Annotated in this window: 324 protein-coding genes, 2 tRNA genes and 1 riboswitch (1 of these 327 cut by a window edge); of the genes, 206 read left to right on the top strand and 120 right to left on the bottom strand. The window is 71.2% G+C overall.

Annotated elements, in window-relative coordinates; genetic code table 11:
- The 3 genes in view from ABD817_RS07535 to thiE are tightly spaced (at most 50 nt apart) and all read left to right on the top strand, a layout consistent with a single transcriptional unit that may run on beyond the window.
- A protein-coding gene (locus ABD817_RS07535) for an NAD(P)/FAD-dependent oxidoreductase (protein WP_344916391.1) crosses the window boundary here: on the top strand, positions 1-811 show its 3' portion. It extends 368 nt beyond the left edge of the window; only the last 811 of its 1179 coding nucleotides appear in the window; its start codon lies off the left edge, out of view; the stop codon is at positions 809-811.
- A 50-nt stretch (positions 812-861) separates the two neighbouring features.
- Complete coding sequence (locus tag ABD817_RS07530) at positions 862-1236, top strand: Rv2175c family DNA-binding protein (protein ID WP_344916389.1); 375 nt, start codon at positions 862-864, stop codon at positions 1234-1236.
- A complete protein-coding gene (gene thiE, locus ABD817_RS07525; protein WP_344916387.1) occupies positions 1214-1855 on the top strand; it encodes a thiamine phosphate synthase in 642 nt (213 codons plus the stop codon). The genes ABD817_RS07530 and thiE overlap by 23 nt, the downstream gene beginning before the upstream one ends.
- 119 nt (positions 1856-1974) lie before the next feature.
- On the opposite strand, the gene ABD817_RS07520 is transcribed toward thiE, so the two are convergent.
- The gene (locus ABD817_RS07520; RefSeq protein ID WP_344916385.1) at positions 1975-3042 is read right to left on the bottom strand and encodes a polyprenyl synthetase family protein; all 1068 of its coding nucleotides are present in this window, start codon (positions 3040-3042) and stop codon (positions 1975-1977) included.
- A gap of 416 nt (positions 3043-3458) precedes the next feature.
- On the opposite strand from ABD817_RS07520, the gene metF reads away from it, so the two are divergent.
- Positions 3459-4391, top strand: a complete 933-nt coding sequence (gene metF / locus ABD817_RS07515; protein ID WP_344916383.1) for a methylenetetrahydrofolate reductase [NAD(P)H] — start codon at positions 3459-3461, stop codon at positions 4389-4391.
- A 42-nt stretch (positions 4392-4433) separates the two neighbouring features.
- Here the strand turns inward: metF and ABD817_RS07510 are convergent, their stop codons facing one another.
- Positions 4434-4982 carry a GNAT family N-acetyltransferase gene (locus ABD817_RS07510; protein WP_344916381.1) on the bottom strand — a complete coding sequence of 183 codons (549 nt, stop codon included), beginning with the start codon at positions 4980-4982 and terminating at the stop codon, positions 4434-4436.
- Between the two features lie 212 nt (positions 4983-5194).
- Positions 5195-5671 carry a YbaK/EbsC family protein gene (locus ABD817_RS07505; protein WP_344916379.1) on the bottom strand — a complete coding sequence of 159 codons (477 nt, stop codon included), beginning with the start codon at positions 5669-5671 and terminating at the stop codon, positions 5195-5197.
- A gap of 119 nt (positions 5672-5790) precedes the next feature.
- Between ABD817_RS07505 and ABD817_RS07500 the strand changes: the two genes are divergently transcribed.
- Positions 5791-6600: a L,D-transpeptidase family protein gene (locus tag ABD817_RS07500; protein ID WP_344916376.1), complete on the top strand. Its 810-nt coding sequence runs from the start codon at positions 5791-5793 to the stop codon at positions 6598-6600.
- 447 nt (positions 6601-7047) lie between these two features.
- A complete protein-coding gene (locus tag ABD817_RS07495; RefSeq protein ID WP_344916374.1) occupies positions 7048-7497 on the top strand; it encodes an SAV_6107 family HEPN domain-containing protein in 450 nt (149 codons plus the stop codon).
- 252 nt (positions 7498-7749) lie between these two features.
- Here the strand turns inward: ABD817_RS07495 and ABD817_RS07490 are convergent, their stop codons facing one another.
- The 3 genes from ABD817_RS07490 to ABD817_RS07480 all read right to left on the bottom strand — a co-directional run bounded on the left by ABD817_RS07490 (position 7750) and on the right by ABD817_RS07480 (position 11480).
- Positions 7750-8880, bottom strand: a complete 1131-nt coding sequence (locus ABD817_RS07490) for a PP2C family protein-serine/threonine phosphatase (protein ID WP_344916372.1) — start codon at positions 8878-8880, stop codon at positions 7750-7752.
- A gap of 217 nt (positions 8881-9097) precedes the next feature.
- Positions 9098-9592 (bottom strand): transcriptional regulator BldD, encoded by a 495-nt coding sequence (gene bldD / locus ABD817_RS07485; protein ID WP_329424589.1) that lies wholly within the window; start codon positions 9590-9592, stop codon positions 9098-9100.
- A 643-nt stretch (positions 9593-10235) separates the two neighbouring features.
- A complete protein-coding gene (locus tag ABD817_RS07480; protein WP_344916367.1) occupies positions 10236-11480 on the bottom strand; it encodes an arginine deiminase in 1245 nt (414 codons plus the stop codon).
- Between the two features lie 284 nt (positions 11481-11764).
- On the opposite strand from ABD817_RS07480, the gene pyrR reads away from it, so the two are divergent.
- The 27 genes from pyrR (at position 11765) to rpe (ending at position 44353) form a co-directional block, all read left to right on the top strand.
- The gene (gene pyrR, locus ABD817_RS07475) at positions 11765-12346 is read left to right on the top strand and encodes a bifunctional pyr operon transcriptional regulator/uracil phosphoribosyltransferase PyrR (RefSeq protein WP_344916365.1); all 582 of its coding nucleotides are present in this window, start codon (positions 11765-11767) and stop codon (positions 12344-12346) included.
- Positions 12343-13272 (top strand): aspartate carbamoyltransferase catalytic subunit, encoded by a 930-nt coding sequence (locus tag ABD817_RS07470; protein ID WP_344916363.1) that lies wholly within the window; start codon positions 12343-12345, stop codon positions 13270-13272. Before pyrR ends, ABD817_RS07470 begins: the two co-directional genes overlap by 4 nt.
- Positions 13272-14591, top strand: coding sequence for a dihydroorotase (locus ABD817_RS07465; protein ID WP_344916361.1), 1320 nt, complete (start codon positions 13272-13274; stop codon positions 14589-14591). The genes ABD817_RS07470 and ABD817_RS07465 overlap by 1 nt, the downstream gene beginning before the upstream one ends.
- A 178-nt stretch (positions 14592-14769) precedes the next feature.
- Positions 14770-15966 (top strand): glutamine-hydrolyzing carbamoyl-phosphate synthase small subunit, encoded by a 1197-nt coding sequence (gene carA / locus ABD817_RS07460; protein WP_344916358.1) that lies wholly within the window; start codon positions 14770-14772, stop codon positions 15964-15966.
- Positions 15959-19255 carry a carbamoyl-phosphate synthase large subunit gene (gene carB, locus ABD817_RS07455; protein WP_344916356.1) on the top strand — a complete coding sequence of 1099 codons (3297 nt, stop codon included), beginning with the start codon at positions 15959-15961 and terminating at the stop codon, positions 19253-19255. The genes carA and carB overlap by 8 nt, the downstream gene beginning before the upstream one ends.
- 50 nt (positions 19256-19305) lie before the next feature.
- The gene (locus ABD817_RS07450) at positions 19306-20157 is read left to right on the top strand and encodes a dihydroorotate dehydrogenase electron transfer subunit (protein ID WP_344917234.1); all 852 of its coding nucleotides are present in this window, start codon (positions 19306-19308) and stop codon (positions 20155-20157) included.
- On the top strand, positions 20147-21121 hold the full coding sequence (locus ABD817_RS07445) for a dihydroorotate dehydrogenase (RefSeq protein WP_344916354.1): 975 nt from the start codon (positions 20147-20149) through the stop codon (positions 21119-21121). Before ABD817_RS07450 ends, ABD817_RS07445 begins: the two co-directional genes overlap by 11 nt.
- On the top strand, positions 21118-21831 hold the full coding sequence (gene pyrF / locus ABD817_RS07440; RefSeq protein WP_344916352.1) for an orotidine-5'-phosphate decarboxylase: 714 nt from the start codon (positions 21118-21120) through the stop codon (positions 21829-21831). The genes ABD817_RS07445 and pyrF overlap by 4 nt, the downstream gene beginning before the upstream one ends.
- Positions 21832-22346: 515 nt before the next feature.
- Positions 22347-22670 carry an integration host factor, actinobacterial type gene (mihF, locus tag ABD817_RS07435; RefSeq protein WP_030909986.1) on the top strand — a complete coding sequence of 108 codons (324 nt, stop codon included), beginning with the start codon at positions 22347-22349 and terminating at the stop codon, positions 22668-22670.
- Positions 22671-22864: 194 nt separating this feature from the next.
- Positions 22865-23437 (top strand): guanylate kinase, encoded by a 573-nt coding sequence (gene gmk, locus ABD817_RS07430; RefSeq protein ID WP_344917232.1) that lies wholly within the window; start codon positions 22865-22867, stop codon positions 23435-23437.
- A 12-nt stretch (positions 23438-23449) separates the two neighbouring features.
- Positions 23450-23713, top strand: coding sequence for a DNA-directed RNA polymerase subunit omega (gene rpoZ, locus ABD817_RS07425; protein WP_030909981.1), 264 nt, complete (start codon positions 23450-23452; stop codon positions 23711-23713).
- Positions 23714-23721: 8 nt separating this feature from the next.
- Positions 23722-24954 (top strand): bifunctional phosphopantothenoylcysteine decarboxylase/phosphopantothenate--cysteine ligase CoaBC, encoded by a 1233-nt coding sequence (gene coaBC, locus ABD817_RS07420; RefSeq protein ID WP_344916349.1) that lies wholly within the window; start codon positions 23722-23724, stop codon positions 24952-24954.
- Between the two features lie 79 nt (positions 24955-25033).
- On the top strand, positions 25034-25402 hold the full coding sequence (locus ABD817_RS07415; RefSeq protein ID WP_344916347.1) for a hypothetical protein: 369 nt from the start codon (positions 25034-25036) through the stop codon (positions 25400-25402).
- A 257-nt stretch (positions 25403-25659) separates the two neighbouring features.
- Positions 25660-26847 carry a methionine adenosyltransferase gene (gene metK, locus ABD817_RS07410; RefSeq protein ID WP_344916345.1) on the top strand — a complete coding sequence of 396 codons (1188 nt, stop codon included), beginning with the start codon at positions 25660-25662 and terminating at the stop codon, positions 26845-26847.
- A gap of 819 nt (positions 26848-27666) precedes the next feature.
- Complete coding sequence (locus ABD817_RS07405; protein ID WP_344916343.1) at positions 27667-28743, top strand: iron-siderophore ABC transporter substrate-binding protein; 1077 nt, start codon at positions 27667-27669, stop codon at positions 28741-28743.
- Positions 28744-28823: 80 nt separating this feature from the next.
- Positions 28824-29834, top strand: coding sequence for a FecCD family ABC transporter permease (locus ABD817_RS07400; protein ID WP_344916341.1), 1011 nt, complete (start codon positions 28824-28826; stop codon positions 29832-29834).
- Positions 29835-29845: 11 nt separating this feature from the next.
- Positions 29846-30943, top strand: a complete 1098-nt coding sequence (locus ABD817_RS07395; RefSeq protein WP_344917229.1) for a FecCD family ABC transporter permease — start codon at positions 29846-29848, stop codon at positions 30941-30943.
- Positions 30944-30953: 10 nt separating this feature from the next.
- Positions 30954-32426 (top strand): amidohydrolase, encoded by a 1473-nt coding sequence (locus tag ABD817_RS07390; protein WP_344916339.1) that lies wholly within the window; start codon positions 30954-30956, stop codon positions 32424-32426.
- Positions 32427-32679: 253 nt separating this feature from the next.
- Entirely contained in the window at positions 32680-34848 is a 2169-nt protein-coding gene (locus tag ABD817_RS07385) for a primosomal protein N' (protein WP_344916337.1), read from the top strand.
- A gap of 49 nt (positions 34849-34897) precedes the next feature.
- A complete protein-coding gene (locus tag ABD817_RS07380) occupies positions 34898-36556 on the top strand; it encodes a hypothetical protein (RefSeq protein ID WP_344916335.1) in 1659 nt (552 codons plus the stop codon).
- 40 nt (positions 36557-36596) lie between these two features.
- Positions 36597-37973: a hypothetical protein gene (locus ABD817_RS07375; RefSeq protein WP_344916334.1), complete on the top strand. Its 1377-nt coding sequence runs from the start codon at positions 36597-36599 to the stop codon at positions 37971-37973.
- A 215-nt stretch (positions 37974-38188) separates the two neighbouring features.
- Positions 38189-38737, top strand: coding sequence for a peptide deformylase (gene def / locus ABD817_RS07370; RefSeq protein ID WP_344916331.1), 549 nt, complete (start codon positions 38189-38191; stop codon positions 38735-38737).
- A gap of 5 nt (positions 38738-38742) precedes the next feature.
- Positions 38743-39672, top strand: a complete 930-nt coding sequence (gene fmt / locus ABD817_RS07365; RefSeq protein WP_344916329.1) for a methionyl-tRNA formyltransferase — start codon at positions 38743-38745, stop codon at positions 39670-39672.
- 5 nt (positions 39673-39677) lie between these two features.
- Positions 39678-41231 (top strand): RsmB/NOP family class I SAM-dependent RNA methyltransferase, encoded by a 1554-nt coding sequence (locus ABD817_RS07360; RefSeq protein ID WP_344916327.1) that lies wholly within the window; start codon positions 39678-39680, stop codon positions 41229-41231.
- 138 nt (positions 41232-41369) lie between these two features.
- Entirely contained in the window at positions 41370-43223 is a 1854-nt protein-coding gene (gene asnB / locus ABD817_RS07355) for an asparagine synthase (glutamine-hydrolyzing) (protein ID WP_344916325.1), read from the top strand.
- A gap of 84 nt (positions 43224-43307) precedes the next feature.
- Positions 43308-43523, top strand: coding sequence for a twin-arginine translocase TatA/TatE family subunit (locus ABD817_RS07350; RefSeq protein WP_344916323.1), 216 nt, complete (start codon positions 43308-43310; stop codon positions 43521-43523).
- A 143-nt stretch (positions 43524-43666) separates the two neighbouring features.
- A complete protein-coding gene (rpe, locus tag ABD817_RS07345; RefSeq protein ID WP_344916321.1) occupies positions 43667-44353 on the top strand; it encodes a ribulose-phosphate 3-epimerase in 687 nt (228 codons plus the stop codon).
- Between the two features lie 227 nt (positions 44354-44580).
- On the opposite strand, the gene ABD817_RS07340 is transcribed toward rpe, so the two are convergent.
- From ABD817_RS07340 to ABD817_RS07320, 5 genes are all read right to left on the bottom strand, one after another.
- Positions 44581-45639: an ABC transporter ATP-binding protein gene (locus ABD817_RS07340; protein ID WP_344916319.1), complete on the bottom strand. Its 1059-nt coding sequence runs from the start codon at positions 45637-45639 to the stop codon at positions 44581-44583.
- Positions 45636-46637, bottom strand: coding sequence for an ABC transporter ATP-binding protein (locus ABD817_RS07335; RefSeq protein WP_344916316.1), 1002 nt, complete (start codon positions 46635-46637; stop codon positions 45636-45638). Before ABD817_RS07335 ends, ABD817_RS07340 begins: the two co-directional genes overlap by 4 nt.
- Positions 46638-46648: 11 nt before the next feature.
- Positions 46649-47629: an ABC transporter permease gene (locus tag ABD817_RS07330; RefSeq protein ID WP_344916314.1), complete on the bottom strand. Its 981-nt coding sequence runs from the start codon at positions 47627-47629 to the stop codon at positions 46649-46651.
- A 120-nt stretch (positions 47630-47749) separates the two neighbouring features.
- Complete coding sequence (locus tag ABD817_RS07325; protein WP_344916312.1) at positions 47750-49546, bottom strand: ABC transporter substrate-binding protein; 1797 nt, start codon at positions 49544-49546, stop codon at positions 47750-47752.
- A gap of 18 nt (positions 49547-49564) precedes the next feature.
- Positions 49565-50566, bottom strand: a complete 1002-nt coding sequence (locus ABD817_RS07320) for an ABC transporter permease (RefSeq protein ID WP_344916310.1) — start codon at positions 50564-50566, stop codon at positions 49565-49567.
- 340 nt (positions 50567-50906) lie between these two features.
- Between ABD817_RS07320 and ABD817_RS07315 the strand changes: the two genes are divergently transcribed.
- From ABD817_RS07315 to ABD817_RS07295, 5 genes are all read left to right on the top strand, one after another.
- On the top strand, positions 50907-51752 hold the full coding sequence (locus tag ABD817_RS07315; protein ID WP_344916308.1) for an oxygenase MpaB family protein: 846 nt from the start codon (positions 50907-50909) through the stop codon (positions 51750-51752).
- A gap of 127 nt (positions 51753-51879) precedes the next feature.
- A riboswitch (FMN riboswitch) is annotated at positions 51880-52010 on the top strand.
- Between the two features lie 529 nt (positions 52011-52539).
- On the top strand, positions 52540-53196 hold the full coding sequence (locus tag ABD817_RS07310; RefSeq protein WP_344916306.1) for a riboflavin synthase: 657 nt from the start codon (positions 52540-52542) through the stop codon (positions 53194-53196).
- Between the two features lie 100 nt (positions 53197-53296).
- Positions 53297-54511 (top strand): bifunctional 3,4-dihydroxy-2-butanone-4-phosphate synthase/GTP cyclohydrolase II, encoded by a 1215-nt coding sequence (locus ABD817_RS07305; protein WP_344916304.1) that lies wholly within the window; start codon positions 53297-53299, stop codon positions 54509-54511.
- A gap of 58 nt (positions 54512-54569) precedes the next feature.
- Positions 54570-55040, top strand: coding sequence for a 6,7-dimethyl-8-ribityllumazine synthase (ribH, locus tag ABD817_RS07300; RefSeq protein ID WP_344916302.1), 471 nt, complete (start codon positions 54570-54572; stop codon positions 55038-55040).
- 146 nt (positions 55041-55186) lie between these two features.
- Positions 55187-55645 (top strand): PH domain-containing protein, encoded by a 459-nt coding sequence (locus ABD817_RS07295; RefSeq protein WP_344916300.1) that lies wholly within the window; start codon positions 55187-55189, stop codon positions 55643-55645.
- Between the two features lie 78 nt (positions 55646-55723).
- Here ABD817_RS07295 and ABD817_RS07290 read toward each other — a convergent pair whose 3' ends face one another.
- On the bottom strand, positions 55724-56392 hold the full coding sequence (locus ABD817_RS07290; protein WP_344916298.1) for a potassium channel family protein: 669 nt from the start codon (positions 56390-56392) through the stop codon (positions 55724-55726).
- Entirely contained in the window at positions 56385-57725 is a 1341-nt protein-coding gene (locus ABD817_RS07285) for a TrkH family potassium uptake protein (protein ID WP_344916296.1), read from the bottom strand. Before ABD817_RS07285 ends, ABD817_RS07290 begins: the two co-directional genes overlap by 8 nt.
- 211 nt (positions 57726-57936) lie before the next feature.
- Between ABD817_RS07285 and ABD817_RS07280 the strand changes: the two genes are divergently transcribed.
- The 4 genes from ABD817_RS07280 (at position 57937) to ABD817_RS07265 (ending at position 61813) form a co-directional block, all read left to right on the top strand.
- Complete coding sequence (locus ABD817_RS07280) at positions 57937-58833, top strand: AAA family ATPase (protein ID WP_344916294.1); 897 nt, start codon at positions 57937-57939, stop codon at positions 58831-58833.
- On the top strand, positions 58817-59983 hold the full coding sequence (locus ABD817_RS07275) for a vWA domain-containing protein (RefSeq protein ID WP_344916292.1): 1167 nt from the start codon (positions 58817-58819) through the stop codon (positions 59981-59983). The genes ABD817_RS07280 and ABD817_RS07275 overlap by 17 nt, the downstream gene beginning before the upstream one ends.
- Entirely contained in the window at positions 59976-61082 is a 1107-nt protein-coding gene (locus ABD817_RS07270; RefSeq protein WP_344916290.1) for an XdhC family protein, read from the top strand. The genes ABD817_RS07275 and ABD817_RS07270 overlap by 8 nt, the downstream gene beginning before the upstream one ends.
- 116 nt (positions 61083-61198) lie before the next feature.
- Positions 61199-61813: a nucleotidyltransferase family protein gene (locus ABD817_RS07265; RefSeq protein WP_344916288.1), complete on the top strand. Its 615-nt coding sequence runs from the start codon at positions 61199-61201 to the stop codon at positions 61811-61813.
- Positions 61814-61838: 25 nt separating this feature from the next.
- Here the strand turns inward: ABD817_RS07265 and ABD817_RS07260 are convergent, their stop codons facing one another.
- The gene (locus tag ABD817_RS07260) at positions 61839-62732 is read right to left on the bottom strand and encodes an endonuclease/exonuclease/phosphatase family protein (RefSeq protein WP_344916286.1); all 894 of its coding nucleotides are present in this window, start codon (positions 62730-62732) and stop codon (positions 61839-61841) included.
- 203 nt (positions 62733-62935) lie between these two features.
- Here ABD817_RS07260 and ABD817_RS07255 point away from each other — a divergent pair, with 203 nt between their 5' ends.
- From ABD817_RS07255 to ABD817_RS07225, 7 genes are all read left to right on the top strand, one after another.
- On the top strand, positions 62936-63976 hold the full coding sequence (locus tag ABD817_RS07255; protein ID WP_344916283.1) for an LLM class F420-dependent oxidoreductase: 1041 nt from the start codon (positions 62936-62938) through the stop codon (positions 63974-63976).
- A gap of 143 nt (positions 63977-64119) precedes the next feature.
- Positions 64120-65247, top strand: coding sequence for a M24 family metallopeptidase (locus ABD817_RS07250; protein WP_344916281.1), 1128 nt, complete (start codon positions 64120-64122; stop codon positions 65245-65247).
- 25 nt (positions 65248-65272) lie between these two features.
- Positions 65273-65833, top strand: a complete 561-nt coding sequence (efp, locus tag ABD817_RS07245; RefSeq protein ID WP_344916279.1) for an elongation factor P — start codon at positions 65273-65275, stop codon at positions 65831-65833.
- Positions 65833-66243, top strand: coding sequence for a transcription antitermination factor NusB (gene nusB, locus ABD817_RS07240; RefSeq protein WP_344916277.1), 411 nt, complete (start codon positions 65833-65835; stop codon positions 66241-66243). The genes efp and nusB overlap by 1 nt, the downstream gene beginning before the upstream one ends.
- A gap of 204 nt (positions 66244-66447) precedes the next feature.
- Positions 66448-67206: a class I SAM-dependent methyltransferase gene (locus ABD817_RS07235; protein ID WP_344916275.1), complete on the top strand. Its 759-nt coding sequence runs from the start codon at positions 66448-66450 to the stop codon at positions 67204-67206.
- Between the two features lie 55 nt (positions 67207-67261).
- A complete protein-coding gene (locus ABD817_RS07230; RefSeq protein ID WP_344917227.1) occupies positions 67262-68482 on the top strand; it encodes a DNA polymerase IV in 1221 nt (406 codons plus the stop codon).
- 147 nt (positions 68483-68629) lie between these two features.
- Positions 68630-69031, top strand: coding sequence for a DUF3040 domain-containing protein (locus ABD817_RS07225; protein WP_344917225.1), 402 nt, complete (start codon positions 68630-68632; stop codon positions 69029-69031).
- Between the two features lie 522 nt (positions 69032-69553).
- Here ABD817_RS07225 and ABD817_RS07220 read toward each other — a convergent pair.
- Genes ABD817_RS07220 through ABD817_RS07210 form a run of 3 tightly spaced genes read right to left on the bottom strand, consistent with a single transcriptional unit; the run spans position 69554 to position 74210 of the window.
- Positions 69554-71983, bottom strand: coding sequence for a transglutaminase TgpA family protein (locus ABD817_RS07220; RefSeq protein WP_344916274.1), 2430 nt, complete (start codon positions 71981-71983; stop codon positions 69554-69556).
- Positions 71980-73236: a DUF58 domain-containing protein gene (locus tag ABD817_RS07215; RefSeq protein ID WP_344916273.1), complete on the bottom strand. Its 1257-nt coding sequence runs from the start codon at positions 73234-73236 to the stop codon at positions 71980-71982. Before ABD817_RS07215 ends, ABD817_RS07220 begins: the two co-directional genes overlap by 4 nt.
- Positions 73233-74210: an AAA family ATPase gene (locus ABD817_RS07210; protein WP_344916272.1), complete on the bottom strand. Its 978-nt coding sequence runs from the start codon at positions 74208-74210 to the stop codon at positions 73233-73235. Before ABD817_RS07210 ends, ABD817_RS07215 begins: the two co-directional genes overlap by 4 nt.
- Before the next feature lie 492 nt (positions 74211-74702).
- Between ABD817_RS07210 and mraZ the strand changes: the two genes are divergently transcribed.
- From mraZ to ftsL, 3 genes are all read left to right on the top strand, one after another.
- Positions 74703-75134, top strand: coding sequence for a division/cell wall cluster transcriptional repressor MraZ (gene mraZ / locus ABD817_RS07205; RefSeq protein WP_329093076.1), 432 nt, complete (start codon positions 74703-74705; stop codon positions 75132-75134).
- Positions 75135-75359: 225 nt separating this feature from the next.
- On the top strand, positions 75360-76376 hold the full coding sequence (gene rsmH / locus ABD817_RS07200; protein ID WP_344916270.1) for a 16S rRNA (cytosine(1402)-N(4))-methyltransferase RsmH: 1017 nt from the start codon (positions 75360-75362) through the stop codon (positions 76374-76376).
- Positions 76377-76419: 43 nt separating this feature from the next.
- Positions 76420-76863 carry a cell division protein FtsL gene (gene ftsL / locus ABD817_RS07195; protein ID WP_344916268.1) on the top strand — a complete coding sequence of 148 codons (444 nt, stop codon included), beginning with the start codon at positions 76420-76422 and terminating at the stop codon, positions 76861-76863.
- Between the two features lie 199 nt (positions 76864-77062).
- Here ftsL and ABD817_RS07190 read toward each other — a convergent pair whose 3' ends face one another.
- A complete protein-coding gene (locus ABD817_RS07190) occupies positions 77063-77626 on the bottom strand; it encodes a hypothetical protein (protein ID WP_344916266.1) in 564 nt (187 codons plus the stop codon).
- 373 nt (positions 77627-77999) lie between these two features.
- Between ABD817_RS07190 and ABD817_RS07185 the strand changes: the two genes are divergently transcribed.
- From ABD817_RS07185 to ABD817_RS07115, 15 genes are all read left to right on the top strand, one after another.
- A complete protein-coding gene (locus ABD817_RS07185) occupies positions 78000-79730 on the top strand; it encodes a peptidoglycan D,D-transpeptidase FtsI family protein (RefSeq protein WP_486389319.1) in 1731 nt (576 codons plus the stop codon).
- 40 nt (positions 79731-79770) lie between these two features.
- Positions 79771-81315, top strand: coding sequence for a UDP-N-acetylmuramoyl-L-alanyl-D-glutamate--2,6-diaminopimelate ligase (locus ABD817_RS07180; protein ID WP_344916262.1), 1545 nt, complete (start codon positions 79771-79773; stop codon positions 81313-81315).
- A gap of 12 nt (positions 81316-81327) precedes the next feature.
- Positions 81328-82884: a UDP-N-acetylmuramoyl-tripeptide--D-alanyl-D-alanine ligase gene (locus ABD817_RS07175; RefSeq protein WP_344916260.1), complete on the top strand. Its 1557-nt coding sequence runs from the start codon at positions 81328-81330 to the stop codon at positions 82882-82884.
- Positions 82881-83939 carry a phospho-N-acetylmuramoyl-pentapeptide-transferase gene (gene mraY / locus ABD817_RS07170; protein WP_344916258.1) on the top strand — a complete coding sequence of 353 codons (1059 nt, stop codon included), beginning with the start codon at positions 82881-82883 and terminating at the stop codon, positions 83937-83939. The genes ABD817_RS07175 and mraY overlap by 4 nt, the downstream gene beginning before the upstream one ends.
- A 40-nt stretch (positions 83940-83979) precedes the next feature.
- Positions 83980-85383, top strand: coding sequence for a UDP-N-acetylmuramoyl-L-alanine--D-glutamate ligase (gene murD / locus ABD817_RS07165; protein WP_344916256.1), 1404 nt, complete (start codon positions 83980-83982; stop codon positions 85381-85383).
- The gene (gene ftsW / locus ABD817_RS07160; protein WP_344916254.1) at positions 85380-86678 is read left to right on the top strand and encodes a putative lipid II flippase FtsW; all 1299 of its coding nucleotides are present in this window, start codon (positions 85380-85382) and stop codon (positions 86676-86678) included. Before murD ends, ftsW begins: the two co-directional genes overlap by 4 nt.
- Positions 86679-86692: 14 nt before the next feature.
- Positions 86693-87781, top strand: coding sequence for an undecaprenyldiphospho-muramoylpentapeptide beta-N-acetylglucosaminyltransferase (gene murG / locus ABD817_RS07155; RefSeq protein WP_344916252.1), 1089 nt, complete (start codon positions 86693-86695; stop codon positions 87779-87781).
- Between the two features lie 110 nt (positions 87782-87891).
- A complete protein-coding gene (gene murC / locus ABD817_RS07150; RefSeq protein ID WP_344916250.1) occupies positions 87892-89298 on the top strand; it encodes a UDP-N-acetylmuramate--L-alanine ligase in 1407 nt (468 codons plus the stop codon).
- 40 nt (positions 89299-89338) lie between these two features.
- Positions 89339-90007, top strand: a complete 669-nt coding sequence (locus ABD817_RS07145; protein WP_344916248.1) for a cell division protein FtsQ/DivIB — start codon at positions 89339-89341, stop codon at positions 90005-90007.
- A 225-nt stretch (positions 90008-90232) separates the two neighbouring features.
- On the top strand, positions 90233-91615 hold the full coding sequence (ftsZ, locus tag ABD817_RS07140; protein ID WP_344916246.1) for a cell division protein FtsZ: 1383 nt from the start codon (positions 90233-90235) through the stop codon (positions 91613-91615).
- A gap of 90 nt (positions 91616-91705) precedes the next feature.
- A complete protein-coding gene (locus ABD817_RS07135; protein ID WP_344916244.1) occupies positions 91706-92410 on the top strand; it encodes a YggS family pyridoxal phosphate-dependent enzyme in 705 nt (234 codons plus the stop codon).
- Between the two features lie 120 nt (positions 92411-92530).
- Positions 92531-93034 (top strand): cell division protein SepF, encoded by a 504-nt coding sequence (locus ABD817_RS07130; RefSeq protein WP_344916242.1) that lies wholly within the window; start codon positions 92531-92533, stop codon positions 93032-93034.
- An 82-nt stretch (positions 93035-93116) separates the two neighbouring features.
- Positions 93117-93404: a YggT family protein gene (locus tag ABD817_RS07125; protein ID WP_344916240.1), complete on the top strand. Its 288-nt coding sequence runs from the start codon at positions 93117-93119 to the stop codon at positions 93402-93404.
- Positions 93405-93453: 49 nt separating this feature from the next.
- Positions 93454-94311 carry a DivIVA domain-containing protein gene (locus ABD817_RS07120; protein WP_344916238.1) on the top strand — a complete coding sequence of 286 codons (858 nt, stop codon included), beginning with the start codon at positions 93454-93456 and terminating at the stop codon, positions 94309-94311.
- A gap of 41 nt (positions 94312-94352) precedes the next feature.
- On the top strand, positions 94353-96428 hold the full coding sequence (locus tag ABD817_RS07115) for a hypothetical protein (protein ID WP_344916236.1): 2076 nt from the start codon (positions 94353-94355) through the stop codon (positions 96426-96428).
- Between the two features lie 204 nt (positions 96429-96632).
- On the opposite strand, the gene ileS is transcribed toward ABD817_RS07115, so the two are convergent.
- Positions 96633-99785 carry an isoleucine--tRNA ligase gene (gene ileS / locus ABD817_RS07110; protein WP_344916234.1) on the bottom strand — a complete coding sequence of 1051 codons (3153 nt, stop codon included), beginning with the start codon at positions 99783-99785 and terminating at the stop codon, positions 96633-96635.
- Between the two features lie 474 nt (positions 99786-100259).
- Here ileS and ABD817_RS07105 point away from each other — a divergent pair, with 474 nt between their 5' ends.
- Genes ABD817_RS07105 through ABD817_RS07095 form a run of 3 tightly spaced genes read left to right on the top strand, consistent with a single transcriptional unit; the run spans position 100260 to position 102203 of the window.
- A complete protein-coding gene (locus ABD817_RS07105) occupies positions 100260-100679 on the top strand; it encodes a TraR/DksA family transcriptional regulator (RefSeq protein ID WP_344916232.1) in 420 nt (139 codons plus the stop codon).
- Positions 100643-101281 (top strand): signal peptidase II, encoded by a 639-nt coding sequence (locus ABD817_RS07100; protein ID WP_344916230.1) that lies wholly within the window; start codon positions 100643-100645, stop codon positions 101279-101281. Before ABD817_RS07105 ends, ABD817_RS07100 begins: the two co-directional genes overlap by 37 nt.
- Positions 101274-102203, top strand: coding sequence for an RluA family pseudouridine synthase (locus ABD817_RS07095; RefSeq protein ID WP_344916228.1), 930 nt, complete (start codon positions 101274-101276; stop codon positions 102201-102203). The genes ABD817_RS07100 and ABD817_RS07095 overlap by 8 nt, the downstream gene beginning before the upstream one ends.
- On the opposite strand, the gene ABD817_RS07090 is transcribed toward ABD817_RS07095, so the two are convergent.
- Both ABD817_RS07090 and ABD817_RS07085 read right to left on the bottom strand, forming a co-directional pair.
- Positions 102200-103819, bottom strand: a complete 1620-nt coding sequence (locus tag ABD817_RS07090) for a serine/threonine-protein kinase (RefSeq protein ID WP_344916226.1) — start codon at positions 103817-103819, stop codon at positions 102200-102202. The two genes, ABD817_RS07095 and ABD817_RS07090, sit on opposite strands and share 4 nt — an antisense overlap.
- Before the next feature lie 346 nt (positions 103820-104165).
- Complete coding sequence (locus ABD817_RS07085) at positions 104166-104504, bottom strand: TcmI family type II polyketide cyclase (protein WP_344916224.1); 339 nt, start codon at positions 104502-104504, stop codon at positions 104166-104168.
- Between the two features lie 256 nt (positions 104505-104760).
- On the opposite strand from ABD817_RS07085, the gene ABD817_RS07080 reads away from it, so the two are divergent.
- Positions 104761-105012, top strand: coding sequence for an ATP-binding protein (locus tag ABD817_RS07080; protein ID WP_425583302.1), 252 nt, complete (start codon positions 104761-104763; stop codon positions 105010-105012).
- A 127-nt stretch (positions 105013-105139) separates the two neighbouring features.
- On the opposite strand, the gene ABD817_RS07075 is transcribed toward ABD817_RS07080, so the two are convergent.
- The 5 genes from ABD817_RS07075 to ABD817_RS07055 are packed head-to-tail and all read right to left on the bottom strand — an operon-like array spanning position 105140 to position 111634.
- Positions 105140-105451 carry an AzlD domain-containing protein gene (locus ABD817_RS07075; RefSeq protein WP_344916221.1) on the bottom strand — a complete coding sequence of 104 codons (312 nt, stop codon included), beginning with the start codon at positions 105449-105451 and terminating at the stop codon, positions 105140-105142.
- Positions 105448-106128, bottom strand: coding sequence for an AzlC family ABC transporter permease (locus tag ABD817_RS07070; RefSeq protein ID WP_344916219.1), 681 nt, complete (start codon positions 106126-106128; stop codon positions 105448-105450). Before ABD817_RS07070 ends, ABD817_RS07075 begins: the two co-directional genes overlap by 4 nt.
- Before the next feature lie 23 nt (positions 106129-106151).
- Entirely contained in the window at positions 106152-106985 is an 834-nt protein-coding gene (locus ABD817_RS07065; protein WP_344916217.1) for an AraC family transcriptional regulator, read from the bottom strand.
- A complete protein-coding gene (locus ABD817_RS07060) occupies positions 106982-109027 on the bottom strand; it encodes a protein kinase domain-containing protein (RefSeq protein WP_344916215.1) in 2046 nt (681 codons plus the stop codon). The genes ABD817_RS07065 and ABD817_RS07060 overlap by 4 nt, the downstream gene beginning before the upstream one ends.
- 45 nt (positions 109028-109072) lie before the next feature.
- Complete coding sequence (locus ABD817_RS07055) at positions 109073-111634, bottom strand: serine/threonine-protein kinase (protein ID WP_344916213.1); 2562 nt, start codon at positions 111632-111634, stop codon at positions 109073-109075.
- 406 nt (positions 111635-112040) lie between these two features.
- On the opposite strand from ABD817_RS07055, the gene ABD817_RS07050 reads away from it, so the two are divergent.
- From ABD817_RS07050 to ABD817_RS07040, 3 genes are all read left to right on the top strand, one after another.
- Positions 112041-112994: a chorismate mutase gene (locus ABD817_RS07050; RefSeq protein ID WP_344916211.1), complete on the top strand. Its 954-nt coding sequence runs from the start codon at positions 112041-112043 to the stop codon at positions 112992-112994.
- Positions 112995-113101: 107 nt separating this feature from the next.
- The gene (dnaE, locus tag ABD817_RS07045; RefSeq protein ID WP_344916209.1) at positions 113102-116623 is read left to right on the top strand and encodes a DNA polymerase III subunit alpha; all 3522 of its coding nucleotides are present in this window, start codon (positions 113102-113104) and stop codon (positions 116621-116623) included.
- A gap of 186 nt (positions 116624-116809) precedes the next feature.
- Entirely contained in the window at positions 116810-118111 is a 1302-nt protein-coding gene (locus ABD817_RS07040; RefSeq protein WP_344916206.1) for a serine hydrolase domain-containing protein, read from the top strand.
- A 151-nt stretch (positions 118112-118262) separates the two neighbouring features.
- On the opposite strand, the gene ABD817_RS07035 is transcribed toward ABD817_RS07040, so the two are convergent.
- Together ABD817_RS07035 and murA are read right to left on the bottom strand one after the other, a co-directional pair.
- Positions 118263-120602: a transglycosylase domain-containing protein gene (locus tag ABD817_RS07035; RefSeq protein WP_344916204.1), complete on the bottom strand. Its 2340-nt coding sequence runs from the start codon at positions 120600-120602 to the stop codon at positions 118263-118265.
- 52 nt (positions 120603-120654) lie between these two features.
- Positions 120655-121971: a UDP-N-acetylglucosamine 1-carboxyvinyltransferase gene (murA, locus tag ABD817_RS07030; RefSeq protein WP_344916202.1), complete on the bottom strand. Its 1317-nt coding sequence runs from the start codon at positions 121969-121971 to the stop codon at positions 120655-120657.
- Between the two features lie 107 nt (positions 121972-122078).
- On the opposite strand from murA, the gene ABD817_RS07025 reads away from it, so the two are divergent.
- Positions 122079-122618, top strand: a complete 540-nt coding sequence (locus ABD817_RS07025; RefSeq protein WP_344916200.1) for a hypothetical protein — start codon at positions 122079-122081, stop codon at positions 122616-122618.
- A 15-nt stretch (positions 122619-122633) separates the two neighbouring features.
- Here ABD817_RS07025 and ABD817_RS07020 read toward each other — a convergent pair whose 3' ends face one another.
- Positions 122634-124022, bottom strand: coding sequence for an amidase (locus ABD817_RS07020; protein WP_344916198.1), 1389 nt, complete (start codon positions 124020-124022; stop codon positions 122634-122636).
- A gap of 129 nt (positions 124023-124151) precedes the next feature.
- Positions 124152-124652 carry a Cys-tRNA(Pro) deacylase gene (ybaK, locus tag ABD817_RS07015; protein ID WP_344916196.1) on the bottom strand — a complete coding sequence of 167 codons (501 nt, stop codon included), beginning with the start codon at positions 124650-124652 and terminating at the stop codon, positions 124152-124154.
- Between the two features lie 99 nt (positions 124653-124751).
- Between ybaK and hisD (ABD817_RS07010) the strand changes: the two genes are divergently transcribed.
- The 15 genes from hisD (ABD817_RS07010) (at position 124752) to ABD817_RS06940 (ending at position 140452) form a co-directional block, all read left to right on the top strand.
- Entirely contained in the window at positions 124752-126059 is a 1308-nt protein-coding gene (gene hisD / locus ABD817_RS07010; protein WP_344916194.1) for a histidinol dehydrogenase, read from the top strand.
- Positions 126056-127126 carry a histidinol-phosphate transaminase gene (locus tag ABD817_RS07005; protein WP_344916192.1) on the top strand — a complete coding sequence of 357 codons (1071 nt, stop codon included), beginning with the start codon at positions 126056-126058 and terminating at the stop codon, positions 127124-127126. Before hisD (ABD817_RS07010) ends, ABD817_RS07005 begins: the two co-directional genes overlap by 4 nt.
- Positions 127123-127743, top strand: coding sequence for an imidazoleglycerol-phosphate dehydratase HisB (gene hisB, locus ABD817_RS07000; RefSeq protein WP_425583281.1), 621 nt, complete (start codon positions 127123-127125; stop codon positions 127741-127743). The genes ABD817_RS07005 and hisB overlap by 4 nt, the downstream gene beginning before the upstream one ends.
- 31 nt (positions 127744-127774) lie before the next feature.
- Positions 127775-127930, top strand: a complete 156-nt coding sequence (locus ABD817_RS06995) for a hypothetical protein (protein WP_344916190.1) — start codon at positions 127775-127777, stop codon at positions 127928-127930.
- A complete protein-coding gene (hisH, locus tag ABD817_RS06990) occupies positions 127927-128562 on the top strand; it encodes an imidazole glycerol phosphate synthase subunit HisH (RefSeq protein WP_344917219.1) in 636 nt (211 codons plus the stop codon). The genes ABD817_RS06995 and hisH overlap by 4 nt, the downstream gene beginning before the upstream one ends.
- Before the next feature lie 121 nt (positions 128563-128683).
- Positions 128684-129025: a hypothetical protein gene (locus tag ABD817_RS06985; RefSeq protein ID WP_344916188.1), complete on the top strand. Its 342-nt coding sequence runs from the start codon at positions 128684-128686 to the stop codon at positions 129023-129025.
- 4 nt (positions 129026-129029) lie between these two features.
- Positions 129030-129752, top strand: a complete 723-nt coding sequence (gene priA, locus ABD817_RS06980) for a bifunctional 1-(5-phosphoribosyl)-5-((5-phosphoribosylamino)methylideneamino)imidazole-4-carboxamide isomerase/phosphoribosylanthranilate isomerase PriA (protein ID WP_344916186.1) — start codon at positions 129030-129032, stop codon at positions 129750-129752.
- Between the two features lie 11 nt (positions 129753-129763).
- A complete protein-coding gene (gene hisF, locus ABD817_RS06975; protein WP_344916184.1) occupies positions 129764-130534 on the top strand; it encodes an imidazole glycerol phosphate synthase subunit HisF in 771 nt (256 codons plus the stop codon).
- 392 nt (positions 130535-130926) lie between these two features.
- Positions 130927-132558: a serine/threonine-protein kinase gene (locus ABD817_RS06970; protein WP_344917217.1), complete on the top strand. Its 1632-nt coding sequence runs from the start codon at positions 130927-130929 to the stop codon at positions 132556-132558.
- Positions 132555-135383, top strand: a complete 2829-nt coding sequence (locus ABD817_RS06965; protein WP_344916182.1) for an AfsR/SARP family transcriptional regulator — start codon at positions 132555-132557, stop codon at positions 135381-135383. The genes ABD817_RS06970 and ABD817_RS06965 overlap by 4 nt, the downstream gene beginning before the upstream one ends.
- Before the next feature lie 77 nt (positions 135384-135460).
- Positions 135461-136072, top strand: a complete 612-nt coding sequence (locus ABD817_RS06960) for a hypothetical protein (protein WP_344916180.1) — start codon at positions 135461-135463, stop codon at positions 136070-136072.
- Positions 136056-136625, top strand: a complete 570-nt coding sequence (locus ABD817_RS06955; RefSeq protein WP_344916178.1) for an OmpA family protein — start codon at positions 136056-136058, stop codon at positions 136623-136625. The genes ABD817_RS06960 and ABD817_RS06955 overlap by 17 nt, the downstream gene beginning before the upstream one ends.
- Before the next feature lie 178 nt (positions 136626-136803).
- Positions 136804-139089, top strand: coding sequence for a xanthine dehydrogenase family protein molybdopterin-binding subunit (locus ABD817_RS06950; RefSeq protein ID WP_344916176.1), 2286 nt, complete (start codon positions 136804-136806; stop codon positions 139087-139089).
- Complete coding sequence (locus ABD817_RS06945; RefSeq protein ID WP_344916174.1) at positions 139086-139988, top strand: FAD binding domain-containing protein; 903 nt, start codon at positions 139086-139088, stop codon at positions 139986-139988. The genes ABD817_RS06950 and ABD817_RS06945 overlap by 4 nt, the downstream gene beginning before the upstream one ends.
- Complete coding sequence (locus ABD817_RS06940; protein ID WP_344916172.1) at positions 139985-140452, top strand: (2Fe-2S)-binding protein; 468 nt, start codon at positions 139985-139987, stop codon at positions 140450-140452. Before ABD817_RS06945 ends, ABD817_RS06940 begins: the two co-directional genes overlap by 4 nt.
- A gap of 13 nt (positions 140453-140465) precedes the next feature.
- On the opposite strand, the gene ABD817_RS06935 is transcribed toward ABD817_RS06940, so the two are convergent.
- Positions 140466-141044, bottom strand: a complete 579-nt coding sequence (locus ABD817_RS06935; RefSeq protein ID WP_344916170.1) for a Uma2 family endonuclease — start codon at positions 141042-141044, stop codon at positions 140466-140468.
- A 94-nt stretch (positions 141045-141138) separates the two neighbouring features.
- On the opposite strand from ABD817_RS06935, the gene ABD817_RS06930 reads away from it, so the two are divergent.
- Positions 141139-141405, top strand: coding sequence for a hypothetical protein (locus ABD817_RS06930; RefSeq protein ID WP_344916168.1), 267 nt, complete (start codon positions 141139-141141; stop codon positions 141403-141405).
- Between the two features lie 325 nt (positions 141406-141730).
- On the opposite strand, the gene ABD817_RS06925 is transcribed toward ABD817_RS06930, so the two are convergent.
- From ABD817_RS06925 to ABD817_RS06910, 4 genes are all read right to left on the bottom strand, one after another.
- A complete protein-coding gene (locus tag ABD817_RS06925) occupies positions 141731-143107 on the bottom strand; it encodes a glutamine synthetase family protein (RefSeq protein WP_344916166.1) in 1377 nt (458 codons plus the stop codon).
- A gap of 186 nt (positions 143108-143293) precedes the next feature.
- On the bottom strand, positions 143294-143971 hold the full coding sequence (locus ABD817_RS06920) for a putative Ig domain-containing protein (RefSeq protein ID WP_344916164.1): 678 nt from the start codon (positions 143969-143971) through the stop codon (positions 143294-143296).
- A 397-nt stretch (positions 143972-144368) separates the two neighbouring features.
- Entirely contained in the window at positions 144369-144530 is a 162-nt protein-coding gene (locus ABD817_RS06915; RefSeq protein ID WP_329093223.1) for a hypothetical protein, read from the bottom strand.
- Positions 144531-145013: 483 nt separating this feature from the next.
- Entirely contained in the window at positions 145014-145643 is a 630-nt protein-coding gene (locus ABD817_RS06910; RefSeq protein WP_344916161.1) for a TIGR03085 family metal-binding protein, read from the bottom strand.
- A 152-nt stretch (positions 145644-145795) separates the two neighbouring features.
- Between ABD817_RS06910 and ABD817_RS06905 the strand changes: the two genes are divergently transcribed.
- Positions 145796-147598 carry an ABC transporter ATP-binding protein gene (locus ABD817_RS06905; RefSeq protein ID WP_344917215.1) on the top strand — a complete coding sequence of 601 codons (1803 nt, stop codon included), beginning with the start codon at positions 145796-145798 and terminating at the stop codon, positions 147596-147598.
- 91 nt (positions 147599-147689) lie between these two features.
- Positions 147690-149462, top strand: coding sequence for an ABC transporter ATP-binding protein (locus ABD817_RS06900; protein ID WP_344916159.1), 1773 nt, complete (start codon positions 147690-147692; stop codon positions 149460-149462).
- Positions 149463-149510: 48 nt separating this feature from the next.
- Here ABD817_RS06900 and ABD817_RS06895 read toward each other — a convergent pair whose 3' ends face one another.
- Genes ABD817_RS06895 through ABD817_RS06880 form a run of 4 tightly spaced genes read right to left on the bottom strand, consistent with a single transcriptional unit; the run spans position 149511 to position 152694 of the window.
- The gene (locus ABD817_RS06895) at positions 149511-150080 is read right to left on the bottom strand and encodes a GNAT family N-acetyltransferase (protein ID WP_344916157.1); all 570 of its coding nucleotides are present in this window, start codon (positions 150078-150080) and stop codon (positions 149511-149513) included.
- A complete protein-coding gene (locus ABD817_RS06890; protein ID WP_344916155.1) occupies positions 150077-151075 on the bottom strand; it encodes an ABC transporter substrate-binding protein in 999 nt (332 codons plus the stop codon). The genes ABD817_RS06895 and ABD817_RS06890 overlap by 4 nt, the downstream gene beginning before the upstream one ends.
- 48 nt (positions 151076-151123) lie before the next feature.
- A complete protein-coding gene (locus tag ABD817_RS06885; RefSeq protein ID WP_344916153.1) occupies positions 151124-151888 on the bottom strand; it encodes an amino acid ABC transporter ATP-binding protein in 765 nt (254 codons plus the stop codon).
- Positions 151885-152694 carry an amino acid ABC transporter permease gene (locus tag ABD817_RS06880; protein ID WP_344916151.1) on the bottom strand — a complete coding sequence of 270 codons (810 nt, stop codon included), beginning with the start codon at positions 152692-152694 and terminating at the stop codon, positions 151885-151887. Before ABD817_RS06880 ends, ABD817_RS06885 begins: the two co-directional genes overlap by 4 nt.
- Before the next feature lie 592 nt (positions 152695-153286).
- Between ABD817_RS06880 and ppk2 the strand changes: the two genes are divergently transcribed.
- From ppk2 to ABD817_RS06810, 14 genes are all read left to right on the top strand, one after another.
- On the top strand, positions 153287-154243 hold the full coding sequence (gene ppk2 / locus ABD817_RS06875; RefSeq protein ID WP_344916150.1) for a polyphosphate kinase 2: 957 nt from the start codon (positions 153287-153289) through the stop codon (positions 154241-154243).
- Between the two features lie 155 nt (positions 154244-154398).
- Positions 154399-154746, top strand: a complete 348-nt coding sequence (gene hisI / locus ABD817_RS06870; protein WP_344916148.1) for a phosphoribosyl-AMP cyclohydrolase — start codon at positions 154399-154401, stop codon at positions 154744-154746.
- Positions 154743-155360 carry a TIGR02234 family membrane protein gene (locus ABD817_RS06865; protein ID WP_344916146.1) on the top strand — a complete coding sequence of 206 codons (618 nt, stop codon included), beginning with the start codon at positions 154743-154745 and terminating at the stop codon, positions 155358-155360. The genes hisI and ABD817_RS06865 overlap by 4 nt, the downstream gene beginning before the upstream one ends.
- Positions 155361-155480: 120 nt before the next feature.
- Complete coding sequence (locus ABD817_RS06860; RefSeq protein WP_344916144.1) at positions 155481-155900, top strand: DUF4190 domain-containing protein; 420 nt, start codon at positions 155481-155483, stop codon at positions 155898-155900.
- A 192-nt stretch (positions 155901-156092) separates the two neighbouring features.
- Positions 156093-156509, top strand: coding sequence for a DUF2752 domain-containing protein (locus tag ABD817_RS06855; protein ID WP_344916142.1), 417 nt, complete (start codon positions 156093-156095; stop codon positions 156507-156509).
- Between the two features lie 169 nt (positions 156510-156678).
- The gene (gene trpC / locus ABD817_RS06850) at positions 156679-157488 is read left to right on the top strand and encodes an indole-3-glycerol phosphate synthase TrpC (protein ID WP_344916140.1); all 810 of its coding nucleotides are present in this window, start codon (positions 156679-156681) and stop codon (positions 157486-157488) included.
- Positions 157489-157515: 27 nt separating this feature from the next.
- Positions 157516-158736 (top strand): tryptophan synthase subunit beta, encoded by a 1221-nt coding sequence (gene trpB, locus ABD817_RS06845; protein ID WP_344917213.1) that lies wholly within the window; start codon positions 157516-157518, stop codon positions 158734-158736.
- A 69-nt stretch (positions 158737-158805) separates the two neighbouring features.
- Positions 158806-159600 carry a tryptophan synthase subunit alpha gene (gene trpA, locus ABD817_RS06840; RefSeq protein ID WP_344916138.1) on the top strand — a complete coding sequence of 265 codons (795 nt, stop codon included), beginning with the start codon at positions 158806-158808 and terminating at the stop codon, positions 159598-159600.
- 204 nt (positions 159601-159804) lie between these two features.
- Positions 159805-160338, top strand: coding sequence for a MauE/DoxX family redox-associated membrane protein (locus ABD817_RS06835; RefSeq protein WP_344916136.1), 534 nt, complete (start codon positions 159805-159807; stop codon positions 160336-160338).
- A complete protein-coding gene (locus ABD817_RS06830) occupies positions 160338-161102 on the top strand; it encodes a DsbA family protein (protein WP_344916134.1) in 765 nt (254 codons plus the stop codon). The genes ABD817_RS06835 and ABD817_RS06830 overlap by 1 nt, the downstream gene beginning before the upstream one ends.
- Positions 161103-161128: 26 nt before the next feature.
- Entirely contained in the window at positions 161129-162553 is a 1425-nt protein-coding gene (gene lgt, locus ABD817_RS06825; protein WP_344916132.1) for a prolipoprotein diacylglyceryl transferase, read from the top strand.
- A gap of 148 nt (positions 162554-162701) precedes the next feature.
- The gene (locus ABD817_RS06820) at positions 162702-163421 is read left to right on the top strand and encodes a VIT1/CCC1 transporter family protein (RefSeq protein WP_344916130.1); all 720 of its coding nucleotides are present in this window, start codon (positions 162702-162704) and stop codon (positions 163419-163421) included.
- Positions 163418-164260 (top strand): hypothetical protein, encoded by an 843-nt coding sequence (locus tag ABD817_RS06815; protein ID WP_344916128.1) that lies wholly within the window; start codon positions 163418-163420, stop codon positions 164258-164260. Before ABD817_RS06820 ends, ABD817_RS06815 begins: the two co-directional genes overlap by 4 nt.
- A 37-nt stretch (positions 164261-164297) precedes the next feature.
- On the top strand, positions 164298-164912 hold the full coding sequence (locus ABD817_RS06810) for a hypothetical protein (protein WP_344916126.1): 615 nt from the start codon (positions 164298-164300) through the stop codon (positions 164910-164912).
- Here the strand turns inward: ABD817_RS06810 and ABD817_RS06805 are convergent.
- Positions 164887-166740 carry a bis-aminopropyl spermidine synthase family protein gene (locus ABD817_RS06805; protein WP_344916124.1) on the bottom strand — a complete coding sequence of 618 codons (1854 nt, stop codon included), beginning with the start codon at positions 166738-166740 and terminating at the stop codon, positions 164887-164889. The two genes, ABD817_RS06810 and ABD817_RS06805, sit on opposite strands and share 26 nt — an antisense overlap.
- A 199-nt stretch (positions 166741-166939) precedes the next feature.
- Between ABD817_RS06805 and gltB the strand changes: the two genes are divergently transcribed.
- The 8 genes from gltB to ABD817_RS06765 all read left to right on the top strand — a co-directional run bounded on the left by gltB (position 166940) and on the right by ABD817_RS06765 (position 184306).
- Positions 166940-171445 carry a glutamate synthase large subunit gene (gene gltB / locus ABD817_RS06800; RefSeq protein WP_344916122.1) on the top strand — a complete coding sequence of 1502 codons (4506 nt, stop codon included), beginning with the start codon at positions 166940-166942 and terminating at the stop codon, positions 171443-171445.
- Positions 171446-171527: 82 nt separating this feature from the next.
- Complete coding sequence (locus ABD817_RS06795) at positions 171528-173006, top strand: glutamate synthase subunit beta (RefSeq protein WP_344916120.1); 1479 nt, start codon at positions 171528-171530, stop codon at positions 173004-173006.
- A 294-nt stretch (positions 173007-173300) separates the two neighbouring features.
- Entirely contained in the window at positions 173301-175046 is a 1746-nt protein-coding gene (locus ABD817_RS06790; protein WP_344916118.1) for a S8 family peptidase, read from the top strand.
- A gap of 413 nt (positions 175047-175459) precedes the next feature.
- Entirely contained in the window at positions 175460-176890 is a 1431-nt protein-coding gene (gene pyk / locus ABD817_RS06785) for a pyruvate kinase (protein ID WP_344916116.1), read from the top strand.
- A gap of 193 nt (positions 176891-177083) precedes the next feature.
- A complete protein-coding gene (locus ABD817_RS06780) occupies positions 177084-177500 on the top strand; it encodes an acyl carrier protein (RefSeq protein WP_344916114.1) in 417 nt (138 codons plus the stop codon).
- Positions 177497-182377 carry an amino acid adenylation domain-containing protein gene (locus tag ABD817_RS06775; RefSeq protein ID WP_344916112.1) on the top strand — a complete coding sequence of 1627 codons (4881 nt, stop codon included), beginning with the start codon at positions 177497-177499 and terminating at the stop codon, positions 182375-182377. Before ABD817_RS06780 ends, ABD817_RS06775 begins: the two co-directional genes overlap by 4 nt.
- Positions 182378-182501: 124 nt before the next feature.
- Positions 182502-183290, top strand: coding sequence for a thioesterase II family protein (locus tag ABD817_RS06770; RefSeq protein ID WP_344916110.1), 789 nt, complete (start codon positions 182502-182504; stop codon positions 183288-183290).
- Complete coding sequence (locus ABD817_RS06765; RefSeq protein WP_344916108.1) at positions 183269-184306, top strand: LLM class F420-dependent oxidoreductase; 1038 nt, start codon at positions 183269-183271, stop codon at positions 184304-184306. Before ABD817_RS06770 ends, ABD817_RS06765 begins: the two co-directional genes overlap by 22 nt.
- Before the next feature lie 108 nt (positions 184307-184414).
- Here ABD817_RS06765 and ABD817_RS06760 read toward each other — a convergent pair whose 3' ends face one another.
- The 3 genes from ABD817_RS06760 to ABD817_RS06750 are packed head-to-tail and all read right to left on the bottom strand — an operon-like array spanning position 184415 to position 185951.
- Entirely contained in the window at positions 184415-184612 is a 198-nt protein-coding gene (locus tag ABD817_RS06760; RefSeq protein ID WP_344916106.1) for a DUF397 domain-containing protein, read from the bottom strand.
- 23 nt (positions 184613-184635) lie between these two features.
- Positions 184636-184953, bottom strand: a complete 318-nt coding sequence (locus tag ABD817_RS06755) for a Scr1 family TA system antitoxin-like transcriptional regulator (protein ID WP_344916104.1) — start codon at positions 184951-184953, stop codon at positions 184636-184638.
- Between the two features lie 29 nt (positions 184954-184982).
- Positions 184983-185951: a LysR family transcriptional regulator gene (locus tag ABD817_RS06750; protein WP_344916102.1), complete on the bottom strand. Its 969-nt coding sequence runs from the start codon at positions 185949-185951 to the stop codon at positions 184983-184985.
- Positions 185952-186022: 71 nt separating this feature from the next.
- On the opposite strand from ABD817_RS06750, the gene hisD (ABD817_RS06745) reads away from it, so the two are divergent.
- The 9 genes from hisD (ABD817_RS06745) (at position 186023) to ABD817_RS06705 (ending at position 195523) form a co-directional block, all read left to right on the top strand.
- Positions 186023-187342 carry a histidinol dehydrogenase gene (gene hisD / locus ABD817_RS06745; protein ID WP_344916100.1) on the top strand — a complete coding sequence of 440 codons (1320 nt, stop codon included), beginning with the start codon at positions 186023-186025 and terminating at the stop codon, positions 187340-187342.
- A 110-nt stretch (positions 187343-187452) separates the two neighbouring features.
- Positions 187453-188208 (top strand): ATP-binding cassette domain-containing protein, encoded by a 756-nt coding sequence (locus tag ABD817_RS06740; RefSeq protein WP_344916098.1) that lies wholly within the window; start codon positions 187453-187455, stop codon positions 188206-188208.
- Positions 188205-189269, top strand: a complete 1065-nt coding sequence (locus tag ABD817_RS06735; protein ID WP_344916096.1) for an ABC transporter permease — start codon at positions 188205-188207, stop codon at positions 189267-189269. Before ABD817_RS06740 ends, ABD817_RS06735 begins: the two co-directional genes overlap by 4 nt.
- A gap of 16 nt (positions 189270-189285) precedes the next feature.
- On the top strand, positions 189286-190293 hold the full coding sequence (locus tag ABD817_RS06730; protein ID WP_344916094.1) for an ABC transporter substrate-binding protein: 1008 nt from the start codon (positions 189286-189288) through the stop codon (positions 190291-190293).
- Complete coding sequence (locus tag ABD817_RS06725; protein ID WP_344916092.1) at positions 190290-191546, top strand: ester cyclase; 1257 nt, start codon at positions 190290-190292, stop codon at positions 191544-191546. The genes ABD817_RS06730 and ABD817_RS06725 overlap by 4 nt, the downstream gene beginning before the upstream one ends.
- 31 nt (positions 191547-191577) lie before the next feature.
- A complete protein-coding gene (locus tag ABD817_RS06720; RefSeq protein ID WP_344916091.1) occupies positions 191578-192483 on the top strand; it encodes a nitrilase-related carbon-nitrogen hydrolase in 906 nt (301 codons plus the stop codon).
- 25 nt (positions 192484-192508) lie between these two features.
- Positions 192509-193840, top strand: coding sequence for a histidinol dehydrogenase (hisD, locus tag ABD817_RS06715; protein WP_344916089.1), 1332 nt, complete (start codon positions 192509-192511; stop codon positions 193838-193840).
- Positions 193833-194714: an SDR family NAD(P)-dependent oxidoreductase gene (locus tag ABD817_RS06710; protein ID WP_344916087.1), complete on the top strand. Its 882-nt coding sequence runs from the start codon at positions 193833-193835 to the stop codon at positions 194712-194714. The genes hisD (ABD817_RS06715) and ABD817_RS06710 overlap by 8 nt, the downstream gene beginning before the upstream one ends.
- Complete coding sequence (locus ABD817_RS06705) at positions 194711-195523, top strand: alpha/beta fold hydrolase (protein ID WP_344916085.1); 813 nt, start codon at positions 194711-194713, stop codon at positions 195521-195523. Before ABD817_RS06710 ends, ABD817_RS06705 begins: the two co-directional genes overlap by 4 nt.
- Positions 195524-195617: 94 nt before the next feature.
- On the opposite strand, the gene ABD817_RS06700 is transcribed toward ABD817_RS06705, so the two are convergent.
- Together ABD817_RS06700 and ABD817_RS06695 are read right to left on the bottom strand one after the other, a co-directional pair.
- Positions 195618-196625: a LacI family DNA-binding transcriptional regulator gene (locus ABD817_RS06700; protein WP_344916083.1), complete on the bottom strand. Its 1008-nt coding sequence runs from the start codon at positions 196623-196625 to the stop codon at positions 195618-195620.
- Positions 196626-196665: 40 nt separating this feature from the next.
- Positions 196666-197457 carry an HpcH/HpaI aldolase family protein gene (locus ABD817_RS06695; RefSeq protein WP_344916081.1) on the bottom strand — a complete coding sequence of 264 codons (792 nt, stop codon included), beginning with the start codon at positions 197455-197457 and terminating at the stop codon, positions 196666-196668.
- 210 nt (positions 197458-197667) lie between these two features.
- Here ABD817_RS06695 and ABD817_RS06690 point away from each other — a divergent pair, with 210 nt between their 5' ends.
- Both ABD817_RS06690 and ABD817_RS06685 read left to right on the top strand, forming a co-directional pair.
- On the top strand, positions 197668-198783 hold the full coding sequence (locus tag ABD817_RS06690; RefSeq protein WP_344916079.1) for a cupin domain-containing protein: 1116 nt from the start codon (positions 197668-197670) through the stop codon (positions 198781-198783).
- 568 nt (positions 198784-199351) lie between these two features.
- Complete coding sequence (locus ABD817_RS06685; protein ID WP_344916077.1) at positions 199352-203824, top strand: bifunctional nitrate reductase/sulfite reductase flavoprotein subunit alpha; 4473 nt, start codon at positions 199352-199354, stop codon at positions 203822-203824.
- 27 nt (positions 203825-203851) lie between these two features.
- On the opposite strand, the gene ABD817_RS06680 is transcribed toward ABD817_RS06685, so the two are convergent.
- From ABD817_RS06680 to ABD817_RS06620, 13 genes are all read right to left on the bottom strand, one after another.
- Positions 203852-204661, bottom strand: a complete 810-nt coding sequence (locus tag ABD817_RS06680) for a maleylpyruvate isomerase family mycothiol-dependent enzyme (protein ID WP_344916075.1) — start codon at positions 204659-204661, stop codon at positions 203852-203854.
- 167 nt (positions 204662-204828) lie between these two features.
- Positions 204829-206229 carry an MFS transporter gene (locus ABD817_RS06675; RefSeq protein WP_344916073.1) on the bottom strand — a complete coding sequence of 467 codons (1401 nt, stop codon included), beginning with the start codon at positions 206227-206229 and terminating at the stop codon, positions 204829-204831.
- A complete protein-coding gene (locus tag ABD817_RS06670; RefSeq protein WP_344916071.1) occupies positions 206210-210526 on the bottom strand; it encodes an AMP-binding protein in 4317 nt (1438 codons plus the stop codon). Before ABD817_RS06670 ends, ABD817_RS06675 begins: the two co-directional genes overlap by 20 nt.
- Positions 210527-210560: 34 nt before the next feature.
- Positions 210561-217748: an amino acid adenylation domain-containing protein gene (locus tag ABD817_RS06665; RefSeq protein ID WP_344916069.1), complete on the bottom strand. Its 7188-nt coding sequence runs from the start codon at positions 217746-217748 to the stop codon at positions 210561-210563.
- Positions 217741-221022, bottom strand: coding sequence for a non-ribosomal peptide synthetase (locus ABD817_RS06660; protein WP_344916067.1), 3282 nt, complete (start codon positions 221020-221022; stop codon positions 217741-217743). The genes ABD817_RS06665 and ABD817_RS06660 overlap by 8 nt, the downstream gene beginning before the upstream one ends.
- On the bottom strand, positions 221019-221228 hold the full coding sequence (locus ABD817_RS06655) for an MbtH family protein (RefSeq protein WP_344916065.1): 210 nt from the start codon (positions 221226-221228) through the stop codon (positions 221019-221021). The genes ABD817_RS06660 and ABD817_RS06655 overlap by 4 nt, the downstream gene beginning before the upstream one ends.
- Positions 221225-226774, bottom strand: coding sequence for a type I polyketide synthase (locus tag ABD817_RS06650; RefSeq protein WP_344916063.1), 5550 nt, complete (start codon positions 226772-226774; stop codon positions 221225-221227). Before ABD817_RS06650 ends, ABD817_RS06655 begins: the two co-directional genes overlap by 4 nt.
- Positions 226775-227094: 320 nt before the next feature.
- Positions 227095-232113: an amino acid adenylation domain-containing protein gene (locus ABD817_RS06645; protein WP_344916061.1), complete on the bottom strand. Its 5019-nt coding sequence runs from the start codon at positions 232111-232113 to the stop codon at positions 227095-227097.
- Positions 232114-232421: 308 nt separating this feature from the next.
- Positions 232422-235652 carry a non-ribosomal peptide synthetase gene (locus ABD817_RS06640; protein ID WP_344916059.1) on the bottom strand — a complete coding sequence of 1077 codons (3231 nt, stop codon included), beginning with the start codon at positions 235650-235652 and terminating at the stop codon, positions 232422-232424.
- Entirely contained in the window at positions 235653-242522 is a 6870-nt protein-coding gene (locus ABD817_RS06635; protein WP_344916057.1) for an amino acid adenylation domain-containing protein, read from the bottom strand. It lies immediately after the preceding gene.
- 434 nt (positions 242523-242956) lie between these two features.
- Positions 242957-243559, bottom strand: coding sequence for a GNAT family N-acetyltransferase (locus tag ABD817_RS06630; RefSeq protein ID WP_344916055.1), 603 nt, complete (start codon positions 243557-243559; stop codon positions 242957-242959).
- 114 nt (positions 243560-243673) lie between these two features.
- Positions 243674-244441 (bottom strand): helix-turn-helix domain-containing protein, encoded by a 768-nt coding sequence (locus ABD817_RS06625; protein WP_344916053.1) that lies wholly within the window; start codon positions 244439-244441, stop codon positions 243674-243676.
- A 103-nt stretch (positions 244442-244544) separates the two neighbouring features.
- Positions 244545-244627: transfer RNA gene (locus ABD817_RS06620), tRNA-Leu, on the bottom strand.
- A gap of 115 nt (positions 244628-244742) precedes the next feature.
- Here ABD817_RS06620 and ABD817_RS06615 point away from each other — a divergent pair.
- The 6 genes from ABD817_RS06615 (at position 244743) to ABD817_RS06590 (ending at position 250799) form a co-directional block, all read left to right on the top strand.
- Complete coding sequence (locus tag ABD817_RS06615; RefSeq protein WP_344916051.1) at positions 244743-245345, top strand: ANTAR domain-containing response regulator; 603 nt, start codon at positions 244743-244745, stop codon at positions 245343-245345.
- 341 nt (positions 245346-245686) lie between these two features.
- Positions 245687-246856: a branched-chain amino acid ABC transporter substrate-binding protein gene (locus ABD817_RS06610; RefSeq protein ID WP_344917211.1), complete on the top strand. Its 1170-nt coding sequence runs from the start codon at positions 245687-245689 to the stop codon at positions 246854-246856.
- A gap of 161 nt (positions 246857-247017) precedes the next feature.
- Positions 247018-247986, top strand: coding sequence for a branched-chain amino acid ABC transporter permease (locus tag ABD817_RS06605; RefSeq protein WP_344916049.1), 969 nt, complete (start codon positions 247018-247020; stop codon positions 247984-247986).
- Positions 247983-249152 carry a branched-chain amino acid ABC transporter permease gene (locus tag ABD817_RS06600; protein WP_344916047.1) on the top strand — a complete coding sequence of 390 codons (1170 nt, stop codon included), beginning with the start codon at positions 247983-247985 and terminating at the stop codon, positions 249150-249152. Before ABD817_RS06605 ends, ABD817_RS06600 begins: the two co-directional genes overlap by 4 nt.
- Positions 249149-249997 carry an ABC transporter ATP-binding protein gene (locus ABD817_RS06595; RefSeq protein ID WP_425583279.1) on the top strand — a complete coding sequence of 283 codons (849 nt, stop codon included), beginning with the start codon at positions 249149-249151 and terminating at the stop codon, positions 249995-249997. Before ABD817_RS06600 ends, ABD817_RS06595 begins: the two co-directional genes overlap by 4 nt.
- Positions 249987-250799 carry an ABC transporter ATP-binding protein gene (locus ABD817_RS06590; protein ID WP_344916045.1) on the top strand — a complete coding sequence of 271 codons (813 nt, stop codon included), beginning with the start codon at positions 249987-249989 and terminating at the stop codon, positions 250797-250799. Before ABD817_RS06595 ends, ABD817_RS06590 begins: the two co-directional genes overlap by 11 nt.
- A 107-nt stretch (positions 250800-250906) precedes the next feature.
- Here the strand turns inward: ABD817_RS06590 and ABD817_RS06585 are convergent, their stop codons facing one another.
- Entirely contained in the window at positions 250907-251467 is a 561-nt protein-coding gene (locus tag ABD817_RS06585) for a DUF4352 domain-containing protein (protein ID WP_344916043.1), read from the bottom strand.
- Positions 251468-251707: 240 nt separating this feature from the next.
- Between ABD817_RS06585 and ABD817_RS06580 the strand changes: the two genes are divergently transcribed.
- Genes ABD817_RS06580 through ABD817_RS06570 form a run of 3 tightly spaced genes read left to right on the top strand, consistent with a single transcriptional unit; the run spans position 251708 to position 254205 of the window.
- A complete protein-coding gene (locus tag ABD817_RS06580) occupies positions 251708-252571 on the top strand; it encodes an ABC transporter substrate-binding protein (protein ID WP_344916041.1) in 864 nt (287 codons plus the stop codon).
- A gap of 3 nt (positions 252572-252574) precedes the next feature.
- On the top strand, positions 252575-253423 hold the full coding sequence (locus ABD817_RS06575) for an amino acid ABC transporter permease (protein WP_344916039.1): 849 nt from the start codon (positions 252575-252577) through the stop codon (positions 253421-253423).
- Positions 253424-253425: 2 nt separating this feature from the next.
- Positions 253426-254205, top strand: coding sequence for an amino acid ABC transporter ATP-binding protein (locus ABD817_RS06570; RefSeq protein ID WP_344917206.1), 780 nt, complete (start codon positions 253426-253428; stop codon positions 254203-254205).
- A gap of 276 nt (positions 254206-254481) precedes the next feature.
- Here ABD817_RS06570 and ABD817_RS06565 read toward each other — a convergent pair whose 3' ends face one another.
- Entirely contained in the window at positions 254482-254826 is a 345-nt protein-coding gene (locus ABD817_RS06565; protein ID WP_344917203.1) for a PaaI family thioesterase, read from the bottom strand.
- 146 nt (positions 254827-254972) lie between these two features.
- On the opposite strand from ABD817_RS06565, the gene polA reads away from it, so the two are divergent.
- The 6 genes from polA to ABD817_RS06535 all read left to right on the top strand — a co-directional run bounded on the left by polA (position 254973) and on the right by ABD817_RS06535 (position 263749).
- Entirely contained in the window at positions 254973-257687 is a 2715-nt protein-coding gene (polA, locus tag ABD817_RS06560; protein ID WP_344916037.1) for a DNA polymerase I, read from the top strand.
- A gap of 247 nt (positions 257688-257934) precedes the next feature.
- Complete coding sequence (locus ABD817_RS06555) at positions 257935-259050, top strand: polysaccharide deacetylase family protein (protein WP_344916035.1); 1116 nt, start codon at positions 257935-257937, stop codon at positions 259048-259050.
- 220 nt (positions 259051-259270) lie between these two features.
- Positions 259271-260773, top strand: a complete 1503-nt coding sequence (gene rpsA / locus ABD817_RS06550) for a 30S ribosomal protein S1 (protein WP_344916033.1) — start codon at positions 259271-259273, stop codon at positions 260771-260773.
- Positions 260774-261119: 346 nt separating this feature from the next.
- Positions 261120-261569: a GNAT family N-acetyltransferase gene (locus tag ABD817_RS06545; RefSeq protein WP_344917201.1), complete on the top strand. Its 450-nt coding sequence runs from the start codon at positions 261120-261122 to the stop codon at positions 261567-261569.
- 339 nt (positions 261570-261908) lie between these two features.
- Positions 261909-262508: a dephospho-CoA kinase gene (coaE, locus tag ABD817_RS06540; protein ID WP_344916031.1), complete on the top strand. Its 600-nt coding sequence runs from the start codon at positions 261909-261911 to the stop codon at positions 262506-262508.
- Positions 262509-262552: 44 nt separating this feature from the next.
- Positions 262553-263749, top strand: a complete 1197-nt coding sequence (locus ABD817_RS06535; protein ID WP_344916029.1) for an SLC13 family permease — start codon at positions 262553-262555, stop codon at positions 263747-263749.
- A gap of 112 nt (positions 263750-263861) precedes the next feature.
- Here the strand turns inward: ABD817_RS06535 and ABD817_RS06530 are convergent, their stop codons facing one another.
- On the bottom strand, positions 263862-266903 hold the full coding sequence (locus ABD817_RS06530; RefSeq protein WP_344916027.1) for an AfsR/SARP family transcriptional regulator: 3042 nt from the start codon (positions 266901-266903) through the stop codon (positions 263862-263864).
- A gap of 18 nt (positions 266904-266921) precedes the next feature.
- On the opposite strand from ABD817_RS06530, the gene ABD817_RS06525 reads away from it, so the two are divergent.
- Complete coding sequence (locus ABD817_RS06525) at positions 266922-272135, top strand: LamG-like jellyroll fold domain-containing protein (protein WP_344916025.1); 5214 nt, start codon at positions 266922-266924, stop codon at positions 272133-272135.
- 468 nt (positions 272136-272603) lie between these two features.
- Here ABD817_RS06525 and ABD817_RS06520 read toward each other — a convergent pair whose 3' ends face one another.
- Both ABD817_RS06520 and ABD817_RS06515 read right to left on the bottom strand, forming a co-directional pair.
- The gene (locus ABD817_RS06520) at positions 272604-272846 is read right to left on the bottom strand and encodes a DUF397 domain-containing protein (protein WP_344916023.1); all 243 of its coding nucleotides are present in this window, start codon (positions 272844-272846) and stop codon (positions 272604-272606) included.
- 75 nt (positions 272847-272921) lie between these two features.
- A complete protein-coding gene (locus ABD817_RS06515) occupies positions 272922-275945 on the bottom strand; it encodes an AfsR/SARP family transcriptional regulator (RefSeq protein ID WP_344916021.1) in 3024 nt (1007 codons plus the stop codon).
- Positions 275946-276272: 327 nt separating this feature from the next.
- On the opposite strand from ABD817_RS06515, the gene ABD817_RS06510 reads away from it, so the two are divergent.
- Together ABD817_RS06510 and ABD817_RS06505 are read left to right on the top strand one after the other, a co-directional pair.
- Positions 276273-281057 carry a LamG-like jellyroll fold domain-containing protein gene (locus ABD817_RS06510; RefSeq protein WP_344916019.1) on the top strand — a complete coding sequence of 1595 codons (4785 nt, stop codon included), beginning with the start codon at positions 276273-276275 and terminating at the stop codon, positions 281055-281057.
- Between the two features lie 40 nt (positions 281058-281097).
- On the top strand, positions 281098-281514 hold the full coding sequence (locus ABD817_RS06505) for a hypothetical protein (RefSeq protein WP_344916017.1): 417 nt from the start codon (positions 281098-281100) through the stop codon (positions 281512-281514).
- 138 nt (positions 281515-281652) lie between these two features.
- Here ABD817_RS06505 and ABD817_RS06500 read toward each other — a convergent pair whose 3' ends face one another.
- Positions 281653-281874 (bottom strand): DUF397 domain-containing protein, encoded by a 222-nt coding sequence (locus ABD817_RS06500; protein ID WP_344916016.1) that lies wholly within the window; start codon positions 281872-281874, stop codon positions 281653-281655.
- Between the two features lie 130 nt (positions 281875-282004).
- Here ABD817_RS06500 and ABD817_RS06495 point away from each other — a divergent pair, with 130 nt between their 5' ends.
- Positions 282005-282613 (top strand): hypothetical protein, encoded by a 609-nt coding sequence (locus ABD817_RS06495; RefSeq protein WP_344916014.1) that lies wholly within the window; start codon positions 282005-282007, stop codon positions 282611-282613.
- Between the two features lie 309 nt (positions 282614-282922).
- Here ABD817_RS06495 and ABD817_RS06490 read toward each other — a convergent pair whose 3' ends face one another.
- Positions 282923-283198 (bottom strand): DUF397 domain-containing protein, encoded by a 276-nt coding sequence (locus ABD817_RS06490; RefSeq protein WP_344916012.1) that lies wholly within the window; start codon positions 283196-283198, stop codon positions 282923-282925.
- Positions 283180-284007 carry a helix-turn-helix domain-containing protein gene (locus ABD817_RS06485; RefSeq protein ID WP_344916010.1) on the bottom strand — a complete coding sequence of 276 codons (828 nt, stop codon included), beginning with the start codon at positions 284005-284007 and terminating at the stop codon, positions 283180-283182. The genes ABD817_RS06490 and ABD817_RS06485 overlap by 19 nt, the downstream gene beginning before the upstream one ends.
- Positions 284008-284259: 252 nt before the next feature.
- Here ABD817_RS06485 and ABD817_RS06480 point away from each other — a divergent pair, with 252 nt between their 5' ends.
- The 4 genes from ABD817_RS06480 to ABD817_RS06465 all read left to right on the top strand — a co-directional run bounded on the left by ABD817_RS06480 (position 284260) and on the right by ABD817_RS06465 (position 286840).
- Positions 284260-284685, top strand: coding sequence for an ATP-binding protein (locus ABD817_RS06480; protein ID WP_344916008.1), 426 nt, complete (start codon positions 284260-284262; stop codon positions 284683-284685).
- On the top strand, positions 284682-284924 hold the full coding sequence (locus ABD817_RS06475; protein ID WP_344916006.1) for a hypothetical protein: 243 nt from the start codon (positions 284682-284684) through the stop codon (positions 284922-284924). Before ABD817_RS06480 ends, ABD817_RS06475 begins: the two co-directional genes overlap by 4 nt.
- 184 nt (positions 284925-285108) lie before the next feature.
- Positions 285109-285897, top strand: coding sequence for a class I SAM-dependent methyltransferase (locus ABD817_RS06470; RefSeq protein WP_344916004.1), 789 nt, complete (start codon positions 285109-285111; stop codon positions 285895-285897).
- Positions 285898-285967: 70 nt separating this feature from the next.
- Entirely contained in the window at positions 285968-286840 is an 873-nt protein-coding gene (locus tag ABD817_RS06465) for a GNAT family N-acetyltransferase (protein ID WP_344916002.1), read from the top strand.
- A gap of 173 nt (positions 286841-287013) precedes the next feature.
- On the opposite strand, the gene ABD817_RS06460 is transcribed toward ABD817_RS06465, so the two are convergent.
- Both ABD817_RS06460 and ABD817_RS06455 read right to left on the bottom strand, forming a co-directional pair.
- Complete coding sequence (locus ABD817_RS06460) at positions 287014-287556, bottom strand: dihydrofolate reductase family protein (RefSeq protein WP_344916001.1); 543 nt, start codon at positions 287554-287556, stop codon at positions 287014-287016.
- 133 nt (positions 287557-287689) lie between these two features.
- Positions 287690-288754, bottom strand: coding sequence for a sigma-70 family RNA polymerase sigma factor (locus tag ABD817_RS06455; protein ID WP_344915999.1), 1065 nt, complete (start codon positions 288752-288754; stop codon positions 287690-287692).
- Positions 288755-289204: 450 nt separating this feature from the next.
- Between ABD817_RS06455 and ABD817_RS06450 the strand changes: the two genes are divergently transcribed.
- Positions 289205-289954, top strand: coding sequence for a hypothetical protein (locus tag ABD817_RS06450; protein WP_344915997.1), 750 nt, complete (start codon positions 289205-289207; stop codon positions 289952-289954).
- Positions 289955-290198: 244 nt separating this feature from the next.
- On the opposite strand, the gene ABD817_RS06445 is transcribed toward ABD817_RS06450, so the two are convergent.
- Genes ABD817_RS06445 through ABD817_RS06435 form a run of 3 tightly spaced genes read right to left on the bottom strand, consistent with a single transcriptional unit; the run spans position 290199 to position 293889 of the window.
- A complete protein-coding gene (locus ABD817_RS06445; protein WP_344915995.1) occupies positions 290199-290969 on the bottom strand; it encodes a sporulation protein in 771 nt (256 codons plus the stop codon).
- Between the two features lie 32 nt (positions 290970-291001).
- Positions 291002-292258, bottom strand: a complete 1257-nt coding sequence (locus tag ABD817_RS06440; RefSeq protein WP_344915993.1) for an SPFH domain-containing protein — start codon at positions 292256-292258, stop codon at positions 291002-291004.
- Positions 292255-293889 (bottom strand): SPFH domain-containing protein, encoded by a 1635-nt coding sequence (locus tag ABD817_RS06435; protein ID WP_344915991.1) that lies wholly within the window; start codon positions 293887-293889, stop codon positions 292255-292257. Before ABD817_RS06435 ends, ABD817_RS06440 begins: the two co-directional genes overlap by 4 nt.
- Positions 293890-294207: 318 nt before the next feature.
- Here ABD817_RS06435 and uvrB point away from each other — a divergent pair, with 318 nt between their 5' ends.
- On the top strand, positions 294208-296319 hold the full coding sequence (uvrB, locus tag ABD817_RS06430) for an excinuclease ABC subunit UvrB (protein ID WP_344915989.1): 2112 nt from the start codon (positions 294208-294210) through the stop codon (positions 296317-296319).
- 127 nt (positions 296320-296446) lie between these two features.
- Here the strand turns inward: uvrB and ABD817_RS06425 are convergent, their stop codons facing one another.
- From ABD817_RS06425 to ABD817_RS06415, 3 genes are all read right to left on the bottom strand, one after another.
- Positions 296447-297061, bottom strand: coding sequence for a hypothetical protein (locus tag ABD817_RS06425; RefSeq protein ID WP_344915988.1), 615 nt, complete (start codon positions 297059-297061; stop codon positions 296447-296449).
- A 142-nt stretch (positions 297062-297203) separates the two neighbouring features.
- Positions 297204-297797 carry a DUF4126 domain-containing protein gene (locus ABD817_RS06420; protein ID WP_344915986.1) on the bottom strand — a complete coding sequence of 198 codons (594 nt, stop codon included), beginning with the start codon at positions 297795-297797 and terminating at the stop codon, positions 297204-297206.
- Between the two features lie 67 nt (positions 297798-297864).
- Entirely contained in the window at positions 297865-298557 is a 693-nt protein-coding gene (locus ABD817_RS06415) for an acyltransferase (RefSeq protein WP_425583277.1), read from the bottom strand.
- Positions 298558-298713: 156 nt separating this feature from the next.
- On the opposite strand from ABD817_RS06415, the gene pyrG reads away from it, so the two are divergent.
- From pyrG to der, 11 genes are all read left to right on the top strand, one after another.
- Positions 298714-300384 carry a CTP synthase gene (gene pyrG / locus ABD817_RS06410; RefSeq protein ID WP_344915982.1) on the top strand — a complete coding sequence of 557 codons (1671 nt, stop codon included), beginning with the start codon at positions 298714-298716 and terminating at the stop codon, positions 300382-300384.
- A gap of 47 nt (positions 300385-300431) precedes the next feature.
- Positions 300432-301052 (top strand): NUDIX domain-containing protein, encoded by a 621-nt coding sequence (locus ABD817_RS06405; protein ID WP_344917199.1) that lies wholly within the window; start codon positions 300432-300434, stop codon positions 301050-301052.
- Between the two features lie 12 nt (positions 301053-301064).
- Positions 301065-301991: a tyrosine recombinase gene (locus ABD817_RS06400; protein ID WP_344917197.1), complete on the top strand. Its 927-nt coding sequence runs from the start codon at positions 301065-301067 to the stop codon at positions 301989-301991.
- Between the two features lie 99 nt (positions 301992-302090).
- Positions 302091-303038 carry a ParA family protein gene (locus ABD817_RS06395; protein ID WP_329093373.1) on the top strand — a complete coding sequence of 316 codons (948 nt, stop codon included), beginning with the start codon at positions 302091-302093 and terminating at the stop codon, positions 303036-303038.
- A gap of 28 nt (positions 303039-303066) precedes the next feature.
- Positions 303067-303900, top strand: coding sequence for a segregation and condensation protein A (locus ABD817_RS06390; RefSeq protein WP_344915979.1), 834 nt, complete (start codon positions 303067-303069; stop codon positions 303898-303900).
- The gene (scpB, locus tag ABD817_RS06385; RefSeq protein WP_344915977.1) at positions 303893-304540 is read left to right on the top strand and encodes an SMC-Scp complex subunit ScpB; all 648 of its coding nucleotides are present in this window, start codon (positions 303893-303895) and stop codon (positions 304538-304540) included. The genes ABD817_RS06390 and scpB overlap by 8 nt, the downstream gene beginning before the upstream one ends.
- Positions 304540-306348 carry a pseudouridine synthase gene (locus ABD817_RS06380; RefSeq protein ID WP_344915975.1) on the top strand — a complete coding sequence of 603 codons (1809 nt, stop codon included), beginning with the start codon at positions 304540-304542 and terminating at the stop codon, positions 306346-306348. Before scpB ends, ABD817_RS06380 begins: the two co-directional genes overlap by 1 nt.
- Before the next feature lie 76 nt (positions 306349-306424).
- A complete protein-coding gene (aroH, locus tag ABD817_RS06375; RefSeq protein ID WP_344915973.1) occupies positions 306425-306784 on the top strand; it encodes a chorismate mutase in 360 nt (119 codons plus the stop codon).
- Between the two features lie 34 nt (positions 306785-306818).
- Positions 306819-307901 carry a prephenate dehydrogenase gene (locus tag ABD817_RS06370; RefSeq protein ID WP_344915971.1) on the top strand — a complete coding sequence of 361 codons (1083 nt, stop codon included), beginning with the start codon at positions 306819-306821 and terminating at the stop codon, positions 307899-307901.
- A gap of 201 nt (positions 307902-308102) precedes the next feature.
- Positions 308103-308759: a (d)CMP kinase gene (gene cmk, locus ABD817_RS06365; RefSeq protein ID WP_344915969.1), complete on the top strand. Its 657-nt coding sequence runs from the start codon at positions 308103-308105 to the stop codon at positions 308757-308759.
- Positions 308756-310180, top strand: a complete 1425-nt coding sequence (gene der, locus ABD817_RS06360) for a ribosome biogenesis GTPase Der (RefSeq protein WP_344915967.1) — start codon at positions 308756-308758, stop codon at positions 310178-310180. The genes cmk and der overlap by 4 nt, the downstream gene beginning before the upstream one ends.
- Positions 310181-310246: 66 nt before the next feature.
- Here der and ABD817_RS06355 read toward each other — a convergent pair whose 3' ends face one another.
- Both ABD817_RS06355 and ABD817_RS06350 read right to left on the bottom strand, forming a co-directional pair.
- Positions 310247-310906: a response regulator gene (locus ABD817_RS06355; RefSeq protein ID WP_344915965.1), complete on the bottom strand. Its 660-nt coding sequence runs from the start codon at positions 310904-310906 to the stop codon at positions 310247-310249.
- Between the two features lie 50 nt (positions 310907-310956).
- Positions 310957-312006 (bottom strand): sensor histidine kinase, encoded by a 1050-nt coding sequence (locus ABD817_RS06350; RefSeq protein WP_344915963.1) that lies wholly within the window; start codon positions 312004-312006, stop codon positions 310957-310959.
- A 173-nt stretch (positions 312007-312179) separates the two neighbouring features.
- On the opposite strand from ABD817_RS06350, the gene ABD817_RS06345 reads away from it, so the two are divergent.
- Genes ABD817_RS06345 through ABD817_RS06330 form a run of 4 tightly spaced genes read left to right on the top strand, consistent with a single transcriptional unit; the run spans position 312180 to position 314668 of the window.
- Positions 312180-312524: an SPFH domain-containing protein gene (locus ABD817_RS06345; protein ID WP_344915961.1), complete on the top strand. Its 345-nt coding sequence runs from the start codon at positions 312180-312182 to the stop codon at positions 312522-312524.
- A gap of 34 nt (positions 312525-312558) precedes the next feature.
- Positions 312559-312879, top strand: a complete 321-nt coding sequence (locus ABD817_RS06340) for a cation:proton antiporter regulatory subunit (RefSeq protein ID WP_344915958.1) — start codon at positions 312559-312561, stop codon at positions 312877-312879.
- A 44-nt stretch (positions 312880-312923) separates the two neighbouring features.
- A complete protein-coding gene (locus ABD817_RS06335) occupies positions 312924-313385 on the top strand; it encodes a CBS domain-containing protein (protein WP_344915956.1) in 462 nt (153 codons plus the stop codon).
- A complete protein-coding gene (locus ABD817_RS06330) occupies positions 313382-314668 on the top strand; it encodes an ArsB/NhaD family transporter (protein ID WP_344915954.1) in 1287 nt (428 codons plus the stop codon). The genes ABD817_RS06335 and ABD817_RS06330 overlap by 4 nt, the downstream gene beginning before the upstream one ends.
- A 63-nt stretch (positions 314669-314731) precedes the next feature.
- Here ABD817_RS06330 and ABD817_RS06325 read toward each other — a convergent pair whose 3' ends face one another.
- From ABD817_RS06325 to ABD817_RS06315, 3 genes are all read right to left on the bottom strand, one after another.
- Positions 314732-316282 carry an MFS transporter gene (locus ABD817_RS06325; RefSeq protein ID WP_344915951.1) on the bottom strand — a complete coding sequence of 517 codons (1551 nt, stop codon included), beginning with the start codon at positions 316280-316282 and terminating at the stop codon, positions 314732-314734.
- 2 nt (positions 316283-316284) lie between these two features.
- On the bottom strand, positions 316285-316965 hold the full coding sequence (locus ABD817_RS06320; RefSeq protein ID WP_344915949.1) for an LppX_LprAFG lipoprotein: 681 nt from the start codon (positions 316963-316965) through the stop codon (positions 316285-316287).
- A 136-nt stretch (positions 316966-317101) separates the two neighbouring features.
- Positions 317102-317566: a MarR family winged helix-turn-helix transcriptional regulator gene (locus tag ABD817_RS06315; RefSeq protein WP_344915947.1), complete on the bottom strand. Its 465-nt coding sequence runs from the start codon at positions 317564-317566 to the stop codon at positions 317102-317104.
- A 268-nt stretch (positions 317567-317834) separates the two neighbouring features.
- Here ABD817_RS06315 and ABD817_RS06310 point away from each other — a divergent pair, with 268 nt between their 5' ends.
- Positions 317835-318800: a cation diffusion facilitator family transporter gene (locus ABD817_RS06310; RefSeq protein ID WP_344915945.1), complete on the top strand. Its 966-nt coding sequence runs from the start codon at positions 317835-317837 to the stop codon at positions 318798-318800.
- Here ABD817_RS06310 and ABD817_RS06305 read toward each other — a convergent pair.
- On the bottom strand, positions 318783-320207 hold the full coding sequence (locus tag ABD817_RS06305) for an aminopeptidase P family protein (RefSeq protein WP_344915943.1): 1425 nt from the start codon (positions 320205-320207) through the stop codon (positions 318783-318785). The genes ABD817_RS06310 and ABD817_RS06305 overlap by 18 nt on opposite strands.
- A gap of 247 nt (positions 320208-320454) precedes the next feature.
- Here ABD817_RS06305 and ABD817_RS06300 point away from each other — a divergent pair, with 247 nt between their 5' ends.
- Positions 320455-320883: a CBS domain-containing protein gene (locus tag ABD817_RS06300; RefSeq protein WP_344915942.1), complete on the top strand. Its 429-nt coding sequence runs from the start codon at positions 320455-320457 to the stop codon at positions 320881-320883.
- A gap of 163 nt (positions 320884-321046) precedes the next feature.
- On the opposite strand, the gene ABD817_RS06295 is transcribed toward ABD817_RS06300, so the two are convergent.
- Positions 321047-324370 carry a S8 family serine peptidase gene (locus tag ABD817_RS06295; protein ID WP_344915940.1) on the bottom strand — a complete coding sequence of 1108 codons (3324 nt, stop codon included), beginning with the start codon at positions 324368-324370 and terminating at the stop codon, positions 321047-321049.
- A 511-nt stretch (positions 324371-324881) separates the two neighbouring features.
- Between ABD817_RS06295 and ABD817_RS06290 the strand changes: the two genes are divergently transcribed.
- Entirely contained in the window at positions 324882-325136 is a 255-nt protein-coding gene (locus tag ABD817_RS06290) for a Smr/MutS family protein (protein WP_329093428.1), read from the top strand.
- A gap of 97 nt (positions 325137-325233) precedes the next feature.
- Here the strand turns inward: ABD817_RS06290 and ABD817_RS06285 are convergent, their stop codons facing one another.
- Complete coding sequence (locus ABD817_RS06285; RefSeq protein WP_344915938.1) at positions 325234-325668, bottom strand: ACT domain-containing protein; 435 nt, start codon at positions 325666-325668, stop codon at positions 325234-325236.
- 173 nt (positions 325669-325841) lie between these two features.
- On the opposite strand from ABD817_RS06285, the gene ABD817_RS06280 reads away from it, so the two are divergent.
- Positions 325842-327200 carry a hypothetical protein gene (locus ABD817_RS06280; protein ID WP_344915937.1) on the top strand — a complete coding sequence of 453 codons (1359 nt, stop codon included), beginning with the start codon at positions 325842-325844 and terminating at the stop codon, positions 327198-327200.
- 273 nt (positions 327201-327473) lie between these two features.
- The gene (locus ABD817_RS06275) at positions 327474-327836 is read left to right on the top strand and encodes a hypothetical protein (protein ID WP_344915936.1); all 363 of its coding nucleotides are present in this window, start codon (positions 327474-327476) and stop codon (positions 327834-327836) included.
- A gap of 189 nt (positions 327837-328025) precedes the next feature.
- Here ABD817_RS06275 and ABD817_RS06270 read toward each other — a convergent pair whose 3' ends face one another.
- From ABD817_RS06270 to dhaK, 3 genes are read right to left on the bottom strand one after another with little or no spacing between them, the layout of a single operon-like run.
- A complete protein-coding gene (locus ABD817_RS06270) occupies positions 328026-328409 on the bottom strand; it encodes a PTS-dependent dihydroxyacetone kinase phosphotransferase subunit DhaM (protein WP_344915934.1) in 384 nt (127 codons plus the stop codon).
- 43 nt (positions 328410-328452) lie between these two features.
- Positions 328453-329190: a dihydroxyacetone kinase subunit DhaL gene (gene dhaL, locus ABD817_RS06265; protein ID WP_344915932.1), complete on the bottom strand. Its 738-nt coding sequence runs from the start codon at positions 329188-329190 to the stop codon at positions 328453-328455.
- A complete protein-coding gene (gene dhaK, locus ABD817_RS06260) occupies positions 329190-330182 on the bottom strand; it encodes a dihydroxyacetone kinase subunit DhaK (protein WP_344915930.1) in 993 nt (330 codons plus the stop codon). Before dhaK ends, dhaL begins: the two co-directional genes overlap by 1 nt.
- 332 nt (positions 330183-330514) lie before the next feature.
- Between dhaK and ABD817_RS06255 the strand changes: the two genes are divergently transcribed.
- Both ABD817_RS06255 and ABD817_RS06250 read left to right on the top strand, forming a co-directional pair.
- On the top strand, positions 330515-331267 hold the full coding sequence (locus ABD817_RS06255) for a lysophospholipid acyltransferase family protein (protein WP_344915929.1): 753 nt from the start codon (positions 330515-330517) through the stop codon (positions 331265-331267).
- Positions 331268-331490: 223 nt separating this feature from the next.
- Complete coding sequence (locus tag ABD817_RS06250) at positions 331491-332042, top strand: hypothetical protein (protein ID WP_344915927.1); 552 nt, start codon at positions 331491-331493, stop codon at positions 332040-332042.
- Positions 332043-332057: 15 nt separating this feature from the next.
- On the opposite strand, the gene ABD817_RS06245 is transcribed toward ABD817_RS06250, so the two are convergent.
- On the bottom strand, positions 332058-332279 hold the full coding sequence (locus ABD817_RS06245; RefSeq protein WP_344915926.1) for an acyl carrier protein: 222 nt from the start codon (positions 332277-332279) through the stop codon (positions 332058-332060).
- 31 nt (positions 332280-332310) lie between these two features.
- Complete coding sequence (rfbA, locus tag ABD817_RS06240; protein WP_344915924.1) at positions 332311-333201, bottom strand: glucose-1-phosphate thymidylyltransferase RfbA; 891 nt, start codon at positions 333199-333201, stop codon at positions 332311-332313.
- A 342-nt stretch (positions 333202-333543) separates the two neighbouring features.
- Here rfbA and ABD817_RS06235 point away from each other — a divergent pair, with 342 nt between their 5' ends.
- Together ABD817_RS06235 and ABD817_RS06230 are read left to right on the top strand one after the other, a co-directional pair.
- On the top strand, positions 333544-334332 hold the full coding sequence (locus ABD817_RS06235; protein WP_344915922.1) for a thioesterase II family protein: 789 nt from the start codon (positions 333544-333546) through the stop codon (positions 334330-334332).
- An 838-nt stretch (positions 334333-335170) separates the two neighbouring features.
- On the top strand, positions 335171-337945 hold the full coding sequence (locus ABD817_RS06230) for an ATP-binding protein (RefSeq protein WP_344917194.1): 2775 nt from the start codon (positions 335171-335173) through the stop codon (positions 337943-337945).
- Positions 337946-337954: 9 nt separating this feature from the next.
- On the opposite strand, the gene ABD817_RS06225 is transcribed toward ABD817_RS06230, so the two are convergent.
- Both ABD817_RS06225 and ABD817_RS06220 read right to left on the bottom strand, forming a co-directional pair.
- Positions 337955-338368 (bottom strand): hypothetical protein, encoded by a 414-nt coding sequence (locus ABD817_RS06225; protein WP_344915920.1) that lies wholly within the window; start codon positions 338366-338368, stop codon positions 337955-337957.
- 72 nt (positions 338369-338440) lie between these two features.
- The gene (locus tag ABD817_RS06220; protein WP_344915918.1) at positions 338441-340633 is read right to left on the bottom strand and encodes an MMPL family transporter; all 2193 of its coding nucleotides are present in this window, start codon (positions 340631-340633) and stop codon (positions 338441-338443) included.
- Positions 340634-340931: 298 nt separating this feature from the next.
- Here ABD817_RS06220 and ABD817_RS06215 point away from each other — a divergent pair, with 298 nt between their 5' ends.
- The 5 genes from ABD817_RS06215 to ABD817_RS06195 are packed head-to-tail and all read left to right on the top strand — an operon-like array spanning position 340932 to position 366670.
- On the top strand, positions 340932-342287 hold the full coding sequence (locus ABD817_RS06215; RefSeq protein ID WP_425583276.1) for an activator-dependent family glycosyltransferase: 1356 nt from the start codon (positions 340932-340934) through the stop codon (positions 342285-342287).
- A complete protein-coding gene (locus tag ABD817_RS06210) occupies positions 342287-347668 on the top strand; it encodes a type I polyketide synthase (protein ID WP_344915914.1) in 5382 nt (1793 codons plus the stop codon). Before ABD817_RS06215 ends, ABD817_RS06210 begins: the two co-directional genes overlap by 1 nt.
- A 38-nt stretch (positions 347669-347706) precedes the next feature.
- Positions 347707-352581 (top strand): type I polyketide synthase, encoded by a 4875-nt coding sequence (locus ABD817_RS06205; protein ID WP_344915912.1) that lies wholly within the window; start codon positions 347707-347709, stop codon positions 352579-352581.
- A 30-nt stretch (positions 352582-352611) separates the two neighbouring features.
- The gene (locus ABD817_RS06200) at positions 352612-362913 is read left to right on the top strand and encodes an SDR family NAD(P)-dependent oxidoreductase (RefSeq protein ID WP_344915910.1); all 10302 of its coding nucleotides are present in this window, start codon (positions 352612-352614) and stop codon (positions 362911-362913) included.
- 7 nt (positions 362914-362920) lie between these two features.
- Complete coding sequence (locus tag ABD817_RS06195) at positions 362921-366670, top strand: type I polyketide synthase (protein WP_344915908.1); 3750 nt, start codon at positions 362921-362923, stop codon at positions 366668-366670.
- Positions 366671-366708: 38 nt separating this feature from the next.
- Here the strand turns inward: ABD817_RS06195 and ABD817_RS06190 are convergent, their stop codons facing one another.
- On the bottom strand, positions 366709-368346 hold the full coding sequence (locus ABD817_RS06190) for an MFS transporter (protein ID WP_425583275.1): 1638 nt from the start codon (positions 368344-368346) through the stop codon (positions 366709-366711).
- A gap of 70 nt (positions 368347-368416) precedes the next feature.
- On the opposite strand from ABD817_RS06190, the gene ABD817_RS06185 reads away from it, so the two are divergent.
- From ABD817_RS06185 to ABD817_RS06170, 4 genes are all read left to right on the top strand, one after another.
- Entirely contained in the window at positions 368417-369061 is a 645-nt protein-coding gene (locus ABD817_RS06185; RefSeq protein ID WP_344915904.1) for a TetR/AcrR family transcriptional regulator, read from the top strand.
- Positions 369062-369276: 215 nt separating this feature from the next.
- A complete protein-coding gene (locus ABD817_RS06180) occupies positions 369277-370629 on the top strand; it encodes a nucleotide sugar dehydrogenase (protein ID WP_344915902.1) in 1353 nt (450 codons plus the stop codon).
- A gap of 4 nt (positions 370630-370633) precedes the next feature.
- On the top strand, positions 370634-371614 hold the full coding sequence (locus ABD817_RS06175; RefSeq protein WP_344915900.1) for an NAD-dependent epimerase/dehydratase family protein: 981 nt from the start codon (positions 370634-370636) through the stop codon (positions 371612-371614).
- A gap of 42 nt (positions 371615-371656) precedes the next feature.
- Positions 371657-372370: a class I SAM-dependent DNA methyltransferase gene (locus ABD817_RS06170; protein ID WP_344915898.1), complete on the top strand. Its 714-nt coding sequence runs from the start codon at positions 371657-371659 to the stop codon at positions 372368-372370.
- 363 nt (positions 372371-372733) lie between these two features.
- On the opposite strand, the gene ABD817_RS06165 is transcribed toward ABD817_RS06170, so the two are convergent.
- Complete coding sequence (locus ABD817_RS06165; RefSeq protein WP_344915896.1) at positions 372734-373834, bottom strand: DegT/DnrJ/EryC1/StrS family aminotransferase; 1101 nt, start codon at positions 373832-373834, stop codon at positions 372734-372736.
- The gene (locus ABD817_RS06160) at positions 373831-374175 is read right to left on the bottom strand and encodes a sugar 3,4-ketoisomerase (RefSeq protein WP_344915894.1); all 345 of its coding nucleotides are present in this window, start codon (positions 374173-374175) and stop codon (positions 373831-373833) included. The genes ABD817_RS06165 and ABD817_RS06160 overlap by 4 nt, the downstream gene beginning before the upstream one ends.
- Positions 374176-374529: 354 nt before the next feature.
- On the opposite strand from ABD817_RS06160, the gene ABD817_RS06155 reads away from it, so the two are divergent.
- The 5 genes from ABD817_RS06155 (at position 374530) to ABD817_RS06135 (ending at position 421534) form a co-directional block, all read left to right on the top strand.
- On the top strand, positions 374530-375744 hold the full coding sequence (locus ABD817_RS06155; protein ID WP_344915892.1) for an FAD-dependent oxidoreductase: 1215 nt from the start codon (positions 374530-374532) through the stop codon (positions 375742-375744).
- 208 nt (positions 375745-375952) lie between these two features.
- Positions 375953-385432, top strand: coding sequence for a type I polyketide synthase (locus ABD817_RS06150; RefSeq protein WP_425583274.1), 9480 nt, complete (start codon positions 375953-375955; stop codon positions 385430-385432).
- A 27-nt stretch (positions 385433-385459) separates the two neighbouring features.
- The gene (locus tag ABD817_RS06145) at positions 385460-395782 is read left to right on the top strand and encodes a type I polyketide synthase (protein ID WP_344915887.1); all 10323 of its coding nucleotides are present in this window, start codon (positions 385460-385462) and stop codon (positions 395780-395782) included.
- A gap of 25 nt (positions 395783-395807) precedes the next feature.
- Positions 395808-410594, top strand: coding sequence for a type I polyketide synthase (locus ABD817_RS06140; RefSeq protein WP_344915885.1), 14787 nt, complete (start codon positions 395808-395810; stop codon positions 410592-410594).
- Positions 410594-421534, top strand: coding sequence for a type I polyketide synthase (locus ABD817_RS06135; RefSeq protein ID WP_344915883.1), 10941 nt, complete (start codon positions 410594-410596; stop codon positions 421532-421534). Before ABD817_RS06140 ends, ABD817_RS06135 begins: the two co-directional genes overlap by 1 nt.
- Before the next feature lie 244 nt (positions 421535-421778).
- Here ABD817_RS06135 and ABD817_RS06130 read toward each other — a convergent pair whose 3' ends face one another.
- The gene (locus ABD817_RS06130; RefSeq protein WP_344915882.1) at positions 421779-422024 is read right to left on the bottom strand and encodes a hypothetical protein; all 246 of its coding nucleotides are present in this window, start codon (positions 422022-422024) and stop codon (positions 421779-421781) included.
- Between ABD817_RS06130 and ABD817_RS06125 the strand changes: the two genes are divergently transcribed.
- A complete protein-coding gene (locus ABD817_RS06125; protein WP_344915880.1) occupies positions 422008-422670 on the top strand; it encodes a hypothetical protein in 663 nt (220 codons plus the stop codon). The two genes, ABD817_RS06130 and ABD817_RS06125, sit on opposite strands and share 17 nt — an antisense overlap.
- 161 nt (positions 422671-422831) lie before the next feature.
- On the opposite strand, the gene ABD817_RS06120 is transcribed toward ABD817_RS06125, so the two are convergent.
- The 6 genes from ABD817_RS06120 to ABD817_RS06095 all read right to left on the bottom strand — a co-directional run bounded on the left by ABD817_RS06120 (position 422832) and on the right by ABD817_RS06095 (position 428717).
- A complete protein-coding gene (locus tag ABD817_RS06120; RefSeq protein WP_344915878.1) occupies positions 422832-423713 on the bottom strand; it encodes an FAD-dependent oxidoreductase in 882 nt (293 codons plus the stop codon).
- A 222-nt stretch (positions 423714-423935) separates the two neighbouring features.
- On the bottom strand, positions 423936-424700 hold the full coding sequence (locus tag ABD817_RS06115) for an SDR family NAD(P)-dependent oxidoreductase (RefSeq protein ID WP_344915876.1): 765 nt from the start codon (positions 424698-424700) through the stop codon (positions 423936-423938).
- Between the two features lie 21 nt (positions 424701-424721).
- On the bottom strand, positions 424722-425162 hold the full coding sequence (locus ABD817_RS06110) for a MarR family winged helix-turn-helix transcriptional regulator (RefSeq protein WP_344915874.1): 441 nt from the start codon (positions 425160-425162) through the stop codon (positions 424722-424724).
- Positions 425159-425728 (bottom strand): NAD(P)H-dependent oxidoreductase, encoded by a 570-nt coding sequence (locus ABD817_RS06105; RefSeq protein ID WP_344915872.1) that lies wholly within the window; start codon positions 425726-425728, stop codon positions 425159-425161. The genes ABD817_RS06110 and ABD817_RS06105 overlap by 4 nt, the downstream gene beginning before the upstream one ends.
- A gap of 437 nt (positions 425729-426165) precedes the next feature.
- Positions 426166-427791 carry an L-glutamate gamma-semialdehyde dehydrogenase gene (pruA, locus tag ABD817_RS06100; RefSeq protein WP_344915870.1) on the bottom strand — a complete coding sequence of 542 codons (1626 nt, stop codon included), beginning with the start codon at positions 427789-427791 and terminating at the stop codon, positions 426166-426168.
- The gene (locus ABD817_RS06095) at positions 427791-428717 is read right to left on the bottom strand and encodes a proline dehydrogenase family protein (protein WP_344915868.1); all 927 of its coding nucleotides are present in this window, start codon (positions 428715-428717) and stop codon (positions 427791-427793) included. Before ABD817_RS06095 ends, pruA begins: the two co-directional genes overlap by 1 nt.
- Positions 428718-428811: 94 nt before the next feature.
- On the opposite strand from ABD817_RS06095, the gene ABD817_RS06090 reads away from it, so the two are divergent.
- Positions 428812-429882, top strand: a complete 1071-nt coding sequence (locus tag ABD817_RS06090; RefSeq protein WP_344915866.1) for a PucR family transcriptional regulator — start codon at positions 428812-428814, stop codon at positions 429880-429882.
- Positions 429883-430066: 184 nt separating this feature from the next.
- Here ABD817_RS06090 and ABD817_RS06085 read toward each other — a convergent pair whose 3' ends face one another.
- From ABD817_RS06085 to ABD817_RS06070, 4 genes are all read right to left on the bottom strand, one after another.
- Positions 430067-430816 carry a glycoside hydrolase family 16 protein gene (locus tag ABD817_RS06085; protein ID WP_344915864.1) on the bottom strand — a complete coding sequence of 250 codons (750 nt, stop codon included), beginning with the start codon at positions 430814-430816 and terminating at the stop codon, positions 430067-430069.
- A gap of 340 nt (positions 430817-431156) precedes the next feature.
- Positions 431157-432311 carry a glycosyltransferase gene (locus ABD817_RS06080; RefSeq protein ID WP_344915862.1) on the bottom strand — a complete coding sequence of 385 codons (1155 nt, stop codon included), beginning with the start codon at positions 432309-432311 and terminating at the stop codon, positions 431157-431159.
- A gap of 142 nt (positions 432312-432453) precedes the next feature.
- Complete coding sequence (locus ABD817_RS06075) at positions 432454-433407, bottom strand: anti-sigma factor RsbA family regulatory protein (protein ID WP_344915860.1); 954 nt, start codon at positions 433405-433407, stop codon at positions 432454-432456.
- Between the two features lie 98 nt (positions 433408-433505).
- Positions 433506-435365 carry a SpoIIE family protein phosphatase gene (locus ABD817_RS06070; RefSeq protein ID WP_344915858.1) on the bottom strand — a complete coding sequence of 620 codons (1860 nt, stop codon included), beginning with the start codon at positions 435363-435365 and terminating at the stop codon, positions 433506-433508.
- A 125-nt stretch (positions 435366-435490) separates the two neighbouring features.
- On the opposite strand from ABD817_RS06070, the gene ABD817_RS06065 reads away from it, so the two are divergent.
- Positions 435491-436222, top strand: coding sequence for an ANTAR domain-containing response regulator (locus ABD817_RS06065; protein WP_344915856.1), 732 nt, complete (start codon positions 435491-435493; stop codon positions 436220-436222).
- A 147-nt stretch (positions 436223-436369) separates the two neighbouring features.
- On the opposite strand, the gene ABD817_RS06060 is transcribed toward ABD817_RS06065, so the two are convergent.
- On the bottom strand, positions 436370-436741 hold the full coding sequence (locus ABD817_RS06060; RefSeq protein WP_344915854.1) for an STAS domain-containing protein: 372 nt from the start codon (positions 436739-436741) through the stop codon (positions 436370-436372).
- A gap of 194 nt (positions 436742-436935) precedes the next feature.
- On the opposite strand from ABD817_RS06060, the gene ABD817_RS06055 reads away from it, so the two are divergent.
- Together ABD817_RS06055 and ABD817_RS06050 are read left to right on the top strand one after the other, a co-directional pair.
- Positions 436936-437712, top strand: a complete 777-nt coding sequence (locus tag ABD817_RS06055; protein ID WP_344915852.1) for a SigB/SigF/SigG family RNA polymerase sigma factor — start codon at positions 436936-436938, stop codon at positions 437710-437712.
- A gap of 176 nt (positions 437713-437888) precedes the next feature.
- Entirely contained in the window at positions 437889-438287 is a 399-nt protein-coding gene (locus ABD817_RS06050) for an ATP-binding protein (protein WP_344915850.1), read from the top strand.
- Between the two features lie 276 nt (positions 438288-438563).
- Here the strand turns inward: ABD817_RS06050 and ABD817_RS06045 are convergent, their stop codons facing one another.
- Positions 438564-439502: an erythromycin esterase family protein gene (locus tag ABD817_RS06045; protein WP_344915848.1), complete on the bottom strand. Its 939-nt coding sequence runs from the start codon at positions 439500-439502 to the stop codon at positions 438564-438566.
- Positions 439503-439705: 203 nt separating this feature from the next.
- Here ABD817_RS06045 and soxR point away from each other — a divergent pair, with 203 nt between their 5' ends.
- Positions 439706-440161: a redox-sensitive transcriptional activator SoxR gene (gene soxR, locus ABD817_RS06040; protein WP_344915846.1), complete on the top strand. Its 456-nt coding sequence runs from the start codon at positions 439706-439708 to the stop codon at positions 440159-440161.
- A gap of 172 nt (positions 440162-440333) precedes the next feature.
- Here the strand turns inward: soxR and ABD817_RS06035 are convergent, their stop codons facing one another.
- The 4 genes from ABD817_RS06035 to ABD817_RS06020 all read right to left on the bottom strand — a co-directional run bounded on the left by ABD817_RS06035 (position 440334) and on the right by ABD817_RS06020 (position 442701).
- Entirely contained in the window at positions 440334-440528 is a 195-nt protein-coding gene (locus tag ABD817_RS06035; protein ID WP_344746504.1) for a hypothetical protein, read from the bottom strand.
- Between the two features lie 2 nt (positions 440529-440530).
- Positions 440531-441382 (bottom strand): hypothetical protein, encoded by an 852-nt coding sequence (locus ABD817_RS06030; protein ID WP_344915844.1) that lies wholly within the window; start codon positions 441380-441382, stop codon positions 440531-440533.
- 6 nt (positions 441383-441388) lie between these two features.
- On the bottom strand, positions 441389-442057 hold the full coding sequence (locus ABD817_RS06025) for a hypothetical protein (protein WP_344915842.1): 669 nt from the start codon (positions 442055-442057) through the stop codon (positions 441389-441391).
- 173 nt (positions 442058-442230) lie between these two features.
- Positions 442231-442701 carry a hypothetical protein gene (locus ABD817_RS06020; protein WP_344915840.1) on the bottom strand — a complete coding sequence of 157 codons (471 nt, stop codon included), beginning with the start codon at positions 442699-442701 and terminating at the stop codon, positions 442231-442233.
- A 94-nt stretch (positions 442702-442795) separates the two neighbouring features.
- On the opposite strand from ABD817_RS06020, the gene ABD817_RS06015 reads away from it, so the two are divergent.
- Positions 442796-442872: transfer RNA gene (locus ABD817_RS06015), tRNA-Pro, on the top strand.
- Positions 442873-442955: 83 nt separating this feature from the next.
- Here the strand turns inward: ABD817_RS06015 and ABD817_RS06010 are convergent.
- A complete protein-coding gene (locus ABD817_RS06010) occupies positions 442956-443135 on the bottom strand; it encodes a hypothetical protein (protein ID WP_344915838.1) in 180 nt (59 codons plus the stop codon).
- A gap of 133 nt (positions 443136-443268) precedes the next feature.
- A complete protein-coding gene (locus tag ABD817_RS06005) occupies positions 443269-443484 on the bottom strand; it encodes a hypothetical protein (RefSeq protein ID WP_344915836.1) in 216 nt (71 codons plus the stop codon).
- A gap of 150 nt (positions 443485-443634) precedes the next feature.
- Here ABD817_RS06005 and ABD817_RS06000 point away from each other — a divergent pair, with 150 nt between their 5' ends.
- Positions 443635-444375, top strand: coding sequence for a DUF5919 domain-containing protein (locus ABD817_RS06000; RefSeq protein WP_425583272.1), 741 nt, complete (start codon positions 443635-443637; stop codon positions 444373-444375).
- Between the two features lie 3 nt (positions 444376-444378).
- Positions 444379-444864, top strand: a complete 486-nt coding sequence (locus ABD817_RS05995; RefSeq protein WP_344915834.1) for an NUDIX hydrolase — start codon at positions 444379-444381, stop codon at positions 444862-444864.
- On the opposite strand, the gene ABD817_RS05990 is transcribed toward ABD817_RS05995, so the two are convergent.
- The 3 genes from ABD817_RS05990 to ABD817_RS05980 are packed head-to-tail and all read right to left on the bottom strand — an operon-like array spanning position 444832 to position 446287.
- Entirely contained in the window at positions 444832-445398 is a 567-nt protein-coding gene (locus ABD817_RS05990; protein WP_344915833.1) for an HD domain-containing protein, read from the bottom strand. The two genes, ABD817_RS05995 and ABD817_RS05990, sit on opposite strands and share 33 nt — an antisense overlap.
- 57 nt (positions 445399-445455) lie before the next feature.
- Positions 445456-445938: a GntR family transcriptional regulator gene (locus ABD817_RS05985; protein ID WP_344915832.1), complete on the bottom strand. Its 483-nt coding sequence runs from the start codon at positions 445936-445938 to the stop codon at positions 445456-445458.
- Positions 445939-445942: 4 nt separating this feature from the next.
- Positions 445943-446287 (bottom strand): hypothetical protein, encoded by a 345-nt coding sequence (locus ABD817_RS05980; protein ID WP_344915831.1) that lies wholly within the window; start codon positions 446285-446287, stop codon positions 445943-445945.
- 163 nt (positions 446288-446450) lie between these two features.
- On the opposite strand from ABD817_RS05980, the gene ABD817_RS05975 reads away from it, so the two are divergent.
- Complete coding sequence (locus tag ABD817_RS05975; RefSeq protein WP_344915830.1) at positions 446451-447176, top strand: XRE family transcriptional regulator; 726 nt, start codon at positions 446451-446453, stop codon at positions 447174-447176.
- Positions 447177-447258: 82 nt separating this feature from the next.
- Here the strand turns inward: ABD817_RS05975 and ABD817_RS05970 are convergent, their stop codons facing one another.
- Together ABD817_RS05970 and ABD817_RS39550 are read right to left on the bottom strand one after the other, a co-directional pair.
- Complete coding sequence (locus tag ABD817_RS05970; protein WP_344915828.1) at positions 447259-449436, bottom strand: hypothetical protein; 2178 nt, start codon at positions 449434-449436, stop codon at positions 447259-447261.
- 778 nt (positions 449437-450214) lie between these two features.
- The gene (locus ABD817_RS39550) at positions 450215-450331 is read right to left on the bottom strand and encodes a DUF3885 domain-containing protein (protein WP_425583301.1); all 117 of its coding nucleotides are present in this window, start codon (positions 450329-450331) and stop codon (positions 450215-450217) included.
- Between the two features lie 402 nt (positions 450332-450733).
- On the opposite strand from ABD817_RS39550, the gene ABD817_RS05965 reads away from it, so the two are divergent.
- A complete protein-coding gene (locus ABD817_RS05965; protein WP_344915826.1) occupies positions 450734-451168 on the top strand; it encodes a lamin tail domain-containing protein in 435 nt (144 codons plus the stop codon).
- A gap of 261 nt (positions 451169-451429) precedes the next feature.
- Here the strand turns inward: ABD817_RS05965 and ABD817_RS05960 are convergent, their stop codons facing one another.
- The gene (locus tag ABD817_RS05960) at positions 451430-452056 is read right to left on the bottom strand and encodes a hypothetical protein (RefSeq protein ID WP_344915824.1); all 627 of its coding nucleotides are present in this window, start codon (positions 452054-452056) and stop codon (positions 451430-451432) included.
- 569 nt (positions 452057-452625) lie between these two features.
- On the opposite strand from ABD817_RS05960, the gene ABD817_RS05955 reads away from it, so the two are divergent.
- The 3 genes from ABD817_RS05955 (at position 452626) to ABD817_RS05945 (ending at position 453891) form a co-directional block, all read left to right on the top strand.
- The gene (locus ABD817_RS05955; protein ID WP_344915822.1) at positions 452626-452973 is read left to right on the top strand and encodes a VOC family protein; all 348 of its coding nucleotides are present in this window, start codon (positions 452626-452628) and stop codon (positions 452971-452973) included.
- 159 nt (positions 452974-453132) lie between these two features.
- Complete coding sequence (locus ABD817_RS05950) at positions 453133-453549, top strand: PASTA domain-containing protein (protein WP_344915820.1); 417 nt, start codon at positions 453133-453135, stop codon at positions 453547-453549.
- 15 nt (positions 453550-453564) lie between these two features.
- Positions 453565-453891: a hypothetical protein gene (locus tag ABD817_RS05945; RefSeq protein WP_344915818.1), complete on the top strand. Its 327-nt coding sequence runs from the start codon at positions 453565-453567 to the stop codon at positions 453889-453891.
- Here ABD817_RS05945 and ABD817_RS05940 read toward each other — a convergent pair.
- Together ABD817_RS05940 and ABD817_RS05935 are read right to left on the bottom strand one after the other, a co-directional pair.
- The gene (locus ABD817_RS05940) at positions 453870-455588 is read right to left on the bottom strand and encodes a PQQ-dependent sugar dehydrogenase (RefSeq protein ID WP_344915816.1); all 1719 of its coding nucleotides are present in this window, start codon (positions 455586-455588) and stop codon (positions 453870-453872) included. The two genes, ABD817_RS05945 and ABD817_RS05940, sit on opposite strands and share 22 nt — an antisense overlap.
- Positions 455589-455745: 157 nt before the next feature.
- Positions 455746-457581 (bottom strand): ABC transporter ATP-binding protein, encoded by a 1836-nt coding sequence (locus ABD817_RS05935; RefSeq protein ID WP_344915814.1) that lies wholly within the window; start codon positions 457579-457581, stop codon positions 455746-455748.
- 178 nt (positions 457582-457759) lie between these two features.
- On the opposite strand from ABD817_RS05935, the gene ABD817_RS05930 reads away from it, so the two are divergent.
- The 3 genes from ABD817_RS05930 to ABD817_RS05920 all read left to right on the top strand — a co-directional run bounded on the left by ABD817_RS05930 (position 457760) and on the right by ABD817_RS05920 (position 460499).
- Positions 457760-458695, top strand: coding sequence for an NADP-dependent oxidoreductase (locus ABD817_RS05930; protein WP_344915812.1), 936 nt, complete (start codon positions 457760-457762; stop codon positions 458693-458695).
- A 99-nt stretch (positions 458696-458794) separates the two neighbouring features.
- Entirely contained in the window at positions 458795-459742 is a 948-nt protein-coding gene (locus tag ABD817_RS05925; RefSeq protein WP_344915810.1) for a TauD/TfdA dioxygenase family protein, read from the top strand.
- A gap of 301 nt (positions 459743-460043) precedes the next feature.
- Complete coding sequence (locus tag ABD817_RS05920) at positions 460044-460499, top strand: GNAT family N-acetyltransferase (RefSeq protein WP_344915807.1); 456 nt, start codon at positions 460044-460046, stop codon at positions 460497-460499.
- Between the two features lie 123 nt (positions 460500-460622).
- On the opposite strand, the gene ABD817_RS05915 is transcribed toward ABD817_RS05920, so the two are convergent.
- Positions 460623-461264, bottom strand: a complete 642-nt coding sequence (locus tag ABD817_RS05915; RefSeq protein WP_344915803.1) for a hypothetical protein — start codon at positions 461262-461264, stop codon at positions 460623-460625.
- Positions 461265-461373: the final 109 nt, after the last annotated feature.

Raw genomic sequence — 461373 nt, 5'->3', positions numbered from 1 at the left:
GCGGCTGCGTTCCCTGCTCAGCGAGGGGACCAGGGTCGCCGTCATCGGCGCGGGCTGGATCGGCGCCGAGGTGGCCACCGCCGCCCGCAGGGCGGGCTGCGCCGTGACCGTCGTCGAGGCCGCCGCCACCCCGCTGGCCGCCGCGCTCGGCCGGGTCGGCGCGTACACCGCCCCCTGGTACGCCGAGGCGGGCGTCGACCTGCGCCTGGGCACCATGGTCGCCTCCGTCGAGCACGGGGGGCTCACCCTGGCCGACGGCTCCGCGCTGGAGGCCGACGTGGTCGTCACCGGCGTGGGCGTGCGGCCCGCGACCGAGTGGCTGGCCGGGTCCGGCATCAGGCTCGACAACGGCGTGGTCACCGACGAGCACCTGCGCACCTCGCTGCCCGACGTGGTCGCGGTGGGCGACTGCGCGGCCTGGTGGTCGCGCCGCTACGGCGTCCGCCTCCGCGTCGAGCACTGGGACACCGCCCTGGGCGCCCCGGACGTCGCCGTGGCCACGCTTCTCGGCGACGCCGCCGTCTACGACCCGGTTCCCTACTTCTGGTCCGAGCAGTTCGGTCACATGGTCCAGTACGCCGGCCACCACGACGGCGCCCGCCCGATCCGGCGCGGCGACCCGGAGGCCGAGGGAAAGCCCAGGTGGGCGGTGTGCTGGATGACCGAGGACGACCGGCTCGCCGCGGTGCTCTCGGTCAACCGCCCCCGTGACCTGGTCCAGGGGCGCCGCCTCATCGAGGGCGGGCAGCGCCTTGACGTCGATCGCCTCACCGACCCTGCGATAGCGTTGCGCGATTGTACGGTGGCGTAACCTCGCCGCCAGGTGTTTGGCGAAGGGCTCGATGTGGTAGTGGTGGATTCGTGACGCTTTCTGTTGCGCAGATCGACCGGGAAACCGACCAGCTGGTGGGCGAGTGGCTCACCCTGACCGAGGTGGCCAGAAGGCTCAACCTGAGCGCCGGTCGCGCCAAGCAACTTCTCAAGGACCGCAAGCTCATCGGAGTGCGGAGGGGCGGCGGCGAGCCGCAGGTCCCCGCCGCGTTCCTCGCCGAGGCCGACGTCGTCAAGGGCCTCCCGGGCACCCTCACGGTGCTGCTGGACGCCGGATACGACGACGTCGAGTCCCTGCGCTGGCTCTTCACCCCCGACGACACGCTGCCGGGCTCACCGGTGGACGCGATCGTGGCGGGCCGCCACACCGAGGTGAAGAGACGTGCCCAGGCCCTCGGTTTCTGACGCCCGCCTGTACCTCTGTACGGACGGGCGTCGTGACCGGGGAGACCTCGCGGACTTCCTCGACGCCGCCCTGGCGGGCGGGGTCGACATCGTGCAGCTGCGCGAGAAGGGTCTTGAGGCGCGCGAGGAGCTCGATCTCCTCGCCGTCTTCCGCGAGGCCTGCGACCGGCACGGCACCCTCCTGGCCGTGAACGACAGGGCCGACATCGCCTACGCGGTCCGTCCCGACGTGCTCCACCTCGGCCAGGACGATCTTCCGGTGCGGGTCGCGCGCGACCTGCTCGGCGACGACATCCTCATCGGGCGTTCCACTCACGCCCCCGAGGAGGCGTCCGCCGCGGCCGTCGAGCCCGGTGTCGACTACTTCTGCTGCGGCCCGATCTGGCCGACGCCCACCAAGCCCGGCAGGTCCGCCCCGGGCCCCGGCCTGCTCAGGCACGCCGCGGCCCTGGAGACCGACCGGCCCTGGTTCGGCATCGGCGGCATCGACCTCGCCAACCTGGACGAGGTCATGGCGTACGGCGTGCGCCGGGTCGTGGTCGTGCGGGCGATCACCGAGGCCGACGATCCCAAGGCGGCGGCCGGGGAGTTCAAGCGGAGGCTGGCCGCCCCCGCCTGAAGACCCCGCCCGAAGCCTCTCCGCCCGGCGAGGACCGCGTCCCCGGCCGGGCGGGCCGTGCCGTTCGCCGCCCCGCCCCGACCCGTCGTGGGCCGGGCCGGTGCGCGCCGGGCGCGCGGTCAGGTCCGCCGGGAGGTGGCGGCCACCGCGAGGTCGGCCAGCGCCGCGCGGGCCTCGGGGATGATCGGGGCGCCCTCCAGCGAGCCGAGGGCGTTCTCCAGATATCCCTTGATCAGGTCCTCGCACGCCACGAGGGCCCCCGTCTCCTCGATGATCCCGCGCAGCCGGTCGACCCCGGCCTCGTCCAGGTCCGGGTCGCCGAGGGTGGTGCGCACCACCTGGGCCTGGGACTCCGAGGCCACCGCGAGCGTGCGGGCGATGAGCATCGTCCGCTTGCCCTCGCGAAGATCGTCGCCTGCCGGTTTGCCGGTCTCGCCCGGATCGCCGAACACGCCGAGGATGTCGTCGCGCAACTGGAAGGCGATGCCCACGGACTGCCCGTACTCCTCGCAGAGCCGGTCGATCCAGGGCTCCCTGCCCCGGGCGGCCAGCACCAGGCCGAGCCTGAGCGGCTGCTCCACGGAATACTTGCCGCTCTTGAAGAGGGCGACCCGCAGGGCGCTGTCGAAGGTGCCCTCGCCGTGCGCCTGCTCCAGCAGGTCGAAGTACTGCCCGCACATCAGCTCGGTGCGCATGTCGTCGTGGACCTTCTGCGCCGCCGCCAGCGAGGCGGCCGGCAGGCCGCTGTTGCGCCACATCTCACCGGACCAGATGAGCATCAGGTTGCCCAGCAGGATGGCGGCCCCCTCGCCGAACTGCTCGGCCGAGCCGTGCCAGCCCGCCTTCCTGTGCAGCTCCTCGAACCTGCGGTGCGCCGAGGGCATGCCCCGGCGCAGGTCGCTGGCGTCCATCACGTCGTCGTGCACCAGGGCGCTGGCCTGGAGCAGCTCCAGCGAGGCCGCGGCGGAGAAGAGCGCGGGATCGTCGTCCCCGCCCGCGCCGCGCCAGCCCCAGTAGCAGAAGGCGGGTCGCAGCCGCTTGCCGCCCGCGAGGAAGTCCTCGGCCGCGGAGACGAGCGGCGCCAGCTCCGGAGCGCTGACCTGCGGGCGCTGCCGTTCGACGAAACGCCGAAGAGAACGATCGACCTCGGACCGGATCGTGTCCAGCGCGGCTGCAGAAGTGATCATCGAATACCTCCAGTGTGGAGACCCTGGGCTTCAGCTCTGGGGGGGAGACGCGGTACGGCGCCGTACGTCCCGGCGGCGTGACCGGCGGTGATGACACCCCGACCACCGTACGCATGATCGACAAAATCCTCTCCGCCGGTCCGGCGGAGAGGTGGAACGCCTGGGCGGCCGATGTAGGGCACGACACCTCCGGGTTCCTTGCGACTGGCGATGAGGCAGGAAACCCAATCTATGAAAATCGGAATCCCCCGGCTTCGACGGCGGGAGGAGGTCAGGTAATGAGATTAACGGTCCAAGGGGACATTTCGATCTAGAGGGATGGTTGTTTTATCCGCTAATTGTGACAAGTCCGTTCCACGGGCGGCGGACATGATCTGATCGGGCGCCCGAGCGGCCGGGCAAGTATCCTTGACTCCATGGCTCTGGGTCGCGCATCTGTCCTCCCTGATCGTGTCGCCACCGTCCGCGAGCTCCTCGCCGCCGGTGCCCGCTCGTTCTCCTTCGAGTTCTCCCCCCCGAAGACCGACGAGGGGGAGCGTCAGCTCTGGCGCGCCGTCCGCGAGCTGGAGTCCCTGCACCCCACCTTCGTGTCCGTCACCTACGGCGCCGGCGGCAGCACCCGCGACCGCACGGTCGACATCGTCGAGCGGCTCGCCCACGAGACCACGCTCACCCCGGTGGCCCACTTCACCGCGGTCAACCACTCCATCCGCGAGCTGCGCCACCTGGTCGGCCGCTTCGCGGGAGCGGGGGTGCGCAACATCCTCGCCGTGCGGGGCGACCCGCCCGGCGACGTGACGGGCGAGTGGGTGCGCCACCCCGAGGGCGTCCTGTACGCCGAGGAGCTGGTCCGGCTCATCCGCCAGTCCGGCGACTTCTGCGTGGGCGTGGCCGCCTTCCCGTACAAGCACCCCAGGTCGGCCTCGATCGAGGCCGACACCGAGTACTTCGTGCGCAAGTGCCGCGCGGGTGCCGACTACGCGATCACCCAGATGTTCTTCCGCGCCGACGACTACCTGCGGCTGCGCGACCGGGTGGCCGCCGCCGGCTGTGACACCCCGATCATCCCCGGCATCATGCCCGTCACGCAGATGAGCACCATCGCCAGGTCCGAGCAGCTCTCCGGCGCGCCGTTCCCGCCGGAGGTGGCCGAGAGGTTCGCGGCCGTCGCCGACGACCCGGCCGCGGTGCGCGCCCTCGGCATCGAGCACGCCGCCGAGCTCTGCCAGACCCTGCTCGACGAGGGCGCCCCCGGCATCCACTTCATCACCTTCAACCGCTCCAGCGCGACCCGCGAGGTCTTCCAGGCCCTCGACCACACGTCGAAGATCACCTCGCTGCCGGTCTGACGCCGCCGGGCCCGGCCCGCCACGGGCCGGGTCCGCCGGGGCTCAGCCGCCCAGCGGCAGAGGGGTCCCGAGGATCGCGTAGCGCTCGTGCCCGCCGGGGAAGACGAACTGCGTGAGCAGGTCCACGAAGCCGATGCTCCGATAGAGGTGCCGGGCCGCGGTGGGCTGGTCGCGGGTCGACAGCACGGCGGTGCGCTCAAGGCGGCCCGCGCACAAGCCCGTGATCATCGCCCGGCCGATGCCCTTGCCCTGGTAGTCGGGGTGGACGTGGATCTCGGCGAGCTCCAGCGCGTCGCCCAGCCAGGCGTGGGCGCCGCCCTCGCCGTGCGTGTCCGCCAGGGCCCGCCTGACCACGTCGTGCCACCACTGGCCGGGAACCCCGTGGAAGCCGTAGGCGATGCCCACCGGGGTGCCGTCGGGGAGCTCGGCGAACAGGCAGGTGAAGGCGGGGTGGGTGGCGTGGTTTCCCATGATGAGCCTGCGGCCGGAGATCTGGTCGACCGGCGGGTGCATCGCCTCGGTGTAGACGCCGAGGACCGCGTCCAGCCGGAGCGTGAACTCGTCGGGGCCGATCCGTCGCAGTCCGATCACGCGTCGCACCCTAGCAGGGCGGGCGTGACGCGGGTCACCGCGTGGCGGGGGAGCGCTGTCCGGCGCTCACCAGGAGGTTTTCCCGCCGCCCCCGCCCGCCTCCGGGCCGGGCCGCGGAGGGCCCGACCGGCTCCCCGAGGCCGCCGGGAGCCGTACGAGCCCCGTACGGGGTCGTAGGCGGGGCAGGGGTGCTCGGAGGCCGTGGAAGGCCGTCACTCGACCTCGACGGGGAGCCCGCCGGTGATGCGGACGAGCTCGTCGAAGGAGGTCGGGAAGACGGTGTGCGGGTGGCCGGCGGCGGCCCAGACGACCTCGTGCTTGCCCAGCCAGGTGTCGACCAGGGTCCTGACCGGGGCGGGGTGGCCGATCGGGGCGACGCCGCCGATGACCTGGCCGGTGGCCGCCCGTACGAAGGCGGGGTCGGCGCGCCGCACCCTCTCTGCGCCGGCCGTCCTGGCGATCAGGTCGGTGTCGACGCGGTGGGCGCCGCTGGTGAGCACCAGGAGCGGCTCGCCGTCGGCGTCGAATATCAGGCTGTTGGCGATGGCGCCGACCTCGCAGCCGAGCTGCGCGGCCGCGGTGGCGGCGGTCGGGGTGGCCTCCGCGAAGACGACGATCTCGCCGGGGACGCCGTGCTCGCGCAGGACGGCGGCGACCTTCTCGATGTTCGGATGCAACTTTTCTGGCACCCGGCCACTCTAAACAGATTGACCGTTGAGTGCCGCTTTATAACCGGCGGCCTGCACGGGGAAACCGTGCGCTATGGTCCCTTGACCCGATCCATAGTGATATGAGGAGTTGATTGAAAGTGAGGGTTGGACAGCGCCTGGGAGCGGCCGCGCTGATGACGGCGGGAGCCGTGCTCCTCTCTTCAGCGGGCATGACCCTTCCCGTCGGCGCCGCCGCGGCCCGGACCTCGGCTTCCCCGGTCGTCACGGCCGTCACAGCCGGGGCGACGGTGGCGGCTCCGTTCGCCGCCCCGGGCAGGACGCTCAAACTCGGCGCGAAGGGCGCCACGGTGAAGGTGCTCCAGACCCGGCTGGCCGCGCTCGGTTACGCCCCCGGCAGGATCGACGGCCGCTACGGCGGGGCGACCCTGGCGGCGGTCTGGGCCTTCCAGAAGGTCAACGGCATCACGCCGACCAGCACCGTGGCACGCCGGACCTGGGACGCCCTGGAGGTCCCGGTGGCGCCGAAGGTGCTCGTCCCCAACGGCAAGCCGACCCGGGTGGAGGTCAACCTCGCCAAGCAGGTGATGGTCCTCTACGTCAACGGGGTGGCGAAACTGGTCAGCCACACCTCCTCCGGCAGCGGGATCGCCTACTGCGAGACGGCGACCTGGGAGGGCAGGGCCCAGCGGTTCTGCGGCGACGCCCGCACGCCGACGGGCGACTACAAGACCACCTGGCGCAGGGACGGCTGGCACAAGTCCTACCTGGGCCAGCTCTACAACCCGATCTTCTTCAACGGGGGCATCGCCTTCCACGGCGCGCTCTCGGTGCCACTGGCGCCCGCCTCCCACGGGTGCGTACGGCTGCCGATGCACGTGGCGGAGGTCCTTCCCGGCCTGCTCGGTACGGGGGTGCCGGTGCACGTCCGAGGCAGGTTCGTCCGATAGGGCGGCGGAGCGGCCGAGCCGGCGGGTGACCCCGCCGGTCGTGAGAAGGGCCCCGGGAGACGGCGATCTCCCGGGGCCCTTTCACGTGCCGTCACGCGCCCGGAGCGTGTGTCACATGCCTGATGTGTATGACACGCGTCCGATGCGCGTGGCACGTGCCGGGATGCGTCAGATGCCGGAAGATCGAACTTTTGTTCGTCGTTTTACTTGACAGTATTAGTGATCGAATTTATGTTCGATGTGATGACACGGGGCTCGCGGCTCGTGTTCCAAGGGCGGCCGATCGGGCCCACGTCGTCGGCGGAGACGATCGGGCCAGGTCAGGACGGGCGGGGAGAGGGGAAGCTCCTCGTCCGGCCGTCCGGTGGATTTGTCGGTGGGGTCTGCGAGTGTGACACCACCGGCGAAAACGCCGGAGCCGCTTGCGACCAAGGAGGCTGAAGCGATATGACCCCTCGGCTCAGCGATTCCGGTGGGCCCCGGTTGTCCCCCACGGTGCGGGCGCACCTCACAGACGCGCGCGACTGCCTCGAAGAGGCCGCCGCCGCCCGGACCTCCGCCGCGCGTTACGTCGCGGCCCACCTCGCCGCGCTCAGGGCGGCCGCCGCCGTCCTGGCGGCCCGTCCCCGTCCCATGGAGGGCCGCAGGAGGCGCAGGCTGCGCAGCGCCTGGGAGATGCTGCCCGAGGCCGAGCCCCGCCTGGCCGAGTGGGCCCCCTACTTCGAGACGAGCGCGGCCAAGCGGGCCGCCGCCGAGGCGGGCCTGACCCGCACGGTGTCCTCGCGAGACGCCGAGGAGCTCGTCTCCGAGGCGGAGCGTTTCGTCACCACCGTGGAGAAGCTGCTCGGCGTGCCGAGCCAGCCCCTGCTCCCCGGCGAGATCCCCCTAGCCGGTTAGAGCCGGAGCGGCCTCCCACCCGGGGTCGCCGCCCGAGCTCACCGGCGCCGTCCCCGCACGTCCCGTGTCCCCCGGTCCCGCCGGCGGGCACAGGGCGTGCGGGGACGTTTTCGTGTCCCCGTCCTTCAGTCCACCGGTTCCTCGCGCCGTCGTTCTGTCACGCCACCGTTCCTCGCGCCACGGACGCCACGGTTCCTCGCGCCGTGATCTTCGCGCCGTCGTTTTCGCGCCGTCGTTTTTCGCGCTCCGGACTCACGCCGCCGTGGAGCTCTGGCGGGCGGCACGGTGGCGCAGCAGGAGCATCGCGGCGTCGTCGCCCAGCGGCCTGCCCACGTGGCCGAGCAGATCGGCGCGGAGGGCGTCCAGCGAGCCCTGGGGGTCGTCGCCGTCCAGCAGGTGCGCCCGCTCCAGCAGCGGATAGAACTCGCCCGTGTCGTCGCGCGCCTCGATGACCCCGTCGGTGTAGAAGAGGACCTGGTCGCCCGGCTCGAACGGGATGTGGTGCGGCCGGGGCTCGCTGGCCTTGAGGGCGCTCATGCCCAGCGGGAGCGCCTCGTCCGGCGGGTCGGCGAACCAGATCCCGTCGTCGGCGTCGAGCACCATGGGCGCCGGGTGGCCGCAGTTGATGACGGTGATGGTGGAACCACCGCTGATCTCGGCCAGTACGGCGGTCACGAACTGCTCACCGGACAGCTCGCGGGCCAGGGCGTTCTCCAGACGCGCCACGACGCCCTGCAGCGTTCTCTCGTCGTGCGCCGCCTCACGGAAGGCCCCGAGCACGACCGCGGCCGTCTCCACGGCCTCCAGGCCCTTGCCCTGGACGTCTCCCACGATGATCCGGACCCCGTGCGGGGTGGTGACGACCTCGTACAGGTCGCCGCCGATCCTGGCCTCGGCCGTGGCGGAGGTGTACGAGACGGCCACGCCGATGCCGGGTCCCGCGCGACGGGGCACCGGGCGCAGCAGCACCCGCTGGGCGGCCTCGGCCACCGAGCGCACGTCGGCGAGCTGGTGTTCGTGGCGCAGCCGCCCGGCGCTGGCCAGCACGCTGGCCACGGTGACGCCGAGGATGGCGAGGAGGGTGATGTCGGTGCGGGGCATCCAGAGGATGTCGTTGTAGACGCCGAGCGCGAGGCACAGCACCAGGGCGACGACACCGACCACCGTGGTGCGGGCGAGGCCGCACGCCACGCTGGCGAAGGCGGGGCCGAGGGCGAGCAGCGGCAGGAGGCCGGAGGTGGGGCCCGAGCCGAAGTCGATCAGGGCCACCACGGCCATGACGACGAACGGCAGGAGTTTCAGGGTGTCCTGCGTCTTGGTGGTGCCGATCGAGGTCAGCAGCCCCAGGAAGGCGCGTGTCCTGGTCGATCCCAGCGACGCCATGACGGCGCGGAGACGGCTTTTCGGGCTCGGTCGAGAGTGATCAAGCCGATCATCCCCCGAGGCCATGTCCACCACATCTCGCTAAACGCATGTTTGCCTTTTCCTACCACAACGGCTGTAGCCCGGGGCGGGACGAGACGCACGTTTCTGCTGAGAGCAAGATTATCTGCGGGGTGGGCACGCCGGTTCCGGCGCACCCACGACCGGTCAGGGGTCGTCAGAAGGACTCGACGGCTCGGCGAGCCTCCGGGTCCAGGACACCCCAGCTGATGAGCTCCTCGGTGAGCTCACTGGGGGACTTGTCGTATATCACGGCGAGGGAGCGGAGGTCCTCCTGGCGGATGGACAGCACCTTGCCGTTGTAGTCGCCACGCTGGCTCTGGATGGTGGCCGCGTAGCGGGCGAGCGCGCCTGCCTTCTCCTTGGGGAGCTGGGCAAGACGCTCAAGGTCGATCACAAGCTTCGGTGTCGGGCCGAGGGGGCTCGGAGCGGCCCCTCCCGGCAGCAATTCCGAGACCGGCACCCCGTAGAAATCAGCCAGTTCGGCAAGCTTCTGCACGGTGACAGCACGGTCGCCACGCTCGTAGGAGCCGACGACGACCGCCTTCCAGCGCCCACGGGACTTCTCTTCGACTCCGTGCAGGGACAGGCCCTGCTGGGTGCGAATGGCGCGGAGTCGTGCACCCAGCGACTTGGCGTACTCAGACGGCATGGTGTGGCCCCCCGGCTCTGTTATGTAGTGCTCTCAACTTGATTGTGCTACCTCGCAACTTATGCCCAGTTCACCGGGTTGGTGCCTGGGGTAGGCACCTTCGGTGACCGGTGCGTCAGGGTTCACCCGATAACGCCACGAGGTGTGGTTACGGACAGTGACGGTAAAGCTGTGGGCGCCTAAGGTCAAGCTGATTGGAAAAAAGATGTCGAATCCGGTCCGGTGGGGTCCGCCTCAAACGCCACGCTTGTCCTACTTGGGATCGCGAAACCTCCGGTTTTTTCGGGACTTTCGCCGGATTCCCGCATCTTCTGGAGGATGTCCGGGCGGTGGCGTCACCGGGCGCGGCGACGGGCGTATGATCTTGAACGACACGTCGGCGGGAAATACCCGGTGCGACGGTCCCGTCCGGCCGGAGACGGGGATCGGCGGTGTTCCCACATGTCCCCGTATGCCCCTATGTGCCCTTGTGTGCCCCTGTGTACCTCGTGTGCCGCCCGGAGCCCGCGAGCGCCGTCCCGACCCGCGTCTCCGGCGTCTTAAGGCGTATACGCACGCCCGGTGATCCGGGCCGGGGACACGTTCCTCACGGCCGGGCCCTCCGCGCAGGCTCCCGGAGGACCCGGGCTCCCTGGGGAAGGGCTCAGATGCCGTCGCGTTCGAGCGGGCAGCTCATGCAGCGCGGGCCGCCCCGGCCCCGACCGAGCTCGCTGCCCCGGATCGTGATGACCTCGATCCCGTTCTCGCGCAGGTGGTTGTTGGTGGTCGTGTTGCGCTCGTAGGCCACCACCACGCCGGGACGCAGGGCCAGCACGTTGCAGCCGTCATCCCACTGTTCCCGCTCGGAGGCGTACACGTCCTGCGTCGGGGTGAGGACCTTGATGTCGTCCAGCCCGATCGCCCGCGCGATGGCCCGGTGCATGTCCTCGGGGGGATGGTCGGTGATCTTGAGTTCCTTCTCGTTGTCGCCGGGCTCGACCGTGTAGGAGGGCAGCATGCCCAGCCCCGCGAACTTGGTGAAGACGCCGACGTCCACGTTGGTCATGACCGTGTCCAGGTGCATGAAGGCCCGCGCCTTCGGCATGTCCAGCGCGACGATCCTCGTCGCCGCCCCCCGCTTGAACAGGCTCCGCGCGAGCATCTCGACCGCCTGGGGCTGGGTGCGCTCGCTGATCCCCACCAGCACCGCGCCCCGGCCGATGACGAGCACGTCGCCGCCCTCGATGGTGGCGGGCGCCGCGGGGGTCCCGGGCATCCAGACGTTGTAGCCGCCCTCGTCCGGCCGGTCGTAGCCGGGCGCGAAGACCGGGTGGTAGCGGTAGATCGCCTCCATGTTGACGGTCTCGCGGCGGCGGGCCTTCTTCTTCATCGCGTTGATCGAGACGCCGTCGTAGATCCAGCAGGAGGTGTCGCGGGTGAACAGGTGGTTGGGCAGCGGGGGCAGCACGAAGTCGTCCGGCCTGAGCGTGTGGAAGGCGAGGCTCTTGGGGTCGGTGCCCATGTCCACCAGCTCGCGCTTGGTGATGCCCCCGGTGAGATAGCGCTTGAGCGTGACGGAGTCCATCGCGTCGAGCGCGTTGCGGACGGCGTCGACGGCCATCGGGCCGAAGTAGCGCTCGTCGGCGATGCCGTCCAGGATGTGCCTGCGCGCCTCGGGGATCTCGACCGTCTCGTGGAGCAGGTCGGAGAGCATGTGGACGGTGACGCCCTGGTCGACCAGGAGCCTCTGCCACTCCTCGTGCTCCTCCACGGCGCGCTGCACCCACAGCACGTCGTCGAAGAGGAAGTCGTCCTTGTTCGACGGGGTGAGCCGTTTCAGGGCGAGTTCGGGCCTGTGCAGCAGGACCTGGCGGAGCCGGCCGACCTCGGAGTCGACGTGAAAGGCCATTTCTCTTCCTTCGCGGCTGGTGGCGGGCCCACCGGGACGGCTGCGCCCGGGGCGTGGTCGTCATGCTTCGCCGTGGTGCGGATGTGAGGCGCATACCCGGAAGACCAAGGGGAAGTCAGCGAAGATCGTGATATTCATGCACTTTCGAGAAGGTTACCGGGGTGGATCCGCGGTGTTCGCGGAGCTGACCCCCTCTTCGGGTGAACCGTCACCCGGCTGGTACCTTGAAGTCGTTGACTTCCTTTAAGACCCGTCCCGTGAGGCGGGAAAGGTGGTGTTCCTCCTTGGCCGAGGCCAATTCGCGTGCGCTACCGCATGCGCAGGGCGGCGCCCACGCCGTCCTTGAGCAGTCCGACATCAACCGGGCTCTGATCCGCATCTCCCACGAGATCCTTGAGCGGACCAAGGGCGGCGAGAACGTCGTCCTCCTGGGCATTCCCACCCGCGGCGTCCACCTGGCCCGCCGCCTGGCCGCCCACATCAAGCAGTTCGAGGGCCGCACGGTCCCCGTCGGCTCCCTCGACGTCACGATGTACCGCGACGACCTCCGGCTGCGCCCCGCCCGCGCGCTGGGCCGCACCGAGCTGCCCGCCGACGGCATCGACGGCAGGGTGGTCGTCCTCGTCGACGACGTCCTCTACTCGGGCCGCACCGTCCGCGCCGCCCTCGACGCCCTCAACGACCTGGGCCGCCCGCAGGCCGTGCAGCTCGCCGCCCTGGTCGACCGGGGCCACCGCGAGCTGCCCATCCGCCCCGACTACGTGGGCAAGAACCTGCCGACCTCCAAGTCCGAGAGCGTCAAGGTCTACCTGGAGGAGAACGACGGCAGCGACGCCGTCCTGCTGCTGAAGGAGGACGACCGGTGAAACGGCACCTGATCTCCGCGGCCGACCTGACCCGCGACGACGCCCTGCTCATCCTGGACACCGCCGACGAACTGGCGAAGATCTCGGAACGTTCCATCAAGAAGCTCCCCACCCTGCGGGGCCGCACGGTGGTGAACCTCTTCTTCGAGGACTCCACCCGGACCAGGATCTCCTTCGAGGCCGCCGCCAAGCGCCTGTCGGCCGACGTCATCAACTTCTCCGCCAAGGGTTCCAGCGTCTCCAAGGGCGAGTCGCTCAAGGACACCGCGCTCACCCTGGAGGCGATGGGCGCCGACGCCGTCGTCATCCGCCACAGCGCCTCGGGCGCGCCGCACCGGCTGGCCGGCTGGGTGCGCGGCAGCGTCGTCAACGCCGGCGACGGCACCCACGAGCACCCCACCCAGGCCCTGCTCGACGCCTTCACCATGCGCCGCCGCCTGGGCCCGCTGGACGGCAGGAAGGTCACCATCGTCGGCGACGTGCTGCACAGCCGGGTGGCCCGCTCCAACGTGCTGCTGCTGGCCACGCTCGGCGCCGAGGTGACCCTGGTCGCCCCGCCGACCCTGTTCCCGGTCCAGGTCGGCTCCTGGCCGTGCGAGGTCTCGTACGACCTCGACGCGGTGCTGCCCAAGTCCGACGTGGTGATGATGCTGCGCGTGCAGCGCGAGCGCATGAACGCGGCGTTCTTCCCCACCGAGCGGGAGTACAGCCGCCGCTACGGGCTCGACCGCGACCGCGTCGCCAAGATGCCCGACCACGCCATCGTGATGCACCCCGGCCCGATGAACCGGGGCATGGAGATCGCGGCCGAGGTGGCCGACTCGCCGCGCTCGACGATCGTCGAGCAGGTCGCCAACGGGGTGACCGCACGCATGGCCGTCCTGTACCTGCTGCTTGGCGGCGCCGACCTCCGGGGAGAGATCTGATGAACGACCGCATCGGGGCCACGCGTGACGGCATCGTCATCAGGGGCGCCAGGATCCTCGGCGGCGACCCGGCCGACATCCTGATCCGCGACGGCCTCCTGGTGGAGATCGGCCAGGGGCTGACCGGCGGGGAGACCGTCGAGGCCGAGGGGCTGATCGCCCTGCCCGGCCTGGTCGACCTGCACACCCACCTGCGCGAGCCGGGCCGCGAGGACGCCGAGACCGTCGCCACCGGCACCCGCGCCGCCGCCCTCGGCGGCTACACCGCCGTGCACGCCATGGCCAACACCGAGCCGGTCGCCGACACCGCGGGCGTCGTCGAGCAGGTCTGGCGCCTGGGCCAGGAGGCGGGCCACTGCGACGTGCGGCCCGTCGGCGCCGTCACCGTCGGCCTGGGCGGCGAGCGCCTCGCCGAACTCGGCGCGATGGCCGACTCCGCCGCGCGGGTCCGGGTCTTCTCCGACGACGGCAAGTGCGTCTCCGACGCGGTGCTCATGCGCCGCGCCCTGGAGTACGTCAAGGCGTTCGACGGCGTCGTCGCCCAGCACGCCCAGGAGCCGCGCCTGACCGAGGGCGCGCAGATGAACGAGGGCGCGGTCTCGGGGCGGCTCGGCCTGACCGGGTGGCCCGCGGTCGCCGAGGAGGCGATCATCGCCCGCGACTGCCTGCTCGCCGCTCACGTCGGCTCGCGCCTGCACGTCTGCCACGTCTCCACGGCCGGTTCCGTGGAGATCATCCGCTGGGCCAAGTCCAAGGGCTGGGACGTCACCGCCGAGGTGACCCCGCACCACCTGCTCCTCACCGACGACCTGGTCGAGGACTCCCCGGTCGGCTCCTACAACCCGATCTACAAGGTGAACCCGCCGCTGCGCACCCGCGCGGACGTCGAGGCGCTGCGCGAGGCCCTGGCCGACGGCACGATCGACTGCGTGGCCACCGACCACGCCCCGCACCCGGTCGAGGACAAGGAGACCGAGTGGGCCGCCGCCGCGATGGGCATGATCGGCCTGGAGACGGCGCTGGCCGTGGTCCAGGAGGCGATGGTCGACACGGGCCTGCTCGACTGGGCCGGTGTCGCCGAGCGCATGTCCCTCGCCCCGGCCAGGATCGGCAGGCTCCAGGACCACGGGCGGCCGATCGAGGCCGGGGCCCCGGCCAACATCACCCTCTACGACCCGTCGGTGCGTGCCGAGGTCGACCCGTCGGGCTACGCTTCCAGGAGCCGCAACACGCCCTACCAGGGCCTGACCCTGCCCGGCCGCGTCGTCGCGACCTTCCTGCGCGGCAGGCCGACCGTCCTGGACGGAAAGCTCACGTGAGGATCCTCCTCCGACGCGCCCGGCGCGCCCGGCCGGCCGCCGCGCGGACCGCGTCGGATACCTTCTCCTTTCCCTCCCCGGGACGCGGGGGCGTCCCGTCCGGCGAGGGGACGGCGACCCAACGTGCCGGATATTTCATACTTTGCGGAGCTGTAACCGAGATGATCGGGGTGTGTGAGTGACCGCAGTGCTAGTGCTGGAAGACGGACGCGTCTTCCACGGGACCCCTTACGGCGCCGAGGGCGAGACCTTCGGCGAGATGGTCTTCAACACCGGGATGACCGGCTACCAGGAGACGCTGACCGACCCGTCGTACCACCGCCAGATCGTCGCGATGACCGCGCCCCACATCGGGAACACCGGGGTCAACGACGAGGATCCGGAGTCGTCGCGGGTGTGGGTGGCCGGATACGTGGTCCGCGAGCCCGCCCGGACGGCCTCCAACTGGCGATCCACCCGTTCCCTGGACGACTACCTCAGGGAGCAGGGCGTCGTCGGCATCGCCATCACCGGCACCCGCGCCCTCACCCGCCACCTGCGGGAGCGGGGGGCGATGCGGGCCGGGGTCTTCTCCGGCAAGGCCCTGGCGCCGGTCGAGGAGCTGCTGGAGCGGGTGCTCGGCAGCCCCGCGATGGAGGGCGCCGACCTGGCCGGGGAGGTCTCCACCCCGAAGCCGTACGTCGTGCCCGCGATCGGTCCCAGGCGCTTCACCGTGGCCGCCGTCGATCTCGGCATCAAGGCGATGACGCCGCACCGGATGGCCGAGCGCGGCTGCGAGGTGCACGTGCTGCCCGCCTCCGTCACCGCCGAGGAGATCCTCGCGCTCGGCCCCGACGGGGTGTTCTTCTCCAACGGCCCCGGCGACCCCGCCACCGCGGACGGCCCGGTCAAGGCGCTTCGCGGCGTCCTCGACGCGGGTGTCCCCTTCTTCGGCATCTGCTTCGGCAACCAGCTCTTCGGGCGGGCGCTGGGGCTGGGCACCTACAAGCTGCGCTACGGCCACCGCGGCGTCAACCAGCCGGTGCAGCACCGCGGCACCGGCAAGGTGGAGATCTCCGCGCACAACCACGGCTTCGCGGTGCGCGCGCCGCTGGAGGGCGTGTTCGACACGCCGTACGGACCGGCGGAGGTCAGCCACGTCAACCTCAACGACGACTGCGTCGAGGGGCTGCGGCTGCTGGACCGCCCCGCGTTCAGCGTCCAGTACCACCCCGAGGCCGCGGCGGGCCCGCACGACTCGGCCGGCCTGTTCGACGACTTCTGCGCGTTGATGGCGGGCGGGCGGGGAACGGTCAGCGAGGTGAGCGCTAACACGGGCGCGGCCCCGGGCGGAGCGACCATGAGTACGAGCACGGAGGGAAGCAAGGGTGCCTAAGCGCACGGACATCCAGTCGATCATGGTGATCGGCTCAGGGCCGATCGTGATCGGCCAGGCCTGCGAGTTCGACTACTCGGGCACCCAGGCCTGCCGCGTGCTGCGTGCCGAGGGCTTCCGCGTGATCCTCGTCAACAGCAACCCGGCGACCATCATGACCGACCCCGAGTTCGCGGACGCCACCTACGTCGAGCCCATCACCCCCGACATCGTCGAGAAGATCATCGCCAAGGAGCGGCCCGACGCGCTGCTGCCCACCCTGGGCGGGCAGACCGCGCTGAACACCGCGATCTCCCTGTACGAGGCCGGGGTCCTGGAGCGCTACGAGGTCGAGCTGATCGGCGCCGACGTCGACGCCATCCAGGCGGGCGAGAACCGCGAGCTGTTCAAGGGCATCGTGGCCAAGGTCGCCGCCGAACGCGGCCTCAACGCCGAGTCGGCGCGCTCGTTCGTCTGCCACACCATGGACGAGTGCGTGGCCGCCGCGGGCGAGCTGGGCTACCCGCTGGTGGTGCGGCCCTCCTTCACCATGGGCGGGGTCGGCTCGGGCTTCGCGCACGACGAGGAGGGGCTGCGCCGCATCGCCGGGGCGGGCCTCGACGCCTCGCCGACCACCGAGGTGCTCCTGGAGGAGTCCATCCTCGGCTGGAAGGAGTACGAACTGGAGGTCATGCGCGACCGGGCCGACAACGTGGTGATCGTCTGCTCGATCGAGAACATCGACCCGATGGGCGTGCACACCGGCGACAGCGTCACCGTGGCCCCCGCGCTGACGCTGACCGACCGCGAATACCAGAACATGCGCGACGTGGCCATCGCGGTCATCCGCGAGGTCGGCGTCGACACCGGCGGCTGCAACATCCAGTTCGCCGTCGACCCGCGTACCGGCCGCATGGTCGTCATCGAGATGAACCCCCGCGTCTCGCGCTCCTCGGCGCTCGCGTCCAAGGCCACCGGCTTCCCGATCGCGAAGATCGCCGCCAAGCTGGCCATCGGCTACACCCTGGACGAGATCCCCAACGACATCACGAAGGAGACCCCGGCGTCGTTCGAGCCCTCGCTCGACTACGTCGTGGTCAAGGTGCCGAGGTTCGCGTTCGAGAAGTTCACCGGGGCCGACCGGACCCTCACCACCCACATGAAGTCGGTGGGCGAGGCGATGGCGATCGGCCGGTCCTTCCCGGAGGCCCTGCAGAAGGCCCTGCGCTCGCTGGAGAAGAAGGGCGCCTCCTTCAGCTGGGCGGGGGAGCCGGGCGACAGGGACGAGCTCCTGGCCGCCTGCCGCGTCCCGCACGACGGGCGGCTGTTCACCATGCAGCAGGCCATCCGCGCCGGGGCCACGATCGAAGAGCTGTCGCGGGCCACCTCCGTCGACCCGTGGTTCCTCGACCAGCTCATCGCGATCGACGAGGTGGCCACCGAACTGCGCGAGGCGCCGCAGCTGACCGCGGAGATGCTGATCCGGGTCAAGCGGTACGGCTTCAGCGACGCGCAGATCGCCGAGCTGCGCGGCATGACCGAGCCGAGGGTGCGCGACCTGCGCCACGCGCTCGGCGTCCGGCCGGTCTACAACACCGTCGACACCTGCGCCGCCGAGTTCGCCGCCCAGACCCCCTACCTGTACTCCACCTACGACGAGGAGACCGAGGTCCCCCACGGGGAGCGTCCCAAGGTCCTCATCCTCGGGTCGGGGCCCAACAGGATCGGCCAGGGCATCGAGTTCGACTACGCGTGCGTGCACGCCTCCTTCGAGCTGTCGGCGGCCGGATACGAGACCGTCATGATCAACTGCAACCCCGAGACGGTCTCCACCGACTACGACACCTCCGACCGCCTCTACTTCGAGCCGCTCACCCTGGAGGACGTCCTGGAGGTCGTCCACGCCGAGCAGCAGACCGGCCCCGTGGTGGGCGTCATCGTCCAGCTCGGCGGCCAGACCCCGCTCGGCCTGGCCCAGTCGCTCAAGGACGCCGGGGTCCCGATCGTCGGCACCTCGCCCGAGTCGATCCACCTCGCCGAGGAGCGCGGCGCGTTCGGCAGGGTCCTCGCCGAGGCGGGCCTGCCCGCGCCCAAACACGGCGTCGCGGTGACGGAGGACGAGGCGCTGGCCATCGCCGCCGAGATCGGCTACCCGGTGCTGGTGCGCCCCTCCTACGTGCTGGGCGGCGCCGGGATGGCCATCGTCTACGACGACGACACCCTGATCTCCTACATGGCCAAGGCGGGCGCGGCCAGCGACCACCCGGTGCTGGTGGACAAGTTCCTCGACGAGGCCGTGGAGATCGACGTCGACGCCCTGTTCGACGGCGAGGAACTCTACCTCGGCGGCGTGATGGAGCACATCGAGGAGGCCGGGATCCACTCCGGCGACTCGGCGTGCTCGCTGCCGCCGATGACGCTGGGCGGCTACGACATCAAGCGCATCCGCGCCGCCACCGAGGCCATCGCCAGGGGAGTGGGCGTACGCGGCCTGCTCAACGTGCAGTACGCCATGTCGGCCAACATCCTGTACGTCCTGGAGGCCAACCCCCGCGCCAGCCGTACGGTCCCGTTCGTCTCCAAGGCCACGGCGGTGCCGCTGGCCAAGGCGGCGGCCAGGGTGATGATGGGCGCCACGGTGGCCGGGCTGCGCGCCGAGGGCCTGCTGCCCGCGACCGGCGACGGCGGCACCATGCCGCTGGACGCGCCCATCGCGGTCAAGGAGGCCGTGCTGCCGTTCAACCGGTTCCGCGGCGTGGACATCGTGCTCAGCCCCGAGATGCGCTCCACCGGCGAGGTCATGGGCATCGACGAGTTCTTCGGCACCGCCTACGCCAAGTCGCAGGCCGCCGCGTACGGCTCGCTGCCCACCAAGGGCCGGGCGTTCGTCTCGGTGGCCAACCGCGACAAACGCGCCATGATCTTCCCGGTCAAGGCCCTCGCCGACCTCGGTTTCGAGATCCTCGCCACCGAGGGCACCGCCGAAGTACTGCGCCGCAACGGCGTCCATGCCAAGATCGTGCGCAAGCACAGCGAGGGGACCGGCCCCGAGGGCGAACAGACCATCGTCCGGCGCATCCTGGACGGGGAGGTGGACCTCATCGTCAACACCCCCTTCGGCAGTCCCGGCCAGTCGGGGCCGCGCCTGGACGGCTACGAGATCCGTACCGCCGCGGTGCTGCGCGCCATCCCCTGCATCACCACCGTCCAGGGGCTCGCCGCGGCCGTACAGGGCATCCAGGCGATCGTCCGCGGCGACATCGGCGTACGGTCCCTCCAGGAGCACGCGAAGCGTTTGCGGAGCGGCTGAGGAGCGGGGCCGGTGCCTGAGCGGAGGTGAGGGAGACGCCTGTTACCCCGGTGCAGGTGACCGGCACGGTGCTGACGACGCGCCGCGTCGACGCCTATCATGCGCTGACCGTGGTGGCGCCCGGCATCGCCGAGCGCTTCCGGCCCGGTCACTTCGTCGGGGTGGCCGTCGGCGGGGCGCGGACGTCGATGCTGACGCGCCGCGCCTTCTTCGTGCACGACGTCAAGCCCGACTACGGGGGCACGGTCGAGTTCGTCTTCTCCGTACGGGGTCCCGGCACGGCCTGGCTGGCCGAGCGCCGCGCCCGCGACACCCTCGACCTGGTGGGCCCGCTCGGCCGCCCGTTCCCGCTGCCCAGGGACCCGGTGACCTGCGTCCTGGTCGGTGCAGAACACGGCTCGGCGACGCTGTTCACCGTGGCCGACGCCCTCCAGGGGCGCGGCTGCCGCGTCGACTTCGTCCTCGGCGCGACCTCCGCCGACCGGGTGTTCGGCGCCCTGCGGGCCAGGAGGATGGGGGAGACCACCACGCTGACCACCGAGGACGGCTCCCTGGGCATGCGCGGCCGGGTGACCGACGTGCTGCCCGGAGTGATCGCCGACGTGCGGGCCGACGCCGTCTACGCCTGCGGCCCGATGCCGGTGCTGCGCGGCGTCACCGCGGTGGCGGTCGAGTTCGACATCCCCGTCCAGGTGGCCGTCGAGGAGGGGATGGCGTGCGGGATCGGCGTGTGCATGACGTGCGTGCTGCCGGTCATCGGGGACGACGGTGTAACCCGGATGGTCCGCTCGTGCGTCGAAGGACCGGTCTTCAGGGGCGAGCGCGTCCGCTTCGACGACGTCGGCACGATCCCGTTCGACGCGCTGGGAGCACCCGGTGGGGGAACGCGGAATGCCGGTTGACATGCGGACGTACCTGGGGCACGTGGAGCTGGTCAACCCCGTCACCACGGCCGCCGGATGCGCGGCGTCGGGTTCCGAGCTCGCCCAGTTCTTCGACCTGTCCAGGATCGGCGCGCTGACCACCCGGTCGATCACGATGGCCCCCAGGGCGGGCCGGCCGACCCCCAGGATGGCCGAGACGCCCTCGGGCATGCTTAACGCCGTCGGGCTCCAGGGGCCGGGCGTGGACGCCTTCCTGGAGCGCGAGCTGCCCTGGCTGTCCCAGCGGGGCGTGCGGACCGTGGTGTCCATCGGCGGCGGCACCGTGGCCGAGTACACCGCGCTGGCCCGCAGGCTCACCGACGCTCCCGGCGTCACCGCCGTGGAGGTCAACCTGTCCTGCCCCAACATCGAGGACCGCGGCCGGGTCTTCGCCCGCGACGGCGCGGCCTCCGCCGAGGTGATCGCCTCGGTGCGCTCGGTCATGCGCTACGACGTGCCCGTGGTGGCCAAGCTCTCCCCGGACGTCGTGGACATCGTGAGCGTCGCCCGCGCGTGCGTGGACGGAGGCGCCGACGCCCTCTCGATGATCAACAACCCGCTCGGCATGAGCATCGACACCGAAGCCATGCGGCCCGCCCTCGCTGCGGTCACCGGAGGACTCTCGGGACCGGCCATCCGGCCCCTGGCCGTACGCTGCGTGTGGCAGGTCCACGCGGCCCTGCCCAGCGTGCCCATCATCGGCATGGGCGGCGTGCTGACCGGCAGGGACGCCTTCGAGCTCATCCTCGCCGGCGCCTGCGTCGTCGCCGTGGGGACGGCGCTGTTCCACGACCCCTACGCCTGCCTGCGCATCCTCCGCGAGCTGGAGGAGCTCCTGGCGGCCCGGGGGTTCCACCGGCTGGCCGACGCGGTCGGGCTGGCCCACCGCCCGCCGGGGGCGTCCACCCGGCACCGGATAGATCTTGAGGAGAGTTCCCTGTGAGGCCCGCACCCATCGCCGTCGCCCTGGACGCGCCAGACCTTGAGACCGCGGCCCACTGGGCGAGCCTGGTGACCCCGCACGTCACCACCGTCAAGGTCGGGCTGGAACTCTACCTCCGCTACGGCCCCGACGTGATCGCCTCCGTCCGAGGGGCGAGCGGAGTGCGGGTCTTCCTCGACCTGAAGCTCCACGACATCCCCAACACCGTCGCGGGCGCCGCCAGGGCCGTGGCCCGGCTCAAGCCCGCCATCCTGACCGTCCACGCCGCCGGCGGCCCCGCGATGATCCGGGCGGCCGTGGAGGCCGTGCCCAACACCCAGATCGCGGCGGTGACGCTGCTCACCTCGCTCTCGGAGGCCGACCTGGAGCGGGTGGGCATCGACGGCCCCTCGGAGGACGCCGTACGCCGCCTGTCGGCGCTCGCCGTCGCCGCGGGCGCCCAGGCCCTCGTCTGCTCGCCGCGCGAGGTCGCCGCGGTGCGCGCCGAGGTCGGTCCCGGCATCACCCTCATCACCCCCGGTGTCCGCCCCGCCGGCGCCGCGAGCCAGGACCAGGCAAGAGTAGCGACTCCCGAGCAGGCGCTGGCCGACGGAGCCGACCTCCTCGTGATCGGCCGCCCGATCACCGGCTCCGCCGACCCCGGCGCGACGGCCGCGGGCATCGCCGCCGCCCTCCGGCGCGTCTCCGCCGCCACGGGGCACCAGGTGTGACCCGCGGCCCGGGGGATGTGCCGGGCGTCGGGGTGTGGCGCGGTCCGGGGAGTGCGCGGGACGTGGTCCGGGGATCGCGCCGGGTGCCGTGTGCCGCGTGTGGAGCGGTCCGGGGAATGCGCCGGGCGTCGCGCGGCACGCGGTCCGAGACGTGGTCCGGGACACGGTCCGGGAGGTCGTCCGGTGCCGCGCGGGGCGTGTCCCCGGAACCGCCGGGCGTCGCGAGGGCCGGGGCGCGGAGAGCGCCGGGCGTCGCGTGGCGGGTAACGCCGGGAACCACCCGGTTCCGGGTGTGGGAAGGCGCGGAAGACTGCCGGGCGTCGCGGGTGAGACAACCCCTGAAAACTCGGCGCTGAGAGCAGTTTTGTCAACGTAGAGCGACGCGATGATCACACAAAGTCACGAAGTAGATTTTCTAGGGGGATAAAGTGGCCTTGACGTTGCTTGAAGCGCCATGACCAGCTAGTTTCCCTTCCCGTCCGAGTACATCGACAGGAAATTCGAGGTGACCCGGCGTGGCTCTTCCTCCCCTTACCCCTGAGCAGCGCGCCGCAGCCCTAGAGAAGGCTGCCAAGGCCCGCCGAGAGCGTGCCGAGGTGAAGAACCGCCTGAAGCACGGTGCGGTCTCTCTGGCTGAGGTGCTCAAAGACGGGCAGGCCGACGACGTCATCGGCAAGATGAAGGTTTCGGCCCTTCTCGAGTCGCTTCCCGGCGTGGGCAAGGTCCGCGCCAAGCAGCTCATGGAGCGGCTTGGAATCGCAGAGTCCCGCCGCGTGCGGGGCCTGGGTACGAACCAGCGAGCTTCGCTCGAGCGTGAGTTCGGCGGGGCCGAGAGCTAATCTCGGTTCATACGACCACGCTCGCCCCGCATGGGGGACGGCATCACGGGGGGTTTGGAGTGACCGGAACGTCGTGGTCCGACGAGAGTCGGACTCCGGAGGCAACCGCCGAGGGCGGAGCCGGTCGCTCCACATCCTCGGCCGGAAGTCCGGAGGGGGCGCGAGCCTTCCCCGGGCTCCCGGCCGGTAAGCGCCTGACGGTCCTGTCCGGGCCGTCGGGCGTCGGCAAGTCCACGGTCGTCGCCGAGCTTCGGCGGGCACACCCGGAGGTGTGGCTGTCGGTCTCGGTGACCACCAGGAAGCCCCGTCCGGGGGAGACCCACGGCGTCGAGTACTTCTTCGCCGACGACGAGGAGTTCGACCGCCTCGCCGCCTCGGGCGAGCTGCTGGAATGGGCCGAGTTCGCCGGCAACCGGTACGGAACCCCGCGCGGCCCCGTGATCGAGAAGCTCGAGGCCGGGGTGCCCACGCTGCTGGAGATCGACCTCCAGGGCGCCAGGCAGGTCCGCGCGACCATGCCCGAGGCCCTGCTGGTCTTCCTCGCCCCCCCGACCTGGGGGGAGCTGGAGAAGCGCCTGCGCGGCCGGGGCACCGAGCCCGAGGACGTCATCGCCCGCCGCCTGGCGGCCGGCCGGATCGAGATGGCGGCCGAGCAGGAGTTCGACCTGACCCTCGTCAACACGTCCGTCCAGGGCGTATGCCATCGGCTGATAGCCTTATTGGCTGATGCTCCCGAGGATTCGAGCCTCGGACGTTCACCTAGCTAGGGGAAATCACACGTGGCAACCAGCGCCGCCTACTCCGAAGGCATCACCAACCCGTCGATCGACGCCCTGCTCGACATCGTCGACAGCAAGTACAGTCTCGTGATCTTCGGCTCCAAGCGGGCGCGTCAGATCAACGCCTACTACTCCCAGCTCGGGGAGGGCCTGCTCGAGTACGTCGGCCCGCTCGTCGAGACCCACGCGCAGGAGAAGCCGCTGTCCATCGCGCTGCGCGAGGTCAGCGAGGGCCTGCTCACCTCCGAGCCGATCGAGGGCTGAACCACCTCGTGCGGGCCCCAGAAGAGGCCGGGTCTCCCGGCAGGCCCAGGGTCGTCCTCGGTGTGAGCGCGGGCATCGCCGCCTACAAGGCGTGCGAGTTGCTGCGCCTGTTCACCGAGTCGGGCCACGACGTGCGCGTGGTCCCGACAAAGGAGGCGCTCCGCTTCGTCGGTGAGCCGACCTGGGCCGCGCTGTCCGGCAACCCGGTCACGACCGACGTCTGGGAGTCCGTGCACGAGGTGCCGCACGTCCGCATCGGGCAGGGCGCCGACCTGGTGGTCGTCGCGCCGGCCACCGCCGACGTGCTCGCCAAGGCCGCCCACGGGCTGGCGGGCGACCTGCTGACCAACACCCTGCTCACCGCGCGCTGCCCGGTGGTGTTCGCCCCGGCGATGCACACCGAGATGTGGGAGCACCCCGCGACCCGCGCCAACGTGGCCACGCTCCGCGAGCGCGGCTCGATCGTCGTGGACCCCGCGGTGGGCCGCCTGACCGGTGCCGACACCGGCCCCGGCCGGCTGCCGGACCCGAAGGAGATCTTCGAGGTCTGCCGCCGCGTCATCGCCGGACGCCCGGCCGACCTGGCCGGTCGCCGTCTGGTGATCTCCGCCGGGGGCACCCGCGAGGCCATCGACCCGGTCCGCTTCATCGGCAACCGCTCCTCGGGTCTGCAGGGCTACGCGCTGGCCCGTACGGCCGTCGCCCGGGGGGCCGAGGTCACCCTGGTGGCCGCCAACGTCGGCCTGCCCGACCCGGCGGGGGCGAAGGTCGTCCGGGTCGAGTCGGCCCTGGAGTTGCGCGCCGCCGTGCTCGACGCGGTGGAGGGCGCCGACGCTGTGGTCATGGCCGCCGCCGTCGCCGACTTCCGGCCCTCGGCGCGGAGCGAATCGAAGATCAAGAAAACCGCCGACGAGCCTGCCGCCATTCATCTCGTGAAAAATCCCGACATTCTGGCGGAGCTGGGTGAGCGGCGCCGCGAGGGTCTCAAGCCGTACCCACGGGTGATCGCGGGATTCGCGGCCGAGACCGACGACGTCCTCGCCAACGGGCGGGCCAAGCTCGCCCGCAAGGGCTGCGACCTGCTCGTCGTGAACCAGGTCGGCGACGGTCTCGCCTTCGGCACGCCCGACAACGCGGCCGTGGTCCTGGTCGCCGGCGGGGAGCCGGTCGACATCCCGCGCGGCCCCAAGGAGGCCCTCGCCGACACGGTCTGGGACCTTGTCGCCGCGCGCCTGGTCTGACCCCTTGCCGCGGGCCACCTCCCGGCGGATACTGCCTCCGAGATGGCCTGCAATGTCGCGGCTGGGAGGGGTTTCGATCATGCCGGTCGCCGCCGCCGTCAGGGCTCGATGCCGGGCGCTGCTCCCCCCGGGTGAGGAGATCCACTACGTCCTGCCGGCGCTGTCGGTGGGCACCCCGGGCATGGCGGCCTTCCTCATCGTGGTCACCGACCGCACCATCTGCGTGATGTCCACCAAGTTCTTCGACCGCGACGCGCCGACCTCGGTGTACGCCACCCACTCCCGGCGCACCCGGCTCGGCCCGCTGGAGTTCTCCGCGGGCGCGGCCATCGAGCTCGGCGGCATGGTGTTCGAGATCGACGAGGAGTACGCCGCGGTGGTCGCCGCCGCTGACGCCGAGGTCTTCGCCCCCGAGACGCTCCCCCCCGACCCACTGCCTGATTTGTGACCTAAATACCGTTTTGGTGTGATTGCTCCTCGTGTCGCGATCGAACCCTCCTCGCATCGCGGTCGCGTGCGTTTCGAGCCCGGATTTCCTCGCGACAGAGCTCTTTTCCGTACGCGATCCGAGACTTTAAAGTGACATGATCTGAGACGGTTTCACGGCTCCACATCAGGTGGGGCTAGAATTCGCCGGAGCGCTACTGGTGTCCGCCGATGCCAGAGCCCCCAACGCCAGCAGCCGCTGCATGAGGAGCCACTGACTTGTCCCGTCGCCTGTTCACCTCCGAGTCGGTCACAGAGGGCCACCCGGACAAGATCGCCGACCAGATCAGTGACGCGATTCTCGACGCCATGCTCAAGGGTGACCCCAAGAGTCGCGTCGCGGTCGAGACGCTGATCACCACCGGTCAGGTCCACGTCGCCGGAGAGGTGACGACGGAGACCTACGTCGACATTCCCGGTCTCATCCGGGAGAAGATCCTCGAGATCGGTTACGACGCCTCGCACAAGGGCTTCGACGGCGCCTCCTGTGGCGTGTCGGTGTCCATCGGAGCGCAGTCGCCCGACATCGCCCAGGGCGTCGACGACGCCTACGAGAACCGCGAGGGCGAGGCCGGCGACGAGCTCGACCGCCAGGGCGCCGGTGACCAGGGTCTGATGTTCGGCTACGCCTGCCGCGAGACCCCCGAGCTGATGCCGCTGCCGATCCAGCTGGCGCACCGCCTCGCCGAGCGCCTGTCGCAGGTCCGCAAGGACGGCACGGTCCCCTACCTGCGTCCCGACGGCAAGACCCAGGTCACCGTCGAGTACGAGGGCGACACGCCCGTCCGGCTCGACACCGTGGTGGTCTCCACCCAGCACGCGGCCGAGATCGACCTCAAGGAGATGCTCGCTCCCGACATCAAGGAGCACGTGGTCGACCCGATCCTGGCCGACCTGGAGATCACCACCGAGGGTTACCGCCTCCTGGTCAACCCGACCGGCCGCTTCGAGATCGGCGGCCCGATGGGCGACGCCGGCCTGACCGGCCGCAAGATCATCGTTGACACCTACGGCGGCATGTCCCGCCACGGTGGCGGCGCCTTCTCCGGCAAGGACCCGTCCAAGGTCGACCGCTCGGCCGCCTACGCCATGCGCTGGGTCGCGAAGAACATCGTGGCCGCCGGTCTGGCCGACCGCGCCGAGGTCCAGGTCGCCTACGCCATCGGCAAGGCTCACCCGGTCGGCGTGTTCGTCGAGACCTTCGGCACCGAGAAGACCGACGTCGAGAAGATCCAGCAGGCCGTGCTGGAGGTCTTCGACCTGCGCCCGGCCGCGATCATCCGCGACCTCGACCTGCTCCGCCCGATCTACTCGGGCACCTCCGCGTACGGTCACTTCGGCCGCGAGGGCTTCTCCTGGGAGTCCACCGACCGCTCCGACGCCCTGCGCAGCGCCGCCGGTCTCTGACCCGCACCGCGTTTCCCGACGGCCCCCGTGAGTTCGCTCACGGGGGCCGTTCGCGTTCCCCGCTCCGTCCCGCCCGGCGAGATGCCGGACAACGGTCGCGGGGGCGACGGCCTCTCGAAGTGAGCGGGGGAGCCGAGTCTCCCCCTTGGAGTTCGTTCGCGGCGGCGATCCGCGTTTCCGCCGGACAACCCGTTCCGATGAGGGCGCGTCCCGGATATTCGGTGCTTTTCCCCAGGTCGGAGGCGATCGCGTCACGCTCGTCGAGTTCGGGGAACAGGTCCGCGAGATCTCCGGGAGACAGGTCGTCGAACGGTGTCCCGGCCCTTTCCGGATTGTCGGCAGCAACAAACGGAAAGCGGCTCGGATTAGCGGTTCGGCGGGTCGGATCCCTGTTCTCGGAGCCTTTCCGGGTGCGGGGACGAAGCCATCTCAGTGATGCGTATTTGGTAAGGGAACGTGCCCGACAACCGGACGGGAGTTCGGCCGCCTTGGGAGGTGACGGACACGGTGTGCGGTGATCCGGGGATTTTCCGGGTCTTCGTGGAAAGTCCCGAGGCCGTTGTCGCGGCCGGCCTCCCGCCGGCCTGATCCGCTCCGGTGCGGACGCGCGCCGCCCGCGGGCCTCGAGGCCGTCGTTTCCCGCCGGGTGCGGCGTCCCGGCACGCCTGCTGGAAACGAACGCCGAAGGGGTATGTACCCCGTTTTTTGATCTTTGCTGGTGAGGGCCGTGTTCCCGACTTGACAACTCATTTAGGTTAGGCAACCCTAAGCGTTGCTTAAGCTGAAAAAGTACGGCTTCTAGTACAAAAAGGACTACCGATGGCCCGCGTACTGCCCCTGCGTCTCGCCGGCGCCCTCGCGTCGATCGCGCTGCTGATCTCCGCGGCGGGATGCGGATCCGGCTCGTCCACGACCTCGGCCGAGCCGGCGGGCACCGGGCAGGCCACCGGGCAGAGCACCCAGGGGGCCGCGTCGGCCTTCCCCGTCACCATCGCGCACAAGTACGCCAGCACCACGATCAAGGCGGCGCCGAAGCGGATCGTCACGGTGGGGCTGACCGACCAGGACGCCCTGCTGGCCCTCGGCGTCGTCCCGGTCGCCACCACCGAGTGGTTCGGCGGCTACCCCGGCGCCGTGGGACCGTGGGCCAAGGAGGAGCTGGGGAGCGCGGCGGTGCCGGAGGTGCTCAAGGACACCGGTGGCGGCCCGCAGTTCGAGAAGATCGCCGCCCTCCGGCCCGACCTGATCCTGGGACTGTACTCGGGGCTGACCCAGGAGCAGTACGACACCCTGTCGAAGATCGCCCCCACCGTGGCGCAGCCCAAGGAGTACTCCGACTTCGGGATCCCCTGGCAGGAGCTGACCCGCAAGGCGGGCCAGGCGGTCGGCAAGGCGGAGGAGGCCGACAGGCTCGTGGCGGAGCTCGACGCCCGCATCGCCGCCGACGTGGCGGCGCACCCCGAGTTCAAGGGGGCGAGCGGGCTGATGGCCACCCCGTACGAGGGCTACTTCGTCTTCGGCTCCGAGGACCCCCGCTCCCGCCTGCTCACCTCGCTCGGCTTCGCCCTCCCCGCCGACCTGGACAACGTGATCGGCGACAAGTTCGGCGCCAGCATCAGCCGTGAGCGCCTGGACCTGCTCGACACCGACGTGATCGTCTGGTCCGTCGCCAACGCCGAGACCGAACGGGCCAAGCTCCACGCCGACAAGGTGTACGCCGACCTCGGGGTGGTCAAGGAGGGACGCGAGGTCATCATCGCCGAGGGCACCGCCTACGGCAACGCCGTCTCCTTCGTCTCGGTGCTCAGCCTGCCCTACCTGCTCGACAGGCTGGTCCCGCAGCTCGCGGACGCCGTGGACGGGGACCCGGCGACCGAGGTCAAGCCCGCACAGTGACCGGCACCCCGAACGGTCCGGTCACCGAAACGCCGAACGGCCCTGTGACCGTTAAATCGAACAGCCCGGTCACCGGGACCGTGAGACGTCCGCTCGCCGCCCTGGTGGCGGCGCTGGGGGTCCTCGCCGTTCTCTGCCTGCTGTCGCTGGCGCTCGGCGCCCGTCAGATCCCGCCGGGCCAGGTGCTGGAGGCGCTGTCCGGCCACGCGCGGGACGCGGGGGTCGAGAACATCGTGTGGTCGGTCCGCGTACCGAGAACGCTGCTCGGCCTGCTCGCCGGGGCGGCGCTCGGCCTGTCCGGCGCGCTGATGCAGGCCCTGACCCGCAACCCGCTCGCCGATCCGGGACTGCTCGGCGTCAGCGCCGGTGCCGCCTTCGCCGTCGTGCTGTCGGTCGCCCTGCTGGGCATCGCGACGATCGCCGGTTTCATCTGGTTCGCCTTCGCGGGCGCGCTGACCGCCAGCGTCGTGGTCTACCTGCTGAGCGGCCTGGGACCCGGCGGCACGACACCGGTCAAGCTCGCCCTGGCCGGTGTCGCGGTCACCTTCATGCTCAGCTCCCTGACCAGCGCCATCGTGCTGATCGACCCCGAGTCGCTCAACCGGTACCGCTTCTGGTCGGCGGGGTCGCTGGCCGGGCAGAACACCCAGGTCCTGCTCCAGATCCTGCCGTTCCTCGCGGCCGGGACCCTCCTGGCCCTCGCCTCGGCGCCCGCGCTGAACAGCATCGCCCTCGGTGACGACATCGCCACCGCGCTCGGCCGCAGGGTGGGCCTGGTCAGGTTCCAGGGGGCCGTGGCCGTCACGCTGCTGACCGGCGGGGCGGTGGCCGTCATCGGCCCCGTCGTCTTCGTCGGCCTGGTGGTGCCGCACGTCGCGCGGGTCTTCGCGCGGTACGGCGGCGCCGAGACCGACCACCGGTGGCTGCTGCCCCTGTCGATGCTGCTGGCACCGTGCCTGCTGCTGGCCGCCGACATCGCCGGGCGGATGATCGCGCCACCGGCCGAGATCCAGGCCGGTCTCATCGTCGCCTTCATCGGCGGGCCCTTCTTCGTCGCGCTGGTCCGTCGTCGCCGTCTCGCGGAGATCTAGCCGTGCCCCCCATGGTCGACAACCTCACCGTCCGCCTGGCCTCGCCGCCCGTCTCCTGGGTGGTGCGTCCCCGGCTCCTGGCCGTGTGCCTGGTCCTGGCCGCCGCGACCTTCCTCGTCCTCTGCCTCGGCATCGGCGTCGGCGACTTCCCGCTCACCGTCACCGAGGTCGTAGGGGCGCTGTGGGGTTCGGCCGACCAGGGCACCCTGTTCGTCGTACGGGAACTGCGCCTGCCCAGGGCGCTGGCCGGGCTGCTGGTGGGCGCCGCCTTCGGCCTGTCGGGCGCCCTGTTCCAGACCATGACCCGCAACCCGCTGGCGAGCCCCGACATGATCGGCATCACCGAGGGCGCCGGTACGGCGGTGGTCGCGGGGATCGTCCTCGGGCTGGGCGGCCTGGGGAGCCAGTTCCTGGGGTTCACCGGAGCCGTGCTCACCGCCCTGCTGGTCTACCTGCTGTCGTGGAGGGGCGGGATCACCGGTTACCGGATCGTGCTCGTCGGCATCGGCGTCTCGTGGATGTGCACCAGCGCGACGGACTACCTCATCGTCACCTCGGAGCTCTTCCAGGCGCACGCGGCGCTGGGCTGGCTCGTCGGCAACCTCAACGGCCAGAGCTGGGATCGGGTGGTCCCGCTCGCGCTCGCCCTGGCGGTCCTCGCGCCCGCCGCGCTGCTGCTCGGTCGCTGGACCCGCGCGCTGCAGCTCGGCGACGACGTCGCCCTGGGGCTCGGCACCCCGGTACGGCGCGCCCGGCCGCTCATGCTCCTCGTCGGCGTCGGCCTGGTCGCCTTCGGCACCGCCGCTGCCGGTCCGATCGCGTTCGTCGCCCTGGCCGCGCCCCAGATCGCCCAGCGGCTGGCCCGTACCGCGGGGCCGACCCCGGTCGCCTCCGCGTTCGCGGGGGCCCTCGTCGTGCTGGGGGCCGACCTGGTCGCGCGCAGGCTGGTCCCCGGGACCGAGCTGCCGGTCGGGGTGGTCACCGGGGCGCTCGGCGCGCCGTTCCTGCTCTGGTTGCTCGCCCGAGGCGGTCGCCGAGGCGGGGCCCGGCCCCGCCCCGCGTGGATCGGAGCCCTCCGCTCCCTCGCACGCGGCCGCGGGTCCGCCTAATCTCTGCCTCATGTCCTCACCGTCTTCTCGCCTGTTGCTGCGCAACGCGCGGCTGGGTCCCGGCGGCCCGCTCCGCCACGTCCTGATCGTCGGCGGCCGGGTCGCGGAGGTGGCCGCGGAACCGCCCCCCTGTGACGAGTCCGTCGACGCCGGGGGCGGCACCCTCCTGCCGGGCCTGTGGGACGCGCACGTGCACTCCGCGCAGTGGGCGCAGGCCCGGCGCAGGATCGACCTGACCTCGGCGCGGTCGGCGCGGGAGGCGGTCGGCCTCGTCGCCCCCTTCTCCGGTGCCGGTGCCTCCGGCGCGTCCGGCTTCACGGTCGGCTACGGCTTCCGCGACGGCCTGTGGCCGGACACGCCGCACAAGTCGCTGCTCCAGGCGGCGGCGCCCGACCGGCCGATCGTCCTGGTCAGCAATGATCTGCACACCGCCTGGTTCAGCCCGGCCGCGCTGGCGGCGATCGGCAGGGGCGGGCACCCGACGGGGGTGCTGCGCGAGCGCGACTGCTACGACGCGATGGCGGAGATGCCCCCGCCGCCCGAGGAGGAGCTGGACCGCTGGGTGGCCGAGGCCACCACCGCCGCCGCGGCCAGGGGCGTCGTCGGCGTACTGGACTTCGAGTTCGCCGACAACGTCACCGACTGGACCCGGCGGGTCCGGTCGGAGCGGATCGACGTCCGGGTCGGCTGCTCGATCCCGGTGAACCGGCTGGAGGAGGCGATCGGCCGAGGGCTGCGTACCGGCGAGCCCGTCGCCGGTACGGGGGGCCTGCTGGAGGTCGGCCCGGTCAAGACGTTCGTGGACGGGTCACTCAACACCAGGACCGCCTACTGCGCGGACCCGTACCCCGGCGGCGACGCGCGCGGGCTGCTGGAGACGGCGCCGGAGGAGCTGTACGGCGTCATGGCCCTGGCCGCCGGGCACGGGATCGACCCGGCGGTGCACGCGATCGGCGACCTGGCGGTGGGCATCGCGCTGGACGCCTTCGAGCGGACCGGCTGCCCGGGGAGGATCGAGCACGCGCAGCTGGTCCGCCCGGAGGACTTCGGGAGGTTCGCCAGGCCCGGCCTGGTCGCGGGCGTGCAACCCGCCCACGCGCCCGACGACCGCGACGTGGCCGACCTGCACTGGTCGGGGCGGACCGGCAGGGCCTTCGCCTACGCCGACCTGCTGGCGGCCGGAGCCGTCATCGAGCTGGGCTCCGACGCCCCGGTGGCGCCGCTCGACCCCTGGGACGGGATCGCCTCGGCGGTGGCCAGGACCGACGACGACCGGCCGCCGTGGCACCCTGAGCAGGCGATCCCGCTGCCGGTGGCGCTCGCGGCGGCCGCCAGGGGACGCGCGGGAGTGCGTCCCGGCGACCCCGCCGACCTGGTGATCACCGAGTACGATCCGGCCGGGCTGGACGGGGACGGCCTGCGCCGCATGCCGATCCTCGGCACCCTGCTCGGCGGACGCTGGACCTACCGCCGCTCCATCTGACGCCTCTACTCCGGACGACCGCTCTGGCGGTTCGCGGCCGGGTGGCGAGTCGAGCCTCCGTCCGGCCGGACCCGTCTCCCGTCCTCTCGACCCGGGACCGGGCTGTTCTTCGGAGTCGTCCCGATCTGGGACTGATCCGCCCTTCGGACTCCCGGCCCAAGACCGGCCCGCCCACGGGCTCTTCCCGGTCCGGGACCGGCTCGCCTTCCCCGCCGTCGTCTGGGTGGGTGCCCGGGTCTGGTAGGACAGGTGGGTGACCCACGCCAGCCCCTCGCCGGACGACGACGCCCTGCTGCCGCTCGACGCCGTCCGTGAGCGGCCCGCGCCCGGCGGTCCCGCGAGGGCGCGGGGCGGCACCGGCAAGGTCGTCAGGCGGGCCGGGCAGGCCGGGGTCGTCAGGGCCGCGAGGACGGCCAGGGCGGCGGAGGTGGCCGAGCCGGTCAGGGGGGTGCCGGAGCCGGCCGCCGAGCTGCCGGTCGCGCGGGTCGTCGTCGACACGCCGCTGCCGCACCTCGACCGGCTGTTCGACTATCTCGTCCCCGCCCCCCTGGACGCCGCCGCCGTGCCGGGGACCCGGGTCCGGGTCCGGTTCGCGGGCAAGCTCGTCGACGGGTTCCTGCTGGAACGGGCGGAGACCACCGAGCACGAGGGCAAACTCACCCGCCTGGAGAGGATCGTCTCCGCCGAGCCCGTGCTCACCCCGGAGATCGCCGCGCTGGCCCGCGCGGTGGCCGACCACTACGCCGGGACCATGGCCGACGTCCTGCGCCTGGCCGTCCCGCCCCGCCACGCCAGGGTCGAGGCCGAGGCCCCCGCCCCGGTCCCCGAGGACCCTGCGCGGGAGATGGGAACGGGCCCCGGGCCGTGGGCGGACTACCTGGAGGGGGAGGCGTTCCTGGCGGCCCTGGCCCGGGGAGGCTCCCCCCGCGCGGTGTGGACCGCCCTGCCCGGAACCGGGGAGAACGGGCCGGGGTGGCCGGAGGCGGTCGCGGTTGCCGTCCGGGAGACCCTGCGCGGGGGCAGGGGAGCCCTCGTGGTGCTTCCCGACGGCAAGGACGTGGCCCTGCTCGACGCGGCCCTGAGCGCCGTCCTGGAGCCCGGCGCGCACGTGGCGCTCACGGCCGACCTCGGGCCCGCCGAGCGCTACCGGCGGTGGCTGCGGGTGGTCAGGGGGCAGGCGCGGGTCGCGGCCGGGACCAGGGGCGCGGCGTTCGCCCCGGTCAGGGATCTCGGGCTCGCGGTCATCTGGGACGACGGCGACGATCTGCACTCCGAGCGGCTCGCCCCCTATCCGCACGCCAGGGAGGTTCTCGCCCTGCGCGCCCACCGGGCGCGGGCGGGCCTGCTCATCGGGGGATACGCCCGTACGGCCGAGGCCACCCAGCTCGTCGCGGCGGGCTGGGCCGGGCCGATCGTCGCGGCCCGCGAGACGGTCAGGGCCAGGGCGCCGAGGGTCCGCCCGGCGGGGGAGGACTCGGAGCTGGCCAGGGACGAGGCGGCCAGGGCCGCCCGGCTGCCCAGCCTCGCCTGGCGGACCCTGCGCGCCGGGCTGGAGACCGGCCCCGTGCTGGTGCAGGTCCCCCGGCGGGGCTACCTGCCCGCGCTGGCCTGCCGGAGCTGCCGGACACCGGCCCGCTGCGGGCACTGCGGCGGCCCGTTCGCGCTGCGCGGCGGCCACGTGGCCCCGTACTGCCGCTGGTGCGGCCGGATCGCGGGTGACTGGCGCTGCCCGTCCTGCGGGGGCGCCCAGGTGCGTGCCCTGGTGGTCGGTGCCCGCCGTACGGCCGAGGAGCTGGGGCGGGCCTTCCCCTCGGTGCCGGTCAGGACGTCGGGCAGGGACGGGGTGCTCGCCACGGTCGGCGCGGGCCGCGCCCTGGTGGTGGCCACCCCGGGAGCCGAGCCGGTGCCCGAGGGCGGGTACGCGGCGGCGGTGCTGCTGGACGGCTGGGCACTGCTCGGCCGGCCGGACCTGCGCGCCGCCGAGGAGACGCTGCGCCGGTGGATGAACGCGGCGGCCCTGCTGCGGACCTCCGCCGAACTGGTCGTGCTGGCCGACTCCTCACTGGCCGCCGTACAGGCTCTGCTGCGCTGGGATCCGGTGAACCATGCCGAGAGAGAACTGGCCGACAGGACAGAACTCGGTTTCCCCCCCGCGGTGAGAATGGCGACACTCACCGGATCTCCGGCCTCGGTCAGGGAAATGATCGGCGAGATGATCCTGCCGCCTGAGGCACAGGTGCTCGGTCCCGTCCCCGTCGACTCCCCCAAGGGCGATCAAGTGCGGGAACGCGCCATGGTGCGGATCGCGAGGGCGTCCGGATCGGCACTGGCCACGGCGCTGAAAGGGGCCGCCGGAGTACGCTCCGCGCGCAAGGCTCCCGAGGTGGTCAAGGTATGCATTGACCCCCTAGATGTGATTTGAGTTGTTTCCCCGATTCGCGGTGCTGGCAGTAAGCCGTTAATTTTCCCCTGTGTCGATCGAATGGGTGAATCGGGCCGTAGACGACCTGCGCGCGTGGGGGCGTGCGCACGGCCTGGACGTTGACGTGGACGAGGTGCGGCTGCTCTGCGACTACGCGAGTGACTATCTGGACGTGAACGAGCTGGGTGACTTCACCCCCGTCGCCTTCGAGGAGCTGCTGCTCAACATCTATCCGCGCAAGGTCATCGCCCCCCCGGAGAGTGCCCCCGAGACCGTCGCCGCCGCCCGTACCCTGGTCGACTTCCTGCTCGCCACCGAGGAGATCGGCGGCAAGATGGCCGTCCGGATGAGAAGCGTCATCGATCGCATCGAGCCCGAGATGCCCATCGCCCTCGCCGACACCTCCCGGTTCGGCATGGCCAAGAGCCTCTTCAGCGCGATGGGCGCCGACTCGCTGGAGCAGGACGCCGGGAGCGCGATCCTCTCCGTCTCGGCGGTGCAGGAGGAACCCGCCGTCGAGCACTGCGACTGCCCCGGTTGCTCCCCCCTCCCGCCCGTGCGCCTGGCGCCCCGCGAGACGCTCGCCCAGAGCGCCCTGCGGGTGCCGCTGGTGACCGACGCGCGCAGGCTCGTCCAGTGGATGCTCGCCGGGGGCCGTACCCCGACCCTCAAGGGCCGGCTCAGGGTCCGCGACGCCGCCGAGGCGACCGCCCAGCTCTCGGTGGCCGACCCCGGCCTGCTGTGGGAGCTCGCGGTCCACACCGGCCTGGTGGAGGTCGAGGGCACCGCCATCTTCGACGGCGAGGACTTCGACCCGCTCGACATCTGGGCCGCGACGGTCGAGTTCGTCGTCGAGAAGGAGACCGGCGGCGCCGTGACGGGCGACGTCTCCCTCGACGAGGAGCTCTACGGCCTGTGCGACATGCTCTACCGCCTCCAGGCGCCCGTGCCGATCCCCCTCGTCAGGGAGTACCTGGAGGAGATCGGCCTGGTCGAGGACGGCGAGATCGACGTCCCCGAGGCCGTCAGGCGGCTCGCCTACTGCGGGATGGCCGAGCCGGGCGACGAGCTGCTGGAGCTCACCCCGCTGGCCCTGTGGGGGCTGCACGAGCTCTACACCGACCTGGGCATCGAGGCGCCCGAGGCGGCCGACCTGACCACCGCCGACGCGCCCGAGCTCATCGAGGGGCTGCTTTCCGGAATGCCCGCCGAGATGGCCGAGGCCGACATCGGGGGCTGGCTGGAGAACAGGACACCGGAGCAGGCGGTCACCGAGCTGCTCGGCTCCGTCTCCGGCGCGCCCTCGGTCGCCAGGGGCGTCGCGGTGACGATCGTCGACCGCCTCGGTCCCGACGCCGAGGAGGCGGTGCGCGCCTTCCTGGAGGAGCCCGAGCTGCGCCCGCACGCCATCCACTGGCTGAGCTCGCGGGGCCTGGCGGCCCCCGTGCTCACCCAGGCGGAGGTGCTCTGGATGAGCGTGGACATGCTCGCCCTCGCCATGCCCGCCGCCGAGGAGGATCCGGAGACGTTCGCCGAGAACATGTCCGCCTCCGGCCCCCCGCCACACGTGATCGAGGAGATGTGGCGGGTCGACCATCCGGAGGTCGTCGACGTCCTTGAGCTGCTCGGACGCTCCCTCAGAGATCACGGAGCGGCCAAGGCGGCCCGCAAGGCGGCCTTCAAGGCACGTTCTCGCGCCATCGGCTGAGCCGTGTATGCGTGAGGCGTGAGTGCAGTAAGTTTCACGGGTGGCAAAGAGCGGGAAGAGTGGGAACGTCTTCGACATCGGCGAACTGCGCAGGCTGGTCGATGAGCTGGGAACGGCGCCCCGCGAGCTGCGGGCGGCCGTTCTGGAGGAGTCCGTCACCGCCACGGGCCGCGGCTGCCCCCCGCGTGGCGACGCGCTGAGTTTCCCTCCCGTCGATCTCGCCGACGACGCGGAGCTGGCCGCGAGGGTGTCGCGGGTGCCGCTGGTGATCGACGCCCAGCGCCTGGCCGCCTGGACCGGCGCCCGCCAGGTGACCCCCGAGGGCCTGCTGCCCGACCCGTTCGCGCCCTGTGCCGAGCTCGGCCTGCCGGGTCCGGCGCGGCTGCACCTGCTCTGGGTGGTCGCGGTCAACACCGGCATGCTCCGCATCTCCCGGGGCAGCGTGACGCCCGGCCCGCTCACGCTCTCTCCCGACCTGCCGCCCCGGGCGCTGCTGGGATTCTGGGACGGCGTGGTGATGGACGTCCTCGACCGCGCCGACGACGACCTGACCGGCTCCCCGGTGATCGACGACCACCTGGCCGAGATGCTCGCCACGCTGTACGCCGTGCGCGAGGGGCTGTCCACCGCGACCCTGGCGAAGGGCATCCTGCAGTCGCACCAGGTGGCCTGCGGGGCCCGCCAGGCGGAGATACGGGTGCTGGCCGGCGCGCTTCCCGCCCAGCTGGAGTCGGCCCTGTCGCTCCTGGGCTACTGCGGGCTGGTCGAGACCTCGGAGGCGGGCCGGCCCAGGCTCACCCCGCTCGGCATGTGGGCCGTCCGCCAGGACCTGATGCGGGAGGGCCACGACGCGCCGACGGGCGCCGAGGTCGCCGTCTTCACCGACCTGGGCGCGGCCGAGCTGGTCGAGGCGATCATGAAGGGGGCCGCCGCGCCCAGCGCCGTCACCGTGTGGCTGGAGTCCCGCCACCCCGAGTCCGCCGCCCGCGAGCTGGTCAAGGTCGCCGCCTCGGGTACGGCCGGCCGCCGTGGCGCCGTGGGCACGATCCTGGAGGAGCTCGGCCCCGAGGCCGAGGCCCCGCTGAGGGAGGCGCTCTCCGAGCCCGCCATGTGGCGCTACGCCGCCTCCTGGCTGCACATCCGCGACCTGCCCGCGCCCGCCCTCACACCCGCCGACAACACCTGGCTCGCGGTCGACTCGCTCGCCTCGCTGCTCGAGCGCGGCGACGCCTCCGAGGCGATCTGCGAGTTCGACGCCCTCGAACCCGGCGAGGACCTCGTCCGCGTGATCGAGGAGATGGCCCTGGTGGACCACCCCGACACCTTCGCCGTCCTGGACCTGCTGGGCTCCCGCCACGGTGACGCGGCGGTGGCCAAGTCCGCGCGCAAGGCCGCCATGAAGGCCCGCTCCCGCTGACCCCGGGTCTCCCTCCCGGTCCGGGCGGTGGCCCGGGTTCCACCGTGGCCAGGTCCGCCCGCCCCCGGTAACGGCCCGCCCTCCGATGACGACCCGCCCGCTCCCGGCGGTGGCCCTCCCGTCCGGTCCCCGCGCCGGGGGCCGGGAGAAGGCCCGGGGGAGGCGGCCGTCGCCCTTAGACTGGGGCAATCCCCTGAAGCGTGAGGAGATCCCTGTTGGCCATTCAGCCGATCCGCCTTTTCGGCGACCCGGTGCTGCGCACTCCCGCCGAGCCGGTCAAGGACTTCGACAAGGAGCTGCGCAAGCTCGTCAAGGATCTCACCGACACGATGATGGACGCGCCGGGGGCCGGGCTGGCGGCACCGCAGATCGGGGTCGGCCTGCGGGTCTTCACCTACTACGTGGACGACCAGCTCGGGCACCTGATCAACCCCAACCTCGACCTGTCGGAGGACAAGGACGAGGAGGGGGAGGAGGGCTGCCTGTCGTTCCCCGGCCTGTCCTTCCCCACGCCCCGGTCGATACGGGCCGTGGCGACCGGTTTCACCATGCACGGCGAGCCGGTCACCCTGGAGGGCACCGACCTGATGGCCCGCTGCTTCCAGCACGAGACCGACCACCTGGACGGCGTGCTGTTCATCGACCGGATGGACCTCCAGCAGCGCAAACTCGCCATGAAGGCGATCCGCGAGGCCGACTGGAACGGACTGTCGGCCCCCGCGTTCAAGTTCTCCCCGCACGCCACCCAAGGGAAGGCTCTGTAGGAACCTTGCGCCTGGTCTTCGCCGGAACCCCGGACACCGCCCTGCCCTCGCTGCGGGCCCTGATCGACTCGCCTCGCCACGACGTCGTCGCCGTCGTCACGCGCCCGGACGCCCAGTCGGGCAGGGGCCGCAAGGTCCATCCGAGCCCCGTCGCCGAGCTCGCCGAGGAGGCGGGCATCGAGGTGCTCAGGCCGCCCAAGGCGGGTGACCCGGGGTTCCTCGCCCGGCTCGGGGAGCTCGCCCCCGACTGCTGCCCGGTGGTCGCCTACGGCGCGCTCCTGCCGCAGGCCACCCTCGACATCCCCCGGTACGGCTGGGTCAACCTGCACTTCTCGCTGCTGCCGGCCTGGCGTGGCGCGGCGCCGGTGCAGCACGCCGTGCTCCACGGTGACGCGATCACCGGCGCGGCCACCTTCCGGATCGTCAAGGAGCTGGACGCCGGCCCGGTCTACGGCGTGGTCACCGAGGAGATCCGCCCCGCCGACACCAGCGGGGAGTTGCTCGCCCGGCTCGCCGAGTCCGGTGCGGGGCTGCTGGCGGCCACCCTCGACGGGATCGAGGACGGCAAGCTGGAGGCCGTGCCGCAGCCCGCGGAGGGGGTGAGCCTCGCCCCGAAGATCGGCGTCGACGACGCCAGGGTCGACTGGTCCGCGCCCGCGATGCGGGTCGACCGCCTGATCCGTGCCTGCACCCCGGCCCCGGGCGCGTGGACCGGGTTCCGCGGCCAGCGGATCAAGCTGGGGCCCGTGCGACCGGCTCCGGACGCCTCCGGGCTGGCCCCCGGCCAGATCGCGGCGTCCAAGAACTCCGTCCTGGTCGGCACCGCCACCTACCCGGTCGAGCTGGGCGAGGTGCAGCCGCAGGGCAAGCGCCTGATGGGCGCGGGGGAGTGGGCCCGCGGCGTGCGGCCCACCGACGAGGATCGGCTGGCCTGAAGATCATGAGCAGTGGTAACGGCCGTAACGTCCCGCGCGGCGGGGATCACGGCTCGGCGGGCCGCTCCCGCGGCGCCGGAGGCAGGGGCAGGGGCGGACGCCCGCCCAAGCCGGTCCGCGACGAGGCGCGCAACGCCGCGTACGACCTGATGCGCGCGGTCGACGAGCGGGACGCCTACGCCAACCTGCTGATGCCCACGCTGCTGCGCGAACGCCGCCTCTCCGGGCGCGACGCGGGCCTGGCCACCGAGCTGGCCTACGGCACCCTGCGCGGCCTCGGCACCTACGACGAGATCATCGCGGCCTGCAGCGACCGGGCGCCGGAGGACGTCGACCCGCCGCTGCTGGACGCCGTCCGCCTGGGCGTGCACCAGCTGCTCAAGACGCGGGTCCCCCCGCACGCCGCCGTCGGCACCACGGTCGACCTGGTACGGCTGCGGGTGGGCGTCGGCGCGTCGAAGTACGCCAACGCCGTGCTGCGCAAGGTCTCCACCCGCTCCCTGGAGCAGTGGATCCCGATCGTGGCGCCCGACCCGGCCGACGATCCGGTGGGTCACCTGGCGGTGGCCCACAGCCACCCGAGGTGGATCGTCGACGCCCTGCGCGACGCGGTGGGCGGCGACTTCGAGGAGACGGCCGCCCTGCTCGCGGCCGACAACGAGCGTCCCAGGGTGACCCTGGTCGCCCGCCCCGGCCGCTCGTCGGTCAAGGAGCTCCTCGACGCGGGCGCGGAACCCGCCAGATACTCCCCGTACGCGGCCTACCTGCCCGAGGGCGACCCCGGCGCGGTCCTCGCCGTGGCCGAGTCGCGCGCGGCCGTCCAGGACGAGGCGAGCCAGCTCGTCGCGCTGGCCCTGACGCGGGTCCCGGTGGAGGGCCCCGACTCCCGCTGGCTCGACCTGTGCGCGGGGCCCGGCGGCAAGGCGGGCCTGCTCGACGCCATCGCGACCCGTGGCGACGAGGCGGGCCTGGGCGGCGTCGGCGCCGAAGGGCCCGTTCTGGCCACCGGAACGGCCCAGACCACCGGTACGGTCTCCGGGCCCGGCGCGGGTCCGGTGGCCTTCCCCGGCGGGGCTCACCTGCTCGCCGCCGAGTTGCAGTACCACCGGGCGCGGCTGGTGTGGCGGACGACCCGGCAGGCCGCGGTGATCACCGCGGACGGCACCGCGCCCGCCTGGCGGCCCGGGGTCTTCGACCGGGTCATGCTCGACGCCCCCTGCACCGGCCTGGGCGCGCTGCGCCGCCGCCCGGAGGCCCGCTGGCGCCGCGATCCCCGGAGCCTTCCCGAGCTGGGCGGGATCCAGCGCGCCCTGCTCGACTCGGCGATCGACGCGGTCCGCGCCGGTGGCGTCGTCGCGTACGTGACCTGCTCGCCGCACCTGGCCGAGACCGTCGCCGTGGTCGGCGACGTGCTGCGCCGCCGCGACGACGTCGAGGCGCTGGACGCCCGCGAGCACCTGCCCGAGGTCGAGGGGCTGGGCGAGGGGCCGTACGCGCGGTTCTGGCCGCACCGGCACGGCACCGACGCCATGTTCCTGGCCCTGCTGCGCCGCCGCTGAACGAGCGCCTCCCTCCCCTCAGAGGGAGGCGACCGAGGCTATCTCCGCAGGTCAGAGGGTATGGCCTGGGCATATATGGACACCGCGCGCTGTTCGATTGAATGTAACTGCCTCCGAACAGGATGCGGAGTTGTCGAAATGTGCGGAATCTGCGGATGGGTGGACTTCGAGCGCGATCTCCGGCAGGAACAGGCCGTCGCACAGGCCATGACCGACACCATGGCCTGCCGCGGGCCCGACGACGAGGGGGTGTGGCTCGCCCCGCACGCCGCGATAGGTCACCGGCGCCTCGCCGTCATCGACATCGAGGGCGGACGCCAGCCGATGATCGCGGACGAGGACGGGCAACCGATCGCCGTCCTCACCTACAGCGGCGAGATCTACAACTTCGTCGAGCTGCGCGCGGAACTGACCGCCCGCGGCCACCGCTTCCGAACCCAGAGCGACACCGAGGTCCTCCTGCGGGCCTACCTCGAATGGGGCGAGGGCTTCGCCGAACGGCTGAACGGCATGTTCGCCTTCGCGATCTGGGACACCCGCCGCGAGGAGCTGCTGCTCGTCCGGGACCGGATGGGCATCAAGCCGCTGTACTACCACCCGCTCCCGAACGGCGTGCTGTTCGGCTCCGAACCCAAGGCGATCCTCGCCAACCCCCTGATCGGGCCGCCCACGGTCGACGCGGACGGCCTGCGCGAGCTGATCGCCTTCGTCAAGACCCCGGAAAGAGCGGTCTACCAGGGCATGTACGAGGTGCGCCCCGGCCACACCGTCCGGGTGACCCGTGAGTTCCTGTGCCGCCGCCCCTACTGGCGCCTGGAGTCCCACGAGCACACCGACGACCTCACCACCACCGTCGGGACCGTACGCGAGCTGCTGGACGACATCGTCACCCGCCAGCTCATCTCCGACGTGCCGCTGTGCACCCTGCTCTCCGGCGGCCTCGACTCCAGCACCATCACGGCGCTGGCCGCCCGAGGGCTGGAGGGGCTCGGCGCCGGGAAGGTCCGGTCGTTCTCCGTCGACTTCACCGGATACAGCGAGAACTTCACACCCGACGAGATGCGCGACACCCCCGACACGCCGTACGTGCACGACGTCGTGCGGCACATCGGCGCCGACCACACCGACATCGTCCTGGACTCCGCCGATCTCATGGAGCCGGCGGTGCGCGCCGGGGTGCTGAGGGCGCGTGACCTGCCGATCGGCATCGGGGACATGGACACCTCCCTCTACCTGCTGTTCCGCGCCATCCGGGGCCACTCCACGGTGGCGCTGTCCGGCGAGTCCGCCGACGAGGTCTTCGGCGGCTACCGGTGGTTCTTCGATCCCGAGGCGGTCTCCGCGGACACCTTCCCGTGGCTGGTGGCCCCCGGGTTCGGACGGTTCGCCGGGGTGGGGGCGCTCCTCGACGACGACATCGCGCGCAAGCTGGACATCCCCGGCTACCGCGCGGACAGCTACCGGCAGGCACTCGACGAGGTGCCCCGGCTGCCGGGCGAGGAGGGCCTGGAACGGCGCATGCGGGAGATCTCCTACCTGCACCTCACCCGGTTCGTGCAGATCCTGCTGGACCGCAAGGACCGGATGAGCATGGCCCACGGGCTGGAGGTCCGGGTGCCGTTCTGCGACCACCGGCTGGTGGAGTACGTCTTCAACGCCCCCTGGGCGATGAAGACCTTCGACGGGCGGGAGAAGAGCCTGCTGCGCGCCGCCGCCGCGGACCTCCTGCCCCCCTCGGTCCTCGGGCGCCGCAAGAGCCCCTACCCGTCGACACAGGACCCCTCCTACGAGGAGGCCGTCCGCGCCGAGGTGGTCCGGCTGCTCGACGGCGGGGACGTCGCCGCCGCGCCGCTGATCGACCCGGACAAGGTACGGGCCGTGCTCGACCGGCCGGAGGCGGACGGCGGGCCCACGGGAAGCCGGGCGTCGCTGGAGGGGCTTCTCCAGTTCAACGCCTGGCTGGAGAGGTACCGGGTCCGGGTCAACATCTGACCCGCGCCCTCGAACCCCCGCCCTCGAACCCCGGCTGGTTCCGGGTCCCGGGGCGGGGACGTCCCATCGGAAGGAGGTCGTCCCATGGCCGACCTTGGACTGCCCGAACTGCTCATCATCGTGGCGGTGTTCGTCCTGCTGTTCGGTTCCGCGAGGCTGCCCGACGCCGCCAGGTCGGTGGGCCGCTCCCTGCGCGTCTTCAAGGCCGAGGTGACCAGGCCGGACGACGTCGTCCCGCCTCCCGGCGAGACCGGCGGCCAGGACGAACCGCCGCCCGCGCCGCCCGCCGTCCCCCGATGACCCCGGGTCGTGCGGCCGTAGCCAGGTGCTCGCCCACAGACCGGGTGTCCCGTGGAGGCCCGGCCCCGCTCCAGGGGAGCCCCGAAGGGGAGCCCCGAGGGGGAGGACGAGCGGCGGGCCCCCGCCGCTAGAATCGGCCAATCATGGCCGTACAGATCTCGCCCAGCATCCTGTCCGCCGACTTCGCCCGCCTCGCCGAGGCGGCCGCGGCGGTGCCCAACGCCGACTGGCTGCACGTGGACGTCATGGACAACCACTTCGTGCCCAACCTCACCCTCGGTCTGCCGGTCGTCGAGTCCCTCCTCAAGGCGACCTCGACGCCGCTCGACTGCCACCTCATGATCGAGGACCCGGACCGCTGGGCCCCCTCCTACGCCGAGGCCGGCGCCGGGAGCGTCACCATCCACGTGGAGGCGGCCAAGGCCCCGGTGCGCACGCTGCGCCAGATCCGCCGGGCGGGCGCCCGCGCGGGCCTTGCACTGAACCCGGCCACCCCCGTCGAGCCGTACGAGGACCTGCTCGGCGAGCTCGACATGCTGCTGCTGATGACCGTCGATCCCGGTTTCGGCGGGCAGAAATTCCTCGACATCGTGCTGCCCAAGGTCCGCAGGGCCCGCGAGCTCGTCGACCGGCACGGCGGGCAGGTATGGCTCCAGGTGGACGGCGGTGTCTCCGACACGACGATCGAGCGCTGCGCGGAGGCGGGCGCCGACGTCTTCGTGGCGGGCAACGCCGTCTACGGAGCCGAGGACCCGGCCCGCGCGGTCGACGGCCTGCGCGCCCTGGCCACGTCCGCGGAGCCGACAGGCCACCGTCTCGGCGGCCACTGAGCCCCGCCCAGGCCACAGGAGCCCCGGCCCACAGGAGCCGCTCACAGGAGCCCAGGCCCCCAGGAAGGGACCGGGCTCCTCCCAACGGCGTTCCCCTGCGGCGTCGGAGGCTTCCACCGTCGGAGGGCGGGACCCACATGGGTCCCGCCCTCCGATGTTTCCGGGAAGCCGCGAGGAGACGGGCCGGGCCGGTCGCGGGGACCGGCGAAGACGCCGCTAGGAGTCCCTCAGGACTGCAGCGCCGGGTCCAGCACCACGTCCTGGCCGTGCACGGTCGGCTGCTCGGGGAAGTGGCAGGCGGTCAGGTGACCCTCCCGGTTGCCCTCCAGCCTGACCAGCGGGGGCTCCTCGGTCGCGCACCTGTCCTGGGCCTTCCAGCAGCGGGTGCGGAAGCGGCAGCCGGACGGCGGGTTGATCGGGGAGGGCACGTCCCCGGCCAGGCGGATGCGCTCGCGCGGCTCCTCGTCCCCCAGTACCTCCGGCACCGCCGACAGCAGCGCGTGGGTGTAGGGGTGCCGGGGGCGCTCGTACAGGGAGGCGCGGTCGGCGACCTCGACGATCTTGCCGAGATACATGACCGCGACCCGCTGGGAGAAGTGCCGCACGATCGCCAGGTCGTGCGCGATGAACAGGAACGCGATGCCCATGTCCCGCTGGAGCCGCTGGAGCAGGTTGACGACCTGAGCCTGGATGGAGACGTCGAGGGCGGAGACGGGCTCGTCCGCGATGATCAGCTTGGGGTTGAGGGAGAGCGCGCGGGCCACCCCGATGCGCTGCCGCTGGCCGCCGGAGAACTCGTGCGGGAAGCGGTTGAAGTGCTCGGGGTTGAGCCCGACGATCTCCAGGAGCTCCCGGACCCGGTTGTCCCTGCCGCCCGGGGGGTTGATGCCGTTGATCTCCATCGGGCCGCCGACGATGGTGCCGACCGTGTGCCGGGGGTTCAGCGACGAGTACGGGTCCTGGAAGATCATCTGGATCTCGGCCCGGATCGGCTTCAGCTCCCTGCGCTTGGCGTGGCCGATCTCCCGCCCGGCGTACCTGATGCTGCCCGCCGTGGGCTCCAGCAGCCGGGACGCCAGCCGCCCGGCGGTGGACTTGCCGCAGCCGGACTCGCCGACCAGGCCGAGCGTCTCCCCGGCGTGCACCGTCAGGTCGATGCCGTCCACCGCGTGGACCCTGCCGACCTGGCGTTTGAAGATGACACCGCCCATCACCGGGAAGTGCTTCTTCAGCCCGGACAGCTCCAGCAGCGCCTCGCCGCGGGGTTCGCCGGTTGTCTCGCTCATTTCTTGATCTCCCTCTTCTGGGCGAGGGTCAGGTAGCACGCGTCGCCGTGGCCGCGGTGCGGGGACAGTTCGGGCCGCTCGGAACGGCACAGCCCGGGACCGGCCAGCTCCATGAAGTCGCACCGGGGGTGGAAGGGGCAGCCGGACGGGACGTTGATCAGGCTCGGCGGGGTGCCGCGGACCGGCCGGAGCGGCACGTCCACCGAGGCGTTCAGGCGGGGCATGGAGGCGAGCAGGCCCCAGGTGTAGGGGTGGCGGGGCTCGTGGAGGACCTCCTTGACGGTCCCGCGCTCCACCGCCCGCCCGGCGTACATCACCAGTACGTCGTGCGCGGTGTTGGCGACCACGCCGAGGTCGTGGGTGATCAGGATGATCGAGGCCCCCGTCTGGTCCTGGAGCTCCTTGAGCAGGTCCAGGATCTGGGCCTGCACGGTCACGTCCAGGGCGGTGGTGGGCTCGTCGGCGATGAGCAGGTCCGGGTCGCACACCAGTGCCATCGCGATCATCGCGCGCTGGCGCATGCCGCCGGAGAACTGGTGGGGATAGTCGTCCACCCTGGTCTTCGGCTGGGGGATGCCGACCCGGGTCAGCATCTCGATCGCGCGGCTCCTGGCCTCGGCACGGCTCGCGCCGGTGTGCTTGCGGTAGACCTCGGAGATCTGCTTGCCGATGGTGTGGTACGGGGAGAGCGAGGTCAGCGGGTCCTGGAAGATCATCGCGACCTTGTTGCCGCGCAGCTTCTCCATGGTGGACCGGGAGGCGCCGATCAGCTCCTCGCCGTCCAGCCGGATCTCTCCGCCGATCTTGGTGGTCTCCGGGTTGTGCAGGCCGAGCACGGTCAGGTTGGTCACCGACTTGCCGGACCCGGACTCGCCGACGATGCCCAGCGTGGTGCCCTTCTCCACGTCGAAGGAGAGCCCGTCCACCGCGTGGACGACGCCGTCCTCGGTGTGGAAGTCGACGGTCAGGTCACGGACCGAGAGGAACGGAGTTGACACTTTCAAGGCTCCTAGCTCAGCCGCACGCGGGGGTCGATGAAGGCGTACGCGATGTCGACGATGATGTTGAAGACGACGATCGCGGCGGCCGCGACGAGCACCGTCGCCATCAGCATGGGCAGGTCGGAGTTGGTGACCGCCTTGACCGACAGCTGGCCGAGCCCCTGGAGGCCGAAGGTCTGCTCGGTGATGATCGCGCCGCCGATCAGCGCGCCGAGGTCCACGCCGAAGATCGTGATGATGGGCGTCAGCGTGCCGCGCATCGCGAAGCGCATCACGACGCTGCGGCCGGACATGCCCTTGGCCCGAGCGGTGCGGACGTAGTCCTCGCTGAGCTGTTCCACCATCGTCGAGCGGGTCATGCGGGTGTAGTTGGCGGTGAAGATGATCGCCAGCACCAGCCACGGCAGGAGCAGGCCGGTGGCCCAGCCGACGGGGTCCTGGGTGAACTCCACGTACTTGGGACGCCAGAAGATCTGGTTCTGGTAGACGAGGAAGTACAGCGCGAGGGTGCCGATGAAGTAGATCTGCACGGAGGCGCCGATGAGGGACGACACGCTGGCGATCTTGTCCAGTGGCTTGCCCTGCCGGAGCGCCGCGATGATGCCGGTCGCCACGCCGAAGGTGAGGAAGACGACCGCGGCCCCGATGGTGAGCGAGATGGTCAGCGGGAGCCGGTCCACGATCGTCTCGAACACCGGCGCGCGGTTGACGAAGGAGAAGCCGAGGCAGGGGGCGGGACAGTAGCCCAGGCCCCCGTAGTCGCGGCCGACGAAGATTCCGGCCAGCCAGGCCACGAACTGGGCGAACAGGGGCTGATCCAGTCCCAGGTTGTGCCGCGCCTGCTCCAGCAACTCCGGCGGGCAGACCTTGCCGCAGGCGAGTCTCGCCGGGTCGGCGGGCACGGCGAAGAAGAGGAAGAACGTGACCGCGGAGATGATCACGAGTGTGACCATGGCGCCGAGCGTGCGGCGGGTGATGAATGGAAGCATTGCCTGTTTTCCCGAGGTGACTGGGACCGCTGGGGCCGGGGAGGCCCCTGGCCGTGGCCCGGGGGGATGTTCATCCCCGCCGGGCCACGGCCGCCGGTTCTCCTACGGTTTCGTGAGCCGTTACGGCTTCACGAAGATGCTGTTGGGCGAGACGACCCACGACTGCGGGTCGATCTCGGCGCCACCGACCTTGGAGCCGTGGAGGGTGTTGGCGATCCGGTTCTCGGCGACGACCAGCGGGGTGATCGTCTCCTGGATCTTCTTGTCCAGCGCCATCCACGCGTCGTTCTGGGCGTCGATGTCGGTCATCGCGGTGATTTCTTCCATCTCCTTGGTGAGCGCCTCGTCCTTCAGGTGCGAGTAGTTCGGCGCACCGTCGGCGATCGGACCGAAGATGACGGGCAGGACCGTCGTGCCGGACGGCCAGTCGGCGCCCCAGCCACCCCAGTACAGGTCGAACTCGTTCTTCACCTTGCCGATGGAGTCGTAGTAGGTCTTACGGTCCAGGGGCTTGACCACGACCTTGACGCCGATCTTCTCCAGGGCGTTCTTGATCACAACGGTGATCTGCTCCTGAACGGGCGTCTGGTTGTAGGCGTAGACGATGGTCGGCGTCGGGTTGGTCGACTCGGCGAGCAGCTGCTTGGCCTTCTCGACGTCACCCTCGGGCTTGGTCTCCTTGCCGAACAGGTCGTAGGACTCGTAGCCGACCGTGGTGTTCTCGTTCAGGATCGTGGTGGGCAGCGCCGCCGCGGCCGGGCCGCCGTAGACCTGCTGGATCTGCTTGGACGGCCACACGTGGTTGATGGCCTGGCGGATCTTGGGGTCCTTCACCCGGTCGAGGTTGAAGTAGTAGTAGTTGCCGTACGGCGAGGGGCTCTTCATCAGGCGGGGGGCCAGGCTGGCGTCGCCGAGGACCTGCTGCAGACGCTCCGGCGGGACGGTCGCGTAGAAGGTGAACGCGGTCTGGTCGGGGCCGGTGTCCGCGATCAGGCGGTCGGTGATCTGCAGGTTCTCCTGGCCGAACTCCAGACGCCAGGCGTCGGGGTAGGCGCCGCGGATCGGGTCGGTGGCCGGGTCCCAGTTCGGGTTGCGCTCCAGCTCCATCGACTTGTCGACGACGTGGCTCTTGATGATGTACGGGCCGCTGGAGACGGGCTTCTTGTCGTACTGCTCCTTGGTGTCCTTCTCCTTGGGCACGATGCCGTAGCCGCCCATGGCGAAGGCGTAGTTGGCGTCGGCGTGCGGGGTCTTGAACTTGTAGACGATCGTCTTGTCGTCCGGCGTCTCGATGCTGTCAAGGCGCTTGCCGTCGTACGGGCCCTGGTAGGCCTTCTTGTGGTCGACCTCGGTCAGCCACTGCTGGATGTAGGTCGGGCCCTGGGTGACGAACGGGGCGAACGTCCGCTCCATGCTCCACTTCACGTCCTCGGACGTGATCGGGGTGCCGTCCTCCCACTTCACGCCGTCCTTGAGGGTGAAGGTCCAGGTCTTGCCGCCCTCGGAGGAGGTGCCGGAGTCGGTGGCCAGGTCGCCGACCAGCTTGTAGTCGCCGGGGCCGACGCGCTTGTAGCCGGTCAGGGTACGGCCGATGAGCAGGCCGAAGTTCGACATCGTGTTGACGTAGACCTGGGCCGGGTCGAGGTGGCCGATGTCGTCACGGTCGATCATCGTGACGGTGCCGCCCTTGACGACGCCCTCGGGCTCGATGGCCGGGCCCTTGGAGTCGTCGGCCGTTCCGACGGTGATCGTCGGCGGCTTGTAGGTCGCCGCGGGGGCCGCCGCGCCGCCGGGTGCGCTGGACGCCGCGCCGCTGGGGGCCGCGGGGGCGCCCTGGTTGCCCTGGGCGCAGGCGCTGGTGAGGGCGAGCGCGCCTATGGCGAGTACGGCCATCGCTGACCGCGTACGGACTCTCATCTTTCTCCTATTTCCGATCTAGCGCTTGAGCTTGGGGTCGAAGGCGTCGCGGACCGAGTCACCCAGGAGGTTGAACGCGATCACGAAGATCAGGAGGGCGACACCGGGGAATATCAGGTAGGTGATGTCGTTCTGGTAGATCTCGGTGCCGCGCCGGAACATGCGGCCCCAGTCGGGGGTGGGCTCGATCATGCCGACACCCAGGAAGGACAGCGCCGCCTCGGCCGTCACCAGCGCGGGGAGCAGCAGCGTCGACTGGATCAGGATCGGGGTCCAGAGGTTCGGCAGCAGTTCCTTGAAGACGATCCTGGCGGGAGAGGCCCCGGTGACCTTCGCGGCCTCGACGAACTCCCGCTCGCGCAGGGAGAGCACCTGGCCGCGCAGCAGCCGCGCGAGACCGGCCCACTGGAAGATCGTCAGCGCGATCACGAGGGTGACGGCTCTCAGCCAGAGGGGCGTCTCCTCGTCCGGCTTGACGAACAGGTTCTCCACGACCGGCATGAACGCGATGATGAAGAGCACCGAGGGGAACGACAGGACGATGTCGATGAGGCGGCCGATGAAGTAGTCGGTCTTGCCCCCGGCGTACCCGGCGACGATGCCCATCACGATGCCGATCGCCGTCGCGATGATCGTCGCGGTGACCGCGATCGACAGTGAGGTCCTGATCCCGTAGACGAGCTGGGTGAACACGTCACGGCCGAGGCCGGGCTCGATGCCGAACCAGAACTCCGAGCTCATGCCGCCGTTGGGCAGGATCGGGTAGCCGTAGTCGTTCAGCAGGCCCGGCATGTCCTGGCCGTACAGGGTGTAGGGGTCCTTGCCGTACAGCCAGGAGATGACCGGTGCGAGGAGCGCGACCAGGAAGAAGAAAATCACCACCACGGCAGAGACGATGCCGGTCCGGTCGCGTCGGAAGCGCAGCCACATCAGCTGCCCGGGTGAGCGGCCCACCGTTTCCGGTGTCTTCGCCGCCAGTGCCTCCCCGGTCGTGGTCGTGGCTGGTGCAGGGATGGTCATCGTGCGGAGGCTCCCAACGAGCATGGTGAGCGGGATCCCTGGAACCATTGCAAAGCAGACCATGACAATCAATGGTCTGGTCATTACTCATTTTTTTGTTGTATAACGTCCACCTGTTTGTGGCTGCAATTCCGTTGACTCGGATAGGGGGTGACGTGGGAAGATAGGGCTCCCGAAGGTGGATATTCACGGATTTGTGACACGTTCATGACGCGTCCGGGATGGATTTGTCCAGTTTTGGCACCCCTTGTGTTACAAGCTCGTACAGTGTCACAGACTTGAGACAATGGCGTGCCCGGGTGCCGCGCGGGGTAGCCCTCCAACTCGGGAGGTGTGGGGCATGGATCACGGCCTGTTCGGACCGGAGTCGGTGACCTGGAAGGTGATGGGCGAGCCGATCCTGCTCGTCGGGGGCTTCCGCGCGCTCCTCATGCAGGGCCTGCACCCCCGGGCGATGCGCGGGGTCGCGCAGAACTCCGCGCTCATGGACCCGGCCGAGGCGTGGTCCCGCTTCGTGCGCACCACCGAGTTCGTCCGGGTACGCACCTACGGCACCGCCCGGGAGGTCGCCCGCGCCGGGGCGAGGGTGAGGAAGATCCACGCCAGCCTCACCGCCCTCGACCTCGACACCGGCGAGCGGTTCCGCCTCGACGACCCCGACGCGCTGCTGTGGGTCCACGTCGGCGAGGTCGACTCCTACCTGTCGGTCGCCCGGCGCGCGGGGGTGCGCCTGACGGACGAGGAGGCCGACAGGTTCGTCGCCGAGTGGCGCCGCGCGGCCGAGGTGGTCGGCCTGCGCCCCGAGGACGTGCCCGGCTCGGTCGGTGAGATGGACGACTACATCCGGGCCTGCCGCCCCGGCCTCTACTTCCCCCCCGAGGTGCCCCACCCGCTCCTGCGGTCGCTCAACGCGCCGCTCCCGGCCCGGCTGACCCCGCTCAAGCCGATGTTCCCCATGCTCACCGTGCTCGCCTTCGCGACCCTGCCGCGCTGGGCCCGCAGGCTGTACGGCCTGCCCGCCACCCCGCTGGGCGACCTGTGGGCCACGGCCTCCCTGCGAGCCCTGCAGACCGGGATCGGCCTGGTGCCCGCGCAGGTGCGCTACTCCCCGGACGCGCGGAGGGCACGGAAGGCGCAGCAGGCACAGAAGGCACGGCAGGAGGCGGTCGCCGGGCGCGCCGGGTGACCCGGCCAAATGCTCGCTTGTTCCACATGATGGAAGAGGGTGCCGCCCGGTTTTCCGGACATGGCACACTGGTAGAGGAGGGTGAGCCGTCCGCGGCGTGCCCTCCGCGAGAACGAGAGAAGCAGAGCAGCGTGCTCCGGGGTCGGTGAAATTCCGAGCCGGCGGTTACAGTCCGCGACCCGGTCGAAGCCATCGACCGGTTGACCTGGTGAAATTCCAGGACCGACGGTTAAAGTCCGGATGGGAGGAAGCGCGCGAGCGGAGAGTGTCTTCGGGCACCCTCCGCTGATCGGGTGTATTGCGCCCGTTGATCCCCCGGGGCCCGCCGTGGCAGAAGCCACTGGCGAGTAGGAGACCTCGGGTGAGTGATCCGGCGCGGACGCGCCAGACGGCCGGGCGTGCCCCTCACGGGCACGGCGCCGCCGGCCCCCGTCATTTTCCGCATCCCCCGTCCGGTTGTCCCCGATCCGGGCACGCCGGCACATTCCTTCCTCCGCGCGTCCCCCGCCCTCCGGACGCGCGCCCTTCCACGCCCCGCGCTCCCGCTCCCGCTCCCCAGGCGGTTTTCCCCCGGCCCGCAGGAAGGCTCCCCCTTCCCCCGGGGTTCACCTCTGACGGAGAGCCCGGCCGGTCCGGCGGGCGATGCCGCCCGCCCTCGCCCGGTGCCGCCGGGCCGGACGGCGGTCGCGTCCGCCGGGCGGAAGCCTCCCGGAGTCCGAGGACGCCGCACCGTACCGGCCACGACCCGCGCCCGGCCGTCCGGGCGATCCCCCGCAAGGAGCTGTGAATGTTCACCGGAATCGTCGAAGAACTGGGAGAGATCGCCGGGATCGAGCCGCTGACCGACGCGGCCCGGCTGTCGATCCGCGGCAAGACGGTCACCTCGGACGCCGGGCACGGCGACTCGATCGCCGTCAACGGCGTCTGCCTGACCGTGGTGGACGTCGCGGACGAGGTGTTCACCGCCGACGTGATGAAGGAGACCCTCGACCGCAGCTCCCTCGGCGCGCTGAGACCCGGCTCCCCGGTCAACCTGGAGCGCGCGGTCCGCGCCGACCAGCGGCTGGGCGGCCACATCGTGCAGGGCCACGTGGACGGGACGGGCGTCCTGCTGTCGCGGGAGCCCGCCGAGCACTGGGAGGTCGTCCGGATCTCCCTGCCGCCCGAGCTCGACCGCTACGTGGTCGAGAAGGGCTCGATCGCCGTCGACGGCGTCAGCCTGACCGTGATGGGCGTCGGCTCCGGCGGCTTCGCCGTCAGCCTCATCCCCACCACCCTGAGCCTGACCACCCTGGGCGCGAAGCGGCCGGGAGACCCGGTGAACCTTGAGGTCGACGTGATCGCCAAGCATGTGGAGAAGCTCGTCGGGGCGTACGCCCCGGCCGGTGGGCCTGCCGGGGACGCCACGACGGGCCCCACGACGGGCCAGGTGAGAAGGCCGTGAACCACCTCGAAACCGGATCCGAGGTCTCCGGGACCTCCGGAAACGTCAACTGGCTCAAGGAGTACCGGTCGAGGGCCGTGCTCGTCCCCGAGGAGGCCTTGTGATCAAGCTGGACCCGATCGAGCGCGCGATCGCCGACATCCGCGAGGGCAGGGCCGTCGTGGTCGTCGACGACGAGAACCGCGAGAACGAGGGCGACATCATCTTCGCCGCGTCCAGGGCCACCCCGGAGCTCCTCGCCTTCACCATCCGGCACAGCAGCGGCGTGGTCTGCGTGCCGATGCGCGGCGAGCACCTCGACCGGCTCGGCCTGCCGCTGATGGTGTACGACAACAAGGAGCGCCTGCGCACCGCGTACACGATCAGCGTGGACGCCAGGGACGGGGTGAGCACCGGCATCTCCGCCGCCGACAGGGCCCGCACGATCCGCACCCTGGCCGACTCGGCGACCGAGCCGTCCGAGCTGGTACGGCCGGGACACGTCTTCCCGCTCCGCTACAGGGAGGGCGGCGTCCTGGCCCGGCGCGGCCACACCGAGGCGTCCGTGGACCTGGCCAGGCTCGCCGGGCTGAGCGAGGCGGGTGTGCTCGCCGAGGTCGTCAACGACGACGGCACCATGATGCGGCTGCCGGAGCTGCGTGACTTCTGCGACGAGCACGACCTGGCGCTCGTCTCGATCGAGCAGCTGGTGGAGTTCAGGCGCCGGACCGAGCGGATGGTGACCAGGGTCGCCGAGACGCGGCTGCCGAACAGGTACGGCGAGTGGCGGGCCTACGGCTTCGCGAGCTCGCTGGACGGCGGCGAGCACCTGGCCCTTGTCCTCGGCGACATCGAGGACGGCGAGAACATCATGGTCAGGGCGCACTCCGAGTGCCTGACCGGCGACGTGCTCGGGTCACTGCGGTGCGACTGCGGGGTGCAGCTCGACCACGCCATGTCGCGGATCTCCGAGGAGGGCCGGGGCGTGGTCGTCTACCTGCGCGGGCACGAGGGGCGCGGCATCGGGCTGCTGGCCAAGCTCAGGGCGTACAGCCTCCAGGACACCGGCAGCGACACCGTCGACGCCAACCTGGAGCTCGGGCTGCCGGTGGACGCGCGGGAGTTCTCCAACGCCGGGCAGATCCTCGCCGACCTGGGCGTGAAGTCGATCCGGCTGCTGACCAACAACCCGGCCAAGCTGCGCGGCATGGACGGCTACGGCATCAAGGTGCTCGGCCGCGAGCCCATGCCGGTGGCGATGAACCCGTACAACGAGAAATACCTGTCGGCCAAGCGCGACCGCCTCGGCCACGAGATCCCCAGGGAAGGCGCATGAGCGAGCGAGTGGGTCGGACGGAGCGGGACGGCCGCGTGAGCGGGCGCGGGGTGATCGCGTGAGCGGGGCCGGGCGACCGGCGGCCGGGGCCGTCGAGGCGGAGGGGCTGACCGTCGGCGTCGTCGCCGCCCGGTGGCACGAGAAGATCACCGATCAGCTCGTGACGCGGGCCGAGCAGGCGGGCAGGGACAGCGGCGCGGCGGTGACCGTGGTGCGGGTGGCCGGGTCGCTGGAGATCCCGGTCGCGGCGCAGGCGCTGGCCAGGAGGTACGACGCGGTCGTCGCCCTCGGGGTCGTGATCCGAGGGGAGACCCCCCACTTCGACTACGTGTGCGACTCCGTCACCGCGGGCCTGACCCGGGTCTCCCTCGACGAGGAGGTCCCGGTCGGCAACGGCGTGCTGACCTGTGAGTCCCTCGACCAGGCCCTCGACAGGGCGGGACTGCCGGGCAGCCACGAGGACAAGGGCTACGAGGCCACCGTCGCCGCCCTGGAGACGGCGCTGCTGCTGCGGGGACTCCGCTCCTAGGGTCGCTCCCAGGGGCGCCGTACGAGCCTGCCCCGCCGTGCCGCGGTGATCGGTGCGGCGGGGCCGTGCGGTAGGTTGCCATCGGCGCCGTGACCAGCCGTCACAGCCGTTCCGACCGGTGGTTTCCAAAGGATCGTGATCTGAGAGTGAGCCCGGAGAGCGTCTCCCCGCCCCCGTTGCCCGTCGTGTGGCGGCCCAGGAAGGGACGGATCGCGGCCTACGGCTTCGCGGGCCTGATCATGCTCGGCGCGGTGCTGATGGCGATCTTCCTGGCCGAGCCGTTCACCCTGGCCGACAGGATCGCGATGGTCGGGCTGGGCGGGCTGGTCGCCGGGGTCCTGCACCTGCTGGGACGGGTCCGGGTGGAGGCCGACGAGCAGGGGATCACCGTCGTCAACCCGCTGCGGGTGCACCGCTACGAGTGGCCCGAGGTGCTCTCGGTCGCCCTGGTCGACCACGAGCCCTGGGCGAAGATCGACTTCACCGACGGGGCCACGGTCGGCGCGATGGGCCTGCAGGGCTCGGAGAAGGACCGTACCGTCCGCCAGGTCCGCGAGCTCGCCGCCCTCATCAGGGAGCGCGGCGAGGCGTCCGAGACCCGCTGAGCCGCCGCACGGGGGCACCGGGCCCGGCCCGCGAGGAGCCGAGCCGTCGTGCGGGGGGCCACGGCCCGGGTCCCGCGCTCAGGTCTCGTCGGCGAACCGCTCGACCTTGTCGGTGTCGCCCGCCACGAGCAGGGTGTCGCCGCCGTGGATCACCGTGTCCGAGGTGGCGTACGTGAACCTGCCGCCGGGTTTCTTGATCCCGACCACGGTGACCCCGTACTTGCTGCGGACGCCCAGGCTGCCCAGGCTCCTGCCGTCCGCCCACCGGGGCGCCATGGTCTTGATCATGGCGTAGTCCTCGTCGACCTCCACGTAGTCGAGCATCCGCCCGGTGACCAGGTGCGCGACCCGTTCGCCCATGTCGTGCTCGGGCTGCACCACGTGGTGCGCGCCGACCCGCTGCAGGATCCGGCTGTGCTGCAGGCTGATCGACTTGGCCCAGATGTCGGCCACTCCCAGGTCGGCCAGGATCGAGGTGGTCAGGATGCTCGCCTCGATGTCGGTGCCGATGCCGACCACGGCCCGGCCGAACTCCGTGATGCCCAGCTGTTCGAGGGCGTCGGGATCGGTGGAGTCGGCGCACACCACGTGGGTGAGCCGCCCGGAGAAGTGCTGCACGTTCTTGGCGTCGTTGTCGACGCCGAGCACCTCGACGTCGCGGGTCACCAGTTCCGCCGCCAGCGCGCCGCCGAACCGGCCGAGGCCGATCACCACGACCGCGTCGCCGCGATTCTTCTTGTCAACCAACGAGGGGACGCTCCTCCGGGTATCGGAACCGACGGGTCTGGACGTGTAGCGCGAGCGCGGCGCCGAGGGTCACCGGGCCGAGCCGTCCGACGAACATCAGGAGGGTGAGGATCAGGTGTCCCGCCGTGCCGACGTCGGCGGTGATCCCGGTCGACAGCCCGACCGTGCCGAAGGCCGAGATCACCTCGAACAGTACGCGGTCGAGCTTGAACGGGGTCACCGTCATCAACGCGAACGTGCCCATGGCGACCGACGCCACACTCAGCAGGGCGATCGTCAGCGCCTGCCGCTGCAGCTGCTCGGGGATGCGGCGGCGGGCCGCCGAGACGTCGGGCTCGCCGCGCAGCTCGGCGAGGATCACGAACCCGAGCAGCGCGAACGTCGTCACCTTGATGCCGCCCCCGGTGCTCGCGCTGCCCGCCCCGATGAACATCAGCACGTCGCTGATGAGCCAGGAGTTCTCGCTCATCTGGGAGGTGTCCACCGAGTTCAGGCCGCCGCTGCGGGTCATCGCGCTGTGGAAGAACCCGGCCATGATCCGGAGGCCGGGGGAGAGGCCGCCCATCGTGCCGGGATTGTTCCACTCGGTGACGGTGACGGCCACCGCCCCGCCGAACAGCAGGACGGCGGTCATCCCCAGCGTGATCTTGGCGTGCAGCGTCCAGCGCGCCGGGCGGCGCCAGTTCTGCCGCAGCACGGCGTAGACGGGGAAGCCGAGACCCCCGGCGACCACCGCCAGGATGAGCGGGAGGCAGATCCACGGGTCGGTGACGAACCGCATCATGCTGTCCGGCCAGAGCGCGAACCCGGCATTGGTGAATGCCGAGATCGCATGAAAAATCCCGTAATAGGCGGCGCGGCCGAACGGTTCCCCGTACCCGATCACGAAGCGGGCGGCGAGCACCGTGGCGGTCAGCGCCTCGGCGATCAGCGTGACCTTGGCGACCCCGACGATCACCCGTCGCACGTCGCCCGGACCGAGGGTCTTGGTCTCGGCCTGGGTGTTGAGGCGGGCGCGCAGGCCGAGTTTGCCGGAGACGACCACCGCGAGGATCGAGGAGAGCGTCATGATCCCGAAGCCGCCGATCTGCATCAGCACCAGGAGCACGATCTCGCCGAAGAACGACCAGTGCGCTGCGGTGTCGTGCACGGCGAGCCCGGTCACGCACACCGCCGAGGTGGCGGTGAACAGGGCCGACGTCCACGAGGCGCTCTGGCCCCCCTCGACCGCGATCGGCAGCGAGAGCAGCCCCGTCCCGGTGAGGACCACCGCCAGGAACGCCGCCACGACGACCCTGGACGGGGTGTTGATCCGGGCGAGCAGGTTCTTCACAGGGGGTGACAATACTTCTTCGCGGGGAGCGGCAGGACGCCCGCGGGCCCGCCGGTCCCCGAGACCCCCGGCGGGCCGTCCGTCGCGGGGCCGTCACCGCCGCGCCAGGCGTGCCCCGCGTGCCACGCGTGCCCCGGGAATCCCGGGACGCGCCGGGTCCGGGGCACGATGTGATCACGCGAGGACCCGCCGCCGGGCGTAGCCTGAGGAGGTGGTGAGGCGGACAATCGAGGCATCTAATGTGGAGTCGCCCGCGCAGCTGGCCGGGCTGCTCGACGAGCGGTCGTACCTGGCCGATGGGGGGCTCGTCACGGCGGCCTTCCTCGCGCTGCGGATGGGCCGCCCGCTGCTGCTCGAAGGCGAGGCGGGTGTCGGCAAGACCGAGCTGGCCAGGACCCTCGCCGAGGTGCTCGGGGCGCCGCTGATCCGCCTGCAGTGCTACGAGGGGCTCGACGCCTCCCAGGCGCTCTACGACTGGGACTTCGCCCGCCAGCTCCTGCACCTGAAGGCGGCGGAGGCGGGCGGTGTCACCGACGCCGCCCGGCTGGAGGGCGAGGTCTACGACCGGAGGTTCCTGATCGCCAGGCCGCTGCTGAGGGCGATCGAGACCCAGCCCTCGGTGCTGCTCATCGACGAGGTCGACCGGGCCGACGTGGAGTTCGAGGCGATCCTGCTGGAGGTGCTCTCGGACTTCGCGATCTCCGTCCCCGAACTCGGCACGATCCGCGCCGCACGGCCGCCGGTGGTCGTGCTGACCTCCAACCGCACCCGCGAGGTGCACGACGCGCTGAAGCGGCGCTGCCTCTACCACTGGCTGGAACACCCCACCTTCGAGCGGGAGGTGGCGATCCTGCGCAGGCGGCTCCCCGAGTGCCCGGGGATCCTGGCCGAGCAGGTCGCCACGGCGACGGGGCGGCTCCGTACGGCCGAACTGATCAAGCCGCCGGGGATCGCCGAGACCCTCGACTGGACCGAGGCGCTCCTGGCCCTCGGCGCCCGCGAGCTCGACCCCGACGTGGCGGCCGCCTCGCTGGGCGCCCTGCTCAAGCACAGGGAGGACCACGAGGCGGTGCTCGGGAACGGATTCTTCGGTGCGTCCCGGCGCTGACGGCGTTCCCTCCGGCGCGGGGGCTCCTCCTTCCGCGATCGGTGCCGGGGAGGGGGCCGGGGAGGACCTGGTCGCGGTCATGACCGGTTTCGCCAGGACCCTGCGCGCCGCGGGGGTGCCCGCCGACCACGAGCGGACCCAGGGCCTGCTGCGCGCCCTGTCCCACCTGGACGCCTCCAGGCCCGACGACGTCTACTGGGCGGGCCGGGTCACACTGTGCGCCTCGCCCGACGACCTGCCCCGCTACGACCGGGTCTTCCGGGCCTACTTCTGCGGGCTGCGCGCGGGCCGCGCGAGAGCGGCGGCGGTCACCGTCACCCGGCACGCCGCGGCGTCGCCGGAGGCCCGCCCCGACCGGGGGGAGCGCGGCGAACCCCCCGCCCTCGCGGCGACCGCGAGCACCACGGAGGTGCTGCGCACCCGGGACGTGGCCGCGATGACGGCGGCGGAGCTCGCCGAGACGCACCGGCTGCTCGCCCTGCTGCGGGCGGGCAGGGAGCGGCGCGCGTCGCGGCGTTTCCGTCCCGCGCGGCGGGGACGGCTGGACGGCGGGGCGACCGTCCGCGAGGCGCTGCGCGGGGGCGGGGAGATCGCCGGGCTCCGCTACCGCGCGCACCGGACCAGGCCCCGCAGGGTCGTGCTGCTGATCGACGTCAGCGGTTCCATGACCCCGTACGCGGACACGCTGCTCCGGCTCGCCCACGCGCTGGTCAGGTCGGAGCCGGGGGCGACGGAGGTGTTCAGCGCGGGCACCCGGCTGACCCGGCTCACCGCCGAGCTGCGTCACCGCGACCCGGCGACCGCGATGAACGCCGTCTCCCGCGCCATTCCCGACTGGAGCGGCGGCACCCGCCTGGGCGAGGAACTCCGGCGCCTCCTGGCGCTGAACGACGCGGCGGGAGCGGTGGTGGTGATCGCCTCCGACGGGTGGGAGCGCGGCGACGTCTCGCTGCTGGGCGCCGAGATGGCCCGGCTGTCCCGGACGGCCCACCGGGTGATCTGGGTGAACCCACACAAGGGCAGGGAGGGCTACCGGCCGCTCACCGCCGGGATGCGGGCCGCCCTTCCCCACATCGACGACTTCGTGGCCGGGCACAGCCTGGCCGCCTTCGAGGAACTGGCGACGCTGCTGGGAGGCGCTCATGCGTGACGTGTTGTCACAGATCCTGCGATGGTGGGAGACGGGGGAGACGTTCGGCCTGGCCACCGTGGTCAACACCTTCCGCAGCGCGCCCCGCCCGCCGGGGGCGTCCATGGCGGTGCTCGGTGAGGAGGCCGAGGGCAGCGTCTCCGGCGGCTGCGTCGAGGGCGCCGTCTACGAGCTGGCCCGGGAGGTGGTCTCCTCGGGCGCGCCCGTCCTGCAGCGGTACGGCGTGAGCGACGACGACGCCTTCTCCGTCGGCCTGACCTGCGGCGGCATCCTGGACGTCTTCGTCGAGCCCGTCTCCAGGGAGACCTTCCCCGAGCTGGGGGCGGTCGCCGCCTCGGTGCTGCGGCGCGAGCCGGTGGCGGTGGCGACCGTCCTGTCGGGACCGGGCGCGATCGGCGCCCGCCGGATCGTCTGGCCGGACCGCTCCTCCGGCTCCCTGGGCGTGACCCGGCTGGACGACGCGGTCGACGACGACGTCCGGGGCATGCTCGCGCAGGGACTGACGGGCGTGCGCAGGTACGGGGCCCGGGGACAGCGGCGGCTCGACGAGCTGTCGGTCTTCGTCCAGTCCTTCGCGCCGCCGCCCCGGATGCTGGTCTTCGGCGCGATCGACTTCGCCGCCGCGGTCGCCAGGGTCGGCAAGTTCCTCGGCTACCACGTGGTCGTGTGCGACGCCCGGCCGGTCTTCACCACGGCCAAGCGCTTCCCCGAGGCCGACGAGGTGATCGTCAAGTGGCCGCACGACTATCTCACCTCGACCGTCGTGGACGAGCGGACCGCGATCTGTGTGCTCACCCACGATCCCAAGTTCGACGTCCCCCTGCTGGAGGTCGCCCTGCGCACCCCGGCGGGCTACGTCGGCGCGATGGGCTCGCGCCGCACGCACGAGGACCGGCTGGCCCGGCTGGCGCGGGCGGGGCTGGGGGACGCCGAGCTGAAGAGGCTCCGCTCGCCGATCGGGCTGGACCTGGGCGCGCGTACGCCCGAGGAGACGGCGATCTCCATCGCCGCCGAGCTGATCCAGCTGCGCTGGGGCGGCTCGGGCCGGCCGCTGACCGACGGTTCCGGCAGGATCCACGGGGACGGGCCCGGCGCGTGAGCGGGGAGGCGGGAATCCCGGCGGAGGTCCCCGGGGAGATCCCCGCGGGGATTCCGGTGAGGCCCCCGGCCGGGGACGCCGGAGGGGACACAGTGGGGGATGCCGGAGGGGACACAGTGGGGGATACAGAGGGGGACGCGGGCGGGCGCCCGGTGAGCGCCGGGCTGCTGCTGGCCGCCGGATCCGGCTCCCGGCTCGGCACTCCCAAGGCGCTGGTGGACTTCCACGGGGAACGGCTGGTGGACCGGGGGGTACGGGCGCTCCGTGACGCCGGCTGCCGTCCCGTGGTCGTGGTGCTCGGCGCGGCCACCGCACGGGTACGGGGAGCGGTGACCGTCCACAACCCGGAGTGGAGCTCGGGGATGGGCTCCTCGCTCAGGGCCGGTCTGGGGGCGATCCCCGCCACCGCCGACCACGTGGTGATCGCCCTGGTGGATCAGCCGTTCGTCGGCCCGAGGGCGGTGGAGCGGCTCATCGGGGCCGCGGCGGAGGGCGCCTCGGTCGCCGTCGCCACCTACGGCGGTGCGCGGCGCAACCCAGTGCTGATCGCCAGGGAGCACTTCGAGGAGGTCGCCCGGCTCGCGACCGGCGACGCGGGCGCCCGCCCGTTCCTGAAGGCCCGTCCGGAGCTGGTCGTCGCGGTCCCCTGCGACGACGTCGCCGACCCCGCCGACATCGACACCCCGGCCGACCTGTCCGCGCTCCGGGCCCGCCCGGACCGCGCCACCTGAGCCGCCCCGCCCCCTCGGGGAGGGGCTAAGCGGCCAGGCGCAGTGAGGCGACGGCGGCGCGGTGGTCGCTGCCCGCGGCCCGCTCGACGCCCGCCCTGGTGGCGACCATGCCGCGGTAGAGGATGTGGTCGGGGCGGGTGACGGGGAAGGACGCGGGCCAGGTGAAGCCGAATCCCGTACCGGCCTCCTGCTGGGCGTCCGACAGCGGCGGCACCAGGCCGGAGCGCTTGCGGTCGGTGGTGGCGGTGTTGAGGTCGCCGAGCAGCAGCAGGTGCTCGCTGTCGTCCCTGTCGACCATCCTGCGGGCGTAGGAGAGGGTCTCGTCGCGCTGGGCGGTCTGGCCGGGGCGGGCGGAGGCGAGGTGCATGACGTACACGGTCAGCCTGCCCTTGGGGGTGACGACCACCGCGCGCAGCGCCCGCGCCCAGTCGAGGCCGATGTCGGCCTTGCGGGCCTCGGCGATCGGGAACCGGCTCCACAGGCCGACCGTGGCGATCCGGTAGCGGTAGGGGAAGCGGTCGTTGAGGACCTTCGCCGCCGGGCCGCCGGCGGTCAGCTCCTGCACCGCGACCAGGTCGCGGTCCCTGGAGACGGTCCGCATGGCGTCGGCCGAGTCGGCGTTGGTCGCGCCGACGTTGAGCGTGACGACCGACAGGTCGCTGGGCCCGCCCGGCGGGCTGCGCAGCAGCGTCGGGCCGAACATGAGGCCCCACACGGTCGCCGGGACCAGCGCCGCGAGGATCACCTGCCACGAGCGGGTGGCCAGCGCGCCGACCAGCAGGACCGGCACGACGGCTCCGAGCCAGGGCAGCAGGCTCTCCAGCACGGGTGTGAAACCGCCCAGCTCAGGCAGGAGCCGGTGTCCCCCGAGTGTCAGGGCGAGCGCTCCCGCCGTCACGATGATCGACTGCCTCAGCACACCGCTCCTCGTCCACCCCTCCGGCGGTCACCTGCCGCCGGGACACCCGCCCTCCGGGGTCCCCTACCCCGGAATGCGTAGGCTACCGGCCCGGCGACGACGGCGCGGGGCTTGGTGCTTCTGCGGTGAGTCGATAATCTTTGTCGTCGAGACAAACGGAACAACATTCGGTTTCGTCGGCACCGCGGAAGGACGATCTCACGATGCGCATCGGTATGGCCCTGAACTACTCGGGGGGCTTCAAGGAGACGGTGGCCGAGCTGGCCGACTACGAGAAGGCCGGTCTCGACATCGTCTTCGTCGCCGAGGCCTACGGTTTCGACGCGGTCAGCCAGCTGGGCTACATCGCCGCCAGGACCGAGAGGCTGCGGATCGCCGCCGGGATCCTGCCGATCTACTCCCGCACCCCCGCCCTGCTGGCGATGACCGCCGCGGGTCTGGACTACGTCTCCGACGGCCGCTTCACCCTCGGCCTGGGCGCCTCGGGCCCCCAGGTCGTCGAGGGCTTCCACGGCGTCCCGTACACCGCCCCGCTCGGCCGCACCCGCGAGGTCATCGAGATCTGCCGTCAGGTCTGGAGGCGCGAGCGCCTGACCTACGAGGGCAGGCACTACACCGTTCCGCTCCCCGCCGGGCAGGGGACCGGCCTGGGCAAGCCGCTGAAGCTCATCAACCACCCGGTCCGCGAACGCATCCCCGTCGTGATCGCCGCCATCGGCCCCAAGAACGTCGAGCTCGCCGCCGAACTGGCCGAGGGCTGGGAGCCGATCTTCTACATGCCGGAGAAGGCCGCCGACGTGTGGGGCGCCTCCCTGGCGGCGGGCAGGGCCAGGAGGGACCCGGCGCTGGGCGAGCTGGACGTGATCGCCCAGGCGGCGCTGGCCATCGGCGACGACGTCTCCGGCTGGCTGGAGCTGGGCCGCCCGATGGCCGCCCTCTACATCGGCGGGATGGGCGCCAAGGGCAGGAACTTCTACAACGACCTCGCCCGCAGGTACGGCTACGAGAAGGAGGCCGAGCAGATCCAGAACCTCTACCTGGACGGCAGGAAGGACGAGGCCGCCGCGCTCGTACCGTACGAGCTGCTGGAGAAGACGTCCCTGATCGGCTCCGAGGGGCACGTCCGCGAGCGCCTGCGGGCCATGCGCGAGTCGGGCGTCACGACCGTCAACGTCGCCCCGCTGGCCGCCACCCACGAGGAGCGCGTCCGGCTCATCGAGAAGGTCAGGGAACTCGCCTCCTGACCCGGCCTCCCCACTGGCGTACGGGCGGGGCCGCGGCCGAGGTGGCGACATCGGTCCGGCCCGGCCTCTCCCACCCGGCCCCTCCCATCGGCGTACGGGCTGAGGTGACGACATCGGTCAAAGCGGTTAATAGCATGCGTACCATGACCGCCACCCACGCCCGGCGCCGCGCGAACCTCGCGGCCCTGCTGCCCGCTCACGAGGCGGACGCGATCCTGGTCACCGGCGGCGTGAACGTGCGCTACCTGACCGGCCTGGCCAGCTCCAACGCGGCCGTCCTGGTCAGGGCCGACGCCACCGCCACGCTGGCCACCGACTCCCGCTACCTCGGGGCCGCCCGGCGCGTCTGCGCCGACATCGAGGTGATCGAGAGGTCCGACGTCGCCGGGGCCCTGCTGCCCGAGACCGGCCGGACGGGCATCGAGGCCGAGCACATGTCCGTCGCCGGTTACTTCCGGCTGGGCGGGGAGCCCCCGCGGCTGTCCGGGGTGGTGGAGTCGCTGCGCCTGGTCAAGGACGACGAGGAGATCGGCCTCGTCCGTACCGCGTGCGAGCTCACCGACCGGGCCTTCGCCGAGGTCCTGCCCGAACTGCGCCCGGGGCTGACCGAGAAGGAGGTCGCCAGGGCGCTGGAGCGCCGGATGGTCGAACTGGGCGCGGACGGGCTCGCCTTCGACTCGATCGTCGCGAGCGGGCCCAACGGCGCGATCCCGCACCACTCGCCCTCGGACCGGCCGCTGGAGCGCGGGGACCTGGTCACCATGGACTTCGGGGCGCTGTACCGGGGCTACCACGCCGACATGACCAGGACCGTGGCGATCGGCGAGCCCGCGGGGTGGCAGCGCGAGCTGTACGACCTGGTCCACGCCTCCCAGCGGGCCGGGGTCCTGGCCGCCCGGACCGGCGCGGCGCTCCACGAGGTGGACGCCGCCGCCCGCGACCTGATCGGGGAGGCGGGGTACGGGGAGTTCTTCAAGCACGGCCTCGGCCACGGCGTCGGGCTGCAGATCCACGAGGCGCCGTTCCTGTCCCCGAGAAAGCCCGAGGACTCCCGGGGAGAGCGGGACGGCTCCCCGACGCCGGAACGATCTTCACGGGAACCGGAGCGCGACCATGAGCACGCTAGACTAGAGGATCGAGTTCCGGTAACCGTCGAACCCGGGGTTTACCTTCCCGGCAGGGGCGGCGTCCGCATCGAGGACACGCTCGTGGCGCGCGATGGCGGGCCGGAACTTCTCACACGGACGACCAAAGAGCTGCTCGTCCTTTAAGAGCGGCCGTACGCAGGAGAGACTAGTGGCGACGACGAACGACCTCAAGAACGGCCTGGTGCTCAAGCTCGACGGCGGTGAGCTCTGGGCCGTCGTGGAGTTCCAGCACGTCAAGCCCGGCAAGGGCGGCGCGTTCGTCCGCACCAAGCTCAAGAACGTGCTATCGGGCAAGGTCGTCGACAAGACCTTCAACGCGGGCGTCAAGGTCGAGGTGGCCAACGTCGACAAGCGCGAGATGCAGTTCTCCTACATGGACGGCGACGACTACGTCTTCATGGACACCGAGAACTACGACATGCTCCACGTCAGCAGGGTCGCGGTCGGAGACTCGGCCAACTACCTGCTGGAGAACATGCTGGCCACCGTGGCGATCAACGAGGGCAACGTCCTCTACGTCGACCTGCCCGCGGCCGTCGAGCTGCTCGTCGCCGAGACCGAGCCCGGCCTCCAGGGCGACCGCTCCACCGGCGGCACCAAGCCCGCCACGCTGGAGACCGGCGCCGAGATCAAGGTGCCGCTCTTCATCACCACCGGCGAGAAGGTCAAGGTCGACACCCGCACCGGCGATTATCTCGGCCGCGCCTGATGTCGGCACGAGGTAAGGCGCGCAGGCGCGCGCTGGACATCCTCTTCGAGGCCGAGGCGCGCGGCGAGGACCCGCTCAGTGTCCTCGCCGAGCGCCTCGAACGGGCCGAACCGCCCGTGAACGAGTACACCACGACGATCGTCGAGGGCGTGTGCAGGCACCGGTCGCGCATCGACGAGCTGATCACCACCTACTCCGAGGGCTGGACGCTCGACCGCATGCCGGCGGTCGACCGCAACCTCCTGCGCGGCGGCACCTACGAGCTGCTGTGGATGCCCGACGTCCCCGAGGGCGTCGTCATCAGCGAGTGGGTCAGCCTGGCCTCCGAGCTGTCGACCGACGAGTCGCCGCAGTTCGTCAACGGCCTGATGGCCCGTTTCAAGCAGCTCAAGCCGTCCCTGGCGCTCTAGCCGCCCCCACGGGGAGCCCGGGTCTCCGGTCTCCCCGCCCCGGCGCGCCGCCCGAGGCGTCCCCTTTCCTCCGGGCTTGCCGGCGGGATCCGTCCGCGTCCGGAAAAAGACTCGATCAAGCGGGAGTATGGATACTCCTTGGGCCGCGCCGGGGGGCACGCGGCGTAGGCTGGGCTCGTCACCGGATGAGGAGGCGATCTGAAGTTGCACGCCGTAGGCATCTCACGGCAGACGGGCACCCCCGCGGTCCGCACGGCGGTCGTGTGGGACGTCCTGAGTGCCGTGCTGGCCGAGCGGATGGCCGCGACGGGCCGTGAGCGGCTCGACATCGTCGACGCCGGGGGCGGTACGGGCGGTTTCGCCGTCCCCCTGGCCGATCTGGGGCACGCCGTGACGGTCGTCGACCCCAGCCCCGACTCGCTCGCCGCGCTGGAGCGCCGCGCGGCGGAGGCGGGGGTGGAGGTGCGCGCCCTTCAGGGCGACGCCGCGGATCTGGGGGAGCTGCTGCCGGCCGGCGGCACCGACCTGGTGCTCTGCCACAGCGTGCTGGAGTACGTGGAGGACCCGATCGGCGCGGTGCGGGCGATGGCCGGCCTGCTGCGCGAGGGCGGCGTGATCAGCGTCCTCGCCGCCAACCCGCTCGCCGCCGCGCTGCACCGCTCCATCGCCGGCAGGTTCGACGAGGCCCGACAGGTCCTGGACGACCCCGAGGGTCGCTGGGGCGACCGCGACCCCACCCCCAGGCGTTTCGGCCGCGAGGCCCTGGAGCGGCTGCTCACCGCGACGGGCTTCGCGCCCGGCGAGGTGCACGGCGTGCGGGTCTTCGCCGACCTGGTGCCCAGCAGGCTGCTCGACGGCGAGCCCGGGGCCGGCCGCGCCCTGGTCGCCCTGGAGCAGGCCGCGGCGGCGCACCCGGTGCTCCGCGACATCGCGACCCAACTGCACGTGCTTGGCCACCGTTGAGCGCCGCGTCGAACGCGTGTTCCCGTAGGATGGCGGTGTGTCGAGAAAGCAGCAGATGCCGCGTCCGGCTTCCGATCTGGGGACGGACGACACCGGCTGCCCGATCCTCCACGTCGACATGGACGCCTTCTACGCGGGCGTCGAGCTGCGCGACCGCCCCGATCTCCGGGGCACCCCCGTCATCATCGGCGCGCCCGGGGCGCGCGGGGTGGTGCTCAGCGCCACCTACGAGGCCCGGAGGTTCGGGGTGCACTCGGCGATGCCCATGACCCGGGCCCGACGGCTCTGCCCCCAGGCGGTGATCATCCCGCCGAGCCGGGGCAAGTACGCGGAGGTCTCCCGGCGCGTCATGGAGATCTTCCAGACCTTCACCCCCGAGGTCGAGCCGATCGCCTCGGACGAGGCGTTCCTCGACGTCGGCGGGGCGCGCAGGCGTCTCGGCCCGCCGACGGCGATCGCCCGGATGATTCGCGAGCAGGTCGTGCGCGAGCAGGGCATCACCTGCTCCGTCGGGGTCGCCAACAGCAAGTTCGTGGCCAAGCTCGCCTCCCGGCACTGCAAGCCCGACGGCCTGTTCGTGGTGCCCGCCGACCGGGTGGTCGACTTCCTGCACCCGCTGCCCGTGGCGGCGCTGTGGGGCGTCGGGGAGCGCACCGAGCGGTCGCTGGCCTGCCTCGGCATCAAGACCGTCGGAGACCTCGCCAGGGTCCCGGTGGAGACGCTCCAGCGGGATCTGGGCCAGGCGGCGGGCGCGCACCTGGCGGCGCTCGCCTGGGGGCGTGACGAACGGCCGGTGACCCCCGACGTCCCCGACAAGAGCATCGGAGCGGAAGAGACTTTCGCCACAGACATCGCCGACCCCGTGGAGATCCGCAGGGAGCTGCTCCGGCTCTCGGAGCGGGTCGCCGCCAGGCTGCGGCGGGGCGGCAGCGTCGGCCGCACGGTCAGCGTCAAGCTCCGCCGCGCCGACTTCACCACCCTCACCCGGTCCCGGAGCCTGCGCGAGCCCACCGACGTCGCCAAGGTCCTGTACGACGTCGCCCGCTCCCTCTACACCGCCTCCGGCCTGGAGAACGAGCGCCTGAGGCTGGTCGGCGTGCGGGTGGAGAACCTCGGCCCGGCCGCCGGGGCGACCCGGCAGATCGAGCTCGGAGAGCGCGAGACGGGCTGGCGGGAGGCCGAGCGGGCGATGGACCGGGCGGCCCGTAGATTCGGTCACGACGCCGTGCTTCCGGCCTCCCTTGTTCGCCCGCCGTTTGATGGAGTGGATCCATGACGCCGCCTCCGGTTTGGACTACGTTGGACGTTTTCTTTCGTCTACGTCTACAGCCTCGTATTCTGGGGATAACCGACCGCGAGGTTCGGACACCCCGTGTCGTCCGTCACCGTCTTCCCCGTCCTGGGGCTGTCCTTGGGAGGCGCCGTGCCGCTCTCTGAGCACGAGCAGCGCTTGCTCGACCAGATCGAGCAGGCCCTCTACGCCGAGGACCCGAAGTGGGCCAATACCGTCAGGATCAGTGATCCGCGCAGCCACTACAGGCGCCGCCTGGTGAAGGCCTCCATCGGCTTCATCCTGGGCGTCGTCCTGCTGATGGTCGGCGTCGTGATCATCAACATCCCGCTCGGCGTCGGCGGTTTCGTGGTCATGCTCGCCGCGTGTCTGTGGGGTCTGTCCAGCTGGAAGCGGATGAACGGGTTCGGTGAGGCCAACGCGGCCACGCCGTCCGATCAGCCGCGAGGCAAGGGAGGGCGCCGTCCGGGCTCCCGCCAGAGCTTCATGGAACGCATGGAGGAGCGCTGGCGCCGTCGCCACGACGAGCGCTAGCCCGCCAGGGTCCGCCACCGTCCGCGGCGGATCTCCCTGACGATCCCCCTGTGACGACGAGGGTCACTCCCGGTGCGGGAGCGGCCCGCGTCATCCACCGAGTCCGCCCCCCGCGTGCCCCGGCGGCTCCGGGCTCGCCGTTCCCCGCACCCCCGGTGATCGACGTCCGCCTTTCGGCGACCGGTGCCCTCCGCGCCTGCCGGAGCCGCCATCCCGTATGCCCGGCTGATCGGGTCGATCGCTTCGCGTCCCCGGTGGCTTCGGGGTTACGGTTCCGTATTTCCGGCCGGTCGGGTCGATCGCTCCGCGCCCTCGGCGGGCCGGGGCCACGGCCGCGTTCTCGGACGCTCGGAGCTCGCCGCCCCGGTGCCCCAGGCGGTCCCGGAGTGGTCTCCTCCAGTCGAGGGTCCCCCCCAGTGCCCCCAGTGCCCCCAGTGCCCCCAGTGCCCCCGATCGACCGGGGCCTTGCCCTCCCTTGGTGATCGGGACGCGCCGTCGCGCGTCCCGATCACCAAGGGGCGCTCAGGCGCCCTTCCTGGCCGGTCTACGGAGCCGGAGGTTCTCCAGCCGGTCGAAACCGTCCAGCACCCGCCCGCCCATCGCCCGCATCCGCAGGAGCGTGGAGGGCGGCAGCAGCACCGCCCTGATCCGTCTGCCGCGGGTCACGGTGGCCGCCAGCGCCCGCCGTACGCTCCGCATGTCCTCGCGCAGGGTGCCGATCTCGCCCGGGGTCCTGGCGTAGAGCATCCGCTCCACCGCCGAGGCGATCCGTGCCAGCGCGGCGGCGGCCTCCGGCTCGAACACGTACTGCTCCGCCAGCCGCCTGGCCAGCGCGCGCGGGCTCTCGCTCGCCTGCCGTGACATCCCGTAGTCGCACAGGGCGTCGTCGAGCTCGGCCCACGCGGCCGCCACCGCCGCCTCCCGGCGGGTCTCCCCGCCCCCCGCCCTGACCACCGCGGGGGAGGCGGTATCGCCGGGGTTCGGGTCCCCGGCCCGCCGTGAGTAGGACCTGCCACGACGGACCCGCAGCTGCCAGCGGATCAGCCCGGGGATCAGCGCGACCAGCAGCGCGATCGCGACCCCGATGCCGATCCGCGCGGCGAGCGGCATTCCCTCGTCCACCGGGGTGAGCGCGCCGCCGAACTCCCGGTCGAGCATCTCCTCGCGGCGGTCGGCCGCCGACCCGGTGGGCGAGTCGGAGCCGGTGGGCTCCGGCGACGGTGCCGCGCTCGGCTCCTCGGGGGTGGCCGGTGCCACCTCGGGGCGGGTGTAGGACGGCACCGTCGCGCTGCCCTGGCCCGCTCCGCCCGCCGGGGTGGGCTCGAAGCGGAGCCAGCCGGTCCCCTCGAAGTACAGCTCGGGCCAGGCGTGCGAGTCGTGGGTGCGCACCTGCCAGCCGCCGGAGGTGACGGTGCCCCCGGTGTAGCCGATGGCGACCCGGGAGGGGATGCCCAGGACGCGCGCCAGCACCGCCATGGAGGCGGCGAACTGCTCGCAGTAGCCGGTCCTGTTACGGATCAGGAAGTCCGTCAGCGCCGGGCCGTCGTGCCCCTGGGTGGCCAGGCTGTAGACGAACCCGCCGGTCTCGGTGAAGAACTCCTGCAGCTGGATCGCCTGCTCGTACGCGCTGGCCCCCCGCTCGGTCTCCTGGAGGGCCAGCTGCCTGATCGCGTCCGGCAGGTTCTCCGGCAGCGCCAGGTAGCGATCCCTGATCGCCGTGGCGGGCGGCGCCGCCGCCTTGAGCCGGTCCGCCGAGGGCTCGGGCTCGGCGGTGACGGCCTGGTACGTCAGGCCCCCGGCGGTGTTCCGCGTGGAGAAGACCATGAGCGTGTCACGGTCGGGCCGCCAGTCGCCCGCCACCGTGACCTTGGACACCGGGTAGGGCAGGGGAAGGAAGCTCAGCCCCCTGACCTGCGCGTTCACCGTGACACTGAGGGTCGCCGGCGTGACGGGCACACTCGCGCCCTGGCCGGGAGGCAAGGGCATCGGCGCGTCGGAGGTCCGGTCCTCCGGGCGGCCCCTGGGCTCCGACATCGTCCACTGCTCGCCGTCGAAGATGTCGAGCGAGTACATCCTCAGGTAGCGCGGCGTGCTGTCACTGGCCTTGTAGGTCAGGACGGTGGAGTTCTCCGGCAGCGACAGCTGGCCGCGTAGGTTGACCATCGGGTTCGGGATGCTGATCGAGTTGCCGCCACCCCTGCCGTTGCCCACGCCGAACCCGAACAGCGGATCGGGCTCCAGGGTGGGTAGCAGCGCGGGCAGCAGGACGGCGAGCGCGATCGCGGTGAAGCCGATCCGCTTGCCGGAGAGCCGCAGCGGCCCGGTGTCGGAGGGGCTGGGCCGGGTGACGGTGAAGGACGACGTGCGGCGCACCAGCACCGCCCGGCCCCAGTGGCTGACCCGTTCCCGCCCGTCGGCGACGAGGATCCCCAGGTAGCCTACGGCCCCGATGATGAACGCCGGCCAGCTGATCGGCTCGGAGACCACCGCCGCCGGGACCGTGAACAGCGCCAGCAGCGGCAGCCCGGCGAGCGCCGCCCTGCGCAGCCGCGCGGCCAGCAGGTCCACCAGGATGGCGATCAGGCCGACGCCGCCGCAGGTGAGCAGGACGATGCCGGTGCTGTCGGGCACCGGGGCGGCGAATCGCTGGATGTCGGTGAAGCCCGTCGTCAGCAGCGCGTCCAGCCTGGCGAGCGAGTCCCAGGTGGGGAGCACCCGCGCCCACGCCTCGTCCCCGGCGAACGCCGCCGTCAGGTAGAGGAACACCGCGAGCACCTGCACGGGCGGCGCCAGCCAGCCGGGCAGCGTGTAGTGGCCGGCCAGCACGCCGATCCCGGTCACGATCAGGATGGCGCCCAGGCTCGACCAGAACCAGGCGCCGCCCTGGAAGAGCGGGTAGAGCGCGATCGCGACCGCTCCCGTGGCCACGCCCGACGCGATGGGAAGTCTCATGAGCCACCCCTGCTCGCCGCGAATCGTCCGCGCTGCGCGGCGTCCTGCCACACGCTCGCGATGGAGCCGCCGGCGGGCAGCCGCACGACGCGCCAGCCCGTCCCGGTGAACACCGACCGCGCCGCCTGGAACTCCTCGTCCTCGTCCAGCTCGGGATTCTCCCATCCCGCCACGTCCAGCATCACGGCCACGCCGGTCACGTTGCCGTGCCTGGCCCTGGCCAGCTCCTGGGCCTGGTCGAGGTCCATCTTGCCGAGCACGGCCACGATCAGGCCGTCGCCGCCGCCCTGCCGCAGCGCGCCGACGCCGTACTCCAGCGACCGCGCCGTGCTGGCCCGTACGACGGCCAGGGTGTCCAGCAGCGACAGGCTCAGCCCGCTGTCGGTGAGGTGCTCGGCCCCCTGGTCGGTGACCAGGCGCAGGCCGAGACCCTCGTGGGCGAGGTGCACGCCGATGGAGGCCGCGGCCGAGACCGCCGCCTCGAACGACGAGCGCGGGCCCTCGCCCCGGTGGGCGTAGCGCCGGGTGTCCAGCAGCAGCGCGCCCCTGCTCTGCCACTGCTGCTCCTCGCGCCGCACCATCAGCTCGCCGTGCCTGGCGGTCGAGCGCCAGTGCACCCGCCGCAGGTCGTCGCCCTGCCGGTACTCGCGCGGCGCGACGTCGTCGTCCCCCGCCGCCGCCACGCTCCTCGTACGGCTGTCGCCCCCGCCCGTCCACTCACCGGCCAGCCGGACGTGGGGCAGCGCCACCACGTGGGGGGTCACCATCAGCGTGTCGCTGATGGTGAACGACCTGGTCAGCTCGACCAGGCCGAAGGGGTCGCTGATCCGGACGGAGAGCGGCCCGATGCCGAAGCGCCCGCGCAGGTCGGAGCGGACCCGGTAGTCGATCTCCCGGACGCCCTGCGCCTCCACCCGGTCCAGGACGAACCTGGGCCGGGCGCCGAGGGCGTAGGGAACGGTGTCCTCGATCATCAGCAGGCCGGTCGGCAGCCGGGTGATGTTCTCCAGCCGCAGCGTCACGGTGGCCTCGCTGCCCACCTCGGCCCTGGGCGGGTCCAGGCGCCGGGCGCAGCTCAGCCGGTAACGGGTGCGGGCGACCACCATGGCCGCCAGCAGCGGCAGCGAGACGACCAGCACGCCGATCCTGAGCAGGTCGTGCTCGCCGAGGATGAAGGCGCACAGCAGCGCCGCGACGCCGGACGCGAGGAAGGACCGGCCGCGGGCGGTGAGCGCCTTGAGGCCGGAGGTCACCGGGCCTGGGCCTCGGGTACGGGTACCCGGCGGACCAGGTCGGCGATCACCTGCTCGGGCGGGCGGCGCTGCCCCTGGGCCTCGACGCTGGGCAGCAGCCGGTGCGCCAGGACGGGGACGCACAGCTCCTGCAGGTCGTCGGGGATGACGTAGTCGCGGCCCGCGAGCGCGGCGTGCGCCCGCGCGGCCCTGACCAGCTGCAGGGTGGAGCGGGGGGAGGCGCCCAGCCGCAGGTCGGGGGACTGGCGGGTGGCGGTCACCAGGTCGATCGCGTACTTCTTGATCGGCTGGGAGACGTAGACCCCGCGCACCGCCTCGATCAGCGCCTTCACCTCCTCGGTGGTGGCCACCGGCTCCAGCTTGTCCAGCGGGGAGGCGGCGCCGTGCACGTCGAGCATCTCCAGCTCCGCGGAGGGCGCGGGGTAGCCCATCGCGATCCGGGCGGTGAACCGGTCGCGCTGTGCCTCGGGAAGGGGGTAGGTGCCCTCCATCTCGATCGGGTTCTGTGTCGCGATCACCATGAAGGGGGAGTCCAGCCGGTAGGTCGCGCCGTCGACGGTGACCTGGTGCTCCTCCATGCACTCCAGCAACGCCGACTGGGTCTTCGGCGACGCCCGGTTGATCTCGTCACCCACCACGATGTTGGCGAAGACCGGGCCGGGCTTGAACTCGAACTCCCTGGTCTGCTGGTTGTAGGCGCTCACTCCGGTGATGTCGCTCGGCAGCAGGTCGGGGGTGAACTGCACGCGGCGCACCGGGCAGTCGATGGACCGCGCCAGCGCCTTGGCGAGCATGGTCTTACCGACTCCGGGTACGTCCTCGATGAGGAGGTGTCCCTCGGCGAGTAGTACGGTCAAGGTCAGGCGGACGACGTCGCTCTTGCCCTCGATCACCGATTCGATCGACTGGCGGATCCGGTGCGCGGTGACAACAAGATCATCGAGCTGTGGTGAGACGTCATGGGTTACTGCCACCAGGCCTCCATGAGGGTGCGGCGGTTGCGCGCCGGGGGGTTGCCGTTGCGGAATCTTTGCGATCCCGTAACTCATTCTGCTTACCGACACTACGGCGCCATACGTTCCCACGGCGACTTTATGCGGTCATCAGGGATGATTCCGGGTAAGTAGCCATAGTTTGTGCCGCGACCGTCGTGATCCTGTACGGATGGCGTGCCGATCCCGTGACGGCGCGAAGGTTCCCGCCTTCCACCATTCTTCACCGCCCTCCGGCTTATTTCATGATCTTTAGCCTATTCGGCGGCCTTACTCGACACGCCCATGGCATATGAGGGGTCGCTTACCCCCTCCACTCCGCACCACCCCATTTGAACTGGGGAAATGTCGGCGAAACCCGTCGTGAAGAGGCGTGGAATCAGTTGACGGTGGAGAGAAGTGGAGTATGGTGGTGCGCAGTGGAGGGCAGGGCTGCGACGCCTGGTTCTCCACTGGGCACGGGAGGTGAGGCCGGTGTTCCTCGGCACCCACCACCCGCGTCTCGATGACAAGGGACGGCTGTTCCTGCCGGCGAAGTACCGCGAGGAGCTGGCGGAGGGTCTGGTGATCACCAAAGGCCAGGAGCGCTGCCTCTACGTCTTTCCCGTAGAGGAGTTCCAGCGCATAACCGAGGCTCTGCGCACCGCGCCGGTGACCGCCAAGGCGGTCCGCGACTACAGCCGTGTCCTCTTCGCCAGCGCGTCCGACGAGGTCGCCGACAAGCAGGGCCGGATCACCGTTCCACAGGCTCTGCGCGAGTACGCCAGCCTGCGCCGCGACTGCGTGGTCATCGGGGCCAACACCCGGCTGGAGATCTGGGACGCGGCCGCCTGGAGCGCCTATCTGGCCGACCAAGAGCAGGCTTTTGCCGATCTGTCGGAGGAGGTGCTGCCAGGGATTCTGTGACTCCACGGTCGACTCATCGGTAAAACGTCGTTCGGCGAGGTCTCCACCCGCAACCACCTGCCCGTCAGCTGATGCACCTTCCCCGGTGTCAGGTGACGGGTGGACACGCGGGTGCGGATGGGGACCTGGCCGGACGGCCCCGAGGGTGGGGGCCAGTTTGCAAGACACCGGTGAGCGTCCGCCGCTCGTCCACGCGACGAGGCGGGAAAAAGGGGGTTGCGCTTCATGCGCGCCGAGAACCACAACCATGATCTCCAAGCGGACTTCCAGGCGGATCCGCAGGCATCCGGGGGTCATGTCCCCGTCATGCTCGACCGGGTGCTGGAGTTGCTCGCTCCGGCGCTGGCCCGCCCCGCCCCCGTGCTCGTCGACGCCAACCTCGGACTCGGCGGCCACGCCGAGGCCCTGCTGGCCGCGCACCCCTCGCTCCACCTGATCGGGATCGACCGCGACCCCACCGCCATCGAGCGCTCCACCGCCAGGCTCGCCCCGTACGCCGACCGGATCACGCTGGTCCGCGCGGTCTCCGACGAGCTTCCCGAGGTGCTGGCCGAGGTGGGCCGCCCCCGCGTCGACGCCGCGCTGTTCGACCTGGGTGTCTCCTCCCCGCAACTGGACGAGGCCGAGCGCGGTTTCGCCTACTCCTACGACGCGCCGCTGGACATGCGGATGGACCGCGACGAGGAGCTGACGGCCGAGGTCGTGGTCAACACCTACCCGGCCGCCGAGCTGATCCGGATCCTGCGGGATTACGGAGAAGAACGATTCGCCCCGCGTGTCGCGCACTTAATCATCAAGGAAAGGGCCAGAGAGGCCATAACGTCTACCAAGCGGCTTGCGGAGATCGTCAGGACGGCGATCCCTGCCGCTACCCGCAGGACCGGGGGCAACCCCGCCAAAAGGACTTTCCAGGCGTTGCGGATCGAGGTGAACGCGGAGTTGACGGCGCTGGAACGCGCGCTCCCAGCCGCGCTCGACGCATTGACGCTGGGCGGGCGCGTCGTCGTGCTCGCGTACCACTCCCTTGAGGACCGGCTGACGAAGCAGGTCATCACCGCGCGGACCAGGGACACCGGCCCCGCCGGCCTCCCCGTCCCGCTGCCGGCTCACCAGCCGCGGTTCGCGCTCCTGACAAGGGGAGCCGAGCTTCCGAGCGAAGAGGAGGTGGCCCGCAACCCGCGGGCGGCCTCCGCCCGGTGTCGGGCGGCAGAGAGGATCCGTGAGGCAGTTGACGAGGAGTGAGACAGACGTCCGACGCGCCGCGCCCAGCCGCGGCGCGCGCCCTGTGCGCGTCCCCCGCGCGGTGCCGCAGGGATACGGGACCGGCCCGGCCAGGCCCGCGCCCGCTCCGGCCGCGCAGGTCAAGGCGCCCCCCGCGGCCCGCCGCGCCCGGCCGCCGAGGGCTCCCTTCCTGCTGCTCGTGGTCGGCCTGCTCTGTGGCGGCCTGGTCAGCCTGCTGCTGCTGAACGCCGTGCTCGCCCAGGACTCCTTCCGGGCCAACGGGCTGCGCAACGAGATCAGCGACCTGCGCAACCAGAAGGAGAGCAAGCAGAGCGCCATCATGCGGCAGGAGATGCCCGCGGCGGTCGCGAGGAACAACGAGCTCCAGGGGCTGGGGCCCGACTGGGACACCGCGCGCGTCATCGACCCCGCCAGGCCCGCCGTCGGGGCCGCCGGCGACGTCCAGACGCCCGCGGGGCAGGAGCGAGTGCCGGGCACGGGCCAGTGAGGGAGACCGGGGGGCCGGGTCCGGGACAGGGCCGAGGCGGTTCCGCGGGAGGACCGGCCGGAGGATCGGGCCGCCGCTCTCCCGGCGGTCCCGGCCGTACGGCCAGGCCGGGCGGTTCCCCGGACGTTCCCGGCAAGCCGCGCCGGCCGGGTTCCGGCGACGCCGGTCCCTCCGGCGCTCCCGGCGTGCCCGACAGCCCTCAGAAACCGGTCTCCCCGCGCAGGCCTCCGGCCTCGGGCGCGTCCGGTTCCACCGGCAGGTCCGGTTCCGGTGCTTCCGGCCGCGCGGGCTCCTCGGGCGGGGCGCGGGACGCCGACGGGGCGGCCGGGTCCGGTTCGCCGGGCAGGTCGTCCGGCTCGGGCCGCGCGGGTTCCCCCGGCAGGCCGTCCGCCGGTTCCGGCAGGGGGGCTCCCGTCAGGGGACAGGGCGGTTCCTCCAGGGGGCGGCCGTCCTCCGCCGACGGCCCCGGTAAGGGAGCCGACGGCCTCGGTAAGGGACAGGGGGCCGGGCGGTCCGGCAGGCCCGGTTCCGCCGCGAGGCCGTCCGCCTCGGGCGGATCCGGCAGGGCGCCCGCCTCGGGCTCGTCCGGCAGGACGGGCTCGTCCGGCAGGCCACCGGCCCCGGAGGGCTCCAGCAGGCCCGACAACGACAGATCCGATAAATCCGATAAATCGGTAAGGCCAGGCAGGGCGGGCTCCCCGGCGAGGCCGTCGGCCGCGGGTTCGTCCGGCAGGCCCGGTTCCCCGGGCAGGCCGGGCTCCACCGGCAGGCCCTCTCCCGGCGTGCGACCGCCCGCTTCCGACGGGCCCGGCAGGGGCGGTCCCCCCGGTGCCTCCGGTGCCTCCGCTTCCGGGGCCTCCGGCAGGCCCGGCCGTCCCGGGACGCCGGGCAGGACCTCCGCCCCCCAGCCGGGCAGGCCGCCGGGCCCCGCGGCGCCGCGCAGGTCCCCGGGGCCCGAGGCCCCGCGCGGGCCGGTGCGGTCCTCACGGGCGGAGGGGCCGCCGGACCCGCTGGGCTGGGTGCGTTCCGCGCCGAGGCGCGGGGGCGAGCGGCCCGGGGATCACGAGCACACCCGCATGACGCCGCGCGGCGGTGGCGGTGGCAGGCCGCCTCGGCCTCCGGCGCGCCCGTCCGCGGTGCTGCGCCTGGGCAACCCCCGCAGGCGCATCGGCATCGGCCTGATGGCGATGACCTTCGTGCTGTCCATCTTCGCGGGGCGGCTCGTCCAGCTCCAGGGCCTCGACTCGAAGGTCTACACGGCGGAGGCGGCCAAGCAGCGCGTACAGGGCGAGAAGCTGCCCGCCAGGCGAGGGTCGATCACCGACGTCAACGGCCACGAGCTCGCGCTGACCCTGGAGGCCCGCGAGGTCTTCGTGGACCCGTCGGAGGTCTCCGCCGACCAGCGCGACCGGGTGGCCACGATCCTGGCCAAGGAGCTGGGCACGCCCAAGGAGCCGATCGCCGCCAAGCTGGCCCAGAGCACCAGCCGCTACCAGCAGCTCGCCGCGGCCGTCGACCCGGTGCTCGCCCAGCGGATCATGGCGTACGACCTCAAGGGCGTCGGCAGCAAGCACCGCTACCGGCGCGACTACCCCGGCGGCGACCTGGCGGGCACCCTGCTGGGGTTCGTCGGCACCGACGGCACGGGGCTGGCCGGGCTGGAGAGCACCTACGACAAGCTGCTCGCGGGCAGCGACGGCGAGCAGGTCATCGAGACGGGTGCCAGGGGGCAGCGCATCCCGATGACCCGCAGCACCGTCCGGGCGCCGGTCGAGGGCAGGGACGTGCGGCTGACCATCGACCGCGACGTCCAGTGGGCCGCGCAGAAGGCGATCGGCGAGCAGGTCAGGGCGACCGGGGCGCGCACCGGCAGCGCCATCGTGATGGACGTGCGGACCGGCCGGGTGATCGCCATGGCCAACGCGCCCGAGCTCGACCTGAGGAACTGGATGGACTCTCCCGGCGCCGACCGGGTCAACCGGTCGGTCACGGACGTGTTCGAGCCGGGCAGCACCAACAAGGTCATCACCGCCGCGGCGGCCCTGGAGTCGGGGGCCGTGCGGCCGGAAAGCCTGTTCACGGTCGCCGACGAGATCAGGTGCGCCGACCGGGTGCTGAAGGACTCCCACCCGCACCCCACCGAGCGCCTCACCTTCTCCGGCATCGTGGCGACCTCCAGCAACGTGGGCACGATCCTCGCCACCCAGAAGATCGGCGACGAGAAGCTCCACTCGATGCTCCAGCGCTTCGGGTTCGGCGCGAAGCCCGGCACCGGGCTGCCGGGGGAGGAGGCCGGGCTCCTGCCCGACTGGAAGAGCTGGTCGGGCAGCCAACGCTGCACGATCTCGTACGGCCAGGGGGTCTCGGTGACGGCGCTGCAGACGGCCAGCGTGTACCAGACCATCGCCAACGGCGGGGTACGCGTCACCCCGCAGATCGTGGCGGGCACCACCGGGGAGAACGGCGCGTTCACCCCGTCCCCGCCGGGCAAGCGGACCCGGGTGGTCGGCGAGCGTACGGCGCGGGAGGTCGCCACCATGCTGGAGGCCGCGGTGAGCGAGGAGGGCACCGGCAACCTCGCCGCGATCGACGGCTACCGGGTGGCGGGCAAGACGGGTACCGCGATGCGCTACGACACCAGATGTCAGGGTTATTGCGGATATACCGCGACATTCGTTGGTTTCGCGCCGGCGGACAAGCCCCGCCTGGTCGTCCTGGCGGTCCTCCAGGACCCCCAGGAGGGCCACTACGGTGGGGAGATCGCCGCCCCGGTCTTCAAGAAGGTGATGACGTTCGCGCTGAAGAGCGGGAAGATCCCGCCGACCGGAACCAGGCCGTCCCCGGTGCGGATACGCGCCGGAGAGTGACGAGTGAAGGTACGCTCTCGCCGTGCGTCCCCCGTCGTCAATGCGACCCTCAACCAGTTCACCCCGTCCGCTCTCGGGGCTGGCGAGCCTCATCGGCGCGCCCTCGGGCACGTCGCGAGCCCCGCTTGCCGCGGTGTCCGGGATCACCATCGACTCGCGCCAGGTGCGCCGGGGAGATCTCTACGTCGCGCTGCCGGGGGCCACGGCCCACGGGGCCGACTTCTCCGCCCAGGCCCTCGCCGCGGGTGCCAGCGCGATCCTGACCGACGAGGCGGGAAGGGAGGCCGCGGTCGCGACCGGCCTCCCTGTCCTCGTCGTGCCCGATCCGCGCGGCCTGCTCGGCCAGGTCTCTGCCTGGGTGTACGGCAATCCCGCGGCGGACGTCATGGTCGTCGGGGTCACCGGCACCAGCGGCAAGTCCACCGTCAGCTTCATGCTGGAGGCCGGGCTGCGGGCCGCCGGGCACAATCCCGGGCTCATCGGGGGGGTGGAGATCCACGCCGGTGAGCTGCGCTTCGCGCCGAAGCTCACCACGCCCGAGGCGAGCGACCTGCAGGCCCTCTTCGCCCTGATGCGCGAGCGGGGCGTCACCGCCGCGGCCATGGAGGTCTCCAGCCACGCGCTGGCGCTCGGCCGGGTCGACGGGGTGTTCTACGACGTGGCGCTGTTCACCAACCTGTCCCAGGACCACCTCGACTTCCACCGCGACCTCAACGACTACTTCGCGACGAAGGCCCGGCTGTTCACCCCCGAGATGAGCCGCATGGGGGTCGTCAACCTCGACGACGCCCACGGGCGGGAGCTCCTCGGCATCGCGAAGATCCCGATGACCACCTTCTCCGCCGAGGGCGCCGTCGAGGCCGACTGGCGGGCCGTGGAGGTGCGGCTGGGTCCCGAGGGCAGCACCTTCAAGGTCGTGGGGCCCGGAGGCGTCGAGGAGGCCGCGTCGGTCGCCCTGCCGGGGCCCTTCAACGTGGCCAACGCGCTGGGCGCGATCGTCGCGCTGGTGGAGGCGGGTGTGCCGCTGCGGGCCGCGGTGGCGGGCGTCGGTACGCTGGCGGGAGTTCCCGGCCGGATGGAACGGGTTCCCGGTGGCGAGGACTTCCAGGCCATCGTCGACTACTCGCACAAGCCCGGCGCGATCGAGTCGGTCCTGCGCTCGCTGCGCGAGGTCACCGAGGGCGGGCTCATCGTCGTCCTCGGCTGCGGAGGTGACCGTGACCGTGGTAAACGCCCAATGATGGGAGAAGCCGCCGCAAGGCTGGCAGATGTGGCTATTCTCACCAGCGACAACCCTCGCTCCGAGGATCCCCTGCGGATCCTCGCGGAGATGATGGACGGAGTTCTCGGCGTGTCCCAGGACGGGCGCGCACATGTGATCATTGAGCCGGACCGCGCCGCGGCCATCGACCTGGCCATCGGCCGGGCGGGTCTCGGTGACGTCGTCCTCGTGGCCGGCAAGGGACACGAACAGGGCCAGTACGTCGGCGACCAGGTGCTTCCGTTCGACGACCGGCAGGTCGTGGCCGACGCGATCGTCAGGCGCAGGAACCGCACCGGGCGCCGAAGCACGTATGGAGAGTAGGGAAGACGCATCATGATCCCGTTGCCGCTGGCCAGGATCGCCGAGATCACCTCGGGCGCCCTCGCGGGCATGGCCGACCCACGCGCGGTGGTGCGCGGCCCGGTCGTCACCGACTCCCGCGCCGTCGAACCGGGGTCGCTGTTCGTCGCGATCAAGGGTGAACGGGTCGACGGGCACGACTTCGCCGCCCAGGCCGTCGCGGCCGGGGCGGTCGCCGTGCTCGCCTCCCGGCCCGTCGACGCCCCCGCCGTCATCGTCGGCGACACCGTGGCCGCCATGACGGGCCTGGCCACCGCGGTCTGCGCGGCCCTGCCGGCGACCACGGTCATCGGCCTCACCGGCTCCGCGGGCAAGACCACCACCAAGGACCTGCTGGCCAGGCTCACCGCCAGGATCGGCCCGACGGTCGCCACGGCCGGCTCGTTCAACAACGAGATCGGCCACCCGCTGACCGTGCTGAAGTCCGGCGAGGACACCCGCTACCTGGTGCTGGAACTCGGCGCGAGGAACGCGGGGCACATCGCCCACCTGACCCGCGTCGCCCCGCCGAGGATCGGCGTGGTCCTCAACGTCGGCACCGCCCACCTGGGGGTCTTCGGCGGCAAGGAGGAGATCGCCAGGGCCAAGGGCGAGCTGGTCGAGGCGCTGCCCGCCGAGGGCGTGGCCGTGCTCAACGCCGACGACCCGCTGGTGGCCGCGATGGCGGGGCGCACCGGCGCCCGCGTCACCTGGTACGGCCGGGGCGAGGGCGCGGCCGTGCGGGCCGAGAACGTGACCGTCGACGAGCGAGGACGCGCCTCCTTCACGCTGCGCACCCCCTCGGGCGCCGCCCCGGTCGGCCTGCGCCTCTACGGCGAGCACGCGGTGGAGAACGCACTGGCCGCCGCCGCGGCCGCCTACGAGCTCGGCCTGCCGGTCGCCACCATCGCCGAGGAGCTGTCGGAGGCCGAGCCCCGCAGCCGCTGGCGGATGGAGGTCACCGACCGCGCCGACGGCGTGACCGTGATCAACGACGCCTACAACGCCAACCCCGACTCGATGCGGGCCGCCTTCGGCACCCTGGACGCGCTCGCGGGCGACCGCCGCCGCTTCGCGGTCATCGCCGCCCTGCGCGAGCTGGGCGACGAGAGCGCCGCGCTCAACGAGGAGCTGGGGCGCCTGGCCGGGGGCGCGGGACTCACGGGCCTGTTCGTCGTCGGCCCCGACGCCGATCCGGTCCTGGCCGGGGCCGAGGCCGCCGTACAGGCCGGGCGGGAGGGCGGCGGTCGCGTACCGGTCGGCTCCGCCGCGTACGCCGGGGCGGGGGGGCCACCGGGCGACGGCGCGGCCGGCCCGCCCGGCACCGGCCGGGCCGCACGGCCCTCGCCCGTCGCCGCGTTCGGGGAGACCTCCGGAGCGGGCGGCGGGGCTCCGGTCGCCACCGCGGTCTCGCACGCCGCCGACGCGGCCCAGGCGGGCGCGGAGCTGTCGGCGCTGCTCGCCCCCGGCGACGTCGTACTGATCAAGGGGCCTCGGGCCTCGGGCCTCGAACGCGTGGCCGCGGCGCTGCTCGGGGGTGACCGCCGATGAGGGAGATCCTCGTCGCGGCGGCGGTCAGCCTGCTGCTGTCCATGCTGGGCACGCCGCTGGCGATCCGCCTGTTCTCCCGGCGCGGCTACGGGCAGAGCATCCGGGAGGAGGGACCCTCCGGCCACCACGACAAGCGCGGCACCCCCACCATGGGCGGCACCGTGATCGTGATCGCCGCGCTGGTCGGCTTCGCCTGCGCCCATCTCTACAGCTTCACCCCCCCCACGGTCTCCGCCGTCCTCGTGCTGTTCCTGATGACGGGACTGGGCGCGGTCGGCTTCCTCGACGACTTCATCAAGATCTACAAGCAGCGCAGCCTCGGCCTGCGCAGCGGCGCCAAGGCGCTGGGCCAGCTCATCGTCGGCGCGGTCTTCGCGGTCCTGGTGACCCGTTTCCCCAACGCCTACCTGATCACCCCGGCCGAGACGCGCCTGTCGTTCCTGAGGGACTTCGGCCCCTCCGTGGGCCTCATCGGGTTCACCATCTGGGTGCTGATCATGATCGTCGGCTTCTCCAACGCGGTGAACCTCACCGACGGCCTCGACGGCCTGGCCAGCGGCGCCACCGGCGTGGTGCTGGCCTCGTACGTGCTGATCGGCAACTGGCAGCTGCGCAACAGCTGCACCACCCAGCTCGGGCCCAACTGCTACTGGGTCCGCGATCCGCTGGACCTGGCCGTGGTCGCCGCCGCGGTGCTCGGCGCGCTGGTCGGGTTCCTGTGGTGGAACGCCCCGCCCGCGAAGATCTTCATGGGCGACACCGGCTCGCTCGCCCTGGGCGGCGTGCTCGCCGGGCTGGCCATCACCACCAGGACCCAGCTCCTGCTGATCGTCCTCGCCGGGATGTGCGTGCTCATCACCATGTCGGTGATCATCCAGGTCGGCTTCTTCAAGATGACCGGGAAACGGGTCTTCAGGATGGCCCCGCTCCAGCACCACTTCGAGCTGAAGGGCTGGGCCGAGACGACGATCGTGGTCCGCTTCTGGCTGATCGCCGCCCTGTGCGCCGCCGCCGGGCTGGGGATCTTCTACGTGGAATGGATGCCCAGGCTGTGAACGGGTCGACGAGCCGGACGGGCCCGGCAGGGGAGGACGCGTGATCTGCGTCGCGGGACTGGGGGTCTCGGGCACGGCCGTCGCCCGCGCGATGGCGGGGCGCGGCGAGAAGGTGGTCGTCCTGGAGGGCCGGGACGGCGAGCGGGCCAGGGTGATCGCCGGGGAGCTGACCGCGCTCGGCGTCGAGGTCCGCTTCGGCGAGCCCGCCGAACCTCCCGCGGGCACCTCCCTGATCGTCACCACCGGCTGGCCGCCGCACCACCCGCTGCTCGCCGCCGCCGCGGCGGCCGGGATCGAGGTGATCGGCGAGGTCGAGCTGGCCTGGCGGCTCCGCCCCGAGGGCGCGGCCCCCTGGCTGGCGCTGACCGGCACCAACGGCAAGACCACCGCGGTGCGCATGCTCACCGCGATGCTGCTGGCCGCGGGCCACCGGGCGCTCGCCGTCGGCAACGTCGGCACCCCGGTGGTGGAGGCCGTCACCGGACCCGGCGACGTGCTCGCGGTGGAGCTGTCAAGCTTCCAGCTGCACCGCTCGCCCAGCATCGCCCCGTACGCGGCCGCGGTGCTCAACGTGGCGCCCGACCACCTCGACTGGCACGGCTCCATGGAGGAGTACGCCCGCGTCAAGGGGGAGATCTTCGCCAGGGCCGGGACGATCGTGCACAACGCCGACGACGAGTGGGCGGCCCGCCTCGCCGCGCCGTACGAGAGCGCGGCCGGGCGCGGCGGCGCGGCGCGGAGCGTGGGCTTCACCCTCGCGGTGCCCCGGCCCGGCCAGCTCGGCGTGGTCGAGGACCTGCTGGTGGACCGGGCGTTCGTCGCCGATCCGGTGGGCAACGCCGAGGAGCTCGCCTCGCTCGCCGACATCCGCCCGTTCGCGCCGCACAACGTGGCCAACGCGCTCGCCGCCGCGGCCCTGGCCAGGGCCTACGGGGTGCCCGCCGCCGCCGTCCGCGAGGGTCTGCTCGCCTTCGTGCCCGACCCCCACCGGATCGCGCACGTGGCCAGGGTCGCCGAGGTCGACTACGTGGACGACTCCAAGGCCACCAACCCGCACGCCGCCGCCGCCTCGCTGGCCGCCTACCCGTCGATCGTCTGGGTCGCCGGAGGACAGCTCAAGGGCGCCGACGTCGGCGAGCTGGTACGCCGCGCCGCGCCCCGCCTGCGCGGCGCGGTGCTCCTGGGCGCCGACCGCGAGCGAATTCGCGAAGCTCTGGCGCGACACGCCGGGAATGTTCCGGTGGTGGAGGTGGCGGGGCAAGACACTGGGGTCATGGACCGCGTCGTCACCGAAGCCGCCAGGCTCGCCGCCCCCGGAGACACCGTGCTGCTCGCCCCGGCCGGCGCCTCTCTGGACATGTTCGCCGGTTACCCCGCCCGAGGGGAGGCGTTCGCCCGAGCCGTGCATCGTCTCGCCGAGGGGCACGACGGGGGAGCGGCGTGAGCACGGTCACCCACGAGGGCGCGCTCGTCCGCAAGGACGCGTCCAGGCGCCCCGAGGGGTTCCGCGAGCACGTGCTCGCCTTCCGCGAGCTGCTCAACCGGCCGCTGACCTCGTACTACCTGATCCTGGGGTGCAGCGCGCTGCTGCTCACCCTCGGCCTGATGATGGTGCTGTCGGCCTCCAGCATCGAGGCGCTGCAGGAGACGGGCAATCCCTTCTACTGGTTCTTCAAGCAGTCGATCTCGGCGGCGCTCGGCCTGCCGCTGATGTGGATCTGCGCGCAGCTGCCGCCCCGGTTCTTCAGGCTCGCCGGTCTGCCGCTGATGGCGCTGTCGATCCTCGGCCTGGTGCTGGTGCTGTTCGTCGGCGTCTCCCAGCTGGGCGCCCAGCGCTGGATCGACCTCGGCCCCATCCACCTGCAGCCGTCCGAGCCCGCCAAGCTCGGGCTGATGCTCTGGGGCGCCGACCTGCTGGCCCGCAAGGCGCGCAACGGCATGATCGAGTGGCGCAACCTGTTCATCCCGCTGATGCCGGGCACCGCCATCCTGGCCGTCATGGTCATGCTGGGCAGCGACCTCGGCACCACGCTGGTGCTGATGCTGATCTTCCTGTCGCTGCTGTGGGTGGTGGGGGCGCCGCTGAAGCTGTTCGGCGGGATCCTCGCGGTGACCGTGCTCGCGACCATCGTCATGATCAGCACCGAGGGATACCGCTCGGCGCGGATCGCGGGCTGGCTCGACCCGTGGGGCAACGCCCAGGGCTCGGGCTTCCAGGCCGTGCAGGGGCAGATCGCCATCGGCAGCGGCGGCTGGTTCGGGCTGGGCCTGGGCTCCAGCAGGCAGAAGTGGAGCTGGATCCCGCACTCGGAGAGCGACTTCATCTTCTCCATCCTCGGCGAGGAGCTCGGCCTGATGGGCACGCTCGTCGTGGTGGCCCTGTTCGGGCTGCTGGGCTACGCGGGACTGCGGGTGGCCACCCGGGTCAAGGACCCGTTCGTCAGGCTCGCCTCCGCCGCCGGGGTCGCCTGGATCGTGGGCCAGGCGATCGTCAACATCGGCGCGGTCATCGGTGTGCTGCCCATCACCGGCATCCCGTTGCCGCTGGTCTCCTACGGCGGATCGGCCCTGCTGCCCACCCTCGCCGCCCTCGGCATGCTCCTGTCGTTCGCCAAGCACGAGCCCGGCGCCCGCGAGGCTCTCGCGGCCCATGGCCCCGGACCGGTGGCGCGGGGCCTAAGCTGGCTTGGCCTGGGTGGTCCGGCCGGAAAACGACGGCCGGGCCGCGGAAGACGATAAGCGAAAGGACCGACATGAGGGTGGTCCTCGCCGGCGGCGGGACGGCCGGTCATATCGAACCGGCGCTCGCTCTGGCCGACGCGTTGCGCCAACTCGACCCGAACATCGGGATCACCTGCCTCGGTACGGAACGCGGCCTGGAGACCAGGCTGGTGCCCGCCCGGGGATACGAGCTGCAGCTGGTGCCCGCGGTGCCGCTGCCCCGGGCCCTGACGCCCCAGCTCCTGAGCGTGCCCGGCCGCCTGGCGGGCGCCATCAACGCGGCCGCCGGCATCATGGACCGCGTCCAGGCCGACGTCCTGGTCGGCTTCGGCGGTTACGTGGCGACCCCCGCCTACCTGGCGGCGCGGCGGCGCAACGTGCCGATCGTGGTCCACGAGGCCAACCCGCGCCCCGGCCTGGCCAACCGGCTGGGCGCGCGCCTCACCGAGCACGTGTTCACCGGCCACCCCGACACCCCGCTGAACCGCGCCGAGCACATCGGGATCCCCCTCCGCCGCGAGATCGTCAACCTGGACCGGCTGTCCATGGGCGACAAGGCGAGGTCCTGGTTCGGCCTGGAGGCCGACCTGCCCACGCTGCTGGTCACCGGCGGCTCCCAGGGGGCCCGCTCGCTCAACCGGGCGGCCCTGGCCGCCGCTCCCGCGTTGCGCGGGGCCGGGGTGCAGGTGCTGCACGTCATCGGCCCGAAGAACACCCTGGAGGAGGAGCCGCCGCCGGGCGACCCGCAGTACGTCGTGCTGCAGTACGTCGACCGGATGGACCTCGCCTACGCGGCGGCCGACTTCGCCCTGTGCCGCAGCGGCGCGATGACCTGCGCCGAGCTGACGGCCGTGGGCCTGCCGGCCGCGTACATCCCGCTGCCGCACGGCAACGGCGAGCAGCGGCTCAACGCCACCCCGATCGTGCGGGGCGGCGGCGGTCTGATGATCGACGACGCGGAGCTGTCGGCGGAGTGGATCATCCAGAACGTGCTGCCCATCCTGTCCGACCCCGAGCGCGTGGTGACCATGTCCGAGGCGGCCTCCAGGATGGGCAGGAAGGACGCCGACGTGACGCTGGCGCGCAGGGTGCTGGGGATCGCGGCGCAGGGGAGGGGCTGAATGGGTGCCGAGGGGATCCGGGGCGGTGAGCGCGAGACCGCGGAAGACGGACGACGGCCGGACGCGGCGCGGACGCGCCCGCGCGGCGAACGAGGAGGGGTGAGCGGCCGATGAGCCTGGTCAAGCTGGTGGATCCGGTCGCGGCCGGCGATCTGGGACGGGTCCACTTCATCGGGATCGGCGGTTCCGGGATGTCCGGGATCGCGCGCATCCTGCTCAAGCGGGGAGTGCCGGTCTCCGGCAGCGACGCGCGGGGCTCGGACCTGGTGACGGAGCTGCGGGACCTGGGGGCGAGGGTCCACATCGGCCACGCCGCCTCGCACGTCAAGCACGTCGACACCGTCGTGGTCTCCACCGCGATCCGCGACTCCAACCCCGAGCTGGGCGAGGCGCTCCGCCAGGGCCTGCGGGTCATCCCCAGGGCCGCGGCGCTCGCCTCCGTCATGGCGGGCAAGACCGGCGTCGCGCTGGCAGGCACCCACGGCAAGACCACCACGACCTCGATGCTCACCGTGGCGCTGCAGAAGTGCGGCGCCGACCCCTCGTACTGCGTGGGCGGGCAACTGGTGACGACGGGCCTGGGCGCCGACGAGGGCTCGGGCGAGGTCTTCGTCGCCGAGGCCGACGAGAGCGACGGCTCCTTCCTGATGCTGGCCCCCGACATCGCCGTGGTGACCAACGTCGAGCCCGACCACCTGGACAACTACGGCGACCCGCGCGCGGTCCACGACAGCTTCGCCCGGTTCGTCGAGCGCGTCACCGCCACCATGGTGGTCTGCGCCGACGACCCCGGCTCCGCCGCGCTGATCCCGATCGCCCGCGCCCGCGGCCTGAAGGTGATCACGTACGGTGAGTCCGAGGACGCCGACCTGCGGGTGGGCGGGATCGTCCCCGAGGGGCTGGGCATCACCTTCACGGTCGCGGGGCGCGGGGAGGTCAGGCTCGCGGTGCCCGGCCGTCACAACGCGCTCAACGCCGCCTCCGCCATCGCCGTGGCGGGGGAGCTCGGCGTCTCCTTCGACGAGATCCGCGACGGCCTGGCGGCCTTCACCGGCGCCAAGCGCCGCTTCGAGGCCAAGGGCGAGGCGGGCGGGGTGGCGGTCTTCGACAGCTACGCCCACCACCCGACCGAGCTCGCCGCCGACCTGCGCGCGGCGCGGGACGTGGTGGCGTCCTTCTCCGGCGACGGCAGGGTCATCGCGGTCTTCCAGCCGCACCTGTACTCACGCACGAGGTTCTTCGCCGACGAGTTCGGCGCCGCGCTCGGGCTCGCCGACGAGGCCGTCGTCCTGGACGTCTACGGAGCCCGTGAGGACCCCGAGCCCGGCGTGTCGGGGGCGCTGGTGGCCGGAAAGGTGCCGCTGCCCGCGGAGCGGGTGGCCTACGTCCCCCACCGTGACAGCGTGCCCGCCCTGGTGGCGGGCCGGGCCAGGCCCGGTGACATCGTCCTGACCATGGGGGCGGGCGACGTGACGGAGCTGGGCCCCAGGATCGTGGCGGAGCTGGCCGCGCGGTGACCCACGTCGGCGGGCGCGGGTCGCCGGAGGGGGAGTGGTGATGAACGGGGTGTGGCGGTCGGCCTTCCTGGCCCTGCTCACCGTGGGGGTGGTGGGCATCGCCGCGTGGCTGGTGTTCTTCTCCCCGGTGCTCGGGGTGCGGGACATCCAGGTGGTGGGCAACGCGGGCCTGTCCGCCGAGCAGATCCGGCGGGCGGCGGAGGTGGCCGCGGACAAGCCCCTCGCCACCGTCGACGTGGCCGAGGTCGAGGGCAGGATCGGCAGGATCCCGCAGGTCGAGTCGGTGACGGTGAGCCGCGCCTGGCCGGGCACCCTGCGCGTCGAGGTCGTGGAGCGCGAGCCGGTGGTGGTGGTGCCGGTCGGTGACAGGTCCGCGCTGATGGACCGGCACGGGATGGTCGCCGAGCTCAGGGACGTCGCGCCCCCGACGCTGCCCGTGCTGCGGGTGTCGCGGCCGGGTCCGGCGGATCCGGCGACCGTGGCGGCGCTCACCGTCATCACCGCGCTGCCGGACAATCTCGCCCGCCGGGTCGCGGAGGTGCTCGCGCCGTCGGCGGAGACGGTCTCGCTGCGTCTCAAGGACGGCCGCGCGATCGTGTGGGGCGGCGGTGACCGGCCCGCAGACAAGACGCGGATCCTTGTTACGCTGCTCAAGCGTCCGGCCGACACCTATGACGTCAGTTCGCCTGACGTCGTGACGGTTAAGTGATCTCATCGGATGGCGGGCGTTCCCGGAAATGGGCGGCCCGCGACACGCTGGACGCGCTTGCGGCGCGGTTAGTTGACCCGCCAGGAGCGTAACTCCTACTGTCCGTATCACTCCTCAGGTTGACATAAAGCTAAATCTCAACTTGAGGGTGAGGGTTTTGGAAACGACGGCACGGGCCCCGTGCCGCATGAAATTGCAAGTCAACGAGCGGAAAGGCCCCTCGTCGTGGCAGCACCGCAGAACTACCTCGCGGTCATCAAGGTTGTAGGAATCGGCGGAGGCGGAGTCAACGCCGTCAACCGGATGATCGAGGAGGGACTCAAGGGCGTCGAGTTCATCGCCATCAATACCGACGCCCAGGCGCTGCTGATGAGTGACGCCGACGTCAAGCTCGACGTCGGGCGCGAACTCACCCGTGGCCTCGGCGCGGGAGCCAATCCCGAAGTCGGGCGCAAGGCGGCCGAGGACCACCGTGAGGAGATCGAGGAGGTCCTCAAGGGGGCCGACATGGTTTTCGTCACGGCGGGTGAGGGCGGTGGCACGGGCACCGGCGGCGCCCCGGTGGTGGCCAACATCGCCCGTACGCTGGGCGCGCTGACCATCGGCGTCGTGACCCGGCCCTTCAGCTTCGAGGGCCGGCGCAGGGCGATGCAGGCCGACGCGGGCATCGAGACCCTCCGCGAGGAGGTCGACACCCTCATCGTGATCCCGAACGACCGGCTGCTGTCGATCTCCGACCGGCAGGTGAGCGTGCTGGACGCCTTCAAGGCGGCCGACCAGGTGCTGCTCTCCGGTGTCCAGGGCATCACCGACCTGATCACCACGCCCGGCCTGATCAACCTCGACTTCGCCGACGTGAAGTCGGTCATGTCCGGGGCGGGCTCCGCCCTGATGGGTATCGGCCACGCCCGCGGCGACGACCGTTCGGTCGCGGCGGCCGAGATGGCCGTCTCCAGCCCGCTGCTGGAGGCGAGCATCGACGGCGCGCACGGCGTGCTGCTCTCGATCGCCGGCGGCTCCGACCTCGGCCTGTTCGAGATCAACGAGGCGGCCCAGCTCGTCTCCACCGCCGCCGCGCCGGACGCCAACATCATCTTCGGTACGGTCATCGACGACGCCCTCGGCGACGAGGTGCGCGTCACGGTGATCGCGGCCGGGTTCGACGAGCCCGCTCCCGAGCCCAAGCCGCTCTCGCAACCGGCCGCCCGCCCGCAGTCCGTCTCGCGCCCGGCCCCACCCTCGGCGGCGCCCCAGGTCCGCCCGCTGGCGCCCACCGTCAAGGCCGAGCCCCGCCCGGAGCCCCGTCCCGAGCCCAGGGTGGAGCACGCGCCGCCCCCGCCGGTGCGGCCGGTCGCCCCCCCGCAGGCGGAGCCCGCGCCCCAGCCGCAGCAGATCTACCCGGTCCAGCAGGCGCCGTCCGCCGCGGAGCAGGCCGAGCCGCACCGCGCGGAGGAGCCGCACTCCCCGCCGTTGTCGATCCCGCGACCGGCTCCCGAGCCCTCGCAGCCGACGCCGATCTCCGCCAGGGCCACCGACCCCGCCCGGCGCCGACCGGTGATCTTCGAGGAGCAGGAAGAGGAGCTGGACGTCCCCGACTTCCTGAAGTGACATCTCTCACGGTGGGGGCGGCGACGGACCGCCCGGCCGTGCCGGGAAGAATGGGCTCCGCCGGTTTGCCAGTGTCCGAGCGGCGGAGATGTGACGGAAACAACACGACGTGACGAGATCGCGGCCGGGCTGGCCCGGGTCGAGGCGGAGATCGCCCAAGCCTGCCGGGCCGCCGGCCGTCACCGCGAGGAGCTGACGCTCATCGCGGTGAGCAAGACCTACCCCGCCTCCGACGTACGGTTCCTGGCCGGACTCGGGATCACCGACGTCGGGGAGAACCGCGACCAGGAGGCCTCGGCCAAGGCGCGCGAGTGCGCCGATCTCGGCCTCCGCTGGCACTTCGTCGGCCAGTTGCAGACCAACAAGGTCCGCTCGGTGGTCGGGTACGCCGACGTCGTCCACTCGGTCGACCGCCCGCGCCTGGTCACCGCGCTCAGCAGGGAGGCGCTCGGGGCGGGACGCACGGTCACCTGCCTGGTGCAGGTCGCGCTCGACGGCGACCCCGCGCGGGGCGGCGCGCGACCGGAGGAGGTGGAGGCCCTGGCCGACGCCGTCGCCGGAGCCGGGGGGCTTGAGCTGGGCGGGGTGATGGCGGTCGCGCCGCTGGGGGAGGAGCCGGGCAGGGCGTTCGCGAGGCTGAGGGAGATCGCGCACTCCGTCCGGCGGGCCCACCCGGACGCCGACGTCATCTCGGCGGGAATGAGTGGGGACATATCCCAGGCGATCGCCAACGGCGCGACACACCTGCGTGTTGGTACGGCGTTGCTCGGTCGCAGGAAGCCCTTCGTCAGGTAATGTCCCTTCAAGTGGGCCTTGGCGTCCGCGTATCCGAGCAGCGGTCGAACGGTGGTGAGCTCAGGGCGGTCGGGCTGGTCCCTGGGGCGCATCCGAAGTAAGACGGAGGAAGAAGTAGCGATGGCCGGCGCGATGCGCAAGATGGCGGTCTACCTCGGTCTTGTTGAGGACGACCGCTACGAGAGATACGACAGCTACCCCGACGACGAGTACGAGGAGTTCGACGACGCGCGCCGCGAGGGCGACGAACGTCCTGGCACGGTCCACGACCTCCAGGACGACACCGACCCCGGCGTTCCCGCTCCGAGGCCCACGACGGCCCTTCTGGAGCGCCGCACGACCGATCTGGCGCGCATCACCACCCTTCACCCTCGTACGTACAACGAGGCGCGGACCATCGGCGAGCACTTCCGCGACGGCACCCCGGTCATCATGAACCTGACCGAGATGGTTGACAGCGACGCCAAGCGACTCGTTGATTTCGCGGCAGGTCTGGTCTTTGGCCTACACGGCAGCATCGAACGTGTTACCAACAAGGTGTTCCTGTTGTCCCCAGCCAATGTCGAGGTGACCGCCGAGGACAAGGCCCGAATCGCGGAACGCGGATTCTTCAACCAGAGCTAGAGTGCCACCATGAACAGTGACCGGCCCGACAGGTCCCGACGGGACAGAGGACGGCAGAGCGAAGTGGAGGCGGGCACGGACCGTGGGGATCGTTAGCGGGACCTTGGTCTTCATCCTGTCCATCTATCTCGTTCTGCTGATCGGCAGAATGATCTTCGAGACGGTGCAGGCGTTCGCACGTCAGTGGCGCCCCACCGGCATCGTCCTGGTGCTGGCGGAAGCCGTATACACGGTGACCGACCCACCTCTCAAGTTCCTCCGCCGTTTCATTCCACCACTCCGGTTGGGTACGGTGGCCTTTGACCTAAGCTTCACAGTGCTGTTCATTGTGGTCTTGGTCTTGATCCAACTCGTGTCCGCGCTTCGTTGATCGGGTACCGTCCCCCCGGACAGACTCCAAGCGCGCCAAGGAGACCGAAATGCCGCTGACGCCCGCCGACGTGCGGAACAAGCAATTCAGTACGACCCGCCTTCGGCCGGGTTACGACGAGGAAGAGGTAGACGCCTTCCTCGATGAGGTCGAGTCCGAGTTGGACCGTCTCATTCAGGAGAACGAGGAGCTCCGCGCCAAGCTGGCGGAGTGCCTGCGGGGCAAGGTCCCCGGCGGTATGGGCATGGCCATGGCGCCCGCCCCCATCGCCGAGCCCAAGCCCGAGATGATGATGCAGCAGCCGGAGCCGATGCGCGCTCCCGAGCCGGTGCAGCACCAGCAGCCCGTTCCCGTCGGAATGGGAATGCCTCCGGCCGAGGACAACATGGACACCGCGGCCCGCGTCCTCGCCCTCGCCCAGCAGACCGCCGACCAGGCCATCGCCGACGCCCGCCGCGAGGCGGACGAGACGGTGACCCGGGCGCGCCGCGAGGCCGACGACATCCTCGGCAAGGCACGTCGCCAGGCCGAGCAGGTCATCGGTGACGCGCGTGCCCGAGCGGAGACGCTGGAGCGCGACGCGCAGGAGCGGCACCGTCAGGCCATGGGCTCCCTGGTGCAGACCCGCGACGAGCTGGAGCGCAAGGTCGAGGAGCTCCGCAGCTTCGAGCGCGAGTACCGCAGCCGCCTGAAGCTGTACCTGGAGAACCAGCTCGCCGAGCTGAACGTGGCTGCCGAGGGCAGCGGCGGATTCCCGATCGTGAGCGGGCCCCCGGCCATGTCCCACGCGGTGGCTCCGGGCGGTCAGCCGACCCTCCAGAGCGCGCCCAACCCGTTCGGCGGCGATCCCTCGCAGCATTCCGGCGCCTTCCAGGGCGTTGACGGTCCTCACAACGACCGCCGCTAAGGTGTCGGGTCATCCGTTGACCCGCATCCGGGAGTCTCTCTGTGATCCTTATCAGCGCCGGTTTGGTACTCACGGCCATCGTCCTGCTCATCGCGGGGTTCGTGCTGGCCAAGCCATTCCTGGTCATGTGGTCGATCGCGGTCAGCGTGCTGTCCGCAGTCTTCCTGGTGATCGGGGCGTTGTTGCGCCGCCACGAGTTGTTCCCCGGCGGGGACGCCGGGGCCTCTCAGCCCCTTCCCCCGAAGGGACCGATGCCGGCCGGGCCACTGCCCGCGCCGCACGGTGTGCCGAACCAGCCTTCCGCGCCACAGCAGATGATGGTGCGGCACGGGATGCAGCAGGTGCCCGCCGCCCCGACCCAGCCGCGACGCGGCCCGGTGGCCGGGCCGGCCACCGCCGCCGCGGCGAGGCGGGGCACCCTGGACCCCGAGGCGATCGTGCTGGTCATCCCCGGCCGCAAGCGCTATCACGTCGCGGGATGCCGTCAGCTGGCCAGCAGAGATCATGAGGAGCTCACCCACGAGGAGGCGCTGGAGGAGGGCTTCACGCCCTGCACCACGTGCCTGCCCGCCGACTCCACCTCCACCTCCGGCTCCCAGCAGCGGGAGACCCCGCCCGGGGTGCGGAGGCCCGACGACTCCCTGACCGTCTCCCGGGAGTCCGGCCCCTCGGCCGGTGCCCGCGAGCCGGGACCGCACGAGGCCACCGCCCGCTTCACCTCCCCGTACCGGCCCGTGCAGCCCTCGGCCCCGTCCGGCGGGCAGCAGGCCCCCGGAACGCGGCCCGAGGCCCAGCGGCCCGACGAACATCAGCGACCCGACCCTCGGCGGTCCGAGGCCCAGCGGCCCGACCCCCGGAGGTCCGACCCTCAGCGGCCCGAATCCCGGCGGCCCGGGGCCGAGGGCCCGCAGGCCCGGTCCGAGACGTCGCAGACCAGGGCCGAATCCCCGGCGTCCTCGACATCCCCGGCGGCCAGGCGCGATGTCGCGCCCGCCAGGCCGGAAGCCTCCGAGGAGCGGCGCGAGAGCACCGCGTCCCGCGAGGAGGCCCGGCGCTCCCCGCAGGAGCCCGTCGTCCCGGTCGCCCGGCCCTACGTCAAGCCTCCCGAGCCGCAGGCGCGGCCCCAGGAGCCCGCGAGCCCCCCGGCCCGCCCGGCGGAGCAGCCGACCCGTCCGGCGATCCAGCTGCCGAAGATCCCCGAGATCCCGCACGCCGCGTCCGAGGCCACCAGCTGGTTCAGCCGCGACGCGGCCGCGCGGGCGTCCGGACAGGAGAGCCCGGACACCTCCGCCACACCCGATTCCGCGAGCGCCGGGTCCAAGACCGCAAGGCCCGCCGGGACCGGGCCCACCTCCTCGGGCTCCTCGGGTTCTTCTGGGACGTCCTCCGCGAGCCGGGCCGAGGCGCCCGAGCCCGACGTGCCGGACGACACCCCCGTGGTCGCGCCCGCGAAGTCCGGATCCACCGGACCCGCGCAGGACGAGGCCGAGCCCACCAGGCTCGCCAACCCCAAGCCCGCGAAGGCCGAGCCGGCCGGAAGCGGGTCGGCCAAGGCCGGGTCCGCGGGAAGGACCGAGGGGAAGGCCCGCGCCGGGGCCGTCTCCGGCACGAAGGACTCCTCCGCGGAGGCGGAGACCACGACCGCCGGGCGGGACGCCTCCCCGGAGCCCTCGGGTTCCGCCGGGCGAGCGACCCCCGCCAAGGGCGGTGCCCCCGAACCGGTGGAGCCGGTCGAGACCGCGTCCGGGCGCGCCGGGCGGCAGGTGGCGGCCGACTCCACCTCCGCGAAACCCGCCCCGGCACCCGAGACCGGCTCGGCGTCCAAGGCCGCCGAGGCCGGAAAGGCCGCCCCCTCCCGCGATGACCGCGGCGACGACACCTCCCCCGGCGGCATCCCCGCCGTCAAGGACCGGCCGCGTCCCACCGCCAAGGAGCGCGAGGCGGACGCCGAGACGGTCACGGTCATCGCCGGCACCCGCCGCTTCCACGACTCCGACTGTCCTCTCGTCAAGGGCGCCAGCGTGGGCGGCAGCGGCATCGAGACCATGCCCCGGGCCGAGGCCGAGAAGGCCGGTCTGAGCAACTGCCCGATCTGCAGGCTCGACCGCCGGACGTGAGCCGACCGGGCGCCGGGCCCCTCGAGGCAGTGCTCACCGCTCACCGGGACACGGTGGATCAGCGCCACCGGTCCCGCTACCGCACCCCCGCCACGGGGCCGGGAACCGGATGAACCAGGACGGCCAGGGGGCCGGGGATGACATCCCCGGCCCCCTGGCCGTGTCCGGTCTCGCCGCTCCTCCCGGGCCGGTCGGACCAGGCGGTCAGACCGTCGCGCGGCGGAGCTGGAAGGTCAGGCCGAGCTCCGGGTCGCCGTGGGCGGGGAGGTCGTCCACGCCGCCCTCGGTGAGGGAGAGGGCGAGGACCTCGTCGGCCACCGTCCGCCCCTGGGTCCGCAGGGCCTCGGCCAGGTCGGCGTCGCCGGTGGACCACCACACGTCGATCCGGTCGGTGATCGCCAGGCCGGTGGACTTGCGGGTGTCCTGGAGCAGGCGGATGACGTCGCGGATCAGGCCGGAGCGGCGCAGCTCGTCGGTGATGGTGAGGTCGAGGGCGACCGTCTCACCGGCCCCGGCCTCCACCGCCCAGCCGGACCTCGGCTGCTCGGTGACGATCACGTCGTCGGCGCCGAGCTCCACGGTGCCCAGCTCTCCCGCGTCCACCGGGACCGGCGAGCCGGTACGGAGCGCGCGGGCGAGCTCGGCGGGGTCGGCGGCGGTGACGGCCGAGGCGACCAGCTTGGTCTGGGAGCCGAACCGCCTGCCCAGCGCCCGGAAGTTGGGCTTCACGGTGAAGGACACCAGGTCCGCCCCGATCCCGGACAGGTCCTCCAGGTCCTTCACGTTGAGCTCGTCGGCGATCAGCTCGCGCAGCTCCGGGGAGAGCGCGGCCCAGCCGGGGGCGCCGACCAGGGCGCGGCCGAGCGGCTGGCGGGTCTTCACCCCGCTGGAGGCGCGGGCCGAGCGGCCCAGCTCCACCAGGCGGCGGACCAGGGCCATCCGCTCGGACAGCTCGGGGTCCAGCAGCTCGCCGTTGACCTCGGGCCAGGAGGCGAGGTGGACCGAGGAGGGCGCACCGGCGTCGCGGAGCACGTCCCAGACGTAGTCGGTGGTGAACGGGACCACCGGCGCCATCAGCCGGGTGACGGTCTCCAGGCACTCGTACAGCGTGGCGAACGCGGCGGGGTCACCGGTCCAGAAGCGGCGCCGGGAGCGGCGCACGTACCAGTTGGACAGGTCGTCGAGGAACTCGGCGAGGCGCCGCCCGACGCGGGCGGTGTCGAAGACGTCCAGCGACGCGGTGACCTCGGACACGGTCCGGTGCAGCTCGGCGAGGGCCCAGCGGTCGATCAGCGGGCGCTCCTCGTAGGCGGGCGCCTCGGAGAGCCGGGACGGTGCCCAGGACTCGGTGTTGGCGTACAGGGTGAAGAACGACGTGGTGTTCCAGTAGGTGAGCAGAACCTTGCGGACGATCTCCTCCAGGGCGCCGTGTCCCACCCTGCGGGCCGCCCACGGCGAGCCGGAGCAGGCCATGTACCAGCGCAGCGCGTCGGCGCCGTGCTGGTCCATCAGCGGCATCGGCTGCAGGACGTTGCCCAGGTGCTTGCTCATCTTGCGGCCGTCCTCGGCCAGGATCAGGCCGAGGCAGAGCACGTTCTCGTACGAGGACCTGCCGAAGACGAGCGTGCCGACCGCCATCAGCGAGTAGAACCAGCCGCGGGTCTGGTCGGTGGCCTCGCAGATGAACTGCGCGGGGTAGGCCTTCTGGAGCATCTCCTCGTTCAGGTACGGGGCGCCCCACTGGGCGAAGGGCATCGAGCCCGAGTCGTACCAGGCGTCGATCACGTCGGGCACCCGGCGCGCCTCGTTGCCGCAGGTGGGGCAGGGCAGCGTGACGTCGTCGACGTAGGGGCGGTGCGGGTCGAGCGCGGAGACGTCCTGGCCGGACAGGCGGCCCAGCTCCTCCAGCGAGCCGACGCAGGTGACGTGCGACTCGTCGGCCGTGCAGACCCACAGGGGCAGCGGGGTGCCCCAGTAGCGCGAACGCGACAGGGACCAGTCGACGTTGTTGCGCAGCCACTCGCCGAACCGGCCCCACTTGATCGTCTCGGGGTACCAGCTGGTCTTCTCGTTCTCGGCGAGGAGCTGGTCCTTGATCGCGGTGGTGCGGATGTACCAGGCGGGGAGGGCGTAGTAGAGGAGCGCGGTGTGGCAGCGCCAGCAGTGCGGGTAGCTGTGCTCGAAGTGGCTGCCCCGGTAGAGCAGGCCGCGCTCGCGCAGGTCGGCGGTGAGCCCCTCGTCGGCGTCCTTGAAGAACTCGCCGCCGACCTGGGGCACGCTGTCGAGGAACCGGCCGTCGGGGCCGATCGGGTTGACCACGGGCAGCCCGTACCGCTTGCAGGTCGTCATGTCGTCGGCGCCGAAGGCGGGCGCCTGGTGGACCAGGCCGGTGCCGTCCTCGGTGGTGACGTAGTAGCCGAGCACCACGTAGTGCGCGCCGGGGATGTCGACCAGCTCGAACGGCCGCGTGTAGGTGGTGTGCTCCAGGTCGGCGCCCAGGAAGGAGGCGAGGACCTCGGCGCCCTCGCCCAGCGCGGCGGCCAGCAGCGGCTCGGCCACCACCAGGACCTCGTCGGACCCGGCGGGGCGGGCCGCGACGTAGGTCACGTCCGGGTGCACGGCCACCGCGGTGTTGGAGACCAGGGTCCACGGCGTGGTGGTCCAGATCAGCAGCGAGGCGCCGAGGTCGGCGAGCGGTCCCGAGGTCGCGGGCATGCGGACGTAGACCGACGGGCTGGTGACGGTCTCGTAGCCGCCCGGCTGGCCCAGCTCGTGGTCGGACAGGCCGGTGCCGCAGCGGGGGCAGTACGGGGTGATGCGGAAGTCGCGGGTCAGCAGGTCCTTGTCGAAGATGACCTTGAGCGACCACCAGACGGACTCCACGTAGGCCGGGTCCATCGTGCGGTAGGCCTGGGACAGGTCGATCCAGTAGCCCATCCGCTCGGTCATCTCCTCGAAGGCGTCCACGTGCTTCAGCACGGACTCGCGACACCTGTCGTTGAACTCGGCGATGCCGTACGCCTCGATCTCCTTCTTGCCGGAGAGGCCGAGCTCCTTTTCGACGGCGACCTCGACGGGCAACCCGTGGCAGTCCCAGCCCGCCTTGCGGGGGACGTTGAAGCCCCGCATCGACTTGTAGCGGGGGAAGAGGTCCTTGAAGACGCGGGCCTCGACGTGGTGGACGCCGGGCATGCCGTTGGCGGTGGGCGGACCCTCGTAGAAGACCCAGTTGGGACCGCCGGCGTTCTGCTCGACCGAGCGCTCGAAGACCTTGCCGTCCCGCCAGCGGTCGAGCACCTCGTGCTCAAGCGCGGGAAGATCGACCTGCGCGGGAAGAGAACGGAAATAGGCGGACATTGTGGGGTGGACCTCCACGCTGGAAACGGCTGTGGCGTAGAGGGACGAGGCCGTCGGCCCCGCGGTACCACCCTCCTTGACCTCGCGCGCGAGGTCCTCTTCCTTTGGCCTGCTGCCGGGTCTACTGGGCCGCCGCGAGCCTCTGGCGGGTCGTCGCGGCCGTTCTTCCGGCGGCTCCGGGGTGATCTGTGCCTCCGCGCCTCGCCCCGGGCTCGCACCGTCCCCGGGTCGCTCGTGCGAGGGGGTACGGAGGTTGCTGTCCCCATCAACGCCGTGCAGGCTCACACGATAACGCACCAGCCCCCGGGAAGCTTCCCCGTATTGAGGCCCGCCGGGCGGAATCAGGGGGAAGCGACCGGATGTTACGGGAGTGGTAAACATTGCGGCGGGTCGTTTGCCGTTCTGTTATCGGAGACCTAAGCTGCCCGCACCGTTTACCACATTGGAGACGGTCCATCGAGCAAGGAGGCCGCCATGGCCGCGACCGTGCGCGCAGACAACAGCGCGGTGGCGCCGTCCCAGGACGGCGCCGTCGTCACCTGGTCGGCCGAGGAGCTCAAGGAGGTCCGGGGGCAGCTGGCCACGGAGATCCGCGAGCTCACCGCGGAGATCGCCAAAGCCGAGACGGAGATCGCGTCGAGCGACGTCACCGACGGCGCGGGGGACGATCAGGCCGACGCCGGAGCCCGGACGTATGAACGCGAGCGCGAAATCGCCCTTACCCTGAACTCGCGCGACCTGGTCGCGCAGAACGAGCGAGCGATCGCCCGGATCGACGCGGGGACCTACGGAGTGTGCGAATCGTGCCATCAGCCGATCGGAAAGGAGCGCCTTCAGGCGTTTCCGAGGGCGACGCTGTGCGTGGCCTGCAAGCAGCGGGAGGAGCGCCGCTGACCGCCGGCGACACCGAGGACGGGGCGGTCGCCGCCGCCCCGCTCCCGGGGCGGCGGATCGCCGTCCTCGCGACGATCGTTCCCATCATCTACGCCCTCGACCTGGGTACGAAGACCCTCGTGCTGAGGACCCTGGAGGGCAGGGAACCCCTCGTGGTCATCCCGGACCTCCTCCAGTTCCGGGTAATCTTCAACTCGGGGGCCGCCTTCAGCCTCGGCACCGGGATGACGATCATCTTCACCTGCGTGGCGGCCGCCGTCGTGGTGGCGATCCTGCGCACCGCGCGCAACCTGCGCAGCCTGCCCTGGGCGGTCACGCTGAGCCTGCTGCTCGGCGGGGCGCTCGGCAACCTCACCGACCGGATCTTCCGCTGGCCCTCGGGCTTCGGCCCCGGCAGGCCCTCGCCGTTCCAGGGGCACGTGGTCGACTTCATCGAGACCTTCCCCGGCCACTTCCCGGTCTGGAACGTCGCCGACTCGGCGATCGTCTGCGGGGGCATCCTGGCGGTTCTCCTCGCCTGGCGGGGCTACCAGATCGACGGCACGCGCGACACGGGAGCCACGAAGGACACGAAGGAAGCGAAGGAGAACAACGATGGCTGACCGGCGGAGCCTCCCCGTCCCCGACGGGCTGGAGGGCGAGCGCCTCGACGCCGCCCTGTCACGCCTGTTCGGCCTCTCCCGCACGCGCGCGGCCGAGTTGATCGTCGCCGGTGACGTGCTGGTGGACGGCTCGACCGCGATCAAATCCGACCGCGTCCACGGTGGCGCCTGGCTGGAGGTCGTCCTCCCGCCGCCGCCCACCGCCCCGATGCCGGTGGCCGAGCCGGTGCCCGGCATGCACATCGTGTACGAGGACGACGACATCGTCGTCGTCAACAAGCCCATCGGCGTGGCCGCCCACCCGACCACCGGCTGGACCGGGCCCACCGTGATCGGCGGCCTGCTGGGCACCGGCCACCGGGTGGCCACCAGCGGCGCGGCCGAGCGCCAGGGCATCGTGCACCGCCTGGACGCCAACACCACCGGCGCGATGGTCGTCGCCAAGAGCGAGCACGCCTACTCCCACCTCAAGCGGGCCTTCAAGGAGCGTACGGTCGACAAGCGCTACCACGCGCTGGTCCAGGGCCACCCCGACCCGCACCGCGGCACCGTGGACGCGCCGATCGACCGCCATCCCGTCGGAGACGGCCGCTGGGCGGTCGTGGCCGGGGGCAAGGACTCGATCACCCACTACGACACGATCGAGGCGTTCCGCGCGGCGTCGCTGCTGGACATCAAGCTGGAGACGGGCCGCACCCACCAGATCCGGGTCCACATGTCGGCGCTGCGCCACCCGTGTGTCGGCGACATGCTGTACGGGGCCGACCCCACCCTGGCCGCGCGCCTGGGAGTGAGCCGGCAGTGGCTGCACGCGGTCTCCCTGGCCTTCGAGCACCCCTCCACCGGCGAGTGGGTCTCCTTCAGCACCGCCTACCCCGACGATCTGGCCAACGCCCTGAAGATCGTCGCCGCCGAGTCCTAACGCTGTCCGCCGCCCTGCACCTCGCCGGTCGCCCCGGCTCTCCCTGCCTCGCCCCCGGTGCCCGTCTCCAGCGCGGCCGTCCCGGCGTTGGGGTCGACCTGGTCGGGTGAGTCGCCCTGCTGGCCCTCGCCCGGCGCGTCGTTCTGGCCCGAGCCCTCGTCGGTCCCCTCCTCCGGGCTCTCCTGCTCGTCCTGCCCCGGGTCGGCGGGGTCCTCCTCGGGCTCCGCGGAGGGGTTCTGTGACGGTTTGCCCGAGGGCTTCTCCGACGGTTCGCCCGTCGGCTTGTCCGACGGCCTGTCCCGCGGCGCGGGGTCGCCGTTCCCCGCCCTCTCGGGGGCCGGGCGGCCGGAGGTCTCGCCCCCGTCGTCCCGCGCGGGCACCTTCGCCTGCTCGGGCTCCTTCGAGGGCTTCTTCTCGTCGACGGGCGCCACGCTCGACGAGGTCGGCGGCTCCTGGGGGCCCTGGGGCGAGGAGTTGACGGCGACCCACGCCATCCCTCCCGCGGTCGCGGCGATGGCGATGGCCGCCGCGACCACGGCGGCCATCGCCGGGCGCCGCCTCCTCCGGGGGGCGAAGGCCGGAACCGGCTCGGGTCCGGGGAGTTCTGAGGACATGGGCGACATGGGCGACATGGGCGACATGGGCGACATGGGCGGTGGCATGGCCCCGGCCGGGGTGGTGGGGGCGCCGTCCGGGCCCGGGACCGCCGCCACCACGGGAATCGCCGTGGACGGCCCGGTGGACGGCCCGGCCAGCGGCTCGACGGGCAGCTCGATGGGCATGGTCGGCTGCGGAGCGGTGCCGTTCACCAGCGAGGTCAGGTGGATCTGCACCTCGCGGGCGGACATGCGCTCCGCGGGGTCCTTGCGGAGCAGGCCGAAGATCACCGGGGCGAGCGGTCCGGCGAACCGCATCGGTGACGGCTCCTGGTGCATGACGGCGCTGAGCGTCGCCAGCGGGTGGGCCCGCTCGAAGGGGGAACGTCCCTCGACCGCCACGTGGAGCGTCACGCCGAGCGACCACAGGTCGGAGGCGAACTCGGCCGGTCCGCCGCTCGCCCGCTCCGGCGCGATGAACGCCGGGGTGCCGATGAGCGAGCCGGTCCTGGTGATCGACGAGTCGCCCTCCAGGACGGCGATGCCGAAGTCGGTGAGCACGGCCCGCCCGTCCCTGGAGAGCAGCACGTTGTCCGGCTTCACGTCGCGGTGCAGGACGCCCGCCTGGTGGGCGGCGAGCAGCGCGCCCAGCACCTCCAGGCCGATCCGCGCCACCCGCATCGGCGGCAGCGGCCCGTCCTCCCTGACCACCGCTCCGAGCGTGCGGGAGTCGACGAGCTGCATGACGATCCAGGGACGCCCGTGCTCCTCGATCACGTCGTAGACCGTCGCCACCCCGGGGTGGCCGATCCGCCCGGCGGCGCGGGCCTCCCTGAGGGTCCGTACGGTGAAGACCTCGCGCTCGGGCTCTGTGAGGTCGGGGGAGGGGATGACCTCCTTGACCGCCACCTCGCGGCCCAGGACCTCGTCACGCGCTCGCCAGACCGTTCCCATGCCTCCTCGGCCGATGCGTTCGAGCAGGCGGTAGCGGGCTCCGATGATCCCCTGAGAATCGGTCATGAGGTGGCGAGTACCCCGGATTTACGTCAGCATTCAGAAAAGTTTACGCAGACCAGCGTATACGTCCCTGCTCGCCCCTGAGGGCGTCCACGAGTGCGGTGCCGTGCCCACCCGCCGCGAACCGCGATCGTGCGGGCAGGGCGCGGCAGCGGGACGGTGGTGACCACCCCGGCGAGCGCGCGGTCGGCCTTCGGCGACGGCCTCCTCCCGGGTGGGCGACCAGACGACCGGTTTCGCGATCATCGAGTCGTGGTCCGGCGATGTCGCGTCGCCCCGGGCGAACCCGGAGCCGACCCGCACATCGGCCGACCGGGAACTCCGTCGTCGACGGCCGGTGTGGCAGTCGTCACAGGGTGCGCTCCTCGGGGGTCCAGTGGTAGAACCGCCGCGCCATCGCGTCGGCGGGGCCGCGCCAGGTGTCCGGGTCGTACGGACTGACGTGCGGTTCGAGGTCCCGGCTCAGTCGCAGGAAGTCCTCACGTTCGCGGGCCGCGGCCATCGCCTCGGCGGCGGAGCCCTCGAACTCGACGCGGTGGAGGTAGAGGTCCCGGTAGAGGAACAGGTCGCGGCGCGTCACCCCGAGCGCGCGGGGCAGTTCGCCGGCGTCGGACTCGCCGAAGAGGCGGGAGACCTCGCCGGAACCGCCGGGGGTGAGGCGGGCGACGATCAGGATCTGGTCGGGCACGGGCACTCCTCGCTGGCCGGTCGATCGGTCCGTCCCACCGTAGGAACCGGCCCCGGCCGCTGTCGCCCGCCGCCGGTGTGAACCGGGGGCTCCTCCGGGGAGCGGACCGTCTCCTTCCCCGAGGGGAGCCGCGCTCCTTCTCCCGGCTTCTCCTGGCTTCTCCCCGTGCTTTTCCGGGGGGCCGGACGCGGGACGGCCGCCTCCCGAGGGGGAGACGGCCGACGAGGGGCCGGGCCTCACCGAGGAGCAGGGCGCCCTGGTCTTCGAGCGTTTCCACCGGGCCGGTCACCCCCGCGACGGCGCCCGCCAGGGGGGTGCGGGCCTCGGGCTGTCCATCGTCGCCGCCGTCGCCGCCGCGCACGGCGGCGACGCCACGGTGACCTCCCGTCCCGGCGTCGGCGCCACCTTCCGCGTACGGTTCCCGCGCGGCACGGGCGACCGAGGTGAGGCCCCGGACGCGACGCGGGACGACGACCCCGGCCCGGCCCGGAGCGCGGCGCGGCACTGACACCCCGGCCCGGCCCGCGACGATCCCGGCCCGGGGCGTGGCGGCATCGGTCCGGGAGGTGACGCTTTCGGTCCGGGACGTGACGACCTCGGCTCGGGGCGTGACGCCCCCGGGGCGGAGGGCGGTCTCAGCTCAGGAGGTGGCGCAGCGCGGCGGTGACGACGGCCGCCGCCGCGAGGACCACCAGGAACGGGGCGCGCAGCAGCAGTGCCACGACGGCGGCCCCCAGCCCCGCGGTACGCGGCCAGTCGAGGTGCAGCCCCTGCCCCTCACCGAAGGTCTGCACCGCGATCAACGCCGCCAGCAGGGCCACCGGGACCAGCGTCGCGAAACGCTGCACCCCGGGGTGGTCGAGGACGCGGCGCGGCGCCGACAACCCGGCGAGCTTCAGCGCGTAACAGGCGGCGCAGGTGGCGACGACGGCCCACCAGACGGTCACTTCGGCCTCCTCAGGATCACCGCGAGCACGGCCACGGACGCGAGCAGCACGGGCACGCCCGGCGGGGTGAACGGGGTCGCGGCCAGCGCGACCGCCGCGCCGCCACCCGCGATCAGGCGCAGCGCGCGGGCCTCGGCCCCGCTCCCGGTGAGCCGGGGCCACAGGATGGCGAGGAACGTCGCGGGGCCGACCGCGTCCAGGCCGAACACCGAGGGGTCGGCCACCCAGGAGGTGCCCAGCGCGCCGGCCAGGGTGGTGGCGTTCCAGGTCACGTAGAGGGTGGCGAAGGTGACCAGGAACGCGGTCCTGGCCGACTCCTCGTCCGGCTGGGCCAGGGCGACCGCCGTCGTCTCGTCGATCACCCCCTGGGCCGTCAGCGGCCTGCGCCACCCCCGGATGTCGAGCACCCCGGCCATGCGAAGGCCGTACAGGCTGTTGCGGGCGCCCAGCAGCATCGCGCCGGCCGTGCCCGCGACCAGGTTGCCGCCGCCCGCGACGACGCCGACCAGGGCGAACTGCGAGGCGCCGGTGAAGGCGAACAGGCTCAGCACGCACGCCTGCGCGACGCTGAGCCCCGCGGTGACCGCCGCGGCGCCGAAGGCCACCCCCGACAGCCCGACGGCGATCCCCACACCCAGCCCGTCCCTGATCGCGGAGGAGCCAGTGGTTGTTTCCATGGGGAGTGAGCCTAGGTACGGTCTCAGGTCCCGGTCTTGTACGTTCCTGCGCGCTGGTACGCGGCCGGTGGCACGCCCACCGTCCGCTTGAAGTGCCTGTTCAGGTGGGCCTGGTCGGTGAAGCCCACGTCCCCGGCGACCTGCGCGGGAGGCGTGCCGGCCTGGAGCAGCCGCCGGGCCCGGATGATCCGCAGCGTGTTCAGGTAGGCGTGCGGAGGCAGCCCGGTGGCCGCCTTGAAAGCCCGGATCAGGGCGAAGGGGCCCATGTCCACCGCCCGCGCCAGGTCCTCGATCGTGGGCGGGTCGACGAGCCGCTCGTGCAGGATCTCCCGGGCGCGCCGCACCGCCGGGTCGTTGTCCCAGCGCGGCGCGCCCGTGGGACGGCGGGAGGCGTACCGGCCGAGCAGGGCGGCGAAGGCCGTACGGGTCAGCGTCGAGGAGGCGAGGTCGTCACCCCTCTCCGCGGCGGCGTGCGCGGCCCGCAGCAGCGCGACGGTGGGCGGGTGGTGGACGACGGTCTCGGGGAAACAGGGGGTGCCGCGCCCGGTCATCAGCTCGTCGGCGATGTCGGAGACGAACTCGACCGACGGGTACAGCACCCGGTAGGACCACCCGCCGGGGACGCCCGCGTGGCCGTCGTGGGCCTCCTGGGGGTTGAGCATGGCCAGGTCGCCCGCACTCACGCGGTGGACGGAGCCCCGGTAGGCGAACTCCTCCACCCCGGACAGGATCATCGCGATCGTGTACCCCTCGTGCGCGTGCGGCGGGAAGCGGTGGGTCACGTATCTGGCCTTGAGGAGGTCCACCCCCGGCAGGGCCGGGGTACGCCAGAAACGCGCCCTCTCCAGATCGCTCACGGCCGGAAGGTCCTGGTGAACACGTCGAAGAACGAGCCTGCCCGCGAGGAGTCCGGGCTCTCCCAGTAGATCGCGTACGGTTTGTCGGCGCGGGTGCGGAAGCCCCGGTCCAGGACGCGGGTGCGGACCCCGTCCTTGAGGTAGGTGAACTCCCAGTCGGCGGCCGGCACCCCCTGGTACACCAGCGGGGTGATGCCGACCCGCCGGTAGCCCGGCCAGACGTTGTCGGCCGTCCCGGCCCGCTCCACCTTCTCCCAGTGCCTGACCGGGTCCTTCTCCGGGTCGTCGGTCGACTCGATCCACAGGACGCCGCCCGTGCCGGGGGCGCGGAACTCCACTCTGTCGCGGCCGGAGAACCGCTTGACCTGCCAGTTCGCGGGCACCGCGACGGAGAAGCCCATCGGGTCGCGGTGCAGCCGCCAGCCCCTGGGGACGGTCCTGGACGGACGCGGAGTCGGGGTCGCCTCCGGGGTGGGGGTCGCCTCCGGCGGCGTGGTGGGGGTGGGGTCGGTGATCGGGGCCGTGACGTCGGCCCGGTTGTCACCGGTGTCCGCCGGAGCGCCCTGATCCCGCAGGACCAGCCACGAGCCGATCCCGACCGTCACCACGAGCGCGGGCACCCCGGCCAGGAGCGCCAGCCGCCCCGCCCTCGCCCGCCGCGCGGGCTCGGCCCCCGTGTCCGTGTGTCGCTCCCGCCCCGGCCAGGAGCCGGGAGGCGGGGGCTCGGAGCCGTACGCCTGCTGTCCGGGGTGTCCGACGTGCCCGACCTGCGCGTACGCCTGCTGCCCGGGGTGCGTGTACGGCTCGTGGTGCGCGTACGGGGACTGCCCGGGGTGCGTGTGCGGAAGCTGCTCCGGCCGCGTGTGTCCCATCGGGGGACGGGACTGCTCGGGGTGCGTGTGCCCGGCCGGGTGCGGGGACTGTCCGGGGTGCGTGTGCGCGGCCGGGTGGCGAGGCTGCCCGGGGCCGCCCAGGGGGTCCCCGTACCCCGGCCGCCACGCGTCCCGCGCCGGGTCCTGAAGCAGTGGGTTTTGAGGCGCCGGGTCGTGAAACGCCGGGTCCTGAAGCGGCGTGTCCTGAAACGGCGGGTTCTGAAGTGGCGTGTCGTGAAACGCCGGGTTCTGAGGCGGCGGGTTCTGAAACGGCGGGTCGGTCTGGAACCCGGGGGAGCCGTACGCCCGCTGCCCGGGACGCGCCGTCCGCCCGGAGACCGGACCGGGGGAGCCGGGGGAGCCTGGGGAGGAGGCGCGGCCGAGCAGGGCCTCGGCCTGGTCGGGGACCATCCGGGCGGCGGGATCCCTGGCCATCAGACCGAGGATCGCCATCGACAGGGGACCCGAGTGGGCCATGGGGCTCGGCTCGCCGTGCAGGACCGCCATCATGGTGGCGGCGGCCGTGGCACGCTCGAACGGGGGACGGCCCTCCAGGGCCGCGTACAGCGTCGCCCCGAGCGACCACAGGTCCGACTCGGGGGTGGCGGGCAGCCCGTGCAACCGCTCGGGAGGCAGGAACGCGGGGGTGCCCACCATCGCGCCCGTACGGGTGATGCCGGTCTCCTGCGTCATGGAGGCGATGCCGAAGTCGGTCAGCACCACCCGGCCGTCGTCGGCGAGCAGCACGTTCTCCGGCTTGACGTCGCGGTGCAGCACCCCCGCGGCGTGCGCGGCCCGCAGCGCGCCCAGCACGTGCAGTCCCACCGAGGCGACCCGTTCGGGCGGGAGCGGCCCGCCCGAGCGGACGATCTCACCCAGCGAGCGGGACCGGACCAGCTGCATGACGATCCAGGGCCGTCCGTCCTCCTCGACCACGTCGTGCACGATGACCACGGAAGGGTGGTCGAGGCGCCCCGCGGTCCTGGCCTCGCGGATGGTGCGCCGGTTCAGGTCGGTGCGGGTGGCCTCGTCGACCCCCCGGTGGCGGACCTCCTTGACGGCCACCACCCGGTCGAGGAGCTCGTCGTGGGCGCGCCAGACGATGCCCATGCCGCCCTCGCCGATGTGTTCGAGCAGCCGGTAGCGGCCCGCCACCTTTCTTTCCGCCATCCCCGCCCTCCCAGGCTCACCGACCGCGGGCGGTAGGGCCCCCGCTCACTTCTTCGAAGAGAAGGTCGCGGTGAACCCCTCGAAGAAGTGCATGTTCTTCTTCCAGTCCTTGGCCAGGGTATGCCAGTAAATCGCGTACCCCCGGCCGCCCTTGGTGACGAACCCCCGGTTGATCACGCGAGCCTTGCCCGAGTTGGTGTTCCAGGTGAACTCCCAGTCGGCGGCCTTCACCATGTACTTGACGTTCGCGATCCTGATCCGCTCGTAGCCGGAGAAGTTGCCCCGGACGACACTTTCCTGGTTCTCCCAGTCCTTCTTCGGGTCGGGGCCCGCCTTGTCGACGTACTCGACGAAGACGAAGCTCGTCCGGTCGGGGCCGCGGAACCACACCTGCTTGCCGGGCCGCTTCTCCACGGCCCACCCCTTGGGCAGGCCGATCGAGAAGCCGTTGGAGTCCTTGTGCGTCTTCCACCCGGAGGGGAGGGCGGACTTCTCCTCCGTCTTGGTGGGGCTCGGGCTGGACGAGGGGGATGCCGAGGGAGACTCCGACGGGGACGAAGGGGACGCTGAGGAGGACGGCGACGTCTCCGGGTCCGGCGAGCCCTCCGGGGTCGTCTCGGTGGCGCCGCTCGGGGCGTCCGACGCGCTGGACGCGCCCGCCTCGCCCGGCCTGGCCTGCGGGGTCTCGTCGCCGCTGCGCAGGCCGAGCCAGCCGGCGATCCCGCCGACGATCAGCAGCGCGGGCACGAGCACCAGCAGCCCCCGCCTCACCGGGGAGGTGCCCGGCTCCCGGGGGGCGGGCGTGCCGGTCTCGTGACCCCCGGAGGAAGGGGCCGGGGGCTCCTCCCGCGCGGCGGAGACGGGTTCCCGTTCCCTGGTGGGCTCCGGCCTCGGCGCGGGCTCGCGCCCCACGGGCGGGAAGGGGTTGGGACGCGAGACGGGCTTCTGACGCTGGGATCCCGGCTCCGTGGCCGCCGGGGCGCCCTCGCGGCTCGTCGTGGGCGCGGCGGGCTTCTTCCCGGTGGCGAGGCCGGCGGACGCGGAGGGCACCGTGCCCGGCTTCGTCTCATGGGCCGGTGCGACGTCGGCGGCGGCCTCGGGCTTCGCGCCGGTGGCGGGCTTCGGCTTGGGCGCGAACCTGGGCAGGACCGGGGGCGCCGCGGCCTCGGGCCTCGGGGCGGGCTCGGGCTCGGGCTTCGGGGTGGGCTTCGCGCCGGTGGCGGGTTTCGGTTTCGGGGCGAATCTGGGCAGGATCGGCGGCGCGGCCTCGGCGGCGGAGGACGCCGGGGGAGCGGGCGTGGCCTCGCCGGTGGGACGGCTCGCCGTCGAGCCCGCTCCCGCTTCGGGAGCCGGTGCGCCCGTCCCGGCGTCCGAGGCGGGTGATCCCGCTCCGGCCTCGGGAGCCTGGCCGCCCTTCGCGGCGGACGCGGCCTCCTCCGGGGCCTCCTTCGCCTTCTCCGCCGAACCGGCCGCTATTGAACCGGCTGCTACCGAACCGGCCGCCGAGGGAGCGGCGGGCTTCGGGGACGCGGGCTTCGCGGGCGCGGGCTTCGGCCGTACGGCTTCGGCCGGTGCCTTCGCGGCGGCCTCGCGAGGCTTCTCGCGGGGCTTCTCCTGGGGAGCGGGAGCGGCCTCCTCCTTGGAGCCGGAGGGCACGGAGTCCAGCTTCGCGCCCGTCTCGGGGACGGCGCCGGGCTGGAAGCGGATCCCGGGATCGGTGGCGTCCTCCCCCGGATCCACGGTGGGCATGACGGCGGTCCTGGCGGGCCGGTCCCGGTCGCTCTCGCTCTCGGCCACCGCGCGCAGCAGCCGTACGGCCTCCTTGTAGGGCATGCGCAGCGCCGGATCCTTGCGGAGCAGCCCTTCGAGGACGGGGGCCAGCGGCCCGGCGTGGACCGGGGTCTCGGGCTCGTCGTTCAGGATGGCGTGCATGGTCGGCAGCGCCCCGCCCCGGTCGTGCGGGGGCTTGCCCTCGACGGCGGCGTACAGGGTCGCGCCGAGCGACCACAGGTCGGACTCGCGCTGCGCGCTGCCGCCCTTGATGCGCTCCGGCGGGATGAACGCGGGCGTGCCCGCGATGCCGGTCATGGTCAGCGCGGTCTCGGCCTCGAGCGTGGCGATGCCGAAGTCGGTCAGCACCACCCGGCCGTCGTCGGCGAGCAGCACGTTCTCCGGCTTGACGTCGCGGTGCAGCACTCCCTGGGCGTGGGCGGCACGCAGTGCCTCCAGCAGCTTGAGGCCGATCTCCGCGACCCGCCGCGGAGGCAGCGGCCCGTCCTGGCGCAGCACCTTGCCGAGGGAGCGTGACTCCACCAGCTGCATGACGATCCAGGGACGCCCGTCCTCCTCGATGACGTCGTGGACGACCACCACGTTCGGGTGCGTCAGGCGCCCGGCCGCACGCGCCTCGCGCTTGGTGCGCCGGTTGAAGTCCTCCTGGTTGTCCTCGCCGAGCATGTCGGCGTAGCGGACCTCCTTGATCGCGACCTCACGGTCGAGGAGCTCGTCATGGGCCCGCCACACGATGCCCATGCCACCCCGCCCGATGGCTTCGAGCAGCTGGTAGCGGGAGGCGATACGGCGCCCCTCGGGCTGTGCTTCGGCCATCAACCGGCTTACCTCCTTCTGAACCCCCGAATACTCTCATAGCCCGGTAAAGTGATCGACTCACCTACCGCAGAAAAGTCCGTATCCTGAGATGCACTGTCCAGTACGTGGCGGATGTCAGGAAGGTGACCTAGGATTGCCCTCGTGACCTGTCACTTCGCGTTTATCGAGCCGGCTCCGGAGAGCCGGTCGTGACAGTGTGAACTAGCGACCAGCCGGAGCCGGCACCGGGCGGAGACGCGAGGTCTCTGCCTTTTTCTCTGTCCGAAGCCCCCTGTGAAGTTCTGTTCGAAGTTCGAAGTCCGAAGTCCCTTTCCGAACGGCCGCCGGCTCGCGGGACGCGCGTCGGCCGAACCTGGGGAGACTCATGTCGTCCACCGCACAGTGCACGGTACACACGGAACGCGTGGCGGTGCGACTGGGCGCGCTCACGATAGGGGCCGGGCCGGCCGTGGTGATCGGCGGGCCGGGCGCGGACGTCCACTGGATCAGCCTGCGAGACCGTCGCGGGGGAGTCTCCTCGGCCGAGTCCGTGGCGGCGGCCCGAGCCTGGGGGGCGGGGCCGGTCCTGGTGGAGCCGTCCTCGGAGGAGGACCTGCCGCTGATCGCCGAGAGGGCCGACGGCGTGGTGGTCGGCGCGGCCTGGATGCGCGCCTCCGGGCTGGTGCGCGCCGTCGCCGGGCTCGGCCTGCCGGTGCTCCTCCACCGTCACCCCTCCGCGACCCTGGAGGAGTGGCTGGCGATCGCCGGTCGCTGCGCGGCGGAGGGCAACGACGGGGTCGTGCTCTGCGAGAGCGGCGGCCGTGCCCCCCTCGGCGCCGCCGCTCCCGACCTGGCGCTGATGCGCGCCGCGCGCGGGAGATCGGGTCACCCCGTCCTGGCCGGGCTGGGCGCCGACCCCGCGCTGGCCTCCGCCGCGGTCGCCGCCGGTGCCGACGGCCTGCTGCTGGACCCCTCCGCCGGCGAGCGGGACGCGCTGGCCGCCCGCGAGGCCGTGCGGATCGTCGGCGCCCTCACCCGCAGGGAGAGCCCCGACTCGGTCGTCGCCGCCCGCGAGGCCATCGACCGCGTCGACGCCGCCCTCGCCGTCCTCCTGGAACGCCGCGCCGAACTGGCCGGGACCATCCAGCGCCTCAAGCCCGTCGGGGGCTTCGCCGGTCGCGACGCCGACCGCGAGCGCCGCCTGGTCGCCGAGATGGCGCGCCGCGCCCCCGTCCTGGGCGAGGCCAGGCTCGCCCCCATCATGAACGCCGTCATCGAGGCGGGTCTCCACCTCGCCGAGGAACACCGGTCCGCGCCCCGGTCCCGAGGCGCGGATCGGGGTACGGAGACACTCGGGACCGAGGCGTCCCGGGAGTGAGGGGGCGCCAGAACGGGAGGTGACCCGAAGCGCATGAGTCACTTTCGAAACTCAGATTTGGATACGCTTTCCTCGCCGACGGTGCGACTAGGGGAGGACGGGGCCGCATGTCAGACTCGTTTGTGCATCTGCACGTTCACACGGAATACTCCATGCTGGATGGGGCCGCCCGTTTGAAGCAGATGTTCAAACAGGTCGGTGACCTGGGCATGCCCGCCATCGCGATCACCGACCACGGCAACATGCACGGCGCCTACGACTTCTACAAGCAGGCGACCGGGGCCGGGATCAAGCCGATCATCGGCATCGAGGCCTATGTCGCCCCGGCCTCCCGGCACCAGAAGAAGCCGGTGCTGTGGGGCGAGCCGCACCAGAAGCGCGACGACGTCTCGGCGGGTGGCTACTACACCCACATGACCATCTGGGCGAAGAACGCCACCGGCCTGGGCAACCTGATGAAGCTCTCCTCGCGCGCCTACACCGAGGGCTTCGTCCGCAAGTGGGCCCGGATGGACGCCGAGATCCTCGCCGAGCACTCCGAGGGCCTGATGGCCACCACCGGCTGCCCGTCGGGCGAGGTGCAGACCCGACTGCGCCTGGGCCAGTACGACGAGGCGGTCGCGGCGGCGGCCAGGTTCCAGGACCTGTTCGGCAAGGACAACTACTACCTGGAGATCATGGACCACGGGCTCGACATCGAGCGCCGGGTCCGCGACGGCCTGACCCGCATCTCCAAGGAGCTGAACATCCCGCCGCTGGTCACCAACGACTCCCACTACACCTACGAGTCGGACGCGACCTCCCACGACGCGCTCCTGTGCATCCAGACCGGCAAGCAGCTGTCCGACCCCGACCGCTTCCGCTTCGACGGCAGCGGTTACTACATCAAGAACGCCGACGAGATGCGCGCCGTCGACTCCTCGGACCTGTGGGCCGAGGGCTGCCGCAACACCCTGCTGGTCGCCGAGAAGGTCGACCCGAGCGGCATGTTCGGCTTCAAGAACCTGATGCCCACCTACCCCCTGCCCGACGGGGAGACCGAGGAGAGCTGGTTCCGCAAGGAGATCTGGTCGGGCATGGGGCGGCGCTTCCCCGAGGGCGTCGACGAGGAGCACCGCACGCAGATCGAGTTCGAGATGAACGTCATCCTGCAGATGGGGTTCCCCTCCTACTTCCTCGTGGTCGCCGACTTCATCATGTGGGCCAAGAACAACGGCATCCGGGTCGGCCCCGGGCGAGGCTCGGCCGCGGGCTCGCTGGCCGCGTACGCGCTGGGCATCACCGACCTCGACCCGCTGCCGCACGGGCTCATCTTCGAGCGGTTCCTCAACCCCGACCGCGTCTCCATGCCCGACGTCGACATCGACTTCGACGAGCGCAGGCGCGGTGACGTGATCCGCTACGTGACGGAGAAGTACGGCGCCGACAAGGTCGCCATGATCGCCACCTTCGGCACCATCAAGGCGAAGGCTGCCATCAAGGACGCGGCCCGCGTCCTCGGGCACCCGTACGCGCTGGGCGACAAGGTCTCCAAGGCGTTCCCGCCCGCGGTGATGGGCAAGGACATCCCGCTGTCGGGCATCTTCGACTCCGACCACCCGCGCTACAACGAGGCCGGTGAGCTGCGCAGGCTGTACGAGGAGGACGTCGACGTCAAGTCGGCGATGGACCTGGGCAGGGGCCTGGAGGGCCTGATCCGGCAGACCGGCGTGCACGCCGCCGGGGTGATCATGTCGTCGGAGGTGCTGACCGACTACATCCCGATCATGCGCCGCGACTCCGACGGTGTGATCATCACGCAGTTCGACTACCCGACCTGCGAGACGCTCGGCCTGCTGAAGATGGACTTCCTGGGCCTGCGCAACCTCACGATCATCGACGACTGCCTGAAGATGATCGAGGCCAACACCGGCGAGGCCATCGACCTGCTCAAGCTGCCGCTGGACGACCGCAAGACGTACGAGCTGCTCGGCCGGGGCGACACCCTGGGCGTGTTCCAGCTGGACGGCGGCGGCATGCGGTCGCTGCTGCGGTTGATGAAGCCCGACAACTTCGAGGACATCTCCGCCGTCGGCGCGCTGTACCGGCCGGGCCCGATGGGCGCCAACTCCCACACCAACTACGCGCTGCGCAAGAACGGCCAGCAGGAGATCGTCCCGATCCACCCGGAGTTCGAGGAGTCGCTGCAGGAGATCCTCGGCACGACGTACGGCCTGATCGTCTACCAGGAGCAGGTCATGGCCATCGCGCAGAAGGTCGCCGGGTTCTCGCTCGGCAAGGCCGACCTGCTGCGCCGCGCGATGGGCAAGAAGAAGAAGGCAGAGCTGGACAAGCAGTTCGAGTCGTTCGAGCAGGGCATGAAGGACAACGGCTACTCGGCCGCCGCGATCAAGACGCTCTGGGACATCCTGCTGCCCTTCTCCGACTACGCCTTCAACAAGGCGCACAGCGCCGCCTACGGCCTGGTCTCCTACTGGACCGCCTACCTCAAGGCCAACTACCCGGCCGAGTACATGGCCGGGCTGCTCACCTCGGTCAAGGACGACAAGGACAAGTCGGCCCTCTACCTCAACGAGTGCCGCCGGATGGGCATCAAGGTGCTGCCGCCGGACGTCAACGACTCCGACTTCGACTTCACCCCGCGCGGCACCGACGTCCGGTTCGGCCTGTCGGCGATCCGCAACGTCGGCGGCAACGTGGTCGACGGGATCATCGCCGCGCGCAAGGAGAAGAGCCGCTTCGCCGACTTCAAGGACTTCCTGCGCAAGGTCCCCATGGTGGTCTGTAACAAGCGGGTCATCGAGTCGCTGGTCAAGGCCGGTGCCTTCGACTCCTTCGGGCACGTGCGCAAGGGCCTGGTGATGGTCCACGAGCAGGCCGTCGACAGCATCATCGGGATCAAGAAGAACGAGGCGCAGGGACAGGACTCCCTGTTCGGCGCCATCGAGGGCGCCGAGGACCAGACCTTCGACGTGCAGATCCCGCTGGGCGAGTGGGACAAGAACACCCTGCTGCAGTTCGAGCGGGAGATGCTCGGCCTGTACGTCTCCGACCACCCGCTCTTCGGTGTGGAGCACATCCTCGCCTCCGGCGCCGACTGCTCGATCGCCTCGCTGCAGGAGGAGCACCGCCCCGACGGCCAGGTCGTCACCGTCGGCGGCATCCTGAGCGGCCTGCAGCGGAAGGTCACCAAGAAGGGCGACACCTGGGTCCTGACCCAGCTGGAGGACCTGGAGGGCGCGATCGAAGTGATGATCTTCCCTTCGGCGTACCAGCTCTGCGCGACGGTGCTCGCCGAGGACGCCATCGTGTTCGTCAAGGGCCGCCTGGACAAGCGCGAGGACGTCGGGAAGATCATCGCGATGGAGGTGACGGCCCCCGACCTGACCCGCGAGGCCGGTGGGCCGCTGGCCGTCAGCCTCGCCCTGGCCCGCTGCACCCCGCCGGTGGTCGGCCGCCTCAAGGAGGTGCTGACCGCGCACCCCGGCACCACCGAGGTGCACCTGCAGGTCCACAACGGCCCGAAGACCACCATCGTGCGCCTCGACGACCGCCTGCGCGTGTCGCCCTCCCCGGCCCTGATGGGCGACCTGAAGCAGCTCCTCGGCCCCGCCTGCCTCGGCGCCTGAGACGTCGGAGCCCGAGACGGGGCCGGGCATCCCGGCGCGCCCGGTGTGACATTTTGCATCGGGGCGCGCTGCCGGTCTTCGTCCCGGCGGACGAGGAACAGATCGTCCCGGGAGAGGAGGGGGAGCCGCGCCGGAATTGCGACGATCGTCATGTCGTATATTCCGAGTTTGAGGAGATGACAGCCGATGACTCTCGCGCGACTTCCCCACCGTGGACGGGCGATCGCCGGCCTCGGGTTGAGCGCGATACTCGTGACGTGGGCCGTCGCGCCTCCCGCGTCCGCCGAGCCGGTCCCCGGCCCCTCGGCGTCGGCCGGCCGGGAGGCCGGGCTCGACAGGGAGGCGCTCCGGCGGAGCCTCGACGCGGTCCACGAGGCGGGCATGTACGGCACCTACTCTGCCGTACGGGACGAGCGCGAGGAGTGGCTCGGGGCGGCGGGGGTCGCCGACGTGCGGACCCGGCGGCCCGTCCACTCCCGGATGGTCCACCGGGTGGGCAGCATCACCAAGACCTTCACGGCCGTGGCGATCCTCCAGCAGGTCGAGCGGGGCCGCGTCGAGCTGGACGCTCCCGTCGCCCGCTATCTCCCCGGTCTCCTGCCGGGCGACCTCGGCCGCAGGACCACGGTCCGGATGCTGCTCAACCACACCAGCGGCATCGGCGACTACGTCGCGGGCGCCTTCCCCTCCTTCGTCCAGGCTTCCCCGCAGAGCCTCGACGAGCACAGGTTCCGCAGGATCCGCCCGCAGGAGCTGGTGAGATTCGGGCTGGAGGCGCCGCGCACTGGCGAGCCGGGGCAGCTGTGGTCGTACTCCAACACCAACTACGTGATCGCCGGACTGCTCCTGGAGAAGGTGACCGGCACCGGCGCCGAGGAGTACATCACCCGCCACGTGATCCGCCGGGCCGGGCTGCGCGACACGTCCTTCCCGCGCACGCCGGTCATCCCGGGGCCGCACTCCAAGGCGTACGAGGCGCTGTACGGCTACATCGACCCGCCGCGCGACTACAGCGTCTACGACATGTCGTGGGCGGGCACGGCGGGCGCGGTCGTCGCGACCATGGAGGACCTCAACCGGTTCTACCGTGAGCTGCTGGGCGGCAGGCTCCTTGCCCCCGCGCAGCTCGCCCAGATGCGGACGACGGTGCCGGTCACCGACGCCGAGGGCAACGTCGTGATGAACTACGGCCTCGGCATCTACGCCCAGGACCTGCCCTGCGGCCGGTTCTGGGGCCACGACGGCGCCGTGTTCGGCATGGGTACGGTCTCCCTGTCCGGTGAGGACGGCCGCCGCCAGCTCTCCCTGGGGATCAACCTGATGAAGTACCAGCGGCTCGACGCGAGCGGTTACCCGCAGCCGCACGCGATCGACTACGCGATGTCGGGCCACTTCATGCAGGCGCTGTGCGGTCCGGTCGCGGCGACGGCGAAGGGCTCCCGGCCTCCGGTGCTCCTCCCGACCCAGCAGGTGCTGGTCAAGCGCTGAGCCGCTGCTCGACCGTCCGGGCGGCTCACCCGCTCGCCGGTCGCCGGCCGCCCGTCCCCGGGGTGCCCGGGTGGGCGGTCGGCGGTCGGCGGTGGCGAGGGTGGCGAAGAGCTTCCGGCGTCCGGGGCCCACCCGCCGGATCGGGCACCGGTCAGCGGTAGCGGTAACGGGGGTGGTCGCGCCACCGCGGGGGGCCGAACTGAGGGGCGCGGTACGGGGGGACGCGGTAGCGGCGGTACGTGCCGTTCTCGCGGTACCGCCGCTCCTGCCGATACCCGCGCCCCTCCCAACGCCTGTACTCCTCGCGGAAGCGGCGTCCGCGCTCTCCCCGGGCGCCGCGACGGCCCTCGGCGTCCTCGCCCTCCTCCTCGCGCTCCCTGGCCAGGGCCTCCTCCAGGCCGGGGGTGAACCCGCCGCCGAAACGGCCCATGTCGGGGTGGTGGAAGCGGGTCTCGCGCGTACCGGCGAGGGCCGCCGACATCGACGAGACCCAGATCGGTCCCGGCAGGGAGGCGCCCTGGACCGCGCCGAAGTACTCGCCGCCGATCTCGACGTCGGTCAGCGGGTGGCGGTAGGAGCCCCGGATGTCGCCCACGCTGACCGCGGCGGCCAGGTCGGGGGTGTAGCCGGCGAACCAGGCCGACGTGTAGCCGTTGTTGGTGCCCGTCTTGCCCGCGGCCGGGCGGTCGATGCTCTGGCCGGTCATGGTCCCCTTGGTGAACACCCCGGCCAGGAGGTGGTTGACCGCGTCGGCCACGTCGCGCTCGATCGCCCGCGCGCAGCTGGGCGGGATCCGGACGCGCCTGCCGTCCCGCTCGACGATCTCGATGATCGCCGTCGGGCGGCAGTAGCGGCCCCGCGCCCCGAACGCGGCGAACGCGGACGCCACGGTCACCGGGTCCATCTCGTTCACGCCGAGGGTGAAGGTCGGCACCTCCCGCAGCGGGGTGCCGTCGGCGCGGGCGATGCCCAGAGCCTTGGCGGTCGTGACGACCGGGCACAGGCCCACCCGCTGCTCCAGCATCATGTAGAAGATGTTCACCGACTTCCAGGTGCCGGTGGACAGGCTCTGCGGGCCGCCCTTGCCCTCGCCGCTCGCGTTGAAGATCTCCGCGCCGGGGTCGTTGACCTTGCGGCCCCTGCAGTCGACGAAACCGCTGTCGGGGACGAAGCCGCCGGGCGTCATGAAACCCTGGTCGAACCGCCAGCCCTGGGCGAGCGCGGTCGCCAGGGTGAACACCTTGAACGTCGATCCCGCCTGGAAGCCCTGGCCGCCGCCGTGCGCCATGTCGGCGGGCAGGTTGTAGGTGGTGCTGGGACCGTTCTTGGCGTTGCCGGTGTTGCTGCCGTACCGCTTGCTCGCCGCCATGGCCCGGATCCGCCCGGTGCCCGGCTGGATCATCGCCTCGGCCGCGACCTCGGTGTCCTTCCTGCCGACCCGCGCGGCGATGGCGCGCTCCGCGGCCCGCTGCGCCTTCGGCGCCAGCGTGGTGCGCAGCACGATGCCGCCCTTGGCCAGGCGGCGCTCCCGCTCCGCGCGGGTGTGGCCGAAGGCCGTGTTGGTCAGCAGTTCCCGGTGCACGTAGAGACAGAAGTAGGGGTAGACGCTCCCGTCGCAGCCGCCCGGGGCGGGCTTGAGGCGGATGGCGAGCGGGCGCCTCTTGGCGGCCTCGGCCCGCGCCGCGGTGACGTACGACAGCTGGGCCATCCGGTCCAGGACGATGTCCCTGCGCTCGCGCAGCCGCTCGCGGCGCGCGGTGTCCAGCGACGGGTCGGTGGCGTACGGCGCGCGGACCGCGCCGGCCAGCGCCGCGGCCTGGGGCAGGGTGAGCCGGGAGGCCGGGACCGAGAAGAACCGCTGGGCGGCGGCCTCCACCCCGAAGGCGCCCGCGCCGAAGTAGGCGATGTTGAGATAGCGCTCCAGGATCTGGGCCTTGCTGTACTTCCGTTCCATCGCGAGCGCGTACCGCAGCTCGGTGATCTTGCGTTGGACGCTGGGCGCGCGGGCCTGGGCGCGCTCGGTGTCGCTCTCGGAGTTCTCGACCAGGATGTTCTTCACGAGCTGCTGGGTGAGCGAGGACCCGCCCTGCCGCACCCCGCCCGCCTTGGTGTTGGTGATCAGGGCGCGCAGGGTGCCCTTGATGTCCAGGCCGGCGTGCTCGTAGAAGCGCGAGTCCTCGATCGCCACGATCGCGTCACGCATGACGGGGGCGACCTGGGCGAGCGTCACGACCGTCCGGTTCTCCGTGTAGAACTGGGCGAACCGCTTGCCGTTCTTGTCCAGCAGCACGGTGCGCTGGGAGAGCGGGTTCTCCCGGGGGCTCGGGGGCAGGTCGGTGAGGGTCCTCGTGACGTTGTTGACGGTGAGCCCGGCCGTGCCGACCAGCGGCAGCGCGGCCATCGCGGCCAGCAGCCCGCCGAACACCCCGCAGGCCACCAGCCGGCCCAGGCACGCGCCGGGACCACGTCTCACCTCTGGGCGCGATGTCACGCATAGTAACGTGCGACCGGATGATCACCTACAAACACCCGATTGCCAATTCTTACCCGCCCTGCACCTTTTCTCGACTGATCTTCAGCCCGAGCGAGGCGAACTGCTCGAACGGCCGGTGGTAACCCCGCTCGATGTGGTGCACCCCGCGCAGGGTGGAGGTGCCCTCGGCGGCGGCGGCGGCCAGCACGGCCGAGAACCCGGCCCGGATGTCGGGCAGCGTCACGTCGGCGCCGCTCAGCCGGGACACACCGCGCACGACCGCCGAGTGCTTGGCGTTGGTGTCGTGGTATCGGCAGGCGGGGCCGCCGAGGCAGACGTCGAAGACCTCGATCTCGCAGCCCATCTTCTGCAGCGCGGGCACGTAGACCAGGCGGTTCTCGAACACCGTCTCGTGCAGCACCGACATGCCCTGGGCCTGCGTGAACAGCACCATCAGGGGCGTCTGCCAGTCGGTCATGAACCCCGGGTGCGTGTCGGTCTGCACCGCCGCGGCCCGCAGCCCGTGCGGCGCGGACGCCGACAGGTAGTCGTCGGTGATGTCGACCTCGGCGCCCATCCTGGCCAGGGTGGTGATCGCGGTCACCAGCCGGTCCTGCGGGCAGCCGTGCACCCGCACCTGCCCGCCGGTGATCAGACCGGCCGCCAGGTAGGAGAACGCCTCGATGCGGTCGCCGTTGAGCCAGGTGGAGGCGCCGTGCAGCCGCTCCACGCCCTCGATCACGATGCGCCGGTCGGGGCTCAGCTCGATGCGCGCCCCCATGCGCTGCAGGAACAGGGCGAGCTCCACCACCTCGGGCTCCATCGCCGCGCCCTTCAGCACGGTCTTGCCCTCGGCGAGCACCGCGGACATCAGGATCGTCTCGGTGGCCCCGACGCTGGGGTAGGGCAGCTCGATCCGGGTGCCGCGCAGCCGCTTGGCCTTGGCGTACACCCCGGTGTCGCTCACCTCGACCTCGGCGCCCATCGCGCGCAGCGCCTCGACGTGGAAGTCGACGGGACGGCGGCCGATCGGGTCGCCGCCGACCAGCGGCACGAACGCCTCGCCCGCCAGGTGCAGCAGCGGGCCCAGCATCAGGATCGGGATCCTGTTGAGGCCGGTGAACGCCGCGGGGACGTGCGGGTTGATCTGCTCGCCCGGGGCGACGGAGATCTCCCCGGCGCTGATCTCCACCTCGATGCCGAGCGCCCTCAGCATCTGCGCGGTGATCCCCACCTCGCCCACGTCCGGGGCGTTCTGGATCGTGCTCTCACCGGTGCCCAGCATCGCGGCGACCATGTGCTTGGAGACGCCGTTCTTGGAGCCGCGGACCTCGACGTCACCGCGCAGCGGCCCGGAGGGTTCGATCAGCCATACCTCTTCGTTCACACCGCCAGAGTAACGGGATTCGATCGAAGCCCCGGATGGCGCCGGGCCGAACGGTATGTAACATCGGGCACATCTGCACAGAGGGTGAGGGAACCATGGTGCGCGGCGTGCGTGATTTTGTGATCACCGTGCTGGTGCTCGCGCTGATCGGGGTCGTCGCCGGGATCCTGTGGTCGCTGGCCGCGCCGCGCCCCCCGTACGTCGTGACGGGCCAGGGGCCGCTGCTGGCCGATCCCTCCACCCAGGCGCTGATCGCCGCCGACGGCTGGTTCGCCGTGATCACCGGTGCGCTCGGGCTCGCCTGCGGGGCCGTCGGCTACAGCGTGTCGCGCGGGGGCCGCCCGCTGCCGGTGGTGGTGGGCCTGTCCGCGGGCGGCCTGCTCGGTGCGTACCTGGCGCTGGTGGTGGGGGAGGCGGTCAATCTCGGCGCGGTGAGCGTCAGCGCCTCGGGGACGTCGGCGTCGCTGGTCGCGGGGCCGCTGGCGCTCACCGCCCGGGGGGTGCTGTTCGTGTGGCCGACGCTGGCCGCCGGTCTCTTCTTCGCCCTGGAGGGCGTCGCGGGCTACCGCGACTCCCCACTGCGCCGCCCCTTCGGCGGGAACGACCCCTACGGGCCGCTGTCGTCGTACGACATCAGCGACCGGTAGGGGGCCCGGCCGGGGTCAGAGGGGCGGCCGGTGCGAGCCGTGGCCGGTGGCGCGCTCGAACGCGTGGGCCAGCCGCAGCACCGCCAGGTCGGCGAAGGGGCGCCCGACGATCTGCACGCCCACCGGTAGCCCGCCGGAGGTGAACCCGCACGGCACCGACGCCGCCGGGGCGTGCAGCACGCTGACCCAGTAGGCCGAGCGCATCCAGGCCAGGTAGTCGGGCAGCGCCTCCCCGTTGATCTCCGAGACGTACGGGGCGTCCACCGGGAACGGCGGCACCTGGCTGACCGGCGCGACCAGGAAGTCGTAGGTGTCGAAGAAGGAGCTCATCCGCCGGTAGAGGCCGCTGCGCAGCCGCTCCGCGCGGGCCAGGTCGGCGCCGGTCACCTCGCGGCCCCGCTCGACGTTCCAGCGCACGTTCGCCCCCGTGCTCTCCGGCGGCAGGTCGCCGAAGGAGAGCGCGTAGTACCACGCGCGGTAGATCCGGAAGGCGTCCTCGGCGGCGGACAGGTCCAGGTCCACCCGCTCCACCCGCGCGCCCAGTTCCGCGAGCGCGGCCGGGGCGTCCGCGGTGACCTTCGCCGTCTCCGCGTCGACCGGCAGCCCGCCCAGGTCGGGGCTCCAGGCGACCCGTACCCCGGTCAGGTCGAGGTCCAGGGGCCCGGCGAAGACGGAGCCACTCTCGGTGATCGACAGGGGGGAGGCGGCGTCGAACCCCGCCACCGCGCTCATCAGCAGCGCCAGGTCCTGCGCGGTACGGGCCATCGGTCCCGGGACGCCGAGGGTGAACCAGGCCGCGACGGGCGACGGCGAGGGGATCCGTCCCGGGGTGGGCCGCAGCCCCGCCACGTTGCAGAAGGAGGCCGGATTGCGCAGCGAGCCGCCCATGTCGGAGCCGTCGGCCAGCGCCACCATGCCGGTCGCGAGCGCCGCCGCGGCCCCGCCACTGCTGCCCCCGGCCGACCTCGACAGGTCGTAGGGGTTGCGGGTGGCGCCGAAGACCTCGTTCACGGTGTGCGAGCCGGTGCCGAACTCCGGGGTGTTGGTCTTGCCGACCGTGATCGCCCCGGCCTCGCGCATCCGCCGTACGATCGGCGCGTCGGCGACGGGGACGTGGTCGGCGAAGAGCGGCGAGCCGTACGTGGTGCGGATCCCCGCGGTGTCGGCCAGGTCCTTGTGCGCGACCGGCAGCCCGTGCAGCGGCCCCCGCCACCGGCCGCGGGCCAGGTCGCGGTCGGCCTCCTCGGCCTCCCGCCTGGCGCGCTCGGCCACCAGCGTGACGATCGCGTTGACCTTGGGGTTGACCTCCTCGATCCGGCGCAGGTGCGCGTCGAGCAGCTCGACCGCGCCGACCTGCCTGGTGCGCAGCAGCTCGATCATCTCGGTAGCGGTCAGGTAGTGCATCTTGCCCCCCGGTGTCCCCTGGTGTCGTTCCCTGCCGAGTCTGGCCGAACGCCGCCGCCCGCCGCGTCGGCAACCTTCGACAGGACCTGCCCGGGAGAGCGGGGGCGTCTCGCGGGTCGCGGGGGAGCCTCAGTCGGCCTTGCCGATGGGGGCGGTGACGGCCTGGGTGAGCCGTACCAGCTCCGACGGGCCGGTCTCGATCTGCAGGCCGCGCCGTCCGGCGGAGAAGTAGATCGTCGCGAAGCCGAGCGCGGAGGCGTCGACCACGGTCGGCAGGCGTTTGCGCTGCCCGAGGGGGCTGATGCCGCCGACCACGTAGCCGGTGACCCGCTCGACCTTGGCCGCGTCGGCCATCGTCGCCCGCTTGCTCCCCAGCGCCGCCGCGAACGCCTTGAGGTCGAGCTTGCCCGACACCGGCACCACCGCGACGGCGAGCCCGCTCTCCACCTCGGCCACGAGCGTTTTGAAGATCTGTCCGTACGGCACCCCGAGGGCGTCGGCCGCCTCCTCGCCGTAGGCCTGCGCGTTCGCGTCGTGCTCGTAGGGGTGCAGGGTGAAATCGACCTTGGCCTGGGTGAGGGCCACCGTCGCGGGGGTTCCCTGGCCGCCCTTGTTCTTGCTCTTGCTCACGGGGGAAGCGTAGCGGCTGGTTAAAATCTACATAGTAAAGGCGTTGTCCGGATAATGGGCAGGACGATATCGGGTGGCGGACCTCCGTAGACTGAACGGGTGATTTCGCGTACCGACCTGCGAGGGCCCCTGCCTGAGGACCTCCGCGACGTGCTGCCCCGTGCCGACCTCGATGTCGAAGCCGCCCTGGAGAAGGTGCGGCCCATCTGCGAGGACGTGCGTCATCGCGGAGTCGCCGCCGTGCGGGAGCTGACCGCCAGGTTCGACGGCGTCGAGCTGGAGTCCACCCGCGTGCCCGCCGAGGCGGTCACCGGGGCGCTGGAGGGGCTCGACCCGAAGGTGAGGGCGGCGCTGGAGGAGTCGATCCGCCGCGCCCGCCTCGTCCACCGCGACCAGCGGCGCGCCGACGTCACCACCCAGGTCGTGCCCGGCGGCACCGTCACCGAGCGCTGGGTGCCGGTCGACCGCGTGGGGCTGTACGTCCCCGGCGGCCGGGCGGTCTACCCCTCCAGCGTGGTCATGAACGTCGTTCCCGCCCAGGAGGCGGGGGTGCCCTCCCTGGCGGTCTCCTCGCCCGCGCAGCGCGAGTTCGGCGGGCTGCCGCACCCGGCCATCCTGGCGGCGTGCGCGCTGCTGGGCGTGGACGAGGTCTACGCGGTCGGCGGCGCCCAGGCGGTGGCGATGTTCGCGTACGGCACCGAGGAGTGCCCGCCGGTCACCATGGTCACCGGCCCCGGCAACATCTGGGTGGCCGCCGCCAAGCGCCTGCTCAAGGGCCGCGTCGGCATCGACTCCGAGGCCGGTCCCACCGAGATCGCGATCCTCGCCGACGCCACGGCCGACCCGGTGCACGTCGCCGCCGACCTGATCAGCCAGGCCGAGCACGACACGATCGCCGCCGCCGTGCTCGTCACCGACTCGGTGGAGCTGGCCGAGGCCGTCGAGCGGGAGCTGCCCCGCCAGGTCGCCGCGACCAAGCACGCCGACCGGATCACCGAGGCCCTGTCGGGGCGCCAGTCGGGCATCCTGCTGGTCGACGACATGGAGGCCGGGCTGCGCGTCGTCGACGCGTACGCCGCCGAGCACCTGGAGATCCACGCCGCCGGGGCGCCCGCGCTGGCCGCCCGGGTGCGCAACGCCGGAGCGATCTTCGTCGGCTCCTACGCGCCGGTCTCGCTCGGCGACTACATGGCCGGTTCCAACCACGTGCTGCCCACCGGCGGCTGTGCCTGCCACTCCTCGGGGTTGTCGGTGCAGACGTTCCTGCGCGGCATCCACGTCGTCGACTACAGCCGCGAGGCCCTCGCCGGTGCCGCCGCCCACGTGTGCGTGCTGGCCGACACCGAGGACCTCCCGGCGCACGGTGCCGCGATCCGCGCGCGATTTGACTGGGAGATCCCGGCGTGAGGCTTGAAGATCTGCCGATCCGCGACGACCTTCGGGGGCGCACGCCGTACGGTGCCCCCCAGATCGACGTCCCGGTCAGGCTCAACACCAACGAGAACCCCTACGGGCCCTCCGCGTCGCTCGTCGCCGACCTGGCCGAGGCCGTACGCCTCCAGGCGGCCGAGCTCAACCGCTACCCCGACCGCGACGCGCTCGCCCTGCGCGGGGAGCTGGCCGCGTATCTGGGGCACGACCTGACCGTGGAGCGGGTCTGGGCGGCGAACGGCTCCAACGAGGTGCTCCAGCAGATCCTCCAGGCCTTCGGCGGCCACGGCCGGGTCGCGATGGGCTTCGAGCCTTCTTACTCGATGCACCCGATCATCACCACCGGTGTCTCGACCGAGTGGATCTCCGGGGCGCGTGAGGACGACTTCGGGATCGACCCGGACAAGGCGATCGCCGCGATCGAGGAGCACCGGCCCGACGTCGTCTTCCTGACGTCGCCCAACAACCCGACCGGCACCGCCCTGGACCCGGCGGTGATCGCCGGGATCGTCGAGGCGGCGCCGGGCATGGTGGTGGTGGACGAGGCCTACTTCGAGTTCGCCCGCACCGGCACCCCGTCGGCGCTCACCCTGTTGCCGGACAATCCCCGGCTGATCGTCACGCGGACGATGTCCAAGGCGTTCGCCATGGCCGGGACCCGGCTGGGATACCTCGCCGCCCACCCGGCGGTGATCGAGGCGTTGCTGCTGGTCCGGCTGCCGTACCACCTGTCCACGCTCACCCAGACGGCGGCGCGGGTCGCGCTCGCCCACGCCGCCGAGTTGCTCGGCGCGGTCGACGCGCTGCGGGCCGAGCGGGACGCCACGGTGGAGTGGCTGCGCGGCCGGGGTCTGACGGTCGCCGACTCGGACGCCAACTTCGTGCTGTTCGGGCTCTTCGAGGACCGGCACGCGGTGTGGCGGGGCATGCTGGAGCGCGGAGTGCTGATCCGCGAGGTGGGGCCGCCCGAGTGGCTGAGAGTTTCGATCGGTACCCCTGAGGAGATGGCGGCGTTCCGCGCCGCCCTGGAGGAGATCCTGTGAGCGGCATCACTGGCGGCGAGACCGCACCGCGTCGTGGTCGCGTCGAGCGCGTCACCAAGGAGACGTCGGTGCTGGTCGAGGTCGACCTCGACGGCACCGGGAACGTCGAGGTGTCCACCGGTGTCGGGTTCTTCGACCACATGCTGAACCAGCTCGGCAAGCACGGGCTGTTCGACCTGACCGTGAAGACCGAGGGCGACCTGCACATCGACGCCCACCACACGATCGAGGACACCTCGCTCGCGCTGGGCGCGGCGTTCCGCGAGGCTCTGGGCGACAAGTCGGGCCTGCGGAGGTTCGGCAACGCGTCCTGCCCGCTGGACGAGTCGCTCGCGGAGGTCACGGTCGACCTGTCGGGGCGCCCCTACCTGGTGCACAGCGAGCCCGAGGGCATGGCTCCCATGATCGGCCCGGAGTACGACACGACGATGACCAGGCACATCCTGGAGTCGTTCGTCGCCCAGGCCGCGATCTGCCTGCACGTGCGGGTCCCGTACGGCCGCAACGCCCACCACATCGTGGAGGCGCAGTTCAAGGCCCTGGCCAGGGCGCTGCGGGCGGCCTCGGAGCGCGACCCGCGCGCCACCGGGGTGCCCAGCACGAAGGGCGTGTTGTGACCGCTTCCGGCGAAGGAGGGGGGACGCGCCGGTGAGCGACAACTGGACGGCCGTCGCGATGGCGTTCGTCGCCCTCTTCCTCGTCGGCGGGATCGTCTCATTCATCAAACAGGGTCTGCGGAAGGGCGCGGTGCTGCTCGCCGCCCTCGCGGCCCTGGCGACCACGGCGGCGGTGCTCTGGTGGTGAAGAAGAAGGTGGTCGTTCTCGACTACGGCTCGGGCAATCTCCGTTCCGCGGAGCGCGCGCTGGCCCGGGTCGGCGCGGACGTCACGGTGACGGCCGACTACGAGACGGCGATGGAGGCCGACGGTCTCGTCGTGCCGGGTGTGGGGGCGTTCGCCGCGTGCATGGCGGGGCTGCGCGCCGTGCGCGGTGAGCGGATCATCGGTCGTCGCCTGTCGGCGGGGCGGCCGGTCCTCGGCATCTGCGTCGGCATGCAGATCCTCTTCGAGACGGGTGTCGAGCACGGCGTCACGACCGAGGGCTGCGGGGAGTGGCCGGGCACGGTGGAGCGCCTGGAGGCTCCGGTGCTGCCCCACATGGGCTGGAACACGGTGAAGGCACCGGCCGAGACCGCGCTGTTCGCGGGTCTCGACACCGATACGCGCTTCTACTTCGTGCACTCGTACGGCGTGCGCTCCTGGGAGCTGCGGGCGGGGCCGGGTTTCGCCGACCCGCTGGTCACCTGGTCCGAGCACGGGGTGCCGTTCGTCGCGGCGGTGGAGAACGGGCCGCTGGCGGCCACCCAGTTCCACCCGGAGAAGTCGGGCGACGCCGGTGCGGGGCTGCTCACGAACTGGCTCGGGACCGTCACGTGATCTCGCGGGTTCCGGGTGGGTTTCCGGCGGAGGTCCCCGGCGGGGGTTCTGTGCGGGTTTCCGCTCGGGGTTCCGGGTGGATTCCCAGGCGGGGTTCCGGTGAGCGTCCGGTGGGTTCCCGATGAGTAAGGAGCGGGCCAGGCGCAGGGCCGAGCGGGAGGCCGAGCAGGCGCGCCAGGCGGCTCTGCGCGCCGAGCGGGAGGCGCGGCTGGCGCGGCGGCGCGAGCGGGTCGGCAGGGTGGTCGCGCTGCTGCCGGGCAGGCCGGTGCGCATCGTGTCCCAGGGCGGCATCATGGCCCGCCGACGCCGGGCGCAGAACGGTGTCGCGGTGGTGCTGTTCCTGATCGTCCAAGTGATCGTCTGGCTGCTGTGGTCCTCGTGGGCCGCCCGGTTCGGGGCGTTGGTTATCTCTCTGCTGTTCGTACCGCTTTTCATCACCCTTGTCTTCGACCGGAGGTCCTGAACAGATGTCGCTTGAGCTGCTCCCCGCCGTGGACGTCGCCGACGGCCAGGCGGTCCGCCTGGTCCAGGGCGCGGCCGGCACCGAGACGTCGTACGGCGATCCCCTGTCCGCGGCGCTCGCCTGGCAGGAGGCCGGTGCGGAGTGGATCCATCTGGTCGACCTCGACGCCGCCTTCGGCCGGGGCAGCAACCGCGAGCTGCTCGCCACCGTGGTCGGCGCGCTCGACGTCGACGTGGAGATGTCCGGCGGCATCCGCGACGACGCCTCCCTGGAGCTCGCGCTGGCCACCGGCTGCCGCCGGGTGAACATCGGCACCGCGGCGCTGGAGAACCCCGCCTGGTGCTCCAAGATCATCGCTGAGTACGGTGACCGGATCGCGATCGGCCTGGACGTGCGGGGGACGACCCTGGCCGCCCGGGGCTGGACCCAGGAGGGCGGTGACCTGTGGGAGGTCCTCGCCCGTCTGGAGGGCGACGGCTGCCCCCGCTACGTCGTCACCGACGTCACCAAGGACGGCACGCTGCGCGGCCCCAACCTCGACCTGCTCCGCGAGGTCTGCTCCCGCACCGACAAGCCGGTGGTCGCCAGCGGCGGCGTCTCGTCCCTGGACGACCTGCGCGCCCTGGCTTCGCTGGTCCCGATCGGCGTCGAGGGGGCGATCGTGGGCAAGGCGCTGTACGCGCAGGCCTTCACCCTTGAGGACGCCCTCGCCGCCGTGAGTTCGTGAGGGGGCCGCAGATGACTGTCGCGGTACGAGTGATTCCCTGCCTGGACGTGGACGCCGGGCGGGTGGTCAAGGGCGTCAACTTCGAGAACCTCCGCGACGCGGGCGACCCGGTCGAGCTGGCCCGCCGCTACGACGCGGAGGGGGCCGACGAGCTGACGTTCCTCGACATCACGGCCTCCAGCTCCGACCGGTCGACGATGTACGACGTGGTCAGCCGGACGGCCGAGCAGGTGTTCATCCCGCTGACCGTGGGCGGGGGGGTGCGCTCGGTCGAGGACGTCGACAGGCTGCTGCGGGCCGGTGCCGACAAGGTGGGCCTGAACACGGCGGCGATCGCCCGGCCGGAGCTGCTGACCGAGGCGTCCCGGCGGTACGGGGCGCAGTGCATCGTGCTGTCGGTGGACGCCCGCCGGGTCGTCGACGGCCCGCCGACGCCGTCCGGATTCGAGGTGACCACGCACGGCGGTCGCCGGGGCACCGGCATCGACGCGGTGGAGTGGGCCCGGCGGGGTGAGGAGCTCGGGGTCGGTGAGATCCTGCTCAACTCCATGGACGGTGACGGCACCCGTGACGGCTACGACCTGGAGATGATCCGGGCCGTACGGGCCGCGGTGTCGGTCCCGGTCATCGCCAGCGGCGGGGCCGGTTCCGTCGGCGACTTCCCTCCCGCGGTCGAGGCGGGGGCGGACGCGGTGCTGGCGGCGTCGGTGTTCCACTTCGGGCAGCTCAAGATCGGTGATGTCAAGGACGCGCTGCGGGGGGCGGGGCATCCGGTGCGCTGACGTCGTTCCGGTTCGCCGTCGTTTGTCGCTTCGGGGTCGGTGGGATGGGTGGCGGGGGTTCGTTCGCGCCGCGGCGGGCCGGTGTTCCGGGCGGCCGTCTCGGTGGCTGTCCGGTGATTCCGGCCTCCGGCCTGCTCGGGCGTGACGGTCGCGCTTTCCGATAAGCCACCTGGAACACCGGCAATGGTTCCGTTGGGCGGGGTGCGGGCCGTAGTCGCCTCGTTTCCGGCCGTCCGGGGTGCGGTCTCGCGCTGAAGCCTCCGTACGGGCCTGTCTGAGGATCGGTCGCCGTAGCTGAAGCGCCCCTGCGGAAAGGAGCTCAGGGTCGAGCTTTTTGGCGTACAAAATGCCAGTGTGCACAGATTTGACGGCATAGGGTAACTCCGGTGGACATGATCGGCGGCTACGCGCTCAGACGTGAGCTGGGCCGGGGTGGCATGGGCGTGGTGCACCTCGCCGCGACCCCGACGGGGGGTCTGGCCGCGGTGAAGGTGATCCATCCGCACCTGGCCCGCGACCCGGCTTTCCGGCGGCGCTTCGACCGCGAGGTGGCGGCGGCGCGCAGGGTGGCCAGGTTCTGTACCGCTCCGGTGCTCGACGCCGGGGTCGAGAACGGTGTCGCCTACCTCGTCACCGAGTACGTCAGGGGGCCCGACCTGGCGCAGGCCGTACGCGAGCAGGGGCCGTTGACCGGCGCCAACCTGGAGGCGCTCGCGGTCGGGATCGCCACCGCGCTCCACGCGATCCACGGGGCCGGGGTGATCCACCGCGACCTGAAGCCGTCGAACGTGCTGCTGTCGCCCCTCGGCCCGCGCGTGATCGACTTCGGTATCGCGCAGCTCGTCGACACCCAGAGCCTGGTCAGCCAGGCGATCCTGGGCACCCCCGCGTTCATGGCGCCCGAACAGGTGCGCGGCGAGCCGCTGACGCCCGCGGCCGACGTCTACGCGTGGGGCGGGGTGATCGCGTTCGCCGGTACGGGACGGTTGCCGTTCGGTGGCGGCTCGCCGTCCGAGGTCCTCTACCGGATCGTCAACGACGGGCCGAACCTCGATGGCCTCGACGAGAGTGTGCGCGCCGTCGTCGAGGGGGCCATGGCCAAGGACCCCGCGCGGCGGCCGAGCGCTCAGCGGCTGCTGGACGAGCTGGTCGGCGGCCGGCCGACCCCGGCGACGGCGAGCCAGGCCGTCGAACGCGCCTGGGCCGGTGGTGGTGGCGGAAGGCTGGGCGTGCTGGGGGAGCCGGTTGTGCTCGGGGAGCGGGACGTGGTCGGGGGACCGGCAGTGCTTGGGGGACGGGGCGTGGTGGGGGAATCCGCCGTGTCCGGGGTTGGGGGACCGGCTGGGGGCGGGGAGTCCGTCCGGTCCGATGGGGTGACCCTGAGGAGACGGCGGTGGCCGTGGGTCGCGGGCGCCGCCGTGCTCGTGGCGGCCCTGGCGGGCGGGTGGGCCCTCTACGCCGGTCTCGGCGCGCCCGTGTCGTCGTACCGTGCCGGTTTCACCGAGTCCTGGGCCGTCGGCGCGTCCGACGGCGGCAGGACCGAGCTGGACGGCGAGGTCTACCTGCTGACCGCCAATCCCGGATGGCGGCTGTGGAAGTCGGCCCCCTTCTCGGAGGGGGCCACCGGGGGTGTCGTGGTCAGTTCCAGGATGCGGCTGGAGGAGGGCTCCGGGGAGTTCGGCGTGTGGTGCCGTGGCGACGCGGACACCGGTGACCGCTACGAGTTCGCGGTCACCGCCTCGGGCGAGGCCTCGATCACCAAGCGGCGCGGCGGGCGGGGCGTCGTCCTGCACGGACCTGTGCGGATGGGAAAGTCGGCCGACAACCGCGTCGTCGCCCAGTGCGCGCAACGGGACGGGCGGGTCGTCCTCGGCATGTGGCTCAACGAGAAGCCGGTGGGGGAGGTCACCGACGCCGAGGACCCCTACGGCCCGGGGGCCACCGGCGTCCACGCGGCACCGGACGCGGCCACACCCGTCCGGGTCGGGTTCCGCTCGTTCGAGGCCCGCCCGGTGGAGGGGTGAACGTGCGGTTCGGTGTGCTGGGAGTACTGCGGGTCGTCGAGGGTGAGCGCGACCTGACGCCCGGCCCCGCCAAACATCGCGCGCTGCTGGCTGCCCTGCTGCTGAGGCCGGGACGGACCCTGACCGTCGGACGGCTGATCTCCGAGGTGTGGGACGACGAGCCGCCCGCCTCGGCGGAACCGGTGCTGCGGGTGTACGTGAGCGCGCTGCGCAAGGTGGTCGACGGGATCCGTACCGTGCCCGGCGGCTACCTCCTCGACGTCGATCCCGACCAGGTGGACGCGCACAGGTTCGAGCGCCTGGTGGCCGCGGGCCGGCGGGCCAGGGACGCGGGCAGGAGTGCCGAGGCGGCCGACGAGCTGCGCGCCGCCCTGGCGCTGTGGCGGGGGCCCGCGCTGGCCGATGTCGACTCGGCCGAGCTGCGGCGCGCGTACGCCGTACCGCTGGAGGAGCTGCGGCTGACCGCTCTCGAGGAGCGCGTCGAGCTGGACGTGGCGCTCGGCCGGGGCGCGGAGGTGACGGGGGAGCTGCGCGCGCTCGTGGCCTCGCACCCCCTGCGGGAGCGGGCGTGGGGACAGCTCGTACTGGCACTCGGCCAGGCGGGGCGCAGGTCGGAGGCGCTGGGCGCCTACCGGGAGGCGCGGCGGCTGCTCGTCGGTGAGCTCGGCCTCGAACCCGGTCCCGAGCTGCGGGAGGCGCACGAGCGCGTGCTGGCGGGGGGCGCCCCCGCGCGGACCGTGCCGAACGACGTGCCGAACGAGACGCCGCCCGACGTCGCCGACTTCACCGGGCGCGAGCGCGTGCTGGACTGGATCCGCCGGTCCGTGCCCGTCGCCGGGGCCGCGCCCGTCCACCTGGTGCTGCACGGTCCCGCGGGGACGGGCAAGTCCGCGGTGGCGGTGCACGCGGCCGCCGGGCTCGACTTCCCCGGCGGGCGGCTGCACGCCTCGCTCGGGGCCAGGACGCCGGGCGCGGTGCTGGAGGACCTGCTGCGCTCGCTCGGCTGCCCGCAGGGGGCGGTGCCCGCCGACCCGGCCGAGCGGACGCGCCTCTACCGCAACATGGTGAGCGGGCGGCGGCTGCTGGTGGTGCTGGACGACGCGGCCGAGGAGGCTCAGGTACGCCCGCTGCTGCCCGCGGGGCCCGGTTGCCTGACGCTGGTGACCAGCCGCTCGCCGCTGTCCGGCCTGGAGGCGGCGCGAGCCTTCGAACTCGGCGTGTTCGACACGGACGAGTCCGTGGAGATGCTGGCGCGGGTGGTGGGGGAACGACGGGTGCGGGCCGAGCCGCGGGCGGCCGCGCGGATCGCGGTGTTGTGCGGCGGGCTGCCGCTGGCGCTCAGGATCGCCGGATCCAGGCTCGCGCGGCGGCCGAGCTGGACGCTGGAGCACCTGGCGGGGCGCCTTGAGGACGAGCGTGGCCGCCTCGACGAGCTCAGCGCGGGAGACCTGGCCGTGCGCGGCAGCCTGGCACTCGGCTACCGCGCGCTCTCGGACCACGAACGCCTGCTGCTGCGCCGTCTCGGCGCGCTGTCCGCGCCCCACGTCGCCCCGTGGGCGGCCACCGCCGTTCTCGGGGCGCCCGCCGACCGGCTGCTGGAGGCGCTGGCCGAGTCGGGTCTGCTGCGGGCGCGCGGGCTCGACGCGAGCGGCCAGGAGAGGTACGACTGGCATGACCTGACCAGGCTTTACGCCGCCGAGCGGCTGGCCGCAGAGGAGGGGCCACCGGCCCGGGTCCTCGACACCGCCGCCGGGGAGATCCTCGACCGTGCCCGGCGGGCCAGGACGCTGCTCCTGCCCGCCGAGCCGGGTTCCGGCCAGACCGTGGCCCGTACGGCGGAGCAGGCCGCGGACCTGGACACCGCGCGGCTGCGGGAGTCGGCCCGCTGGCTCGCCGCCGAGCGGGGGTTCCTGGTCGCGGCCGTCGCCGACCTCCAGCGGGCCGGCCTGGACGAGGCGACCTGGCGGCTGGCCTTCTACCTGACCCCGTTCTTCGAGCTGGGCGCGCACCGGGAGGACTGGCTCGCGGTCGTGGACCTCGGCCTGCGGGCCGCACGGCGCACGGGCCACCGCCACGGCGAGGCGCTGCTGCTGCGCTCTCTGGCCGACCTTCGTCGTACGGAGGGCCGTCTGGAGGAGGCCGCCGACGCACTCGGGCGGGCGCTTCCGCTCACCGAGGCGCGCGAGGTGGCCCGTACCCGGCACCGGCTCGGCCTGGTGCGCCTCGCCCAGGGGCGGCGGCCGGAGGCGGAGGCATGCTTCGTGGCCTGCCTGGCCGCGTTCTCGGCGGCGGGGGACCGGCGCGGCAGGGCCGACGCGCTGCGTGCCCTCGGCGGGTCGCGGCAGGCCGAGGACCTGCTGCACGGGAGCCTCGCGGCCTACCGGGAGCTGGGCGATCCGCGCGGCGAGGCGGCCGTCTCGCTCGACCTCGCCGGGCTCTACCTGGACCGGCGGCGCCCCGCCGAGGCGCGTGAGCGGGCCGAACGCGCTCTCGGCCTGGTCAGGCGGCTGGGGGACCGGCTCCCCGAGGCCGCGGGACTGGTGCTCCTGGCGAGGGTGGCCCTGGCCGAGGGACGGCCCGACGCCGCCCGCGGGGCCACGGAGGAGGCGCTGGGGACGTTTCGCGAGTACGCCGACCGCCGGGGTGCCGGGCGGGCGCTGCTCACCCTGGCGGCGGCCCTTCTGGATCTCGATGAGATGGATGAGGCTGTTGGTGCCGTATCGGACGCTGTGGGAGAGTTTGACGTTCTCGGCGACCGGCACGGCCTCGCCGAGGCCGAAGAGCTCGCCCGTGAGGTGTCGCGGCGCCGTGGCCTGCGCGTTTAGCGCGCTATACGGCTTCTGAAGGTGGCCCGCCTACGGTCGGGCTCGATACGGTCCACGACGGGCGGAGGCGGGACGGGATGCGAAGAGGGACCACACAGGTGGCGGTCGTGGCGGTGGTGGCCGCCGCGCTGAGCGGCTGCGGGATGCTCCCCGGGCAGGCGGGGGGTGGCGGGGAGGAGCGGGTGACGGGGACGCTGGAGGTCGCGGACCCCACGACCTCCACGAACTCCGCGGAACCCGTGGCCACCGCGAAGGCCACGGAGGCCGTGCCCGCCGAGCGGGAGAGGGTGATCGCCCGCAGGGAGGTCAAGGCGAGCGGCACCGACCTGACCGTGGAGATCACCGGTCTCCGGCGTCAGGGCAGGCTGTCCACGCTGACCTGGACGGTCACCAACAACGGCGACGACCGGTGGCAGATGAACAGCGACCTGGGCGACACCCCCGGAGGCCTCGGCCTGACCGTGGCCGGGGTCAGCCTGGTCGACCCGGTCAACGGCAAGCGGTACGCCGTCGCGCGCACCGCGAAGCAGCCCAGACCCTCGTGCCTGTGTTCCGAGTACGACGTGTTCACCGAGCCCGGGGAGGTGCTGCCCCTGCACGCCTCGTTCGCCGCCCCGCCGCCGGACGTCACGAAGATCAATGTGGACCTCAAGGTGCTGGGTGTGTTCAGTGATGTCCCGATCTCCTGAACGCCGCACGATCCTGGCGCTCGGGCCCGCCCTGCTCGTCCTGCTCACAGGCCTCGGGACGGCCGCGTGGGCGGATCCGGGCGACGAGACCACGGCCGAGGTGGAGGACGTCGTCGCCCTCGTCGAGGACATCTTCGCCGAGGTGGAATCCCTCGACGGCGCGGAGAGCGAGTCGCGGCGGGGCGAGGAGGTCACCGTGGCGCTCACCAGTGACGTGCTGTTCGCGCTCGACAGGGCCGTGCTGACGCCGCGAGCGCGGCAGCGGGTGGAGAGGGTCGCCGAGAGGGTCCGGGCGGACTCTGCGGGCGGGACGGTCAGGATCGAGGGACACACCGACGACCAGGGCGGCGACGCCTACAACGCCGCGCTGTCGCTCAGGCGGGCGGGGGCCGTGCGGGAGGCCCTCCAGGGAGGGCTGACGGGCGTGACCTTCCAGGTCGAGGGCTTCGGCGAGCGGCGGCCCCGGGTGCCCAACATCGTCGAGGGACGGCCACTGGAGGAGAACCGGGCGAGGAACCGGAGAGTGGAGATCGTCTTCACCGCCAAGGAGTGATTCCCGAGGCCGTGCCGGGTCGGTGCGCCTCCAGCGCCATCGGCTTTCCCAGGGGCGCCTCGCCGCGCCGGTTATTCACCTTTAAACCATGAAATGTCTAATTTATGACTATATGAGTGCTATGTGAGGTGGCGAGGCGGGAAGGGGTGAAGTCTGAATCCAGGGTTCGGAGGACGTCGTGGCGCATGTCTGGGCGAGGCGGGAGGACGCGCGGCTGCTCACCGGCCACGGCCGCTACGTCGCCGACATCGTGGTGCCGGGCTGCCTGGACGCCGCGTTCGTCCGCAGCCCCGTCGCGCACGGCCGCCTGCGCGAGGTGGACTGCGCCGCCGCCCGCCGGGTCCCCGGGGTCCGGGGTGCCTGGTCGGCCGCCGATCTGCCGGGCCTGCCCCCGGTTCCCTTCACGGTCCTGGCGGGGCTGTCGGCGCGGGACGCGGTGGCCGGGCACGAGTGGCCCTCCCTGGTCGCCGACCGGGTCCGTTACGCCGGTGAGGCGGTCGCCGTCGTCGTCGGAGACGACCGCTACCGCGCCGAGGACGGCGCCGCCGAGGTCGTCGCCCGGATAGACCCGCTCCCGCCGATGGTGTCGGCCGCCGAGGCGCTGGACGGCCCGGTCCCCCTGTTCGACGGGCTGGGGAACGTGGCGCTGGAACGGTCGGTGGGGACCCCGATCGACGAGACCGTCTGGCAGGGCGCGGCGGTGGTGGTCGAGGCGCGCTACCGCCAGCAGTTGCTGCTGCCCTCGCCCATGGAGTGCCGGGCGTTCCTCGCCGTCCCCGAGGGGGACCGGCTGACCGTGTGGTGCTCCCACCAGGCGCCGCACCGGCTCCGCCGCGAACTGGCCGAGGCGCTGGACCTGCCGCCGGGGCGGATCCGGGTGGTGACCCCCGACAGCGGCGGCGCGTTCGGTTCGAAGAGCGCGACGTTCCCGGAGTACGTCACCGTCGCCTTCCTGGCCGTGACGACGGGCCTGCCGATCCGGTGGATCGAGGACCGCGCCGAGTCGCTGCTGGCCGCGACCCGGGGCCGGGGGCAGGACCAGCGGGTCCGGCTCGCCGCCGACGCCGAGGGACACCTGCTCGCGTACGAGCTGAGGATCGACGCCGACGTGGGGGCCTACCCGCACATCGGGGCGGGCCTGCCGACGCAGACCGCCCGGATGGCCACCGGCCCCTACACCACACCCCTGGTGCACGCCACGCTCCGCTCGGTACTGACCACCACGATGCCGACGTATCCCTACCGAGGCGCCGGGCGGCCGGAGGCGACGTTCGCGCTGGAGAGGTCGATGGACGTGCTGGCCGGGCGGCTGGGCATGGACCCGGCCGAGCTGCGGCGCCGCAATCTCATCCCGCCCGAGCGCTTCCCGTACGAGACCCCCACCGGGCGGCTCTACGACAGCGGGGACTACGCGGCGGCGCTCGACATGGCGCTGAAGACCCTGGAGTACGACCGGTGGCGCGCCGAGCGGGACCGGCGCCGGGCGGACCCGGCCGCCACGCCCCTCGGCATCGGGCTGGCCTGCTACGTGGAACGCTCCGGCGGCGAGACGGGCGCCCTCCACGAGTTCGGCAGCGTCGAGGCGTGCCCGGACGGCACGGTGGTCGCCCGCTGCGGCACCGCCTCCACCGGGCAGAGCCACGAGACGACCTTCGCCTCGCTGGTGGCCACCACCCTCGGCCTGGACGAGTCACGGGTCCGGTTCGTGGAGGGGGACACCGACGAACTGGCCGACGGCGTGGGCTCCTACGCCAGCCGCTCGGCGCAGGTGGGCGGTCCGGCCCTGTGGCGCGCGGCCACCACGCTGGTCGACCGGGCCAGGGAGCGCGCCGCGCGGCTGTGGCGGCTGCCGGTCGAGGAGGTCGCCTGGTCGGAAGGCGTGCTGAGCCCCCGCGACGGGTCCGTCACCCTGGGCCTCGGTGAGCTGGTCGCGGCCACCGGGCCGCTCCGGGTGGACGACCGGTTCGAGACGGACATGGCGTTCCCGTTCGGCACCCACGCCGCCGTCGTGGAGGTCGACCCGGAGCTGGGCACCGTACGGATACTGCGGCTGGTCGGGGTGGACGACTGCGGGGTGATGCTCAACCCCGCGGCGGTCGCCGGGCAGGCCAGGGGGTCGATCGCGCAGGGGATCGGCCAGGCGCTGTACGAGGGGGTGCCCTACGACGAGGCCGGGGTGCCGATGCTGCCCTACGGGCTGCTGGACTACCTGCTGCCGACGTTCACCGAGATGCCGCCCATGGAGATCAGGGAGACCACCACGCCGACCCCGTGGACGGCGCTGGGCGCCAAGGGCGCCGGGGAGGCGGGGTGTATCGGCACCCCTCCGGCCGTCGTCAACGCGGTGGCCGACGCGCTGGGGGTGACCGATCCGGACCTGCTGCGGATGCCGCTCACCCCGGACGTGGTGTGGCGAGCCGCCCGCGCCTCGGGGACGAAGGCGAAGCCGGGGGAGGGTCCGTGAAGCCCGCGGCCTTCGACTACGTCGCGCCGGGCACCGTGGACGAGGCGGTGGCCGCGCTCGCCGGGGCCGGGGAGCGGGCGTCGATACTCGCCGGTGGCCAGAGCCTGATCCTGGAGATGCACTACCGGCGCGCCCGTCCCGACCTGGTGGTGGACATCAACGGCGTCCGCGGTCTCGACCGGCTGCGGGTGGACGGCGGCGCCCTGCACGTCGGGGCACTGGTCCGCCACGAGGCCTTCGATGCCTTCGATGCCTTCGAGTCGCCCCTGGTCGCGCCGGGGCCACTCGGCCGGTTGCTCTCGCTCGTCGTCGTCAACATCGCGCATCCGCCGATCCGCGCCCTCGGCACCATGGCGGGCAGCCTGGCCTGGGCGCACCCCGCCGCGGAGTGGTGCGCCGTCGCCGTCACCCTGGACGCCGACGTCGAGCTGCGGGGTCCCGGCGGCACGCGGACGGTCGGGGCCGGAGACTACTTCCACGGCCCCCACCGGACCGCGCGCCTGCCACAGGAGATGATCACCGCCGTACGGCTTCCCCTGCTCGACGACGTCACCGGGGTCGCCTTCGCCGAACACCGGCGGACGCACGCCAGCTTCGCCCAGCTCGCCGCGGTGGTGACGCTGACCGTGCTCGACGGCGTGATCACCGAGGCCCGCGTCGGGCTCGCCAACGCCGCCGACCGGCCGGTGCGGGCCCACGCCGCCGAGCGGTCGCTGGTCGGCTCGTCGCCGCTCGACGACGACCTGTTCGGCCGTGCCGGGCGGATCGCCGCCGAACACGACGCCGACCCCGTCGCCCGGCCGTACGCCGACGTCGAGTACCAGCGGCAGGTCGTCACCGTCCTCGTCGGCCGGGCACTGCGCCAGGCGTACGCCGACCACGGGGGAGCCCGCCGATGAACATCACACTCACCGTGAACGGCCAGGCGTACAGCCTGGATGTGGAACCCCGTCGTGTCCTCGGCGACGTGCTGCGCGAGGAGTGCGGCCTGACCGGTACGCACCTGGGCTGCGAGCAGGGCGTGTGCGGCGCGTGCACGGTCGTGGTGGACGGCAGGGCGGTGCGGTCGTGCCTCATGCTGGCCGTGCAGTGCGACGGGCGCTCGGTGCGCACGGTGGAGGGGCTCGCGGGCCCCGGCGGCGAACCGCATCCGCTCCAGTCGGCCTTCTCCGCCGAGCACGCCCTGCAGTGCGGCTTCTGCACACCGGGCTTCCTCATGCTCGCCGCCGCCGCGCTGGAGTCCGACCCCGCGATCGCCGCCGACCCGGAGCGGCTGCGGGAACTGCTCACGTCCAACCTGTGCCGGTGCACCGGCTACGAGCCGATCCGGCGCGCCATCGTCCGCGCCGCGGTGAGGCCGTAGCGTCGAGGGGCTTTCAGGCGAGCGTTCCCGGATCTATCGTCAGGGGAACGGGGCCGGGCAGGGTGGCGGCGGTGCCGGGGGTGAGGGCGGCCACCTGCCTGTAGAGATCGCCGTCGAGCTGATAGACGTCGATGACCAGTGTGTTCTGGTCGATGATCCAGTACCACTCGCACTTGGTCCGGGCGTAGCGGTTCATCTTGGTGAGGCGGTCGCGGTTGGAGTTGGTGGACGTGACCTCCGCGAGGATCTCGATCTCGTGCGGTTCCACGTAGAGGTCACTGTCGGTGCCGCGCTGGAAGACGGCGATGTCGGGGGCGAACACGGTGTCGGAGTTGAGGCGGTAGTTGACCGGTCCCTCCACGTCCAGGTCCAGGTCGTCGGCCTGCAGACATGCCTCGATGGCGTTGATGAGGCGGCGGGCGATGCGCTGGTGGCGGATGGAGGGCGCGGGGGTCATGACGATGCAGCCGTCCTCAAGCTCGAATCGACGGCCGACGTCGCCGAAGTCATGGTTCATGAACTCGTCCGCGTTCCAGTAACGCGGAGCCCACGGAGGTGCTCCGTGGGGTTCGTGGCCATGCGGGACGGTCATGCGTACCACGGTATCGGGGTTCGTACGCGCCTCACAGCGTGGCTGAGCGGTGCGCTCGCCGGTGTGGAGGTTTGTGGTTCTCGGTGGGCCGCTCATGGGCTCGGTGGTCCTTTCGGGGGACGAGATCGTCGTGGGCGGCGACGATGTCGCGGGCGGTGCGGCCGTGGGCGTAGCGGTACAGGCGCAGGGGACTGACATCGTGATCGAGGGCCAGGAGGTAGGCGAGCTGGTCGAAGGTGAACGAGCGGGCGCGCAGTGCCCCGCGGCGGCAGCCGAGCAGGGTGCGGTATCCCTTCGCCTGGTATGGGCCCTCCTTGAATCGAGCGTGAGCGGATCGTATTCGAGGGATGACGAAGAGTGACAGAGGTGTGAGGGGAAGGGGATGATCTACCGGCGGGTCTTTCCCGGTCGGATGGATCAGGTTCCGGTCGCTCGCCGGTTTATCCGGTTCCTGCTGGAGGACTCACCAGCCATGATCATCGCGGCCTGAGGATGATCCGTGCGATGCGACGCCGCATCTCGTTCGCTGGCACCATTGGATCTGGGCGAGGAGAGGAGGGGGCGAGATGTCGGATGATTCGAGATCCGCCGGGCAGGAGAGTGAGTGCCAGGATCGTCCCGGTTCTGCTTTTTGTCTCGCCCTCCCGGACACGTGGGATATACGGCGATCTTAGGGTTTTGGGGCGCTAGAAGACCCGGAAGTGGTGGAACAGTTCGTAGGCGGCGTCCTGGGCGGCGAAGGATCGGGCCTCGGAGCGTTTGACGGCCAGGTAGGCGGAGGCGCGGAGAGGACCGAGGGCGTTCATGAGGACGTCGTCGGCCTCCAGGGCGTCCAGGGCCTCGTCCAGGGAGGCCGGGAGACGGGGGACGCGTCCGGAGGGGAGGGTCGCGGGGTCGACGTTGACGGGGTCGCCGGGGTCGAGGTCGCGGCGGATGCCGTCCAGGCCCGCGTGGATGACGGCACCCAGCGACAGGTAGGGGTTGGCAGAGGAGTCGGAGGGCTTGAGTTCCAGGTTGGCGGACGCCGCGGCGTCGCGTCCGGTGGGGGAGCAGATCCGCACCGCCGCCTCACGGTTGTCCATGCCGTAGCAGGCGTACGCGCTCGACCACGACCTCGGCGTCAGGCGCCGGAAGCTGTTCACCGAGCCGCAGGTCAGCGCGGTGAGTGCCGGGAGGTGGGCGACCAGGCCGCCGATGAAGCGATAGGCCGTGGCCGACATGCCGTAGCGGCCCTCGGGGTCGCCGAAGGCGTTGGTCTTGAGCTCGGGGTCCCAGAGGGAGACGTGCAGGTGGGCGCCGTTGCCCGGCTGGTCGGCGAGGGGCTTGGGAGCGAGGGAGGCCCACATCGACATGCGGGCGGCGACGCCCCTGACCGTCTCGCGGTAGATCACGTGGTTGTCGGCGGCCTGGAGGGCGGGGGCGTGGTGGATCGACAGTTCGTGCTGGCCGTTGCCGAGTTCGGGGTGGTAGTGCTCGGGCCGCAACCCCTGGCTCTCCAGGGCGCGGACCAGGGCCATCGTGTAGTCGTGGAGCTGGTTGAAGCCGACGGTGGAGTAACACAGGCTGTCGTCGGCGGGGACCAGGCGGTCCAGGCCGCCCGCGGGGTCGGGCTCGCGGCGGCCGAGGGTGAACTCGGGTTCGTAGGCGGCGACGAGGGCGTGGCCCTCGGCGGCCAGGGCGGCGACCGCCTCGCGCAGGAAGGTGCGCGGGCAGAGGGGCCAGGGGGAGCCGTCGACCCGGCGCAGGTCCGACAGCATGGCCGCGGCGCCGGGAGCGTAGGGCAGGTGGACGAACGTCGCCGGGTCGGGGACGATCCGCACCTCCCCGACCGGGCCGAGACCCTCGACGTCCTGGAGTTCGTCGAGCATGTTCATCGCCATCATCGCCACGGTGTGCCCGATGCCGGTGTGGATCCGCTCCGCCAGCCGGGGGCGGGAGGCGGCCTTACCCCTGATCACGCCGCCGTGGTCGGCGTACAGGAAGCGAACCAGCTCGACGCCCTCCGTGTCGGCGCGTTCGATGGCGCGAAGCGCCGCGGCGTCGAGCCTGTGAGGGCCGGTCATGGCCTGGTCGTCTCCCATACCTCCTGCGTAACACGTCCTCGTGAGGAGGGGAAGCACCGGGGCGCTCGCCCCCGGGTGGTCCGGGAAGATCGCGAGCCTCCGGTCCGCGGCCATGCGGTGAGCGCGTTGGTTACGGGATGAGCGCGTTGGCTGTGAGGTGAGCGCACGGTTGTGCGGTGAGCACGTCTATGCGGTGAGCACGTCGCCCGCACCGCTGTCGGAGCAGGGCGTGCCCGAGGGAGGGAGGGACGAGGGGGGCGAGGCGGCGCACTCGCAGGTGACGGTGATCGTCACCGCTCCCGTGGTGCAACCACCGGAGGCGGTGCACGCCTCGACCGGGACCGTCCAGGTGCCGGATACCCGGGAGGTGCCGCCGAGCAGGCCGTCGGCGTCGAGCGTGATCCCGGCGGGCAGAAGGGCGGGGTTGGTCACCTTGAAGGCGAGCGTCTCGCCGGTCGGGTTGGCCAGTGTGATCCTTCCGCTCAGCGGCCGGTTGACGGCGACGCCGAAGTGGCCGAGGAGCGGGTGGGCCGAGAGAGACGAGGAGCCTTTCGCGACCGGCCGCCCGGACCCGCCCGCCACCGGTGTCCGGATGGAGGGCGGCAGCGGAGCCGATGCCTGGGCCGAAGGTGGTGTCAGTGCTTGGGCCTGGGCGGAGGGTGGTATCGGTGCCGGAGCTGGAGTCTGGGCCGAGGCTGGTGTCGGTGCCTGGGACTGGGACTGCTGGGGCTGAGGTTGGGCGGAGGGGAGTGCCGGTGTTGGGTCCGGGGTCGCGAAGGCGACTCCTGGGGTCGCCAGCACGCCGTACGCGACGGCCCCGGCGACGATCGCCCCGATTCCGGGGAAACCCTGCTTGCCATGCATGAACGATCCCCCGTACGAGAAACGGACTTTCCTCCAGGGTGCCGAAAAGATCATCAAGGAAGTGCCGTGATGTCTTCCGTGGTCATCCATGATCGGGTCAGGGCGTTCGCCGTACGGGTGGTCTCCGTGTCACGTCGCGTGGGTGTTGTCCGGACCACCCTTTTCCGTACCACTCTGTACGGCGGGGGCCGCGCGGCCTCGGGCGGGGCGCGGGTGTGACCTCGTCGCTGGTTCGCGGGGCGGGGGTGCCGTGACGGCTTCCGGCGATCGGCGCGGTACGTTTCCGGGATCGGCGGGGCCGACGGCATGGCGTTCGGCGCGGGGGGTGTGCGCTCCCCTGTGGATCAGCCGGGAGCGCGGGTGACACGGTTCGGGGCGGGGGGAGCCCGCCGTGCGGTTAGGTGAGCACTCGGGTGAAGAACAGAGCCAACTGGTCTGCCCCCCTTATGATCCCGTCGAAGACTCCGTTGACCGCGCTCGCCGCCTCAGCGGGCTTGGTGAACAGATAGAAGACCACGAACGCTACCGCGAGGTAGGTGAGGACCTTCTTGACCTGCATGGGGGCCTCCTGGCAGTTCCAATCCCAGCCGTATATACCCGAATTTTATCGATCTTTGGCATCTGCGGCCCGGGTGGCTCCCGGATTTTGATGATCATACCCGTCCCGCAGCGGCAAGCCGTGGTCTGGTCGCGAGTTTGGCATAGGTCACACCCGCCATCGTGCGGTCGCGAGGCGCTCCTGTCCAATATTCACTGCCAGGTATACCGGTAGGGCTAGATCGCCGCTGTGCGTACGCCGATCTCGGGGATTGTCTTTGCTGGTCATCGTCGATCCGGTGACCGGCCGGGCGTGTCGCCCCGCGCCGGGGTTCCGGTGTGACGGGCCGATGTCAGGAAACGCGCGGAGACGTCGTCGGGTAGGCCGGGGCGGGCCGCGACCGGAACCCGGTGCCCGGGTCGTCGTCACGTCCCCGGGCAGGCGGTCCCGCTCAGACGTCCCCGGCCTGTGCGGGAGTGCGGCTCCACCCGGAAGCGGTCCCGCTCAGACGCCCAGCGGGGCGTCCATCAGCCTGGCGACGGCCTCGTCGTCGCCGCGCACGTCGACCTTGGCGTGGGACTGGCGGCCGAAGCAGAACAGCAGGAGTTCCCCGGCCGTGCCCGTCAGCTCGACCTGCGGGCCCTCCTTGGGGCCGCCGATGGCGACACCCCCGCCGATGCGGTGCAGGACGACCCGGACGGGGGAGCGGCGCAGGAACAGCCGGGCGCCGCGGTGGATCTGCTTCCAGAACCTCTCCTCCAGGTCGGCGGGCAGCTCCCTCGGCTCCCAGATCCGCTGCGCCCGCCGTACGTCCTCGTGGTGGACGAAGAACTCCGTCGTGTTTGCCGCCTGGTCGAGGCCGGGCAGGCGATAGATCCCCGAAGGGCCGGAACGCACGAGCTCGACGAGGTCCGCGTACCCCTTCCTGGTCTTCATGGACTCCTGCACCCTGGCGGTGTGCCCGGCCAGGGGCTTGAGGACGATGCCTCCGGCGGCGTCGGGGCGGCGCTCGCGGACGACGAGGTGGGCGGCGAGGTCGAAGGTGGTCCAGCCCTCGCAGAGTGTGGGAGCATCCGGGCCGAGCTGGGCGAACAGGTCGCTGAGCGCGGCTCGTTCGGCGCGGGCGTGGTTCATCCGTGATCCTCACGACGTCGTTGTGCGGGCAACCAGAGGTGTAGGCATGACACTACCGAAGGCGGTTCGGGAATAACCGCATGATCCACAGTGATAGGGACTTAGGTGACAACGTTCCCCACCGAAAGGACACCCCCCGCGTGGCGAGCAAGATGACCACCGCAGTCATGCGCAGGGGACTCGGGGTCCTCGGGGTGGCCATCCGGGCGGAGAAGGCGATCTTCTCCGCCGCGGTGCTGTCCAGTGCCCTGTACGGCGTGATGACCGTCGCCTCGGCCTGGGCGCTGGGCTGGGCCACCGACCACGTCGTGCTCCCGGCCTTCGGGAACGGGCAGATCACGACGGGCACGCTCGCCCTCGGCGCGCTCTTCATCCTCGGGGCTTCCCTGCTCAAGGCGCTGGGCGTGGCCGGGCGGCGGTATTTCGCCGGGGTCATGCAGTATCGGATGCAGGCCAGCTCCCGCCGCGACGTCACCCGCCAGTATCTGAGGCTTCCCCTGGCCTGGCACCAGAGACACCCGACCGGGCAGCTGCTGTCCAACGCCGGGTCCGACGTGGAGGCCGCCTGGGCGCCGCTCGCCCCGCTGCCGATGGCCGTCGGCGTGGCCGTGATGCTGGTCACCGCCGCCGTCGCGATGGTGATCACCGATCCGGTCCTCGCCCTCGTCGGTTTCCTGGTCTTCCCCGCGATCGCCGTCCTCAACCTGGTCTACCAGCGCAGGCTGAACCCGCTCGCCACCCGCGCCCAGCGGCTGCGCGCCGAGGTCAGCGAGATCGCCCACGAGAGCTTCGACGGCGCCCTGGTCGTCAAGACCCTCGGCCGCGAGGACGAGGAGACCGCCAGGTTCCTCGCCAAGGCCAACGAGCTGCGCGACGCCAACATCGCCGTGGGACGGGTCCGCGGCCTGTTCGATCCGATGCTGGAGGCGCTGCCCACCCTGGGCGTGCTCGCCGTGCTGCTGATCGGCGCGATGCGGCTGGAGAGCGGCGCGATCGGCTCCGGCGTGCTGGTCCAGGTCGCCTACCTGTTCACCCTGCTGGCCTTCCCGATCCGCGCGCTGGGCTGGGTGCTCGCCGAGCTGCCCCGGTCCGTCGTCGGCTACGAGCGGGTCCAGGCCGTGCTCGACGCCACCGGCTCCATGGATCACGGCGCCGTCGAGCTGTCCGGCACCGAACCGGCCAGGCTGGAGGTCCGCGGCCTCGGGTACGCGTACGGCGACGGTGAGTTCCCCGTCCTGCGCGACGTGAGCCTGGAGGTCGGTTCCGGCCGTACCGTCGCCCTGGTCGGCCCCACCGGCTCCGGCAAGTCGACCCTCGCCCAGACCCTCGTCCGACTGGTCGACCCGGCGGAGGGCGTCGTGCTCGTGGACGGCACCGACCTGCGCGACGTCGCCAGGAACGGGGTCAGCGACGCGGTGGCGCTGGTGCCGCAGCAGACGTTCCTGTTCGACGACACCGTGCGCGGCAACGTCACCCTCGGCCTGCCGGTCGGCGACGAGGACGTCTGGGCGGCGCTGCGCCTGGCGCAGGCCGAGGGGTTCGTCAGCGCCCTGCCCTCGGGGCTGGACACCCGGGTCGGCGAGCGCGGCACCACCCTGTCGGGCGGCCAGCGCCAGCGGATCGCCCTGGCCCGCGCGCTGGTACGCCGCCCTCGGTTGCTCGTCCTGGACGACGCCACCTCCAGTGTCGACCCGCAGGTCGAGGCGAGGATCCTGTACGGGCTGCGGGACGCGGCCCAGGCCTCCACCGTGGTCGTCATCGCCTACCGGATGGCCACCATCGCCCTGGCCGACGAGGTCGTCTACCTCGACCACGGCCGGGTCGTCGACCGGGGCGGCCACGCGGAGCTGCTCGCCCGATGCGAGGGCTACCGCAACCTGGTCACCGCCTACGAACGCCAGGGCGCCGAGCGCGAGGCGCTCGACGCCGAGCGAGAAAAAGAGGTCAGCGCGTGAGGAAGCACAACCGGCCGGGGGAGCGCCCCGCCGGGCCGACGCGGCGCGGGCCGGGCGAGTGGGGCCGTGGCCCGCTGGGAGGACGGTGCCGGTGAGCTCGTTCCAGGGGGTCGAGCGCTCGGGGCTCGCCACCGTCAGGCACGGCCTGTCGCTCACGCCGGAGTTCCGCAAGGGGCTGGCCGGGACACTCGCGCTGGCCGTGCTGGCCACGGTCGGCAAGATCATCGTACCGATCGCCATCCAGCAGACCATCGACACGGGGCTCGGGGGAGGGGCCCCGGACGTGGCCTACATCCGCACCGCCGTGCTGCTGTGCGCCGCCGCCGTGGTGCTCACCGCGCTGTGCGCGTACCTGATGAACGTCCGCCTCTACCGGGCCACCGAGTCCTCCCTCGCCACGCTCAGGGTGCGCGGCTTCCGGCACGTGCACGACCTGTCGGTGCTCACCCAGAACACCGAGCGCCGAGGCGCCCTCGTCTCGCGGGTCACCGGCGACGTCGACCAGATCAGCGTGTTCATGCAGTGGGGCGGGCTGATGATCATCATCGCCCTGGGGCAGCTCCTGGTCGCCACCGTGCTGATGTTCGTCTACTCCTGGCAGCTCGCCCTGATGGTGTGGCTGTGCTTCCTGCCGCTCATGGTCGCCCTGCCGCGCTTCCAACGGTGGCTCTCCGGCGCCTACACGCGGGTCCGCGAGCGCACCGGCGACATGCTCTCGGCCGTCAGCGAGTCGGTCGTGGGCGCGGCCGTGATCAGGGCCCACGGCTCCGAGGCCCGTACGTCCGAGCGGCTCGACATCGCGATCAACGCCAACAGGACGGCGCAGGCCCGCACCCAGCGGATCGTCGCGACCGTGTTCCCGCTGACCGAGATCGTCGCCGCCGTGGCCCTGGCCGCCGTGGTGCTGGTCGGGGTGCGGCTCGGGATGGCGGGCGACATCACCCAGGGGCGCCTGGTCGCCTTCCTCTTCCTCATCACGCTGTTCGTCTCGCCGATGCAGATCGCCACCGAGGTGCTCAACGAGGCGCAGAACGCCGTGGCCGGGTGGCGGCGTGTCCTCGGCGTGCTCGACACCCCCGCCGACGTCGCCGACCCGGGCCCCGACGGCGTCGAGCTGCCGCGCGGCCCCATCTCGGTCTCCTTCGAGGACGTGGGCTTCTCCTATCCCGGGGGCGTTCCGGTGCTGCACGGGGTCTCGGCGGACATCCCGCCGCGCTCGCGGATCGCGGTGGTGGGGGAGACCGGGTCGGGCAAGACGACCTTCGCCAAGCTGCTCACCCGCCTGATGGACCCGGTCTCCGGGCGGATCACGGTCGACGGCCACGACCTGCGGGACGTCCGGTTCTCCTCGCTGCGCCGCCGCATCGTCATGGTGCCGCAGGACGGGTTCCTGTTCGACGGCACCCTGGCGGAGAACATCGGGTTCGGCCGCCCCTCGGCGACCGAGGCGGAGATCCGGCTGGCGATGACCGAGCTGGGGCTCACCGACTGGCTGGAGGGGCTGCCCGCCGACCTGTCGACCAGGGTCGGCCAGCGCGGCGAGTCGCTGTCGGCGGGGGAGCGCCAGCTCGTCGCGCTCGCCCGCGCCTACCTGGCCGACCCCGACCTGCTGCTGCTGGACGAGGCCACCTCCGCGGTGGACCCGGCGACGGAGGTGCGGCTGGCCCGCGCCCTGGAGGGCGTCACGCGGGGCCGCACCGCCGTCTCCATCGCCCACCGCCTCTCCACCGCCGAGGCGGCGGACGAGGTGTTCGTCTTCGACAGGGGCCGGATCGTGCAGCGCGGCCCGCACGCCGAGCTGGTACGGCGGCCCGGCGTCTACGCGGACCTGCACGCCTCCTGGGTCTCGGCCGCCCGCTCCTAAGGTCTGTTGTGTGGATCCTCGCCACGGCGAGGATCCACACAACAGGCCCTAACCCGGGGGCGGGGCGGCGATGGTCTTCTCGAAGGGGTGGGGGCCGACCGTCTCGGGGTCGGCCGCCAGGTCGTAGAGCGGGCTGTATCCGGTCGAGAGATACAGCCCGGCGGCCTCGGGCTGCCGGGGACCCGTGGTCAGATAGACCCTGCGGTAGCCCTGCCGCGCGGCCTCCCGCTCCAGCTCCCGCACCACGGCGACCCCCAGGCCGCGCCTGCGGTGGCCGGGGTGGGTCCAGATCCGCTTGAGCTCGGCGGTCTCCTCGTCGTGACGGAAGAACGCGCCCCCGGCGACGGTCCGCCCGCGCTCGACGAGGATGAGGAACGCGCCCCCGTATTCGGGGGTGAACCGCTCGTCGGGGTAGCGGCCGATCTCGTCGTTGGGACCGTAGCGGCCGGTGTACTCGGCGTGCAGGTCCTCCAGGAGCGGCCTGACCGCGGGGTCGCGGACGGCCACGTACCGTACCTCGAAGGGCTCGGCCGAGGGGTGCTTCGGGTACGGGTACGGTGCCGGGGGGAGGGGACGTTCGGTGCCCGGGGCGGCGGGCCTCGCGGAGTCGATCGTCACTTCGGCTGCCTGGGCAGGCCGGGCGGGTTGATCCTCGACGTGGGCAGCGCCTCGTTGTCCAGGCCCCAGCGTTCGAGCACCTCGGCGTACTTGCCGTTCTCGATGAGCGTGTTGATCGCCTCGTTGACCGGCTGGATCAGGCCGTTGCCCTTCAGGGTCATCACCGCGATCAGGCCCTCGACCGACCCGCCGCCCGAGAGGGTCCCGACGATCCTGCTGTCGCCGCCCACCGCGACCTGGTAGGCGATGGGAGGGTTCGGGCCCAGGTAGGCCTGGACGCGGCCGGACTTCAGCGCGAGCAGGACGTCGCCGTACTTCTCGTAGTACTGAATGTTCGCGGCCTTGAGCCCGGCCTTCTGGTTCTGCGTGTCCCACTCCAGCAGGATCTTCTCCTGGTTGGTGCCGGATCCGACGGAGACGTTCAGCCCGGCGATGTCGGCGGCCTTCTCGATCTTGGTGATCGGGCTGCCCCTGCCCACCTGCCAGGCGAGCTGGTCCACCCGGTAGGTGGCGAAGTCGTAGATGTCCTTGCGCTCCTCCGTCACCGTGACGTTGTTGAGCACCAGGTCGTACTTGCCGGACTTGGCCGCGAGGAACAGGTTCTCCCAGGAGGTGTTCTCCTCCTTCAGCGGCAGGCCCAGCACGTCGGCGATCAGGTGGGCGAGGTCGGTCTCCACGCCGACCAGGGTGGTGTCGTCGTCGGCGAGGAAGACCAGGGGCGGCGCGCCCTCGCCGTTGAACCCGGCGGTGAGCGCCCCCTTGGACCGGATCGCCTCGGGGACCTTGGCGGCGATCGCCTCCACCTTGTCGGCGCGGACGCGGTTCTGCTCGGGCGAGGTGTTGATCTTTATCCCGCCGGTTCCCGACGGGGCCGAGGCCGGGGCGGCCTCTGCCCTGTCCGTCGTTCCGGCGGAGGTTCCGGTACCGCCGCAGGCGACGGCGAGCAGGAGGGGCAGGGCGGCGACGGCGGGGGCGAGCCGCGATATGAACGACATGTCGATCCTTGCTGGGTGGGGTGGGGTGGGGTGGGGGTTCGGGAGAGGTCAGAGGACCTTGCTGAGGAAGAGGCGGGTGCGCTCGTGCCGGGGGGCGTCCAGCACCTCGGCGGGGGTGCCTCGCTCGACGATCCGGCCCTCGTCCATGAAGACCACGGTGTCGGCGACCTCGCGGGCGAAGCCGACCTCGTGGGTGACGACGATCATGGTGGTGCCGCTTCCGGCGAGGCCCTTCACCACGTCGAGCACCTCGCCGACGAGTTCCGGGTCCAGCGCGGACGTCGGCTCGTCGAAGAGGATGACCTTGGGCTCCAGGGCCAGGGCGCGGGCGATGGCCACCCGCTGCTGCTGGCCGCCGGAGAGTTTGCGGGGGTAGGAGTGCGCCTTGTCGGAGAGCCCGACCCGCTCCAGCAGCCGGGTCGCCAGCGCGTCCACCTCCGCCCTCGGCCTGCGCTGGGCCGACAGGGGCGCCTCGGTGACGTTCTGGTGCACGGTCAGGTGCGGGAAGAGGTTGAAGTTCTGGAAGACGAAACCGATCTTGGTCCGTTGCCGGAGGATCTCGCGCTCGGGCAGCTCGTACAGCCTGTCGCCGGACCTGCGGTAGCCGACCAGCTCGCCGTCGACGCTGACCGACCCGCTGTCCACCTTCTCCAGGTGGTTGACGGTACGCAGGAGCGTGGACTTCCCCGACCCCGAGGGGCCCAGGATCACCGTGACCTCGCCCGGGGCGACCCGCAGGTCCACACCGCGCAGCACCTCCAGCGGCCCGAAGCTCTTGCGCACGCCGCGCAGCTCGACCATCGCGGCGCTCATGCGCGGCCCTTGCCGTAGTGCCGCTCGACGTAGTGCTGCGCGACGGACATCACGGAGGTCATCACGAGGTACCAGATGGTCGCCACCAGCAGCAGGGCGATCACCCTGCCGTTGCGGTTGTAGATCACCTGGACCTGGTAGAAGAGCTCGGGCAGGGCCATGATGTAGACGACCGAGGTGCCCTTGACCAGGCCGACGATCTCGTTTCCGGCGGTCGGCACGATCGAGCGCATGGCCTGCGGCAGGACGATCCGGAACAGCTGCCTGGTCCTGGGGATGCCCAGCGCCGAGGCGGCCTCGCGCTGGCCGTGGTCCACCGAGAGCAGCCCCGCCCGGACGATCTCCGCGGCGTAGGCGGCCTGGTGCAGGGCAAGACCGAGCGCGGCGGCGGTGACCGGGCCGATCAGATCCATCGTCCCGACGTCGAAGAACGCCGGGCCGAACGGCACGCCGAAGGAGATCCTCGGGTACAGCAGGGCCAGGTTGTACCAGAACAGCAGCTGCAGGATGAGCGGTATCGATCGGAACAGAGCGATGTAGCCCCAGGCCACCGAGGTGAGCAGCGGATTGCCCGACAGCCGCATGAGCGCCAGGACCGTGCCGAGCAGGAAGCCGAAGACGATTCCCAGCGCGGTCAGCTCCAGGGTGAACACGACCGCCCGCAGCACGGAGGGCGCGAACAGATACTCCCCGACCACCTCCCACTCCCAGGCCGGGTTGGTGACCAGCGCGCTGACCGCCATGGCCAGCAGCACCGCGACGCCCAGGGCCGCCACCCACCGTCCGGGATGGCGGGTGGTGACCACCCGCAGCGGGGGCTCACCGGCCTGCGCGCCGTCCGGGCCGTCCGGGGGGGCCGCCCGTGGGAGGAGCGGCGGCCCGGATCACGCGGGGCCCGCCGGGGGCGGACGCGGGGATGAGCCGCGCCCGGCTCCACACGTACCCGTGGTGCGCGCGTCCCCGGCCGTTCTTGGCCGGAGGCGGCGCCTTCACGGGGGCGGCGGGGGCCGTCAGGGTCGCGGGGGGATCGTGCGTGTCACCGCCGTCAGCGTCTGAGAGTTCGACGGGCATGGCTGAGGCCTTTCTGGCTGGTCGTACCGGGCGGGGGTGGGCGCGCGCCCCGCCGACGGCTCGTCGGAGGGGCGGCGGCGACACGGGGAGCGACACGGGAGGGTGGCAGGGGCGATGTGCTCGCCCGTCACCGGCTCGGGGTCGCGGGCGCACGGCATCACTTCAACACAGGTTCATAATCCCGTCAAGACCTACTGGTTTAGTAGGTTTTTGGTCGAGATGGATCGCCCCCCGGGAGAAAGGGGCGTTCAGGAAGGATTAGCCTGCTCAGGGCGAGGTAGAGGCAGGGCGGAGGCGGGCCCCACGCCCGTCCGAGGGAAGGGACCGATGGCAGAGTTGGTTGGCGGGGAGTCCTTGGGCAACCAGTTCCCCGTGGTGGACGTCCACGCGGCGATAGACCGCAGCGACCTGCTCGACGAGCTGTCCGACCTGCGGGTCAACGACGATGACGACGACGACCCCGTCCTGGTCCGCCAGGACGGCAGTCCGGTCGACACCTGGCGGGAGAAATACCCCTACGACGAGCGGATGAGCCGGGCGGAGTACGACCGGATCAAGCGGCTGCTCCAGATCGAGCTGCTCAAGCTCCAGTACTGGATCAAGGACACCGGCGGTCGCCTCGTCGTCCTCTTCGAGGGGCGCGACGCCGCGGGCAAGGGCGGCACGATCAAGCGGTTCATGGAGCACCTCAACCCCCGGGGCGCGAACGTGGTGGCGCTGGAGAAGCCGAGCGAGCGCGAGAGCACCCAGTGGTACTTCCAGCGCTACATCTCCCACCTGCCCGCCGCCGGGGAGATGGTCTTCTTCGACCGCTCCTGGTACAACCGCGCCGGGGTCGAGCGGGTGATGGGCTTCTGCACCCCCGAGGAGTACCTGGAGTTCCTGGAGCAGGCCCCCGAGTTCGAGCGCATGCTCGTCCGGGACGGGATCCACCTGGTGAAGTTCTGGTTCTCTGTCTCCAGCTCCGAGCAGCGCACCCGGTTCGTGATCCGCCAGGTCGACCCGGTGCGGCAGTGGAAGCTGTCGCCGATGGACCTGGAGTCGCTCGACAAGTGGGAGGACTACACCGCCGCCAAGGAGGACATGTTCATCCACACCGACACGGAGGAGGCTCCGTGGACGGTGATCAAGAGCAATGACAAGAAGCGGGCCAGGATCGAGGCCATGCGTCACCTGCTGAACCTGTTCGAGTACGAGAACAAGGACCACGAGACCGTCGGCACCCCCGACCCCAAGATCGTCGTCCACGCCGCCGACGTGCTCGACGACGACCGAGGCCGCTGACCATAGCCGCCGACCGGCCGGGCCTCCTCACCTGGGCCCGGCCCGCGTGCCCGGCGGAACCTGGGCCCGGCCCGCGCGTCCGGAGGAATCCCCCGGACCGCTCGCGAGGCCGGGCCGGACGCCACCCCTCTCCCCGGCTGCGGCACAATTGCCGCATGTCCCTTGACCCCGCCATCGCGGCCCGGCTGAAGCGCACCGCCGACGGGCTGGTTCCCGCCGTCGTCCAGCAGTACGACACCGGCGAGGTGCTCATGCTCGCCTGGATGGACGACGAGGCGCTGCACCGCACGCTCACCACCGGCAGGGCCACCTACTGGTCGCGCAGCCGCGCGGCCTACTGGGTGAAGGGCGACACCTCCGGCCACGTCCAGCACGTCAAGTCCGCCGCCCTCGACTGCGACGGCGACACCGTCCTGCTGAGGGTCGACCAGGTGGGCGCCGCCTGCCACACCGGAGACCGGACCTGCTTCGACGCCGACGAACTGACGGTGACCCGGGCGTGACGGCCAGGCGGGAGCTGTGGACCTGGCTGGCGGTCTGCGTGGCGGGTGCCGCGCTCGTGCTCCTCGCCACGGGACGCGACTGGTTCACCGTGACGTACGACACCCGCGAGGTGGCGGTCCCCGCCGCCGAACTCGCCCCCGCGCTCGGCCCCGCCGCCTGGGCGGCGCTCGCCGCGGTGGTCGCCGTCCTCGCGACGGCAGGCGTGTGGCGCCGTCTCGTCGGAGCGGTGCTGGCGCTCGGCGGAGCCGGGATGATCGCCGGTTCCTGGTGGGGGAGCGGCGCGAGCGCCGCGCTGCGGATCTCCGCGGAGCAGGCGCCGATGTCCGCGGGCACCGCCCCGCAGGTCACCTCGGCTGTCGTCTGGCCGCTCCTCGCCTCCGCCGGAGGGCTTCTGCTGCTGGCCGGGGGAGTGGCGGCGATCCTGCGCGGCGGGCGCTGGCCGGGCATGTCCGGCCGGTACGACCGGCAGGGGGCCGGTCCCGGTGGCGCGGGCGCTCCCGCTCCCGCTCCCGGTCCCGCTCCCGCCGGGGGCGTCCCCAGCGAGCGGGCCCTGTGGGACGCCCTCGACAGGGGCACCGACCCGACGGCCGACCCGGACCCTCGCGAGCGCTGACTCCCGCCACCTCCGGCCACGACTTGCTCACAACGCGCTCACAAGCGTGTACGGAACCCCTCCCCGAGAGAGCGTTTTCGCTAAGATTTCGCCCGCAACTCGGATAATTGGGGGTCATTCATGAGCTATGGCGATCAGTCGGGTGGCTATGGCAAGTCCCCAGGGAGCGGCGGCTACGGCTCCCCGGGGGGCTACGGTTCGTCCGGTGGGTACGGCCCCGGAGGTTACGGCCCGCCCGGTGGCGGCTACGACCCCTACGGCGGGTACGGCGCGCCGCCGCCACGGGGCAACAACGGCATGGCGATCGCCGCGCTGATCATGGGCATCGCGGGGCTGTTCATCTGCGGTCTCACCTCGATCGTGGGCGTGGTGCTCGGCCACATCTCGCTGGGACAGATCAAGCGGACGGGCGAGGAGGGGCGGGGCATGGCCATCGCGGGCCTGGTCCTGTCCTACTTCGGCATCCTGTGCTGGCTCGCGGTGCTGGCCTGGCTGGTCGCGGTCGGCGCCATCGTCGGCAGCGCCTCCCTGGGGGTCTGACGCGGGGACGGGCGTCCGGGGCGGTCCTCGACCGGCCCCGATCCCGCCACGGTGGCCCGCCCGGCACATTCCCGTACCCATGGGATCCCAGACTTGGGCCGGGGGCGGCGTGAGTAGGGTGGCCGGGGAGAGCCGGCCATCGGTGGGGGGTGCTGACGGGCCGTGGTGACGGGGAGGAGCGCGGGTTCGCGCGTGGCGGCCGTGTTGGCGCCGCTCGGGGTCGCGCTGGCGGCGGGCGCGGCGGTCGCGTTCGTGGGCGCGGTGAACCCCAACGAGCCCGGCCACTACCCGGCCTGCCCGTTCCTCCTGCTCACCGGCCTCTACTGTCCCGGCTGCGGCGGCCTGCGAACGGTGTACGCGCTCGTCCACGGAGACCCCGCGACGGCCCTGGGACTCAACCCGCTCGTCGTGCTCCTCATCCCGGCGCTGGTCCTGCTGTGGGGCCGGTGGACGCTGCGTGCCTGGTCAGGAGGCGGGTCCACCGGAGAGCCCGGTGCCGCGCCGGCGTGGAGATCCGTCCGCCCGGTCTACGTGTGGTCGGCGCTCGCCGTGATGATCGCGTTTTGGATAGTGCGAAATCTTCCTTTTGGGGAATTCCTGGCCCCATAGTCACCGATAGGTCTCACCCCGTGGCAGGGCGACCCCGGCCGGGCCGATAGCATCGGCGGAACAAGGGCAGTCGACCGGGAGGGGCCTTACTCGTGAGCGAGCGGAGCGAGCGAACCACGGATGCGGCGGCGTTCGCGAACCCGGCCCCGGAGCTTCGCGAGGAGGGCAAGTGAGCGTGCTTGAGGAAATCCTCGAAGGAGTCCGCGCCGATCTGGCCGAGCGGCAGGAGAGGGTGACGCTGGCCGAGCTCAAGGAGCGGGCCGGGCGGGCACCCACTCCCCGCGACGCCTACGCGGCGCTGGGCGGCGACCAGGTGGCGGTCATCGCCGAGGTCAAGCGTTCCAGCCCGTCCAAGGGCGCCCTGGCCGCGATCGCCGACCCCGCCGCGCTGGCCGGCGACTACGAGTCGGGCGGCGCCCACGTCATCAGCGTGCTCACCGAGCGGCGCCGCTTCGGCGGCAGCCTCGACGACCTGGCCGCCGTGCGCGCCGTCGTCGACATCCCGGTGCTGCGCAAGGACTTCATCGTCACCTCGTACCAGCTCTGGGAGGCCCGCGCCTACGGCGCCGACCTGGCGCTGCTGATCGTCGCGGCGCTCGACCAGAACGCGCTGGTCTCGCTCATCGAGCGGGCCGAGTCGATCGGGCTCACCCCGCTGGTCGAGGTGCACACCGAGGAGGAGCTCGACCGGGCGCTCGCCGCCGGGGCCAGGATCATCGGTGTCAACGCGCGAGACCTCAAGACCCTTGAAGTCGACCGCGAGGTGTTCGCCAAGCTGGCCCCCAAGATCCCCGATGGTGTCATCAAGATCGCTGAGTCGGGGGTGCGCGGCCCCCACGACCTGCTCGCCTACGCCAGGGCGGGCGCCGACGCCGTCCTGGTCGGCGAGAGCCTGGTGACCGGCAAGGACCCGCGGGCCGCCGTGGTCGACCTGGTCACCGCCGGTGCCCATCCCGCATCCCGACCCGAGGGGCAGTAAGCAGTGACAACGCACGAGGGAACCGTCATCACCACCGCCGACCTCGCGGGCAACGCCGCCCACGGCGACGACCCGGACGTCCACGGCAAGTTCGGCGTCTTCGGCGGGCGCTACGTGCCCGAGGCGCTCATCCCGGCGCTGGACGAGGTCGCGGCGGAGTACGACAAGGCGAAGAACGACGTGGCGTTCGTGCGGGAGTTCGACCACCTGCTGCGCACCTACGCCGGGCGGCCGACCACGCTGACCGAGGTCCCCCGCTTCGCGGAGCAGGCGGGCGGCGCCCGGATCGTCCTCAAGCGCGAGGACCTGACCCACACCGGCGCCCACAAGATCAACAATGTGCTCGGCCAGGCCCTGTTGACCAGGCGCCTGGGCAAGACGCGGGTGATCGCCGAGACCGGTGCCGGACAGCACGGCGTCGCCACCGCGACCGCCGCCGCCCTGATGGGCCTGGAGTGCGTGATCTACATGGGGGCCGTCGACTGCGAGCGCCAGGCGCTCAACGTCGCCCGCATGAAGCTGCTCGGCGCCACCGTCGTCCCGGTCGACAACGGCAGCCAGACCCTCAAGGACGCCATCAACGAGGCGTTCCGCGACTGGGTCGCCAACGTCGACAGCACCCACTACCTCTTCGGCACCATCGCCGGCCCGCACCCGTTCCCGGAGATCGTCCGCGACTTCGCGCGCATCATCGGCGTCGAGGCCCGCCGCCAGATGCTGGAGCTCACCGGCAGGCTGCCCGACGCGGTCGCCGCCGCCGTCGGCGGGGGATCGAACGCCATCGGCATCTTCCACGCCTTCCTCGACGACCGGGACGTCCAGCTGCACGGCTACGAGGCGGGCGGCCGGGGCCTGGAGAGCGGCGAGCACGCCCTCACCCTCACCGCGGGCTCCGTCGGCGTGCTGCACGGCTCGCGCACCTACGTGCTGCAGGACGACGAGGGCCAGACGATCGAGTCGCACTCGATCTCGGCCGGGCTCGACTATCCCGGTGTCGGCCCCGAGCACGCCTGGCTCAAGGACAGCGGCCGCGCCACCTACCACGGCGTCACCGACGCCGAGGCGATGGACGCCTTCTCGCTGCTCGCCCGTACCGAGGGCATCATCCCCGCCATCGAGTCCTCGCACGCGCTCGCCGGAGCGCTCAAGCTCGGCCGGGAGATGGGCCCCGAGGCGACGATCCTGGTCAACCTCTCCGGCCGGGGCGACAAGGACATGAGCACCGCGATGAAGTACTTCAACCTCTGACACCCCTCTGACGGCCGACTTGCCTCCTCTCCGGTGGGCCGAAGGGGACGAACCGCAACGGAAGTAACGATGATGACTCTTCAGACGGTGTTCGCCAAGGCGAAGGCGGACGACCGCGCCGCCCTCATCGGATACCTGCCGGCTGGGTTCCCCAGCAAGGACGGCGCGATCGCCGTCGCCACCGCCATGGTGGAGGCGGGCTGCGACGTGATCGAGATCGGCCTGCCCTACTCGGACCCCCTCATGGACGGCCCGACGATCCAGGACGCCGTCCACCGGGCGCTGACCAACGGCACCCGCATCGCCGACGTGCTCCGCACGGTCGAGGGCGTGGCCGCCACCGGTGCCGCCACCCTGGTCATGACGTACTGGAACCCGATCGACCGCTACGGCGCCGACCGCTTCGCCAGAGACCTGGCGAACGCGGGCGGGGTGGGCACCATCACGCCCGACCTCACCCCCGAGGAGGCGGGCCCCTGGCGCAAGGCCAGCGCCGAGGCCGGGATCGACACGGTCTTCCTGGTCGCGCCCAGCTCCACCGAGGCCCGCATCAAGGCCGTCGTCGACAGCTGCACCGGCTTCGTCTACGCGGCGTCGCTGATGGGCGTCACCGGCGCCCGCGACTCGGTCGGCGCGGCCGCGCAGGGCCTGGTCGAGCGCACCCGCCTCCACACCTCCCTGCCGGTCTGCGTCGGCCTGGGCGTCGGCACCGGACGGCAGGCCGCCGAGGTCGCGGGGTACGCCGACGGCGTCATCGTGGGGTCGGCGTTCATCCGCCGCGTCCTGGACGCCCCGGACGAGACCTCCGGTCTGGCGTCCGTCCGCGAGCTGGGCGCCGAGCTGGCGGCGGGCGTCCGAGGCTGAGGATTTCGCCGGGTGCGGCCCCCGTCACGGGGGCCGCACCCGGTTTTCGTACCTGTCAGGCAGGCTTATTCGACGCTTATCCAGCCCGTGATGAGGTTTCCTTCGGATACCTTGCGTTCGCCGGAGACGTCCGTGCCCAGGGCCTGGAAGAGGAGAATGGTGCTCGTGACCTCTGATAACCCCGCGCCCAATAGGTCGCGTATCGTGATTTCGGCGCTACCCTGGGTAACGACCGTCTCGCGGCTGGTGCTGGCGGGCGTGCTGATCGTCGCGGGTTGGGGCAAGATCGGCACCCCGGTGCTCTCGGTTCAGGCGGTCGAGGCATACGAACTGCTCCCTGAATCGCTCGCCACGGTGGTCGGCTACGGCCTGCCGATCCTGGAGATCGTCGTAGGGGTGTTGCTGGTCGTCGGGCTGCTCACCCGGGCGGCGGGTGTCATCTCGGCACTGCTCATGCTGGCGTTCGTCATCGGGATCGCTTCGGCGTGGGCGCGCGGGCTGCGCATCGACTGCGGCTGCTTCGGCGGCGGCGGTCAGCTGGCGCCCGGGGTGGAGCCCGACTACCTCATCGACATCCTGCGTGACTTCGGTCTCTTCGGACTCGGCGTGCTCGTCGCCTGGTTCCCTCCGGGCCGCTTCGCGCTGGACTCCGCCCTGGGGCTCACCCCGGGACGGGAGCCGTACGACGACCTTGACGGTGACGACGAGGAGGAGCACCAGGCAAAGGAGACTGACTGATGGGCAAGGCCGCGCGGGACCAGTCGGCGCGTGATCGGATCAAGGCACAGCGCGCAGAGCAGATGCTGAAGGAGAGGCGCAAGCGCATGGCGACCATCGGAACGGCCGCCGTCCTCGCGATCGCCGCCGTCGGGGCGGGCTGGTGGTTCGCCGCCCAGAGCAGCAGGTCCGAGCTGGTCGGTGCCGAGCTCGCGCCGATCACCGTCGCCGCGGACGGCTCGGTGGTCATGGCCAAGGCGGGCGTGGACAAGCCGGTCCTGGACGTCTTCGAGGACTTCCAGTGCCCCGCCTGCCGGGCGCTCGAGGAGACCAGCGGCCCCACGATCAAGAACCTGGCGGCCGAGGGCAAGGCCAAGGTGGTCTACCACCCGATCACGATCTTCCACGAGCAGACCAACAAGGGCATCACCCGGGGCAACTCCGTGCGCGCGGGGGCGGCCTCCCGCTGCATCCCCGGAGGCGCCCCCTGGAGCAGGTTCCACGACAAGCTGTTCGACGAGCAGCCCTCCGAGACCGAGGAGGGCTTCAAGATCCCCGACCTGATCGCCTGGGGCAAGGACGCCGGGGTGACCGATCCCGGGTTCGACACGTGCGTGACCGGCCAGACGAAGGCCGCCGACCACCTCGCCTACAGCACCAAGGTCCTGGAGACGCAGAAGCTCACGGGCACCCCGACGCTGAAGCTCAACGGCACCGAGGTGGACACCAATGTGGCTTTCAAACCGGCCGAGCTACGCCAGGCCGTTCTCGATGCCGCCAAGTAGCCCGGGACACGGTAACGTCACCTGACATGCCCCTCGCCTCGATTCCCAGCCCCTCCCAGGGGGTCTGGTATCTCTTCGGCGTGGTCCCCATCCGGGCCTACGCACTGTGCATCGTGCTCGGCGTCGTCGCCGCGGTCGCCATCGGTGAGCGCCGCTGGCGCGCCCGCGGCGGTGCCCCTGGAACGATCGTGGATCTCGCCGTCTGGGCCGTGCCGTTCGGCCTGGTCGGTGGACGCCTCTACCACGTCATCACCGACTGGCAGCTCTACTTCGGGCCGGACGCGCCCAACGAGCCGATCGAGGCGCTGTTCATCTGGAACGGTGGCCTGGGCATCTGGGGCGCCGTCGCCCTCGGCGGCGTGGGCGTCTGGCTGGGCTGCCGCGGCCGGGGCATCTCCCTGACCGCGGTGGCCGACACCGTCGCCCCCGGCATCGCGGTGGCCCAGGCCATCGGCCGCTGGGGCAACTACTTCAACCAGGAGCTGTTCGGCAGTCCCACCGACCTGCCGTGGGGCCTGGAGATCGACCCCGACCGGCCGGGCACGGTGCCGGGTGAGGACACCTACCACCCCGCGTTCCTGTACGAGTCGATCTGGGACCTGGGCCTGGCGCTGGTCCTCATCTGGCTCGGCCGCAAGTACATGCTCCGCCACGGCCGCCTGTTCGCGCTCTACGTCGCCGGCTACACCGTGGGCCGCTTCTGGATCGAGGGCCTGCGGGTCGACACCGCCCACCACATCCTCGGCCTGCGGCTGAACCAGTGGACCTCGATCATCCTGTTCGTCGGGGCGATGGCCTACTTCTGGTACACCAGGAACAAGACCGGCGAGGAGCGGGTCACCTCGCCGGCCGACCCCGCCGACCTCGCGGACGGGGCCACCGCTCCGGGGGCGGACGAGGACGAGGACGTGGACTCGGCGGGGGCCGCCACCCTGGCCGCGGCGGCTCCGGGGGACGGCGCGGGAGATTCCGTCGACCCGGCCCATCCGTCCGACCAGGCCGACCAGACCGAGAACGACGGCGAGGCCGGGCAGGACGACGCGGCGCGGCCCGCCTCGGCGACGCTCGCCGCCGCGGGGCCGGTCGAGGCCGGGGACCCGGTCGATCCGGCCCACCCGTCCGACCAGGCCGAGCCGGTGGAGAGCGACCGGGCCGGGGACGAGCCGGGCCGCGCGGTTCCGGCCGCCGCATCGGACAAGGCCGCTCCGGTCAAGGCCGAGTCCGACGAGGCCGTCCCGGCCAAGGCCGAGCCCGACCAGGCCGCTCCGGTCAAGGCCACCTCGGACAAGACAGTCCCGGGCGGCACCGCATCGGAGAGCACGGCCTCGGACAGGACCGTCCCCGACGCCGCCGCCGACTCCGACGGCACCGCTTCGGGTGCGGAGGGAGGCGATCTCCCCGAGACGGGCGCGACGAAGGTCGTTCCCGAAAGCGAGAAAGAACGACGTTGACGTTCTTCCCACGGTCGAGGCCCCGGGACCCCGGACGCGCCGCCGGATCGTCCGGCACGCCGGTGCGTCTTTCCTCCGGGGCCGAGACCGAAGGCCCGTCGTCTCCCCCCGGCGCCGAGCCCCGGGGCCTGCCGCCCGAAGGACCAGGGTGAGCTTGGACACCTCCGGGGGGCGCGCCGAGATGCACCACCGGCACCGCGACGTCAACGGCGGCTGGCTGCGGCCCTCGGTGTTCGGCGCGATGGACGGCCTCGTCTCCAACTTCGCCCTGATCGCCGGTGTCGCCGGTGGCGCCGCGAGCACCAAGGTGATCCTGCTCGCGGGCACCGCGGGGCTGGCCGCGGGCGCGTTCTCCATGGCCGGTGGCGAGTACGTCTCGGTGGCCAGCCAGCGGGAGCTCGCCCTGGCCGAGATCGACGTCGAGCGGCGCGAGCTCGAACGCCACCCCGAGGCCGAGCTGGAGGAGCTCGCCAAGCTCTACGAGGAGCGGGGGGTCGATCCCGCCGTGGCTGCCGAGGTGGCCCGGCAGATCTCGATGGACCCCGCCAGGGCCCTTGAGGTCCACACCGAGGCCGAACTCGGCGTCACCTTCCGCGACCTGCCCTCGCCCAGGATCGCCGCGATCTCCTCGTTCCTGTCGTTCGGCGTGGGCGCGCTACTGCCCCTCCTGCCGTACCTGCTCGGCGTCACCAGCCTGGTGGCCTCGGCGGTGATCTCCTGCCTGGCGCTGTTCGGCGCGGGCGCGCTGGTCTCCCGGGTCACCGCGCGCAGCTGGTGGTACAGCGGGCTGCGCCAGCTCGTCGTCGGCGCGGTCGCCGCCGGCCTGACCTTCACCCTGGGCACCTTCCTGGGAGGAACCGGACTGTGACCCCCCCAACCTCGACCCCGCCCCCCACCCCCGGGCGCAAGCGCCGCCGTACCTCTGCCAAGGCGCAGACCTGGAGCATCCCCCAGCTGGAGGAGTGGGGGCTGACCCGGACCCAGCAGCGGCTGGTGGTGGTGTTCGGATCGCTGGCGGGCGTGCTGGTCGCCGCGATCGCCCTCACCTTCGCGATCTCCGCGATCGGCAACGACTTCGAGCCCGAGCAGGTCACCGCCTCGGTCATCGGCACCGAGCCCCGGCCCGAGGTCTACAAGGGATGGCCCTCCTCCAAGGTGTTCGCGCCGATCGCGGAGAGCAAGGCCGACCCCAAGCCGCTGACGGCCAAGGAACTATTCCCCAAGACCCTCAAGGAGGGCAGGACCACGCTGAGGCTGGCGGGCGGTCCCCGGCTGGAGACCGACTGCGTGGCCGCGGTCTGGGGCCAGGGCCTCGCCGACCTGCTCACCCGGGGAGGGTGCACCCAGGTGGCCAGGGGCCTGTACGCCAGCGCCGACGGCCGTTACGTCGCCCAGTACACCCTGTTCAACCTCCGCGACACCGCCTCCGCCGACGCGCTGGTGACCACGCTGACCACCATGCACCGGGGCGGCTGGGTCCGGCCGCTCCAGGCGTCCAGGGCCGCCTTCCCCGCCGCGGGTCACACCGAGGCCAGCGGCCACGCCATGGGGCACTACGCGGGCCTCGTCTGGCTCGGCAGGGCCGACGGGGTGGAGCCGGGCCCGAGGGACGACTTCGTCTCGCTGTCCCTGACGGTCCGCGCCACGGAAAAGGCGATCTTCCGCCGCATCGTCGCCGCCTCCCCGGCACCCGCCCCGGCCCAGTAGCCCCGGGTGGCCCGCCGGTCACAGTAAGCTCTCTTTCATGCGCAAGTGGATCATCGTCGTCGTGCTGGCCGGGGTCGCCGGGGTGGGGGCCTTCCTGTGGTTCGGGAGCGAGCCCGCCCCGCGCGCCGCGGTGCTGCGCGCGGAGGTCGGTACGGCCCACTACGCGCCCATCGCGACCCGCGCCCTCGATCCCCAGCCGCTCACCGTCGCGGAGATGTTCCCCGGCCCCTCGGCGTCGGCGGGCACGACCAGTCTCGCGCTCAGGACCACCGAGACCCTCACCGACTGCGCCGAAGCGGTCTGGGGGAGCGCGGAGGACGCGCTCGACGGGTGCACGCAGGTGCTGCGGGCCCGCTACGAGACCGAGGACGGCGCGGTCTCCGGCCAGTTCCTGATTTTCAACCTCGCCGACTCCGCCGCCGCCGACAGGCTCGTGGCGGCGCTCAAGGGCGGCGGCTTCGTCCGGCCCGCTCCCGACACGCCCGACGGCTTCGACGGCTCGCGCAGCTGGGCCCAGGTCCGCGGCCTCGGGCACTACGTCACGGTGAGCTGGGTCGCCCCCGTCGTCCGGGGGAGCCGGGTGGATCTCACCTATCCGCAGGTCGCGATGGACGGCCTCGGCCTGGTCATCCAGCGTCGGCTGGTGCGCTGAGGGAGCTCTCCACCGCGGCCCGGAGCTCCAGCAGCCGGTGGGCGGGCAGTTCGAGGACGGTGACGTCGCCCGCCCACGGGGCCACGGCGGTGACGACCGCCCTGGCCTGCCTCTTCGTCAGGTCTCCCCTGACCCTGATCAGGGCCTCGCGCCAGGTGTTGGCGAGCTTGCCGTGCGCGTTGTCCAGGACGCGGCGCAGGATCGTGGACGCGGCGTCTGTGGTCCCGTCGTTCCCGGCGGGTGATGCCACCCGTACGGCGCGGACGGAGGCGCCCTCGGCGGTGAGGGCGTAGACGGGGGCGAGCAGGTCGGCGGGGAGGTCCTTCGGGGCCGCCGCCAGCGTGACCCGGACCTCCCCGGCGCGGGTGGCCAGCAGCAGCCGGGGCAGCGCGGCCTCCAGTCCGGCGGGTACGGAGATCGCCACCCGGGCGGGGTCGCTGGCGTAGGGCTTGGCCAGCCAGGTCGTCAGGCGCGCCCTGGGAGCCTCGGGCAGCACGTCGCGGGGCCAGTCGCCCACCAGCACCTCCGGGACGAACCCGTCGCCGGAGTCCGCGGCCGGGGCGGCGGGGGAGCCCGCCGACTCCACGGACTGGGGGCCCTGCGTGTAGATGGCGGTGCCGGGCGCCTCGGCGCGGGCGGCCGCGGCGGGCCAGGTCCTCGTCGTGGGACGCAGGACGTACAGGTCGGCGGCCGAGCCGATGGCCTCGGCGCCGAGGTAGCGGTTGAAGTCGGGATAGATCGCCTCGTTGACGAGGTTGAGCTGCGACAGGGCCTGCTGAACCTTGAGGGCGAGCGCCGGGGTGCGCTCGCTGGCGCCGTACGCCAGCATGATCCGGCCCTGCTCGCGGTCGCGCAGCCCCTCCGCGCAGCGGGCGACGAACAGCCCGACGCCCTCGGGGGTGTAGGGAGGGTCGGTGATCGCCAGGTCGGCCCAGGACCGTGCGGAGGCGGGCAGGCCCAGGCGCAGGTCGGCCCAGCGGGTTCGTACGGCGAGGCCGAGCCGGTCGGCCTCGCCGGCGATGTAGGCGAGGATGCGCTCGTCGACGTCGACGACGGTCACCTCGACGCCGGGGTGCAGCATCGCGGTGGCCAGCGAGGTCAGGTCGTGGTCGCCCACGCACAGCAGCCTGCGGCCGTCCAGCCAGAACCGGGCGTCCAGCAGCAGCGCCCGCCTGACCACGGTCTCGCCGGTCGCGGCGACGTGGTCCAGCGTGTGGCGGCCCCGGGGCGCCTTGGCGATCAGCTCGTCCATGCGCGCGACCAGGTCCGCGTGGCCGGGGAGCAGGTGGGCCACCGGATCCGCCGGCCCGAGGGGGCGCGCGCCCGCTCCGGCCGGTGTGGGATCGGTCACTCGCGGTCCGGCCGGTGTGGGGCCGGTCACTCCCGGTCCGGCCGGGGTGAAACCGGTCGTTCCAGGGTCGGCCGGTGTGAGGCCGTTCACTCGCGGGCCGGTCGGCGAGGAGCCGTCCTCCCGCCTCTCTCGCCGGGCCGGATCCAGCCAGGCGGGAGGGGCCGGGAGCCTGAAGCGGTCGCCGGACCGCTCCAGCTCCCCGTCCACCTCGCGCAGCAGCGCCTCGATGGTCCGCCGTGACGTCGCGGTCTCCCTGACCAGGTCGGCGAGCGTCCACCAGCGCCCGCCGCCCAGGATCGCGAGTGCGTTCCGCAGCCGCCTGCCGTCGACGCCCGCCCGCGCGACGAGCGCCTCGGCCCCGGTGCCTCCGGGGGTTTCCGGCGCGACGGGGCGCCCCGACACGCCCGGGGTGTCCGTAGTGGTGTTGTCTGTCAGGCCGGTGGGGTCGCCCGGGGCGGCGGGGGCGCTCGGTTCCATTGGGCCACCTTAGAGCCCGGACCTGGAATGTTGTGCCACCGTGACGTGTTGAATGAACCGGGCGAACCTGCACTAATTCGGCGGGATCTCACCGGGTAGGCAGGTATCCGGCAGGGTACGGTAATCTCTACCCACCACGCAGCAGGGCCAACGTCGTCCCTTGCTTGTTCGAAAGAAGCAAGACGACGGGAGGGATTCAATGCCTGCTGCCCACCTCGGCTTTCCCGAGCCTCAGGGCCTGTACCACCCCTCGCACGAGCACGACGCCTGTGGTGTCGCCATGGTCGCGGATGTGGCCGGTCGCCGTAGTCACGACATCGTCGCGAAGGCCCTGACCGCCCTGTGCAATCTTGATCATCGGGGGGCCCAGGGTAGCGAACCGGACACCGGCGACGGGGCCGGGATCCTGACCCAGGTTCCCGACGCCTTCTTCCGCGTGGTGGCGGACTTCCCCCTGCCCTCGGCCGGGTCCTACGCCGCCGGCATGGCTTTCCTGCCCGCCGAGGCGCAGGCCCGCGAGACCGCCGTACGGCTGATCGAGGAGATCGCCGCGGAGGAGGGCCTCACGGTTCTCGGCTGGCGCGACGTCCCGATCACCTCCGGCCTTCCCGGGCCGAGCGCCCGCGCGGTGATGCCGTTCTTCGGCCAGCTGTTCGTGGCGTCCCCGGACGGCGAGAGCGGCCTGGAGCTGGACCGGCTCGCCTTCTGCCTGCGCAAGCGGGCCGAGCACGAGGCGAACGTCTACTTCCCCTCGCTGAGCTCCCGGACCATCGTCTACAAGGGCATGCTCACCCCGCTGCAGGTCGAGCAGTTCTTCCCCGACCTGAGCGACGAGCGCTACGAGACCGCGATCGCGCTGGTCCACTCGCGTTTCTCCACCAACACCTTCCCCTCGTGGCCGCTGGCGCACCCGTACCGCTACGTCGCCCACAACGGTGAGATCAACACGGTCAAGGGCAACCGCAACTGGATGCGCGCCCGCGAGGCCATGCTGAAGACGGCGAACCTGCCGGGCAACCTGTCGCGGCTCTTCCCGATCTGCGACCCGGCCGGTTCCGACACCGCCTCCTTCGACGAGACGCTGGAGCTCATCCACCTCGCGGGACGCAGCCTGCCGCACGCGGTGCTGATGATGATCCCCGAGGCGTGGGAGAACCACACCGAGATGGACCCGGCGCGGCGGGCGTTCTACGAGTTCCACTCCACGATGATGGAAGCCTGGGACGGCCCGGCCTCGATCACCTTCTCCGACGGCACCCTGGTCGGCGCGGTGCTCGACCGCAACGGCCTGCGCCCGGGACGGTTCTGGGTCACCGCGGACGGCCTGGTCGTGCTCGCCTCCGAGGCGGGCGTGCTGGACATCGCCCCCGAGGACGTGGTCCGCAAGGGCCGTCTGCAGCCCGGCAGGATGTTCCTGATCGACACCGAGCTCGGCAAGATCATCGAAGATGACGAGATCAAGGCCGAGCTGGCGGCCGAGCTGCCGTACGCGGACTGGCTGCACGCCGGGCTGGTCCGCTTCGAGGAGCTGCCCTCCCGCTCGCGCGAGGCCCTGTCGCACGAGACGCTGATCAAGCGGCAGCAGACCTTCGGCTACACCGAGGAGGAGCTGCGGATCATCCTGGCGCCGATGGCCAGGGCGGGCATCGAGCCGATCGGCTCGATGGGCACCGACACCCCGGTCGCGGTGCTCAGCGAGAAGCCCCGGCTGCTGTTCGACTACTTCAGCCAGCTGTTCGCGCAGGTCACCAACCCGCCGCTGGACGCGATCCGCGAGGAGCTCGTCACCTCCCTGGCCAGCACCATCGGCCCCGAGGGCAACCTGCTCGACCCGGGCCCGGCCTCCTGCCGCCAGCTCGTGCTGCCCTACCCGGTGCTCGACAACGACGAGCTCGCGAAGATCATCCACATCAACGACGAGGGCGCGCTGCCGGGCTTCCACCCGCACGTGGTCTCCGGCCTGTACGAGGTCGCGGGCGGCGGCGAGGCGCTGCTGCGCCGCATCGAGGAGATCCGCGCCGAGGTCTCCTCGGTGATCGAGGGCGGGGCGCGGATCATCGTGCTGTCCGACCGCGGCTCCTCCGACGTCCTGGCGCCGATCCCCTCGCTGCTGCTCACCGGTGCCGTCCACCACCACCTGATCGCCGAGAAGACCCGGACCAAGATCGGTCTGGTCGTCGAGACCGGCGAGGCGCGCGAGGCGCACCACATGGCGCTGCTCGTCGGCTACGGGGCGGGCGCGGTCAACCCGTACCTCGCCATCGAGACCGTCGAGGACATGGTCGACTCCGGTGCCCTGAAGGTCGACAGGCACAAGGCCGTGCGCAACCTCATCAAGGCGTACGGCAAGGGCGTGCTGAAGGTCATGTCCAAGATGGGGGTGTCCACGGTCGCCTCCTACACCGGGGCGCAGATCTTCGAGGCGCTCGGGCTGAGCCAGGAGGTCGTGGACGCCTGCTTCACCGGGACCACGTCCCGCCTGGGCGGCGTCGGCTTCGACGTCCTGGCCGAGGAGGCGGCGCAGCGTCACCTGCGCGCCTACCCCCGGGCCGAGAACGCCCACCGCCGTCTGGAGGTCGGCGGCGAGTACCAGTGGCGCCGCGAGGGCGAGCCGCACCTGTTCAACCCCGAGACCGTCTTCAAGCTGCAGCACGCCACCCGCTCGCGCCGCTACGAGATCTTCAAGGAGTACACCGGCCTGGTGGACTCCCAGGCGGAGAGGCTGATGACGCTGCGCGGCATGTTCAAGCTGCGCGAGGGCGTCCGCGAGCCGGTGCCGCTCGACGAGGTCGAGCCGGTCAGCGAGATCGTCAAGCGCTTCTCCACCGGCGCGATGTCGTACGGCTCCATCTCGATGGAGGCGCACGAGACGCTCGCCATCGCGATGAACCGGCTGGGCGGCAAGTCCAACACCGGTGAGGGCGGCGAGGACCCCGAGCGGCTGCACGACCCGGCCCGCCGTTCGGCCATCAAGCAGGTGGCCTCCGGCCGGTTCGGCGTGACCTCGGAGTATCTGGTCAACGCCGACGACGTGCAGATCAAGATGGCCCAGGGCGCCAAGCCCGGTGAGGGCGGCCAGCTGCCCGGCCACAAGGTCTACCCGTGGGTCGCCAAGACCCGGCACTCCACCCCGGGTGTCGGCCTCATCTCGCCGCCGCCGCACCACGACATCTACTCGATCGAGGACCTCGCCCAGCTCATCCACGACCTGAAGAACGCGAACCCGGCCGCCCGGGTGCACGTCAAGCTCGTGGCCGAGGTCGGCGTCGGCACGGTCGCGGCGGGCGTGTCCAAGGCCCACGCGGACGTCGTGCTGATCTCCGGCCACGACGGCGGCACCGGCGCGTCCCCGCTGACCTCGCTCAAGCACGCGGGCGCCCCCTGGGAGCTCGGCCTGGCCGAGACCCAGCAGACGCTGCTGCTCAACGGCCTGCGCGACCGGATCGTCGTGCAGGTGGACGGCCAGCTCAAGACCGGCCGCGACGTGGTCATCGCCGCGCTGCTCGGTGCCGAGGAGTACGGCTTCGCCACGGCCCCGCTGGTCGTCTCCGGCTGCGTGATGATGCGCGTCTGCCACCTGGACACCTGCCCGGTCGGCGTCGCCACCCAGAACCCCGAGCTGCGCAAGCGGTTCACCGGCAAGCCCGAGTTCGTGGTCAACTTCTTCGAGTTCGTCGCCGAGGAGATCCGCGAGTATCTCGCCGCGCTGGGCTTCCGCAGCCTCGACGAGGCCGTCGGCCACGCCGAACTGCTGGACACCACCCCGGCCGAGAACCACTGGAAGGCCTCCGGGCTGGACCTGGCGCCGATCCTGCACCAGCCCGAGCTGCCCGAGGACGCCTCGCTCCGCCGTACCGTGGAGCAGGACCACGGGCTGGACAAGGCGCTGGACAACACGCTGATCCAGCTCGCCGAGGGCGCGCTCAGGGGCGGTTCCCGGGTCACGCTCGACCTGCCCATCCGCAACGTCAACCGCACGGTCGGCACCATGCTCGGCCACGAGGTGACCAAGCGGTACGGCGGCGAGGGGCTGCCCGACAACACCATCGACGTGCGCTTCACCGGCTCCGCGGGCAACTCCTTCGGCGCCTTCCTGCCCCGGGGCATCACCCTGCGGCTGACCGGCGACGCCAACGACTACGTGGGCAAGGGCCTGTCCGGCGGCCGGATCTCGGTCCAGCCGCACGACGCGGCCCCGCTCGACGGGCACATCATCGCCGGAAACGTCGGCCTGTACGGCGCGACCTCCGGTGAGGCCTTCATCCGCGGCGTCGCGGGGGAGCGGTTCTGCGTCCGCAACTCCGGTGCCACCGCGGTGGTCGAGGGCGTCGGCGACCACGGCTGCGAGTACATGACCGGCGGCAAGGTGGTCGTCCTCGGCCCGACCGGCCGCAACTTCGCGGCGGGCATGTCGGGCGGCGTCGCCTACCTGCTCGACCTCGACGTCGAGCGGGTCAACCGGGAGATGGTCGAGATCGAGGAGCTGGACGAGGCCGACTCCGAGGCGCTGCGCGAGATCGTCGAGGCCCACCTGGTCGAGACCGGCTCCACGGTGGCCAAGGCGCTCATCGCCGACTGGGACCCGTCCCGCTTCGGCAAGATCATGCCGACGGACTACAAGCGGGTCCTGCTGGCCGCCGAGTCCGCCCGGCTGGAGGGCCGCGACATCGACGAGGCCGTCATGACCGCCGCGGTCCAGGGGTGACGCCGATGTTCGGTTCGACGTCGAAGCCCGTTTATGTCGTTCAGATTTCTCCGGTTTCTCAGGGATAAGGGAGGTACGACCGATGGCTGACCCCAAGGGTTTCCTCGCTCACGGACGCGAGCTGCCGGCGCGCCGCCCGGTGGACGTGCGCATCCGCGACTGGCGCGAGGTCTACGAGGACTTCCCCAAGCCCGCGCTGACCAAGCAGGCCGCGCGGTGCATGGACTGCGGCATCCCGTTCTGTCACAACGGCTGCCCGCTGGGCAACCTGATCCCCGAGTGGAACGACCTGGTCTACCGGGACGACTGGCGGGAGGCCATCGAGCGGCTGCACGCCACCAACAACTTCCCGGAGTTCACCGGCCGCCTGTGCCCGGCTCCGTGCGAGGCGGCGTGCGTGCTCGGCATCAACTCCGACCCGGTCGCGATCAAGCGGGTCGAGGTCGAGATCATCGACCGCGCCTTCGACGAGGGCTGGGTCACCCCCCAGATCCCCGCCTCGAAGACCGGCAGACGCGTCGCGGTCGTCGGCTCGGGCCCCGCGGGCCTGGCCGCCGCGCAGCAGCTCACCAGGGCCGGGCACGACGTGGTCGTGTTCGAGCGGGCCGACCGGATCGGCGGCCTGCTCCGCTACGGCATCCCCGAGTTCAAGATGGAGAAGCGGCACATCGACCGCCGTCTGGACCAGATGCGGGCCGAGGGCACCGAGTTCCGTACCGGCGTCAACGTCGGCGTGGACATCACGGCGGCGCGGCTGCGCGAGGAGTTCGACGCGATCGTCCTGGCCGGTGGCGCGACCCAGTGGCGGGACCTGCCCGTCGCCGGGCGCGACCTGAAGGGCGTCTACCAGGCGATGGAGTACCTGCCGCCCTCCAACAAGGTCCAGGAGGGCGACTTCCCGGTCTCGCCGATCAACGCCGAGGGCAAGCACGTCGTCGTGATCGGCGGCGGTGACACCGGCGCCGACTGCATCGGCACCGCGATCCGCCAGGGGGCCGCCTCGGTCACCCAGCTGGAGATCATGCCCCAGCCTCCGGGGAGCCGTCCCGGCAGCCAGCCGTGGCCCACGTTCCCCATCCTGTTCAAGATGGAGAGCGCCCACGAGGAGCTGGCCGACGGCGGAGGCGACCGGGTCTACGCGGTCTCCACCACCGAGTTCGTCGGCGACGCCGACGGCAACGTCAGGGCGCTGCGCCTGGTCGAGGTGGAGGGTCCCGCCGCCGGGTTCAAGCCGGTGCCCGGCTCCGAGCGGGAGATCCCGGCCGAGCTGGTCACGCTGTCGATGGGCTTCGTGGGCCCGGAGAAGAAGGGGCTGCTGGAGGAGCTCGCCGAGGCCGCCGAGGGCGAGTTCTTCGACGCCAGGGGCAACGTCGCCAGGGACAGGGGTTACATGTCCTCGGTCGACGGCGTCTTCGTCGCCGGGGACATGGGCCGAGGCCAGTCGCTGATCGTGTGGGCGATCGCCGAGGGCCGCTCGGCCGCCTCGGCCGCCGACCGCTACCTCACGGGCCAGACGGCCCTGCCGGTGGCGATCCCGCCGACGGCGCGACCGCTGGTCTGACACGGCATGGCCGGTCCGGGTGTGTCATGGTTGGTTCATGCGCCCCCGGACCGGTTCGTGGGTGCCACGACTGATCTGGCCGGGCCGAGAGCGATCTGGTGGGAACACGGCGGGTCTGAGCACATCACGCCTCCGGGGGCGGAGTCGTGCCCGGTATAACCGGGAATCGGTTTCATGCCGGATGTCTTACCAGCTGCTTACAGGTAAAAATGCGCAGAGCGGGAGTTCGGATTGCTTTGGCGTACATATGCCTGAAAGATAAATCTCTTTGATCAGGCCAGGTGCGGAGGATCGATGAATCGCGGGATCAAAAATCTGACGGGCGCGGCGACGGTGCTCGCCCTGGCGGCGACCCTCACGGCGGGAGCCCTGGGCGGGACCACGACGGCCGCGGGCCAGACCCGCGAATACCTGGTCTTCTACGCGGACGGTGCCCGCGACCGGGCGATCGACGCGATCGGCGCGAGCGGCGGCACCGCCCTGTCGACCGACACCAGGATCGGCTACGTCCTCGCCAGCGGTCCCGGCCCCCGCTTCGTGGAGAGCCTGGCCGGTAGCGACGCCGTCGAGGGGGTCTCCTCCGACCGCAGGATCGGCTCCGCCACCGCGATCCCCGCCACCCCCGTCGCCGGGACCGCCTCCGGGGTCGCCTCCACGGCCGCTTCCCAGGCCAGGACCCCGGTCGCCTTCCCCTCCGCCGACGCCCTCGGGCTGGCGGGCACCCCCGGCTCCCCGGCCGCCTCCACCGGCGCGCCGGAGCCGCTGGCCGGGCGGCAGTGGGACATGAAGATGATCGGCGCCACCACGGAGGGCTCCTACGCCACCGAGCCCGGCGACAAGAAGGTGCTGGTCGGTGTGATTGACACCGGCATCGACGGCAAGCACCCCGACATCGCCCCCAACTTCAACCGCGACCTGAGCCGCAACTTCGTGACCGACCGGCCCAAGGACCCCAACGGCAAGGCCCTCGACGGGCCCTGCGAGTTCAAGAGCTGCAAGGACCCGGTCGACTGGGACGACGACGGCCACGGCACCCACGTGGCCAGCACCATCGCCTCCCCCCTCAACGGCGTGGGCATCGCCGGGGTCGCCCCCCAGGTGTCCCTGGTGAGCCTGCGCGCCGGGCAGGACTCGGGCCTGTTCTTCCTCAAGCCCAGCATCGAGGCGCTCACCTACGCCGCCGACGCCGGGATCGACGTGGTCAACATGAGCTTCTACGTCGACCCGTGGCTGTTCAACTGCAAGGCCAACCCCGGCGACTCCAAGGCCGAGCAGCTGGAGCAGCGCGGCATCATCACCGGCATGCAGCGCGCCCTCGACTACGCCCGCAAGCGCGGCGTCACCCTGATCAGCGCCATCGGCAACGGCGCCACCGACCTCGGCAGGCCGAGCAAGGACACGACGAGCCCCGACTACCCCAAGGACGCCGAGCGCACCCGCAAGATCGACAACTCCTGCCTCAACGTCCCGGCCGAGTCCAAGGGTGTCATCTCGGTCACCTCGGTGGGCCAGAGCGGGCGCAAGGCCTACTACTCCGACTACGGCATCGAGCAGGCCGACCTGGCGGCCCCCGGCGGGGACGAGTTCGACGGCGGCGGCACGTACGACCCCACCCGGGGCATCCTGGCCGCCGCGCCGGAGAACGCCCTCAAGGCCAAGGGGCAGATCTCCGCCGACGGCACGCCGAAGTCCGCCTCGATCATCCGGGACTGCACGGGCGGCACCTGCGCCTACTACCAGTACCTCGTCGGCACCTCCATGGCGGCCCCGCACGCCACCGGCGTCGCCGCCATCCTGATCAGCCGCTTCGGCAAGCCCGGCAAGGGCGGTCTCACGATGCCCCCCGCCGACGTCCAGCGCCAGCTGTACTCCACCGCCACCGAGAAGTCCTGCCCCTCGCCGCGCGAGTACGCCTACAAGATCGACCTCGTGGTGGACGAGGTGCACAAGTGCGAGGGTTCCAAGACGCGCAACGGCTTCTACGGCCACGGCCTCATCAGCGCCGAGAAGGCCGCCAAGGCCGCCCCCCTCACTCCCTGACGGCCGGTCCCCGTGGTGCCCGCCGCCGCCCGGCGGGCGCCGCGCCGACCGCCATCGCCGAAGGGCCGCCCGGCTTCCGGGCCTGCGGGGGAGAACGGCGCCTTCGTCAACGGCGTGAAGGTCAACGGGCCGGCTTCCGGGCCTGCGGGGGGAGAACGCCCCGCGCTCCTCGCCTTCGCAGGGGACGTCCGGCCGCCGGGCATCGGCTCCGGCCCGCTCGGGGCACGTGTTCACAGGTCTTCCCCGTGACAATCCGGTCGCGCGATTCCGGTGACACCCGGCCTCCCGAGTGGGGCCCACGAGGTGATTCGCAACCTCCTGTTCATCCGGGGTAGCTTTGTGTCACCGAATTTTTCATCGGCGCTATGACCAACGTCACGACCAAGTGGTCTGTACCAATTAGGGTGGGATCCGTGACTCGTCGCGCGAAAATCGTCTGCACTCTCGGCCCCGCCACCTCCTCTCCCGAACGCCTCCGCGAACTCATCGCGGCCGGAATGGACGTGGCCCGTTTCAACCTCAGCCATGGCAGCCACGAGCTGCACAAGGAGGTTTACGACAGGGTGAGGGAGGCCGCCGCCGAGCTCGGGCGTGGCGTGGGTCTGCTGGCCGACCTCCAGGGCCCCAAGATCCGGGTCGGTAAGTTCGGTGAAGGCCCCGTCCGCCTCGGCTTCGGTGACGTCTTCACGATCACCACTGAGGAAGTCCCCGGCGACCGTGACCAGGTCTCCACGTCCTACCTGGGGCTTCCCAAGGACGTCAACCCCGGGGACAGCATCCTGGTCGACGACGGCCGGGTCCGGCTGGAGGTGACCCGGGTCGACGGCCAGCGCGTCACCACCCGCGTGATCATCGGCGGCATGATCTCCGACAACAAGGGCCTCAACCTGCCGGGCGTCAACGTCAGCGCCCCCGTCCTGACCGACAAGGACGAGACCGACCTGCGCTGGGCGCTGCGCACCGGCTTCGACCTGGTCGCCCTCTCCTTCGTCAGGCGTCCCTCCGACGCCGACGTGGTGCGCAACATCATGGAGCAGGAGGGCATCCGCCTCCCGCTGCTCGCCAAGATCGAGAAGCCGCAGGCCGTGGAGCGGCTCCCGGAGATCATCGAGGCCTTCGACGGCATCATGGTCGCCCGCGGTGACCTCGGTGTCGAGCTGCCGCTGGAGGAGGTGCCCATTGTGCAGAAGCGCGCCATCGAGCTCTGCCGCGAGAAGGCCCGCCCGGTCATCGTCGCCACCCAGATGCTGGAGTCGATGATCACCTCCCCGCGTCCCACCCGCGCCGAGGCCTCCGACGTCGCCTACGCCGTGATGGACGGCGCCGACGCGGTCATGCTCTCCGGCGAGACCTCGGTCGGCAACTACCCCATCGAGGTCGTCGAGACGATGAGCCGCATCGCCACGACCGCGGAGAAGAGCTCCCTGCAGGCCACGCACAGCCTCGACCGGCTGCCGGAGACCACCGGCGGCGCCATCGCCCGCGCCGCGGCCGAGGTCGGCGCCATCGTCGGTGCCAAGGCGCTGGTGGCGTTCACCATGTCCGGTGAGACGGCCCGCCGCCTGGCCCGCTACCGCTCGCCGATCCCGCTGCTGGCGTTCACCTCCGCCCGCCACGTCCGCAACCAGCTCGCGCTGACCTGGGGCGTGGAGACCTTCGAGGTGCCGTTCGTCCACCACACCGACGACATGGTCCGCCAGGTGGAGGCGTCGCTGCTCGCCAACTCCCGTCTGGAGAAGGGCGACAAGGTCGTCATCGTCGCCGGTTCGCCTCCCGGCACCGCGGGTTCCACCAACGCCCTGCGCGTGCACACCATCGGGGCGGCGGTCTCCAACCCCGCCTGATCCACGTGATCGTCCACGGCCACCGCTCCGGCGGTGGCCGTACGCGTTTCCGGGGCCTTCCGTGCGACCGCGTATTCAAAAAAGCCGAAAAATACGCTCTTGTCGCGTCCGAATAGGTGTCAGAGGATCGGTGTATGGCATGCCCTGATGGGGCTCGCCTGGTAAATCGGACAAACTTCATGAAAGGCGCCGGATGATCCAGAGCAGTCGGCCGGTGGGAGCGGAGCGGCAACGCGAGGAGGACGAGGGGCGACCTCCGGGCCAACCGGGCCGTTCGATCCGGCCGGGGCAGCGCGTGTCGGCCGCCGACACGGTCGCGGAGATGATCGAGGCCCGCCTGGGCCGGACGGTCGATCCCGACGAGAACTTCTTCGAGGCCGGGCTCAACTCGATGGCGCTGGTCGAGCTGCACGCGGACATCACGGGGGTACTCGACATCGACATCCCGGTCACCTCGATGTTCACCCGGCCGAACGTGCGGGCCCTCAGCCGCCTCGTCGAGGGCGCGCGGGAACCCGTCAGGAGCGAACCCGCGCGCCTGCGCCCCGTCGGGGGCAGCCGCAGGGACGTGCGCGCCCGCATCCGCCGGGACGGCGGGGCGCCTCGGTGACGAATACCGCGTCGATCGCCGTGATCGGCATGGGCCCGCGCGCCCCGCTTCCCCCTCCCGGTGTCGTCCTGACGGAGACCGACGAGGGCGCGCTGGAGAACGCCGGATACGACCCCGCGCGCTCCCCGGGCGTGTTCGCCGTCTACGAGCCCGCCGAGGCCGCCTGCCTGGCCCTCGCGGTCGGCGACTGCGACCTCGTGGTCACGGTCTCGGGATCGAGCCTTGACGCTCTCGCGGAACGGGGCACCACGATCGTGCTCAAGCGCCTGGACGACGCTCTCCTCGACGGCGATCTCGTAAGCGCCGTGATCGAGCTGGTGATCGAATCTCCTCCCGGCGCCCCTCCCGCCCGCATCGTTTCCACCAGGACCGTTTCCGCCCGCACCGTTCCCACCCGCAGTGGGCGCGGTGGTTGGCGCGGAGGCGGCTCGGCCGCGCGCCTGCGGGAACCGTTGAGGGTGAAGAAGGGTTTCCCGCCGGTCCACCTCCCGGGGGACTCCCGGCCCCGCGTCGTCGCCTGGTCGGGACGTACGCCGGCGGAGGCCGACGCCGTACGGAGGAGCCTGGCGGGATTCTTCGCCACCCTCGGCACCGACCGGTTCGCCGACGCCGTGGCCGTCCTCCAGCTGGGCCGCACCCAGCGGCCCGTGCGGGGCGCGGTCGTGGCCGCCACCCCGGCCGAGGCGTCCGCGGCCCTCGCCACGGCCGTCGCCGTGACTCCGGCGGCCTCGCCCGGCGAACCGGCGTCCGGGCATGGGCCGCTTTCCGGTGGCGCGGCCGGGACGGGTGTGCGGTTCGTCTTTCCCGCAGGCGGCGCCGGGCGGCTGGGGGCCTCGCTGTACGGGGCCGAGCGGCTGTTCAGCGAGGCGATGGACGTCTGCCTGGAAGGTTTCGAGCGGCACGGCGTCGATCTCTACGACGCCTGGCTCGCCGGGGAACGCGACGACGACCCGGTGACGTTCGCGGTCACCTACTCCCTGGCGACGACCCTGACTGGCTGGGGTGTCACCCCCGTGGCATGCACGGGAGAGGGGGTCGGCGAGCTCACCGCCGCCGCCTTCTCGGGAACGCTGGAACTGGACGAGGCGATCGCCCGCGTGGCCGCCTCCGTCGCGGTCCCTGAGCAGGTGCCGGAGCGGGCACCCGAGCGGGTGCCCGAACCGGTGGCGGATGACGCGATGGCGGTGCCCGAGCCGATACCGGATAGCTTGGTGGTTCCTGACCCGGTATCGGATGATCTGGTGGTCTCCGAACTGGTGCCGGGCGATCTTGCGGTGCCCGAGCCGGTGCCGGGGCATGAAACGTTCCACGAACCGGAGACCCCTCGCGAGGCGGCCCCGGGGCAGGCGTCCTCGCCCCAGGCGGGAACCGGACCGGGGAGCATCGACGCGGGAGACACGCTGTCCCTCCTGATCGGGACGGCGGGGGCGTCGGCGGATGAGGGGACGATCGCCTGCGGGGACGACCGCCGGGGTCTGCTCGCGGCGCTCGCCCGGCTGTGGACGCTCGGCTGCCCGGTGGACTGGTCCGCCCTCGACCCCGACCATCCCCTGCAGCGCCTGCCCGTCCCGGGAGGACACCGCCACGCCCCGGCGTCGATCGTCCCCGTTCCCGACTTCCCCCCGTCGTCTTCCGCGTCGCGGGAGGTGAAACGGGAGAGTACGCCGGCAGTCCCGGAGGGCCTGCCGGAGCCCGCCGAGCCGCTTCGCGGGCCCGGCGCTGTCCCGTACTCGTTCTGGGTGCTGGAGCAGCTCGCCGGGTCGAGCGGGGTGTCCAATCTGGCGGTGGCGTTCAGGACCCGCGAGCCGTTGCGCAGGTTCCCGCTGCAGATCGCGGTGAACCGGCTGCTCAAGCGGCATCCGGCGCTGCGCCTGCGGTTCCCCGTGGTGGACGGCGCGCCCGTGCGGCACCTCACCGCCCCGCAGGACGCGCAGATCAAGCTGGCGAACGGGGAGACCACGGAGGAGACGCTCATCGCCGACCTCCAGAGGTTCCTGGACGAGCCCTTCGACCTGGGCCGCGACCTGCTCTTCCGGGCCGGGCACTTCGCACTGCCCGACGGAGGCGGGAGCGTGGTCTGCCTGGTGGCCCACCACATCGTCATCGACGCCACCTCGATGCAGTTCCTCGTCGAGGAGCTGGGCGGCTTCTACGACGCGCAGACGAGCCAGGAGCCCCTCCCCGCCGCGCTCTCCGGTGTCGCGCCCATGCTGGAGCCGGGGGAGGCGTCCCGGGAGTCGCTGGACTACTGGCTCGACCGGCTCAGGGACGTCGATCCGGCCGCGATGGTGTTCCCCGGCAGCAGGCCGTCGCCCGCCCGGCCCACCTTCGCCGGGCACACCTGCTCCTGGGAGGTGGACGCGGACACGCGGCGGGCGCTCGACACGTTGCGGACCGGCCTGCGTACCACCGACAACATCGTGCTGGCCGCCGCGTTCATGCTCACCCTGCGCGCCCACGGCGCCGGTCCGGAGCTGGTGGCCGCGATGCCGGTCACCACCAGGACGGCCGCGATGCGCGGCCACGTCGGCTACGGCGTCAGCACCCTGCCGATGCGGGTGCGCGCCGACCCGGACGAGGGTTTCGCCGCCCTGGTCAGGCGGGTCGAGGACGTCTTCTTCGAGGGGGTCGAGCACGCGGACGCCTCGGTGGAGGCGGTGCTGGTCGAGCGCGGGCACGGCACCGGAGACTGGAGGGTGCCGCTGTTCCGGCACATGTTCAACTACCGGCCGTGGACCGACGACCAGGTCAGCATCCTGGGCTCCGTCCCCGAGTACGTCGAGGACCTGTTCGACCGCAGCCGCCTGGACCTGCAGTGCATCGCGGTGCAGGAGCCCGGCAGGCTCACGCTCCGGGTCTGGCACAGTACGGAGGTCCACGACGAGGCCGAGATCGCCGCGTTCGTCGCGCGGATGACCGCGCTGCTGCGGCGTGCCGCCGAGGACGCGCACCGGCCGCAGCGGGAGCTGGATTCCCTCTCGGCGGCCGACCGGCGACTGCTCGACCGGCTCAACGACACCGCGCGGACCTGGGAGGGACCGGCCACCCTGCTGGAGCGGATCGTCACCCGCACGGGAGGCGTCCAGGAGGGCGCTCTTGAGACCCGTACCGGGACGGCGGTCCGTGACGGTGACGGGGAAGCCACCCGCGAAATTCGTGCCGTGACGGCCGTCCGTGACGGCGATCGGGAGATCACCTACGGCGAGCTGCTCGCCTGGGCGGCCGTCGTCAGGGACACCCTCGTGGCGCGTGGCGTCGGCCCCGGCGACATCGTGGCGCTCGGCTTGGGCCGTTCGGCGGAGATGGTCGCCGCCGTGCTCGGCGTCTGGGCGGCCGGAGCCGCCTACCTGCCGCTGGACCCGCGCCAGCCCGAGCTGCGCCTGGCCTACCAGGTGGAGGACTGCGGGGCCCGCCTGGTCATCGCCGACTCCGAGGCTCCCTGGGCGGGTGAGGTCCCCGTACTCTCCATGCCGCAGGTCCCCGGAGCCGATGCGGCGGGTGGCGATGGCGCGTCCGCGCACCGGCTGGATCCGGCCGAGGTCGCCGCGACGGTCACCGGGGAGTCGATCGCCTACGTGATCTACACCTCGGGGTCCACCGGGAGGCCCAAGGGAGTGGCCGTCACCCACGGCAACCTGGCCAACCTCGTCCTCGACTTCGCTGACCGGCTCGGGACGGGCCCGGCCGACGCGGTGCTGTGGTCCACCACGACCTCCTTCGACATCTCGGCACTGGAGCTGATGCTCCCGCTCACCGTCGGCGGCACCCTGGTCGTCGCCTCCGACGACGACCAGCTCCAGCCGCGCAGGTTCCTGGAGCTCATCGCGGCGCGGGACGTACGCGTTGTGCAGGCCACCCCGACGGCCTGGCGGCTCGTCGCCCCCGAGGCGCGCGACGAGCTGGCCGGGCGCGTTGTGCTCTGCGGTGGAGAGCCCATGCCCGCCGCGCTCGCCACGGACCTGCTGGGCCTGGGCTGCCGGTTGTTCAACGTCTACGGGCCGACGGAGACGACCATCTGGTCCACCGCGGCCGAGATCCTCGGCCCCCCGGCCGACCCGGTGCCGATCGGGGTGCCGCTCGCCAACACCCGGATCTTCGTCAGGGACGCCGACGGGCGCGAGGCCCCGCCGGGCGTACCCGGCGAGCTGTGCGTGGCGGGCGACGGGGTGGGCGCCGGGTACGTCAACCGGCCCGAGCTGACCGCCGAGCGATTCGGCGAGCACCCGCACTACGGGCGCTTCTACCGGACCGGGGACATGGCCAGGCTCAGGTACGACGCGGCCCTGGAGCTGCTGGGCCGCGACGACCGACAGATCAAGCTGCGCGGGCACCGCATCGAGCTGGGCGAGATCGAGGCGGTGCTGCACCACCACGACGCCGTCAAGGTCGCGGCCGTCATCGTGCACGACGACCGGCTGGTGGCGTTCGTGCAGCCCACGGACCTGCCCGACGGGGAGACGGGAGCCGCCCTGCGCGAGGAGCTGTGGCGGTACGCGGGGACGCGGCTGCCGGACTACGCGGTCCCGTCGGGGATCGTCCTGGCCGACGAGTTCCCGACGACCGCGAACGGCAAGATCGACTACCGGGGGCTGACCGTACCCGAGGACGAGTCCCCGCCCGCCTCCCGCGCCCCGGCGAGCTCGGAACTCGCCGAGGGGGTGCTGCGGCTCTGGCGGGAGGCGCTGCGCCGCCCGGGACTCGGCGAGCACGACAACTTCTTCCTCAACGGGGGACACTCGGTGCTCGCCGTACGGCTGATCGCCCCGCTGGAGGAGCTCGCGGGCCGGGCGATCAACGTCCGCGCGGTCTTCGATCACCCCACCCCGGCCGAACTGGCCGCGTTCATCCAGGAAATCCAGGAAGGGGCGGGCTCTTGACCGCCTCCCCGGAGCGGGGGCCTGTCGTACGCCTCTCGGCCTCCTCCTCGGGGCCGGGTGGCCAGGCCCGCGTGCCGGGCTCCCCGGAATCCATCCCCGACGTCTTCGCACTGGAAGGACCCAGATGACCGCGCCGTGGTTCGTACCGGTGGGGGAGCGGCCCGGGGGCCGGATCCGCCTGTACACCTTCCCCAACGCGGGCAGCGGCCCCGCCTCGCTCACCGACCTGGCCGAACGGTTCCCCGGCGAGGTCGGCGTGTGGTCGGTGAACCTCCCCGGCCGCCAGGCCAGGCTGGCCGAGCCGCCGATCGAGGACCTCGACGCGCTCGTCGACGACCTGGCCCGGGACCTGCTGGCGACCGCCCGCGAGCCGTACGCGCTGTTCGGCTACTGCAGCGGCGCGCTGCTGGCCTACCTGGTCTGCCGCCGCCTGACCGAACTCGCCCCGGCCTCCGTGCCCTCGACGTCACCGGAGTCCGGGGGGCGGTGGCCGGAACGGCTGCTCGTGGGCTCCTTCGCCGCGCCGGACGTCACACTCCTGCTACGCAGGCTGCCGTCCCTGCCGTCGTGGCTCTTCTGGGACCAGCTGATCGAGCTGGGCGGGGTCCCGGCGGAGGTGGCCGAACGCGAGGTGCTCAGGCCGATCCTCGAACCCGCCCTCCGCGCCGACTTCGGGATGCTCGCCCGCTACCGGCACCGCCCGGGGCCGCCGCTGCCCGTGCCCGTCACCGTCCTGTACGGCAGCCGCGACGGCTCCATGTCGCGCGGCGGGCTGCTCGGCTGGCGCAGGCAGAGCGTCTCACGTCCGTCGATGCGCGAGCTCGACGCCTCACACTGGCTGGCCGAGGAGACCCCGGACCTGCTCGCCACCGTCATCGCAGAGGAGATCGGATGCGTCTCGGTTACAGCATGAGCTACTGGGGCGGCGCCGGGCTCGGTCCCGCCGACCACCTCACCCTGGTCCGCGAGGCCGAGCGGCTGGGCTACGAGTCGGTGTGGGCCGCCGAGACGTACGGCACCGACCCGGCGAGCCTGATGGCGTGGATCGCGGGCCAGACGGAGCGGATCGCGCTCGGTACCGGCGTGTTGCAGATGTCGGGCCGCAAGCCCGTGGTGGCGGCGATGACGGCCGCGACCATCGACCAGATCTCCGGCGGCCGGGCCCGGCTGGGCGTGGGCGTGTCGGGGCCGCAGGTCGTGGAGGGCTGGCACGGGGAGCGCTTCGACCGGCCGGTGGCCCGCGCCCGCGACTACCTGTCGGTGCTGCGGCTGGCCCTGGCCGGGCGCCCGGTGAGCTACTCGGGCGAGACCGTGACGCTGCCACTTCCCGGAGGGCAGGGCAAGGAGCTGTCCCTGGGCGTCTCCCCGGTCCAGAAGCACCTCCCCGTCTATCTCGGCGCGATGGGCCCGGAGACCACCGCGCTCGCCGGGGAGTTGGCCGACGGCTGGCTCGCGATCCACTTCCCGCCCGAGCACCTGGCCGAGCGCACGGCCCAGCTGCGCGCCGGAGCGGCGCGGGCGGGCCGCACCCTGGACGGCTTCGACGTCGCGCCGATGATCCTCACCCTCGTCGACGAGGACGAGGAACTGGCCTTTGACATGATGCGCCCCATGCTCGCCCTCTACCTGGGCGGCATGGGCTCGCGCCGTACCAACTTCTACAACCGCCTGGCCCGCTCCCTCGGCTTCGAGAAGGAGGCCGAGGCGATCCAGAAGGCGTTCCTGGCCGGGCGCCAGGGCGAGGCGATGTCGCTGCTCCCGGACGGCCTGGTCGACGCGATGACGATGTGCGGACCACCGGCCAAACTCCGCGAACGCGTCGCCGCCTACCGCGAGGCGGGCGCCACCTCCCTCGTCGTCGGCCTGGTCACCCCGACCCTCAGGCTCCGCCTGGAACAACTGGAACTGGTCGCGGAACTGGTCACCTGACCCGCAGGGTTCTGCCGGGATCGTGCGGGTTATGGCCCGTACGATCCCGGCAGATCACCTCGGGGCTCCCCGGCCGTCGAGGCGAGGGGTCGTCTCTCGTTCCGGGAGCTAGGCGTCGTTCTTCAGCCGTGTGACGAAGGCCGACCAAGCGTCACGGGTGAGGACGAGTTTGGGACCGCCGGGGTTCTTGGAGTCGCGGACGGCCACGACGTCGCCCAGGTCCGCGACCTCCACGCAGTCGCCGTTGCCTCCGCTGAGCGAGCTCTTGCGCCACGCGGCGGTGGTCAGGTCTACCGGGTTGGACATCCCGCGCCCCTTCGGCTGGACACTCACGCCAGGGTGTTCAGCGCGTTCATCAGCATAGTCGCCGTGTCGGCGGGGCTGAGGGCCGCCGCCCGGAGGTAGTCGAACACCGAGACGTACCGGCGGACGTTCACGGCGTCCTCCAGGCACAGGCCGCTGGACATGTTCTCCAGATAGATGACGTCCAGGTCGCTCGAAGCGGGAAAGCCCACGACGGTGAACGATCCGGTCATCGCCTGATGCGCCCCGGCCTGGTAAGGGAGGATCTGGAGCATCACGTTGGGCCGACGGCCGGCCTCGGCGAGGCGCTCGAACCGCTCGGCGGTGATCTGGGCCGTTCCCACCGCTGTCTCGGCACGCCGCCCGCCCCGGCTCACCGCGTATGGAGCCGGTCCGGTACGGAGCCGGCCGGGGCGGGTCCGTCGCCGCCGAGGCGGTGTGTCGCGTCGGCCTGGTCCAGGAGCATCCGCCGGGCCAGCCGGGCCAGCTCCCTGGTGGCCGGCGACAGGTGGCTCGACTCCCGCTTGACGAAGGCGATCGTGTCGTACAGCGGTTGCTCGAACGGGACGATCCCCACGTTCTTCGGGCACACCGGGCTGGCGGCCACGGCGCGGGACACGAAGGTGTCCCCGATGCCCCTGGCCACCAGGCTGAGGGCGGCCTCGACGTGCTCGACCTCGATCCACGGATCGAGTTTGAACCCGGCCAGCTGCGAGCGCTCGGCCATCTGGCGCCGCGTGGGATCGTTCCATCCGGCGTGGGCGTCGTAGAGGATCAGGCGTGCCTCGGCCAGCCCGGCGATGGTCATCGGTGAGCGCAGCCGCTCGGGGTGGGCGCTGGCGTAGACGACCTCGTCGCGGATCAGCGGCGTCACCTTCAGGTCCGCGTCGTCGATCGGCAGGACGACGATGCCCGCCTCCAGGGTCCTTCGCGCCACGGCCGAGGCGACGTCGACCGAGTTGAGGCCGACCAGCCGCACCCGTACCTCGGGGTAGCGGGTGTGGAAGCGCTCGACCAGGTCCGACAGCAGGTAGTAGTCGGCGTTGCGCAACAGGCCGAAGGTGGCCACCCCGCCGCTGAGGGTCTGCAGGGAGCGCAGCGCCTGGCTGCCCGCGTCCGCCGCCGCCACGGACTGCTCGGCGAAGGCCAGCAGTTCCTGACCCGCCGGGGTCAGCGCCAGGCGACGGCTGTTGCGGACGAACAGGTGCACCTTGTGCTCGTCCTCCACCCGCCGGATGAGTTCGGAGACCGAGGCCTGGGCGACCCCCAGCTCGACTGCGGCCGCGGTGAACGAGCCGGTCCTGGCGGCCGCCAGGAACGCTCGGAGCTGGTTCAGAGTCATAGGGAAACCCTATGATCATCACAGGTAATGTCAAGGTTGTCCATGGTTGCCGCCGTTCATAATATGTCTGCATGGAATTTGGCAAGCACGTACTTGCGGACCTTGAGGGTTCATATCGCCTGCTCAAGACCCCTAAGGCCGCTGCCGGCAACGAGCGGCGCGATGCCGCGGTGAGCGCGCGCGTCTCTGAGATCTTGCTTGCCATCGAGAACGATGGTATGGACGCGGTCCTGCGCTACGCCCGGGAGCTCGACGGCTGGACCTCCGATCGGGTCGAACTCGACGAGGCCGCCATCCGGTCCAGTGGAGACGCCCTGAGCCCGGAGCTGCGCTCGGCCCTGGAACTCGGTGCCGAGCGCACCCAGGCGTTCGCGAGGCGGCAGCGCGAGCACCTGACGGACTTCGAGGTGGAGCTGGTGCCCGGCCTGGTGACCGGGCAGCGCTACATCCCGGTCGACCGGGTGGGCGCCTACCTGCCCGCGGGCCGCTTCCCGCTGCTGTCCAGCGCGTTCATGACCGTCGGGGTGGCCAAGGCGGCCGGGGTCCCCACCGTCCTGGCCTGCACCCCGCCGCGCCCCGACGGCACCCCCGACCCCGCGGTGCTCTACGCGGCGCACCTGAGCGGGGTCGACCGCGCCTACGTCCTCGGCGGCGTGCAGGCGCTGGCCGCGATGGCCTTCGGCCTGCTGGGGGAGCGGCCGGTGGACATGCTGGTCGGCGCGGGCAACGCCTACGTCGCCGAGGCCAAGCGGCAGCTCTTCGGCCGGGTGGCGATCGACCTGCTCGCCGGTCCCTCGGAGGTGGCGGTGATCGCCGACGAGAGCGCCGACGTCGAGCTGGTCGCCGCCGACCTGCTCGGCCAGGCCGAGCACGGTCCCGAGTCGCCGGCCGCGCTGGTCACCACGTCCGAGTCGCTCGGCCACGCGGTGATCGCCGAGGTCGAACGCCAGCTGCGGACCCTCGCGACCGTCGACATCGCGGGCCCGGCGTGGCGCGACTTCGGCTCGGTCACCTGGGCGGCGAGCCGCGAGGCGGCGATCGAGCTCATGGACGACCTGGCGCCCGAGCACCTTGAGGTGATCACCTCGGACGACGCCTTCTACTACGAGCGGCTCAGGAACTACGGTTCGGTCTTCCTGGGGGCGTGGAGCACCGTCGCCTACTCCGACAAGGGCATGGCGGGCACCAACCACGTACTCCCCACCAGGGGCGGGGCCCGGCACAGCGCGGGCCTGTCGGTGTCGCGCTTCCTGAAGCCGCTGACCTTCCAGAGGCTCGCCGAGTCGGCCACCGCGGCCGTCGCCGGCGCCGTCGACGTCATCTCCGAGTACGAGGGCATGGCGGCCCACCGTGCCACCGCGACCCTGCGCTTGGAACGGTCGAAAGCGTAGACGGCGGATCCACCACGAGACGGACCTCCCACGTCCGGCAGATGGGAGGCCCGGTGACACGCCCGGCCCCCGAGGCCGCGCCCCCTGAGTTCCACACAGAGAGGCAGACGATGACACATCTGCTAGAAGCGCGCGGGATCCTCAAACGGTACGGCCACGTCGAGGTCCTGCGCGGGACCGACTTCTCCGTCGACGCCGGTCAGGTGGTCGCCCTGATCGGTGACAACGGCGCCGGGAAGAGCACCCTGGTCAAGATCCTGTCAGGGGTGATCCAACCCGACGGCGGGCAGATCCTGCTCAACGGCGAGCCGGTGAGCTTCTCGTCTCCCATTCACGCCCGGGACATGGGCATCGAGACCGTCTACCAGGACCTGGCCCTCGCCCCCGACCTGGGCCCGGCCGAGAACGCCTACGTGGGCCGCGAGCTGCTCAAGCCCGGCCTCCTCGGCAAACTCGGGGTCCTGGACAAGGCCAGGATGCGGCGTGAGGCCGCCAGGACGTTCGTCTCGCTGGGCACCGACGTCAAGGACCTGGACGCCCCCGTCGCGGCCCTCTCCGGCGGCCAGCGCCAGAGCGTGGCGATCTGCCGGTCCGTCATGTGGGCCAAGGGCCTGGTGTTCATGGACGAGCCCACGGCGGCGCTGGGCGTGCGTCAGACCCGCCGCGTGCTCGACCTCATCCGGCGCGTCGCGGACAGCGGGGTCGCCGTCGTCCTGATCAGCCACAACATGCCCGAGGTGCTGGAGGTCGCCGACCACGTCCAGGTCCTGCGGCTCGGCCTGCGGGCGGCGCGGTTCCAGGCGTCGGAGGCGACCGTGGACAAGCTGGTGGGCGCCATGACCGGTTCGCTGCAGGAGGCGTCATGACCATGCTGAACGGAGAGCGGTCCGGGGAGACCGGGCACGGAGAGCACGGCACGGAGCCGCTCGACGCCGTGGCGGCCACGATGTCGCCCCGCGCCCGTGCCACCAGGCGAGCCCTGTCGTCGTCGCCGTTCTACATGGCGCTCGTCCTTCTGGGGCTCGTCGTCGTCTTCGTCACGCTGGCCCCCGGCACCTTCCCGACCACGGCCAACGCCAGGAACATCGTCAATGACGCCGCGACGCTGCTGGTGATGGCGGTCGGGATGACCTTCGTCATGGTCGCGGCGGGATTCGACCTGTCGATCGGCTCGGTGCTCGTCTTCGGCGGCATCTGCGGCTCCAAGACGATGACCTGGCTCGGCACCGACGACTACTGGACGATTCTGGCCGGCCTGGTCGCCTCGATGGCCGGCGGTCTGGCCTGGGGGTTGTTCAACGGGTTCTGCGTCACCCGGCTGAGGGTCCCCGCCCTGATCGCGACCCTCGGCTCCATGGGGGCGGCGCTCGGGGTCGCGCAGCTCATGACGAACGGCAACGACGTCAGGGACGTGCCGCTGACCCTGATCAGGTTCTCCACCGGAAGCTTCCTCGGGTTCGGCTACCTGGTGTGGCTCGCGCTGGCCGTGGTGATCGTCGGCGGCCTCGTGCTGGCACTGACCCGCTTCGGCCGTCACACCTACGTCATCGGCTCCAACGAGGAGGCGGCCCGCCGCGCCGGCATCGACGTCCGGCGCCACATGCTCAAGCTGTACGCGCTCAGCGGGCTGCTGGCCGGACTGGCCGGGATGATGTCGCTGGCCCGTTTCGCCACCACCACCATCGGCGGCCACACCCAGGACGCGCTGGAGGTCATCACCGGGGTCGTCCTGGGAGGCACCAGTCTCTTCGGCGGCGCCGGAACGATCGTCGGCACCGTGATCGGCATCTTCGTTCCCGCGGTGCTGCAGAACGGTTTCGTCGTCAAGAACGTGCAGCCGTTCTGGCAGGAGGTCGCGATCGGATTCATCTTGATCGCGGCCGTGTACATCGACCAGCTCAAACGTCGCACTCGCGACCGCACCTGACCAGAACGGAAATATCATGAAAAACTTCCTCAAGATGGGACTCGCCGTTACCGTCGTCCTCTCGACGGGCCTCGCCGCGGGCTGCTCGTCGGAATCCGGAACGGCCGCCACCTCGGGCGCGAACACGGAGGCCGCCAAGCTCGGCAAGATCGTCTACATTCCCGGCCTGACCGGCAACCCCTTCTACTCCACGGTGAGCTGCGGCGCCGGCACCGAGGCCAAAAAGCAGGGGGTCGAGTTCACCACCCAGGGGGCCTCGACCTTCGACGTGGCCAAGCAGACCGAGATCGTCAACGCGGTCGTGGCCGGCAACCCCGGGGCCATCATGATCTCGGTCACCGACCCCAAGGCGATGATCGTTCCGCTCGCGCAGGCCAAGGCGGCCGGTATCAAGATTATTGGCATCGACGGCGACCTTGAGGACACCGGCGTGATGACCACGAACATCCAGTCCGACGGCGTCCAGGGCGGGATGCTCGCGGGCGAGGCGCTGGCCAAGCTCGTGGGCGGCAAGGGCTCGGTGATGGCGATCGACAACGCCACCGGCTCCCTGGTGTCGAAGGCCCGTACGGACGGCTTCCAGCAGGCGATCGCCAAGTATCCGGACATGAAGTTCCTGGGCATCCAGTACTCCAAGAACGAGACGGCGAAGGCGGCCTCGATCGCCTCCACCACGGCGACCACCAACCCCGACCTGGTGGGCATCTTCACCGCCGAGACCAACAACACCGAGGGCGCCATCACCGGCCTGCGCGAGGCCGGCAAGACGGGCAAGGTCCGGCTGGTCGGCTACGACACCTCCGAGCCCATCGTCAAAGCCCTCAGGGACAAGGTCCTCGACGGGACCGTCGTCCAGTACCCGTACGGCGAGGGCGTCCTCGGTGTGCAGTCGGCCGTCGCGGCCATGCGGGGCGAGCCGGTCGAGCGCAACCAGCGGGCCGACGCGGTCTTCGCCACCCCGGAGAACGTCGACACACCCAAGGTCAAGCAGTACATCTACGACGTGAACTGCAGCGCCTCATGACAGCCGGGAACGGGGCGCCCGAACGCGCGGACGAGCGGCCCACCCCGCCCGGATCTCCGGAGGGGAAGACGTCCCCGGGCGGGAAGGCCGCGCCGTCCGCGGAGGCCCGCCCGGTGATCATCGGCCCGCACCTCACCGACGCGCCCTCCGGCCGCGTCATGCCCGCGGACTTCTCCATCGCCGTACGGCCGGGGACCGGCTCCTCCACCCTGCGGGCCGACCGCGAGCGCGGCGAGCGCCGCCAGTCGATGCGGGGGTTCGAGGACACCTACGTCGACATCGTCGACTACATCATCCGGATCACCCACCGGATCTGGGAAGACCAGGACATCGGCTACATCTACGACACCTACTCGCCCGGATGCTTCGTCTACGACGACAGCGGCGCCCACTACGGGGTGGAGCGCGTGGTCGCCGCGACGGTCCAGGGCATCCACGCCTTCCCCGACACCAGGTCGTGGGCCGACGACGTGATCTGGGCCGGCGACGACGAGCAGGGCTTCGTCACCTCGCATCGCTACATCACCACCGGCCACCACCTGGCGCCGTGGCGCTGGGGAGGGGCCACGGGCCGCAGGGTCGACATGTGGGGCATCGCGAACTGCGTGATCCGCGAGAACGAGATCTTCGAGGAGTGGGTGCTCTACAACATGTGCTCGAAGCTCGCCCAGCTCGGGATCGACGTGGCCTGGGCCGCGCGCGAGTACGGCAACGAGCTCGCGAGCGCGACGGCCGACCGGCACCTGCCCGAGTCGGAACGCCTGATCGGCGGGCGCAGCCCGGAGTACTACCCGGCGTCCGCCTCCGGGGACGGCTTCGACGTCGAGCACTTCGTCCGCGGCCTGTTCCACAACGTCTACAACCGGCGCGACCTGAGCGCCGTGGACCGCGCCTACTCCCAGGCCGTCCGCTGGAAGGCCGCCTCCGGCCGCGCCGGGTACGGCCGGGCGGACGTCAAGGGGATGGCCCGCGGCCTGCTGGCCACCTTCCCCGACCTGGGCATGCACGTCGACGAGGTCCACTGGATGGGCAACGAGGCCGAGGGCTTCCGGGTCTCCGTCCGCTGGACCGCGCTCGGCACCCACCGCGGGTACGGCCTGTACGGCGCGCCGAGCCACCGGCGGGTCCACCTGTGGGGGATCAACCAGCTCTACATCACCGCCGGTCGCGTCACCGAGGACTGGATGATGTTCAACGAGTTCGACGTGATGGCCCAGATCCTCAGCGACGAGCCCCCCGCGATGGTTCCCTGACCCCGGCCGGGCGGGCATGGAAGGAGTCGGCGTGGTCCGCGTCGTGTGCTGTCAGCTCGCGCCGCTGATCGGGGACCTTCCCGCCAACCGGCGGGCCTCGGCGGCGGCCGTACGGAACGCCGTGGGACTCGGCGCGGACGTCGTCGTGCTGCCCGAGCTGGTGACGTCCGGATACGTGTTCGCCTCCGTGGACGAGGCCCGGACGGTGGCGGTCGGCACCGGCCACCCGGTCTTCTCCGACTGGGCGGACGCGGTGGCCGGCACCGGCTCGATCGTGGTGGGCGGCTTCTGCGAGCTCGGCGACGACGGACACCTGTACAACAGCGCGGCCGTCGTCGACGCCGGCGGCGTCCGGCTCGTCTACCGCAAGACCCATCTCTGGGACCGGGAGAAGCTGATCTTCCGGCCCGGGTCCGCGCCGCCGCCGGTGATCGACACCGCGGCCGGTCGCCTGGGGGTGCTCATCTGCTACGACATGGAGTTTCCCGAGATGACCAGGACGCTGGCCCTGGGCGGCGCCGACCTGGTGGCCGTCCCGACGAACTGGCCGTTGGTGGCGCGCCCCGAGGGGGAGCGTCCGCCGGAGGTCGTGGCCGCGATGGCCGCGGCGCGGGCCAACCGGATGTTCGTCGCCTGCTGTGACCGGTCCGGCCGCGAACGTGGCCAGGACTGGACCGAGGGCACCGCCGTCGTCGACGCCTCGGGCTGGGTCGTGGCGACCGCCGGTCCCGGCGGTCTGGCCGTGGCCGACCTCGACCTGGGGCGGGCGCGGGACAAGAGGCTGTCCGAGCGCAACGACGCGCTGGCCGACCGCCGCCCCGAGCTGTACGCGGGCCCGCCCGGCACCGGCACCGGCACCGGCACCGCCCCGTCCCCGGACCACACGTCGTGGGTGAGACCACCGGTCCACCCATCCGATCAGACCACCGGCACCTGAGCGTGCCGTCGCAGGGAAGGTTTTCATGATCCAGAAGTTGAAGCAGGCGGCGGACGGCACCGGCGAGGGTTCCGGCACCGGCCGCCCGGAGGTCCAGGCGACCGTGTCCGGCATCCTGGCCGACGTGCGCGAGCGCGGGGACGCCGCCGTACGGGAGTACTCGGAAAAATTCGACGGGTGGTCGCCGGAGTCGTTCCGGCTCTCTCCCGAGCGGATCGCGGAGATCGTCTCCACGGTTCCCCCGCAGGTCATCGAGGACATCGAGTTCGTCCAGTCGCAGGTCCGCCGGTTCGCCGAGCATCAGCGCACCTCGCTGACCGACTTCGAGGTCGAGACGCTCCCCGGTGTCCGGCTGGGGCAGCGCAACGTCCCGGTGTCCGCCGTGGGCGCGTACGTGCCCGGCGGGCGCTACCCCCTGACGGCGTCGGCGCACATGACGATCGTGACCGCCAAGGTCGCCGGCGTGCCGAGGGTGGTCGCCTGCACCCCGCCGATCCGCGGCGAGATCCCGGCCGCGACCGTCGCCGCGATGGCGATGGCCGGCGCGGACGAGATCTACCTCCTCGGCGGGGTGCAGGCCATGGCCGCGCTGGCGGTGGGCACGGAGACCGTGGAACGGGTCGACATGATCGCCGGTCCGGGCAACGCCTACGTCGCCGAGGCCAAGCGGCAGCTGTTCGGCGAGGTCGGGATCGACCTGTTCGCCGGTCCGACCGAGATCCTGGTCATCGCCGACGACGAGGCCGACCCCTTCGTGGTCGCCGTCGACCTGCTCAGCCAGGCCGAGCACGGCCCCGACTCGCCCGCGGTGCTGGTGACCACGAGCGAGCCGCTCGCCCGCGAGGTCGCCGAGCACGTCGAGCGCATCCTGGTCGACATGCCGACCAGGGACATGGCGGGACCGGCGTGGCGCGACCACGGGCAGATCCTGGTCGTCGGCGACCTGGACGAGGCCTTCGCGGTCGCCGACTCCTTCGCCTCCGAGCACGTCCAGGTCCTCACCCGTGACCCGCGCCAGGCGCTGGAGAAGATGCGCCACTACGGCGCGCTGTTCCTGGGCGAGGGCACCTGCGTCTCCTACGGCGACAAGGTGATCGGCACCAACCACGTGCTGCCGACCCGGGGCAGCGCCCGCTTCACCGGCGGTCTGTGGGTCGGCAAGTACCTTCGGACCGTCACCTACCAGGAGGTCGTCGACCCCGCGTCGAGCGCGTTCCTCGGTGAGATCTGCGGCCGGGCCTCCCGGGTGGAGCTGTTCGAGGGGCACGCCCGTTCGGGCGACGTGCGCGCGGCCAAGTACGGCGGCGGGCACCTGGACTGGAGCGAGCACCGGTTCGAGAAGACCGCCGATGCCTGAGCGCGACGGCGCCGGAACGGGCACGAGCCCGAGCGCCGCACCGGGCACCGGCGCGAGCATCGGAGCGGGCGGGTCGTCGGTGCCCGGACGCGACGACGCCGGACGGGCCGGGCCGGCGGGCCGCACCGCCCTGGTGACCGGGGCCGGCAACGGGCTCGGCAGGGCGATCACCCTCGCCCTGGCCGGCGACGGCGTCCGGGTGATCGTCGTCGGCCGCCGCCGGGAGCCGCTGGAGGAGACGGCGGCCCTGGCGGCGGGCCTCGGCACGCCGTGCCGGGTCGCGGTCGCCGACGTGGCCGACCCCGCCTCGGTCGACACCCTCGCCGCGGAGCTGGCGGACGAGAACGTCTCGATCCTGGTCAACAACGCGGGCGTGGCCGGTCCGGTCAAGCCGCTGGTCGAGATCGAGCCGCACGAGTGGGACGAGGTGTTCGCGGCCAACGTGCGGGGCGTCTACCTGATGTGCCGGGCCTTCCTGCCGCCCATGGTGCGCAGGAGGGACGGGGACGTGATCAACCTCGCCTCGGTCAGCGGCAAGCGCCCCCTGGCCCTGCGGACGCCGTACTGCGCGTCCAAGACGGCGGTGATCGGGCTGACCACCACGCTGGGCGCGGAGGCCGGCCCGGCGGGGGTGCGGGTCAACAGCCTCTCGCCCGGCCCGGTCAGGGGGGAGAGGATGCGGCGCAACTTCAGGCTGGAGGCGCGGAGCCTGGGCATCACCGAGGCCGAGTCCGAGCGCGCCTTCGTCTCCCGCGCCGCCCTCGGCCGTCTGGTCGAGGAGGACGAGGTCGGGCAGGCCGTGGTCGCGATGCTGCGGATGACCGGGCTGCACTGCGCGGACATCGACCTGTCGGCGGGAATGGTCGGGCGGTGACCCGCGCGGGAGCCGGCCGGGAGCCGCTGGTGCTGCTCAGCGGCATGCTGGGCGACGCCTCCCTGTGGGAGGAGGTGACCCCCCGCCTCGCCGGGCGGGTCCTCGCCCTTCCCGCCCGCATCGACCTGGACGACTCGGTGGCCGCGATGGCGGCCCGGGTGCTGGCGGACGCCCCCGGGCGGTTCGCCCTCGCCGGTCACTCCCTGGGAGGCATCGTCGCACTGGAGGTCATCCGGCGGACGCCGCACCGGGTGACCCGGCTCGCGGTGCTCAACGCCAGCGGCCGGGGGCCCTCCCCGGCCCAGCTGGCCGCGTGGGAGGCCTGGCGCGACCGGGTGACGGCCGGGGGCTTCGACGCCGTGGCGGCCGAGCTCGCGGTCGCCACCCTGCCCGGTCCGCGCCGCGCCGCGCCGGACCTCGTCGCGAGGAACGAGCGGATGGCGCGTACCGTCGGCGGGGACGGGCTGCTGCGGCAACTGGCCGCGCAGCGGACCAGGCCCGGCAGCCTGGGGGCTCGGGGCGGTCTGAGCGGGGTCGGCGTCCCGGTGCTGGTGCTGGGCGGCGAGCTCGACGAGGTGTGCCCGCCGCCGCTCCAGCGCGAGCTGGCCGCCGCCTTCGGGCGTACCGCGCCCGATGTGACCGGCGTGGACGGTGGGTTCGGCGGGCGCGGAGGCGGGTCCGTCGGGTCCGGAGAGGCTGGGGGGCCCGCCGAACTCGTCATCCTCGCCGACGCCGGGCACATGACACCGATCGAGCGCCCCGAGGCGGTGGCGGCCGAACTGTCACGCTGGCTGGACCGGCGCTCCTGACAGCGGCGTGCCGGACCAGACGTGGGGAATCGGGGGAGGGGCGGGGCCCGATCGACACCGGGAGCACCGGGCCGCGCCCGCCTCGCCGGTTCCCTCACACGGATCGTCCGGTGTCGTTCGGCCCGTGGGTGCCGCGCTCGACGGGGGTCACCGGATGGATCACGAGGCGGCCGGCGCCGCTCCACCCGCCGATGCGCTCCCCGAGCAGGGTCACCGCGCTGTGCAGCATGTCGTCGAAGGGCACGTGGACGGTGGACAGCGCGACGGTCGGCCAGGCGGCCTGCTCCAGGTCGTCGAAACCGATCACCGCGAGGTCGCCGGGGACCCGAAGGCCCAGCTCGTGCGCGGAGTTCATGGCACCCAGCGCGATGATGTCGTTCGCGCAGAACAACGCGGTCGGCGGGGCCGCGCCCTCCATGAGCGCCGGGACCGACTCCCGTCCGTGGTCGAAGTCGAACCTCCCGTACCGGACCAGCGTCTCGTCCAGCTCCACCCCCGCCTCCGCCAGCAGGCCGCGGAAGCCGGCCTCGCGGTCACGGCCCGTGCTGGTGGTGGCCGGGCCGAGGAGCGCGCCGATGCGGCGGTGCCCGGCCCGCAGCAGCATGCGCGCGGCCGCCGCGCCTCCGGCGCGGTTGTCGGCGACGCAGGAGTCGAGTTCCGTGCCCTCGACGTAGCGGTGCAGCAGCACGGCCGGTACCCCGCGGCGTCGTAGCAGGGCGGGCAGCGAGGAGTCGAGTGACACGGTCGACAGGATCACGCCGTCGACGCCGCCGCCCGCCACCTGGCTCTCGATGTTCTGCGTGTCGCCGTGCCCGGCGACGAGGGTCAGCCGGTAGTCGCGCTCCGCGAGCTGGTCGTAGAGCCGCCTGACCAGCAACGCCCACAGCGGGTTGTCGAGGTCGACGACCATCGCGATGCGCCGGGTGCTGCGGGTGGACAGGTCGCGGGCGCGTTCGCTCGGCACGTAGTCGAGCTCGGCCGCCACGGCGGCCACCCGGCGCACCGTCTCGGCCCCGATGCTCGGATCCCCGCGAAGCGCCCGTGAGACCGTCGACTGCGACACTCCCGCGGCCTTCGCCACGTCGAAACTGGTGACCTTCATCCCATCGCTTTCCGCGTCCGGTCCGATAGCGCGCGTGGGTTCAGTATCCGCCAGAAGCCGGCGATCGCGGGGATCCGCCGCGGACCGCGCCGATGTGCCCGGCCGCGGCGCCGCGGATCAGCGCCACGTCGTTGCCGGGAGTCACCAGGTCGTAGCCGAGGTCCGCCATCCGCCGGGCCGCCGTCCCGTCGGCGCAGAAGACCCCGGCGAAGACCCCCGCCGCATGGGCCTCGGCCACGACACGGCGCAGCGCGGCGTCCACCTCGGAGGGCGGGACCGCGAGGCCGGGCGTGACGCCGAGGGAGAGGGCGAGGTCGTTCGGCCCGACGTAGACGCCGTCGAGGCCGGGAACGGCGAGGATGGCCTCCAGTGCCTCCAGCGCGGCCGCCGACTCCACCATCGCCCAGGTCATGACCGTCTCGCCGGAGTCCGTGGCGTAGCCGGGGCCGCCGCGTACTCCGGCGCGGGCCGGGCCGTAACTGCGGATCCCGGTCGGTGGGTAACGGCAGGCGGCCACGAAGGCGGCGGCCTGCTCCGCGGTGTCGACGCCGGGGCAGACGATGCCGTGGGCGCCCGCGTCGAGCAGCTTGCCGATGACCGCCGGGTCCCGCGAGGGGGCGCGGGCCATCGGGACGGCCGGGCCCGCGTCGATCGCCTGCAAGAGCCGGATCGCGCCGTCGACGCCGAACATGCCGTGTTGCAGGTCGACGGTGACCGCGTCGTAGCCGCTGTGCGACAGCACCTCCGCGATGTAGCCGCTGTCGGCCGACAGCCAGGCGTTGACCGCGGTCCCGCCCCCGCCCATCAGTGAACGCAGCCGGTTGGCGCCCATCGCGGCTCCTTGATCTATGCCTACGTATGCGCATCACGATAGCGCACTCAACGGTGGGGCGAGAGGGCCCAGCCGCAAGAATCCTTTCCGATCTGGAGATTTCTGCTGCTACAAGGCGTTGATGAGGACACCTGACCGCCCTCCGGTCTTGACAGACAGCTATCCGGGCGACAAATAATGCATACGTATGCACAACCAAGGAGACCCGTCTTGTCACGTTCTGTCAGCAGCCAGGAGCTTTCCGCCCGCACCATCTTCCGCAAGGACCTCGTCGCCGACGAGGCGGCCTTCCTCGACACCCGCATCCCGGGGTCCGACCGCAAGGTCAACTACCCGCTGATCGGCCCCGGCGTCTCCGAGAACGCCAAGCAGGTCATCCCGGTGACCGAGCCGCACGGGTTCAACCTCGGCGCCGCGGTCATGCCCGCGGGGGTCGTCAACAACCTGCACCTGCACTTCACCGCGGAGGTCTTCTGCTGCTTCGCGGGCGAGTGGCGGTTCCGCTGGGGCGTGCGCGGCGACGAGGGCGAGGCCCTGGTCCGTGCCGGGGACGTGATCTCGATCCCCACCTGGATGTTCCGCGGCTTCACCAGCCTGTCCGACGACGCGTGGCTGTTCACCGCCCTGGGCCGGGACGTGAGCGGCGGCCTGATCTGGGCGCCGTCCGTCATCGAGGAGGCGGCCAGGTACGGCATGCACCTGGGCGCGGACAACAAGCTGATCGAGACCGCGCCCGGACAGGTGCCCGAGGGCGTCGAGCTGTCCAGGCCGCTGAGCGACGAGCAACTCGGCCTGCTGCGGCACGTCACCGTCGAGGAGATGCGGGAGCGGCTGGCCACGCCGCAGGACCTGCGATGGTGCGACGAGCCGTTCCTGGACTCCCGGCTCCCGGGCGGCGGGGCCCGGCTGGCCCTCGTGGTCGGGTACGGGCTGACCGAGGACCGCGCCCAGTCACCGAGGGTGAGCGATCCGCACGGGTTCAGCCTGGCCTGGCTGCGCGCCGAGCCTGGCCAGGGTGTCTCGCGGCACACGGTCGACGAGTCACAGGTGCTGATCGTCAAGGAGGGCACCCTGCGGGTGACGCTCAACCAGGACGAGCCCGTCTCCACCGAGCTCGGTCCGTACGACACCCTGTCGATCCCGCCGGGCGCCTGGCGTTCCTTCGCCGGTGTCGGCGAGACGGCCGCCCAGGTGGTCGTGCTGACCGGTGGTGACGGGCGTACACGCATCGGATGGGACCCGGCCGTGGTGGAGGAGGCCCGCGCGACGGGCGTCGCGATCGACGCGAACGGCTACGTGGCCCCGGCCGCCCTGGTCGCTCGCTGATCGGGAGGGGACGGGCGGGGAGCGAGGCAACCGTGGGGAGCCGGCGGGGTGAGAACCCCGCCGGACACCCGGGCCACTGGAGGGTGACGTCGAAGCGGTCGACGAGCACGTGGGTGCCCGTCGGAATACCGGGGCTCGATCGGTCCGGTCCAGCGGCCGGCGAAGCCGTCGACGCCGATCGACGGTGCCGGGGAGCCGCCGGGTCGACGACGCGATCAGCGGGGACGGTGCCGCTCGTACGAGTGTCGGCCGCGTGGAGTCCTTTCCTGTGGGTGGATGCGATCAGCTCGCGGCCGCGCGCCCGCCGCTACGGGCCGCGGTGAACCGGACAGGACGTTCGCCCACCCGTCCTGCTGGAGAGCACGACCCGCTGCCGAGCCGGGATCCTCCGGACGTGGCCGGGGGAGATCGGCGGTGATGCGGATGTAACAGCCGGGCGCGGGCGTCTGTGACATCTACGTAACGCCTGTTTCTTATGTTTCCGTCGTTGGATCCGCCCGATGCGGCTTTGGCGTTCCCGCTGTTCGGCGGAGGGCGTCACGGGCCCCTGCTCAGGGAGAAGGGACCTATGACGGCGTCGGAGAAAGTGAAGACGGTCTGCTCCTACTGTGGTGTCGGCTGCGGGATCGTCCTGGAGGTGGACGGGCGGCGCAGGGTCGTCAGGGCCTCCGGCGACAGGAGCCACCCGGCCAACGCCGGTCGGCTGTGCACCAAGGGCGCCACCACCGCGGACATGCTCGCCGCGCCCGGCCGCCTCGAAAACGGGCTGGTCAGGCCGGACCGGGGCGCCGAGCCCGTACCGACCGGCGTGGACGCGGCGATCACCGAGACCGCCCGGCGGCTGCGACGGATCCTGGACGAGCACGGGCCGGACGCGCTGTCGTTCTACGTGTCCGGCCAGATGACGCTGGAGGCGCAGTATCTGGTCAACAAGCTCGCCAAGGGCTTCGTCGGCACCAACCAGATCGAGTCCAACTCCCGGCTGTGCATGGCCAGCGCGGGCAGCGGCTACAAGCTGTCGCTGGGGTCGGACGGCCCGCCCGGCTCCTACGAGGACTTCGACCAGGCCGACCTGTTCTTCGTGATCGGCGCGAACATGGCTGACTGCCACCCGATCCTGTTCCTGCGGATGATGGACCGGGTCAAGGCCGGTGCCAGGCTCATCGTGGTCGATCCCCGCCGTACCGCCACCGCCGACAAGGCCGACCTGTTCCTGCGGATCAGGCCGGGCACCGACCTCGCCCTGCTCAACGGGCTGCTGCACCTGCTGGTCGAGGGCGGCCACGTCGACCACGAGTTCGTCGAGCGCTACACCGAGGGCTGGGAGGCGATGCCGGACTTCCTGCGGGACTACCCTCCCGAGACGGTCGCCGCCCTCACCGGCATCCCCGAGGACGACCTGCGCCGGGCGGCCGAGTGGATCGGCGCGGCGGGGGAGTGGATGAGCTGCTGGACGATGGGGCTCAACCAGAGCACGCACGGCACCTGGAACACCAACGCGCTGTGCAACCTGCACCTGGCCACCGGCGCGATCTGCCGCCCCGGCAGCGGCCCGTTCTCCCTCACCGGCCAGCCCAACGCGATGGGCGGGCGCGAGATGGGCTACATGGGGCCCGGCCTGCCCGGCCAGCGCTCGGTGCTGGTGGCGGAGGACCGCCTCTTCACCGAGGAACTGTGGAACCTGCCGCCGGGCACCCTGCGCACCGAGGTCGGCCAGGGGACCGTCGAGATGTTCTCGCGCATGGCCGAGGGCGAGATCAAAGCGTGCTGGATCATCTGCACCAACCCGGTCGCCAGCGTCGCCAACCGCAGGACCGTCATCGCGGGCCTGGAGGCCGCCGAGTTCGTCGTCACCCAGGACGTCTTCGCCGCCACCGAGACCAACGCCTACGCCGACGTGGTCCTGCCCGCCGCCATGTGGGCCGAGACCGAAGGCGTGATGGTCAACTCCGAGCGGAACCTCACCCTGCTCCGGCAGGCCGTGGAACCACCGGGACAGGCGCTGCCCGACTGGCGGATCATCGCCCGCGTCGCCTGCGAGATGGGCTTCGAGGACGCCTTCTCGTACGCCGACGCGGAGGAGGTGTTCGAGGAGATCAAGCGGACCTGGAATCCCAAGACCGGCTACGACCTGCGGGGCGTCACCTACGAGCGGCTGCGCGAGACCCCCGTCCAGTGGCCGAGCCCGCCGGGCGGCGGTGACCGCAATCCCGTCCGCTACCTCAACGACGGTGTCAGCCAGGCGCCGCTCACCCGGCCCGACGGAAGCCGCCCGCGTCTCGCCTTCGCCACCCCGAGCGGCCGGGCCGCCTTCTTCCCCCGCCCGCACCTGCCCCCCGCCGAACTGCCCGACGACGCCTACCCCTTCGTCCTCAACACCGGCAGGCTGCAGCACCAGTGGCACACCCTGACCAAGACGGGGAGGGTCGCCAAGCTCAACAAGCTCAACCCCGGGCCCTTCGTCGAGATCAACCCGCAGGACGCCGCCGAGCACGGGATCGGCGAGGGCGACCTGGTGGAGATCGCCTCCCGGCGCGGCAGGGCCGTGCTGCCCGCCCGGCTGAGCGACCGGGTCATGCCGGGCAACTGCTTCGCGCCGTTCCACTGGAACGACCTGTTCGGCGAGTATCTCAGCGTCAACGCGGTCACCAGTGACGCCGTCGACCCCATCTCCTTCCAGCCCGAGTTCAAGGTGTGCGCGGTCTCCCTCACCAGGGTCGCCTCCGAGGCGTCCCCGGTGTTCCCGACGACTCCGGAGCACGCCGGGACCCCGGGGTCCCCCGCGGTTTCCGGGCCCGCCCGGACGGCCGCGCTCCCCGCCTTCCCCGTGGTTCCGGAGTACGCCGGAACGGCTTCGGAGGCCACCCGGTCCGCCCGGATCGCCGCGCTGGCCGGGCTGCTCGGGGTGGCCGACCTGACGCCGCCGGCGCTCGCCGACCACGAGCGCCGCTACATGGCCGGTTTCCTGTCCGCCCTCGACAGCGCGGCGTCCATGCTCGACGGCCCGGGGTCCGCCCTTGACGGTCCAGGGCCCGCCCTCGGTGGCCCGGGGTCCGCTCTCGACGGCACGGTGTCCGTCGGTACGGTCGTGCCGGTCCTGCCGGAGCACGCCCCCGTCGACCCCGCCCACGCCCTGTGGATCAACGGGGTGCTGGCCGGGATGTTCTCCCGCACCCTCGCGCCGCCACCCCGGCGAGCGACCGATGATCCGGTGTCACCGGTGCGCGACCTCGTCGTCCTGTGGGCCTCCCAGACCGGGAACGCCGAGGAGTTCGCCGTCGTCAGCGCCGATCGGCTGACCGGCGCGGGGCGGGCCCCCCGGCTGGTCAGCATGGCCGACTGCGCCCCGGACAGCATTCCCCGTGGCGCGGACCTGCTCGTCATCTCCAGCACCTTCGGCGACGGAGAGGCCCCCGACAACGGCGTCGGATTCTGGGACGCCCTCATCGGGGCCGGAGCACCCCGGCTCGACGGCGTGCGCTACGCCGTCCTCGCCTTCGGCGACTCCAGCTACGACGACTTCTGCGGCCACGGGCGACGGCTCGACCAGCGCCTCGAGGAACTGGGCGCCCTGCGCCTGGCACCCCGGGTGGACTGCGAGCCCGACGACCATTCGCGGGCTCTGGGCTGGCTTGAGCAACTGCTCACCACCCTCGCCGAGCCACCTCCGCGGGACCCGGCGCGTCCGGATCCCACGCCCTCCCCACACGCCCCGACGCGTTCGGATCCCGTACCCTCCCCGCACGTCCCGGCACGTGCGGATCCCGCGCCTTCCCCGCCGGACCTGACGACTCCTGGGCCCGAGCCGACGCGCGCGGGACCGGAGGCGGCGCTCCCGGTTCCCGGTCCGCTCCCGGTTCCCGGTCCGCTCCCCTCGGCTCCCCGAGCGGCTCCCTCGGGCCTCGATCCGGCGGAGGGGCCCGGCAGGGCCGCGCCGGTCAGCGCCCCGCTGACCGGTAACCGGCTGCTCAGCCTGCCCGGATCCGCCAAGGAGGTGCGGCAGTTCACCTTCGACACCGGCGGCGAGCTGACCTACCAGGCCGGTGACGCGCTCGGGGTGACGCCGGTCAACAGCGCCGACCTGGTCGCCGAATGGCTGGCCGTGACCGGTCTCGACCCCACCGGTACCGTCGAGATCCCCGGCCTCGACCTCGGCCCCGTCCCGTTCGGCGAGGCCCTGCGGAGCCACCTGGAGATCACCAAGATCACTTCTGGTCTGCTCAGGTTCGTCGCCGACCGTACCCGCGACCGCGATCTCACCCGGTTCCTGCGCTCGGGCAACGGGGGTGAGCTGGCCAAGTGGACCTGGGGCCGCCAGGCCGTCGACGTGGTCGGCGAACTTTCCGTCCGGGCCACGGCCCAGGAGTGGGCGGGCGTCCTCAAACGCCTGCGACCGCGCCTGTACTCCATCTCCTCCAGCCCGCTGGTCGATCCCCACCGGGTGCGCCTGACGGTCTCGGTCGTCCGCTTCGACAACCCGCGCGGTACGGCACGCAGAGGCGTGTGCTCGTCCTTCCTGGCCGACAGCCCCGAGCACACTCCCGTGCCCGTCTTCGTGCAGCGCAACAGGCATTTCCGCCCTCCGGCGGATTCGGCCGTCCCGATGATAATGATCGGCCCGGGTACGGGCGTCGCGCCCTTCCTCGGCTTCCTGGACGAGCGCCGGGCACTCGGCCACTCCGGCCGCAACTGGCTCTTCTTCGGCGAGCAGCGCCGCTCCACCGACTTCTACTACCGCGACGAGCTCGACGCGTCGTACCGCGACGGGCTGCTGACCCGGCTGGATCTGGCCTTCTCCCGCGACCAGCGCGCCAAGGTCTACGTCCAGGACCGGATGCGCGAGCACGGCGGCCGGCTCTGGTCCTGGCTCCAGGACGGCGCTCACCTGTACGTCTGCGGTGACGCCAGCCGGATGGCCAAGGACGTCGACCAGACCCTGCGCGAGATCGCCACCACCCACGGTGGCCTCGGCGACGACGAGGCCACCGTCTATGTCAAGCACCTGGCCACCAGCAGGCGCTACGTACGCGACGTGTACTGACCTCCCGCCATCGGGTACGGGCGGTCGTCAGATGCCGGGGAAGACCCGGCGGAGGTCGTCCAGGGTGACGCCGTCGCCGGTGACGGTCACCGACGGCGGGGTGTGCCCGGGAGCCAGCCTGCCGCCGAGCAGGCGCGTCCAGGACTCGCCGGGAAGCGTCAGGGTGACGTCGGCCCGCTCCGGCGCCTCGCTGAAGCCGACGGTCTCCCCGAGGGTGAGGCCCAGGACGCGCTCGGGGTCGGTCGTCTCGACCCGGAGGGTCGTGGCCAGGCGCGGGTCCAGGGCGTCGGACCTGCCGATGAAACCGATCATGAAATCGAGCGGCCCGGTGTACAGGTCGATCAGCACCCCGGCGGCGTCCCGCGCGACGGTGGCCTCGGGGTCGAAGGCGACCTCGACGTCCCAGGCGTGCAGGGCGGCCTCGTTCAGGCGCATCCCGGCCACCAGCGCGACGCTGCCGGGCATGGGGAGGAATCCCAGCTTGATCTGCAACCGCTCGCGGGCGTCGGCGTCGAGGCTCTCGTACGCCGAGACGATGTCGGCGTCGGCGCTGAGGAAGTCCTCGGCCTGCTCCTCGGGGGCCTTCGCGTTCCAGCGGTCCCACACCGAGTGGTTGAAGTCCTGGCCCGGGGTGTCGCGGCCGTCCTGCGCCGCGCGCAGCGCCGCCAGGCCGATCTCGGCACCGCTGCCGAGGTGGCTGAGCACCTGGGCGACGGTCCACTCCGAACACCCCGAGGGCCGGGTGAGGTCGGCGGCGTCCAGCCCCCGGACGAAGGGCGCCAGCTCGTCTCGGGTGGTACGCAGAGCCGCGATGGTCCTGTCGGCGAGGGTGGTCATGCTTCTCCTCGTGGGATGGGGACGACGTGAGGCGTCGCGATCGAGCCGGGCGGCCACCGGGAGTCTCCTCCCGGTCGTGCCCACTGTCGCCTGGTCTACCATCATCCTCTCCCGCACCGGTACCCGTCCCCGGTGGGCCCGGGGACGGGTGCCGGTCGTGCGGACGCTCAGGTGCCGGGGATCTCCTTCACCTTCGGGATGGGGGAGAAGACCAGCAGCAGGATCGGCAGGATGGCTCCGGCGATCACCGCGAACAGGATGGCCGGGCGCAGGCCGAGGAACTCGCCGAGCAGGCCCGCCCCCAGGGCTCCGAGCGGGGCCGGGATCAGCCCCAGGGAGTAGATCGTGCCGATCACTCTGGCCTGGAGGTGCGGCGGGGTGATCGACTGCACCAGGGTCATGTTGCTGACGAAGAAGACCTGGTTGCTCGCCCAGACGACGAACTGGGAGAGGCCGAGCATCCCGGCGGCCAGCCAGACCGGTCCCGACGCGAACGGCACCAGCAGCAGCGCGCCGTTGCCGATGATCGTGCTCCACAGCAGTGTCGGGCCGATCCCCATGCGGCGCATGGTCCGCACCGACAGGGTCGCGCCGAGGATGGCGCCGACGCCGCCGGTCGCCATCACGATCCCCACCCACTCCACCGGCAGGTCGGGCCCGCCCCGCAGCAGGAACAGTACGTAGATCGACTGCATGGCGCCCATGACGAAGAACGAGTACAGCCCGCTGGCGACGGCAAGCGGCCGGATCATCGGCTGGTCCATCACCCACCGGAAGCCCGCCCAGATCGCCCGGTGCACGCTCCCGGCCGTCTCCTCGTCCGGGGTGGGCACCTCCTCGCGCCTGCGGATGAGGAGGATGGCGATCGCGGAGAAGAGGTAGGAGAGCACGTCGATCATGATCAGCAGTGGTGCGGCGACCACCTTGACCAGTGCCGCCGCCGCGCCGGGACCGGCCGTCTGCGCCAGCGACTCGCTCAGCTGCAGCTTGCCGTTGCCGTCTCCCAGGTGGCGCAGCGGGACCAGCGACGGGAAGTAGGAGCGGTACGCGACCTGGAACAGCACCGACAGCAGGCTCAGGACGAACACGACCGCGTACAGCACCCCGAGTGTGAGGCCGTCCATCACGTACAGCAGCGGCACCAGGGCCAGCACCGCCGCCCGGCCCAGGTCCGACCAGATCAGCACCGGCCGCTTGCGCATCCGGTCGATGTAGACGCCGAACAGCAGGAAGCCCAGCATCGGCAGCCGGACCAGCGCGCCCAGGACGCCCATCTCGGTCGAGCTCGCGCCCAGGGTGACGACGGCGATCAGCGGGATCGCCACGTACGAGATCTGGGAGCCGAACTGGGAGAGGGTCTGGCCGGTCCACAGCCGCAGGAAGTCCTGATTGCGCCAGAGGCCGCCGTCGTCGCCGGTGGCCTCGGGCCGTTTACCGTCCCCGGAGGCGCCGGGATCCCCGGAGGCCCCGGGTCCTCCTGGTCCTCCTGGCCCTTCGGGTCCTTCGGGTCCTTCGGTTTTTTCGGGGCCTCCGGCGCGCCGGGTGCTCTCAGTGTCCGGTGACGCCATGGTCGATCCAACTCCTCAGCTTGGCGGCCGCCTCGGCGACCAGGGGTTCGAACAGGATGACCACGCGCTCGCCGGGAATCGCCTCGATCGCGAGATTCCCCTTGACCACGCCGTGCCAGCCCAGATCGGGCCGGTCACCGGCGGGGGCGAACAGCGCCACGTCACCGTCGTACGGTTCGTGCCGGTAGCGGCCGACCGCGTGGGCGTTGGCCCGGAACACCCGGAGGAAGCGCCGGGCCTGCTCGACGTCGGCGGTGTCGGGCGCCAGCCGCCGCTCCCGCCCGGCGGCGGCGATGACCGCCGTCAGCATCTCCTCGGGGCCGAGCCCGGCGAACTCCGCGCCGCCGGTCTCCAGCGGTCCTCCCGCCAGCGCGTGGGTCATGAGCGAGGCGTCGTCCTCCAGCGAGCTGGTGATCACGGGCTCGTCCGCGTCGGAGTAGAACAGCACCAGCAGCGGGACGTCCTCGCCGAGGGCGCGCAGCCGCCTGGCCATCTCCATCGCGATGTTCCCGCCGATGCAGAACCCGCCCAGCACGTACGGCCCGCTGGGACGGACGGCGCGCAGCCGGTCGACGTAGTCCTCGACCATGTCGGCCATCGTGGTGTGCGGGTCCTCGCCGGGGGCCAGGCCGCTGGCCGCGATCGCGTAGACGGGCTGGTCTGGGCCGAGCCTGCGGGCCATCGGGTGGTAGCGGAAGACCTGCCCGCCCAGGGCGTGCACCAGGACGATCGGGGTACGGTCGCCGTCCGCGTTGAGCGTCACCACCCGCTGCTCACCCAGGTCCTCCGGGCGGCGCAGCACGTCCGCCAGCCCCGCCACGGTCGGCGAGGCGAGCACGGCCGCCACGGGCAGTTCCCTGCCGAACTCCCGCCTGATCCGCACGGCCAGCCGGAGCGCCAGCAGCGAGTGCCCGCCCAGGTCGAAGAAGTCGTCGAACACCCCGACCATCGGGACGTCGAACAACTCCTCCCAGATCGCCGCGACCCGTCCCTCGACCGGGTCCCTCGGCGGCACCCTGATCCCCTCAGCGCCCACCGGGTCCGGCGCGGGCAGGGCCTTCCTGTCCAGCTTGCCGTTGGAGGTGAGGGGGAGTTCCTCCAGTGTCACCCAGGCCGAGGGGATCATGTGATCGGGAAGCGTGGCCCGCAGCCTGGCCCGCCAGTCGATCGACGGCCTCGTCCCGGTCCGCGGGTCCCGTTCGGGGTTCGGGTCCGTTTCGGGCCGGGTGCTCGGTCCGGGGGTGACGTTCGTCCCGGACCGGGTGCCGGGCTCCGCGTTCGTGTCCGTGTCCGTGTCCGTGTCCGTGTTTGGGTTCGGGTTCGGGTTCGGGTTCGGGTTCGGGTTCGGGTTCGGGTTCGGTGGAGTCTTCCCGTCCGTACTCGCCTGCGTGCCGGTGGCCTCACCGTCGCCCGCCTCGGTGGTCACCACGTAGCCGATCAGGCGGTCGCCGTCCGCGACGACCGCCGCCGCGCGGACCTCGGGTTCGGAGAGCAGCGCGGCCTCGATCTCGCCGGGTTCGACGCGCATGCCGCGGATCTTGGTCTGGGTGTCGAGGCGGCCGAGGTATTCGAGTTCTCCGTCGGGTCGCCATCGGGCGCGGTCCCCGGTGGCGTAGAGGCGGGAGCCGGGGGGTCCGTGGGGGTCGGGGACGAAGCGTTCGGCGGTGAGGGCCGGGCGGCCCAGATAGCCTCGGGCCAGCTGGACCCCGCCGATGAACAGCTCGCCCGGCGTGCCCACGGGTGCCCGTCCGAACCGCTCGTCGAGCACCTCAAGGTAGGTGTTGTCGACCGGGCGGCCGATCGGGACCACCGGCTCGCCGGGGTCGCACCGATGCCAGGAGACGTCCACCGCGGCCTCGGTCGGCCCGTAGAGGTTGTGCAGCTCCACCCCGGGAAGCCGCTCGGCGAAGCGGCGTACCAGGTCGGCGGGGAGCGCCTCACCCGAGCACACCACCCTGCGCAGACCACCCGCGCCCGGCCTGTCCGAAGCAGGGTCGCCCGCTTCCGGCCCGCCCGCGCCGGGCTCGCCCGCGTTCGGCCTGTCGATATTCGTATCGTTCGCGGGAAAGTTGTCCGCGTCCGGTTCGTCCACGGCCAGCAGGCCCGGAGCGCCCAGTGCCTCCAGGCCGGGCGTGTCGAGGAAGGGGTCCAGCATGGACGGTACGAAGTGCGCCGTGGTGACCCCCTCGGCGCCGATCAGCTCGGTGAGGTAGCCGGGCTCGTAGTGCCCGCCGGGCCTGGCCACCACCAGTCCCGCGCCGGTGACCAGCGGCCAGAACAGCTCCCACACCGACACGTCGAACGAGACCGGCGTCTTGTGCAGGACCCGGTCCGCCGTGGTGAGCCCGTACGTCGCCTGCATCCAGCGCAGCCGGTTGACGATCGCCCGGTGCGACACCCCGACACCCTTGGGCCGCCCCGTCGACCCCGACGTGAAGATCACGTACGCGAGAGAGTCCGGCGGATCCTCCCGTGGAGAGACCTCGGGGGGATCCTCCGAGGTCTCCGAGACGGCGGGCAGCAGGACGACCCGCGTACCCCCGGGAGCCTCGCCCGCCAGGTCGGCGGAGGTGAGCAGCACCGAGGTGCCCGCGTCGTCGAGCATGCCCCGCACCCGCCCGGCCGGGTGGCCGGGCTCCAGCGGCAGGTAGGCGCCCCCGGCGGCGAGGACGCCCAGCAGCGCGGCGGGCAGGTCCGCGCTGCGTTCGAGCAGCACCCCCACCGGCCGGTCGGGTGACACCCCGGCGCGGCGCAGTTCCCCGGCGATCGCCAGGGCCCGCCCGGCCAGCTCGCGGTAGGTGGTCCACGAACCCTCGAAGCCCACGGCGGGGGCGTCGGGCGTCAGCCTTGCCTGGGCGAACACCAGGCCGTGCAGCGTGCCGCCCGGGTGCTCGCGCCCGGTGGCGTTCCAGCGGCCGATCGCCTCGTTCTCCGCCTCGCCCACGCCGGGCTCGCCGGTCAGGGCGTCGATCACCCGCCCGGCCAGGGACTCCATCTGCTCCGGCGGGAACTGGGAGGCGTCGTAGGAGACCGTGAGGGTCAGGCCGCCGCCGGGCACCCGGACGAAGGCCACCGTGCACGGCATATCGGTCTGCTCGAAGAACTCCTGCCCGGTGATCACCACGCCGTCGCCGGACAGCCCTCCGTACACGTGGAAGTCCCGGAAGTCGAACAGCGTGTCCAGCAGCGGTGAGCGGCCCGCGGCCCGCTGGATCTCGAACAGCGGGTAGCGCCGGTACGGCACCGCGGCCACCTCGGCGTCGAAGACCCGCCTGACCAGTTCGGCCCGGTCGCCCGCGTCGAGGCGGACCCGCAGGGGCAGCGTGTTGAGGAACAGCCCCAGCACCTCGCCGCCGCCCTCGCTCTCCGGCCTGCCGTGGCTGAGGACACCGGTCATGACCTCCCGTTCACCGGTGACCAGGCCCAGCGCCGTCACGTACGCGGCGAGCAGGGTCGTGCGCAGCGGGACCCGCAGTTCGCGACTCCGCCGCTCCAGCGCGGCCACCGTCTCGTGGGGCACCGGTACGGCGACCACCTCGGCGGCGCGCGGCCCGCTGGACGGGAACCCGGGCAGCCGGGGCAGGCGGCTCTCCGGGGCGTCCTCGACCCGTTCCCGCCAGAACTCCCGCGCCGCCGCCGAGCCCGTCGCGGACCGCTCGGCCGCCACGAGATCCCTGAACAGGGCTCGCGGCGGAGCGGGTTCGTACGAGTCGCGCGAGCGGTTCGCGGCGTAGCGGCCCAGCAGCTCGGTGACCAGCGCCGCGACGCTCCAGCCGTCGAGGACGGCGTGGTGGAAGCTGAGACTGAGCGCGAACTCATCGTCGTCCAGCACGTGCGCGTACGCCCGCAGCAGCGGAGGGGACGACCAGTCGAACCCGGTGTGCTTCTCGGCCTCCCGCCACGCCGCCAGCCGCTCCCGAGAGCCGCTCCCGTCCGAATGGTCCCCGTCCGGTTCGCTTCCGTCCGAACGGCTCCTGTGAGAACCGTTCTCCTCCGGCCCGCTCCCGTCCGGCTTCGGCGCGGCGCCTTCGCGGAGGTCGGCGACCTCCAGCGGGATGGTCGCGCTGTCGTGGACGAGCTGCAGCGGCTCGCTGAACCCGGTCAGGTCGAACGAGATGCGCAGTACCGGGTGCCGGGCCGCGACCCCGGCCAGCGCCCCGGTCAGCGCCGGGACGTCCAGGGCACCGCGCAGGGTGACGGTCATCAGGTCGTGGTAGGTGGGGCCGCCCGGTTCGAGCTCGCTGTGGTAGATCATCCCCGCCTGCAGCGCGGCCAGCGGATACGCGTCCTCGATCATCGCTCGCCCTCCCCGAACCCGTCCAGATCCGCGATCATCGCTCGCCCTTTCTGAGCTTGGCCAGATCCGCGGCGCCGAGCATGCCGAACGCCCCGGTCGCGGCCTCGGGCTCCGGTTCCGCCACCGCGGAGGGGCCGGTGCCCGGTGTGTCCAGTACGGCGGCCAGTTCGGCCACGGTCTGGTGGGTGAACAGCCGCTGCAGGTCGAGCCCGTAGCCCAGGTCGCGCAGACGGGCCACCACCGAGAGGCTGCGGATCGAGTCACCTCCGACGCCGAAGAACCCGTCGTGACGGCCGACCTTGTCCAGGCCGAGCACGTTCTGCCACACCTGGGCGACGGCGCGTTCCGCGTCGGTGCGCGGCGGCTCCCAGGGAAGGTCGCCCTGGCCGGGCGGCGGCGGCAGGGCGGCCCGGTCGAGCTTCCCGTTGGGGGTGAGCGGGAGGGCGTCCAGCGTCACCCAGGCGGTAGGGATCATGTGCTCGGGCAGCTCGCCCCTGAGCCACTCGCGGGGATCGGTGTCCACCGGACCCCGTGCCCCTTCGCGCCGCACCCCGTACCCGACCAGCCGGGCTCCGGCGCCGTCGTGCCAGACGCCGACCGCCGCCGCGCTCAGATCCGGGTGCCCGCCGAGTACGGCCTCGATCTCGCCGGGTTCGACGCGCATGCCGCGGATCTTGGTTTGGGTGTCGAGGCGGCCGAGGTATTCGAGTTCTCCGTCGGGTCGCCATCGGGCGCGGTCGCCGGTGGCGTACAGGCGGGAGCCGGGTGGTCCGTGGGGGTCGGGGACGAAGCGTTCGGCGGTGAGGGCCGGGCGGCCCAGATAGCCCCGGGCCAGCTGGACCCCACCGATGAACAACTCGCCCGGCGTCCCGACCGGCACCGGGCGCGACGCTTTGTCCAGCACGTACAGGCGGGTGTTGGCCACCGGGCGGCCGATCGGCACGACCTTCTCACCCGGCGTGTAGCGGTGCCAGGAGACGTCCACCGCGGCCTCGGTCGGCCCGTAGAGATTGTCCAGCCCCACCCCGGGCAACCGCCCGGCCAGCCGTTCCGCGGCCCCCGCCGTCAGCTCCTCGCCACTGCAGATCACCCGGCGCAGCGAGCGGCACTCCTCGATCCGCTCCTCCGCGGTGAAGGCGGCGAGCATCGAGGGGACGAAGTGGACCGTGGTGACCGCCCGTTCGGTGACGAGGTCGCGCAGGTAGGCGGTGTCCCGGTGGCCGTCGGGGCGGGCGAGCACCAGGCGCGCCCCGCTGATCAGCGGCCAGAAGAACTCCCACACCGACACGTCGAACCCGGCGGGGGTCTTCTGCAGCACGGCGTCACTCGCGTCCAGGCCGTACGTCTCCTGCATCCAGCGCAGCCGGTTGACGATCGCCCGGTGCGACACTCCGACACCCTTGGGCCGTCCGGTGGACCCCGAGGTGAATATCACGTACGCGAGCGAGTCGGGCAGATCCCTCCGGCGACCCGCGCCCCCGGCCCCCGCCGGGGTTTCCAGGGCCGAGGTGAGTTCCACGGCCCCGGCGTCGGCGAGCATGGCGTCGATGCGGCGCTCGGGCAGCCCCGGATCGAGGGGAAGGTAGGCGGCCCCCGCCTTGAGCACGGCGAGCAGCCGTACGGGCAGGTCGAGCGAGCGCTCCGCCCGTACGGCGAACACCCTCCCGGCACCCGCGCCCGCACCGGTGCCGGTGTCGGCGGTGGCGCGTAGCCGCGCGGCCAGGAGATCGGCGCGGGCGTTCAGCTCGGCGTAGGTCAGCGTCTCGCCCTCGAAGACCACGGCCGGGGCGCCGGGAGTCCGCGCGGCCTGCGCCTCGACGAGACCGTGCAGCGTCTCCTCCGGCGGGTACGCGGTCTCGGTGGCGTTCCAGCCGGTCAGCACCAGGTCCCGCTCCCCGGGGGAGAGCAGCTCCAGGTCGCCCACGCGGGTCCCCGGATTGGCGACGGCCGCGCGCAGGAACGTCTCGAAGGACACGGCGAGCCGCTCGACGGTCTCGGGCAGGAACAGGTCGCGGTTGTAGACGAACCTCGCCGCGAGGCCGTCACCGGTCTCCGAGGCGTACAGCTCCAGGTCGAACCGGGTCGAGGTGGTGTCCGGCGCGAACGGCTCGACCACCGGCTCGTCCGCCCGATCGACCGCGAGCCGGGCCTCCTTCCCGGCCGGGGGTCCGGCCATCGGGCCGTCCACCGCCGCAGTAGACGCGGCCCTGGCCCGTTCCCCGGTTGTGGATCCGGTTCGTTCTCCGGCTGTGGGCTTGGACACCCGTCCGTTCGTCGCCATGGCCGTGCCCCCGGCCACGGGTTCGGTCGCCGGTGCGGATCGCCCCGCCGGGACCGTACCGCCCAGGTAGCTCTGCAGGGCGAAGAGCACCTGCACCACGGGCGGACGGGTGGCGTCCCTGGCCAGGTCCAGTTCGGCGACGAGTTTCTCGAACGGCAGCTCCTGGTGGGAGTACACCTCCAGGGCGGCATCGCGGGTGCGGCCGAGCAGTTCGGCGAACGTGGGATCGCCCTCCAGCCGGGCCCGGAGCGGCAGCAGGTTCACGAACAACCCGACCACGTCCTCGAACTCCGCCCGGTCCCGGCCGGCGACCGGTGAGCCCACCGCGAAGTCGTCCTGTCCCGACCAGCGGGATAGCACTGCCTGGAACCCGGAGAGCAACGCCATGTAGAGGGTCGCGCCACTTTCCCGCGCCAGTTCGCCGAGCGCCCCTGTGAGCCCGGCGTCCAGTCGCAGGTCGTGCCACGCACCCCGGTGCCCCTGCCGAGCCGGTCTGGGCCGGTCGAGGGGGAGTTCGAGCGGGGGCAGCGCGGACAGCTCCTCCCGCCAGAACTCCAGGTGCCGTTCCAGTCGCGGCCCGGCCAGGCGCTCGCGCTGCCAGAGCGCGTAGTCGCCGTACCCGACACGTGGCCCCGGACGTGCGCCACGAACCTCACGGCCGCGCTCGTCGCGCTCGTCGTAGCTGTCGTGTCCGGAGAGCAACTCGTCCAGCAGGATCTCCGCCGACCAGCCGTCGGCCACGATGTGGTGTACGGCGACCAGCAGCACGTGATCCTCGGAGGAGAGCCTGACCAGGGTCACCCGGAGCAGTGGGCCGTCGGCGAGGTCGAAGGGGCGTGCCGCGTCGGCGCTGACGATCCGCCGCGCCTCCGCCTCCGTTCCCTCCGCCTCCGTTCCCTCCGCCTCCGTTCCCTCCGCCTCCGTATGCGCTTCCGGTCCCTTTGCCGCTGCGCGCGCCCCCGCGCCCGCCGCCGTTTCCGTCGGCTCCGAACCCGCCCGTGCTCGTACCTCTGTCTCCGACTCCAAAATGGAGTCGGACGTCGAGGCTGATCCCGGCAGGACCGATCCCGCCGAAGGTCCCGCCTCGACGACGCGGATCGCGATCCGTGCCTCCGGCTCCCCGGCCGGGACGATCCGCACCTCGGGCCTCCCGTCGGAGGAGGCGGGGAAGCGCATCCGCAGGCTCTCGTGCCGCGTCACGGCGGCGTCCAGCCTCGTGCCCAGCGCCGCGAGGTCCAGCGGACCGCGCAACCGTGCCGAGGCGGGCAGCACGTAGGCGCCGGTCCCGGGACTGAACTGCTCCATGAACCAGAGCCGTTCCTGCGCGAACGACAGCGGTGGCGTCGTGCCCTCCGGGCGCGGCACCGGTCCGGGTCCCACCCCGGGCCCGGCCTCCGCCAGCGCGTCCAGCGCCTGCGCCAGCCTTCGTACGGACGGGTGGCTGAAGGCCAGCTTCAACGGCACGTCCAGCCCGGTCGCCGCCGAGAGCCTGGCGATCGTCCTGGTGGCCAGCAGCGAGTGGCCGCCGAGCTGGAAGAAGTCGTCGAGTGCCCCCACTCGCTCCACTCCCAGGACCTCGGCCCATACCGAGCACACCAGCTCCTGCGTGGCGGTCTCCGGGGGCAGGTACCCCTCACCCGAGCGATGCTCGGGGGCGGGCAGCGCGCCCTGGTCGACCTTCCCGCTCGGGGTGAGCGGGATGTGCCCGACCTCCACCACGGCACTCGGCACCAGGTGCGGCGGCAGCTCCGCCGCGAGAAGCTCCCGCAGCTCCCCGGCGTCGAACCGGCCCCAGGACCGGCCCTCGGAGCGGCTCTCGGACCGGCCCCCGAGCCCCTCGCGGGTGCCTTCCACCCGGCCGATGCCGCCGTCGATGGGCCTCCCGTCGGTCGTCCTCTCGGCCGCCCGCCCGTCGACCGTCCTCTCGGTGGCCCGCTCCTCGGTCGGCCGCCCGTCGGGCACCCGCTCGCCGTCGGCCCTGTCGTGCCGTACGACGTAGGCGACCAGGCGGCGGTCACCGGGGGTGTCCTCCCTGACCGTCACGGTCGCCCGGCCCACCCACGGGTGGGCCAGCAGGCGGGCCTCGATCTCGCCGGGTTCCACGCGGTAGCCCCGGATCTTGACCTGGCGGTCGAGGCGGCCGAGGATCTCCAGGCGCCCGTCGGGCCGGAACCTGGCCCGGTCACCGGTGCGATACAGACGCGAACCGGCCGGACCGTACGGGTCGGGTACGAAACGCTCCGCCGTCGAGGTGGGCGACCCCAGATAGCCACGGGAGAGCCCGTCGCCGCCGACGCACAACTCGCCGGGCACGCCGACGGGCACCCGCGCACCGTACTCGTCCAGCACGTGGACGCGGGTGGCGGACAGCGGATGACCCACGGTGGGCCGCCTGGACGCCTCGGCGGGGTCGAGCTCACCGGCGGTGGCGATGATCGTCGTCTCGGTCGGCCCGTAGCTGTTGACCAGGGTGACGCGCTCGCCGTGGACCTCGTACCAGGCGGCGAGCGCCGGTCCCGGCAGCGGGTCGGCACCCAGGATGAGCAGGCGCAGCGCGGGCGGCCAGGAGATCCGGGCGGCGACCAGCTCCTGCCAGTAGGAGGTGGGCAGGTCCATCACCGTCAGCGACGAGCCCCGCGAGGTCCGCAGGAAGTCGGGAAGCGGCTCGTCGGGGGCGAGCACCAACTCGGCCCCCGAGGTGAGCGCCGGGTAGATCTCCTCGGCGTGCGTGTCGAAGCCCACGGAGGCGAACTGGAGCACCCGGTCGTCCGGTCGGATGCCGTACTCCGCGCGCATCCACGCCACCCGCGCGTCCAGCGCACGCCGCTCGACCTGCACGCCCTTGGGAGTGCCGGTCGAACCGGAGGTGTAGATCACGTACGCCACGTTCCCCGGCCCGCCGGGCCTGGTCACCCGGCCGTCTCCGGCGGGTGTCCGGGTGTCGTGCTCGCCCGGCGGTGAGCCGTCCCCGATAGGCGTCCGGGCGCCGTGCTCGCCCGGCCGGTGGAGCGCTGAGCCGTCTCCGGTGCCGGAGCCGTCCGCGACGCCGTCGAGCGGGATCGTCGGCAGGTCGCACCCCGGCAGGCCGTCCTGGGAGAGCAGCAGCGCGGCCCCGCTGTCGCGCAGCATCCAGCGCAGGCGCCCGGCCGGGTAGGCGGGGTCGAGCGGAAGGTAGGCGCCTCCCGCCATGGCCGTCGCCAGCAGTGCCACGACCAGCTCGGGACCACGCCGGGCGCACACCGCGACCACGGTCTCGGGGCCGGTCCCCGCCGAGGTGAGCCGTGCCGCCAGCCTCGCGGCGCGCTCGTGCAGTTCGGCGTAGCTCAGCCGCCGGTCGCCGTGGCTGACCGCCACCGCGTCCGGCGCCAGCCGTACCCGCTCCTCGAACAGCTCGATCACCCCGGCCGCCCCGCCCGCGAGCCCGGAGGCCGAGGGCAGGGTTGAGGGCAGGGCGGTGGACAGGGACGCGGTGACGGCGGGCAGGCGGTCCTCGGGGAGCAGCATCGCGGCCCGCAGGCGCGACAGCGGGATGCCGGGGTCGTCGGCCACGGCCTCCAGGACGCGCTCGTACCTGCGCAGCATCCTGGCCACCGTCTCCGGCTCGAACAGGTCGGCGTTGTAGGACAGCAGCGCGTACAGCGACTCCGAGCGGGGTGTCACGTCGAGCATCAGGTCGAACTTGGCCTGCCGCGCGCCCGGGTCGAACACGTCGGTCTCGATGCCGGGCATGACCAGCTCGGACGCCTCCCTGTCCTGCATCACGAACATCGCCTGGAACAGCGGCGTGGTGCTCAGGTCGCGCTCGACGTGCAGCTCGTTGAGCAGCCGCTCGAACGGGATGTCCTGGTGGGCGAAGGCGTCGAGCACCGTCGCCCGGACACGGCCCAGCAGCTCCCTGAAGCCGGGGTCGCCCGACAGGTCGCCGCGGAGCGCGAGCGTGTTGGGGAAGAACCCGACGATCCGCTCCAGCTCCGGGCGTTCCCGACCGGCGATCACCGACCCCACGCACACGTCGTCCTGCCCGGAGTGGGCGCCGAGCAGCGCCTGGAAGGCGGCGAGCAGCACCATGAACGGGGTGCACCGCTCGTCCCTGGCCAGCCGGTCCAGCCGGGCGGTCAGCTCCCGGCCGATCCGCCGCGCCGCGTAGTCGCCGTTGGACGACTTCACCGGCGGCCTGGGCCGGTCGGCGGGGACGTCCAGCGCGGGCACCCCGGCCAGCTGCCCGCTCCAGTAGCCGAGCTGGCGGCGTACGCCCTCCTCGTCCAGCAGCTCGCGTTGCCAGGCCGCGTAGTCGGCGTACTCCAGTACCGGCGCGGGCAGGTCCGGCTCGCGTCCCTCCAGGTACGCGCCGTAGCAGGTGGCGAGCTCGCCCAGCAGGATCTTCAGCGACCAGCCGTCGGCCACGATGTGGTGCAGCACCACGCACAGCACGTGGTCGGTCTCCGACATGGTGATCAGGTGGACCCGCAGCAGCGGCCCGGCCGCCAGGTCGAACGGGCGGTTGGTGAGGTCGGCGACCAGCTCGGTCGCGCGGGCCTCCCGTTCGGCGGCGGGCGTCCCGGTGAGGTCGATCAGGTCGGGCTCGACCGGCCGGGGCGGCCCGATCTCCTGCACCGGGCTGCCCTCGCGGGAGGTGAAGCGGGCGCGCAGGGTCTCGTGCCGCTCCACCAGGCGGCCGAGCGCGTACTTGAGCGCCTCGATCGAGACGTGCCCGCGCAGCCGCTGCACCATGAACATGTTGTACGAGGCGTCGGACGGGTCCAGTTGCTGCAGGAACCACAGGCGCTCCTGGCCGAACGACAGGGGTGGCGGCCCGCCGTCGTCCGCGCGCCGGGGGATGCCCGACGGCCGTCGCGGCGACAGTTGCCGCCGCAGTTTCTCCTCCAGCGCGGCCCGCTGTTCCGGGCTGAGCCGCGCCAATCTCGCTCTCAGGTCACTCATCGGCGGGGTCCTCCAGCGTCGCGAGCAACGCCGCGAGCTCCTCGTCGTCGTCCCCGAGCCGCAGCTCCAGGATGGCGAGGGCGTGTTCGGTCACCGTGGTGATCTCGAAGCACCGCCGCAGCGGCATCTCCACGCCGTACGTGTCCCGGTAGCGGGTGACGAGCAGCACCGCGAGCAGCGAGTGGCCGCCGAGCTGGAAGAAGTCGTCCTCGACGCCGATGCGCTCCCGGCCGAGCAGCTCGCTCCACAGGGCGCACAGCTCGGTCTCCAGCGGGGTGCGCGGCTCCGTGTACGGCGTGGCGAGGTCGGCCCGGCCCGAGCCGGTCGGCGCGGGCAGCGCGCCTCGGTCGAGCTTGCCGCTCGGGCCGAGCGGGATGTCGTCGATCCCGACGAACGCCTGCGGGATGAGCGCGGCGGGCAGCTTCCTGGCGAGGGTTCTGCGCAGCTCCGCGGTGAGCGCCGAGGCGTCTCCCGACCAGTCGACGTAGCCGACCAGCCCGTGCCCGCCGGGGGCGTCGTCGCGCAGTGCCACGACCGCCCGGCGCACCCTGGGGTGTTCGGCGATCACGGCCTCGATCTCACCGAGCTCGACCCGCCAGCCGTGCACCTTCACCTGGTCGTCCAGCCGCCCCAGGAATTCGAGGTTCCCGTCGGCGCGGACCCTGGCCAGGTCGCCGGTCGCGTACAGCCGCGAGCCGGGCGGCCCGTACGGGTCGGGCACGAACCGTTCGGCCGTCAGGCCGGGCCTGCCCGCGTAGCCGCGCGCCACCTGGACGCCGCCGATGTGCAGGTGCCCGGGTACGCCGACCGGCGCGGGCCGGAGCAGGTCGTCCAGCGCGTGCAGGCGGTTGCCCGGCATGGGCGGGCCGATGGGCAGCGTGTGCAGCGCGTCCACCCCCTCCGGCTCGACCCGCCAGGCGGTCACGTCGACCGCCGCCTCCGTCGGCCCGTACAGGTTGTGCAGCTCCACCCCGGGCAGCCGCTCGAAGAAGCGGGCGGCCAGGCGCGGCGGCAGCTCCTCGCCGCTGCAGATCACCCGCTTCAGCGAGCGGCACGACTCGATGCCGGTCTCCTCCAGGAACAGGGCCAGCATCGAGGGGACGAAGTGCGCGGTGCTCACCGAGTGCGCCTTGATCAGGTCGCGCTGGTGGTTGGGGTCGCGGTGCCCGCCCGGCCGGACCGGTACCAGGGACGCCCCGGTGACCAGCGGCCAGAAGAACTCCCAGACCGACACGTCGAAGCTCGTCGGCGTCTTCTGCAGGACCGCCTCGGCAGGGGTGAGGCCGAACCGGTCCTGCATCCAGGCGAGCCGGTTGACGATGCCCCCGTGGGTGTTGACGACGCCCTTGGGACGCCCGGTCGAACCCGAGGTGTAGATCACGTACGCGGCGTCGCCGGGACCGGTCACCGGAAGCGCCGTTCCTGAGGGCTGCGGTCCCCAGGTGTCGGTCGCGTCCAGCAGCACCGGTTTGACGGCGCCTTCGGGGAGCAGGTCGCGCAGGTGACGCTGGGTCAGCATCACCCGGGCCCCGCTGTCGGCCAGCATGAACGCCAGCCGCGACGGCGGATACTCCGGGTCGAGCGGGACGTACGCCCCGCCCGCCTTGAGCACCGCGAGCAGGCCGACGACCAGCTCGGCCGACCGCTCGGCGCACACCGCCACCGGGCTGCCCCGCCTGACCCCGATCCCGCGCAGCCAGTGGGCGAGCCGGGTGGCGCGCTCGTCCAGCTCCGCGTACGTCAGCGTGGCGTCGCCGGTGACCACGGCCGGAGCGTCCGGAGTCCTGGCCACCTGAGCCTCGATCAACGAGGTCAACGAGGTCAACGGGATCGGCGGGGTCGGCGGGGTCGGGGTCGGCGGGGTCGGCGAACCCGCCGGGGCCCGCGTGCCGCCCAGGGCGTTCACGGCACGCCCCGGGTCCTCGCCGACGCCGAGCGCGACGACGCGGTCCCGTTCTGCGGGGGTCAGCAGCGGCAGCCGGGAGATCGGCGTCCCCGGGTCGGCGACCGCGGCCTCGGCCAGCGTCTCCAGGCAGGTGCCGAACCGCTCGATCGTGGACGGGTCGAACAGGTCGGTGCTGTACTCCAGGCGGGTGTGCAGCCGTCCTCCGCGCATGTTGAGGTCCAGCTGCAGGTCCACCTTGGCGGTGCCGTTGGCGATCTGACCCTCGTTGGTGTCGCCGGCCAGGTTGAACATCACCTGGTAGATCGGCGGCACGCTCAGATCCCTGGTCGGCTGGAGCGCCTCCACCAGCCGTTCGAACGGCAGCTCCTGGTGGTCCAGGGCCTCGGCGACCGTGGTGCGCACCCGTCCGGCCGCCTCGGCGAACGTCGGGTCGCCGGTCAGGTCGGCGCGCAGCGCCACGGCGTTGACGAACATGCCGATGACGGGTTCGGTCTCCGGCAGCAGCCGCCCCGCGATGGGGGTGCCCACCACGACGTCGTACCGGCCCGACCAGCGGGCCAGCACGGTCGCGAACGCGGTGAGCATGACCGTGAACAGCGTCGAGTTCAGGTCCTTGGCCAGGCGCTCGATCCCGGCCGACACCTCGGGGGAGAACGTGCCCAGCCGTATCTCCCCCCGGTAGGAGCGGCTGCGCGGGCGCGGCCGGTCGGCGGGCAGGGCGAGGTCGGCCGGGATCCCGGCCAGCCGCTCCCGCCAGTGCGCCAGCTCCTCCTCGACGAACTCCCCGGTCAGCCGGTTCCGCTGCCAGACGGCGAAGTCGGCGAACTGGATGGGCAGCTCCGCCAGCTTGGGCTCGCGCCCCTCGCCGATGGCGTCGTAGCACTCCTCCAGCTCGTTGACGAAGACGTGGCTGGAGACGCCGTCGAACACGGTGTGGTCGAACACGCAGATCAGCCGCAGGTCGTCGTCGGCCATCCGCACCTGCCGCAGCCGCCACAGCGGCGCCCGGTCCAGGACGAACGGCGTGACCGAGTCCGACTTGGCCAGCCGGGCCAGCTCGGCCTCGCGCGGGCCCGGCGGCAGGTGGGTGAGGTCGGTCTCGGTGAGCCGCACCGGGGGGACGGCGCCGCTGACGATCTGCATCACCTGGCCGTCCCTGAACTCGAAGACGGTACGCAGCACCTCGTGGCGGCGTACCACGAGGGCGACGGCGGCCTCCAGCCGGCGCGGATCGACCGGCTGGCGGGCGCTCATCGGCATGAGCATGCCGATGTTGTAGACGGCGAGCTCGGGCTCGAAGCGGGCGAGGAACCACATCCGCTCCTGCCCGGAGGAGGACGGGAAGACGTCCACCGCCTGTTCGGTCATCCCTCGTCTCCTGTTTTCATCGCCTCACGCAGGCTGCGCGGGCGCATGTCGGTCCAGACCTGCTCGATGTGGGCCAGGCACTCCTCCTTTGTGCCGGTGAAGCCCGCGTCGTGCCAGCCGTCGGGGTTGTCGCGTCCCGAGGGCCAGATGGAGTACTGCTCCTCGTCGTTGAGGACGACCTTGGTGTCGGGAAGGGGTTCGCTCACTGCTGTTCACTCCTGCGGGGGAGACGGGGGATCATGGTCTGGTTCGGGGCCGGGGCGGTCTCCGCCGCCGGCGTGGTGGCGCGGGCCTGCTCGATCAGCGAGGTGACCCCGGCCACCGTGGGCTCCTCGAAGAGGCTGCGCATCGGCAGCCGTACGCCCAGCTCCTTGCGGATGAGGGCGATGAGCTGCACGGCGATCAGCGAGTTGCCGCCGAGTTCGAAGAAGTCGTCGTCGACCCCGATGCGTTCGCCGCCGAGCACCTCGCTCCACAGCCGGGCGATGGCGGTCTCGACGTCGCCGCGCGGCGCCACGTAGTCGTCGGCCGCCGCGCCGCCGGGACGGGGGCGGTCCGACACGGCGGCCGGGTCCAGCTCCGTCTCGACCGTTTCCTGGGTGACCGACCCGACACCGGCCAGGTAGGTGGCGACCGGGGTCGCGGCGATCACCACCTGCGCGCCGAGGGGGGTGGCCAGCAGCCGGTGGAACGCCTCGGCGCCCTCGGCGGGGCGGATGCCGACCGCGTCGGGGCCACCGGCGGCCGTCGCGACCTGGCCGCCTTGGTCGGGGACGGTGACCGTGGCCGCCCGCTGGGCTCCGGCGTCGGCCGTCACCCCGGCCACCACGGCGTCGGTGTTGATGCGGCGCAGCACGTAGTCGGAGATCTCGGTGACGATCGCTCCGTCCGAGTCGATGAGCGTCACGTCGACCGCCAGCACCTCGTCGGTGCCGCTGTCGCGGAAGCGCAGGTGGCTCCAGAACCTGCCGGGCAGCCGGTCCCTGACGGTGATGCGGCCGTAGCCGAGCGGCAGGTAGTGGCCGACGACGTCGATCCAGGTGAAGGAAGTGGCGCTGTCGAGCAGTGCCGGGTGCAGGCCCCAGCCGTCCAGGTCCTCCGACAGCTCCCCGGGCAGATCGAACAGTCCCAGGGCCTCGTTCTGGCCGATGTACCACTCACGCATGTGCCCCCAGTGGGGGCCGAGCGTGAGCAGCCCGGACAGCGGCACGCCGCCCTGCTCGTCGGACGCCGGGGTGCAGCGCTCGATGATCGCCGCCACGTCGGCGTGCCCGGCGGGCCCGGCGTCGACCTTGGCCGCGGTGCCGCGCGCGTGGGTGCGCTGCTCGCCGCCGATGACGCTGCGCACCTGGAAGTCCGCGCCGTCCGCCTCGGTGCTGAACGTCACCCGTACCTCCGCGGAGGCCCCGTCGGCCACCGAGAGCGGTTCGACGAACACCACGTCGCGCAGCTCGACGACGCCGGTGCCGGGCAGCACCACCTCGCTCGCGCAGCGGGCCAGCTCCAGGTGACCGGTGCCCGGCAGCACCGGCACCCCGGAGATGCGGTGCCCGTCGAGCGCCCAGTGGGTGTCGGGGGAGAGGCTGCCCCCGGCCCAGCCGAGTTCCTCGCCGTCGGCCTCGTGCCAGGCGGAGATCACCGGGTGGTCGACGGCCCTGATCCGGTCGCCGCGCTGCAGCGCCACGAACCCGGCCGGGGCGGCGACCTCCGCCGCCATGCCGACCTCCAGCCACCTGCCCCAGTTGGCGGAGACGACCGTGGCCGCGCCCCAGCCGTGCTCGCCCCTGGCGTGCGCGTCGAGGAAGTTGTTGGCCGCGCAGTAGTCGACCTGGCCGAAGCCGCCCGCGACCGCGGTGATCGACGAGCAGAGCACGACGGCCTCCAGGTCGAGGTCGGCGAAGGCCTCGCGCAGCGCGAGCGTGCCGACCACCTTGGGCGCCAGCACCTCCTCGGCGGCGGCCCGCTCCTTGATCTCGGCCATCCCGCCGCCGGGCAGTCCCGCGGCGTGCACGATCACGTCCACCCGGCCGAACCCGGCGATCGTCTCCTCCCGCACCCGGCGCATGTCGGCGGGGGAGGTGACGTCGGCGGCGAGCACCAGGACCTCGGCCCCGGCCTCCTCCATCCTGCGGATCGCGGCGATCGCCCGGCCCGCGCGACCGGCCTCGTGCGCGTCCCACTCCGCCCGGTCGGGCAGCCCGGCCCTGGACAGCAGGACCAGCCGCACCCGGGCCCGCGCGGCGAGGTCCTCGGCGAGCGAGACGCCGATGCCGCCCAGGCCGCCGGTGATCAGGTAGACCTGCCCGTCGCGGGGACCCGCCTGCCCGCCGACCGCCTCGGACGACGCCGCTTCCACCGAAGCCGCCCCGGTCGCGGGCACCTCCAGCTGCTCGTAGTGCTGCAGCCAGCGGCGGCCACCCCTGACGCTCACGGTGGGCAGCAGCCCCGCCTCGTCCGGCTCCGGCCTCCTGCCCAGCTCCGCGGCGGCGTGCCTGACCCAGTCGCGTCCCTCGACGTCGACGTGGCGCACCCGCAGCCACGGCGTCTCCAGCGGCACCACCCGGGGGAACCCGGCGAGCGTCGCGTGCTCCGGGCGGAGCAGGTCGCCGCCGGTGACGTCCTGGGCCCCCGAGGTGAGCAGGGCCAGCTCCACCCCGTCCGAGGGCTGCGCCGCGGTCAGCGCCTGGACCAGGGCCAGCACGCTGAAGAAGCCCCGGTCCTGGGCCCGCCAGGTCTCCTCGGCCCCGGCGGCGGGTTCGTCGCCGACGGTCCACGCGTGGACCACCCGGCCCGGCACCTCGCCCACGGCCGCCAGCAGCGCGTCGTAGTCGGCGCGCTCGAAGGGACGTACGGTGTAGACGCCTTCGGGAGCCTCTGAGGAGAACCCGTCGCCGGGCCGCACCTCGATCACCTCGGCCCCCGTCGCGCGCAGCGCGTCCACCAGCCCGGCCGAGCCGTCGTCGGCGAACACCAGGGCCCGGCCGACCGGCGACAGCGGCACCGGCCCCGGCGGGACCTGCCGCCACACCGGCACACTGAACCAGCGGTCCAGCGGCAGGTCCTCCTCGACCGGCGCGGGGTTGGCCACGCCGCCGACGAACGCCCCCCGAGGGTCGGGGTCGATCCAGGCGCGCTGGCGCTCCCACGGGTAGGTCGGCAGCGAGACCCGGCGCCCCTCCTCGCCGAACGCCTCCAGCGCGACGCCGTTCACCCACAGCGTGCCGTACGCGGCCGACAGCACGGCAGTGTCTCCGGTGTCGCCACCGACGTCCTTGGGGCCGGGCAGGGAGGGCAGCGGCGTGACCGCGCCCGGCGGGGTCTGCGCCCTCGCCAGCCCGGCCAGCTGCCTGCCGGGACCGCACTCGATCATGATCCAGTCGCCGTCGGCGAGCAGGGTCGCCACGCAGTCGCCGAACAGCACCGGCTCGCGCATGTGCCGGGCCCAGTACGACGGGTCCGTCGCCTCGTCCGCGGTGATCCAGGTGCCGGTCACGTTCGACAGGAACGGCAGGCTCGGCGCCGACCGCTCGACACCGGCGACCAGCGCGCGGAACTCGCCCAGGACCGGGTCCATCATCGAGGAGTGGAAGGCGTGCGAGGTGCGCAGCCCCATCCGCCCGATGCCCTCCTCCTTCAGCAGGGCCGACAGCTCGGCGATCGAGGCCGGGGGACCGGCCACCACGCACGTGCCGGGGCCGTTGACGGTCGCCACCGACACGTCGTCGGGCAGCAGCGGCCCGATCTCGTCCGGCGCGAGCTGCACGGCGAGCATCGCCCCCGCGGGCATGCCCTGCACCAGGCGGCCCCTGGCGGCCACCAGCCGCAGCGCGTCCGGCAGGCTGAACACCCCGGCCACGGTCGCCGCGACGTACTCGCCGATGCTGTGGCCGATCATCCCGGCGGGCTCGGCGCCCAGCGAACGCCAGAGCGCGGCCAGGGCGTACTCCACGGTGAACAGCGCGGGCTGGGTCAGCTCCGTCCGCCGCAGCCGCTCGTTCGCCTCCTCGCCGGTGGCGAAGATCAGCTCACGCAGGTCCTCGCCCAGCACGGGCCGCAGGATCTCGGCGCACTCGTCGACCGTGTCCCTGAAGACCTTCTCGGTGCGGTACAGCTCGGCGCCCATGCCCGCGTACTGCGAGCCCTGCCCGGAGAACAGGAACGCCGGGCGCGGGGTACGCCGGGAGACGGCGCCGGAGACCGTCCGCTTGGGGTCGCGGAGCGCGGCGATCGCGTCGGCGACGTCGGAGGCCACCACCGCGCTCCTGCGCGACAGCTCCCTGCGCCCCACCCGCAGGGTGTGGGCGACGTCGGCCAGGTCGGCGTCGGGATGGTCCTCCAGGTGCGCGGCCAGCCGCTCGGCGGCGGCGGCCAGCGCGGTGTCGGTCCTGCCCGACAGCCGCAGCAGGTGCGCCGGGCGGAGCTCACGCGCCTCGCGGACCGGTGCAGGAGCCTCCTCCAGCACGATGTGCGCGTTGGTGCCGCCGATGCCGAACGAGCTGACGCCCGCCCGCCGGGGGAAGCCGTCGCGCTCCCACTTGGTCGCCGTCCCCGTCACGTAGAACGGGCTCCGGGAGAAGTCGATCTTCGGGTTGGGGCTCTCGTAGTGCAGCGTGGGCGGGATCAGCCCGTTCTCCAGGGCCAGGATCGCCTTGATGATGCTGGCGATGCCCGCCGACTGGCCCAGGTGGCCGATGTTGCTCTTGACCGAGCCGATGCCGCACCACTGGGTGTCGTCGGTGTCCTGGAGGAACACGTTGCTCAGCGCCGCGACCTCGATCGGGTCGCCCAGCGCGGTGCCCGTGCCGTGCGCCTCGACGTAGGTGATCGTGCGCGGGTCGATCCCGCCCACCCCGAGCGCCTGGGCGATCACCGCGGCCTGGCCGTCCATGCTGGGCGCGGAGAACCCGACCTTGCTCGCCCCGTCGTTGTTGATCGCGTTGCCCAGGATGACCGCCCGGACGTTGTCGCCGTCCTCGATCGCCTCCGACAGCCGCTTCAGCACGACCACGCCGCCGCCGCTGCCCCAGATCGTCCCGGCCGCCTTGGCGTCGAAGGCCCGGCAGTGGCCGTCGGGGGAGACGATGCCGTCCTCGTCGTACACGTACCCCTGGCCCTGCGGCAGGTCGAGCATCGCGCTGCCCGCCAGGGCCATGTCACACTCGCCGTTGCGCAGGGCCTCGGCGGCGACGTGGATCGCGACCAGCGAGGTCGAGCACGCGGTGTGCAGGGTGTAGCTCGGGCCGCGCAGGTCCAGCTTGTACGACGACAGCGTGGCGCAGTAGTCGACGTGGTTGCCGACCATGACGGCGAGCCAGCCCGCGTTCGCGTGGGCCTGCGCGTTGCTCCTGATGTTGATCCACTGGTAGAAGTCCGAGCCGGAACCGGCGTAGACGCCGATCTCGCCCGGATACCTGAACGGGTCGTAGCCCGCGTCCTCCAGGGCCGTGTGCGACAGTTCGAGGAAGAGCCGGTGCTGCGGGTCCCGGATCTCCGCCTCCCTGATCGACATGCCGAAGAACGCGGCGTCGAACCCCTGGTGGTCGTCGAGCATCATCGCGGCCGGTACGAAGTCCGGGTCGTCGAGGATGTGGTCGGGCACGCCGAGCGCCCGCTGCTCCTCGCGGGTGAAGTGGGTCAGCGACTCGACTCCGTCGGCGAGGTTGCGCCAGAACTGCCTGGCGTCGCCGGCTCCCGGCACCCGGCACGAAAGGCCGATGATCGCGATCGGTTCAACAGTGGGCTCCTCGGCCATGCGGGGGTCCCTTTCTTCCTTGCCGGGCGCGGTCGGCGCCGGCGCGGGGGGTTGGACGGGTATCGACTCGGTTTCCGGCTGGGTCGCCGGTCCGGTCACCGGCTGCGGTGGTCTGCTGGGTCGCCGGTTCGGTTCACGGTTCGCGGTACGGGGGATCGTGCGGTCGCGGGTTCGGTTCGCGGTGTGGGCGGGTCGGGCGGTCGCCGGTCGGGGCGCCGGGTCGGTTTCCGATGGGAGGGGGTGGACGGGTGCCGGTTCGGCCTCGGGGGCCGAGGGGTGCGGACGTCGGTTCGGGGTCGTCGGGTACGGGAGAGCGGTTGTCAGCTCGGTTTCCTTGAGCGGTCCTTGAGGCGGTCTCGCCGCACGGCGAGCCGTCGTGCGGCGCGGTCGAGGCCGGGAGTGGGGCCTCCACCGTCGAGATGCGCGGCCAGGGCGCGGATGGTCGGGTGGCGGAACAGGTCCACGATGGGGATCTCCCGGCCAAGGGCCGAGCCCAGGCGGGCCTGGACGGCGGCGATCGCCAGCGAGTGGCCGCCGATCTCGAAGAAGTTGTCGGTCGCGCCCACCCGCGGCACGCCGAGCACGGCCCGCCACACCTCGGCCACGGCCCGTTCGGTCGGGCCGGACACCTCCCCGCCCGCCTCGCCTCCCGGCCGGGACGCGGGGCGGCGCAGCGCGGCGCGGTCGACCTTGCCGTTGGGGGTGAGCGGCAGCGCGGGAACCACGATCACCTCGGCGGGCACCGCGTGCTCGGGCAGCGTCGCGCGCAGGTGGTCGAGGAGCCGCGGCGCGGCCAGCCCCGGCCTGCGCGGCACCGCGTAGGCGTGCAGCACCGTCTCGCGCCGCTCGTCCCGGTCGGCCACCGCGGCGGCGGCGCGGACCTCGGGATGGGCGGACAGCGCCGCCTCCACCTCGCCCAGCTCCACCCGGAAGCCGCGGATCTTCACCTGGTCGTCGCGCCGACCGGCGATCGTCACCGTCCCGTCGGGGTTGAGACGGCCGAGGTCGCCGGTGGCGAAGGCGTCCCCGGTGAAGCGGAGCCGGGTGAGCCCGGCGTCGAGATAGCCGGTCGCCAGGTTGGCGCTGCGCACGATCACCTCGCCCAGCTCGCCCACCCCGGCCCGGCCGCCGTGCTCGCCGACCACGACCAGCTCGCTGCCCTCGACGCCGCGCCCCGCGGGGACGGGTTCGGCGCTCTCGCGCACCCCGGCGGGGATCTCGTGCCAGGCGTGGGCCTGCGGGGTCTCGGTGGTGCCGTAGAAGGCCACCAGGCGGGCGGCCGGGACCAGGCGGCGCAGCCGTACGGCGTCGGCGTGGGTGAGCCGGTCGCCGCCGGTCGCCACCAGCCGCACCCCGGGCAGCACCGCGCCGGTCCCGCAGAGCATCCTGGCCAGCTGCGGGGTCAGGTGCAGTACGGTGACGCGGTGCTCGCGCAGCCACGCGACCAGCCGGACGGGGTCGCGGAGCAGCTCCCGCTCCGGCACGCACAGCCGGGCGCCGGTGGCGAGCGGCACGAACACGTCGCGCAGCGCGGGGTCGTGCGCCAGGCCCGACAGCAGGGCGAAGCGATCGGCAGGGGTCACCGCGAAGGTCGCCGCGTACCAGGCGACGAAGTGCGCGAGCGGCCCCTCACCGGTCACCACCGGCTTGGGGTCGCCGGTGGTCCCCGAGGTGAGCGACAGGTAGCCCCGCTCGGGATGCGGCTCCTGCGGCGCTCCGCCGTCCCCCTCCGGCAGCGCGATCTCCGGGAGGCCCGCCAGGGAGGGCGCGTCCGGGCAGCGCAGCGCCGCCACGGCCCCCGCGGCGGCGGCCTGGCGGGCCAGCACCGGCGCCGGGTGCGCCGGGTCGAGGATCACCCAGCGGGCCCCGGTGGCCAGCACCCCCAGCAGCAGCCCGGGAAGCTCGGGGACCCGCGCGGCGAGCACCGCGACCGCCTGGCCCGGCTCCACCCCGGCCGCGCGCAGCGCCGAGGTCGTACGGTGGCGCAGCGCGGTGAGCTCCGCGTGCCCGAGGGCCCGCCCCGCGCCCTCCACCACGACGTCGCCGTGCAGGGTGTCCAGCGGCCCGGGACCGTCCCAGACCGGTAGCGCGGCGGGCGGTTCCTGCGGGGCCAGCCGGGCCATGCGCGCCGCCTCGCCGGGGGCGGCGAGCAGGTCGCCCAGCAGGTGCGCGTAACCGGCCAGCAGGGCGTCCATCCTGGCGGCGGAGAACAGGTCGGGGTTGTAGACGAGCTGCAGGGCGTATCCGTCGCCGCCGTCGCCGCGCTCGCTGACGTACATCGTCAGGTCGAACAGCGCGCCCGGCAGCCCGGCGGGCAGCGGCTCGGTCACGCACCCCGGCAGGTCCAGCTTGGGCTCCGCGAAGTTGTACATGTTGAACAGCACCTGCGTCACCGGGTTGCGCCCCAGGTCGCGCGGGACGCGCAGCGCCTCCACGACGCGCTCCAGCGGCACGTCGCCGTGGGAGACGACCTCGGCGAGCTCGTCGCGGCAGCGGGCCACGTGCTCCTCGAACGAGGCCCCGGGGTCCTGGCGCAGCCGCAGCGGCAGCATCCGCACGCACATGCCGATCAGCGACTCGAACGCGACGTGCCCCCGGTCGGCGTACGGGGTGCCGACGAGCAGGTCCCGCTGCCCGGACAGTCTGGAGAGCAGCTGCGCGAACGCGGCCAGCAGCACCGGGTACGGGGTGACTCCCAACCTGACCGCCAGTCTCCTGACACGGTCTCCGATCTCACCGTCAATCTCGGCTGTTCGGAGCGCTCCAAAAAAAGTTTGCACAGGTGGGCGAGGGGTGTCCCTGGGCAGGTCGAGCACCATGGGGGCGTCCTTGAGGTGCTCGCGCCACCAGTCGACCCCGTCGCCGTCGGAACGCTCCCTCGACCAGCGCGCGTAGTCGGCGAACGACGCGCCCGCCGGCCCCGGCGGATCACCGCGGTAGGCGGCGCTCAGGTCCCGGTAGAAGACGTCCTGGGACCAGCCGTCGAAGACGATGTGGTGCGCGGTCACCGCGAGCACGTGGTCGTCCTCGGCCAGCCGGATCAGCCTGGCCCGCACCAGCGGGTCGCGCGCCAGGTCGAACCGCGTCCGCGCCTCCCTCTCCAGCACCGCTCCCAGCGCGGTCCCGGGACGGGGGAGCGCCGAGAGGTCGTCGAGCGGGAGCGGCACCTCGCCAGGCGGGACGACCGAGACGTGGGGTACGCCGTCGCGGGAGGTGATCCGCCAGCGCAGCGTCTCGTGCGCGGCCACCACCGACTCCAGGGCGCTCCGCAGCGCGCCGTGGTCCAGCGGGCCGCGGACGCGTTCGGCCATCGCGATGTTGTGCGCGGGGGTGTCGGGGGCGAGCCGCTCCACGAACCACATGCGCCGCTGCGCGGGCGACAGCGCCGGGGGCTCGCCTCCGGTGTCTCTTGCGGGCGTGGCGTCCCGGAGGGGGGCGTTCTCGACACCTGAGGAGAGGACGCCGTAGGTGCGGGCCGCGTAGACGTCCTCGACCGAGATGTCCCGGCCGAGCTCCGCCCTGACGGCCGACACCAGGCGCATCGCCCGCAGCGAGTGCCCGCCGCGCTCGAAGAAGTCGTCGCCGGGACCCGGGAGAGGGGCGTCGAGCACCCGCGCCCAGATCCCCGCCAGCCCCGCGTCCCCGTTCGTGTCCCCGCCGGTGTCCCCGTTCGTCTCCCCGGAAACCCCGAAGGTGTCCCGGGCGAGGCCGCGCAGGGCGGCGAGGTCGACCTTGCCGGAGGCGTTCAGCGGCAGGACCGGGACGCGCACCACGCGGGTGGGCAGCATGTAGACCGGCAGCCGTCCCGCGCAGTGCTCCCGCAGGGCGGCCAGCCCGGGGGCGTCCAGCGGCGCGACGTAGGCGACCAGCTCGCCGGGGGCGTCGACCACCGCCTGCGTCACCCCGGGGTGGGCCCGCACCACCGACTCGACCTCGCCGATCTCGACCCGCTGCCCCTGGATCTTCACCTGCCGGTCCAGCCGCCCCATGAAGGCGATCCGGCCGTCCTCCCGCCAGGCGACGTGGTCGCCGGTGCGGTAGAGCCGCGCCCCGGGCACGGCCTCGAACGGGTCGGGGACGAACCTCTCGGCCGTCATGCCGGGCAGACCCAGGTAGCCGCGGCTCACCTGCGGCCCGCCGATGTACAGCTCGCCGGGGACGCCGACGGGGCACTCGCGCATGTCCTCGTCCAGGACGTGCGCCCGGCAGCCGCGCAGGGGATACCCGATCGGCAGCGACCGCTCCCACGTCCCCGACAGCTCGGTGCCGACCACGCAGACGGTCGTCTCCGTGGGGCCGTACCAGTTGTGGAAGCGGGTGTGCGCCGACCAGCGGGCCACCTGCTCGGGGCCGGGTGGCTCCCCGGCCGTGACCAGGTCGCGCAGGTGCGGCAACCGGGCCGGGTCGACCAGCGGCAGCAGGGCGGGCGGGATGAACCCCCAGGTGACGTCGTGCGCCTCCAGGAACCGCTGCAGGCGGGCCGGGTCGGTCCTGTCCTCGTCGGGTACCAGCTGCACGCAGCCGCCCACGGTGAGCGGCGCGAGCATGTCGAGCACCGAGACGTCGAACCCGAGCGCGGAGAACGCGATCGACCGGCACGTGCCGTCCAGGCCGAAATGGGCCGTCGCGGCCGAGGCGAACGCGACCGCGGAGGCGTGGCTCACGACCACGCCCTTGGGCCGCCCGGTCGACCCGGACGTGTACAGGACGTAGGCGGCGTTCCCCGGCAGCGCCGGACTCCCGGCGACGGTCTCGCCGCCGCTTTCCGGTCCGGTTCCGGCCGGGGGCACGATGGTGGTTCCGGAGGTAATTTCGGACACGATTGCGGTCGCGGCGCCTGTTTCCGGCTCGACCAGCGGGCGCCCGCATCCGTCCAGCAGCGCGCGGCCGTGACCGTCGGCCACGACGACCGCGACGCCCGCGTCGTCGAGCACCTCGTCAAGCCTGCGGCGTGGATGCGCCGGATCGAGGGGGACGTACGCGCCGCCCGCCATCATGATGCCGAGAACGGCGACGGTCATCAGCGGTGTGCGCCTGGCGCAGAGCCCGACCCGGTCCTCCGGACCCACCCCGAGGGCACGTAACCGCAGCGAGAGCGCGGTGGCGGCGTCGATCAGATCGCGGTAGGTGAGTTCGGTGTCCCACTGGCGGATCGCCGGGGCGGAGGGTGTCCGCGCGGCCTGGTCGGCGACGAGGTCGCACAGCAGCGCGTCCGGGGCGAGGTGGGACGGTCCGGCCGTCCGGGCGGTGGGGGTGGGGGCCGTCGGCGAAGCCGGTGGAGTGGACGACGGACCGTGCAACGAGGCGGACGACGAGTCCCCTCGCATCGCTTCGAGCATTCACCCCCCATAGCCCCAAACAGGGTTTATGCCCTGTCAAGTATTCACAAGCGATAAGCCAGATCATTCCTATTATTTGTGTCACTGTCAGTCAAGGATTGAAAATTAAACGTATGTCGGAATGCCGGTTTCGGCCGCAGGGGAAGATCGTCGAGCCTCCCGGCGCTCCGGGATCGCCGCTGTTCACGGCGATCCCGTGAACGGAAGGTGACATGCCACTTCCGTACGTCATGAAGCGTCTCACTCTGTGGACACCCAATGTGGCCGGAGGCTACCAAGAGCAAGCGTCCAAAATGCCGATTTCGGTTCTAGTTCACCGCGCTGTCATTTCGGTCGTACTCACCGGCGATCCGCTCGGCCTCCTCGTCCGTGAGCCGGTCGATCTCCGCGGCCAGGCACTCCTCCACCACCAGCGCCAGCCCGCGGACCGAACGCGTGGTGAACAGGGCGTTGAGCGGCAGGTCGACGCCCACCGCCGAGCAGATCCTGGCGACGACCTTGGTGCCGAGCAGCGAGTGCCCGCCGACGTCGAAGAAGTCGTCGTCGACCCCGATGCCGTTCCTGCCCAGCACCTCGCACCAGATCTCGTGCACCAGCTCCTCGCTCGCCGTGGCCGGTCCGGCGGGCGCCGCCGAGGTCTCCTCCGCGACGGGCGAGGGCAGCGAAGCGCGGTCGAGCTTGCCGTTGGGCAGCCTCGGGAAGTCCCGCACCGGGACGAAGAGACTCGGCACCATCGTGGCGGGCAGCCGCGACGCCAGGAACGCCCGAAGCTCCCCGGCCGTCACCTCCGCGCCCGTTTCCGCGCCCGCGCCCGTTTCCGCGCCCGTGCCCGTGCCCGCGCCCGTTTCCGTGCCCGTGCCCGCGCTCGTTTCCGTGCCCGTGCCTCCCTGGGAACCCGTGCCCGTGTCCACGTACGCGACCAGAGCCCGGCCGCCGGGGGCGTCGTCCCTGACCGCGGCGACCGCCCGGCGCACCCCCGGGTGCGCCTCCAGCGCGGCCTCCACCTCGCCCAGCTCGATCCGCACCCCCCGCACCTTCACCTGGTCGTCCGCGCGCCCGAGGAACTCCAGGGTGCCGTCGGGAAGCCGCCGCACGAGGTCGCCCGTCCGGTAAAGGCGACCGCCCCGGCCGAACGGGTCGGGGACGAACCGCTCTGCGGTCAGCCCCGGCCGCCCCCGGTAGCCTCGGGCGACCCCGTCGCCGCCCAGGAACAGCTCCCCTGCGACACCGGAGGGCACCGGCTCCATCGCCCCGTCCAGCACGTACGCGGTGGTGCCCGCGACCGGCATGCCGATCGACATCGACTCCGCGCCCTTCGGCACCCGGTGCGCCAGTGACCAGATCGTCGTCTCCGTCGGCCCGTAGAGGTTCCACAGCTCACCGGCGACCCGGTGGATCCGCCCGGCCAGCGACACCGGGAGCGGCTCCCCGCCGCTGAACACGCGCGGCAGCCCGGCGGGCAGCCGCTCCAGGATCTCCTCCAGCACCGACGGCGGCGCCTGCACCGTCGTCACCCCCGCCTCCGCCACCAGCTCGCCCAGCCCGCCGGTGCCGTACGGGGGAGCCAGGACCACCGCGCCGCCCGCCGTCAGCGGGCCGAAGATCTCCAGCGCCGCGATGTCGAACGACAGCGAGGTGAGCAGCAGCATCCGCTCCCGCTCGGTGAACCCCAGCCCGGTGACCAGGTTCACCACCCCGCGATGCGGCACCACCACCCCCTTGGGCACCCCCGTCGACCCCGACGTGTAGATCACGTACGCCGGGGCGTCCGGAGAGACGGGATCGGGGACGAACCCGGACGTCTCGTCCGGCGGCAGCGCGTCCAGCAGGATCGCCGGAGGATGGTCCGGCGGCAGCCGCTCCACCAGCGCCGAGCGGGTCAGCAGCAGCGGGCTGCCCGAGTCGGCCAGCATGAACCCCAGCCGCTCCGCCGGGTAGTCCGGATCCAGCGGCACGTAACAGCCGCCTGTCTTCAGCACCGCCAGCAGCGCCACGATCAGCTCGGTGCTCCTCGGCAGGCACACCGCGACCGGCGTCTCCGCCCCCACCCCGCGCTCGCGCAGCCGCCGGGCCAGCGCGCCCGCCCGCTCCTCCAGCCGCCCGTAGGTGAGCGTCCCCTCCGAGGAGACGACCGCCGGGGCGTCCGGCGTCCGCTCCGCCCGTCCGGCGATCAGCTCGTGCAGGCAGCGCTCGGGGTAGGAGGCCGCCGGGCCGTGCCAGGAGGCGAGCAGCCGGGCCCGCTCCGGCCCGTCCATCAGCGGCAGCCGGGAGATCGGCAGCTCCGGGTCGTCGACGGCCGCGCCGAGCAGCGTCAGGAACGCCGACACCAGGCGGCGGATCGTGTCCTCGTCGAACAGGTCCGTGCTGTACTCGACCCAGCCCTCCAGCGTGCCGTCCGGATTGTGGAGCTCCATGGTGAGATCGGCCTTCGAGGTGCCGTTGCCGTACCGGCCGCGCCCGTCCACCGCGATCTGGTTGAACCCCACCTGGAACAGCGGCGTCCTGCCGGGGTCGCGGGGCGGGCTCACCGCCTCCACGAGCTTCGCGAACGGCACGTTCTGGTGGTCGAACGCCTCCAGCACGGTCGTGCGGACCCGGTCCAGCGCCTCGCCGAACGCCGGGTCGCCGCCCAGGTCGGTACGGAGCGGCAGCGTGTTGACGAACATGCCGATCAGCGGGTCCAGCTCCGGCAGCTCCCGCCCGGCGACGGGGGAGCCCACCACGACGTCACTCCGCCCGCTCCAGCGCGCCAGCAGCACCGAGAACGCCGTCAGCAGCACCGTGAACGGCGTGGTGCCCCGCCGCCTCGCCAGCGCGCCCACCCGCTCGGTGAGCTCCTCCGGCACGGCGAAGTCCAGCACCGAGCCCAGGTAACTCATCGTGGCCGGGCGCGGCCGGTCGGACGGCAGCTCCAGCGGGACGCTCCCGCGCAGCCGCTCCCGCCAGTAGGCCAGGTCGCCGTCCAGCTCGCCGCCGCCCAGCCGGTCGCGCTGCCAGACCGCGTAGTCGGCGTACTGGATCGCCAGCTCGGGAAGCTCGGGCTCGCGGCCCTCGCGCAACGCCCGGTAGACCTCGCCCAGCTCCCGCCACAGGACGCCGGACGACCAGGCGTCGAAGATCGTGTGGTGCAGGACCATCAGCAGCCGCCACTCCCCGCCGCCCAGCGTCACCAGCCGCACCCGCCAGAGCGGGGCGTGCTCCAGCCGGAACGGCCCGCGCGCCTCCTCCGCCGCGACCCGCTCGAACTCCTTCGCCGCCGCCTCCGGAGGCAGCTCGGAAAGGTCGGTCCGCGCCACCGAGACCGGCACCCGGTCCGCGATCGTCTGCACGACCCGCTCGTCGCGCAGCTCGAACGCCGTCCGCATCGACTCGTGCCTGTCCACGAGCACCGCCAGCGCCCGCTCCAGGAGATCGGGATCCAGCGGCCACAGGCTCGTCGCCTCCGAGCACACGGCGATGTTGTAGACGGCCAGGTCGGGCAGGAGCTCGTGCAGGAACCAGATCCGCTCCTGGGCGAACGAGGCGGGAAAGACGTCCATTTACACTTTCTCCTTCAGGCACTCGCGGAGCTGTTCCGCGATCACGGGCAGGGCGGCCGTCTCGCCCAGGGTGGCCAGCCAGTGCCACTGCTCCAGGGCGTGGCAGAGCCGGTAGAAGGCCAGGCGCTCGGCCCAGTCGTCCGGCAGGTCGCCGTACCCCTCGAGCAGGTATCGCCGCCGCTCCGCGTCACCCCTGACCGCGAAGTAGTCGGTCCGCGCCAGGTCCATCAGCGGGTCGCCGCCCAGCGCGTTCTCCATGTCGATCACCCCGGTCATCCGCAGCGGGCTCCCCGGCCCGTCCCCCTCGGCGACCATGACGTTGCGCTCGTGGAAGTCGTTGTGGCACAGCACGGGGGAGTCGCAGCGCGCCAGCAGGTGGCGGTTGCGCCCGACGTACGCGGAGATCTCCGCGTGCAGCCCCGGGTCCCCGCCGAACTCGGTGAACTGCGCCAGCCTCAGGTCCAGCTGCCCGCCCACGTACGCCTCGTTGGAACCCTCCAGCGGCCCGTCGATCGGCCCGAACCGCTCCACCCGCACCCCGTGCACCGCCCGCAGCGTCCGGCCCATCTCCCGGTACAGGCCGGAGACCTCCCCGGCCGCCAGCCCGCCGGAGACCTCCGACAGCGGCCGGCCGGGCACCTTCGTCATCACCGCGTACGCGTGCGGCAGGTCGCGCCGCGAGACGTCCCAGTGCACCAGCTCGGGACAGGAGGCGCCGCTGCCGCGCAGCAACTCGTAGACGCGCGCCTCCTTGTGCAGCCGCGCCGCCAGCACGTCCGGGTAGATCTTCACGATGAGCTCGCGGTCGGCGCACCTGACCTCGTACACCGCGCTGATCTCCCCGCCGGTCCGCAGCACCACCTCCCGCACCTCCGCGTCCGGGTACGGGGTGCGCAGCACCGCCTTCGCGCGCTCCAGCGGCAGCGGCATCGTGATCGCCTTGGCGAACGCCGGGGCGGTCCAGGCCACGCTCACCCGGTTGCCCGCCCGCTCCCGCAGGATCTGGGCCCCGACCAGGTCGTCCGCCGGGGCGTCCGGCATCTCGTCGTCGAACCGCGACAGCACCCGGGTGCGCATCGAGATCAGCACGTGCACCGCGATGCCCAGGCCCAGCACGATGTACATGAACGCCACGCCACGGCCCTGGCCGACACCGATCACCGAGCCCACCGTCGGCGCCAGCGCGCCACCGGGAACCAGCAGCGGGTTGAGCAGCCGCTCGCCCAGCGGCGCCACCACCGCCATGCCGATCGGCAGCGTCGACCACGACACCATCTGGTTGAGCGACTGCACGCGGCCGTGGAAGCGCTGCGGCACCTTCGTGTGGATGATCGTGAGGAAGGTGCCGTTCACGATCGAGAGGCAACCCCACAGGCCGAACGCCCCGATCCCCACCACCCACGACGTGGGTTGCAACCCGGTGATCACCGCGAACACCGACAGTCCCAGCGTCGCCAGCATCACCCCGCGCATCCGCCGCCGCCTCGGCCCGCCCCACAGCGCGATCACCAGGCCGCCCAGCGCCCCGCCCAGACCGCCGACGAAGGAGATCTGCCCGGCGACGGTCAGCGTGGAGAACGACAGCACCAGCGGGGTTATCGACAGCAGCAGCGCCGCGAGCATCACGTTGAGCGTCGCGAAGTAGATCATCGCTGCCCGCAGGTGGCGGTTGCCGATCGACATCCGCAGCCCCTGCGCGATCTCCTTCGACAGGGGCTCCCTGGGCGAGTGCGCCATCGTGTCCGGGAAGCGGATCAGCAGCAGGGCGCCCAGCACCAGCGCGAAGCTCGCCACGTCGACCACCAGGATGCCGCCCAGGCCGATCGTGGACAGCAGCGCGACGGCCACCAGCGGCGCCGCGAACTGCGCCGTGCCGATCACCATCTGCACCACCCCGGCCGCGTGTCCCATGTACTCCTTGGGGACGAGCTGGGGGAGCGCGGTGGTGAAGCCCAGCCGCTGGAAGATCAGCGCGATCGACAAGCACGCGGTCAGCGGGTATATGTGCCAGATCTCCAGCGTGTCCGTCCAGAACAGGGCGCCCAGGACCAGCTGCGTGCCACCGGCCATGCAGTTGCCGAGGATCATCATCGAGCGACGGCTCGACCGGTCCACGATCGCTCCCGCCAGCGGCGCGATCACCACTCCCGGCATGATCGACAACGCCACGAACAGGGCGAAGTCCACCAGCGACCCGGTGGTCAGATAGATCCACACCGGGATCGCGAAGTCCGTGATCGCGGTGCCGACCATCGACACCAGCTGGAACGCCGCCACCACGAGGAACCGCCGCAGGCTGGGCGGCGGCGCCTTGACCCCCGTCCCGGCCCTCGCTCTCGTCCCGGCCCTCGTCCTGGTTTTGGCCTTCCCGTTCGCGGGACCGGTCGCCTTCCCGTTCTGGAGGCCGGTGACCCTTCCATTCCCGGTGCCGGTGGCCTTCCCGCTCGGGGAAGCGGTCGCCTTCCCGTTCCCGGAGCCGGTTCTCCCGGCGTCCGGGGGACCGGACGGCTCCTCGGAGGCGGGACCGGCGTCACCCTCCGGGGCGGCGGGTTCCTCCGGCGCGCCTGACTTTCCCGCTCCGGCGGCTCCCTCCGCTCCGGTGGGTTCCTCCGGATCCGAGGAGCGGACGGAGACCTCCTCGACCCACCATCCGGCTCCGGGTCCCCGTGAAGACCGGTCGAGCGTGCCCGCCGCGCCGTACCCCATGGCGATGTGCGTGTTGGTGAGGATCTCCGACAGCTCCGCAGCCCGATATTTCAGGAAATAGTGACCCGCCTCGTCCAGGATCACCAGTGCCGTCGTGTCACTCAGGAAGTGCCACTCCCGGTAACGCTCCTGGTAGTAGTCGGTCGTCGGATCCTGCTCGCCCACCACCGAGACCACCGGCGCCCGCAGCCGCTCTATCCGCTCCGCCAGCACCCGCGTGAAGATCTCCTCCGCGATCAGGGTGTCACGCCGCTGGTTGCGCACCATGAACCGGACCTGCTCGTCGTCCAGCCCCGAGATGTCGGTGCCCATCGACTTCATCCGGTTCTCGTACACCCGGTCGCCGCGTAACCGGTCGTAGCGCGTCAGCCGCGCCAGCGGCCCCGCGATCCGGCCTCTCGGCCTGGCGAACGGGAAGATCGCCCCGATGTACACCGCCTCCAGCGCGCGGCCCCGCTCCTCCAGCCGCCGCGCCACCTCCACCACCAGCGCGCCGCCGATGCCGCAGTGGCCGTACAGGGCCAGGGGGCCCTCGACGTTCTCCAGGATCTCGGCCACACACAGGTCCGCGACCTCGTCGATCGGCCTGGTCTCCTCGTCCGGCAACCCGGGGTCGTGCCCGGGGAAGGCCAGCGCGTGCAGCGAGCACCCGTCCGGCAGCGCGTCGGCGAGCGGCTGGAAGATCAGCGGGCTGCCCCCGCCGTACGGTATGCACACGTACGTCATCAGGGCGGGCCCCGGCCTGGTCAGCTCGTACAGCAGGCTCCGCGGCCCCGCGGGACCCGCGGGCCGCTCCACCAGGGCCGCCAGCTCGCGCACCGTCGGATGCTTGAACAGGTCCATCACCCCGACCGCGCGCCCCTCGACCACCGGCAGCGCCCTGCGCATCCGCGCCACCGCCTGGATCGCGACCAGCGAGTGCCCGCCCAGCTCGAAGAAGTCACCGTCGGCGCCGACCGACGCCACCCCCAGCAGCTCCCGCCAGATGTCGGCGATCGCCCGCTCCACCGGCGTCCGGGGCTCCGCCCCCGGCCCCGCCGTCTCGGCGCCCGGCCGCTCCGGGGCGGGCAGCGCCTTCCGGTCCAGCTTGCCGTTCGGGCTCAGCGGCAGCGCGTCCAGCACCACGAACGCCGACGGCACCATGTGGTCGGGCAGCGTCACCTTCAACGCCCGCCGCAGCTCCGCCCCGTCCAGCTCCGCGCCGTCCGGTCCTATCCCGCTCCTCAGCGCCCCGGCCAGTTCCGCCCCGTCCGGTCCTGTCCCGTCCTTTCGCGTCCCGTCCGGTTTTGCTCCTGGCGGTCCCTCACCGGCCGCGCCGGTCGCCGCCGTCACGGGCACCACGTACGCGACCAGCCGCCTGTCGCCCGGCGCGCCGTCCTCCCGCACCGTCACCACCGCCTCGCGCACCCCCGCGAGCCCGCGCAGCACCGCCTCGATCTCGCCCAGCTCGATCCGCTGCCCACGGATCTTCACCTGGTGGTCGATCCGCCCCAGGAACTCGATCGCGCCGTCACGGCGGAGCCGTACCAGGTCACCCGTCCGGTACAGGCGCGCCCCCGACGCCCCGAACGGGTCGGGCACGAACCGCTCCGCCGTCAGGCCGGGCCGGGCGTGATAACCCATCGCCACCTGAGCCCCGCCGATGTGCAGCTCACCGGGAACCCCGAAGGGCACCGGCCGCAGATGCCGGTCCAGTACGTACAGCGAGGTGTTCTCCACCGGGTGCCCGATCGGCACCGTCGCGTCACCCGGGCGGCACCGCCACAGGCTCACGTCGATCGCCGCCTCCGTCGGCCCGTACAGGTTGAACAGCCCCGTCCCCGACAGCCGCCCGAAGAACCGCTCGGCCACGTGCGCCGTCAGCTCCTCGCCGCTGCACACCACCCGGCGCAGCGACCCGCACGCCTCGACGCCCTCCTCCTCCAGGAACGCCGCGAGCATCGACGGGACGAAATGCGCCGTCGTCACCCCACGGTCCACGATCAGATCCCGCAGGTACGCCGCGTCCCGGTGCCCGCCGGGACGGGCCAGCACCAGCCGCGCCCCCGTCACCAGCGGCCAGAAGAACTCCCACACCGACACGTCGAAACCCGCCGGGGTCTTCTGCACCACCACGTCGTCGCCGGTCAGCCCGTAGACCCGCTGCATCCAGCCCAGTCGGTTGCGGATGCCTCCGTGCGTGTTGGGCACCCCTTTGGGCCGTCCCGTCGACCCCGAGGTGTAGATCATGTACGCCGCGTCCGCCGACGTCGCCGACGGCTCCACGGGCGTGCCCGGCCCGTCCAGCGGATCGTCCAGGACGACCGTCACCACCCCGCCGCTCGCCGCCTCCGGGGGAGTGTTCACCGGGCCGTCGGAAACCGCGTCCGGCCCGCCGGGGGCCGTGTCCCGAGCCGCGCCCCACACGTTCTCCGGGAGCACGTCGAGCACCGCCCGCTGCGCGAGCAGCACCGGTACCGCCGCGTCGGCCAGCATGAACGCCAGCCGCTCCGGCGGATACTCCGGATCCAGCGGCACGTACGCCCCTCCGGCCTTCACCACCCCCAGCAGCGCCACCACCAGCTCGACCGACCGCTCCGCGCACACCGCCACCAGCGAACCCGGCCCCACCCCCAGCCCGCGCAACCGGTGCGCCAGCCGATTGGCCCGCACCTCCAGTTCCGCGTACGTCAGGCGCTCCCCCTCGAACTCCACCGCCACCGCCCGAGGCGTCCGGGCCACCTGCGCCTCGAACATCCCGCCCAGCGTCGCCCCGTCCGCGTACGGCTCCTCGGGACCCGCCGCGCACGCCAGCACCCGCCCCCGCTCCTCGGCGGGGAGGACGTCCAGCTCCGAGATCCGCGCGGCCGGAGCCGCCAGCACCGCCCCCAGCAGCGTCTCCAGCTGCGCGGCCATCCCCTCGACCGTGGCCGCGTCGAACAGGTCGCGGTTGTAGACGAACAACCCGCCCATCCCGCCCTGCTGCTCGGTCAGGAACAGCTCCAGGTCGAAACGCGTCGCCCTGGCCTCGAACTCGAACGGCTCCACCGAGACCCCGGGCCAGCGCGTCCCCTCCCTGCGCCCGTAACTCTGCAGCGCGAACACCGCCTGGAACACCGGCGACCTGCTCACGTCCCGCTCGATGCCCAGCTCCCCGACCAGCTGCTCGAACGGCAGCTCCTGGTGCTCGTACGCCTCCGTCGTGGTCCGCCTGACCCTCTCCAGCAGCTCCAGGAACCCCGGGTCGCCCGACAGGTCCGCGCGCATCGCCAGCACGTTCACGAACATGCCGATCACGCTCTCCAGCTCCCGCCGGGGGCGCCCGCCCACCGGGGAACCGACCGCGAAGTCGTCCTGGCGCGCGTACCGGCCCAGCAGCACCTGGTACGCCGCCAGCAGCACCATGTACAGGGTCGCGCCGGACTCCCGCGCCAGCCGCGTCAGCCCCTCCACCAGCTCCCGCCCCAGCGTGAAACCGTGCGAGGCCCCCGCGAACGTCTGCTCGCCCCGCCGCCGCCCGTCCACGGGAAGCTCCAGCGGCACCACCCCGGCCAGCCGCGACCGCCAGTAGGACAGACCGGCCTCGGAGACCGGCCGCTCCCGCTGCCACAGCGCGTAGTCCCCGTACTGCAGCGGCGGCTCGGGAAGCTCCGTCCCCGCGTAACAGGCACCCAGCTCCTCGGCCAGGATGTCGGTGGACCAGCCGTCACCGCAGATGTGGTGCAGCGCCACCAGCAGCACGTGATCCCCGGCGTGCCCGGCGTGCCCGGCGTCCCCGGTGTTTTCGGTGTTTCCGCCGCCCACCCGTACCAGCAGCGTCCGCAGCAGCGGCCCCCGCGCCAGGTCGAACGGCAGCGCCGCCGCGTCGCTCACCAGCCGTATCGCGGAACGCTCGTCGTCCGCCTCCGCCCTCTCCAGCCGAACCTCGACCCGCTCCTCCACCACCGCCGTCGGACGTCCGTCCTCGTCGGCGGGAAAACGCGTCCGCAGGCTCTCGTGCCTGGCCACCACCGCCCCGATCGCCCGCTCCAGCGCCGCGACGTCCAGCGGTCCCGTCAGCCGCAACGTCATCGGGATCGTGTACGCGGCGGTGCCGGGAGCGAACTGGTCCATGAACCACAGCCGCTCCTGCCCGAACGACAGCGGCGCCCCCTGCCCCGATGACCGCCGGGGGATCGTGAACACCGGATCCGGCGCGCGACGGCGCAGCCGTTTCTCCAATAGCGCTCGCTTGGCGTCGGAAAGCTGTGTGCTGCTTAGGGACTGGCCAGGCGAGGACGTCACACGTGTCTCACTTTCGGCGGGGGCTGAGACGCGTTCCGCGGCCGGGGAACGCGCCATATCTCTCCGAGACCGCTTACCTTTCCTCGGGATTAATGACATTCATACATATCTGTCTGACCGAGTCGAGATCAACAACGTAACCCGCCAACCCGCCACCCGCGCGGCGACTTCGGCCCCGTCTCCCGCCCGCGCCTGAAGGGGGCGAACCGCGCCCACGCCGAGAGACCGGACCTCTCATCCGCCTCTCCCGTTCACCCGCCTTCCCCGCATCGCCACCCGAGCCGTCACCGGCGCGGGCTGTCACCCGCGCGAGCCGTCATCCGTGAGGATCGCCGTCACCCGGGAGAGCCGGCCTCCGCGTACTCCCACGTCCGCAACACCATCCGCCGTCCCTTCTCCTCCGAGGGAACCGGCGGCGCGTCCGTCAGGTGGTAACCCGCCGCGCGGGCCACCGCCACGCTCGCCGCGTTGTCGGCCTCGATCTCCAGCAGCAGCCGGGACACCCCCACCGTCTTCTGGGCGAACTCCGTCATCACCCGCACCGCCCCCGAGGCCAGGCCCCGCCCCCGGTAGGCCGCTCCCAGGCCGTAACCGATCTCCGCGACGTCCAGGCCGAGGCCGCTCAGCATCAGCAGCACCTCGCCCGCCGGCTCGCCCCCGTCCACGGTGATCGCGAGCTGCAGCCGCTCCCCGGCCGCCCTCCGCCGCCGGGCCCGCTCCAGGTAGGCGCGCGCCGCCTCCGGGTCGAACGGCGAGGCCAACGGCGTCCAGTACGCCACCTCGGGGTCGTCGAACAGCTCCACCATGGCCGCCAGGTCGCCGTCCTCCCACTCCCGCAGCACCACCCCGTGCCCGCTCAGTCTCACCCACTCGGGAAGGCACACCCGCCCGGCACCCAGATCGCCCCTCTCCACCCGGCCGTCCTCCACAGTTCCCACGCCGCCACCTCCCGTTACGCCACTTCCCGCACTTCCCGCCGCTTTCGAGCAACCTACTCCGCCCGCGGAACCACCATCCGCCATCCCGCCGAACACCCCCACCGGCCCGCCACCTCAGTACTTCGGCCCCACGAACTCGTCCAACCGCTCGACCGCCCCCCGCCGGGCCACGGAGATGGTGTTGTAACGGGAATAGCGCCACTCCACGCCGAGCAAGTCGAGCACCTCGCCGCACAGTTCGAGGATGTCCTTCGACTCGTTGCCGAAAAGGTAACGCGGATACTCGTACCAGTGATCGCTGCCGTTGAAGTGGCGACGGACGCGGTTCGTGCCGCGATAGCCGTCCGAGTGCATCAGGCCCCGGGCGAACCTGCCCGGATGCATCTCAACGATCTTCCTCTGCCAGTCCTCCAACGCGATCTTCCTTAGATGTTTGCGTCCGGGACCGTGCTGAGGAAAAAGACATACCCAGTGCTTGGAGTGGCTCTTGACCTCTGTGCATCCGTTTTTCCGGCGACGACTCACAGAAGAGGTGGGCATCACCGCGGCCATCACATCCGCCGCCTCTGCGATCAGCCCCGGCCAGTTGTCGCCGCAGGACAAGGAGAGCTGATAGACGCCTTTGCGGCACAGCACGATGTGTCCGTCACCGAGGTACAGCCCTAGAAGGTAGGCGTAGGCCGTCTCGTCGAGTGGCTGCTCGTGGCAGCGGGGGCAGGAACGACGTCGCCTGCGGTCCTCGTCTTCGTTGGCTCTTCGCGCTCCGGTTCTCCACTTTTGGACCGCACCCAGCGATACGCCGCAGAGTTCGGCGACCTGACGGTCAATGAGGCCGAGCGCCGAGAGACGGAGAGCGCGATCGACGGTTTCACGGGGGTGCACGGAAGAAGCATGCCGACCGTCACCGACAGTTTCTGCCCGGCGACGAAAGGTGGTCGCTCGGTCGCCGATCGGATTTCGTGGGCGAGTGACGTCTGTGTTTGAGTGCCGGAAGCGGGACTCGAACCCGCACACCCTTTCAGGTAGACGCTTTTGAGGCGTCCGCGTATGCCATTTCGCCATTCCGGCCTATATTTCCGGACTTGTCCGGATTTTGTGTGCCAGCTAAGAGCTTACCTAGAAGTGGATCACCCTGGGGTACCGGCGTGGTCCCAATCTAGCGGACGTCGGTACTCTCTTGCTCGTGAGTACGCAGCGGCGAGTGGTGATCGCGGAAGACGAGGCGCTGATCCGCCTCGATCTCAAGGAGATGCTGGAGGAGGAGGGGTATGCGGTCGTCGCGGAGGCCGGGGACGGGGAGTCGGCGGTCAAGCTGGCGATGGAGCAGCGGCCGGATCTGGTGATCCTGGACGTGAAGATGCCCATCCTGGACGGGATCTCGGCGGCCGAGCAGATCGTGTCGCAGCGGATAGCGCCGTGTCTCATCCTCACGGCCTTCTCGCAGCGCGATCTGGTCGAGCGGGCGAGGGACGCCGGTGCGATGGCGTACCTGGTGAAGCCGTTCACGAAGTCGGACCTGGTTCCGGCGATCGAGATGGCGGTCAGCAGGCATCAGGAGATCGCCGCGCTGGAGCGGGAGGTCGGGACGCTCTCGGAGCGGCTGGAGACGCGCAAGCTCGTGGAGCGGGCCAAGGGTCTGCTGATGGAGCGGCACGGGTGGAGTGAGCCGCAGGCGTTCCGGTGGATCCAGAAGGCGTCGATGGATCGCAGGTTGAGCATGCGGCAGGTGGCGCAGATCGTGGTGGCGGACGGGGCGGAGCCCGAGGCAGAGGCTCCAGAGTCCTGATCGGGTGTTTTGACCATTTTTGAGGGCCGTGCCCGCCGGGTGCCCGCAGGGGGCTTCCCAGGGGTCGCGGGGCGGGTCTCGGGACGGTCTGAGTGATCCCCGTGGAGACCGTAAGGTTGCCAGTGACCACGGCTTTTGTATCTGATAGCCGAAAAGGATCGGTGTTATAACGAAGCGGTAACGGTGGGCCGTCCTGTATCGACCCGTGACATCCGCTAGTTGTACTAACCGACACAACCCCTGGCCACCCGCCAGGGAAGGGCATCTGTGAACTCGGTCCCGACGAGGGGCCGGGCGAAAGGAAGGCAACCTTGCGGCCTAAGACTGCACGCCTCGGTGGAGTGCTTGCCGCCGGTGTGGCGCTCACCCTCGGTCTCGCTGCCTGCAGCAGCGGTGGTACGGAGGCCACGCCGGCTGAGGGTGGCTCCAGTGCTGCCGCCCCCAGTACGATCAAGATCGGCTTCATGGGTGACCTGACCGGTCCCAACGCCGGCATCGTCATTCCCCCCCGGAACGGCGCGAAGCTCGTCATCGACGACTACAACAAGACCAACCCGGCCGTGAAGATCGAGCTGGTCGAGTACGACAGCCAGGGAGACCCGTCGAAGGCGGTGGCCCTGGCCCAGCAGGCCATCAAGACCGACAAGATCGTCGCTCTGATCGGTCCCGCGTTCTCCGGTGAGTCCGCCCAGGTGGCGCCGGTCCTGGAGGAGGCGAAGCTGCCGAGCATCTCGCCGTCCGCCACCAACGCCGCGCTCGCGACGAACGGCTGGAAGTACTGGCACCGCGTGCTGCCGAGCGACAGCATCCAGGGCCCCGGCATCGGCGACTTCATCGCGACCGGTGTCGGCGCGAAGAAGGTCTTCGTCATCGACGACAAGTCCGAGTACGGCAAGCCGCTGGCCGACGCCGTCAAGGCTCAGCTCGCGACCAAGGGCGTGACGCCGGAGACCGACTCGCTCGACCCGGCCGAGAGCGACTTCTCCTCCGTGGTGAACAAGGTCGCGGCGGCCAAGCCCGAAGCGATCTTCTTCGGCGGTTACTACGCCGCGGGCGGCAACCTGCTCAAGCAGCTCCGCGACAAGGGCGTGACCGCGAAGTTCCTGTCCGGCGACGGTTCGCTGGACAAGGGCCTGGTCGACGGCGCCGGTGCCGCCAACGCCGAGGGCGCCCTGGTCGGCTGCCCCTGCTACATCGCCACTCCGGACGTCACCGACGCCAAGGTGAAGGCGTTCGCCGACACCTACAAGGCCGCCTACAAGGCCGACCCGGCCATCTACGCGGCCGAGGGCTACGACGCCGCGACGGTCTTCGTCGACGCCGTCAAGGCGGGCAACGTCACCTCCGACAAGATCAACGAGTTCATCGCCACGGTGGACATCGCGGGTGTCTCGAAGCAGGTCAAGTTCGAGGCCAACGGCGAGGTCTCGGCGAAGGACATCTACATCTACCAGGTCAAGGATGGTGTCATCGGCCTGCTGGGCAAGGCCAACGAGGCCAAGCTGGGCTAGTCCGGCGCTGAAGGACAGTAGGTAGTTCGACGCGCGGGGAGCGGGAACGCCGCGAATGCGTTCCCGCTCCTCTCGTACTTCCAGAGAGTCCACGAGATTCTGCTGGAGGCGGTGTGCTACCCGGACGTGCAGGCGACCCCCGCTAGAAGTGGTAAACCCTAGTGCTCAATGACTTCATCAATCAGTTCTGGCCGGCGACGATCGACGGCCTGGCCTTCGGCTCGATCTACGCCCTGATCGCGCTCGGTTACACCATGGTGTACGGCGTGCTGCGGCTGATCAACTTCGCGCATTCCGAAGTTTTCATGATCGGCACTTTCGGTGCGATGTTCGTACCGTTCGTGCTCGGCATCAACTCGCCCCTCACCGGCATCGCGCTGGTCGGCCTCATCCTGGCGATGATCCTGGCCGGCATGCTCGCCTCGGCGGGCACCGCGGTGGCGCTGGAGCGAATCGCCTACCGGCCGCTGCGCCAGCGCGGCGCGTCCCGGCTGGCGGCGCTGATCTCGGCGATCGGCGCCTCGATCTTCCTTCAGGAGCTGTTCGCGCTCCTGGTGATCCCGAACGTCTTCAACCGTCCCGAGCAGGGCAGGATCCAGATGGGTCTGCCCCGCATCATGGAGCGGACCGAGCTTTTCTCCATCTTCGGGCACGTGGTCCGCGTCGACCAGGTCTTCGTCATCGTCGCCGCGATCGGCATGATGATCGCGCTGGACGCCCTGGTGAACCGGACGAAGATCGGCCGGGGTATTCGCGCCACCTCGCAGAACCCCGAGGCCGCCGTCCTGATGGGCGTCGACATCAACAGGATCGTCCGGATGACCTTCCTCATCGGCGGCAGCATGGCCGGTGTGGCGGGCGCGCTCTACCTGATCTCGTACGAGAACACGAACTATCTCATCGGATTCCTCTTCGGTATCAAGGCGTTCACCGCGGCGGTCCTGGGCGGTATCGGTAACCTGCGCGGCGCCCTGGTCGGCGGAATCACGCTCGGGCTGGTGGAGAACTACGGAGCCATCTTCTTCGGCTCCGACTGGAAACACGTGATCTCCTTCACCATCCTCGTCTTGGTCCTGATGTTCCGCCCCACCGGCATCCTCGGTGAATCACTCCAGCAGGCGCGCGCATGAACCAGAAGAATTCCCTGGCAGGCTTCCGCACCGGTCTCAGCCGCTTCGGTGACGCCATGCACGATCGCTGGCACGACACTCCCGGCTGGCAGCGCTGGATCCTGTACGCGGCCCTGATCATCGGGGCGCTGCTGCTGCCGTCGGAGAGCCTCGCCCCCATCATGTCGCCCTACACCGACTGGGCGAGCATCCTGTTCTTCCCGATCGGGACGTACGTGGTCCTGGCGATCGGCCTGAACGTGGTGGTCGGCCAGGCGGGCCTGCTCGACCTGGGCTTCGTCGCCTTCTACGCGGTCGGCGGCTACGCGATGGCGCTGATCGGCACCCGGCTGGGCTGGAACTTCTGGCTCATCCTGCTGGTCGGCATCGGGATCTGCGCCCTGTCGGGCATCACGCTGGGCGCTCCGACGCTGCGGTTGCGCGGTGACTATCTGGCGATCGTCACGCTGGGCTTCGGTGAGATCATCCGCATCACCGCCCGCAACACCGACGAGATCGGCGGCCCGAACGGCATCCGCGGCATCCCGCACCCGCCGAGCTACGAGGACCTGCACCTGTTCGGGATCAGCATCCCCAACGTGTTCGGGGTCGATCCGTTCTACTACGGCGTGCTGGATCCGAGGCCCTACTACTACCTGCTGGTCGCGCTGGCCGTCATCGTGATCATCCTGGTGAAGCGCTGGGAGAAGAGCCGGGTCGGGCGCGCCTGGGCGGCGATCCGCGAGGACGAGGACGCGGCCGAGGTCATGGGCGTGCCGACGTTCCGCTTCAAGATGCTCGCCTTCGCCATCGGTGCCTCCATCGGTGGCGCGATGGGCGTTTTGTGGGCGGCGAAGGCCATCTCGATCAACCCGAACGACTTCCAGTTCCTGCTGTCGGCGACGATCCTGGCCGCGGTGGTCATGGGCGGCGCGGGCAACCTGCCGGGTGTCATGCTGGGCGCCTTCGTGGTGGCGTGGCTGCCCGAGCGGTTCCGCGGCCTCCAGGAGTACCGCATGCTGATCTTCGGCGCGGTGCTCGTGGCACTGATGATCTTCCGTCCGGAGGGTCTGCTGCCATCGCGTCAACGCAAGGCGGAGCTGAAAGAGGGATCAGGCGGGATGGGTACGCTCGGAGCCGAGGTTCCCGGGCCCGAGTCGCACGGTGAGGAGGTGGCTTCCAAGTGAGCACCGAAGCGAACGCGGCCGAGGCAAGCCCGGCCGCCACGAACCCCAAGGCGGTCCAGGCGGAGCGCACCGGCCGCGTCATGCTGGAGCTGAAGAGCCTCGTCATGCGGTTCGGCGGTGTCACGGCACTGCGTGACGTCAACCTGACCATCAACGAGGGAGAGATCTTCGCTCTCATCGGCCCGAACGGCGCGGGAAAGACCACGGTCTTCAACGTGGTGACCGGCGTCTACCAGCCGACCGAGGGCGAGGTCCGCTTCCTGGACGAGAAGATCAGCGGCGTCAAGCGCTTCAAGATCACCAAGCGGGGCATCGCCCGCACGTTCCAGAACATCCGGCTGTTCCACAACATGACGGCCGTCGAGAACGTCATGGTGGGCGCGGACGCGCACCACAGGTCGGGCATGGTCAGCGTGGCGCTGGGGCTTCCCTGGCACCGCCGGGCCGAGAAGGACGGGCGCAGGCTGGCGATGGAGTTGCTCGACTTCGTCGGCATCTCGCACCGCGCCAACGAGCACGCCAAGAACCTGCCCTACGGTGACCAGCGCCGTCTGGAGATCGCCCGCGCGCTGGCGACGAACCCGAAGCTGCTGCTGCTGGACGAGCCCGCCGCCGGTATGAACCCGGCGGAGAAGGTGGCGCTGCAGCAGTTGATCCGGGACATCCGCGACGCGGGCCGGACGATTCTGATCATCGAGCACGACATGAGCCTCATCATGGGCATCAGCGACCGCATCGCGGTGCTGGACTTCGGCCAGAAGATCGCCGATGGCCTGCCGGACGAGGTGCGGACCGACCCCCGGGTCGTCGAGGCGTATTTGGGAGCTCCCGCCGATGCTTCTTGAGGTCAAGGACATTCGTGTCCACTACGGCAAGATCGAGGCGCTCAAGGGCATCTCGGTCGAGGTGAACGAGGGCGAGATCGTCACGCTCATCGGGGCGAACGGGGCGGGCAAGACCACGACCCTGAAGACGATCTCGGGCCTGCGTGGCCTGTCGTCGGGGAGCATCACCTTCGACGGCAAGGACATCAGCAAGATGCCCGGCCACAAGCGGGTGATCGCGGGTCTGGGGCAGGCGCCCGAGGGCCGGGGGGTGTTCCCCGGCATGACGGTGCACGACAACCTGCTCATGGGGGCGTACACCCGCTCGGGTGACTTCACCGCCGACCTGGCCGAGGTCTACGAGCTGTTCCCCCGCCTGGCGGAGCGCAGGACCCAGATGGGCGGCACGATGTCCGGCGGCGAGCAGCAGATGCTCGCCATCGGCCGCGCGCTGATGGCCAAGCCCAAGGTGCTGCTGCTGGACGAGCCGTCGATGGGCCTGGCGCCGCTGCTGGTGCAGCAGATCTTCGAGATCATCGAGGAGATCAACCGCCGAGGCACCACGGTGCTGCTGGTGGAGCAGAACGCCCAGCAGGCGCTGAAGCTGGCCCACCGTGCCTACGTCCTGGAGACCGGCAAGGTGGTCAAGAGCGCGCCCGCGGACGAACTGCTCAACGACCCCGCCGTGCAGGCCGCCTACCTGGGCGGCGGCGCGGAGCACGACCTGGAGGCGGAGGCGGCGCAGGCCGTTCCCCCTTCCGCTCCGGCGTCCCCGGCTCCCGCTCCGCAGGAGAGGCGAGACGTCACGGAAGAGCGGTCCTGACCCCGTACCCCGAGGGTTCACGGCCTCGTGGCAGGTGACGGGCCCGTCGCGCGCTCGCGCGGCGGGCCCGCTCCCGTCGGTACGGGGCCCGGCCCCGGAGCGGTCGCTCAGGGCAGCGGCACCTGTACGCCGTCGGTGCCGCCGGTCACGCCGAGGGGCGGATCGCCGAACAGCCGGATCGCGGAGACCCTCGCCTCCTTGGGGATGTCGTACCAGAGATCCATCTCGACCCTGACCTGGGCGCCGAGCGGGAGCTCGTCGGGCTGCCGCTTGATGGCCTGGGCGAACTTGTCGATCCCGTAGGTGGTGCCGTCGGCGGCGACGAGCCTCTGCCGCTTGGCGTCGAAGCGGGCGTTGGTGCGGCCGGGGTTCTCCACGAGGATCCGCACGATCACGTACTGGCCCTTGGCCTGCCACTCGGCGTGGCTGCCGAAGAAGCCGCTCAGCCCCTTCTGCAGGCCGATCACCTGGAACCGGGTGTCGCCGTCGGTGACCGGCGCGGCCCTGACGGGGCTCTCGCTGGGCCGTACCGGGCGCGGCGGGAGCTCGTAGGTCGGGGTGGGTGTGGCCGGGGGAGGGGTGGGGCTCGCCTGACCCGCTCCGGAGCAGCCGGACAGGACGGTGACGGTGAGGGCGGCACCGGTGAGCAGGACCAGGGGAACACGCACACCCGGCAACGTAACCGAGGTAGATCCTGGAGTTCAACGGCTCCCCGGCCGGCGGTTGGCGATTCGGCAACTCCCGGCGCCCGGATCCGCGCTGGGGCAGGGTATTGAACAGAAAACTCCGGACGCGGTTGTTGTCCGAATTGTGTCGTAGTGGTGATCTGCATGATTATGCAGGTGATGAAGCATGACCTGCACTGAGGTATCCATACAAGAAGCGACATTGACCGTAAGGAGGCCTTCGTGGGCCTGAGTTTTGTTTCCCGTCGTGCGATGGCGGTGGGCGCCATGGTCGTCGCCGGTGCGCTCGGCCTTTCGGCCTGCGGTGGTGGCGGGTCCACCTCCGCCAGCCCGAGCGATGGTGCCTCGGCAAGCGCTCCCGCGGCCGCGGGCGGCCCCAAGCTTGTCACTCCCGGCAAGCTGACCACCTGCACCAACCTCCCCTACGAGCCCTTCCAGTTCAAGGAGGGCGACAAGGTCGTCGGCTTCGACGTCGACATCGTCGACCTGGCCGCCAAGAAGCTCGGCCTGACGCAGGAGATCGTCGACATCGACTTCGCCGTCATCAAGAGCGGCGCGGCGATGGCCACCAACAAGTGTGACGTCGCCGCCGCCGGTATGACGATCACCGAGGAGCGCAAGGCCAACATCGACTTCTCCGAGCCCTACTTCGACGCCACGCAGGCTCTGCTGGCCAAGAAGGGCGTCGGCGTCAAGACCCTCGACGAGGTGAAGGCGAAGGGCCTCAAGCTCGGTGCCCAGGCCTCGACCACGGGCCTCGACTACGTCAAGGAGAAGGGTCTCGACCCGAAGGAGTTCGCCGACTCTCCCAAGGAGCTGCTCGGCCTGCAGTCCGGCCAGGTCGACGTGATCGTCCAGGACCTCCCGGTCGTGCTGACCTGGCTGAAGAAGCCCGAGATCGCCGACAAGTTCGAGCTGGTCGCCAGCCTCGACACCGGCGAGCAGTACGGCATCGGCCTGAAGAAGGGCTCCGACCCGATCCTGCTCAAGGCGATCAACGACTCGATCACCGAGGCCAAGGCCGACGGCACCTACGAGCAGATCTTCGTCAAGTGGTTCGGTAAGAAGCCCGGCGAGCTCGGCTAATCGATGACCGACCAGCCAACGACGACCGAGCCCACTCCCGGCGGGGGCGCCCCCGCCGGGAGTGGGCTCAGTCCCCGCAAGAGGCAGCAGATCAGTCGCGGCATCCAGTACGTCGTACTGATCGCCGTGGCCGTCTTCCTGGCCCTGAACATCAACTGGGCCGATCTCGGGAAGAACTTCACCAGGCTCGACATCGCCGAGCAGATGCTTCCCGAGCTGTTCACGGTCGCGCTGAAGAACACGATCATCTACTCGGTCGGCGGCTTCGTCTTCGCCTTCCTGTTCGGCCTGCTCTTCGCGCTGATGCGGATGTCGTCCGTGCGGCCCTACCGTTGGATCGCGGTCGCCTACATCGAGATCTTCCGTGGCCTGCCCGCCCTGCTGATCTTCCTGCTCATCCTGTTCCTGCCGCTCGCCCTTTCGGGCTTCGAGGTGCCGGGCGGTACGTACGGCCAGGGCATCCTGGGCCTGGCGATCGTCGGCTCGGCCTACATGGCCGAGACGCTCCGCGCCGGGCTCCAGGCGGTGCCCAGGGGGCAGATGGAGGCGGCGCGCTCGCTGGGCATGTCGTACACGCGGGGCATGGTCAGCATCGTCATCCCGCAGGCCCTGCGCATCGTGATCCCGCCGACGACCAACCAGTTCGTGTCCCTTCTCAAGGACTCCTCGCTGGTGTTGTTCCTCGGCGTCTCCGGTGACTACGTCGAGCTCACGAAGTTCGGTAACGACACGGCCTCGACCTTTGCCAACGCCACGCCCATCCTGGTCGTAGGTGTGACGTATCTACTGGTCACCATTCCGCTGGGTTACCTCGCGTCCCGGCTGGAGCGGAAACAGGTGAGGGGACGGTGACAGTGACTCCGGCGACTTCACAGACTCCGGCGGCCCACGCGGTCGAGATCCGTGACCTGCACAAGTACTTCGGGAAGAACGAGGTCCTGCGGGGCATCGACTTCGCCGTCGAGCCCGGCCAGGTGGTCTGCGTCATCGGCCCCTCGGGGTCGGGCAAGTCCACGCTGCTGCGCTGCGTGAACCTCCTGGAGCAGCCCACGTCCGGCAAGGTCGTCGTCCACGGCGTGGAGCTGACCCACCGCGACGTCGACATCGACGCCGCCCGCCGAGGTGTCGGCATGGTCTTCCAGCAGTTCAACCTCTTCCCGCACATGACCGTCCTGCAGAACGTGATGATCTCGCAGCGCCGGGTGCTGAAGCGGGGCAAGGCGGAGGCCGAGCGGATCGCCAGGGAGAACCTGGACAAGGTCGGCATCGGGGAGAAGTGCGACGCCTTCCCGGCCCAGCTCTCCGGCGGGCAGCAGCAGCGCGTGGCCATCGCCAGGGCCCTGGCCATGAACCCGGCGCTGATGCTCTTCGACGAGCCCACCTCGGCGCTCGACCCCGAGCTCGTCGGGGACGTGCTCACGGTCATGCGCAAGCTCGCCGAGGAGGGGATGACCATGCTGGTGGTCACCCACGAGATGGCGTTCGCCCGCGACGTGGCCGACCGGGTCGTGTTCATGGACGGCGGCGTGATCGTGGAGGACGGCACCCCGGAGCAGGTGATCAGCGCCCCGCGGCACGAGCGGACGAAGACCTTCCTGCGCCGCGTGCTCGACCCGACGCACACCGACATCTGACCCGCCCCTGCGGCGGAGTCTCAACCTCGCCTCGTACGGCCCGCGCCCGCCTGGTGCGGGCCGTGCGCGTGCCGGAGCGGGTGTCCCCGGGGAGCCAGGCGAGCCCGGGGGAGGCCTTTGGCGCCGTACGGAGCTTCCCCGACCCCGTACGTTTTCTACTCGGCCTCCCCACGGGCATCGCCGTCACCCACCGTAGCGGACTCCTCGCGCGGGGAAGGCAAAAAGGCGGTCCGAATATGATCGAGGACGAGATGTGATCGGGGGCGTCAGGGGTGGTCAGGCGTCGCGGAGCATGCACGTGAGGCGCGAGGTGCACACCCTGCGGCCCCGCTCGTCGACGATCTCGATGTCGTAGGTGGCGAGCGTACGGCCACCGTGGATCCGGGTGGCCACCCCGGTGACCAGCCCGGACGTGGCCGAGCGGTGGTGGGTGGCGTTGATCTCGATGCCCACGGCGATCCGCCCGGGGCCCGCGTGGATGGCCGCGCCCGTCGAGCCCAGGGTCTCCGCCAGCACACAGGAGGCGCCGCCGTGCAGCAGACCGTAGGGCTGGATGTTGCCCTCGACCGGCATCGTGCCGACCACCCTCTCCGGGGTGGCCTCGGTGATCACGATGCCCATCCGCTCCACCAGCGTGTTCCGGTGCGAGGCGCCGAGCGCCTCCTCGATCCGCCGAGCGGCTTCGTCGGGGTCTGTCACGGTCAAGGGGACGTCTCCTGTCGTGCGGTGCCAGGTTTTCTGTCGCACCAGGAGACTAGGCTTTCGTTGTGCCGAAGAGCGAAGCGACCCCCACTCGTCCGTGTCTCCTGCTGCTGGATGGGCATTCACTGGCCTATCGGGCGTTCTATGCCCTGCCGGAGGAGAATTTCTCCACCACCACAGGTCAGACGACCAACGCGGTCTACGGTTTCACCTCGATGCTGGTCAACGTGCTCCGCGACGAGCGGCCGACCCACATGGCGGTCTGCTTCGACCGCTCGGAGCCGACGTTCCGCCACGAGGAGTACGCCGACTACAAGGCGAACCGGAGCGCGAGCCCCGACAGTTTCCGCAGCCAGATGAGCCTGATCCACGAGGTGCTCGACGCGATGGGCGTGCCGCACCTGTCGCTGGCCGGATACGAGGCCGACGACCTGATCGCCACCCTCGCCACCCGCGCCGCCGAGCAGGACATGAACGTGCTGATCGTCACCGGCGACCGCGACGCGCTGCAGCTCGTCGACGAGCGGGTCACCGTGCTGATGACCCGCGTCGGCATCAGCAACATGACCCGCTTCACCCCCGAGGCGGTGCTGGAGAAGTACGAGCTCACCCCGGCGCAGTATCCCGACTTCGCGGCGATCCGCGGCGACTCCAGCGACAACCTGAAGAACATCCCCGGCGTGGGCGAGAAGACCGCGGCCAAGTGGATCCGCGAGTTCGGCTCGCTGGAGGAGCTGGTCAACCGCGTCGACGAGGTCAAGGGCAAGGTCGGCGACAAGCTCCGCGACCACCTCGACCAGGTGCTGATGAACCGGCGCCTCACCCAGCTGATCCGCGACGTGCCGCTGGAGCGCGAGGTCACCGGCCTGGAGATCGGCGCGGCCGACCGCGACGAGATCAACAAGATCCTCGACACGCTGGAGTTCCGCGGTGAGATCCGCGACCGGCTGTTCAAGACGATCGGCTCGCCCGAGACCGAGGCGGAGGAGGGCTTCGAGGTCGAGGTCGTCACCCTGGGCCCCGACGAGGTGGCCCCGTGGCTGCGCGCGCTGCCCGAGGGCCGCGCGGGCCTGGCCTTCAAGGGCGCGTACGGCAGTGGCACCGGCCGCGTCGACAGCATCGCCATCGCGGCTGCCGGTGCGGGGGCGGGGAAGGGCGGGCCGGGCGCCGCGTTCATCGACCCGACCACACTGACCGAGGCCGACGAGGTGGCCCTGCGCGAATGGCTGGCCGACGCGTCGAGGCCCAAGGCCGTGCACGACGCCAAGGGCCCGATGCTCGCGCTGTGGGCGCAGGGCATGGAGCTGCGCGGCCTCACCTGCGACACCGCGCTCGCCGCCTACCTGGCGATGCCGGGGCAGCGCTCGTTCCCGCTGGAGGACCTCGTACGGGTCTACCTGCGGCGCGAGCTGCGCGGCGAGGCCGACAACGGCGGCCAGGCCAGCCTCTTCGACGCCGAGGACGACGACGGCGCCCACGACCTCGCCCTGCGGGCGCTGGCGGTCGGCGAGCTCGCCGACGCGCTGGAGACGTTCCTGGAGCCGCTGGGCGGCACCCACCTCATGCGCGACGTGGAGCTGCCGCTCGTCACCGTGCTGGCGGAGCTGGAGCGGGCCGGGATCGCCGCCGACAGGGAGCATCTCAGCGGCCTGGAGGCCGAGTTCGGCGCCGCCGTCAAGCAGGCGGTCGAGGCGGCGCACGCGTCCGTGGGCGGCGAGCAGTTCAACCTGGGCTCGCCCAAGCAGCTCCAGGAGATCCTCTTCGTCAAACTCAACCTGCCCAAGACGAAGAAGACCAAGACGGGTTACACCACCGACGCCTCCGCGCTGGCCTGGCTCGCCGCCCAGACCGAACACGAGCTGCCGACGATCATGCTGCGTCACCGCGACCAGGCCAGACTGAAGGTCACGGTCGAGGGCCTGATCAAGGAGATCGCCGACGACGGCCGCATCCACACCACGTTCAACCAGATCATCGCGGTCACCGGGCGGCTCAGCTCGGAGAAGCCCAACCTGCAGAACATCCCGATCCGCACCGCCGAGGGCCGCCGCATCCGGCAGGGCTTCGTGGTCGGCAAGGGCTTCGAGACCCTGCTGACCGCCGACTACAGCCAGATCGAGCTGCGCGTCATGGCCCACCTGTCCGGGGACGAGGCGCTCATCGCGTCCTTCGAGTCCGGCCACGACTTCCACCTGGCCACCGCGGCCCGGGTCTTCGACGTCGAGCCGGAGAAGGTCACCGGCGAGATGCGGGCCAAGATCAAGGCGATGAACTACGGCCTCGCCTACGGCCTGTCCGACTTCGGGCTGTCGGAGCAGCTCAACATCCCGGTCTCCGAGGCGCGGGCGCTCAAGGAGGAGTACTTCGAGGAGTTCGGCGGCGTCCGCGACTTCCTCAACGCGATCGTCGCGCAGGCCAGGAACGACGGCTACACCGAGACCATCCTCGGCCGCCGCCGCTACCTGCCCGACCTCAACAGCGACAACCGCCAGCGCCGCGAGATCGCCGAGCGGATGGCGCTCAACGCGCCCATCCAGGGGTCGGCGGCCGACATCATCAAGGTCGCCATGCTCAACGTGCAGGAGGCGCTGAAGGAGGCGGCCCTCGGCTCCCGGATGCTGCTGCAGGTCCACGACGAGCTCGTGTTCGAGGTGGCCCCCGGCGAGCTGGAGACCCTGCGGGAGCTGGTCACCGACCGCATGAACGCCGCATACTCCCTGCGCGTCCCGCTCGTCGTCTCGGTGGGCGTCGGCCGCACCTGGGAGGACGCCGGGCACTGACGGCCCCCGGGCGCCTTCCCGGGGCACTGCGGGGCACTGTCTCACCGGTTCTCGTACGCACCTGTGAGGATGTCGGCCGCCGGGAGCCTCCTCGCTCCCACCTGGGAGGACGCCGGGTGTCGGCGATCACTCCCGGGCGGGCGGAGGCCGCCTCCGGGAGGCCGGGCCCCGCCGGTTGGCCGGGCCTGTCCGAGTCTGTTCTAGGCTGGTGATCCACGCCGAAAAGCTCGACGGGCACGGGAGTTCTGTGCGGAGTCCAATCCCCCTGACGAAGATCATCATCCTGGCCAATCTGGTGGTCGTCGCGGTGGCGGTGGTGGTGCTCCTCGTGCTCCCGTCGCCCTCCGCGCCGCCCGGCGAGGCCAGGCCGGGCGCGTCGGGAGCCAGCCCGTCCCCGCCCTCCGCGGCCCCCTCGCCGCCGCCCGAGCTGCCCTCGGCCGAGCTGCCGCCACCGATCACCGCCTCGGCGGAGTTCGCGCGGCAGGTGAGGGCGAACGAGGCCGGGGCGGTCCCGATCCTGATGTACCACCGGATCACCGCCAGGAGGCTGGCGTCGATCGACCGCACCCCCGCCCAGATGCGCAAGGAGCTGGAGAGGCTCGCCAGGGACGGCTACGTGCCGGTCACCGCGCGGGAGTTCGCCACCGGGAGGATGGACATCCCGGCGGGCAAGCACCCGGTCGTGCTGACCTTCGACGACGGCCATTCCAGCCACTTCGCCCTGGAGGCGGACGGCACCCCGGCCAGGGACACCGCGGTCGGCATCATCTACCAGGTCGCCGTGAAGTACCCCGGCTTCCGGCCCGTCGCCACCTTCTGGGTCAACCGGCACCCGTTCGGCCTGCGCGAGGAGGCGGACCAGGAGCGGGCCGTGCGCTGGCTGGCCTCGCGGGGTTTCGAGGTGGCCAACCACACCTGGAGCCATCCCAACCTGCCGAGCCTGCCCAAGAAGAAGATCGTCGAGCAGGTCGCGAGGGTCGAGGGGCTGCTGAGGAGGCTCGGCGTCCCTCCCTCCGAGACGCTGGCGCTGCCGTTCGGCGCGATGCCCCGCAAAAGATCTACCGTGCAGTCGGGAAAGTGGCACGGCGTGTCCTACCGGTTCAAGGGCGTCTTCCTGGCCGGTGCCGAGCCGTCGGTCTCGCCGTTCGTCAAGGACTACAACTGGCGTGCGATCCAGCGGATCCAGAGCAACGGCAGGAAGGGGGAGTGCCGGAAGTGGTGTTCCGAGTACTGGCTCGGGTGGCTGAACAAGCACCCCCACGAGCGCTACACGGCCGACGGCGATCCCGGACGCATCTCCGTCCCACGCGGGCTTCGAGGTAGTATCAGGACGAACCGGGGGCAGAAGATCAACGCCTATTAAGCGAGATCGTTATCCTTTCGGCACGCGGGCGCGTAGAGTCGTTGGATTGACCATACCCGTCTGGTCTCATATGCTGATCGCTGCGTTGTGGGCTCGCGCGTGTCTCGGACGGAGTGGGCTCGCGCTCGATCACGCCGATGCCAATTCTTCGGCTGACGGTAAGAGGCCTGCCGCGCGTTCGCCACATCGACATCTGTCCGCGTTCGGAGCAACTCCACACATGACGAGCAGCACTGAGGCCACCTCGAGCACCCCGCAGGTAGCGGTCAACGACATCGGCTCCGAGGAAGAGTTCCTCGCAGCGATCGACCTGACCATCAAGTACTTCAACGACGGCGACATCGTCGAGGGCACCGTCGTCAAGGTCGATCGAGACGAAGTTTTGCTCGACATCGGCTACAAGACCGAGGGTGTCATCCCCTCGCGCGAGCTCTCGATCAAGCACGATGTCGACCCGGCGGATGTCGTCGAGGTTGGCGAGCACGTCGAGGCCCTCGTCCTCCAGAAGGAGGACAAGGAAGGCCGCCTGATCCTGTCCAAGAAGCGCGCTCAGTACGAGCGGGCCTGGGGCACGATCGAGAAGATCAAGGACGAGGACGGCATCGTCACCGGCACGGTCATCGAGGTCGTCAAGGGTGGTCTCATCCTCGACATCGGCCTGCGTGGCTTCCTGCCGGCGTCCCTGGTCGAGATGCGGCGCGTCCGCGACCTCCAGCCGTACGTGGGCCGCGAGCTCGAAGCGAAGATCATCGAGCTCGACAAGAACCGCAACAACGTGGTCCTGTCCCGTCGCGCCTGGCTCGAGCAGACCCAGTCCGAGGTTCGCCAGACGTTCCTCAACACCCTGCAGAAGGGTCAGGTCCGCAAGGGCGTCGTCTCCTCGATCGTCAACTTCGGTGCGTTCGTCGACCTCGGCGGCGTCGACGGTCTGGTCCACGTCTCCGAGCTCTCCTGGAAGCACATCGACCACCCCTCCGAGGTCGTCGAGGTCGGCCAGGAGGTCACCGTCGAGGTGCTCGACGTCGACATGGAGCGCGAGCGCGTCTCCCTGTCGCTCAAGGCGACGCAGGAAGACCCCTGGCAGCAGTTCGCCCGCACCCACCAGATCGGTCAGGTCGTCCCGGGTCGCGTCACCAAGCTGGTGCCGTTCGGTGCGTTCGTCCGCGTCGAGGAGGGCATCGAGGGCCTGGTCCACATCTCCGAGCTGGCCGAGCGCCACGTCGAGATCCCCGAGCAGGTCGTCCAGGTCGGTGACGAGATCTTCGTGAAGATCATCGACATCGACCTTGAGCGCCGCCGGATCTCGCTCTCGCTCAAGCAGGCGAACGAGGGTGCGATCGGCGCCGACGTCGAGTTCGACCCCACGCTGTACGGCATGGCGGCGACCTACGACGACTCGGGCAACTACATCTACCCCGAGGGCTTCGACTCCGAGACCGGCGAGTGGCTCGAGGGCTTCGACAAGCAGCGCGAGGAGTGGGAGCGGCAGTACGCCGAGGCTCAGACCCGCTTCGAGGCTCACAAGAAGCAGGTCGAGGAGGCCCGCAAGGCCGAGGCCGAGGCGGGCGAGGCCGCCCCCACGTCCTACTCCGGCGAGACCCCGTCCACGGGTTCCACCGGCTCCTCCAGCAGCAGCGGCTCCTCCGCTCCGGCGGCGGGCGCCCTGGCCTCCGACGAGGCTCTCGCGGCTCTGCGCGAGAAGCTCGCGGGCGGCCAGAACTGACGGTGCCGACGGCGCTGACAACGCGGTAGAAGATCGACGGAAGGGCCCCGCTCCGGCGGGGCCCTTTCCGCGTCTCCGGCGGGGTTCTCCCGTCACGGGGCCTCGCGGCTGCTCGCGGGGTGCCACCCCGGCCCGCAGGGACCTCTTCCCGGTACCGGCGGGAGCGGTCAGCGGTCACCCGGCCTCTCGTCCGGTCACCCCAGCCTTGCCTGCCCTTTTCCCGGACTCGACTGATCACTCAGCCTTGCCCGGCCTCCCGCTCGGTCTCTCAGCCGCGCCTGGCCTCCTGCTCGGTCACCCGGCCTCGTCCGGTCGCTCGTCCCGCCGCTAGGGTGGCGCCGTGACCATGATCGAGTGGGCGGAACCCGAGGACGCGGGCGAGATCCTGACCGTGCAGCGCGCGGCCTACGTGGGCGAGGCCCAGCTCTACGGAGACCCGTTCATCGCGCCCCTCGTGGAGTCCATCGCCCAGGTCCGCGAGGCCGTCGAGACGGCCACCGTGCTCGTCGCCCGCGACGGGGCGAGGATCGTGGGCGCGGTCCGCGGCCGGATGTCCGGCACGACCTGCCTGGTCGGCCGCCTGGTGGTCGCCCCCGACCGTCAGGGCGCGGGCGTCGGCGGAGCCCTGCTGACGGCCCTGCACGACGAGGCCGCCACGGCACTCGCCTTCGACCTGTTCACCGGCCACCTCTCGGAGGGCAACCTCCGCCTCTACCGCCGCCACGGCTACCGCGAGACGCGCAGGGAGCGGATGACCGACCACCTGACCCTGGTGCACATGCGCAGAGAGTTGTGAGGGCCTCAGAGGCGTTTTCGTACGCCGATCGGTGCCAGGTGAGCATTCCGTCCCGAAGGGCGGCAGACGTGACCTCCGGGCCGCGAGGGGTGATTCCTGGCCCGCTGTGCTGGGATGTGCCGCTGGGTGCGGTGAGGGGGGATTCCTGCCTGCTCGCCGGGATGTGCCGCTGGGGTCGTCAACCGGCGGGTATGGTGAGGGGCGATTCCGGCCCCCGCCGAGGAGGCGACCGCCTCGTACGACGGGATGAGCGGCGGGCCCACGCCCCCGGCGACCCGATGTGAAGACCTCGTCGCCGACCGCGCCGGAACGCGGTCCGTACGGCGTATGCTGCGGATCATGTTGAAGGTGGGGCTTACCGGCGGCATCGGGTCGGGCAAGAGCGAGGTTTCCCGGCGGCTGGGCGCCCGTGGCGCCGTGGTCATCGACGCCGACAAGATCGCCAGAGAGGTGGTCGAGCCGGGGACCCCCGGGCTGGCCCGCGTGACCGGGATCTTCGGCACGGACGTCCTGCGCGAGGACGGCTCGCTCAACCGGGAGAAGCTCGGCTCGATCGTCTTCGCCGACTCCGAGAAACTCGCCTCGCTCAACGCCGTCGTCCACCCGCTCGTCGGGGCGAGGGTCGCCGAGTTGCAGGAGCAGGCGGCTCCCGGCAGCATCGTGATCTACGACGTGCCGCTGCTGGCGGAGAACAAGCTCGCCCCCATGTACGAGGTGGTGATCGTCGTCGACGCCGCCGACGAGGTGCGCGTCGCCCGGCTGGTCGAGCTGCGCGGCATGAGCGAGCAGGACGCCAGGGCGAGGCTCGCGGCCCAGGCGACCCGCGAGGAGCGGCTGGAGATCGCCGACATCGTCGTCCCGAACGAGGGGACCCTGGAGGAGCTGGAGGCCCGGATGGACGGCGTCTGGGCCGACCTCACGGCCCGCGCCACCGTCTGAGCGCGATCCCCCCGAGCCCGTTCACGCAGGTGAGACGTGCGACCATGTCCGATGTGCTGCGGAGATTGAGCGTTCTGGACCGGATCCGTTTCGGACTCCTCGGCCTCGGCCTCCTGTTCGTCGCGACCGGTCTGCTCCCCGCGCGGGAGGCCTGGAGCGAGATGGAGCGGATCGGGCCGATCCTGCTGTTCCTCGGCGCGGTGATCATCCTCGCGGACCTCGTCAAGGAGGCCCAGCTCTTCGACGTGATCGCGATCCGGCTGGCGGCGGTGGGGCGGGGAAACCACGTCGTGCTCTTCCTGCTGTGCACGGTCTTCGCCTCGGTGGTCACCATCTTCCTGAACCTGGACACCACGGTGGTGCTGCTGACGCCCGTCATGCTCGCCCTCGCGGCCAGGACCGGGATCGCCGCGCTGCCGCTGGCCATGACGACTCTCTGGCTGGCCAACACCGCCGCTCTGCTCCTGCCGGTGTCGAACCTGACGAACCTGCTGGCCATGGAACGGCTCGGCATGTCCGCCCGGGAGTTCGCCGGGCGGCTCTGGTTCCCCCAGCTCGTCTCCATCGCGGTCACCATGGTCTTCCTGTGGGTGTTCTTCTGGCGCCGTGGCCGGCGCGGTGCGGTCCGCTACGAACCGCCGACCCCCGGGCCGGTCGCCGACCCGGTGCTGTTCAGGATCGCGGCCTCGGCGTGCGTGCTGTTCGTGGCCGCGATCCTGCTGGAGCTGCCGATCCAGTTCGCCGCCCTGGCCGGGGCGGCCCTGATGATCGCCGCGTTCGCCTGGCGCGACCGCTCGAAGCTCATCCTCGCGCTGTTCCCCTGGCAGCTGCTCGTCTTCGTCGTCGGCCTCTTCCTGGTCGTGCCCACCCTGAGCCGGTACGGCCTGGCCTCGGTGATGAGCTCCCTCGTCGGGACCTCCGGGGGCCCGGGGGGTGACGGCGCCTATCGCGTGGCGGCCGTCGGAGCGGTGCTGTCCAACCTGATCAACAACCTGCCCGCCTACACGGTCGTGGAGCAGGCCATTCCTCCGGGCGATCGGGACCTGCTGCTCGCCCTGCTCGTCGGCACCAACGCCGGCTCGGTGATCACCCCGTGGGCCTCCCTCGCCACCCTGCTGTGGTTCGAGTGGTGCCGTCGCAGGGGAGTACGGGTGCCGATGGTCACCTTCGTGCTGGCGGGGGCGGTGCTGGTCGTGGTGGGCGTGACCGCCACGGTGACGGCGCTGTTGGTCACGGCTTGAACGGTGGCTTGGCCGTCCTGATGGTCAGGCGGTTCCACGGGTGAGGTCTCGCGGGCCAGCGGGGGTTCGAGGAGGGACGAGTCTTGATCATCTGGTTATCGCCAACCCATGATCACTGAGAGGGGCCTGTCATGGGTTCGGCCGTCTCGCGAATCCGTTCCGCTATCTCCTCGGCCTCCGGTACGCCCATCGGGGAGAGGGTCGCCAGTGCGTCCTCCCAGTGCCTCCGCGCCTCCTCGATCTGCCCCAGGGAATAGAGGGCTTCGGCGGCGCCCTTGCGCGTCAGGCCGTCCATGCGGCGTTCCCGGAGTTTGGCGGCCATGCCCATGGCCGTCCGGTGATGTTCGAGGGCGGATCGGCTGTCGCCCATGGCGAGATAATCGTTGCCCAGTTCGATGAGCGCTTGGCATTCCAGGTGTCGGCTTCGTAGCTTCTTGGATCGGTTGAGAGCTCTCCGGTGATGGCCGACTGCCTCGTCGTGAAGTCCCTGCTCGCGGTACGCCGTGCCGAGACCGGTAAGTGCCTCGGTCTCCAATGTGCTGATTCCCAACTCCTGCGCCATCCGCAAGGCTCTGATCAGAAGTTCGACGGCGATGCCGGTGTCGCCGAGCTGGGTGTGGACCCATCCCAATTCGATGAGGCTGGCGGTTTCGTCGGGGCGGCGTTGCTCCCCACGTTCGTAGGCGAGACATGTGCGCAGCAGATCTCTGCTCTCCGTCAGACGTCCTAGGTCCCGGTAGGCTCTTGCCAGGATGCTCATGATCGCGTTTTCCGAGGACCTGTTCCCTAGCCGTTGAAGCAAATCGATGGAACGCCGGGCGGTTTCGACCGCCTGGGTGAGTTCTCCCAGGGTCACCAGTGCGAGCGCGATGTCACCGAGGACCCGGGCCTCTCCCATCTGGTCACCGATGTCCTGGAAAACAGCGAGAGCCTGTCGCAGATGGGAGAGGTAACCGGCGTAGTCTCCGGTGCACATGTATGCGAGGCTCAACGACTTGAGCAGCTCCGCCTCGCCGCGCCTCTCGCCGAGCTGCCGGACGGCGGACAGGGCGACCCAGTGGCTTGTGACCATCTCGTCCACCCGGTCCCTCATGTAGAAGAACCTCGACAGGGTGAGGGTGGTCTGCCAGGAATGGGCGGGCCATCCCCCGGTGCCCGCGTGGGTGATCATTGCCATCAGCGTGGGAAGCTCGACGTCCAGCCAGGCCAGGGCCTCATCGACGCCGGAGAAGGTTCGTGTGTCGACAGGGGGCGGTGTGGTGAGTTCCAGAGTCCTTTCCTCACCTGTCGCTTGGCCGACGGCCGCGTCCACCGTGTGCAGGTACCAGTTGATGAGTCGTGACAGTGCCGCGTGACGATCGGCCGGGCTGTCCTCGGCGTCGCCGCGTTCGCGCCCGTACAGGCCCAGCAGGTCGTGCATCGCCAGTCGCCTGTCACCGAGAATGTGGATCAGGTGCGCGTTCACGAGCGTGTCGACCGCCGCACGGGTCTCGTGGGGAGAGAGCCCGGTCAGGACGGCGACCGCCTCAAGGTGGATGTCCGGCCCCGGCTGGAGGCTGATCAGCCGGAACGTCCGCCGGACGGTTTCCGGCAGGGCGCGGTAGGAAAGCTCGAAAGCGGCACGAACCCCAACCTGTGGATCTTCTTCGATGTCGAGGGCGGTCAGCCGGTTCTCCTGACGAAGCCTGGCCACGAAATCCCTCAGGGGCAGGGCCGGTTGATCGTTGAGGTGGGCGGCGGCCAGTTTCAGGGCCAGGGGCAGGTGTCCGCACAACCGGGCCAGCTCGGTCGCCATGTCGGGTTCGTCGTCGAGGCGCCTGGCGCCCAGCACGATGACGAGCAGTGCCCGCGCCTCGTCGGCCGACAGGACGTCGAGGGTGATGGTGCTCACGTCATGGGTGACCGAAAGGCTTCGCAGGGTGTCCCGGCTGGTGATGACGGTCCTGCACAGGGGGGAGCCGGGCAGGAGCGGACGCACCTGCTCGGGGGTGGCGGCGTTGTCTAGAATGACGAGCATCCGCTTGTCGGCTACGAGGGATCGGTAGAGGGCGGTGCGTTCGTCCAGTTCCGAGGGAATCTCGTCCGCCGCCGTTCCGAGCGCGCGCAGGAACCGGCGCAGCACCTGTAATCCACTGACGGGTTCTCTGAGTGAATGACCGTGGAGGTTCACGTACAGGTGGCCGTCGGGGAACCGGGCCGCCACCCGATGCGCCCAATGTGTCGCCAGCGCGGTTTTGCCGACTCCCGCGGTTCCCGCGATGGCGGAAATCACCACGGTCGGCACATTTCCGCTACTCGCCAACAACAGCTCGTCGAGTTTTCTCAGGTCGTTCGCGCGACCGGTGAAACGAGCGATGTCAACGGGCAGTTGCCGGGGTACGAGGGTGAACGCCCTTTCCTGGGTGTCGGAATGTGCCGCGGGAACCGTGCCGGCGGAGAGGATCGCCTGTTGAACGCCCGACAGTCCATGACCGGGTTCGAGCCCGACCTCATCCCGGATGTGTTCGCGCGCCGACTGGAACTCCGCGAGCGCCTCGGCGGTTCGTCCCGCGTGGTGGAGCGCCAGCATCAACTGGCCGCGAAGTTTTTCGTCCAACGGGTGCTCGGCCACCAGAAGACGCAACTCGCCGATCAGCTCTACGTGACGCCCCAGGGCGAGATCGGCCTCGATGCGCTGGAAAAGGGCCATGACACGCCGTTCCTCCAGGGCGGCTCCTTCCGAAGCCTGTAGCTCGGCGTCAGTGCCTCCGAGCGCGGGGCCTCGCCACAGGGACAGGGCCTGGCGAAAGAGTTCCGATGCTCGCGAGGCGTCGCCCGCGGCCAGGGCCGAACGGGCCAGCGCCGTCTCGGTGGTGAAGACGTCAAGGTCGGAGGCGCCCGGTTCCAGCCGCAGCGAGTAGCCGCTGGGCATACTGACCAGGGCTTGCCCGTCGCCGAGAAGACGTCGCAGGGACCACAGATGGCTGTGCAGCAGCCGTCGGCCCGTGGCCGGGACCTCGGTGCTCCACAACGCCGCCATCAACCGGTCATGGGAGATGGTTCGGTTGGCATTCAGCACCAGAACACCAAGCAGAGTTCGCTGCTTCAGGCCGGTGACCGCCAGTGAGCGCCCGTCACGCCACATGTCAACCGGGCCGAGGATGCGAAGCTGCATGCCAACTCCCACAGGATCGTGATCGTGCCGGTGCGGCGCGCTCGATCGCCACGCGCGCGCTCGATCGCCGCTCGCCTGGCCGTGCGCTTTCTCTTCGCGGGCGCGACATCGGCCATATTTCAAGATCAATACATTTTATCCTACAAGATCAATATCGCGGCGCGGCATGCTGAGCGCGATCACCTTCGGCCGGGCGCTCCCCTTGCGATGCCCGGGCCGGAAAATCCCTTTTTCACGCTGGAGGCACCGGTGGGGTTTCCCTTACCGAACCGTCCCTTTGCGCCGCTTCGGTGGCACGAACCGAATAGACGGGCCGCGACCACGGTCGTGGCCGTCTCCGCTCTGGCGGCCTCGCTTCTGGTGCCGGGCAGTGCCCTGCCCGCCCAGGCCGACCCCACACCCGCCCCCGCGTCTTCCGGGCCGGTCCAGACGCCGTTCCCCCGCCCGGAAGATCCCGACGCTTCGCTGCGCGCGGCGGTCGTGGAGGCCAGGAAGCACAACAGGCCGGTCGAGGTCACCGACACGTTCACCGAGACCTCGCGCACCTGGGCCTTTCCCGACGGCAGCCTGAAGACGGAGTCGTACTCGGGCCCCGCCCAGGTCAAACAGCAGGACGGTTCGTGGGCCTGGATCGACACCACACTGGTGGAGAAGGACGGCGTCCTCAGGCCCAAGGTGGCCAAGGCCGACCTCGCCTTCTCCCTCGGCGGGGACGACGCTCCGTTCGCGGTGATGAGGCGGGACGCGGATCAGAGTCTCAGCCTGTCCTGGGACGGGAACTTGCCGCGCCCGGTGGTGAAGGGCAACGTCGCCACCTACCCGGACGCCGCCGGACCCGCGGCCGACCTGGTCGTCACCGCCCTGCCCACCGGCTTCCGGCACGACGTGGTGTTGCGCGAGCGCCCCAAGGAGGCGCTGGAGATCCGCATCCCGGTGGAGTCGGCCGAGCTGACCCTTGAGAAGTCCGCGCAGGACGGATTGCAGCTCACCGACGGCGAGGACAAGGTCGTCGCCCAGGCACCGAAGCCGGTGATGTGGGACAGCACCGGCGCCGCCGCGCCGCGTAGCGCGCCGATCGCCACCTCCGTCGTCGAGGACGACGGCGAACGGACACTGGTCCTCAAACCCGACGCCGGGTGGCTGGCCGACCCCGCCACCACCTTCCCCGTCGTGGTGGACCCCACCTCCACGCTGACCGTCAAGACCGACACGCTGCTCTCCAGCGGCGCCGACTGCAACACCAACGACCAGCCGGGCGCCACGTCGCTCAAGATCGGCGCGGCCTACTACAGCTGCAACGGGGTCAGCGCCATGAACTACTGGCGCTCGTACCTGAAGTTCGACGTCAGCGCTCTGGCCGGAAAGCCCGTCGTCTCCTCCACCATGCAGCTGTGGCGTACCGAGTCACCCGGCTGCCACCTGCGCGGCAACGGCAAGATCTACGCCACCCGGGTCGGCAACGACTGGACCCCGGGCAGGATGACCTGGGCCAACAAGCCCTCGGGCACCACCGACTTCGTGGGCACTCCCTGCCCGACCACGGGTATTTCCACCCCCGGCGTGATGACCTGGCCCATCACCAACTGGGTCAAGGCCTGGGCCGGAGGCCAGCCCAACCACGGCGTCGAGCTCATGGGACCCAGCGAGAGCGTCGATCGCTACAACGCCTACTCGGCGGTCTTCCACTCGGCGGAGACCACCGGCACCGGCGCCACCCCGCCCAAGCTCATCACCCAGTACATCCTGCCGCCCGAGATCCCCACGGTCACCGCCGAGTCGGTCGACTCGATGGACGGCGAGCACGCGATCGTGCGCGAGAGCTCGGCCAAGGTCGGCTACAAGAGCACCTCCGTCGACGGCAGGAATCTCGACTACTACGTCTCCGTCGTCGACTCCACCGCTCCTCTTCCGGCCTGGACGACAGGTGGCGGCGAGGTCGGCAAGTGGAGCTTCACCGAGGGCGTCGAGAGCGCCGACTCCAGCGGCAAGGGCAACCCGCTGGTGTTCGTCAGCGGCCGGTATTCGTCGGTCGACGGCAAGGACGGCAAGGCCCTGTTCCTCAACGGGGCCGCGGCCAACCCCTCCTTCGCCTCCACCCAGAAGGCGGTGCTGCGCACCGACAGGAGCTTCTCGGCGGCCGGTTGGGTACGCCTGGACTCCGGTAACGCGTCGGCCGCGCTGATCAGCCAGAGCGGCGCCGTCAACAGCGCCTTCATCGTGGGGTACGACTCCAGCAGCCGCAAGTGGAACATGGTGATGCACCACACCGACACCGCCACCAGCTCGTTGACGGAGATCAAGTCCTCCGCCGTGGCGCAAGTCGGCGTGTGGACCCACCTGGCCGGTGTCTACGACGCCGCCGCCAAGAAGGTCCGCCTGTACGTCAACGGTGTCCAGGCCGCCGAAGCCGACTACGTCGCCGCCCCCTGGCAGGCCGGAAGGAGTTTCTGGCTCAACAGCGGCCAGTCCGGCGGTTTCGGGATCTCCTCGGTCAAGGCCGCCTACGACGAGATCCGCGCCTACGACCGCGCCCTGAGCCCCGGCGAGCTCCAGTGGATGCTCAACCTCACCCCGCCCACCAACGCGAACCTGCCCTCCGGCCGGGGCGCGTCCATCACCTACGACGTCGGCAACGTCGACAGCTTCAAGATCTCCGTCCGGGCCTGCATCACCGGCGCCACCCCGATCACCTGCAGTGAAAGCCCCTACTACCGCGTCACCACCGACGCCCCCTACCTGCCGACCGACACCGAGACGGGCATGGCCGACCCGGCTCAGCCGATCCTGTCGGGCATGGTCAACCGCCCTTCGGGCGGACCGGTGACCGCCAAGTACTTCCTGTACGACAGCACCGGCGCTCCGGTCGGTTCCAGCCCGCTCGGTGAACGTACGGTCGGCAGCCAGGAGCGCGCGTCCTTCCAGCTTCCCGAGAACATCGTTCAGCCCGGCGGGACGTACACCTGGCAGATGCAGGCGTGCGCCCTGGAGATCTGCACCGCCAAGACCGCCCCGGTCAGCGTCACCATCCCCGGCACACCTCCGGATACGCCCCCTGTGACCGTCAGACACCTGACGCTGCTCAAGGACAACTTCGTTGTCAAAAGCGCCAAACTCGACCCCACCGCCTGCGACGGCTCGCCCTGCGTGGTGACCGACTCGGCCACCGTGCAGATCGGCGGCACCGGCACCGGCAGAACAGCGGCGGTGATCGGGCTCAAACTCGACGAACTTCCCGACGGGGCGGGTGTGTCGGAAGGCATCCTCAAACTCGGCACCCCGATCTGCCCGGCCGGTGCCTGCCCGGCAGACGCGATCATTACCGTCACCCCGCTGAAGAGCCCGGTGACCGGTGAGACCAGAGGCTCGGATCTGACGGGCGACGCCGACGGCAGCACCACGCCCTACTCCCTGCCGTTGAGCGCTCCGCAGGCCGACATCGCCGGGAGTGAATATCAGTGGCTGATGCTCACTTCCGACAAGAACGAGATCATCACCTTCGGCGACGCGGCGGCGGCCGAGCAGCCTTCGCTGGTGCTCACCTACCTGCCCGCGGGACCGCCGAGCAAGGTGCTGAACCTCACGACCCGGGGCGGTGACGCCAGTGCGATCGCCAGCTGGGGGTTGCCGGAGAGCAACGGGGGCATCGCCATGCTGGAGGGTTACGACGTCGAGGTGACCGATGGCAGCGGTGTCGTCGTCGACACCTTGAACGTCAAGGACCCCTGGGCAGCCATTACCGGACTGGCGAACGACATCACCTACACCGCGAGAGTACGAGCCAAAACGGCGTTCGGCATTGGGGACTGGGAGTCGTCTTCATTCACCACCAAGGCGGTACCGCCACCTCCAAGGGAGGGAGACACGACGTGCGTTCCGTTCCTGGACTCTCCCCCTACGGCCGCGGTCGCGAACACGCAGTCGAGTGCTCAGACTTACATCGACAGGGTGAAGAAGTATTACCAGGCCCAGGACGCTGTCCTCGAGGGTCGCGCCGACACCATCTGGGACGCCCCCGGAGTGACGGCGGACGCACCCAGCGCGGCCAAGCTGTCCCTGCTCAACACGGAGTTGGTGCAGGCGAGAACCGCCATGGAGCAAGCCGGAACCGTTCGCTCCGGCTCGACCGTGGAAATTCCGGCGGCTGTTGTCCAGGCGACGTCCGGCGGCATGGTAAGGGTGACCGCAGAGGTCAAGCGTAGCTGGATCGAACAGACCCCGGACACGCCGGCATCGGCGAAGACGAATCGGCCGGCCACCGGCACCGCCGGTCAGATCGAGCCGAGCGAAGCCGTGATCGACATCTTTGTCTTCGATCGCTGCGGCAACATAACCATCATCCAGGTGCCTATCGAAGTCGAGCAGGATCCGACGGACTTCTACTATGACGAGGAATGGGAGACGTATCTCGCGACCGGCTTCATCCCAGGTGAGGTTCCTCCGTCGGCCGCCACTCCTTCGCAGGCGAAGGCAGGTGCCGTCGGCGCCGCGTCGGGTCAGTGCGACGCCAACCCGGACGACCAGTATCCGGAAAAGAAGGACACCTGGGTGAAGGAGCGGCCCGGCTACAGTCAGTACAAGCTTCTGAAAAAGCAGCGGCATCCCACCACGAGGGTTTTGTGGAAGGGGTGGCAGCTCCACGCCGAGGCCCGCTCCACCTGGTGCTACCCGCTCGGTGACGATTACGGACCTCTCACCACGGAGACCTGGAGGATTCCGAGCTTCGTCAACTACGTCCGGGTCTACACGATCGGCCCGTGGAAGTTCAAGACGAAGAGCGAACTCGCCGAGTACAGGTACATCCTTAACAACCTGGTTATCAAATCCGCTGGCGAGGCCTGTTTCAATACCGAGCGGGAAAGCGTCACGGGTGGGTTCAACATCTCGATCGACACGCAAAGGGTGGGAACAGCGGGAGTCTATGGAGAACTGAACGGCTCCATCGAAACGACCTGCAAGCCCTACGAAAAGATGGGGCCCGTAAAGCCGACCAATCCCAATCCGGACGATACATTCGTCCTGAGGGCGGTGTGGACGAAGAAGACATCGAAAGCCGAGTGTTTCGAGGGGCCCTCGAACTACTGCGAACTAACCGGCTATCAGCATCGCTTCGAGCCGGAGGTCACGTTCTGCCACCACGTCACCGCGAAGGTGGCTGACTGTCCCGAATGGATTCCCACCCCCTACCATAGCTGGTGGCACGACTTCCTGGGGAGGAAGAAGGGGAACGGTTAGAGCGGATTGATTTCCAGATGATAGGCGGGGCCGGGAGCGCAGCTTTTCCCGGCCCCGCGGCCCTGGAAACCCCCGACCGCCCGGCGACCGGTTGAAGGAGATCTCAGATGATACTTACCGGAAGGCGGAGGATTCCGTCGTTCCTGGTTGTGGCCAGGAATCTTTTCCTTGTCGCAGGTACATTTATGGTACTTGGCGGGGTGGGCATCACGCTCTTCGACGCTCCCTCCCTCTATTGGAATACGCGAGGTGTATCCACTCCCGCATCCTTCGTCCTGGTCGCCCTGAGCAAACCTGTTGTTCTCGTACTTGGTGGCCTGGGCATGATGCTCGGCAGCATCGCGGCCGCTCTTGGATGCCCGCGTACGACCGTCTCCGGCGGTGGCGAGTGACACGGCCTTTTCCCGGCCAAGGGCGAGGCTCTGGCCGGGTGTTCAGAACAGACTGTCGAGCGTGATCCCGCGCCGGTCAGTCGAAGCGGCCCGACTTCACGGTGGTGAGAAAGGTGTGCCACTCGCCCGAGGTGAAGACGAGGGCCAGGCCAGCAGGGTTCTTGCTGTCGCGGACGGCGATGGCTCCCGGAAGGTTTCCGGCGACCTTGACGTGGTTTCCGCCGCTGCCGCCGCAGAGAAGTACGGGTGCCGATGCCCACGTTCGTCCTGGCGGGGACCGCGCTGGTCGTGGTGGGCGTGACCACCACGGTGACGGCATCGCTACTCACGTAAGCAATGTGCAGCATGAACGTATGAACACCACAGTCATGCTCGCCAATCGGCGTGGCACAAGTCAGCTCACACCGGCCTCGCGCATCCGTTGCGCGACCTCCTCAGCCTGGGGGACACCCATGGGCGCCCATATGCCAAGCGCGGTCCTCCAGTGTTCCGTGGCCTCGTCCGTCCGCCCCAGGGCGTGGAGCGTATCGCCCAACCCTTCGTGGGCGAATCCGCGCTGATACACGTTGGCCATCTCTCCAAGACCGGCGACGAGCTTTTGATAATGACTTAGCGCCGACTGAGCGTCCCCGCTTGAGAGGCAGGTGGACGCGAGGCTGTTGAGCGTCTCGTCCTCCTGTGGCTTGCTCCGTATGCTCCGCGCGAGGCTGAGTGCCTTCTCGTGGTGTTCGAAGGCTTCGTCGTATCGTTCCTGACGACGCATGGCGGTGGCGATTCCATTGAGGATATCGGTCTCGAAGTTTTTGTTTTTCTGGTTCTGGCTCAAGAGCAGTGCCTTCCGGAAGAGGTCCAAGGCGGTTTCCGGGTCGCCGAGTTCCGTGCGGACGGTCCCCAGCTGAATAAGACAGTATGTCTCTTCGTACTCCCGATTGACCTCTCGCCAATATTTCAGGGACTCTTCCAAGCTTTTCGCCGCTTTGTCGAACCTGCCGAGGGTCAGGTAGCTGTCCGCCAGATAGGTTATCGCTATGAATTCGCCCAGACGGTCTTCGAGCTCGCGGTTCACCACCAGGCACTGCTCGCCGACCTCGATCGCCTGTAGAGGCTGCCCGGCTAATTGCAGGGCGTAACTCACGTGTCGCAGGGCTTTGGCCTCTCCCGGCCGGTCGAGGATTGACCGCCAGATCCGCAGGGCCGCCTGCTGGTCGCTGAGGTGATCAGCATATCGCCCGATGAAGACTTTGGCATAACCGAGGTCGCTGAGGATTTCCGCCTCACCGCGACGGTCACCGGCCAGGCGGGCGGAGGACAGGGCGGTCTCCCCTGTCAGGAAGAGGTCGTCGAGGTAATTTCTCATATAGAAGAACCATGACAACCTGCTGAAAATCTGCCAAACATGAACGTGCCGATCTTTTGTCGCTGCATGGGTAATCACAGCCACAAGAGTGTGATGCTCCTGCTCCAGCCAGGCCATCGCTTCGTCGAAGCCGGAGAAGTCGGATGCCCCCTCGATGGGAGAGATGCCCAGAGCTGTCGTGTCTACGGGGGACAGATGATCCATGGCCTTCAGGACCGCGTACCGGTACCAGTCGAACATTCCCGTCAGGGCATTGTCACGGTGGTCCGCGGTCTCGTCGTTCACGCACCGTTCCTCCGCGTAGACGCGCACGAGGTCGTGCATCGACAGCCTTTGCCCATCGTCCTTCTGCAACAGGTGGGCGTTGACCAACGTCTGGACCGCGGCGGCGGTGTCATCGGCGGACATACCGGTGAGGGCGGCCGCGGCGTCCAGCCCGATGGACGGTCCAGGATGCAGGCCGAGCATCCGGAACATCCGCCGAGCCGGTGCCGTGAGACTCCGGTAGGACATCTCAAGCGCGGAACGGACCCCGATTTCCGGATCCTCAGTGAGATCCAGGACGGTCAGCCGGTTCTCCCGCCGAAGCTGGATGACGAATTCCTCGATTTCGGCGGGGGAGCTGCCCGTGAGCTGTGCCGCCGCCAGCCGTAGTGCCAGCGGCAGGTATCCGCAGAGCCGGGCCAGTTCGGCGATGGTGTCCGCTTCGCGGGCCGTCGCGCTTCCGCCCAGGAGGGTGTTGAGCAGCGCGATCGCCTCATCGGCCATCAGCACGTCGAGCGAGATGCCGTGCACGTCATGAGTCACGGACAGACCCCGTAGCGCGTCACGACTGGTGATGACGACTCTGGAAGGTGAGGAGCCGGGCAGCAGGGGGCGTATCTGGTCCGGTGTGGCGGCGTTGTCCAGGACGATGAGCATCCGCTTGTCGGCCAGCAGTGACCGGTAGAGCGCCGCGCGTTCGTCGATGCCGTGCGGGATGTCGTCGTCCGTCACGCCGAGAGCGCGGAGAAGCTGGCCCAGTGCCTGGGCCCCTGTCGTGGCCGGTATCCCTGAGTAGCCGTGCAGGTTGATGTAGAGCTGCCCGTCCGGAAACCTGACGGACGTCCTGTGTCCCCAACGTGTCGCCAGGGCGGTTTTGCCGACTCCGGCGGTGCCCGCGATGGTGGAGATCACCACGGTTGTCGCGCCTTCCCTCTCGGACAGAAGCACGTCCAACTGGCGTAGTTTCTCCACGCGGCCGGTGAAGCGTGTGATGTCGGCGGGCAACTGCCGGGGCACGTGCGAGGTACGAACGGCGGGGGAGTGTGCCGCCACGGCGTCGCCGGAGACGCTCTCTCCGGACAGGACGGTCTGGTGGATCCGGGCGAGTTCCTCGCCGGGGTCCAGGCCGAGCTCGTCGCGGAAATGCCGGCGGCCGATCCTGAACACCTCAAGCGCCTCCGCCGTACGTCCGGCACGGTGGAGGGTGAGCATCAACTGGCCGCGCAGTTTCTCGTTCAGCGGGTGCTCGGCCACCAGCAGGCGCAGCTCGCCGACCAGGTCGGCGTGGCGCCCCAGGGTGAGATCGGCTTCGATGCGGTCCATGAGCGCGGTGAGGCGCTGCTCTTCCAGGGCCGCGCCCTCGGTCGCTTGGAGGTCGGGGTGCGTGCCGCCGAGTGCGGGGCCGCGCCACAGCGACAGTGCCCGGCGGAACCCCTCCGCAGCATGGGCGACGTCCCCCTTTGCCAGAGCGGAACGGGCGAGCGCCGTCTCGGTGACGAAGACGTCAAGGTCGGAGGCGCCGGGTCGTAGTCGCAGTGAGTAACCGGTGGGTGTGCTCACCACGGCGTTGCTCTCGCTGAGCAACCGCCGCACCGACCACAGGTGGTTGTGCAACAACCGTCGTCCGCTGGCTGGGATCTTCGTCCCCCACAGGGCTGTCAGGAGCCGATCGTGGGAGACCACCCGGTCGGCCTGCAGGACCAGAACGGCCAGCAAGGTTCGTTGTTTGGGTCCGACGATCTTGATCAAGCGGCCGTCACGCCAGATATCGACCGGACCGAGAACGCGAATTTCCATTCCAACCCCCAAGAACCGCGACCGCCGTGAAGTGGTGTTCGTCGAACAGTCCGTGAATGTTTGCCGTCGCCTGCCCCCTCAACTGCGGTTTCTCGCGGAGAAACAGGCGGCGGCCGATCAATTATCAAGATCACGACATTCTATATGACAAGATCAACAGCACCAACAGTGATGCTTGTGACGATCATCTCTGGCCAGGCGCTCCCATCTCTGAATCCTGGCCGGCTCCCCCATAAGCACTGGAGGTAATCGGTGGGGTTCCCCTTACCGAATCACTCTTCCACACCGTCAAGGCGTGGATCACTCAGACGGATCACACCCACGGTCGTGACCGTCTCGGCCTTGGCCGCGTCACTACTGGTGGCCGGTAGTTCCACACCGGCACAGGCCGACCCCGAACCCGGCTCCCCGGCCGTTCCCGCCACCCCTACGGCGACGGAGTTTCCTCGTCCGGAAGATCCTGACGCGCCGCTGAGGGCCGCGATCGAGGAGGCCAGAAAGCAGAACAAGCCGGTGGAGGTCGAAGCGGCCTACACCGAGGGGTCACGTACCTGGGCCTATCCGGACGGGCACCTGACAACGCAGTCGTACGCCGGTCCCGCTCAGCTCAAACAGGCCGACGGATCGTGGGACTGGATCGACACGGCCCTGGTGGAGCAGGACGGGGTTCTGAAGCCCAAACTGGCCAAGGCGAAAATCGAGTTCTCCGCGGGCGGCGCGGATCGTCCTTTCGCGTCCATGGAACGCGGTGACGGGCAGAAGGTTTCGTTCGGCTGGCCGACCGAACTGCCCAAACCAACGGTCAAGGGAAACGTCGCGACGTTCGTCGACGCGGCCGGTCAGGGGGCTGATCTCGTCGTCACGGCCCTGCCCACGGGATTCCGGCATGACGTGGTGTTGCGGGAACAGCCCAAGGGGCCGGTGGAGTTCCGTATTCCGGTCGAGACGGACGGGCTCGACTTCGCCGAGGACAAGCGTGGCGGACTCGAACTCACCGACGCCAAGGGCAGGCAGGTGGCATCGGCCGCCGAACCGGTGACAATCGACGCCGGTCCCAGTGCCGCCGAAACCAAAACCGCCGGAGCGGTCCCGCCGCGCACTGGAAAAATCGACACGCGGGTGGTGGAGGAGAAGGGCGAGCAGACACTCGTTCTCACTCCGGATCCGGCGTTCCTCGCCGACCCGGCGACCAGGTATCCGGTCACGGTGGATCCCACCACCACCCTCACCCTGCAGAGCGATCTGGTGGTGAGCAACACCGGCAATGCCGACACCTCGCCCGCCTCGCAGCGGCTGGTGACGAGCATCGAACGCACCAACTCCGCGGGGACGCTTACCTACAGTCACTCTCTCCTCAAATTCGACACCGGAGTGCTGGCGGGCAGGTCCGTCGGCAGCGCCAGGCTGGACATGTACGCCGACCAGCTTGTGGGCTGCCGCTGGTACGGACCCGCGGGGATCGAGGCCAAGCGGGTGACCTCGGCGTGGCCGCAGTACGTGAGCTGGAGCAACCAGCCGTCCGTGACGAGCTTCGGCTCGTCCGTCCAGCTCTGCCCGAGCACGTCGTCCATCGACGACAACGGCAACTGGATCCCCAGGACCTTCACCTGGAGCGTCACCGCGATCGCCCAGGCGTGGGCCGCGGGCCAGCCCAACGAGGGCATCCGGCTCTCGGGTACGGGGACGAGTGACCCCACGCAGGGCGGCGGATGGTGGGTCTACTTCCACTCTGCCGAGAAGACCGGGGGCACCAAGCCGAAGCTGACCGTGTCCTACTTCCTGCCGCCGGAGATCCCCACGGTCACCGCCGAGTCTATCGACTCCATGGACGGCAACGACGCGATCGCCCGCAGCACCAGCGTCAAGGTCGGTTTCAAGTCCAGCGTGCCCGAGGGCACCAACCTGGACTACACCGTCAGCGTCAACGACTCCACGATGGCGCCCCCGCCCTCCTTCCCCACCGGGCACGTGGCGCACTGGAAATTCGACGAACCCGCGGGGGCGGCCTCCGCGGCCGACGCCGGCACAGGCGGCCACACCGCCACGTACACCGGCAGCAGGAGAGCGGCCATCACCGGCAAGCTCGGCGGCGCGATCCAGTTGAACGACATGACCGGCAGCAACGGCTGTTGCGTACCGAATTCCTACGCTTCCACCAGCAGGTCGGTGCTGAACCAGAACTCCAGTTTCAGCATCAGCACCTGGGTTCGCCTCAAGGACAGCGAAGCCGTTCAGTATGTCGCCAGCCAGGACGGTGACCCGTTCGGCCTGAGCATCTACTACCTCGGAGGCAGTCACCAGAAGTGGCGGCTGCAGGTCTCCGGCACCGGCGGCGCGACCGGGTACGGCGTCTGGGTCGACTCGGCCAAACTGGCCGCGGCTGACACCTGGACACACCTGACCGGCATCTACGACGCCGGCGCCTCCAAGATCCGTCTTTATGTCGACGGCGTGCTGTCCGGCGAAGCCGACTACCAGCCGTCCGGTACTGTGACCGCCGGCCCGTTCCGCATCGGCGGCCACAAGTCGGGCCTCAACCTCCTACAGGGCTCGGTCGACGACATGCGTCTCTACCAGCGGGCCCTGTCCCTGCCGGACATCAAGAAGCTGTACGGCGAGGTCGCCTCCACCAGCTACAACGCCAAGCCCTCCGGCCAGGTGATCGAGCAGACCTTCGCCCTCCACAACCCGGCCAGCCTCAAGTTCGTCGTCCGCGCCTGCCGCAGCGGCGTCAGCCAGCCGTCCTGCAACGAGAGCCCGGCCTACCGCATCACCAGCGACGCCCCGATGCTGCCCACCGACACCGAGACCGGCATGGCCGATCCGGTCCAGCCGATTCTATCCGGCATGGTCAACCGTCCATCCGGAGGAGAAGTCACTGCCAAGTACTACCTGTATAACAGCGTTGGCGCGCCGATTGGTTCCAGTCCGCTTGGTGAACTCACCGTCAATGGCGGCCAGCGGGCTTCCTTCAAGATTCCCGCCAGTATTGTGCAGTCAGGGAAAACTTACACCTGGCAGATGCAAGCGTGCACCCAAGAGGTATGCACGCCTAAAACCAATCAGGTGAGCTTCACCGTGCCTGGTGAGGCGCCACCGGAGGAGTACGATTCCACACCGATTGCACTTCAGCGGGATCACTTTTTCGTGAAAACGGCGAAGATTGAGCCCAATGCGTGCAATGGTGTCGCCTGCACGTTCGCCGATAGCTCGATGATCCAGGTTGGCGGACTGGGTAACGAAAAACTGGCGAGCGTTGTGAAGATCAGGCTGGATGAGATCCCTGCCGGATCTACCCCTATCGAATCACTGCTGGACCTCGGCACGCCCAGTTGTGGAGCGAGTAACTGTTCGCCGGACACCACAATCAAGATCACGCGTCTAGATAATGAAATTACTGCCGATACTACGACTGCGGATCTATTTAGAACCACTAATGCCGATTCGACCTATAGTATTAGCGCAACTAATCCCAAGCGCGATATTGCTGGGGACGAACTAGCATGGCTGCTGCTGGAATCCGACAGTGAGATTGTGATCGGTTTCGGCGCACCGAATACAGCTACCAAGATGTCGCTCACAGTTGGTTACTTACCGCCAGGACCGCCAAGCGCAGTTCGCAATCTGACGGCAGTCCCTGGCGACGGTGGGGCCATCGCGACGTGGGCAATGCCAGAAACGACCGGGTCGCTAGCCCTTCTGGATGGCTACGACGTGGAAGTTCTTTCGCCTGGTGGTGATGTCGTGCACACACTTCAGGTTAAGGATCCCTCGGTTACCGTCACTGGCCTGTCCAATGGCACTAACTACAACCTTCGTGTGGCGGCGCGGACGCGCTTCGGTGAAAGTCCATGGGAAGGCACCACAGTTACGCCCAAGCGTGTAGAACTACCACCTCAGTCACCAGGTGCTGGGATGTGTCCGACGTCTGTGGGAACACAGATGCTGACTGTGAAACTGGAGGAGTATTTCAATATTCAGAACGGCGTTCTGGAGGGGCACTATCCGGATGTGTGGAACAGTACGATCAGCGGAACTTCGCAGGCATTGATCCAATCGAATGGAACGCTGAATTCCAGCCATCCGATGGCAGCCAAGCTTGCGTTGGTCAACACCAACCTCGTCGCCGCCAAAGAGGTTATGGATGCCGAGAACAGGAGGCGGGAGGACTCGTCGGTTTCCATCAGCAATGCCGTCGCTTACAACGCACCGAGCGGTGACATTACCGTCAGAGCCACTGTCCAGCATAGCTGGACCGACGTTGCCGTTGACGGCGAGGGGCATGAGGACCGCCAGGCTAATTCCATGGGTGGCCTCTATGACTTTTCTTTCGGAAAATGTGGCGGCTGGGGAACACTTGTCTCGGTGGCGATCGAAGTGGACACCGACGGGATGGACATGGTCATCGAAGGCCCCGGTCCCGACGGAGGAGGCGGTACGTGCGGCGCGCAGGAGGGATTCACAGTAGGGAAGGTGCAGGCGAGCGGATGCGGCGCGGCAGGTGGGCCTAGAGGGCCGAATCCGAACGATGTCACAGGCTATCAACATAAGTGTGCCGGCGACGGCTGCATGTTTGATACTTACGCGAAGCAGAATGTCATGTCCGGTATGGTTCTTGAAGCCGGAGGTGCACTTCGCTATAAAGGGTATCAAAATTGGCTTGCGCTCGGTCCGACAGCGATCGACGTTACCGATCTTAGAGGCTGGGCCCGGGTTAATGTGACTCCGGCATTTGCCAAGGCTAAGAAGAACAAGACCTTGCTAAAAAGCCTTGTAATGAAGCTGGATACCATTGCAGGCTTCTCTATCAGAGGCGGAAGCGTCTCTATGGATGGAGGAGGTCCCGGAATAGGCTTCAGCACTTCGAACTCGTCAGCTCAGTATTCGAAGCAAGGTAGCACTGGTAGCAGGGCTATTACAACCCCGGCGCCAGATAAGGTTAGGCCATTCACTGTAGGCTGTGATGGACTAGTGTGTGCGTTCGATTCCATCCGGCATGCGATGAACGTAAGCCTGGACTACAAGGCAACAGGTAACCCTGAGGACTGGGATACGGGAGATCCTATGAGACTGGAGGCCCCATGGCGTGCGGCCACCACAAAATGGTTTTAGACGTATACAGGTCCGTTATATAGGGTAAATTTCGGGCCACATGGGCGCTAAACATTATTTCGCGCCCATGTGGCCCTTCTGTCGAAAGGAATTTATTGATGTCAAAGATAAATTACTCCGGGCGAATGCCAAGGGCGGCGTCGATTGCGCGTATTCTTCTGCTGGCCGTATCGGTTATATGGACCTCATGCCTTGTGAATGTCTTTTTTCCGCCACCGCCTCCTTTATGGTTGTGGCGGCTTCTGCCGCCACCGAATATTTTTTCCATTACCTTCGGCGTTCTCTTTGGGTTTCTCGTGTTGTATTATCCTTCCAGGAAAGGATGGATGAGAATCGTAGCGCTAGCGGCAGGGGGAGTTTCGTTCTTTTATGGGTTACTTGCCTGGAAGATTGCTACTTTGATCTCGACAGTATTGGCTGTTGCGATAATTGCCTTGCTGCTCCGCGACGAAGCTAGAAAATGGTTCAGCAAGTAGATTTTTGACGCCTGGCTGTCCGGAATGCCAAAGATGTGATCACAGGAAGACATTGGGCTGACCGGCTAAACGTTAAGATTTTTAACCCCTGCTCCGCTTATCTATATAGGACTGGCCATTCAGTCAGAGTGGCCCAACTTCACCGTGTCGAGGAAGGCGTGCCACTCACCCAGGGTGAAGACGAGGGCCGGTTCTGCGGGGTTCTTGCTGTCGCGAACGGCGACGGCTCCGGGGAGGTTTTCGGCGACCTCGACGCAGTTTCCGCCGCTCTCGTCGCTGAGGGAGCTCTTCTTCCAGGTGGCCCCGGAGAGGTCCAGGCCGGTCAGGTCTGCTGCTTCCATCGGTCCCTCGCTTCTTCGATCATTTTTAGCGACTGCCTGGGACGATACGCTTCTGCTCGCATTCTGTCGTATCTATTATGGAATCAGAAATTTCCGGTTCTTTCCTATCTTGCGATGCTATGGATGGCGCATGCGAAGATCACTGGTGGTGCCGGTGGCGATCATAGGAGCGTTGCTCGCCGTCGCCGGGCTCGCGGCTGCGGCTGTGGTGCTGGTGTTCGCCGTGCCCGATTCGGCGTCCCGTGAAGTCGGAGTCGGCGCGTCACCAGGGCTTGTGGGTTCGCTGCCGTCTCCGACTCCGGTCGCGGGTACGGGGATGGCGACGGTTCCCGAGGAGAACCCCGGTGAGAGCGCGGACGAGGACGAGGAAGAATTCGAGGAGCGTCTGGCCGCGGGGAGAGCGCGGCCTCTCAAGATCAGTCAGGCCACTCGTGACAAGCTGGCCGCCGCGAGTCGCGCTGTTGATGGGCCTTCCGCGGAGTCCGCCCGGGTGACTGCCGGGGGAGTTATCTACTACGGCGTGGTCTATGGCGAGAGCGAGGCGGCCGACACCTACTACGTGGTCGCGTTGCTGAACAAGCTGCACTTCTGGACGCGGGAGGGGCGCGGCGACTGGCGTTTTGAGGGTGACTACGATGCGCGGGGCTGTGCGCCGCCCGTACCCACCTCGATGTATGCCGCGTGGGGGTTGAGTTTCTCGACCCAGGAACCGGGTGAATACCAGCTGTGCCGCGAATAGCCGTGGTTTCTGATCAGATGCCGCATGGAGGCCGTTCTTGGTGGCCGCGACCGTCTCTCCACGCTCCGTTGAGGCGAGGATGCGGGCGGGGTGATGGTCAAACTCGCGGGCTGTGGCCTCCATGCGTCGGCGGCTTCCACGTGCCCACCGCGTCAGGCTGAGCCTTCGGACGTACTGAACACCGCTGCCGGGAAACCGTGCGCACGCCCGACCGTTGAAAACGATCGGGGGCGCGATTCTCAGCCAAGGGTCAAGAGCGGAGCTCTGGCCAGGTGCTCCGGGCCGAACTGTCGAGAGCGGGCTCGCCGGTCAGTCGAAGTGGCCCGACTTCACGGTGGTGAGGAAAGCGCTCCACTCGCCCGGGGTGAAGACGAGGGCCGGGCCTGCGGGGTTCTTGCTGTCGCGGACGGCGACGGCTTCGGGGAAGTTTCCGGCGACCTCGACGCAGTTTCCGCCGCTCCCACCGCTGAGGGAACTCTTCTTCCAGGCGACCTCGACGCAGTTTCCGCCGCTGTCGCCGCTGAGGGAGCTCTTCTTCCAGGTGGCCCCGGAGAGGTCGAGGCCGGTCAGGTCTGCTGCTTCCATTGGTCCCTCGCTTCTTCGATCATTTCTAGCGACTGCCCGGGGCGGTGCGCCTCCGCTCGGATCCTGTCATATCTGTCCCAGATGAACGCCGCCAAATCGTGTTCCGCCGAGACTTCGCCTGCTCCCGACGACTCCACGGAGACGGTGGTCGGCGCGTCCGGTAGTTCGGCGAGCGCGAATCCGGACATCAAGCCTGCCGTGCAGGAGGTGTCATGCGGAACGATCTGCACCTTCACGTTCTGCCGACCGGCGACGGCCGCGAGGTGGTCGAGCTGCTCGTACATGACCTCCGGACCCCCGATCGGGCGACGGAGCACCCACTCGTCGAAGAGGGCCCACAGGACAGGCGGGCTGTCCATGTCGAGGATCAGCTGACGTCGCATGCGGGCGCCGACCTGCTTCTCGATCTCCTGCTCTGAGGTGGCCAGGCCACCACGGAAGACGGCCCGCGCGTAGTTCTCCGTCTGGAGCAGGCCCGGAACCAGCAGAGGATCCCAGCTGCGAAGCACGCGAGCTCGGGGCTCGATCTCGTCGGACCACCTGAGGAACCAGCTCGGCCCGGAGGGGGCGGTGATGTTCCGGCAGAGACGGGTGAAGAAGTCGTCCGTCTTGAAGAACCTGTCGCAGTCGGCCGCCAGCTGGGCGTTGGGCTTCCGGTTACCGATCTCGATGTGCCCGATGTAGGACGACGAGACCCCCAGGTGGGTGCCGAGGCGGGTCTGTGACAGACCCGTCTCCCTGCGGGCCCGCCCCAGCTCGCGGCCGAAGCGCTGAGTGGGGGTCAAGCGTGGGTCGAGGTCGTTTCCCATGATCACCTCTCAGACGTCGCGATGACATCAGCCGTCATTGGAATGACAAATGGCTACGCCCCGCGTGGTTTTCCGTCGCCCGATTGTCGGCCGATCTGTTCTGCAACGGCAGCTTAACTGTGTGCACTCTATAGGCCAAGACTTTATCCGGGCGATGTTAGGGAACTAAATGGACAATTCGCCTGGTTAACGGAGCCATTGTGACAGGTGGATTTTCGACACCTGTGACCTCGCAGGAATGGCGGTGATCCGATGGGTGCCGAGACGGTTCCCGCGTTCGGTCTGCTGGGGCGTACGGATCTGCCCGGGGTGGCCGGGTCGGTTTGTTCGGCCCGGCGATTCGTCCGGGGCGTGCTGGAAAACTCCGGCTGGAGAGATACGTACGACGCCGAGCTTCTGGTCAGCGAGCTGGTCTCGAACGCGGTCAGGCACTCGAAGTCGGGGCGGGCCGGAGGGCGGGTGACGGTCGCGGTGGCGAACCGTGGCGACACCATCCGGATAGCGGTGATCGACGAGGGGTCCTCCACCTGCGCTCCTCGGCTTCCCGCCGAGCCGGACGAGGACGCGGAAGGGGGCCGTGGGCTCTGGCTGGTCCGCGAGGTGGCCCTGTCGTGGGGCTGGCACGAGGGCACGGCGGGACGCGGGCGCGTCGTCTGGTTCCAGCTGGCATGGCGATGACCAGCACACCGGGCGGCGCGGGACCAGGGACGATAGCCATCCTCATCGCCCGGTACGGCAGGCACTGGCTCATCTCCGAGGCGATGGGCGGCGGCTACTACGCCGTACGCCGCCACAGCCTTTCCAAGGAGTTTCTCGACAGGAGAAACCTGTCCAACGTGATGTGCGCGGGCACCCTCGGGGAAATGTCGCGCCGCCTCGCGGCTGAGAGGGAGCGCGAGGATCGTCCATTGGAATAACAATTCGAAGATCCGAGGGAGCCGTCAATTCTCCGAACCGATCATAAGGAGCGGTCGCGTTTTCCCGTGCGAGCGCGAATCATGTCCTCGTTCGTTCAATCGCCCGGCGGGGCCACGAGCTTCGCCGCTCGCCCGGCGACCTAATTCGTTTGCCCCAGAGGTGGGGTCGCGGACATGATCGGGTATGGAGACGACACCGGAACTGCTCGCCTACTACGAGCAGGACAGGGAAGACGGCAGGCTCCGCGCGGGGCGTGGGCGGCTGGAGTTCTGGCGGACACAGGACGTGCTGCGCAGGGTGCTGCCTCCGGCCCCGGCCGACGTGCTGGACGTGGGCGGCGGCACCGGAGTGCACGCGGAGTGGCTGACCGCCGACGGATATCGGGTCGAGCTGATCGATCCCATGCCACTGCATGTGGAGCGGGCAGCGAGGCTGGACGGGGTCACCGCGAGGCAGGGCGACGCCAGGCAGCTGCCGGTGCCCGACGAGAGCGTGGACGCCGTGCTTCTCCTAGGCCCGCTCTACCACCTCACCGACCGGGCCGACCGGGTCCGCGCCCTGGCCGAGGCGGTACGGGTGGTGCGGCCCGGAGGGCTGGTGGCCGCCGCGACCATCAGCCGCTACGCGGCCGTGCACGACATGATCTATCAGGGCTCGTACCTGCTGGAGGAATACCGGGAGGTAGCGTGCTCGGCCGCGCTGGACGGGGTCATATCCCACGTGCGATCGGGATTCACCGGCTACTGCCATGATCCCGACGACGTCCCGGCCGAATTCGCCGACGCGGGCCTTCCCGACATCGCCCGCTACGGCCTGCAGGGGCCGTTCTGGCTGTACGGCGACATCGACGACTGGCTCGACGACCCCGAGCGCCGCGCGCTCATGCTCGACGCCCAGCGTCGCCTGGAGTCGGTCCCCTCCCTGCTGGGCGTCAGCGGCCACATGCTCACCCTCGCCCGCAAGGCACCCTGATTCCGGTTGCCTGAACCTTCACGGATGGCCGGGCCTCACAGGGGCTCGGGAACCGGGAGATGGAGTTACCTTGGCGATTCGGATTGTCCCGCTGGCCGATCCGCACCCGGGCGCGTCCAGCCGGCGTCTGGTGTGGCTGGCCTTCGACGGTGACGGGAGCCCGGTGGGATCGGCGTTCCTGCGCCTGTTCGACCGTGAGGGCCAGGACCACTTGGCCGAGCTGGAATTGAACGTGCATCCGGCGGAGCGGCGCGAGGGTGTCGGCTCCGAGCTGCTGGCGCGGGCGGTGGCGGGTGCCGAGGGGGAGGGGCGGCGCTGCGTGCTCGCCCAGGCCGATGCCGGTACGCCGGGTGACCACTTCCTGGCGGCCATGAGGTTCAGGAAGGTGCTCACCCTGACGTACGCCAGGCTCGTGCTGGCCCATGCCACCGTGGACACGATCCCCGACAGCCCACCCGCCGGGTACCGGCTGTACAGCTGGGACGGGATGGTGCCAGACGAGCTGGCAGACACTTTCACCGCCTCCCGCCGGGCGATGGACGACATGCCGATGGACGACACCGACTACGGCGTGGTGGTCTGGGACGTCGAGCGGGTCAGGGCGGCGGCCAAGGCCGTCGAGGACCGTGGTGAGTCGCTCCACACGGTCGTCGCCGTCGACGAGTCCGACGGCTCGATCGCCGGGTTCACCGAACTGGTCGTCCCCAGTGACGGCAAGGGCGACGGCCGGCACTACGGCACGGGCGTCCTGCCGGAACACCGTGGCCACGGCCTGGCGAGGTGGATGAAGGCCGAGGCCATCCGCCAGGCCCGCGAACGCTACCCGGACCTGGGCGGGCTGCTGGCGGACACGGCCGACAGCAACACCTACATGCGGGCCGTCAACGACTCGCTCGGCTACCGGCCCACCCACAGGACGTTCCAGTACCAGCTGGATCTGTGACGTCCCCGGCCCGCACGTGAGGTCCCCGGTACGGCGGCGGCTCAGTCCCATCCACAGGATGTTCCAGCGCCGGCTGGATCTGTGACGTCCTCGGTACGGCGGCAGGTTCGGTTCGAGGCAGCCGTGCCGATCAGGTGGCCGCCGGACCTCCTGCCGCCGTTACCGGAGACGGCTCAGCCGACGACGCGGAACCGGATGCTCGTCGCGTGCGGTACGTGGGTCAGCTCGACGCGTTCGAGCCTGACGTTGGTCCCGCCCGGGTGGTCGAAGAGCCGGACGCCGTCGCCCAGCATGACGGGTGCGATGAAGACGAGGATCTCGTCGAGGACACCCGCCTCGAGGCACTGCCGGGCGGTGTCGGCGCCGAGGATGTTGACGTATTTGTCGCCCGCGGCGGCCTTGGCCGCGGCGACGCCGCTGTCGAGGTCGCCGACGAAGGTGACACCCGGCACCGGAGTGTCCGGGATGTGGTGGGTGAGCACGAACTGCGGCCCGGTCCACCCTCCGCCGAACGGCTTGCCCTCGCTCTCCGTGCCCCGGTGAGGGTCGTCGCCACGGAAGGTGCGATTGCCGACGAGAAGCGCGCCGATCTCGCCGATGACCTTGTCCACCGTCGGGTTGGGGCCGAGGTGCTCGGTCAGCCAGGACATGTCACCGCCGGGACCGGCGATGAAACCGTCCAGTGACATGGTGACCGAATACAGCATCCTGCTCATGAGCTACCTCCGTCAGGGTCGGTTTTGGTTGACCCGTACTGAGACGGCGGATCGCGCGAGAACTCATCGGTCTTCAGGGAACAGCGTCCCAACGATCTCCGTCTCCGTCAGGAACGGTGGATCGCGCGAGAACTCATCGGTCTCCGGGAGGCAACGTCGTGGGCAGGGCGAACGCCGAGAACAGGCTCGGATCGTGGAAGGCGACGGCCTCCACGATCCGGTCGTCCTCGATCCGCAGCACGGAGATCGCGAAGGCACTGTGGACGGGCTCGCCGAGGCGCCGTACGTAGGCGGCCACGGCCGGTTGCCGGTTGGCCCGGGTGGGCACCATCCGGAACCGGCCCACGTAGCCGGGCGAGCCGGGGGCCCAGCTCTCCGCCAGCGCCGCCACGACCGCGTCGCGCCCCCGGAACCACATGGGCCACGGTGGCATCTCCGTCCGTACGTCCTCGGCCAGCAGGTCGGCGACCGCGGTGAGGTCGGCGCGTTCCATCGCGTCCATGTAGCGGCGCAGCACCGTACGCTCTCGCTCGGTGGGCTCCGCCGACGGCGCCCAGTCCAGGCGGCGTTCCGGCAGGTGCTCCCTCAGCGTCGTCCTGGCCCGCTGCAACGCGCTGTTCACCGACGCCACGCTGCCCTCCAGCAGCGTCGCGGTCCGCTTGGCGGGCCAGCCGAGCACGTCGCGCAGGATCAGCACCGCCCGCTGCCGGGGCGGCAGGTGCTGGATCGCGGCCAGGAACGCCAGTTCGATCGTCTCCCTGGTGACGGCCACCGAATCCGGCTCGGTCTCGCTCGGCGCGACCGGCTCCCATGGCCGGTCGGGAAACAGCCGGTCGGGGAACGGCTGCAGCCACGCGATGTCGGTACGGGGTAGCAGCGCGGCGCTTGGATCCGACGGCCCGGCCAGGTGACGGGGGAGGACCCGGTGCGCCCGGCCGTCGAGGACGTCGAGGCAGGCGTTCGTCGCGATCCGATACAGCCAGGCCCGGAACGTCGAGCGCCCCTCGAAACCGCCGAGGCGCTTCCACGCGCGCAGGAACGTCTCCTGCACCAGGTCCTCCGCCTCGTCGAACGAGCCCAGCATCCGATAGCAGTGCACCCGCAGCTCACCCCGATGACGCTCGACGAGCGCCGCGAACGCGGCCTCGTCACCCGCCCGCGCGGCGTCCACCACCGCGTCGCCGTCACCCGCGCCCATCGGCCGTCCTCCGCCCGTATCTTGACACCCCGCCGCCTCGGCCCCCGGCCGGACCTGGCAGGAACCCTACGACAGACTCGCCGGGCACCTGGAACCCGGCGGTGAGGGCGGGTTGATCCCGTCGGACCCGGCCGGAGGTCTCGGCCCGCGGACCCGTGCCGAGTTTTCACCCGTTCTTGGAGCGGCGATCCCGCAGGTGAATGACGAAGGACTTCGCGTTCCAAGTCCTCCGCCGCGGGGCTTCACGTCCTCCTGCGAAGTCTTGCGAAACCAGGCCCGTGCTCGGGATCGCCTCGGTTTCGGTGTCCCCCGGATGGTCCGGCGATAGGGTGCACACGTGCGTTGATCTTTCGGGCGGCGGCCGGATGCCGTCGCGGACGGTGCGGGCGACCCCGCAGACGGGGCCGTCCCGGCAGGCATACCCGCCACCATTCCACCGGAGATCACACGATGCCCGCTCAGCGTCCCCTCACCTACCGCGCGTTCGTCGAACTCGCCGCCGCCGATCCCGCCGTCGTCGGCCTCGTCCTCAAGGGCTCCCGCGCCCACGACGGCACGATCACCGAGCACTCCGACCACGACCTGTACGTGGTCCTCGCCGACGGCGCGACAACGGACCTCACCCGGTTCACCGGCCACCGCACTCCCGAGCTCGACCTCGTCATCATTCCCCTCGCCGAGTTCCGCGCGGCCGGAATGCCCGGCTTCGAGCGCTACGCCCTCGCCCGCGCCCGGATCGTGCTCGACCGGCTCGACGGAGGCATCGCCCGGATCCTGGCCGCCAAGGCGCGGCTCGACGCCGATGAGGCGTTCCGGGACTCCGGTGAATGGCTCGACGCCTACGCCAACTCCCTCTACCGCTCCGTCAAGAACGACCGTGACGGACACGCGCTCGCCGCCCGTCTCGACGCCGCCGACAGCATCCGTTTCCTGCTGGAGCTGCTCTTCGCGCTCGACCGTCGTCCACGCCCCTACAACAGGTACCTCGAATGGGAACTCACCCGGTACCCGCTGCCCGGCTGGGACACCGGCAGGCTGCTGGACGCCGTGGGCCGCATCTCGGGAACGGGCGACGTGGCCCTGCAACGGCGCCTCTTCGCCCGGGTCGAGGCGGCGGCCCGACGCGCCGGGCACGGCGCGGTGCTGGACGCGTGGGGTGAGGACCTCGATCTGATGCGACCGCGACAGGGCCTGTCGTGAAAGGCCCTGGCGGCGCTGCCTCAGCGTGTCGCGAAACGCGTCACCTCAAGGCCGCCTGAGCCGCTGGAGATGGGCCGCGTCGCCTCAAAGCACGCCTGAGCCGCTGGACAGAGACGGATCATCCGGATGGCCGAGGGTTCGAGATGCCCCTGCCCCCGGGATCCCGGCGATGCCGGACAGGCCGCGGCCCGGCCGCCGAAGGAATGGTGGCCGGGCCGCGGACGCGCGAAGGACGCGAGGAGGGTTAGAACCAGCCGCGCTTCTGGGCCATGGACTGCAGGCCGCCGCGCAGCGACTGCTCCACCTGACCCGGGTGGTCGTTGTAGTGGACGGTGAAGCGGCTGTAGGTGTCGTGGCTGGAGCCGAAGCTGCCGCGCTTGTCGGCCTCCAGGATGATGTCCATCGACTGGGGTCCGGCGATGAAGGTGAGCTCCAGCTCGTTGAAGTGGCGGCGGTACTCGTTGCCCGCGTAGTACTCGATCTCCTGGAAGAACGGCATCCGCGAGCCGTGCAGGGTGCCCCGCTCCAGGTCGGCCTTCTTGAAGCGGAAGCCGAGGTTGTCCAGCGCGCCGAGGACGTGGTCCTGGGCGGGCAGCGGGTTGACGAACAGCGGGTCGAGGTCGCCCTTGTCGAGCGCGCCCGCGAGGGCGAGCTCGGTGGAGACGCCGAGCTGCATGCCGCGCAGCGGGTGGCCGCCGATGGCGCTGATCGGGGTCTCCCAGGGGACCTGGATCTCGAAGGGGGCCGACTGCGGGGCGCCCGCGGCGAGGTGGAAGGAGCCGGTGATCTGCTGGCGCAGGAAGCTGTACGTCGACTTGTACTCGTTGTCGCCGCTCTCGACCTCGACGACGGCGGTGAAGTCGATGAAGATGCCCTCCACCTTGTAGTCGGAGCCGCCGCCGCGGAAGTTGACCTGCCCGCGCAGGACCTCACCGGGCCGCACCTGCGAGTTCTGCAGCACGGTGTCGACCTCGACACCGGCGCCGAACGCGGCCATCAGCTTACGGAACACCATCTAGGACTCCCAGGGGTTGGAGATTCTCATCATCAGGGGATCTGGTTCTGCGGTTTGACCTGGCCGTTGTCGCCGCCGCCGTTCAGCTGGGGCAGGATCTGGGCCAGAAGCAGGGTGGACAGGGCGGAGGTGTCGCCGGAGGCGCCGGAGGTGCGGACGACGACGGGGCGCGGAGCGCTCTCGGCGAGCCTGGCGCCCACGTCGAGCCTGCGGCGGGCCAGCTCGTACTGGAGCACGGCGCGGTTGTCGCGGTAGGAGTCGGCGAGCCTGCGCAGCCCCTTCGCCTCGTTCTCGGCGGAGGTGAGCTCGGCGCGGCCCCTCGCCTCGATCTCCCAGCGCACCCGCTGCGCCTCGGTCTCGTGCTCCTCCAGCATGCGGGCGACGTCCTTACGGGCGGTGTTGGCTGCGGCTCTCACCTCGACGATACGCGCGTCCCGCGTCTTTTTGGAACGTTCGATCTCCATCAGCAGGGTGTCGATCCTGCGCTTGCGGGTGAGCTCCCACTCGCGCTCGAAGGCCGACAGCTCCTTGGCGACCTTCTCGCGGGTGGCCAGGTGCTGCTGGTACTGGTCGGGCAGCTGCACGTCGGGGATGTTGGCGCCGGTGATGCGCACGCCGTACCGGCCGAGCTGGCGGGTGAGGAGCTCCTGCATGTCGCCGACGTCGGATCCGCGCAGGTCGTAGGCCCGCTCGGTGTGCACCAGGCGGCTGCGCTGGCGGATGGCGTCCTGTACGGCACTGCTGAGCACCAGGTCGAAGTTACCGGCGCCGATCGTACGGACGAAGGCCACCGGGTCGACGATGCGGAACTTCAGGAAGAACTCGATCGACTTGAGCGGGACGTTCTCCGCCGTCGGGCAGGCCACGATCGGCGCGGAGTAGGGGATCTCGGTGGAGGTGTCGACGACCGCGTCCACCCGGTCCCACGGCAGCCACAGGTAGTGGCGTCCCGGGGGCAGCGTGCCGACGATGGCGCCCCACCGGCTGCGCACGCCCGTGGTGCCCTCCTCGATCTCGATGATCGCCCGGCGCCACAGCCACACCAGCGCCGCGACCAGGGAGAACACCGCTCCGATCGCGGCCAGGAAGGAGATCGCCCCGCTGGCGAACACCGCCGTACCGGCCAGGTAGAGGGCGAAGAGGAGCAGCGCCACCCACGCGAAGCCACGGCGGTCCTTGGGGATCACCACCGGGACCAGCTGGCCCGACTCGCCGCCGCGCAGCAACTGGCGGATCTCCGACCAGGAGGCCAGGGATTCCTTGATCTTGGAGAACTCTCTGCCGCTCATCGGACCTCTTCCTGGACTTCCTGTCCCGCAACGGGAATAGCGGCGGTGTCGGCGGGCGTGTGGAGCAGGGCGCCGATCTCCGCCCCGCGCTCCTCGACGCGGCCGCCGATCTCGATCATCCGTGCCCTGATCGCGGCCATGTCCGCCTGGGAGAACAGCTGGGCCTCGGGGTTGCCGACCAGCTGCCTGGCGAGGGTGAGGAGGTCGATGTCGACGGCGTCGCCGACCTGAACCAGGCGCGGCAGGTGCGAGGCGACGGCCTCCAGCTTGTCGAGCAGGTCCTGCTGGAAGCGGTAGTCGAGGATCTCCGGTGCCTCGGCGGCGCTCAGCGAGCGGATGTCCAGCGCCTGCGCCTCCAGCAGCGCCGCGTTGGCCTTCGCGACGGCCTCCGCCTCCACCAGCCGCTGGCCGCCCTGGGCCTTGGCCTGGTGGGAGGCGCGCTCCAGCGCGGTGTCGATCCTGGCCTGGTGCCCGGCGATCTCGGCGTGGATGGCCGACAGCTGCTCCTGCAACCCGGCCAGCTCCTTGATCAGGTCACCCTCGTTCTGCTCCTTGCGCAGCTGGAGCTCGTACTCGTAGGTGTACGCCTCCTTGGCGACCCTGATCATCTCGGGGGCCGCCAGGTCCATCCGGTACTCCTGGCTGGACGGCTCGGCGTGCGTGATGTTGACGTCGGTGAGCCGTACGGCGGGCAGGAACTGCTGGTTGAGGCTGTCCAGCATGCCCATGGTGCTCTCGCCCACCAGGTCGTAGATCTCCTCGGCGCGCTGGGCGTAGATGAGGGAGCGGGTGACCTCGCTGATCGCGTTCTGCAGCTTGGCCTGGAAGCCGCTGACCGAGCCGAGCACGAAGATGAACTCGGCCGGGTCCTCGATCCGGAACTGCAGGAACAGGTCGACGCTGGCCTTGACGCCCTGCTGGGTGGGGGCCTCGCGGATGGGGGCGTTGAAGGGATATTCGCGGGTGGTGTTGACGATGTAGCTGACCCGCTTCCACGGGTTGAACAGCGTCACCCGGCCCGGCTCGGCGATCTGCACGAGCTTGCCGAACTTCGTGATCAGGGCCTTGCAGCCCTCGGGCACCATGACGACGCCCCTGCGCCACCACAGGAACGCGGCGGCCAGCACCAGCACGGCCCAGTAGTGCGGGCCGAACAGCACCCGGGCCCCCTCGGGCAGCCCGGTGGCGACGAGCCCGACCAGGCCGAGTCCGGCCAGCACGACCAGCGGGACGACCACCCTGGCGGTGGTGCCCTTGGGGATGACCACGGGGGAGATGACGTGGACCGGCTCGCCGCCGGGGCCGTTGCCGCCGAAGCTCCGGTTGACGATCTCCCCGGCCTCGTTGAGCGGGGCGCTGCGGGCCTCGATGACCGTGCCCAGGGAGGAGCCCTGGTCGCGGGCGGCCACGAAGTCGGAGGGGTTGAGCGCGAAGCCCTTGTCGGCGGCGGACCCGGTGTTCCCGGCCGCCTGGCCCACGAACTGTTCGGCCACCTGCCCGGCGTACTGTCCCGCTGCCTGGCCGGCGTACTGCCCCACGGCCTGCCCGACCATCTGGCGCACGTCGCCACCCTGTCCTATGGCCTGGGCTGCGGCCCTCGCGTACTGCGCGGCTTCTCTTGGCCGGGACATCACACCTCCGGGATAGTGATATATCGAAAGCTCGATATATCACGCTTTGTGATCATTGGCACGCGAAACAGTAAAGGGGATCCCGCTTGCGGATCGCTTGTCACGCGGTTAACGGCGGTCCGCAAGTGCGCGGACCCCTGCGATTGACAGTGATCCGCTCGTACACGGACCTGTGCGGTTGACGGCGGCCCGCTCGTACACGGACCCCTGTTGTTGACGGCGATCCGCTCGCGCGCGGACCCCCGCGGTTGACGGCGGCCCGCCCGTGCGCGGACCTATGAGAAAGGATTGTCGGTCACGCCGCCTACAGTGGGACAGGTGAGGCCGGTAACAGATTTGCAGCGCAAGGTGGCGCCCTTCGAAGTCGTCACCGACATGACCCCCTCGGGCGACCAGCCCGCCGCGATCGCCGAGCTCGAACGGCGCGTCACGGCCGGAGACAGGGACAACGTCCTGCTGGGCGCCACGGGCACGGGCAAGACCGCCACGGTCGCCTGGCTGATCGAGCGCCTCCAGCGGCCGACCCTGGTCATCCAGCCCAACAAGACGCTCGCGGCGCAGTTCGCCAACGAGCTGCGCGAGATGCTGCCCAACAACGCCGTCGAATACTTCGTCTCCTACTACGACTACTACCAGCCCGAGGCGTACGTCCCGCAGAGCGACACCTACATCGAGAAGGACTCCTCGATCAACGAGGAGGTCGAGCGGCTGCGCCACTCGGCGACCAACTCGCTGCTGACCCGCCGCGACACGATCGTGGTGGCCTCCGTGTCGTGCATCTACGGCCTGGGCACCCCGCAGGAGTACGTCGACCGCATGGTCAGGCTCAAGGTCGGCCAGGAGATCGACCGCGACACCCTGCTGCGCCGCCTGGTCGACATGCAGTACACCCGCAACGACATGGCCTTCACCCGGGGCACCTTCCGGGTGCGCGGCGACACCGTCGAGATCATCCCCAAGTACGAAGAGCTCGCCGTGCGGATCGAGATGTTCGGCGACGAGATCGAGAAGCTCGCGACCATGCACCCGCTCACCGGCGAGGTGATCACCGAGGACGAGGAGCTCTACATCTTCCCCGCCTCCCACTACGTCGCGGGCGCCGAGCGGATGGAGAGCGCCGTCCGGGGCATCGAGGCCGAGCTGGCCGAGACCCTGGAGACCATGGAGCGCCAGGGCAAGCTGCTGGAGGCCCAGCGGCTGCGCATGCGCACCACCTACGACCTGGAGATGATGCGCCAGATCGGCACCTGCTCCGGCATCGAGAACTACTCGCGCCACATGGACGGCCGCACCCCGGGCAGCGCGCCCAACACCCTCCTCGACTACTTCCCCGAAGACTTCATGCTGGTCCTGGACGAGTCCCACCAGACCGTCCCGCAGATCGGCGCGATGTACGAGGGAGACGCCTCCCGTAAGCGCACGCTCGTCGACCACGGCTTCCGCCTGCCGTCCGCGATGGACAACCGCCCGCTGAAGTGGGAGGAGTTCCTGGAGCGGATCGGCCAGACGGTCTACCTGTCGGCCACCCCCGGCTCCTACGAGCTGGGCCGCTCCAAGGGCGACGTGGTCGAGCAGGTGATCCGGCCGACCGGGCTGATCGACCCCGAGGTGATCGTCAAGCCGACCACGTCGCAGATCGACGACCTGATCCACGAGATCCGCACCCGTACGGAGAAGGACGAGCGGGTCCTGGTCACCACGCTCACCAAGAAGATGTCCGAGGATCTCACCGACTACCTGCTCGAGCTCGGCATCCGGGTCCGCTACCTGCACAGCGAGGTCGACACCCTGCGCCGCATCGAGCTGCTGCGCGAGCTGCGGACGGGCGAGTTCGACGTGCTGGTCGGCATCAACCTGCTCCGCGAGGGCCTCGACCTGCCCGAGGTGTCGCTGGTGGCCATCCTCGACGCCGACAAGGAGGGCTTCCTGCGCTCGGAGACCTCCCTGATCCAGACCATCGGCCGCGCGGCCAGAAACGTCTCCGGCCAGGTGCACATGTACGCCGACCGGGTCACCCCCTCCATGGAGCGGGCGATCGACGAGACCAACCGCCGCCGGGCCAAGCAGATCGCCTACAACGAGGCGAACGGCATCGACCCGCAGCCGCTGCGCAAGAAGATCGCCGACATCCTCGACTCGCTCAACCGCGAGGACGCCGACACCGCCCAGCTTCTCGGCGGCAGCGGCCGCCAGCAGTCGCGTGGCAAGGCCCCCGTCCCCGGTTTCGCGGTTAAGCAGGCGGGCCAGCACGCCAGGGCGATCGCCGGAGAGATGCCCAGGGCCCAGCTGGAGGCGCTGATGGAGTCGCTCACCGAGCAGATGCACCAGGCCGCCACCGACCTTCAGTTCGAGGTCGCCGCCCGGCTCCGCGACGAGATCAAGGAGCTCAAGCGAGAGGTGCGCGACATGCGCGAGGCAGGGGTCTCCTGACCTCACCTTCCCCCGGCCGCCCCGGCCGGTACGGTCGCCTGACGCGACGGTGCGCCGGGTGCGGCCACTGGGGAGGAGGACGTCAAGGGCCGATGAACTCGCCGAGAGGTGGCGTGGGCGGGGGCCGTCAGCGGGAGTCGTCGGGGTGGGTGCGGTTGATCATCGTGCGGTTGTAGAGCTCGTCGATCTGGTCCAGCGGGTCGGGCGCGCGGCGGCGCGCCTCGATCTCCAGGTCGGTGCGGCCCTGGATCTCGTCGATGCTCCCGGCCGAGTGCGCCATCTGGTCGTCGCGCAGGTCGGCCCTGATCCTGGCGCAGGACGTGGTCAGCTTGGCGTGGTGCTCACGCAGGCGGCCCAGCGCCGTGTGGTCGATGTAGGGCGAGACCCGGCGCTCCTGGGCGTAGCGGGCGAGCTGGGCGTCGAGCTGATCGGCGTGCGCCGAGATCTCCGCCACGAGGTGGGGCAGGTCGCCCAGGCCCCAGCCGTCGCGCAGCGCGTGGTCGACGGCCTGGCGGGTCAGGGAGACCTCGCGCCGCAGGTCGAGGCGCATCCGCTCGGTCTCCGCGGCGTCGCCGGTGCCCATCGCCGCCATGTGGGTGGCGACCCTGGTGGACACGGCCCTGGCCTTCTTCGTGGCCTTCCTGCCGACCTTGACCAGCAGGTAGATCCCGACTCCTCCCAGGAGAAGGAAGAACAGCAGGATCACCATCAGGACGATGAGGAAATCGCCGATCGGAGCCACCTCCCGGCAGGGACTGGACGGGCTGGACAGGGTGTTTCGAGCATATCCCGCGCCGAGGCCCCCGCGCGGGCGCCGGACCTCGCGGTGCCGGTCGGCGCGGACGGGGCCACAAGGGGCCCCGCGGTGGGGGCGGGGCGCGGTCTCATCGCAGGCTCGGGACGGCCGTCCGCCGCCGTCGCCGTATCCTGCGGGTCGCCCACCAGGCGAACAGCGCCAGCCCCGCCACCACCACGACGACCAGGACCGGCAGGAAGATCGCCACCAGGCTGATGCCCAGTGCCCCGGCGTCCTCGACCGTGCTGACCACGGGCGCGCCCACCCCGGCCGTGGTGGCGTTCACCACGGGCCTGGTGGTCGCCTTCATGGTGTGTACGGCGAGGGCGATCGCGATTCCCAGCACCCAGCTGAGCCAGGGGTTGTGGCTCATCCAGGTCGAGCCGTCCAGCCGGGCCGCGGCCTCGGTGGCGCTGAAGACCACGCCGCCGGAGGCGGGGCGGACGACGGTCTGGATCATGTCGTTGACGCTGTCGACCACCGGGACCTTGTCGAGCACGAACTCCGCCAGGAGCAGCACGCCGATGATCCCGAGCACCCAGCCGTTGGACAGCCAGGCGAACTCCTGCGGCAGCCGTACCTGGTCGGTGAAGTTGGCGAGCAGGCCGACCACCAGCAGCGGGATGTAGGCGTTGAGCCCGGCCGCGGTGGAGAGTCCAAGGCCCGTCAGTGCCGCGAGCATCGCACCTCCGTAGTGTCTCTCTTCCCCTTCAACGGTTCCCGGCCGTGGATCGATCCCGATCCGTTCCCTATCGCGGTATCACTCCGGTCTCGGTGTCCATGATCTTCACGGTGTCCACGACCTCCATGTGGGGCGGCAGCCACCCCTCGCCGGGTACGTAGTGGCGCACCACCTTGGCGGGGATGCCCGCGATCACGCTGTGGTCGGGGAACTCACCGCGTACCACCGCCCCGCCCGCCACCACGCACTGCCTGCCGATCCGGGTGCCCGGCAGGATGATCGCGCCGGTGCCCAGCCACGATCCCGATCCGATGGACACCGGGTTGTTGCGCGGCCACTGGCGGCCGATCGGCGCCTCGGGGTCGTCGTAGACGTGGTTCTGGTCGGTGATGTAGACGTACGGGCCGGTGAAGACGTCGTCGCCGATGTCGATCGACTGGTGGCCCACGATGTGGCTGCCCCTGCCGATGGAGCAGCTCCCGCCGATCCGTACGACCGAGTCCGGGCCCAGGTCGACCCCGGGGCCCATGCCCGCGGAGATGGAGACCCGCTCGCCGATCAGGGTGTGGTCGCCGATCTCGATCCAGGCCTCGCCGAAGACGGCTCCGAGCGGGAACGACAGGCAGGCGCCCTCGCCGAGACGCCGGAAGCGGTATCCGGCGGGGCTGACGGGGGTGACGGCGCCGGCCGCGCGGGCCGCCGCCCAGAGCCGGTGGACGAGGCTGCCCATGGCACGCCTTAACACACCATGAAGTGACATAACGGATCAAATTACCGCTTGGTTGGGTTTGGGGGGAACGTGGGCAGGGGGTTGTTCGGGCACTTCGCCGGTACCGTTTGATATTCTGAGAGCCCGTGGACCTGTAGGCCATTCATCAGGGTGCGCCGACGATCTGTAACGACCACGGGAGCCTTCTTGCGCAGCGCCGCACACACCAAGCATCTGTTCGTCACCGGCGGCGTCGCCTCCAGCCTTGGGAAGGGACTGACGGCCTCCAGCCTCGGGCGCCTTCTCAAGCTGCGCGGCCTGCGGGTCACCATGCAGAAACTCGACCCCTACCTCAACGTCGACCCCGGCACCATGAACCCGTTCCAGCACGGTGAGGTGTTCGTCACCGACGACGGCGCGGAGACCGACCTCGACGTCGGCCACTACGAGCGCTTCCTCGACACCGAACTGCACGGCTCGGCCAACGTGACCACCGGCCAGGTCTACTCCAACGTCATCGCCAAGGAGCGCCGAGGCGAGTATCTCGGTGACACCGTGCAGGTCATCCCGCACATCACCAACGAGATCAAGGACCGCATCCGGTCGATGGCAGGTCCCGACGTGGACGTGGTCATCACCGAGGTCGGCGGCACCGTGGGCGACATCGAGTCGCTGCCCTTCCTGGAGGCCGTCCGCCAGGTCCGCCACGAGGTCGGCCGCGACAACGTGTTCTTCCTCCACGTCTCGCTGCTGCCGTACATCGGGCCGAGCGGCGAGCTGAAGACCAAGCCGACGCAGCACTCGGTCGCCGCGCTGCGCAGCATCGGCATCCAGCCCGACGCGATCGTGTGCCGCTCCGACCGGCCGATCACCAACTCGCTCAAGCGCAAGATCAGCCTGATGTGCGACGTGGACGAGGACGCGGTCGTCTCCGCCATCGACGCCGCCAGCATCTACGACATCCCCAAGGTCCTGCACTCCGAGGGCCTGGACGCCTACGTGGTACGCCGCCTGGGCCTGCCCTTCAGGGACGTCGACTGGAAGGAGTGGGAGCAGCTCCTGCGCCGGGTGCACCGCCCGGCCAACGAGGTCACGATCGCGCTCGTCGGCAAGTACATCGACCTGCCCGACGCCTACCTGTCGGTCACCGAGGCGCTGCGCGCGGGCGGCTTCGCCAACGACGCCCGCGTCAACATCCGCTGGGTCAAAAGCGACGACTGCGAGACCCCCGAGGGCGCGGCCCGCGAGCTCGACGGCGTCGACGGCGTCCTGGTGCCCGGCGGCTTCGGCGTACGCGGGATCGAGGGCAAGGTCGGCGCGATCCGGCACGTCAGGGAGAACAAGATCCCGCTGCTCGGCATCTGCCTGGGCATGCAGTGCATGGTCATCGACGCCGCCCGCAACCTCGCGGACATCGAGGACGCCGGAAGCACCGAGTTCGACGCGGAGACCACCCACCCGGTCATCTCCACGATGGCCGACCAGGAGGACGTCGTCTCCGGCGAGCGCGACATGGGCGGCACCATGAGGCTGGGCCTCTACCCGGCCAGGCTCGGCGAGGGCACGCTCGCCCGCCAGCTGTACGGCATGGCGAAGGTGGACGAGCGCCACCGCCACCGCTACGAGGTCAACAACTCCTACCGCGAGCAGCTGGAGAAGGTCGGCATGGTCTTCTCCGGCCTCTCGCCCGACGGCCGCCTGGTGGAGTACGCCGAGCTGCCCGCCGACGTCCACCCCTTCTTCATCGGCACCCAGGCGCACCCGGAGTTCCGTTCCCGGCCGACCCGGGCGCACCCCCTGTTCAAGGGCCTGATCGGCGCCGCCCTGACGTACGCCGACATCCGCGGCACCGTCGCCAAGGCGGGGCGGGGCAAGTGAGCGGCTCACGAGCGGACGCGGGGGAGAACCAGGAGGGTCAGGACGTCGTGGACACCGTGGAGGTCGTGGACGTCCCCGAGGAGTGGAAGGTCGTCTCCTCCACCGAGCACTTCCGCGCCCGTGTCATCACCGGGGTCACCGACGCGGTCGTCATGCCGGACGGCGAGGTCGTCAACCGCGACTACGTGGTCCACCCGGGCTCCGTGGCCGTCGTGGCCCTCGACGACCAGGAGCGGATCCTGCTGATCCGCCAGTACCGCCACCCCGCGCGGCGGCTGCTGTGGGAGCTGCCCGCCGGGCTGCGCGACGTCGACGGCGAGTCCCTGCGGGACGGCGCGGCCCGCGAGCTCGCCGAGGAGGCGGGCTACCGGGCGGGCACCTGGCACACCCTGGTCGACGCCCTCATCTCGCCCGGGATGAGCGACGAGCGCACCCGGATCTTCCTCGCCAGGGACGTCAGCCCCATCCCCGAGGGGGAGCTGGACTTCGTCCACCGGCACGAGGAGGCCGACATGCCGGTGGTGTGGATTCCCCTGTCCGACGCGGTTCGGCGTGCCATGGCGGGAATGATCCACAATTCCCAAGCCGTGGCCGGTATTCTCGCCGCATACGCCGCTTCGGCGGATGGATTCGCCTCACTGCGGCCCGCCGACGCACCGGAGGCATGACAGGAGGACACCCTGAGCGAGACGGAGGCCGTCCTCTCCAGCTACCTCGCCCATCTGGCCGTGGAGCGGGGCCTGGCCGCCAACACCCTGGCCTCCTATCGCCGTGACCTCCTGCGGTACGTAGGGCATCTCGAGCGGCGCGGCCGCGCCACCTTCGGCGAGGTCGCCGAGGACGACGTCACCGCCTTCGTGACGGCGCTCAGGGAGGGCGACGGGGAACACCAGGCACTCGTCGCCGCCTCGGCGGCGCGGGCCGTCTCCGCGGTGCGCGGCCTGCACCGCTTCGCGCTGAGCCAGGGCGTCTGCCGGCACGACCCGGCCCACGAGGTACGCGCGCCGCGCCAGCTCAGGCGGCTGCCCAAGGCGATCAGCGTCCGCGACGTGGAGCGCCTGATCGCCGCCGCGGGACCCGACGGAGCCCCGCTCACGCTGCGTAACCGGGCGCTGCTCGAACTGCTGTACGGCACCGGCGCGCGCATCTCCGAGGCCGTGGGACTCGCCGTCGACGACGTCGAGCTGGGGGCCGAGGCCCAGCGGGTGCGCCTGCGCGGCAAGGGCGGACGCACCCGCCTGGTGCCCCTGGGCGGCTTCGCGGAGGAGGCGCTGCGCGCCTACCTCACCCGTGCGCGGCCCGGCATCGCCTCACACGGCCGGGGCACCTCGGGGCTCTTCCTGAACGCCAGGGGCGGGCGGCTCACCCGCCAGGGCGCCTGGGAGGTCCTCCAGGGCGCCGCCGAGCGCGGCGGGCTCGAAGGAGTGTCACCACATATGTTGCGACATTCGTTCGCAACCCACCTCCTTGACGGGGGTGTGGACGTTAGGGTGGTTCAGGAACTACTCGGCCACGCCTCGGTGACCACCACCCAGGTGTACACACAGGTCACGGTCGACAAGCTCCGCGAGGTCTATGCCGCCGCGCATCCGCGCACGCGGGATTGACCTTGCTTATGTCCGGGCGTGCCGCCTTGCCGCATACGTGTTGACGCCATAGTGTCCGTCCGGACGGTCCGGTTAGAGGCCGTCAGGGAGGTTCGACTGGTGACTGTGACCACCGACGGTTCTATCCGGGGAACGACCCCGGCAAACCCCGAGAATCCCTGGGGCGACACCAAGACCGCCGGGACCCCTCGCAGCGGGGGAGTCCTCGGCCCGACCGGGCGTCCCCGCCCGGTCTTCCCCGACCCGCCCCCCCGCACGGTGCACGGACCGGCGAGGGTCGTCGCCATGGTCAACCAGAAGGGCGGCGTCGGCAAGACGACCACCACCATCAACCTGGGCGCCGCGCTGGCGGAGGCCGGGCTCAAGGTCCTGCTGGTCGACTTCGACCCGCAGGGTGCCCTCTCGGTCGGCCTCGGGATCAACCCCCTCCAGCTCGACCTGACGGTCTACAACCTCCTCATGGAGCGGCAGATCACCGCCAGGGACGTGCTCCTGGAGACCGGCGTCGAGGGCATGGACCTGCTGCCCAGCAACATCGACCTGTCGGCCGCGGAGGTCCAGCTCGTCACGGAGGTCGCCCGCGAGCAGGTGCTCGGCCGGGTGATCAAACCCCTCCTGCCCGAGTACGACGTGTGCCTGATCGACTGCCAGCCCTCCCTGGGACTGCTCACGATCAACGCGCTGGCCTGCGCGCACGGCGTCATGGTGCCGCTGGAGTGCGAGTTCTTCGCGCTGCGCGGTGTCGCGCTGCTCATGGACACCATCATCAAGGTCCAGGAGCGCATCAACGACGAGCTGGTCATCGAGGGCCTGCTCGCCACCATGTACGACGCGCGCACCCTGCACGGCCGCGAGGTGCTGGCCCGGGTCGTCGAGGCGTTCGACGAGAAGGTCTACCACACGGTGATCAACCGGACGGTTCGCTTCCCCGACGCCACCGTGGCCGGTGAGCCCATCACCAGCTTCGACTCGTCCTCGCTCGGCGCCAGCGCGTACCGCGAGCTCGCCAGGGAAGTCCTGGCCAGGTGGGCCGCGCTGGAGCGGTGATCGCCTCCGGGTGCGGGACAATGCAGGGATGACCGAGCAGCCGAAGACCGACGATGACACCTTCAAGGTGCACCTGGAGGTCTTCGAGGGCCCTTTCGACCTCCTGCTCGGTCTGATCTCCAAGCACAAGCTGGACATCACCGAGGTCTCGCTCAGCCAGGTCACCGACGAGTTCATCTCCTACATCCGGGCCAGGGGCCCGGAGTGGGACCTGGACCAGACGAGCCACTTCCTGCTCGTCGCGGCGACCCTGCTCGACCTCAAGGCCGCCAGGCTGCTGCCCTCGGGCGAGGTCGACGACGAGGAGGACCTGGCCATCCTGGAGGCCCGTGACCTGCTGTTCGCCCGTCTTCTGCAGTACCGGGCCTACAAGGAGGTCGTCAAGGTCTTCTCCGGCCGGATGGCCGAGGAGGCGCTGCGCTTCCCCCGTACGGTGCCGATGGAGGCGGAGTTCGCGAACCTGCTGCCCGAGCTGATCCTCGGCATCGGCCCCGACCGCCTCGCGGAGATCGCCCAGCGGGCCTTCGCCCCCAAGGCGCCCCCGTCGGTCTCGGTGGCCCACATCTACCAACCGCTCGCCAATGTCCGCGAGCAGGCGGTTATCCTTGTCGAGCGGCTGCGACGGCTGCGCCGGGCGACTTTCCGGGCCCTCACCTCCGACTGCGCCGGCACCTTCGAGGTCGTCGCGCGTTTCCTGGCCGTCCTGGAGCTCTATCGGGAGGCGGCCGTCTCCTTCGAGCAGGTGGAGCCTCTCGGGGAGTTGCACGTGACCTGGACCGGCAGTGACGACGGCGACGTCGCCGTGGCCGACGATTACGACGAGACCCTGAACAGCCCGAAGAGAGAGCCCGCCGATGACTGACCTGGCACCCGCCCCCGGCCCGTACGCCGAGGCCGGTCCGCGTATCGCCCCCGGCCCGGGTGCCGAGGCCGGTCCGGGTGCCGAGCCTGCTCCGGGCGCCGAGCCGGATCTGCGCGCCGGGCTGGAGGCGATTCTGCTGGTGGTGGACGAGCCCGTCGCCGAGGTGACCCTCGCCCAGGTTCTGGAACGGCCCGTCCACGAGATCGGGCGGGCGATTCGTGAGCTCTCGGCGGAATACACCGCTTCCGGACGGGGTTTCGACCTGAGAGAGGTCGCGGGCGGCTGGCGGTTCTACACGCGGGCCGAGTGCGCGCCACTCGTGGAGCGGTTCGTCCGCGACGGCCAGCAGACGCGCCTCACCCAGGCCGCTCTGGAGACCCTGGCCGTGGTCGCCTACCGGCAGCCGGTGAGCCGGGCCCGGGTGGCGGCCATCCGCGGTGTCAACAGCGACGGCGTCATGCGCACGCTGATGACGAGGGGGCTGGTCGAGGAGGCCGGCACCGAACCGGAGAGCCAAGCCGTGCTCTACCGGACAAGTTCGTATTTTCTCGAGCGGATGGGGCTGCGGGAGCTCGAAGAGCTTCCCGAGCTGGCACCTTTCCTGCCCGACGACACGGAATCCCTAGAGGAGCAGAAGTAGTGAACAACAGGCGCAGTACCCCGTCCGGTGATGGACGCGGTCAAGGCCGTGGCGGAGCCCCGCGCGGTGGCAATCCCCGTGGGGGCTCGCAGTCCGGTGGATTCCGGGGCGGCTCCTCCCGGGGCGGATCCTCCTCCGGCGGGTTCCGGGGTGGTTCGTCATCCGGTGGTTTCCGTTCGGACGGCCCACGCCGTGACGACCGCGCCGGTTTCCGCGCGGAGCGTGACGGCTCGCGGAGCCAGTACGGCGGCGGCAGGCCCTCGGGCGGCTCCCAAGGCGGTTACCGCTCCGACGGCCCGCGCCGCGACGATCGCGGCGGTTCGTCCTTCGGTGGTTCGCAGGGCGGTTACCGCTCCGAGGGCCCGCGTCGTGGTGATCGCGGTGGTTCGTCGTCCGGTGGTTTCCGTTCGGACGGCCCGCGTCGTGACGACCGTGGCGGTTTCCGTTCTGATGGCCCACGTCGGGACGATCGTGATGGTTTCCGTTCGGACGGTCCGCGTCGGGACGATCGTGATGGTTACCGCTCCGACGGCCCGCGCCGTGGTGATCGCGGTGGTTCGTCGTCCGGTGGTTTCCGTTCGGACGGTCCACGTCGTGACGATCGTGGTGGTTCGTCGTTCGGTGGGTCCCGTGACGGTTCGCGGAGCCGGTACGGCAGGCCCGACGGTGGTTCGCAGGGCGGTTTCCGGCCTGACGGTCCGCGCCGCGACGACCGTGACGGTTACCGCTCCGACGGTCCGCGCCGTGACGACCGTGGCGGTTTCCGCGCCGAGCGCGGCGGCTCGCGTGGCAGGCCCGGCTCCGACCGTGGTCGCGGCGACGCGCCCGCCGGTGGCGGCTCCCGTGGCCGCTTCGGCAGGACCGGGCGCCGGGACGACGTCCAGACCATCGGCGGCGGCAGCGCCGGGGCGTACGGTGAGCGCCGCGCCCCCGCCGACCGCGCCGCCGCATCGAAGGCGCCGAAGGCGCCGCTCAGGCCGGGCGCGATCGCGAACGACCGGTTCAAGACCGCCCGCCAGCCCAGGCGTGACTCCGACTTCTACGACCGCGACTACGTCGACGAGCGCGACACCACCGAGGTCCCCGACGGCGTCCGGCTGCAGAAGGTCCTCGCCCAGGCGGGTGTCGCCAGCCGCCGGGCCTGCGAGGACATGATCGGTGAGGGACGGGTGACGGTCGACGGCCAGGTGGTCCGCCGCTTCGGCGCCCGGGTCGACCCCGCCAAGCAGGTCATCCACGTCGACGGCAAGCGCCTGCCGACCATGCCCGACCTGGTCTACCTCGCGATCAACAAGCCGATCGGCGTCGTCAGCACCATGTCCGACCCGGACGGCCGCCCCTCGCTGGCCGACTTCGTGGCCGACCGCACCGAGCGGCTGTTCCACGTGGGCCGCCTCGACACCGAGACCGAGGGCCTGATCCTGCTCACCAACGACGGCGAGCTGGCCAACAGGCTCACCCACCCGAGCTACGGCGTCCAGAAGAAGTACTGGGCGAAGGTTCCCGGCCGGATCGAGCGCGACCTCGGCCGCCGCCTGAAGAAGGGCGTCGAGCTGGAGGACGGCCTCGCCAAGGCCGACTCCTTCGCCCTGGTCCAGGAGCACGGACAGCAGGCCCTGATCGAGATCGTGCTGCACGAGGGCCGCAAGCACATCGTCCGCCGCATGCTGGAGGAGGTCGGGCACCCGGTGATCGACCTGGCCCGGATCGAGTTCGGCCCGGTCAAGCTCGGCCGCCTCAAGCCGGGCACCGTCCGGGCACTGACCCTCACGGAAGTCGGGGAGCTCTACGCCGCGGTCGGGTTGTAATCTTCCCTGACACGTGTGTTAGGACGTGCCGGACCATCCTCGGGGTGGTCCGGCACGGTGGATTGGAGGAGCGGCGATGATACGGGCGATCCGAGGCGCGACCCAGGTCGGGGCGAACAGCCGGGACGAGATCCTGTCCGGGGTCACCGAGCTGGTCACGGAGGTGATGGGGCGCAACAGGCTCACCACCGACGACGTGATCAGTGTGATCTTCACGGCCACGCCCGATCTCACCGCAGAGTTTCCCGCCCTGGCCGCCCGCAAGCTCGGCTTCCACGACGTTCCGCTGATCTGCGCCTCCGAGATCGACGTTCCCGGCGCGCTGCCCCGCGTGGTGCGGCTGATGGCCCACGTCGACGTCGAACGGTCCCGCCAGGACATCCAGCACGTCTACCTGCGTGGTGCGGTCGCCCTCCGCGTGGACATCGCCCAGTGATCCTCTCGTGCGTCACCATCTTGGAGGAGCGCGCGTGAGCGGCCTCGAAAGCGTCCTGGTCGTCGGTACGGGCCTGATCGGCACCTCGATCGCCCTGGCCCTGCGCGAGCAGGGCGTCGCCGTCCATCTGGCCGACCGCGACGCGGGATCCCTGCGGCTGGCGCGGGAGCTGGGCGCCGGCGTCGAGTGGGCCGAGGGCGTGACCGTGGACATCGCGATCATCGCGGTCCCGCCGCAGGTGGTCGCGGGACGGCTCGCCGCCCTCCAGGAGGTCGGCGCGGCCCGTTTCTACACCGACGTGGCCAGCGTCAAGGCGCTCCCGCTCCGGGAGGCCGCGAGCCTCGGCTGCGACCTGACGACCTACGTCGCCGGGCACCCGCTCGCCGGACGCGAGCGTTCCGGGCCCGCCGCGGCGCGGGCCGACCTGTTCCTCGGGCGCCCGTGGGCGCTGTGCCCGACCGGGGAGACCTCGCCCGACGCCCTGGAGGCCCTGTACGGGCTCGTCAAGCTGTGCGGCGGCGAGGCGGTCAGGGTCGGTGCCGAGGAGCACGACAGGGCCGTCGCGGTCGTCTCGCACGCCCCCCACGTGGCCGCCTCCGCGGTGGCCGCCCGTCTCGCGGAGGCGCCGGTCACCGCGCTCGGCCTGGCCGGTCCCGGGGTGCGCGACGTCACCCGCATCGCGGCGAGCGACCCGAGGCTCTGGACCGGGATCCTGTCGGGCAACGCGTTGCCGGTGGCCGAGGTGCTGGAGGCGGTGGCGGCCGACCTGGCCGCCGCGGCGTCCTCCCTCCGCGCCTCGGCCGCCTCCGCCGATCCCGACGCCATGGCCCGCGTCACCGAGCTGCTGTACCGGGGCGTCACGGGAACGGGCAGGATTCCCGGCAAGCACGGTGGTCCCGCACGCACCTACGCGGTCGTCCAGGTCATCGTCGGCGACCGTCCCGGTGAGCTGGCCCGGCTGTTCCAGGTGGCCAAGGAGGCGGGGGTCAACATCGAGGACGTCAGGCTCGAGCACGCCCCCGGCCTGCCGCTGGGCGCCGCCGAGCTCTGGGTGCAGCCGGAGGCGGTGACGGCGCTGGCCGAGGCCCTGCGGGCGAACGGCTGGCACCTGCCGTGACCCCTCCCAGGTGATCACGCTGTGTGACCACACGCGCGCCCGGGGGTCCGGCGGGGCTCGCCGCCGCGTCCGCCCGTACCCCTCGTGACGATCTCCGTGAGGCCCGCTCATGTCCGGGGCGGGTCGCTCGATGCGCGGTTCCTTCCCCGCTCCCGGTAGCCTCGTACGGACAACTGAAGCGGGCTGCAAGGGAGAGGCGTCGTGACCGGACTGGTCGTCGCCATGGACGGTCCTTCGGGATCGGGCAAGTCGAGCGCGTCACGAGGGGTGGCGCGGGCCTTGGGGCTGCGCTATCTCGACACCGGGGCGATGTACAGGGCGATCACCTGGTGGATGATCCAGCGGGAGATCGACCTCGCGGACCCCGAGGCGATCGCGGCCAGGGCTCTCGACCCGGTGCTCACGCTGGGCACCGACCCGGACGCCCCCGTGGTGGCGGTCGACGGCGTCGACGCCGTCGCGCCGATCCGCACCGCCGAGGTCACCGCGGCCGTCTCGGCGGTCAGCGCGGTGCCCGAGGTACGGCGCCGCCTGGTGGCCGAGCAGCGTGAGATCATCGGCGCGGGCGGAATCGTCGTCGAGGGCCGTGACATCGGCACGGTGGTGGCGCCCGGTGCCGCGGTCAAGATCTACCTGACCGCGAGCGCGGACGCCAGGGCACTGCGCCGTACGGCGGAGCTCACCGGCACCACGGTGGCGGCGCAGCGGGCCGCGATGGCCCGCCGGGACACCCTCGACTCGACCAGGAAGGCGGACCCGCTGGCGAAGGCGGCCGACGCCGTCGAGCTCGACACCACGGCGCTGAACCTCGAAGAGGTCATCGCCGAAATACTGCGTGTGATTAAGGAAAAGGCGTGACCGGGGTATACGACGAAGACGGCTGGATCGACGCGGAGCTCGCCGATTCAGGGACCGATGACAGCTCGCAGCGGGATGTGGGGCCCGACACGGCCCCGCAGCCGGTCGTGGCCGTGGTGGGCCGCCCCAACGTGGGCAAGTCCACCCTGGTCAACCGGATCATCGGCCGCCGGGAGGCGGTCGTGGAGGACGTGCCGGGGGTGACCCGCGACCGGGTCACCTACGACGCCACCTGGCGGGGGCGCCGGTTCACGGTGGTCGACACCGGCGGCTGGGACCCCGACGCGACCGGCATGGCGCTGAAGATCGCCGAGCAGGCCCAGGTCGCGGCCGAGCTGGCCGACGTGATCCTGTTCGTGGTCGACGCCGTCGTGGGCGTGACCGACGCGGACGAGATCGTCGGCCACGTGCTGCGCGGGTCCGGCAAGCCGGTCATCCTCGCCGCCAACAAGGTCGACAACCAGCAGATGGAGCTGGAGGCCGCCGGGCTGTGGGCCCTCGGCCTGGGCGAGCCGCAGCCGGTCTCGGCCCTGCACGGCCGCTCCAGCGGCGACCTGCTGGACGTGATCCTCGACAGACTGCCGGAGACGCCCGAGCAGCGCTTCGGCCCCGAGCGCGGTCCGCGCCGGGTCGCCCTGGTCGGCAAGCCGAACGTGGGCAAGTCCTCGCTGCTGAACAAGCTGGCGGGCTCCGAGCGCGTGCTCGTCGACCCGATGGCGGGCACCACCCGCGACCCGGTGGACGAGCTGGTCGAGCTTGGCGGCAAGACCTGGCGCTTCGTCGACACCGCCGGGATCAGGCGGCGCGACCGCGAGCTCAAGGGCGCCGACTTCTACGCGAGCATGCGCACCCGGGGGGCCCTGGAGCGCTCGGAGATCGCGGTGGTGCTCATCGACGCCAGCGACGTGCTGACCGAGCAGGACCTGCGGATCATCTCCCTGGTGATCGAGTCGGGCCGGTGCATGGTCGTGGCGTTCAACAAGTGGGACCTGCTCGACGAGGACCGCCGCTACTACCTGGAGAAGGAGATCGACCGCCAGCTCGTCCGCGTGCCGTGGGCGCTGCGGGTCAACATCTCCGCGAAGAACGGCTGGCACGTCGACCGGCTCGTCCCCGCGATCGAGAAGGCGCTCGACTCCTGGTCGACCCGGGTGCCCACCGCCCGGCTCAACGCCTTCCTGACCGACCTGGTCGCGGCCACCCCGCCTCCGGTCCGCAGCGGCAAGCAGCCCAAGATCCTCTTCGCCACGCAGGCGTCGACGGAGCCGCCGAAGTTCGTGCTGTTCACCTCGGGCTTCCTGGAGGAGACCTACCGCCGCTTCATCGAGCGCCGGATCCGCGAGGAGTTCGGCTTCGCCGGGTCACCCATCGAGGTCACCATGAAGATCCGCGAGAAGCGCCAGGGGCAGAAGAAGAAGTAGGGGTCCCACCGCGAACGGCCCGGCACGCGCCGGGCCGTTCGCGCGTCGTCCGGGACCCCGTTTCCCTCAGGGTTCGATCAGGCCCGCGCGGATGGCGTAGCGGGTGAGGTCCAGCCGGTCGCGCATGCCAAGCTTCTGCAGGATGTTGGCGCGATGCCGGTCGACGGTCTTCACGCTGATGAAAAGGGTCTCGGCGATCTGCTTGGCGGAGTTGCCCTCGGCGATCAGCTTGACGATCTCCTCCTCGCGCGGGGTCAGGATGCTCTCCGGCATGCTCTGTCCCAGCCTGTCGCGCTGCAGGTAGTGCCTGATCAGGGCGGTGACGGCTCCCGGATACAGGAACGGCTCGCCGCGCGTCGCCGCCCTGCACGCCTCCAGCAGGTCGCGGTCGGCCACCGACTTCAGTACGTAGCCCGAGGCTCCCGCCTTGAGCGCCTCGAAGAAGTACTGCTCGTTGTCGTACATCGACAGGATCAGCAGCCGGATGCCGGGGGCGCGTCGTGAGATCTCGCGGGCCGCCTGCAGCCCGGTCATGCGGGGCATCGCGATGTCGAGGATGGCGAGGTCGACCGCCTCGGGCGTGGCCGCCTCCACCGCCTCGGCGCCGTTGGCGGCCTCGGCCACCACCGTGAGATCGGGTTCGGCGTCCAGGATCAGCCGTAGCCCGCGGCGAACCAGGGCGTGGTCGTCGGCCAGCAGGATCCTGGTGGGACTCACGGTGCTCACGGGAGGCACGGCGCTTCCAGGGCTCTCAGGGCTCCCAGGGTTCTCAGGGCTCATGTGGCTCTCCGCTCGGTGCCGGGCTCGGTGCCGGGCTCGGTGTCGAGTTCGGTGTCGAGTTCGGTGGCGGCCGGTACGGTGAGGCGGACGTCGGTGCCGCCGCCCTGCGGAGAGGTCACCGTCAGCCGGGCGCCGATGAGCAGGGCGCGCTCCCGCATTCCGCGGATCCCCGCCCCGTCCTGGTGTACGCCGCCACGGCCGTCGTCGGTGATGCCCAGTTCCAGGCCGCCGGGCCGGACGGCGAGCGACAGCTCGACGCGGGACGCCCCGGCGTGCCTGGCCGCGTTGGTCAGGCCCTCCTGGGCGATGCGGTAGAGGACCAGCTCGACGTCCTCGCTCAGCGTGGGCAGGTCGGTCTCGACCCTGCGTGTCACGGGAACGCCGCTGCTCTGGGAGAAGTCGCTGCTCAGCGCGCTGAGGGCGCTCTGCAGGCCGAGGTCTTCCAGGACGCCGGGACGCAGGCGGCGGGCGACCTGCCCCACCTCGTCCAGGCTCGCGCGGACGCTCTCCTGTACCGCGTGCAGGTCCTCGCGCAGGTCGCGGGGCGCGCGGTCGGCGGCGTGCTTGAGACTCAGCAGGACCACGGTGAGGCTCTGGCCGATCTCGTCGTGCAGCTCGCGGGCGATGCGGCGCCGCTCGTTCTCCTGGGCCGCGAGGGCATGGGCACTGCTGGCGCTGCGTTCGGCCTCCAGCCGGTCCAGCATCGCGTTGAAGGTGTCGATCAGGTGGGCCAGGTCGTGGTTGCCGTCGCTGGGCAGCCGGTCGTGGGGGTGCAGCAGGTCCACGCGCTGCATCAGGGCGGTGAGCGCGTCGAGCGGGGCCAGGCTGGTACGTAGCAGCAGGGCGTTGGCCGCCAGGATCATCGCCAGGCCGATCGTCAGCACCGGGATCTCGGTCAGGAGCACCGGGGAGGACACGGTGGCGGGAGAGAGGGCGAGCACCAGCGTGCCGACCGTGAAGACCAGCCCGTTGATCGCGAACAGCCGTCTGAACAGGGTCCGCCCCGGACTGCGCGCTGCCGCGTGCCGGTGGGTGCGCTCGCTCATCTGACCAGCTTCCCCGCTGCGGCACGGGCCTGTCCATGCGGGGTGCCTCCCATCTCCACGCGCCGCCTCTGCATGTTCCACCCCTGCTCAGATGGGTGCCGGCCCCGATGGCGGCGAAGCGGCGGCGCCGATGGGATGGAGGAACGGCGGACACCGGCAGACGGGAGAGGGCGATGGGTACGAGCGATGTCGGCATTCTCTGGCTGGACGCCGTCACTCGTGACGGCGTCACGATCACGGTCAACGCGGCGGCCAGGGCCTTCGTCGCCGACCCGCCGGCGTGTGCCTCCTACCCGGGCTCGCCGGGCGCCGCCAAACTGGCCGCCGCCGAGGCGGAGATCCGCCGCTACGTCGGGAAACGCGACCTGTCCCAGCTGCCCAGGCGGGTCGATCCGGTCCGCGGCCACGGCGACGGGACCCGCCACTGGGGTGTCGAGGTGGTGCTGGTGGCGATCGCCCGTGTCGAGGTGCGGCGCAGGGAGGACCTGATCCGCTGGGCGGAACGGCTCGCGTCGTGACGGCGGCCACGAGCGGAAGGGAGTGATCGCCGATATGGACGTCACCCGCACGACCGTGCCCGGCAGGGGAACCCTGGTCCACTTCGCCACCCGGGACGGCCGGCATCTGGCGGTCATGGTGGAGGACGACGGCTCCCGGCGGCTCCTGGTGTACGGCGCGGGAGACGAGCCGTCGCACGCCATCGCACTGGAGCGGGGCGAGGCGGACCAGATCGCCCAGGTCCTGCACAGCCGGTCGGTGGACGACAGGCTCGCCACCCTCGAACGACGGATGGCCGACATCGCCGGAGCCCTGAGAACCACAGGAACCACAGGAATCACAGAGACCACAGGAATCACAGGAGGGGCTTCGTGAGCACACCACCCGCGATACGCCACCTCACCCGACGGGAAGGTGCCATGCAAGCGCGCGACATCGCGGTGAACCTCCCGACGGTCACCACGCGTGACTCCGTCGCGAAGGCGGTAAGGGTCATGGTGATCGGTCGCCTGCCGGGGCTCGTCATCGTGGACGATCTCTCGCGGCCCCGGCTGGTGCTCCCCGGCACCCAGGTGCTGCGGCTGGCCGTGCCCGGTTCCTACCAGGAGGATCCCGCCCTGGCCAGGACCATCGACGAGGCCTACGCCGACCAGTTCTGGCAGGACCTGGGCAACCGCACGGTCGGCGACTGCCTGCCGCGCGATCCCGCCAGGCCGGTGACCGTTCCCACGGGTGCGAACCTGCTGGAGGTGGCCGCGCTGATGGCGAGGACGCGCAGCCCGATCGTGGCCGTGGTCGCCCGGGACGCCTCGCTGGCCGGGGCGATCACCCTGGAGCGGCTCCTCACCAGCCTGGCCGTCTTCGGCCTCGGTGAGCCTTGAGCGCCCTGCTCGCCCTAACGATCTTTCTGGTCGCGTTCTACTTCATCGCCACCGAGAAGGCCGACAAGGTCAAGGTGGTGCTCGTCGCCGCGGGTGTGATGGCGGTCCTGGGGCTGATACCGGGCTCCGAGGTCTTCTTCTCCGAGCACGAGGGCATCGACTGGAACGTCATCTTCCTGCTGCTCGGGATGATGATCATCGTAGGGATCATCAAGCAGACGGGGGTCTTCGACTACCTGGCGATCTGGGCGGCCAAGCGGTCCAAGGGCGACCCGTACCGGCTCATGGTCATGCTGATGGTGATCACCGCCATCGCCTCGCCCTTCCTCGACAACGTCACCACGATCATGCTGGTGGCGCCGGTCACGGTGGTCGTGTGCGACCGGCTGCGGATCCCGGCCCAGCCCTACCTGATCGCGGAGGTGCTGGCCTCCAACATCGGCGGTGCGGCCACCCTCATCGGGGACCCGCCCAACATCATCATCGGCAGCAGGGCGGGGCTGACGTTCAACGACTTCCTGGCGCACATGGCGCCCATCGTGGTCGTCGTCTTCATCGTGTTCGTCCTGCTGACCAGGGTGCTGTTCAAAGGCTCCTTCCGGTACAACCCCGAGCGCGTCTCCGCGGTGATGGCCCTGCAGGAGCGGCGGGCGATCACCGATCCCCGCCTGCTCGTACGGTGCCTGGTGGTGCTCGCCGTGGTGGTGGCGGGCTTCGGGCTGCACGCGGTGCTGCACATCGAGCCGTCCATCGTGGCCCTGGTGGGGGCGGGGGTGATGCTCCTGCTGTCGCGGATACCGGTCTCCGAGGTGCTGTCGGAGGTCGAGTGGCCGACGCTGGTGTTCTTCGCGGGGCTGTTCGTGATGGTCGCGGGCCTGGTCAACACCGGCGTGATCGAGACGGTGGGGACGTGGGCGATCGACGTGGTCGGCGACGACTACTTCCTCGCGGCGACGTCGCTGCTGTTCGGCTCCAGCGTGCTGGGGGCGTTCTTCGACAACATCCCGTACGTGGCGACGATGGCGCCGGTCGTCGAGGGGATCGTGGCGCAGGCACCCGACCCGGCGACCGGGCAGGCGCTGTGGTGGGCGTTCGCGCTGGGCGCCGACTTCGGCGGCAACGGTACGGCGGTGGCGGCGAGCGCGAACGTGGTCGCGATCGGGATCGCGGCGCGGACGGGGCATCCGATCAGCTTCTGGCAGTTCACCAAGTACGGCATCGTGGTGACGGTGCTGAGCACGCTCATGGCGTGGGTGTACGTGTGGCTGCGCTACTTCAGCTGATCTCCGCGGCCCGGCCCGGTCCCGCGCCCGGCCCGGTCCCGTGTCAGGTCCGGGCCGGGTGGGTCAGGCCCCGTCCACCCGCCCGGACCCGCGGGGCAGCATCAGCGCGACCAGCACCCCCACCCCGCACAGGACGGCCGTGATCAGGAAGATCTCGCTGTACTCGGTGTGCAGCGCCGCCTTCACCGCCTTCTGGTACTCGGCGAGCCGCCCGGCGTAAACGACGGGGTCCACGCCGAAGGGCAGCGGCGTGTCCAGGTCGGCGGTGAGCGACTGGAAGCGGTGGAAGCCCCACGCCGACAGCGCGGCGACACCGAGCAGCATGCCCATCATCCGGGCCACGACCACCGCGGCCGAGGCGATCCCGTGCTGGACGGCGGGTACGGCCCGCAGCACCGCGGAGGAGACCGGGGCGATCACCAGGCCGAGGCCCAGGCCGGCGACGACCAGGTCGGCGTCCACGCGATATCCGGCCGAGGCCAGATCCAGGGGCCACTGGCCGATGCGCGCGTACCCGGCCGTGGCCACCGCGAGCCCGATCACCGTCACCGCGCGCTCGCCGTAGCGGCGGGCCATGAGACCGCCCACCAGCGCGGCCACCGAGAGCGCGACGAGGAAGCGCGACAGCAGCAGGGCGCCGTCCAGGGCGTCGAGGCCCAGCAGCGTCTGCGCCGACAGCTGCACGTCGACCAGGGTGACCAGCAGCGCGGCGCCGGTCAGGAAGCTCACCCCGAGCGTGGCGAGGAACGGGCCGCGCGACACCCCCGTCATGTCGATCAGCCGGGTCCTGGAGCGCCACTCCCACGCGACGAACGCGGCACCGGACCCGACCCCGGCGACGATCATGGGCATGCCCCACGGAGGGAGGACCGCCCTGCCCGGGTCGGGGTTGTAGAGACCGGCGACGAGCAGGCCGAGCGCGAGCGCGAGCAGCAGCCCGCCGACCACGTCGACGCGCCTTCCCGTCTCGCGGGCCCGGTCGCGGGCGGGCGCCGGCACCGACCGTTGCACGGCGACCGCGGCCAGGGCCACCAGCGGGAGGTTCAGCCAGAAGATCGACCGCCAGCCGCCGAGCTGCACGCCGCCGACCTGGAGGCCGGCCGGGACCAGGGCGGCGAGGGCCGCGCCGTACAGGGGACCCAGCACGCTGCCGAGCTCCTGGGCCGATCCCACCGCGCCGAGCGCCGTCGGGCGCTCGTCCTCGTCCCACAGGTCTCCGATCAGGGCCATGGTGATGGGCAGCAGCGCGCCGCCCGCCACCCCCTGCACGGTCCGGCCCGCGACCAGCCAGGCCACCGTCTCGCCCAGCGCGGTGACGACCGAGCCCACGGCGAAGCCCGCCAGGCACAGGTGGATGAGCGGGCGCCTGCCGTACCGGTCGGAGAGCTGGCCCAGCAGCGGCATGGCGGCGACGTAGCCGAGCAGGAAGCCGGTGACGATCGGGGTGGCCCGCTCCAGGTGGTTGAGGGGGACGTCGACGTCCCTGGCGATGTCGACGAGGACGGTCACCACGACGTACGCGTCCAGGGCGGCGAGTAGCACCGCGGTGCCACCGACGCCGAGGGCGGTCCGCCGCCGGGCCCGGGGGGCGTTCCCCGGGGCGGTGCGGGTCACCGTCACTCCGCCGGAGCGGTGACCTGGACCGGCACGTCGTAGTCGCTGAAGGCCACGATCACCTTGCCTCCGGTCAGGGGCAGGTCCGCCTTGAGCAGCCGGTTGGTGGCCTTGTCGATCCAGAGCACGGCGTCGACGCTCTGCGCGAGACCGGGCACCATCGTGGCGAGCACCTGCTGGGAGAGCGTCGCCGAGACCCGGTAGGTGTCGACGCCGCCCAGCTTCTCCGCCGCCTGGGTCTTCGCGTCCAGCGCGTTGGTCAGCAGCTGTACGACGCCCTTCTCCGGGTTGAGGATGGCGGACGGGTCGTAGATCGCCGCCAGCTGGCTCCGCGACATCTGCTGGAAGCCGCCGGTCACCCCCTTGAAGTGGACGGTCTCCCCGACCAACACGAAGTTGATCTCCTGGAGGCTGCCCATCACGTCGATCTGGAGGGTGCCGTCCGCGTCGCCGGTCCCGCTGAGACGGCCGGAGGCCTTCTTGACCGGTACGGGCGGGGTGCCCTCGGTCTCCATCGAGAAGGCGGCGGACTTCACGGCGCGCGTCGCGTCCGCGGACTTCCTGACCAGCTCGGCTCCGTTGGGGAGGGCCGTCGTGCCGTCGGAGGCACCACCGCCGCTGCACGCGGTGACCAGGAAGGCCGCGGCGATCACCGCGGTGATGAGGATCCGGCGAGCAGACATGGGCGGATCGTAACGACACTCCGGTCTACTAACGAGGAACGACCGGTATCGGTTTCGCGTCGGAGGGTACCTTCGAGGGCTCCACCCGTCGGTTTCGCGCCGGCGGAAGGCTCCTGGACGTCCCCGGGGGTTCGTGTCAGCGGATGCTCTTGAGGTGCTCCACCACCGGTGCGTACGCCGCCTCCAGCTCGGTCAGCTGCTCGTCGGTGAGCAGGTCGATGAAATGCCGGCGCACACTGGCCACGTGGTGTGGCGCGACCTTCTGGATGGTGGCCCAGCCGTGCTCGGTGAGGACGGCGAAGGTGCCGCGCCGGTCGTCGGCGCAGGTCTCCCTGGCGACCAGACCGGCGGCCTCCATCCGGGAGATCTGGTGTGACAGGCGGCTGCGGGACTGGATCGTGGCCTCCGCCAGATCGCTCATCCGCATGCGGTGACCGGGGATCTCCGACAGGTTCACCAGGATCTCGTAGTCGTTGACCGAGAGCCCGAAGGGCTGGAGCTCACGGTCGAGGCGATGGTCGAGGAGCCTGTGCGCGGCGAGGTGGGCGCGCCATGCCCGTTGCTCGACGGAGGACAGCCAGCGGGGCTCCTGGTCGTTCACCGGTCGCTCACCACTTTCGTTCACCGCGCGTGTGGTCGCGACTGCGACGGGTCCGTCCCCCAGCCGGCCACTCCGCTCGCCGGGCGGGGCTTGCTTCAGGGTCATAGATCAGAATCTACCTCAGAAGGCGCCGATCGCTCATGGTAGTGGCGTGGCGACGTGGCGGAACCCGTACGTTTCCCCGCCGCGGGTCCCACCTCGGTGACCAGGCGGGATCTGTGGCGCCATTACTGGGAGATAAGGGATTAAGTGCACATAAAGTAACCGCATGCCGGAAATTACGGAAAACGGGACGGATGCCGACGGGGGTGGTTCGGAAAGCCTCTCCACGGTGATCGTGGCCGGTCTGGCCAACCTCGCGATCGCGGTGGCCAAGCTGGTCGCCGGGCTGTTCAGCGGCTCGTCGGCGATGCTGTCCGAGGCCGCCCACTCGGCCGCGGACACCGTCACCGAGGCCCTGCTGTTCGTCGCGGTGCGCAGGAGTGGGCATCCCGCCGACGCGCGGCACCCGTTCGGCTACGGCAAGGCGGGGTTCTTCTGGGCGCTGATGGCGGCCTTCGCCACCCTCATCGGCGGAGCCGGATTCTCCATCACCCACGGGGTACACGAGATCCTCACCGGGGAGAGGCTCACCGACCTGACGATCTCGTACGTGGTCCTCGCGGTCTCGTTCGTGATCGAGGGGATCTCGTTCCGCAAGGCCCTCTCACAGGTGCGGGGGGAGGCCCGCCGCCACGACGTGAGCCCGCACTCCTACGTCGCCAGGACCTCCGACACGGCGCTGAAGGCCGTGCTCTTCGAGGACGCGGCCGCCCTGGCCGGACTGCTGATCGCCGCGGCCGGACTGCTGGCCTACCAGCTGACCGGCTCGTCCGTCTGGGACGGGGCCGCCTCCGTGGTGATCGGCCTGCTGCTCCTGTGGGTCGCGATCCACCTCATCCGCGCCAACGTCTCCCTGCTGATCGGCCAGTCCGCGCCCGAGGGGCTGACGGAACGGATCAGGCAGGAGATCGCCGCCCTGCCCGAGGTCGAGAACGTGGTCGAGCTCCTCACCATGATGCTGGGACCCGGCGAGATCCTGGTCGCGGCCCGCGTCGACTTCGTGGACGACACCACGGGGGCGGGGCTGGAACGGGCCGCCGATCGGGTGGAACGCACGCTCAAGGAGCGCTTCCCCCCGGTGACGCAGGTCTTCCTCGACCCCACCCCCGGCCGCTCAGCCCGCGAGACCTGAGTCTCCCATCCACCGCTCCACCTCGTCCGGGTGGCGGGGCAGCCCGGCCGACATGAGACGGGCGCCGTCGGCGGTGACGACGAGGTCGTCCTCGATGCGCACACCGATGCCGCGCAGCTCCGGCGGCAGCGTCAGGTCGTCCGGCTGCAGGTAGAGGCCGGGCTCGACGGTCAGCACCTGTCCTTCCTCCAGCACGCCGTCCAGGTAGACCTCCGCGCGGGACCTGGCGCAGTCGTGCACGTCCATGCCGAGCATGTGGCCGCTGCTGCACAGCGTGTAGCGGCGGTACAGGCCGCTCTCCGGCTCCATCGCCTCGTCCGCGCCGATCTTCAGCACGCCCCAGTCGTGCAGTCCCTCCGCGATGACCCGCATGGCCGCGCGGTGGAAGTCGCGGAAGCTCGCACCGGGGCGCAGGGTGGCGATCGCCGCCTCCTGGGCCTCGTACACCAGCTCGTAGACCTGGCGTTGGACCGGGCTGAAGCGCCCGGACAGCGGGAGGGTCCTGGTGATGTCGGCGGTGTAGAGGTGGTCGGTCTCCACGCCCGCGTCGAGGAGCAGCAGCCCGTTCGCGTCCAGCCGCCCGTCGTTGCGGATCCAGTGCAGCACGCACGCGTTGGCGCCGGAGGCCACGATGCTGTCGTAGCCGACCGCGTTGCCCTCCAGGCGGGCGCGGAGGCCGAAGACCCCCTCCAGGTAGCGCTCGCCGCGCCGGTGCCCCAGGGCGGCGGGCAGGGCCCGCGCCACGTCCTCGAACCCGCGCGTGGTCGCGTCGACGGAGAACTGCAACTCGGCGATCTCCCACTCGTCCTTGACCAGCCGCATCTCGGACAGGAACGTCTCCAGCTCGTCGTCACCGCCGCCGGGCGAGACCCGTCCGTCGACGGACGCGTCCACCCCGCGCAGCACCCGCGCGGGGCCGCCGAGCGCGTCGTCCAGCTTGTCGATCGGCGCGCAGGCGATCTGGTGGAGAGCCTCCGCCTCGGCCAGGTCGGGACGGCGGCCCACCCAGAACTCGCCGTAGCGGCGGTCGCGGTAGAACTCCTGCCCCGCCTGTCCCGGTGCCGACCGCGGCGAGCGGGGGCGCAGGAACAGCGTGGCCTCCCCGGAGGGCTCGACGACCAGCACGTCGTCGGGCTCCTGGTCGCCGGTGAGGTAGGCGAAGGCGCTGTGCGCCCGGAACCGGTGGTCGCTGTCGTTGCTGCGCGCCTTGAGCGTGCCGGACGGGACGATCAGCCGCTCGCCGGGAAAGCGGGCGGCGAGCGCGGCCCGCCGCTTGGCGGTGTAGGCGGCCTGCGGCAGCGGGGCCAGGTCGTCGCGGTGCGTGTCGGCCCAGCCGGTGGTCATGAACGCGGCGAGGGCGTCGGAGACCGGCAGGTCGTGGCTGCCGGTGTTGAGCTTCTGGGTCATCGTGTCCCCGGGCGCGGTGGTCTTCTGGATGCCGACACGCTAGCCCGGAGCGGTGCGGCCCGCACCCCGGCGGGTTACGGAGCAGCACCGCCACCCAGGTCAGGTCCTCGCCCTCGCGGGCCCTCGGCGCGTGCGGCTGACGCCCATCGCCCGACAATCCACACTTTGCTCCTTCCGGCGCTTAGCGGGCGGCACAAAAGGGCAAAGGTAGGGGATACCCGCGCCAGGCTGAACCGAGGTGGTGTCAATGCTGATCGGTACGATTCTGCAAGGCAAGGGAGCGGAGGTGGCGACCGTCCGCCCGGACGCGACGGTCACCGCGCTCCTCGCCATTCTGGCCGAGAAGAACATCGGCGCCGTGGTGGTGTCGGAGGACGGCTCGTCCATCGCGGGCATCGTCTCCGAGCGCGACGTCGTGCGGCGGCTGCACGACCGCGGCGCCGGTGTGCTGGACGACCCGGTGTCGTCCATCATGACGACCGAGGTCCGCACCTGCCCGCCGGACGCCAACGTCGACGACCTCCGCCAGACCATGACCACGCACCGCATCCGGCACGTGCCGGTCGTACACGCCGGCCGGCTGGCCGGGATCGTGAGCATCGGCGACGTGGTCAAGAGCGCCATCGAGGCGCTGGAGACCGAGAAGGCCCACCTGGTCGACTACCTTCACCGCTGAGCCCGGCTTTCCCGGGCGTCCGCCCCGGGGCCGCGAGATCGCCCCGCCCGGGTTGGCCGCCGGAAACCCGCGACGACCAACCCGGGGGCGCGACCGCGAAGCGGGAAGCCTTCGGCGTGAGCACGGGTGATGATCCCCGCCCCGAAGGGCGGGGATCATCACGTCACTGCACGGTTATCCTGTCCACCTCGATCGTCACGCCCTTGACCTGCGGTGTCGAGGTACCCGTCGTCACCGTCCCGACCCCGGGACTGACGCCCTTGATCTTCATCGTGTAGCTCAGGCTGCCTCCCGGGGCGCCGGGCGTGCTGGACACCCGGAGGTCCTCGGTCGGCGGGCCGCTGATCTGGCCGCCCGCGGTGCCGTCGGCGTTCTCCGCGCCCACGGTCAGGCCGTAGCCCGCCGGAGGATCACCGGGCAGGTTGGCCGAGTCGTAGACGTAGGTGATGTCCTCGGTCCCGTTCAGGCCGATCCACTGCTGGAACACCTTGGTGTCGTTCGTGCCGAAGAGGTTGACCCGCCACTCGATGACGAGCCAGTCGTTGACGCCGTCGGTCAGCGTGCCGGCGTAGACGCCCGGCGCGCCGGTGCCGTCCAGGTCGGTCCAGTAGGTGGCGAGCACGTTGTTCGGGACCGCGGGGTCGGGCAGGGTCTGCGGCTGGAACGAGACGTCGGCCGAACCCGACGTTCCCCCGGCGACCGTGTAACCGTTGGAGGTGACACCGAGCCTGGTGTAGGTCCTGCCCGCGTACTGGAACGCGGGGACGGTGAAGTTGAGCGCCTGCTCGTCGCCGATCGGCGTCGGCGCGATGCCGAAGGCGTCCAGCGGCAGGTACGGTGCCGGACCGGTGCCCGGGGCGATGCCCGGCCTGTCCGGTTGCCTGGCCGCGAGGGTGGTCTTCGTCGTCGCGATCTGGGAACCGACCTTGGTGGCGCCGGTCACCGAGTTCAGGCGCAGCCTGCCGTCCAGCGTGCTCACCGCCGTGACCTCGGCGTCCTCAAGGGTGTCGTTCTGCACGGTGACCGTGCAGGTGGACTCGCCGGTGTTGCGCGGGATGGTGGCCGGTGCGCAGGTCTGGTCCACCGGGATGGCGCCCTCCTTGCGGACGAACGCGACCGGCAGGTGCAGGTTGCGCGAGCCGCCCACCTGCTTGAGGTTCACCTGGCCGAAGTACTGGCCCTCGGGCAGGTCCGGTGCGGTGATCACCACGCTGAGCTTGACGCTCTTGCCCGCCTTCACGCTGAACAGCGGCGGCAGCACCGTGATGTTCGCGCCGCTCACGGTCGTGCCCGTGGCGGTGAAGGTGAGCGTCTTGTCCGTGACGTTGGTGAACGTCCGCTTGGCGGTGATGAGACCCGGCATGATCGGGGCGTTCACCGACGGCAGGTTCAGGTCGATGCGGTTCAGCGGGTCGTTGGCCGAGGCCGCGAAGTTCTCGCCCGTCTCGTCCAGGGTCAGGCCGGGGTCGCCGGCCTTGGTCAGGTCGACGCGCCCGCCGCCGGTGTCGAACGGGTCGGCCGGGGTGACGCGGTCCTGCTTGGTGACCGAGGTCTTGGCCGTGGTCTCCAGCGCGGACTTCACCTGGCCCGGTGTCCAGGTCGGGTGCAGCGCGAACAGCAGGGCCGCGGAGCCCGCGACGTGCGGCGACGACATCGAGGTGCCCGAGATGACCTGGTACAGGTTGCCCTGCGGGCCACCGGCCGGACCCTCCAGGAACGGTGTCTGCCCGGCCAGGATGTGCAGGCCGGGGGCGGTGACGTCCGGCTTGAGGAAGTCGCCGCCGGGGCCGCGCGAGGAGAACGTGGTGATCGCGTCGCCCTGCCAGGAGGCCTTGGTGCCCTGGGTGAACGAGGCCGTCGCGCCGGGGTTCGCCGCCAGGAACGTCAGCAGGGCGTCCCCCTCGGGCTTGTCGATGTGGACCGAGGGGAGCCAGTGGTTGTCCGTCATCACGTCGAGCGGGGTGGCGTTGTACAGGATCATCCCGGCCGCGCCGCCCTGCCGGACGTTGAAGCCCTTCAGGACCCGGTTGGGGCCGCGCTCACAGACGACGATCTTCCCGGTGAACAGGCCCGGGGGAGCGGGGGTGGTGCAGAGCGGGTCGGAGTACGGCGGAGCCGAGGCCCGCACCACCGGCAGCGCGGAGGCGATGCCCGGGGTGATGGAGGCGCCCTTCACCGTGGCCGTCGCGCCGCCGGAACCGGTCAGCGTGATCGTCGACTGGAAGGTCCTGGTCTGCGTGGAGGCCGCCACCGTGGTCACCCACGGGCTGACGTGGTTCACGGTCGCCGCGCCGGGACCGGCGTTGCCCGCCGAGGCCGAGACGAGCACGCCCGCCGAGTACGCGTCGAGGAAGGCCAGCTCCACCGGGTCGCTGTAGGGGGAGGTGCCGCCGGAGATCGAGAAGTTGATCACGCGGACGCCGTCGAGGATGGCCCGGCCGACCGCCTGGGAGGCGTCGGAGGGATAGCAGCCGACCTCGCCGCAGACCTTGTAGACCGACACGTGCGCCGCCGGGGCGATGCCGTGGATCGGGCCCCGGCTGATGCCGAGCGGGTTCGTGTCGGCCACCGGGCCGCCCGCCGAGGTCGTCGCGGTGTGGGTGCCGTGACCGTTGGAGTCGCGGGCGCTGTCCGAGAAGGTCTCGGTGGGGACTCCTCCTTCGTTGTTTACCTCGTTGTAGGTGTCCAGGAACGGGGCGCCGCCGATGATCTTCCGATTGCAGGCGAACGGGTCGGCCGCCGGGGTCAGCGGGTTGTCGCCGAAGTCGCAGACGCGCGGCGTGCCGTCCTTGGTCGCGGGGACGGCGGGCAGCGTGCCGGGGTCGGCGAACTGGGGGTGCTCGGGCCAGGCGCCGGAGTCCAGGATGCCGACGATGACGCCCTTGCCCGACGAGGAGCTGCCGCCCAGCTTGCTGTAGATCGTGGGCGCTCCGATGAACGCGGGGCTGGAGTCGGTGAGCAGCTGCTCGGGCTTGTCCTCCTGGACGGCGGCCACACCGGGCAGCTTCAGCAGCGCGGCCGCCTTGTTGGCGGGGACGCGCAGCGCGATGCCGCCGTAGACGGTCCGCAGCTTCTGGCCCGCCTTGGCGCCTGGCACGTTCCTGGCCAGTTCGGCGAGGAAGGTGTTCTCGACGTCCTCGATGTGTCGCTGGTATTTCCGCGCGTCGCCGCTTTTGATATCGAGGGCCTTTCCGGTCTTCGCCGGACTCGTCGCGGGAAGCCCTTCGAGGCCACCCTGATAGGCGGCGAAAGAGTCGTAGTCGAGCTTGACCATCACGTTGACCGTGGCGCCCGAGGTCGACTTCAGCAGCCCCTCGTCACTCCGGGCGAGTTTGCCGGTGGGAGACTTCGCGCCCTGGACCGGCTCACCCCCGGTCAGGGGAGTCGCCGTCCACTTGGTGGACGGCGTGGGGGTGGGGGTGGGATCCGCGCTCGCCGGCGGCGCCATCGCCGCGACGAGCCCGACGCCGGCGGCGAGTACCGCCACGCGTCTGATCCTTGGTGAGTAGGGCTTTCTGGTCAACGAGACCTCCCTGTAGGCACGCATGAACCGCTCACCTGGCAGGGAGGGGAGGCCACCCGCACGCCTGGGGCAAGGCATGCCTGGGAGGGCGCGACCCTCCCCGTCGGGTGACACGCGATCGGCCACCCGGTAAGGGCGGCCGATCATGACAAGGAGCCTAACTAGAGACCATTTGTTTGCCTAGATCGTGAAATTGACACAATCATCGCGGGAATTGGTCAAATTTGATTGCAGACTCGGCGGTGTTCTCGTACCTCCGCGGCTCGGGCGTCTCCGTACCCGCGTTATCCACGGCCGCGAGGAGGACGCGACCGGGGGAGCGGAGGCGAGCGGGGGAGCGGGGCGAGCGCGGCGGGGGGAGCGGGCGCGACCGGGGAGCGGGGCGAGCGCGGCTGGGGGAGAGGGCGCGACCGCCGCGAAGGCGGGGCGTTCGGCCGCGCGTAAACTGGCCTCACCTGAGACGCGGGAGGCCCGGTTGAAGCTCAAGCTTGATCTACACCCCCTCTACAACAAGGGCGGGGAGATCGACAAGGCGCTGCGGGGCATCATCGACGAGGCCATCAGGAAGAAGGCCACCGAGGTCGAGATCATCCCCGGCAAGGGCTCGGGCCAGCTGAAGAAGAAGGTCCTGCGCTTCCTGGAGCAGAAGGAGATCAAGGCCCTCTACCACCGCATCGACAAGGACGCCAAGAACCACGGCCGCCTCTTCGTCTACTTCCGCTACAAGTAGGGGCGCGACGCGCTGAACAGCACGGACGACATGGTCGATTCATAGGGAAACGGTGGTAAACGCGGCCCGAAACCCCGGATTCGCCGCCTCGCGGTGTTTACGTGTCCTTCCGGGCGATTCCATGTCCGGCATCGGGTTCGGCTCCGGCCGCGAGGTGCTCCAACGCGGCCACCGCCTCCGTGGCTCGCTCGAAGGGGACGAACAGGTGATCGTGGTAGTAACCCGCCACGACGTTGCAGCTCACACCAGCTCGTGCCAGTTCGGTGGCGACGGCCGCGGTCAGGCCGACGGATTCCAGGGCCGAGTGCACGCGCAGGGTGATCCAAGCGGCCACGTAGTCGTAGGCCAGCCCGGCCGCGTCGGCCTGTTCCCGGGGGAGGACGAGGGTCGTTCCCTCATCTTCGGTCACGGTCACCACCGGGGTGACCCCGCGCGGCGGCTCGCCCCGCACCGTGGCGAAAACGTAGGGCCCGGGACGCAACAGCGGGCGCATGCTCCGCAGCAATCTCGCAAGATCTCGTTCTCCCGCCATGGCCACCATGGTACGGAGCCCTCCTCCTCGCCTCCCGGTGTCATTCCACGTCCCTGTTCCTGGAACTTTATGTTTGCTTTATCCGTCGTTTCTGGAAATGGGGGCTTTTCGAAGCGGGGGAGACGGGGGTAGCGATAGGCGCGACGCGGGTGCTCGCCGGGGGCGGGTGTCAGATGAGGGTGAACGGCGGTTGTCTCGTCGTGGAGGTGCCCGGTCGTCATCCGATCCGGTTGCCGCTCACCGGTGAGGAACGCGCGGCAGGTCTGATCCTGTACCGCCTTCCCCGCGAGACCGGGGTCGTCTACGGGGTCGCGATCCTGGACGTCGGGGGAAGGATCATGCTCGACTCCCCGGGGGCCAGGCCCCGGCATCTGGTGGAGGCGTTCGCCGAGGACGCCGGGCTGACCTTCGAGTATCGGCCCTACGCCACGGAGTCGGAGGGGCGCGCCAACCTCGGGACCCGGGCGCGGGGGTGGCGCACCACGGCGGACGCGGGACTTCCGGTGCGTGGCGACCACTCTCCTCACGAGGTGGCGCTCCGGCTCCGGCCGTACGACGAGGTGTCCGGCGAGCTCCGGCCGTACGAGGGGGCGCTGGAGGGTGCGCCCCGCCCGGCGACCACCCTCGGCTGGAACGGCGGGACGCTGGTCGCGACGGATCCGGTGTCCGGGCGTTCGCTGCGGCTCGCGCCCGCCGCCCTCTACCACTACCGGTACGAGCGCCGGGTGTTCGTCTCCGGGCGGAAGAAGGAGTCGCGCTTCCTCACCGGGCTGGCCGTGCTCGACGCCGACGGGCTGGTGCTCGCCGACCTCCCCGGCGGGTGGCCGGCCCATGAGGTGGCCGTCTTCGCGGCCGGGCGGAAACTCCCCGTGCGCGACGCCCTGACGTCGCCGTCGAAGAGGGTGCGTACCACGCTGAGCAGGCGCGCCCTTGGCTGGACGCGCCTCACCGGGCTGGAGGTTCCCCGGATGTCCAGGGCGAAGAAGACCGTCGCGGTCTGCGCGGGGACGGCCGGGCTGTTCGCGATGGCCTATGTCGTCACGACGGGCGGCTGGTTCGTGTGGCGGGGGCTGTCCGCGCTGGGCGGGACGCTGCTGGACCTGCTGGACGCCAAGTGGCTGGCGGTCTTCTTCGCTCCCCTGCTCGTCGTCCTGAAGCCCGTGCGGCAGGTGTGGCACACCTGGCGCATCCGGCGCGGCGCCGCGCTCGGGCCGCCCGGGGGACCGTACCTTTTCGTGTCACGCGGCAGGACGCTGAGCGTCCGGCTCGGCCCGCGGATGGTCTCCGACGACATGGAGATCGGGCCCGACCTGAGCTGCGCGAGCGCCCTGATGGCCTACCGCCATGAGAACCTGTCCGGGCTCTTCGTGATGGACGGCGAAGGAAGGCCCGTCCGCCACCTGCCCGGCCCGTGGCCGCTGGAGGACGCGCACCGCTTCGCCGCGCGGGGCGGGCTCGGCTTCGAGGTCCGGGCGCTGAGCCGCGAGGAGTATCTCGATCTCACCGGCCGCGCTCGCGACGCCGTACCCTGACCCGCGCGACGACGGTACGAAGGGCGCGTCCCGATGCCCGATGCCTCTGAGCGTGAGGATTCCATCGTGACGGATCGACGCAGGGTGGGGTCGTACGGCACCATTATGTGACGCATGACGGCAATGTCCTCTCCAATGGTCGGCGAAGCCTCCGGCAGCTCGCGGATCGCGGCGGGGGTCTGCCCGGGTGGAGGCCCGATCCTCTCGTGAACGACCTTCCAGAGAACGCGCCGCTCCCACCCGCATACCTCTCACCTCCCCGAAAGGCCCCCTATGAGCGACCTCAACGCACTCCTCGCCCAGCGCGCCGAGCTGGACCGCCTGATCGAGGAACTCCAGTCCGGAGACCTGAAGGAGCGCGAGAACACGCTCAGCGACATCCTCGCGGCCGTCGCCGAGTGGGCCACCGTACGCGGCCACGAGGCGCTCAGGAGGGAGCTCAAGAACTGGGAGTACGTCACCTTCGCGGGTATCGAGGTCGGCGTGGGGCACGACGGCGGTGAGCGCTGGGGGCTGCCGCAGAGCTCGGTCACGGTGATGGACTCCGTCAGCGGGACCGACGTGGAGTTCGGGACCACGCCCCCGCCGGTCCAGGCCGTCCTCGGCCTGCTGGAGGGCCTGCTGGCCACGCGCTGACCCCGCCTCGCGCGCACGCCGGAGTCTCGGTCCGTGCCGTCCGGTCCGGTCTCGCGCGCATCGGAGTTTCGGTTCGTAGCGACCGGCCTGGTCTCGCGTGTACGCCGGAGTCTCGGTCCGCGCCGACCGGTCCGGTCTCGCGCGTACGCCGGAAACCTCCGCTCTCCCCGGGGGGCGGGGGTTTCCGCGTCAGAGTTTGCGGTAGGTCCTCGCCTCCTCGGCCGCCGCGAGCACGGCCCGCAGTGAACAGCCGGTGCCCGCCGACACGACGGCCGAGATGGTCCCCTCCACGAACGGCACGTCGGCGATCAGCACACGCTCGTCCGCGAAGAGCCGGGCGGTGAGCACCGAGCTTCCCAGGTCGGGGATGAGGATCACCCCCTCTCCCCGGTCCACCTCCTCGATCGCCGCCGCCACCAGGTCGGGACTGGTCCCGAGGCCGCCGTCCTCGGTGCCGCCCGCGGCGGCCAGTGGCACGTTCGTGCCGCCGATCTGCGAGGCCAGCAGCGCCACCTCGGCCGCCAGCGGGCCGCTGTGCGAGATGAGGACGATGCCTACCACGGGGCGGTTCACGCGGAGGCTCGCACGGGAGCTCGTACGGGAGCGGGGAGGTGGGTCATCGCGCCGTCACCGTGTGCAGGGCGGAGAGGATGAGCGCGGTGGAGGCGGCGCCGGGGTCCTCGTGGCCCACGCTGCGCGGCCCGAGATAGCTGGCCCGCCCCTTGCGGGCCTGCATCGGGATCGTCGCCTCGGATCCGGTACGGGCCGCCGACGCCGCGGCGCCGATCGCCTCCGCCGGGTCCTTCCCGTCCCGTACGGCCTGCTCCAGTGCCCGTACGGCCGGGGCGAGGGCGTCCACCATGGTCTTGTCGCCCTCGGCCGCCGACCCCAGCTTCCGTACTCCGGCGAGCCCGGCCTCCAGGGCGGCGTGGAGCCGCGCGACGGACACCTCGGGGGTGTCGCCCAGCGTCTTGCCCGCCTCTCGGAACGCCGTGCCGTACAGGGGGCCGGACGCCCCGCCGACCTTGCGGATCAGGGTGTTGCCCACCAGCACCAGCAGCGCTCCCGGGGTGCCGGGTTCCCCGGCGGCCAGCGCTGTGGTGACCGCGGTGAGGCCCCGGTCGAGGTTGGCCCCGTGGTCGGCGTCGCCGATCGCGGCGTCCAGGCCGGTCAGCCGCTCCCTCTCGGCGGCGACGGTCCTGGCGGTCTCCTCGATCCAGGCGGTGAAAAGGGCGGTGTCCATCGCGGTCTTCATCTCAGCGTCGTCCGTGTCGGTGTGTGTCCCGGTATCCGGGCCGGTGTGTGAGTTGGTGTGCGGATCGGTGCGCGGGGTGGCGTCCGCGTCGGAGGTCATCAGCGGCCCCAGCGCAGGGCGGGGGTCTCGACGGGGGCGTCCCACAGCCGGGTGAGCTCCTCGTTCAACTGGCAGACCGTGATCGAGAACCCCTGCATGTCGAGGCTCGTCACGTAGCCGCCGACGAGGTTCCGCGCCGCCCGCGCGCCCTTCTCCGCCAGGTGGTCCACGACGGCCGCGTAGGCGATGTACAGCTCGATCAGCGGTGTGCCGCCCATGCCGTTCACCATGACGAGGGTGTCGCCGGAGATCGGCAGGTCCTCGTGGATCGCGTCCATCGCCAGGTGGACCAGCTCGCGGGCCGGGCGCATGGCCGAGCGCGTCCGGCCGGGCTCGCCGTGGATGCCGATACCCAGCTCGATCTCGGTGTCGGCGAGGTCGAAGGTGGGCATGCCCGCCGCGGGCGTGGTGCAGGGGCTCAGCGCGACCCCGAAGGAGCGGCTGCGGGCGTTGACCTCCCTGGCCACCCGCGCGACCTCGGTCAACGGCGCGCCGGTCTCGGCCATCGCCCCGGCGATCTTCTCGACGAACAGCGTGGCGCCGGTGCCCCTGCGCCCCGCCGTGTAGAGGGAGTCGCGGACGGCCACGTCGTCGTCGACCAGCACGCTCTCCACCCGCACCCCCTCCTCGCCGCTCAGCTCGGCGGCCATCTGGAAGTTCAGCACGTCGCCCGTGTAGTTCTTCACGATGTGCAGGACCCCCGCCCCGCCGTCCACCGCCGCGGTGGCCTCGATCATCTGGTCGGGTACGGGAGAGGTGAAGATCTCACCGGCGCAGGCCGCGTCGAGCATGCCGTACCCCACGAATCCGGCGTGCAGCGGCTCGTGCCCCGACCCGCCGCCGGACACCAGCCCCACCTTGCCCGGCCGAGGACCCGAGGCCCGGAACACGATCTGGTTGTCCACGTCCACCCGCAGCCCGGGATGGGCCGCCGCGACGCCGCGCAGCGCATCGGGAACGACTGACTCGACCTCGTTGATGAGCTTTTTCACAGTTCCCAAACTCGCCCTGTTCGCGGGTGATGGCAAGCATCGGCCGAGGAAGCCCTCTCCTCCCGGGCTTCGAACCGCTCGGTCGAGGAGACCCCGATCGCCCGGGGCCTCGGCCGCGAGGCGGTCACCGTACGGGACCGGACGGGTCTCGCCGAGGTCGCCCGGTGGCCGGAGGGAACCCGCGACCGGCCCCCGCTGATCCACGCCGGGGTCGGCCATACGCGGGGGGCTGGAGGGGGCGTTCCGGGGGCACCGGGGTTCCGTCCGCGCGAGGGGGGTGCGGGAAGGAACGGGAGGTCGGGCCGGGCGGAGAGCTGAGGTACGGTTCAGCCATGGCTGAGATCGTGTACCCCCCGGTCATCGGGGCGGCGTTGACCGTGTTCCGCGCGCTGGACCTCAAGATCACTGTCGAGGGCGCCGAGCACATCCCGCGGACCGGCGGGGCCGTGCTGGTCAGCAACCACATCAGCTATCTCGACTTCATCTTCGCCGGGTGGGCCGCGCGCCCGGCCGGGCGCCTGGTGCGTTTCATGGCGAAGAAGGAGGTCTTCGACCACCGGATCTCCGGCCCGCTGATGCGCGGCATGCACCACATCCCGGTCGACCGCGCGGCCGGGGCCGCCGCGTTCGGCGCGGCGCTGAAGTCGCTCAGGGCCGGAGAGGTCGTCGGGGTGTTCGCCGAGGCCACCATCAGCCGGTCCTTCACGATCAAGGAGATCAAGAACGGCGCGGTCCGGATGGCCGTCGGCGCGAAGGTGCCGATGATCCCGGTCTCCCTGTGGGGCACCCAGCGGCTGTGGACCAAGGGCCACCCCAAGAAGCTGCTGCAGCGGCACGTGCCGATCACGATCCAGGTCGGCGAGCCCATGTACCCCCAGCGCGGCGACGACTACGACGCCGTCACCGCCGACCTGCGCGAGCGCATGGCCGGGATGCTCGACAAGGCACAGCGGAGCTACCCGGAGATCCCTCGGGGCGTCTGGTGGCAGCCTCGCCACCTCGGTGGCACCGCGCCCACTCCCGAGGAGGCCGCCAAGCTGGACGCCGAGGAGGCCGAGGCCAGGACGGCCAGGGACCTCTCGTGACGGCCCGCCCGAGGCCCTGACGCCCCGGGCTTCCGACGCGTACCGGTGGTGCCCGGTGCTCGGTGCCCGGCGGCATCGGCCCGCCGGGCCGGGAAACGCGGGCGCGGGGTACGAGTGCCCTGCCCGGGGGTGCGCCGGGGGGCGAGTCAGTGGTGCGGGTCGTGAGCGTCCGCCACAAGTCACGAACAGGTGGTTCGCAAGTGGCGTGCCCCATCCTGCCCCCATGAGCAACGCCTTCGAGGACATCGCGAACGCCTTCCAGCCGGCGCCGGCCCCCGGTCCCGGCCGCACGCCGGGGAAGGTCGGCATGGCCATCCTGCTGATCCTCTGGACGGGCCTGGGCGTGCTGCCCTTCGTGTTCGCGGTGCCCGGCCTCAAGCTCGCGACGGGCTCCATCGGCGTCCCCGGCACGCTCACGGTCATCTCGTGCGAGGACCTGGGGCGAGGCCGTTACGACTGCGAGGGGAGTTTCGCGCCCGACGGCGGCGGCGACGCGATCCCGGTCGACGCCTCGCCCGACTCCACCGCCGGGGACGTCAGGCGCGCCCAGCTCGCCCCCGAGGGCGACCGCGCCGTCCCGACCGGCACCTCCGGCGTCCTCGCCGCGCTGACCATGCCGTTCCTCGGCGTCGGCGTGCTGGGCTTCCTGCCGTACGTGTTCCTGTACGTTCTCAGGGCGCGTCGCGGCAGGCGCGCGGCGGTGGTCCTCGGCTGCGTCCTCACGCTCGTCTCGCTCGTCGGCGTCGTCACCGGCATGGTCGCCGCCTACTCCTGAGCCGTTCCGCGGATCTCAGCTCAGGATGAGGCCGACCAGGTCGCCGACGGTCTTCAGGCCACCGCGTTCGTCGTCGGTGAGGTCGAGGTTGTAGTCGTGCTTGGCGGCCACGACGATCTCGGCCAGGAACGCCGGGTCGAGGATCTCGTCCATGGTGATCTCTGAGGCCGGTGTCCCGGTGATCTCGCCGATGAGCCGGCCGAGGCCCGGCAGGACGTCGTGTTCGGTCACCAACATGCCCGTCTCCCTCTCGCTGGTTGCCGTTTCGCTATGACAGTGACGCCGAGAGCCCCGCGGACCTGGCGAGGTCCATGACGTACCGGCCGTAGCCGGAGCTCGACATCCGGACGCCGAGCCGGTAGCACGCGTCGGCGTCGATGAAGCCCATCCGCAGGGCGATCTCCTCCAGGCAGGCGATGCGCACGCCCTGGCGTTCCTCCATGGTCTGGACGTAGTGGCCGGCCTGAAGGAGCGAGGTCGGTGTGCCGGTGTCCAGCCAGGCGAAGCCCCGGCCCAGGACGACCAGGTTCGCCTGGCCGCGGCTCAGGTAGACCTGGTTCACGTCGCTGATCTCCAGCTCGCCCCGGGGGGAGGGCCGGAGGTTCTTGGTGATGTCGACGACGTCGTTGTCGTAGAAGTACAGGCCGGTGATCGCCAGGTTGGAGCGCGGGCTGGCCGGTTTCTCCTCGATGCTCAGGAGCCGGCCGGAGGCGTCGATCTCGGCGATACCGTACCGCTCGGGATCGCGTACCTCGCTGCCGAAGAGCACACACCCGCGCACGTCCTTCGACTTTTCCAGGAGGAGGTCGGAGAACGCCGTGCCGTGGAAAATGTTGTCGCCCAGTATCAGCGCGACAGAGTCGTTCCCGATATGGTCGGCGCCGATGGTGAATGCCTGCGCTATGCCACCGGGCTCGTCCTGGACCGCGTAGTCGATGCGCAGGCCGAGCTGTGATCCGTCCCCCAGGAGAGATTCGAACCGGGGGACGTCGGCGGGCGTCGAGATGATCAGAATATCGCGTACGCCGATGAGCATGAGCACGGAAAGCGGATAGTAAATCATCGGCTTGTCGTTCACCGGAAGCAGTTGTTTGGAAACGACCAGTGTGGCCGGATGGAGCCTGGTGGCGGAACCACCTGCCAGGATGATCCCCTTCATGGCACGTACCCCCATCTAGATATGCGCGACGAGGGGAACGATAATAGGCTCGGCCTTCTTGTCGAAAGGGCAATCCACTATCCAGAAAGGGCATAAGGGTAAGCTAGGGGTTGTCCGGTGTACGCCAATCCGGCTTATTCTCCGTTCCAGGAGGTGCGCGATGAATTCGTTGCCCGCCGCTCACCGTCGCGAAGTGTGAGCCGGTGCCCGTGCTCGTCGGGAACGCGTCTCCGGCGTGCCGGAAGCGGATTTTCGCGCTCCGGAGGTCCGGCCGGGCCGGATGGTCACCGCGAACCTCCGTCGTGGTGGGAGCGAAGAAGACGGACGAAGAGGGAGCGTGCCATGCCGGACACCGCCGTTGACAGCGACCTGTGGATCCGCCGGTTCCACCCGGCTCCCCAGGCCGGGCACCGGCTGGTCTGCCTGCCGCACGCCGGGGCCTCGGCCAGCTATTTCTTCGGTGTCTCGCGGGCGCTCTCCCCGGCCGTCGAGGTGCTCGCGGTGCAGTATCCGGGACGTCAGGACAGGCGCGGCGAGCCCTGTGTCGACAACGTCCCCGAGCTGGCCGACTCGGTGACCGAGGCCGTGAGCGGGTGGGCCGACCGGCCCCTGGCCCTCTTCGGTCACAGCCTGGGCGCGACCGTGGGGTTCGAGGTCGCCCGGCGGCTGGAGAAGCGGGGGATCGCGGTGACCGTGCTGTTCGCCTCGGGGCGGCGGGCGCCGTCACGTGAGCGTGACGAGACGTTCCACCTGCTGGACGACGAGAAGCTGCTGGCCGAGATCCGCGGCCTCGAAGGCACCAACGCCAACGTGCTGGCGGACGACGAGATCATCCGCATGGTGCTGCCCGCCGTCCGAGGGGACTACGCGGCGGCCGAGACCTACAGGTATGTCCCCGGCCCCGCCCTGCGGGCCCCCATCCGCGCGCTCGTCGGTGACAGCGATCCCAAGGTGACGCTGGAGGAGGCCGAGGCCTGGGGCGAGCACACCGGCGCCGATTTCCGGCTGAAGGTGTTTCCGGGCGGCCACTTCTATCTCAACGCGCACCAGAGCGCGGTCCTGCGGCTGGTCACGGACTGTCTGGCGTCCACTTCCGCATCCGACACCCCTACCCGGATAGAGGTCAAATAGGGGGTTGTCCCCCGCGGGGCACCGCTGGCAACCTTGGAGAGGTTACTCACCAAGGAGCGAGATCCAGGTGCCCTGTTTCCCGCACGCCGGAGAATCGGCGGAGTTGCTCGTCACACCCACTTCTGACCCCCGCGAGAGCCTCGACGAGGCAGAGGTCCGCCGATGACGACGGTTCCCGCGGTCGCGGCCTCGCACCACCCGCCGGCACGCGAGCCGATGAGACTCTCGCGTCACCAGAGGTCCCTCACCACGCGCGGCACCCACCGGCACTCGCGTCTCGACGCCCGGCTGGCCCACCACGGTCACCCGCGCGGCGCGCGGACTCCGTGGCGCGACGGCATCCTGTTCGGCGAGGTGCCGCCCGGCCGGTCACGTGAAGGGAACCGTTCACGTGAAGGGAAATCCCGGCGAGGGCCACAGGGCCGCCCACGAATTCTTCCGGCGCCGTGACCGAGAGGGTTTCGCCGTCCCCGGGAATTGGCCCGGCCGGTGTGGTGGAGCCCGTATGTTCAACTGTAACACGCTGGAAAACTCGTCGTTCACCGGATGGGCGGCAGACGGGTGGCATTCACGAGTTGTTTCATCGTCGCTGATGTTTTTGGAGCGTTATCCGGGGCGGGTGGAGTTGTCGTGGCGCCGGGGGGCACGGGGTGGTTCGCCGGTCTTGCGCCGGGCATTCCTCTCGCGAACGTCGCAGGTCAGGTGCCAGATTCTTGTCATCGGGCCGGTGTGAGACCCATGAAAACAATTGTTTACCCGGACCGGCGGTTTCACCGCATCATTTTGTAGTTATTACTGCGCGAAGCGTGGTCTATGTTGCATATCTAGACACTTGTATGTGGTGGATGGTAGATTCACCGTGACGGGCATCGGGGGATGCCGGGGCAGGCACTGGGGGCTGAAGTCTGACCGAAGTCGGAGTATTAACGTGTTTGACCGGGGCGCAATTTCCAAAGAGCTGAGAAAATTCTACTTAGAAAGTGCCGAAGGGGACGGGCATGTAGTACTTGTCAGCGGCGGGGTGGCAAGCGGTAAAACCGAGCTCATTTATCATTTCGCTCAACACGCGGTCGGATCGGGGGCGCTGCTCCTGACCGCCGCCGGCTCGCCCGCGGAACGCACTCTGCAGATGGGCGTGATCGGACAGCTCTTCCACAGCGCGCACCTGCCGTCGGACGTCTACGAGGAACTCGCCTCCTGGGCCGACGGCGACGTGCTGGAGGCGGCGCGCCTGGTGCACGAGGCGTGCGCCACCCTGCTGGGGCTCGCCCGGCACCGTCCGGTGGTGATAGCCGTCGACGACGTGCACTTCGCGGACGAGGCCTCGATGCGGACCCTCCTCCACCTGCAGCGCCGGATCCGGTCGGCACGGGTGCTCCTGATCCTGAACGAGCGGGCGACACCGAGCAGGGCGCACTCTCCCCTCGAACTCGAACTGGCCCGCCAGCCGTACTTCCGGATGATCAGGCTGCGGCTCCTCTCGCCCGAAGGGGTCGAGGGGCTGATCGAAGCCGAGCTGGGGTCGCCGGCGGCGCACGAGCTGGCCGCCGAGTTCCACCGGCTGAGCGGCGGAAATCCGCTCATCGTGCGCGCCCTGATCGACGACTACCGGGCCTACGGCGACGAGAGGCCCTCCGGTAAGGCCGAGGCGGTCGTGTGCCAGGCCTTCGCCCGCGCCGTACTGGCCTGCCTGCAGCGCGGCGAACCGGAACTGCTGCGGGCCGCCCGCGCCACCGCGATGCTGGGGGAGTCGGCGACGCCGGACACGATCGCCAAGCTGCTTGAGACGGAACCCTCCACGGTCACGGCGCTGCTGCGACAGCTGGAGACGGACGGGCTCATGGACGACGGAAGGTTCCGCCACGAAAGGGCCCGTACCGCCGTACTCGCCGACATCCCGGCTGAGGAGTGTGCCCCGCTGCGCCTGCGCGCGGCCGGGATACTGCACGACGAGGACGCCCCGCACCTGGAGACGGCCGGGCACCTGGTCGCGGCGGGAGAGGCGACCGAGCCGTGGGCCGTCCCGATCCTGGAGAGCGCGGCGAAGCAGGAGCTCGCCAGGGGCAACGCGCGGGAGGCGATCGACTGCCTGGAGCTGGCCAGGCGGAGCCGGCACGCCGACGAGGTGAGGGCCGCCGCGCTGACCGCGGAACTGGTCCGCGCGCAGTGGCGGCTCAACACCGCTGCCGCCGTCAAGGAGCTGGAGTCGCTGCTGGAGGCGGACGTCAAGGGCCTCCTCAGTGTCATGGACGCGCTCCTGCTGCTCAGGGCACTGGTGTGGTTCGGACGCTGGCGCGACGCCGCCGCCGTACTGGCCAGGCTGGACGTGACGACCGGCCACGTGGACGCGGCCGAGTACCGGACCACCCTGGAGTGGCTGCACTGCTGGTACCCGCAGGTGATCACCACCGCGTCCGGCGTGAGCGCCGAGAAGAGGTCGGCCACGAGCTGGACGGCGATGCTGACGCGAGGAGGCAGCCCCGAGACGGTGGACAACGCGGAGCTGGTGCTGCAGAGCTGCCAGGCCGGCGACACCGTGCTGGAGGCGGTCATCTCCGCCATGCACGTGCTGATCCACTCCGGGCGCGTCGACCGGGCGAGCTTCTGGTGCGAGTATCTGCTGGGAGAGGCGGCCCTGTGGCGGGCGGCGACCTGGCGCGCGGTCCTGCTGGACATCCAGGCGGGCATCGCGTTGCGCTACGCCGACCTGCCCTCGGCCGAGCGGCACGCCCGCGCGGCGATGGAGATCCTGCCGGCCCAGGGCTGGGGGGTCGCCATCGGCTCGCCGATGGCGAAGCTCGTCCTCGTCAACACCCGGATGGGGAAGTTCGCCGAGGCCAGGAGCCAGCTCCGGCAGATCCCCGCCGACTCCATGCGGAACACCAGGTTCTGGCTGCAGGTGCTGCACGCCCGCGGGCACTACTACCTGACCACCGAGCGGCTGCACGCCGCGCTCGGCGACTTCCAGAGCGCGGGCATGCTGGCGGGCAACTGGGGTCTGGACTTCCCCTCGGTCATCCCGTGGCGCAGCGGCCTGGCGCAGGTCTACGTGCGGATGGGGAAAATCGACGCCGCCCGCGAGCTGGCCCGCGAGGAGCTGGCCCTGAGCGGCGCGGACGAGGCGAACGTCAAGGGAGTCTGCCTGCGCGTACTCGCCGCCGCGAGCGACGTCAAACAGGGGCTGGTGCTCCTGCGCAAGTCCGCGGACCTGCTGCAGGCGTGCGGCGACCGGTACGAGCTGGCGCTGACCTTCGCCGAGCTCAGCCAGGCCAGGCAGGAGACGGGCGAGGTCGATCGGGCGCGGATGATGACCAGGCACGCGCTGCAGCTGGCCAAGGCCTGCCAGGCGAACGTGCTGTACGAGCGGCTGCTGCCCGACTGGAACGTGAGCGACGAGACCGAGAAGGGCGGGCTCGACGTGCTCAGCGTCGCCGAGCGGAGGGTGGCGACGCTGGCCTCGCGCGGGCTGACGAACAGGGAGATCAGCAGGAAACTCCATGTCACGGAGAGCACCGTCGAGCAGCACCTGACCCGGGCCTACCGCAAGCTCAACGTCAACAGGCGGACCGAGCTGCCCGTCGGACTGCCACGGGACCTCACCGACACCGCGTGAACCGGGCACTCAGCCCTCTATCCAGTGATGCGCCAGGGCGAACCTCGCCAGGTGCGCGCGCAACTGGAGGATCTGCCTGGCGCTGAGCGAGGGCACCGCGACGACGATCACCTCGGTGATCTCCCGGAGGAACTCGCTCCTGGACAGGATGTCGCAGAGGTCCTCCTCGGCCTCCTCCCGCCTGCTCGACAGCACGTACAGCACCGGCGGCTCCCCGGCGGAACCGGCGAGGGCCACGTCGTACGCCTTCAACCCGTGGCCGCTCTCCTCGATCTCGAACGAGACCCTGGTGCCGGGAACGAACAGGTACTTGTCGTCCCGCAGGTCGGCGGCGTGCAGGCGGATCTCCTCGTCGTCGTCGGAGACGATCGAGCCGTAGCCGCTGATGCCGTCGAACCGGAGGATTCTCCCGGAGTGCCTCACGCGAATCCCCCGTGTCGAGAACCTGTGGAGAGCGGCTGGTTCAAGGAACCCCCTTGCTAGATCGCCGGTCTGTCACTTCAGCAGTGTCACCGGTCGCTCCTCGGGTGCCGGCTCCGGCGCGACGGCCCGGCCCAGCCGGGACGGCCACCAGTTGAAGCGGCCGAGCATCACCATCAGGGAGGGCAGGACGAGGATGCGGATGACGACCGCGTCGAGGAGCACGGCGACCGCGAGCGAGAGCCCGAGCTGCTTGAGCTCGACCATGCTCGGGAAGACGAAGCAGACGAACACCGAGACCATGATCACAGCGGCGCTGGTCACGACTCCGGCGGAGCTGACGATGCCGTCCGCCACCGCCTGGCGGGTGGACACCCCCGCGCGCTCCGCGGCCTCCTTGATCCGGCTGACCAGGAAGACGTGGTAGTCCATGGAGAGGCCGAAGAGCACCACGAACAGGAACAGCGGCACCCACGAGATGATGGCGCCGTTGGAGCGGAAGCCGAGGAGCTGCTCGGCCCACTCGTACTGGAACACCGCCACCAGCACGCCGAACGCGGCGGCGGCCGAGAGCATGTTCAGCAGGATCGCGGTCACGGCGACGACCAGGGAGCGGAACGCCGCCACCATGATCAGGAGAGTCAGCAGCAGGACGAAGCCCACCACCCACGGCATCCGCTGCGTCTGGATGTCGACCTCGTCGATGTGCTTGGCGACGTCGCCGCCGACCGCGTGGTCGGCGCCGGGGATCGTGCCCATCCGGGCCGCGGCGACCTCCTTGAGGCGCTTCAGCGACTCCGCCGCCTTGGCGGTGTCGGCGGTGTAGGGGGTGGCCAGGTCGATCGTGTGCACGCGGCCGTCGGCGGATCCGCGGACGTTCGCCTCGGCGACCGGGACGAAGAGCGGGCTGCCCTGCAGGTCCTGGACGATCCCCCTCAGCGCCGCGCCGACCTGGTCGGCCCGCGCTGCCTCGGCCCGCACCGCGACGACGTGCGCGGCGCCCTCCGAGGGGAAGGCGGCGGTCAGCCGGTCGTAGGTCTGCATCGCGGCGATCTGCCGGGGCATGGTGTCGAGGCCCGCGGCGGTCAGCTTGAGGTTGAGGGCGGGAAGCGCCAGCGCCAGCATCGCCGCCGTCGCGACGAGGAAGGTCAGCGCCGGGTGCCGCAGCGCGGGGCGCAGCATCGCCCGCCACATCCGGGGCTCCCCGCCCTCCCCGCCGAACCGGCCGAGGAAGGGGATGCGGGGGCTGTCGAGCCTGCGGCCGAGCTTGGCCAGCAGGGCGGGCAGCACCGTGAGCGAGCCGACCATGGCAACGGCGACGACGATGACCGAGCCGGTGGCGAGCGAGGAGAAGACCGCGATGCCGCCGAGGTAGAGGCTCATCATCGAGACGATCACCGCGAAGGCGGAGACGAGGATCGCGTGGCCGGAGGTGGCCGCGGCCAGCTCGACCGAGGCCGCGTGGTCGAGTTTCCCGCCCGACTTCGCGCGCTCCTCGCGCTCGCGCTTCACGTAGAACAGCGAGTAGTCGACGCCGACCGCCATGCCCATCAACAGGATGATGTTGTTGACCATGCCGACGTCGGGGAAGACGTGCGAGGCCAGCGCGGACAGGCCGATCGCCGCCACGATCGAGGAGATGGCGAGGATCAGCGGCACGCTCGCCGCGACGAGGACGCCGAAGGCGATCAGCAGGATCACCAGCGTCACCGGGGCGGTGAGCAACTCGGCCAGCACCAGGTCCTGGGCGACCTGGTCGAAGATCCCGCTGTCGATGGTGACGCCACCGGTCTGCTCGACCCTGAGGGACCGGTACGCGGACTGGGTGGCGGCGGTGGCGTCCAGGAGGGGCGTGATGTGCTCGACCGCCGACTGCGGGTCGGCGCGCATGGTGACCATGACGAGAAGGGCCCGGCCGTCCGGCGACGGGATGGGGGGACCGACCTCGGCGACCTCGGTCAGCGCGTCCATGCGCCGCGTGACGTCCTGCGCGGCGGCGTCGGCCGTGGCCTTGTCCAGGGTGCCGGTCCGTGCGGTGATCAGCACGTTCTCGACCGGCGGGTTGGGGAAGCCGCCGGTGGCGATGATCTCCTGCGTCCGGCCCGACTCTCCCGTCCAGAAGTCGGAGTCGACGGTCCCCTGGGTGCCCGCGAGCGAACCCGCGGTGATGCCGATCGCTACGAAGAGGATCCATCCGACGATGGCCCGCCAGGGATGCGTCGCACTCCACCTGGCCATATGTACCGCGAACCGTGCCACGTCGGTCATTCCCCCTTGGTCGTCGGGCTGCTTGCCCCGCCGAACTATACCAATGTCTTATACGTTTGTACATCAAATGCCGGGGGGTGTGGCAACCCCTGGAGAACGGCACGCCGCGAGGAGGGCACCCCGGATATCTCCCGGCCGGATTGAGCGGAAACATATTGAATTCTTTGCCGCCGATCGGCGATCACGATGTGTCACCGCCGCGCCCGCACCGCGCTACTCGCGCGTTTAGGGGGACGATAAGGGGCGTTAAGGGGTGAGGGGGTGAGCAGCCCGGCCGGTAACGTACGCCTGGAGAGAAGTGCGACAAACGCGAGGCGCCGAACCGCCGGCGACGCCCGCATTCGCGAACCTTTATATCGTCGGGTTGGAGAGATCCGTGCGTGTTTTGTTCACGACCTTCGCGGCAAGTACTCACCTGTACAACATGGTTCCGCTCGCATGGGCCCTGCGTGCCGCCGGCCACGAGGTATGCGTGGCCAGCCGGCCCAATATCCAGGCCGACATTCTCGCGGCGGGACTGACGGCCGTCTCCGTCGGCGACGAGATCGACATGGTCAATGACGCGAAAATGCTGGAACAACTCCCCGATGACGGCACCCCTTACCGGATGGGTTACGACATCGCCGAGCTCCGGCCGGAGAAATTGACACTCGAATACGTCAGGGACACACTCGGCCTGTATTCCAGTTTCATTTCCGAGTACCAGGCGAACCAGGCGATGCTGGACGACCTCGTCCGCTTCGCGCGGTCCTGGAAGCCGGATCTGGTGATCTGGGACGCCCTGACCTACGTCGGCCCCGTCGCCGCCAGGGTCACCGGCGCGGCCCACGCCCGGATGCTGTTTGGGATGGACCACTTCGCCAGGATGCGCGAGCTGTTCCACCGGCTCCGCGCCCAGAACCCCGACGGGCCGCAGAACGACCCGATGGGCGACTGGCTCGCCGGAAGACTCGCCCCGTTCGGGCACGAGTTCGGCGAGGAGATGGTGACCGGCCAGCTCACCATCGATCCGCTGCCCTCCTGGATGCGGATCTCGGGCGACCTGCCCGTCCTCCCCGTGCGTTTCGTGCCCTACAACGGGCCCTCGACCATCCCGGACTGGCTGGCCGAACCTCCCCGCGCGCCGAGGGTGTGCCTGACCTTCGGGGTCACGGCCCGCAACGTCGGCCTGCACCACATGCGGATCGACGAACTGCTCCAGGCGGTGGCCGGGCTCGACGTCGAGGTGATCGCGACCCTGAACGCCGAGCAGCTCGAAAGCGTCTCCTCCGTTCCGGACAACGTCCACGTGCACGACTTCGTGCCGCTCAACGCGCTGCTGCCCAGCTGCTCGGCCGTCGTGCACCACCTGGGCGCCAGCACGATGGGCACCGCCATCGTCCACGGCGTGCCGCAGCTGCTGGTCCCCGGCAACCTGTGGGGCGAGCCTCAGATGGCGCGCCTCCTGGAGGAGCATGGCGCCGCGCTGTTCATCGCGCCGGAGGAACTCTCCCCCGAGACGCTGACGTCGAACCTGGCCCGGCTGCTGGACGACCCGTCGTTCACGGAGGGCGCGGCGCAGATCCAGAAGGAGATGCTGACCAGACCCAGCCCGGGAGACGTCGTGTCGACGCTGGAACAGCTGGTCGTCAGGCACGCGACCACAGGAGGGTGATGTCGATGGGAGACGAGACCAAACTTCTCGACTACCTCAAACGTGCCACCGCCGACCTGCGGGAGGCCCGCCGCCGCCTGGCGGAGGCCGAGCAGCGCGAGCGTGAACCCATCGCGATCATCGGGATGGGGTGCCGGTTCCCCGGCGGGGTGACCTCGCCGGAGGAGTTGTGGCGGCTGGTGGCCGGGGGTGGCGACGCCATCTCGGACTTTCCTGCCGACCGGGGCTGGGACCCCGATCTCTACGACCCGGACCCGGAACGCACCGGCAGGTCCTACACCCGGCAGGGCGGGTTCCTGCACGACGCGGCGGAGTTCGACCCCGCGTTCTTCGGGATCAGTCCGCGCGAGGCACTGGCGATGGATCCGCAGCAGCGGCTACTGCTGGAAACCTCGTGGGAGGCGTTCGAGAACGCGGGCATCGTCCCGGGCACGCTGCGCGGCGGCGACACCGGGGTGTTCGCCGGGGTGATGTACCACGACTACGCCTCCCGCGTCGGCGACGTCCCCCCCGAACTCGACGGTTACGTCGGCGGCGGCAGCGCGGGCAGCGTCGTCTCCGGGCGGGTGGCCTACACCTTCGGTTTGGAGGGTCCGGCGGTGACGGTGGACACCGCCTGTTCCTCCTCGCTGGTGGCGTTGCATCTGGCGGTTCGGTCGCTGCGCGGTGAGGAGTGCTCGCTGGCGCTGGCCGGTGGCGTGACCGTGATGGCGCTGCCGGACAGTTTCGTGATGTTCTCCCGCCAGCGCGGCCTCTCTCCCGACGGCCGGTGCAAGGCGTTCTCCTCGTCGGCCGACGGTACGGGCTGGGCCGAGGGGGCGGGTGTCCTGCTGCTGGAGCGGTTGTCGGACGCTCGTCGTCATGGGCATCGGGTGCTGGCGGTGATCCGGGGCAGCGCGGTCAACCAGGACGGCGCCAGCAGTGCGATGACCGCGCCGAACGGCCCCTCCCAGGAACGTGTCATCCGGGCGGCCCTCGCGGACGCGGGTCTGGGTTCCGCCGATGTGGACGTGGTGGAGGGGCACGGTACCGGGACGGCCCTGGGTGATCCGATCGAGGCGCAGGCGTTGTTGGCCACCTATGGTCAGGGTCGGTCGGTTCCGTTGTGGTTGGGGTCGGTGAAGTCGAATTTGGGTCATACGCAGGCCGCTGCGGGGGTGGCGGGTGTGATCAAGGTGGTGATGGCGATGCGGCATGGGGTGATGCCGAGGTCGTTGCATGTGGATGAGCCGTCGTCGCATGTGGACTGGTCGTCGGGTGCGGTGGAGCTGTTGGCGGAGTCCCGGCCGTGGCCGGTGGGGGAGGGGCCTCGTCGGGCGGGGGTGTCGTCGTTTGGGATCAGTGGGACGAACGCGCACGTGATCGTGGAAGGGGTGGTGGAGGAGCCGGTCGTTCCGGTGGTGGAGCGAGCGATGCCGGTGGTGCCGTGGGTGGTGTCGGCCAAGTCGGCTGAGGGGTTGGGTGCGCAGGTTACGAGGTTGGCGTCGTGGTCGGGGGACGCGCTGGATGTGGGGTATTCGCTGGCGACGACCCGGACGGTTTTGGATCATCGTGCGGTGGTGGTGGGTGGGGGGTTGGTGAGTGGGTCGGTCGCGGGGGGTCGTTGTGCGGTGCTGTTCTCGGGTCAGGGGGCGCAGCGGGCTGGGATGGGGTCGGGGTTGTATGCGGCGTTCCCGGTGTTCGCCGAGGCCTTCGACGCCGCGTGTCCGGCGCCGGTCAAGGAGGTGGTGTTCGGGGGTTCGGAGCTGATCGATCAGACGATGTACGCCCAGCGGGGGTTGTTCGCCTTCGAGGTCGCTCTCTTCCGCCTTCTCCAATCGTGGGGGGTGACTCCCGACTTCGTCGGTGGGCACTCCGTAGGAGAGGTCGCTGCTGCTCACGTGGCCGGGGTGTGGTCGTTGGAAGACGCGTGCCGGGTGGTGGAGGCACGTGGCCGGTTGATGCAGGCCCTGCCCCCCGGTGGAGCGATGGCCGCAGTAGCGGCCTCGGAAGCGGATGTCGTCCCGTATCTGAATGAGCGGGTCGGGTTGGCGGCGGTCAACGGCCTGGCGTCGGTGGTGGTCTCCGGTGACGAGGACGCGGTCGAGGCGCTGCTGGACCAGTTGGACGGGACGAGGGTTAAGCGGTTGCGGGTCTCGCACGCTTTTCATTCGGCGCGGATGGATCCGATGCTGGACGACTTCCGCACGGTCCTGGAGTCGGTGGTGTGGAATCGGTCGCACATCCCGCTGGTGTCGACGTTGACCGGCCGTCTCGCCGACCCCGACGAGGTTACGTCCGCCGAGTACTGGGTGCGGCAGGTGCGTGAGCCCGTCCGATTCGGGGATGCGGTGCGCACCTTGGAGGCCGAAGGCGTCACCACTCTCCTCGAAGCCGGACCGAGCCCGGCCCTGTCGGCGATGGAGACCCAGAGCGCCGTGTTCGCCCCTCTGGCGCGTAAGGAGCACGACGAGGTCGAGGCCGTGATCTGCGGACTGGGCCAGGCGTGGACCCGGGGTGTGGCGGTCGATTGGCCGACGTTCTTCACTGGGTCCGGTGCTCAGCGGATCGACCTGCCGACCTACCCCTTCCAACGACAGCGCTACTGGCTGCGGAGTGACACGTCCTCGGCCCCCTCGTTCGGGCACCCCCTCTTCGACGCCATGGTGCCGCTGGCGGGCTCCGGCGGGGTGACGCTCACCGGGCGGTTGTCCGTGGAGACGCAGCCCTGGCTGGCCGACCACCGGGTGATGGGCGCGGTGATGTTCCCCGGCACCGGGTTCGTCGAACTGGCGATCCGCGCGGGTGACGAGGTGGGCTGCCCCACCCTGGCCGAGCTGACCCTGGCCGCGCCGCTCGTCCTGCCCGAGGACGGCGACATTCACCTGCAGGTCACGGTGGAGGCGGCGGACCAGGCGGGCAACCGGCAGGTGGCGGTGTACTCCCGTGCGGACGACGTCTCGCCGGAGGCGCCCTGGACGCGGCACGCCGGAGGGACACTGACCCCGGCCCCGGCCCCGATCCCGGCCGACCTGAGCGTCTGGCCCCCGCCCGCCGCCGTGCCCGTCCCGCTCGACGCGCTGTACGAGCGGCTGGCCGGGCACGGCTACGCCTACGGACCCGTGTTCCAGGGGCTGCGGGCGGCGTGGCGGCGCGGTGCGGAGCTCTTCGCCGAGGTCGAGCTCCCCGGCCACGCGGCGGCGGACGCGGCACGGTTCGGACTGCACCCGGCACTGCTGGACGCGGCACTGCACGCCACCCTCCTCGACGAGGGCGGGCGGCGGGCGGCGGGGGAGACCTGGATTCCCTTCGTCTGGACGGACGTCTCGCTGCACGCGGTGGGGGCGTCGTCGGTGCGGGTGAGGCTCGTGCCGTCGGGACCCGACGCGACGACGGCGTACCTGGCCGACGTCACGGGAGCACCGGTCGCGACGGTGGAGTCGGTCCTCGCCCGCCGGGTGTCCGCGGAGCAGGTCACCGCCGCCCGGACGCGGCGCAAGGAGTCGCTGTTCCGGCTGGACTGGGTGACGCCACCCCCTCCGGCCACGCTCCTCGCCCAGGACACCTGGGCCGTCGTCGGACCGCGGGCCGGTGCCCTGCCGGGGATGACCCACCATCCCGACATGGCGTCGCTGACGGCGATGGTCGACGGCGGCGGGTTCCCGCCCGGCGTGGTGATCCTGTCCCGCGTCCCCGGCGACGACGGTCCGGTGACCGTACGGCTGCGGGAATCGGTCAACCGGGTCATGGGCCTGGTGCGGTCCTGGCTGGCCGACGAGCGGTGGTCGACGTCGCGGCTGGTCGTCGTGACCAGGGGCGCGGTGGCCGCGATACCGGGCGAGGGCGTCACCGACCTCGCGGACGCCGCCCTGTGGGGCCTGGTGCGAGCGGCAGAGGCGGAGAACCCGGGCAGGCTCGTGCTGGTCGACCTGGACGGGCAGGAGTCCTCGGAACGGGCGATCACCGCCGCCGTCGCCGGAGGCGAACCCGAGACGGCCATCCGGAAAGGCGAGCTGCACGTGCCCCGCCTGTCCTGGATCGTCGACGACGGCGCGGGAGCGGGCGACCGCTGGGACACGGGCGGAACGGTTCTGATCACCGGCGGGACCGGTGGCCTCGGTTCGCTGGTCGCCCGCCATCTCGTCGTCAAGCACGGCGTACGGTCGCTGCTGCTGACGAGCAGGCGCGGCCCGGACGCGCCGGGCGCGCGCGAACTGCGGGAGGAACTCACCCTGCTGGGCGCGGACGTCAGGATCGCGGTGTGCGACGTGTCCGATCGAGGCGCCGTCCGCGACCTGCTGGCGACCATCGCGCCGGATCGGCCGCTGACCTCCGTGATCCACACGGCGGGCGTCGTCGACAACGGTGTCTTCGGCGCGCTCACCGAGACGCAGGTGGACACGGTGCTGCGGGCGAAGGCGGACGCGGCCTGGCACCTGCACGAGCTGACCGAGGGCATGAACCTGTCCGCGTTCGTGCTGTTCTCCTCGGCCGCCGGGCTGGTGCTCGGCGCGGGCCAGGCCAACTACGCCGCGGCGAACACCTTCCTCGACGGGATCGCCGAGTACCGCAGGTCGCGGGGTCTGACCGCCACGTCCCTCGCCTGGGGGCCGTGGGCGAGCGAGAGCGGGATGAGCGCGTACCTGGACGAGGGGGGACTGCGCCGCCTGCGAAGACTCGGCGTACCCGCGATGTCCGAGGAGGAGGGGCTCGCCCTCTTCGACATGGCGCTGGACCTGGAGGAGGACGCCACCGTCGTGCCGATGCGGCTGGACGTCGAGACGTTGCGCTCCCGGCCCGACGGGATCCCGGCGATCCTGAGCGGTCTCGTCCGCGAGCCCGTACGGCGAGCCGCTCCGGCCACCGGCGGGAACGCGGGCGGCACCGACCTGCGAGGACGGCTCGCCACCCTGCCCGAGCAGGAACGCGACCACCTCCTCCTCGAACTCGTCCGCACCCAGGTGGCGGCGACCCTGGGACACGGCGGGCCGGACTCGATCGCCCCCGACCGCGCGTTCCAGGAGCTCGGCTTCGACTCGCTGCTCGCGGTCGAGCTGCGCAACACCCTGGCCTCGGCCACCGGCCTGCGCCTGCCCGCCACGCTGGTCTTCGACAGCCCCAACGCCGCGGCGCTCGCCCGCTACCTCGGGCAGGAGATCGCACCGGCGGACGCGGACGCGGCCACCCCGGTCCTCGCCGTGGTCGACCAGCTGGAGTCGGTGCTCTCGGCCGCGGACCTCAACGGCTCGCATCCCCGGATCACCGCGCGCCTCGAGGCGCTGTTGCGCAAGTGGCGCGAACGGCACAGCGACGCCGAGCCCGAGACGGTGGAGGACGGCTACGACGCCGTCAGTGACGAGGAGCTCTTCCTGGCCCTCGACACCGAGCTCGGCACCCCCTGAACGAGCCACGTACTACTCGCGGAGTTGGTGCACAGCCGATGGCCGATGACGACAAGGTCGACAAGCTTCGGGACTACCTCAAGCGCGCCACCGCGGACCTGCGGCAGACGCGCAGGCGGCTGCGGGAGATGGAGGACCGCTCCGCCGAGCCGATCGCGATCGTGGGCATGGCCTGCCGGTACCCGGGCGGGGTGCGCTCGCCCGCCGACCTGTGGCGGCTGGTCGACGAGGGCGGGGACGCCATCGGAGACTTCCCCCGGGATCGCGGGTGGGACGTCGCCGGACTCTACGACCCCGAGCCGGACCGGCCGGGCAAGATCTACGTCCGCGAGGGCGGGTTCCTGTACGACGCCGGGGAGTTCGACGCGGGTTTCTTCTCGATCTCGCCGCGCGAGGCGGCCGGGATCGACCCGCAGCAGCGGCTGCTGCTGGAGGTGTCGTGGGAGGCGCTGGAGGGCGCCGGGATGATCGCCGCCGCGCGCGGCAGCATGACCGGCGTGTTCGCGGGCGTGATGTACCACGACTACGCGGGGAGCACCGGCGCGGGCAGCCTGGTCTCCGGCCGGGTGGCCTACAGCCTCGGACTGGTCGGGCCCGCGGTGTCGGTGGACACCGCCTGCTCCTCCTCGCTCGTCGCCCTGCACCTCGCCTGCCAGTCGCTGCGCCTGGGCGAGTGCTCCCTGGCCCTGGCCGGTGGCGCCACCGTCATGGCGACCCCGGACATGTTCGTGGAGTTCTCCCGGCAGCGGGGCCTGTCGAAGGACGGGAGGTGCCGCTCGTTCTCCGGTGACGCCGACGGGGTCGGCTGGTCGGAGGGCGTGGGGGTGCTGGTGCTCGAACGGCTCTCCGAGGCCCTGCGGAACGGGCACGAGGTCCTCGCCCTCGTCCGTGGCTCCGCGGTGAACTCCGACGGGGCCTCCAACGGCCTGATGGCGCCGAACGGCCCCTCGCAGCGGCGTGTCATCGAGCAGGCGCTGGCCAACGCCAGGGTGACTCCCGACGAGGTCGACGCGGTCGAGGCGCACGGTACGGGCACCACGCTGGGCGACCCGATCGAGGCGCAGGCGCTGCTCGCCACCTACGGCCGGGACCGGCCCGCGGACCGGCCGCTGCGCCTGGGGTCGATCAAGTCGAACATCGGGCACCCGCAGGCGTCGGCCGGGGTCGCCGGGGTGATCAAGATGGTGCAGGCGATGCGGCACGGCACGCTGCCCCGGACGCTGCACGTGGCGGAGCCGACCCCGAAGGTGGACTGGGCGGCCGGGGCGGTCGAACTCCTCACCGAGCCGATGCCCTGGGCGGAGAACGGCCATCCCCGCCGCGCGGGCGTGTCGTCCTTCGGGGCCAGCGGCACGAACGTCCACGTCATCCTCGAACAGGCGCCCGCCGAGGACCGCGAGGAGCGTGAGGACGGCGCCGCCCGCCCCGGCGTCCTGCTGTGGCCGCTGTCCGGGCGCTCCGAGGCGGCGCTCCGCGCGCAGTCCGCGCGGCTGCTCTCCCACCTGGACGAGCGTCCCGGGCTCGACCCCGCCGACGTGGCCCTGTCCCTGGCGGTGAGCAGGGTGCCGTTCGAGCACCGGGCCGTGGTCGTCGGCCGGGACCGTGCCGGGCTGCTGGCCGGGGTCGGCGAGGTGGCGGCGGGCGAGACCGGCGCGGACGTCGTCACCGGAACGGCGAACCTGAGCGGGAAGACGGTCTTCGTGTTCCCGGGGCAGGGCTCGCAGTGGGTGGGCATGGCCGTCGGGATGCTGGACGCGTCGCCGGTGTTCGCCGAGCGGATCGCCGCGTGCGAGCGCGCCCTGGCGCCCTTCGTGGACTGGAGGCTCACCGACGTCCTGCGGGACCCCGATCCCCGGACGCTGGAACGGGTGGACGTGGTGCAGCCGGTGCTGTGGGCCGTCATGGTCTCGCTCGCCGAGGAGTGGCGGTCGCGCGGCATCGGGCCGGACGCGGTGGTCGGGCATTCGCAGGGCGAGATCGCCGCCGCCTGCGTGGCCGGGCTGCTGGAGATCGAGGACGGCGCCAGGATCGTCGCGCTGCGCTCCAGGGCCATCCGCGAGTCGCTCGCCGGGTCCGGCGGCATGGCCTCGGTGGCCCTGCCCGCCGAGGAGGCGGGCAAGCGGCTCACGCGCTGGGCCGGTGACCTCTCCATCGCCGCGATCAACGGCCCCGGCTCCGTGGTGCTGTCCGGAGCCTCGGACGCGCTCGACGAGCTGCTGGCCGAACTCGCCGAGGAGGGCGTACGCGTCAAGCGGGTGCCGGTCGACTACGCGTCCCACTCGGCGCTGGTGGAGCCCCTGGAGGAGAGGCTGCGGCGGGAGCTCGCGCCGGTGAGCCCGAGGGCGGGCACGGTACCGATGATCTCCACGGTGACCGGTGACTGGATCCGGCCCGCCGATCTGGAGGCCGGGTACTGGTACACCAACCTGCGGCGGACCGTCGAGTTCGAGGCGGCCGTGCGCAACCTGGCCGGTACGGATCACGTGGCGTTCGTGGAGATCAGCCCGAACCCGGTGCTCACCATGGGGCTGCAGGAGACGCTCGACGACCTCGGACGCGAGGCGGTGGTGACCGGCAGCCTGCGCCGCGACGACGGCGGTCCCGACCGCCTGCTGAGGTCGGTGGCGGAACTGCACGTCCGTGGCGTGAGCCCCGACTGGTCCGGCATGTACGGCGGAGCCCGCCGGGTCGGGTTGCCCACGTACGCCTTCCAGACTCGGCGGTACTGGGCGCGGAACGTCGTCCGGGCCGCGAACCCCCTGCCGGACGAGGACTTCTGGGCGCGGGTGGCCGACGGCGACGGCCCCGCGCTCGCCAGGACCCTGGGGGTCGAGCCCGCCGAGGTGGAGGGCGTGCTCCCGGCCCTGTCCTCCTGGTGGAACCGTGCCAGGGACGAGTCCGTGGTGACCGGCTGGCGCTACCGCGCGGAGTGGCGGCCGGTGGCCGACGCGTCCGGGCCCCTGGTGGGGATCTGGCTCGTCGTCGTCCCCGCCGGGTTCTCCGAACCCTTCCTGATGGAGGGGCTCGCCGCCTCCGGTGCCCGGATCGTGCCGGTCGAGGTGGCCGACGACGCGCCCGCGGAGGCGGTCACCGGCCTGCTCCGCGGAAAGCTCGAAGCACTCGAAGGGCTCGGCGGCGAGGCCGTCGCCGGGGTGCTCTCCCTGCTCGCGCTCGACGGCCGCGAGCACCCCCGGCACCCGGAACTGTCCCGTGGCGTCGTCGCCACCGTGACCCTGGTCCGGGCGCTCGGCGCGGTCGGACCGACCGGCCGCCTCTGGTGCGCGACGAGGAACGCGACACCGGTCCCGGACGGCGCGGAGCCGGTGAACCCGGCGCAGGCCGTGGTGACGGGCCTGGGCACGGTGCTCGCCCTGGACGCCCCCGGCACGTGGGGCGGCACCGTCGACCTGCCGACGGTCGTGGACCAGCCGGTCGCCCGCCGGGTGGCGGGACTGCTGGCCGGGGGGAACGACAGGGACGGCCAAGGCGGCGAGGACGGCGAGGACAGGGTCGCCGTCCGGTCCTCGGGGACGTTCGCCCTCCGCCTGGTGCGGGCCCCGCTGCCCGGGAACGGCACGGGCGGCACCTGGCGGCCACGCGGGACCGTGCTGGTCACCGGGGGCACCGGCGGGGTCGGTTCGCGGGTGGCGCGCCGGCTGGCGGAGAACGGGGCCGGACACCTGCTGCTGACCAGCAGGCGCGGCCTCGCGGCCGAGGGCGCTGCCGAGCTGGCCGCCGAGCTGTCCGAACTGGGGGCGAGGGTCACCGTCGCGGCGTGCGACGTCGCGGACAGGGACGCGCTGAGCCGTCTGCTGGACTCCCTGCCCGCGTCCGACGCGGTGACCGCCGTGGTGCACGCGGCCGGGATCCTGCCCGAGCCGAAGCCGCTCGCCGCGATGGAGCCGGAGGAGTTCGCCGACGCGGTCCGCGCCAAGATCGCGGGTGCCCGGCACCTCGACGAGCTGCTGGCCGGGCACCCGCTGGACGCCTTCGTGCTCTTCTCCTCCGGCGCCGCCGTCTGGGGATCGGCGGGACAGGCGGCGTACGGCGGAGCCAATGCCTTCCTGGACGCGCTCGCCTCCCGGCGCCGGGCCGGGGGACAGGTCGCGACGTCGATCGCGTGGGGTTCCTGGGGCGGGGGCGGGATGGTGGACGAGGCCGCGGGGGCGCACCTGCGGCGACTCGGCATCCGCGAGATGGACCCGGACCTGGCCCTGACCGCGCTCGCCCAGGCGCTCGACCGCGACGAGAGCCACCTGGTGGTCACCGACACCGACTGGACGCGCTTCGTCCCGCCGTACACCCTCGGCAGGCCGCGCCCCCTCCTGCGGGACCTGCCCGAGGCGCTCGCCGTACTGGCCGAGGCGTCCGGGACGGACGACGAGCCGGGCGGCGGGTCACCCCTGGCCGAACGGCTCGCCGGACTGACCTCGGCCGAGCGGCAGCGGGCGCTGCTGAACCTGGTCCGTACCCAGATCGCCGCCCTCCTCGGCTACGGGAGCGACGACATCGACCCGGGACGGGCGTTCAAGGACCTCGGCTTCGACTCGGTGGCCGCGGTCGACCTCCGCAACCGGCTGAACAGGGCGGCGGGCGTCAAGCTGCCCGCGACCGTGGTGTTCGACTACGCCACGCCCGCCGCGCTGGCGGAGCACCTCGGAACCCTGCTCTCCTCCGGCGACGTGGTGGAGCTGCCGATCCTGGCCCAGCTCGACCGGCTGGAGGCGGCGGTCGCCGACCGCTCACGCGCGGAGATCGAGGGCGACAGGGTGGCCGAGCGGCTGAGGGCGCTGCTGCTCAGGCTGGCCGGCCAGGACGCGGGCACGACCGCTGCCAGCGTGGCCGACCAGCTCGAATCCGCCTCCGCGGACGACGTTTTCGACTTCATCGACAAGGAACTCGGCATCACCTGAGGCTTCGGGTGGAAATGGGCGGGGCTGGACATGGCGAACGAGGACAAGCTGCTTGACTACCTCAAGAAGGTGACGGCCGATCTCCACCAGGCCCGCGAACGGCTGCGTCAGGTGGACAGGGGCGAGCAGGAACCGATCGCCATCGTCTCGATCGGCTGCCGGTACCCCGGTGGCGTGCGCTCGCCCGAGGACCTGTGGCGGCTGGTCGACGAGGGACGGGACGCGGTCGGGCGTTTCCCCGCCGACCGAGGCTGGGCACTCGGCGACGTCATCGGGGACGAGTACGCCCACGAGGGCGGATTCGTGCACGACGCGCCCGACTTCGACGCGCGGTTCTTCGGGATCTCCCCGCGCGAGGCGGTCACCATGGACCCGCAGCAGCGGCTGGTGCTGGAGGTGTGCTGGGAGGCGCTCGAACGGGCGGGCCTCGTGCCCGAGTCCCTGCGCGGCACCTCACTCGGCGTCTTCGTCGGCAGCGGCGGCCAGGACTACTCCACCCTGCTGGCCGCCGCCCCGGAGACCGCCGCCGCGTACCTGAGCACGGCCAGCTCGGGAGGTGTGATCTCGGGCCGGGTCTCCTACACGTTCGGCTTCGAGGGACCCGCCGTCACCATCGACACGGCCTGTTCCTCCTCGCTGGTGGCACTCCACGTGGCCTGCCAGTCGCTGCGGCAGGGGGAGTGCTCCATGGCGCTGGCCGGTGGGGTGAACATCATGTCGACGCCCGCGCCGTTCCTGGCGTTCAGCAAGCAGAGCGGGCTCGCCGTGGACGGCCGGTGCAAGGCGTTCTCCGACTCCGCGGACGGCACGGGCTGGGCGGAGGGCGCGGGAATGGTCCTGCTGGAGCGGCTGTCCGACGCCCGCCGCAACGGCCACCGGGTGCTGGCGGTGATCCGGGGCAGCGCGGTCAACCAGGACGGCGCGTCCAACGGCCTGACCGCGCCGAACGGCCTGTCGCAGCAACGCGTCATCTGGCAGGCGCTGGCGAACGCGGGGGTGACCGCCGACCAGGTGGACGTGGTGGAGGGACACGGCACGGGGACGACACTCGGCGACCCGATCGAGGCGCAGGCACTGCTGGCGACGTACGGGCAGGGCCGGACCGGCCCGCTGTGGCTGGGGTCGGTGAAGTCGAACATCGGGCACGCGCAGGCCGCCGCCGGGATCAGCGGCGTGATCAAGATGGTGCAGGCGCTGCGGCACGCGTCACTGCCGAAGACGTTGCACGTCACCGAGCCGTCGTCGCACGTGGACTGGTCGGCGGGGTCCGTCCGGCTGCTCACCGAGGCGCTGCCGTGGCCGGGGCTCGATCGGCCGCGCCGGGCGGGAGTCTCCTCCTTTGGCGTCAGCGGGACGAACGCGCACATGATCCTTGAGGAGGCGCCCCCGATCGAGGGAGGGGCCCCCGAGGCACGGCGACGACCGGTGGGCGGCGTGGTCGTGCCGCTGTCGGGACGCGGGCCGGAGGCGCTGCGGGCCCAGGCGACGGGCGTCTCCTCGCTGCTGGCGGCCGGGGCCGACCTCGTGGACGTCGGGTACTCGCTGGCGACGACCCGGACCGCTTTCGAGAACCGGGCCGTGGTGGTGGCCCGGGACGAGGCCACGGCGACCACAGGTCTGGACGCGGTGGCCGAGGAGGGTACGGATCAGGGACCGGTCGCGGGTGGGTTGTGCGCGGTGCTGTTCTCGGGTCAGGGGGCGCAGCGGCCCGGGATGGGAGCGGGGTTGTATGCGGCGTTCCCGGTGTTCGCCGAAGCCTTCGACGCGGCCTGCCCGGAAGCGGTGAGGGAGGTGGTGTTCGGTGGTTCGGAGCTGATCGATCAGACGGTGTACGCCCAGCGGGGGTTGTTCGCGTTCGAGGTGGCGTTGTTCCGGTTGGTGGAGTCGTGGGGGGTGGTTCCGGATTTCGTCGGGGGTCATTCGGTGGGGGAGATCGCGGCTGCTCATGTGGCGGGGGTGTGGTCGTTGGAAGATGCCTGCCGGGTGGTGGAGGCACGTGGCCGGTTGATGCAGGCTCTTCCCGCTGGTGGGGCGATGGCGGCGGTGGCGGCCTCGGAAGCGGATGTCGTCCCGTGTTTAAGTGAGCGGGTTGGGTTGGCGGCGGTGAACGGTCCGGCGTCGGTGGTGGTCTCTGGTGACGAGGACGCGGTCGAGGCGCTGCTGGACCAGTTGGACGGGGTCAGAGCCAAACGGCTACGGGTCTCGCACGCTTTCCATTCGGCGCGGATGGATCCGATGCTGGACGACTTCCGTACGGTGCTGGAGTCGGTGGTGTGGAACCGGCCGCGCATCCCGCTGGTGTCGACGTTGACCGGTGCGCTCGCCGACCCCGACGAGATCGCGTCCGCCGAGTACTGGGTGCGGCAGGTGCGTGAGCCGGTCCGGTTCGGCGACGCGGTGCGCACCCTGGAGGCCGAGGGGGTGAAGACGTTCGTCGAAGCCGGGCCGAGTGCCGCGTTGTCGGCGATGGGTGCGCGGGACGGTGTGTTCGTCCCGTTGGCGCGTAAGGAGCACGATGAGGTCGAGGCCGTGGTCCGTGGGGTGGGTCAGGCGTGGATCCGGGGTGTGGCGGTCGACTGGTCGATGTTGTTCACCGGGTCCGGTGCTGAGCGGATCGACCTGCCGACCTATCCCTTTCAGCGGAGGCGTTATTGGTTGGAGGGGGGTGTTGGTTCGGGTGATGTGGGGTTGTTGGGGGTGAGTGCGGCTGGTCATCCTTTGCTGGCGGCGGCGGTGGTGTTGGCCGATTCGCAGGGGGTGGTGTTGACGGGGCGGTTGTCGGTGGAGACGCAACCCTGGTTGGCCGACCACCGGGTGATGGGGGCGGTGATCTTCCCCGGCACCGGCTTCGTCGAGCTCGCCGTGCGGGCGGGCGACCAGGTGGGCTGTTCGAACGTGGAGGAGCTCACGCTGGAGAGTCCGCTGGTGCTTCCCGAGCGGGGCGGCGTGACGGTTCAGGTGACGGTCGGCGAGCCGGACGAGACCGGCAGGAGAACGCTGTCCGTGCACAGCAGGGCCGAGCACCTCGGGCCGGACTCTCCCTGGACCCGGCACGCCACCGGCCTGCTCGGCACGGTGATCCGGTCGTCCTCCTTCGACCTGCGCAGCTGGCCGCCCGCCGGTGCCGAGCCGATCGACGTCGACGGCGTCTACGAGCGGCTCGCCGACAGCGGGCTTGTCTACGGGCCGGTCTTCACCGGGCTGCGGGCGGCCTGGCGCAGCGGGGACGAGGTGTTCGCCGAGGTGAGCCTGCCCGAGGTCGCGACGGCCGACGCGGCGCGGTTCGGGCTGCACCCCGCGCTGTTCGACGCGAGCCTGCACGTGCTGGGCATGGCGGGAATCGCCGAGGACCCCGTACGGGATGAGGAGAGCGGGGCCTGGCTGCCGTTCTCGTGGTCCGGCGTCACGTTGTACGCCGGTGGCGCGTCGACGGTGCGGGTGCGCCTGGTGCGGGACGCGGCCGGCAGGGCGGTGGCGATGCGGATCGCCGACGGCGCGGGCGCACCGGTCGCCGTGGTGGACGCGCTGGTGACCCGGCCGCTGCCCGACGCCCGTTCCGCCTCCGGGCAGTCCGTCTCCGGGCCATCCGGCTCGCTCTACCGGCTGGCCTGGCAGCGACTCGACGCCCCGGCGCCCGATCTGACGGACATGGTGGTGGTCGAGTGCGACGGCGGTGACGACGCGCGGGCGGTGCGGGCCGCCGCCTGCCGGGCGCTGGCCGTACTGCGGTCCTGGCTCACCGACGACCGCGCCGCCACGTCGACGCTGGTCATGCTCACGCGGGGCGCGATGGCGGTGAGCGGTGACGAGAAGGTGGACGTGGCCGCCGCGACGGTGTGGGGACTCGTGCGGTCCGCGCAGGTGGAGAACCCGTCCAGGATCGTGCTGGTCGACACCGACCGGGAAACCGCCGACATCGCCCGCCTCCTCCCCTCGGTGCTCGCCACCGGTGAACCCCAGGTGGCGGTACGTGGCGGGGTGCTCCACGCCCCGCGCCTGGCCAGGGCACGGGCGGAGGACGGCTCCCCGCCGAACGCGTTCGACGGCGCGGGCACCGTCCTGGTCACGGGGGCCACGGGCTTCCTCGGCGGCCTGGTCGCCAGACATCTCGTCACCGGGCACGGAGTCCGGAACCTCCTGCTGGTCAGCCGGTCCGCGACCGACACCGGACTGGTCGCGGAACTGACCGGTCTCGGGGCCACCGTCGAGCTGAGAGCCTGCGACGTGGCCGACAGGGACGCGCTGGCGGCCCTGCTCGAAACGATTCCCGCGAAACGACCGCTGACCGGCGTGGTGCACGTCGCCGGGGTGCTGGACGACGGGACCATCGCCTCGCTGACGGAGGAACGCCTGGACACGGTGTTCCGGCCGAAGGTCGACGCCGCGCTGAACCTGCACGAGCTGACCAGGGACCTCGACCTGACCGCGTTCGTACTGTTCTCCTCCATCGCCGGAGTGTTCGGGAACGCGGGGCAGGGCAACTACGCCGCCGCGAACGCTTGCCTCGACGCCGTCGCGGCCCGTCGGCGAGCCGACGGGCTGCCCGCCCTCTCGCTGGCGTGGGGGCTGTGGGGGCAGGAGTCGGGGATGTCCGAGACGTTGGTCCGGGCGGACCGCTCCCGCATTTCCCGCAACGGGGTGCTCCCCCTGTCCGAGGAGGAGGGGCTGGCGCTCTTCGACACCGCGATCGGGGTGGACGAGGCGACGGTGATCCCCGTCCGGCTGGACACCTCGGCACTGCGCGACGCCGGCACGTTGCCGCCGATCTTCCACGGGCTGTGGGGACCGGCGCGCCCGTCCGCCGATCCCGGCTCTCCGGCCGGTGGTCTCGCTGAGCGGGTACGCGCGATGACGGAGGACAAGAGCCTGGAGACGTTGCGTGACCTGGTGGTCGGCCAGGTCGCGGCGGTTCTCGGGTACGGCTCGCCCGGTGAGATCGACCAGGACCGCGCCTTCCAGGACCTCGGTTTCGACTCCCTGACCGCCGTGGAACTGCGTAACCGGCTGGGGACCGCCACCGGCCTGCGGCTGCCCGCGACCCTGGTGTTCGACCATCCGACTCCGGCCGCGCTGGCGCGCTTCCTGGGTGAGTTGATCCTGGGTGCGCCTTCCCCGGAGGCCACCCTCTCCGCGAGTTCCACGGTGAGTGCGGAGGAGCCGATCGCGATCGTGGGGATGGCCTGCCGCTATCCGGGCGGGGTGCGCTCGCCCGAGGACCTCTGGCGGCTGCTCGACCGGGGAGAGGACGCGATCTCCGGATTCCCGACCGATCGCGGCTGGAACCTCGGGGAGCTGTACGACCCGGAACGGAGCCGGCCGGGGACGAGCTACGTGCGGGAGGGCGGGTTCCTGCACGAGGCGGGGGAGTTCGATCCCGGGTTCTTCGGGATCAGCCCTCGCGAGGCGCTGATCGTCGATCCGCAGCAGCGGCTGCTCCTTGAGACGGCGTGGGAGGCCTTCGAACGGGCGGGGATCGACCCGGCCCTGCTGCGGGGCAGCTCGACCGGGGTGTTCGCCGGTCTGATGTACCACGACTACATCGGCAGCAGCAGTACCGGCGCCATCGCGTCCGGGCGGGTGGCCTACACCTTTGGTCTGGAGGGTCCGGCGGTGACGGTGGACACCGCCTGCTCCTCCTCACTGGTGGCGCTGCATCTGGCCGGTCAGTCGTTGCGCCAGGGGGAGTGCTCGCTCGCCCTGGCCGGTGGAGCGACGGTGATGGCGACACCGGAGACCTTCGTGGAGTTCAGCCGCCAGGGCGGACTGGCCGGGGACAGCCGGTGCAAGGCGTTCTCCTCGTCGGCCGACGGTACGGGCTGGGCCGAGGGCGCCGGGGTCCTGGTGCTGGAGCGGTTGTCGGACGCTCGTCGTAACGGGCACCGGGTGCTGGCGGTGGTTCGTGGTAGTGCGGTGAATCAGGATGGGGCGTCGAATGGGTTGACGGCTCCGAATGGTCCGGCGCAGCAGCGGGTGATTCGTCAGGCGTTGGCGAATGCTCGGGTGTCGGCGGATCAGGTGGATGTGGTGGAGGGGCACGGTACGGGGACGACGTTGGGTGATCCGATCGAGGCGCAGGCGTTGCTGGCGACGTACGGTCAGGGCCGGACCGTCCCTTTGTGGTTGGGGTCGGTGAAGTCGAATCTGGGTCATACGCAGGCCGCTGCGGGGGTGGCGGGTGTGATCAAGATGGTGATGGCGATGCGGCACGGGGTGATGCCGAAGACGCTGCACGTGGACGAGCCCTCACCGCACGTGGACTGGTCCTCGGGCGCGGTCGAGGTGTTGACCGAGGCCCGGCCGTGGCCGGAGCGCGAAGGGCCTCGTCGTGCGGGGGTGTCGTCGTTTGGGATCAGTGGGACGAACGCGCACGTGATCGTGGAGGGGGTGGTGGAGGAGCCGGTGGCTCGGGTGGTGGGGCGTGGGTTGCCGGTGGTGCCGTGGGTGGTGTCGGCCAAGTCGGCTGAGGGGTTGGGTGCGCAGGTCACGCGGTTGACGTCGTGGGCCGGGAACGCGCTGGACATCGGATACTCCCTGGCCACGACCCGGACCGTTCTGGATCACCGTGCGGTGATGGTGGGTGGGGGGTTGGTGAGTGGGTCGGTCGCGGGGGGTCGGTGTGCGGTGCTGTTCTCCGGCCAGGGAGCACAGCGGCCCGGGATGGGAGCGGAGCTGTATGCCGCGTTCCCGGTGTTCGCCGAAGCCTTCGACGCCGCCTGCCCTGCAGCGGTTAAGGAGGTGCTGTTCGGGGGTTCGGGGCTGATCGACCAGACGGTGTACGCCCAGCAGGGGCTGTTCGCCTTCGAGGTCGCCCTGTTCCGGTTGCTGGAGTCGTGGGGGGTGGTCCCGGACTTCGTCGGCGGACACTCCATAGGGGAGATCGCCGCTGCTCACGTAGCCGGGGTGTGGTCTTTGGAAGATGCCTGCCGGGTGGTGGAGGCACGCGGCCGGTTAATGCAGGCCCTGCCCCCCGGTGGGGCGATGGCCGCGGTAGCCGCCTCGGAAGCGGACATTGCCCCGTACCTGAATGAGCGGGTTGGGTTGGCGGCGGTCAATGGTCCGGCGTCGGTGGTGGTCTCCGGTGATGAGGACGCGGTCGAGGCGTTGCTGGATCAGTTGGACGGGATCAGGGCCAAACGGCTAAAGGTTTCGCACGCTTTCCATTCGGCGCGGATGGATCCGATGCTGGAGGACTTCCGCACGGTCCTGGAGTCGGTGGTGTGGAATCGGCCCCGTATCCCGCTGGTGTCGACGTTGACCGGCGCGCTCGCTGATCCCGAGGAGATCGCGTCGCCGGAGTACTGGGTGCGGCAGGTCCGCGAACCCGTCCGGTTCGGGGATGCGGTGCGCACCTTGGAGGCCGAGGGCGTCACCACGCTCCTCGAAGCCGGGCCAAGCCCTGCCCTGTCGGCGATGGAGACCCAGAGCGCCGTGTTCGCTCCTCTGGCGCGTAAGGATCACGACGAGGTCGAGGCAACGATCCGTGGGGTGGGCCAGGCATGGACCCGGGGCGTCACGGTCGACTGGCCGACGATGTTCGCGGGGTCCGGTGCTCAGCGGATCGACCTGCCGACCTATCCCTTCCAACGCGAGCACTACTGGCTGGACAGCAGTACGGCGAGCGGATCCTTCACCTCGGGGCACCCGCTGCTCGCGAGCGTCGTGGAATTGGCGGGCTCGGCGGGACTGCTGTTCACCGCCCGCCTGTCCAGGCGGACGCATCCCTGGGTGGCCGATCACACCGTAGGCGGAGCCGTGATCCTGCCCGCGACCGCCTACGTGGAGATGGCCTTCCACGCGGGGGACCGGGTGGGCCTCGACCGCCTGGCGGAGCTGACGATCCAGGCGCCCCTCGTCATCCCCGAACGGGGAGCGGTCGACGTCCAGTTCGCCGTGGGCGCCCCCGATGAGAACGGTTCGCGGACCGTCAACGTCCACTCCCGCCACGACAGCGCGCTGGGCGACGCCCTCTGGACACACCACGCGACCGGCCTGCTCACGGCGGGGACCCGTCGTCCGCCCGCGCTTGCGGGAGCGTGGCCGCCTCCGGACGCCGAGCCGATCGAGCTGGCGGGATTCTACGAACGGCTGGCCGACGCCGGGCTGAGCTACGGGCCCGCCTTCCAAGGGCTGCGCAGGGCGTGGCGGAGGGACGGGGAACTGTACGCGGAGACGGAGCTCGCAGAGCAGGCGAGGACCGAGGCCGCCAGGTTCGGGCTGCACCCGGCCGCGCTGGACGCCGCCCTGCACGTGGTCGCGGCGAGCGGTCTGGGAGGCGAACAGGTCCTGCTGCCGTTCAGCTGGTCCGATGTGGAACTGCACGCCACCGGAGCCTCCGATCTGCGCGTCGTGATCCGGGCGGAGAGCGCGGAGGCGGTCGCGGTCGAGGTGAAGGATGCCACGGGCACCCCGGTGGCCTCGGCGGCACTGCTGCTCAGACCGGCCGCGCTCGACCAGCCGACCCCAGAACACGAGTCGCTGTTCCGGCTGGACTGGGTGCCCTGCCCGGCCGAACCGGTCGCCACCACGACGGGCAACGGGCTTGCCCGCGCACTGGCCGATCAGGTGGCGGTCGAATCCGCCGAGGATCCGGTGATGGCCGGTGAGGACGACATCGTCGTCCTCCGCTCCGGCCCCGGAGAAAATACCGCCGACGCCGTACGGGCCGAGACGCATCGGGTCCTGGCGATCCTGCAGAAGTGGATACGTGACGAGCGGACGGGCAGGCTCGTCGTCGTCACCCGGGGAGCGGTCGAGGCGGGCGGTTCCGAGGTCACCGATCTGCCGGGTGCGGCCGTGTGGGGGTTGGTCCGGTCCGCGCAGTCGGAGAATCCCGGCCGCGTCGTGCTGGTGGACCTGGACGACGACGCCGAGTCCCAGCGCGCCGTGGTCGCGGCCGTCGCGACGGGCGAACCCCAACTCGCCGTACGAGCCGGCCAGGTCTGGATGCCACGGTTGTCGCGAATCGGCCGTTCTCCCGATGCGGAGGGAGACGTCGCGGTCGTCCCCGGCACCGGCGTACGGTGGGACGCTCGCGGCACCGTGCTCGTCTCCGGTGGCACCGGCACGCTGGGCCGGTTGGTGGCCAGGCACCTGGTGACCGGCCACGGTGTCAGGCACCTGGTGCTGGCCAGTCGCAGTGGCGATCGAGCGCCCGGTGTCACCGAGCTGGTGACCGATCTCACCGGCCTCGGCGCGCACGTCGAGGTCGCCGCCTGCGACCTCGCCGACAGGGACGAGACACGGCGGCTGCTGGCCGGTATCTCCGGTGACCATCCCCTGACCGGGGTCGTACACGTGGCGGGAGTGCTCGCCGACGGCGTGCTGCCGTCCCTGACGCCGGAGCTCATGGACACGGTCCTGCGTCCCAAGGTCGACGCCGCGCTGAACCTGCACGAGCTGACCAGGGATCTCGACCTGGGCGCCTTCGTGCTGTTCTCCTCGGCCGCGGGTATGTTCGGCACACCCGGACAGGGCAACTACGCCGCCGCCAACGCCTTCCTCGACGGCCTGGCCCGGCACCGGCAGGGCCTCGGCCTTCCCGGGCTCTCACTGGCGTGGGGAGTGTGGGCGGGCGAGGGCATGGCGAGCGGGCTGGCCGGTGCCGACGCCCGCCGGGTCGAGCGGCTGGGCATCGAGCCGCTCACCCCGGAACGGGGCCTGGAACTGTTCGACGCGGCCTGCGCGACCGGCGCCCCCTCGGCGGTGCCGATCGCGCTGAACGCCACCGCGCTCGCCGCGCTCGGCGACAACCTGCCGCCGGTGTTGCGCGGTCTCGTGCGCACCCCGCTCCGCCGTACGGCGAGTGGCACGGACGCCTCGGCGGCGCTGCGGGATCGCCTCACCGGACTGACGGAGGAGAAGCGGTCGGCGGAGCTGGTGGAACTGGTGCGGGCCACCGCCGCGGCGGTGCTCGGCCACGCGGACGCCTCCCACATCGAACCCGACCGTGCCTTCACCGAGCTCGGCTTCGACTCGTTGACGGCGGTGGAGTTCCGCAACCGCGTCAACGCGACCACCGGGCTGAGGCTGCCCGTCACGGCCGTCTTCGATCACCCGAATCCCCGGGCCCTGGCCTCGGCGCTGGACAAGGAACTCACCGTCGCTCTGCCCGCCTCCGACGACTCATCGGAGATCCGGGCGATCCTGCAGTCCATTCCGCTGGCCCGGCTGCGTGAGGCGGGTCTGCTGGACAGCCTGTTCGAGCTCGCCGGAGTCCGCCGCGAACGCGAGCCCGACGCGGATGACCCACCGGCCGACGGGGCCATCGACGAGATGGACACCGAAAGCCTGATCAGCATGGCCCTGGGAACGCACGACAACGAAAGAGGATGACGCCGCAATGACGAGTCCTGACACGAAGGTCGTCGAAGCACTCCGCGCGTCTCTCAAGGAGAGCGAAAGACTGCGCGAGCAGAACAGGAAACTCCTGGCCCAGTCACACGAGCCGATCGCGGTCATCGGTATGTCCTGCCGGTTCCCGGGCGGGGTGACCTCGCCGGAGGAGCTGTGGCGGCTGGTGGCCGACGGTGGCGACGCGATCACGGAGTTCCCCGGCGACCGGGACTGGGAGATCGAGAAGCTCTACCACCCCGAGCCGGGCCGTCCGGGGACGAGCTACACCCGGCGGGGCGGGTTCCTGCACGACGCGGGGGAGTTCGATCCGGCGTTCTTCGGCATGTCGCCCCGGGAGGCGCTGGGCACCGACCCGCAACAGCGGTTGCTGCTGGAGGGTGCGTGGGAGGCGCTGGAGAGCGCCGGACTCGACCCCGTCGCGCTGCGCGAAAGCCGGACCGGCGTGTTCGCGGGGGCGATGTATCACGACTATCCCGGCAGCTTCGGTTCGGGAAGCATCGTGTCCGGGCGGGTGGCCTACACCTTCGGTTTGGAGGGTCCGGCGGTGACGGTGGACACCGCCTGTTCCTCCTCGCTGGTGGCGTTGCATCTGGCGGTTCGGTCGCTGCGCGGTGAGGAGTGCTCGCTGGCGCTGGCCGGTGGCGTGACCGTGATGGCGACGCCGGGGACGTTCGTGGAGTTCTCCCGGCAGCGGGGGCTGTCGGCCGACGGCCGGTGCAGGGCGTTCGCCACCTCCGCCGACGGAACCGGCTTCGCCGAGGGCATGGGACTGCTGGTGCTGGAGCGGTTGTCGGACGCTCGTCGTCATGGGCATCGGGTGCTGGCGGTGGTTCGTGGTAGTGCGGTGAATCAGGATGGGGCGTCGAATGGGTTGACGGCTCCGAATGGTCCGGCGCAGCAGCGGGTGATTCGTCAGGCGTTGGTGAATGCTCGGGTGTCGGCGGATCAGGTGGATGTGGTGGAGGGGCACGGTACGGGGACGACGTTGGGTGATCCGATCGAGGCGCAGGCGTTGTTGGCCACCTATGGGCAGGGTCGGTCGGTTCCGTTGTGGTTGGGGTCGGTGAAGTCGAATCTGGGTCATACGCAGGCCGCTGCGGGGGTGGCGGGTGTGATCAAGATGGTGATGGCGATGCGGCACGGGGTGATGCCGAGGTCGTTGCATGTGGATGAGCCGTCGTCGCATGTGGACTGGTCGTCGGGTGCGGTGGAGCTGTTGGCGGAGTCCCGTCCGTGGCCGGAGCGTGGGGGGGTTCGTCGTGCGGGGGTGTCGTCGTTCGGGATCAGTGGGACGAACGCGCACGTGATCGTGGAAGGGGTCGTGGAGGAGCCGGTGGCTCGGGTGGTGGGGCGTGGGTTGCCGGTGGTGCCGTGGGTGGTGTCGGCCAAGTCGGCTGAGGGGTTGGGTGCGCAGGTTACGAGGTTGGCGTCGTGGGCGGGGGACGCGCTGGATGTCGGGTACTCGCTAGCCACGACCCGGACGGTTCTGGATCACCGTGCGGTGGTGGTGGGGGAGGGGCTGGTCAGTGGGTCGGTCGCGGGAGGCCGGTGCGCGGTGTTGTTCTCCGGCCAGGGGGCGCAGCGGCCCGGGATGGGAGCGGGGTTGTACGCGGCGTTCCCGGTGTTCGCCGAAGCCTTCGACGCCGCCTGCCCTGCAGCGGTGAGGGAGGTGGTGTTCGGCGGTTCGGAGCTGATCGATCAGACGGTGTACGCCCAGCGGGGGTTGTTCGCCTTCGAGGTCGCCCTGTTCCGGTTGATGGAGTCGTGGGGGGTGGTCCCGGACTTCGTCGGCGGGCACTCAGTAGGAGAGATCGCGGCTGCTTACGTGGCCGGGGTGTGGTCGTTGGAAGATGCGTGCCGGGTGGTGGAGGCGCGTGGCCGGTTGATGCAGGCCCTGGCCCCGGGTGGGGCGATGGCCGCAGTAGCCGCCTCGGAAGCGGATGTCGTCCCGTATGTGAATGAGCGGGTTGGGTTGGCGGCGGTGAACGGTCCAGCTTCGGTGGTGGTTTCCGGTGACGAGGACGCGGTCGAGGCGCTGTTGAACCAGTTGGACGGGGTCAGGGCCAAACGGCTGCGGGTCTCGCACGCTTTCCATTCGGCGCGGATGGATCCGATGCTGGAGGACTTCCGTACGGTGTTGGAGTCGGTGGTGTGGAACCGGCCGCGCATCCCGCTGGTGTCGACGTTGACCGGCGCGCTCGCCGATCCCGAGGAGATCGTGTCGGCGGAGTATTGGGTGCGGCAGGTGCGTGAACCGGTCCGGTTCGGGGACGCGGTGCGCACCCTGGAGGCCGAAGGCGTCACCACTCTCCTCGAAGCCGGACCGAGCCCTGCCCTGTCGGCGATGGAGACCCAGAGCGCCGTGTTCGCCCCCCTGGCGCGTAAGGATCACGACGAGGTCGAGGCCGTGATCCGCGGACTGGGTCAGGCGTGGACCCGGGGTGTGGCGGTCGACTGGCCGACGCTGTTCACCGGGTCCGGCGCTCAGCGGATCGACCTGCCGACCTATTCCTTTCAACGACAGCGCTACTGGCTGAGCGTTCCGTCGGGTGACCTCGCGGGCCAGGCCCTCACCGCCGTGCCCGAGGTGGAGCCGTTGCCGCCGGGTCTCTCGCCGGAGGAGCGGCGGCAGCGGGTACGGGAACTGGTGCTGACCCGTACCGCGTACGTCCTGGGCCACCCGTCGGCCGACAGCGTCGATCCGGAAGCCGGATTCTTCGAGTCCGGCTTCGACTCCGCGACCGCGATGGAACTGCGCGGCGCGTTGAGCGCGGCCATCGGGCTGGACCTCCCGGCCACGGTCGTGTTCGACCACGCGACTCCCGACGACCTCGTCCGCCACCTCGTGGACGCGCTGGCCGAGAGCCCGCCACTCGTGGAGAGCCCGGCCCTCGTCGTGTCCGACGCCGCCGACACCCTGAGCGAGATCTTCAGGGATGCGGTCTACTCCGGCCGGATGCAGCGGGGGTTCGACATGCTGGACGGGGTGGCCGCCACCCGGCCCTCGTTCGCCTCCGTCAAAGACCTCGAACAGGTTCCGGCGCCGGTGAAGCTGGCTGACGGGCCTCGGCGTCCGGTCCTGTACTGCTTCCCCTCGCCGATGGCGCTCGGCGGTGTCCAGCAGTACGCGCGTTTCGCCAGGTACTTCCGCGGTGAGCGAGAGGTCTCGGCCCTTCGGGTGCTCGGTATCTCCCGGGGTGAGAGCCTGCCCGAGTCGGTGGAGGCGGCGGTTGAGGTGTTCGCCGAGAGTGTGCGCGCGGATGTGGGCGAGCGGCCCTTCGTGCTCGCCGGGATGTCCTCGGGCGGGATCTTCGCGCACGCCGCGGCCGGTCATCTGGAGCGGCTCGGCCGAGGCCCCGAGGCGGTCGTCATGCTCGACACCTACCTGGTCCGCGACGAGGACAACAAGGCGGTCTGGGATCAGATGCTCTACGGGCTGCTGGAGAGGGAGCCCGAGATCGGGCCGTTCAACAGCGCGCGGCTGTCGTCGATGGGGCGCTACGTCCGGTTGATCGGCGAGGTGACGCTGGAGGAGATCGAGGCGCCGGTGCTGTTCGTCCGCGCCGAGAGCTCGATTCTCGGTGACGTCCCCGAGGGGGAGGACGGCTGGCGGGCCGGCCTCAAGTCCGCTCACACCACGCTGCAGGTGCCGGGCGACCACTTCACGATGATGGAGGAGGCGCACGCGGGTACGACGGCTCGGGCGATCGAGGGATGGCTGCGCGCCACGCTGTGATCTCGGAGCGGTGAACCCCGGGGCTCGGCCCCGGGGATTCACCGTTCGTTCGTCAGGTCCGCCGTGACGGCCGCCTCGTCCTGAGCATCCGAGTCTCGCTGGGCGTCCGATTCCTTCTGAACGTCTGAGTCCTTCTGGGCGTCCGAGTCCTTTTGGGCGTCCGACCGCAGGTGCCGCAGCAGTAGCACGGCCAGGACCGCGGTCACGGCCAGGATCGCGGCGCCGACGGTCGCCGCCGTCCGCATCCCCTCGGTGAACGCCTCCTGCGCGACCCGGACGAACACGGCCGGATCCGGCAGGAATCTGGAGACCTCCATGGCGCCGCCGAGGGTGTCCCTGGCCGCCTCCGCGGCCTCCGGCGGGAGTCCGGGCGGGATCGCGTCGTCCATCCGGGCGTGGTAGACGGTGGCGCCGACGCTGCCCAGGATCGCGACCCCGAGGGCGCCGCCGAACTCCGATCCGGTCTCGGACAGCGCCGAGGCCGCACCCGCCCGTTTCGGCGGCGCGGCCGCGACGATCATGTCGACGGCGAGCGCGCCCACCGCGCCCGAGCCGCCCGCGAGCAGCATGAAGCCCACCCCCACGATCAGCAGCGAATCGCCGATGTAGACCTGGCTGAGCGCGGCGAAGCCCGCCGCCATCAGCGCGAGTGCCCCGGCGACCACGTACGCCGGACGGAACCATCGCACCAGCAGGGAGGCCGACAGTACGGAGACCGCCATCGCCGGGGCGATCAGCAGGGTCCACAGCGCCGCGGTGAGCGGTCGCATCCCCAGGACGAGCTGCATGTACTGGGTGCCGAAGAAGCCGAAGCCGACGATGCCGAAGATGCTGAGCACGTTGGCCCCGATGGAGGTGCTGAACGCCCGGTCGGCGAACAGCCGCACGTCGATGAGCGGGTCGGTCAGCCGCCGCTGCCGTCGTACGAAGACGACCCCCATCACGATCCCGAAGACGATCGCGGCCAGGGGCGACCACCGTACGCCGTCCTCGGCGAGCATCTTGACGCCGTAGATGACCGGCAGGACGGCCGCGAGGGAGAGGAACGCGCTGAACAGGTCGAACCTGCCCGGGTTGGGGTCGCGGAACTCGGGGAGCAGCAGGGGGGCGAGCACCACCAGGAACAGCATGACCGGGACGTTGACCAGGAACACCGATCCCCACCAGAAGTGCTCCAGCAGCACGCCGCCCAGCATCGGGCCCAGCCCCGCGCCGCCGGAGAACCCGGCGGTCCAGATGGCGATCGCCGTCCGCCGCTGACGGTCGTCGAGGAACATGCTGCGGATCAGTGACAGGGTCGAGGGTGCCAGGGTGGCCCCGGCCAGGCCCAGCAGCGCGCGCGTGGCGATCAGCATCTCCGCCGAGTTGGAGAACGCGGCCGCCACCGACACCACGCCGAACACGGCCCCGCCGATGATGAGCATCCTGCGCCGGCCGACCCGGTCGCCCAGCGTGCCCATCGTGATCATCGAACCGGCGAGCAGGAACGCGTAGATGTCCATGATCCACAGCAGCTGGGCGCTGCTCGGAGCCAGGTCGGCGCTCAGGTTGGGCAGCGCGAAGAACAGCGCCGTCATGTCCATGGAGATCAACAGGGTGGGAAGCACCAGGACCGCGAGCCCTGCCCACTCGCGCTTCCCTGCCTTCGCTGGGACTGTCATGCGATCAATGTACATATGTCTTATATGTTTGTATAGACGATGACGGGGCGGCCTGCCAGGTCGATGATCAGGTAAGATGATGATCGTGGGACACCGGGATGATCTGCTGGCGGGTGCGAAACGCTGCCTCCACGAGCGCGGATACGGGCGCACGACCGCCCGCGACATCGTCGCCGCCTCCGGCGCCAACCTCGCCTCCATCGGCTATCACTTCGGTTCCAAGGAAGCCCTGCTGACCGCCGCCATCATCGAGTCGTTCGCCGAGTGGGGCGACGAGCTCGACGCGGTCATGCTCTCGCTGTCCTGGGACGCCGACGCCGATCCGATCGAGCAGTTCGAGAAGGCGTGGACGCACCTCATCCAGTCCTTCGCCACGCACCGCCCGCTCTGGGTCTCCAGCGTGGAGGCGTTCGCCCAGGCCGAGCACATTCCGGAGCTTCGTGAGCAGCTCGCGACGAGCTTCGAGGAGACCCGTGCGGGGATGGCCGCGGTGATCATGAAGGCCACCTCGGGGATCGACGAGGGGGCCGCCCGCACCATCGGTTCGCTGGTTCTCGCCCTGCTTCCGGGCCTGGCGCTGCAGTGGCTCCTCGACCCCGGCCGCGCCCCGTCCGGTGAGGATCTGGGTGAGGCCATCCGCGCGGTCCTGAGGAGCCTCCCCACCGCCACGTCGCAGACGCCGGATGCCGCCGCCGAGCCGCAGCCGGATCCCCCTGCTCAGGGGAGCTAGGGGCTCCGATAGGGGTTGTCGCGGCAAAGTCGCCGACCATAGTCTCGTTACACAAGCACTGTCGGTGAATTCGACGTCTCGCGGACCTTTTCGCTTTTTCCATGCCTCCAATCGACGGTGCTGTTCTGGGTCGGGGCGGTCGCGGCGAACGGCTTTCCCGGTGTGCCGATGTTGCGCGAGTTCTGAATCTCCGTGCGATTCCCTATGGAGCGAGCATGCAATTCCTGCCGGATTCCGAAGACATCACCGCGGCCGTTCTCGGCCTGGGTTATGTCGGTTCCTGTGTGGCGGCCGTCCTCGCCGACAGGGGCGTCGAGGTGATCGGTGTCGACACCGACACGACCCTCGTCGAGGAGCTCAACAACCGGCACTGCCGGTTCAGCGAGACCGGCCTGCCCGAGCTGATGGCCGGCGGGCTCGACGCGGGCAAGCTGCGGGTGACCACAGACTACGACGCGATCACCGGGGCGGACGTCGTCATCGTGGCGGTCGGCACCCCCATCCACGGCCGAGGTGTGTTGAAGGACGCCCAGCTCAAGGGCGCCTGTGAGGAGTTGAGCCAGCGGATCCGGCGAGGCCAGCTCCTCATCTTCAAGAGCACCGTGCCACCGGGGGCGACCAGGGAGCTGGTCGTCCCGATCCTTGAGCGGAGCGGCCTCACCTGCGGGGTGGACTTCGGGCTCGCGTTCTGCCCCGAGCGTCTCTCGGAGGGTACGGCACTGGCGGAGATGCGGAGCTTCCCGATCGTCGTCGGAGGCTGGTGCCAGGAGAGCACCGAGGCGGCCGTGGCCTTCTGGCGGCGCGCGATCGGGGTCGAGGTCATCGCGTGCGCCTCGCTGGAGGCCGCGGAGATGGTGAAACTCGCCGACAACTGGTGGATCGACCACAACATCGCGCTCGCCAACGAACTGGCCAAACTCTGCGCCACTTTCGATATGGACGTCCTGGACGTGATATCGGCCGCCAACACCATTCCGAAGGGAAACGGGAACGTCAACATCCTGCTGCCCAGCGTCGGGGTCGGCGGTTCGTGCCTGACAAAGGATCCGTGGATGGTGTGGCAGGCGGCCAAGGGCCGGGGAATCGACATGCTCACCATTCCGGCGGCCCGCGAGGTCAACGCCGGCATGCCGCTGTACACCGTGGAGCTGATCCTCACCGAGCTCGCCAAGCTCGGCAAGCGACCCGAGGGGGCCAAGGTGGCGGTGCTCGGGCTCGCCTTCAAGAACGACACCGGCGACCTGCGGGAGACCCCCACCCAGCCGGTGGTGTCCGGCCTGCGCGACGCCGGGGTCGAGGTGACCGCCTTCGACCCGCTGGTGCACCCGGACGAGGTGGAGAAGACCTTCGGGCTGAAGGTGTCCGAGTCGTACGAGGAGGCGGTGTCCGGCGCCGACTGCGTGGCGGTGCTCGCCTGGCACAGGGAGTTCGGGACCATCGACTTCACCGAACTCCGCGAGATGGTGTCCGGCTCCTGCGTGCTGATCGACGGCCGGGCCTACTACCCGAGGGAGACGATCGCCAAGTTGAGACGGGTGGGCTTCGCCTACCGCGGGATCGGGCGGTAGAGCCATGGCGAAGGTGGTGGTGACCGGCGGATGCGGTTTCGTCGGCAGTCATCTGGTGTCGCGGCTCGTGGAGCGGGGCGACGAGGTGACCGTGTTCGACGGCGGCTCACCGCCGCCCGACCAGGGGCCGGGCGACACGCGCTACGTGGCCGGTGACATCCGGGACCGCGCCCAGGTCGCCCAGGTGATGACACCGGACGTCGACGTGGTCTACCACCTGGCGGCCGTGGTCGGCGTCGACCGCTATCTCGACCGCCCGCTGGACGTCATCGACATCAACCTGCTCGGCACCAGGAACGTCCTCGACCTCGCGAACGAGACGGGCGCCAAGGTCGTGGTGGCGAGCACCAGCGAGGTGTTCGGCAAGAACCCCGCCGTCCCGTGGTCCGAGGACGCCGACCGGGTTCTCGGCTCCACCGCCACCGAGCGCTGGAGTTACTCCTCCAGCAAGGCGCTGGCCGAGCATCTCACCTTCGGGTTCGTGCGCGCGTACGGCCTGCGCGCCACGATCGTCCGTTACTTCAACGTCTACGGTCCGAGGCAGCGGCCCGCCTTCGTGGTGAGCCGCAGCATCCACCGGGCGTTGCGCGGGCTGGCGCCGGTGGTCTACGACGAGGGCGGGCAGACCCGCTGTTTCACCTTCGTCGACGACGCGATCACCGCGACGATCCTGGCGGCCACCAGCCCCAAGGCCGACGGCGAGTGCTTCAACATCGGCAGTTCGGACGAGACCCCGGTGCGACGGGCCATCGAGCTGGTCGCCGAGCTCACCGGTGTGGAGCCGGATGTCATCCCCGTGGACATGGAGGAGCGGCTGGGAAACAGCTACCAGGACCTGCGCCGCCGCGTCCCCGACGCGCGCAAGGCGGCCGCCGTCCTCGGCTGGCGAAGCACCACCTCGCTCCGCGACGGTCTGGGCGCGACGATCGCGTGGGCGCGGGCCAACCCGTGGTGGCTCGCACAGCCGGAGAGCGGTCAGAGCTGACCCGGCCCGCACCTTCCAAGACCGGTTCGAGAGGACGACAGCATGTACGACGGTGAACTCCCCGAGATCTACGACATGATCTACCGCAGCCGAGGCAAGGACTACGCGGGGGAGGCCGCCTCCGTGGCGCGGCTGGTGCGGGAGGCCAGACCGGACGCCCGGTCGCTGCTCGACATGGCGTGCGGGACGGGCCCTCACCTGGCGCACTTCGCCGAGCTGTTCGAGCACGTGGAGGGCGTGGAACTCTCCGAGGACATGCTCGCCCTGGCCAAGCGGCGGCTGCCGGACGTGCCGCTGACCAAGGGGGACATGCGCGACTTCGACCTCGGCCGTACGTTCGACGCGGTCACCTGCATGTTCAGCTCGATCGCGCACATGGTTGACGCCGGGGAACTCGACGTCGCGGTGAACCGGCTGGCCCACCACCTGGTCCCCGGCGGGGTGCTGGTCATCGAGCCGTGGTGGTTCCCCGAGCGCTTCGCCCCCGGCTACGTCGCCGGCGACAGCGCGAGCGAGGACGGGCGCACGGTCGTCAGGGTCTCCCACTCCCGGGTGGAGGGCAGGATGACCCGGATGGAGGTGCACTACCTCGTCGCGGAGGCGGAGGAGGGGATCCGGCACTTCACCGACACGCTGTTCATGACGCTGTTCACCCGCGAGGAGTACGAGCACGCCCTCAGGAAGGCCGGTTGCACGCCCACCTACATCGAGGGCGGACCGTCCGGCAGGGGCATCTTCCTCGGGGTCAGGGACTGATCTTCCGGCCGGGTCTTCGCGCCCCCGCATGGTCACCCCGCTCCCGGCCGGGTCTTCGCGCCCACGCGTGGTCACCCGCTCGCGGACGGGTCTTCGCGCTCCCGCGCGGCCACCCTGTCTCCAGCCGGAGGCGGGGTGTTTCCGCTGGGCCCTGGGTGCCCGAACCTCGGTGAACCCGGGTCCTGGTGATCCTGAGCCCCGAAGAGCAGAAGCCCTGGTGAGCCGAAGCCCCGATGAGCCGGAGCCCTGGTGATCCAGGGCTCCGGCGGGCCCGAGCCCTGGTGATTCTGGTGAGCCCGGGTGAGCCGGGAGGTCACCCCGCTTCCCGGCCGGGCGCGGGGTGATCCCACGCCCGGCCGGGACTCACACCGCGGCGCGTACGGCGGCCACCACCGAGTCGACCGCGTCGTCGGACATGTGCGGTCCCATCGGCAGGCTCAGCACCTCGTCGGCGATCCGCTCGGCTAGCGGCTGCGAGCCCGCGAGCCGACGATCGGAGGCGAAGGCGGGAGAGAGGTGCACCGGGACCGGGTAGTGGATCAGCGTGCCGACGCCGGCCTGGGCGAGGCGCTCCCGCAGCCGCTCCCGGGTCGCCGAGCGCACCACGAACAGGTGCCAGGCCGGGTCCGCCCACGGGGCCACCTCGGGCAGCACCAGGTCGTCGAGGTCGGACAGCTCCTTGAGATAGCGCTCGGCGACCGACCTCCTGCGGGCGTTCCAGTCGTCCAGTCGGGCCAGCTTGACGCGGAGCATGGCCGCCTGCAGCTCGTCCAGGCGGGAGTTGCCCGCCTGGATCTCGTGCTGGTACTTGATCCGGGAGCCGTAGTTGCGCAGCAGCCGCAGCCGGGCGACCAGATCGGCGTTGTCCGTGACGACCGCGCCCCCGTCTCCCAGCGCGCCGAGGTTCTTGCCCGGGTAGAAGGAGAAGACGGCGGCCAGCGAGCCCTCACCGACCACGCGGTCCCGGTAACGGGCACCGTGCGCCTGGGCCGCGTCCTCCACCACGGCGAGATCGTGACGGTCGGCGATCTCGGCGATCGGCACCAGGTCGGCGGGATGGCCGTAGAGGTGCACCGGCACGATCGCCCTGGTGGACGGGGTGATCGCCGCCTCGATCAGGGCCGGGTCGATCGTGTAGGTGCGCTCGTCCGGCTCCACGGGGACCGGTCGCGCCCCGATGGCCGAGATCGACAGCCAGGACGCGATGAACGTGTGGGAGGGGACGATCACCTCGTCTCCCGGGCTGACGCCCAGCGCCCGCAACACGAGTTCCAGCGCGTCGCCACCGCTGCCCATGGCCACGCAGTGAGTGTTGCGGCAGTAGGCCGCGAACTCCTGCTCGAAGGCTTCGAGCTCGGGGCCGAGCAGGTACCAGCCCGAGGAGAGCACGCGCTGGACGGCGTCGTCGAGCTCGGCGCGCAACTCGGTGTAGGGCGCCTTCAGGTCGAGAAAGGGCGCCTTCACCGGGAGGCCCTCGCGTCGCGCAGGAACTCCGCGTAGTCCCGGTAGTACTCCGACTCGTCGTAGGGCTCCGACACCAGCCACAGCCCCACCGCGTCCGGCGTGAAGTTCACCATGTCGCGCCAGATCATCGGGACGACGTAGAGACCCCGGCTGGGGTGGTCCAGCACGAACCGCTCCTTTTCGAAGCCGTCATCAACGATGACCTCGAAGCTGCCGTGCATGGCGACGATCAACTGGCGCAGCCGCCGATGACCGTGCGCGCCCCGCGTCACCTTCTCGGGGACATGGTGGATGAAGTAGGCCCTCTTGATGTCAAAGTCAACATCTTTCCCACCTTCCACCACGGTGAGAAGGCCCCGAGGATCGGAATGCTCGGGAAGCTCCACCATTCGACATCGGTCAATTTTCCCGGCCGCCTGGCCGCTGTCCAAGCTTTTTCGAGGATTCATTGATTCCCTTGCTGTCCGGACCGCCGAGTGGCGTGTCCCATTGGCGAGGTGAAATATCGTCGTCACGCTCATGACGCTACGCCCCAGTGAATTTCTTCCCCTACCCCTACGTGCCCCCTAACCCCCCGGCACTTCCGTACGTGTCATGGGTTTCTCTGCCCTTTCATGCATAGGCTGTGCTTGCCATTCCGGCAAGCCGGGGCTTCTTGTCTGCTCGTAAGTAAACATCCTTCGACAGGAGAGAGCATGACCACTGCGTTGATCATCGGGGGCGGCGTGGCCGGACCGGTGGCCGCCATGGCGCTGCAGAAGGCCGGCATCGAACCGCGGGTCTTCGAGGCCTACGACAAGAGCGCCGAGGGGATCGGCGCCAACCTGGTGCTGGCGGTCAACGGCCGCAGCGCGCTGCTCGAACTCGGCATCACCACCGCCCTGGACGCGGGATTCGACATCCCCTACAACCGCTACTTCATGGGCAGCGGCAGGCGCCTGTCCAAGGTCGCGAACGGCAAACAGCTGGACGACGGGACGGTGAGCCGGGCGGTCAAGCGCGGCGACCTGTACGGGGCGCTGCGGGACGAGGCGCTGCGCAGGGACATCCACGTCGAGTTCGGCATGCGGTTCATCGGGGCGGAGAACACCGCGGACGGCGTCGTCGCCCGGTTCGAGAACGGCACGGAGGTGCACGGAGACCTGCTCATCGGCGCCGACGGCCTGCACTCGACCGTACGGACGATCATCGACCCGAACGCGCCGAAGCCGCGCTACGGCAGGCTCATCAACACCGGCGGCTACGCGCGCGACATCTCCGTGCCGGGCGAGCCGGGAACCGAGTTCATGTACCTGGGCAAACGCTGCTTCTTCTGCTACATCCACCACCCCAACGGGGAGATCTGGTGGTACGCGGCCCCGTCCTGGCCGAACGAGCCGAGCAGGGAGGAACTCGCCTCCATCACCCGGGAGGACTGGCGAGCCCACCTCTGCGAGCTGTTCGCCAAGGACAACACCCCGGCCGTGGACATCATCAAGGCCACCCCGGAGATCTGGGCGCCGTGGCCGATCAACGACCTGCCCACCGTCCCCCGGTGGAGCAACGGCCGGATGCTCCTCATCGGCGACTCCGTGCACGCGGTGTCCCCGACCGCGGGGCAGGGGGCGTCGATGGCGATCGAGGACTCCCTCGTACTCGGCAAGTGCCTGCGGGACATCCCCGACATCCCCGAGGCGATGGCCACGTTCGAGCGGATCCGGCGCCCGAGGGTCGAGAAGGTGGTCTCCTTCGGCAGGAGGGCGGGTGACCTGCTGATCGTCGGCAGCCAGGCGCGCAGGCGCGCGCGGGACCTGCTCATGCCGCTGTTCTTCAAGCGGATCGCGCTCAACGAGGCGGCCGCGCTCAGCTGGGTCTACGACCACCGAATCCCGTGGGACGAGCCGATTTCGCCGCAGCCCGCACCGGCCTGAACCGGCCCGCGCCAACTCGCGCCGACCCGCACCGATCCGCACCGGCTTGAACCGGACCGTGCCGTCCTGAAACCGGCCGGCACCGGCTTGAATCGCGGTCAGGAAAACCCGCCACCAGAAAAAACAGGCCGGTTCCCTTTTCTTTTGTTGTTTATTTCATTCAGGCGTCACCCAAATGGCGCCGAAGCGTGGAGGTTCGCGACTAGCGATGGCTGGCAGCGGCGAGAAAAATACTCCTGGAACATATTCGGAACGTAATGATCTCATCGCGATAATCGGATTGTCCGCGCGGCTGCCGCGCGCCGACGGGCCGGCCGCGTTCTGGCGGCTGCTCCGATCGGGTGAGGACGCGATCACCGAGGTTCCCGCCGGCCGCTGGGACGCCGACGCCCTCTACGACCGTGACGTGACCGTCGCCGGCAAGGCCAACACCCGCTGGGGCGGCTTCCTCGACGAGGTCGTCGCCTTCGACGCCGCTCTCTTCGGCATCTCGCCGCGCGAGGCCGTCGCCATGGACCCCCAGCAGAGACTGATGCTGGAGCTGGGCTGGGAGGTCCTGGAGGACGCGGGGCTGGCTCCCGACACCCTGTCCGGGAGCCGCACGGGCGTCTTCGTCGGTGCGGTCGCGGACGACTACGCGGCGCTGCTGCACCGGCGGGGGCTGCCGGCCATCACCCAGCACACGCTGACGGGCCTGCACCGCGGCATCATCGCCAACCGGATCTCCTACGCGTTCGGGCTCGCGGGCCCCAGCATGACCATGGACACCGGGCAGTCGTCGTCCCTGGTGGCGGTGCATCTGGCCTGCGAGAGCCTCCTGCGGGGCGAGTCCACGCTCGCGCTGGCCGGTGGCGTCAACCTCAACCTGGCGCCCGAGAGCACCGTGAGCGCCGCCAAGTTCGGCGCGCTCTCACCGGACGGCCGGTGCTTCGTGTTCGACGCCAGGGCGAACGGATACGTCCGCGGCGAGGGCGGCGGGCTGGTCCTGCTGAAGAGACTCGCGGACGCGGTCGCCGACGGCGACGAGATCAGGTGTGTGATCCGGGGTAGCGCGATCAACAACGACGGAGGTGGCGCGGGCCTGACGGTGCCCCGGGGCAGGGCGCAGGAGGAAGTGATCCGGCTCGCCTGCGAACGGGCGGGCGTGGAGCCGGGTGATATCCAGTATGTCGAGCTCCACGGCACCGGTACCCGGGTGGGCGACCCCGTCGAGGCGGCCGCCCTCGGCGCGGTCCTCGGCGCGGCACGCGCCCCCGGACACCCCCTGGCGGTCGGTTCGGCGAAGACCAACGTCGGGCACCTTGAGGGCGCCGCGGGGATCGTCGGGCTGCTCAAGGTGGTGTTGAGCATCGGGCACGGTGAGCTGCCCGCCAGCCGCAACTACGAGACGCCCAACCCGGCGATCCCGATGGAGAGCCTGAACCTCCGGGTCCAGTCGGAGACGGGACCGTGGCCACGCCCCGACCTGCCGGTGCTCGCCGGGGTGAGCTCCTTCGGCATGGGCGGCACCAACTGCCACGTCGTGCTCTCCGGTCCGCCGCCCGCGAGCGGCGAGGAGCCGATCCGGCGCGGGATGAGCCTGGTGCCCTGGGTGGTGTCCGGGAACGGGCGGGCCGCGCTGCGGGAGCAGGCGGAGAGGCTGCTGTCCTTCGTGGAAGAGCGGCCCGGACGTGATCCGCTCGACACCGGTCTGTCCCTGGCGACCACGAGGGCGAGCCTCACGCATCGGGCCGTGGTCACCGGAGGCGACCGCGCGGAACTGCTGGCCGCGCTGACCGAACTGGCCCGGGACGGCGTCAGCCCGGAGGTGTCGAGGGACGTCGCCTCGGCCACCGGTCGCTGCGCGGTGCTGTTCTCGGGTCAGGGGGCGCAGCGGCCCGGGATGGGAGCGGGGTTGTACGGGGCGTTCCCGGTGTTCGCCGAAGCCTTCGACGCCGCGTGTCCGGAACCGGTCAAGGAAGTGCTGTTCGGCGGCTCGGAGCTGATCGACCAGACGGTGTACGCCCAGCGGGGGCTGTTCGCGTTCGAGGTGGCGTTGTTCCGGTTGCTGGAGTCGTGGGGGGTGGTCCCCGACTTCGTCGGCGGGCATTCGGTGGGGGAGATCGCCGCTGCTCACGTGGCCGGGGTGTGGTCGCTGGAGGACGCCTGCCGGGTGGTGGAGGCGCGTGGCCGGTTGATGCAGGCCCTGCCCCCTGGTGGGGCGATGGCGGCGATAGCGGCCTCGGAATCGGACATCGCCGCGTATCTGAACGAGCGGGTTGGCCTGGCAGCGGTCAACGGCCCGGCCTCGGTCGTGGTCTCCGGTGACGAGGACGCGGTCGAGGCACTGCTGAACCAGTTGGACGGGATCAGGACCAAACGGCTACGGGTCTCGCATGCCTTCCACTCGGCGCGGATGGATCCGATGCTGGCGGACTTCCGTACGGTCCTGGAGTCGGTGTCGTGGGATCGGCCCCGGATTCCGCTGGTGTCGACGTTGACCGGCGCGCTCGCCGATCCCGAGGAGATCGCGTCCGCCGAGTACTGGGTGCGGCAGGTCCGCGAACCCGTCCGGTTCGGCGACGCGGTGCGCACCCTGGAGGCCGAGGGCGTCACCACGCTCCTCGAAGCCGGGCCGAGTCCGGCGCTGTCGGCGATGGGAGCCCAGGACGCCGCCCTGTTCGTCTCCCCGGTGCGGAAGGACCAGCCCGACCCCGAGGCGCTGACGCGGGCCGTGGGCCGGTTGTGGACCCGGGGTGTGACGGTCGACTGGTCGGCGCTGTTCGCCGGGTCCGGTGCCCGGCGGGTCGACCTGCCCACCTACGCCTTCCAGCGCGAGCGCTACTGGTTCGACACCGGTACGAACACCGACACCGACACGAACGCGTACACGAACGCGCACGCCGAGGTACCCGCGTCCCCGGCCGACCGGCGCCGCCCCACCCTGGAGCTGGTCCGCGCGCACGCGGCGACCGTACTCGGCCATCCCCGGCCGGAGCTCGTGGACACCAGCCGTACGTTCAAGGAACTGGGCTTCGACTCGCACCTGACGGTGGAGCTCCGCGACCAGCTCGTGGCCGCGACCGGGCTCTCGCTGCCGACCACGCTCCTGTTCGACCACCCGACGTGCCTCGCGCTCGCCGAGCACCTGTCGAGCCGGGCCGCCGACCCGCTCGGGGGCGCCGGGGAGCCGACGGTCTCCGCCGGAAGTGACGAGCCGATCGCCATCGTCGGCATCGGGTGCCGGTTCCCCGGTGGCGTCGCCTCTCCCGAGGACCTGTGGCGGCTCGTCGCCGACGAGCGCGACGCCATCTCCGAGTTCCCCGCCGACCGGGGCTGGGACCTGGACGGGCTCTACGCCCCCGACGCCGACCGGCTCGGCACCAGCTACACCCGCGCCGGTGGGTTCCTCGACGACGTCTCCGGCTTCGACCCGGCCTTCTTCGGCATCTCACCGCGTGAGGCGACGGCGATGGACCCGCAGCAGCGGCTCCTGCTGGAGACGTCCTGGGAGGCCCTCGAACGGGCGGGCGTCGTGCCCGGGTCGCTGCGCGGCACCCGTACGGGGGTGTTCGTCGGGGCGATGGCGCAGAGCTACGGCCCGCCGCTGCACGCGCCGGAGGAAGGGCTCGACGGATACCTGCTCACGGGCGGCAGCCCCAGTGTCGCGTCCGGCAGGATCGCCTACACCCTCGGGCTCGAAGGGCCCGCGATGACCGTCGACACCGCCTGCTCCTCGTCCCTGCTGGCCCTGCATCTGGCGGTGCAGGCCCTGCGGCGCGGCGAGTGCGAGGCCGCCCTGGCGGGCGGGGTGGCGGTGATGGCCACGCCCGGCATGTTCGTGGAGTTCTCCCGGCAGCGCGGGCTGGCCGCGGACGGGCGGTGCCGGGCGTACGCCGCGGGCGCGAACGGAACGGCCTGGGCCGAGGGCGCGGGAATGGTGCTGCTCGAACGGCTGTCGGACGCGCGGCGCAACGGCCACCCGGTGCTGGCCCTGGTACGCGGCACGGCGACGAACTCCGACGGCGCGTCGAACGGCCTGACCGCGCCGAGCGGCTCGGCCCAGCAGCGGGTGATCAGGCAGGCGCTCGCGGACGCCGGGGTGGCCGCGCACGAGGTGGACGTGGTCGAGGGGCACGGTACGGGCACCGCGCTCGGCGACCCGATCGAGGCGCACGCCCTCCTGGCGACGTACGGCCGGACGCGGCCGGAACCGCTGTGGCTGGGATCGCTGAAGTCGAACATCGGGCACGCCCAGGCGGCAGCGGGCATCGGCGGCGTGATCAAGATGGTGCAGGCGTTGCGGCACGCGACGCTGCCGAAGACGCTGCACGTGGACGAGCCCTCTCCCCACGTGGACTGGTCGGCGGGCGCGGTGCGGCTGCTGACGGAGGCGGTGCCGTGGGAGCGCGGCGGGCACTCGCGCCGGGCCGGGGTCTCCTCGTTCGGGATCAGCGGCTCCAACGTGCACGTGATCCTGGAGGAGGCGCCCGAGAGCGGGGAGGCGACGGCCGAGGGCTCCGTCCCGCCGGTGGTGCCGGTGGTGCTGTCCGGCAGGTCGGCGGAGGCACTGCGGGCCGCCGCGGCCCGGCTCGCACCGCTCCTCGACACCGAGAACACCGAGAACACCGAGAACACCGAGAAGAGCACGAACGGTGCGAGCGGCGTCGAGCCGGTGGACGTCGCCGCGTCGCTGCTGCGCCTGCGCTCGGCCTTCGACCACCGCGCGGTCGCCGTGGTCGCCGACCGGCACGAGCTCGGACGGGCGCTCGCCGCGACGGCCGAGGGGGAGCAGGTCCCCGAGGTGGTGGAGGGCGTCGCCACGGACCCCGGCCGTACGGTCTTCGTCTTCCCCGGCCAGGGGTCGCAGTGGCTCGGCATGGCCGAGGACCTGCTCGAATGGTCCCCGGCGTTCGCCAAGGTGATCGCCGACTGCGAGGGCGCGCTGTCGTCGTTCGTGGACTGGAAGCTGACCGACGTGCTGCGCGGCGCGCCGGGCGCGCCCTCGCTGGAGCGGGTCGACGTCGTCCAGCCCGCGCTGTTCGCGGTGATGGCCGGGCTGGCCGGGCTGTGGCGCTCGTACGGTGTCGAGCCCGACGCGGTGGTCGGGCACTCCCAGGGGGAGATCGCCGCCGCGTACGTGGCCGGTGCCCTGTCGCTGGAGGACGCCACGCGGATCGTCGTCCTGCGCAGCAGGATCGTCGCGGAACGGCTGTCGGGAGCCGGTGGGCTGCTCTCGGTCGCGCTGTCGTCGTCGGAGGCGTCCGCGCGGATCGCGCGATGGGCGGGGCGGCTCTCCCTGGCGGTGGTGAACGGGCCGTCGGCCGTGGTGGTCGCGGGCGAGCCGGAGGCCCTGGACGAGCTGGCCGCCGCCTGCGAGTCGGAGGGGGTGAGGGCCCGGCGGATCGCGGTCGACTACGCCTCCCACTCCCCGCAGGTCGAGCCGATCGCCGAGGAACTGCTCGCGGCGCTCCGGCCGGTCACTCCCCGGGCGGGCACGGTCGGGTTCTGTTCCACCGTCACCGGCGACTGGGTGGACACGAGCACGCTGGACGCCGGGTACTGGTTCAGGAACCTGCGGGAGACCGTCCGGTTCGAAGAGGCCGTGCGGCGCCTGGCCGACGAGGGCCACGGCGTCTTCGTCGAGGTGAGCCCGCATCCGGTGCTGACCGCCGGGGTGGAGGACACCGTCGGGGACGACGCCCTCGTGGTGGGGTCCCTGCGCAGGAACGAGGAGGGGCCCAGGCGCTTCCTCACCTCCCTGGCCCGGACCTGGGTGCGGGGCGTGCCGGTGAACTGGGAGCCGGTCTTCGCCGGTGCCCCGGCTCGCCGGGTGGATCTGCCGACCTATCCGTTCCAGCGCCAGCCGTACTGGCTGGCCCCGTCCGCCGCCGCCGGTGACGTCTCGGGGCTGGGGTTCACCGCCACCGGCCACCCGCTGCTGGGGGCGATGCTCCCCCTCGCCGCTACCGAGACGGCGACCGGGACGGTGCCGACCGGGACGGCGCCGAACGGGACGGTGCTGACCGGGACGGTGTCCCTGGAGACCCACCCGTGGCTGGCGGACCACGCGGTCGCGCACGCTCCCGTGCTGCCGGGAACCGCGCTGGTGGACATGGTCGTCAGGGCGGGTGACGAGGTGGGGTGCGGCGTCATCGAGGAGCTCACCCTGCGGACGCCGCTGGTGCTGCCCGAGCGCGGCGGGGTGCGGGTACAGGTCAGGGTCGAGGCCCCGGCCGAGCCCGGTACGCGTGCCGTCTCGGTGCACTCCGCGCCCCAGGGCGACCCGGGAGCCGCGTGGACGCTGCACGCGACCGGGACCCTGGTCGAATCGCCTCCCTCGACGACCGTGCCGGTCCGGCCGGTGGCCGAGGACGGCGCCTGGCCGCCCGACGGCGCGGTGGCCGTGGACGTCGAGGAGGGCTACCTCCGGCTGGCGGAGCGCGGCTACCACTACGGCCCGGTGTTCCGCGGGCTGCGGGCGCTGTGGCGGCGTGGCGAGGAGGTGTTCGCCGAGCTGGCCCTCCCCGAGGAGGCGCGCGGTGACGCGGCGCTGTTCCTGCTGCACCCGGCCCTGCTGGACGCCGCCCTGCACGCGGCACTGCTGCGCGGGGGCGCCGGGGGCGACGAGAACGCCGGAAACGCCGGGAGTAACGGAAACGCCGAGGGCGCCGGAAACGCTGGGGGCGACGGGAACGCCGATCTGCGCCTGCCGTTCTCCTGGAGCGGGCTGGAGCTCCACGCCGCGGGTGCGTCGAGCATGCGGGTACGGGTGGCTCCGGCGGGGACGGACGCGGTGTCGATCACGGCCGTGGACGCCGAGGGCGGGCCGGTGGTCTCCGCCCGTTCCCTCGTCTTCCGGCCCGTCTCGCCGGACCAGCTGGTGACCTCCGTACGGACGGAGCCGGACTCGCTGTTCGGCCTGGAGTGGGCCGAGGCGCCGACGGCCACCGAGGAGGGTGCGGAGATCACAGTGCTGCCCGCGGGAACGGCGGCCACCGGGCCCGGCGAGGTGCGGGCCGAGGTGTGGCGGGTGCTGGCCGGGATCCGCGCCTGGCTGGCCGAGGACAGGTCTCCCGGCGCGCGGCTGGTCGTGACGACGAGGGGCGCGGTGACCGTCGACGGCGACGGGGACGTGCCCGACCTGGCCGGAGCCGCGATCTGGGGCATGGTCCGCGCGGCGCAGGCCGAGCAGCCGGGCCTGATCGCGCTCGTGGACCTCGACGCGGACGCGCCCCCGGCGGAGGCGGCCGAGCTGGCCGGATACCTGGAGAGCGGCGCGGACACCCAGCTGGCGATCCGGGCGGGACGGGCCTTCGCGCCGAGGCTGGCACGGGCCTCCGGGCATCCCGGCGGCGGTGTCCTGACCCCGCCCCCGGACGCCGTCCGCTGGCGGCTGGACCGCACGCCCGGCGGGACGCTGGAGAACCTCGCCCTCGTCGAGTGCCCCGCCGAGTCCGGCCCGCCGGGTCCGGGGCGGGTCCGGGTCGCCGTACGGGCGGCGGGCCTCAACTTCAGGGACGTGCTCGTCTCCCTGGGCATGTATCCCGAGCCGGACGTCCTGATGGGGATCGAGGCCGCGGGCGTGGTCGTCGAGGTGGGACCCGGCGTGACCGATCTGCGCGAGGGCGACCGGGTGCTGGGCCTGTTCGACGGGGCCTTCGGCCCGGTCGCGGACACCGACGGGCGCTCGCTCGCCCCGATGCCCGGCGGCTGGTCCTTCGGCGACGCGGCGTCGATCGCCACCGTGTTCCTCACCGCGTACTACGGCCTGGTCGACCTGGCCGGTCTGCGCGCGGGCGAGGCGGTGCTGGTGCACGCGGGGGCCGGTGGGGTCGGCATGGCGGCGGTCCAGCTCGCCAGGCACCTCGGCGCGGAGGTGTTCGCCACGGCCTCCCCCGGCAAGTGGGACACGCTGCGCGAGCTGGGCCTGGACGACGACCACATCGCCTCCTCCCGCAGCCTGGAGTTCCGCGACCGGTTCCTCGCGGTCACCGGCGGCCGGGGCGTTGACGTGGTGCTCAACTCGCTGGCCGGGAAGTTCGTGGACGCGAGCCTGGACCTGCTGCCCAAGGGCGGCCGGTTCGTCGAGATCGGGAAGACCGACCTCAGGGACCCGGAAGAGGTGGCCGCCGCGCACCCGGACGTGCTCTACCGGTGGTTCGACCTGACCCGCCTCGCCGCCGCGGAGGGGGACGAGGCGATCCCCGAGCGGGTCCACGCGATGCTCGCCGAGGTGCTCGCGCTCTTCGAGCGGGGGGCGCTGCGACGGCTGCCGGTCCGTACCTGGGAGGTGGGCAGGGCGCCCGAGGCGTTCCGCTTCCTGTCGCAGGCCCGGCACGTCGGCAAGGTCGTGCTCCTGATGCCGGCGGCGCTCGACCTCCGGGGCACGGTGCTGATCACCGGCGGGACCGGAACCCTCGGGGCGCTGACGGCCCGGCACCTGGTGACCGGGCACGGCGTGCGCAACCTCCTGCTCACCAGCCGCCGGGGGGCCGAGGCGCCCGGCGTCGGCGAGCTGGTGGAGGAGCTCACCGGGCTGGGCGCCGACGTGACGGTGGCGGCCTGCGACGTCGCCGACCGCGACGCCCTGGCGGGCCTGCTCGCGGAGGTGCCTGCCGACCGGCCGCTCACCGGCGTCGTGCACGCGGCGGGACTGCTGGACGACGGGCTGGTCACCTCGCTGACCCGGCGGAGCCTGGACGCCGTGATGCGCCCCAAGGCGGAGGCGGCGTGGCACCTGCACGAGCTGACCCGTGACGCGGACCTGGGCATGTTCGTGCTCTTCTCCTCGATCGCGGGGGTGGCCGGCATCCCCGGCCAGGCGAACTACGCGGCGGCGAACGCCTTCCTCGACGGACTGGCCCAGCACCGCAGGGCGCGGGGGCTGCCCGCCACGTCGCTCGCGTGGGGCCTGTGGGCCGAGGACTCCGGCATGACCGGGCACCTGGCCGACGCGGACCGGGCGAGGATGTCCAGGTTGGGCATCGGCCGGCTGGCCACCCCCGACGGGCTCGCCCTCTTCGACGCCGCCAGGACGAGGACCGACGCCGTGCTGGTGCCGGTACGGCTGAGTGCCGGGGCCGAGCCGGACGGCGTACGGCCGCTGCTGCGCGGCGCGATCGACGTCCCCTCGCGGCGCCGAGGGGCCGCGGACGCCCCGGCGCGGCCGGAGACCGGTGCCGAACCGCTGGGCACGCGGCTGGCCAGGCTCTCCCCGGCCGAGCGGGAGACGGCCGTGCTGGAGCTGATCCGCCGCCAGGTCGCCACCGTGCTGGGGCACGCGTCGGTCTCGGCCGTGGGCGACGGCCGCACCTTCGAGCAGCTGGGCTTCGACTCGCTCACCGCGGTCGAGCTGCGCAACCGGCTCACCGGCCAGACCGGGCTGCGGCTGCCGGCGACCCTCGTCTTCGACTACCCGAGCGTGACCGCCCTCACCGGCCACCTGCTCGCCGAGCTGGTGCCGGACGACACGCCCACGGCGGCGGGCCTGCTGGACGACCTCGGCAGGTGGCGGGCGGCCTCGTCCGCGCTCACCCCGAGCGAGACCGAGCGGGCGGCGATCACCGACGGGCTGCGGGCGCTCCTGGCCCGGTGGGACACCTCGGGCACCTCGGGCACCTCGGGCACCGGGCTGGACCACGACCTGGAGGCGTCCACCGCGGACGAGCTCTTCACCATCATCAAGAACGAGTTCGGCAAGTCCTGATGACCCGGCGGGCGGAGTGAGGATCTGATGGATAACGAGAACAAACTGCTGGAACACCTCAAGTGGGTTACCGCCGACCTGCGCCGGGCCAACCAACGGGTGCGGGATCTGGAGGGCCGGGCCGCGGAGCCGATCGCCATCGTCGGCATGGCGTGCCGCTACCCCGGTGACGTCCGCTCTCCCGAGGACCTGTGGCGGCTCGTCGCCTCCGGCGGCGACGGGATCGGCGAGTACCCGCCGGGCCGCGAATGGGACGCCGGGCTGTACGACCCCGACCCGGACGGGCACGGCACGGTGTACGCGCGGGAGGGCGGCTTCCTGCCGGACGCCGACTCCTTCGACGCCGAGTTCTTCGGGATCACACCGCGCGAGGCGCTCGCCATGGACCCGCAGCAGCGGCTGCTGCTCGAGGTCGCGTGGGAGTCCTTCGAACGGGCCGGGATCGACCCCGGGTCGCTGCGCGGCAGCCAGACCGGCGTCTACGCCGGGGTGATGGCGCAGGACTACGGGCCGAGGATGCAGGACGGGCCCGAATCCGTGGAGGGCTACCTGCTGACCGGCAACCTGCCCGCGGTCGCCTCGGGCCGCCTGGCCTACACCTTCGGGTTCGAGGGGCCGACGGTGACGGTGGACACCGCCTGCTCCTCGTCGCTGACCGCGTTGCACCTGGCGATCCAGGGCCTGCGCAACGGGGAGTGCGGCCTCGCCGTCGTCGGTGGCGTGACGGTGATGTCCGCGCCGGGACTGCTCGTGGAGTTCTCGCGCCAGCGCGGCCTGTCGCCCGACGGCCGCTGCAAGGCGTTCTCCGCCGCCGCGAACGGCACGGGGCTCGGCGAGGGGGTGGGCGTCCTGCTGGTCGAGCGGCTGTCGGACGCCGAGCGCAACGGCCACCGGGTGCTCGCGCTGGTGCGCGGTTCCGCGGTGAACTCCGACGGCGCGTCGACCGGCCTGACCGCGCCGAACGGTCCCGCCCAGCAGCGGGTGATCCGGCAGGCGCTGGCCAACGCCGGGGTGGCGGCGGCCGAGGTGGACGCGGTCGAGGCGCACGGTACGGGCACCGTGCTCGGCGACCCGATCGAGGCCCAGGCACTGCTGGCGACGTACGGGCAGGGCAGGCCGGCGGATCGGCCCCTCTGGCTGGGCACGGTCAAGTCCAACATCGGGCACGCCCAGGCCGCGGCCGGCGTCGCGGGCGTGATCAAGATGGTCGAGGCCCTGCGGCGCGGCGTCCTGCCCAGGACGCTGCACGTGGAGGAGCCCTCGGCGCACATCGACTGGACGGCGGGCGCGGTCGCGCTGCTCACCGAGTCCAGGCCGTGGACCGAGAACGGGCACCCGCGCAGGGCCGGGGTGTCCTCGTTCGGCATCAGCGGCACGAACGCCCACGTCATCCTCGAACAGGCCGCCCCGGCGGAGCCCGAGCCCGATTCCGAGCGCGGCGCCGACACCGCTGACGGCGGGCCCACGCACTGGTTCGTCTCCGCCCACGGCGAGGAGGCGCTCAGGGACCAGGCCGCGCGGCTGCTGGAGTTCGCGACGACCGGCCCCGAGCCCGCCGTGGCCGACATCGGCCACTCGCTCGCCGTCACCAGGACCGCGCTGCCGCACCGGGCCGCGATCGTCGGCGACGACCGCGCGGAACTGCTGGCCGGGCTCACCGCCCTGGCCCAGGGGCGGCCCGCCCCGAACCTCGTCCACGGCCGGAGCGACGCCCCGGTCAAGACGGCCTTCCTCTTCGCGGGGCAGGGCAGCCAGTACGCCGGGATGGGCGGCCGGCTCCACGACACCCACCCCGTGTTCGCCAAGGCCTTCGACGAGGTGTGCGGCCTGCTCGACCCGCTGCTCGGCCGCTCACTGGCCGAGGTGATCAGGTCGGGAGGGGCCCGGCTGGACAGGACGGGCTTCACCCAGCCCGCGCTGTTCGCCCTGGAGGTCGCGCTCTACCGGCTGTTCGAGGACTGGGGCGTCGTCCCGGACTTCCTGCTCGGGCACTCCGTCGGGGAGATCGCCGCCGCCCACGTCGCCGGGGTGTTCACCCTCGCCGACGCCGCGACGCTCGTCGCGGCCCGCGCCCGGCTGATGGACGCCCTGCCGCAGGGGGGCGCCATGGTCTCGCTGCGCATCCCCGAGGACCGGCTCGCCCCCCTCCTCGGCGACGGGGTGAGCGTCGCCGCGATCAACGGCGCGGACTCGCTGGTCGTCTCGGGCGACGAGGCCGCCGTCGAGGCCCTCGCGCTCGCGGTCGCCGAACGGGGATACCGGACCCGCAGACTCCAGGTCAGCCACGCCTTCCACTCCCACCACATGGACCCGATGCTCGCGGCGTTCCGGCGGGCCATCGAGGGGCTCACCTTCAACGCCCCGAGCATTCCCCTCGTCACCAACCGTACCGGCCGGATCGCCGGTGCCGACGAGCTGCGCGACCCGGACCACTGGGTGCGGCAGGTCCGCGACCCGGTCCGCTTCCACGAGGGGGTGCTGACCCTGGGCGAGCTCGGGGTGGGCGTCTACCTGGAGATGGGCCCGGACGGCACGCTGGCGGGCCTGGTCGGCGGTTCCTCGGCCATCCCCGCGCTCCGCCGCGACAGGGACGACGCGCGGCAGGTCGTCACCGCCGTCGCGACCGCGCGGGTCCACGGCGTGTCCATCGACGCGGAGACCGTCCACGAGGGGCGGCGGATCGACCTGCCCACCTACCCGTTCAGGCGGACGCGCTACTGGCTGTCGCCGAAGCGGACCGGTCAGGCCGCCGACCGGTGGGCGCGGCCGTTCTGGGAGGCCGTCGACGAGGGCGAGCTGGGGTCGCTGGCCGAGACGCTGCGCATCGACGACACGGAGCGGGCGGCGCTGACCTCGGTGCTTCCCGCGCTGGCCGCCTGGCGCAGGCGAGAGCGCGAACAGGATCTCGCGGACGGATGGCGCTACCACGTCGCGTGGCGGCCCGTTCCCGCGGCCCGGCCCGGCGCCCCGGCCGGTCCCACCGGCACCTGGCTGCTGCTCGTCCCCGCCACGCACACCGAGGACCCCTGGGTGGCGGCCCTGACGGCGTCGCTGGCCGGAGCGGGTCTCGACACGCGGCGGATCGTGGTGACCGAGGCCGACGACCGTACCGCACTGGCCGCGCGGCTGCGGACCGAGAACGAGGTGGGAGACGGGGCCGGTGGCGAGGTCGCCGGGGTGCTGTCGCTGCTCGCCCTGGACGAGCGGCCGCATCCGGCGTACCCGAACGTCCCCGCCGGGATGGCGGCCACGCTGGCGCTGGCGCAGGCGCTCGACGACGTGGGCGGGGAGGCGCCGCTGTGGCTGATCACCCGGGGCGCGGTGCGCGCGGGCCGCTTCGACCGGCTCGGCCGCCCGGCGCAGGCGCGGGTCTGGGGCTTCGGCCGGGTCGTGGGACTCGAACACCCCCGGCGGTGGGGCGGGCTCGCCGACCTGCCGGAGACCGTGGACGCCAAGGCGTTCGGCCGCCTGCGCGCGGCGATCGGGACACCGGAGGACCAGCTCGCGATCCGCGCCTCGGGGGTGTTCGCCCGGCGGCTCGTCCCCTCGGCCCGTGGCGGCTCCGCCGTACCGGAGTGGAAGGCGCGGGGCACCGCGCTGATCACCGGTGGCACCGGCGCGCTGGGCGCGCACGCCGCGCGCCGGCTGGCGCGGGCGGGCGCGACGCACCTGGTGCTGGTCAGCAGGAGCGGACCCGAGGCGCCCGGCGCGGAGGAACTGCGGCTGGAGCTCACCCGGCTCGGTGCCACGGTCACCGTCGCCGCCTGCGACACCGCCGACCGGGACGACCTGGCCGCGCTCGTGGCGCGGGTCCGGCGCGACCACGGCCCGATCAGGACGGTGGTGCACGCCGCGGGCGTCAACCAGAACACGCCGATTACCGGTACCACACTCGCCGAGTTCGCCGAGGTCGACGCCAAGGCGGCGGCGGCCGGCCACCTGAGCGACCTGTTCGGCGCCGACGAGCTCGACGCCTTCGTCCTGTTCTCCTCGATCGCGGGCGTGTGGGGCAGCGCGGGCCAGGCGGCCTACAGCGCGGCGAACGCGTTCGCCGACGCCCTGGCGGAACACCGGCGCGGGCTGGGGCTTCCCGCCACCGCCGTCTCCTGGGGGCTGTGGGCGGGCGGCGGCATGGGCGCGGAGGCCGGGGTGACCGGCGGCCTGAGCAGGCACGGCATCCGCGCGATGCCGGTCGAACCGGCGATGAGCGCGCTGAACCGGGCGCTCGCGGACGACGAGGCGTGCGTCACCGTCGCGGACGTCGACTGGGCGCGGTTCGCCCCCGCGTTCGCCGTCGCCCGCCCCCGGCCGCTGCTGGACGAGATCCCCCTGGAGACGAGGCCCGAGGCAGGCCCCGAGACCGGCGCGGATTCGGAGCTGCGGCGGCAGGTGACCGGGCTGACGGCCGCGCGGCGGCACGAGCACCTCGTGAAGCTCGTCGGCGCCCACACCGCGGCCGTCGCCGGGGCGGCCACCGCCGACGCCCTCGACCTCGCCCAGCCGTTCCGCGCGCTCGGCTTCGACTCGCTGATGGCCGTCGAGCTGCGCGACCGGCTCGTCACGGCCACCGGGCTGGCACTGCCCACCACGCTGGCCTTCGACTGGCCGACGCCCACCGCCGTGGCCGGTCACCTGCTCGCCAGGCTCACCGGTGACGGCGACGCGCGGGACGTCCCCGCGACCAGGGAGGCCGCCGACGACGACCCCATCGCCGTGGTCGCCATGACGTGCAGGCTCCCCGGCGGCGTCCGGTCACCGGAGGACCTCTGGCGGCTGGTGTCGGAGGGGAGCGACGCGATCGGGGAGTTCCCCACCGACCGGGGCTGGGACGTGGACGCGCTGTACGACCCGGACCCCGACCACCCCGGGACCACCTACGCGAGGACGGGCGGCTTCCTGCGTGACGCGGCCGAGTTCGACCCCGGCTTCTTCGACATCAGCCCGCGCGAGGCCCTCGCGATCGACCCGCAGCAGCGACTGCTGCTCGAACTGGCCTGGGAGACCTTCGAACGCGCCGGGATTGCCCCCGCGGGCCTGCGGGAGAGCGACACCGGGGTGTTCGTGGGCACCTGGGCGCAGGAGTACGGCGGCGGCCTGGCCCACCCGCAGGAGGAGGCGGCGGGCTACCTGATAACCGGCAACGCCTCCAGCGTCACCTCCGGGAGGATCGCCTACACCTTCGGGCTGCACGGGCCCGCCGTCACCGTGGACACCGCCTGCTCCTCGTCGCTCACGGCCGTCCACCTGGCGGCCCAGGCGCTCAGGTCGGGGGAGTGCGCGCTGGCACTGGCCGGAGGCGTCACCGTGATGGCGAGCCCGGGAGCCTTCGTCGAGTTCAGCCGCCAGCGCGGGCTGGCGGCCGACGGCCGGTGCAAGCCGTTCGCCGCCGCCGCCGACGGCACCGGCTGGGGCGAGGGCGCGGGACTGCTGCTGCTCGAACGGCTCTCCGACGCCGAACGCAACGGCCACCGGGTGCTCGCCCTCGTCCGGGGCAGCGCCGTGAACCAGGACGGCGCCAGCAACGGCCTCACCGCGCCGAACGGGCCCTCCCAGGAGCGGGTGATCCACCAGGCGCTGGCCAACGCGGGACTGCGCCCCTCCGACGTGGACGCGGTCGAGGCGCACGGCACGGGCACCGTACTCGGCGACCCGATCGAGGCGCGGGCGCTGCTGGCCACCTACGGCCAGGACAGGCACGAGGGAAGGCCGCTCTGGCTCGGCTCGCTCAAGTCGAACATCGGCCACACCCAGGCCGCGGCCGGAGTCGCCGGGATCATCAAGACGGTGATGGCCATGCGCCACGACCTGCTCCCCCCGACGCTGCACGTCGACCGGCCCACCCCGCACGTCGACTGGACCTCGGGCGCGGTCTCGCTGATCACCGAGCCGACGCCGTGGCCGGAGACCGGGCGGCCGTACCGGGCGGGCGTGTCCTCCTTCGGCATCAGCGGCACGAACGCGCACGTCATCCTCGAACAGGCCCCTGCGGCTCCTGGGAGGTCATCCACTTTTGAGAGGTCGTCCACGGCTTCTGAGCAGGTTCCGGCGTCCTCCGAGCAGGGGTCCGCGGTCCCTGAGCGGGCCGGGGAACGGGACGGGGGACGGGCCGGAGGGCATGTTGGGACATCCGTTCCGGCGGTCGTTCCGTGGCCGATCTCGGCGAGGTCGGAGACGGCGTTGCGAGCCCAGGCGCGCCGCCTCGCCGACCACCTGGCCGGGGAACCGGGGCTGAGCGACGCCGACGTCGGCCACGCGCTCGCGACCACCCGGCAGGTGTTCGACCACCGCGCGGTGGTGGTCGGCGCCACCAGGGCGGAACTGCTCGCGGCCCTCGACCTGGTGGCCGAGGGCGAGCGGGGACCCGGCGTCGTACTCGGCGCCGCCGCCGTACCGCCCGGTGCGACCGCCTTCCTCTTCACCGGCCAGGGCAGCCAGCGGGCGGGCATGGGCCGGGAGCTCTACGAGGGCAACCCGGTGTACGCCGACGCCTTCGACACCGTCTGCCAGTACCTGGACCCGCACCTTGAGCACCCTCTGGCGCACGTGCTGTTCGGCCCCGGCGAGGCGCTGCTCGGCAGGACCGAGTACGCGCAGCCCGCGCTGTTCGCCCTGGAGGTCGCGCTCCACCGGCTGCTGGAGCACCACGGCGTACGGCCCGACTACCTCATCGGGCACTCCGTGGGCGAGATCGTCGCGGCGCACGTCTCCGGCGTGCTCACGCTGCCCGACGCGGCGACGCTGATCACCGCCAGGGCCGGGCTCATGCAGCGGATCACGGCCGACGGCGCCATGATCGCGATCCAGGCGGGTGAGGACGAGGTCCGCGAGTCGCTGGCCGGGTTCGAGGACAGGGTGTCGATCGCCGCGGTCAACGGCCCGTCGGCGGTCGTCGTCTCCGGCGACCGGAGCGCGGTCGGGAAGATCGGTGCCCGATGGGCGGCCGCCGGACGCAAGGCGACGAGGCTCACGGTCAGCCACGCCTTCCACTCGCCGCACCTCGACGCCGTGAGCGAGGGGTTCCGGCGGGTCGTGGCCGGTCTCTCCTTCGCGGCCCCCTCGATCCCGATCGTCTCCAACGTCACGGGGGAGCTCGCCACGGAGGCGCAGCTCCGCTCGCCCGACTACTGGGTACGGCACGCCAGGCAGGCCGTACGCTTCCACGACGGCCTGCGCACGCTGCACGGCCAGGGCGTCACCACCTACCTGGAGCTGGGACCGGACGCCGTGCTCAGCGCGCTGGCGCAGCAGAGCGTCCCCGGCGGGTTCGTCGCGCTGATGCGGGCGGGACAGCCCGAGTCCGCGACCGTCGTCACCGCGCTCGCGAAGGCCCACGTGCTCGGGATCCCCGTCGACTGGGCCTCCTGCCACGCCGGGCACCGCGCCCGTCCCGCGGAGCTGCCCACCTATCCCTTTGAACGCGGCCACTACTGGCTCCGGCTCGCCGCGGACGACACGCCCGGCGGCACGGGCACCGTGGACCACCCGCTGATCCGGTCGAGGATCGACCTGGACGACTTGGGAGTGCTGTTCCTCGGGCGCATGTCACAGCGCTCGCAGCCGTGGGTCGGCGACCACCACGTGCTCGGCAGCGTGGTCGTACCCGGCACCACCTGGGTCGAGCTCGCGGCGTGGGCGGGCAGGGAACTCGGCTGCGCGCGGGTGGCGGAACTCACCCACGAGCTGCCGCTCGTGCTCACCGAGAACCGGGTGTTCGAGATCCAGCTGAGAGTCGGGGTCCCGGGGGAGGACGCCTCACGGCCGCTCACCCTGCGTTGCCGGGCGACGGAAGCCGGGCAGCCCTGGGTGGGGCTCGCCAGGGGCGTGCTGGCCCCCGCCGAGGACGTGTCCGCCAGGCCCGCCCCCGCCGAACTGCTGGAATGGCCGCCACGGGACGCCGTGCCCATCGACACCGGCGAGTTCTACCCGCGCCACAACGAGCGGGGCCTGTACACCTGGGGGCCGTCGTTCCAGTCGCTGCGCCTGGCCTGGCGGCGGGGCGAGGACCTCTTCGCGGAGGTACGGCTGCTCGACGAGGTCGGCTCCGCGTCCTTCGACCTGCATCCCGCGCTGATGGACGCGTCGATGCACGCGCTCGGAGCCGACCTCATCCCCGACGAGCTCACCGCGCTGGTCGCCGACCCCGACGAGAGCAGCGAACGGCCGCGCATCCCGTTCACGTGGCGCGGCGTGGACCTGCGGGCGTACGGGGCCCGCGCGCTGCGGGTGTGGATGTCGGTGCCCGAGGGCGGCGGGACCACCATCGCCGTCGCCGACGAGTCGGGCAGGCTGGTCGCCTCCGTCGAGTCGGTGGTGATGCTTCCCATCTCGGAGAAGCAGCTGCGAGCCTCCCTCACCGCGCCTCGGCACGAGTCACTCTTCCACGTCGACTGGACCGCGCTGCCGCTCTCCCCGGCCCCCCGGGAGGGGGACTGGGCGGTGCTCGGTTCCGAGCTGCCGGGCGCGGCGCGCCACACGGGCGTATCGGCCCTGCGCGAGGCGATCGCCTCGGGCTCGCCGGTCCCCGACGTCGTCGTCCTCACCGCACCGGCCGCCACGGACCCGGAGCCGACCCTCAGGAACGGCAGCGCGGACCCGGAGCCAACACTCCGGAACGGCACCGCGGATCCCGCGCCGGTGCCCCGTGCCGTCACCGGGGACCTCGCCTCGGTGACCCGCGCCGTCACCGCCGACCTGCTCGGGTTCGTGCGGTCCTGGCTCACCGAGGAGACCTTCGGCCCGTCCCACCTGGTCGTGGTCACGCGGGGCGCGGTCGCTGCCCTGCCCGGCGACCGGGTCGCCAACCTGACCCACGCGGCCTCCTGGGGTCTGCTCAGGGTCGCCCAGACGGAGCACCCCGGCCGGATCACCATCGTCGACCTCGACGATCTCGACGACGGCGTCGGCGAACGGGCGCTGTCACGCGAGGTGCTCGCGAGCGTGCTGGCCACCGGAGCCCCGCAGGTCGCCCTCCGCGAGGGACGGGCCTACTCGCCGCAGGTGGCCAGGCTGCCCGCGACGGCGGCCCGGGAGCACCGGCCCCTGCTCGACCCCCGGGGAACGGTCCTGATCATCGGCGGCACCGGCACGCTCGGCGCCCTCCTGGCCAGGCACCTCACCACGCGGCACGGAGCCAGACACCTGCTGCTGACCAGCCGCCGAGGCCCCGACGCCGAGGGGGCGGCGGCCCTGGCCGACGAGCTCACCGGCCTCGGTGCCGAGGTGTCCATCGTGGCCTGCGACGCCGCCGACCGGGACGCGCTCGCGGACCTGCTCGGCTCGATCGCCACCGAGCATCCGCTCACCGCCGTGGTCCACGCGGCGGGCCTGCTCGACGACGCGGTCATCACCGCGATGACCCCCCGGCAGCTGGAGGCGGTGCTGCGCCCTAAGGTGGACGCCGCCTGGAACCTGCACGAGCTGACCAGGGACCACGACCTGTCCATGTTCACCCTCTTCTCCGCCGCCGCCGGGATCCTCGGCGGCCCGGGACAGGCCAACTACGCGGCGGCCAACACCTTCCTGGACGCCCTCGCCGTGCACCGCCGCGCCGAGGGGCTCCCCGCGACGGCGCTCGCCTGGGGACTGTGGGGCCAGGCCAGCGGGATGACCGGGCAGCTGGGCGAGGCCGACTTCGCCAGGATGCGCCGCATCGGGGTCGTCCCGCTCCCCAGCGAGGAGGGGCTCGCGCTCTTCGACCTGGCCCACGCCGTGGACACGGCGTGCGTCATGCCCATCCGGCTGGACCTGGCCGGGCTCCGCGAGCAGGACACCGCGCCCGCGGTGCTCGAAAGCCTGCTCCGGGGGGTGCCGAGGCACACCCCGCGTACGCGGGTGTCCGCGGAACCGGCGCTCCGGCTCGAAGGGCTGACCGCGAGCGAGCAGCACGTCAGGCTCGTCGAGCTGGTCACCGCGCAGATCGCCACGGTCGCGAACCACCGCAGGCAGAGCATCGACCCCGGACGGCCGTTCAAGGAGCTCGGTTTCGACTCGCTGATGACGGTGGAACTGCGCAACCGGCTCGCCTCGGCCACCGGGCTCTCCCTGCCGCCGACGCTCGTGTTCGACCACCCCACGCCGGACGCGCTCGCCGGCCACCTGCGGAGCAAGCTGGCCGTCAGCACGGCCGAGGGGCCGGTGGACGACGACAGGGACACGACCGTCAGGGACGCGCTCGCCTCCATCCCGATCAGCCGGTTGCGCCGGTCGGGACTGCTGGGCCCGCTGCTGCGACTGGCCGGTGCCCCCTCGGAGCAGCCGGACACGCACGACCACGACGAGGCCGACGAGTTCGACGGTATGGCGGCCGACGACCTCATCCGCATGGCGTTGAGCGACGAGATCGACTCCTGATCTGTGACTGACGATGGGAAAGCCCATGGCGAACTCTGACGACAAGCTTGTCCGAGCGCTGCGGAGCGCGCTGAGAGAGAACGAGCGGCTGAAGCAGGCGAACCTCGATCTGGTCTCCGCCTCCAACGAGCCGATCGCGATCATCGGGATGGGGTGCCGGTTCCCCGGCGGGGTGACCTCGCCGGAGGAGCTGTGGCGGCTGGTGGCCGGGGGGACCGACGCCATCTCGGACTTTCCTGCCGACCGAGGCTGGGACCCCGGCCTCTACGACCCGGACCCGGAGCGCACCGGCAGGTCCTACACCCGGCAGGGCGGGTTCCTGCACGACGTGGCCGAGTTCGACCCGGCGTTCTTCGGGATCAGCCCGCGCGAGGCACTGGTCATCGACCCGCAGCAGCGGCTACTGCTGGAACTCGGCTGGGAGACCTTCGAGAACGCGGGCATCGCCCCCGACTCACTGCGCGGCAGCGACACCGGGGTGTTCGCCGGGGTGATGTACGGCGAGTACGGCTCGCGGCCGTCCTCGCTGACATCCGGCCAGGAGGCCAACGTGGGCCTCGGCAGCGCGGGGAGCGTCGTCTCGGGACGGGTGGCCTACACCTTCGGCCTGGAGGGACCAGCGGTAACAGTGGACACGGCGTGCTCGTCGTCGCTGGTCACCATGCACCTCGCCGCCCAGGCGCTGCAGAGGGGAGAGTGCTCGCTGGCGCTGGCCGGTGGCGTGACCGTGATGGCGACGCCCAGCGTGTTCTTCCAGTTCAGCCGCCAGCGCGGGCTGGCGGCCGACGGCCGGTGCAAACCCTACGCCGAGGCGGCCGACGGGCTCGGATGGTCCGAGGGCGCGGGCCTGGTCCTGCTGGAGCGGCTGTCGGACGCCCGCCGTAACGGGCACCGGGTGCTGGCGGTGATCCGGGGCAGCGCGGTCAACCAGGACGGCGCCAGCCACGGGTTGACGGCGCCCAACGGTCCGGCGCAGCAGCGGGTGATCCGTCAGGCGTTGGCGAACGCGGAGTTGGAGTTCGCCGATGTGGACGTGGTGGAGGGGCACGGTACGGGGACGACGCTCGGCGACCCGATCGAGGCGCAGGCGTTGCTGGCGACGTACGGTCAGGATCGAACCGTCCCTTTGTGGTTGGGGTCGGTGAAGTCGAATCTGGGTCATACGCAGGCCGCCGCCGGGGTGGCGGGTGTGATCAAGATGGTGATGGCGATGCGGCACGGGGTGATGCCGAGGACGCTGCACGTGGACGAGCCGTCGTCGCATGTGGACTGGTCGTCGGGTGCGGTGGAGCTGTTGGCGGAGTCCCGGCCATGGCCCGAGCGTGAAGGACCCCGCCGGGCGGGGGTGTCGTCGTTCGGGATCAGTGGGACGAACGCGCACGTGATCGTGGAAGGGGTCGTGGAGTCGGTTGCTCCGGCGGTGGGGCGTGGGTTGCCGGTGGTGCCGTGGGTGGTGTCGGCCAGGTCGGCTGAGGGGTTGGGTGCGCAGGTTACGAGGTTGGCGTCGTGGTCGGGGGACGCGCTGGATGTGGGGTACTCGCTGGCGACGACCCGGACGGTTTTGGATCATCGTGCGGTGTTCTGCGGGCCGGATCGTGATGAGCTGGCGGCGTTCGTCCCGGGTGCGGATGGTGTGGCCGGGGGCCGGTGTGCGGTGCTGTTCTCGGGTCAGGGGGCGCAACGGCCCGGGATGGGAGCGGGGCTGTACGCGGCGTTCCCGGTGTTCGCCGAGGCCTTCGACGCTGCGTGTCCGGCGCCGGTCAAGGAGGTGGTGTTCGGGGGTTCGGAGCTGATCGATCAGACGGTGTACGCCCAGCAGGGGTTGTTCGCGTTCGAGGTGGCGTTGTTCCGGTTGGTGGAGTCGTGGGGGGTGGTCCCCGACTTCGTCGGGGGTCATTCGGTGGGGGAGATCGCGGCTGCTCATGTGGCGGGGGTGTGGTCTTTGGAAGATGCCTGCCGGGTGGTGGAGGCACGCGGCCGGTTGATGCAGGACCTGCCCCCGGGTGGGGCGATGGTCGCGATAGCCGCCTCGGAAGCAGACATCGCCCCGTACCTGAACGAGCGGGTCGGGTTGGCAGCGGTCAACGGCCCGGCCTCGGTGGTGGTCTCCGGTGACGAGGACGCGGTCGAGACACTGCTGAACCAACTGGACGGGATCAGGACCAAACGGCTACGGGTCTCGCACGCTTTCCATTCGGCGCGGATGGATCCGATGCTGGACGACTTCCGGGTAGTCCTGGAGTCGGTGTCGTGGAATCGGCCCCGCATCCCCCTGGTATCGACCCTGACCGGCCACCTCGCCGACCCCGACGAGATCGCGTCGGCGGAGTATTGGGTGCGGCAGGTCCGCGAGCCCGTCCGGTTCGGCGACGCGGTGCGCACTCTGGAAGCCGAAGGCGTCACCACGCTCATCGAAGCCGGACCGAGCCCTGCCCTGTCGGCGATGGAGACCCAGAGCGCCGTCTTCGCCCCCCTGGCGCGTAAGGACCACGACGAGGTCGAAGCCACCATCCGTGGACTGGGCCAGGCATGGACCCGAGGCGTCACGGTCGACTGGCCGACGCTGTTCACCGGGTCCGGCGCCCAGCGGATCGACCTGCCCACCTACCCCTTCCAGCGGAGGCGTTATTGGTTGGAGGGGGGTGTTGTCTCGGGTGATGTGGGGGTGAGCGCGGCTGGTCATCCTTTGCTGGCTGCGGCGGTGGTGTTGGCCGATTCGCAGGGGGTGGTGTTGACGGGGCGGTTGTCGGTGGAGACGCAACCCTGGCTGGCCGATCATCGGGTGATGGGGGCGGTGATCTTCCCCGGCACCGGCTTCGTCGAACTCGCCATCCAGGCCGGTGACGAGGTCGGGTGCGGCACTCTCGAAGGTCTCACGCTGGAGAGCCCGCTGGTGCTGCCCGACACCGGAGCGGTACGGCTCCAGATCATCGTCCGCACACCGGACGAGACCGGGCTGCGGGCGTTCTCCATCCACTCCCGGCCCGACGACTCCGATCCGGACCTCCCCTGGACCCGCCACGCCACCGGCACGGTCCGCCCCGTGGAGCCCGCCGCCGACCTCCCCTCCATGGAGCCGGACGCCTGGCCGCCATCGGACGCGACACCGGTCGAGCTCGACGGGGCCTACGAGAGCCTCGCCGCGCGCGGCTATGACTACGGACCCGCGTTCCGGGGGCTGCGGGCGATGTGGCGCCGGGGCGACGAGGTCTTCGCCGAGGTGGCCCTGCCGGAGGACATGAGCGGCGCCGGTTTCGGCCTGCATCCGGCGTTGCTGGACGCCGCCATGCACCCCAGGCTGCTGAACGAGGCCACGGGGACGCGGATCCCCTTCGAGTGGCATGGCGTCTCGCTGCTGGCCACCGGTGCCGAGGCGCTGCGGGTGTGGATCCGGCCGGTCGGCGAGGACGCCATGTCGGTGACGGTCACGGACTCGTCGGGAGCGCCGGTCGCGGGTGTCTCCCGGCTGCTGGCCCGCCCGGTCTCCGCCGACCAGCTCGGGCGGCCGGGACGCGACGTGCTGTTCGAGGTGGACTGGCCCCTGATCTCTCTCGCTCCGGTGCGGGACGAACGACACCGGCCGGAGGTCGGCGGCCCCGACCGCCCCGACCTGGCCGACCTGGGCCGTACGATCGGGCCGGACACGCCGATGCCCGACGTCGTACTGCTGGCGTACGCCCTCGACGCGGACGAGCCGACGCGTGCCACGGGGGCGGACGACGAGGACCTGCCCGGACGGGTACGGGCGGCGACCCGGCGGACGCTGCGGGACCTGCAGACCTGGCTCGCCGACGAGCGGGCCTCCTCCTCGCGGCTCGTGGTGGTGACACGCGGGGCGGTGAGCACGGGCGCCGACGACACGGCCGTGGATCTCCGGCAGTCGGCGCTGTGGGGGCTGGTGCGCTCCGCCCAGGCCGAGCATCCGGGGCGATTCTGCCTCGTCGACCTGGACGATCACCCCTCCTCCGAACGGCTGCTCGCCGCGGTCGTCGCGTCGGGCGAGCCGGAGGTGGCGGTACGCGCCGGTGCCGCACGGGTGCCCCGCTTCGCCCCGGTGGCCCCCGGCCAGGCGGCGTCGAACTGGTCCGCGGACGGAACGGTGCTGATCACCGGAGGCACCGGCGGGCTGGGCGCGCTGCTCGCCCGCCACCTCGTCGAGGCGCGCGGGGTCAGGCACCTGCTGCTGGTCAGCCGCCGAGGCCCGGAAGCGGCCGGGGCGACGGAGCTGCGGGACGAGCTGGCCGCGCTGGGTGCCGAGGTCACGGTCTCCGCCTGTGACGTCACCGACAGGGCGTCGCTGGCCGCCGTACTCGCGGAGGTGTCCCCACGGCACCCCCTCACCGCCGTCGTGCACGCCGCGGGGGTGGCGGACGTCGGAGTGCTCGGCTCGCTCACCCCCGAGCAGGTGGACCGGGTGATGCGTCCGAAGGTGGACGCGGCCTGGCACCTGCACGAGCTCACCAGGGAGCTCGGCCTCTCGGCCTTCGTGCTCTACTCGTCGGCGGCGAGCCTCGTTCTCGGCGCGGGCCAGGCCAACTACGCCGCGGCCAACGCCTTCCTCGACGCGCTGGCCGGATATCGCGAGGCGGCGGGACTGCCCGCCACCTCGCTGGCCTGGGGGCTCTGGGCCGAGGCCGAGGGGATGGCGGAACTGCTCGACGAGGCGGGCCTGCGACGCATGTCCCGGCTGGGGCTGCCGCCACTGGCCACCGAGGAGGCGCTGGGGCTGTTCGACGCGGCCGTCGGGCTTGGCAGGCCCGTCCTCGCACCGGTCCGGGTGGACCGCGTCGCGCTGAACGCCCGCACCGACGAGATCCCGCCACTGCTGCGCGGCCTGCTGCGGACCAGGTCCCGCCGGGTGGTCGAACCGGGACGCGCCTCGGCCGACCCCGCGCTTTCCCGTCGTCTCGGCGCCCTCACCGAGCCGGAGCGGGATCGGGTGATGCTGGACCTGGTCCGTACCCGTGTCGCCACCGTGCTCGGATATTCCGCGAACGAGTCCGCGGAGCCGGGAGCCGCCTTCCGCGAGCTGGGCTTCGACTCGCTGGCCGCCGTGGAGCTCCGCAACCTGCTGAACGAGGCGACGGGCCTCCGGCTTCCCGCCACCCTGGTCTTCGACTACCCCAACTCGATCGTGCTGGCACGCCACCTCAGGGACGAGTTGCTCGGTACGGCTCCCGTCCAGACGGCGGCGCCCACCGTGGCGGCCGACCTGGAGCCGATCGCGATCGTGGGAATGGCCTGCCGTTACCCGGGTGGGGTGACCTCCCCGGAGGGGCTGTGGCGGCTGGTGGCCGACGGCCTCGACGTGATCTCCGACTTCCCCGCCGACCGGGGCTGGGACCTCGGCGCGGTGTACGACCCCAGCGGGTCCAGGCCGGGCACCAGCTACGTCCGCGAGGGCGGGTTCCTCTACGACGCGGCTGACTTCGACGCGGAGTTCTTCGGGATCTCACCGCGTGAGGCGCCGGTGCTGGACCCGCAGCAACGCCTGTTCCTGGAGATCTCGTGGGAGGCGCTGGAACGCGCGGGCATGGACGCCGCCTCGCTGCGCGGCAGCTCGACCGGGGTGTTCACCGGTGTGATGTACCACGACTACCCCGGGAGCAGCGGGGCGGGAAGCCTGGTCTCCGGCCGGGTCGCGTACACGTTCGGGTTCGAGGGACCGGCCGTCACCATGGACACCGCCTGTTCCTCCTCGCTCGTGGCGCTGCACACGGCCTGCCGGTCGTTGCGGCAGGGTGACTGCTCGCTGGCGCTGGCCGGTGGCGTGACCGTGATGGCCACGCCGGACATGTTCGTCGAGTTCTCCCGGCAGGGAGTGCTGTCCGGTGACGGCCGGTGCAGATCGTTCGCCACCGCCGCGGACGGCGCGGGCTGGTCGGAGGGGGCGGGTGTCCTGCTGCTGGAGCGGTTGTCGGACGCTCGTCGTAACGGGCATCGGGTGCTGGCGGTGGTACGGGGCAGCGCGGTCAACCAGGACGGGGCGTCGAACGGCCTGACCGCGCCGAACGGTCCCTCGCAGCAGCGCGTCATCCGGGCGGCCCTCGCCGACGCGGGTCTGGGGTCCGCCGATGTGGACGTGGTGGAGGGGCACGGTACCGGGACGACGCTCGGTGACCCGATCGAGGCGCAGGCGTTGCTGGCCACCTACGGTCAGGGCCGGTCGGCTCCGCTGTGGCTGGGGTCGGTGAAGTCCAACCTCGGACACCCCCAGGCCGCCGCCGGGGTGGCGGGTGTGATCAAGATGGTGATGGCGATGCGGCACGGCGTGATGCCGAAGACGCTGCATGTGGATGAGCCGTCGTCGCATGTGGACTGGTCGTCGGGTGCGGTGGAGGTGTTGGCGGAGTCCCGTCCGTGGCCGGTGGGGGAGGGGCCTCGTCGGGCGGGGGTGTCGTCGTTCGGGATCAGTGGGACGAACGCGCACGTGATCGTGGAGGGGGTGGTGGAGGAGCCGGTCGTTCCGGTGGTGGAGCGAGCGATGCCGGTGGTGCCGTGGGTGGTGTCGGCCAAGTCGGCTGAGGGGTTGGGTGCGCAGGTCGCGAGGTTGGCGTCGTGGGCGGGGGACGCACTGGACATCGGCTACTCGCTGGCCACGACCCGGACCGCTCTGGATCATCGTGCGGTGGTGGTGGGGGAGGGGCTGGTGAGCGGATCGGTCGCGGGAGGCCGGTGCGCGGTGCTGTTCTCCGGCCAGGGAGCACAGCGGCCCGGGATGGGAGCGGGGTTGTATGCGGCGTTCCCGGTGTTCGCCGAAGCCTTCGACGCCGCCTGCCCGGCAGCGGTCAAGGAGGTGCTGTTCAGCGGCTCGGAGCTGATCGACCAGACGGTGTACGCCCAGCAGGGGCTCTTCGCCTTCGAGGTCGCCCTGTTCCGGCTGCTGGAGTCCTGGGGCGTGGTCCCGGACTTCGTCGGCGGACACTCCGTAGGAGAGATCGCGGCTGCTCATGTGGCCGGGGTGTGGTCTTTGGAAGACGCCTGCCGGGTGGTGGAGGCACGCGGCCGGTTGATGCAGAACCTGCCCGCCGGTGGGGCAATGGCCGCGATAGCCGCTTCGGAAGCAGACATCGCCCCGTATTTGAACGAGCGGGTCGGCCTGGCGGCGGTCAACGGTCCGGCGTCGGTGGTGGTCTCCGGTGACGAGGACGCGGTCGAGGCGCTGTTGAACCAGTTGGACGGGGTCAGGGCCAAACGGCTACGGGTCTCGCACGCTTTCCATTCGGCGCGGATGGAGCCGATGCTGGAGGACTTCCGCACGGTCCTGGAGTCGGTGGTGTGGAACCGGCCCCGCATCCCCCTGGTATCGACCCTGACCGGCCACCTCGCCGACCCCGACGAGATCGCGTCCGCCGAGTATTGGGTGCGGCAGGTGCGTGAGCCGGTCCGGTTCGGCGACGCGGTGCGCACCCTGGAAGCCGAAGGCGTCACCACGCTCATCGAAGCCGGGCCAAGCCCTGTCCTGTCGGCGATGGAGACCCAGAGCGCCGTCTTCACCCCTCTGGCGCGTAAGGAGCACGACGAGGTCGAGGCCGTGATCCGCGGACTGGGCCAGGCGTGGACCCGGGGTGTGGCGGTCGACTGGCCGGAGATGTTCACCGGATCCGGTGCTCAGCGGATCGACCTGCCCACCTACCCCTTCCAACGACAGCGCTACTGGCTGAACGCCGACGTCGCCGCGGTGGAGGAGAACCACGAGGAGTCGCGCTTCTGGGCGGCCGTGGAGCAGGGGGACGTCGAGCGGCTGGCCATCACCCTGGGCATGGCGGACGGCGAGGACGGCGCGCTGCGCACCATGTTGCCCATCCTCTCCTCGTGGCGCAGGCAGCGGGACGAGCAGTCCACCGTGAACGGCTGGCGTTACCGCGTCGGCTGGGAAGCCGTACCCGATGTGCCCGTGCGCGTATCCCCGCAGAGCTGGCTCGTGGTGGTCCCCGAGGGTCATCTCGACCATCCCTGGGTGGTGGCGCTACGGACGCTGGAGCGGCGCGGCATCACCGTGCTGACGCTGGAGCTGACCGAGCAGGACCGGGACGCCCTGGCGGACCGGATCCGGCGGGCCACCGGCGGTTCCTGTGATCGGGTGCTGTCCCTGCTGGCGCTGGAGGACCGGCCACACCCCGGCCATCCCCTCGTGGACCTGCGCGTGGCGAACACCATCCTGCTGGCGCAGGCCCTCGGCGACGCCGGGACGGCCGCACCCCTGTGGGCACTCACCCTGGACGGCCAGGCCGACACGGGCCAGGCCCGGCTCTGGGGGCTGGGCAGGTCGATCGGCCTGGAGCGTCCCAGCCGGTGGGGTGGGCTCGTCGAACTGCCCGAGAGCATGAACGAGCAGGCACTGAGCCGGTTGGTGAACGCCGTCGCGGGCTCCTCCGACGAGGATCAGCTCGCGGTGCGCGCCTCCGGAGTCTTCGTACGCCGCCTGCACCGCGCGCCGATCGCCGAACCCGCCGAGACCTGGCGCCCGGACGGCACCGTCCTGGTGACCGGGGGTACGGGAGGCGTGGGCGCGCACGTGGCCAGGTGGCTCGTCGGCAGAGGAGCCGAGCACCTCGTACTGGCTGGTCGCCGAGGAGCCGACGCGCCCGGCGCCGGGAAGCTCGCGGAGGAACTCGGCCGGGCGGGCGCGCGCGTGACCATCGCGTCCTGTGACGTGACGGACCGGTCGGCGCTGCGTGACCTGCTGGCGGAACACCGGGTGACGGCCGCCTTCCACACCGCGGGGATCGGCGGCTGGGCCACCCTGGACGAGACGACGATGAGCGACACCGAGGCCGTGTTCGGCGCGAAGGTCACCGGTGCCGAGTATCTCGACGAGTTGCTCGACCGCGATTCGGACCTGCTGGTGCTGTTCTCCTCGACGGCCGGGATCTGGGGCAGCGCCGCGCAGGCCACCTACGCGGCGGCGAACGCCTCCCTGGACGCCCTGGCGCGGCGGCGGCGGGCACGCGGGCTGAAGGCCACATCGGTCGCCTGGGGGCTGTGGGCCGGGGAGGGGCTGGCCGTCGAGACCGACCTTGAGGAACGGCTGCGACGCCAGGGCCTGCGCGCGATGGACCCGAGGCTCACCCTCGCCGCCCTCGGTCAGGCACTGGATCACGACGACGTCGATCTCGTCGTCGCCGACATCGAATGGGAGAGGTTCGCCCCGGCCTTCACCGCCGCGCGGCCCAGCCCGCTGATCGACCGGATTCCCGAGGTCCAGCGCGTACTGGTCACCCCGGACACACCGGCCGGCCAGGCGGAGAGATCGGAGCTGGCCCGCCGCGTCGCGGAGCTGCCCGACGCGCAGCGCGAGCCCCTTCTCCTCGATCTCGTACGGATCGAGGCGGCCACCGTGCTGCGGCACGCCTCAACGGAGGCCGTCCCCGTCGATCGGGCCTTCCAGGAGCTCGGTTTCGACTCCCTGACCGCGGTCGAACTGCGCAACCGGCTGAGCACGGCCACCGGGCTGGTCCTCCCGGCCACCCTGGTCTTCGACCGGCCCACCCCCTCGGCGGTCGCCGCGTACCTGAAGGCCGAACTGGCCGGGACGGGGCACGAGCCCGTCACGGTCGCGACGGCGAGCGCGGGGACCGACGAGCCGATCGCCATCGTCGCGATGAGCTGCCGCTTCCCCGGGGACGTCCGATCCCCCGAGGACCTGTGGCGGTTGGTCGACGAGGAGGTGGACGCGGTGTCGGCGTTCCCCGAGAACCGAGGCTGGGACGTCCAGGGACTGTACGACCCCGACCCCGACCGGCCGGGCAAGAACTACGCCCGCGCGGGCGGCTTCCTGCACGACGTCGCGGAGTTCGACGCGGAGTTCTTCGGCATCTCCCCGCGCGAGGCCCGGTCGCTGGATCCGCAGCAGCGCCTGCTGCTGGAGAACTCCTGGCAGGCGTTCGAACGCGCGGGCATCGACCCCGTCTCACTGCGCGGCGGCCAAGTGGGCGTGTTCGTCGGCACCAACGTCCAGGACTACAACGTCGAGATCGGCAATGCCGCGAGCGTCGTCTCCGGAAGGCTCTCCTACACCTTCGGTCTGGAGGGCCCGGCGGTGACGGTGGACACGGCGTGCTCGTCGTCGCTGGTCGCCATGCATCTGGCCTGCCAGTCGCTGCGGCAGGGAGAGAGCACGCTGGCGCTGGCCGGTGGCGTGACGGTGATGGCGACACCGGAGATGTTCGTCCGCTTCTCCCGGCAGCGGGCGCTGTCGCCCGACGGCCGCTGCAAGTCCTTCGCGTCCACCGCCGACGGCGCGGGCTGGTCCGAGGGCGTGGGAATGCTGCTGCTGGAGCGGCTGTCCGACGCGCGCCGCAACGGGCACCCGGTGCTGGCGGTGGTACGGGGCAGCGCGGTCAACCAGGACGGGGCGTCGAACGGCCTGACCGCGCCGAACGGCCCCTCCCAGGAAAGGGTGATCCGTCAGGCGCTCGCGAACGCCGACCTTGAGGTGTCCGACGTGGACGTGGTGGAGGCGCACGGCACGGGGACGACGTTGGGTGATCCGATCGAGGCGCAGGCGTTGCTGGCCACCTACGGTCAGGGCCGGTCGGCTCCGCTGTGGCTGGGATCGGTGAAGTCGAACATGGGGCACGCCCAGGCCGCCGCCGGGGTGGCGGGTGTGATCAAGATGGTGATGGCGATGCGGCACGGGGTGATGCCGAAGACGCTGCACGTGGACGAGCCCTCACCGCACGTGGACTGGTCCTCGGGCGCGATCGAGCTCCTGACCGAGGCCCGGCCGTGGCCCGAGCGCGAAGGGCCTCGTCGTGCGGGGGTGTCGTCGTTCGGGATCAGTGGGACGAACGCGCATGTGATCGTGGAGGGGGTGGCGGAGGAGCCGGTGGCTCGGGTGGTGGAGAGGGCGATGCCGGTGGTGCCGTGGGTGGTGTCGGCCAAGACCGCCGAGGGGTTGGGTGCGCAGGTTACGAGGTTGGCGTCGTGGGCCGGGAACGCGCTGGACATCGGATACTCCCTGGCCACGACCCGGACCGCTCTGGACCACCGTGCGGTGATGGTGGGGGAGGGGCTGGTCAGTGGGACGGTCGCGGGAGGCCGGTGCGCGGTGCTGTTCTCCGGCCAGGGGGCGCAGCGGCCCGGGATGGGAGCGGAACTGTATGCCGCGTTCCCGGTGTTCGCCGAAGCCTTCGACGCCGCCTGCCCTGCAGCGGTCAAGGAGGTGGTGTTCGGTGGTTCGGAGCTGATCGACCAGACGGTGTACGCCCAGCAGGGGCTGTTCGCCTTCGAGGTCGCCCTGTTCCGGCTGCTGGAGTCGTGGGGGGTGGTTCCGGACTTCGTCGGTGGTCATTCGGTGGGGGAGATCGCCGCTGCTCATGTGGCGGGGGTGTGGTCGCTGCAGGATGCGTGCCGGGTGGTGGAGGCACGCGGCCGGTTGATGCAGGCTCTGGCTCCGGGTGGGGCGATGGCCGCAGTAGCCGCCTCGGAAGCGGACATCGCCCCGTACCTGAACGAGCGGGTCGGCCTGGCGGCGGTCAACGGCCCGGCGTCGGTGGTGGTCTCCGGTGACGAGGAGGCGGTCGAAGCGTTGCTGAATCAGCTGGACGGGATCAGGACTAAACGGCTAAACGTCTCGCACGCCTTCCACTCCCCGCTCATGGAGCCGATGCTGACCGACTTCCGCACGGTCCTGGAGTCGGTGGTGTGGAACCGGCCCCGCATCCCCCTGGTATCGACCCTGACCGGCCACCTCGCCGACCCCGACGAGATCACGTCCGCCGACTACTGGGTGCGGCAGGTCCGCGAACCGGTCCGATTCGGCGACGCGGTACGCACCCTGGAGGCCGAGGGCGTCACCACCCTCATCGAAGCCGGACCGAGCCCTGCCCTGTCGGCGATGGAGACCCAGAACGCCGTCTTCACCCCCCTGGCACACAAGGACCACGACGAGGTCGAAGCCACCATCCGCGGACTGGGCCAGGCATGGACCCGAGGCGTCACGGTCGACTGGCCGACACTGTTCACCGGATCCGGCGCCCAGCGGATCGACCTGCCGACCTACCCCTTCCAGCGGAAGCACTACTGGCTCGACACCGTCGCCGACACCGGTGACATGGGCTCGGTCGGGCTGGCCGACGCCGAGCACCCGCTGCTCGGCGCGACGATCTCGCTGGCCGACGCGGAGACGACGGTCCTGACCGGGAGGCTGTCGCTCGCGACGCATCCCTGGCTGGCCGACCACCGGGTCGGCGCGGTGGCCGTGTTCCCCGGCACCGCCCTGGTCGAGCTGGGAGTCTGGGTCGGAGACCAGGTCGGCTGCGGCTTCCTGGAGGAGCTGACCCTCCAGGCCCCGCTCGTCCTGCCGGAAACCGGCGCGGTGGCGATCCAGGTCGCGGTGGACGCCGCCGACGAGAACGGGCGGCGCAGGCTCACCGTGCACTCGCGCGCCGCCGAGGCCCCCCTGGACGCGGTCTGGACCCGGCACGCCGTCGGCGCCCTCACCCCCGGCACCCCGGCCGAGCCGGACAGTCTGGAGGTGTGGCCGCCGGAGGGTGCGACGCCGATCGAACTCGGCGCGATCTACGACGACGTCGTCGAGGGCGGCCTGGCCTACGGCCCGGCTTTCCGCGGACTCCAGGCGGCCTGGCGGCGCGGCGCGGACGTCTTCGCGGAGGTGGCCCTGCCCGACCAGGTCAGGGACGAGGCGGGACGGTACGGCGTGCATCCGGCCCTGCTGGACGCCGCGCTGCACGCCGTCGGGCTGACCGGTCACCCCGACGCGGGCGCCGCGCTCCCGTTCGCCTGGAACGACGTCGCCCTGCACGCCACCGGAGCCACCGGCCTGCGGGTCCGTATCTCCACGGCCGAGGACGGCGCCGTCTCCGTGCACACCGCCGACCCCAAGGGAGCCCCCGTGGTGTCGATCGGGTCGCTGGTGCTGCGCCCGGTCCAGGCGGTCAGTCCCGAGACCGGGCCCGCCGTCCAGGACTCGCTGTACCGGATCGCCTGGGTGGACGCGCCCGTCACCGGCGCCCCGGTTCGCACGGTGGAGCCCACCCCGGTTCAGATGGTGGAGCACACCGACATCGACGCTCTGCGAGCGGCGCTCGACGCCGGTGCGCCGTCGCCCCGGGCGGTGCTGTTCCCCGTCGGCGCCACCTCCCCGGACGACGCGCGCCCGGCGACCGCGCGGACTCTCGCGGCGGTGCGATCCTGGCTGGCCGACGAACGGCTGGCCGCGTCCACCCTGGTGATCCTGACCCGGAGGACGGGTACGCCCGCCGACCTCGCCTCGGCCGCGGTCGCCGGATTCGTCCGCTCCGCCCAGGCCGAGCACCCCGGCCGGATCGTGCTGGCCGACGTGGACGAGGACCCGGAGTCGTGGCGGCTGCTGCCCGCCGCGATCACCGGCGCCGAACCGCAGATCGCCGTGCACGCCGGAGCCGTCTCGGTGCCCCGCCTGGTGCGGGCGACGCCGGGCGACCGGTCCGCGGGACCGGACCTGACGGAGGGCACCGTACTGATCACCGGGGGCACCGGTGGCCTGGGCGGACTGCTCGCGCGGCACCTGGTCGCCGAGTACGGCGCCCGCAGGCTGCTGCTGGCGAGCAGGCGCGGAGCGGACGCGCCGGGGGCGGAGAGCCTCCGGGCGGAGCTGGCGGATCTGGGCGCGGAGGTCGTCCTGGCCGCCTGCGACGTCACCGACCGTGACGCGCTGGCGCGACTGCTGGCGGACATTCCCTCCCGGCACCCGTTGACGGCGGTCGTGCACGCGGCCGGATCGCTGGCCGACGGCCTGGTCTCCACCCTCACCCCGGAGCGGCTCGACGAGGTGATGCGGTCGAAGGCGGACGCGGCCTGGCACCTGCACGAGCTCACCGAGGCGCTGGACCTGTCGGCGTTCGTGCTGTTCTCCGCCGCCGCCGGCACGCTCGGCACGGCGGGCCAGGGCAACTACGCGGCGGGGAACGCCTTCCTCGACGCGCTGGCCGCGCACCGGAGGTCCCTGGGGCTGCCGGGCACCGCGCTGGCCTGGGGGCTGTGGGAGCAGACGAGCGAGATGACCGCGCACCTCACCGGTGAGGGGGTCGCCAGGGTGGGGCGCGGAGGTGTCTCGCCGCTGCCCACCGCGGACGCGCTGGCCCTGTTCGACCTGGCGGTCACGATGGACGATCCCGCCCTGGTACCGGTCAGGCTGAACCCGGCCGTGCTGCGCGAGCAGCATGACGCGGGACTGCTTCCCGCCCTGCTGACCGGCCTGGTGCCGGGACGGCGGCGGCGCTCCGCCTCGGCGGCCACGGACGGGCCGTCCCTGGCCGACCGGCTCTCCGGGCTCGGGGAGGCGGAGCGGGAGGAGGAACTGCTCGCCCTGGTCAGGGCGGAGGTCGCCGCGGTCCTCGGCCATGTATCCGTCGAGGCGGTACGGTCCTCCCGGCCATTCGACGAGCTGGGCTTCGACTCCCTCACCGCGATCGAGCTGCGCAACCGGATGAACGCCGTCACCGGCACCCGGCTGCCGGCCACCCTCGTGTTCGACTACCCGAACCCGGCGGCCCTGGCCAGACACCTGAACGACCGTCTGCGCCCGGAGCCGGTGGCCGCGCCGCTCTCCCTGCTCGGTGAGCTCGACCGGCTGGAGGCGATCCTGGCGACGCCGGATCCGGACGAGATCGAGGCGCTCGGCCACGACGCGCGCGCGGACGTCACGGCCAGGCTCAGGACCCTGGTCGCCACCTGGCAGGACCTCCACCGGACCGGTGAGGAGGACACCGTCGCCGACGACCTCGACGCGGCCTCCGACGACGAGATCTTCGCCTTCATCGACAGCAAGCTGGGCACGTCGCAAGCAGAGCGGACGGATGTGTGATGGGGAACGAAGCCAAGCTCCGCGACTACCTCAAGCGGGTCACCGCCGAGTTGCACGAGACCACCGAGCGGCTGCGCGAGGTGACCGGCCAGGCGAGCGAGCCCATCGCCATCGTCGGGATGAGCTGCCACTACCCGGGGGGCGTACGCTCACCCGAGGACCTGTGGTCGCTGGTGGCCGAGGGCGGGGACGCGATCTCGGGGTTCCCCGTCAACCGGGGCTGGGACGTGGCGAGCCTGTACGACCCGGACCCGGAGCGGCCGGGCACGAGCTACACCGACCAGGGCGGGTTCCTGCACGACGCGGCCGACTTCGACGCCGGGTTCTTCGGGATGTCGCCGCGCGAGGCGCTGACCAGCGACCCGCAGCACCGGCTGCTGCTGCGGGCGTCGTGGGAGGCGCTGGAGAACGCGGGGATCGCCCCCGACTCGCTGCGGGAGAGCCAGACCGGTGTCTTCGCCGGTCTGATGTACCACGACTACGGCGCGCGGGTCCGCGAACGCGGCATGGAGGAGTTCGAGGCCTACCTCGGCAACGGCAGCGCGGGCGCCATCGCCTCCGGGCGGATCGCCTACGCCCTGGGGCTGGAGGGCCCTGCGGTCACCGTGGACACCGCGTGCTCGTCGTCGCTGGTGGCACTGCACCTGGCGGTCCAGGCGCTGCGGCAGCGCGAGTGCGGCCTGGCGCTGGCGGGTGGCGCCACGGTGATGGCGACGCCGGGGACGTTCGTCGAGTTCAGCAGGCAGCGCGGGCTCGCCCCCGACGGGCGGTGCAAGTCCTTCGCGTCCGCCGCCGACGGGGTCGGCTGGTCGGAGGGCGTGGGCATGCTGGTCCTGGAACGGCTCTCGGACGCCCGCCGCGCGGGACACCCCGTGCTGGCGGTGGTCCGCGGCACGGCGGTGAACCAGGACGGCGCCAGCAACGGGCTGTCGGCGCCCAATGGGCCCTCCCAGCAGCGGGTGATCCGGCGGGCGCTCGGCAACGCGGCGCTCACCTCCCGCGACGTCGACGTGGTCGAGGCGCACGGCACCGGCACCAGGCTGGGCGACCCGATCGAGGCGCAGAGCCTGCTGGCGGTCTACGGCAGGGACCGCCCGGCGGACCGCCCGCTCTGGCTGGGGTCGCTGAAGTCCAACATCGGGCACTCGCAGGCCGCCTCGGGGGTCGGCGGGGTGATCAAGATGGTGATGGCGATGCGGCACCGGGTGCTGCCCAGGACCCTGCACGTGGACGAGCCCTCGCCGCACGTGGACTGGTCGGCGGGGGCCGTCAGCCTGCTGACCGAGGCGAGGCCGTGGCCGGAGTACGACAGGCCGCGCCGCGCGGGGGTCTCCTCGTTCGGGGTGAGCGGCACCAACGCGCACGTGATCCTGGAGGCGGCCGAGGTCGAAACCCAGTCGGGGTCGGAGGAGCCTCGGGACGGCGGCGACGGGTCCGGCTCCGCCGCCGCCGTACTGCCGTGGGTGCTGTCCGCGCGGGACGAGGCCGCGCTGCGCGGGCAGGCCGCGCGCCTGCTGGCCTTCGTGGACGAGCGTCCCGGGCTCGGCCCGCTCGACGCGGGCCTGTCCCTCGTGACGACCAGGGCCTCCTTCGAGCACCGCGCGGTCGTGGTCGGTCACGACCTCGACGGCCTGCGTACCGGCCTGGCCGGGCTCGCCGGGGGAGTCCCGGCCGCAGGGCTGGTGCGGGGGGTCGCCGGGGAGGAAGGGGGCAAGGCCGTCTTCGTCTTCCCCGGCCAGGGTTCGCAGTGGCGGGGGATGGCGCTGGACCTGCTGGAGTCGTCCCCGGCCTTCGCGGCCGAACTGTCGGCGTGCGCCGAGGCCCTCGCCCCGTACGTGGACTGGTCGCTGCTGGACGTGCTGCGTGACTCCTCCCTGGACCGGGTGGACGTCGTGCAACCGGCGCTGTTCTCCGTGAACGTCTCCCTGGCGGCGCTGTGGCGCGCGCACGGGGTGGAGCCCGCCGCGGTGGTCGGCCACTCCCAGGGGGAGATCGCGGCGGCGTACGTCGCGGGCGCGCTCTCCCTCCGGGACGCCGCGCGGGTGGTCGCGCTGCGCAGCCGCGCGATCGCCGAGGAACTGGCGGGCCAGGGGGGCATGGCGTCGGTGTCGCTGCCGGAGGCCGACGCCCGGGACCTGCTGGCCGCCTGGGGTGACAGGCTCACGATCGCCGCGGTCAACGGCCCCTCGGCCGTGGTGGTCTCCGGCGACGGCGACGCCCTGGACGAACTGCTGTCCCGCTGCGAGACGGACGGGGTGCGGGCCCGCCGTATCGCGGTGGACTACGCGTCACACTCGGCGCACGTGGAGCGGCTCAGGGACCGGCTGCTGGCCGACCTGGGGCCGATCGGCCCGGCACCCTCCACCGTGCCGTTCTTCTCCGCGGTGACCGGCGGCCGGTTGGACGGCGAGCTGCTCGACGCCGAGTACTGGTACACCAACCTGCGCCGGACGGTCCGCTTCGAGCAGGCCACCCGCGCGGTCCTGGACGAGGGGTACGGGTTCCTGATCGAGGTCAGCCCGCATCCGGTGCTGACCGTGAACGTCCAGGCGACCATCGACGAGAGCGGTTCCGCCGCCTCCGCCGCGGGGACGCTGCGCCGCGACGAGGGGGACCTGCGCCGCTTCGCCGCCTCGGCCGCCGAGCTGTACGTCCGGGGCCTGCCGGTGGACTGGCCGTCCTTCTTCGCGGGCACCGGCGCCCGCCGGGTCCGGCTGCCGACGTACGCCTTCCAGGACGAGCGGTACTGGCTGGACGCGGTCGAGCCGCGCGGGGACGTGGCCGCCGCCGGGCTGACCTCGCTCTCCCACCCGATCCTCGGCGCGGCCGTCTCGCTGGCGGGCAGGGACGGGGTGGTGCTCACCGGGCGGCTCTCCGTCGAGTCGCACCCCTGGCTGGCCGACCACGCCGTGGCGGGCACGATCCTGATGCCGGGCACCGGCTTCGTCGAACTGGCGATCAGGGCCGGTGACCAGGCCGGCTGTCCCGCGCTTGAGGAGCTGACGGTGTACACCCCGCTCACCCTGCCCGAACGGGGGAGCCTGCAAGTACAGGTCGTGGTGGAGCCCTCGGACGCGCTGCACCGGCGCGCCCTGTCGGTGTACTCGCGCGCCGAGGAGGAGACGGAGCCGTGGACGCTGCACGCCGACGGCGTGCTCGGCACCGCGACGCCCGCCGAACCCTTCGCCCAGGACGCGTGGCCGCCGCCCGGCGCGACCCGCGTCGCGCTGGACGGCTTCTACCCCCGGCTGGCCGACCTCGGGTACGGGTACGGGCCGGTGTTCCAGGGGCTGCGCGCGATGTGGCGGCGTGGTGAGGAGGTCTTCGCCGAGGTCGACCTCCCCCGGGACGCGGACGGCGCGGGCTACGGCCTGCACCCCGCCCTGCTGGATGCGGCGCTGCACACCGGCCTGGTCGACCACGAGGGGCCGATCAGGCTCCCGTTCTCCTGGACCGGTGTGGAACTGTACGCGACCGGCGCCTCGTCCCTGCGGGTACGGCTGGCGCCGTCAGGCCCCGACACCGTCACCGTGCAGGCGGGCGACCCCGAGGGCAGGCCGGTCTGCTCGGTCGCCTCGCTGGCCGTGCGGTCCGTCCCCGAGGCCCTGACCCGCACGACGGGCGACCCCCTCTACCGGCTCACCTGGACGCCTCTCCCGATCACGGACCCGGCACCGTCGGGGCCGTTCGCCGTGCTCGGCGCGGACGAGTTCGGGGTGGGGGCGGTACTGAGCGGCTGCGCGTCCCGCCGGGACCTGGCCGACCTGACGCGGTCGCTGGACGCGGGGGATCCCGCCCCCAAGGTGGTCTTCGCCGCGTGCCCGCGCGCACCGGGCGACCCGGCGGTTCCCGACGCCGTCAGGTCGGGCGCGAACCGGACGCTCGCGCTCCTGCAGGGCTGGCTGGCCGATCCCCGGCTGGCCGACTCGCGGCTCGTCGTCCTCACCGAGGCCGGTGTCGCGATCGGCCCGGACCGGGTCGCCGCGACGCCCGGTCCCGGCGGGGCCGACGCGCCGGTGCCCGGTGCCGCGACCGGCTCCGGCCCGGCCGCCGTGACGCCCGCTCACGCCGTAACGCCCGGTCCCGGCGAGACGGACACGTCGGCGCCCGGCGAGGCCGACGCACCGGCCGACGTGCTGACCGGCGCGGCGGTGTGGGGGCTGGTGCGGTCGGTCCAGGCCGAGCACCCCGAGCGCCTGGTCCTCGTCGATCTCGACGGGCCCCTGCCGGTCGACGTCCTGCGGGCACTCGGCTCGGACGAGCCGCAGCTCGCCCTACGCGCGGGCGAGGTGCTCGTGCCCCGGTTGGCGCGGACCCCCCTCCAGGCCGTCGCCCAGGTCCCGCCGAGGGTGTGGGATCCCGAGGGAACCGTGCTGATCACCGGCGGCACCGGGGGGCTCGCCGCGGTGCTCGCCCGGCACCTGGTCACCGAACGCGGGGTGAGGCACCTGCTGCTGGCCAGCCGCAGCGGCCCGGCGAACGGGGACGTGGCACGGCTGAGCGCCGAGCTCACCGAACTGGGCGCGGAGGTGACCGTCGCCGCCTGCGACGTGGCGGACAGGGCCGCGGTCGGGCGCCTGCTCGCCGGCATCCCCGGCGAGCACCCGCTCACCGCCGTGGTGCACGCGGCGGGCGTCCTCGACGACGGGACGGTCTCCTCCCTCACCCCCCGGCGGATGGACGCGGTACTGCGGCCGAAGGTGGACGCCGCCTGGCACCTGCACGAGCTGACCCGCGAGCTGCCCTCGGTCGAGCTCGTCCTGTTCTCCTCCGCCAGCGGGGTGCTCGGCGACCCCGGGCAGGGCAACTACGCCGCCGCCAACGCCTTCCTCGACGGCCTGGCCAGGCACCGCCGGGCGCTGGGCCTTCCCGCGACGTCGCTCGCCTGGGGGTTCTGGACCCAGCGCAGCGGGATGACCGGTCACCTCACCGACGAGGACGTGGCCAGGATGGCGCGGTCCGGCGTGCTCGGGCTCTCCTCCCCGGCCGCCCTGGACATGTTCGACCGGGCCCTCGCGCTGGACGAGCCCGTCACCGTACCGATCGCGTTCGACCTCCCCGCGCTGCGCGCCCGCGCCGCGTCGCTGCCCGCGCTGCTGCGCGGCCTGGTCCGTGCCCCCGCCCGCAGGGTCGCCGCCGAGCGCGGTGCCGAGGGATGGGCGCAGCGGCTGGCCGGGCTGACCGAGCCCGACAGGGAAGAGGCGATGCTGGAGCTCGTCCGCTCCCACGTCGCCGCGGCCCTGGGCCACGCCACCCCCGAGACGGTCGACCTGCGCCGGGCCTTCAAGGATCTCGGCTTCGACTCGCTCACCGCCGTCGAGCTGCGCAACGGGCTGGGCGCGGCCACCGGGCTGCGCCTGCCCGCCACCCTCGTGTTCGACCACCCCTCGGGCAAGGCGCTGGCGGGGTACCTGCTGTCGCGGCTGCTCGGCACCGGCCGGGCGACCGTGGCCGCCGCCCCCGTGTCGCCCGGCGACGACCCGATCGCGATCGTCGCGATGAGCTGCCGCTTCCCCGGCGGCGTGAACACCCCCGAGGAGCTGTGGTCCATGGTCGCCTCGGGTGGGGAGGGACGGTCGTCGTTCCCCACCGACCGGGGCTGGGACCTCGAAGCGCTGTACGACCCCGACCCCGCCACCCCGGGCACGACGCACACCCGTACCGGCGGATTCCTCCACGACGCCGCCGACTTCGACGCGGAGTTCTTCGGCATCAGCCCCTACGAGGCGCTGGCCATGGACCCGCAGCAGCGGCTGCTGCTGGAGATCTCCTGGGAGGCGCTGGAGGCGGCGGGAATCGACCCGGCGTCGCTCCGGGGCAGCCGCACCGGCGTGTTCGCCGGGCTGATGTACTACGAGTACGGCAGCAGGCTCACCGCCGTCCCCGACGAGGTGGCCCCCTATCTCGGCAACGGCAGCCTGGGCAGCGTGGCCTCCGGGCGGCTGTCCTACACCTTCGGTTTCGAGGGACCGGCGATGACCGTCGACACCGCGTGCTCGTCGTCGCTGGTCGCCCTGCACCTGGCCGCGCAGGCGCTGCGGCGCGGCGAGTGCGACCTGGCGCTGGCGGGCGGGGCGTCGGTGATGTCGACCCCGGCGACGCTGATCGGGTTCAGCTCCCAGCGGGGCCTGGCGGCCGACGGCCGCTGCAAGGCGTTCGCCGAGGCCGCCGACGGCACCGGGCTGTCGGAAGGGGCCGGGATGCTCCTGCTGGAGCGGCTGTCGGACGCCCGGCGCAACGGCCACCCCGTGCTCGCCGTGGTGCGCGGCTCCGCCGTGAACCAGGACGGGGCGAGCAACGGGCTGACGGCCCCGAACGGCCCGGCCCAGCAGCGGCTCATCCGCCAGACATTGGCGAGCGCGGGCCTGGCCACGGCGGACGTCGACGTGGTCGAGGCGCACGGCACCGGCACCAGGCTCGGCGACCCGATCGAGGCGCAGGCCCTGCTGGCCACCTACGGTCAGGACCGGCCGGCCGGCCGGCCCCTGCTGCTCGGCTCGATCAAGTCCAACCTCGGCCACACGCAGGCGGCGGCGGGCGTGGCCGGAGTGATCAAGATGGTGCAGGCGATGCGGCACGGGGTCGTGCCCAGGACCCTGCACGTGGACGCGCCGTCCAGCGAGGTGGACTGGTCGGAGGGCGCCGTCGAGCTGCTCACCGCGCGGATCGCCTGGCCGGACAGCGGCCGCCCGCGCCGCGCGGCCGTGTCGTCCTTCGGGATCAGCGGCACCAACGCGCACGCGATCATCGAGCAGGCCGCCGAGCCCGAGCCGGGCCCGCCCGGCGCCGAGGGTCCCAGCGGAGAGAACCCCGGTGATGAGAGTCCCGGTGGTGAGAAATCCGGTGGTGAGAGCCCCGGCCACGCTGTGCCGTGGGTGCTCTCCGGCCGTACGGAGACCGCGCTCAGGGCGCAGGCGGGGCGCCTGCTCTCCTTCCTGCGGGACCGCGAGGAGTCGTCCCCCGCCGACGTCGGGCTGTCGCTGGCCACCTCCCGCGCCGCGCTCGACCACCGCGCGGTGGTGACCGGCCGTGACCGGGCCGCCCTGCTGCGCGGCCTGGCCGGGCTGCGCGACGGCACGCGGCCCGCCGGATCTCCCGCCGCTCCGGGACCCGTCGCGTTCCTGTGCACCGGGCAGGGCGCGCAGCGGGCCGGGATGGGACGCGAGCTGTACGAGACCTTCCCCGTCTACGCCGAGGCGTTCGACGCGGTCTGCGCGTTGCTGGACCCGCTGCTGGACCCGCTGCTGGACCGCCCGCTGGCGAGCGTGGTGTTCGGCGAGCCGGACGCGTCCGAGGAGGAGAAGCTCCTGGACCGGACGGTGTTCGCCCAGGCGGGCCTGTTCGCCGTCGAGGTGGCGATGTTCCGGCTCCTGGAGTCGTGGGGCGTGCGCCCGAACCTGCTCGCGGGCCACTCCGTCGGCGAGGTCGTGGCCGCGCACCTGGCGGGCGTGCTGTCGCTGGCCGACGCGTGCGTGCTGGTGGCCGCCAGGGGCCGCCTGATGCAGGCCCTCCCCGCAGGCGGCGCGATGGTCGCGGTGAACGCCCCCGAGGCCCGGATCGTGCCGCTGCTCACCGCCGACGTGAGCGTCGCGGCGGTGAACGGCCCCGCCTCGGTGGTGGTCTCCGGCACCGAGGAGGCCGTGTCGGCGCTGGTCAGGAGGCTGGACGGCGTCCGGACGAAGCGGCTGCGCGTCTCGCACGCGTTCCACTCCCCGCTCATGGAGCCGATGCTGGAGGAGTTCGCGCTGGTGGTCGGCGGGCTGTCGCCACGCCCGCCGAGGATCCCGATCGTCTCCAACGTGACCGGGGAGGTGGCCGATCCCGAGGAGCTGTGCACGCCCGGGTACTGGGTCCGCCACGTGCGGGCCACCGTGCGCTTCCACGACGGCTTGGAGACGCTGGCCGCCCAGGGGGTGACGACGTTCCTGGAACTCGGCCCCGACGCCGTGCTCACCGCGATGGGCCAGGAGTCCCCGGACGACGCGCGGCTCTTCCTGGCCTGCCAGCGCGCCGACCGGCCGGGGGCGGACACGCTGGTCGAGGCGGTCGGCCGTCTGCACGCCCGGGGTGTGCCGGTCGACTGGCCCACCTTCTTCGCCGGTACCGGCGCCCGCCGGGTCGAGCTGCCGACCTACGCCTTCCAGCGCCGCCGCTACTGGCTGGACGCCTCGGACCCGGCGGGCGGCACCGGCGCGTTCGGCCGGCGGGACACCGAGCACCCGTTCCTCACCTCGGCCGTCGGGCTCGCCGGTTCCGGCGGCGTGCTGATGACCGGGAAGGTGTCGCTCGGCTCCCACCCCTGGCTCGCCGACCACACGGTGCGCGGCTCGGTGCTCGTGCCCGGTACGGGCCTCGTCGAGATGGCCCTCACGGCGGCGGGCGAGGCGGGATGCGCCGCGCTGCGGGAGCTGACGCTCCAGGCCCCGCTGCGGGTGCCCGAGCATCGGTCCGTCCTGCTGCAGGTCGTGGTCGGCCCGGCGGACGAGAAGGGGGAGCGGCCGGTCGGCGTCCACTCCAGGATCGAGTCCGCCGGTTCCGCCGGTGGGGAGACCGGCTGGACCTGTCACGCGACCGGGGTGGCGGGCGAGCCGGTGGCGGACTTCCCGGACTTCCCGGCCGACCTGTCGTCGTGGCCTCCGCCCGGCGCGGAGCCGATCGGGCTCGACGGGGCGTACGAGAGCCTGGCGGCCCGGGGGCTCGGCTACGGCCCGGTGTTCCAGGGGCTCACCGCGGCCTGGCGGCGGGGCGAGGAGGTGTTCGCCGAGGTCACGCCGGCGGACGAGGCGCGGGCGCAGGCCGGGCGCTTCCAGCTCCACCCGGCGCTCTCCGACGCCGCCCTGCACGCCGGTCTCGTCGCCGCTCCCGGTGGCGAGCCCCGGCTGCCGTTCGCGTGGACCGAGGTGGCGATCCACGCGCGGGGAGCCTCTGCGCTGCGGGTGCGGCTCGCCCCCGAGGAACCCGGGGGACCCGGGGGGAAGGACGGCGTCTCCCTGCACGCCGCCGACCAGGACGGGGCGCCCGTGTTCTCCGTCGGCTCGCTCGTCTCGCGCCCGATCCCGGCCGAGCGGCCGGGGGAGGCCGGGCATGAGTCGCTGTACCAGCTGGACTGGACACCGGTTCCCACGGAGGGAACGGCACCGGCCCGCCGCGCCGTACTGGGCGGGGACGACCTCGGGCTGGACGGGGCGGAGCGGTACGCGGACCTGGAGGCTCTGGCCGGTGCGATCGACGACGGCGGCGCGGTGCCGGAGGTCGTGGTCTACCCCGTGCCGAGGGTGCCCGGCGCGACCGCGCGGTCCGTGACCGGCGACGTGCTCGGCGTGCTGCGGGGCTGGCTCGCCGACGAGCGGTTCGACGCCGCCCGCCTCACCGTGCTGACCAGCGGGGCCGTCGTCACGGCGGACGGCGACGCGCCGGACCTCCCGTACGCGCCGGTGTGGGGGCTGGTGCGCTCCGCCCGCGCGGAGAACCCGGGCAGGTTCGCCCTGGTCGACCTCGACGGCGAGGAGGTCTCGCGCCGGGCGCTGCCGAAGGCGATCGGCTCGGCCGAACCGGAACTCGCCGTCCGCGAGGGGACGATCCGCGCGCCACGCCTGGCCAGAGCCGTCCAGGGGCCGTCGGGGGAGGGCCGCGCGCTCGACCCCGACGGCACGGTGCTGATCGTCGGCGGCACCGGCGGGCTCGGCGGGCTCGTCGCCAGGCGACTGGTGACCGGCCACGGCGTCCGCCACCTCGTCCTCGCCGGTCGCCGGGACCCGGCCGCGTCCGCCGATCTCGCGGCGGAACTCAGGGGGTACGGCGCGCAGGTCGAGGTCGCCGCCTGCGACGCGGCGGACCGGGACGAGCTGGCGGCGCTGCTGGACCGGATTCCCGCCGCGCACCCGCTCACCGGCGTCCTCCACACCGCGGGCGTGCTCGACGACGGTACGGTGCGGGCGCTGACCCCCGAACGGATCGACACCGTGTTCCGGGCGAAGGTCGACGTGGCGACGAATCTGCACGAGCTCACCGCGTCCGCCGACCTCGCGGCGTTCGTGCTGTTCTCCTCCGTCGCCGGGGTGTTCGGGAGCGCGGGACAGGCCAACTACGCCGCGGCCAACGCCTTCCTCGACGCCCTCGCCCAGGCGCGGCACGCGGCCGGGCTGGCGGGGTCGGCGCTGGCCTGGGGCTCGTGGGCCGACCACGACGGCATGGCGGGCAGGCTGCCCGAGACCGGCCTGCGCCGGATCGCGCGCACCGGCGTCCTGCCGATGGAGGCGGAGGAGGGCCTCGCGCTGTTCGGCGCCGCGCTCGGGCTCGACCGGCCGCTGCTGCTGCCCGCGCGGCTGGACCTCGCCCGGATCAGGGTGCGGGCCGCCACCGAGGAGGTGCCGCCGATCCTGCGCGGCCTGGTCCGCACCCCGCCCAGGAGGGCGGCCGGACCCGACGGCGGCCGGCTCCTCGCCCGGCGGGTGGCCGCCGAGATCGGTCAGGCCCGCGACAGGCTGATGCTCGACGAGGTGCGTTCCCACATCGCCGCCGTGCTCGGTCACGAGGACCGCGAGGCGATCGAACCGGGCCGCGGCCTGCTCGACCTGGGCTTCGACTCCCTGTCCGCGGTCGAGCTCCGCAACCGGCTCGGTGCCGCCAGCGGTTTGCGGCTGCCCGCGACGCTGGTGTTCGACTTCCCCTCGGCGGGCGCCATCGCCGGGTACCTGCTCCGTGAGCTGTCCGGCGACGTGACCGAGCCGGCCCTGGACGTCGAGATCGCCAAGCTGGAGTCCGCGCTGACGGACGTGGCGTGGAGCGAGGAGCAGCGGCGGCGGATCGCGTCCCGGTTGCGCGGGCTGGCCGCGAAATGGGGGGCGACCGGCCAGGAGGAGGACATCACCGCGTTGCGCTCGGTGACCGCCGACGAGCTCTTCGAGATCCTGGACAACGAGCTGGAGTCGAGTGGCTAGCGTCACATCACCCCTTCCGGACAGCCCCATAGGCCCGGAAGGGGATTTGTTCTAATTCGCGAAACGTGGGGTTGAGCTGGCGAAAGGTCCGATTTCGCTGGCTCGTCGCTGGTTTCGTCGGCATGGCTTCTCCGGAAGCGGGCAGTCTTCCCCGCGCCCCTCGACGGAGGACCACGGCCGGGCGGTGGTCCTCGGTCTCGGCGGCGGGCGTGAGCACCCCATCGACGCCCCCGCTGGTTCCGGATCAAACCAGATGGAGGAACAAGGTGACGCTACAAAATCCCGACAGGCCCAACGCGATGTCGTCGAGCGGATCGGGCGGACCATCGCGGCGCGTCTCGCGCCCGATGGTCGTCGCCACCGCCGTCGTGCTGGCGGCGTCGGGCGGCGTCGGGGTGTCCTCGGCGGCAGCGGCATCGCCGCCGCCCGCCCCGACGGAATCGCAGACGCCGACTCCCAGCCCGTCGGTAACGGTGAGCGAGACGCCCACGCTGACCCCGACCCCCAGCCCGACCCCGACCGAGACGCCGACGCCGTCACCCACCACCACGACACCGCCGCCCAAGGTGCCGCCGCTGGCGTTCCCCGGCACGCTGCACGGCGAGTTCGTCCTACCGGCGAAGGACGGCTGCGGCTTCACGGTGTTCGCCCAGACCGGCGAGGCGACCGCTCTGGCGGAGGACTCGATCACCGTCAAGAGCCAGGACGGCTTCGAGAAGGTGTATACGATCGCCGAGACCACCAAGTCCCTCTCGGGGCGGCGGGGCAACGCGCTCAGGGAGGGCGACTGGGTCTCGGTGACCGCCACGACCTCGGGTGAGACGGCGACGGCCGCCTACGTCTTCGACCTGACGCGGCCCAGCAAGAAGTTCTGGCGCGACGGCGGCTGGTGGTCGGCCAACCAGTGGCGGCCGGGCAGCAGGTGGCGCACGCCCGCCGTCTGTCCCACGCCGCCCGTCGAGACCCCCACGGTGCCGCCTCCCTCGGAGCCCCCGCCGCCTTCCACGGAGACCCCCCTGCCGCCCACGGAGACCCCGGCTCCTCCCACGGAGACGCCGGGCGTCCCCACCCCCGAACCGACCCCCACCGTGACGGAGCCCCCCACCCCGACCCCCACTCCCACGCCGACCCCCTGAGCGTCCGGGGAGCGAACGCGGCCGTCACCCGGCTCTGACCCGCATGGCCGCGCCATGGCTCCGGAGCCGTCCGGCACGAGGTGACGGGCCCCGGTCCCGGCCACGCGCGACCTGAGGCGGCGGTGCCCGGGTCTCCGATCGGAGACCCGGGCACCGCCGCCTCACCGCGTCCCCCGCGCGTCGGACGCGGGCCCGGCCGTGTTTGGCCGGTCCTCGCGCGGCGTGCGCACCCGATCCCAGCCGAGCCGCTCGCCGCCCTCGCCGTCCCCACCGTCCCCGCCGACCATCGGCATCCACAGGCCCGCGGTGTACGAGCCGTCCACGTTCGGCTGGGCCAGCAGCATGAACTCGCCGCGGGGCCAGATGTGGAGTCCGTGCCGGGTGTGCCGCGGCCGGTCCGGGTCACGCGCCGCGTCCAGCAGCGCGTGGCCGCCACCGGGGAGAGCGGGTATGCGGATCTCCACGAAGCCGTCGGCGACGTAGTCCTGGGAGATCCGCATCTGCGCCCCGCGCCGGAACATCTCGTGGCGGACGATGCTGTTCGCGCCGTCACAGCCGATCAGCAGGTCCGCGCTCGTCCGCACGATCCCCGCCCCGCCGTCCACGAACGTCGCCGACCCCGACCCGGGCTCGACCCCGATGCACTCGAACCCGCAGTTCAGCCGCGCCCCGGCCTTCTCGGCCTCGTCGAGCAGCATCTCGTGCAACAGGCCCCGGGGGATCGACAGCAGGTGGTGCAGGTCGGGGTCGGTGCCGTAGGGCTGGCGGGACGTCGTCCCGTCCACGTGGTGGATGACCCGCTGCGGCAGCACGACTCCGTTGCGATAGAGCATGTCCACGATGTGTTCGTCCAACGAGGTGAGCCCACGCCTGGTCAGGGTCAGGTTGAACGAGTGCCCTCGGGCTCCGTCTGCCAGGCGCACGTCCGAGCCGCGCTCGTAGAGACTCACCTCGAATGATCGTTTCCGCAGTTCGATCGCCACCAGACAAGCGACCGGTCCGGCGCCGACGATCGTCACCCGTAAATCCCGGGCTGCCATCATCGCGTCTCCTCCCCGTTCGATGGACTCCTGTCAAAGCTTGCGACCGACGCTATGAGCGGCGTCTCTCGCCGCCCTCTCGCCTTACTCTCCGTACCGGCGCGGACCGGAACGAGAGACGGGCGAGAGCATGACGGAGTAGGGGGCGGGCCACCCGGCGACGGGTCGTGGACGCTTCGACGGTTTTCCGCTCTTCGGCGAACGTGAGAGGAGACGACGTGGCGATCAGGCCGGGGTGAGGAAGTGGCCGTCGGTCCTGATGGCCTCGCCGGTGGTGTTGGTGTTGGCGGCCGAGCACAAGTAGACGATCATGCGTGCGGCGTCGTCGGGGTGGCTGACGCGCTTGGTCGCGGCGGCCTCGCCCGCCTTGTCGAGGAGGTGCTGCGGCATGGTTTTGTCCGCGGGGGTGAAGCCCGGCATGACGACGTTGGTGAGGATGCCCGCGGAGGCGAGTTCCCTGGACATCACGCGGGTCAGGCCGTGCAGACCCGCCTTGGCGGCCACGTAGGAGACGTTGCCGGGGAAGCCGTCCTCGACCAGTCCGGTGGAGACGTTGACGATGCGGCCCCATCCGCTCGCCCGCATGTCGGCCAGCACGGCGCGGGCGAGCAGGTAGGGGCCGACGAGGTTCGCGGTCACCGACGTGCTGAACCGCTCGGTCGGCGCGGTCTCGAACAGTTCGCCCGGCTCTGGCCAGTCCGGCCAGCGGACGGCGTTGTTGACCAGGACGTCGACCGGCCCGAGCCGGTCGCGGGCGTGCGTGACCGCCGCCCGCAGCGAGCCGGGGCTGCCGAGGTCGAGCCGCCAGGCGATCGCCTGGGCGCCGTGCCGTTCGGCCAGGGCGACGGTCTCCTCCGCGGCCCGGAGGTTGGTGTGGTAGCCGACGGCGACGTGCGCCTTCTCCTCGGCGAAGGCCAGCGCGGTGGCCCTGCCGATGGCCGTGCTCGCGCCGGTCACCAGGACGACTTTTCCTGCGAGTCCGAGTTCCATGTCTTCTCCTGCGGGTGGTGATCAGGTGAGGTTGTCGCGGATGGTGTGCAGCAGCCTGATGAGAAGCGCGGCGTCGGCCGGGGAGAGCCCGGCGCTCGCCTCGCTCTCCACGTGCGCCCACGCGGTCACGACCGCGTCGACCACGGCCTCGCCGCGTTCGGTCAGTCGCAACCGGGTCACCCGGCGATCGCCGGGGTCCGGGGCGCGCTCGACGAACCCGGCCCGCTCCATGCGGGTGATCGCCTTGGCGATGGTGGGCTGTTCGATACCGATGCGCTGGACGAGGTCCGCCTGGGTGGTCCCGGGATTGTGGTGAAGGTCGACGATGAGAAGCTCCTGGCCCAGGTGCAGGCCGAGCTCGGCCATCCGGCGCTGCATCTCGGCGCGGTGCGCCCTGGTGGCCTCGGCGAGGGCGTAACCGATCGGCCCCCGCGCGGCCGCGACCTGTCGCCCGGCGGTCACGCCGGCACCGCCGGACGGTCATCCGCGACGCGGGCGAGGACGCGCCGCCACAGCCGGGTGATGTCGTCTCGCGCCTCCTCCTCTGTCAGGACTCCGTCGGCGTCGAGGTAACGGTGGGCGAAGCCGACCGCCACATCGAAGTCGGAGAGCACCTCGGCGCCGACCCGCCGCAGCATGTCGCCGAGCTGCAACTGGGCGAAGACTCCGCCGAACCGGTTGGTCGACGCGCTCATCAGCGCCACCGGCTTGCCCACCAGCGGGCGTGGGGGCGCGAGGATCGACAGCCAGTCGACGAGGTCCTTCATCTGCCCGGGGATGCCGCGGCTCAGCTCCGGCGTCACCAGCAGCAGCGCGTCGGCCGCCGCCACGCGCTCGCGCAGGGCGCCGACGGCCGGGGGGAAGGGACGCCCCCGAGTGGCGTCCAGACGGGGAATCCGGGCGTGGTCGTCCCACACCTCTACCCGTAGCGGGGCCTTCGCCAGTCGTCGCGCGGCTCGCAGCAGCGACCGGTTGTGTGATCCCTCCCGGGTGCTCCCGCAGATCGCCAGCACGTCAATGGTTTCCATGGTCGGCTATCTTATAGTCGGCTATGTAAATGTCGCAAACCTGTGGTTCCTGGGACCCGACCTCCGGATACCCAGCTTGGATTTGTGATGTCGTGTGGTTGTGCCGGTTTGAGAGCCAAGTACGTTCCTGCGAGACAGCCGTCGATGAGGTGGCTGCAAGTGCTGGGGGAGTACGTACTCTCTGCCTGACCGTGTGGATCAGGTGCTCTGGCCGATGAAAGCGACATGGGCCAAAAAGCCGCTGGGAACCAGGCCGCACCTCGCGGAACCGTTCGCGGAGGCGGGGAGATCCCGGTCGTGGCCCAGCTCGACTGGAGAGAGGGCGAGATACCCGGAACTCGACACGAGTCCCGGGTATTGTCGTTTGACCGCGATCATCCGGTGTGCGGGTAGCCGGGTTGCTTAGGCCGGGCTCCTGTCGACCGGACCGCCGAGCGTCAGCCCATGTGCGGGTAGCGGTGGTCGGACGACGGGGCGAAGGTCTCCTTGATGGCCCTGGCGCTCACCCAGCGGGTCAGGTTGAGGATCGACCCGGCCTTGTCGTTCGTCCCCGACGAGCGGCCCCCGCCGAAGGGCTGCTGGCCGACGACCGCGCCGGTCGGCTTGTCGTTGATGTAGAAGTTGCCCGCCGCGAAGCGCAGCCGCTCCGACGCCGAGGCGATCGCGTAGCGGTCCCGGGCGATGATCGAACCGGTCAGCGCGTACGGGGAGACGCCCTCCATCTGGTCCAGGACCGTGTCGAAGTCCGCGTCGTCGTAGACGTGCACGCCGAGGATCGGCCCGAAGTACTCCTTGACGAAGATCTCGTCGGTGGGGTCGGCCGACTCCAGGATGGTCGGCCTCACGAAGTAACCGGTCGAGTCGTCGTACGAGCCGGTCAGCACGTCGATCGAGTCGAGCGAGCGGGCCCGGTCGATCGCGGCCCTGTTCTTGGCGAACGCCCGCCCGTCGATGACCGCGCCCATGAAGGCGGACAGGTCGGCGGCGACGTCCCCGACGGTCAGGGACTCGGCGACGCCCACGAGCTCGTCGCGGATCACCGACCAGACCGAGCGCGGCACGTACGCGCGGGAGGCGGCCGAGCACTTCTGCCCCTGGTACTCGAACGCGCCGCGAATCAGCGCGGTGGTGAGCACCGCTGGGTCGGCCGAGGGGTGGGCCAGCACGAAGTCCTTGCCGCCGGTCTCACCGACCAGGCGCGGGTAGGAGCGGTACGAGGCGATGTTGGCGCCGACCGTGGACCACAGGTGCTGGAAGGTGGGTGTGGAGCCGGTGAAGTGGATGGCCGCCAGCTCCGGGTGGGTCGTCGCGACCTCGGAGACGGCCGCGCCGTTGCCGGTCACCATGTTGATGACGCCCGGCGGCAGCCCGGCCTCCTCCAGCAGGCGCATGGTGAAGTGCGCGGAGAACTGCTGGGTGGGGGAGGGCTTCCAGACGACGACGTTGCCCATCAGGGCCGGGGCCGACGGCAGGTTCGCGGCGATGGCGGTGAAGTTGAACGGCGTGATCGCGAGGACGAAGCCCTCCAGCGGCCGATACTCCATCCGGTTCCACACACCGGGCGAGGAGACCGGCTGGTCACCGAGGAGCCGGCGCGCGAAGTCCACGTTGAAGCGCAGGAAGTCGATCAGCTCGCAGGCCGCGTCGATCTCCGCCTGCTGCGCGGACTTGGACTGGCCCAGGATCGTCGCGCCGTTCAGCGTCTGCCGCCAGGAACCGGCCAGCAGGTCGGCGGCCCGCAGGAAGATCGCGGCCCGCTCGTCGAACGACAGGGCGCGCCACGCGGGCGCCGCCGCCAGCGCGGCGTCGATCGCCGCGCGCACGTCGTCGGCGTTCGCGTCCGCCGTACGGCCCAGCACGGCGGCGTGGTTGTGCGGCTGGACCACGTCGATCGGGGCGCCGCCGCCCATCCGCCGCTCGCCGCCGATCGTCATCGTCAGATCCAGCTGGGCCCCGGCCAGCTCCTTGACGCGGTTCTCCAGCGCCGTACGCTCGGCGCTGCCGGGCGCGTAACCGAGCACCGGCTCGTTGACCGGGGCGGGAACGGTGGAGATGGCATCCATCACTTGCCTCCAAGGGCACGAAGAAAGAAGGCGATGTTCGCCGGGCGCTCGGCCAGCCGGCGCATGAAGTAGCCGTACCAGTCGTCTCCGTACGGGATGTAGACCCGCACGGTGTGACCCGCCCCCGCCAGGGCCTGCTGCTTGTCGGCCCTGACCCCGTAGAGCATCTGGTACTCGTAGTCGCCCCGGGACCTGGCGAACCGGTCGGCGAGCGTCTCGGTGATCGAGATCAGCCGGTCGTCGTGCGTCGCCACCATCGGGTAGCCCGCGCCCGACATGAGGATCCGCAGGCAGCGCACGTAGGCCCTGTCGACCTCGCTCTTGCGCCGGTGCGCCACCGAGGCGGGCTCGGCGTAGGCGCCCTTGACGAGGCGGACCCGCGACCCCTCGTACGCCAGGTCGCGGCAGTCGGCCTCGGTGCGGAAAAGGTAGGACTGCACGGCGACCCCGGTGGAGGGGAAGTCCTCGCGCAGGGCCCGCAGGGTCTCCAGCGTGGAGTCGACCGTGGTGTGGTCCTCCATGTCGAGGGTCACGGTCGACCCGAGGGCGCCGGCCGCCTCGCAGATCTGCCGCGCGTTCTCCAGAGCGATCTTGTCGCCGTCGGCGCCGAGCGCCTGGCCGACCGCGGAGAGCTTCACCGACACCTCGGCCCGGTCACCGAGCCCCAGCCCGCCCAGCGCGCCGAGCAGCGTGACGTACGCCCGAGCCGTCCGGGTGGCGGCGGCGGAGTCTCTCGTCTCCTCGCCCAGGTGGTCGACGGTGACGGTCAGACCGGTGGCGGCGAGCCCGCGGATCGCCTCGACCGCCTCCTGGGGCGTCTCGCCCGCGACGAAACGATCGACGACCTTGCGCGTCAGCGGCACCCCGGAGACCGTGCGCCGCACCAGCGGCAACCGGGACGCGCCGAGAAGGAGAGAACCGAGCATGCCTCCAGCCTAAAACCTCCGCCCGCCCGGCCAGCATGTGCATCTGCCACGATCAACGGGCGGGGCGTTCATACACATGTACGACAATGGTGGGGTGTTACAGGAGACGGTAGACGAGATCGCCGCCAGGCTCGGCGCCTCGGCCACCCTGGAGGACCGCGTCTTCCAGCTCCTGGCCTACGCCGCGCAGAGCGGCGACATCGACGTGGTGCGCCAGGAGTCCATCCTGCGGCGCCGCGCGACGGACCAGGTGCGAGCCTACTTCGAGGGCTACGGCATCGCCGGGGCCCGCGGGCCCGTGCGCATCCCCGCCGACGCCGACCTGGGCGTGCTCGCGCGGGTGTGCGTGCCGCTGCGGCACCACGAGGTGACCTACGGCTACCTGTGGCTCCTCGACGACGGAACGCTCGGCGACGACGCCCTCGCCTCGGTCGGCGACCTGGTCTCCCGCGCCGCCACCGTCCTCGCCCAGGAGGCCCGCAGCCGCCAGGACCTGGGCGCGAACCTGCGGGAGCTGTTCTCCTCCGACGCCGAGGAACGCTCCCGGGCGCTGTCACGGCTGGACGACGTGCGCGGCCCGGTGACGGCGATCGCCGCCCGCACCTCCCCGGAGCGGGTCGCCGCCCTCTGGACGCTCCCGCGCGCCGTGCTCGCCGACCCCGCCTTTCCGGTACGCGGCGAGCCGCTGGTCGCCCTCCTGGTCCCGGCGGGCCAGGCGGAGGAGCTGGCCGACCGGGTCCGGGGCACGTACGGGACGGTGGTGGGCGTCGGCGCCTCCAGGGACGAGCCCGCGCAGGCCTGGCGGAGCTGGCGGGAGGCCGTGCACGCGCTCGGCGTCGCGAGCCGGGTGCCCGCGCTCGCCCCCGTCGCCACCTGGCCGGGGCTGGGCGTCTACCGGCTGCTGGCCCGCATGTCACCGGCGGGGCTGCGGGAACTGGCGGAGGAGGTCGCCGGGCTGGCCGAGGATCCGGAGCTGGCCAGGACCGTGGAGGGCTACCTCGACCGCGCCGGTCACGTCCAGGAGACCGCCGGCGCGCTCGGCGTGCACCGCCAGACGCTCTACTACCGGCTGGCCAAGGCGGAGCGGCTCACCGGCAGGGACCTCGCCGACGGCGAGGACCGCCTGCTGATCCACCTCGCTCTCAAGGCGGCCCACCTGCTCTGACCCCCGGTTCCCGTCGGCCCCGGGTCCCGGCTCCCATCGGCTTTGAGCCCGGCTCTCACTCTTCTGAGAACCCGACTCTGAGAACCCGACTCTGAGACCCGGCTCCCACCGACTCCGGGCCTCGGCTCCCGTCGGCTCCGACCACCGGCTTCCGTCAGACAGGGCCCCGTCAGACGGGGCCCCGTCAGACGGGGGCCCGGTAGACCTTCACCCAGTCCACGTACATGCTGACCGTCGGGGGAGTGGAGCGATTGCGGCACGGCGACCACTCGTTGCACGTCACGTCGTTCTGGAGCGTCAGGTGCATGGAGCGGCTCCTCGGCACGTTCGGCCCCCGGTAGTCCCACACCTTCCTGCCGTCCAGCCAGAACGTCAGCCGTCCGGGCAGCCAGTCGACCGCGACCGTGTGCCACCGGGTGAAGTCGGCCCGCATCTGCCGCTGGGCCTGGGGCCGGTCGCCGCGGTGCACGAAGATCCCGCCCGACCTGCGGGCCGGGTCGATGATTTCGGCGAAGTCGACCTCCGCGTACTCCCCGCCGCCCTGGTCGGACGGCCAGAGCAGCGCCACGGGGGTGTAGCCCGCGCCGCGCTCGGCCCGCAGCCGCACCTCCCAGCGCCCGTATCGCTGCGCGCTCCGGGTCGCGATGCCCCCCGACAGGTCCCTGCCCCCGTAAAAGCCCCCCTTGAGCCGCAGCACGCCGCCGCCCACGGTCGAGGCCCGCCCGGTGCGCGGGTTGGTCTCGGCGCCGGGGGAGTGGTAGACGACCCACCTGCGGCCGTCGACGCGGGTGCCGTCGAAGTTCTCCACCAGGACCGGGGCGCCCCACCCGCGCCCGGCGGACGGGCCCGTCCCCGCGGACGCGCCCGTCGCGGGCAGCGAGGAGAACGCGAGGGAGGCGGCCAGAACACCCAGAAGCGTGCCACGAATCGACATGGAGCCATCAAAGCAACGATCGCACCCCGGTAACAGAGGTATTCCTTTTTCACACACGTCCCAATGGTTCGGGAAGTGCAACACATGAACGACGCTGACGCCCCACGACGGGCGCCGGCCCGGCTGGTGGAGTCCGGCGAACTCCACCCCGAGCAGGTGGAGCCGGTCGCCCTCGCCGTCGATGAGGCGCCGCGCGACCCGGTCGCGGTCGTAGCCGCGAGTCCCGCACACCCGCGACGCGGGCCCGTACGCGAAAACCGGGGGTCCCCCCTCGGGGACCCCCGGTCTCGGGGTGTGTTCCGCGCGGCCCGCGACGTCCGGCCGACGCGGCCGGGGGCGCTCAGCGGGCGGAGCCGGAGAGAGCGGTCTCGTAGACGTGGACGAGCTCCTGGCTGATCCGCTCCCACGAGTAGCGGGACCGGGCGCGGTCGGCACCGGCGAAGCCGAGCGCGGTGCGGCGGGTCGGGTCGGCGAGCAGCTCGCGGGTGAGGCGGGAGGTCTGCGCCGGGCGGTCGGCGGGCACCAGCAGGCCGGTCACCCCGTCCACCACGGAGTCGAGGTGGGCTCCCACCGCGGAGGCGATGACGGGAACGCCGCAGGCCATCGCCTCCAGCGCCACGACACCGGCCGGGGCCTCCCTGGGCAGCGAGACGACCACGTCGGCGCTGCGCATCAGCTTGGCGACCGAGGCGTGCGGGACGTGCCCGAGAACGGTGATCCGGTCGTCGACGCCGATCTCCTTGGCGAGCAGCATCATGCGGTGCGCGTCGGCGTCGTGCTCCAGGTCCACGGACGCGGGACCACCGGCGATGACCAGCTCGGCCTCGGGAATGCCCTCCAGCGCGCGGATCGCGGTGTGCACGCCCTTGTCGGCCGAGAGCGGGCCCACGTGCAGCAGGCGGGGCCGGGTACCGCGGGCGGCGGCCGGACCCTGGCGGCGGAACCGCTCGACGTCGACGCCGCACGGGATGACCGAGATGTTGCGGCGCGGCACGCCCAGCCGGATCAGCGAGCTCTCCTCGTCGCCGCACCCGGCGATCACCGCGCTGGCCCGGCGCCCGATGGCCCGCTGCAGCCGGACCTTCTTGGCGTCGCGGGAGTTCTCGCTGCTGAAGGTCTGGGTGAACGGCACGTTGAGGCCGTTCGCCCCGGCGATCGCGGCCAGCCCGCCGGTCCAGGAGTGCGCGTGGATGACGTCCGGGCGGTCCTGCCCCCAGCGGTGCATCAGCTGGTCGCCGAGGTCGGACAGGTAGGGCAGCACGCCGTCCTCGGGAAGGTCCCGCGCGGGCCCGGCGGTCAGGTTCTCCAGCGTGACGCCCTGCGACACGCGGACCCTGGCCTTCTCCGAGTCGGAGTTCCTCCGGGTGTAGATCGTGACCTTGTGCTCGCGGCCGAGCTCACGGGCCACTGCCATCAGGTGAGCGCGCTGGGCGGCGAGGTCGGACTCGTCCTGGGTGGAGGAGAGAGCCTCGGAGGAGACGAATGCAATGTTCACGGCACACCTCTGGGAGGAGATTAGGCATGGAAAGCCTGTGATTCCTTCAGGGGTGCCTGCGTCTTAGGCACACGTCTGTATGGCCTTAACCATACCCCGATCTCCGCGGAAGCCAAACCCTTGAGACGAAGCCAAGCCTTTTCTAATACTTCCTGCTCTGCCGGGACTCCTCGGCCCTGGCGCTCGGGACGTGCAACTGGATCACACATCCGCCCTGGTCATTGTGGATGTCGAGGCGGTCGCACAGCTGCCGGGCGTTCCACAGCCCGTCGCCGGGACGGGTCGCGGAATCCGGCGGGAGGAATCCGGCGACCGGGTCGGCGACCCGCCCACCCCGGCGGTCGACGTGGCAGGTGATCGCGCCCAGCCGCTCCCACAGCCGTACCGTCACGGGCGGCTCCAGCAGGGCGGCCACCTCGTGCGCGGCGACGGAGAGCTGGCTCGCGCGGTCGGGGCTCAGCCCCATGAAGGACGCGTGGCCGGTGACGAACACCCGCAGGGCGTGGAGTGTCTCCACGTACGCGGCGGCCGAGTCGCCGGGCGGTTCGAGGGGCGGGACGGAGTCGCACTCGGCGATGAAGTCCGCGGGATCGGTGTACTCGGGGCAGGAGGTCATCGAGACGCCGTCCTTGGAGAGGGTGGGGTGGGTGCGCCGCGCGGTGGCCACCACCCTCGGATCCGCCGTCCGCTCGTCGTACGGGCAGATCATCCACACGTTGGTGTCGCGCAGCAGCAGGTTCAGGCCCGACTCCATGCGCTGCCAGGCCCGTACGTCGGCGGGGGCGCGTCCGGCCCACACCGGCTCGGCGAGGATCCGCACGTGCCCGCCGCGCGGGGCCTCGGGGCCGCGCCGCCGCCAGTAGCGGTGGAAGGCGGTGGCGCGTTCCACCGTCCTGCGACCCAGGAACGCGGTCTCCGCGTAGTCGACCAGCCAGCCCTGCCTGCCCAGGGCGTCCCCGAGAAGCTCCAGGTTGGCCGAGGTGGTCGCGACCATCACCGGGTCGCCCTTGGCCAGCCCGTCCTGGACGAACGGCAGCGCCATCGCGAGGAAGCACCCGTCGGAGCCGTACACCGCGGCCTGGTGGATGGAGGTCATATGAGATCTCCGCCCCTCTCCGCCGGACACGGGTGCCGCCGGGTGCGGCCCCTCGACATCGCTCGGTGGGACCGGCGCGTCACACCGAGTTAGCCAAGCTATACGACACGGAGGGCGAGTATCACGATCTCATCCCAAACTCTCCCGCCGGAGAACGCGTGCCGATCCTCCTCCACGGTCTTGACGATCTCGGCGGGAGACTGCGCCACGCAGCGCGCCAGCACGTCCGCCAGCCTGGTCTCGCCGTAGGACTCACCCAGCTCGTTCCGCGAGGCCACCAGGCCGTCGGAGTAGAAGACCAGGGTCTGGCCCGAGGTCAGCGCGAGCTCCTCGGTGAACATCTCCGCCTCGGGGGCGATGCCCAGCGGAACGCCGCCCCCCGCGGTGAACCGCACCCCGCCGTCGGGCCGCAGCAGCGCGGCGGGGTGGTGCCCCGCGCTGGCCAGCCTGATCTTGCGCGCCTTGACGAACCCGGTCACCGCCATCACGAACATGCCGTTGTCCTGGGCGGTGAGGGCCTGGTTCAGCTTGCGCATCACCTCGCCGGGATCGGTCTCCCAGACGCTGAGCACGCGCAGGCCGTTGCGCACCATGGCGCTGACCGACGCGGCCTCCTCACCCTTGCCCGCCGCGCCCCCGAGGGCGAAACCCCACCCCTCACCGGCGCGGAAGACGTCGTAGAACTCGGCGCCGACCGGGCTGGAACCCGCGTTGTAGATGGCCGCGGCCTCGAATCCCGGGATGTCCGGCAGGCTCCGGGGCACCACGCTGGTCCGCAGCGCGTCGGCCGCCCGCGAGCGGGTCTGGAAGCTGCGCCGCGCGCGCAGCGCGAGCCCCAGATGGGCGCCGATCTCCTCCATCAGCCCCAGATCGGCCAGCGAGAACGGTTCGCGGTCGCGCAGCCGCACCAGGGTCAGGGCCCCCAGCACGCCGTCCTCGCCGCCGATCGGCACGATCAGCATCGAGGCGGCCCCCATCACCCGCAGCAGCGGCGGGCCGGCGGGGACGTCGCCGAGCAGCCCGTCGTCCTCCAGCATCTCGTGCACCACGCCCGAGCCGCCGGTCAGCACGTGCGCGATGGCCGGCGCGGTCAGCGGGTTCATCCCCTCGGCGAGGCGGACCAGCTGGGTCACCGGCTTGTCGCTCGGGCCGAGCACGCAGGCCCGCCGGGGCATGCCGTCGCGGACCACGTCGGCGATCACCCAGTCGGCCTGTTCGGCGGCCAGCAGCCGGGAGGCCCGGGTGACGGTCACCGGCTGGCGCAGGCTCTCCTCGTCGAGCAGCAGGCGGGTCATCCTGGCCAGCAGCTCCTGCCGGCGCGCCGCGGCCATGACCAGGGTGGCGTCCGAGCGGTCGGCCGGGCCGGGCGGCGGCCCCGCCACCTGCGCCTCCAGCGGCAGGATCATGACCGCGATCATCTCCTGCGGCTCTCCCGGCATCGTCAGCCGGGTGACGGCCAGCTGCACCGTGTGCGCGCGGCCCTGGTGGGCGAGCCGCGTCTGGAGGGTCGCGGTCTGGCCGCCCTGCTGGACCGCCGTCAGGTGCGAGCGGAACGCCGCCCGCCGGGAGACGTCGACGAACAGCGGGAACGAACGGCCGATCAGGTATCCCGCCGGGCTGCCGAGCATCCGGGACGTCTCGGCGCTGATCCGCCGCACCACCCCCGAGGCGTCCAGCACCACCACCGGGATGGGGAAGGTGCGGAACACCTGCCGCAGCAGCTTGAGCTCCCGCTGCGACCCGCTCTCCCGCTCTCCCGACCGTTTGGGCGCCTTGCGCAGCTCGCGCACCGAGGCGTCCAGCAGCTCGCGGGCGGTGTCGAGCTCCGCGAGCGCCGCGTCGAGTGTGGACCGGGGGTCGGCGGGGTAGGCGGACTTCGCCTCGCGCAGGGAGGAGACCCTGGTGGTCAGCGCGTTCAGCGCCTGCTCCAGGGTCTGAAGGCCAATGGCGTCGGTCAATGCTCGTCCTCGTCAGGGGCCGGAGTGGGCTGGTCCCGTCGTAGACGGTACGCCACCCGGTAGGCCGAATCGATGCGCGGTCGGATAGTGGTTAAGTTAGCGACACAGGGAAGGGGAGTCGCACGATGGACATGGTCACCCCCGTTCTCGCCCGGGATCTCGCGGTCCTCGGCAGGGTCAGCGAGGAAACATCGAGCGAGAGCGTACTGCGCGGTCTCACAGCCACCCTCGCGGGCGGCGTGCCCGGTTGCGCGGGCGGCTCCGCCGAGCTCTGGCGTCAGGAACGGATGGTCGTCTCAGCTTCCCACAGCGAGCTCATCGTCCTCCTCGACAGCGAGGGGGAGATCGGCGAGGGGCCCTCGTCCGAGGCCCGCGCCACCGGGCGCCACGTGATCGTCCATGACGTCCTGCGCGAGCCCCGCTGGCCCGCGTACACCGGCATGGCCGTCCGCTGCGGCGTCCGCTCGGTCCTGGCGATGCCCATCGTCGTCGAGCGCGCCGTCCTGGTCCTCGGCATGTACGGGGTGCGCTCCGGCGTCTTCGCGGCCAGGAACGTCCCGCCGCTGGCGGACATGCTCGCCGAGCAGGTGGGCGTGGCCCTCGCCAACATGTGGGACTACGACGAGGTCCGCACCGACGCGGCCCAGATGCAGGAGGCCCTCGCGGGCCGGGCGATCATCGACCAGGCCAAGGGAATCATCATGAAGTCGAGCGGTTGCTCGGCCGAGGCCGCCTTCGACGAGCTGCGCCGCATCTCGCAGCACCACCAGGTGAAGGTCGCCGACCTGGCCAAGCTGCTGGTCGAGGAGCACCAGCGCAACCGCGAGGCGAAGAAAGAGGACCGAGGCTCCGGGTGAGGTGAGGAGAGGATCGAGGCCCCGGCCGAGGTAGGGGACCGAGGCCCGGTCCCCCTCCCTGACGGTCCCTGACGGATCACCTCGGCCAACCGGGGATCGTCCGGGGACCACCACCGGTTGGCCGAGGCCGGTCGAGCCGATCGGCCGCTAGCCGAAGGCGGCGATCGCGTCGTCGATCGTGTCGTACAGGGGCAGCCGCTGGGCCAGACCCGTGATCCACATCACCTTGGTCTTGGCGTACTCCACCCCGATGAGGGCGAACTTGGCGTCCGCGGTGGTGCTGACCTGCCAGTGGTGGACGATGAGTCCGAGCGCGCGTGAGTCCATGAAGGTCACCCCGCTCAGATCCAGCGCCATGTCGAGACCGTGCTCGCCGGTCTCCGCCGCCAGGTAGTCGGCGAACTGATCCCTCGTCGTCGCGTCCAGCAGACCCGTCACCCGGATCACGTTGATCCCGCTGACCAGCGCCGACGTGAGAGTCAGGGCTGCCGATCTCTCGCCGTTCTCCGACACCGTCACTCAGGGCCTCCTCGTGCCATTCGATTAGCAACCTTACTGTTACCTGGGGGCGAGTAATACTCCAGGATTCAGGGGAATACTGGAAGCAGAGGTCCAGCAGAGGGCCTCGCCTCGAAAATTGGTCGAGGCGATGCCGTCTGCCCGGATGTTGCTTCCGTGGTCGGCTCGCCCGACAGTAATACCAGGGAGCAGCAATGTCTGTTCAGGCACTCGAAATCACCGACATGACCGCTGAGGACCTCCTCGCCGAGATGTCCCTGCCTGAGATCTCCGAGTACCGCGCCGAGCGTCTGCGTGAGCGCATCGTCGAGATGCACCGCCACCTCGCCATGGAGATCGCCCGCCGTTACCGCTACCGCGGCGAGCCGCTGGAGGACCTCCTGCAGGCCGCGTACGTGGGGCTGATGAAGGCCATCAACGGCTTCGACCCGACCCTCGGGCACCCCTTCCGCGGCTACGCCGTGGTCACCATGACCGGTGAGGTCAAGCGCCACTTCCGCGACCGCACCTGGGCCATCCGCGTCCCCCGCGTCTACCAGGAGCGCAGGGCCGAGCTGAACCGCCTGGTCGCCGACCTCAGCCAGGACCTCGGCCGCGCCCCCACGGTCGCCGAGCTGGCCGTGAAGATGCGGATCTCCGAAGAGGACGTCCTGCTCACCCTCGACGCCTCCGCCGCCTACAGCGCGCTCTCGCTGGACGCCCCCCTCGGCGCCGACGACGACGCCGCCGCGCTGGGCGACGTGATCCCCGACGAGGACGACGCGCTGGGCACCCTCGTGGACCGCGAGGCGGTCAAGCCGCTGATCGACAAGCTGCCGGATCGTGAGAAGAACATCCTCCTGCTGCGTTTCTTCGGCAACATGACCCAGGCCGAGATAGCGGCGGAATTCGGGATCTCCCAGATGCACGTCTCCCGTATCCTGCGGAAGGTGCTTGACCAGCTCCGTGAGGAACTTGTCGCCGAATGCTGAATACACCGCCCGTTACAGGGCACCTCAGTCGGCGACAACGGACGTGGCGTAAGGTGCGTTTGAATGGATCCCGGATGCTGAGGACAACGGCGGACTGGGACAGGGGAGGCGGATCTCGGTTGAACGAGGACGGTGTTCGTCCCGCTCGCTTCACGGCGAGTGGCGGCCGTTCCCGGATGATCCCCGCCGGTGCCACTGTCGCCGAACTCGCCTTCTGCCTTCCCGACCTTCCCGACGTACGTGACTTCGCCGCCACCCAGGCCGTGCGAAGCGGTATGTCCCAGGAGGGCCTCGCCGACTTCCTGGTGGCGCTGAACGAGGTGGCCACCAACGCGGTCACCCACGGTCACACCACCGCCAAGGCCGTGCTGCGGATGTGGACGGTCGGCCGGACCCTCGTCGTGGAGATCCACGACGAGGGCCGGTGGGACCCGGGACCCGCTCCGGGGGAGACGCCCCCCGGACCCCACGCGACCAGCGGCATGGGCCTGTGGGTGGCCCGGATGGTCAGCTCCGACATCACGTTCGAGACCGGGGCCTCGGGCACGTTCATCACCATGTCGTTCAAGGTCTGATCCGTTTTCTCCGGTTTCTCCGGGAATCTGGGAACGCCTTTCTCCGGGATACGCCGGAGGCCCCGTCCGCGGGGATCGTGGGCGGCGCCACGTGGCCACGTGGCGCCGCCCTCCCCTTTTTGGACCTTTACCGTTTTTTGACCTTCACCGGCGCGAGGCGCGCACCGTCGGCGTCGGTTCTCCCATGCCCCGTGAAGGCACCGCCGAGGCTCCGCATGCGCGGACCGGCGATGTGCCGATGATCGGCTCGGGGGAGTACGCCGCTCAGCCGGTGATTCAACCGGTGATGGGGTGGACCGGCGTTACCTGCCGGCGGTGGGCGATGACGTCGAACCAACCGGTGAGTGAGCCGCCGGACAGGTGGTACGCGGCGTCGTTCCCGGGATCGTAGACGGGACCGATCAGCCGCGTCCTGGTCGGTGTGTCGGACCAGGCCCGAACCGGATCGGGCCTCTCGGCGCGTAGGTCCAGCAGGAAGGTGTCCGGGTCGGCGGCGCCGAGGGGGGCCTCGGCGAAGTCCGTCGGTGGGGCGGGAACGGGATAGGGCAGCGAGCCGTGATGGAAGGTCAACCCGAGGGACAGGTAACCGGGCCCGAAGCGCTCGCGCAGGTGACTGCCCGCGTTGTGGTGCGTCGCCGGCGGGGATGACGGAGAGATGGTCCGCGGGGCGCCGTTGACCGTGTGCGCGATACCACCCCAATAGACGATCTTGTCCCCGGTGTGCTCGTGCCACCGGATCGTGTCCTCGGCCAGGCGTCGTTCGATGGCTTCGAGGTCGCGTGGTGCGGCCTGCCGGGGGTGGTCGGGGACGCCGGCGAAACGAACCGGGTCGGACGGGTGCCGCTCGTTGTGGGCGCGCATCCACCGGATGACGCCGAGGATTTCCTCGGTCTGCCAGAAGGACCGGGCGTCGGCCAGTAACGCCCTCGGATCGCCCCGCCCGGTACGTAGGTACTCGTCGAGTTTGAGGCGCCCCGCGTCGTCGCCCTCCAGGGCGAGGGAGCGGAACCCCAGTTCCTCGACCAGGAACCTCAGGATCCGGTGAGCGATGACGGAAAGCTCGTGGGCCTGGCGGGTCGACGCACCGAGGGCGACGACCGTGGCGTCGCGCGCCATGTCGCGCAGGGGCAGCAGATCGGCGAGCAGGGCCTGGGGGTCGAGGGTGGTGAGGGGACGGGAGTGGCGGCTGATCCACCGGGGAACCGTCTCGGTCATCGCGGTCTCCTTGCTTCCCGGTGGGTACGGAGAGAGGCCGGGAGTCTGGGCTACGTCCGTCGGGGGGCAGGCGGGGTAAAGGCGCGGTCCCGCCCTCGCGCGGCGTCCGTACCCACCGGGTGAGGGGGTTTCCGGTGTCCTCGCGACACCGTGTGAACAGCCTCGTACTTAAACAAAGGTTCACGTCAAGCTAGGGTGGGCCCATGTCAGAACCCGCGATGATCGCCGAGGAGATGACCATCGGCCAGCTGTCCGAGCGCAGCGGTGTGCCGACCTCCGCGCTGCGCTTCTACGAGCGGCAGGGACTCATCTCCAGCCGCCGTACCACCGGTAACCAGCGCCGCTATCACCGCAGCACACTGCGCCGGGTGGCGTTCGTCCGCGCCTCGCAGAGCGTCGGCATGCCGCTGTCGGTGATCGGAGGCGTGCTGGGTTTCCTCCCGGAGGGTGTCCCGCCCACCCGGGAGTTCTGGATCAAGGCGTCGGCGTGCTGGAGCGAGGAGATCAACACTCGCATCGAGAAGATGGAGAGGATGCGCGACCGGTTCACCGAGTGCGTCGGCTGCGGCTGCCTGTCGTTCGAGCAGTGCGCGCTGGTCAACCCCGGCGACGCACTCGCCGAACACGGACCGGGTCCCCGCCGCCTGCTGAACCCCTGACACCGGCCAGACGGCGACGAAGCGCCGACGTCCGGGCTCACCGTGGCCGCACCACCGGCACCGGACGGGGTGGAAAAACGGGAAGGGCCCGTCCATATGGACGAGCCCTTCCCGTTTTGACAGCCATACCTCCGGGGGGCCTTCCCCGGTGCGGGGTCCGCCTCCGGCAGGTCTAGCGCCTGCGGCGCCAGCCGCCGCCCCCGGTGGTGGTCCTCGGGCCGGCCGAGCCGATCCCGGCCTGGTGCAGCGCGAGAAGCAGGAGTCCGAGGAGCAGGAAGCCGGTCCCGGTGAGCGGGCCGAGCCTGGTGTTGATCAGGTCGAGCAGGAATCCGAGGCCGAACACGACGGCGGCGGCGATTGCGAGCATGGTTACCTCGTCCCAGCGGAGATGTTCAGGAGCTGTTCCAGAGTCGCCCGGTAGTCACGCAGGGCGGTCCGGAGGTCTTCGGTGTCGTTCTTCTCGGTGTTCTTCCAGCGCCCCTGGAGCTCGCCGGTCCGGGTCTCCAGCGCGTTCCTGAGGGAGCTCGTGACCTCGTCGAGCAGGGAGTCGGCTCGTTCCACCGCGTCACGCGGGTCGTCCACGAAACCGGCCTGGACCTCCTGCCAGCGCCGACGTATGTCGTCGGAGTCCTGGTCGAACAGGGTCCCGGCCGTGGCGGGCGCGGTGGCGGCGGGCGTCTGGTCGGCCGGCTCGGCGTCGGTGAAGCCCGTACCCTCGTCGAGCACGTCGTCCGGCCGGTCCGCGGTGCCCTCGGGGAAACCGGGAACCGCAGGGGAGCCCGCGCCGGGCACGGGGTCGGGCGCGCCGGTGCCGGTCACCGGAGTGCCCGGAGTGCCCGGGGTCGCTGCGGGGGGCTGGGCGTGGGCGAACGGGCTGTCGTTCCCGCCGTCACCGGGACCACCTGGAACGTCGTGCCGATCGTCGTCGAGGACATCCGAACCGGTGGCGCGCCGTTCGCCGCTCGATTCGACGACGAGGACGTCGTCGCGGTCACCGGCCAGGGGGCCGCGCGTACCGGTGTCCGGGTCGAGGGGCGAGGTGTCCGTGCGGTCGGCGTCACCGAGGCGCGGCTCCTGGAACTCGGGGGTCACGTCCTGTCCGTGCCGCGTCGCGTTCGGGTCGTTCTCGTCGAACTCGCGGACCGTCCGGTCGTCGTCCTTGTCCGCTTTGTCCGCCTTGTGGACCAGCCGGTCCTTGTCCGGGGTGAATCGGTCGTTCATGTCAGGTCACCGTCCTTGGGGGTCGCGTCGGGAGGCTCGCTCAGCGTCGTTGGTGGTCTCCGGCTCGGCGGATTCGGCCCGCCGGGCGTCCGGGGCCGCGGTCTCGGTCCGCCGGGGGTCAGCGTCGCCGTTGGCGGAGTTGCCGGGGGCCGCGAGCAACTCCTCGAACAGGGCACGGTAGTGAACCATGGCCTGCCGGAGTTCCTCGGTGGAGGCCTCCTTGTGGGCGGCCCGGGTGCTGATCTCGTGAGCCTGCCGATAGTGGTCGAGAGTGCGGCCGTGCGCGACCGACAGGTCGGAGAGCCGCTGCTCGAAGTCCTCGGTCGGGTAACCTCGCTCCGCCATCACGGACGTGACCAGGTGGTCGGCCTCCGTCACCGCGAAACCGGGAGCGTCCACGAAACGCTCCTGGACTTCCATCCACTTCTTCGTGTAGATCTCGCGCGTCCCGGCGTCCAGGGCGCGGATGTCAAGGGAGCCGAAGCGCTGCTCGCGGGCGATGAGTTCCTGCTCGGCATCGCGCCGGTTCTCGCGCTCCTGCACGGTACGTTCGTACTCGGGGCCGAAGCGGTCGCGAAGTCGATGCCGACGCTGCTGCTGCAGCACGAGATAGCCGACTGCGACGATCGCCACCACCGCGACCACGACGACGGCCACCCAGATCACGGTGGACATGTCTGCCTCCGGTTGTGTAGGCGCTTGTACCCGTGCGCTGCCCTGGGGTCAAGGCTCGAAACCGGCTATCGACATCTGTGGCGTGCCACTACTCGGTCTGGCTTCGATGTTTTACGGAGGTTTACCGGGTTATGAATATCCCTTTACTGAGATATCGGTCGTGGCTCCCGCGGTCACTCCTTCTCGGGATCCTCGATGACCTCGGCGGCGTCGGCGGCCTTCCGGGCCTCGTTCAGCATCCTCTCCACCAGCCAGTCCCCGGGAGAGGCGGGAACCTCCAGAAACCCCCGGCCGGGCTCGTACGAGATGTCCATTCCGGCGGCGACCAGCCGTCCGGCCCAGCGCAGCGCCGTGTTCAGCTTCTCGGCGGGGATCACCCGCCCCTGCGCCACGGACGACAGATTCCGCAGGTTCGTCGCGGGCCCGGACTGACTGTGCGCGCGGTCCAGTTTCCACGGGATGGCCCGCGAGTGATCGAGCATCGGCTTCGAGAGCCCGGCGGCCCGCTTCGCCTGCAAGATCCCGGACTCGCTCACCCCGAACCGCGCGGCCAGCTCCGCGTTCGACAACCCCCGCCCGGCCAGCCGCCGTAGCTCCTCCTGGTCGATCAACGCCTTACGCCCCACGGTATCCCCGCCCTTCACACGATCGCCTGCCCTCGCGGGCATCGCCGTGTGCGAAGCCCCCTCGATCTGCGCTAAGGTTAAGACCGTTCAGCCCGCGAGGGCGACGAACAACCGGGACGTAGCGCAGCTTGGTAGCGCACTTGACTGGGGGTCAAGGGGTCGCAGGTTCAAATCCTGTCGTCCCGACCAGGTTCTAGCTGGTCGGCAGGGGTTTCGGAGTCTCTCCGGAGCCCCTTTTTCGATCTTTGGGAGCCAAACGGGGAGCCACTGAGTCACGCGGACCGGCTCTGCCTCTTCAGGATCTTGTCCATGGCCTGGGCGCCCTTGGTGAGCGCGGGCCTGATCTCGTGACGGTAGACCGTCTCGGTCACGTGCGTGCTGACGTGGCCCACGAGATCGCTGATGTCCTCCACCAGCACGCGGACGCGTACGCCCAGTAGGCGCCGTGTCATGGCCTCGATGAGCGTGCCGGGGCGGTGATGTTCCTGCGGCGGTCCTCGGCGCGGACAGCAGCATGTATGTCACCAGCACGGCATCGGCCAGGAAGAGAGCGAGGGACACGGTGAACAGGGGGATGTACACGACTCACGCCCTTCTGGGAGCATGCGGGGCGGTAGCGGTGCCGCTTCGTACGTGGCAGCCGGTGACACGCCTGGCCAGGCCCGCCGCGCGGGTCGGGGGCACGTCGGCCAACCGCATGTGACGGTCTTCCTGGCGCATTCCGATCAGGACGAGCACGTAGCCGACGGCGACGGCCGTACCGAGCGCGATGCCGATGATCAGGGGGATGTTGTTGATCATGCCGATCTCTCCTTGGTAGCTGCGGTCTTGCTTGCGCTACCGAGAGTGCGCCAGAGAAGCGGGACGTGATCACTACAGGACGAGACATGTTCAGGACGTCCGGTCTACGATTGCCAGGTCCCTGGACGTCCCCTCTACCGGGCAGGTGAGATGGCGAACGAGCGGTTACGCGTGGCACTCCTCGAACGCGGCACCACCATCGACGCGTTGGCCGAAGCCATCCAGGTGGACGCCAAGACCGTGGAGCGGTGGATCACCCGAGGTCGTACGCCGTATCGCAAGCACCGGTTCGCCGTCGCCAAGTTCCTCGGCATGGAAGAGGCGTACCTGTGGCCGGACGCGATGACTCCCGCCCAAGCGGCGGTTGTCTCCGAGAGCGAAATCGTCGCCGTCTACCCGCACCGTTGGACCGTGCCGAGGGACGCATGGGGACGACTATTCTCAGCAGCTGAACAGGAAATCGGGGTACTGGTCTACAGCGGCATCTTCATCGCCCAGGACACCGGCTTGCTACGCCTGTTCGCTGACAAGGCGAAGGCCGGTGTGCGGGTGCGGATCCTGCTCGGTGATCCGGACGCCCGGCAAATCGTCCAACGCGGTGAGGACGAGGGCCTGGGGGACGGCATGGTTGCGCAGATCAGAACCGCCGTACTCCTCTACCGGCCGTTGCGGGATGTCGAAGGAATGGAGATCCGGCTCCACCCAACCATCCTGTACAACTCCATTTACCGCGGGGACGACCAGTTGCTCGTCAACACCCATGTCTACGGCAAGTTCGCCGCCGATGCGCCGGTCATGCACCTGCGGAAGGCGGCCGGCGGCGGCATGGTGACCACCTACGTCGATAGTTTCGAAGCCGTCTGGAACCAGAGCCGGCCGATAGAGTCCTGAGCCATGGCGCGCCGTATGGACTTCTACGACGACCCCGAGGCCCCCGCACCCAACAGCCTCGTTCCGTCGGTGAACGTGATCGTGACCAACGACGCGGGCGAGATCCTGATGATCCGCCGTTCCGACAACGACAACTGGGCCGTACCCGGCGGCGCGATCGACCTCGGCGAATCCCTGCCGCAAGCGGCCATCCGGGAGACGCTGGAAGAGACCGGGATCACCTGCGAGATAACCGGCCTGGTCGGCACCTACACCGACCCCCGGCACGTGATCCTCTACACCAGCAACGGCGAAGCCCGGCAAGAGTTCTCCATCGTGCTCACCGCCCGCCCCATCGCAGGGAAACCCACACCAAGCGACGAGTCCAAAGAGGTCCGGTGGGTGGCTCGTGACGAGATCGACTCGCTCACCTCTGACCGGTCGATGCGCCTGCGGATCGGCCACTTCCTGAAGTCCCTAGACGACGCCACCGGCCCGCACATCGGATAGCGCGGCCAGCACCGCACGCACCGACGAGGTGATGCACGGCGTCGCGTTGGTGATCGAGCGGCTGACCAGGTGATCGGGGCCGTAGCGGAGATGGATCTCGGTGAGCCGGTCGGCGACATCGAGGGGAGACCCATCGGGGCCGGTCGTCATGTCACAGTAGGTCAGCGCCTCCACCAGTTCGGGGCGCTCCCTGGTGAACTCGCCGTTCAGCGCGTCGATCAAGCCGCGTTCGGTCGCCTCGTAGATCGCGCAGGAGTGATGCGCCACCAGGCGACACAGCTTGTCGTCGGCCTGGTGGACATCACGCAGGTAGCGCGCCCCATCAAGGGGATGAAACCCGGTGGCAACCAGCTCGGGCGAGTAACCGATGTCATGCAGCCACGCCGACGCGGTCAGCAGATCGGATTCCTCGCCGAGAATCGGGGCCAGCGATTCGGCCTGTGCCGCAACACCTTGCGTATGCGCCCAGCGGCGCGGCAACGGCTGCTCAAGGAGTTGTCGGGCCAGGTCACGCGCCCACTCAGCTTGTCCCATGCCGCTCACGATAGACACCGTCCCCCAGAGCAGAGCCAGAGTTCAGGGTGAGACGTCCTAGGACGTCTCACCCTGAATCGGGCGAACGAATCGCCCCTTGCCGTGTTCCGTCGTGATCAGCCCTTCGCGTTCCAGCTCGGCGAGAGCCTGCCGAACGGTGTTGCGCGATGCCCTGTGCCGTTGTCGTAGCGCGCGTTCGCTGGGCAACGTGGTCCCGACGGCAAGCGTCCCGGCGCGAATCTGCTCACGGAGATCATGAGCAATCGTCTGGTAGCGATACGACGCCCCCAGCATCGAGCCGTCATCTCTCACCACGCGCCCCTTGCCGGGCATCGCGATGATCAGCCCCTCACTCTCCAGGACCGCCAGGCCCCGGCGGGCGGTGGTCCGGGACACACGGAACTCTGCGACGAGAGCCGCCTCCGAGGGCAGAAGGCTCCCCGGCGGGTAGTCGCCCGTCGCGATCCGAGCACGAAGCCGCGCGGCGATCTGGGGATAGACCAGCCCACCGGTCAGCCATTTGCTTTCCTCAGGTGCCATCGGGTCAGGCGCGGTACGCGTCGATGATCTTGCTGAAGTCCAGGCCAAGCTCTCCCTGCTCACCTTCGCGCCACCCTTTCTGAGCGGCTTCGGCGATGATGTCGGCCGCCTGGAACAGGCGCAGGCAGGAGGTCCGCTCATCAGGCTGGTCACCCCAGTAGAACCACTGGAACGCGATGTGGACGTAGACCCGGCGGCTGATGAACGCGCTGTCGGTGACGTCCAGGCACGGCCGGTCTTTCTGATCAGCGACCAGGACCGCGATGATCTCTCGGGAAACGAGTTGCCCGCGCAGGGCGGTGAGCAGATCGGTCTGGTAGGCGTGCTGGTTCTCTTTCACGGTGCCCATGTGACGGAGCTCCCATCGAGGTTGGAGGGCAGAGCGATGGTTCATCACGCTCTGTGCCATGAGCCTGTTGGGGAGCATGGAACCTCTCCACCACACTTCGGGGACGTCTAGGGACGTCTCATGTTAGCGTCACAGCACGGACCCCGCTGTGGAGGTGTGCCCGATGAACGAGAACCTTCGCCACGCGCTCATACGAGCGCGACTGCAACCCGTCGACATCGCCGCCCGCCTGGCCGTGGACCCCAAGACCGTGGGCCGCTGGCTACGCGGCAGGGTTCCCCATCCTCGTCACCGCTTGGCGGTCGCCGACCTTCTCCAGGTCGACGAGACCGACCTCTGGGCGGAAGACACCCAGCGCGGGCGGGAACTCTCCGGAGAGATCAAGGCCGTCTACTCACACCGCTGGGCCGTACCGGCCGACACCTGGCGCAAGTTCTTCGAATCCGCAGAACACGAAATCGGCATCCTCGTCTACAGCGGCTTGTTTCTCGCAGAGGACACGGGGCTTCTCCACGTTCTCGTCGAACGGGCACAGGCCGGGGTCAGGGTACGCATCCTTCTCGGCGACCCGGAGAGTTCACAGGTGGCAGACCGGGGAGTCGATGAAGGCGTGGGAGGTGACGTCATGGTCGCCAGGACCAGGAACGCCCTCACTCTGTGCCGACCACTCCTGACCACGCCAGGAATCGAGATTCGGTTACACGGCACAGTTCTCTACAACTCGATCTACCGCGCAGACGACGAACTTTTGGTCAACCTCCACGCGTACGGCACACGCGCCTCCGAGGCGCCCGTAATCTACTTAACATGTACTGAGGCCAATAGTGCAGCGATGACCTACCTCGATAGCTTTGAACGCGTTTGGACAATGTCCCGGTCCACAGACTAGATGCTCCAAAAAACACCGTCGTTTCCATGGAATGCCGATTCCTAACGGGAAGGGCTTAGGTGAGTGTCGCGTTCTTTAGGTTTTAAACAAGTAGTTGTGAACGGTCTAGAATTCTTACTGATATCCCCTCTGCCTTGCAGGCTTGCTTGATGTCCACGCCGATGGATTCCGGAATATCTTCTAGGCACACCGCAATGTGCATGTCAGCGCCGATGGCTTTACTCTTGAGTGCGTCCTTCTGATGATTCTGGGAAATGAACCCGCCAGCACTCATTTTTGCCTCTGCGGAAAAAAGAGTAGTTGCCTGCCAGCCAAGCAAGTCAAGGTCTCCTTGTGGCTCAGAATCAACCTTAAAGTCTGCGCCGGGAACGATGTATGACCCTTCTTCTAGAAGCACTGCTGTTGCGGCAAGAGGAGCCAGGCCGCCGTTAAGACTGACTCTTTGCAAGAGAGTGCTCAACCTGTAGTAAAGCTCGGGCTCCCCTGATGAAGCGGTCGTGTAGCGAGCAGGAGAGCCGCACCCTGAACATGTAGCAATTCTGTCGACGTCTTGAATCTCCTGAAAATCGTGCAATGAGCACAGCCTACACTCGACTTGCCACCCTCTTAAGACGAGGTTATATGCAACAAGCTTTTCCAGGGCATTTGCCATAGCAGGTGCTGAAATACCTCTACACCGTTCATGCGATAGTATGTTTGTGAGAGTTTTTGCGCTCACTCGATTTATGGCAGCCACTTGAAGGAGTTCTCGTTCTACTGCTTCGCTTATCGTGGTATTGCCTCGTAGCTTCCGTAGTTCTCGAACCAGCTCTCGACTCGCTTCTGGAGTTAAGGTAATAATTGCAGCGAGCGTTTCTGATCTACGGAATATGGCTGGGTCGACCCCTGCTTGTAAAACTCCCCTTACTTGTTGCCCTTTGTCGTTCAGTGAGAAGCTTGCATTTCTTTCTGCGCATGCTGCAATAAGAACCTGAAGAGCCGTAGGCATTCCGAGGGTGAGATGGTATTCAGGGTCAGGGGTGTGGGATATTTCGAGTTGGCTATCGCACCAAATGGCTTTTTGGTGGTACAGCTTCGCAACCTCGTTGCGAAGTGGTCCTGTGATCTCTGGAGCTGAAATTTTTAAAGATATGGCCCCTCGGCCAGCCAACTCTCGGTTCCATGGAAGGGGGGAAGTTGTACGTATCTGAGCTTGTGGACGGCGAAGAGTGACACGCACCTCCTTGTAAGGCCCAATGGATCGATCGCCGCTCCAATAGAAGCTAGAATGGTTTTGTACTACGTATGATAGTTCGCGTTCTGCATCAGACGGTGTTGCAAATATTCGTTCGCTGACGCGTGTGCCAGCGTAAGGCCGAATGCTCATGCTGTCCATTATGGCGGATATTTCATCTTTGCTTAAGGTAGCGCTCTGGGCGGCTAAGTCTGGTGTAGTGGCTGCCGTTCTTGCTATTTCCTTTCTAAGCCTTTCCTTGACTCCGTCGTTAGCTATATCCTCTGGAGTAAGGAGCACTGATGTTCCTTCAAGGCTTCCTTTCGGTCGTATTGCGCGCGCATTCCAAAACCATAGCGCATCCCAAAAACTGTTTTTATCTTGCGCCACCCAAACTACACCTAGCGTTTGCATTAGGGGTGCTACTAAAACTGCATCAAAGTCGTGAAGGCTGGTTGCGTTTAGAATTGTATTACCGTTAATTTGAGCCTTCGCGAGCTCTATTGAATCCACTCCTTCGCATATATTTGCTCCACTGCGCCTCCACCATTCAACTTCTTCCTGAAGTGCAATGTGGCCACTCCCCGCGACCGCCACAAGAGATGCCTCTGCCGGTAGGAACATTTCCAAATTTGAGATCTGAGTGCTAGACGAGTAGGTGCTCAATGGATGAGCATTCCAGAACGTAATGTCATCTAGAGGCATAGCTGAAACGATAGGGTAGGGCGTCGAAGTCTCTTCTTTATATGAAGTTTTACCGTGAGAATCAACTGTGAAATCTACGATGACGGATGTTTGGAGAGACTTCGCTAGGTCCCACCATCTTGGGTGAATTGTACCTTCGTTTTGAAGTGGGATAATGAGACTTCTTTGTCCGCCCCATATAGTGCAAGCCGCCAACATAGCATCACGGAGCCCTTCCTTATCGTCTTCTCGGACTAGGAAGGCTCTCCGGTAAGGGGACACCTGAAACCTTACGTACGTCTCATCTGCGTAGTTGACATCATTATTGAGCGACACGCCCTGCTCATCAAGACTAAATTCCATGTGATCATCCGTTCTATTCGTGGCGACTGTTGGCAGGAAATTCTATAAGATGATGCTGAAATTAGCATCTTTAAATACTTTCTATCACACGTAGAGGTAATTCGTAGTTCTGCTCGCGACGTTGTGGCTCAACTCGGCTGCACGTCGCCCGCTAAACTAGGGACTGCCAGGTCCTAAGTATAGTGCTTATGTGGCTGCAGGGCGGGTCAGAACCGACGTGCGCTGCAGTGGCAACAAGACTTGGTGCGTCTCTGTAAGAAAAGGTGACACCGTGGTGTGGGGACTACATGGTAGGTCTGCATCGAAGTAAGTCGGATACAAATACCTTCCGGCTCACCACCTGGGTATCGTCGAACTGCTGGGGACGCTTACCGCTGATTTCTTGGGGTAAGGGAGCCAACCTCGGGAGCCAACCTCGGGAGCCAACCTCTTCAAACTGGCTTCGACCGCCTCCGGCCTTCTCGGAAGTTTCCCCAGGTAGAAGGCTCCCCGTCCGACACCCTCATATCGCCCCAGACACCCAACTCGTGGCTGGGGGTCAAGGGGTCGCAGGTTCAAATCCTGTCGTCCCGACCAGGTTCTAGCTGGTCGGCAGGGGTTTCGGAGTCTCTCCGGAGCCCCTTTTTCGATCTTCGGGAGTCGGTTGGAGTCAGGTGCGCTCAGGATGTCACGTGGGTGGCAGGCTCCTCGCTCGACTCCGTCGGATCTGCCCGGCCCCTTGGCCTGTGAGTAGTGGTCAAGCATCGACGGCGCTGGTTGCCGCAGTTCACTACATCCTTCAGGGACCTCGTGGGTGTGTGGATGGCCAGGAACGGCGGCGGTTCTTGAGGGCATCGCGTTCGGCCAGCGTGGGCAGGATCACGTTGGCGCCGCCGTCGTAGGGGGGTACAGCCAGCGGAGATCTGCGGGGTCAAGGAGCACGTTGCTGATCTCGTCGTCTGTGACCACTCAAGGCCCGGCATCGATGGGGCCGGGCCCCATTACCCGACGTCCCAGGGGCCAAGGGAGCCGATGTGGGAAGCCGACATCTTCAAGCACGGCGTGCCGTCGCCTATCCGCGACCTGCGTGATCACTACGGCGTGCTCGTCCATGCCCGAAGTGAGATGCACAGAATTCATAGGCGCTGCCTTGGTCGTCGCGATGGAAGCGTTGTCATGCCCTGGAGCGCCAACAGAACGACGTTCACCGGCCAACCGCGCCCTTGAGTGAGCCGTCTCATCATTGCCCCCCTTCTTCCAGTTTTAGGACTCAATAGTGCGCTTCTTCCCCCTGGCCCTGTCCGCTGCCGCTTTAGCCGTGGCGATCGTTCCCGTCGCGCCGGCGCAGGCCGCCGCGCTGCCCGTGATCCAGATCACGAAGATCTACTACAACTCGCCGGGATCGCCGGACAACGGGGCGAACGTCAGCCTGAACGGCGAGTGGGCGCAACTCAAGAACACCACCAGGAAAGCGATCAACCTCAGAGGCTGGACGCTTCGCGACAAGACGAAAGCGGCGGACCACGTTTACATGTTCGGGGCGTTCACCCTCGGGGCGGGGAAGACGGTCACCGTGCGGACGGGCAAGGGAAAGGACACCGCCACGACCCGTCACTGGGGTAGGGCCGGTGGGACGTTCGCCTACATCTGGAACCAGACTTCGGACGCCGGGTTCGTGCGGGATCCGCTCGGCAAGCTCGTCGACTCCTGCTCGTACAACAGCTCCCGGGTCGCCTGGGTCGACTGCCGCTAGCGGCAGGACGCGAGGAGCCCTCTCCCTTTCCGGACGGGGCCTCTCGCCGTCCCATGCCGTGCTGTTACGCGGTGATCCGTGAGGCCCCTGGGAGATGGCCTGTCGTCGGTGCCGACTCCGGCGAGGGGCCGCCTTCGCGAAGGCGGCCCCCTGAGGTCGAACGCGAGCCGACGGCGGACGGGGTGGACAGGTGTCGCGGCCCTCGGCGATCGTTCACGAGTGCCTCGGTCATGAGGTGCAGCGGGGCTCCGTCATCCCTGATCACCTGCGGACGATCGACCAGGCGCCGTTCGCCTTGACCGAGGCGTACCGGGTGCCCGGCGGCAACGACACGGTGCCGGCGTAGGTCCCGACCTTGCTCGCTACCAGGTTGTGAATCCGGCCGTTCGCGTCCAGTGTCCACACCGAGAAGTATCCGTCGCCGCTGTGGCGAACCTTCAGGCTACGCAGGCCGCGGCTCGTGCTGCTCAACCGAAGCACGTCATCTCCTGTGCCACGGCTGGTGATTGACCAAGAGCGCGCCTTCGTCAGGGGGAGCACCTGTAGAGTCCACGCGCCATCGGCCTTGATGCTGAACGCCGCGGTCCTGTTGGAGGCGCCGGTGTTGAACGCGGCGGTTCCCTTGTAGGGGCCTACCTGATTGGCCAGGAGGTCGTCTTCCTTCCCCGATGGATTAAGCGACCACACGGAGAAGTATCCTTCCCCGTCATGTGTGATCTTCACGATGCCCGGCTTGGCCGTCGCCCGAACCCGTAGGAGTCGATCGCCTTCTCCACGGTAGGTCGTCGCGGCCGATGTCTGCGCGGTCGTCACGGCCTGGGCCGGCGGGGTGAGTAGGGCGGTGGAGGCCAGCACGGTGAGAAGAGCGAAAATGCGAGGAGAGCGCATGCAGGGGCTCCAGGGACAGAGGATACGGACGGGAGGAGACGCCACCCCATGCGTCCCGGTTGCCCGGTTATGCCGACCAGGTTGGGCCTCCAGGTTTTCCCGCTGCTCAAGCCTCCGTGGCCTTCCCGGCCGGATCCGAGACTGCCTGTACGCTCCCTTTCGCTCTCACCGCCGTCACGGTGCCGCCCTTCACCATCACCGTGTGCGGTGGACCGACCATCGACCTGGACGTGTCGGCGTTGTCAAGGCGATCACCCAGCGAGAGGTGCCTGTGGCCTGCACCGCGGACAGCGACCCGGACAAGCCGCTGGGGCGTCCGCATGTGGAGATCTCTTGGCCTGACCGTTCTCCGCGTCGCCGGGGGAACCCGCTGATGGGCATTGACGAGTCTCGGGCGGTCGTCACCGGGGTCCGTGCTCTGCTCGTCTCCGCATTCGTCGCGGCCATCGCCGGGCTCGCCACGAAGAAACTTCTCCTTGGGCGATTGATCTGACCAGGGCCACGGCGATCGGCGGCAGCCTGCCGCAGCCGGGGTGAGTGCCCTGTCCACTGTCATCGAGGAGACACCTGTGATTCACGCCAGCCTGATCGTCGTCTACACCGATCGGCTCGACGCCTGCCACGCCTTCTACACCGGGCTCGGCCTCACCTTCGCCAAGGAGCGGCACGGAGCCGGCCCCGAACACTACGCCGCCACTCTCGGCGGCACCGTGTTCGAGCTCTACCCCGCCGGCGGTCGCCGTCCCGTCACCGGAAGCCTGCGCCTCGGCTTCACCGTCCCGGCCGGCTCCACCGTCCGGACTCTCACACCCGGCCGACACGTCCTCACCGACCCCGACGGTCGCGTCGTCGACCTGCACGTCATCCAGGAGAAGGTGATCCGCCCGGGAGAAGGCGACGCCCTCACCCTCCCCTGACAGGCGACAGCTGTAGCGATCGCGTGTCGTCCCCGCCCTTGCCTGGCGGGGGTGACACCATGGTCCTGGCGCACCAACAGAACGACGCTCACCGGTGAACCAGCATGCCGGCCGAACCGTCCTCACCTACCCGTCCGCCACAGCACAGGAGCGTCCCGTATGAGGATCACCGGTCTTTTCGCCGCCGCCGCACTCGCTGCCGCTCTCGCCGGGTGCGGGGCGGACGCGGACACTGCGGCGCCCGTCGTGACCGTCACCGCGCCGGTGCCTGTGGAGAAGAGCGCCAAGCCGACCGGGCAGGACGACAAGGAGCCCGCTCCCGCCCCGGCCGAGGAGAAGGAGGAGGCGGCGGAGAGGAAGGTGCTGCCGGATGTTGTCGGGATGAACCTGCAGGAAGGGCAGGACACCATGCAGGCCGCCGGGTTCTACGTCCTGAACGACAAAGACGCGACCGGGCAGAACCGGTTCCAGGTGTCTGACCGCAACTGGGTGGTGACCAAGCAGACGCCCGCCGCCGGGCGGAAGGTGACGGTCGACACGCTGATCACCTTGTACGCGAAGAAGATCGGCGAGTAAGACGAGCGACGCGCGGTGCCCCTGCCCTTTCCGGGCGGGGGCTCCACGCTGTTCCTGTGCGCCGTCGTGGGTGCCGCGGTGCGGATGGCGTTCCGGCGGGTGCGGGATCAGGCGGCGGTGCGTGCCTGGGAGACACAGATGACCGCCGGTGGCGAGCATGTGATGGTGTGCGCGGCGGTGCACCACGGTACCGGCACGATCGTCGCCGCGACGGTGGTCACCGGCTCCGCCTGCTCTTCCTCGGCCGTGAAGGGGGCGGCGGGCCGTCCGGCGTCGCCGGGGGAGCGATCCCCGGCGACGCCGGACGACGCGGCCGGAGCTCAGGGGCTCGTGCAGCGGTAGCCGGACGGTGTCTGGGTGTCGCCGTTCGGGCGGCTCGCCTGGAAGCCGAAGGTGGTGCTCTGGCCGGGAGCGAGCGCGCCGTTGTGCCCGGTGCTTTTTGCCGTGACGGTCTGCCCGGCGGTGGTCAGCGTGGCGTTCCACGAGCCGGTGACGGTGTGGCCGCTCGGCGGCGTGAAGGTCACCGTCCAGCCGTTGATCGCGGACGTGCCGGTGTTGGTGACCGTGACCGGCTGGATCACGTACCCGTTGCCCCACTGGGACTGGACGGCCGCCGTCACCGAGCACCCGCCGGTGCCCCCGCCGCCCGGGGGAGTGGTGACCGTCGCCGTGTTCGACACCGGTGAGAGGTTGCCCGCCGCGTCGCGGGCCTGAACCTGGTAGCGGTACGTGGTGTTCGCGGTGAGCCCCGTTTCGGCGAACGAGGTGGTGGCCGAGGTCCCCACCCGGGTGAAGGCGCCGCCGGACGCGCCCGGCGCGCGCAGGACGTCGTAGCCGGTCACGCCCGTGTCGTCGGTGGAGGCGGTCCAGGTCAGGGTGGTGGCGGTGGAGGTCGTCCCCGACGCGGCGAGACCGGTCGGCGCGGTCGGCGGGGTGGTGTCGCCCTCGGTGGCGGCCGGTGGGACGCGGACGACGCGGTCGTCCTGCGCCACCGGGGTGCCGCGGCCGTCCCGGTTGCTGGTCGTCACCCAGAGCCAGCCGTCGGGTCCGACCGCGACCGTGCGGAGCCGCCCGTAGGCGGACTGGAACTCGGCCAGCGGCGTGCCGGGCGTACCGGCGCCGGTCAGCGGCACCGCCCAGAGCCGCTGGCCGCGCAGCGCGGCGACGAAGAGCGTGTTGTTGGCCCAGGCCAGCCCGCTCGGCGAGGCTTCGGCGGTCGTCCACGTGACGATCGGGTTGCGGAAGGAGGGGTTGGCGCACGTGCCCTCGCACGTCGGCCAGCCGTAGTTGGAGCCCGCGACGATCAGGTTGACCTCGTCCCGGGTGTTCTGTCCAAGTTCGGCGGTGTACATCCTGCCCTGGGAGTCCCAGGTCAGGCCCTGGACGTTGCGGTGGCCGTAGGTCCAGACGCGGGAGCCCGCGATGGGATTGTCCGAGGGCACGCCGCCGGTGGGCGTCATGCGCAGGATCTTCCCGGCGGGGCTGTTGACGTTCTGCGCGTTGGCGGTGTTTCCGGCGTCGCCGGTCGCCACGTAGAGCATGCCGTCCGGCCCGAAGGCGATGCGGCCGCCGTCGTGGAAGGTGTTGCTCGGGACCCCGGAGTAGACCACCGTCTGCGTCTGGGGCGCGGTCAGCCGCAGCCTGACCAGGCGGTTGTCCCCGGCGGTGCTGGTGAAGTACGCGTACACCCAGCCGTCCTGGGCGTAGGCGGGCGACACGGCGATGCCGAGCAGGCCGCTCTCCCCCGAGGCGCTCACCCCGCTGATGGTGGCGACCGCGGTGGGCGTCTGGCCCGGTCGCACCCGCAGGATGCGCCCGGTGTTGCGTTCGGACACCAGCGCGTCGCCGTCCGGCAGGAACGCCAGGCCCCAGGGGACCTGAAGGCCCGTGACGGAGACCTGCGCCCGGGAGAAGTCGAAGCCACCCACCACCTGGGCGCGGGCCTCGGGAGCGGTGACGACCAGCGCGAGCAGAGCCAGAATCAGGGCCGGGACGACGCGGGCGCGCATGATGGACTCCTTGATCGGATCGCTGGGCATCACGGGCATCCTGTGCGGATACCAGCACCGTAGGCACGCGGGCCGTGGAACCTCAAACGCCGTGCTCGGTTCGCCCTGATGATCTGGGCGGACGACACCGTGCTGATGAAACTTTCATCCAAGTGGCGAAAGTTGCGGCTCGGAGATGCTCCGGACGTCAGCGGTGGACGGCGTCCGAGGGGTCCTCTTCGAGCAGGAAACCGCCGGACTGGTGGTGCCACAGGCGGGAGTACGGCCCCTGGGCCTGGAGCAGCTCGCGGTGGTCGCCCTGTTCCACGATGCGCCCCTGGTCGAGCACCACCAGGCTGTCCATGCGGACGACGGTACTCAGCCGGTGCGCGACCACGAGGGCGGTACGGTCACGCATCAGACCCCACAGGGCTTCCTGGACGAGGGTCTCGCTCTCGGAGTCCAGCGCGCTCGTGGCCTCGTCCAGCAACAGGATCGGCGCGTCGCGCAGGATCGCGCGGGCGAGGGCGACGCGCTGCCGCTGGCCGCCGGAGAGTTTGACGCCGCGCTCCCCGACGAGCGTGTCGAAGCCGTCGGGCAGGGTCTCGGCGAACTCCGTGACGTGCGCCGCCCGCGCGACCCGGTGGATCTCGGCGTCGGTGGCGTCCGGCCGGGCGAAGGCGATGTTGTCGCGCAACGACCGGTGGAAGAGGGCGGGCTCCTGGGGAACGTAGGCGATCAGGCCGCGCAGGTCGGCCTGGCGGAGCCGGGTGATGTCCTGGCCGCCGATCAGGATCCGGCCGCCGTCGATGTCCATGAGGCGGAGCAGCAGCCGGGTGAGGGTGCTCTTGCCGCCGCCGGACCGGCCGACCAGGCCGACCTTGGTGCCGGAGGGGATGTCCAGGTCCAGGCCGTCGAACAGGGGCGGATTGCCGGCGTACGCGAACGTCACCCGCTCGAACCGGACACCGGCGCCGGCGGGACGCGGCGGCTGCGGGTCGTCCGGGTCGACCACCGCGGGCGGCGTGAGGAGCAGCTCGGTGAACTGGGCGGACTCGGTGAGCACGCTCTCCATGCGCCGGTAGATCTGGTTGAACTCGAACATGATGCCGATCGAGGTCGTGTAGTAGCTGAACGTCACCACGACCGCCTCCACGCCCAGGCCGCCGCGGAGGGCGATGGCGAGCAGCAGGCCGACGGTGCTGGTGAGGATCGACAGCGGTGCGATGACGGTGTCCACCCGGAGGTTGCCGTAGTCCCAGGAGCGGAGCGACAGCCTGCGCTGCTCGGCGATCCGGGCCCGGTGCTTCGCGGCCTCGCGGTCCTCGGCGGCGAACGCGCGGACCGTCTCCATGTTGGTCAGCACGTCGGCGACATGCCCGGACACCCGCACCTTGGCCGCCTCGCGCTGGTCCACCAGCCTCTGGCGACGGCGAATGAGCGGGGCGACGAGGAGACCGGTGACGATGATGACGCCCAGGAGCACGAAGACCAGCAGCGGGTGGTACTGCCACAGCACCACCGAGGCGAACGCGAGCGGCACCACCTTGGCGATGATCGAGAACGTGAGCGTGTCCACGAAGCTCTCGAATCCGCTGGAGAAACTCAGCACCCGTTTGGTCAGCGCTCCGGCGAAGTTGTCGTGGAAGAACGCGGCGTCCTTGGCTAGCAGCTCGTCCATGCCCGTCGCCCCGAGCCGCTCGATGCCCCGGGCCTCCGTGCGGTACAGGAAGTGCAGGCCCACCCGCCACAGGACCTCGCCCGCGAGCAGCAGCGCGCCGAAGCCGAGCACGTACGGCATGAGCACGGCGATGGTGACGTCTTCGCCGTCGGCCCCGCCGTCGGCCAGACGCCCCACGATCGCGCCCACCGCCAGCGGCGCCATGTAGAACAGGCAGGTGTTTCCCAGCGCCGGCAGGATTAGCGCGGGCACGGCGACCCGCCACTGGGTCAGCAGCTCCCCGTTGTAGTAGCGCAGCGCCAGCAGGACGGCGGATCTTCGGGCGGACGGTTTCTCTCCGGGTGAATCGGGTGATCCCAGCATGGTCCTCCGTCTCTCCGGACCTCCATGGTCATGGCCATGTTGACCCAGGGGGGCTGGGGGAGGCGAGCGATTTTTCGCCGGCCCGGCCCGCCGCCGGGAGTTTTCCCGGCATCCCTCTCATGCTGGTCGTTCCGGGAATAAGATTGTTATCTCTACTATTCATGTAGGAATATAGGAGATGGAGAGGAACGACATGCCGAAGGCGTACACGTACACCCAGCACGGCGGCCCCGAGACGGAGACGTTCGCCGACCTTCCCCGGCCGGTCCCCGGTCCCGGTCAGCTCCTGGTCGCGGTGAGGGCGGCCGGGGTGAACCCCGTCGACTGGAAGCGGAGGGCGGGCTACCTTCCGCCCGGCGCGGCGGCGGCCGAGCTGCCGGCCGTCCTCGGCGGCGAGGTCGCCGGGGTGGTCGAGGAGGTCGGCGAGGGCGTCGAAGGGTTCGCGCCCGGTGACGCGGTGTTCGGCAACCCCCTCACCGGCGGATACGCGGAGTACACGCTCCTGCCGGTCGAGCTGGCCGCGCACAAGCCCGACGCCGTGTCGTTCGCGGACGCCGCCACGTTGCCCATCGCGGCGGCGACCGCCTACGACGGCGTGCACCAGCTCGGACTGCCCCCCGGTGCCACACTGCTGATCATCGGTGTCGGCGGCGGGGTGGGCGTGGCCGCGGCGCAGATCGCCGGGAACGCCGGGCTCAGGGTGATCGGCATCGCGAGCGCCGCCAAGAAGGACTTCGTCGAGCGGCTCGGCGTGCTCCACGTCGAGCCGGGGCCGGATGTCGCCGACCGGGTGCGTGCCGCCGCCCCCGGCGGAGTCGACGCGATCTACGACCTGGTCGGCGGGGACGCGCTGGTGGCCGTGGCCGGTCTCCTCGGCGACCCCGCGAAGCTGATCACCGCCGCCGACCGGGACACCGTGGCGCGGTTGGGCGGTTCGCCCGTGGCGCGTAAGCGCGACCGCGAGGTGCTGGAGGCGGTGGCGCGGCTTGTCGAGCAGGGCGTGCTGCGGCCGTACGTGACCGAGACCTTCCCGCTCGACGAGGCGGCCGAGGCACTGCGGGCGGTGGAGGCGGGTCACGCGCGAGGCAAGATCGTCATTGAGGTGGCCGGGTGAGCGAGCCCCACCCGCTGGACAACCCCGTCTGGTTGTCCCTTCTCCGGCACACGCTGTGATACGGCCCATCCGTACATCGCCATCGAAAGGTGTCAGGGAATGACCCAGCTCCATGACCACGGGACGCCTGCCGTCGCCGACGGCTCCTACCAGCACATCGACGTCACGCGGGTCGGCGGCGTGATCGGCGCGGTCGTCGGCGGCATCCGGGTGGGCGGCGACGCCGACGCGGCGGCGGTCGCCGAGCTGCGCGCCGCGCTGCTGCGCCATCGCGTGGTCTTCCTGCGCGACCAGCACCACGCCACCGACGCCGACCAGCACGCGTTCACCAGGCTGCTCGGCACCGTCACCAAGCCGCACCCGACGGTGGCGGGCGACGGTGAGGCCGTGCTCCCGATCGACTCCGAACAGGGCAAGGCCAACAGCTGGCACACGGACGTGACCTTCGTCGACCGGATCCCGGCGATCAGCGTACTGCGCGCCATCACGCTCCCGCCCTACGGTGGGACCACGGTGTGGGCCAATACGGTGGAGGCGTACCGGCGGCTGCACCCCGGCCTGCAGGCGCTGGCGGGCCGGCTGCGCGCGGTGCACTCGAACCTGTACGACTACGCGGCGCAGCGCCCGCAGATCGGCGGGATCGACGTCAAGGAGCAGGAGTACCGCGAGCAGTTCCGGAGCAGCGAGTTCGAGACCGAGCACCCCGTCGTCCGCGTCCACCCGGAGACCGGCGAGCCGTCCCTGCTGCTCGGCCACTTCGTCAGGTCGTTCACCGGCCTGAGCAGCGCCGACTTCCACGACCTGTTCTCCCTGCTGCAGCGGCACATCACCCGCCTGGAGAACACGGTGCGGTGGAACTGGCGGGAGGGCGACATCGCCATCTGGGACAACCGGGCCACCCAGCACTACGCCGTCGCGGACTACGACGACCTGCCCCGGCTTCTCCACCGCATCACGCTGGCCGGCGACATCCCGATCGGCGTCAACGGTGACACCAGCGTGGTTCGCAAGGGCGACGCCGCCGCCTTCTCGCCCATCGCCGTCTGAGCGGTGTCTCCCGGCGCCCGATCCCGCGCCGAGGTCACCCAGGGGACCCGGTTCACGCGCCGCCGGGCCGGGGCGCGGCGTTCAGTCCCGCCGGGGCGGTCAACCGCCTCGCCTTGTCGCCCTGGCCCCTCGCCCCGGGCCGCTGGTCGCTTCGGGCCGCTTGTTACCCTGGTCCGCGCCGGAGTCGTCCCCGCGGGTGGTGAACTCCTCGAACGCCCCCCACGGACCGGTTCCGGTTCCAGGCGGCTCGAGAATGTGACGCGGCACCCGCGGGACCGAGGTCCCGAAGAAAGGCGAGCGAATGAAGATTGTCCTCGACGACCTCTCCGGCCCGGAGATCGCTGGATTTCTCGAGGAGCACGTTCAGGAGATGCGATCCATCACGCCCCTGGAGAGCAAACACGCCCTCGATCTGGACGGGCTCCGCAGGCCCGAGATCACGTTCTGGTCGGTCCTGGACGGTGACAGCCTGGTGGGTTGCGGTGCGATCAAGAGGCTGGACGCGGGCCACGCCGAGGTGAAGTCGATGCGCACCGCGCCGACGCGCAAGCGGAGCGGGACCGCGTCCCTGCTGCTGGAGCACATCATCACCGAGGCCAGGCTCATGGGATTCACCCGGCTCAGCCTGGAGACCGGCGCGACCGAGTTCTTCCTGCCCGCCCGGAAGCTGTATGAGAAGTTCGGGTTTGATTACTGCGAGCCGTTCGCGGACTACCGGCCCGACCCGTACAGCGTGTTCATGACAAGGGTGCTCTGAAAGACCCTGGCGCACGGGGCGCGCCACCCACGGGACGTCCCCGGGAGCACGCGCCGAGCGGCCTGACCCGGACGCGTGGCAGGCGTCGAGCGGGGACTCTCGGCGGTCCCCGCCGGTCAGGCCCTACTCGCCCTGTGCGGAATCCGGCCAGTACGGCACCGATCGCTCGGCGGCGGACACGATGGCCGCGCCGTCCAGGACGGTGAGGCTCAGCTCGACTCCGCCGGCGGGCCACTCCACGCCGAGTTCGAAGGTCTCCCGGGGTGGCGGGGGCCACAGCCACAGCCCCATGGCGGCGACACCCGCGTCGTCGTCACCGCTGCGCAGGGACGCGCCGCCGAGCAGCCAGGAAAGGCGCGGGGCCGGTGGCGGATCCTGCGGGAGCCGCGCCAGGTCGAAACGCTGTCCCACGGTGGTGGCCTTGGTGCCGTCGGCGAAGCGCACACCGAACCGCAGCAGGTTGTCCGGCAGCCGGCCCGCGCCCACACCGGTGACCATGTGGGGGTACACGGACAGCTGGAGGGCCTGGAAGTCATCGGGGGACATGGCATGCCGCCTCATGGCGATGTCCACGTTCATCAGGCAGCCGGTGCCGAACGCCTGGATCGTCGGCAGGGTGATGACGATGTTCGGGGTGCGGGCCAGCACCAGGCCGCTGGTCACCACCGTGCCCATCTCCTCCGCCGGCGGAGCGTACCAGCCCGGCAGTCCGGGCTTGGGCGGGCGAGCCGATTCTTCCTGTGCTGGAGGGGGTTCGAAGAACATAATCCCACCGTACGGAAAAGAGCCCGCGGTCGCGCGGGCCGCGGATCACGAGGATCGTCGTCCCCGTGGACCCCGCCACCGGCGCGGGCGCCGGATGACGCCCCCGACC

The sequence above is a fragment of the Streptosporangium oxazolinicum genome, from assembly GCF_039537505.1.
Lineage (GTDB): Bacteria > Actinomycetota > Actinomycetes > Streptosporangiales > Streptosporangiaceae > Streptosporangium > Streptosporangium oxazolinicum.
Note: the sequence above shows the minus strand (reverse complement) of the source record. Positions and strands in the feature narration are given on the sequence as shown.

Coding starts and splice junctions, on each gene's coding strand:
- ABD817_RS07520 (WP_344916385.1), bottom strand. CDS start 3,042: ATGATCACTTCTGCAGCCGCGCTGGACACGATCCGGTCCGAGGTCGAT.
- metF (WP_344916383.1), top strand. CDS start 3,459: ATGGCTCTGGGTCGCGCATCTGTCCTCCCTGATCGTGTCGCCACCGTC.
- ABD817_RS07495 (WP_344916374.1), top strand. CDS start 7,048: ATGACCCCTCGGCTCAGCGATTCCGGTGGGCCCCGGTTGTCCCCCACG.
- ABD817_RS07490 (WP_344916372.1), bottom strand. CDS start 8,880: ATGGCGTCGCTGGGATCGACCAGGACACGCGCCTTCCTGGGGCTGCTG.
- bldD (WP_329424589.1), bottom strand. CDS start 9,592: ATGCCGTCTGAGTACGCCAAGTCGCTGGGTGCACGACTCCGCGCCATT.
- ABD817_RS07480 (WP_344916367.1), bottom strand. CDS start 11,480: ATGGCCTTTCACGTCGACTCCGAGGTCGGCCGGCTCCGCCAGGTCCTG.
- ABD817_RS07465 (WP_344916361.1), top strand. CDS start 13,272: ATGAACGACCGCATCGGGGCCACGCGTGACGGCATCGTCATCAGGGGC.
- ABD817_RS07445 (WP_344916354.1), top strand. CDS start 20,147: ATGCCGGTTGACATGCGGACGTACCTGGGGCACGTGGAGCTGGTCAAC.
- ABD817_RS07415 (WP_344916347.1), top strand. CDS start 25,034: ATGCCGGTCGCCGCCGCCGTCAGGGCTCGATGCCGGGCGCTGCTCCCC.
- ABD817_RS07405 (WP_344916343.1), top strand. CDS start 27,667: ATGGCCCGCGTACTGCCCCTGCGTCTCGCCGGCGCCCTCGCGTCGATC.
- ABD817_RS07395 (WP_344917229.1), top strand. CDS start 29,846: ATGGTCGACAACCTCACCGTCCGCCTGGCCTCGCCGCCCGTCTCCTGG.
- ABD817_RS07390 (WP_344916339.1), top strand. CDS start 30,954: ATGTCCTCACCGTCTTCTCGCCTGTTGCTGCGCAACGCGCGGCTGGGT.
- ABD817_RS07360 (WP_344916327.1), top strand. CDS start 39,678: ATGAGCAGTGGTAACGGCCGTAACGTCCCGCGCGGCGGGGATCACGGC.
- asnB (WP_344916325.1), top strand. CDS start 41,370: ATGTGCGGAATCTGCGGATGGGTGGACTTCGAGCGCGATCTCCGGCAG.
- ABD817_RS07350 (WP_344916323.1), top strand. CDS start 43,308: ATGGCCGACCTTGGACTGCCCGAACTGCTCATCATCGTGGCGGTGTTC.
- rpe (WP_344916321.1), top strand. CDS start 43,667: ATGGCCGTACAGATCTCGCCCAGCATCCTGTCCGCCGACTTCGCCCGC.
- ABD817_RS07340 (WP_344916319.1), bottom strand. CDS start 45,639: ATGAGCGAGACAACCGGCGAACCCCGCGGCGAGGCGCTGCTGGAGCTG.
- ABD817_RS07330 (WP_344916314.1), bottom strand. CDS start 47,629: ATGCTTCCATTCATCACCCGCCGCACGCTCGGCGCCATGGTCACACTC.
- ABD817_RS07325 (WP_344916312.1), bottom strand. CDS start 49,546: ATGAGAGTCCGTACGCGGTCAGCGATGGCCGTACTCGCCATAGGCGCG.
- ABD817_RS07320 (WP_344916310.1), bottom strand. CDS start 50,566: ATGACCATCCCTGCACCAGCCACGACCACGACCGGGGAGGCACTGGCG.
- ABD817_RS07315 (WP_344916308.1), top strand. CDS start 50,907: ATGGATCACGGCCTGTTCGGACCGGAGTCGGTGACCTGGAAGGTGATG.
- ABD817_RS07310 (WP_344916306.1), top strand. CDS start 52,540: ATGTTCACCGGAATCGTCGAAGAACTGGGAGAGATCGCCGGGATCGAG.
- ABD817_RS07270 (WP_344916290.1), top strand. CDS start 59,976: ATGCGTGACGTGTTGTCACAGATCCTGCGATGGTGGGAGACGGGGGAG.
- ABD817_RS07255 (WP_344916283.1), top strand. CDS start 62,936: ATGCGCATCGGTATGGCCCTGAACTACTCGGGGGGCTTCAAGGAGACG.
- ABD817_RS07250 (WP_344916281.1), top strand. CDS start 64,120: ATGACCGCCACCCACGCCCGGCGCCGCGCGAACCTCGCGGCCCTGCTG.
- nusB (WP_344916277.1), top strand. CDS start 65,833: ATGTCGGCACGAGGTAAGGCGCGCAGGCGCGCGCTGGACATCCTCTTC.
- ABD817_RS07230 (WP_344917227.1), top strand. CDS start 67,262: ATGCCGCGTCCGGCTTCCGATCTGGGGACGGACGACACCGGCTGCCCG.
- ABD817_RS07220 (WP_344916274.1), bottom strand. CDS start 71,983: ATGAGACTTCCCATCGCGTCGGGCGTGGCCACGGGAGCGGTCGCGATC.
- rsmH (WP_344916270.1), top strand. CDS start 75,360: ATGCGCGCCGAGAACCACAACCATGATCTCCAAGCGGACTTCCAGGCG.
- ABD817_RS07180 (WP_344916262.1), top strand. CDS start 79,771: ATGCGACCCTCAACCAGTTCACCCCGTCCGCTCTCGGGGCTGGCGAGC.
- ABD817_RS07175 (WP_344916260.1), top strand. CDS start 81,328: ATGATCCCGTTGCCGCTGGCCAGGATCGCCGAGATCACCTCGGGCGCC.
- mraY (WP_344916258.1), top strand. CDS start 82,881: ATGAGGGAGATCCTCGTCGCGGCGGCGGTCAGCCTGCTGCTGTCCATG.
- murG (WP_344916252.1), top strand. CDS start 86,693: ATGAGGGTGGTCCTCGCCGGCGGCGGGACGGCCGGTCATATCGAACCG.
- murC (WP_344916250.1), top strand. CDS start 87,892: ATGAGCCTGGTCAAGCTGGTGGATCCGGTCGCGGCCGGCGATCTGGGA.
- ABD817_RS07145 (WP_344916248.1), top strand. CDS start 89,339: ATGAACGGGGTGTGGCGGTCGGCCTTCCTGGCCCTGCTCACCGTGGGG.
- ABD817_RS07130 (WP_344916242.1), top strand. CDS start 92,531: ATGGCCGGCGCGATGCGCAAGATGGCGGTCTACCTCGGTCTTGTTGAG.
- ABD817_RS07120 (WP_344916238.1), top strand. CDS start 93,454: ATGCCGCTGACGCCCGCCGACGTGCGGAACAAGCAATTCAGTACGACC.
- ileS (WP_344916234.1), bottom strand. CDS start 99,785: ATGTCCGCCTATTTCCGTTCTCTTCCCGCGCAGGTCGATCTTCCCGCG.
- ABD817_RS07105 (WP_344916232.1), top strand. CDS start 100,260: ATGGCCGCGACCGTGCGCGCAGACAACAGCGCGGTGGCGCCGTCCCAG.
- ABD817_RS07095 (WP_344916228.1), top strand. CDS start 101,274: ATGGCTGACCGGCGGAGCCTCCCCGTCCCCGACGGGCTGGAGGGCGAG.
- ABD817_RS07090 (WP_344916226.1), bottom strand. CDS start 103,819: ATGACCGATTCTCAGGGGATCATCGGAGCCCGCTACCGCCTGCTCGAA.
- ABD817_RS07070 (WP_344916219.1), bottom strand. CDS start 106,128: ATGGAAACAACCACTGGCTCCTCCGCGATCAGGGACGGGCTGGGTGTG.
- ABD817_RS07060 (WP_344916215.1), bottom strand. CDS start 109,027: ATGGCGGAAAGAAAGGTGGCGGGCCGCTACCGGCTGCTCGAACACATC.
- ABD817_RS07055 (WP_344916213.1), bottom strand. CDS start 111,634: ATGGCCGAAGCACAGCCCGAGGGGCGCCGTATCGCCTCCCGCTACCAG.
- dnaE (WP_344916209.1), top strand. CDS start 113,102: ATGTCAGACTCGTTTGTGCATCTGCACGTTCACACGGAATACTCCATG.
- ABD817_RS07040 (WP_344916206.1), top strand. CDS start 116,810: ATGACTCTCGCGCGACTTCCCCACCGTGGACGGGCGATCGCCGGCCTC.
- ABD817_RS07020 (WP_344916198.1), bottom strand. CDS start 124,022: ATGCACTACCTGACCGCTACCGAGATGATCGAGCTGCTGCGCACCAGG.
- ABD817_RS06985 (WP_344916188.1), top strand. CDS start 128,684: ATGAGTAAGGAGCGGGCCAGGCGCAGGGCCGAGCGGGAGGCCGAGCAG.
- priA (WP_344916186.1), top strand. CDS start 129,030: ATGTCGCTTGAGCTGCTCCCCGCCGTGGACGTCGCCGACGGCCAGGCG.
- hisF (WP_344916184.1), top strand. CDS start 129,764: ATGACTGTCGCGGTACGAGTGATTCCCTGCCTGGACGTGGACGCCGGG.
- ABD817_RS06970 (WP_344917217.1), top strand. CDS start 130,927: ATGATCGGCGGCTACGCGCTCAGACGTGAGCTGGGCCGGGGTGGCATG.
- ABD817_RS06960 (WP_344916180.1), top strand. CDS start 135,461: ATGCGAAGAGGGACCACACAGGTGGCGGTCGTGGCGGTGGTGGCCGCC.
- ABD817_RS06955 (WP_344916178.1), top strand. CDS start 136,056: ATGTCCCGATCTCCTGAACGCCGCACGATCCTGGCGCTCGGGCCCGCC.
- ABD817_RS06940 (WP_344916172.1), top strand. CDS start 139,985: ATGAACATCACACTCACCGTGAACGGCCAGGCGTACAGCCTGGATGTG.
- ABD817_RS06935 (WP_344916170.1), bottom strand. CDS start 141,044: ATGACCGTCCCGCATGGCCACGAACCCCACGGAGCACCTCCGTGGGCT.
- ABD817_RS06930 (WP_344916168.1), top strand. CDS start 141,139: ATGGGCTCGGTGGTCCTTTCGGGGGACGAGATCGTCGTGGGCGGCGAC.
- ABD817_RS06925 (WP_344916166.1), bottom strand. CDS start 143,107: ATGACCGGCCCTCACAGGCTCGACGCCGCGGCGCTTCGCGCCATCGAA.
- ABD817_RS06920 (WP_344916164.1), bottom strand. CDS start 143,971: ATGCATGGCAAGCAGGGTTTCCCCGGAATCGGGGCGATCGTCGCCGGG.
- ABD817_RS06915 (WP_329093223.1), bottom strand. CDS start 144,530: ATGCAGGTCAAGAAGGTCCTCACCTACCTCGCGGTAGCGTTCGTGGTC.
- ABD817_RS06910 (WP_344916161.1), bottom strand. CDS start 145,643: ATGAACCACGCCCGCGCCGAACGAGCCGCGCTCAGCGACCTGTTCGCC.
- ABD817_RS06905 (WP_344917215.1), top strand. CDS start 145,796: ATGACCACCGCAGTCATGCGCAGGGGACTCGGGGTCCTCGGGGTGGCC.
- ABD817_RS06890 (WP_344916155.1), bottom strand. CDS start 151,075: ATGTCGTTCATATCGCGGCTCGCCCCCGCCGTCGCCGCCCTGCCCCTC.
- ABD817_RS06885 (WP_344916153.1), bottom strand. CDS start 151,888: ATGAGCGCCGCGATGGTCGAGCTGCGCGGCGTGCGCAAGAGCTTCGGG.
- ppk2 (WP_344916150.1), top strand. CDS start 153,287: ATGGCAGAGTTGGTTGGCGGGGAGTCCTTGGGCAACCAGTTCCCCGTG.
- hisI (WP_344916148.1), top strand. CDS start 154,399: ATGTCCCTTGACCCCGCCATCGCGGCCCGGCTGAAGCGCACCGCCGAC.
- ABD817_RS06860 (WP_344916144.1), top strand. CDS start 155,481: ATGAGCTATGGCGATCAGTCGGGTGGCTATGGCAAGTCCCCAGGGAGC.
- trpA (WP_344916138.1), top strand. CDS start 158,806: ATGATGACTCTTCAGACGGTGTTCGCCAAGGCGAAGGCGGACGACCGC.
- ABD817_RS06830 (WP_344916134.1), top strand. CDS start 160,338: ATGGGCAAGGCCGCGCGGGACCAGTCGGCGCGTGATCGGATCAAGGCA.
- lgt (WP_344916132.1), top strand. CDS start 161,129: ATGCCCCTCGCCTCGATTCCCAGCCCCTCCCAGGGGGTCTGGTATCTC.
- ABD817_RS06810 (WP_344916126.1), top strand. CDS start 164,298: ATGCGCAAGTGGATCATCGTCGTCGTGCTGGCCGGGGTCGCCGGGGTG.
- ABD817_RS06805 (WP_344916124.1), bottom strand. CDS start 166,740: ATGGAACCGAGCGCCCCCGCCGCCCCGGGCGACCCCACCGGCCTGACA.
- gltB (WP_344916122.1), top strand. CDS start 166,940: ATGCCTGCTGCCCACCTCGGCTTTCCCGAGCCTCAGGGCCTGTACCAC.
- ABD817_RS06795 (WP_344916120.1), top strand. CDS start 171,528: ATGGCTGACCCCAAGGGTTTCCTCGCTCACGGACGCGAGCTGCCGGCG.
- ABD817_RS06790 (WP_344916118.1), top strand. CDS start 173,301: ATGAATCGCGGGATCAAAAATCTGACGGGCGCGGCGACGGTGCTCGCC.
- ABD817_RS06780 (WP_344916114.1), top strand. CDS start 177,084: ATGATCCAGAGCAGTCGGCCGGTGGGAGCGGAGCGGCAACGCGAGGAG.
- ABD817_RS06770 (WP_344916110.1), top strand. CDS start 182,502: ATGACCGCGCCGTGGTTCGTACCGGTGGGGGAGCGGCCCGGGGGCCGG.
- ABD817_RS06765 (WP_344916108.1), top strand. CDS start 183,269: ATGCGTCTCGGTTACAGCATGAGCTACTGGGGCGGCGCCGGGCTCGGT.
- ABD817_RS06760 (WP_344916106.1), bottom strand. CDS start 184,612: ATGTCCAACCCGGTAGACCTGACCACCGCCGCGTGGCGCAAGAGCTCG.
- ABD817_RS06750 (WP_344916102.1), bottom strand. CDS start 185,951: ATGACTCTGAACCAGCTCCGAGCGTTCCTGGCGGCCGCCAGGACCGGC.
- hisD (WP_344916100.1), top strand. CDS start 186,023: ATGGAATTTGGCAAGCACGTACTTGCGGACCTTGAGGGTTCATATCGC.
- ABD817_RS06740 (WP_344916098.1), top strand. CDS start 187,453: ATGACACATCTGCTAGAAGCGCGCGGGATCCTCAAACGGTACGGCCAC.
- ABD817_RS06735 (WP_344916096.1), top strand. CDS start 188,205: ATGACCATGCTGAACGGAGAGCGGTCCGGGGAGACCGGGCACGGAGAG.
- ABD817_RS06730 (WP_344916094.1), top strand. CDS start 189,286: ATGAAAAACTTCCTCAAGATGGGACTCGCCGTTACCGTCGTCCTCTCG.
- ABD817_RS06725 (WP_344916092.1), top strand. CDS start 190,290: ATGACAGCCGGGAACGGGGCGCCCGAACGCGCGGACGAGCGGCCCACC.
- hisD (WP_344916089.1), top strand. CDS start 192,509: ATGATCCAGAAGTTGAAGCAGGCGGCGGACGGCACCGGCGAGGGTTCC.
- ABD817_RS06710 (WP_344916087.1), top strand. CDS start 193,833: ATGCCTGAGCGCGACGGCGCCGGAACGGGCACGAGCCCGAGCGCCGCA.
- ABD817_RS06700 (WP_344916083.1), bottom strand. CDS start 196,625: ATGAAGGTCACCAGTTTCGACGTGGCGAAGGCCGCGGGAGTGTCGCAG.
- ABD817_RS06695 (WP_344916081.1), bottom strand. CDS start 197,457: ATGGGCGCCAACCGGCTGCGTTCACTGATGGGCGGGGGCGGGACCGCG.
- ABD817_RS06685 (WP_344916077.1), top strand. CDS start 199,352: ATGACGGCGTCGGAGAAAGTGAAGACGGTCTGCTCCTACTGTGGTGTC.
- ABD817_RS06680 (WP_344916075.1), bottom strand. CDS start 204,661: ATGACCACCCTCGCCGACAGGACCATCGCGGCTCTGCGTACCACCCGA.
- ABD817_RS06675 (WP_344916073.1), bottom strand. CDS start 206,229: ATGGCGTCACCGGACACTGAGAGCACCCGGCGCGCCGGAGGCCCCGAA.
- ABD817_RS06670 (WP_344916071.1), bottom strand. CDS start 210,526: ATGATCGAGGACGCGTATCCGCTGGCCGCGCTGCAGGCGGGGATGATC.
- ABD817_RS06665 (WP_344916069.1), bottom strand. CDS start 217,748: ATGAGTGACCTGAGAGCGAGATTGGCGCGGCTCAGCCCGGAACAGCGG.
- ABD817_RS06660 (WP_344916067.1), bottom strand. CDS start 221,022: ATGACCGAACAGGCGGTGGACGTCTTCCCGTCCTCCTCCGGGCAGGAG.
- ABD817_RS06650 (WP_344916063.1), bottom strand. CDS start 226,774: ATGGCCGAGGAGCCCACTGTTGAACCGATCGCGATCATCGGCCTTTCG.
- ABD817_RS06645 (WP_344916061.1), bottom strand. CDS start 232,113: ATGCTCGAAGCGATGCGAGGGGACTCGTCGTCCGCCTCGTTGCACGGT.
- ABD817_RS06640 (WP_344916059.1), bottom strand. CDS start 235,652: ATGGACGTCTTTCCCGCCTCGTTCGCCCAGGAGCGGATCTGGTTCCTG.
- ABD817_RS06600 (WP_344916047.1), top strand. CDS start 247,983: ATGAACCAGAAGAATTCCCTGGCAGGCTTCCGCACCGGTCTCAGCCGC.
- ABD817_RS06590 (WP_344916045.1), top strand. CDS start 249,987: ATGCTTCTTGAGGTCAAGGACATTCGTGTCCACTACGGCAAGATCGAG.
- ABD817_RS06575 (WP_344916039.1), top strand. CDS start 252,575: ATGACCGACCAGCCAACGACGACCGAGCCCACTCCCGGCGGGGGCGCC.
- ABD817_RS06565 (WP_344917203.1), bottom strand. CDS start 254,826: ATGGGCATCGTGATCACCGAGGCCACCCCGGAGAGGGTGGTCGGCACG.
- rpsA (WP_344916033.1), top strand. CDS start 259,271: ATGACGAGCAGCACTGAGGCCACCTCGAGCACCCCGCAGGTAGCGGTC.
- ABD817_RS06545 (WP_344917201.1), top strand. CDS start 261,120: ATGATCGAGTGGGCGGAACCCGAGGACGCGGGCGAGATCCTGACCGTG.
- coaE (WP_344916031.1), top strand. CDS start 261,909: ATGTTGAAGGTGGGGCTTACCGGCGGCATCGGGTCGGGCAAGAGCGAG.
- ABD817_RS06535 (WP_344916029.1), top strand. CDS start 262,553: ATGTCCGATGTGCTGCGGAGATTGAGCGTTCTGGACCGGATCCGTTTC.
- ABD817_RS06530 (WP_344916027.1), bottom strand. CDS start 266,903: ATGCAGCTTCGCATCCTCGGCCCGGTTGACATGTGGCGTGACGGGCGC.
- ABD817_RS06520 (WP_344916023.1), bottom strand. CDS start 272,846: ATGCCGTCACCGTGGTGGTCACGCCCACCACGACCAGCGCGGTCCCCG.
- ABD817_RS06515 (WP_344916021.1), bottom strand. CDS start 275,945: ATGGAAATTCGCGTTCTCGGTCCGGTCGATATCTGGCGTGACGGCCGC.
- ABD817_RS06505 (WP_344916017.1), top strand. CDS start 281,098: ATGGGCGCTAAACATTATTTCGCGCCCATGTGGCCCTTCTGTCGAAAG.
- ABD817_RS06500 (WP_344916016.1), bottom strand. CDS start 281,874: ATGGAAGCAGCAGACCTGACCGGCCTGGACCTCTCCGGGGCCACCTGG.
- ABD817_RS06495 (WP_344916014.1), top strand. CDS start 282,005: ATGCGAAGATCACTGGTGGTGCCGGTGGCGATCATAGGAGCGTTGCTC.
- ABD817_RS06490 (WP_344916012.1), bottom strand. CDS start 283,198: ATGGAAGCAGCAGACCTGACCGGCCTCGACCTCTCCGGGGCCACCTGG.
- ABD817_RS06485 (WP_344916010.1), bottom strand. CDS start 284,007: ATGGGAAACGACCTCGACCCACGCTTGACCCCCACTCAGCGCTTCGGC.
- ABD817_RS06480 (WP_344916008.1), top strand. CDS start 284,260: ATGGGTGCCGAGACGGTTCCCGCGTTCGGTCTGCTGGGGCGTACGGAT.
- ABD817_RS06475 (WP_344916006.1), top strand. CDS start 284,682: ATGACCAGCACACCGGGCGGCGCGGGACCAGGGACGATAGCCATCCTC.
- ABD817_RS06470 (WP_344916004.1), top strand. CDS start 285,109: ATGGAGACGACACCGGAACTGCTCGCCTACTACGAGCAGGACAGGGAA.
- ABD817_RS06460 (WP_344916001.1), bottom strand. CDS start 287,556: ATGAGCAGGATGCTGTATTCGGTCACCATGTCACTGGACGGTTTCATC.
- ABD817_RS06455 (WP_344915999.1), bottom strand. CDS start 288,754: ATGGGCGCGGGTGACGGCGACGCGGTGGTGGACGCCGCGCGGGCGGGT.
- ABD817_RS06450 (WP_344915997.1), top strand. CDS start 289,205: ATGCCCGCTCAGCGTCCCCTCACCTACCGCGCGTTCGTCGAACTCGCC.
- ABD817_RS06445 (WP_344915995.1), bottom strand. CDS start 290,969: ATGGTGTTCCGTAAGCTGATGGCCGCGTTCGGCGCCGGTGTCGAGGTC.
- ABD817_RS06440 (WP_344915993.1), bottom strand. CDS start 292,258: ATGAGCGGCAGAGAGTTCTCCAAGATCAAGGAATCCCTGGCCTCCTGG.
- ABD817_RS06435 (WP_344915991.1), bottom strand. CDS start 293,889: ATGTCCCGGCCAAGAGAAGCCGCGCAGTACGCGAGGGCCGCAGCCCAG.
- ABD817_RS06420 (WP_344915986.1), bottom strand. CDS start 297,797: ATGCTCGCGGCACTGACGGGCCTTGGACTCTCCACCGCGGCCGGGCTC.
- ABD817_RS06415 (WP_425583277.1), bottom strand. CDS start 298,557: ATGTCACTTCATGGTGTGTTAAGGCGTGCCATGGGCAGCCTCGTCCAC.
- ABD817_RS06390 (WP_344915979.1), top strand. CDS start 303,067: ATGACCGAGCAGCCGAAGACCGACGATGACACCTTCAAGGTGCACCTG.
- scpB (WP_344915977.1), top strand. CDS start 303,893: ATGACTGACCTGGCACCCGCCCCCGGCCCGTACGCCGAGGCCGGTCCG.
- aroH (WP_344915973.1), top strand. CDS start 306,425: ATGATACGGGCGATCCGAGGCGCGACCCAGGTCGGGGCGAACAGCCGG.
- ABD817_RS06350 (WP_344915963.1), bottom strand. CDS start 312,006: ATGAGCGAGCGCACCCACCGGCACGCGGCAGCGCGCAGTCCGGGGCGG.
- ABD817_RS06345 (WP_344915961.1), top strand. CDS start 312,180: ATGGGTACGAGCGATGTCGGCATTCTCTGGCTGGACGCCGTCACTCGT.
- ABD817_RS06340 (WP_344915958.1), top strand. CDS start 312,559: ATGGACGTCACCCGCACGACCGTGCCCGGCAGGGGAACCCTGGTCCAC.
- ABD817_RS06335 (WP_344915956.1), top strand. CDS start 312,924: ATGCAAGCGCGCGACATCGCGGTGAACCTCCCGACGGTCACCACGCGT.
- ABD817_RS06320 (WP_344915949.1), bottom strand. CDS start 316,965: ATGTCTGCTCGCCGGATCCTCATCACCGCGGTGATCGCCGCGGCCTTC.
- ABD817_RS06310 (WP_344915945.1), top strand. CDS start 317,835: ATGCCGGAAATTACGGAAAACGGGACGGATGCCGACGGGGGTGGTTCG.
- ABD817_RS06305 (WP_344915943.1), bottom strand. CDS start 320,207: ATGACCCAGAAGCTCAACACCGGCAGCCACGACCTGCCGGTCTCCGAC.
- ABD817_RS06300 (WP_344915942.1), top strand. CDS start 320,455: ATGCTGATCGGTACGATTCTGCAAGGCAAGGGAGCGGAGGTGGCGACC.
- ABD817_RS06285 (WP_344915938.1), bottom strand. CDS start 325,668: ATGGCGGGAGAACGAGATCTTGCGAGATTGCTGCGGAGCATGCGCCCG.
- ABD817_RS06280 (WP_344915937.1), top strand. CDS start 325,842: ATGAGGGTGAACGGCGGTTGTCTCGTCGTGGAGGTGCCCGGTCGTCAT.
- ABD817_RS06275 (WP_344915936.1), top strand. CDS start 327,474: ATGAGCGACCTCAACGCACTCCTCGCCCAGCGCGCCGAGCTGGACCGC.
- dhaL (WP_344915932.1), bottom strand. CDS start 329,190: ATGACCTCCGACGCGGACGCCACCCCGCGCACCGATCCGCACACCAAC.
- ABD817_RS06255 (WP_344915929.1), top strand. CDS start 330,515: ATGGCTGAGATCGTGTACCCCCCGGTCATCGGGGCGGCGTTGACCGTG.
- ABD817_RS06250 (WP_344915927.1), top strand. CDS start 331,491: ATGAGCAACGCCTTCGAGGACATCGCGAACGCCTTCCAGCCGGCGCCG.
- ABD817_RS06245 (WP_344915926.1), bottom strand. CDS start 332,279: ATGTTGGTGACCGAACACGACGTCCTGCCGGGCCTCGGCCGGCTCATC.
- rfbA (WP_344915924.1), bottom strand. CDS start 333,201: ATGAAGGGGATCATCCTGGCAGGTGGTTCCGCCACCAGGCTCCATCCG.
- ABD817_RS06235 (WP_344915922.1), top strand. CDS start 333,544: ATGCCGGACACCGCCGTTGACAGCGACCTGTGGATCCGCCGGTTCCAC.
- ABD817_RS06220 (WP_344915918.1), bottom strand. CDS start 340,633: ATGACCGACGTGGCACGGTTCGCGGTACATATGGCCAGGTGGAGTGCG.
- ABD817_RS06210 (WP_344915914.1), top strand. CDS start 342,287: ATGTCGATGGGAGACGAGACCAAACTTCTCGACTACCTCAAACGTGCC.
- ABD817_RS06205 (WP_344915912.1), top strand. CDS start 347,707: ATGGCCGATGACGACAAGGTCGACAAGCTTCGGGACTACCTCAAGCGC.
- ABD817_RS06200 (WP_344915910.1), top strand. CDS start 352,612: ATGGCGAACGAGGACAAGCTGCTTGACTACCTCAAGAAGGTGACGGCC.
- ABD817_RS06195 (WP_344915908.1), top strand. CDS start 362,921: ATGACGAGTCCTGACACGAAGGTCGTCGAAGCACTCCGCGCGTCTCTC.
- ABD817_RS06190 (WP_425583275.1), bottom strand. CDS start 368,346: ATGTACATTGATCGCATGACAGTCCCAGCGAAGGCAGGGAAGCGCGAG.
- ABD817_RS06180 (WP_344915902.1), top strand. CDS start 369,277: ATGCAATTCCTGCCGGATTCCGAAGACATCACCGCGGCCGTTCTCGGC.
- ABD817_RS06175 (WP_344915900.1), top strand. CDS start 370,634: ATGGCGAAGGTGGTGGTGACCGGCGGATGCGGTTTCGTCGGCAGTCAT.
- ABD817_RS06170 (WP_344915898.1), top strand. CDS start 371,657: ATGTACGACGGTGAACTCCCCGAGATCTACGACATGATCTACCGCAGC.
- ABD817_RS06155 (WP_344915892.1), top strand. CDS start 374,530: ATGACCACTGCGTTGATCATCGGGGGCGGCGTGGCCGGACCGGTGGCC.
- ABD817_RS06150 (WP_425583274.1), top strand. CDS start 375,953: ATGGCTGGCAGCGGCGAGAAAAATACTCCTGGAACATATTCGGAACGT.
- ABD817_RS06145 (WP_344915887.1), top strand. CDS start 385,460: ATGGATAACGAGAACAAACTGCTGGAACACCTCAAGTGGGTTACCGCC.
- ABD817_RS06140 (WP_344915885.1), top strand. CDS start 395,808: ATGGCGAACTCTGACGACAAGCTTGTCCGAGCGCTGCGGAGCGCGCTG.
- ABD817_RS06135 (WP_344915883.1), top strand. CDS start 410,594: ATGGGGAACGAAGCCAAGCTCCGCGACTACCTCAAGCGGGTCACCGCC.
- ABD817_RS06120 (WP_344915878.1), bottom strand. CDS start 423,713: ATGATGGCAGCCCGGGATTTACGGGTGACGATCGTCGGCGCCGGACCG.
- ABD817_RS06115 (WP_344915876.1), bottom strand. CDS start 424,700: ATGGAACTCGGACTCGCAGGAAAAGTCGTCCTGGTGACCGGCGCGAGC.
- ABD817_RS06105 (WP_344915872.1), bottom strand. CDS start 425,728: ATGGAAACCATTGACGTGCTGGCGATCTGCGGGAGCACCCGGGAGGGA.
- pruA (WP_344915870.1), bottom strand. CDS start 427,791: ATGGATGCCATCTCCACCGTTCCCGCCCCGGTCAACGAGCCGGTGCTC.
- ABD817_RS06095 (WP_344915868.1), bottom strand. CDS start 428,717: ATGCTCGGTTCTCTCCTTCTCGGCGCGTCCCGGTTGCCGCTGGTGCGG.
- ABD817_RS06085 (WP_344915864.1), bottom strand. CDS start 430,816: ATGTCGATTCGTGGCACGCTTCTGGGTGTTCTGGCCGCCTCCCTCGCG.
- ABD817_RS06075 (WP_344915860.1), bottom strand. CDS start 433,407: ATGACCTCCATCCACCAGGCCGCGGTGTACGGCTCCGACGGGTGCTTC.
- ABD817_RS06065 (WP_344915856.1), top strand. CDS start 435,491: ATGGACATGGTCACCCCCGTTCTCGCCCGGGATCTCGCGGTCCTCGGC.
- ABD817_RS06055 (WP_344915852.1), top strand. CDS start 436,936: ATGTCTGTTCAGGCACTCGAAATCACCGACATGACCGCTGAGGACCTC.
- ABD817_RS06050 (WP_344915850.1), top strand. CDS start 437,889: ATGATCCCCGCCGGTGCCACTGTCGCCGAACTCGCCTTCTGCCTTCCC.
- ABD817_RS06045 (WP_344915848.1), bottom strand. CDS start 439,502: ATGACCGAGACGGTTCCCCGGTGGATCAGCCGCCACTCCCGTCCCCTC.
- soxR (WP_344915846.1), top strand. CDS start 439,706: ATGTCAGAACCCGCGATGATCGCCGAGGAGATGACCATCGGCCAGCTG.
- ABD817_RS06035 (WP_344746504.1), bottom strand. CDS start 440,528: ATGCTCGCAATCGCCGCCGCCGTCGTGTTCGGCCTCGGATTCCTGCTC.
- ABD817_RS06030 (WP_344915844.1), bottom strand. CDS start 441,382: ATGAACGACCGATTCACCCCGGACAAGGACCGGCTGGTCCACAAGGCG.
- ABD817_RS06025 (WP_344915842.1), bottom strand. CDS start 442,057: ATGTCCACCGTGATCTGGGTGGCCGTCGTCGTGGTCGCGGTGGTGGCG.
- ABD817_RS06010 (WP_344915838.1), bottom strand. CDS start 443,135: ATGACACGGCGCCTACTGGGCGTACGCGTCCGCGTGCTGGTGGAGGAC.
- ABD817_RS06005 (WP_344915836.1), bottom strand. CDS start 443,484: ATGATCAACAACATCCCCCTGATCATCGGCATCGCGCTCGGTACGGCC.
- ABD817_RS06000 (WP_425583272.1), top strand. CDS start 443,635: ATGGCGAACGAGCGGTTACGCGTGGCACTCCTCGAACGCGGCACCACC.
- ABD817_RS05995 (WP_344915834.1), top strand. CDS start 444,379: ATGGCGCGCCGTATGGACTTCTACGACGACCCCGAGGCCCCCGCACCC.
- ABD817_RS05990 (WP_344915833.1), bottom strand. CDS start 445,398: ATGGGACAAGCTGAGTGGGCGCGTGACCTGGCCCGACAACTCCTTGAG.
- ABD817_RS05985 (WP_344915832.1), bottom strand. CDS start 445,938: ATGGCACCTGAGGAAAGCAAATGGCTGACCGGTGGGCTGGTCTATCCC.
- ABD817_RS05980 (WP_344915831.1), bottom strand. CDS start 446,287: ATGGGCACCGTGAAAGAGAACCAGCACGCCTACCAGACCGATCTGCTC.
- ABD817_RS05975 (WP_344915830.1), top strand. CDS start 446,451: ATGAACGAGAACCTTCGCCACGCGCTCATACGAGCGCGACTGCAACCC.
- ABD817_RS05970 (WP_344915828.1), bottom strand. CDS start 449,436: ATGGAATTTAGTCTTGATGAGCAGGGCGTGTCGCTCAATAATGATGTC.
- ABD817_RS05960 (WP_344915824.1), bottom strand. CDS start 452,056: ATGCGCTCTCCTCGCATTTTCGCTCTTCTCACCGTGCTGGCCTCCACC.
- ABD817_RS05950 (WP_344915820.1), top strand. CDS start 453,133: ATGAGGATCACCGGTCTTTTCGCCGCCGCCGCACTCGCTGCCGCTCTC.
- ABD817_RS05940 (WP_344915816.1), bottom strand. CDS start 455,588: ATGCCCAGCGATCCGATCAAGGAGTCCATCATGCGCGCCCGCGTCGTC.
- ABD817_RS05935 (WP_344915814.1), bottom strand. CDS start 457,581: ATGCTGGGATCACCCGATTCACCCGGAGAGAAACCGTCCGCCCGAAGA.
- ABD817_RS05930 (WP_344915812.1), top strand. CDS start 457,760: ATGGAGAGGAACGACATGCCGAAGGCGTACACGTACACCCAGCACGGC.
- ABD817_RS05925 (WP_344915810.1), top strand. CDS start 458,795: ATGACCCAGCTCCATGACCACGGGACGCCTGCCGTCGCCGACGGCTCC.
- ABD817_RS05920 (WP_344915807.1), top strand. CDS start 460,044: ATGAAGATTGTCCTCGACGACCTCTCCGGCCCGGAGATCGCTGGATTT.
- ABD817_RS05915 (WP_344915803.1), bottom strand. CDS start 461,264: ATGTTCTTCGAACCCCCTCCAGCACAGGAAGAATCGGCTCGCCCGCCC.